The sequence below is a fragment of the Acidovorax sp. WCS2018Noco2-16 genome (assembly GCF_031843945.1).
GTDB lineage: Bacteria > Pseudomonadota > Gammaproteobacteria > Burkholderiales > Burkholderiaceae_C > Paracidovorax.
In genome coordinates this window covers 453,308-880,154 of sequence record NZ_JAVTJJ010000002.1, presented here as the reverse complement: position 1 = coordinate 880,154, position 426,847 = coordinate 453,308, and the positions used below count along the sequence as shown (strand labels likewise).

Below are 426,847 nucleotides of genomic sequence, written 5' to 3'. Positions count from 1 at the left end.
TGGCGTCGTGGCTAAGGTCATTGCTTAAATTCAAGCAATCAAGGAACCGCCATGTCCAAGCAAAAGATCCGCATCCGCCTGAAGGCTTTCGATTACAAGTTGATCGACCAGTCTGCCGCTGAAATCGTTGACACCGCCAAGCGCACCGGCGCTATCGTCAAGGGCCCCGTGCCCCTGCCGACGCGCATGAAGCGTTTCGACATCCTGCGTTCGCCGCACGTCAACAAGACGTCGCGCGACCAACTGGAAATCCGTACCCACCAGCGTCTGATGGACATCGTGGACCCGACCGACAAAACGGTCGACGCCCTGATGAAGCTCGACCTGCCGGCAGGCGTGGACGTCGAGATCAAGCTGCAGTGATGCGCTGATCGTGGCGCGGCGGTGACGCTGCGCCGCACTCCATAACGCGGACTTGCCTGCAAAGGCAGTCCGCGTTATACTTTGTGGCTTCGCCTTTTTTGCGCCTCTTTTATTGAGAGTTGCGGCGCGGCGAAGTTTTATCAACCTTCTTTCGCGCACACCGGCCAGGGCTTTCGAGTCGTCAGCTGCTCCGTGCAAACGCCTTGGCCAATTGAAGTCAGGGCGGTGAAAGTTTTGGAGAAAACCAATGAGTCTGAGCAACTCCCTAGGGTTGCTGGGTCGCAAGGTGGGCATGATGCGTCTGTTCACCGATGACGGGGACGCAGTGCCTGTCACGGTGGTGGATGTGTCCAACAACCGCGTAACCCAGATCAAAACCCAAGAGAACGATGGCTACGTGTCCCTGCAGGTCACGTTCGGTTCACGCAAGGCATCTCGCGTGACCAAGCCAGAAGCCGGTCACCTCGCCAAGGCGGGCGTGGAATCCGGTGAAATCATTCGCGAATTCCGCGTGAGTGCTGAAACCGCTGGCAAGTACGCCGCCGGTGCAGCAGTGCCCGTGGCTGACGTGTTTGCAGTGGGCCAGAAGGTCGACGTGCAAGGCACTTCGATCGGCAAGGGCTTCGCCGGCACGATCAAGCGTCACAACATGTCGTCGCAACGCGCCTCGCACGGTAACAGCCGTTCGCACAATGTTCCCGGCTCGATCGGTATGGCACAAGACCCAGGTCGCGTGTTTCCCGGCAAGCGCATGACGGGGCATCTGGGCGACGTGACGGTCACCACGCAAAATCTCGACGTGATTCGCATCGACGAAGCACGTCAACTGCTCTTGATCAAGGGCGCTGTTCCGGGCTCCAAGGGTGGGTTCGTGACGGTGCGTCCTGCAGTCAAGGCCCAAGCCGCTGAAGGAGCGAACTAATGCAGCTCGAACTCCTGAATGACCAAGGCCAGGCCGCATCGAAGTTCGATGCGCCGGAAACCGTGTTCGGTCGCGAATACAACGAAGACCTGGTTCACCAGATCGTTGTCGCGTACCAAGCCAACGGCCGTCAAGGCACCCGCGCCCAGAAGGATCGCGAGCAGGTTCGCCACTCGACGAAGAAGCCTTTCAAGCAAAAGGGCACCGGCCGCGCTCGCGCCGGTATGACCTCCTCGCCTCTGTGGCGTGGCGGCGGCCGCATCTTCCCTAACCTGCCTGAAGAAAACTTCACGCAGAAGATCAACAAGAAGATGTACCGCGCTGGCATGGTTGCCATCCTGTCGCAGCTGGCCCGCGAAGGCCGTCTGGCCGTGGTGGACTCGCTGACGCTCGATTCGCCCAAGACGAAGGTTCTCGCCGACAAGTTCAAGGCGATGAATCTGCAATCGGTGATGGTGATCGCTGAAGAAGTGGACGAAAACCTGTACCTGGCTTCGCGCAATCTGAAGAACGTGTTCATCGTTGAACCCCGTTACGCAGATCCCGTGTCGCTGGTGCACTACAAGAAAGTGCTCGTCACCAAGGGCGCTATCGACAAACTCAAGGAGATGTTCGCATGAGCACGATCCAGTTTGACGAAGGCCGTCTGATGCAGGTGCTGATCGCTCCCATCGTGTCCGAAAAGGCCACCATGGTTGCTGAGAAGTCCAACGCTGTGACGTTCAAGGTGCTGCAGAACGCTACCAAGCCCGAAATCAAGGCCGCTGTGGAATTGATGTTCAAGGTCGAGGTCAAGGGCGTTTCTGTGGTGAACACCAAAGGCAAGGCCAAGCGCTTTGGCAAGACGATGGGTCGCCGCGACAACGTTCGCAAGGCCTACGTGACGCTGAAGGAAGGCCAGGAGCTGAACCTGTCCGGGGAGGCCGCTTAAATGGCAGTCATCAAAATGAAACCGACCTCGCCTGGCCAACGTGCCGTGGTGAAGGTCTCGCGTGACCACCTGTACAAGGGTGAAGCGTACGCGCCGCTGCTGGAGCCACAATTCCAGAAGGCAGGCCGTAACAACAACGGTCACATCACCACCCGTCACAAGGGCGGTGGCCACAAGCACCACTACCGCGTGGTGGACTTCAAGCGCAACAAGGACGGCATTCCGGCCAAGGTTGAGCGCATTGAGTACGACCCGAACCGTACGGCCCACATCGCTCTGGTGTGCTATGCCGACGGCGAGCGCCGCTACATCATCGCTCCCCGCAACCTGGAAGTGGGCGCAACCCTGCTGTCCGGTTCGGAAGCCCCGATCCGCGCCGGCAACACGCTGCCCATTCGCAACATCCCTGTGGGTTCGACCATCCACTGCATCGAGCTCAAGCCCGGTGCTGGTGCGCAGATCGCCCGTTCGGCTGGTGCTTCGGCAACGCTGCTGGCCCGCGAAGGTGTCTACGCCCAGGTGCGTATGCGCTCGGGTGAAGTGCGCAAGATCCACATCGAATGCCGCGCCACCATTGGTGAAGTGGCTAACGAAGAACACAGCCTGCGCCAATTGGGCAAGGCCGGTGTGAAGCGTTGGATGGGTATTCGTCCTACGGTTCGCGGCGTTGCCATGAACCCGGTGGATCACCCGCACGGTGGTGGCGAAGGCCGCACCGGCGAAGGCCGCCACGCTGTCGATCCTTGGGGCAATCTGACCAAGGGTTATCGCACCCGCAACAACAAACGCACACAAGTGATGATTGTGTCGCGTCGTAAGAAGTAAGGGATAACAAATGACTCGCTCTCTCAAAAAGGGTCCGTTTGTTGACCACCACTTGCTGGCTAAGGTCGAAAAGGCCGTTGCCACCAAGGACAAGAAACCAGTCAAGACCTGGTCGCGTCGCTCCATGGTTCTGCCCGATTTCATCGGTCTGACCATTGCCGTGCACAACGGCAAGCAACACGTGCCGGTCTATGTCACCGACCAGATGGTGGGCCACAAGCTGGGCGAATTCGCCCTGACGCGCACCTTCAAGGGTCACCCCGCTGACAAAAAAGTCAAGAAATAAGGAACGACCATGTCTGAAACACGTGCAGTCCTCCGGGGCGTCCGTCTGTCGGTCGACAAGGGCCGTCTGGTCGCTGATCTGATCCGCGGCAAGAAGGTCGACCAAGCTCTGAACATCCTGACGTTTACGCAGAAAAAAGCTGCTGGCATTGTCAAGAAGGTTCTGGAGTCCGCCATCGCCAACGCCGAGCACAACGACGGCGCCGACATCGACGATCTGAAGGTCAAGACCATCTACGTCGAACAAGGCACCACGCTCAAGCGCTTCACCGCGCGTGCCAAGGGCCGCGGCAACCGCATCAGCAAGCCCACGTGCCATGTGTACGTGACGGTTGGCAACTAAAGGCTCGGAAGACTATGGGACAAAAAATCCATCCTACCGGCTTCCGCTTGGCGGTAAGCCGCAACTGGTCCAGCCGTTGGTACGCCAGCAACCGTGACTTCGCCGGCATGCTGGCTGAAGACATTAAGGTGCGCGAGTACCTGAAGGCCAAGCTCAAGAACGCTGCCGTCTCGCGCATCCTGATCGAACGTCCTGCCAAGAACGCACGCATCACCATTTACTCGGCACGTCCGGGCGTGGTGATCGGCAAAAAGGGCGAAGACATCGAAAATCTCAAGCGTGAACTGGCTACCCGTCTGGGCGTGCCTGTCGCAGTAAACATCGAAGAAGTGCGCAAGCCTGAAATCGATGCCAAGCTGATCGCCGACAGCATCACGCAACAGCTGGAAAAGCGGATCATGTTCCGCCGTGCCATGAAGCGTGCGATGCAGAACGCCATGCGTCTGGGTGCCCAAGGCATCAAGATCATGTCGTCCGGTCGTCTGAACGGTATCGAAATCGCTCGTTGCGAATGGTACCGCGAAGGCCGCGTGCCACTTCACACCCTGCGCGCCGACATCGACTACGGCACCTCTGAAGCCAAGACCACCTATGGTGTGATCGGCGTCAAGGTCTGGGTCTACAAGGGCGACACGCTGGGCCGCAACGATCTGCCTGCCGCAGAGACGCCGCGTCCCGAAGAAGAGCGTCGTCCCCGTGGTCCACGCCGTGATGGCCGCCCAGGTGGCGACCGTCCAGGTGCAGGCCGTGGTGGTCCACGTCGTCCAGCGGGTGCCAATGCGGCTCCTGCAGACGGCAGCGACAAGCCCGCCGGTGCCGGTGGCGCCGATAACACCGCCGTTAAGCGCGTTCGCAAGGTTGACGCGCCCGCTACAGCAGCGGACGGCAAAGGAGAATAAAAGATGCTGCAACCCGCTCGCCGCAAGTACCGCAAAGAGCAGAAGGGCCGTAACACCGGCGTTGCCACCCGTGGCAACTCGGTGGCCTTCGGTGACTTCGGCCTGAAATGCACGGACCGTGGCCGTTTGACGGCCCGCCAGATCGAGGCCGCACGTCGTGCGATCTCCCGTCACGTCAAGCGTGGCGGCCGTATCTGGATCCGCGTGTTCCCAGACAAGCCGATCTCTACCAAGCCCGCAGAAGTGCGTATGGGTAACGGTAAGGGCAACCCCGAGTATTACGTGGCTGAAATTCAGCCCGGCAAGGTGGTGTTCGAGATTGTTGGTGTGACCGAAGAACTGGCCCGTGAAGCGTTCCGCCTGGCTGCTGCCAAGCTGCCGCTGCGCACCACGTTCGTGGCTCGTCAAATTGGCGCTTGATCAGGAGAATTGAAATGACCAAAGCTGCTGAACTGCGCCAAAAAGACGTCGCTGGCATCGAAGCCGAAATCAAGTCCTTGCAAAAGGCCCATTTCGGTCTGCGTATGCAGAAGGCCACGCAACAACTGGCCAACACGAACACGCTGAGCATCACCCGTCGTGACATCGCTCGTGCCAAAACCATTCTTGCCCAAAAGCAAGCCGCCAAGTAAGAGGAGCCCACATGACGGAAGCTAAAAGATCCCTCAAGCGCACCTTGATTGGCAAGGTGGTCAGCGACAAGCGTATGAAGACTGTGACCGTGCTGGTCGAGCGCCGTGTGAAGCACGAGCTCTACGGCAAGATCGTGGGCAAGTCGAGCAAGTACCACGCCCATGACGAAAATGGCGAATACAAGCTGGGCGACACGATCGAAATCACCGAGAGCCGTCCGCTCTCCAAGACCAAGAACTGGGTTGCGACCCGTCTGGTCCAAAAGGCCGGCCTGCTCTGATCGACCTTCCAGGTCTTCAAGCGGCACAGCCTCAGAAAACGACCCACAATGTGGGTCGTTTTTTTATTTCCGGAACGGGTTTCGCGTGGGCTTGCATGTTGAGGCTTTGCTCGCCTGCCGTTCTTCAGTTCCACTCTACTTTCACTACTGCTACTCAAGGAGATTGCGATGATCAAAGTCGGTGATTCACTGCCCGCCAACACGCTGATGGAATATTCCGAAGTCGAAGGCAACGGTTGCAGCCTGGGCCCCAATCCGGTCGATGTGGCCAAGGCCTCGGCTGGAAAGACCATTGCGTTGTTCGCCGTGCCTGGCGCGTTCACCCCCACCTGCTCGGCCAAGCATGTGCCGGGCTACGTGGAGCAAGTGGAGGCATTTAAGGCCGCCGGTGTAGATGAGATCTGGTGCCTGAGTGTGAATGATGCCTTTGTGATGGGCGCCTGGGCGCGCGATCAGAAGACGGATGGAAAGGTGCGCATGCTGGCCGACGGGGACGCCGCTTTTGCCAAGGCGACGGGCCTGACCCTGGATCTGAACGGCAAGGGACTGGGCCTGCGCAGCAATCGCTATTCGATGCTGGTGAAGGACGGCAAGGTCGTAGCGCTCAACATCGAGGCACCAGGCAAGTTCGAGGTCAGCGACGCTGCCACGCTGCTGGCGCAGGCCAAGGGCTGAAGCCTGCCACCCCTTGGCAGCCAGGTCGAAGCAGCTCGCATCGGCCTGGTCGCGCAATGAGAGCGGGCGGTATGCCCGCTCACCACCAATCCGGGAAATTAACGACTGGCCTGATTAGGGCAGGCGGCCGAGTCTGGATTCTTTGATGCTACTAAGTTTGTAGCTGCTAACGCTTGATGGATAAGCGCTAGAGGCCAAAATGCTTGGAATCTCAATGGCGTCGACGTGATGCGGAGCGGGCGTGCAATTGAAGCCGACCCGTCAATCGATGTCCGCTTTGAGGTAGTGCGAGCCCTCCACCGGGCTGTGATAGTAGGGCGGAATTTCTTCGAACCCCAGATCGGCGTACAGCGCACGCGCCGACTCCATGCCGTCGAGCGTGTCCAGCAGCACGCAGGCGTAACCAGCCTGCCGGGCGGCATCCAGCATCGCCTCGGCCAATTGGCGGCCCAGGCCAAACCCCCGGAAGGCCTTGCGTACGTAGAGGCGCTTCATCTCGCTGGCATTCGGGTAGTCAGCGGCGTCCAGCGGCCGCAGGGCGCAGCATCCAGCGATGCTGCCCTCCACCTCCGCCAGCAGCAGATGACCGCGTGGCGGCGCGTAGTCGCCGGGCAGCGTGGCAAGTTCCGCCTCAAAGTCCTGGAAGGCCAGGTCGACGCCCAGGGACTCGCCATATTCACGAAAGATGGCGCGCACGGCGTTCATCTCGTCGGGATGAGTGGGATTGATCAGGGTGACAGCAGGCGTGTTGTCCACGGGCGTTGGCGTGCGTCAGCGCAGGAGTCAGGACTGACGAAGGAGAAAAAGGAGCAGTCAGTGTAGCGGCACGAATCGGCGCTGCTCGAGGCACTGCCGGCGGCGGAGATGCCCGGTAGTCGTGCTTCCACTGCAGGGGTAGCATGCTGCTTTGCTACCATTAAGGTAGCGTTTGACGCCCTGTCTATAAGCGCTGTAGGCCTAAAAGGCACTCAACCCAGTCGCCGTGTTGCGGCTCTCCCAGCGCCTCAAGTCTCAGCCAGCAACCGCTCGATCAGCTTGTGCAGTTCGGGAAAGTCTGGGGCGCCCACGTAGGTTTTGACGATCTCGCCACGCTTGTTGACGATGAAGGTCGATGGGGTCAGCTTCACGTCGCCCCAGGCCTGGGCCACGGCGCCGGTGTTGTCGATGGCGACCTTGAAGGGCAGCTTGCGTGTTTCGGCGAAGTTGACGACGTAGCTGGGCGGGTCGTAGCTCATGGCCACTGCCAGCGTGTCGTAACCTTGTTCGCGGTACTTCTGGTGCGTGGCGACGATCTCGGGCATTTCGGCCACGCAGGTCACGCAACTGGTCGCCCAGAAGTTCACCAGCGTGACCTTGCCCTGCAGGTCGGCGGTGGTCTGGCGCGTGCCGTCCAGCAGCACAAAGGTGGACTGCGGTGCGGCCGCAGTGCCTGCCGCCAGGAAGATCCATCCCGCCACGGCGGCGCACGCCGCCAGTGCGGATCCGGCCAGCCAATGTTTGATACGCATGTTCTTGGTTTTCATCCCGTGTTGCGGTGCGGCCCGATATCGTTGAAATCAACTTCGCAGGCGCCTGGGTGACACCCGCCGCATTGTGCAGCAGTGCTGGCAAGCGCACCAATGCGGTGGATTGCCTGTGCGGCAAGAAGTTCGATGGGACCTGCTGGCGTTGCTGCGCAGTTGACCTGCATCAGCCCCGGCATCAGGCGCTGCGTCAGGCGTTCACCATAATCATCCGCATGACATTACCTCGCATGGCCTGCCTCGCCGCGTTTTTCCTGATGACGCTGGTCGGCTGCAGCCCGGCCCTCAACTGGCGCAGCGTGCCGCTGGAAGATGTCGGCCTGACCGCGCTGCTGCCCTGCAAGCCGGATCACACGGTGCGGTCGGTGGACGTGGGCGGCCGCAAGGTAGATTTGGCCCTGTGGGGTTGCGACGCGGATGGTGCGACCTTTGCTGTGTCGCACATGCGCGCACCCGGTGCGGCCCAGGCCGACGCGGCCCTGGAGCAATGGCGCGCCGCTGTGCTGGCGCGGCTGCAGGTGGCGCCGCCGGGCGGTGCCACGCCGCTATCGCCGTTCCTGCCAGCCGGGTCGATGGCCTTGCCTTCCTCCGGACGTCTGGTGGCGCAAGGGCAGCGAGCAGACGGCACGTCGGTCAGCGCCGACGCTGTTTGGTTCGCCAAGCTGGACGGGAGTGATGTGCGGCTTTATCACGCGGTGGTCTATGCGCCCTCGGCACGCCCGCAAGCTGCCGACACGTTCTTCGCCGGGCTGGTGCTGCAGTGAAGTGGATGGCGCTGACGGCATGCCGCCCCGGTCGCCGAGCGACTGCGGGGGCGAGGGCCGGGCGCCATAATGCGGGCCACACCTGCCTGACATGAATACGACGCGCATCTTCCTCATCGCCCATGCCCCCCTGGCCCATGCCCTGCGCGAATGCGCGCTGCATGTGTTCGCCGACTGCGCCGACGACGTGGAGGCCCTTGACGTGCATCCCGCCGCGTCGCCGGAAGAGTCCCTGGCTTCGGCCCGCATCATGATGGACCGATATGGCGACCGGCCCACGCTGGTGCTGACTGACGTGTTCGGCGCCACGCCCTGCAACGTGGCCCAGCGGCTGGTGGACGGGCACACGTCGCGGCTGGTCTGCGGCGTCAACCTGCCCATGTTGTTGCGCGCCGTGAGCTATCGCACCGAGCCGCTGGATGCGCTGGTGGCGCGCGCCGTGGTCGGCGGCACCCAAGGCGTGATGCAGGTGGCTATCTCGGCGCCCCAGAATCAGATCCGACGGTCTCACAATGATCAAGAAAACTATCACCATCAGCAATAAGCTCGGCCTGCATGCCCGGGCCTCCGCCAAGCTCACCAAGCTGGCCGGCAGTTTTCCGTGCGATGTCTGGCTGTCGCGGGGCGACCGCCGCATCAATGCCAAGAGCATCATGGGCGTGATGATGCTGGCCGCCGGCCTGGGATCAACGGTCGAGCTGGAAACCGATGGCACGCGCGAACAGGAAGCCATGGACGCGCTGCTGGCCTTGATCGACGGCAAGTTCGGCGAAGGCGAATGATGCGGGCGGGCATTCCCGCTCTGCTCCGGCTGCAGCCTCACGGCCCCGCGGCTGATGGCGGCTTGCCGCAAGCGGTACGGAGGCCGCTGGCATGACCTTCTCCATTCACGGCCTGCCCGTCTCGCGGGGCATCGCCATCGGCCGGGCGGTGCTGGTCGCATCCAGCCGCGTGGACGTGGTGCACTACTTCATCGAGGCCGACCAGGTCGCCGCAGAGATCGTGCGGGTGCGCAACGGGCGCAATGCCGTGATCGAAGAGCTGCAGCGCCTGCAGGCCGAAATGCCGCACGACGCGCCGCCCGAGCTGGCCGCGCTGCTGGACGTGCACCTGATGCTGCTGCAGGACGAGGCATTGGTCAGCGGCGTCAAGCACTGGATCACCGACCGGCTCTACAACGCCGAATGGGCGCTGACCACGCAGCTGGAGATCATCGCGCGCCAGTTCGACGAGATGGAAGACGAGTACCTGCGCGAGCGCAAGGCCGACCTCGAGCAGGTGGTCGAGCGCATCCTGCGGCACATGAAAGGCGTGGCCAGCCCGGTGGCGCCGCCGCCGAGCAGCGCGCGCCGCAAGACGTCGCAAGACCTGCTGCTGGACGACACGGTGGACGTGCCGCTGGTGCTGGTGGCGCACGATTTGTCGCCCGCCGACATGCTGCAGTTCAAGCGCAGCGTGTTCGCCGGCTTCGTGACCGATGTGGGCGGCAAGACATCGCACACCGCCATCGTCGCGCGCAGCATGGACATTCCGGCCGTGGTGGGTGCGCGGGCCGCCAGCCAGCTGGTGCGGCAGGACGACTGGGTCATCATCGACGGCGACGCGGGCGTGGTCATCGTCGATCCTTCCGCCATCATCCTGGCGGAATACGGTTTCAGGCAGCGCCAGGGCTCGCTCGAGCGCGAACGGCTGTCGCGCCTGCGGCACACGCCGGCCGTCACGCTGGACGGCCAGACCATCGAGCTGCTGGCCAACATCGAGCAGCCGGCCGACGCGGCGGTCGCCGTGCGCGCGGGCGCCGCTGGCGTGGGCCTGTTCCGCAGCGAATTCATGTTCATGGGCAAGACGGGCCATCTGCCCGACGAAGAGGCGCAGTACCAGGCTTATCGCGAGGCGGTCGAGGGCATGCAGGGCCTGCCCGTCACACTGCGCACCATCGACGTGGGTGCCGACAAGCCGCTTGACAAGGGCCATAAAGACACGCACCTGAACCCCGCGCTCGGCCTGCGCGCCATCCGCTGGAGCCTGGCTGACCCCGCCATGTTCCGTACGCAATTGCGCGCAGTGCTGCGGGCAGCGGCGCACGGGCCGGTGAACCTGCTGTTTCCGATGCTGGCGCACGTGAGCGAGATCCGCCAGACCCTGGCGCAGGTCGAGCTGGCCCGCGCCGAACTGGACGCGCGCGGCGCCACCTACGGCCCGGTGCAACTGGGCGCCATGATCGAGGTGCCGGCCGCAGCGCTCATCGTGCGCAGCTTTCTGCAGTACTTCGATTTCCTGTCGATCGGCACGAACGATCTGATCCAGTACACGTTGGCCATCGACCGCGTGGACGAAGCCGTGGCGCACCTGTACGACCCGCTGCACCCGGCCGTTCTGCGCCTGGTGGCCGACGTGATTACCGCAGGCACGGCATTGGGCAAGAGCGTGTGCGTTTGCGGCGAAACCGCAGGCGACGTGACCATGACGCGCCTGCTGCTGGGCCTGGGCCTGCGCAGCTTCTCGATGCATCCGGCGCAGATCCTGGCCGTGAAGCAGGAGGTGCTGCGAGCCGACACGCGCAAGCTGGCTCTATGGGCTGAACAGGTGCTGGCGTCGGACGACCCGGCAGCGCTGTTGGCACAGGTGTGATGCTATTAAAATAATAGCTGCTAGCGCTTATGGGTAAAGCGCTACGGGCCAATTTGACTCATAAAACGCCTGAAATGCAAGGGCCATGAAAAAAGCGCCGCCGCATGGCTGCGGGGCGCTTTGATGTGCGTGGCGGGCGCTTGCCACCGCCCGGTGGCTGTGCGCTGCCGATTCAGACGCCAGCCGCGTGCGCCTGCTGGTCCGCGTGGTAGCTCGATCGCACCATCGCGCCGACGGCCGCGTGCGTGAAGCCCATCTTGTAGGCCTCTTCTTCGTACATCTTGAAGGTGTCGGGGTGCACGTAGCGGCGCACGGGCAGGTGGCTGTTGCTGGGCGCCAGGTACTGGCCGATGGTCAGCATGTTGATGTCGTGCTCACGCATGTCGCGCATCACCTGCAGGATCTCTTCGTCGGTCTCACCCAGGCCCACCATGATGCCGCTCTTGGTGGGCACGCTGGGGTGCAGCGCCTTGAACTTCTTGAGCAGGTTCAGGCTGAACTGGTAGTCCGAACCCGGGCGCGCTTCTTTGTACAAGCGAGGCGCGGTTTCCAGGTTGTGGTTCATCACGTCGGGCGGCGCGGCCTTCAGAATTTCGAGCGCACGATCGTCGCGGCCGCGGAAGTCGGGCACCAGAATTTCGATCTGCGTGGTGGGCGAGAGTGCGCGGATGTTTTCGATGCATTCGACGAAGTGCCCGCTGCCCCCGTCGCGCAGGTCGTCGCGGTCCACGCTGGTGATCACCACGTACTTGAGCTTCAACGCGGCGATGGTGCGCGCCAGGTTCAGCGGCTCGTCCTTGTCGAGCGGGTCGGGCCGGCCATGGCCCACATCGCAGAACGGGCAGCGGCGCGTGCACTTGTCCCCCATGATCATGAACGTGGCCGTGCCCTTGCCAAAGCATTCGCCGATGTTGGGGCAGGACGCCTCTTCGCACACCGTGTGCAGCTTGTGCTCGCGCAGGATGTCCTTGATCTCATAGAACCGGGTGGTGGGCGAGCCTGCCTTCACGCGGATCCAGTCGGGCTTTTTCAGTACCTCGCCGCGCTCGACCTTGATGGGAATGCGCGACAGCTTGGCAGCTGCCTTTTGCTTGGCCAGCGGGTTGTAGTCGACGGAGGATTGTGCTTCGCGCACGACTTCGGAAGTACTCATGGCAGGTCTTGGAGATCAGGGTGCGAGGCGTGAGGCCAACTGCCGCGCCAGTACGGCGGCGGCTTCGTCCCAGGTGGTTTGGACCCCGATTGTAGAAAGGTCCACCGTGGCAAGGCCTGCATATCCGCAAGGGTTGATGCGCGAATAGGGTTCAAGGTCCATATCCACGTTCAAAGCTACACCGTGGTAGGTGCAGTGCCGCGTCACCTTGATGCCCAATGCGGCGATCTTGCCCAGGCCGGTGAAGTCGGGCGCCGCTGCCGCCAGGCCGGTGGCGCTGGCTCGCTGCGGGCGCTGCGGCAGCAACGCGTGGCTGGCGGGGTCGTCCAGTCGCACATAGATGCCGGGCGCCCCGCCCACGCGGTGCCCCGTCACACCGAAATGGTCCAGCGTGCGGATGACGGCCTCTTCGATGCGATAGACGTATTCTTTGACGAAGTAACCGGCGCGGCGCAGGTCGATCAACGGGTAGGCCACCACCTGGCCCGGGCCGTGGTAGGTCACTTGCCCGCCCCGGTTGCTGGCCACCACGGGAATGTCAGCGGGGGCTAGCAGATGGTCGGGTTTGCCGGCCAAGCCTTGTGTGTAGAGCGGCGGGTGCTCGCAAATCCAGAGCGCATCGGGCGTGTCCTCGCCGCGGTCCTGCGTGAAGCGCTGCATGGCCTGCAGCGTTTCTGCGTAATCCACACGACCCAGATGAAGCGCGTGCATGGCACCGGCCGAATTCATTCGCAAGTGTTAGAGCACGACCTTGACCAGCGGGTGCGACGACAGTGCGCGATAGAGGTCGTCCAACTGCTCACGGCTGGTGGCGGTGACGGTGATGGTCACGCCCAGATAGTTGCCGGCACGGCTGTCGCGCAGCTCGATGGTGGAGGCATCGAACGTAGGGTCGAAGCGCCGGGCCATCTCTGTGACTGCGCCCACGAAGCCGTCCACCTTCTGTCCCATGACCTTGATGGGAAATTGCGATGGGTACTCGATGAGCGAGTCCTTGCGGGTGTCGCTGGCGGCTTCGCCATTCGGCGCGGTGGTGACGGAGGGGGCGGGGGAGGGGGGCAAAGTCATGGCGGGGCCTTGGGCTGCAGCTAACGGGCAAAGCGGCCGATCTGGTCTATGGGAGCAAAGAGAAATTGTGCGTTATAGCCTGCGGGGACTGTGGGCTTTGCGGGTCGTTACGCTGTCACGGTCTGTCGCCACCATGGGTCCGCTACCGGAGCTGACGCACCGTGGCGGTGCGCCGCATTCAACGTGGCCGCACTGCGACAGTGCACTGCTCCCACGTACGTATCAGGGGGCATTGCAGATTCGCATGGGTTTTTACTTATAATCAGGGGCTTTATAAAAGTTTCAGTCTGTAGCGCGGGCGCCATTCAATGACGAAAACAAACGCTCCCGAGACAGAAACTGAGGCTGAGAGCGTCGACTTCAAGCCCCTGACGGCCCAAGAGGCGCGGCAGTGGCGGCAAAACAATCCACCGGTTGCTGTGTGGCGGATCGTTGGGTTTCAGGCGTTGGTCGGTGTCGCCGTGGCCTTGTTGGCCTGGCTGGTGTCCGGCAAACCATATGTCGCATGGTCTGCTGCCTACGGCGCGTTGTCCGTCGTTATTCCTGCTGCTTTGTTTGCGCGGGGCATGGCGCGTCAGCGAGGGTCTGCTGGCGCGGCGCTGGTGGGGTTGTTTGGTTGGGAATTGGTCAAGATTGCAGTGACCGTCGCCATGCTGGCGGCGGCGTCCCGGCTGGTGCCGGACCTCAGTTGGCTGGCGCTGCTGGTCGGCATGGTGGTGACGATGAAAACGTACTGGATCGCGCTCATGGCGCGGCCCGGTGTTCGCAAACCGGTTGATATTTGAGAGAAGAGTTGTCCGATGGCCGCAGAAGCGCACGCCCCGACTGCCAGTGAATACATCGTTCACCACTTGCAGCATCTCCAGAACATCAAGCAGAAGTCCATCGTCGATTTCTCCGTGGTGAACTACGACTCCGTCATCGTCGGATTGGTTCTCGGCTTTTTGATGCTGTTCGTGTTGTGGCGCGCTGCCCGCAAGGCCACATCGGGCGTGCCGGGTCGTTTCCAGGCTGCGGTGGAGATGCTGGTCGAAATGGTGGACAACCAGGCCAAGGCCAATATTCACAACGCCGAAAGCCGCAAGTTCATCGCCCCCCTGGGGTTGACGGTGTTCGTCTGGATCTTCCTGATGAATGCCATGGACATGCTGCCCGTCGATCTGCTGCCCGCCGTCTGGGCCCAGGTCTACGGCGCTGCCGGCCACGATCCGCATCATGCTTATCTGCGCGTCGTGCCTACCGCTGACCTGTCCACCACGTTGGGCCTTTCGTTCGCCATCCTGATCCTGTGCCTGTACTACAGCGTGAAGATCAAGGGTTTGGGCGGCTGGGCGCACGAACTGGTCACCGCCCCATTCGGCACCAGCAAGAATCCTGTCTTCGCCCTGATTTTGGGTGTGATCAATCTGCTCATGCAGATCATTGAATACGTTGCCAAGACGGTGTCGCACGGTATGCGACTGTTCGGCAACATGTACGCTGGTGAGTTGGTGTTCATGCTGATTGCCCTGATGGGTGGTGCTGCTGCCATGTCGCTTTCCGGTGTGTTGCTCCCCGTGGGGCACATCATTGCGGGCTCTATCTGGGCGATCTTCCACATTCTGGTGATCACCTTGCAGGCCTTCATTTTCATGATGCTTGCGCTGATCTATCTCGGCCAGGCGCATGACGCTCACTGAGCCGTTTCTCTCTTTCCCTTTCCTCTTTCTTTTTTTCTTTTCATCCTAGGAGTCATCATGGAAAACATTCTCGGTCTCGTCGCTCTGGCTTGTGGTCTGATCGTGGGTCTCGGCGCTATCGGCGCTTCGATCGGTATCGCTCTGATGGGTGGTAAGTTCCTCGAAGCTTCGGCTCGCCAGCCTGAGCTGATCAACGAACTGCAAACCAAGATGTTCATCTTGGCCGGTCTGATCGACGCGGCCTTCCTGATCGGCGTGGCCATCGCGCTGCTGTTCGCTTTCGCCAACCCCTTCGTTCTGGCCTAAGCTCCGTTCAACGCCCAAATAGAAAGGTGTTGCCGTGAGTATCAACGCGACCCTGTTCGTTCAGGCCATCGTCTTCCTGATCCTTGTGTGGTTCACGATGAAGTTCGTGTGGCCTCCGATCGCGAAGGCGCTGGATGAACGAGCCCAGAAAATCGCCGATGGCCTCGCTGCCGCCGACCGTGCCAAATCCGAACTCACCGCTGTGAACCAGCGCGTGGAGAAGGAACTGGCCCAGACGCGCAATGAGTCGGCATCGCGGATTGCGGACGCCGACCGCCGCGCTCAGGCCATCATCGAAGAAGCCAAGGCCCGTGCAACGGAAGAGGGCAACAAGATCGTTGCCTCTGCCCGTGCAGACGCCGAGCAGCAATCGATTCAAGCCCGTGAGGCCCTGCGCGAGCAGGTAGCAGCCCTGGCCGTGAAAGGCGCCGAGCAGATTCTCCGCAAGGAAGTCAATGCCGGTGTTCACGCCGATCTGCTGAACCGCCTGAAGACCGAGCTGTAAGGAGCGCGCAACCATGGCAGAACTCGCCACCATTGCCCGCCCCTACGCGGAAGCGCTCTTCAAGGCCAGCACCTCGTCGGGGTCTGACCTGGTCAGCACTGTCGCCTGGGTGGAAGAAGTGGCGGCGATTGCCGCCAACCCGCAGTTGCGCCAACTGGCAGACAACCCCAAGGTGTCTGCCGAGCAGGTGTTCGACGTCATCACGGGTGTGGTGCGTGCCCCGCTGCCCGATGCAGCGCGCAATTTTCTGCGCGTCGTCATCGACAACGGCCGGGTGGATGCGCTGTCCGAGGTCGCGGCGCAGTTTCGTGCGCTCGTCAATCAGCGCAACGGCTCTTCCGATGCCGTGGTGTACAGCGCTTTTCCGCTGGACGCCGCCGCGCTGGCGGGCCTGGATGCAGCGCTGGAAAAGCGCTTCGGCCGCAAGCTGAATGTCTCGTCGGTCCAGCTGGACGAGTCCCTGATCGGGGGCATTCGCGTAGTGGTGGGTGACGAGGTGCTCGACACCTCTGTCAAAGCCCGTCTGGAACAAATGAAAGCGGCCCTCACTGCGTAAGCGGCTTGAGGTCTAGGCTAACCAAAGAAAGAAGGAAAGAGTCATGCAACTCAATCCCGCAGAAATTTCTGAACTGATCAAGAGCCGCATCGAAGGTCTTGCAGCCAGCAGCGACATCCGCAATCAAGGCACCGTCGTGTCCGTGTCGGACGGTATCGTGCGCGTGCATGGCCTGTCGGACGTGATGCAGGGCGAAATGCTCGAGTTCCCCGCCACGCAGGACGGTCAGCCTTCCTACGGTCTGGCGCTGAACCTGGAGCGCGACTCTGTCGGCGCCGTGATTCTGGGCGAGTACGAACACATCTCCGAAGGCGACACCGTCAAGTGCACGGGCCGCATTCTGGAAGTGCCCGTCGGCCCCGAGCTGATCGGCCGCGTGGTGAACGCCCTGGGCCAGCCTATCGACGGCAAGGGTCCCATCAACGCCAAGCTCACCGACGTGATCGAAAAGGTCGCTCCGGGCGTGATCGCCCGTAAGTCGGTGGACCAGCCGCTGCAGACCGGCCTGAAGTCCATCGACTCGATGGTGCCCGTGGGCCGTGGCCAGCGCGAGCTGATCATCGGTGACCGCCAGACCGGCAAGACCGCCGTGGCCATCGACGCCATCATTGCCCAGAAGGGCCAGGGCGTGACGTGTATCTATGTCGCCATCGGCCAGAAGGCTTCGTCGATCAAGAACGTCGTGCGCTCGCTGGAACAGGCCGGTGCGATGGACTACACGATCGTGGTGGCCGCATCGGCTTCCGAATCGGCTGCCATGCAGTACGTGTCGGCCTACTCCGGCTGCACGATGGGCGAGTACTTCCGCGACCGCGGCGAAGACGCGCTGATCGTGTATGACGATCTGTCCAAGCAAGCCGTGGCCTACCGTCAGGTCTCGCTGCTGCTGCGCCGCCCACCAGGCCGTGAAGCCTATCCTGGCGATGTGTTCTATCTCCACAGCCGCCTGCTGGAGCGCGCAGCCCGCGTGAATGCCGATTACGTCGAAGCCTTCACCAAGGGTGAAGTCAAGGGCAAGACTGGTTCGCTGACGGCGCTGCCGATCATCGAAACGCAAGCCGGCGACGTGTCCGCCTTCGTGCCTACCAACGTGATCTCGATCACCGACGGCCAGATCTTCCTGGAAACCAGCCTGTTCAACGCAGGTATCCGCCCCGCCATCAACGCCGGTATCTCGGTGTCCCGCGTCGGTGGTGCAGCCCAGACGAAGATCATCAAGAGCCTGTCCGGCGGTATCCGTACCGATCTGGCCCAGTACCGTGAACTGGCTGCGTTCGCGCAGTTCGCTTCCGACCTGGACGAAGCCACCCGCAAGCAGCTCGACCGCGGCGCTCGCGTGACCGAATTGCTCAAGCAAGCCCAGTACAGCCCACTGCCCATCTCGCTGATGGGTGCCACGCTGTTCGCGGTGAACAAGGGCTTCATGGACGACATCGAAGTGAAGAAGGTGCTCGACTTCGAACACGGTCTGCATCAGTTCCTCAAGACCAGCTACGCCCCGCTGTTGGCCAAGCTGGAACAGGCCAAGGCCATGGACAAGGATGCCGAGGCCGAACTGACCGCAGCCATCGCCGCGTTCAAGAAGTCGTTCGCCTAAACCGAACGAGGAACCCTCATGGCAGCAGGCAAGGAAATACGCGGCAAGATCAAATCGGTGGAAAACACCAAGAAGATCACCAAGGCCATGGAGATGGTGGCTGCATCCAAGATGCGCAAGGCGCAGGAACGGATGCGGGCCGCTCGTCCCTACAGCGAGAAGATCCGCAATATCGCCGCCAACCTCGGCCATGCCAACCCCGAGTACGTGCATCCTTTCATGAAGGAAAACACGGACGCCAAGGTGGCCGGCATGATCGTGGTGACGACCGACAAGGGCTTGTGCGGCGGCATGAACACCAACGTGTTGCGTGCCGTGACGACCCAGCTGCGTGAATTGCAGTCCGCTGGCGTGTCGACCGAAGCCGTGGCCATTGGCAACAAGGGTTTGGGCTTCCTGAACCGCGTTGGCGCCAAGGTGGTTTCGCACGTCACGGGTCTGGGCGATACGCCGCATCTCGACAAGCTGATCGGCCCCGTCAAGGTGCTGCTCGACGCTTATGCCGAAGGCAAGGTCAACGCGGTGTACCTCAGCTACACCAAGTTCATCAACACCATGAAGCAGGAGTCCGTGGTGGAGCGTCTGCTCCCCCTGTCCTCCGAGAAGATGCAGGCTGAAAAGACCGAGCACGGCTGGGACTACATCTACGAGCCTGACGCACAGAGCGTCATCGACGAGATGCTGGTTCGCTATGTCGAGTCGCTGATCTATCAGGCCGTGGCTGAAAACATGGCGTCCGAGCAGTCCGCGCGGATGGTGGCCATGAAGGCCGCCACCGACAACGCGGGCAGCGTCATCGGCGAGTTGAAGCTGGTCTACAACAAGACGCGCCAGGCAGCGATCACGAAGGAATTGTCCGAGATCGTATCGGGTGCCGCCGCTGTGTAAACAGCTCGACAGACAAACATATTTGGAGCGAAAAAATGGCTCAAGAGAATTCCCAATTGAACGCTGGCGTTCAGGGCAAGATTGTTCAATGTATTGGCGCCGTGGTGGACGTGGAGTTTCCGCGTAACCAGATGCCCAAGGTTTACGACGCCCTGAAGCTCGACGGCTCCACGCTGACGCTGGAAGTGCAGCAGCAGTTGGGTGACGGCGTGGTGCGGACGATTGCCCTCGGCTCGTCCGACGGCCTGCGCCGCGGCATCATGGTGTCCAACACCGGCAAGCCCATCAACGTGCCCGTCGGCAAGGCCACCTTGGGCCGCATCATGGACGTGCTGGGCGCGCCCATCGACGAACGTGGTCCTGTCAGCCAGGAACTCACGGCGTCCATCCACCGCAAGGCTCCTGCGTACGACGAACTGTCGCCATCGCAAGAGCTGCTGGAAACCGGCATCAAGGTGATCGACCTGGTGTGCCCGTTCGCCAAAGGCGGCAAGGTGGGCCTGTTCGGCGGCGCCGGCGTGGGCAAGACCGTGAACATGATGGAACTCATCAACAACATCGCCAAGGCCCACAGCGGTCTGTCGGTGTTCGCTGGTGTGGGCGAGCGTACCCGTGAAGGGAACGACTTCTATCACGAGATGGCCGATTCCGGCGTGGTGAACCTGGAGAAGCTCGAAGACTCCAAGGTCGCCATGGTGTACGGCCAGATGAACGAGCCCCCAGGCAACCGTCTGCGCGTGGCCCTGACCGGTCTGACCATTGCGGAATCCTTCCGTGACGAAGGCCGTGACGTGCTGTTCTTCGTGGACAACATCTACCGCTACACGCTGGCCGGCACCGAAGTGTCCGCCCTGCTGGGTCGTATGCCTTCCGCCGTGGGCTACCAGCCTACGCTGGCCGAAGAAATGGGCCGCCTGCAAGAGCGCATCACGTCCACCAAGGTTGGCTCGATCACTTCCATCCAGGCCGTTTACGTGCCAGCCGATGACTTGACCGACCCATCGCCTGCCACGACGTTCGCTCACTTGGATTCCACCGTGGTGCTGTCGCGTGACATCGCTTCGCTGGGCATCTACCCGGCTGTCGATCCGCTCGATTCCACCAGCCGCCAGCTGGACCCGCAAGTCGTGGGTGAAGAGCACTATGCAGTCGCTCGCGGTGTGCAAGGCACGCTGCAGCGCTACAAGGAACTCCGCGACATCATCGCCATTCTGGGCATGGACGAACTGGCTCCCGAAGACAAGCTGGCCGTGGCCCGCGCCCGGAAGATCCAGCGTTTCCTGTCGCAGCCGTTCCACGTGGCCGAAGTGTTCACGGGCTCCCCTGGCAAGTACGTGCCGCTGTCGGAAACCATCCGTGGTTTCAAGATGATCGTGGCCGGCGAGTGCGATCACCTGCCAGAACAAGCGTTCTACATGGTCGGCACCATCGACGAAGCCTTCGAAAAGGCCAAGAAGCTGTCGTAAGCGCACCGGGGTGGCCCGGTCCCGCAGCACAGTGCGCCATTGAAGGTTTCTGATCTTCAGCGCGCGTTGTGTGGTGACCGGCGCTTCTCCGATCTGCTTGCATCAACTTTTTGTGAACATTCAAGGAACGACCTATGGCCAACACCTTTCACGTCGATGTCGTCAGCGCCGAAGAGTCCATCTTCTCGGGCGAAGCACGCTTTGTGGCGCTGCCGGGCGAAGCGGGCGAGCTGGGTATCTTGCCCAAGCACACTCCGCTCATCACCCGCATCAAGCCCGGCTCGGTGCGCATCGAGCTGGCTGACGGCAACGAAGAATTCGTCTTCGTCGCCGGTGGCATTCTGGAAGTGCAGCCTGACCGCGTGACCGTGCTGTCCGATACCGCCATTCGCGGCAAGGATCTGGACGACGAGAAGGCCAACGCCGCCAAGGCGCTGGCTGAGGAAGCACTGAAGAACGCCAAGAGCGAGCTTGACCTGGCCAAGGCACAGTCTGAACTGGCGGTCATGGCTGCCCAGATCGCTGCACTGCGCAAGTTTCGCCAGAAGCGCTGAGCACCTCCTGGAAGAGCCTCGCAGGGCCTGCCACGCAGTGCTTTTGCAGGGTTCTCCACAAAGAAGCCGCCCCTGCCGGGCGGCTTCTTCATTGGCGACGTAGAACGGGCCGTGGTGTCAAAGAGCCAGGCTCGCAGTGCCTGTTGTACCGTACGGCGCTGCTAGACGCGACCGATGACCGGAGCGTCCGGCAACTCGTTGATTGGCGACGAAAGATCCGCCTGGCTTTCGTCTGAACCGTGGCCCTGCACCGCCGGAAAGTGCTGCACCAGCAGCGCCGACACTTCCGACAGCGCTTGCGTCAGCCCATCTTCATAGCGTTGCGCCCGAAAGGCCGTGCCCATGTGGCCCACCAGGGCCTGCCAGGCTTCGGGCGTGATGACTCGGGTGAGCGCCCGGTCGGCCACGATCTCGATGGCGTGGTCGGCGTGCAGCAGGTAGATCAGCACGCCGTTGTTGTGCTCTGTGTCCCACACGCGCAGCTTGCCGAACTGGGTGACCGCACGTTCGCGCGCATTGGCGCCGCGCAGCAGGTACGACCACGGCAGCCCGCCTTCGATGCAGATGCGGATCTGGCCGGTGTGGCGTTGCTCGCTGGCCGCCACACGGCGCGTGATGCGGTCCAAAAGATCGTCCGGCAAGGCCCGGCGCACCGCGCCTTCGGACCAGCGATGGCGCACCAGCCGGGCCAGCCGTTGCCACAACGAGAGGGCCGGCCGCCGTGCGACTGAAGTGGAGTGAGATCTCGTCATGGATGCCTACCAGTCGCCAGAGGCGCCGCCGCCTCCAAAGTCCCCGCCGCCGCCGGAACTGAACCCTCCGCCGCCGCCGTCGCCGCTGCTGCCACCGCCCCAGCCGCCGGAACTGGCCCCACCGGCCCAGCCGCCCAGTCCACCTGCCACACCGGCTGAACCTGCACCGCTTCCGCCGTGCCACACGGCACCGCCCCGCCCACTGAAGAGCCACGTGTAGAGCAGCGCCAGCACGCCGACGCCCCCCGCGATCAGCAGGCTGGAGGTGACCAGCAAGGCGATTCCGCCCGCGCCGCCGCCCAGCAGCACGCCGCCCAGCCGGTTGCCGAAGATGCGGCGCGCGATGGGGCCGGCCACCATCACGCCGAAGAAGAGAAACACCGCCAGATCGGTCCAGTCGAAGCCGCTGCCGCTGCTGGACCGGTTGCTTGGCTTGTTGCCGCTGGGCAGCGGCAAGGCCTCGCCTGCAATGCGCGCACCGATCTGGTCGATGGCCACCGCCAACCCGCCGACAAAGTCGTTTCGCTGAAAGCGCGGCTTCATCGCGCCGTCGATGATGCGGGCGGCCGCGATATCGGGCAGCGCGCCTTCCAGCGTCTTGGCGACCTCGATGCGCATCTTGCGGTCTTGCTGCGCGACCAGCACGATGACGCCGTCACCCACGTCACGCCGGCCGATCCTCCAGGCACTGGCCACGCGGTTGGCATACGCGGCGATGTCTTCGGGAACGGTGGTGGGCACCATCAACACGACCACCTGCGAGCCGTTGCGTAGCTCAAGGGCGGCCAGTTTGGTTTCCAGCGTCTGAAGGTCGGTGGGGCTGAGCGTGCCGGTCTGGTCGATCACGCGCGCTGTCAGCGCCGGCACGGGCAGCAAGGCCTGTGCGGTGGCGCTGGATGGGCTGAAAATGCCTGTTGCTATAAATAATATAGCTAACAGCGCTTGATGGATAAGCGCTAGAGGCATATTTGGCTTGAATCGGTGCCTGGGCCGACGCTCAAGGGCGCGAAGCCGGGGTGCGCGAGAAGTCCACCGTCGGCGGCGTGCTGATCTGCGCTTCGTTCTGCACCGTGAAGCTGGGCTTGGGCTCGTAGCTGAAGACCTTGGCCGTCAGGTTGGTCGGAAAGCTGCGGGCCAGCACGTTGTATTCCTGCACCGTCTGGATGTAGCGGTTGCGCGCCACGGTGATGCGGTTTTCGGTGCCTTCCAGCGTCACGCGCAGATCGCGAAAGCCTTGGTTGGCCTGCAGCGTGGGATAGCGCTCGGCCACCACCATCAGCCGCGACAACGCGCCGGAGAGCTCGCCCTGCGCCTGCTGGAACTTGTTGAAAGCCTCGGGGTTGTTCAGCGTCTCGGGCGTCACCTGGATCGACGTGGCCTTGGCGCGCGCTTCGATGACCTTGGTCAGCGTGTCCTGCTCGAAGGCGGCCTCGCCTTTGACGCTGGCGACGATGTTGGGGACCAGGTCGGCGCGGCGCTGGTACTGGTTCAGCACCTCGCTCCAGGCGGCCTTGGTCTGTTCGTCCAGACGCTGGAAGTCGTTGTAGCCGCAGCCCGAGAGGGCCAGCACGGCGGCAAGCAGGGCAAAAAGACGTTTCATGGTGATGCCGCCCCGGCGCCGCTAAGCCGGCGACACTGCCAAAAGCCGCCGAGGCAAGGTGCATTGTGCCTGTGCTGCGCCTGCTGCCCCGGAGAGCCCCCGAGCCGTGACAAGCTGAGCCCCGCCACGGACAATGGCGCGTTCCTCATCTGCAGACCGCATACCCCACCCATGACCCGACCTTCCTTGCGCGCCGCCACGCTCGGCGGCTCACCCGACGACGCCGAGGCCGCCTTCTACGACGCTTTGCAGGCCGGCGACATCGAACGGTTGATGGCTTGCTGGGCCGATGACGACGAGATCGTCTGCGTGCATCCGGGCGGACCTCGCATGCTCGGCGCCGGCGCCATCCGCTCAGCGTTTGCCGCGATGTTCGAGCACGGCACGCTGCGCGCGCGGCCCACGCAGGTGCACCGCGTGCATGCGCTGGCGAGTGCCGTGCACAGCGTGGTCGAACTGGTGGAGGTGATGCTGCCCGACGGCCCGCGCGAAGCAGTCGTGCAGGCTACCAACGTCTATCACAAGACAGCACAGGGCTGGCGCCTGGTGGCCCACCACGCCAGCCCCGGCACCGTGCGCCCGGTGTCCCCGCACCCGCCGAATCAGCCCGCTGCCACCCTGCATTGATTGATGACGTTTTCAGGCTCTAGCGCTTGATGGGTAAGCGCTTCACGCTATGAAATACAGAGCGCCTATATGGCTGCCGGGCGGCAATGCGCAAACCATTTGGCCGGCGCTGCTCGCCCGCCGCACGCGCGGGCCGCGCCCCGTGTACCGGCGCGAACGCTGGCCCACGCCCGATGGCGACTTCGTGGACGTCGATTTCTTGCGCAGCGACGAGACGGCTCTGCCAGCAGGCGCGCCGTCGCCGCTGCTGGTGCTGTTCCACGGGCTGGAAGGCTCGTCGCGCAGCCATTACGCCGAGGCTTTTGCCGACGTGGCGCATGAGCGCGGCTGGCGCTTTGCCGTGCCGCACTTTCGCGGTTGCAGCGGCGAAATCAACCACGGCCCGCGCGCCTACCACTCGGGCGATCACGAAGAAATCGGCTGGCTGCTGCAACGACTGGCCGCCGCTGCCACTGGGCCGGTCTGGGCCGTGGGCGTGTCGCTGGGCGGCAATGCGCTGCTGCGCTGGGCCGCCGAAGCGGGCGACACCGCTGCGCGCCAGTTGAGGGCGGTGGCGGCCGTCAGCTCGCCCATCGACTTGGCGGCGGGCGGCGCGGCCATCGGGCAGGGCTTCAACCGACAGGTGTACACGCGCCTCTTTCTACGCACCATGGTGCCCAAGGCGCTGGCCAAGCTGCAGCAGCACCCCGGCCTTTTCGACCGCCAGGCGCTGCTGGCGGCGCGCGACCTCTACGCCTTCGACAACGTGTTCACCGCCCCGCTGCACGGCTTTCGCGATACCGACGACTACTGGCGCCGCGCGTCGGCCAAGCCCCTGCTGCCCGCCATTCGCGTGCCGGCGCTGGTGCTTAACGCGCTGAACGACCCGTTCGTGCCGGCTGCCAGCCTGCCTGGCCCGCACGAGGTCGGCAGGCACGTCACCCTGTGGCAGCCGGCCAGCGGCGGGCATGTGGGCTTTCCGGCCGGGGTGTTTCCGGCACACGTGCGGTGCATGCCCGAGGCCGTGGCCGACTGGCTGGCCGAGCAGGGGACGCCAGCCTACGCTGCGCCGACTGGTGCAGATGCAGAATCGGCCCATGGATGACATCGTCAAACAGGCCATCGCCAAATGGCCCAACGTTCCCGACTGCTACGGCTGGCTGGGCCTGGATGCGCGCGGCCACTGGTACATGCGCGACGACGCCACGCAGGCGCAGGGCCCGTTCCCGCAGGCGCGCGGATCACGGTTGCAGCACGACAAGCTGATCGACTTCATCCAGCGCAATTACGAGGCCGACGCCCAAGGCCGCTGGTTCTTCCAGAACGGGCCGCAGCGCGTGTATGTGGAGCTGGAGTCGACGCCTTTCGTCTGGCGCCTGGACGCCGGCGGCACGCCGGTGGCGCAGACCGGCTTGCGCATGCCCGATGCGGGCGAGTGTCTGGTCGATGAAGCCGGCCATGTCTATCTGGCTAGCAGCATCGGTGTGGGGCTGGTGCATACGCTGGACGTGGAGCTGGTGGCCGACGGCATCGAGCAGGGCCGCTGGACGCCACAGAACGTGCAGTTTGCAGAACTGCCCCAGCGCTACGGGTTTGTGCGCAGCCCGGCGGGCCAGAACGCTCCGCTACCCAAATTGCAGGCGTAAAGAAGCCGGCTTGAAGCCGGCTTCTTTATTGAGCGCTGCGTCCACGCTACGGACGCGGCCGGAGCGTTCAACCGCCTGATGCTGCGGCGGCTGGAGCGGCGGCGCCTGCGCCCGAGGCTCCCTCCGCCGCCGGTGCGGCACCGGGCCGGTCGGGTTCCGTGAACTTGGCACCCGCCGCGTTGGCCAGGAAGGCCACGCCGCGTGCGATTTCGGTGTCGTCAAAATCGCCGCCACCCTGCGGCGCCATGGCGCCCTTGCCTTTGAGTGCGGACTGCACCAACACCTCAAAACCCTGTTGAATGCGCGGTCCCCATGCCGCCGCGTCGCCCAGCTTCGGCGCGCCAGCCGCACCGGTGGCGTGACAGGCGGCGCATTGGCCCTTGTAGACCTCTTCGCCCGGGCGCAATGGCCGGTTGGCATCGCGCACTTCCACCATGCCCACTTTTTGAATGCGCTCGGCAATCGCCTTTTCAGGGTTGGCCACGCCTTCGGCTGGCTTGTTGCCCGAAGTCACGAACATCACCAGCCCGATAATGGCGAGAATCGGAAGCACAAAAGAAAAAAGAACCGTCACCAGCAACTGCTTGGGGTTCTTGATCGGTCCGGTATGCGCTTCTTCGTGGGTGTCGCTCATGACGTCCTCTGTGGGGCTTGGGGGCTCGTTATCGTTGATTTTTTATTATAGGAGTGGCCCCGCGCGCCGGCCGTTGGGGAAAACGGCCCCCCTCGCCCCCTTGCGCTATGTCAAGAACGTGGTGCTTGTTGTGGCGCCTCGGTCCATCCGCCGCCCAGCACCCGGTACAACGCGACCTGGTTTTGCAGCTGCAGCAGGCGGGTCTGCACCAGGCTTTGCTCTGACACGAAGAGCGAACGTTGCGCGTCCAGCAGGTCCAGGTAGCTGGAGACGCCGTTGCGGTAGCGTAGGTCGGACAGCTCGAAGCGCTTGCTGTCAGCCTCGGCCTGCCTGCGTTGCGCGGTCAATTGGTCCTGCAGCGTGGCTTCGCCCGCCAGCGCATCGGCCACTTCGCGGAAGGCCGACTGGATGGAGCGTTCGTACTGCGCTACAGCAATCTCGCGGCCCGCACGGGCGGATTCCAGCGTGGCCTGGTTGCGGCCGGCGTCAAAGAGCGGCAGTGCCAGCTGCGGGGCAATCGAAAACGCCCAGCTGCCGCTTTTGAACAGGCCCGACAGCTCATCGCTGACCGTGCCCACGCTGGTGCTGAGCGAAATGCGCGGGAAGAAATTGGCCCGTGCCGCGCCGATGTTGGCGTTGGCGGCAATCAGCTGCTGCTCGGCCTGCCGAATGTCGGGCCGGCGCGCCAACAGATCGGACGGCAGGCCGGCCGGCAGAGGCAGCATGGCCGGAGCATTCGCGAGCCGGGCCGATGTCAGGCTGGAAAGCACATCGGCCGGAACGGGTTGCCCCAGCAGCAGCGCCAGCGTGTTCTCGTCTTGCAGGCGCTGGCGACGCTGCTGCGCGTAGGTGGCGCGCGCCGTTTCAGCCAGGCTGATGGCCTGGCTGTTGTCCAACTCGGAGCTCACGCCGTTTTCCAGGCGCAGCCGGGTCAGCTGCACCGACTCGTCGCGCGTGCTGAGCGTGCGGCGGGAGATGTCGAGCAATTCCTCATCGGCCTGCAGGTTCAGCCAGGCCGTTGCCACGGCCGACACCAGACTGATCTGCGCGGCCTTGCGCGCCTCTTCGGTGGCCAGGTACTGTGCCAGCGCCTGTTCCTTGAGTGCGCCAATGCGGCCGAAGAAGTCGATTTCCCAGGCCGAAATGCCCACGCCCACTTGGAACTGGTTGGCGTACTGGCCGTCCGCCGCGCTGGGTTGGCGCGATGCATTGACCAACCCGTTGACGCCCGGGAACTGGCCCGCGCGCTGGATCTGGAACTGTGCACGCGCCTGCTCGATGTTGAGCACCGACACCCGCAGATCGCGGTTGTTTGCCAGAGCAATGGCGATCAGGTTCTGCAGGCGCGAATCGGTGAAGTATTCCTTCCAGTCGATGTCGGCCGCAGCACGTGCGTTCGCGTTGGCAGCACCAGCTGCCGACTCTGCCGGCACTCCGTAAGTGGTCGGCACGGGCGCGGCAGGGCGCTCGTAGGTGGGAATGAAGCTGCAGCCGGCCAGCAGCGCGGCCAGGGCCAGTGAGGTCAGCACCGGCCGGGTGGATGCGATGAATTGCATGGATGGTTTCTCTTGGGGTGCGATGGCGTGACGCGTCATGGTGCGTCCTCTACATGGCGGTGTTGGTGCGCCTGCTTGGCCTCATGTTCTTGCTGGCGCTTGCTTCCCTTGAAGAAGGTCCGCACCAGCACGAAGAACACCGGCACGAAGATCACCGCCAGCACGGTGCCGGTGATCATGCCGCCGATCACCCCGGTGCCGATGGCGCGCTGGCTTGCCGAGCTGGCGCCCGACGAGATGAACAGCGGCACGACGCCCAGCGTAAAGGCCAGCGACGTCATGATGATGGGACGGAAGCGCAGGTGAGCGGCTTCCAGGGCCGCCTCCAGCACGCTCTTGCCGTCGGCCTGCAGGTCCTTGGCAAACTCCACGATCAGAATGGCGTTCTTGGCCGACAAGCCGATGATGGTCACCAGCCCGATCTGGAAGTACACGTCATTGGACATGCCCCGCAGCAGTGTGGCCAGCAGCACGCCCAGCACACCCAGTGGCACCACCAGCATCACCGAGACGGGAATCGACCAGCTCTCGTAGAGCGCGGCGAGGCAGAGGAACACCGCCAGCAGCGAGAACGTGTAGAGGATCATGGCCTGCGAGCCGGCCAGTTTTTCTTCACGCGACTGGCCAGTCCACTCGAAGCCGAAGCCCGCGGGCAGCTGCCCGGCAAGCCGCTCCATTTCGGTCATCGCATCGCCCGTGGTGAAGCCCGGTGCTGCATCGCCCGCAATCTTCATCGACGGATAGCCGTTGTAGCGCACCGTCTGCATCGCGCCCGTGATCCAGCGGGTGGTTGCGAAGGCGGAGAGCGGCACCGTCTGGCCCTGGCCGTTGACCACGGACAGGTCGAGCACCGATTCGGGCCGCATGCGCGCCTCTGCATCGGCCTGAACCACGACCCGCTGCAGGCGGCCCTGGTTGGGGAAGTCGTTGACATAGGTCGATCCCAGTGCCGTGGACAGCACCGCGCTGACGCTGTCGAAGCCCACGCCCAGTGCGTTCGCCTTGTCGCGGTCGACGACGATCTCCATCTGGGGCGCATCTTCCATGCCGTCAGGCCGCACGGCTGCCAGCACTTTGCTTTGTGAGGCCATGCCCAGCAACTGGTTGCGGGCGCCGACCAATGCGTCATGGCCCTGGCCTGCGCGATCCTGCAGTCGGAAGTTGAAGCCAGTGCCTGTGCCAAGTTCGGGAATCGGTGGCGGGCTGAGCGCGAAGATGAATGCATCGCGAATACCGGCCAGCGCGCCGGAGGCACGGCCGGCCAGGGCGGATGCCGACTCGTCGGCACCCGAGCGCTCGCTCCAGTCCTTCAAAATCACGAAGGCCAGGCCTGCGTTCTGCCCTTGCCCCGAGAACGAGAAGCCGGACACCGTGACGATGTTCTCCACCTCAGGCTGCTTGAGCATGAACTCTTCGACCTGTTGCAGCACTGCGCTGGTGCGCGACTGGGCCGCTCCCGGGGGCAACTGCACGTTGGTGATGAGGTAGCCCTGGTCTTCGTTGGGCAGGAACGACGTCGGCAGCCGCATGTACACCACGGCCACCGCGCCCACCAAAGCCAGATAGACGATGACCATGCGACCGCTGCGGCGCAGCATCTTGGCGAGCCATCCCTCGTAGCGGTGCGTGGTGCTCTTGAAGGAGCGGTTGAACCAGCCGAAGAAGCCTTTCTTGTCGGCGTGATGATCGGGGTCGATGGGCTTGAGCAGCGTGGCACACAGCGCGGGAGTGAGCGACAGCGCGAGGAACGCGGAGAACGCGATGGAAATCGCCATCGTTGCGGCAAACTGGCGATAGATGTTGCCCGTGGAGCCCGCGAAAAATGCGAGCGGCACGAACACCGAGATCAGCACCACCGTCACGCCGATCACAGCGCCCGAGATCTGGCCCATGGCCTTGCGCGTGGCCTGCAGCGGCGGCAGGCCTTCCTCGGCCATGATGCGTTCGACGTTCTCCACGACCACGATCGCGTCGTCCACCACGATCCCGATCACCAGCACCATCCCGAACATGGTGAGCACGTTGATGGAGAAGCCCAGGGCCAGCAGGGCGCCGAAGGTACCCAGTAGCGCCACCGGCACCACGATGGTCGGAATGATGGTGTAGCGGAAGTTCTGCAGGAACAGGAACATCACCAGGAACACCAGCACAATGGCTTCGATCAGAGTGTGCACCACCTTCTCGATGGAGACCGACACGAAGATCGACGTGTCGTAGGGCACCACATAGTTGACGCCCTCAGGGAAGAACTTCTTGAGTTCGGCCAGCTTGGTCCGCACGGCCTTTGCGGTTTCCAGCGCGTTGGCCGATGGCGTGGCCTGTACGCCCATGCCGACGGCCGGTTTGCCGTTCAGGCGGGCACTCGTGCTGTAGCTTTGCGCGCCCAGTTCGATGCGGGCGACGTCCCGCAGGCGCACGGATGAGCCGTCGGTGTTGGCGCGCAGCACGATGTCGCCAAACTGCTCGGTCGACGTCAGCTGGCCGCGCACCACGATGGTGGCCGCCACGGACTGACCGGTTTCGGCGGGCAGTTCACCCAGGTTGCCGGCCGATACCTGTACGTTTTGCGCACGGATGGCGGCATTGACCTGATCGAGCGGCAGGTTGAAGCCTCTGAGTTTGGCCGGATCCACCCAGATGCGCATGGCACGTTCCGTGCCGAACTGCGTGAGGGTACCCACGCCGGCGACCCGCTGCAGTTCCGGCACCACGTTACGCGCGGCGTAATCGTTCAGCGCTTCGATGCTGACATCGGGGTTCTCGGTGGTGAGCGTGGCGAACATCAGGAAGTTAGAGCGCGATTGCTCCACGCGCACACCTTGCTGAGTCACTGCGCTGGGCAGGCGCGGCGTGGCACGCGATAGGCGGTTCTGCACGTCCACCTGCGCCAGGTCGGCGTTGGTGCCGGGCTCGAAGCTCAGCGTGATGGAGCCGGTGCCGTTGGCCTGACTGGTGGTCTCGATATAGGCCAGCCCGCTGGCGCCATTCATCTCTCGCTCGATCACCGCCAGCACGCTGTCTTCCAGCGTCTGCGCATTGGCGCCAGGGTAGGCCACCGATACCTGGATGGTCGGTGGTGCCACCGCGGGATACTGCGCAATCGGCAGCTGGGCGATGGAGATACCCCCCAGCACCATGATGAAAATCGTGATGACCCATGCAAAGATGGGCCGCTCTATGAAGAACTTGGCCATGTGCCGCGCTCCTTGTTTTTATTGTTTGGCTGGTGCCGTTGCGGCAGGCGCAGAGGCGGGCGCCCCGGCGGGCTTGGCGCCGGCAGCTTGCCACGGCACTGGATTCACGACGATAGGGTCTCCGGGCTTGCCGCGAGGCAGCTTCTGGAAGCCGTCCACCATCACTTTTTCGCCCGCTTTGAGGCCTTCGGTGACGACCCAGTTGGTGCCCTGCGCAGGGCCGAGCTTCACGGTTCGGGGCGTCAGATGGTTATCTGGCCCGACCACCATGACGGTGTCGCCCTTGGCTGAGCGCGTCACGGCCTGTTGAGGCATCAGCACGCCGTTGTCTACTTGGGCCTGCTCGATGCGCACGCGCACGTAGAGGCCTGGCAGCAACGACCGATCAGTGTTGGGGATCTCGGCGCGCAGGGTCACCTGGCCGCTGGTGGGGTCTACCGTCAAGTCGGTGAACAGCAGGCGGCCGGTTTTTCCGTAGACGCTGCCGTCCTCCAGCACCACGCTGACATTGGCGGCGCCGGCGCCTGCCTGCTTGTACTTGCCGCTGGCCAAGGCCGCCCGGAGCCTCAAGGCTTCAGATGCAGACTGCGTAAAGTTCACATACAACGGGTCGATCTGCTGGATGACTGCCAGTTCGGTGGCAGTGCCCTGGCCCACCAGTGCACCTTCGGTCACCAGCGCGCGGCCAATGCGGCCCGAGATGGGCGCCGTCACGGACGCATAGCCCAGGTTGATCCGGGCGGTGGTAACACCGGCCTTGGCCGCTGCAAGGTTGGCTTCCGCCGTCTTCTGCGAAGCGACGGCGTTGTCGTATTCCTGCTTGCTGACTGCGTTCACAGCCACCAGAGGGCGATACCGCTCTGCCAGCGCCTTCGCCTGTGCCACAGTCGCTTCCGCCTGGGCTACGCTGGCCTGGGCACTTTCCAGGGTGGCTTGGTAGGGAGCGCTGTCGATTGTGAACAGGCGCTGGCCGGCCTTCACGTCGCTGCCTTCGGTGAAAAGACGCTTTTGCAGGATGCCGGCCGCGCGGGCGCGCACTTCGGCAACGCGCGAGGACTCGAGCCGACCTGGCAATTCGGTGACCAAGCCCACATCACCCGGGGCGACGGTGACGACTCCGACTTGTGCGGGAGGCGGCGGCTGCCCTTGTGCGGCAGCCGGATCTTCCTTCTTGCCGCAGGCGCTCAACAACACCAGGACGGCAGCCAAGGTCGCGGCGAGGGTATACGACGCCTTGCGATGGCGCGAGCGAGGGGCGGAATGTGTTTCGAGATCGTCGGTCAGGCACGGCATGGGAGTCCTCAGAAGAAAGGCAAGGGCTACAAGCGGAAAAGAAAAGGGCGTCCCGAATAGCCGGCCACCGGGAACGGCTAACGCACCCAGGGCGGATCGGGAGGACGGCGGATTGTACATACAAACATGAATGTATAATTGCGGCGCGGGCTTTCAGTGTGCCGCCAGGAGACAAATTCGCCCCATGGTCAGAAGAACCAAACAAGATGCAGATGCCACGCGTTCGCGCTTGCTGGACGCTGCCGAACAGGTGTTTTACGACAAAGGCATGTCACGCGCCTCATTGAATGACATTGCTTGCGCCGCTGGCGCGACTCGAGGCGCCATTTACTGGCACTTCAAAGACAAGGGAGACCTGTTCAACGCAATGATGGATCGCGTGACCTTGCCCCTCCAGCATGCGACGGACCACAGCGAGGCCTTTGCGCAACTGCCGCCGATGCAGCGCGTGCGGGATCGAATCGACTTTGTACACCGATCCATCGTCTCCGACGAGCGCATGCGCCGGGTATTCGAGATCGCGCTGTTTCGCATTGAATATGTAGACGACTTGGCAGTTGTACGGGATCTGCACATTGAGGCCTGCGGTGGCTTTCAGTCGCAGCTTGAACAGGATCTGAAGGCTGCCGCTGCGGATCAAGGCATCACCTTGCAGCACGGTTCCCTGCCCGCTGCCATCGGGCTGCGCTGCGTCTTCGACGGGCTGCTTCAGGCGTGGCTGCTCAATCATGCGAACTTTGATCTGGTTGCCATCAGCCGAATGGTTGTCGACACGTATCTGCGAGGCTTGGGTTTTCGAATCTAGGGCCGTGCGATAATTCGTCTCTGTTTCCGCGCTGACTCGCGCAACACTCCAGCGGCTGTAGCTCAGTGGATAGAGTATTGGCCTCCGAAGCCAAGGGTCGTGGGTTCGATCCCCGCCAGCCGCACCATTTCCCCCTTTTGTTACCCTTTGCCTGCCCGGTGTCTACGAAGCTCCGGCCGGCTTTGGTGCGTACGTGTGCGTATCCCCGTCGCTGCTGGCATGCGTCATCGTGTAGAGGCCCACATCCACACGGCTGGTTCTGAAGCCTGCCTCGCAATAGCACAGGTAATACACCCAGAGACGGCGGAAGGCTTCGTCGAAACCCAATGCCTCGATTCGGGGCCACGCGCGCAGGAAGCGGTGGCGCCATTCAGCCAGCGTGAGCGCATAGCTCTCGCCGAAGGTTTCGCTTTGCACCAGTTGCAGGCCAGCGCGTTCGGCCTGGGCCTGCACGATCTCACGGGTGGGCAGCATGCCGCCCGGGAAGATGAAGCGCTGGATGAAGTCCGGCTCGGCCCGGTAACGCGCGAAGTGATCTTGCGCGATGGTGATGGTCTGCACCACCGCCACCCCGCCAGTGCGCAGGCGCGCCTTGATCGTCTCGAAGTACTCAGGCCAGTAGGCTTCGCCCACGGCCTCCAGCATCTCGATGGAAACGATGCGGTCGTAGTGGCCGGTCTCATCACGATAGTCCTGCAGGCGAAGATCCACCCGCCGGCCTACGCCGGCCGAGCGCACCCGTGCGGCCGCATGGCGCAATTGTTCGGCGGACAGCGTCAGCGCAGTGACATAGCCCCGGGGCGCTGCAAGCGCCATGCGTTCGGCCAGAGCGCCCCAGCCGCAGCCGATCTCCAGAATGTGTGAGTCTTCCTGCAGCGCCAGCTGATCCAGGATGCGCTGCAGCTTAGCGGCTTGTGCTTCTTCCAGCGATTGCGCGCTGCTGGAATGAATGCCACTGGAATAGAGCATGCTGGCATCCAGCCATTCGGCATAGAAGTCGTTGCCCAGGTCGTAGTGAAAAGAGATGTTGTCCCGGCTGCCCTTGCGGGTGTTGCGGCGCAGGCCATGTGCCGCACGATGCAGCCAGCGCATCGGAGCGCTTGCATGCAGGGCGGAGCCCCAAGCCGCCTCATTGCGAATGCCCACTTCGAGCAGGGCGGTCAAGTCGGGGGTGGACCAGTCGCCATCACGGTACGAGCGCGCCAACCCGATGTCGCCGCTGGTCAGCAGGCGCCACACGGGCCGCCACCGATGCAGCGTCAGCAGCCCGCGCGGGCCGGGTTGGGCACCCTGGGCCTCCAGCGTGGCACCACTCGGCAACGTGATGGAGAGCGCGCCCACCTGCAAATGGCGCAGCATGCGCTCGAGCATGCCGCGCAAGGGCCAGGCCAGTCCATCGCTTAACGCGCGCAGCCAGCGGCCGCGCGTGCGCGACGTCTCCAGCTCGGAAGGGGGTGGCGAGGGAATGTGCATATCAATCAGAGGACGGCGGAGATGGGGGGATGCTCACGGCATGTGCCGGAGGCGGCGGCTTGCGGTGCAGGCGAATGCCTTTGCCCACCAGCTTGAGCGCCTCCCAGTGAATGGCTGCAATGACTTTCAGCGTGAGCAGCGGGTGAGAGAAGAAAGCGCGTACCAAGGTAGCGTCGGTTAGCGGCCGGCGAATGGATTGCAGGTCGGCGGTAAGCATCACGCCCTGCTCGGCGCGCGCGTCGATGTGTATCCGAAGATCGGGCGTAATCGGGCTGGGCGGCGACACCGAGAAGTCATAGTACATGTCCAGCCCCAAAAACGGTGACACGTGGAAATTCTTGGCGCAGGTCTGGCGAACCAGGCCGGCAGCTTGCCTGTCGTGCTCGGGTGGGCAGGGCAGCAGGTAGCTGTGCCGCTCTCCAAACGTGTTGTTCACTTCGTACAGGATGGCCTGAAGCCGGCCGTCCAGATCGTGGCAAAAATACACGCTCAGGGGATTGAACGCATATCCCAGGATGCGCGGCATGGTCAGCAGATGGATCGCTCCGCCGGGGCGCAGATTTGCCGCACGCAGTTGATCCTCAATATAGGTGCGCAACCCGCGTGCCGCGCCGTCCCCGTAGTCGCGCTCGTGCCAGCTGAAAAGATTGAATCGGTTCACGGAGAACCAGCGCAACCGGTCGTGCAAGGCGGGTAGCTCGTCCAGGTCGATCAGCAGCGAATACACGCCATACCGCAGCCGGTGACGCCGCGGGCGCAGGCGGCGGTGCATCACCCAGCCGGTGTACAAAGCCGACGAGCTGGCGACTGCCGTCATGCCGGCCGCGCCTCAGTCGGCCGCAGGTGAATGCGGCCGGATTCGTTGGCCACGCTCCAGGGCCGCCGTACCCCGCCCAGCGCTTCCGCCACGGCCAGTCCGGCCTGCAAGCCGTCTTCATGAAAGCCTGAGCCGAAATAGGCGCCGCAAAACCAGGTGCGCTGGCGCCCTTGCAGCGACCAAAGAGCGTGTTGAGCGCGCATGGCGTGTGCATCGAACAGCGGATGCTCGTAGATCTGCGTATGAATGTGGTGTTGCGCCGCAGGCTCCTGCAGCGGGTTCAATGTCAGAAACCAATCCTGGCTGGCCGGCAAAGGTTGCAACCGGTTCATCCAGTAACTCACACACAGGCCTTCGGCCTGCGTCCGGTCAGCCAGATAGTTCCAGCTGGACCAGACGGCCTTGCGGCGTGGCATGAGGGCAGGGTCTGTGTGCAATATCGCCCGGTTGCGGCTGTATTGAAAAGCGCCAAGCAGTTCTTTTTCTTCCTCGCTTGGTTGCGGCAGCAAGCGCAGCGCCTGGTCTGCGTGGGTCGCTATCACCACCTGGTCGTACCGGCGCGATTCCCGCGCGTCTGCCGTGCGAACGAAGACTCCGCCGGGCGTGCGGCGAATTTCCACCGCAGCGTTGTCCAGCCGCAGGCCCGAGCCCAGCGCCGCCGTGAGCCGCTGAACGTAGTTGCGGCTGCCGCCCCGCACAGTGCGCCAGGCCGGACGGTCCCCCAGATTCAGCAAGTGGTGGTTTTCGCAGAACCGCACAAAGGCCTCGACCGGATACTTGCCTACCTGCTGGGCTGGCGTAGACCAGATCGCTGCTGCCATGGGGTACAGATGGTCTTCGCGAAAGGCCCGGCCGTAGCCGTGACGGTCCAGAAATTCGTCCAGCGACATCAGCCCCAATTGGGGTGCCAGGCGGGGGGCTTGCCGGTAGAAGCGAACCAGATCGCGCAGCATGTGCCAAAAGCGCGGGCGCAGCCAATTTTTGCGTTGCGCGAAAAGCCCACTCAGGCCAGAGCCACTGTATTCCAGCGCTCCCCTGTCCAGGCTCACGCCGAATGACATGTCGGTTGCTACCGTGGCGATATCCAAATGCTGAAAGAGAGCCGTCAGATTCGGGTAGGCCAAGTCGTTGTAGACGATAAAACCCGTGTCCACCGGCACTCGCCCCTCGGCAGAGGGCACATCCACCGTGTGGCTGTGGCCGCCAGCGCGGTCATCGGCTTCGAACAGGGTGATCCGGTGTCGGCTGGACAGCAGCCACGCGGCAGACAGGCCGGCAATCCCACTGCCGATCACGGCCACATCCAGCGCGCCCTCCGCACGGCCAGCGCCCAAAGCGCCCATGGGGCCATCCAGCGGCTGTCCCGTTGCATTGTTTTTGTGCACTTCCAAATAAGACATGCGTGTTGTACGGCGTAGGGGACCGTTTGGATTCCTGCGCATGTCTTGGACATCAGTGCTGTGATCTAATGCCGCGAGCGTTGCGTAACAGCAGCATGACCACCGCCCACCTGTTGTCAGATTGGCCTGCCGCACCGGCAAGGCCACGGCCGCCCTACTTGTCGATAGTGACCACGCACCCTCCCAGCGGCTCGATGCCGAACAGCGACGAGCTGAGCGCCTGGATCCAGGCCGTGGCGGCCCGCCAGGACCGACAGGCGTTTGCCGCCGTTTTCAAGCACTTCGCTCCCCGGGTCAAGGCCTACCTGATGCGATTGGGCAGCCCCGAGGGGTTGGCGGAAGACCTGGCACAGGAAACCATGGTGAGCGTGTGGCGCAAGGCGGCGCTCTACGACGCCCGGCACGCTGGCGTTTCCACCTGGATCTTCACCATCGCCCGCAATCTGCGGGTGGACCAGCTGCGCCGCAAAAGCCACACCATCGTGGCGGAGGCAGGCGACTGCGAAACCGAGCCGCTGCAAGACACCGCGCCGCAACCGGACGAGCAGCTCAGCATCCAGGAGCGCGAGTTGCGCGTTCGCGAGGCCATGCGCCAGCTGTCGCAGGACCAGGCGCACATCCTTCGCCTGTCTTTCTTCGAAGAACATCCGCACGCCCGCATCGCTGAGGAGCTGGGCATTCCGCTGGGCACTGTGAAGTCGCGCGTGCGGCTTGCCGTCAACCATCTGCGCCGCCTGTTGGGCGCGCTCGAGCCATGATCCGCCATCACCCTGAAGACTCCTTGCTGCTGGCCTATGCCGCGGGCCAGTTGCCTGCGGGACCGGCCATCGTGATTGCCAGCCACATCGAGAACTGCGCGCACTGTTGCCAGCGCATGCACGAGTTCGAAGCGGTCGGCGGTGCGCTGCTCGAAACGACCGATCCGGTTCTGCTGGAACCTCAAGCCCTGGCCCGCGCCATGGCTGCCATCGATGCGGGTGATGCCGAGCCTCGCAAGAGGCGGCCGGCAACTGCGCTCGGTGCCGGTTGGCCTGCCTTGCCGCCTGGCGCCCGGTGGCCGCAGGCTTTGCGGGGCTGCACCATTGCGCCGTGGCGCTGGGTGGGCCCGGGCATGCACTGGAGCCGCGTGACCATGCCGCACGACCCCGATGGCAACCTGTTTTTGCTGCGCATGGGCCCCGGCAAGAAACTGCCCACGCACAGCCACAGCGACCTGGAAATGACCCAGGTGATGTACGGCGCTTTCCATGATGGCCGTGACCGTTACGAGGCCGGCGATTTCGACGGAGCCGATGACAGCGTGAGTCACAAGCCGGTTGTGTCGGGGGACGGCATCTGCATCTGCCTGGCATCCGTGCAGGGCAATGTGGTGCCGGCCGGTTTCATCGCCCGCACGATCGGCAAGCTCGTCGGCGTGTGAATGCCATACGCGCAGACCAGAGCGGCGGAGCCCTCCTGGTCTGCCACCCGTGTGATCAGTCCGAGCCGAAGCGAAGCGCCACGTAGCAGGCCGCACCTGCCGACATGGCGGTGACGAACGTGCCCCAGCACAGGTCGGCCACCGTCACTTGCCAGGGCCAGTCGCGCAGCGTGGCCTGGTTGGTCAGGTCGTAGGTGGCGTAGGCCAGCAGGCCCAGCAAGGCGCCCCAGCCCATCGCTGCGGCCCAGCTGCCGCTGTCCAGCCCGGGCCGCACGGCGAAAACGACGGCGCCGGCGACGTATAGCACGTAGAAGATGGCAGCTGGTGCCAGGCTGAAGCCGTCGCGCATCAGGTGGCCGATGGCCGGCCGGTACAGCCGGTCAGCCATGGCGGTGAGCCATAGCGCGTCGAGCGCGAGGAAGACGATGGCGAAAACGCCGTAAGCGATGGCGAACTGTCGGATCATGGTGGGGCTTCCTGCAATAAGAGTGAATGGAAAAGAACAAGGCTCATGGGTGAAGGGATGTGCCCTTCGCGCTCTCCACGCTTTCGGCGCGTCGCGGCGGGCCAGGCACGAAGGCATTGGTACGGGCGATGTAGTCGCGGTAGGCCGGGCGGCGCTCGGTGATGTCTTTTTCTTGCAGGGTCACGCCTGAGACACGCAGCAACAGCACCGTCATCAGCAGTGGCGACACCATCGTCCAGGCCCCGCCCCAGCCCGATCCGCCCAGCGCCACACACCACAGGCCCCACCACAGGCAGGCCTCGCCAAAGTAATTGGGGTGACGGGTGTAGCGCCACAGGCCCCGGTCCATGACTTGGCCGCGATTCGCCGGGTCGGCCTTGAAGCGCGCCATTTGCGCGTCGCCCACCGCTTCAAAAAAGATGCCGAAGGTTGCCAGGGCCAGGCCCGCCGCGTCCAGCCAGCCCAAAGGGTTGCTGCCTTGCACGCCCGACAGAAACGGTGCCGACACGATCCAGGCCAGCAGCATCTGCAACCCGAACACCAGATACAGACTGCGCCAGCCGAAGTGCGGCTGGTTGCGAGCCCGAATCTCCTGGTAGCGCCGGTCTTCACCATGGCCCCAGTTGCGCCAGGTGATGAAGGCGGAGAGCCGCACTCCCCACACCACGGCCAGCGCCACCATGGCCATGCCGCGCGCGTCGATGGCGGGCTGCACTGCCAGGTAGACACAAGCGGCGCCCGCAATGCAAGGCCCCCAGACGCGGTCGATCAGGCTCACGTCGTGGCGCCACAGGCTGATCGCCCAAGTGCCCACCGCCAGCAGGGCGATCCAGGCCAGGCCTGCGAGTGCTGTGGATAAATGCATGCCGGCCATGGTGCGCTCCTTGTCGGTCGTTGCAAATGTGTTCAGTCGCGCCGGCTGAACAGATAGTGGCTCACCCACCATTGCTGGCCGCCCCGGTAACCGAACAGTTCGGCCACCGACAGGAAGAACAGCCGCCAGCGCACCCACCACACGGCAGCATCAGCGCCGTAGGTGGCCTGGAACAGCGGCATCAGTTCGTTACGGTGCGCATCCATGCGCGCCAGCCAGGCCTCGGCCGTGCGCTGGTAATGCGTGCCGTCCCAGCGCCAGCGGTCTACCAGCCGCAGATCGTCCTGGCATTGCAGAGCCAGGTCGTCGCTGGGCATCATGCCGCCGGAGAAGAAGTGGCGGCTCATCCAGTCGCTGTCGTCCTTTTCAACGAACGGGTAGGGCGCCTCTCGGTGGGCGAACACGTGCATGAAGAACCGGCCGCGAGGCGCCAGCCAACGCGCGACGTGCGCAAAGGCGCGAGGCCAGTTGCGCAGATGCTCGAACATCTCGACCGAGACGATGCGGTCGAACCGTTCTTCGGTGTCGAACACATTGAAGTCGCAGGTGACGACGCGCAGGTTCGCCAAGCCGCGCGCCCGGGCTTGCGCCTCGATGTAGGCGCGTTGCGAATGCGAGTTCGACACGGCGGTGATGCGGCTGGCCGGAAAGCGCTGGGCCATCCACAGCGTGAGCGATCCCCAGCCGCAGCCCAGCTCCAGCACGGCTTGGCCGTCCTGCAGGCCGGCGTGCTCGCAGGTCAGTTCCAGCGCGCGTTCTTCTGACGATTCGAGCGTGGCCACATCCGAGGGCCAGTAGCCGCTGCTGTACTTGCGGTGCGGCCCCAGCACCTGGCCGAAGAATGCCTCGGGCAACTCGTAGTGCTGTTCGTTGGCTTTCTCGGGCAGGGGCGCCAGTTCGGCGTGACGCATGCCGCGCAGGAAAGACCGCGTGGCCTCGGCGCCAAACACCGCGTCGCCGCTGCGCATCTCCGCCAGCCGGCCCTGCAGCAGGTGCCGTATGCCCAGGCGGATGGCAAAGTCGGGCACGCGGCCCTGTTCAACCCAGCGGATGGCAGTGGCGGCGGCAGTTGGCATGCGGGTTCCCTCTGGTTGGACTGCGGGTGTGCGTCCTGCGCACGATCTCCGTGCCGGGTGTACGCGCGCCGGAGTGGTTTGGATTGCCCCTCCCGCCTGTCCGATGTGCGGCTGAGGCGGCGTCTGACACGCCGGTGCCTTTCGACTTTCCTTTAATGGATGCCATGCACCCACGGGAACACGCCATGTCCAAGACGTATCGCCAGCACCCCGACAAGCCCAAGCCCCGCGAGATCAAGCGCCGCAGGCAACGCGAGGCGATGGTGACGCGTCCCAGCGCTCACGCTTCCGTGCTGCTTCCCGACCCCGAGCCGCCCATCTGGAAACCCTTGGGCTAACCGGCAGTCGGCCGCCCAGCGCTTGCGCCCAGGCGCGGTAAGCACTCTCCGTCCACGAACACGCGCAACTCGCCGCTTTCGAACGCGGTCCATTCCTCGTTGGTCGTGAGCGGCGCAGTCACCACCATCGCTACCTTGTCGTTGGGCGTGGTGTGGGCTGAAAAGTCGATGTGCAGGTCTTCGTCGCACAGGTGCGCCTGCGAGAACGGGTGCCGCCGGGTGATGTAGTACAGCGACGTGGACGCATGCGCCCATAGCGCCTGGCCGTTGGACAGCAAAAAGTTGAACGTGCCATGCGGCGCAATGCGCGCGGCCAGTTCCTGCAGCGTGATGGTCAGCTCGGCGATGCTGGGCACGCCCGCATGCGACTTCGCTATCTCTTGCATGATCCAGCAGAAGGCGTGCTCGCTGTCCGTTGTGCCCACCGGCTGGAAGTGCGAATGCAGGCGGGGGCGAAATTCCTTCAGGTCGCCGTTGTGGGCGAACACCCAGTAGCGGCCCCACAGCTCGCGCACGAACGGGTGGCAGTTCTGCAGCACCACGCTGCCCTGCGTGGCCTTGCGGATGTGCGCGATCACGTTCTGGCTGCGGATGGGGTAGCGGCGAATGAGCTCGGCCACCGGCGAATCGACCGCGCGCTGGTGGTCCACGAAGTGGCGCAGGCCGCGGTCTTCGAAAAAGGCGATGCCCCAGCCGTCGGAATGGTCGGCCGTGTTGCCGGCGCGCTGCGCGAACCCCGTGAAACTGAAGGTCACGTCGGTCGGCGTATTGGCATTCATTCCGAGCAGCTGGCACATGGGGGCTGGGGCTTTCGTTGGGGGCTTGGCTATTCAGATGGGCGGTGCTGCGGGCGGGCGGCGCGGTGCGTCGCGCAGTTGCCAGGCAGCCACCAGCGCCACCAGGCACAGCACCGTCAGCAGCAAAAAGGTTTCGCCGAAGGCTTCGATGCGCGCTGCGCTGCTGGCCGCTGTCTGCAGCGAATCGCCATGCGCGGCAATGCGCCATTCCAGCACGATGCCGCACAGGCTCACCCCTGCGGCGCCGCCCAGCATGCGCACGAAGCTGATGGCGCTGGAGCCTTGCGCGATGAGCGGCTTGTCCAGCGGCCGCATCGCGCCCAGGTTGAGCGAGGGCAGGATAAAGCCCAGCCCGATGCGCCCGAGGATGGCAAACGCCACCAGCATCCACAGCCCGCTGTGCAGGTCGACCAGCATCATCAGTCCGAAAGACAGCGCCAGCAGCGCCAGCCCGGTGCTGACCAGCAGGTGCGTGGGCTGGGTGTCGGCCAGCCGGCCCACCAGCGGAATGGTGATGGCCAGCACGATGCCGGCCGGCAGCATGATGGTGCCCACGTGCGACGCGGACAGCTGCAGCCCCAGCTGCATGAACACCGGCAGCAGATAGGTGGAGCCGAACAGCGCCGTGCCGTAGATGAATGCCACGATGCTGCCCATGGCGAAAGGGCGGTACTGGAAGATGCGCAGGTCCATCAACGGCCGGCGGCCTTGCTGCTGCAGCCGGCGCTGCCACCAGATGAACGCGACGAGCGCACCCAGCGCCGCCAGCAGCAGGGCCGCTGACTGGAATACCGGGCCGTTGTGCAGCGCCACCAGGCCATTGAGCAGGCACAGCGTGCCCACGCCGCCCAGCAGCAGGCCGCGCCAGTCCAGGCTTTCGCCCGCGCGGTTGGCGGCCAGCCCGCCCGGGCCGCTGACCGGCACATATTTGTAGGCCAGCGCGATGGAGGCGATGCAGAACGGCACCACCATGAAGAAGATGGAGCGCCAGCCGAACCAGTCCACCAGCAGCCCGCCGATGCTGGGCCCGATGGCCGGCGCCAGCACCACGCCCATGCCAAAGATGCCGCTGGCGCGGCCCTGCTCGTGCGGCTGGAAGGCATACAGAATGATCACAGCCGGAATGGGTTGCACCACGCCGGCTGCCAGCCCTTCGAGCACGCGGGCCAGCAGCACCAGCCCGTAGTCGTTGGCGACACCGCCGCCGACGCCGCCCACCAGCAGCAGCACCATGGCGCCCACATAGGTGGCGCGGTAGCCGTAGCGCGACAGCAGCCAGGGCGTGGTCAGCATGGCCACGGTGGTCGCCACCATGAAGCCTGAGCTGACCCACTGCGCGCGTTCCTGCCCCAGCGCAAAGTGGTGGCTCATGTCCGGAATGGCCACGTTCACGATGGTGGACGACATGATGGACGCCATCGTGCCCACCATCACCGACAGCAGCACCAGCCAGCGATAGCGCTCGCCGTAGCGCTCACGCAGCAACGCCGCGGATGCGGAGCTGGGCGTTACCCCATCGGGGCTGCGGCTGCGCATGAAAGGGAAAGGGCGGGGCTTACGTGCGCTCAGACCAGAGTTTGCCGCCCGTAGCCCAGTTCTCGCGCTTCACGTCGGTGATCAGTATGTCCACCGACTCGGGCGAGCCGCCCAGCACCTCGACGGAGACACGGGTGATCTCTTCCACCAACTTTTTCTTCTGCTCGATGGTGCGGCCTTCCATCATTTCGACGTGATAGGTGGGCATGGTGTTCGTTCCTTTTTTCGACGAGAGTGAGAGATGTGGCGCGCGCCCGAAGGCTGCAAAAACCAGGCGGCCATCATATCGGCGAGGCCGGCGTGCTGATGTCAGCCGGCGCCTATCCCACGCCGCGCGCTGCCGGGGCGTCACCGGCCGCGCAGCCGGGGCACAGGCAGGCCTGGCCCTGCAGGTCCGCAGGCACGGCCGCCAGCGCGGCGGGTGCCACCAGGGTGCTCATGCACCAGCAGTCGGCGGCGGGCTGGCCGGCTTCGATCGCGCAGCGGTTGCTCTGGCCGCACAGCGGGCAGCGGGTGGGGTCCGGGGTCGGGGATGAGCGTGGGGCGCTGGGCATGGGCGAATCGTGGAGGTTTGGCGGCGGCAATACCGCCACTCCAGTGTAGGCCGTGCGAGACGCCAATTTTTAAGCCAAATTGGCCTCTAGCGCTTATCCATCAAGCGCTAGTAGCTATAAAAAATGTAGCGCATCAGGTGCGGCGCAGTTGCCCGCTGCACCTCACGCGCTGGCCGGGCAGTCCAGCGTCAGGCCATCAAACGGGGTGCGCCCGTCGCGGCATTGCCGATGTGGAACACCGCCACGGCTTGCACCAGCTGCGCGGCCTGCGCCTCCAGCGAGCCCGTCGCTGCGGCGGCCTCTTCCACCAGCGCGGCGTTCTGCTGCGTGACCTGGTCCATCTGCGATATGGCCTGGTTTACCTGTTCCAGCCCGGTGGTCTGCTCCTGGCTGGCGGCGCTGATCTCGCCCACGATGTCGGTCACGCGGCGCACGCCCGCCACCACGTCGCGGATCACCGAGCCGGCTTCGTCCACCAGCCGGTTGCCCGCGTCCACCTGCGTCACCGAATCGTCGATCAGCACCTTGATCTCCTTGGCCGCGTTGGCGCTGCGCTGTGCCAGCGTGCGCACTTCCGACGCAACCACGGCGAAGCCCCGGCCCTGTTCGCCCGCGCGGGCGGCTTCCACGGCGGCGTTCAGCGCCAGGATGTTGGTCTGAAAAGCGATGCCGTCGATCACGCCGATGATGTCCACGATCTTGCGCGAGGCCGCGTGGATGCCGCCCATGGTCGTCACCACATTGCCCACCACCTCGCCGCCGCGCACCGCCATGTCGGACGCAGAGCGCGCCAGCTGGTTGGCCTGGGCGGCGTTGTCGGCGTTCTGGCGCACGGTGGAGGTCATCTGCTCCATCGACGCGGCCGTCTGCTGCAGCGCGCTGGCCTGCTCTTCGGTGCGGCTCGACAGGTCCAGGTTGCCGCTGGCGATCTCGCTGGACGCCAGCGCGATGCCGTCCGCCCCATGGCGCACCTGGCCGACGGCGGTGCGCAACTGCGTGCCCATGGCGTCCAGTGCGCGCAGCAGCTGGCCCGTTTCGTCGCGCGCCGTGCTGTCGGCGCGGGCCGTCAGGTCGCCGCTGGCCACGGTTTCGGCCACCGCCACCGCGCGGTTCAGGGGGCGGGTGATGCTGCGGGTGATGAAGTAGGCCAGTGCAGCGGCGGCCAGCAAGGCCACCACGCCCAGCGCCAGCATCTGGGCGCGCCCGCGCTCGAATCCGGCGCGGATGCCCTGCGCCGTGGCGTTGATGCCGGCACGCTGCTGGTCGAGTAATGCCTGTAGGCTGTCCAGGTAGCGCACGCCGGCAGGACGGAAGTCACTGTTGAACAGGCGCTCGGCTTCGTCCGCCTGGCCTGCGGCCTTGGCCTGGCTGACCGCATCGCGCGCGGCGATGTATTGCTGCCGCGCTTGCGATAGCGTGGCGAACAGGGCTTTTTCTTCGGGTGTCTCCAGCAGGGCTTCGAGCTGTTTCTGCTGGTCCGTGGACATGCGCGAGGCCTCGGTGTTCTCGGGCGCGAAGAAGGTGGCCAGAGTCGGGTCGGCGCTTTTGACGACCGCCGTGGTGCGGCGCACGCTGGTGTGGATGGTGCGGTACCAGTCCGACACCAGCCGCTCCTTGGCCAGCGGGCGGGCCATCATCGCGTCGGTTTCGGCGGCCACGGTCTGCAGGCGCCAGATGCCGATCGCCAGGATGGCGGCCGTCAGCACGATGAGGGCGATGAAGGCTAGCGCAAGGCGGCGGCCGATGGAGATGTGGTCAAGTTGCATGGGGATGGGTGCTAGTGGTTAACCCTTATATCGACATGACCCGTGTCAAGTTGAGGCCCGATTTCTACTGGCATCCACCTCAGGTCGTGGTTTCACATGCAGCTTTTGGGCATAAAAAAAGCACCTGGCGCTTGCTGTGCAAGCGCCAGGTGCTCTCTTTTTGGTAGTTGCTGGTGGCGTTCTGCGATCAGGCCGTGCCCGCCTTCACCTTCAGCCGCCAGGCGTGCAGCAGCGGCTCGGTGTAGCCGCTGGGTTGTTCCTTGCCCTTGAAGACCAGGTCGCGGGCCGCGCGGTAGGCTGCCGATTCGGCAAAGCGGCCGGCCATCTTCTGGTAGAGCGGGTCGCCGGCGTTCTGCCCATCCACCACGGCGGCCATGCGCTCGAAGGTCTCGTTGACCTGGGCCTCGGTCACCACGCCGTGCAGCAGCCAGTTGGCCATGTGCTGGCTGCTGATGCGCAGCGTGGCGCGGTCTTCCATCAGGCCCACGTTGTGGATGTCGGGCACCTTGGAGCAGCCCACTCCCTGGTCGATCCAGCGCACCACGTAGCCCAGAATGCCCTGCGCGTTGTTGTCCAGCTCCTGCTGCTTCTCAGCGTCGCTCCACTGTGGATGGGTGGCGACGGGAATCGTCAGCAAGCCGGTCAGCAGGTTGTCGCGCTCCGCATCGGCGCTGGTCTTTTCCAGCTCCTTTTGCACCTCGGCCACGTTGACCTGGTGGTAGTGCAGCGCGTGCAGCGTGGCGCCCGTGGGGCTGGGCACCCAGGCGGTGTTGGCGCCGGCCTTGGGGTGGGCGATCTTCTGCTTGAGCATGTCGGCCATCAGGTCGGGCATGGCCCACATGCCCTTGCCGATCTGCGCGCGCCCGCGCAGCCCGCAGGTCAGGCCCACCAGCACGTTGTTCTTCTCGTACGACTGGATCCACTGGCTGGCCTTCATGTCGCCCTTGCGCACCATCGGGCCGGCCTGCATGGCGGTGTGCATCTCGTCGCCCGTGCGGTCCAGAAAGCCGGTGTTGATGAACGCCACGCGCGCCGATGCGGCGGCGATGCAGGCCTTCAGGTTCACGCTGGTGCGGCGCTCTTCGTCCATGATGCCCAGCTTGACGGTGTTCTCGGGCAGGCCCAGCAGGCGCTCCACGCGGGCGAAGAGCTCGCTGGCAAAGGCCACTTCGGCAGGGCCGTGCATCTTGGGCTTGACGATGTAGACGCTGCCCTTGCGGGAATTGCGGATGCCGTCTTTCCCCTTGCCTTGCAGGTCATGCAGTGCGACGGCAGTGGTCACCACGGCGTCCAGAATGCCTTCCGGGATTTCGCGCTCGGTGCCCTGCGCGTCGGCCCACAGCACGGCGGGGTTGGTCATCAGGTGGCCCACGTTGCGCAGGAACATGAGCGAGCGGCCATGCAGGCGCACCTCGCCACTGCCGCCGGGGGCCGTGTACACGCGGTCGGCATTGAGCCCGCGCGTGACGGTCTGGCCGCCCTTGGCGAACGATTCGGTCAGCGTGCCTTGCAGAATGCCCAGCCAGTTGGCGTAACCCGCCACCTTGTCTTCGGCATCGACGGCGGCCACGGAATCTTCCAGGTCGAGGATGGTGGAGAGGGCGGCTTCGAGCACCAGGTCGCTCACGCCGGCCGGGTCGGTCTTGCCGATGGGCGTGGAGCGGTCGATCTGGATGTCCAGATGCAGGCCGTTGTGGCGCAGTAGCACGGATGAAGGCGCCGCCGCATCGCCCTGGTAGCCCACGAACTGCGCCGCGTCCTGCAGGCCGGTGGTGTCGCCGTCCTGGCGTTCCACGACCAGTTGGCCGCCCTCCACGCGGTAGGCGGCTGCCTCCTTGTGCGAGCCGCTGGCCAGCGGTGCGGCCTGGTCCAGCACCTCGCGGGCGAAGGCGATCACCTTGGTGCCGCGCACCGGGTTGTAGCCCTTGCCCTTTTCGGCGCCGTCGTCTTCGGCAATGGCGTCGGTGCCGTACAGCGCGTCGTACAGGCTGCCCCAGCGCGCGTTGGCGGCATTCAGTGCGTAGCGCGCATTCAATATGGGCACCACCAGCTGCGGGCCGGCCTGGGTGGCCAGCTCGTCGTCCACGTTGGCCGTGGTGGCCTGCACGTCGGCCGGTTGGGGCACCAGGTAGCCGATCTTTTCCAGGAAGGCGCGGTAGGCCACCATGTTCTGGATGGGGCCGGGGTTGGCCTGATGCCAGGTGTCCAGCTCGGTCTGCAGGCGGTCGCGCTCGGCCAGCAGGGCGATGTTCTTGGGCGCCAGTTCACGCACCAGCTCGCCGAAGCCTTGCCAGAAGGCTGCGGCGTCCACGCCGGTGCCGGGCAGCACGCTCTCGTCGATGAAGCGGTGCAAAGAAGTGGCCACTTGGAGGCCGTGAGCGGTGGTGCGATCGGTCATGGAATGTCTCGGTGTGCGGTTGAACAAGTCAGGCAAAAAAGCCTGGGGCGCCCGGAGCCGGGGCCGTGAACCCACTGTATTGGAATTCTTTAAGCACATAAACGGCGCGGAAAGCGCAAAACCAGTGACTTTTGCGCACAAGTGGAAGGGGCCTTCAGGCGGTGCTTCAGGCCGCCCGGTGCGGGCAAGCGACATGGTCGGCCTGTGGATGCTATTGAATTAATAGCTGTTATCGCTTATGAATAAAGCGCTAGAGGCCAATTTCAGTCAAATTTCAACCTGTGTAATCCTGATGAAAACTGTGTCCAGTCGTGACATCAGTCCCCATAATCGCCGGCCATGGACAAGCTCAAGGCGTTCGAATCCTTTGTTTCCGTGGCCACGCGCGGCAGCCTCACGGCGGCCGCCCGGGCCGAGGGCGTGGCGCCCGCCATCATGGGCCGGCGGCTCGACGCGCTGGAGGAGCACCTGGGCGTCAAGCTGCTGGTGCGCACCACGCGCCGCATCAGCCTCACGCATGAAGGCAGCGCCTTCCTGGAAGACTGCCAGCGCCTGATGGCCGACGTGGCCAATGCCGAGGCGAGTGTTTCGGCCGGCGGCGTGAAGGCCACGGGCCACCTGCGCATCACCGCGCCGGCGGGGTTCGGCCGCCGCCACGTGGCATCGCTGGTGCCGCGCTTTCGCGACCTGCACCCGGAAGTCACCATCTCCCTGAATTTGAGCGACCGTGTGGTCGACCTGGCTGGCGAGGGCTTCGACTGCGCCGTGCGCGTGGGCGACCTGCCCGATTCGTCGCTGGTCAGCGTGCGCATTGCCGACAACCGGCGCCTGTGCGTCGCCACGCCCGCCTACCTGGCACGGCGCGGCGTGCCCGCGCATCCGTCGCAACTGGCGCAGCACGACTGCCTCACGCTGTCCAGCGACGCGTCGCAGACCCGTGGATGGGCTTTTCGCGTGCCGCGTGAAGAGGGCGGCGTGGCCGAGGTGATGCACTTCAAGCCCGGCGGCCCGCTCGACTGCTCCGACGGCCAGGTGCTGCACGACTGGTGCCTGGGCGGCTGGGGCATCGCCTGGCGCAGCACCTGGGAGGTCGAGGCCGAGATAGCGGCCGGCCACCTGGTGGCGGTGCTGGAGGATTTCGCCGCGCCGCCCAACGGCATCTACGTGGTCTTTCCGCACGCCAAGCACCTGCCGCTGCGCGTGCGGCTGTGGATCGACTACCTCAAGCACCAGTACGCGCAGCCCGATTTCTGGCGCCGCGCCCGCGCGTGAGCCAACCGGCGCAGCGCTGCCGATCCACCCCATCTTCCGCCTTCACAGGAATTGAGCGCCATGAGTCAGCACCTTTGCCACCGCATGTCCGTTGAAGCGTCTGCCGCCTGGCCTGCGCGCGCCGCATCGCTCGCCCTGGCCGCGTTGCTGGGCGCGTGTGCACAGCTGCCCGGCGGGCCGGCAGCACCTGCCGCTGCGCTGCCGGCCGCCCCGCTCGTTGCGGCCGCGCCGCCGGTCGCGCAAGTGCCCAAGCAGTCGCCGGACGGCGTGCCCGCAGGCATCGTCAGCGTGACCTATGCCGACCCGAAGCGCATGAGCGACGCCCGCCAGTCCCCGCGCGAAACCGACCGCGCCCGCCGTGCCTGGCTGGACGCCCTCAGCCTGCACCTGGCCGACCGCGCCGCGCCGCTGCTGGCGCCCGACCAGCGGCTGGACGTGTACCTCACCGATCTGCAGCGCGCCGGCGCCTTCGAGCCCGGCCGCGGCGCCGGCGCGGGCGACGTGCGCATCGTGCGCGATATCTACCCGCCGCGCATCGACCTGAACTTCACCCTGCGCACGGGCAGCGGCCGGGTGCTGCGCCAAGGCCAGCGCCAGTTGCGCGACGCGATGTTCATGTCGCGCAGCGCGCCGTCCGCCAGCGACCCGCTGCGCTTTGAAAAGGCGCTGGTCGACGACTGGCTGCACACTGAATTCGGCCGCCGCGCTGACTGAAACCTGCGTAAGTCACCGTAGGAGGACGCTGACGGCCGTGCAGGTGAGCGCCCCACGCCGTGCAGGGGCTCCGGCCGCCTAGAGTGACTCCTCGTGCCTGCGGCGCCTCGCGCGGCTGCGGGAAGGGTTCACTGAAGACCTATCAAAAGGGCAGTCATGGCAGGCATTGCGCGCATTACCGGCATCGGCGTCGGCATCATCGGAGCGCTGTTGGCGGCAGCGGGCATCTGGCTCGTTGCGCTGGGCGGCAGCTTCTATTACGTTATCGCAGGCATCGTGTTGGTGGGCTGCGGGGTGCTGCTGGCGCGCCGGCGGGCCGAGGCGCTGTGGCTATACGCCGTGCTGCTGGCCGCCTCGGTGGTCTGGGCGCTGTGGGAAGTGGGTCTGGACTGGTGGCCGCTGGCCGCGCGGCTGGACGTGCTGGCGGTCATCGGGCTCTGGCTGCTGACGCCCTGGGTGCGGCGCTCGTTATTGCCCGGTGGGACGCCGCCGCAACGTGTGGATGGCGGCGCGGACCGATCCGCTGCCACGCCCGCGACTGCGCTGGCCGTGGCCTTGGTGGCCACCGTGGCGGTTGCCGTGGGTTCGTGGTTCCGCCAGCCGCACGATATGGCGGGCGAGCTGCCGGCGGCTCCAGCAGCCGCGGCAGCCGCCCCGGCCGGCGCTGTCGATGTGCCCGATGGCGAATGGCACGCCTACGGCCGCACGGGTTATGGGCAGCGCTTTTCGCCGCTGGCGCAGATCACACCGGCCAACGCCACCCAATTGAAAATGGCCTGGGAATACCGCACGGGCGACTTGCGCGGCAAGGACGGCGACCCCGAAGAAACCACGTATGAAGTGACGCCGCTGAAGATCGACAACCGGTTGTTCCTCTGCACGCCGCACCAGTCGGTGATTGCGTTGGACGCGACCTCGGGCAAGGAGCTGTGGCGGTTCGACCCGAAGATCGAAAACAAGCTGGCCCTGCAGCATCTGACCTGCCGGGGGCTGTCATACCAGCCGCCGCGCGATACGGCGCCGCAGGCGTCTGCGCCGGCTGATGTGGCATCAAACCCGGCTGCGAATGGCCAGGTAGCCGCCGTCGCCGCGGGTGCCGAGCGCGCCGAGCCTGCGTCGCACGCCTCGCCCACCACCACGCAACCTGATGCACCGGCCACGCAGGCCGCCGACCAGCGCCAGCCACCCATCGCCGCCAAGAACGGTCCCACCGACGCGGCCTGCCGCGCCAAGCTTTTCATGCCCACGGCCGATGGCCGCGTGATCGCGCTCAATCCCGAAAGCGGCGCCGTCTGCACCAACTTCGGCGGCGGCACGGGGCAGATCGATCTCTGGCAGCGCATGCCCAACCTGCGGCCGGGCGCGTACTACTCCACCTCGCCGGTGGTGGTCACGCAGCGCCACATCATCGTGGGCGGCACCGTGCTGGACAACGCATCGGTCAAGGAGCAGTCGGGCGTTATCCGCGCGTTCGATATCGACACCGGCGCGCTGGTGTGGAACTGGGATTCGGGCAACCCCGAAGACACTGCCCCGCTGCCACCCGGCCGCACCTACACGCCCAATTCACCCAACAGCTGGTCGATCTCCAGCGTGGACGAAGCGCTGGGCCTGGTCTACGTGCCCATGGGCAACCAGCCGCCCGACCAGTGGGGCGGCAACCGTAGCCCGGCGGTGGAAAAGTATTCGTCTTCGGTGGTGGCGCTCGACGTGGCCACCGGCCGCGTGCGCTGGCACTTCCAGACGGTGCACCACGACCTGTGGGACTACGACGTGCCGGCCCAGCCCACGCTGATCGACCTTCAGATCGACGGCAAGACCGTGCCTGCGCTGGTGCAGCCCACCAAGCAGGGCGAGCTGTTTGTGTTGGACCGCCGCACTGGCACGCCCTTGCTGCCGGTGACTGAACACCCCGCACCGCAGGGCGCTGCAGCCGGCGACCGCACTGCGCCCACGCAACCCAAGTCGGCCCTGTCGTTCGACCCGCCCCCGCTGCGCGAGCGCGACATGTGGGGTGGCACGATGTTCGACCAACTGGCCTGCCGCATCGCCTTCCATCGCCTGCGCTATGAAGGCCGCTTCACGCCGCCGTCGGAGCAGGGCTCGATCGTCTATCCGGGCAACTTCGGCGTCTTTAACTGGGGCGGCATCGCGGTCGATCCGCAGCGCCAGGTGGCCTTCACCACCCCGACCTACCTGGCCTTCGTGTCCAAGCTGGTTCCGCGCAAGGACGACACCAGCCTGCTGGTGCAGGAAGGCGGCCCGCCCAAGGGCAGCCTGCCGGCGCTGAATGAGAACTTTGGGGCGCCGTTCGCCGCGTCCATGAAGCCTTTCATGTCGCCCGTGGGCCTTCCGTGCCAGGCGCCGCCCTGGGGCTATGTGGCGGGCGTCGACCTGCGCACCGGTGAAGTCGCGTGGAAGCACCGCAACGGCACCGTGCGCGACCTGTCTCCCGTGCCGCTGCCCTTCCGCATGGGCGTGCCCGGGATCGGCGGGCCGATGGTGACGGCCGGCGGCGTGGCGTTCTATTCCGGCGCGCTCGACGACTATGTGCGTGCCTACGACCTCACCAGCGGCAAGCAGCTGTGGGAAGACCGCCTGCCCGCAGGCGGCCAGGCCACGCCGATGAGCTACACCGGCGCCGACGGCCGGCAGTACGTGGTGGTGGTGGCCGGCGGCCACGGCTCCACGGGCACCAAGGCGGGCGATTCGGTACGGGCTTACGCCGTGCCGGGCCGCTGAGCAGGGCAAGTAAAAAAAGCCGGGCCAGCAATGCGGCTGCGGTCACAGCCGCCGCACGCAGGCATGGCCGCTTGGGGGTGGGGGAGGGATAGGATCAACGGCGATTCTTTTTCCTTTCCCAACCTGCCGCTTTTTCTTCACGACGAGTCCGCCATGACCACCGAAGCCCTGCTGGCCTATGCCCACCTGCTGGCCATCCTCACCATGGTCACTTTCCTGGCCAGCCAGGCGGCGCTGTGCCGCAGCGAATGGCTGAACGCAGCGGCGGTGGAGCGGCTGGCGCGCATCGACATGATCTATGGCATTGCGGCCGTGCTGGTGTTGGCTACCGGCCTGGCGCGCGCTGGGTGGGGCATGAAGGGCGGGGCGTGGTACTGGTCGCAGCCGCTGCTGCATGCCAAGGTGACGCTGTTCGTCGTCATCGGCCTGCTGTCCATCGTGCCTACGCTGCGCCTGCGCCGCTGGGTGAAGGCCGTGCGTGCGGGCGGCACGCTGCCTGCAGCGGCCGAGGTGCGGTCCACCCGCAGGCTGGTGATGATTGAAGCGCACCTGCTGGCGCTGATTCCGCTGCTGGCGGTGTTTCTGGCCCGGGGCGTGGGCACGCGCTAAGACCGCTCTGCCGATTCACAACAAAAGCAAACCCCGCGCGCCGGAGCAAAAGTAAACCCCGCGCGCCGGGGTGGGCGGGCGGGGTTTTGCGGGGCTTGAGGCGTCAGGCGGCGGGCTTGGTGCTCAGGCAGCTCTTCATGAAGGTCTTGCGCTCATCGCCCTTGAGCGCCTTGGTTTTCGCGTCGGCGTTGCAGGTGGTCATCTTGTCCTGCTGCTTGGCCTGCTTGTCGGCCGAGAGGCACTCTTTCATGAACGCCTTGCGCTCGTCGCCCTTGAGTGCCTTGGTCTTGGCGTCGGCATTGCAGGTGGCCATCTTGTTCTGCTGCGCGGTGGGCGCCTTGGCAGGGGCGGATGCGGCCGTTGCGGGCGCGTCCGCGGCATGGGCGGCGACGCCCAGTGTCAGGGCGAGGGTGGCGGCAGTCACCAGGGAAAGCAGATTCTTCATGTAATGCTCCTGCAGTTGAGGGGGTGAAAAGCCTCGCCCGTTGCCTTCGCAGCCTGGACGGGCGGGGCTCAGCCAGCATAACGCCGCCGTGCGCGGCGCGGATGACCTGTCCCCGTAGAATCCGCCCCCATGCTCTCCGTCAAACAGGAATTGCTCGCGGCTCTGGCCGACGAGCTGGAAAAATTGTCGCCCGGCGCTGCCGGGCGCGCTGCTTTTGAATCGCCCAAGGTGGCTGCACACGGCGATTTCGCCTGCACCGCCGCCATGCAGCTGGCCAAGGCCGCCAAGCAGAACCCCCGGCAACTGGCTGAGGCGCTCAAGGAATCCTTGATGGCCACGCCGGCCTTTAGCCGCTGGGTCGAGGCGCTGGAGATCGCCGGCCCGGGCTTCATCAACATTCGCCTCAAGCCCGCCGCCAAGCAGGAAGTGGTGCGCGAGGTGCTGGCTGCCGGCGAGGGCTTCGGTGTGCAACCCAGCAACGGCCAGCGCATGCTGGTCGAGTTCGTGTCCGCCAATCCCACCGGCCCGCTGCATGTGGGCCACGGCCGCCAGGCGGCGCTGGGCGATGCCATCTGCAACATCTTCGCTACGCAGGGCTGGAGCGTGCACCGCGAGTTCTATTACAACGACGCGGGCGTGCAGATCGACACCCTGACCAAGAGCACGCAATTGCGCGCGAAGGGCTTCAAGCCGGGCGACGACTGCTGGCCCGTCGACCCAGAGAACCCTGCAGCCAAGGCGTTCTACAACGGCGACTACATCCAGGACATCGCCAACGACTTTCTGGCGAAGAAAACGGTCAAGGCCGACGACCGGGAGTTCACCGCCAACGGCGATGTCGACGACTACGACAATGTGCGCCAGTTCGCCGTGGCCTACCTGCGCAACGAGCAGGACAAGGACCTGCAGGCGTTCAACCTGCATTTCGACGAGTACTACCTGGAATCGAGCCTCTACACCTCCGGCCGCGTCGAGGCCACGGTGGGCCGCCTGATCGCCAACGGCCATACCTACGAGCAGGACGGCGCGCTCTGGCTCAAGACCACCGACTACGGCGACGACAAAGACCGCGTGATGCGCAAGAAGGACGGCACGTTCACGTACTTCGTGCCTGACGTGGCCTATCACATCGCCAAGTGGGAACGCGGCTTCACCAAGGTCGTGAACATTCAGGGCACCGACCACCACGGCACCATCGCCCGCGTGCGCGCCGGCCTGCAGGCGGCCGACGCCGGCATTCCGCAGGGCTACCCCGACTACGTGCTGCACACCATGGTGCGCGTGGTCAAGGGCGGCGAAGAGGTCAAGATCAGCAAGCGCGCGGGCAGCTACGTCACGCTGCGCGATCTGATCGAGTGGACCAGCAAGGACGCAGTCCGCTTCTTCCTGCTGAGCCGCAAGCCCGACACCGAATACACCTTCGACGTCGACCTGGCCGTGGCGCAGAACAACGACAACCCGGTGTACTACGTGCAGTACGCCCACGCGCGCATCCAGTCGGTGCTGCGGGCCTGGCAAGAGGCCGAAGGGGCCGGCGGTGGCGACGTGGCATCGCTGCGCGGCGTCGACCTGTCGGCCCTGGAAGGCCCGCAGGCCCAGGCGCTGATGCTGCAGCTGGCCAAGTACCCCGAAATGCTCTCGGCCGCTGCCGAGGGCGAAGCGCCCCACGATGTGACCTTCTACCTGCGCGATCTGGCTGCCAGCTATCACAGCTACTACGACGCCGAGCGCATTCTGGTTCAGGATGAAGCCGTCAAGCGCGCCCGCCTGGCGCTGGTCGCGGCCACGGCGCAGGTATTGCACAATGGATTGAAGGTACTGGGCGTGAGCGCGCCCGCCAGAATGTGAATGAACGAATGGCTAGCCAAATGAAGAAACAGCAACGCGGGGGCACGGCCGTCGGTCTCATCGTCGGGATGATCATCGGGCTGGGTGCCGCGCTGGGCGTGGCCGTGTACGTCACCAAGGTGCCGGTGCCCTTCCTGAACAAGGGCAGCTCGCGCGGGTCTGACCAGGACGAAGCGCAGCGCAACAAGAACTGGGACCCGAATTCCCCGCTGTACGGCAAGAACCCTGCCCGTCCCGCAGCACCCGCAACCCCGGCCACGGCAGGCACCGACCCCGCCGCAGCCACGCCCGCCACCGGCACCGTGACGGCGCCGCCCGTGGGCGCAGCCCCCGTGGCACGCGGCGCGGCCAGCAAGCCCGCCAGCGGCGACCCGCTGGGCGACCTGGCCAAGGCCCGCTCGGCCGCCAGCCCCGCCGCGGTGGCTGCGCCGGCCGCTGGCGCTGCCGACCCCTTCGATTACTTTGTGCAGGCCGGAGCCTTCCGCACGCAGGGCGACGCTGACGCCCAGCGCGCCAAGATGGCCATGCTGGGCTGGGAGGCCCGCGTGAGCGAGCGCGAGCAGAACGGCCGCACCGTCTACCGCGTGCGCGTGGGTCCCTTTGCCAAGCGCGACGATGCCGAATCGCTGAAAGACAAGCTCGACGGCGCCGGTGTCGAATCCGCGCTGGTGCGCGTTCAGCGCTGACGGCCGTCGCCCCGACGAAACTTTGCGGCCTCTGGCTGCTCACAACCTTCTGACCGACCAAGGAGTGAATTTTTCATGAAACGCCGCGAGTTTTCCCTGTCCGCCGCCACGGCTTTGGCCGCCTCTGCCGCCGCCCTGCCCGTGGCCACGCCCGCGTTCGCGCAGGCCCGTCAGTTCAAGGAAGGCAAGGACTACGCCAAGCTCGCCAAGCCCGCCCCGGTCGATGCACCCGCCGGCAAAGTCGAGGTGATCGAATTCTTCTGGTACAGCTGCCCGCATTGCCACGCCTTCGAGCCCGCGCTGGAAGTGTGGATGAAGGCAGCGCCCAAAGACCTGCAGATCCGCCGCGTGCCCGTGGCCTTCAACGCCAGCTTCGTGCCGCAGCAAAAGCTGTACTTCGCGCTGGAAGGCATGGGCAAGCTGCCTGATCTGCACGCCAAGGTATTCCGCGCCGTCCACGTCGAGCGCCTGCCCCTCAACAAGGATGAGCTGATCTTCGAATGGATCGGCAAACAGGGCGTGGACGTGGCCAAGTTCAAGGAGTCGTACAACTCCTTCAGCGTCTCCAACCAGGTGCGCAAGTCGGCGCAACTGCAGGAAGCGTACGGCGTGGAAGGCGTGCCCTCGATGGGTGTGGCCGGCCGCTACTACACCGACGGCACGATGGCCGGCAACATGCAGAGCGTGTTGCAGGTGGTGGATTATTTGGTGGGCGTGGCCCGCAAGGGCTGATCGGCTCTGCCTCGGGTTTGGGCGGATACCCGCCCCAGGCCCATCGCTTCCAGCGCGCCCGAGGGCGCGCTTTTTCATGGGCGCATCATCGGTGCATGTTGAGCTATTGTTTTAATAGCTGTCAGCGCTTGACACATAAGCGCTAGGGGGCTATTTGACTGTTATTCTCGGCGTTGCGTCCCCCGCGCTGTTCTCCCCTGCGCCTTACCGCCTCGTCTGGGCGCGTGCATGATGCGGGTTGGCCTTCGCGCCTTTCTTGCCGTCTGCCAGCGCCGCTAAGGCCCGCTGGTGGCCGGTACAATGTCTGCAAGATTCGTGCCCTATGAGAAACAGACTCCTCCCGCTGCTCCTGCTCTCTGCGCTGGCTTGTGCCTCGTGGGGCGCCCGTGCCGAAAAGGCCGACCGTAACAAGCCCATGAACATCGAGGCCGACGCACTGCGCCACGATGAACTTCAGCAGACCAGCGTCTTCACCGGCCGTGTCGTGCTGACCAAGGGCACCATGGTGCTGCGCGGCGCGCGGCTCGACGTGCGCCAAGACCCCGACGGCTTTCAGCACGGCGTGGTGACGGCCGAGCCCGGCAAGCGCGCCTTCTTCCGCCAAAAGCGCGACACCCTGCCCGGTGCGCCCGACGAATTCGTCGAAGGCGAAGGCGAGATCATCGAATACGACGGCCGTGCCGAGACCGTGAAGCTCACCCGCCGCGCAGAGCTGCGCCGCTACCGCGAAGCCACGCCGACCGACGAGATGTCCGGCGCCGTGATCTTCTACAACAGCGTGAGCGACGTGCTCACCGTGGACGGCCAGCGCACGGCACCCAATGGCACGCCGTCCGGCACACCCGGCGGCCGCGTGCGCGCGGTGCTGGCTCCCAAGGAGCCCGCCGCTGGCGCCGCCCGGCCCGCCGCACCCGCTGCCACGCCGGCGCCCACCCTGCGGCCCAGCACCGACCTGAGCAACGGCGGCGCGAGCAAGTGAGCGAGTCCCTCTCCCCCACCGCCTCCGCCGCTGCTACTCCCGATGCGGCCCTCGTGCCCGGCGGCAGCCGCCTGGAGGCCATGCACCTGCAAAAGTCCTACGGCAGCCGCAAGGTCGTCAAGGACGTGTCGCTCACCGTGCAAAAGGGCGAAGTCGTCGGACTGCTGGGCCCCAACGGCGCCGGCAAGACCACGTCGTTCTACATGATCGTCGGGCTGGTGCGCAGCGACGGCGGCGACATCCGCATCGACGGCCAGTCGGTCGCCAACATGCCCATTCACCGCCGCTCGCGGCTGGGCCTGTCGTATCTGCCGCAGGAGGCGTCCATCTTCCGCAAGCTGAACGTGGAAGAGAACGTGCGCGCCGTGCTGGAGCTGCAAACCGGCGAAGACGGCAAGCCGCTGCCGCGCGCCGAAGTCGAAGAGCGCCTGACCGCGCTGCTGCAGGAACTGCGCGTGGAGCACCTGCGCGCATCGCCCGCGCTGGCGCTCTCCGGTGGCGAGCGCCGCCGGGTGGAAATCGCCCGCGCCCTGGCCACGCAGCCGCGCTTCATCCTGCTCGATGAACCCTTCGCCGGCATCGACCCCATCGCCGTCATCGAGATCCAGCGGATCATCGGCTTCCTCAAAGAGCGCGGCATCGGCGTGCTCATCACCGACCACAACGTGCGCGAGACGCTGGGCATCTGCGACCACGCCTTCATCATCAGCGACGGCAACGTGCTGGCGCAGGGCACGCCTTCCGACATCGTGGACAACGCCGAGGTGCGCCGCGTGTACCTGGGCGAGCACTTTCGGATGTGATGAAGCCCGGCCTTTCACTGCGCGTCTCGCAACACCTCGCGCTCACGCCCCAACTGCAGCAATCGATCCGGCTGCTGCAGCTGTCCACGCTGGAGCTGTCGCAGGAAGTCGAGCAGATGCTCGACGAGAACCCGTTTCTCGACCGCACGCTCGAAGACGCGCCGCGCGAGGAATTCGGCCTTCAGCAGGCCGACACCCCCGTGGCGGACGATGACCGCCAGTCCGACGATGCTCTCTATAACGTAGCACCCAGCGCAGCATCCACCAGCGCTGAAGGCCCAAACGACGCTGAAACGCCGGCCAGCACCGAGGCCACCGCCGCCGAAGCGCCCGACTGGGAAGGCGACGGCACCGTGGACTTTTCGCCTGACGACAGCGAGTGGGGCGGCGACGCGCCCGCCCGCAATCGGTCGGGCGACAGCGATGGCGATGCCGACGCGACCGAGCTGGCGCGCAGCAACCTGTCGCTCACCGACTTTCTGCACCGGCAGGCGCTTTCGCTGCGGCTGTCGGAGGTGGACACCGCCGCGCTGCGCTTTCTCATCGAATCGCTGAATGACGACGGCTACCTGGAAGACTCGCTCGAATCGCTGGCCGTGAGCCTGGCCGGCCCGGAAGACACCGAGCAGATCGAAGAACTGGTGCACCGTTTCACCGTGGCCATGCGCCTGTTGCAAAGCCTGGAGCCCACGGGCGTGGGCGCGCGGGGCCTGGCCGAATGCCTGACGCTGCAGCTGCGTGCGCTGGCCGCCGACAAAGAGGGCGATGCCGAGGTACTGCAGACCGCGCTGCGCATCTGCAAGCAGCCGCTGGAGATGCTGGCCAAGCGCGACGTGCGGCGGCTGACCCAGAGCTGCGGTGGCGGCAACGAGGAGCGCACCCGCCTGGCGATGGCGCTCATCGCGCGGCTCGAGCCCCGCCCCGGCCGGCGCTTTGCCGACGTGGAGCGCAACATCATCGTGCCCGACGTCATCGTCAAGAAGACCGGGCGCGGCTCGCAGCAGAACTTCAACGTGCAGCTCAACCCCGACGTGATGCCGCGCCTGCGCGTGCACGACGTCTATGCCGGCGCGCTGCGTGGCAACCGGGGCGGCGAAGGCCACCAGGCGCTGCAGCAGCGGCTGCAGGAAGCACGCTGGTTCATCAAGAACATCCAGCAGCGCTTCGACACCATCCTGCGCGTGTCGCGCGCCATCGTGGACCGGCAGCGCAACTTCTTCGTGCACGGAGAGCTCGCCATGCGCCCGCTGGTGCTGCGCGACATCGCCGACGAGTTGGGCCTGCACGAATCCACCATCAGCCGCGTGACGACGGCGAAATACATGTCCACGCCGCAAGGCACCTACGAGCTGAAGTATTTCTTCGGCTCTGGGCTGGGCACCGAGACGGGCGGCAACGCGTCCAGCACGGCGGTGCGCGCGCTCATCAAGCAGTTCGTGTCGGCCGAGAACCTGGCCAAGCCCCTGTCGGACAGCCAGATCGCCGCCATGCTGAAAGAGCAGGGCATCGAATGCGCGCGCCGTACGGTGGCCAAGTACCGCGAGGCGCTCAAGATCGCGCCGGCCAATCTGCGCAAGGCGCTTTGACGCGGCCGCTGCGGGTCGTCAGCCCAGCAGCTGCGGGTTCATGCGCCAGAGCGTGAAGTTCAGCGCCCCGGCGAACGTGATCCACGCCAGGTAAGGCACCAGCAGCGCGCCCGCCAGCGGCCGCAGCCGCCAGAACGCCACCAGCGTGGCGGCCACGGTGATCCACAGGGCGGCGATGTCCGCCAGCGCCCAGGCACCCAGGTGCCACTGAAAGAACAGCCAGCTCCACAGCGCGTTCAGCACCAGCTGCACGCAAAACAGCACCAGCGCCCGCTGCCGCAGCGCGCCGGCCGGCTGGCGCCAGACCAGCCATGCGGCCACGCCCATCATCGCGAAGAGCGCCGTCCACACCGGGCCGAACACCGAAGGCGGCGGCGCCCAGCCGGGCTGCGCCAACTGGCCGTAGAACTGCGGCGCCTGTACCGACGCGACGCTGCCGATAGCGGCGGTGAGAAACGCCAGTGCCAGCCAGCCGGCCAGGGCCAGCCAGGTGCGCGCAGGGGAGCGGTGCAGCGGCCCGCCAGGTGCCGCAGAGGTGTAGTGCGATGTCATCGCCCGATCATCGCCGACGCATGGCCACCCCCCGGAGGCCAGGCGCGGCCGCATTTGTCAGACGGCGCGCCGTGTCGGTCGTACACGGCTTGCCTGAATGAGGCGATGCTATTATTTTAATAGCTATTAACGCTTACGGAATAAGCGCTAGAGGCCAAAAAGACCTCAAACTTCAACAGGGCGCCAAGCTCAAAGGCCGGGCAATGCACGCTGCCCGCCAGGTGAGCCCAAGGCATGCGTCGTAGCACCCAGGCCCGCTGCGTGCCCCGCTGCTTCCAGCTTGAAGCCCGCCACCACGTCGGCCAGCTGCGCCGCCTGCTGCTGCAGCGATTGCGCGGCGGCGGTGGCTTCTTCGACCAGTGCCGCGTTCTGCTGCGTGGCCTGGTCCATCTGGCTCACCGCGCTGCCGATCTCGGCGATGCCGGTGCTCTGCTCCTGGCTGGCGTTGCTGATCTCGGCCACGATGGCCGTCACGCGGCGCACGCTGTCCACCACCTTGTCCATGGTGGCGCCGGCGTCCTGCACCAGCTTGCTGCCGGCGTCGACCTGCGCTACTGAATCGTCGATTAGCGTCTTGATCTCCTTGGCGGCGGTGGCACTGCGCTGGGCCAGCGTGCGCACTTCGGATGCGACCACGGCGAAGCCCCGGCCCTGTTCGCCCGCACGGGCGGCTTCGACGGCGGCGTTCAGCGCCAGGATGTTGGTCTGAAAGGCAATGCCGTCGATCACGCCGATGATGTCCACGATCTTGCGGGCCGATGCATCGATGCCGCCCATGGTCTTGACCACCTGGCCCACGACGGTGCCGCCGTGCGTCGCGATGTCCGATGCGCCCGTCGCCAGCTGGTTGGCCTGGCGCGCGTTCTCGGCGTTCTGCTGCACGGTGGCGGTGAGCTGCTCCATGGCGGCGGCGGTTTCTTCCAGCGAGCTGGCCTGCTGCTCGGTGCGGGCCGACAGGTCCTGGTTGCCGCTGGCGATTTCGGAGGTGGACAGGCGCACCGATTCGGACGACGCCCGGATGCGCACCAGCACGGCGGCGATCTTGTCGACGAAGCTGTTGAAGGCGTGGGCGATGTGCGTCAGCTCGTCGTTGCCATGCGTTTGCAGCCGGCGCGTCAGGTCGCCGTCGCCGGAGGCGATGTCCTGCAGCGCGTCGCGCACCAGGGCCAGGCGGCGCAAGGCGCGCGCGATGACGGCACTGAGCACCAGGATGGCCAGCGCCAGCGAGATGACCACCGTGGTCGCCGACACCTTCAGCAGCGTGTCGATGGACGCCAGCGCCTGGCCGCGGTGCACGGCAATCACCAACTGCCAGTCGGTGCCGGGCACGGGTTGCCCATACAGCAAGTAGTCGGTGCCGTTGATGTCGGTGCGCATGCCGGCGGCGGCCTTTTCCAGCTCACGCAGGGTGGCGGGCTGCAGATTGGGCGACAGGGCGGACACGGGCTTGAGCGTCAGCGACGTGTCGGGATGGGTGACGATCGCACCGGCCTGGTTGGCCAGGAAGGCGAAGCTGTCCGGCGTGGGCTTGATGGCACCCACGTTGCGCACCACAGTGGTCAGCAGCACGTCGGTGCCCACCACCGCGGTGGGGTTGCCTGCGGGCCCGACCGGTTCTGCAAACGTCACGCCCACCTCGGGCGGGGATGTGAACAGGTAGGGCGCGGTCACGATGGGCTTGCCCTCTTGAACGGCTTGCCTGTACCAAGGGCGCGACGTGACGTCGTAGCTCGCCGGCATCGGGTTCAGGAACAGGGTGCGCTTGTCCGGAAAGCCGACATAGGCATCCGAGAACCCGCCGCCGTCGCGCAGCGCCTGCAGCACGCCCCGTGGCTCCGGCTGGTCGATGGCCAGGATCAGCGTGTGGGTCAGCAGGCGCTTCGATTCCACCCAGTCCGCCAGCGTGCGTGCCTGGGATGCCACCAGCTGGCGGCTCTGGGCATCCACGGTGGACTGAACGTGGTGCTGCACCGTGATGAAGTTGGCTACAGCCAGGGCGAGCATGGCCGCGGTGAGAATGGCGACGCTGAGCGCGATGAGGCGGGCTCGGAGGCTGAGTTGCATGGGGATCCTGAGGGGTTCGGTGATGCGCTGTGGCATTCGGTCAACGGCAGCGCGGGTCGTCCGGCGATAGCCGTAGCCTCTTTATCGGATCGGCAACGCGTATCCTTGAGGCCACTTTTATGAATCAACTCCAACTCTTTCTGCCCTGCGCCGCCGGCGTCGAGGGTTATCTGGCCGACGAAGTCCACGGCATCACCGGCCTGACGGGCGACGATCTGCTCGTCGGCCGGGGCGGCGCGCTGGTGCGTGCCTCCTGGCGCGACGCCCTGCGCCTGAACCTGCACAGCCGCCTGGCCCAGCGCGTGCTGGTGCAGCTGGCACACCGGCCCTACCGCAACGAAAACGACCTGTACGGTCTGGCCAGCGAGGTGGCCTGGGAGATCTGGTTCACCACGCGCCAGAGCTTCAAGATCGACGTCACCGCCCAGCACAGCCCGCTGACCAGCCTGAACTTTGCTGCGCTGAAGGTGAAAGACGCGGTGGCCGACCGCTTTCGCGCCAAGGGCGGCGCCCGGCCGGACGTGAACACGCAGTGGCCCGACGTGCGCATCCACCTGCACCTGACCACGGACGAGGCCACGATCTACATCGACACCTCGGGCGAAGCGCTGTTCAAGCGTGGCTGGCGCGAGGACAAGGGCGACGCGCCGCTCAAGGAAACCCTGGCCGCCGCCATGATCGCCGCCAGCGGCTGGGACCCGCTGGGCGACGCGCCCGTGCCGCTCTACGACCCCTGCTGCGGCAGCGGCACCATCGCCATCGAGGCGGCGCAGATGGCCTGCAACATTCCGGCCGGCATGCTGCGGCGCTTTGCCTTCGAGAAACTGCTGCCGTTCCAGGCGCATGTGTGGTCTGCTATCAAAAATGAAGCAGAAGGCGCAATCAGGACAAGCGCTACACCCATATTTGGCAGTGATGTATCGCACCGCATGGTCGATTTTGCCCAGCGCAATGCCGAGCGCGCGGGCGTGGCACAGGCCGTGCAGCTGCGCGGTGGCGACGCGCTGCAGCGCATGCCGCCCACCGACCAGCCCGGCGTGATGCTGCTGAACCCGCCCTACGGCGAGCGCATTGCCGCTGCCGGCACGGCCGGGCGCAACGCGGCAGAGCGCATGGAGCACCTGGACCGCGCCGGCCGCGAAACCGCGCAAACCGAAGACGGCGGTGAATTTTTCAGCCAGCTGGCATCGCACTGGAAGAAGAACTACAGCGGCTGGACGGCCTGGATGCTGACGCCCGACCTGAAGCTGCCCAGCCAGATGCGCCTGAAGGAATCTCGCCGCGTGCCGATGTGGAACGGCCCCATCGAATGCCGCCTGTTCCGCTTCGACATGGTCAAGGGCACCGCGCGCGACCGTGCTCCGAAGGTAGCGCCACCCGCCAGCGCGGCCGATGCCGGTTGAACTGAGCCTGCCCGCCGTTGCGGGCGCCGACGAGCCCGTGCGCCCGGTGGTGGTGGACACCAACGTGGCGCTCGATCTGATGATCTTTTCCGACCCGCGCACCGCGCCGCTGCGCCAGCTGCTGGCCCAGGGGCGCCTCGCCTGGATCGCCACGCAGGTCATGCGCGACGAGCTGGAGCGCGTGCTGGCTTATGTGCACATCGTGGAGCGCATGAACCACTACCGGGTGGACGCCGCCCAGGTGCTGGCCGCCTTCGATGCGCAGGTGCGGCTGGTGGGCGTCGCGCCCAAGGTGGCCTATGTCTGCAAGGACGCGGACGACCAGAAGTTCATCGACCTGGCGGTGGAACACCGCGCCATCCTGCTCAGCAAGGACAAGGCCGTGCTCTGCATGCGCAAGCGCCTGCTGACGCTGGATGCGCATGTGGCGACGGCCCTGGTGCTGGAGGCTGCAGCCACCCCCGAGGCCGCAGAAGCTTAGCAAGCGACTGAGGACGCTGCTGCCGTTGCGGTAAACGCCTGCTGCAGCACGCCCCGCACCCGTGTCGCCACGGGGTGGCGGCTCTCGCGCCGCCAGGCCAGGTGCAGCTCGGCATGCAGGCCGTTCGGGTCCAGCAGCGGGCGATAGGCCACGTGCGCAAAGCCCAGCCGCCTGGACGACTGCGGCACCAGCGCCGCGCCCCAGCCCGCATCCACCAGCGACAGAATCGAATGCGTATGGCTCACCGTCAAAACCGTGTCGGGGGCCACGCCCTCGGCGCGCAGCCGGCCGGCGATCAGCTCGTAGATGTAGCGCGTCTCCGACGGGCAATATTCGATGAAGCGCTGGCCCTGCAGCGCAATCAGCGGCGCGGCATCTTCGCCGGCCAGCGGGTGGCTGCTGGGCACAGCCAACAAGAGCGGTTCCTGCAGCAGCAGCGACGAATCCGCAAAACTGCGCGGCGCGAAGGGGCGCACGATGCCTAAGTCGATGCGGTCGCCGGCCAGCGCGTCGAGCTGGTCGAAGGTCTGCATCTCCCGCAGCACCACATGCACGTCCGGCAGGTGGTCGCGAATGGTAGCCAGCACCTGCGGCAGCACGGCCAGGCCCGCAGCGGCGATGTAGCCCAGCGTGACGCTGCCGGCATCGGCTTGCATGGCGCGGCGTGCGGCCAGTGTGGCGGCCTGGCTGCGGCGCAGGATGTCTTCGGCCTCGCGCAAGAAGATGGTGCCAGCCGGCGTGAGCCGCACCGCACCGCCCGCGCGTTCCAGCAGCTGCACGCCCACTTCATGCTCCAGCAGCTGGATCTGCCGCGTCAGCGGCGGCTGGGTCATGTGCAGCAGGGCGGCGGCGCGGCCGAAGTGAAGCTCTGTGGCCACGGCCACGAAACAGCGCAGTTGGGAGAGTTGGAACACGGAAAAGAGGGCCCCATTCAATTCTTGGATGGCGCCATCGCCTGTTTGGATTGGACGGCGCCTGTCTCGATTTCTAGAGTAGCAGCTTCACTCCACTGTCCCTCATTTCCCACCATGGCATCATTTCCACAACCGGCGATGCGCGAAGCGCTCAACGGCATTTCCGGCATTCTCGTCACGCCCTTCGACGCGCAGGACCAACTGGTGGCCGCGCCGCTGCAGCCCGTGGTGGACCGCGCCGTGGCGGCCGGTGTGCACGTGCTGGTGGCCAACGGCAACACCAGCGAGTTCTATGGCCTGCAGGCCAGCGAGGCCGAGCGCGGCGTGCAGATCGCCGCGCAGGCCGTCGCTGGCCGCGTGCCGCTGGTGGCTGGCGTGGGCCGCAGCGTGCACGAGGCCTGTGCGCTGGCGCGCATCTCGCGCGCTGCCGGCGCCGACGCGCTGATGGTGCACCAGCCGCCAGACCCATTCGTGGCGCCGCGCGGCGTGGAAGAGTACGTGCGCCGCATTGCCGACGCGGCGGGCGACCTGCCGCTGGTGCTGTACTTGCGCAACGAAAACATCGGCCTGCCTGCCATTGAGGCGCTGTGCCGCATTCCGCAGGTGATGGGCATCAAGTGGGCGTCGCCCACGCCGCTGGTGCTGGCCGCTGCCATGCGCCGCGTGGCCGACCGCGACCTGGCCTGGGTGGGCGGGCTGGCCGAGGTATGGGCCGCGCCCTTTTATGCGGTGGGTGCCCGGGGCTTCACGTCAGGCCTGATCAACGTGCTGCCGGAGCGCTCGATGGCCATCTACAACGCGCTGGAGGCGGCCGACTACCCGCTGGCCGCACGCCTGGTGGACGAGATGCTGCCTTTCGAAGAGCTGCGCGCGCAGGAGAACAACGGCGCCAACGTCACCGTGGTCAAGACCGCGCTGCAGCTGATGGGCAACGACTGTGGCGCCACGCGGCCGCCATCGGCCTGGCCGCTGACCGATAAAGCGCAAAACGAACTGAGCGCCCTGCTGCAGGGCTGGAACCTGCTGCGCTGACCGGCTTCTTCCCTCACCCCTCACAACAACCATTTAGGAGACACAAGACCATGATTTCACGCCGTTCACTGCTCGCCCTGGCCGCCGCTGCCGCAGCCGCCGCGTCGCCTGCCCTGGCGCAGACCTATCCCGCCAAGCCCATCACGATCATCATCGGCTCCACGCCCGGCAGCGCCACCGATGGGCTGGCGCGCGCCATCGGGGCGGAGGTCACCAAGGCCACCGGCCAGGCCGTGGTGGTGGAAAGCCGTGCGGGCGCCTTCGGCGGTATCGCAGCGCAGTACGTTGCCAAGGCCAACCCCGACGGCTACACGCTGTTCATGACGACCAACACGACGCAGTCCGCCAACCCGCACCTGCTGCAGAAGATCGGCTACGACCCGATCAAGGACTTCGAGCCCGTCGCCCTGCTGGCCAAGGGCTACATGGCGCTGGTGGTGCATCCGCAGGTCAAGGCGCAGAACGTGGCCGAGTTGGTGGCGCTGGCCAAGGCATCGCCCGGCAAGCTGAACTACGGCTCGGGCAGTTCGTCGGCGCGCGTGGCGATGGAGCTGTTCCAGCAGTCGACCGGCACCCAGTTCAACTACGTGCCCTACAAGGCCAACCCGCCTGCGGTGCTGGATCTGGTGGGTGGGCAGATCGATCTGATGATCGTGGACCTGACCACCAGCCTGCCGCAGGTCAAGGCCGGCAAGCTGCGCGCTCTGGGCATGAGCAGCCCTGCGCGCTCGCCCCTGGTGCCAGAGGTACCCGCCATCAGCGAGGCCCTGCCGGGCTACCAGTTCGGGTATTGGAACGCGCTGTACGCCCCGGCCGGCACGCCGGCTGCGGTGGTGCAGCGGCTGAGCGATCTGATGCGCGCCGCCGTCGCGACGCCCACGGTGGCGCAGGTGATCGAGAAGACTGGGCAGGAAGCCGCTTTCATGCTGCCCAAGGAACTGGCTACCTTCCAGTCGTCCGAGCTGCAGCGCTGGGGCAAGATCATTCGCGACGCCGGCATCCAGCCCGAGTGAGCGCTGCCCCAGGGAGGCCTATTCGCTATCGAACTTGAATCCTTCGGCCGGGTGCAACGACCAGTTGCCGTCGCCCGTCAGCTGCAGCACATGCGTGTGGTGCGCCAGCACCGCCGGGCGGTGGGCGATGCTGATGAGCGACGCGCCGCTGCCGCGCAGGCGTGCGTAGAGCAGGGTTTCATTGGCGCTGTCCAGTGCACTGGTGGCTTCGTCCAGGATCACTACGCGCGGCTGGCGCACCAGCACGCGGGCGAACGCCAGGCGTTGCTGCTCGCCCATGGACAACTGCTTTTCCCAATCGCGCCGCGACTCCAGCCCGCCCACGCGCTCGGCCAGATCGGGCAGTTGCACGTCGCGCAGCAGTTGCAGCAATTCGGCGTCGGTCAGCGTGGTTTCGCGGGCTGGGTAGATCATCTGGCTGCGCAGCGTGCCCGGCTGCATGTAGGGGCGCTGGGGCAGGAAGAACACTTCTTCGAGCGGCGGGTGATGCACCACGCCTTCGCCGGTGCGCCACAGACCGGCAATGGCGCGCAGCAGCGAGCTCTTGCCGCAACCGCTGGCACCGGTGATCAGCAGGGCGTCGCCGGACTGCAGCTCGAGCGTGAGGTTGCGCACCAGCAGGCGGGCGAAGCCGGGGGTGTAGAGCGTCATGCCCTCGATGGCAAAGCGCTCACCAGCGCGGGCCTGGATCTCGCCGCTGTGCAAAGGCGCGGGCGGCGGTGACAGCGAGGCGATGGGCGCCGCGGCAGGAGGAACTGCTGCGGTGACTTCGCCATCTGCGTCATCGGGCATCTCGGTGCTGGCGTTCCCGGTGCTACCAGTGTTGCCAGTGGTGCCAGCGTGCTTGCGTGCCAACCTTTGTTCTCGGCGTTCCTGCCGGTGGGCACGGCGGGCGGCGGTCACGGCTTCAGGCTCTTGCGGCTCGCGGCGCTCCGGTGCGCCCATCAGCGCCTGCCGCAGCGTGTCCAACCGGCCAATGCCCGCGACGAAGCGGCTCAGGCTCTCGAAGTTGTCCACGATCAGCGAGACCGACGCCAGCACCGCCGCGAAGGCGCCTGCTGCCTGGATGGCGCGGCCGACTTCCATGTCGCCCGACAGCACCGCGTCCGCCAGGATGATGCTGGGAATCACCACGGTCAGCTGGCTGAAGGCGCGCTGGAACAGGTTGAGCGAGCGTTGCCGCTTGATGAGCCTTGCGTAGTTGTTGAACACTGCCTGAAAGCTGTGGTCGAGCTGGGCGCGCTCCTGCGCCTCGCCGCGGTAGAAAGCGATGGATTCAGCGTTTTCGCGCAGGCGCATCAGGCCAAAGCGGAAGTCGGCCTCGCGCCGCAACTGCCAGAAGTTGAGCCGGATCAGCGGCGCGCCGAACACATAGAGCGCCACTACCGTGCCGACGATCGCGTACACAGCCAGAAACGCCACCAGCACGTGGGAGATGGACCAGAGCACGGCGCTGAAGGCCACCAGCTGCATGCCTGCGCCGATGAAGATCAGCAGGAAGTGCGTGGAGCGCCCGGTGAAGCTGTTGATGTCTTCGCTGATGCGCTGGTCGGGGTTGTCGATGGTGCCCTGTGCGTTCAGGTCGTAGTAGCGGCGCCCGTTCAGGTAGCCGTCCAGAAATCGGTGGGTGAGCCAGCGCCGCCAATGGTTGGCGAAGGCGTCGCGCATGTAGTAGTAGAAAGCGTACACCGGCACCGCAAAGGCCAGCACGATCAGGCAGGTCTGCACCGCGTCCCAGAACCGGTCGCGGTCCTGCGCGGCGAGGGCCGAGGTCATCTCGCCGCTGCGGTCGATGAGCAGCACCGCCAGGTGCGTCTCCAGCAGCATCAACAGCACCAACAGGCCCATCAGCGACCAGGCCGCGAATTTCTTGTCGCCCTGCCAGTATGGCTTGGCGACATTCATGAACTGGCGCCAGGCCGCCATGGACATGGAAGGAGCATGCCGCGAGGAATCGGTGGGGCCGGCGGGGTTGTCGGCGGCCAGGGGCAGGGGTGCCGCGGCGGAGGCAGAGGGAGGCATGCGAAGCTATCGAAACAAAGCGGAAGCGCTGAGGGCGACGTTATTCGGCCGGACAGCGTGCCTCTGTCGGACGCCACCCACGCGGCGCTACGGAAACGCACGCGACCTGTGGATGCGTGTCGCGGGGCGCCCCGGAGGCTCGGCGGTGGGTTCCAATCGCGCCCATGATTTCTGGTAAGACCACTCTCATCGCCCACATCGACTATCCCACTGCGGCCTTCAAGGCGCCGCTGATCTACAACCCCTGGTTCGAACGGCAAGGCATCGACGCGGCGGTGATCCCGATGGGCGTCAGGCCCGAAGACTATGCCGTGTCGTTTCGGCAGATCTTTCGCTTCACCAATGTGCGGGGCGCGCTGATCACCATGCCGCACAAGGTGACCACGATGGCGCTGGTAGACGAGGCCACACCCATCGCGCGCATTGCTGGGGCCTGCAATGCGGTGCTGCTGCGCCCGGACGGCACCTTGCTGGGCGACCAGTTCGATGGCGCGGGCTTCGTGCGGGGGGCGCAGCGCAAGGGGTGCTCGTTCGCCGGCGCGCGGGTGGTGGTGGCCGGTTGCGGCGGCGTAGGCTCGGCGATCGCCGCGTCGGCTGCGGCAGCCGGGGCGGCCGAACTGATGCTTTTCGATGTGGACGGAGCCAGCGCGCAGCGGCTCGCCGAGCGGCTGCGCGAACACTACCCTCGGCTGTACGTGAAAACCGGATCGCGCGACCCTGCGGGTTTCGGGATCGTCGTGAACGCCACGCCACTGGGCATGCAGCCTAGCGATCCGCTGCCGTTCGATGTGGACCGCATTGACACGGACGCGCTGGTGGGCGAAGTGGTGATGGCCACCGAACAAACGCCCCTGTTGCAGGCCGCCCTCGCGCGCGGCTGCCGCGTGCAGCCCGGCACCGACATGCTGTTCGAGATGGCTCCCGCGTACCTGGAGTTCTTCGGGTTCGGCACCGCCACGCCCGAAGCGTTGCGTGCGGTCGCGCAGTTGGTATGACCGGCGCCGGGCAGGTAGCCGACCTTTCGCCGGCCTCGCCTGCCGCGGGTGAATAATCACGCCCGCACAACACAAAGACGTCGAACCACCAGCGACGCAGCAGGGCAAGGGGAACCCCATCCGTCAGCGCATGCGCTGGGGGTCGGCACGTGCGCTCCTTGGCCGCCGCGCCATCCTTCGGAGACCCACACATGTCCCAATCGCTGCCTCGCGGGGCTCGCCCCCGCCCGCAATCCCGAAAGGCCGCAGCCAGCGGCTGGATCGGCTCGGCGCTGGAGTACTACGACTTCTTCATCTACGCCACTGCCGCGGCGTTGATCTTTCCGCAGATCTTCTTCCCGAAGGGCGACCCGGCGATCGCGATCATCGCGTCGCTGGCGACCTACGGCGTGGGCTACGTGGCGCGGCCCATCGGTGCTTTCGTGCTGGGCCACATCGGCGACACGCACGGCCGCAAGCAGGTGCTGGTGTGGTGCATGTTCCTGATGGGTTTTTCGACCATCGCCGTCGGCCTGCTGCCCACCTATGACCAGATCGGCCTGTGGGCGCCCGCGCTGCTGGTGTTGATGCGCCTGATTCAGGGCTTTGCGGTGGCCGGCGAGATCTCGGGCGCCAGCTCGATGATCCTGGAGCACGCGCCTTTCGGACGCCGGGGCTTCTTTGCCAGCTTCACGCTGCAAGGCGTGCAGGCCGGGCAGATCATGGCTGCCGCCGTGTTCCTGCCGCTGGCGCACTACATGCCCACCGAGCAGTTCAACAGCTGGGGCTGGCGCATTCCGTTCCTGCTGAGCTTCATTGTGATCATCGCCGGCTGGATCATCCGCCGCGAAGTGGACGAAACGCCGGCCTTCACTGACAAGACGGAGCAGAAGCAGCGTGCGCGTTCGCCCGTCGTCGATGCGTTCAAGTACAACCTGCCCGACATGCTGCGCGTGGTGTGCATGGCGCTGATGAACGTCATCCCCGTCGTCGCCACCATCTTCGGCGCCGCCTATGCGGTGCAGCCGGCCTACGGCATCGGCTTTGCCAAGGACATCTACCTGTGGATCCCCGTGCTGGGCAACATCCTGGCCGTGCTGGTGATTCCCTTCGTGGGCAACCTGTCCGACAAGATCGGCCGCCGCCCGCCCATCATCATCGGCGCGCTGCTGTCTGGCCTGTTGGCCTTCGGCTACCTCTACGCCATCAGCATCAAGAACGTGCCGCTCGCCATCTGCATGTCGCTGCTGATGTGGGGCCTGGTCTACCAGGGCTACAACGCGGTGTTCCCGTCGTTCTACCCAGAGCTGTTCCCCACCCGCACCCGGGTGTCGGCCATGGCCATCTCGCAGAACATCGGCACGGCCATCACCGCCATGCTGCCCGCGCTGTTCACGGCCGTCGCGCCTCCCGGCTCCACCAACATCTGGTTCACGGTGGGCGCCATCGCGTTCGGTATCACCATCATCTCGGCGGTGGCGGCGTTCAGCGCTCGAGAGACCTTCCGTGTGCCAATGCGTGACCTGGGCGACGCCAATGCCGTGCCCGTGCCCCGGCAGGAATACGACCGCCTGCGTGCCGAAGCGGTTGCCCAGGCCGGCGCTGGCACGAAAAACCCGTAGGGCGCGGCACGGGTAAAGTGCGCGGGGCTGGCGCGGCCTCGAAAAGGTGACGCGCCTGGTTTTCTTTGACCCTCCCCAGCACTCTCTTTCCCAGCCATGTCCAACCTCATCGTGCACGGCGGCACGCCGCTTCGCGGGCGTATCAGCCCCTCCGCCAACAAGAACGCCGTGCTGCCGGTGCTGTGCGCCACGCTGCTGACCCGCGCACCGCTGCGCCTGCTGGGCGTGCCCGACATCACCGATGTGCGCAAGATCCTCGACATCTTCCGCACCCTGGGCAGCTACGTGCAATGGGACCATGCCAGCGGCACGCTGGAGCTGCACCACGAGGCCACTACCTTCGACGCCGCAGCGCATCGGCTGCCCGAGGAAATGCGCTCCTCGATCATGCTGGTGCCGCCGCTGCTGGCGCGCTTTGGCGTGGCGCGGCTGGAAGACAACGTGAAGGGCTGCACCCTGGGCGTGCGCGAGATCGACCCGCATGTGGAGGTGTTCCGCAGCTTTGGTGCCAGCGTGGAGCGGGCCGAGGGCTCGCTGCTGGTGCGTGGCCCCGGCGGCGCGCCCGGTGCGCTTGCGGCCACCGACCACTGGCTTGACTACGCGTCGGTCACCACCACCGAAAACTTCGTTTTGTGCGCAGCCGGTGCGCAGGGTGTTTCCACCCTCACCAATGCCGCGTGCGAGCCGCACGTGCAGGAGTTCTGCCGCTTCATGGCCCTGCTGGGCGTGCGCATCGACGGCATCGGCACTTCGCGCGTCACGGTGCATGGCGGCAGCACGCTGGGCGGTGGCGAGTTCCGCTTCGATGAAGACTTCCACGAGATCACCACCTTCCTGGCGCTGGGCGCCATCACCGGCGGCGAGGTGGTGGTGAAGAACAGCGCCCCGGAAAACTTTCCGCTCATCGACCGCACCTTCGCCAAGTTCGGCGTGCGCATCGTGCATGAGGACGGCTGGTCGCGTGCGCTGCCCGGCGGGCCGCTGAAGGTGCAGACGCCGTTTACCAGCAACGTGCTGACCAAAGTGGAGGCGGCGCCCTGGCCGTACTTTCCGGTCGACCTGCTGCCCATCTTCATCGCGCTGGGCGTGCGGGCCGATGGCAACGCCATGTTCTGGAACAAGGTGTACGACGGCGCACTGGGCTGGACGGGCGAGCTGTCGAAGTTCGGCGCGCACGTGTTCTCGTCCGACCCGCACCGCATCGTCACCTTCGGCGGCGGGCCGCTCACGCCGGCGGTGGTGGAGAGCCCCTACATCATCCGCGTGGCCATCGCGCTCTTCATGGTCGCGGCCAGCATTCCAGGCCGCTCGGAGATCCGGCACGCTGCGCCGATCCGCCGTGCCCACCCGCGCTTCGTCGAGAACCTGCGCAGCCTGGGCGTGCAGGTAGAGTGGACCAGCGAAGACTGAAGTTCAGTTCGTGACGGCGTCTCAGCTGCCGCGCGGCGGCGCCACCATCAGGTCGTAGGCCGCGCGCAGCCGCTGCGCATCGCGTCCCCAGCGGCGGTCTTGCGGCAGATGGCGCAACCAGCCCAGGCGGCGCACCGTCATCTCCAGTTCCGCGCGCCATTCGGCGCTGTGGCCGGGCTGCTGCAACCAGTCGGCCCACAGGGCGCGCGCTTCGTCCAGGGCGCCGCATTCGCTGAGATAGATGGCGGTGGAGTGCGCATAGCAGAGCGCATCGCGCACCTGGCACGTCGCCAGCGGCAACGCTGCGGCCGGGTCGTCCTCGAAGTCCACGTACGCCACCACGCCCTCGGAATCGCGCACCAGGTTGCGCGCAAAAGCCTGGCTCAGGCAGGTGCCTTGCGTATGCACGCGGGCGATGGCGTCCAGCCCCAGGCGCCACAGGGCCAGCACTGGCGCAGCGCCCTGCGGCACGGCGCGGTGGATCTCGTTGCCCAGCGAGGGCATGTCCTGCCCCGGCCGGCCCAGGTGGCGCATCAGAAAGCCTTCGCCGCGCGCTGCCAGTACCTCGGGCGCTCGCAGTCCGCGCGACTGAAAGTCGTGCAGGCGCCGCACTTCGGTGGCCACGGCCTCGCGGCCCCCACGGTTGGGCACCGGGCGCAGCGCCGGCAGCCGCAGCAGCCCGGCCAGCAGGCCCAGCAGGCGATAGCGCCAGGGGCCGATGCCGGGGCCGGCCCGCTTGATCCACACCTGTTCGCCATCGATCTGATAGCTGGCGATAGGCGGCTCCTGCAGCGGCAGCTGCTGGTCCAGAAAGGCGGCGTAATCAGGCGTGGCGGGTGGCGTCTGTGGCATGGCGGGGCGAAGGGAGGGGCGAGCGGCTTTCATGCGGGCCGGATAAACTGGCCGCCTTTTCCGGCAAGGTGAATGAACGCGCCCACGGCGTTTCGCCCTTTTTGCCCATAGCGGGCGGCCACGCCTGCCCGCGCATCATAAAAGCCATCTACCCACCCCCTACCCGCACACAAGCCATGTCCACTACCGCCGACACGCCCTCGCAAGAACCGTCCGCCGCCCTGGGTGCAGACCAGCTCGACGAACTCGACACCCTGCTGGACGACCTGCGCACGCGCGCCGAGGAGATTCCACAGTGGGAGTTCTGCGACGGCTTTCTGACCGCGCTGGCCTGCACCCGCCGCGAGGTGCCCACCGCCGAGTGGCTGGCCATGCTGCTGGGTGACGGCGCCGAGCTGGAAGAGGGCGAAGACGGCGCGCTGCCTGTACTGCCGGCTTTTGCCGACGCCGCGCAGCAGGCCCGCTTTCTGGAGCTGTGGACGCTGCGCTGGAACGAGGTGGTGGCGCAGCTCGACGCCGACGTGCAGTCGCTGGACGAAGACGACGCCTTCCAGCCCGAAGCCATGGACATGCGCGGCGCCATCGCCAGCCTGCCCGAAGAAGAGCGTGCCGATATGGAAGGCCAGGAGATCCCGTCCTTCGGCCAGGTGTGGGCGCTGGGCTTCATGTTCGCCGTCGAAAATTGGCCCGAGGAATGGGCCGCCCCGCGCGACCGCGAAGCCACCGACTGGCTGAACGAGGCGCTGGAAGCCGTCGTCGCCCTGACCGAGGACGACACCGGCAAGCCCGAGGTCTGCATGTATTCTGAAGACGGCCCACCCAGCACCAGCCAGGCCCGCGTGGAGGCCTTTGGCGAAGCCATCTGGGCGGTGTACGACCTGCGCCGGCTGTGGAAGAGCATCGGCCCGCGCGTGGAAGCCGTGCGCCGCGCGGATACGCCCGGCCGCAATGACCCGTGCAACTGCGGCAGCGGCAAGAAGTACAAGAAGTGCCACGGCGCGGGTTGATTGCGCCGCAGCCGCCAGGCACTTTCGCCCGTTCTTCTTGAACTCCTTTTCACGCGCGCTTCGGCGCGCGTTGCCGTTCCATGAACCCTGCTTTCCTGTCCCGCCTCCGCGCTGAATGGGCGCCCAGCATTCCGCGCGAGTTGCTCGCCGGTGCCGTCGCCACCTTCGCGCTGATTCCCGAAGTCATCGCGTTCTCCTTCGTCGCCGGCGTCGACCCATCCGTGGGTCTGTTCGCCTCGTTCGTCATCAGCATCGTCATCGCCTTCGCGGGCGGCCGGCCGGCCATGGTGTCGGCGGCTGCTGGCTCGGTGGCGCTCGTCGCCGCACCGCTGGTGGCGTCGCACGGCGTGGGCTATCTGCTGGCGGCGGGGCTGCTGGCGGGTGCCGTGCAGGTGGTTTTCGGGCTGCTGAAGCTGGGCGTGCTGATGCGCTTCGTGTCGAGTTCGGTGCGCACCGGCTTCGTGAATGCGCTGGCCATCCTGATCTTCTCGGCGCAGCTGCCGCACCTGCATGGCGCTGGGCCTGCTACCTGGGCCACGCTGGCACTGGGGCTGGCCATCATCTACGGCTTGCCGTGGCTGGGCCAGCGGCTGGGGGTGCGGGCGCTCACCGCCATTCCGTCGCCGCTGATCTGCGTGGTGGCGCTCACGCTGCTGGCCTCCTCGCTGGGCCTGCATCTGCCCACGGTGGCCGACCTGGGCCGGCTGCCCGAGAGCCTGCCGTTCTTCGGCCTGCCGGCCGTGCCCGCATCGCTGGAGACGCTGCGCATCATCTTGCTGCCCGCGCTGGCGATTGCCATGGTCGGCCTGCTGGAGTCGGTGCTCACGGCCGCCGTGGTGGACGAGATGACCGACACGCCCAGCGACAAGAACCGCGAATGCGCGGGCCTGGGGCTGGCGAACATCGCGGCCAGCTGCTTTGGCGGCATCGCGGGCTGCGGAATGATCGGCCAGGCGGTGAGCAACGTGAAGTACGGCGGGCGCGGGCGCCTCTCCACGCTGTTCGCCGGCGTGTTCCTGCTGGTTCTGATGGTGGTGCTCAAGGACTGGGTGTCGCGTGTGCCGGTGATTGCGCTGGTGGCCATCATGGTGATGGTGTCGGCGTCCACCTTCGACTGGAAGTCGCTGGGCCTGCTGGTGCGGCACCCCCGGCTGTCCAGCGTGGTGATGCTGGCGACGGTGGTGGTCACCATCGCCACGCACAACCTGGCGGCTGGGGTGGCCGTGGGGGTGTTGTTGAGCGGGGTGTTCTTCGCGGTCAAGGTGTCGCGGATGCTCGACGTTACGCTTCAGGACGGCGCGGGGCCGGGGGTGATGACCTGGCTTGTGACGGGGCAGGTGTTCTTTGCTTCGGCGGATGCGTTCGTGGAGGCGTTCGATGTGCTGTCTGCCCGGGGGCGGCCGGTGCGGATCGATGTGTCAGGGGCGCATTTTTGGGATGTGACGGCGGTGGGGGCGCTGGAGAAGGTGGTGCAGCGGTTTCGCAGTCATGGTTGTGGGGTGGAGGTTGTGGGGTTGCAGGGGGCTAGTGCGGTTTTGATTGATCGGGTGGGTGGGGTGGGGTGATGGGTTGGATTTAAGGGTTTTTGGGGCCTGGCGCTTGTCTGGTAAGCGGTGGTAGCTATCTTTTTTGATGGTTGATGGTTGATGGTTGCTGGTTGGTTGTTTTCCGGGGCCGGGTCTCGCCCCGGCGGGCGAGGTACTTGTTCTTTGCTTCGCCAAAGAAAAGTACCCAAAAGAAAGGCGACCCGACTGTCTGCGACCCCTTTCGCCTGCGGCGAGCGGGGCAACCTGTGCCGGGCAGGGCGCGGGGTGCGCCGCGGAACTCACTGCGCTGCTTTGCAGCTACGTTCAAACAGCCGCGGCGAGTCAGAATTGAAGCGGGTGTGTCCTTCGGCACACCCGCCACCCCACGCCCTGCCCGATACAGGCCCATCCACACGGGATTTGGGCAGCCCGATCCGGGCCATCGCTGCGCTCGGCCTGGGGCCTGGGGCGCGGCGCGCAGCGCTCGCGCAAGGGCCGAGCGCAGCGATGGCCCGTGTGGGCTGTTGGCTGTTCAACTCCCTTCTGTATGCGCCGAGGAGCGCAGCGGGCGGGGTGGCCTGTGTGCCGCAGGACACACAGGCTTCGTTATCTAGCTTGCCGCAGCTGTTTGAACGAAGCGCTGCAAGCGCGCAGTGAGTTCTGCGGCACACCCCGCCCGCGAGCACCGCAGGTTGCCCCGTAGCGCAGCGAAGGGGACGCAGACAGCAGGGTCGCCCTTTCTTTGCTTACTTTCTTTCGGCGAAGCGAAAGAAAGTGAGTGCGCCGCCGGGCGCATCACCCGGCCCCGGGAAGCAATCCCACAATAACTACCAAAAAGATAGCTACCAGCGCTTTCTGCATAAGCGCCAGAGGCCAAAAAGACCCCAATCTTCCTTTCGCTTTGATGAGGCAACAGAAAGCAAGCGTTCAGCCGGCCGCATCACCCCGCCCCAGGAAGCAACCAACTAGCAAGATACAAGAAAAATAGCCCTCTAACGCTTGATAGATAAGCGCAAGCAGCTATCAAAAAAGCAGCAAACCTAGCGAAAGAAGAACCCCAAAACAACCCCCGCAAACAAACTAAACCCCACCCAATGATTCGCCCGAAAGGCCGCAAAACACCCCTCCCGCGTCCTCCCTCGAATCAACCTCCAATGCCACCCCACCTGCACCAGCACGACACCCAGCGCCAGGTACCACGCCACCCCCAAAGACAGCGGCGCCAAAGCCACCCCCCACACCACCACCAGCAACCCATAAAAAGACATCACCGCCGGCACATCCCATCGCCCCAGCGTGATGGCCGACGTCTTCATACCGATCTTCAGATCGTCATCCCGGTCCACCATGGCGTATTCCGTGTCGTACGCCAGCACCCAGAACAAGTTGCCCAGCACCAGCCACAGCGCCAGCCAGGGCACGTCTCGCCCTAGGGCGGTAAAGGCCATCGGAATGCCCATGCTGAACGCCACGCCCAGCACCGCCTGCGGCATGGAGACGAACCGCTTCGCGAACGGGTAGGCCAGCGTCACGGCCAGGGCCGGTACCGACCAGGCGATGGTGGCGGCGTTGGTCGTCAGCACCAGCGCGAAGGCGGCCAGCGCCAGTACGGCGCCCACGGCCAGCGCCTCGCGCACCGACACCGCGCCGCTGGTGACGGGCCGCTGCGCGGTGCGTTTGACATGCCGGTCGAAGTCGCGGTCGGCCACGTCGTTCACGCAGCAGCCGGCGCTGCGCATGAGCACGGTGCCCAGCGTGAACACGGCCAGCAGGTGCCAGCCGGGAAAGCCCTCCGCCGCAATCCACAGCGCGGCCAGCGTGGGCCACAGCAGCAGCAGCCAGCCGGCGGGGCGGTGCCAGCGGATCAGGTCGAGGTACAGCGACAGGCGCGAGCGGGACGGGGGCAGAGCGGATGACTGCATGGATCGGAGCCGAAGAGAGGGGTAAAGAGAAAGAAAACGAAGCAAGCGAGCCAGGGGACAAACGACAACGCCCGCAAGTGCGGGCGTCGGTAGGTGCGCGGCGCGGCAGAGCGCCGCCGAGCTTACTCTTCGAGCAGCGAGCGCAGCATCCAGGCGGTCTGCTCGTGCACCGCCAGGCGCTGGGTCAGCAGGTCGGCCGTGGGCTCGTCGCTGGCCTTGTCGGCTACGGGGAAGAGCTCACGCGCGGTGCGGGCGACGGCTTCGTGGCCCTCGACCAAAATGCGCACCATCTCCAGCGCCGAAGGCGGCTCGGCAGGCACGTCGGGCAGCGAGGTCAGCTTGCCGAACTGGGCGTAGGAGCCCGGTGCTGGGTGGCCCAGCGAGCGGATGCGTTCGGCCACCGGGTCCACGGCGTTCCAGAGTTCGGTGTACTGCCCCATGAACATGGTGTGCAGCGTGTTGAACATGGGACCGGTCACGTTCCAGTGAAAGTTGTGCGTGGTCAGGTACAGCGTGTAGGTGTCGGCCAGCAGGCGCGACAGGCCCTGGGCGATGGCCGCGCGGTCCTTGTCGTTGATGCCGATGTTGATGCGCGGCGCGCCGGTCTTGCTGAGAGCGGGCTTGGTGGCGGGGGCTTTGGCCATGGTGGAATCTCCTGAGTGGAAAAGAAATGGGCAGATGCGCCTTGCACGCACGCGGCAGTCGGCAAGGCACGACGCCGATGACTTTAGCGCAAGGTGTGCCGCATGGCGGGTAGGCGGGGGCCGGCTTTTGCCGTGCCCGTCAACGCGTCTTACGACAGCCGCGTCACGCCCGGCAGCTCGCACGCATATACGGCGTTTCGCAACGCGGCAATGGCCTCGTAGCGCGTGAAGCTGCGGCGCCAGGCCAGCACCACGCGGCGCATGGGCGGGGCGCTGCCGTCGTCTTCCACGATGGGCAGGTAGCGGATGTGCGTGTCGTCGCTCTTGCGGCGGCGCGTGCCGGTCAGCAGGGCATCGCGCGGCACCGACAGGCGCGGCACCAGCGTCACGCCCATGCCGGCCGACACCATGTGCTTGATGGTCTCCAGCGACGAGCCCTCGAACGTGCGGCGAATGCCCTCGGCGTTGCTGGCGTATCGGGCGAACTCGGGGCAGACCTCCAGCACGTGGTCGCGAAAGCAATGGCCAGAGCCCAGCAGCAGCATGGTCTCGCTCTTGAGCTGCGAGGCAGACACGCTTTTCTGCGCGGCCAGCGCGTGGCTGCTGGGTACGGCGGCCAGAAAAGGCTCGTCATACAGCGGCGCCATGGCCAGCCCGGTGTCGGGAAAGGGCTCGGCCAGGATGGCGCAGTCGATCTCGCCGGTGCGCAGCATCTCCAGCAGCTTGACGGTGAAGTTTTCCTGCAGCATCAGCGGCATTTGCGGCGTGCGCGCGATGGCATGGCGCACCAGCTCGGGCAGCAGGTAGGGGCCGATGGTGTAGATCACGCCCAGGGTCAGCACGCCGGCCAGCGGGTCCTTGCCGCGCTTGGCGATTTCCTTGATGGCGGCAGCCTGTTCCAGCACGCTCTGCGCCTGGCGCACGATGTCTTCGCCCAGCGCCGTGACGGACACGTCGCCCGCGCTGCGCTCGAACAGCTTGACCTCCAGTTCGTCCTCCAGCTTCTTGACGGCGACCGACAGCGTGGGTTGCGAGACATAACAGGCATCTGCGGCGCGGCCGAAGTGTTTCTCACGGGCGACGGCGACGATGTACTTGAGTTCGGTGAGAGTCATGGGTGCTCTTGGGGCAGAGAAAGCGGCGCAATGGCGCCGCGTCATGCCGCGGTGTCTGCGCGCGACGGGCGCATGGTCAGCCAGCTGCACATGACAGGGGGCTGCCCATCTAAAACAAAGCAACAAGGTTAACCGCTTTCGTTGCCGACGCAATGAGTTGTCTGATGATTGCCAGCGTTCGTAGTGACTGCTTACGCCTTCAGAAAATCCGACTTGCCGCCCAGCCAGCGCTGCACGTGGCGCTCGGCCAGCGCGGGGTGGCGGTCCAGCATCAGGGGCGCCTGTTCGCGCGCCCAGTCCAGCAGCAGCGTGTCGGTAGCCAGGTCGGCAAAGCGCAGCAGCGCGTCGCCCGACTGGCGTGCGCCCAGAAATTCACCCGGCCCGCGAATGTCCAGGTCGCGCCGCGCGATCTCGAAGCCGTCGTTGGTCTCCGCCATGGCCTTGAGCCGGTCGCGTGCCGTCTCGCCCAGCCGGCCGCTGTCGTTGGTCGAATACAGCAGCACGCAGGCCGATGCCGCCGCGCCGCGGCCCACGCGCCCGCGCAGCTGGTGCAACTGGCTGAGGCCAAAGCGCTCGGCATGTTCGATGACCATCAGCGAGGCATTGGGCACGTCCACGCCCACTTCAATGACCGTGGTGCTGACCAGCACGCCCAGCTGTCCGCTCTTGAAAAGATCCATTACCGCCTTCTTCTCGGCGCCCGGCATGCGCGAATGCAGCAGGCCGACCTGGATGCCGGGCAAGGCCTCGCTCAGGTCGGCGTGCGTGGCGGTGGCGTTGGACAGGTCCAGCGCCTCGCTCTCTTCGATCAGCGGGCACACCCAGTACACCTGCCGGCCCGACGCCACCTGAGCGCCGATGCGCTCGATCACCTCGTCCTTGCGGCTGTCGGCAATCAGCTTGGTGACGATGGGCGTGCGCCCGGGCGGCAGCTCGTCGATGGTGGACACGTCCAGGTCGGCGTAGTAGCTCATGGCCAGCGTGCGCGGGATGGGCGTGGCGCTCATCATCAGCAGATGCGGCTCCATGCCGTGGTGCTCCAGCTTTTTCCGCAGTGCCAGCCGCTGCGCCACGCCGAAGCGGTGCTGCTCGTCGATCACGGCCAGCGCCAGGTTCTTGAATCGCACCTGTTCCTGAATGACGGCGTGCGTGCCCACCACCAGCGCGGCCTCGCCGCTTTCGGCCAGCGCCAGCATGGCGGCGCGGTCCTTCTTTTTCTGCCCGCCCGCCAGCCAGGCAATGCGGCGGCCGCTGGCGGCCAGCAGCGGCTCCAGCCAGCCGACGAGTTTGGCGAAGTGCTGCTCGGCCAGGATCTCGGTGGGCGCCATCAGCGCGCACTGCCAGCCGGCGTCCATGCACACGGCGGCGGCCAGGGCGGCCACCACGGTCTTGCCCGAGCCCACGTCGCCCTGCAGCAGCCGGTGCATGGGCACGGGCCGGGCGATGTCCTGGGCGATTTCTTCCCCGACGCGGCGCTGCGCGGCGGTCAAGCCGAACGGCAGCACCGCCAGCAATTGCTCATGCAGGGCGAGCGCCCCCGCGGCGGCGCGGGGCGGGCACAGCACTGGCGCCCGCAGCCGAGCCCGTTCGCGCTTGGACTGCAACTGCGACAGCTGCTGCGCCAGCAGCTCCTCGGCCTTGAGCCGCTGCCACGCGGGGTGGCTGTGGTCCTGCAGCGTCGCCAGGGCCACGTCAGGCGTAGGGTGGTGCAAAAATAATAGCGCCTTGCGCAGGCCCCATAAGCGTTGCAGGCCATTTTGATCATAAAAATGGTGAACGGGTGGCTCAGCGCCCTGCGGCAGCGTGTCCGACAGGTCCACCCGCAGCAGCGCGCCCGCCACCGCGCGGCGCAGGTAGGCCTGAGGCAACTGCGCCACCGTGGGGTAGACGGGGGTCAGCGCGGCAGGCAGTTCGCCGCCGGCGAGGCGAAAAGCCGGGTGCAGCATCTGCCGGCCCCAGAAGCCGCCCTTGATCTCGCCGCGCACCCGCAGGCGGGCGCCCACGGCCATGGTCTTCTGGTGCGAGGGATAGAAGCTGAAGAACCGCAGCTCGCAGGTGCCGGTCTCGTCTTCCACCGTCACCAGAAGCTGGCGGCGCGGGCGCAGCTGCACTTCGCTGGAGGTGACGGTGGCCTCGATCTGCACCGTTTCGCCGTCGCGGGCGTTGCGGATGGGCGTGATGCGGGTTTCGTCCTCGTAGCGCAGCGGCAGGTGCAGTGCCAGGTCGATGTCGCGCACCAGCCCGAGCTTGTGCAGCGCCTTCTGCGCCGGGCTGGGCTGGGCGCGGGCGGCGGGCGCGCCCAATGCAGGGGCAACAGGCCGCGCCGCGGTAGGCGAAGAGCTAGAGGCGCGTGGCATGGGTGCCAACAGGTGGAAAGTACGGATCCGGCATGAACGGAAAAGGCTACCATGCGCGCAACCCCATCCACCCTCTCTCTTTGCCGGACGCCCGAGGCTCCCGCCGCCATGCTCAAGCGAATCAGCGTCCAACATTTGTCACTGGGCATGTACCTGCACCAGTTCTGCGGCTCTTGGATGGACCACCCATTCTGGCGAACGGGCTTTGTGCTGACCGATCCGAAAGATCTTGCCCGCATCCACGAGACCGAGATCCTGGAAGTGTGGATCGACACCGACCGCGGGCTGGACGTGGCCACGGGCGTGGCCGGCACGAGCCGCGCCGAAGCCGATGCCCAGATCGATACCGATTTCGCCGATCTGTCCGACCTGTCGGAGCCAGCTCCTCCTGAAATGCGCGCACCGCCTGCCCGTCCACGTCGGCGCGAGCCCGCATCGATGGAAAGCGAGCTGCGCGCCGCAGCCGCCATCTGCACGCAGGCCCGCGACGCCATGTGCAGCATGTTCGCCGAAGCCCGCATGGGGCGCGCGGTGGACGCCATTGGTGTGCAGAGCCTGGTGGAGGAGATCTCCGACTCCGTCACCCGTCACCCCAGCGCCCTCATCAGCCTGGCGCGCCTGAAGACGGCCGACGACTACACCTACATGCACTCGGTGGCCGTGTGCGCCCTGATGGTGGCGCTGGCCAAGCAGATCAAGCTGGAAGAAGCGGCAATCCGCGAGGCGGGCCTGGCTGGCCTGCTGCATGACATCGGCAAGGCCGCAGTGCCGCTGGCCGTGTTGAACAAGCCCGGCAAACTGACCGACGAGGAATTCACCGTGGTGCGTGGCCACCCGTCCCATGGCTACGACATGCTGCGCGAAGCGGGCGGTGTCTCCGAGGTGGTGCTCGATGCCTGCCTGCACCACCACGAGAAGATGGACGGCACGGGCTACCCGCACCGCCAGCAGGGCGAGGGCATCAGCGTCATGGCCCGCATGGCCGCCATCTGCGACGTATACGACGCCGTCACCTCCGACCGGCCCTACAAGCGCGGCTGGGATCCGGCCGAGTCGCTGCGCCGCATGGCCGAATGGAGCGGCAACCATTTCGACAAGCGCCTGTTCCAGGCCTTCGTAAAAAGCATCGGCATCTATCCCGTGGGCTCGCTGGTGCGGTTGACGTCGGGGCGCATCGGCGTGGTGGTGGAGCAAGCGCCGCAGGCCCTGACCACCCCGATCGTCAAGGTGTTCTTTTCCACCAAGTCCGACCTGCGCATTCCGCCCGAGCGGGTGAATCTGGACGCGCCGGGCTGCGCTGAGAAAATCGTGGCGCGGGAAGATCCCGAGCGCTGGAATTTCGTCGATCTCAACCAGCTTTGGACGGGCTCGGTCGTCAACTGAGTCACGTAGCGCCGGCCTGCGCGCTATCCTCGCCCTTTGCCTTCTTCTTCTTCTTTCCCCACTCCTTGGCACGGGCCTGTCAGGCCCTCAAGCGACATGCAGACGCCTTCCTCTTTCTCTTCTTCTCCGAGCGCCCCGGCGCACATGTTCACCCTCAGCGACTTCGATTTCTCGCTGCCGCCCGAGCTCATCGCGCAGCACCCCGCGCCCGAGCGCAGCGCCTCGCGCCTGCTCGACGGGCGTGCGATGCAGCCGGCCGACCGCATCTTTCGCGAACTGCCCGGCCTGCTGCGTGCGGGCGACCTGCTGGTGTTCAACGACACCCGCGTCGTCAAGGCCCGGCTCTTCGGCGAGAAGGCCAGCGGCGGCAAGCTGGAACTGCTGATCGAGCGTGTGCTGTCCCCTGATGCCGGCGCGGGCAACGAAGTCGTGGCGCACATGAAGGTCAGCAAGAAGCCGCTGCCCGGCAGCACCGTGCTGATGGCCGGCGGCCGTCGCGCGGGCGGCTTCGACGCCACGCTGCTGTCGCGCTGGCCCGATGAAAACGGCCCGCTGTTTCGCTTCGCGCTGCACGGCCCCGCTGGCGAAACCCCGTGGGAATTGATGGAGCGCCACGGCCACCTGCCGTTGCCGCCCTACATCGAGCGCCAGCAAAACGCCGAACACGATCCCGACGAAGCCGAAGACAGCCACCGCTACCAGACCGTCTTCGCACGCGCGCCCGGCGCAGTTGCCGCGCCCACCGCCGCGCTGCATTTCGACGACGCCGTGCTGGCCGATCTAGCCGCACGCGGCGTCGAGCGCGCCAGCGTCACTCTGCATGTGGGCGCGGGGACCTTCCAGCCCGTGAAGACCGAGAACTTGGCCGAACACCGCATGCACAGCGAATGGTACGAAGTGCCGCTGGCCACGCTGGCCGCCCTGGAGCGCTGCCGACAGCGCGGCGGGCGCGTGGTGGCGGTGGGCACCACCACCGTGCGCACGCTCGAATCATGGGCGCGCTCGGGCCAGGCCACGGGCGACACCGACATCTTCATCACGCCGGGCTTCGGCTTTCGCGTGGTGGACGTGCTCATCACCAACTTTCACCTGCCCAAAAGCACGCTGATGATGCTGGTCAGCGCCTTTGCTGGCTACGCGCACGTCATGGGCCTCTACCGCCACGCCATCGCGCAGCGTTACCGGTTCTTCAGCTACGGCGATTCGATGCTGCTGGAGCGCCCGCGCCCCGCCACGCAAGCCGAACCGGCGTAGCCTCTCGTCCATGCCCGCGTCCGATCCCCTGCAACGGCGGCGTTCCGCTTTCGCTGGGATCGGCCTCACCGTCGGTGCCTGCGCCTGCTTTGCGGTGCTGGACACCGTCACCAAGGCTGTCAGCGCCGGGGTGCCGCTGCTGATGGCGCTGTGGGCGCGCTATCTCTTTCAGGCCCTGCTCACCACCGCTTTCGTGCTGCCGCGCGCCGGTCGCGGCGCATGGCGCACCGCACACCCGCGCTTTCAGCTGCTGCGCGCCGTGCTGTTTTCCGCCACCAGCGTGTTCGGCTTTCTCAGCCTGCAACACATGCCTTTGGCCGAGTTCACCTCCATCGTCGCGATGACTCCGCTGTGCGTCACGCTGGTGGCGGCGCTGTGGCTGCACCAGCCCGTGCGGCCGCTGCGCTGGCTGCTGGCGGCGGCGGGCCTGGCCGGCACGCTGGCCGTCATTCGCCCGGGTGGCAGCGCATTCGGCTGGGCCACACTGCTGCCGCTGGGCATGCTCGCCTTGAATACGGGCTACCAGGTGCTCAGCAGCACCATGGCCGGCAAGGAAAGCCCTGCCACCACGCAGCTCTACACCAGCTGGCTCGCCACCGGCATCACCGCGCTGGGCCTGCCCTTCACCTGGCAGGCGGTGGACAACCCGTGGCTGTGGGCGGGCATGTTCGTCATGGGCCTGGCCAGCGCGGCCGGCCACACCCTGCTGCTCAACGCTTACGCGCGCACCACGCCAGTCACCATCGCACCGTTTCTCTACACCCAGATCGGCTTTGCGATCCTGGCGGGCTGGCTGGTGTACCGGCACGTGCCCGATGCCTGGGCGCTGGCGGGCATCGCCGCCATCGTGGTCAGTGGCGCGGCCAGTGCCTGGCTGACTTTGCACGAGACGCGATAGGCGGCGTGCAGGCTCAGGCGCGGGCGCTGCCTTCGATGCGGGCGGTAGCACGCTCGATGAGCGCCAGCACCGCGGCTTCGGCGGCCTGCGGGTCGCGGGCGGCGATGGCGTCGTGCAGCCGCTGGTGCAGCGCCATGGCCTGTGCGTCCGGACCCCAGTCGTCGCTGGAGGCTTGAAAGCTCGTCTTCCACACCGCTGACAGGGCGTTGGCCAACTGCACGATGAATTGGTTGCCGCAGGCGCGCATCACTGCGCCGTGAAACCGCAGGTCGGCCTCGATGTAGGCGCTGCGCGTGCCGGCGCTGGCCATGGCGGCGCAGGCCTCGCCAATGGCCAGCAGCTCCTGCGGTGTGGCGCGCTGGGCGGCCAGACGCGCGGCCAGCGGCTCGATGGTTTGGCGCAGTTCCATCAAATCGGCGATGAGCTGCGGGGCGAAGGGTTGCTCGCCGTGCCAGGCCAGCACCGCCGGGTCGAACAGGTTCCACTGGGTGCGCGGCAGCACATGGGTGCCGGTGCGCGGCCGGATCGACACCAGCCCCTTGGCGGCCAGGCTTTTCATCGCCTCGCGAATGATCAGCCGGCTGGCGCCCAGGCTCTCGGCCAGCTGCGGCTCGGTCGGTAACTGCTCGCCCTCTGCATAGCCGCCCATGACGATGCGGCTGCCCAGCGCGTCCAGCACCTGGTGGTGGAAATTGCGCAGACGGGGAGCGGTGGCAGGGGCAGCAGGCATCGGAGCGCCGAGCATACCTGCAGCCTGTTGGCCCGGATTTTTTCCGTTGCCTCAATCATATGATGATTGTATTATTTTAATTGAGTAGCGATTCCATCCATTCAACGAGGAGACAACCCGTGAACCCATCCGTGCGATCTTTCGCAGCGCTCGTGCTCGCCCTGGCCGGCCTCGCCGGGCTGGCCGCCCCAGCCGCCGGCCAGGACTTCCCCACCAAACCGATCCGCATGATCGTGCCGGTGCCGCCCGGCGGCACAGGCGACATGGTCTCGCGCCTGCTGGCCAATGCCGCTGCCAAGGAACTGGGCCAGCCCATCGTGGTGGACAACCGCCCGGGCGCCACGGGCAACATCGGCACCGCCGCAGCCGTCAAGTCGCCGGCCGACGGCTACACCATCTTTCTGTGCAGCATCGGCAACTGCGCAGTCAACGCCAGCCTGTACACCAACCCAGGGTTCGACCTGTTCCGCGACGTGGCGCCGGTGGTGCTGCTGGGCTCGTCCATCAACGTGCTGACGGTGGGCCAGAACACCGGCATCGCCAGCGTGGACGGTCTGCTGGCCAAGGCGCGGGGCGGCCAGCTGAGCTACGCATCGTCGGGCGTGGGCGCCTCCAACCACCTGGCGGGCGAAATGCTGAAAAAGATGACCAGCGTGCCGCTGCTGCACGTGCCCTACAAGGGTTCGGGTCCGGCCATTACCGACCTGCTGGGCGGGCAGGTCGATGTGTTCTTCGACAACGAGCCGTCGATCCTGCCGTTCATCCAGTCTGGCCGGGTGAAGGCGCTGGCCGTGACCGGAAAAGGCCGCTCGGCGAACCTGCCGCAGGTGCCCACCCTGGAAGAGCTGGGCTACAAGGGCTTCGTGATCGAGCCTTGGTACGCCATCGGCGCGCCCGCCGGCACGCCGCCTGCCGCGGTGCAGCGGCTGAACGCCGCCTTCAACAAGGGACTGCAGGATCCGGCGGTGCGCAAGACGCTGGCAGATGCGGGCATCAACCCGGCGGGCGGCCTGGCCGCGGCGCTGGGCCAGCACATCCGTGCCGAGCACGACAAGTGGGCGGAGCTGATCCGCAGCCAGAAGATTTCGGCGGAGTGACCCCCATGCGCATCACCGCCATCGAAACCACGCGCCTTGCATCGCAGCCCAACCTGATCTGGGTGGAGGTCGAAACCGACGCCGGCATCATTGGCCTGGGCGAGACCTTCCGGGGCGCCGCCGCCGTCGAAACCTACCTGCACACCATGGCCGCGCCGCTGGTGCTGGGCCAGAACCCGCTGGACATCGAGCGGCTGCACAAGCTGCTGCTGCGCGGCTACCTGGGCTTCAACGGCAGCGGGGTGGAAACACGCGCCGCCTCGGCCATCGACATCGCCCTCTGGGACATCTTCGGCAAGCTCACCGGCCAGCCCGTCTACCAGCTGCTGGGCGGCGCCTGCCACGAGCGCATGCGGGCGTACAACACGTGCGCGGGCGTGGACTACAACAGCCGCAGCCTGCAGCGCCGGCTGATCGAGCCCGGCGCGCAGAAGGTGCGCGGCCGCTACGACGACCAGATCGCCTTCATCGAAAGCCCGGCCGAGCTGGCCGAGAGCCTGATCGAGGAAGGCTTCGGCGCGATGAAGATCTGGCCCTTCGACGGCGCGGCCGCTGCCACCGACGGCCAGTACGTGAGCGCGCTGCAGATGCGCCAGGGCCTGGAAGTGTTCGAGAAGATCCGCCTAGCCGTGGGCGACCGCATCGAGGTGATGTGCGAATTCCACTCCATGTGGAACCTGACCTCGGCGCTGTCCATCGCCCGCGAGCTGAAGCAGTACCGCCCCTTCTGGGCCGAAGACCCGATCAAGATGGACAGCTCCGGCGCGCTGGCCGACTACCGGCGCGGCGCCGGCATTCCCGTGTGCGGCAGCGAGACGCTGGCGGCGCAGGGCGCCTTTCGCGACCACCTGGCCGCGCAGGCGCTCGACATCGTGATGCTCGATCTGTCGTGGTGCGGCGGCATCACCGAGGGCCGCAAGATCGCCAGCCTGGCCGACGTCTACCAAAAGCCCATCGCGCCGCACGACTGCACCGGGCCCGTGGTGCTGTGGGCGTCGCTGCACCTGGCGCTGGCCTCGCCCAACGCGATCTTCCAGGAGGTGGTGCGCGCCTTTCTCGCCACCTTCTACCGCGACCTGGTGACCGAGCTGCCGGTGCTGCGCCAGGGATTCCTGGACCGGCCCACCGCTCCGGGCCTGGGCACCGAACTGGCGCCCGGCGTCAAGCGCGACCCGCAGGCCATCACGCGCCGCACCACGCTCACCTGACCTCATCTGATCTGACCTGAACCGCCGCGCCCAGCGCGCGCCGTGAGGCCGCCGCCACCGCCCAACGCGCCGTGGCCGGCGCAGCCGTGCGCGCGGCAATCCGACCAGCCAGCGGTTTGCCTGTTCGCTGGTCCCTGCATTCACCACCACACAAGGAGACATCGCCATGACCATCACCACCACCCGCATCACGTGGCCCCGCGCCGCGCGCCATGCCGCGCTCACCCTGCTGGGCGCCAGCGCCCTGGGGGCTGGCGCGCAGACCAGCGTCACGCTGTACGGCCGCGTGGACGGCGCCATCTACGCGCAGTCGCGCTCGCAGCCCGGGGCCAGCCAGGTCAGTCTGTCGTCGGACACCAGCCACTTCGGCTTTCGTGGCCGCGAGGATCTGGGCGGCGGGCGCAGCGCCATCTTCAAGCTGGAGAGCCAGTTCGACATGTCCAGCGGCGCATCGACTGCCACTTTCTTCAACCGCGAGGCTTATGTGGGGCTGGCCGACCAGCGGCTGGGCACGCTGCAACTGGGCTCGATGTGGGGGCCGTCGGTGTGGATCTCCGGCAAGGCCGACGCCTTCGGCCGCGCGCAGCTGGGCGCGGTGCAGACGCTGCTGCAGGGCGCGGGCAACCGGGGCAACACCTTCCAGTTCAACAACGCGGTGCAGTACATCAGCCCCAAGATCGGCGACGTGTTCGGCCGGGCCTACGTGCAGGCCGCCGAAGGGGCGCCCACCGGCCGCAACTACGCGCTGGCGCTGGACTACACGCGCGGCCCGGCCTTTGTGGGGCTGGCCTTCGACAGCGCGCAGATTGCGGGCAGCACCGTCGGCCTGCCGGCTGCCGCCGTGCGTGCCAAGACGCTGGGCGTGGGCGGCTCGTACGACTTTGGCGTGGCGCGCCTCTACGGCTACTACCAGCGCAACCGCGTGCCGGGGCTGGGCAACGCGAATTCCGCCAACCTGAGCGCGGCCGTGCCGGTGGGCTCGGGCGAATTGCGTGCGGCATTCGGCCACTGGGACCGGCCGGGCGATGCGGGCGTGCGGCGCCTGGCGCTGGGCTACGCGCATTTCCTGTCTAAGCGCACGCAGGTCTATGTGTCCTTCGCCAAGCTGCGCAACGAAGGCCGCTCGACGACGATGCTGTTTCCCATCAGCCAGGATTCGCCCGCCGCCTTGGCCGGCCAGGACGTGCGGGCCATCGGCGTGGGGGTGCGGCACCTGTTCTGAGCGCTGGTTATCTGGAATTCAAGCCAGATGGGCCTCTAGCGCTTGATGGATAAGCGCTTGAAGCTATAAAAACAGTAGCAAATATCAGAAAGCCACGGCGTGGCCGTCCTTGCGCGGGTCCGATCCGGCGATGTAGTGGCCGCCCTCGCGCAGCACCAGTTGCGCGCCGCCGAAGGCGAACACGCCGTTGCCGGCTTCCACCGTCACCTCGTGGCCCTTGGCGCGCAGGGCCTCCACCACGGCGGCGTCGAAGTGCGGCTCCACGGCCACCCCCTTGCCGCCCGTCACGCGCCAGCGGGGTGCGTCGGCGGCGGCTTGGGGGTTCTGGCCGTAGCGCAGCACGCGCAGGGCCATCTGCGTGTGGCCCTGGCTCTGCATCGGCCCGCCCATCACGCCAAAGGCCATTTGCGGCGTGCCGTCGGCGTGCATGGCGAACGCGGGAATGATGGTGTGCGACGGGCGCTTGCGGGGCGCCACCTGGTTGGCGTGGCCGGCCTCGGTGGTGAAGCCGTGGCCCCGGTTCTGCAGGCTGATGCCGGTTCCCGGCACCACCACCCCCGAGCCGAAGCCCATGTAGTTGGACTGGATGAACGAGATCATCATGCCGGACGCATCGGCCGCCGCCAGGTACACGGTGCCGCCTCGGCGCGGCGTGCCGTAGACCGGGTCGCTCGCGCGCTCGGTATCGATCAGCGCGGCGCGGCGGGCGGTGTAGTCGGCATGCAGCAAGTCGGCCGAGGCGACCTGCAGATGGTCGCCATCGGCGTTGTGCTGGTACAGGTCGGCCAGCGCGAGCTTCATGGCCTCGATGCTGGCGTGCACCGTCTCCACGCTGTCGAGCGGGTGCGCGCCGATGCCGTGCGCGTCCAGCATGCCCAGCGCCATCAGCGCGGCAATGCCCTGGCCGTTGGGTGGGATCTCGTGGATCACCGAATCACCGAAGCGCTGGCTGACCGTGCCGACCCAGTCGGCGCTGTGCGCGGCCAGGTCTTCGAGCGTCATCGCGCCGCCGTTGGCCTGAGAATGCGCGGCCATCGCCTGGGCCAGCTCGCCGCGATAGAACGCCTCGCCTTCGGTGGCGGCGATCAGCTCCAGCGTGCGGGCATGCGCTTCGCTCTTGAAAATTTCGCCCGCTTGGGGCGTGCGGCCGCCCGGCATGAAGCATTCGGCAAAGCCCGGCTGTCCGCCCAACTTCTGCGCGCCCAGCGCCCACAGGCGGGCGATGGTGGGCGAGACGGGAAAGCCGTTGCGCGCGTAGTCGATGGCCGGCTGCGCCAGCTGTGCGAAGGGCAGCTTGCCCAGGCGCTTGGACAGCGCCACCCAGGCCGACACGGCGCCGGGCACGGTGACCGCATTCCAGCCCATTTCAGGAATGCCGCCCAGCTTGTCGAAATACTCCGGCGTCCACGCGGCGGGCGAGCGGCCCGAGGCGTTGAGGCCGTGCAGCTCTTGCCCGTCCCACACGATGGCGAACCCATCGCTGCCCAGGCCGCAGCCGGTGGGCTCGACCACCGTCAGCACCATGGCGGCGGCAATGGCGGCGTCCACCGCATTGCCGCCGGCCTGCAGCATGCGTAGGCCCGCCTGCGCGGCCAGCGGCTGCGAGGTGGAGACGACATTGCGGCCCATCACCGCACTGCGGTGGGAGGCGTAGGGCAGGGTCCAGTCGAGGGGCTTTGCGTTGTCTTGCATGAGGTGAGTCTCCAATGTCTATGCGTCTATGTGTCTATGCGCGCGAGGGGAACGAGATTTCAACGACTGTCACGCCGTCAACCCTTCAGGAGGCCGCGGAGCAGGCCACGTCAGTGCACCCGCGGAACTGGCTTTGCCAGGCCGCTGGGTGCGTCCCCCTTCCCGTGCGAAGCACGAGAGAAGGGGGAAGGCGCCAAAGGCGACTCAGGGGGTTGTACATGCTCATTCCAGAGTGATTTTGTGCTGGCGGATGACGGAGGCCCAGCGGTCGCTGTCGGTTTGCACCAGGCTGCCGAACTGTGCCGGCGTGCTGGGCTTGGCGGGCTCCACGCCCAGCTTGGCCAGGCTCTCTGCCAACTCGGGCGCCTTGATGGCCTTGGCGAAGGCCGCGTGCACGCGCTCGACCAGGGCGGGTGGCGCGCCGGCCGGCAGGTACACGCCGAACCAGGTCACCGAAGAGAAGCCGGGCAGGCCCGACTCGGCCAGCGTGGGCAGATCGGGCGCCAGCGCGCTGCGCTGGGCGCTGGTCACGGCCAGGGCGCGCAGGCGGCCGCTCTTGACGTGCGGCATGCCGGTGGGCAGCGAGTCGAACAGCACCTGCACCTGGCCGCTCACCAGGTCGGGAATGGCCAGGGCCGTGCCCTTGTACGGCACATGCGTCATCTCGATGCCGGCCTGCGCGGCGAAGGCGGCGGTGTTCAGGTGCACGATGGTGCCGTTGCCGCTGGTGGCGTAGTTCAGCTGGCCGGGGTGCGCTTTGGCATAGGCGATGAGTTCTGCCACCGACTTCACCGGCAGGGAGTTGCTGACCAGCAGCACGCTGGGCGCGTCGGCCACATGCGCCACGGGCACGAAGTCGCGGCGCGCGTCGTAGGCCAGGCGCGGCATCAGGTGCGGCGAGATGGCGTGGGTGCTGCTGGTGGTCAGCAGCAAGGTGTAGCCGTCGGGCTTGGCCTTGGCGGCTTCGGCCGCGCCGATGGTGCCGCCCGCGCCGGGCTTGTTGTCCACCACGAACTGCTGGCCCAGCTCTTGCCCCACGCGCTGCGTGACCACGCGGGCCACCAGGTCGGTCGCGCCGCTGGCCGGGAAGGGCACGATCACGCGCACCGGGCTTTGCGGCCAGGTGGGTTGGGCTTGCGCGCCCAGCGCGGCGGCCATCAACAGGGCCAGGACAGGAAGAAAACGCATGGCAGAAGCTCCGCGAATAAAGGCAACGGCAACAAGGCGCTCCATGCAAGGGGCGCCGCGGCGGGGGCGACGAGCCCCGACAAGAGGGTCATCTTAGAAACGCCGGCGCCCGGCCGCCACCACCGATTGGGCAAACCGCTTTGCCGTGGCGGCAAAGCACCTGATACTTGGCAGCCTCGCGCGGCAAGGCTGCGCGGCAACTCAACCTTCCATCCCATGCGCCGCCACCTGCTGCAAGACACCGCCCTGCGCTACTTTCTGGAAGTGGCGCAGAGCGGCTCGCTCACCGAAGCGTCGGCGCGGCTGCACGTGGCGGCGTCAGCGCTCAGCCGCCAGATCGCGGGGCTGGAATCGCAGCTGGGCTCGCCCCTCTTCGAGCGCCACCCGCGCGGCATGGTGCTGACGGCAGCGGGCGAGATTCTGGCCGCGCACGCCCGGCGCACCGGGCTGGACGCCGACCGGGCGCTGGACGAGATCGGCGCGCTGCAGGGCCTGCGCGCCGGCCAGGTGCGGCTGGCCACGTCCGACGCCTTCGCCAACGAGCTGGTGCCGCGCCTGTGCGTGGAGTTCCAGCGCACGCATGCCGGCATCGCGTTCACGGTGCAGTCGCTGCCCACGCCGCAGGTGCCCGAGGCGGTGCGCGCGGGCACGGCCGACATCGGCGTGTGCTTCAGCCGCGCGCCGCAGAAAGACATCCATATGGAATACCGCCAGAGCGCCCCGGTCATCGCGCTGCTGCCGCCCGGCCACCCGCTGGCGGCCGCGCCGCGCGTGACGCTGGCGCGCATGGCGCAGCACCCGCTGGGCCTGCCGCCGCCTGAAACCGCCGTGCGGCAGATGGTGGACATCGCCTGCAGCCGGCAAGGCCTGCGCCTGGCGCCGGTGATCGAGTCGAACCACGCCAAGACGCTGCTGAACTTCGTCGCGCACGGCGGCGGGGTGTCGGTCTCCAGCGAGGTGGGCGCGCGCCACATGGTGGCCGAAGGCCTGGTGCTGGCCCGGCCGCTGGCCGATGTGGGCATGGACCTGCGCGACATCGAAGTGCAGACCCTGGCCGGGCGCAGCCTGCCGGTGGCGGCGCGGGCGTTTCTGGATTTGTTGAAGGAGCGTTTGGCGGGCGATTGAGCGAGGGCGCCAGGGCGGGCACGAATCCGTTCGGGCTGAGCTTGTCGAAGCCTTGGCCTGGGGTGCACAGCACTTCGACGGGCTCAGTGCGAACGGGTGGGGCCAGTCGCGGGGCGTAAATCCGTTCGGGCTGAGCTTGTCGAAGCCTCCCGGTATGTCTCCGGACTCCGCCCTCAGCCCTGCGACTCGTGCTGCTGCCGAAACGCCCGCGCCTGGCCGAAGTGCCCGTTGCCGATGAACGGCACCGGCGGGCGCAGCGCCGACAGCGGCGAGGGGTGGTTCGACGTGAGCACCAAGTGCCCCCGATCCGCAGGAATGAATGCGCGCTTGGACTGCGCATGCGATCCCCAGAGCATGAACACCACCGGCCGCTCGCCCTCGGCCACGTGGCGAATCACCTCGTCGGTCAGCTGTTCCCAGCCCTTGCCGGCGTGGCTGGCGGCCTGGCCTTCTTCAACGGTGAGACCGGTGTTGAGCAGCAGCACGCCGTTCCTGGCCCACTTCACCAGGCTGCCGCCGGGCTCGGGAAAGGCAGGGAAGGGCGTTCCCAAGTCACGCTGCATCTCCTTGAAGATGTTGCGCAGCGAGGGCGGCCACTGCACGCCAGGCGCGACGGAAAATGCCAGCCCTTCGGCCTGCCCGCGCCCGTGGTACGGGTCTTGGCCCAGGATGACGACGCGCACGGCCTCGGGCGGCGTGAGCTCCAGCGCGCGCAAGGGCTTGGGCGGAAAGATCACCGCGCCCGCCTCCAGCCGCGAGCGCAGGAAGGTGCGGAGCGCCTGGCCGCGCGGGCTGGCGAAGTAGGCGTCCACCAGCGGCTGCCAGCCCGGCGCGACGGGCCAGTCGGCAGGGTCGGCGCTTTGCAGCTGGGTGGCTGCGGTTGTGGTGCCGTCGGGTGAGGGGTTTGTGGTCAAAATGGCCTCCAGCGCTTGACTATCAAGCGCAAGCAGCTATTAAAATAGTAGCAATTAGCCGAACAATTGGGCCAGCGCCAGGCCGGGGTCTTCGGCCCGCATGAAGGCTTCGCCCACCAGGAACGCGTTCACGCCGGCATCGCGCAGCGTCTTCACGTCGGCCGGCGCCAGAATGCCCGATTCGGCCACCAGCAGCCGGTCGGCCGGCACGTGTTTCTGCAGGTCGAGCGTGGTTTGCAACGACACCTCGAAGGTGCGCAGGTTGCGGTTGTTGATGCCCACCAGCGGCGTCTTCAACTTCAGCGCACGGTCCAGCTCGGCGCCGTCGTGCACCTCCACCAGCACGGCCATGTCCAGGCTGCGGGCGATGGCTTCGAGGTCGGCCATCTGCGCGTCATCCAGGCAGGCGGCGATCAGCAGGATCGCGTCGGCGCCCATCGCCCGGCTTTCATAGATCTGGTACGCATCGACCATGAAGTCCTTGCGCAGCACGGGCAGCTGGCAGCTGGCGCGCGCCTGCTTCAGGTAGTCAGGCTGGCCCTGGAAGAACTGCCGGTCGGTCAGCACCGACAGGCAGGCCGCGCTGGTCTTGCCGTCGCCGTCGGCATAGCTCTGCGCGATGTCGGCGGGAATGAAGTCGGCGCGCAAAACGCCCTTGGAGGGGCTGGCCTTCTTCACCTCGGCGATCACGGCGGCGTGGCCCTTGGCGATCTTCGCGCGCAGCGCGCCCTCGAAGTCGCGCGTGAGCACGCGGCTCTCGGCATCGGCGCGCATGGCGGCCAGCGGCGTCTTCTTTTGCGCCGCCGCGATTTCCTCGCGCTTGACGGCGATGATTTTGTTCAGGATGTCACTCATGGAAATTTGCCTTGTCGCCCCAGGCGGGGCTGCCATTTAACGGTGTTGATACATAGCCTGCGCGCAAAGCCCGCGCGGCCCGGGCCAGCAGACACCGCAGAACTGGCTTTGCCAGGCTGCTGGTGTCGTCCCCCTGCCCGCAGGAGAAGGGGGAAGCGGCATAGCCGCTCAGGGGGATGTTCCTCATCCTGCCAGTGCGTGCGTGCGCGCGACCAGCTGTTCCAGCTTGGCCAGGGCCGCCCCGCTGGCGATGGCGCTGCGAGCCTGCTGCAGGCCTTCGGCAATGGAGCCGGCCACGCCGGCCGCATACAGCGCCGCGCCGGCATTGAGGCAGACGATGTCCTGCGCCGGACCGGGCTGGCCGCGCAGCACGCCGATCAGCATCTCGCGCGACTGCTCGGGCGTGTCGACCTTGAGCGTGCGGTTGCTGGCCATGGCCAGGCCGAAGTCTTCGGGGTGGATCTCGTATTCGGTGATCTGGCCGTTCTTCAATTCGCCCACCAGCGTGGCGGCGCCCAGGCTCACCTCATCCATGCCGTCGCGGCCGTAGACGACCAGCGCATGCTCGGCGCCCAGGCGCTGCAGTGCGCGCACCTGAATGCCCACCAGGTCGGGGTGGAACACGCCCATCAGGATGTTGGGTGCACCGGCCGGGTTGGTCAGCGGCCCCAGGATGTTGAAGACCGTGCGCACGCCCAGTTCCTTGCGCACCGGGGCCACGTTCTTCATGGCCGGGTGGTGGTTGGGCGCGAACATGAAGCCGATGCCCACGTCGGCAATGCACCGCGCGATGGCCTCAGGCGTGAGGTTGATGTGCACGCCCAGCGACTCCATCACGTCGGCGCTGCCGCTCTTGCTGGAAACACCGCGCCCGCCGTGCTTGGCCGTCTTGGCGCCGGCGGCGGCGGCCACGAACATGGCGCAGGTGGAGATGTTGAAGGTGTTGGCGCCGTCACCGCCCGTGCCCACGATGTCCACCAGGTGGCGCGCGTCCTGCACGTGCACCTTGGTGGAAAACTCGCGCATCACCTGCGCGGCGGCGGTGATCTCGCCGATGGTTTCCTTCTTCACGCGCAGGCCGGTCACGATGGCCGCCGTCATCACAGGCGAGAGCTCGCCGCGCATGATGAGGCGCATCAGGTGCAGCATCTCGTCGTGGAAGATTTCGCGGTGCTCGATGGTGCGCTGCAGCGCTTCCTGGGGGGTGATGGACATGGTGATGACCTTTGTCTGCGTTGATTCAGTGAGGCATTGCCGTGCGCGCATGGCAGGCTAGGGGCGCGGCCGAAGCCAGTGCAGGACAGGGGGATGGCGCGAAGCGGCTCAGTGGGTGCTTCATTGCGTGGGCGGGTCGGTGAGCGCCAGCTTGATGCCGAAGGCGATGAACAGGGCGCCGGCAGCGCGGTCCAGCCAATGCATGTGCTGCTGCAGCGCGCCCACGCGCCGCGCCACCCAGGCCGCGCCCAGCGCCCAGGCGGCGCACACGGGCAGGGCGTTCACGGTGAACAGCAGGCCCAGCAGCAGAAAGGCGAGTGTCTTGTGTTCGGCGCCGGGCGCGATGAACTGCGGCACGAAGGCCAGAAAGAACAGCGCCACCTTGGGGTTGAGCACGTTCGTCCAGAAGCCGCCTAGGAAGACCTGGCGCAGCGGGGTGGCCGCCGCAGTGGCGCTGCGTGCATCGCGTGCCACGGCGGCCAGCCCGGTGCCGGGTTGGGAGCGCAGCATGCGCACGCCCATCCACAGCAGGTAGGCCGCGCCCAGCCACTTGAGCACGGTGAAGGCGGTGGCCGATGCGGCCAGCAGCGCACCCACGCCCAGTGCTGCGGCCACCACGTGCACGCAGCAGCCGGCGGCAATGCCCAGCCCCGCCACGATGCCCGCGCGTGCGCCCGAGCGCAGCGCGTGCGTGACGATGTAGAACACGTCCGGCCCGGGCGTGAGGTTCAGCAGCCAGCCGGCGGCGATGAACAGCAGCAGCTGGTGGGCATCGAGGCCCAGCGCTGCCGTCATGCGCGCGGTTCCAGGAAGTTCTTCAGCATGGCGTGGCCGTGTTCGGTGAGGATGCTTTCCGGGTGGAACTGCACGCCTTCAATGTCCAGGCTTTTGTGGCGCACGCCCATGATCTCGCCGTCATCCGTCCAGGCCGTCACCGCCAGCACGTCGGGGCAGCTGGCGCGTTCTATGGACAGCGAGTGGTAGCGGTTCACGGTGAACTGCTCGGGCAGGCCGGCGAACACGCCTTGCTGCGTGGTGGTGATGACGCTGGTCTTGCCGTGCATCAGCTCTTGCGCGCGAACGATGGTGCCGCCGAAGGCCGCGCCGATGGCCTGGTGGCCCAGGCACACGCCCAGAATCGGCAGCTTGCCTGCGAAGTGCTGAATGGCGGCCACCGAGATGCCCGCTTCTGCCGGCGAACACGGCCCGGGCGAAATCACCAGCCGGTCGAGCTGGCCGGCGGCCAGGCGCCTTGCGATCTCGTCCACCGTGATCTCGTCGTTGCGGAACACTTCCACCTCCGCGCCGAGTTCGCCGAAGTACTGCACGATGTTGTAGGTGAAGCTGTCGTAGTTGTCGACCATCAGCAGCTTCGTCTTGGTTGTGGTCGTCGTCATGGCGCGGTTTCCTCGGTCTGTGCCTTGTGGCCGGCGGCGGCCAGGCGGTCGAATTCGCGGTGTTCGTAGGCGATGTACGCCTCCATCATGGCGCGGTAGATGGCCTCGATCACGTCGGGCTCGCCGCCTTCCTGCGCAGCGCGCTGGCGCACGCGGGCGACGATGGTTTCGATGCGGTCTTCATCACGCACCTGCGACTGCAGCGGCTTGTTCAGCGCGGCCTGCGTCATGTAGCCGCCGCGCTCGACCAGCAGCGGCACCAGGATGTCGTCGAGCGCATCCACCTGGGCGCGCACCTCGGCCATGTTGCGGCAGGGCCGGGTTCTGTCGATGGCCCGGGCGGGCTGGGTCGTGGTGGTCATTCCAGGCCTTCCTCGACGAGTTCGGCCGCGCGCAGCAGGGCGCGGGCCTTGTGCTCGGTTTCCTTCCATTCCAGCTCGGGCACCGAATCGGCCACCACGCCGGCTGCCGCCTGCACGTAGAGCGTGCCGTCCTTGATGATGCCGGTGCGAATGGCGATGGCTACGTCCATGTCGCCCGCATAGCTCAGGTAGCCGCAGGCGCCGCCGTAGAGGCCGCGCTTGGACGGCTCGAACTGGTCGATCAGTTCCATCGCATGCACCTTGGGCGCGCCGGTCAGCGTGCCGGCCGGGAAGGTGGCTTTCAGCACGTCCATGCTGGTCATGCCGTCGTTGAGGATGCCTTCCACGTTGCTCACGATGTGCATCACGTGGCTGTAGCGCTCCACGGCAAAGGCCTCGGTCACCTTCACGGTGCCGGTCTTGGCGATACGGCCGATGTCGTTGCGGGCCAGGTCGATCAGCATCACGTGCTCGGCGCGCTCCTTCGGGTCGTTGATGAGTTCGACCTCGGTGGCTTTGTCTTTTTCAGGCGTGGCGCCGCGCGGGCGCGTGCCGGCCAGCGGGCGGATGGTGATCTTCTGGCCCTCGGGCGTGCTCTCCTGGCGCACCAGAATCTCGGGGCTGGCGCCCACCACGTGGAAGTCGCCGAAGTGGTAGTAATACATGTACGGCGACGGGTTCAGCGAACGCAGAGCGCGGTACAGGCTCAGCGGGCTCTCGGTGTAGCGCTTGTGGATGCGCTGGCCCACCTGCACTTGCATGAAGTCGCCGGCGGCAATCAGTTCTTTGGCGCGATCCACCGCGGCCAGATAGTCTGCCTTGGCGAAGCTGCGCTGCGCGGGGTGGCTTTCGGTGGGTTTGACGACGGGGGCGCTGACCGAATACTTCAGCTGCTCCTTCAACTCGCGCAAACGCTTCTTGGCGCGGCCGTAGGCCTCTGGCTGTGCGGGGTCGGCATAGACGATGAGGTAGAGCTTGCCCGACAGGTTGTCGATGACGGCCAGCTCTTCGCATTGCAGCAGCAGGATGTCGGGGCAGCCCAGCGTGTCGGGCGGGCAGGTCTTTTCCAGCTTCTTTTCGATGTAGCGCACCGCGTCGTAGCCGAAGTAACCAGCCAAGCCGCCGCAAAAGCGTGGCAGGCCGGGGCGCAGCGCCACCTTGAAGCGCTGCTGGTAGGCGGCGATGAAGTCCAGCGGGTTGCCCGGCGCGGTTTCCACGACCTGGCCATCGGTCACCACCTCAGTCTTCGCCTGGTCGCCGAAGCCGGTGGTGCGCAGCAGCGTGCGCGCCGGCAGGCCGATGAAGCTGTAGCGCCCGAAGCGCTCGCCGCCGACGACCGATTCCAGCAAGAAGCTGTATTGGCTGCCGCCGTTGCCGTGGGCCAGCTTGAGGTAGAGGGAAAGAGGAGTTTCCAGGTCCGCAAAGGCTTCCGCCATCAGCGGAATGCGGTTGTAGCCTTCACCGGCGAGGCTTTTGAATTCAAGTTCTGTGATCACAGGAGAGTTCCCAGCTCGTGCGGCTCGTGCACGTGTCGTGCAACCAAGGCGGTGTGTGCACCGCGCCGCAGTTCATTCCAAAGGGTCGGCCGCCTAGTCGAAGGGGCCACGGGCGCACGCTGGGACGTGACCCAGGTGCTGTCAGGCGTTGTGAGACAGGAGTGGCTTACGCCAGGGCCAGGCTCCCCGGTCGCTGCAACCTGTAATGAAAACGCGGTGAATGAACATCTCGCAAAGTGTAGCAAAGCTATGCTGCACGGCCGCCGCCAGCGTACGCGCTCCGCGAGAAAACCCTGTTGCAGAGCGTTCAGCGTCCGCAGGACAATCACCAAAAAGAACGACCGTTCTTTTTCTGCAAGGAGCGTCTTCCCATGTTGTCTTTCTTCCGCCACGCGGTGTGCCTTATCGCGTGCCTGACCGGGCTTTGCGCCACAGCGCAGCCCGTAACCACCGTCTCCGGTGTCCGCTTCGAGCCTTCGGTGACGGTGCAGGGCGAGGCGCTGCGCCTGAACGGCGCAGGCATTCGCCACAAGGCGGTTTTCAAGGTGTATGCGGCCGGGCTCTATCTGCCGCAGCCTGCAGGTTCCGCCGCTGAAGTGGCCGCGCTGCGGGGCGCCAAGCGCCTGGCCATCACCATGCTGCGCGACATCGATTCGGCCGAATTGGGCAAGCTGTTTTCTCGCGGCATGGAAGACAACATGGACCGCGCCGCTTTCTCGCGCCTGGTGCCCGGCGTGCTGCGCATGGGGCAGATCTTTGCCGAGCACAAGAAGCTGATGGCGGGCGACACCTTTACGGTGGACTGGCTGCCCGGCACCGGTACGATCATCACCGTGAAGGGCCAGCCGCAGGGCGAGGCCTTCAAGGAGCCGGAATTCTTCGATGCACTGCTGGGCATCTGGCTGGGGCCGCGCCCGGCGGACTGGCAGCTCAAGGACGCATTGCTGGGCAAGCCGGTCGGCCCATGACTGAAACACGGATGCAGAGCAACCGGGCAGGGCGCATCAGCCGGGCAGCAATTCCATCAGCGCATCCACGAATCCGTCGGCATCCACGTCACGCGCGGGCTGGCCGTGGTTGTAGCCGTAGGTGACCAGCACCACCGGGCAGCCGGCGGCGCGCGCGGCCTGCGCGTCGTTGCTGGAGTCGCCGATCATCAAGGTGCGAGCAGGCGCTGTGCCCAGGGCTTCGCAGGTCTTGAGCAGCGGCAAGGGGTCGGGCTTCTTGCGCTCGAAAGCGTCCCCGCCAAACACCTGGTCGAAGTAGCCGTGAAGACCCTTGGCTTGTAGCAGCGGCACGGCGAAGTCCGTGGGCTTGTTGGTCAGGCATGCCAGGCGCAGGCCGGCGCCGCGCAGCGCCTGCAGGCCCTGTATCACGCCGGCATACACCGCCGAATGCTGGCCGTTGATCTGCAGGTAGTGGCGCTGGTAGCTGTCCCACGCAGCGGGGTACATTTCTTCAACTTTGATAGCACTAAACGCTTGACCATCAAGCGCTAGCACGTGTTTTAGCACTGAACGCAGCAGGTTCTCGGAGCCCTTGCCCACCATGCCTTCGATGTGCGCCGCATCGATGGGTGGTAATAGAAGATCGCTCAGCATGCGATGGAGCGCTTCGGCGAAGTCGCCCAGTGTGTCGACCATGGTGCCGTCCAGGTCGACGATGGCGGCATCGAAAGCGGTGGGGTTCAGCGGAAGGATGTTCTGGGTCACGAGATCGGCCTGGAAGGAATGGAGGCGAAATGGGATCGTAAGCCAGCGCGAATCCAAGTCCTGCTGGCAGTGGCGGGTCTCTGCGGCCGGCCTACGTGCTGCTGCGCACGACGATGTTGAAGCCGACGTTCACGATGCGGTGCTCGATGGGCCGGCCCTCGGCCCGCGCCATCATCAACTCGGCCGCCAGCTCGCCGATGCGGGTGCCGTCCAGCCGCACCGTCGTCAGTGCGGGCTGGGCATCTTGCGCAAAGCTCTGGTCGCCCATTCCGACGATGGCCAGCTGTGCTGGAACGGCGATGCCCTGATGCTGCGCCTCGATTGACGCGCCCAGCGCGAGGCTGTCCGAGCTGCAGAACACGCCAGAGATGCCCGGTGCGGTGCTGATCAGATTCGCCAGTCCCTGGCGCCCTGCGCCCAGGGTGCTGGGCGCCTTGGTGAAGAAACAATGTGCGGAGCTGGCGCCGAGTGCTTTCGACTTCGCGATGAATGCGTTAGCGCGGGCGCGCGCACGGGCGTCGTCCCCGGTGATGATGGCGACGTGTCGATGACCCTGGTCGTACAGGAACTGCGCCACGAACTCTCCCAGCGCGACGTGGGAGAAGCCGACCAGCATATCGACCGGGTCGTCGGTGAAGTCCCAGGTCTCCACCACGGGGATGTTCGAGGCCAGCAGGGCATTGCGGGCGCCGGGAGACGACACCACGCCCACCAGCACGATGCCGTCCGGCCGGCGCTGGATGACGGCCCTGATCCACGACTCTTCCTGCGCAGCGTCGTATCCGGCCTGGCCGATCATCAGCTGGTAGCCGTTGCGGTTGAGCGATGCAGCCAAGGATTCGACCAGCTCCTGGAACACGGGGCCGACCAGCGTAGGCAGCAGGGCCGCGACCATGCGCGCCCGTGCGTTGCGCAGCCCGCTGGCCATGGCGTTGGGAACATAGCCCAGCTGATCGACCGCAGCCCGCACGCGCGCCAGCGTGTCCGGGGTTACCTTCTGGGGCGCGTTCAGCGCTCTGGACACCGTCATGGCCGACACGCCTGCCAGTGCTGCGACGTCCTGAACGGTGGCGGGTTTTCTGGGTGAGTTCATGGGGGCGCAGGCACTGCGCTGCAGAGGTCGATCGCTGAGAACCTCCATCGAAGGCGAGGAGGCGTGGCGATTGTAGGGAACACTTTTCCATGCGCGCCGTTAGATCCCAAGCGCCTTGCTTCGATTCGGGTAAACACTCATGACTCACAGAATGTTCACGTTAACAATGCGACATCTGCCGATTGTTATCGTTAACTTTCATCCAGGTGGTTCCGGCTTGCTTGCCTGCCCCATCAAATCCAACGGAGACCTTCCATGAACGTGCTCAGTACTGCCAAGACCGCAATCTGCGCCGGCCTCGCGACCCTTTGCGTCGCCACGTCGGCCTGGGCCTGGCCCGACAAGCCGGTGACGGTCATCGTTCCGTTTCCCGCAGGCGGCTCCACCGACACCATCGCCCGCGCAGTGAGCAACCACCTGGGCGAGCAGTTCAAGCAATCCTTCGTGGTCGACAACAAGGCCGGCGCCACGGGCAGCATCGGCGCCACCCAGGTGGCTCGTGCGCCGGGTGACGGCTACACGCTGCTGGTGGCCTCGCTGGCGCCGTTCGTCGTGGCGCCGCATCTCATCAAGGGCCTGCCGTACGACCCGCTCAAGGACTTCACCTACCTGACCATTGCCGTGCAGACGCCCAACGTGCTTGTGGTCAATCCGGCGCTGGCGCCCAAGGTGAACAGCGTGCAGGACGCGATCGCCCTGCTCAAGGCCAAGCCGGGCACCGTCAGCTTTGCGACGTCGGGTGCGGGCTCGTCCGACCACCTGACCGCCGAGCTGTTCTGGCAGAAAACGGGAACCAAGGGCCTGCACATTCCCTACAAGGGCGGCGCGCCGGCGGTCACGGACCTGCTGGGCAGCCAGGTCGACATGTCGTTCCAGAACGTGAACACGGTCATCCAGCACATCCGCTCGGGCAAGCTCAAGGCCATCGCGGTGACCGGTGACAAGCGCTCGCCCGTACTGCCTGACGTGCCCACCATGGCCGAAGCCGGCGTGCAGGGGCTCGACGTCTATGCGTGGCAGGGCATTGCCACGCCCAAGAACCTGCCTGCGGACGTGAAAGCCAAGCTGCACGCTGGTATCGTGAAGGCGCTGAAAGACCCGGCCTTGACCAAGCAGTTCACCGACGCGGGGCTGGAGATCGTCGGCAACACCCCTGAGCAGTTCACGCAGTTCCAGGCCAAGGAATTCGCCCGCTGGAAGCAGGTGATCGACACCGGCGGCATCACGGCCAATTGAAGGATCGCCAGTCAACAAATCCCAGGCTCGACGCGTCCGTCGAGCCATTTCCCTCCTCGGAGCCTCGTTGCACCATGACGTCTTCTCACTCCACACACTCAACGTCCTCTACGCCCGTCGTGACCCAGTTGCGCGTCATCCCCGTGGCGGGCCATGACAGCATGCTGCTCAACCTGAGCGGCGCGCACGCCCCGTTCTTCACACGCAACCTGCTGGTGCTGACCGACAACTCCGGCCATGTTGGCGTGGGCGAAGTGCCTGGTGGCGAGAAGATTCGCCAGACGCTGGAAGACGCCCGTTCGTTGATCGTCGGTCAGCCCGTGGGCAACTACAACGCCGTGCTCAATGCCATGCGCAAGGAGTTCGAGAGCCGTGACACCGGCGGGCGCGGACTGCAGACCTTCGATCTGCGCACCGCCATCCACGCAGTCACCGCCGCCGAGTCGGCGCTGCTCGACCTGTTGGGCCAGCACCTGGGCGTGCCCGTCGCCGCGCTGCTGGGCGAGGGCGTTCAGCGCACCTCGGTGCAGATGCTGGGCTACCTGTTCTACGTCGGCGACCGCGAACTCACCGACCTGCCTTACCAGTCCGACGCCGGAGCCAGCAACGACTGGCAGCGCCTGCGCCATGAAAAGGCCATGACGCCCGAAGCCATCGTGCGACTGGCCGAAGCCGCGCACGAACGTTATGGATTCGAGGACTTCAAGCTCAAGGGTGGCGTGCTGCGCGGCGAAGAAGAAGTGGAAGCCGTGCGTGCGCTGCACGAGCGCTTTCCGCAGGCACGCGTCACACTCGACCCCAACGGCGGCTGGCTGCTGAAAGACGCCATTCGCCTGATGCGCGATCTGCATGGCGTGGTGGCTTACGCCGAAGACCCCTGCGGCGCGGAAGAGGGCTTTTCGGGCCGCGAAGTGATGGCGGAATTCCGCCGCGCCACCGGCCTGCCCACCGCCACCAACATGGTCGCCACCGACTGGCGCCAGATGGCGCATTCGCTGTCGCTGCAGTCGGTGGACATTCCCCTGGCCGACCCCCACTTCTGGACCATGGCGGGCTCGGTGCGTGTGGCGCAGCTCTGCCAGGCCTTCGGGCTGACCTGGGGATCGCATTCCAACAACCACTTCGACGTGTCCCTGGCCATGTTCACGCATGTGGGGGCCGCGGCACCGGGCCGGGTCACAGCCATCGACACGCACTGGATCTGGCAGGACGGCCAGTGCCTGACCAAGAACCCGCTACAGATCAAGGGCGGTTATGTCGAGCTTCCGCAGCGTGGCGGCTTGGGGCTTGAGCTGGACATGGAAGCCGTCGAACGCGCGCACCAGCTGTATCTGCAGCACGGCCTGGGTTCGCGTGACGACGCGCAGGGCATGCAGTACCTGATTCCCGGCTGGAAGTTCGACAACAAGCGGCCTTGCATGGTGCGCTGAGGTTGTCTCCAGTGGAGGCGCCTGTGCCAACTCTTTCGTTCAAGGCGGCTACTGAAAAGTTGGCGTGAAGAGCGTTGATTGGCCCGCTGCATCGCAAGGTTAAAGTCATGCAACTAAAATAGTTGCATGAAACGCGAAGGCCTACACACCAGTACGCGCAATAGCCAGCTTTCCGACGTGCTGCATGTGCTCTTGCACATGGCGCAGGCCGAGCGACCCATGACCTCCGAGGTGCTTGCGGCCGCGATGGGGACCAACCCGGTCGTACTCCGTCGCCTGATGGGCGGTCTGCGCAACGCGGGCTTCGTCACTTCCGAAAAAGGCCATGGCGGGGGCTGGGTCGTCGCAGTGCCGCTGGAGAGCGTCACCCTGCGCGACGTGCATGTAGCGCTGGGCGCGCCGGCCCTGGTGTCGCTGGGCTTTCGTGAAGACCGGCCCGAGTGCCTGGTGGCCCAGATCGTGAACGAGTCGCTGCAGGCCGCGATGCGCCAGGCAGAGGCTGATCTGCTGGCTCGCCTGGACGGCATCACGTTGGCGGAGCTGTCGCGTGGATTCAACAACCGCCTGCGTCGCCGCCAGCGCGCAGGCGCCCTCGCACTCCATCGCCTGGAAGACCATCACCATGATTGAAACGGATTTCGCTGTCATCGGCGGCAGCTACGCGGGCTTGTCGGCCGCGCTGCAATTGGCTCGCGCTCGAAGGCAGGTACTGGTCGTGGATGCCGGCCAGCGGCGCAATCGCTTCGTGGACGCAGTGGGTGGAACCTCGCACGGCTTCCTGTCGCGCGATGGCGAGGCGCCCGGTGCCATTGCCGCCGAGGCGCGGCGCCAGTTGATGCATTACCCCACGGTGCAATGGCTGGAAGGCACGGCCGAGAATGCGAGCCTGGCAGATGATGGACGCTTCGCGTTTCAGGTGCGTGATGAGACGCTCCGCGCCAGGCAGCTGGTGTTGGCCACAGGGGTGCGTGACGAGCTGCCGCCCGTGCCCGGACTGGCACAGCGTTGGGGGCGCAGCGTGTTCCATTGCCCCTACTGCCACGGCTACGAGCTGGATGCGGGGGCGATAGGCATCGTCGCCTGGTCCGCCACGGCGCAGCATCACGCCATCATGCTGCCCGACTGGGGGCAGCCCACGTTGTTTCTCCATGGCGCTTACCAGCCGACCCAGGAGGATCTGGCCACGTTGGCGCGCCGTGGCACCGCTGTGGAGGCCACGCCCATCGCGCGCATCGACGGCGTGGCGGACGTGTTACTGACCGACGGACGGGTGCTCAAGATGAACGGCCTCTTCACCCAGCCGCGCACCTCCATCGCCAGCCCGGTCGCTGTGCAGCTTGGCTGCGCGATCGCAGAAGGGCCCATGGGGCCTTTCATTCAAGTAGACGCTTTTCAGCAGACTTCCGTGCCCCGGGTATTCGCCTGCGGAGATGCGGCCCGAGGTGCGGGCAACATTGCCCTGGCAGTGGCCGATGGGGCCATGGCTGGCGTGGCGGCGCACCGGGCCAGCATGGCTTAAGGAGGCTTTATCAGCCTGCCTCACTGGTCTTGGCCCTGTTGTTCGCTTTGCCGACGTGCCGATGGGGTTGCCCATGGACTTGCCTGAGAAGTGCACGCTGATGCATCGCCATGGCCGGCATACGCTGTCTGATCCGTCCGACAGCGTGTGCGGGGCCTGGCACCTAGGCTGGTGGCAACTTATCACCACTCGACCCAAGGATTCGCCATGCGACTGCACCACCTCGTTCGTTGTCTTCCCGTCGTTCTGCTTGCCGCTGCAGGCGTTGCCCATTCCGCGCAGGGCGACGGCGCGCGCAGCAGCACCTACCAGCAGGATCGCGCGGCATGCGCCCAGATCAGCTCGCCTGAGAGCAAGGCGGCCTGCATTCATGAAGCCGGCGCAGCCCAGCAGGCTGCGCGCACCGGCCAGTTGACGAGCGTGCAGCCAGGCAACTACGAAAACAATGCTCTGCAGCGCTGTTCCACGTTCACCGACGCGGCGGACAAGGCGGCGTGCGTGGATCGGGTTCGTGGGGGCGCCACGGAAGGCTCGGTGAGTGGCGGCGGCGTGCTGCGCGAGACGGTGACGACTGTTCCGGCCTCGCCGCGCTAAAGGATCACACCTGGCGCGGGCTGCTCAAGGGCCTGCCGGGTGTGATGGCACTCACGTCAGCCCAGTGCAGTGCGCATTGCGTCAATAACGCTGCGATAGTCCGGCTTGCCGAAGATCGCGCTGCCCGCCACGAAAGTGTCCGCACCCGCGTCTGCCACTTGGCGAATATTCGTTTCCTTGATGCCGCCATCGACTTCCAGGCGAATGTCCTTGCCGCTCGCCTCGATGCGGCGCCGGACGGCTTCGGTTTTTCGCAGAGCCGAGTCGATGAAGCTCTGCCCGCCAAAACCGGGGTTCACGCTCATGATCAGAATCAGGTCGATGTCGTCGATCACCCAGTCCAGCACGTCCAGCGGCGCGGCCGGGTTGAACACCAGTCCGGCCTTCACGCCTTTCGAGCGGATGGCCTGAATGCTGCGGTGCACGTGGCCGGACGCGTCGGGGTGAAAGCTGATGTAGTCGGCGCCCGCGTCCGCGAAAGCGGCAGCCAGCGCATCGACCGGCTGCACCATCAGGTGCACGTCGATGGGCACTGCGGTGCCTTCCGCCGTCTTGGCATGGGGCTTGAGTGCCTGGCAGATCATCGGGCCGAACGTCAGGTTGGGCACATAGTGGTTGTCCATCACGTCGAAATGAATCCAGTCAGCGCCAGCGGCGATGACGTTTTTCACTTCGTCGCCCAGGCGGGCAAAGTCGGCGGACAGAATCGAGGGGGCGATACGGTAGGGGCGGCTCATGCCGAGATTGTCGCAGTTGCCAGACCCCTCCCTTTGACTGCCGCGCCGGTCCCCGTACTTACCCCTTACCATTGCCGCCATGCCGAAGTACCAGTTCCAGGCCGAGGTGCAGCCAGAGTATCTGCCCGAGCAATCCTCGCCCTCCGAAGGCGTGTACAGCTTCGCCTACACCATTACCGTCACCAACATTGGCGACGTTCCCGCGCAGCTCATATCGCGTCACTGGATCATCAGCGACGCCCGCGGCCACACCGAACAGGTCAAGGGCCTGGGCGTGGTGGGGCAGCAGCCGCTGCTCAAGCCTGGCGAAGCGTTCCAGTACACCAGCGGTTGCCGTCTGCGCACGGCCAGCGGCAGCATGCACGGCACCTATTTCTGCGTGGCCGAAGACGGGGAGTCGTTCAGCTGTGCCGTCGACCTCTTCGTACTCGAAGCGGTGGGCGATGGCAGCTCGGGTCAGCCGCTGACCCACCGGGTGTTGCATTGAGGCGTTCTGCCGTCGATCTGGGGCAATTGCTCGCAGATCTCGACCCGGCCGCGTCGCTGGCGCAGCGGCATTTATGGCTGATTGCCTTGCTCGACTGGGTGCGCGGCGACCGCCGCTCGGTCGAGGGCGCGGTGGGCCGCCTGCAATTGCTGGTGAAGGCTGTGGAGAACGACCCGCCGCTGCAGGCCCGCGTGCAGGCCTGGTGGTCGGCGCTGATCGAAACGGTGGACATCACGACGCTGCTGGCCGACTTCGGCTTTGCACCCCGCACCGCATTGATCAGCGAAATCGGTGAACGCCTGCGCTACAAATTGCTGCCGGCCAGCCCCGAGACCATCGACGCGTCCGAGCTGTTCATGCTGGCCCTGGCCAGTGACTTCGACGCGCGCTGGCTGGCTGCGCTTGACGAGCCACTGCTGACGCGCCTGCTCGCCGTGCTCTCGCCCTCTGACGAGCCGGGTGCCACCCGCTGGCAGCGCTCGCTGCTCGATGCGATCACCTATTGCGCGGGGCAGATTCTGTCCACCGGCTTCGCGCCGGAGTTGCGCCTGCGCATGACCGAGTCCGCACGCGATGCGCAGCCCTTTCATGCACTGATTCGCGACGTGGAAAGCCTGCGCGTCGAGGTGCTGCACCAGCTGCGTACCAGCGACCGGCTCGATGAGGCCGTGCTGCGGCTGCGCGACCGGCTGGACGCCTGCCGCGCGGCAGCCTTCACCGTGTATTCGCACTTCGACGACAACGGCATCTCGGTGGGGCTGGTGTTTCGGCTGCGGCAGTTGCGCGAGCGCATTCTTCGCGTGCGAGCGCTGCTCGACTGCGTGCTGTCACCCACGCCCGCCGTGACTGCCGCGCAGCTGATGGCGCGGCTGGTCAACGTGGGCCGGGAGCGCCGCAGCCTGCGAGCGCTGCTGCGATCCAACACGTCGCTGCTGGCCGCCAAGGTGGCTGAGCGCAGCGCCGAGACGGGCGGCCACTACATCACGCGCACCGGAGCCGAATACCGCGCCATGTTCGCCAAGGCGGCCGGCGGCGGCCTGGTCATGGCCTTCACCACGCTGATGAAGTTCGGCCTGGCCGCGCTGGCCCTGTCGGCCTTCTGGGGCGGTTTCTGGGCGGGCGTCAACTACGCGGCGAGCTTCGTGCTGATTCAGCTGCTGCATTTCACGGTGGCCACCAAGCAGCCGGCCATGACGGCGCCGGCCATGGCGGCCAAGCTGAAAGATCTGCACGACGATGCCGCCGTGGAATCCTTCGTGGACGAGGTGACGCACCTGGTGCGCTCGCAGGTGGCCGCCGTGCTGGGCAACGTGCTGGTGGTGTTTCCGGCCGTGGTCGGCATCACCTGGGCGATTGCGCACTTCAGCGGTGCACCGGCCATCAGCGCGCAGCAGGCCCGCCATGTGCTCGAATCGCTGCACCTACTGGGACCATCGCTGTTCTTCGCGGCCTTTACCGGCGTGCTGCTGTTCTCGTCCAGCATCATCGCCGGCTGGGCAGAGAACTGGTTCGTTCTGCACCGGCTTGACTCGGCCATCCAGTACAACCCACGCATCACCCGCCTACTGGGCAAGCCCCGCGCCGCACGCTGGGCGCAGTTCATGCGCGACAACCTCTCGGGCTTTGCGGCCAACATTTCGCTGGGCTTCATGCTGGGCCTGGTGCCCACCTTTGCCACCTTCTTCGGCCTGGGGCTGGATGCACGCCATGTCACGCTCTCTACGGGGCAGATGGGCGCCGCAGCCACGTCGCTGGGCATGGGCGTGCTGCATGATTCGGCCTTCTGGTGGGCGGCAGCCACACTGCCGCTGATCGGTGCGCTGAACGTGTCGGTCAGCTTCTACCTGGCCTTCCGGGTCGCGCTGCGTGCCGAGAACGCAACGGGCGGAGAAAAGTCCCGGATCTACCGCGCGCTGCGGGCGCGGTTGTGGCGCTCGCCGCTGAGTTTCTTCATGCCGGTGCGCGTGCGCGCCGTGCCCGCCGAACGGGATTGATGCATGCCCTGGCCGCCAAATACGCAACTCGGCATCGCAGTCCACGTCCTACAGTGAAACAAGCGCTTGGCGGGTAGATTCGGGCGACTGTCGAAATGGGCGAGTGCGCGCGCTGGGGAGCGCCTTTTTTCGAATCCCACAGCGGGTGCAGACAACCTGCGTGATTGCCAAGAGGATTGATTCAAAAATGAATGAGCTGATGAGCTTCTGGGCGCAGTGGTTGCGCCCCTCCGCGGGGCTGCCGACCGTGCAGTGGTCGCTGCTGCTGGCCGGCGCCGCCATGGCCGGCTATCTGGTGCAACGCCATACCGGCCTGCCTAAGGTGGTGGGCTATACGCTGGTGGGCACTGTGGCCGGCTTGCTGGGCTTCAGCGGCGCTGTTTGGCCGCTGCAAGGCATCGGACTCTTCCTGCTGGAGCTTGGCATTGCGCTGGTACTGTTCGAGGCCGGCGCGCGCATTCCGCTGCGCTGGTTCCGCCACAACCCCATGGTGCTGGTGCAAAGCGTGGCCGAATCGGCCTTCACCTACTTTGCCGTCTACTGGGTGCTGCTGTGGCTGGACGTGCCCGCGCGCGTTGCCGGGCCGCTGGCGCTGGTGGCGCTGGCCGCATCGCCCGCCATCCTGACGCGCGTGGTGCAGGACACGAACGCTGCCGGCCCCGTGACCGACCGCGCCATCGTGCTGGCCACTTTGTCCACGCTGTATGCGCTGACGCTGGGCAGCGCGCAGGCCGAGCTCATCAACCGACCTGCCGCCCGCCTGGCCGACACCATCTACCCCGTGATGGTGGTGCTGGGCGTGTCGATCATCGTGGGCGCGGTGCTGGCGCTAGCGCTGCGCATGGCGCTGCGGTTCATGAGCCCCGCCAGCGAGAACACGTCCATGCTGCTGCTCACCTTGATCGCGGCCACCACCACGGTGGCCGGCTTCATGGGCGGCTCGGCGCCGTTGGCGGCGCTGCTGGGCGGCATGCTGCTCAAGCAGTTGAACCCGCGCCCCTGGGCTTGGCCGCGCCAGATGGGCACGGCCTCTTCGCTGCTCACCATGCTGATGTTCGTGCTGGTGTCCACCGTGGCTGCGCAGGCCGACTGGAGCGGGCCGGTGGCCGGCGTGGTGCTCGCCTTGATTGTGGTGCGCCTGGTGGCCAAGGCCGTTGGCGTGGGCGTGGGCAACGTGGGCAGCGGTGCCAGCTGGCAGCAGGCCTTCTGGGTTAGCTGCGCGATGACACCCATGTCTTCCATCGCGCTGCTGATCGCGTCGCAGTTCGTGCTGGCATCGGCCTCCACCGGGCACCTCATCGCCCGCGTGGCGCTGCCCGCCATCTTGCTGATGGAGGTGCTGGGCGCGGTGATCGCCACCGTGGCCATCTACCGCGCGGGCGAAAGCTCCAAGCCGTGGGCGCCGCTGACGCGGGCCGCACGCACCGGCAGCACCGGTGCCCAGAACAACACCGCGACCAGCAGCGCCCCTACCGCCGGAGAAGCCCCCCGTGAGTCTTGAAGCCTTCCACACATCCGAGCCGCTGACGCTGGGCGTCGAGCTGGAACTGCAGCTCGTCAACACGCACGACTACGACTTGGCGCCCTATGCCGAGGACATGCTGCGCCTGATGGCCAAGCAACCGCTGCCCGGCAGCGTGGTGCCCGAGATGACCAACAGCATGATCGAGATCTCTACGGGCATCTGCCATTCGGGCAACGAGGTGCTGGGGCAGCTCACGCAGATCCGCGACGCGCTGGTCAAGAGCGCCGACAAGCTCAACATCGCCGTGGTGGGTGGCGGCACGCACCCGTTCCAGCAATGGCACGAACGCCGCATCTACGACAAGCCGCGCTTTCAGGAGCTGTCGCAGCTCTACGGCTACCTGTCCAAGCAGTTCACCATCTTCGGCCAGCACGTGCACATCGGCTGCCCCGGCGCTGACGAAGCGCTGCTGATGCTGCACCGCATGTCGCGCTACATCCCGCACTTCATCGCGCTGTCGGCGTCCAGCCCGTACGTGCAGGGGCAGGACACGGCTTTTGATTCCGCGCGTTTGAATTCGGTGTTTGCCTTTCCGCTGTCGGGCCGCGCGCCCATGGTGCTGACCTGGAAAGACTTCGAGACGTACTTCGGCAAGATGACCCGCACCGGCGTGGTCAAGAGCATGAAGGACTTCTACTGGGACATTCGCCCCAAGCCCGAGTTCGGCACCATCGAGATCCGCGTGTTCGATACCCCGCTCACCATCGAGCGGGCCGCTGCGCTGTCGGCCTTCGTGCAGTCGCTGGGCGCATGGTTCCTTGCCGAGCAACCCTTCACGCCCACCGAAGACGACTACCTCGTCTACACCTACAACCGCTTTCAGGCGTGCCGCTTCGGCATGGAGGCGGTATATGTCGACCCGGCCACCGGCGACCACATGCCGCTGCGCGACCACATCCTGCACACCTTCGACCACATCGCCCGCCACGCCGGCGCGCATGGTGCATCGGGCGCGCTGCACATGCTGCACAGCGAGGCCTCCGCCGGCCAGAACGACGCCCGCTGGCTGCGCGAGCGCCAGCGCGAAGAGCAGTTGCTGGCCGAGGTCAGCCGCCAGGCGGCGCAGCGGTTTCGCGGCACGCCGGGCTGACCGCGCGGCGCTCAGCGCCGCAGGTTCACCAGCACGACGCCCGCCAGCACCAGCACGCCGCCTGCGATGAACTGCGGCGCCAGCCGCTCACCCAGCAGCAGCACGCCGAACCCCACGCCGAAGAGTGGCGTGAGAAACGAGAACGCCGACAGGCGCGAGGCCAGATACCGCCGCAGTAGCCAGAACCACACCAGAAAGCTGGCGAACGTGACAACCACCGACTGAAACAGCAGGCTGCCCCAGGTGATGGCGGCCATGGGCTCGCGCGGCGCGGCACCCTGCAACCACAGGCCCAGCCCCAGGCCCACCACGGCCGCCGCCACCAGCTGGTACAGCAGGGTCTGCGACGCGGGCGCTTCCGACAGCGAGCTGCCGCGAATCACCAGCGTGGTGGCTGCCCAGAGCGCGGCCCCGCCCACGCCCAGCACATCACCCAGCAGCCCGTGCGCAGCAGCCGGCCCCGCGCCGGACCAGCCGGCAGAAAAAGCGATGGCGATGCCGGCAAAGGCTAGCAGCACGCCCACCCACTGCCAGCGCGACAGCCGCTCGCCGGCCACCCACCAGTGCAGGCCCAGCGCCGTGAAGATCGGCGCGGTGTAGAGGAACACCACCATGTGCGATGCGCTGGTGTACAGCAAGCCCACCGACACCAGCACGAACTCGCCGGCGAACAGCAAGCCGGCCAGCAGCCCGGGCCCAAGCCGCCCGTCGCGCAGCGAGAAGCCCTCGCGGCGCCAGCCCATCACCCCCAGCAGCAGCCCGGCGGCGATCAGCGAGCGCCAGCCCACTTGCAGCACTGGGTGCAAAGCGGGTGCTGCCGCCTTGATGGCCACTTGCTGCAGACCCCAGCAGGCGCACAGCAGCACCATCAGCGCTGCGGCGGATGCGTCGATCGATTTGCGCGCCATGGGTTTCCTTGGTTGAACGGTGGTGATCAGTCTAGGATGGCCGGCTCGCAGCTGATGCAGCGCACCGGACAACCCATGCCGCAATCCCGACAAGCCGCGCCCGCCCGTCGCCGGCGTGCTGCCGATCCCCGACCGATCCCCGCGCTGTTCGCAGACCAGGCGCCGCAGCCGCTGCATCTGCGGGCCGCCACCATCGCCGCGCACAGCGTGTATCCGTCGCTGCGCCACGGCTGGGGCGAACTCATCTACGCCTTCAGCGGCGTGATCGAGATCACCGTGGCCGACCGCCATTTCCTGGCGCCGCCGCGCCACGGCATCTGGATACCGCCGGGCGTGGAGCACGTGGGCGGCGCGCGGCATGAAAGCTCCTTCGGCGCCCTGTGCCTGGATGCGGCCCGCAGCGCGCGCATGCCGGGCGAGCCCTGCACCCTGGCCATCGCGCCATTGCCGCGCACCATGCTGGCCACGCTGCAGCAGCGCGGCATCGACGTGCCGGTGACCGCCGCCCACCAGCGGCTCTTCGACGTGTTGCTGGACGAGTTGGCGCTGAGCCTCCCGCAGGAAAGCTATTTGCCGCTGTCCGCAGACCTCGCCTTGCGCCAGGTGCTCGATGCGCTGCAGCAGAACCCGGCCTGCGACAAGCCGCTGGCGCAGTGGGCGCAGGACGTGCACACCACCGAGCGCACGCTGTCGCGGCGCTGCCAGCGCGACCTGGGCATGTCGTTCGGCGCCTGGTGCCAGCGGCTGCGCCTGCTGCGTGCGCTCGACGCGCTGCAGGGCACACGCAGCGTGCAGGCCATCGCGCTCGATCTGGGCTACGGCAGCACCTCTGCCTTCATTGCCATGTTCCGTCGGCACCTGGGCGACTCGCCGGAGGCCTTCCGGCGCCGCGCCCATTCGCCGCCGCCACCCGCCGGTTGACGCGGGGGCGCCGTACCATGCGCGCCTGTGGCCACGCGCCTTCCGCACCTCTCCAACCAAGACCAGCTCCATGGGTGAATTCGATCTGATCCGCCAGTTCTTTCAGCGTCCCGTGCGCCGCGCCGCGCTGGGCGTGGGCGACGACTGCGCTCTGCTGGCCCCTGCGCCCGGCATGCAGCTGGCCGTGTCCAGCGACATGCTGGTGGAAGGCCGCCATTTTTTTGCCGACGTTCATCCAGCCGCTCTGGGCCACAAGGCGCTGGCCGTGAACCTGAGCGACCTGGCCGCCTGCGGTGCGCGCCCGCTGGCCTTCACGCTGGCGCTGTCGCTGCCGCGCGTGGACGCCGACTGGCTGCAGGCCTTTGCCGGCGGGCTGCTGGCGCTGGCCGATGCGCACGACTGCGAATTGGTGGGCGGCGACACCACGGGCGGGCCGCTCAACATCTGCATCACCGTGTTTGGCGAAGTGCCGCCCGGCCAGGCGCTGCTGCGCAGCGGCGCACGCGCGAGCGACGACGTGTGGGTCAGCGGCACGCTGGGCGACGCGCGGCTGGCGCTTGAAGCCCTGCGCGGCCGCATCGCCCTGCCGGCCGATGCACTGGCCGCGGCACGCCAGCGGCTGGAGCGGCCCACCCCGCGCGTGGCGCTGGGCCAGGCGCTGCAGGGCGTGGCGACCAGCGCCATCGACGTGAGCGACGGGCTGCTGGGCGACCTGGGCCACATCCTGGCCGCCTCGAACGTGGGTGCTTGCCTGGATGCTTCTGTTGCTATTAAGTTAATAGCTACTAGCGCTTATGGATCAAGCGCTAGAGGCCAATTTGACCTTGAAATTCTGCGCCAATGCACCTTGGCCGGCGGCGACGACTACGAGCTGGCCTTCACTGCGCCGCCCGCACGCCAGGCCGCCGTGCTGGCCGCCGCGCACCAGGCGGGCACGCCCGTCACGCGCATCGGCCGCATCGAAGCCGGCGCCGGCCTGCGCCTGGTGGACGAAGCCGGCCGCGCCTTGCCGGTGCAGCACTACGCGTCGTTCGACCATTTCGCTTAGATCGCGGCTTTCAGCTGCAGGACGCCAGCGCCGGCCCAGCAGCCACTGGCCGCCGGCTGCTCCACAGCGCCAGCAGCAAGCCGATGGCCGTGAGCCCGGCCGCTGCCCAACTGATGGACAGCAGCCCCAGGCCGGCGGAAATCACCACGCCGCCCGCCCACGCGCCCAGCGCGTTGCCGAGGTTGAAGGCAGCGATGTTCAGGCTCGACGCCAGGTTGGCGCCGCTGTCGCCCGCCTGTTGCAGCACCCGCATCTGCATCGGCGCCACGGTGGCGAACGCCACGGTGCCCAGCACCACCACATACGCCATCGCCACCCCCGGTGCACCGAAGGCCCAGCGGCCTGCGGCCAGCACCAGCATCAGTGCGCCAATCGACAGCAGCAGGGCGCGCACCACGCCCCGGTCCGCCAACCGCCCGCCCAGCAGGTTGCCGGCCGCCAGGCCTGCGCCGAACAGCAGCAGCGTCAGCGCGACCAGGCCACCGGCCATGTGCGTGACCTGGGTCAGCAGCGGCTCCACATAGGTGTAGAGCGCGAACACGCCGGCAAAGCCGAACACGGTGACGCCCAGGCCCAACCAGACCGGGCCGCGCGCGAGCACCGCCAGCTCCTGGCGCAGCGGCACCAAGGGCGGGCGGCCGGTGTCTTTCGGCACGAACGCGGCCAGGATGGTGAAGGCCGCCACGCCGACCACCACCACGGCCCAGAAAGCCATGCGCCAGCCGTGGTGCTGGCCGATCCACGCGCCGGCCGGCACGCCCAGCAGCGTGGCCAGCGTCAGGCCCGAGAACATCAGCGCGATGGCCGAGGCCCGCTTGTCCGGCGCCACCAGCCCGGTCGCCACCACCGCGCCCACGCCGAAGAAGGTGCCATGCGTCAGCGAGGTCAGCACGCGCGCGGCCATCAGCCAGCCATAGCTGGGCGCCAGCGCGGCGGCGGCGTTGCCGGCGATGAAGATGAGCATCAGCGCCAGCAGCAGGCGCTTGCGCGGCCAGCGGCGCGTGAGCAGCGTGAGCACCGGCGCGCCCACGGCCACGCCGAAGGCATAGCCCGAAATGAGCGTGCCGGCGGCCGGAATGGAGATCTGCAGGTCGCCCGCGACCTGGGTGAGCAGCCCCATGATGATGAATTCGGTAGTGCCGATGCCAAAGGCGCCGGCGGCCAGGGCCAGAAGGGAAAGCGGCATGAGAGAAGTCCGGTGGGAGTACAAGCCCCAGACTGTCGCGCATCCCTTGCTGGGTGGGTAGCTGGAATAATGGAAACGCATCTGTGCCTGAGCGGCACAGCCCAAAAGCCCTTCCCATGACGCAAACGACCACTCCTTCCTTATCGTCCAGCGCCGACACCAACCGCTCCGGCGAGCTGGAGGTGCTGGTGATCGTGGCCGAGCGCGGCAGCCTGTCGGCAGCGGCGCGCCAGCTGGGCGTGTCGCCGTCGGCCGTCAGCAAGACGATGTCGAGGCTGGAGGCGCGGCTGGGCGTGCAGCTGCTGCAGCGCAGCACCCGGCGCGTGCAGCTGACGCCCGAAGGCACGCAACTGGTCGAACGCGGCAAGCAGGTGCTGGCCGATCTGGACGACGCCGAGGCGACCGTCGCCGTGCGCAGCGCGCCGCGCGGGCTGGTGCGCATCAGTGCCAGCACCTCGGTCGGCCAGCGGCTGCTGGTGCCGCTGGTGAACCGGCTGCTGGCCACGCACCCGGGCCTGCGGCTGGAGTTGAGCTTCACCGACCACGTGGTCGACCTGGTGGAAAACGGCGTGGACATCGCCATCCGCTGGGGCCGGCTGCCTTCTTCCGACATGGTGGCGCGCCTTCTGGGCCGCACCCGGCAGGTGATCGTCGGTGCGCCCGACTACCTGGCCGCTCACGGCACGCCCCAGCATCCGGGCGATCTGGCGGAGCATCGGCGGCTGGGCTGGAGCTACCGCCGAGCCGTGCCGCACTGGCCTTTCACCGTGGATGGCCAACGGGTGGAGGTGGAGATCGGCGAGACCGTGCGCGTGAACGACGGTGACGTGCTGCGGCGTCTGGCGATCGACGGCGCCGGCCTGGCGCGCCTGTCGCTCTATCACGTGTGGCACGACCTGCAGGCCGGCCGCCTGGTGCCGGTGCTGGAGGCATTCGACACCGGCGAGCTGGAGCCGATCCACGCCGTCTACCTGGGCAAGCCCGACCGCCTGCCGCCGCGTACCCGGGCGGTGCTCGACTTTCTGCAGGCGCATGTCGACCTGCGCCATGCCGAAAGCTGGGCCGGCCCGTCACCTTCCGGCAGCGAAGCCGCGCCTTCACAACCCACCCCATGACAGACGCCCCAACTTCCTCTGACAAGGCAACCCGCCCGCCCGCCATCGGCCTGGGCCGCGCGGCGCAAGACCTGTTCCGCGCGCTCTGGCAGCACGCGGCCGGCGTGCGCCCGCAACTGCTGGGCGCCGCCGGGCTGCTGTCCGGCGCGCAGCTGATGCGCCTGACCATGCCCTGGCTGGCGGCGCAGGCCATCAACGCGCTGCAGCAGGGCAGCCTTACCACGGCCGGCCGCTGGATCGTCTACCTGATCGGCATCTACCTGCTGTCGTGGCTGCTGCACGGCCCGGGCCGGGTGCTGGAGCGCAACGTGGGCGTGCGCGTGCGCGAACGGCTGGCCGACCAGCTCTACGCGCGCATCGCCGCCGCCCCGCTGGCCTGGCGCGATGGGCGGCATTCGGGCGAGCTGCAGCACCGCGTGATGCAGGCCAGCCGCGCGCTGTCGGACTTCGCCCAGAGCCAGTTCGGCTACCTGCAAAGCGCGTTCAACTTCGTCGGGCCGCTGGTCGCACTGGCGCTGCTGTCCGCCACCAGCGGCGCCATCGCGGTCACGGGGTATGTGGTCATCGCCCTCATCATCGTGCGCTTCGACCGCGCGCTGATGCAGCTGGCGCGCGCGGAAAACGACGCCGAGCGCCGCTATGCCGCCGCGCTGCTGGACTTCGTCGGCAACGCCGGCACGGTGATCGGGCTGCGGCTGCAGGCCGCCTCGCGCCGCGTGCTGGGCCGGCGCATGGAGGCCGTGATGGCGCCGCTGCGCCGCGCCGTCATGGTCAATGAAGGCAAGTGGTTCGCGGTCGATCTGCTGGGCATGGGGCTGACGTGGCTGCTGGTGGTCGTCTACGTGCTGAAGCACCGCCAGCCGGGGCAGGCGATTGCGCTGGGCACCGTGTTCATGATCTACCAGTACGCGCAGCAGGCCGCATCGGTCGTCGGCGCCATGGCGTCCAACTTCCAGAGCTTCGCACGCATGCACACCGACTACAGCAGCGCCGAGCCGATCTGGGCCGCACCTGCCGACCCTGCCACTGCCGTCCCTGCCGCCGTGCCCGCCGTGGTGGCTGACGCGCCCTGGCAAACGCTGCAATTGCGCGGCGCCACCTGGCGTTATGAGGGCGATGCGCGTGGCGGCCTGCACGGCGTGGACCTGCTGCTGCGGCGCGGCGCGCGCGTGGCGCTCATCGGCCCTAGCGGTGGCGGAAAGAGCACGCTACTGCGCACGCTGGCGGGCCTCTACGCGCCGCAGGAAGGCACGCTGCTGCGCGACGGCTTGGCGGTGCCGTGGGGCGAGCTGCGCACGCTGGCCACGCTGATCCCGCAGGAGGCCGATGTGTTCGAGGCCAGCGTGCAGGAGAACCTCACTTTCGGCGAACCGGCCGACGCCGCTGCGCTGAATCGGGCCGTGCACACCGGCGTGTTCGACGAGGTGCTGGAGCGCCTGCCCGCCGGGCTGCACAGTCCTTTGTCCGAGCGCGGCGCCAATCTGTCGGGCGGGCAGCGCCAGCGGTTGGCGCTGTCACGTGGTGCTCTGGCGGCGCAGGGCAGCTCGCTGCTGCTGCTCGACGAGCCCACCAGCGCGCTCGACCCGCAGGCCGAGGCCCGCGTGTTCGACCGCATGGATGCAGCGTTTCCCGCCGCGTGCATCGTCGCGTCGGTGCACCGGCCCAGCCTGCTCCCGCGCTTCGACACCGTGGTGGTGGTGGAAGCCGGCCGTGTGGTCGATGCGGGGCCGCGCGATGAGGTGCTGGCGCGGCGGGCGCACTGACGCAGGCACAGGCGTTGGGCGGGAGGGACGGAGGCGGTTTCGGATAGCATCGCGCCCCCATGCCGCAGCACCACATCGTCGTAGACCAACTCGTCAAGACCTACCGCGTGGCCGAGCGCGCGCCGGGCCTGTGGGGCGCCGTGCGCGGCGTATTCCACCGCCGCCATCGCACGGTGCAGGCATTGTCTGGTGTGTCATTCGCGCTCGAGCGCGGCGAGCTGCTGGGCTTCGTCGGCCCCAACGGCGCGGGCAAGTCCACCACCATCAAGATCCTCTCGGGCATTCTGCGGCCCGACGGCGGCACGGTGCGCGTGGATGGGCGCGACCCGTTCGCCGACCGCGAGCGGCATGTGGCCGGCATCGGCGTGGTCTTTGGCCAGCGCAGCCAGCTGTGGTGGGACTTGCCGGTGGACGACGGCTTTGCGCTGCTGCGCGATATCTACCGGGTCGATCCGGCGCGCTTCAAGGCCACGCGCGACGAGCTGGTCGATCTGCTGCGGCTCGAAGGCGTGCTGGCCCAGCCGGTGCGGCAGCTGTCGCTGGGCCAGCGCATGCGCGCAGAGATCGCGGCGGCGCTGCTGCACGAGCCGGCCATTCTGTTTCTGGACGAGCCCACCATCGGGCTGGATGCGCCGTCCAAGCTGGCGGTGCGCGACTTCGTGCTGCGTGCCAACCGCGAGCGCGGCACCACCGTGTTGCTGACCACGCACGACATGCACGACATCGAGGCGCTGGCCGGCCGCGTCATCGTGATCGGCCATGGCCGCGTGCTGGCCGACGCGCCCGTCGACGCGCTGCGCGCCCAGGTGCTGGCCGAGCGGCGGCTGGTGGTGGACTTTGCCGGCCCGGCGCCGGAGGGCATTGCACTGCCCGGCGTGGCCGTGCACGCGCGGGATGCGCAGCGCCTGGTGCTGGGGTTCGACCCGGTCATCACGCCCGCCCCGGTGCTGATCGCGCAGGTGGCTGCGGCCCATGCGGTGCAGGACATTCGCCTGGAGTCACTGCCCATCGAAGAGGTCATCACCCGCTTCTACGCCTTGCACGGGGCTAGCGAGTGACGGCGCGCCAGGCCACGTCCCGCTGGCGCCCTTACTACGCCGCCTTCACCTCACGCTTTCTGCAGATGCTGCAGTACCGCGCCGCTGCGTTGGCCGGCTTTGCCACGCAATGCTGGTGGGGCGGCATCAAGGTCATGGTGCTGGCCGCGTTCTATGCGGGCGGGCAGGGCGGCGTGGCCACTATGCCGCTGGGGCACGCCATCACCTACACCTGGATCGCGCAGGGCCTGCTGGCGCTGCTGCCCTGGTCGGGCGACCCCGAGGTGGCGCAAGCCGTGCGCACCGGCGCGGTGGCCTACGACCGGCTGCGGCCAGTGGATGCCTATGTGTTCTGGTACGCACGCACGGCGGGCTGGATCGCCGCGCGCGTGCTGCCGCGCGTGGGCCTGATGCTGGCCTTCGCGGCCGTGGCCTTGCCGCTGGCCGGCCAGGGCGACTGGGGCTGGCAGCCGCCGGCCGGGCCGTGGGCGGCGGCGTTCTTCGCAGCATCGATGGTGCTGGCGCTGCTGCTGTCCACCGCGCTGGTGATGCTGCTGAATGTGGCGGCTACAGCCGCGCTGGACGCGCGCGGCATCAATGCCTTTGCCATTCCGGCCGTGGTGGTGCTGTCGGGCAATCTGCTGCCGCTGGCGCTCATGCCCGACGCCTGGCAGGCCGCCTTGCTAGCCCAGCCACTGGCGGGGCTGCTCGACATTCCGGTGCGGCTGTACTTCGGCCGCCTCGCCGGCTGGCAGGCCGTGGGCGGGCTGGCGCTGCAGGCGTTCTGGGTGGCTGTGGTGGTGGCCGTGGGCCGCCTCACGCTGGTCCGCACGCTGGCGCGGCTCGATATTCAAGGCGGCTGACGATGGGCTCGTTGGCGCTTTTCTTTCGTTTTGCCGGTGCCTCGCTGTCGGGGCAGATGCGCTACCCCGGCTCTGCACTGCTGCTGACCGTGGGCCAGTTCCTCGCCACCGGTATCGAGGTGATCGCCGTCTGGGCGCTGTTTGATCGCTTCGGTGCGGTGCAGGGCTGGGGCATTGGCGAGGTCGCGCTGTTCTATGGCCTGGTGAATGCCATGTTCGCCATCGCCGACGGGTTGGGGCGGGGCTTCGACGTGCTGGGCACCGAGTTGCTGCGCACCGGCGCCTTCGACCGGCTGCTGCTGCGCCCGCGCCCGATGGCGCTGCAGTTGATGGGCCAGGACGTGCGACTGAGCCGTCTGGGCCGCTTGCTGCAGGCCGCGCTGGTGATCGCCTTCGCCACCGCGCAGGCCGGCATCGCGTGGACGCCGGCCACCATCGCCCTGGGCCTCTTCGCATTGGCTGGCGGCGTGGCGCTGTTCCTGGGCATTCTGGTGCTGCAGGGCACGCTCGCGTTCTGGACGGTGGAGAGCCTGGAGATCGCCAACGTCTTCACCTATGGCGGGGTGGAGGCGGGCCAGTACCCGCTGGCGATCTACGCGCGCTGGTTCCAGCGGCTGCTGACCTTCGCCGTGCCGCTGGCGGCCGTCAGCTATTACCCGGCGCTGGCCATTCTGGGGCGGGCCGACCCGCTGGGCGCGCCGGGCTGGGTCGGTTGGGTGTCGCCGCTGGCGGGCTTCGTGTTCCTGGCGCTGGCATTCGCCGCCTGGGGCGTGGGTCTGCGGCGGCACGCCTCCACGGGGAGCTAAGGCGCGGCCTCACATCCCAGGCGGCGAGGGCGTCAATGCGTCCTCACGGCGTGACACCCCCGCCGTCGTCTTGCAGTTCCTGGCTCAGGATGCGGCGTATCTCCAAAATCGCGCGCGGGTGCTCCTGCACGCTGTGGGCCGACGGCAGCACCAGCTCTGACAGGGCGCCGGGCAGGTGCGCGCTGGCGTAGGGCACGATGCCGTCGGACGACTGCGTGAGCGCCACGCCCGGGGTGTTGTTGCCGATGATCGAGTGGTAGCGCACCCCCGGGCGAACGGGCAGGTCTGCCGTCCATTGCACGTACTCATCGCGGTCGCTCAGGTTGTCGATGCTGTTCGGTATCTGCGCCAGCGGACGTGCGCCGGTCTCGGGCGACACCTCGCGAGCGCGCAGCCTGCCCATTACGCGGGTGATGTCAGCCAGCTGCCGCACCATGCTGACCGGCAGGCTGATCAGGTTGGCGGCCCACCGCGCCAGGCGCTGGTTGGCAAAGGGGGTGCCCCGGTGCGGCGCAGCGATGAAGATGGCGTCGCTGACCTGCGGCATGGCGTCAAAGCGCAGATAGCGATCCAGGGCCTGGCGTGCTCCCGCCTGCTGGGGCTGCGGGCCGACTTCTGCAGGCGCCTCTGGCCCCGGCTCGTCGTCGGGCAACTCGTAGCGGCTCTGCAAGGCGTTCCAGAGCCGGTCGCCGGAGGACGACACCAGCAGGCGCGAGAGCACGCCGCCCATGCTGTGCCCAACCAAGGTGATCCGCTGCGATGCGCGCGCCGTGCCCGCGGGGTCGAAGTGGGCCAGCGTGTCGTGCAGTGCGGCGCCGATCATGTGGCGGTTCACTGCCAGCGGCGCGTTGGTAGGGTAGTACACCTGCCAGATCTGGTAGTTGCGCCGCAGCGTCTCGTCCCCCAGCACTTCGTTGGCGACGTTGATCCATGCCTCGGGGCTGCTGGCCAGGCCGTGCAGCATGACGATGATGCGGCGGTCGGGGTCGTACGGCTGCAGCAGGTCTACACGAGGGCGGTCGATGCCGCCGGCGCGGCCCAGCACCGTGTTCAGCGCCTGCGTGGCGAAGCCCGAGCGCGCCAGCCACAGGCCGTAGCCGGCCGTGAAGTTGGCGGCCAGCGGAACGGCATGTGCGGCGATGGTCTCCGACGCCGTGCGATACGGGTCGCGCACCAGCACGCGGATGTCGCGCGTGGCCAGCACCTGCTGGCGGGTCGCACCCTCGAAGGCCATCAGCGCGGTTGCAGGCGGAAACTGCATGGTCTGGAACGGCGCGGCCGCTTCATCGGCCCGGCCCGGCGGTGTTGCCGCCTGTGCCTTGGGCGGCGCCATCACCAGCACCAGTTCGGCCCCGAAGCCGTCACGGCGATACACGTTGCGCAGGCCCGAAAAACGCAGCGACGCCGCGGGAATGATCTCGCGCACTGCGTCTGGATCGAAGCTGTCGCGTTGCAGCGCGCTGAAGTCCAGGTGCCAGTCGCCTACGGTGGCGGTCTGGCGGGCATCTTCTTCGCGCCGCCTGGGGTCGTCCAGCCCCGGCCGCGCCCTGAACATGGCCGTCAGCGCCTCTTGCACCGCGTAGTTGTAGTAGTCGCGCACTTGCGCCTGGCGGTCTTCAAACGCGCGTTCGCTGGGCGCGCGGTCGCTGAAGAACAGGTAGGCGTAGGCGTGGCGGGCGGCCTCCAGCCACAGGCCGATCTGCACGTCCAGCGGCGGTGCGTCGGTGGCCGCTGCGCGCGCGCCGGCCTGGGCCGCATCCAGCCACACCTCTGCCAGCGTGGCCAGCCGCTGCTCGTCGGTAATGCCGGGGGACTGGCGCAGGGTCTCGCGGCAAGCCGGTGCATCTCGCTCGCACAGCGTCTCGTCCAGGCCCACCACGCGCAGCACCTCGCGTGCAGCAGGGCTCAGCTCGCCGGTGGTGAGCACGTCGCTGCGGCGCTGGCGCAGGTAGTCGGCCGTGGAGATGGAATCCACCTGCACGCCGGCGCAGCCTGCCAGCAGGGCGGCCACCGCTGCGAGTGCGATGGTGCGCAACCACGCAGCCCACGTTGTCTGGCGCTCCGATGTCATGGCCGTGCCTCCTTTTTCGCCGCCTTCAGTTCGGGCAAGCCGACGCGGATGGCCTGCGAGAACGCCTGAGGTGTCGCCGTCGGCGCCTGCCTTGCGCGCTCGGTGATCCGGCTGGCCGCCTGCAAATCGGCCAGTGCCATGCCGGGCGCCAGCACGCCCAGGGCATGCAGGTAGCCCGGCAGATAGCCCGAGGCCAGCAGCCGCGCGTCCAGCGGCAGACCGGGCGCGATGCGGCGCGCCATGTCGAACACCACCGTCGTGCAGTTGCCGGTGAGCGTGTGATAGAAGCGCGGCGCGCGGCGCAACTGCTGGGCGGTGTCCACGTAGGCCAGGAACAGTGAACGCATGGCGGCCGGGCTCATCGCGACGCGGTACAGATACACGTCTTCACCGCGCGCCCGTGCGCGAACGCCCAGGATGTCTCGCTCCTCGGCCGCCACCAGCGTCGCCTCGAACTGCTTGACGAAGCCGCCCAGGGCGGAGAACTGCTCACCGCGTTCCTTGCGGATCTCCAGCGAGAAGGTCAGAAAGCGCCCGTCGGCAAAACCGAACGACACCAGCGTGTGGGCGATGGCCGGCCCCATCCAGTACGACAGGGCCATGTCGACGGAGCGCAGCGCATTCAGGTCGACCTCGCGCTGCACCCAGCGCGGCGTGTAGTCGGCTTCGCCGCGCCAGTCGAAGTCGCGCACGTTGTCCAGCGTCACGCGCGAGCCCTCTACGCGCGCGTCCAGCAGCTGGGACACATCGTCGGCCCATGCGCGCTGCTGCTGCGGCGCGATGGTGGCCCACCACGCCAGCAACGCCACCAGCGCGACTGCGTAGGTCGTGCAGGCGGCCGCTGCACCCTGGCGGCGCCAGGCGGTGCGCGCCACCCACAACGTGAGCAGGCCCCAAGCCACTATCGCCACCGTGCGCAGCCATGCAGGCACCGGAAGCTGGAACCACAGCGCCAGGCTGGTCCAGCCGCCGGCTGCCAGCAAGACCAGGGTGAAAACGACCAGGCCAGCCCACCGCAGTGCGCGGCGGGGCCTGGATTGCAGCGGGGACAGGGCCTGTGGTGTCATCGTGCGTGAGGTGCGGAGGCGGTGCAAAAGAGGAGCGGGCGCCATTGTGCTGCCACGTGTGCAGCCATGTGCGCTGCTAGCATGGGCGCCTGCGCGCCGGCCTCTTGCGCCCGGCGCCAATGGTGGCTCTGCTGTTGGCCTCAGCGCTCCCATCCCCGCATCGTGCCTTTGCCCGTTACCCATGCCCTTGTCGTCGTCCGCCCCCCACGTGCCGCCTCCTGCCGGGCTGCGCCGGTTTCTGCTGTCGCACCCTGCACACTTCATCGCGCTGGGTTTCGGCAGCGGCCTTTCGCGCGTGGCGCCGGGCACCGTCGGCACGGCGTGGGGCTGGCTGGCGTATCTGATGCTGCAGGCCTGGCTAACGCCGGCGGCCATCGGCATCGTCATTGCCGTGTCGCTGGTGGTGGGCTGGTGGGCATGCACGGTGTCCGCACGGCACATGGGCGTGGCCGACCCGGGCAGCATCGTGTGGGACGAGGTCGTCGCCATCTGGATCGTGCTGTGGCTGGCCATGCCAATGGGTTTCTGGGGGCAACTGGCGGCGTTCGCGCTGTTTCGCTACTTCGACGCGGCCAAGCCCGGCCCGGTGCGCTGGGCCGACAGCTGCTTCAAGGGCTTCGGCTGGCGCGGCGGCTTCGGCATTCTGTTCGACGACCTGGTGGCTGCGTTCTGCACGCTGCTGGTCATTGCGCTGTGGCGGTGGTTCTGGTGAGTCGCATCGATTTGCTATCAAAAGAGGAGCTGTCGGCGCTTGATGGACAAGCGCTGGAGGCCGATTTGACTCATATTTCCCATCTGCTGGCCGCGCGCGGGTGGATGCTGGCCACCGCCGAGAGCTGCACCGGTGGCCTGATCGCAGGCGCCTGCACCGACCTGGCGGGCTCCAGCGCCTGGTTCGAACGCGGCTTCGTTACCTATTCCAACGCCGCCAAGACAGAACTGCTGGGCGTGCCCGCCGACCTCATCGCCGCCCATGGCGCGGTGAGCGAGCCCGTCGCGCGCGCCATGGCGGATGGCGCCGTGGCGCATTCACACGCCCAGGTCAGCGTGGCCGTCACCGGCGTGGCAGGGCCCAGCGGTGGCAGTGCTGACAAGCCCGTCGGCACGGTGTGGTTCGGCTGGCGCGTGGGCGAGCGCACGCTGACAGAGATGCGCCGCTTTGACGGCGACCGAGCCGCCGTGCGCGCGCAGACGGTGGCGCATGCCTGCCGGCGGCTGGCAGAGTTGCTGGGTGAGGCGCAAGCCCCCTACATGAACTCAGTAGCGAGGCGCTGAACCATCGGGCGTGGATCAGTTCGCGCAGCTATCAGCTGTGCGGCCGCAATCAGTGTCGACGCTCCGGCGTTTAACGCGGCAGCCCCAGATCCGTCGAGGAGCAACTCTTACGGCCACCGGTCACCACCGCGAAGACCGGGTCCCTGGAGCCCAGGCAGGCACCAGCGAAGTCGATTCTGGCGTAGCCGTCGATGTACATCCGGCCTGTCACCATTCCAGTGCGACTGACTGTGAATCGTTCGAGTCGATAGGAGCCATTGGCCGAACCTGTAATGTTTCCGCTGCACGTAGCGGTTCCGTCAGACTCCAAACCTCCGCCCGCCAACCGATACGCACCCGTCAGCTGACACGTTGAATTGTTCAGCGTCGCGATCTGCATTCTGAACACCCCTTCATTCGCGGTGACAGTCAGCGTGGCGGGCAGTACGTCGCCCACAAAGGGATCGAATCCACCGTACACCGCGAAACGGTTGTTGAACCGAATCGGATATTCCTCGTAGTGATAGCGCGATATGCGCCTTGGAGCGTCACCGGGCAGCGTGACGGTGCCCGTTGTGGAGGAGTCGAAGGTCAGCTGGATCGGGCCGAGGCTTGCCGCTTGTTCGCCGTTGCTTGCCTCACCCCCTGTGCCGATCGAAGGGCCATTCCGGAACTCTTGCAGCGTGCCCGCGAATGCCGAGGAATCGGGCGCCCGCAGCCCACTGGCCTGCAGGAATACTGCCGAGCCATCGCTGCGGTAGCCCAAGTACGACACGATCATCGCCCGGCCGTTTTGCATGTCGATCTGCAGGCTGCGCCCCGGCTTGCCACTCAATTCATTGTCGAAAGCCCACATGCCGGGTTCGGGCTCGAACTCCTGGAAGTTGAGCAATTGTCCAGGCGCCAGTGAACCACAGATGCAGCCCGTCACCAACCCTGCGAAGGGAGGGGCAGGCCGCCCCCGCCGATCCAGGCCAGTGCGCTACGAGCCTTGTTCATCCGCCGAACTCGTCGCCCAACTCGCGTGCCCGGTCTTTTGCCGCATGCAGGGCGCGAGCGAACTTCTGGCCCAGCTCGTCCTGCTCCATCGACGTGATGGCGGCGTAGGTGGTGCCGCCCTTGGACGTGACGCGCTGGCGCAGCACGGCCGGGGTTTCCTCTGACCGGCGGGCCAGCTCGGCCGCTCCGGTGAAGGTGCCCACGGCCAGGCGATGCGCCTGATCGGCCGACAGGCCCATCTCCACGCCGGCCGTCGCCATGGCTTCCAGGAAGAAGAACACGTACGCGGGGCCGGAGCCGGACAGCGCGGTGACGGCATCCAGCTGCGTTTCGTTATCGACCCACAGCAGCTCGCCCGTGCTGGCCAGCGTACGCTCCACCAGCGCGCGGTCGGCCGCAGTGATGGCGGCGCGGGCGAACAGGGCGGTCATGCCGCGGCCGATGAGCGCGGGCGTGTTGGGCATGGTGCGCACGATGCGATCAGAGCCCAGCCACGCGGCGATGCTGTCCGAGCGGATGCCTGCGGCCACGCTCAGATGCACTGCCTGCGCGCTGGTGAACGGGCGCGCAGCAGCGGCAGCGTCCTTGAATGTCTGCGGCTTGACGGCCCACACCACCAGGTCTGCACGCTGCAGGGCGGGGCCGGCTTGCTCCAGGGCGGTGATGCCGTAGTGCTGCAGCAGCGCGGCACGCGCCTCGGCCCAGGGTTCCACCACATCGATGCGGTCGGCCGGCACGCCTTGCTGGATCAGCCCGCCGATGACGGCGCTGGCCATGTTGCCGCCGCCAATGAAGGCGATCTGGGGCTGAATGATTGCAGTGGCAGTGGTGTTCATGGCGAGTGCGTCGAAAGGTTCAAAGGTGGGCAGTTTAGGCAATGCCTGCCGTCTGCCATTGCAGCGCAACGCCGTGCGTGGCCGACAAAGATGGAATGGGCTGCAACGGGGCTTGGGCGCATTGGACAACCATTGCGCAAGGACCCTCGCCGCGCGAGGCCAGCCGCTCGCGCAGGGTATGGGCGGCGGTGCCGGGCACGGTGCCTTCGTCTTCCAGGCTTTGCAGCACCAGACGCGTGGCGCCCAACTGCAGCCGAGCGCTGCGGATGCCCTCGGCACTGGCAACCGGCGCCGTCTGCCCCTGCTCGCCCAGCAAGGCCTGGTAGCGCGCCAGCGTGGTATCGAGGTCGCGCACGGCTACCGTCACCTGCGCCACGCCCTGGGCACCGTTGGGGTGGATGCGGGCGTCGCCTTCGGGCACGCGCAAGGCTCTTGGCGTGATATCTCCACACAGGAACGGGACGTCCGGCGTGGCGTGGCGGGCGGTCTGCCAGCGCAGTTGCACGCCGTCGGGCCGCAGCCGGCCTCCGTCGAGCGTGCCGGTCAGCGTGACGAGCCCGCGGGCGCGTGCATCCGCCAGCGCTTGCACCGTGCTCTGCGGCAGCAGCGCGAAATCCACCAGACCTTCGCCGTGGCCCTGCAGCGTGCGCCACCAGCGCTCTTCAGGGGCCGGGGCCTGCCATGCGATGAGTTCCAGGTAGGCGCCGTCTGCAAAAACCACCAGCGCGTTGTGCGAGGTGCGTCCGGGGTGCTGTCCGCCGGCAAGCACCTGGAAGCCGAGCGCGCCGTAGTTTGCAACGGCAGCCTCCAGGTCGGTCACCGCAATGACGATGTGATCGAGTGCGAAAGGCATGTGGTGGCGGCCCTTCTAGTCTTCGAGCTTCAGCTTGGTTTTGCGCACGAACTGGCCCCAGCGCTCGTATTCCGTGCGCACATGGCGATCCAGGCTCGGCCCGTCGCTGGCGATGACTTCGAAGCCGGCCTGCGTGAGTTTGCCCTTAACGTCGGGGGTGTTCAGGGTGGCCTGGAAATCTTCGGTCAGCTGCGTCACGGTCTGGGCCGGCGTGGCGGCGGGCACGAACAAGCCGATCCACGAATAGGCTTCAAAGCCGGGAAAGCCCGACTCGGCCACGGTGGGCACGTCGGGCAGCTCGGGCAGGCGCTTGGCGCCCGTGACGGCCAGCGGCTTGATCTTGCCAGCCGCAATCTGGCCACGCAGTGCGGCGTAGCTCAGCAGGGTGAGGCTGGTCACGTCGCCCAGCACGGCCTGCACAGCAGGGCCGCCACCGCCGAAGGGCACGTGCAGCACGAAGGTGTTCGAACGTTGCTTGATGTCTTCCATCACCAGGTGGTTCATCGAGCCCAGGCCGGTGGACGCGTAGCTGTACTTGCCCGGCGCCTTGGCGGCCAGTTCGATTAAGCTGCGCAGGTCCTTGGCCGGCACCGAGGCCGACGCGCCGATCACCAGCGGAAACCGCAGCGCCAGCGACACGCCGGTGAAGTCCTTGAACGTGTCGTAGGGCAGGCGCGGCTTGGCGATGGGGTTGATGGCATGGGTGTCGAAGCTCACCAGCACGGTGTTGCCGTCCGGCGCCGACTTGGCCACGTACTGCGTGGCGATCTGGCTGGCCGCGCCCGGACGGTTTTCCACGATCACCGGGCGGCCGGCTTTCTCGGACAGGCGCGGCTGCAGAATGCGCGCGGCGATATCGGTACTGCCACCGGGCGGGAAGGTGATCACCAGCTTGAGGTTGGCGTCGTTGCTGGCTAGCGCGGGGCCGCCGAGCCCCAGTGCCGAGACAAGTGCGGCCGACAAAATCTGGCGGCGGGAGGCGATGCAGTTCATGAAAACTCCTCTTGAAGTGAATCAGCACCAGACGCCGCAGCGGGCGCCCTCGGGTCATTCCATCATCCCATCGTCGTTGCAGGCGTCAGCCCATCCATTGGCTCACGGGCACGGCGGTCTCCTGCAGCTCCTGCGAGATGACGTCGACCAGCGCCGGGCCATCGTGCAGCAGCGCCGCCTTGATCGCGCCTTCCAGATCGGCAGGGTCTTCCACCTGCCAGGCCTTCACGCCGAAGGCTTCGGCCACGCGCGCATGGTGGGTGCGGTTGAAGTCGACGGAGAAGTAGCGCTCGTCGTAGCCGGTCTTCTGGCTGGCCTTGATCCAGCCATAGACCGCGTTGGAAAAAACGATCATCTTCAGCGGCACCTTGCGGCGCACGATGGTTTCCAGCTCGCCGCACGTGAAGCCGAAGCTGCCGTCGCCCATGACGGCCACCACCACCGAGTCGGGCTGGCCGAACTGCGCGCCCACGCCGGCCGACATGGCAAAGCCCAAGGCGCCATGCGCGCGGTTGGTGATGAAGTGCCGGCCCGACTGCGGGGCGTTGAAGTAAGCGGTGAAGTACGGGCAGGGCGTGCCGGGGTCGGCCACGATGATGGCGCGCGGCGGCAGCAGGCGGTTGAGCACGTCCACCACGCGTTCGGGCTTGATGGGACGGTCCAGCGAAGCGGCCAGGGGTGCGAAGAAAGCCTGCTTGGCGGCGCGTGCCTGCGCAGCCAGCGCCCGGCCGTCGGCCACCTGCGCGAGGCGGCGGGCAACGCGTGCCTGCACTGCGGCATGCAGTGCCTGCATGCCCAGCAGGGCGTCGCCCACCAACGCCACGTCGGTGCGGTAGTTGGTGCCGATGGTCATCGCATCCACATCAAGGTGCAGGATGGTCACCGTGCGGGAAGGCATCTGCCAGTGCTCTGTGGTGGTCGAACCAGCTCGCGCGCCGATGAACAGCACCAGATCGGCCTGCGCCACTACGGCCCGGGTGGCGTCGACGCCGCCGTTGGTGCCCACCACGCCCGCGTTGAGCGGGTGCGTATCAGCCAGGCTGCCCTGGCCGCTCACGCTGGTGCAGACGGGCGCGTTGAGCATCGTGGCCAGCGCGTCCAGCGCCGCGCTGGCACCCGCGATCACCACGCCGCCACCGCAGATCAGCACAGGCGACTTGGCGGCCACCAGGCGGTCGGCGGCGTCGTCCACCGCCGCAGGGTCGGGCGCCGAGCGGTAGGCTGGGAATTGGCCGTGGCCTGGCTGTGCCCAGACCTCATTCGCATCGAGCGTGTGCTTTTGCACGTCGTAAGGCAGGCAGATATGCGCTGCGCCGGGGCGGCCGGTGGTCATCGCGCGGAAGGCGCTGCGCACGGCATGCGGAATCTGGTCCACCCGATCAATGGTGGTGTTCCATTTAGTCAGCGGCCGGTAGAGCGCTTGCTGATCGAGTTCGGTGAGCGGGAACTTGCCGCGCGCGCCCACCGATACGTCCGAGGTGATGCCCAGCACCGCCACGGAAGATTCGTTGGCCTCCACCAAGCCGGGCAGCAAATAGGTGGCACCGCCGCCGCTGGGGCCTTCGCACACGCCCACCTTGCCCGTCACGCGGGCGTAGGCGTCTGCCATGTAGCCGGCACTGCGTTCGTCGCGGGTGAGGATGTGGTCGATGCCGTGGTCCAGCCGCGCCATGGAGTCATAGAAGGGCAGGCTGGTGTCGCCACACAGGCCGAAGATGTGCTTCACGCCGTTGAGTTGCAGCATGCGCACCATCGCGTCGGCGCCAGTGAAAGGGGTCGTCATGTCGAAATGCCTCCGTCGCCTTGCGGCGTTTCACAAAGAATGCATTTAAGTATACCTAAATAAATACTCGGTCATGCGGTCACAATACGGGCCATGACAGCCCCCATTGCCACGGTCCGCCGCGAGAGAGGTTCTGGCGTTTACAACACGCTCAGGCACATGGCGATCGCCTATCAGTTCAAGCCCGGCGAACGCCTGAGCGAGATCGAGCTGGCCGAGCGCCTGGGTGTGAGCCGCACGCCAGTGCGAGAGGCCCTGGGGCGGCTCGTGACCGAAGGCTTTCTGCTGCCCGCCACGCGCGGCTACATGCGCCGGCCGCTGGACGTGCAGGAAACGCTGGACTTGTACGAAGCGCGCGTGGCCATCGAGCGCGAGTGCCTGCGGCTGGCCCTGGAACGCGGCACCGACGCGCAGTTGGATGAAGCCCGGGCTTATCTGCAAGAAAGCCTGGGCGTGGCCGCAGAAACGCCGGTGCAGCGGCTGGTGGAATTGGACGAGGGCTTTCACATGCGCATTGCGGACATGGCCGGCAATTCCGAGCTGCGGCGCATGTTGCTGAGCCTCAATGAACGCATCCGGTTCATTCGCTGGATCGACATGGAAAACGTCGGCCGCGATTCCACCCAGCATGAGCACCAGGACATTCTGGATGCGCTGTGCACGCGCGATGCGGCGCTCAGCGAGCGTCTGCTGTCTGCGCACATCGCCCTGCGACGCGACCAGATCGTCGATGCGATTGCGCGCGGGCTGGCGCGCATCTACCTGCCTGAAGAGCAGGCCTCGTCTGCCGCGCCCTGAGCGGCGAGGGCCAGAAAAAGCCTATTCGGCCGTGGCCTGCCGCACGGCGCGTTCCCAGCGGGCCATCAGCTCCTGCGCGCGTGCCTGGCCCAGCGTGGGCAGAAAGCGCCGCTCTGCGCGCCACAGCGACGAGAGGTCGCCGGTGCCGCCATACACGCCGCTCGAAAGCCCCGCCAGGTAGGCCGCGCCCAAAGCGGTGGTTTCCACCACGGCGGGACGCACCACGGGAATGCCCAGCAAATCGGCCTGGAACTGCATCAGCAGATCGTTCACGCAGGCGCCGCCGTCCACGCGCAATTCACTGACCGGCGCACCGCCGGCGGCCACCGCGTCGCGGCTCATGGCCTGAAGCAGCGCGGCGCTCTGGTAGGCGATGCTCTCCAGCGAGGCGCGCGCAATGTGCGCCAGCGTGGTGCCGCGCGTCAGGCCGGTGATGGTGCCGCGCGCCTCGGGCTTCCAATAGGGCGCGCCCAGGCCGGTAAAGGCCGGCACCATCATCACACCGCCCGAGTCGGGCACGCTTTCGGCCAGCGGCTGCACTTCGCTGCTCGAAGAGATGGCGCGCAGCCCGTCGCGCAGCCACTGCACCACGGCGCCGCCCACGAACACGCTGCCTTCCATGGCGAATTCGGGTTGATCGCTGGGCTGGGCGGCCGATGTGGTCAGCAGGCCGTTGGTGGAGGCCTGGAAGGTGGTGCCCGTGTGCATCAGCAAAAAGCAGCCGGTGCCGTAGGTGTTCTTGGCCATGCCGGCCGAAAAGCAGGCCTGGCCGAAGAGGGCGCTCTGCTGGTCGCCCGCCACGCCGCCCACGCGGATGGCGTGGCCGAGCAGGTCGGGCGCCACGTCGCAGAAGTGGCTGGCCGACGGCTGCACGGCGGGCATCAGTGCGCGGGGAATGCGCAGCAGCGCCAGCAGCTCGTCGTCCCACTGGTTGGTGTGCACGTTGAACAGCATGGTGCGCGACGCGTTGGTCACGTCGGTCACGTGCACCTGGCCGTGCGTGAGCTGCCAGATGAGCCAGCTGTCCACCGTGCCGAAGGCCAGGTCGCCACGCTCGGCCTGTTCGCGTGCGCCGGGCACGTTGTCGAGCAGCCACTGCAGCTTGGTGGCAGAGAAATAGGCATCCACGCGCAGGCCGGTCTTGGAATGGATGGTGTGTTCGTAGCCATCGTGGCGCAACTGCGCACAGGCGGGCTCGGCCCTGCGGTCCTGCCAGACGATGGCGTGGTGCACCGGCTGGCCGGTCTTGCGGTTCCACAGCACCGTGGTTTCGCGCTGGTTGGTAATGCCCACCGCGCGGACATCGCGCGCGTGAATCCGGGCGCTGGCCAGCGCCTCGCGCGCCGTGGCCAGTTGCGTGCGCCAGATCTGCAGCGGGTTGTGTTCCACCCAGCCGGGCTGGGGGTAGATCTGCGGCAATTCCTGCTGGGCCTGCGCCACGATGTGGCCGCGCTCGTCGAAGACGATGCTGCGGGAGCTGGAGGTGCCTTGGTCGAGTGCGAGCAGGTAGGTCATGGCGGGCAAGAATAAGGAAAACGGGCGCAAGGATCAGGCAGCCACTGTGCAGTGGACGCCGGCCTCACGCAGCAGGGCTGGGAAGGGCTCCGGCGGTGGCGCGTCGGTGAAGAGCCGCCCGATCTGCTCGAGTGTTGCAGCCTGCACCATGGCCGCGCGGCTGAACTTGCTGTGGTCGGCGGCCAGCCACACCTCGCGGGCCTGGGCGATGATGGTCTGGGCGACCTTCACCTCGCGGTAGTCAAAGTCGCGCAGCGTGCCGTCTGCTTCGATGCCGGAGATGCCGATGAGCGCGATGTCGACGCGGAACTGGCGAATGAAATCCACCGCCGCTTCGCCTACGATGCCCCGGTCGCGCGACCGCACCACGCCGCCGGCCACGATCACTTCAAAGTCCGGCTTGCCGCTGAGGATGGCGGCCACGTTCAGGTTGTTGGTGATCACGCGCAGGCCGCGGTGGTGCATCAGTGCGCGGGCAATGGCTTCGGTGGTGGTGCCGATGTTGAGGATGAGCGAGCAGTCGTTGGGCACCTCGCTTGCCACGGCCCGCGCAATGCGCGCCTTGCCGTCGGCGTGCAGCGTTTCGCGCTGCGTGTGCCCCAGGTTTTCCACGGTGGAAGTCGGCACGCGCACGCCGCCGTGGAACCGCCGCACCAGCCCCAGTTCGGCCAGCCGTTGCACGTCGCGCCGCACCGTCTGCAGCGTCACGCCCAGTGTCTCGGCCAGCTGTTCTACCGTGGCGGACTGGCGCGCGCGCACCTCTTCGAGCAGGCGCAACTGGCGGGGGTTGGTGTTCACGTAGAGATCCGGCAACGAAACGACAGTAAAGCGTGGAGCAAAGGAGGAGATGGCCTGACTTTAAATCGAACGAAAACGAACCGTTCAAGGGTATACCTTGATGAAAAACGATCACAAAGCAACAACCTCGATGCGAATCGAACCGTCTCTTGGAATAGGGATGGAGCCGATGGCGGATGACGGCTGCCGCCGGGCCATACGACCACCCGGGACAAAAACGCGAGCACAACGGAGCCTTGCAAACACCAGGGCCGCAGGAAGGCAGCCATCAAGCGCCCATGAAAAATCCCCCTTGCGGGGGATTTGCGTGAGGGCCGGCACAACCCGGCAGAGGCCTGTCAGAAGCGATGGCGAATCGACAGGGCCAGGCTGTTGACGTCCTTGCCGGGAGCCGCTGCCACGCCGCCCAGGAAGCCGTTGCCGCCCAGCAGGTCTTGTGACGTGTTCTTGTTGTTCAGGTGGGTGAAGACCGCATTCAGGTCAGTGCGCTTGGACAGAGCGTACGTGTAGGCCGCGCCATATGAAGAGCGGTCTGCGTTGAACGGGCGCTTGTCGTCCATGCTGTTGTAAGCCGCAGAAACGGTGTGCACGCCGCTGGTGATGCGGTAGCCGATCTGGAACAGGCGGGCGTCCTGGCGGAAGCCCTGAATGAAGGCGTTCTGCACCAGGCCGGCGACTGGCGCGGTGGCCGGGTTGGCCGACAGGCTGGCGCCGATGCTGGACAGGTCGGTCGGATTGTTGTCCTTGATGGTGGCGAACTGGCCGGACAGCGTGCCAGGGCCCACGTCCACCGTGGCGCCCACGATCGCGGTCGTCAGCGACTTCTGGCCCAATTCGTTGTTGCGCGTGTTGTAGCCGCCACCGAAGGAGTAACCGCCGCCCTTGTAGATGGCCATCACGCCCATCAGGCGGCGTGCGGTCGAGCGGCCGGCCACTTCGCCTGCGGCGTACATCGCGGTGGCGCTCAGCCCACCCAGTTGTAGCCCGTACTGCAGCGAATTGCTCACGCGGATGTCGAACGATGCCGGAATGGCGACAAGCTGGCCCAGCGACAGGCTGGATTCCGTCTTCATCACGTCGAAATTGGCGGTGGCCAGGTAGCCCGGCGTGTACTGGCGACCCACGGTGAACGCACCGAAGGGCGTGACCAGGCCGGTGAAGATCTGCCGGTCGAAGAAATTGTTGCTCAGGTTCACACCAACGGAGGAACCGATCTGTGCGGCGACGGCGGAAACGGCGGGCTGCAGTGCCGCTGGCAGTCCCAGCGACGTGGCCGTGCTCAGACGGTCTGGCAGCCGGCCGCCGGAGATGGGGCGGTTGCTGAGCGTGCCGGTATCGGCTTCGAGGCGCGATTCCAGCGTGAAGATGGCGCGGTATCCGCCGCCCAGATCTTCATTGCCCTTGAAGCCAAGGCGCGAGCCTTCCATGTTGCCGCTGGTCAGGCTGGTCACGGAGCCGCCGGGCGCGCCGGTGACACGGTTGATGCCGACATCGACCAGGCCGTACATCGTGACGCTGCTCGAGCCCATGGTGCTTTGAGCCATGGCCAGGGACGTAACACTGCCGAGCACGGCAACTGTCAAGGCATGCAACTTCTTCATAACGTCTTTCCCCCTGCTGAATTGAACGGATTGGAGCCTGAGGAACGTCAGGGCTCATCGGAGGCCGAGACTAGGCGGTATGTTTCCAGGGGTAAATGGTGGAAAGCCCGGCTTAGGCGTTTTAGAGACAGGGCGAATCTGCCTCAAGCGAACGGAAACGAAAATTGCAAGGGTAAACCTTGATTCGAAACGATCACAAAGCAACAAAAATGATCGCAATCGAACAACGAAGACTTCGGCTGTGCGCGCTTTGCGTGCCTTAAGTCAGGGTCGCAAAACAAAGGGGTCGCTGCATGCAGCTGGCACTGGAGAACATCAGCAAGCGGGTGGGTGCGCAAACCTGGCTGTACGACATGGGCCTGGCGCTGGAAAGCGGCGCGGTCACCGTGCTGCTGGGCGCGACGCAAGCGGGCAAGACCAGCCTGATGCGCATCATGGCGGGACTGGACGTGCCCAGCACCGGCCGGGTGAAGGTCGACGGCGTGGACGTGACGGGTGTGCCCGTGCGCGACCGCAACGTGGCCATGGTCTACCAGCAGTTCATCAACTACCCCTCGATGAAGGTGGCTGCCAACATTGCCTCGCCCCTGAAGCTGCGCGGCGAAAAGAACATCGACGCCCGGGTGCGCGAGATCGCCGCCCGCCTGCACATCGACATGTTCCTGGACCGTTACCCGGCCGAGCTGTCCGGAGGCCAGCAGCAGCGCGTGGCGCTGGCTCGGGCGCTGGCCAAGAGCGCACCGCTGATGCTGCTTGACGAGCCCCTGGTCAACCTGGACTACAAGCTGCGCGAGGAGCTGCGCGAAGAGTTGACGCAGCTGTTCGCCGCCGGCCAGTCCACCGTGGTCTATGCCACCACCGAGCCGGCCGAGGCGTTGCTGCTGGGTGGCTACACCGCCGTGCTGAACGAAGGGCGCTTGCTGCAATACGGCCCCACCGCACAGGTCTTTCACGAGCCCTGTTCCTTGGATGTGGCTCGCGCCTTCAGCGACCCGCCCATGAATTTGTTGCCGGCCAGTGCCGTAGCGGGCGGCGTGCAGCCTCAGGGTGGCCCGGTGTTGCCAGTGGCGTTGCCGCCGGGTTTGAGTGCGGCAGGCTTGACGGTCGGCATCCGTGCCAGTGCGCTGCGCGTGAAGGCGCGGCCGGGCGACCTGGCATTCGCCGGCACGGTCGAGCTGGCGGAAATCTCCGGCTCCGACACCTTCGTGCATGCCGCCACGCCGGTGGGCAGCCTGGTGGCGCAGCTCACGGGCGTGCACCACTTCGAGCTGGGCGCGCCGCTCACGCTGCACCTCGACGCGCAGCAGGTCTATGTCTTCGGCGCCGACGGCCTGCTGGCCCGCGCGCCCGAGCGCCGGGGAGGGCGCTGAAATGGCACGCATCAGCCTGGATCTGGCGCACTCGTACAAGCCGAACCCACAGCAGGACGGCGACTACGCGCTGCTGCCCCTGAAGATGGACTTTGAAGACGGCGGTGCCTACGCACTGCTCGGCCCGTCGGGCTGCGGCAAGACGACCATGCTCAACATCATGTCCGGCCTGCTGGTGCCTTCGCACGGCACGGTGCAGTTCGATGGCCGTGACGTCACGCGCACGTCGCCGCAGGAGCGCAACATCGCCCAGGTGTTCCAGTTCCCTGTGATCTACGACACCATGACGGTGGCCGAGAACCTGGCTTTTCCCTTGAGAAACCGCAAGGTGCCCTCAGCGCAGATCCAGCAGCGCGTGGGCGTCATCGCCGAGATGCTGGAAATGAGCCACCAGCTTGACCAGCGCGCGGCCGGCCTGTCGGCCGACCAGAAGCAGAAGATCTCGCTGGGTCGCGGCCTGGTGCGCTCGGACGTGGCGGCCGTGCTGTTCGACGAACCGCTCACGGTGATCGACCCGCACCTGAAATGGCAGCTGCGGCGCAAATTGAAGCAGATTCACCACGAGCTGAAACTCACGTTGATCTACGTCACGCACGACCAGGTGGAGGCGCTGACCTTTGCCGATCAGGTGGTGGTGATGACGCGCGGCCGCGCCGTGCAGGTGGGCTCGGCCGACGCGCTGTTCGAGCGCCCCGCGCACACCTTCGTGGGCCACTTCATCGGCTCGCCTGGCATGAACTTTCTGCCTGCGCAAGCGGGCGGCGGCCAGTTGCAGGTGGACGGTCATGCGCTCGGTGGCCTGTCGCGCTCGTTGCCCGACGGCGCACTGAAGATCGGCATTCGCCCGGAATACCTGGCGCTGGCCGAGCCTCATCAGCCGGGCGCGCTGCCCGCCACCGTGGCGCAGGTGCAGGACATCGGCACCTACCAGATGCTCACCGCCAAGGTGGGCGAGCACACGCTCAAGGCGCGCTTTGCGCCCGAAACCCGTTTGCCGTCGGCCGGTGATGCGGCCTGGCTGCAGGTGCTCAATGCGCACACCTGCTTCTACCAGAACGAACAATTGCTGGCCGCGGAGGTCGCCCCATGAGCGCCGCCCGGCCGCCCGAAGGCGCTCAGTACCGCAGTGCGCAGCACGGAGGTTTCCAATGAGCACGACGACCAAGCCCGTGAACCAGAAGGCCTGGTTCCTCATCCTGCCGGTGATCCTGTGCGTGGCGTTCTCGGCCATCCTGCCGCTGATGACGGTGGTGAACTACTCTGTGCAGGACATCATCTCGCCCGACCGCCGTGTGTTCGTCGGCACCGAATGGTTCGCGGCCGTGATGCGCGACGAAGAGCTGCACGCCGCGCTGCTGCGGCAGATCACCTTCTCGCTGGCGGTGCTGCTGGTGGAGATTCCGCTGGGCATCTGCCTGGCGCTGTCCATGCCCGCGCAGGGCTGGCGCTCGTCGGCCGTGCTGGTGGTGGTGGCGCTGTCGCTGCTGATTCCGTGGAACGTGGTGGGCACCATCTGGCAGATCTACGGCCGTGCGGACATCGGGCTGATGGGCCGCTTGCTGCAGCAACTGGGTATCGAATACAGCTACACCGGCAACGCCACGCATGCCTGGCTCACGGTGCTGCTGATGGACGTGTGGCACTGGACGCCGCTGGTCGCGCTGCTGGCCTTTGCCGGGCTGCGGTCGATTCCCGATGCGTACTACCAGGCCGCGCGCATTGACGGCGCCAGCAAGTTCGCGGTGTTCCGCTACATCCAGCTGCCCAAGATGCGCGGCGTGCTGATGATCGCCGTGCTGCTGCGCTTCATGGACAGCTTCATGATCTACACCGAACCCTTCGTGCTGACCGGCGGCGGGCCGGGCAACGCGACGACCTTCCTCAGCCAGTACCTGACGACCAAGGCCGTGGGCCAGTTCGACCTTGGGCCGGCCGCGGCGTTCTCGCTGATCTACTTCTTCATCATCCTGCTGCTGTGTTTCATCCTCTACAACTGGATGCAGCGCGTGGGCACCCAGCAGCCTGAGGTGGAGAAATAATGGTCAAAAGTGCCTCTAGCGCTTATGCATCAAGCGCAAGTAGCTATGAAAAGGATAGCAATCATGTTTGAGCGCCGTTTCCGCAAGCGAACGATCTTCCTGCTGGCCTATCTGGTCTTCGCGCTGCTGCCCATCTACTGGATGGTCAACATGAGCTTCAAGACCAACGCGGAGATCCTGTCCACCTTCACCTTCTGGCCGCAGCACTTCACCTGGGCCAACTACCGCACCATCTTCACTGACGAGTCCTGGTATTCGGGCTATATCAACAGCCTGATTTACGTCAGCATCAACATGGTGATCACGCTCACCGTGGCCCTGCCCGCGGCCTATGCGTTTTCGCGCTACAGCTTCCTGGGCGACAAGCATGTGTTCTTCTGGCTGCTGACCAACCGCATGACGCCGCCTGCCGTGTTCCTGCTGCCGTTCTTTCAGCTCTACACCACAGTGGGCTTGATGGACACGCACGTGGCTGTCGCCCTGGCGCATCTGCTGTTCAGCGTGCCGCTGGCGGTGTGGATTCTGGAAGGCTTCATGAGCGGCATTCCGCGCGAGATCGACGAGACGGCGTACATCGATGGCTACAGCTTTCCGCGCTTTTTCCTCACCATCTTCCTGCCGCTCATCAAGGCCGGCGTGGGCGTGGCGGCGTTCTTCTGCTTCATGTTCAGCTGGGTCGAGTTGCTGTTGGCCCGCACGCTCACCAGCGTGAACGCCAAGCCCATCGTGGCGACGATGACGCGCACCGTCAGTGCCTCGGGCATGGACTGGGCCACGCTGGCCGCTGCCGGCGTGCTGACCATCGTGCCCGGCGCGATCGTGATCTGGTTCGTGCGGCACTACATCGCCAAAGGCTTTGCCATGGGGCGCGTTTAGCGTGAAGAGAGAGAGAACCATGAACTACCACCATTCGCTGCAGAGTGCGCAGATCTTCCGAGGCCAGCGGCAGCCGTGGACCGGGCTTCGCCCGGCCACTGGCTGCGTCCCCCTGGGGGGAAGCGCCGCAGGCGCTCAGGGGGGTGGCCATGTTTGAGTGGATGGCCTGGACCACGCCGGTGGCCGTTTTCTTTGTTTGCATCGTGCTGATGCTGGCCGGCATGGCCGTGTGGGAGGTGAAGTCGCCCACGGTCATGCGCCGCGGCTTCCTGCCGCTGGCGACCACGCGCGGCGACCGGCTCTTCATCGGCCTGCTGTCGGCGGCCTACGTCAACCTGATCTTCGTGGGCATCAGCGGCAAGCTGGTCGAGTGGCTGGGCCTGGCGGCCGAGCCGTCGATCTGGATCAGCTTCGTGCTGTCCATGCTGCTGCTGGCGCTCATCATGCGCAAAGGTTGAGCGGGCAACTTATCGTTTCTTGCATTGCAGTTCTTGGCTGGCTCACCCTTCCCCGGGGCCGGTCGATCCATCCGTCCAACAGGGGAGACAAAGAGATGAGGAGACAGGCACTATGAAGACGCAGAACATGGCGCGGTTGACAGCGCTGGCTTTGGCGGTCGGGGTGATGGCGGGCCAGGCCGCCATGGCCGGCGAGGCCGAGGCCAAGAAGTGGGTCGACAGCGAGTTTCAGCCTTCCACGCTGAGCAAAGATCAGCAGATGGCCGAGATGAAGTGGTTCATCGACGCAGCCAAGAAGCTGCAGGCCAAGGGCGTGAAAGAGATCTCGGTGGTGTCCGAGACGCTGACCACGCACGAGTACGAGTCCAAGACGATGGCCAAAGCCTTCGAGGAAATCACAGGTATCAAGGTCAAGCACGACCTGATCCAGGAAGGCGACGTGGTCGAGAAGCTGCAGACCTCGATGCAGTCGGGCAAGTCGATTTACGACGGCTGGATCAGTGACTCCGACCTGATCGGTACGCACTACCGTTACGGCAAGATGATGAACCTGACCGACTACATGGCAGGCGACGGCAAGGAATGGACCAACCCCGGTCTGGACCTGAAGGATTTCATCGGCACCAAGTTCACCACGGCGCCCGACGGCAAGCTGTACCAACTGCCCGACCAGCAGTTCGCCAACCTGTACTGGTTCCGCGCCGACCTATTCGAGCGCAAGGATCTGAAAGACAAGTTCAAGGCCAAGTACGGCTACGACTTGGGCGTGCCGCTGAACTGGAGCGCTTACGAAGACATCGCCGAGTTCTTCAGCGTGGACGTGAAGAACATCGACGGCAAGCCGATCTATGGCCACATGGACTACGGCAAGAAGGATCCATCGCTGGGCTGGCGCTTCACTGACGCCTGGTTGTCGATGGCGGGCAGCGCCGACATCGGCACGCCCAACGGCTTGCCCATCGACGAATGGGGCATTCGCGTGGCCGATGACAAGTGCACGCCGGTAGGCGCTTCGGTGTCGCGCGGCGGTGCCACCAATTCGCCAGCAGCGGTGTACGCGCTCACCAAGTACATCGACTGGATGAAGAAGTACGCGCCTAAGGAAGCCATGGGCATGACCTTCGGCGAATCCGGCCCCGTGCCGGCGCAGGGCCAGATCGCTCAGCAGATCTTCTGGTACACGGCCTTCACGGCCGACATGGTCAAGCCGGGACTGCCTGTGGTGAACGCGGACGGCACGCCCAAGTGGCGCATGGCGCCCGGCCCGAACGGCCCGTATTGGAAGCAGGGCATGCAGAACGGCTACCAGGACGTGGGTTCGTGGTCGTTCTTCAAGGGCCACGACGCCAACAAGACGGCTGCGGCTTGGCTGTACGCCCAGTTCGTCACCGCCAAGACCACGTCGCTCAAGAAGACGCTGGTGGGCCTGACGCCGATCCGCGAGAGCGACATCCAGTCCAAGGCCATGACTGATGCGGCGCCTAAGCTGGGCGGGCTGGTCGAGTTCTACCGTAGCCCGGCGCGCGTGGCTTGGTCGCCGACCGGCACCAACGTGCCCGACTATCCGAAGCTCGCACAGCTGTGGTGGAAGAACGTGGCGCAGGCCGTCACGGGTGAAAAGACGCCGCAGGGCGCCATGGACACCCTGGCCGACGAGATGGACCAGGTCATGTCCCGACTGCAGCGCGCCGGCATGGCCAACTGCGCGCCCAAACTGAACGCCAAGGGCGATCCGGCCAAGTGGCTCAGCGACAAGCAAGCACCGTGGGCCAAGCTGGCCAACGAAAAGCCCAAGGGCCAAACCATTGCCTACGGCACGCTGCTGCAGGCTTGGAAAGATGGCAAGACGCGCTGAGCGCCTTCGCTGATGCGATGACCCAGGCAGGGCGGGTGTGCGTGCTGGCACCCTCGCCTTGCCAGCAGGTGGCAAGCCGCCGGTCTGAAATCGCAAAATCCTGGAGGTGCGTCAGGATTTGAGGGTTTACCCCTAAAGACGCCCGCCGAACAGATGACAATTCGACACATGACCACTGCTTCCGCTCCCCTGCCGACCCTCCGTGCTGACTTGCTGACCCGACTGGCCGAGCCAGTCGCCTATGACCTGGCGGTCATCGGCGGCGGTGCCACGGGGCTGGGGGTGGCACTGGATGCGGCGGCGCGCGGCTATCGCGTGGTGCTGGTGGAGTCACACGATTTTGCAAAAGGAACGTCGTCGCGCGCCACCAAACTGGTGCATGGCGGCGTTCGATATCTGGCACAGGGCAACATCGCCCTGGTGCGCGAGGCGCTGCACGAGCGAACCACGCTGTTGCACAACGCCCCGCATTTGGCGCAGCCGCTGGCTTTCGTCATGCCTTCCTACAAGCTGTGGGAGACGCCTTTCTATGGCGTCGGCCTGAAGATGTACGACGCCCTGGCAGGCAAGGCCGGCCTGGGTTCGACCGAGTTTCTGGGGCGCGCCGAGGCGCTGCGCTGCCTGCCCACGGCCTTGGCCCAAGGGCTCAAGGGCGGCGTCAAATATTGGGACGGCCAGTTCGACGACGCGCGCCTGGCACTGGCATTGGCGCGTACGGCGGCGATCAAGGGCGCCTTGCTGGTCAACTATTGCCCGGCACGTGAACTCATCCATGAGGCCGGCAAAGTAACCGGTCTGGTCTGTGAAGATGCAGAGAGCGGGCGCCGCTTCGAGATCAAGGCGCGCTGCGTGGTCAACGCGACGGGTGTCTGGGTGGACAGCCTGCGCCAGCAAGACGGCGAGGCCACCGGCCATCCGGTCCGCCCGATGGTGGCGCCCAGCCAGGGCGTGCACATCGTCGTGGACCGCGATTTCCTTCCTTCCGATCACGCCCTGATGGTGCCCAAGACCGCCGACGGTCGGGTGCTGTTTGCCGTGCCATGGCTGGGCAAGCTGATCCTCGGCACCACCGACAGCCCGCGCCAGGACCTGGTGCGCGAGCCGCTGGCAATGCGCGAAGAGGTGGCTTTCATATTGGGCGAGTCCGCGCGCTACCTAAGCCGTGCGCCGAAAGTCAGCGACGTGCGCAGCATCTGGGTAGGGCTGCGTCCTTTGGTGAAGCCGCAGGACGATGACGGCAACACCAAGGCCATCAGCCGGGAGCATACGGTGGCGGTGGGGCGCAGTGGCCTGGTCACCGTGACGGGTGGCAAGTGGACGACTTATCGCGCCATGGCTGAAGACGTGTTGCAGAAATGCGTCGCCGAGGGCTTGCTGCGCGCGGGCCCTGCGTCGAAGACCGGCGATATGCCGGTCGTTGGCGCGCCCACCGATGCGGTTCGCCATCGTCTCTGCGACGCGCAGGGGCTGCACTTCTACGGCACCGAAGCGGCCGCGGTAGCCGCGTTGCCGGGGAGCGATATCGAACTGGCGCCTGGGCTCACCGAAGCCATGGTGCGGTTTGCCGCCCGCCATGAATATGCACGCACGGTGGAAGATGTGCTGGCCCGGCGCTCACGGCTGCTGTTTCTTGACGCGCGTCTTGCTGCCACCCTGGCGCCCGCAGTCGCAGCGCTTTTGCGCGAAGAACTGGGCACAGATCCCCAGTTGGAGGCGTTTTTGACGCTGGCGCAACAGTACGCGAACGTCCCCGTCTAACAAACCGCTTGACGCAGCGCGCAGGGTTTGCCAGAATCGAGGGCTTCGCGTTTATCACGTGAAGTTTCTGCCCAGACGGAAGTGCTGCAAATGGTTTGCGGTATGGACGACGGGCCCAAGACTGACTGGCTGATTTCAGCCCTTGAGAAGTTCTCTGGGGCTGTCATTTCGCTGGTGCAAGTTGGGAATATTGAAAATGATCCAGACAGAAACTCGGTTAGACGTCGCCGATAACACCGGCGCGAAGTCCGTCCTGTGCATCAAGGTGCTGGGTGGCTCGAAGCGTCGCTACGCCAGCGTGGGCGACATCATCAAGGTGAGCGTGAAAGAAGCTGCTCCCCGCGGCCGCGTCAAAAAAGGCGAGGTCTATAGCGCGGTGGTGGTGCGCACGGCGAAGGGCATTCGCCGCGGCGACGGCTCGCTCGTCAAATTCGATGGCAACGCAGCTGTGTTGCTGAATGCAAAGCTGGAGCCCATCGGCACCCGCATCTTCGGGCCCGTGACGCGTGAACTGCGTACCGAGAAGTTCATGAAGATCGTGTCCCTGGCTCCTGAAGTTCTCTAAGGACTCGCGATGAACAAGATTCGCAAGGGCGATGAAGTGGTCGTGCTCACCGGGCGCGACAAGGGCAAGCGTGGCACTGTGTCGCTGCGCAAGGATGACTCCCACGTGGTCATCGATGGCATTAATGTGGTCAAGAAGCATGTCAAGCCAAACCCCATGAAGGGTTCCACTGGCGGCATCGTGGAGAAGTCCATGCCTATCCACCAGTCCAATGTGGCCATTTTCAATGCGGCGACCGGCAAGGGCGATCGCGTTGGCATCAAGGTGCAGGCGGATGGTTCGCGCGTTCGCGTGTTCAAGTCCAGCGGCGCTGAAATCAAGGCGGCGTAAGGAGTCAACATGGCACGACTGCAACAACAATATCGCGACAAGATCGCCCCTGAACTGGTCAAGCAGTTCGGTTACACGTCGACGATGGAAGTTCCTCGTCTGACGAAGATCACGCTGAACATGGGCGTGAGCGAAGCTGTCTCCGACAAGAAGGTCATGGATAACGCCGTGGCTGACTTGACCAAGATCGCCGGCCAGAAGCCCGTGGTCACCAAGGCCAAGAAGGCTATCGCTGGTTTCAAGATCCGCGAAGGCCAGGCTATCGGCTGCATGGTCACGCTGCGTGGCGTTCAGATGTATGAATTCCTGGATCGTTTCGTGACGGTGGCTCTGCCCCGCGTGCGTGACTTCCGTGGTATTTCTGGTCGCGCCTTTGATGGCCGTGGCAACTACAACATCGGCGTCAAAGAGCAGATCATTTTCCCTGAAATTGAGTACGACAAGGTAGATGCCTTGCGCGGTCTCAATATCAGCATCACCACGACGGCCAAGACCGACGAAGAAGCCAAGGCGCTTCTCGCTGGCTTCCGTTTTCCCTTCAAGAACTGAGGCGGCGTATGGCTAAAGTAGCTTTGATCCAGCGCGAACTGAAGCGCGAAAAACTGGCCGCCAAGTACGCTGCCAAGTACACGGAGCTGAAGGCTATCGCTGGCGATGCCAAGCGTAGCGACGAAGAGCGTGATGCAGCCCGTCTGGGTCTGCAGAAGCTTCCCCGTAACGCGAATCCCACGCGCCAACGCAACCGTTGCGAAATCACCGGCCGTCCACGTGGCACGTTCCGCCAGTTCGGTCTGGCTCGCGCGAAGATCCGTGAACTGGCTTTTGCCGGCGACATCCCTGGTGTCACCAAGGCCAGCTGGTAAGCAGGCAGGAGAGATACAACATGAGCATGAGTGATCCCATCGCTGACTTGCTGACCCGCATCCGTAACGCGCAGATGGTCTCCAAGGCCACCGTGTTGGTGCCTTCTTCCAAAGTGAAGATTGCCATCGCACAAGTGCTGAAGGACGAGGGTTATATCGACGGCTTTCAGGTTAAGACCGAAGCTGGCAAGTCCGAACTCGAAATCGCACTGAAGTATTACGCCGGTCGCCCGGTGATCGAGCGCATCGAGCGTGTGAGCCGTCCTGGCCTGCGCGTATACAAAGGTCGCGACTCCATCCCTCAGGTCATGAACGGCCTGGGCGTTGCCATCGTCACGACCCCGCAGGGCGTGATGACTGATCGCAAGGCGCGCGCTGTCGGTGTCGGCGGCGAAGTACTTTGCTACGTCGCTTAACCGTGGCATTGAGGAGAAACTGAAATGTCCCGCGTAGGAAAAATGCCGGTGACCATCCCCGCTGGCGTGGATGTGTCCATCAAGGGCGATCAAATTAGCGTGAAGGGGACCGGCGGCACGCTGTCGCTCACCCAGAACGCTTTGGTCAAAGTGTCCAACAACGATGGCAAGCTCGGCTTCGAGCCTGCCAATGAGTCTCGCGAAGCCAATGCCATGAGCGGCACCATACGCCAGTTGGTGAACAACATGGTGCTGGGCGTGAGCAAGGGCTTCGAGAAGAAGCTCAACCTGATCGGTGTGGGTTACAAGGCGGCTGCCTCTGGCGCCAAGTTGAACCTGAACGTGGGCTACTCGCACCCCGTGAACTTCGAAATGCCAGAAGGCATCACCGTTGCCACCCCGACCCCGACTGAAATCGTGATCAAGGGTGCCGACCGCCAACGCGTCGGCCAATTGGCTGCTGAGATTCGTGCTGTTCGTCCACCCGAGCCCTACAAGGGCAAGGGGATCCGTTATTCGGACGAAAAGATCACGATCAAAGAGACCAAGAAGAAATAAGGAGCTGCAACATGTTGACCAAGAAAGAGCAGCGTCTTCGTCGTGCCCGCCAGACCCGTATCCGCATTGCACAGCAAGGCGTGGCGCGTTTGACGGTGAACCGTACGAACCTCCATATCTACGCCAGTGTGATCTCCGGCGACGGCAGCAAGGTGCTGGCCAGTGCATCCACGGCCGAAGCCGACGTGCGCAAAGAGCTGGGTGGTTCGGGCAAGGGTGGCAATGCTGCCGCGGCCCAGGCCATCGGCAAGCGCATCGCTGAAAAGGCAAAGGCTGCCGGCATCGAGAAGGTTGCATTCGATCGTGCGGGTTTTGCCTATCACGGCCGCGTCAAGGCTTTGGCCGACGCAGCACGTGAAGCCGGCCTGCAGTTCTAAGCGGAGCGAAATACAAAATGGCTAAATTTCAACCCAAAGTGCAAAGCGAAGGCCAGGACGACGGTCTGCGCGAAAAAATGATCGCGGTGAACCGCGTCACCAAAGTCGTGAAGGGCGGCCGTATTCTCGGCTTCGCTGCACTGACGGTGGTTGGCGATGGTGATGGCCGTGTAGGCATGGGCAAGGGTAAGTCGAAAGAAGTGCCCGCTGCTGTGCAAAAGGCGATGGAAGAATGCCGTCGCAACTTGGTGAAGGTTGCCCTCAAGAGCGGCACCATTCACCACTCGGTGAAGGGTCACCACGGCGCAGCGTTTGTGGAACTTCATCCAGCCCCCAAGGGTACTGGCATCATTGCTGGTGGTCCCATGCGCGCTGTTTTCGAAGTTGTGGGCATCACCGACATCGTGGCTAAGAGCCATGGTTCCTCGAACCCATATAACATGGTTCGCGCCACCTTCGACGCACTTATTCACTCCACGACTCCTTCGAACGTGGCGGCCAAGCGCGGCAAGTCGGTCGAAGACATCTTCGCCTGAACGGAGCTGAGCAAATGACTACGCAACAAACCGTCAAGATTCAACTGGTGCGCAGCCCTATCGGCACCAAAGAGTCGCACCGTGCCACCGTACGCGGTCTGGGCCTGCGCAAGCTGAACAGCATCAGCGAACTGCAGGACAGCCCTGAAGTGCGCGGCATGATTAACAAGATCAGCTATCTGGTCAAGGTCCTCTGAGAGGTTGATGATGGAACTCAATAGCATCAAGCCCGCAGACGGAGCGAAACATGCCAAGCGCCGTGTCGGCCGCGGTATTGGCTCCGGCCTGGGCAAAACCGCAGGTCGCGGTCACAAAGGTCAGAAGTCGCGATCGGGTGGCTACCACAAGGTAGGCTTTGAAGGCGGTCAAATGCCTCTGCAACGCCGTCTGCCCAAGCGGGGTTTCAAGTCGCATCTGCTGAAATTCAATGCAGAAGTGACGTTGACCGCGCTGGACAACTTGGCACTCGCTGACATCGACTTGCTGGCACTCAAGAGTGCTGGTCTGGTGGGTCAACGCGCCAAGGTGGTGAAAGTGATCAACACGGGTTCGCTGAGCAAGGCTGTAAAGCTGTCAGGCATTGGCGCAACCGCCGCTGCCAAGACGGCCATCGAAGCCGCTGGCGGCAGCGTCGCCTGATTCGGATCTGAAGGAAGGCATCCGTGGCTACTAACGCAGCTCAAATTGCGAAAACCGGTAAGTTCGGCGATTTGCGTCGCCGGCTGGTTTTTCTGCTGCTCGCGTTGGTCGTGTATCGCATCGGGGCACACATCCCCGTGCCAGGCATCGATCCAGCGCAGCTGCAGCAGCTGTTCAGTGGCCAGCAAGGCGGCATCCTGAACCTGTTCAACATGTTCTCTGGCGGGGCGTTGTCTCGCTTCACGGTGTTTGCACTGGGGATCATGCCGTACATCTCGGCATCGATCATCATGCAGCTGATGACGTACGTCATACCGACATTCGAGCAGTTGAAGAAGGAAGGCGAAGCCGGTCGTCGGAAGATTACGCAGTACACGCGCTACGGCACGCTGGGTCTGGCGATCTTTCAATCGCTGGGCATTGCCGTCGCGCTGGAAAGCTCTGCTGGTTTGGTGTTGACGCCAGGATTCGGATTTCGTCTCACGGCCGTGGTCAGTCTGACAGCAGGAACGATGTTCCTGATGTGGCTGGGCGAGCAAATTACTGAGCGCGGGTTGGGCAACGGGATTTCGATCTTGATCTTCGCAGGTATTGCGGCAGGTCTGCCAAGCTCGATAGGTGGCTTGCTGGAGTTGGTGCGGACAGGTGCAATGAGCATTCTGGCTGCCATCTTCATCGTAATCGTGGTCGGCCTGGTAACGTACTTCGTGGTGTTCGTAGAGCGTGGGCAGCGCAAGATCCTTGTGAACTATGCGCGGCGACAGGTGGGTAACAAGGTGTATGGCGGTCAATCGTCGCACCTGCCACTGAAGCTGAACATGGCTGGCGTGATCCCACCGATCTTTGCGTCGTCGATCATTCTGTTGCCGGCAACGGTGGTGAACTGGTTCAGCGCAGGCGAGTCGATGCGTTGGTTGCGTGATATATCGAGCGCATTGACACCCGGGCAACCGGTGTACGTGATGTTCTACGCTGCAGCCATCGTATTCTTCTGCTTCTTCTATACGGCGCTGGTGTTCAACAGCCGCGAAACCGCCGACAACCTGAAGAAGAGCGGAGCGTTCATCCCCGGGATTCGTCCAGGTGAGCAAACCGCGCGCTATATCGACAAAATTCTGGTGCGTCTGACGCTGGCTGGCGCCGTGTACATCACGTTCGTTTGCCTGTTGCCAGAGTTCCTGATCCTGAAATACAACGTTCCGTTTTATTTCGGTGGCACGTCGCTTCTGATCATTGTGGTAGTAACCATGGACTTCATGGCCCAGGTTCAAAACTACATGATGTCGCAGCAGTATGAATCGCTTCTCAAAAAGGCGAACTTCAAAGCGACGCCCGGGACGTAAGTCTGGGGTGTTTCAGAGAACTACGCTATAGTCGCGGGTTCGCCTGAGCAGGTTACAGTTATTGATGCCTCCGATCATCGTGGGCGCAAATTTTGTGTTCCGCGCTGTGGCCGGGACGAATGGCAAGTTTTAGGAGAATGAAATGAGAGTTTCGGCTTCGGTCAAGAAAATCTGCCGCAACTGCAAGATCATCCGCCGCAAGGGTGTGGTGCGCGTGATCTGCACGGATCTGCGTCACAAGCAGCGCCAAGGTTGACTGGAAAGTATTAGAGGACGCACATGGCACGTATCGCTGGCATCAACATTCCGCCGCATCAGCATGCTGAAATCGGCTTGACCGCTATTTTTGGCATTGGTCGCACCCGTGCTCGCAAGATTTGCGAAGCATGCGACATCGCTTATTCCAAGAAGATCAAAGATCTGACGGATGGCGACCTGGAAAAAATTCGCGATCAGATCGCTCAGTTCACCATCGAAGGCGACTTGCGTCGCGAAACGACGATGAACATCAAGCGTCTGATGGACATCGGCTGCTATCGCGGGTTCCGCCACCGTCGTGGTCTGCCCATGCGCGGCCAGCGCACGCGTACCAATGCCCGCACCCGTAAGGGTCCGCGCAAGGGCGCAGCGGCACTCAAGAAGTAAAGAGATTGAGAGATCACTATGGCTAAGTCCCCTGCCAATAACGCGGCACAGCGTGTCCGCAAGAAGGTTCGCAAGAACGTGTCGGATGGCATCGCCCACGTGCATGCCTCCTTCAATAACACCATCATCACGATCACCGATCGCCAGGGCAATGCATTGTCTTGGGCTTCGTCCGGTGGCCAAGGCTTCAAGGGCTCGCGCAAGTCGACGCCCTTCGCAGCCCAGGTCGCTTCGGAAGTGGCCGGTCGCGCAGCGATTGAACAAGGCATCAAGAATCTTGACGTTGAGATCAAGGGCCCAGGCCCTGGTCGTGAATCGTCAGTGCGCGCCCTCGGTGCGTTGGGTATCCGCATCACGTCCATCTCTGACGTGACCCCGGTTCCCCACAATGGCTGCCGTCCTCAAAAGCGCCGCCGTATCTGATTTTTCTCTGAAGCCCACCGCCACCGCTTGCCTTGCGCAGCGGTGGCTCCCGCAATCCTTTTGCGGAAGATGACACAAGGAAGCTCAAGTGGCACGTTACCTCGGCCCCAAGGCCAAACTCTCCCGCCGTGAAGGCACCGATCTGTTCTTGAAGAGCGCACGTCGCTCCATCGCGGACAAGTCGAAGTTCGATTCCAAGCCAGGCCAGCACGGTCGCACCTCAGGTGCCCGTACGTCTGACTATGGTCTGCAATTGCGTGAAAAGCAGAAGGTCAAGCGCATGTACGGCGTGCTGGAAAAGCAATTCCGCCGTTACTTCGAAATGGCTGACCGCCGCAAGGGCAACACCGGCGCCAACTTGCTGTTCCTGCTGGAATCCCGCCTGGATAACGTCGTGTACCGCATGGGCTTCGGCTCCACGCGTGCTGAAGCTCGCCAACTGGTGTCGCACAAGGCGATCACCGTGAATGGCCAGTCGGTCAACATTGCGTCTTACCTGGTGAAGACCGGTGACATTGTGGCCGTGCGTGAAAAGTCCAAGAAGCAGAACCGCATCGTTGAGGCCCTGCAGTTGGCCCAACAAGTCGGTATGCCCGCCTGGGTCGAAGTCAATGCCGACAAAGCAGAAGGTACCTTCAAGAAGGTGCCTGATCGTGATGAATTCGGTGCTGACATCAACGAATCGCTGATCGTTGAGTTGTACTCGCGTTAATTCGCACTGATCCCCGTTTTCGAGAAATTCGTTCCTAAACCGCGAGGCATCGCGGTTTAGGCGCTTCACAGCCTTACCGGTGTAACGAGCTGGGGGTATTGAGAGGAAGTCTGCATGCAAACCAATTTGCTGAAGCCCAAGGCAATCAATGTCGAGCAGCTTGGCCATAATCGCGCCAAAGTTGCACTGGAACCGTTCGAGCGGGGCTACGGCCACACGTTGGGTAACGCTATCCGCCGTGTTTTGCTCTCGTCCATGGTGGGTTACGCAGCAACGGAAGTCACGATTGCAGGCGTTCTGCATGAGTACTCTTCGATCGACGGCGTTCAAGAAGACGTGGTCAACATTCTTCTGAACCTCAAGGGCGTGGTGTTCAAACTCCACAACCGCGACGAAGTAACTTTGAGCTTGCGCAAAGACGGCGAAGGCGTTGTCACCGCGCGTGATATCCAGACGCCTCACGATGTCGAGATCGTCAACCCAGACCATGTGATTGCTCATCTGTCTGCTGGTGGCAAGCTCGACATGCAGATCAAGGTGGAAAAAGGCCGTGGCTACGTGCCGGGCAACCTGCGCCGTTATGCTGACGAGTCGACCAAGTCGATTGGTCGCATCGTGCTGGATGCATCTTTCTCGCCAGTGAAGCGTGTCAGCTACACGGTAGAGAGCGCCCGCGTTGAACAGCGTACCGACCTGGACAAGCTGGTTGTCGAGATCGAGACCAATGGTGCCATCACTGCTGAAGATGCAGTGCGTGCTTCTGCCAAGATCTTGGTCGAGCAGCTGGCAGTGTTTGCGCAACTGGAAGGCGGCGAGTTGGCGGCGTTTGATGCGCCAGCCGGTCCTCGCGGCAATGCCACGTTCGACCCGATCCTGCTGCGTCCAGTGGACGAGCTGGAACTGACAGTGCGTTCTGCCAACTGCCTGAAGGCCGAGAACATTTACTACATCGGCGATCTGATCCAGCGTACCGAGAACGAGTTGCTCAAGACCCCCAACCTGGGTCGCAAGTCGCTCAACGAGATCAAGGAAGTTTTGGCTTCGCGCGGCTTGACGCTGGGCATGAAACTGGAAAACTGGCCTCCTGCGGGCTTGGACAAGCGTTAAGTTATAATTTTGGGCTCTCTTTATAGAGCCAGTGCACCGGGCAGTACCTGATACGGCTGCCCGTTTTAATTACAGATAAGGAAAAGCACCATGCGTCACGGACACGGCCTTCGCAAACTCAACCGCACTTCTTCGCACCGCCTGGCGATGCTGCAGAACATGATGAACTCGCTTATCGAGCATGAGGCCATCAAGACCACTGTGCCCAAGGCCAAGGAACTGCGCCGTGTGATCGAGCCCATGATCACCCTGGCCAAGGAAGACACCTTGGCTAATCGTCGCCTCGCTTTCAACCGCCTGCGTGATCGCGATAGCGTCACGAAGCTGTTCAACGATCTGGGTCCGCGCTTCAAGGCACGTCCAGGTGGCTACACCCGTATTCTGAAGATGGGTTTCCGCGTGGGCGATAACGCACCCATGGCTTTTGTCGAGCTGGTGGAGCGTGCTGCAGAACAGAATGCAGATTCCTCCGCAGAAGCTGCAAAGTAAGCTATAATTCACTCTTACCGCGCGATGGAGCAGTCTGGTAGCTCGTTGGGCTCATAACCCAAAGGTCGGAGGTTCAAATCCTTCTCGCGCAACCAATCTCGGCACGCAAATGCTGTAACAAAACGCCCACTCAATAGTGGGCGTTTTTGTTTTTGTCGAGTAAAGCGTTGTGTCGCCGCTTCGCCAAGCGTTTGGCATCTCTTTGGTTGCGGGTAACGTTGTAAACGCGAACCTGCGAACCTGCGAACCTGCGAACCTGCGAACCTGCGAGCAAGCGATGGCGGGGCAAGTCATAGGGCTTTGCTCTCCTGATGGCACACCGGCCGAGGTTTCCCATGCTGTACGCAGCCTTCCACTCCATCGTTTGATTCAGTGGCCTGCGCTTTTCGCTGAACTCCCTTTCATTTCTCTGTTCCATGGCGATTCTTTCCGGCTCTACCCTTGGCATCGATTTCGGCACCTCGAACTCAGCAGCCTCCTTGCTGACCAAGGGCAGCGCGGGTTCCCGTCTGATTCCGTTGGATGGCAACGGTGCGGCAATCATGCCCACGGCACTCTTTTTCAACACGGAAGATCACAAGACCCACTACGGCCGCGACGCGGTGCTCCAGTATCTGGAAGGGGTAGAAGGGCGGCTGATGCGCTCGCTCAAGAGTCTGCTGGGCAGCACGCTGTTGCAAGACAAGACGTCTGTGCACGATGCGCTTGTCAGCTACCAGGACATCATCTCGATCTTCATGCGCCACATCGCGGTGCAGGTGCGCGGCGCGCTGGATGGCGCCATGCCCGAACGCGTGGTCCTCGGCCGGCCAGTGCATTTCGTCGATGACGATCCGGCGCGCGATCGACTCGCCGAAAACGCATTGCGCCAGGCCGCAGCCGATGCGGGCTTCTCCAACATCTCCTTTCAGCTGGAGCCCATCGCCGCTGCCCTCGATTACGAGCAGCGTATGACGCACGACGCTCTCGTGCTGGTCGTGGACATTGGCGGTGGAACGTCGGATTTCACGGTGGTTCGCCTGGGGCCGAGCCGTGGAGGTCTGCCGGATCGCAGCCGCGATGTGCTGGCAACAACGGGTGTCCACATCGGTGGTACCGATTTCGACCGCCGGCTCAATCTGGAACAGGTGATGGGGCACATGGGTTTCCGCCACATCGGGCCGCAGGGTCGAGAAGTGCCGAGCCGGGTGTTCTTCGACCTTGCCACCTGGCACCTGATTCAGTGGCAGTACGCGCAGAAGTCGGTGCGCGAAGCTCAGCAGTTGCGCTCCGACTATGCCGATACCCGGTTGCACGACCGCCTGATGACGGTGTTGAACGAGCGATGGGGGCATCGGCTGGCGAATGCGGTCGAGCTGGCCAAGATCGACGCCTCGCGCTTCAATGCGCCTGCGCCCATCGAGCTGGACTGGCTGGAATCCACACTGACCGCCGAAGTGCGACCCGAAGATCTGGCGCTCCATCTGGACGCCGCCTTGCGACAGGTGGCTGCGTGCGCTGCGGCGTGCGTGGCGACGGCCGGGCTGCGTCAGCAGGACATCGGCGCGATCTACCTCACCGGTGGCTCGTCTGCCCTGCGCCCCTTGCGCGACGTGCTGACCGAAGCGTTTCCTGGCATTCCCCAGGTGGAAGGTGATCTGTTCGGCGGTGTAGCGTCTGGGCTGGCGTACAGCCAAAGCTGATGCCGGATATGATGCTATTAAAATAATAGCTACTGACGCTTGATTGGAGAGCGCTAGAGGCCAAAATGGCTCGAAGTAGTGCTCATTCGCCCTGATGTGTGGCGGTAGCGTCGTCTTCGTCTTCGTTGCTCTCGACCTCCCGGCGCAGTTGCAACGCCAGGTCGTACAGCGCATTGCGCGGCCGGCCGGTGATGTCTGCGGCCAGTTTGACTGCCGTTTTGAGTGGCAGCTCCGCCAATAGCAGTAGCAGCACCCGGCGGCCTTCGGCGTCATCGTCCTTTGCCGCCGCCGGCAGCGGGTGCAGCAACACGACAAATTCTCCACGTGCGCGCTGCGGATTGCCGTTCAGCCACTCGGTCAGCGCGCGGGCGGGGTGGGTGGTGATTTCTTCGAACTGCTTGGTGAGCTCACGGGCCAGCGTGACCGGCCGTTCGCCCAACACTGCCAATGCGCTGGCCAGTTCTTCGATGCGGTGCGGAGCCTCCAGCAGCACGACGCAGCGGGTCTCCACAGCCAGTTGCTGCACAGCCGTAGTGCGCTCGGCGCCACGGGGCGGCAAGAAGCCCGCAAACAAAAATCCTCCGGCACCCGGGCCGTGCGCCACGGCGCCTGCGGCGCTCAGCGCAGTAGTCACGCTGCTGGCGCCAGGCAGCGGCAGGCAACGCAAACCGGCGCTGGCCACCGCGTGGGCCAGGCGCGCGCCAGGGTCGCTCACGCCCGGCGTGCCGGCATCGCTGACGTAGGCCACGCGCTGGCCCTGGCGCAGGCGCTCCACTACGCCCTCGGCGGCTTCGGTTTCGTTGTGTTGGTGCACGGCCAGCAGTTGGGCGCCGCCCTTGTCGATGCCGTAGGCGCGCAGCAGTGACTGCGTGTGGCGCGTGTCTTCACAGGCGATGGTGTCGGCCATCTGCAGCACGTGCAAGGCCCGCAGTGTGATGTCGGCCAGATTGCCGATGGGCGTGGCGACCACATACAGCGTGCCCTGCGGATAATGCTGGCTAGCCGCCGCATCGCGCGCGGCACTCAGGGCTGAAGCGAAAGAGGCGCTCAATGGGATTCCTTGGAAAGAACTTCGGCTGGGGCAGAGATGACAAGGCCGTGACGGCGACTGCGCCAGCGACAGCAGCAAAGCGCACGACGCGCGAGCGCGGCAATGCGGCGGAAGATCGTGCGCTGGCGCATCTGCTGGCCGCACGGCTGACTTTGATGGAGCGCAATTATCGGACGCCTGGCCGGGGTGGCGGTGAAATCGACCTCGTCATGCGCGACCGCGACGGCACGCTGGTCTTCGTCGAGGTGCGCAGCCGGGCCAGCCGCGCCTTCGGGGGCGCGGGCGGCAGCATCGGCCAAGTGAAGCAGCAGCGCATCGTGCTGGCCGCGCGGCACTATCTTCTGCGTTGGCCGGCACCGCCAGCCTGTCGCTTCGACGCGGTGCTGGTGGAAGGCCCGAGCGCCGCCGAGATCGAGTGGCTGCGCGGTGCCTTCGATGCAGGATAGACCCCACCTAGGCCCGAACAACCCCGCCACGCCGGTACCCTTTGCTACAAAATCCATAACACCCTTGGGTATCATCCACGCCCCATGCTAGAGCAACGCATCCAACAGCACTTCATCGACAGCGCCGACCTGAAATACCAGGCGGCGCAAGCCCTCAGCCACCCCATCGGCTCCGCCATTCAAGCCATCCTGGCCTGCGTGACCAGCGGCGCCAAGGTGCTGGCCTGTGGCAGCGGCCCGTCTGCAGCAGATGCCCAACTCTTCGCCGCGCTGTGCGTAGGCGGATTCGAAAGGGAGCGCCCGGAACTGGCCGCCGTCGCGCTCATGCCCGGGAGCGCCTGGATGGGCGGCGGATCGGATGACCACGATGCGTCGGCGTTGGCGCGACAGGTGCGAGCGCTCGGCCAGGCTGGTGACGTGCTGGTCGCTTTGTCGGTCACTGGCAACGATGCACCGGTACTGCAGGCCGTGCAGGCAGCACACGAGCGCGACATGACGGTGGTGGCGCTGTGCGGCCGCACCGGTGGCGCGCTGGCCGCGCTGCTGCGTGAGACCGACGTGCAGATCGCCGTGCCGCACGACCGCGCTGCGCGGGTGCGCGAAGTCCATGCCCTGGTGCTGCACTGCCTGTGCGACGGGGTGGACGCCCAGTTACTTGGTGAACAGGAGATACCGCTATGAAGTTTCAGTTGTCCCGCACGATGTGCGTTCTGTGTGCCGCCGCGGCGCTGACGGCGGGCCTGTCGGCCTGCGCCCCGATCCTGATCGGTGGCGGTGCCGTGATGGGCGCCATGGTGGCTACCGATCGCCGCACCGCCGGCACGCAGGTGGAAGACGAGGGCATCGAGCTGCGCGCCACCAACCGCATCCGCGACACGCTGGGCGACCGGGTGCACGTCAACGTGACCAGCTTCAACCGGCAGGTGCTGCTGACCGGCGAGGCCACACGCGCTGAAGACAAGCAGCGGGTCGAACAGATCGCGCTGGGGGTCGAGAACGTGCGTTCCGTGGTCAACGAGGTAGGCGTGATGGCAGCGTCATCGCTGACGCAGCGCTCCAACGACACCTTCATCACGGGCAAGGTACGCGCCAGCCTGGTGGACGCCAAAGACCTGGTCGCCAACACCTTCAAGGTGGTGACCGAACGCGAGGTCGTCTACCTGCTGGGCCGCGTCAGCCAACGCGAGGCCACCCGCGCGACCGACATCGCCCGGGGCGTGAACGGCGTGCGCAAGGTGGTGCGGGTGTTCGAGATCGTGTCGGAAGAAGAGCTGGCGCGCGCGCCGGTCAAGGCGCAGCATCAGCCGGCCCCCGTGGTGCAAGACCCGGCCGCTGCCAGCTACCCACCGCCTGCCGCAGCCCCCATGGGCGTGCAGGCTGCGCCTCTGGCACCATTGCCGGCCACGCAGCCCGCACCGGCTTCCGGTGTCGTCACCCAACCCGTGCGCTGAGCACCCGCTGGATGGAAGCCAGGCGCAGCGTGCGCCTGACGCTCAGGCCTTTTTCTTCACACCCAGCCGGGTGATCAAACTGGACGTGTCCCAGCGCGCGCCGCCGGACTGCTGCACGTCGGCGTAGAACTGGTCCACCAGCGCCGTGACGGGCAGGCGGGCGCCATTGCGGTGCGCTTCGTCCAACACCAGGCCCAGATCCTTGCGCATCCAGTCGACTGCGAAGCCGAAGTCGAAGCGGCCTTCCACCATCGTCTTGCCGCGGTTGTCCATTTGCCAGCTCTGCGCGGCGCCCTTGCCGATCACGTCGAGCACCAGCGGCATGTCGAGCCCGGCATGCTGGCCGAAGGCCACGGCCTCCGACAGGCCTTGCACCAGGCCCGCGATGCAGATCTGATTGACCATCTTGGCCAACTGGCCCGAGCCGCTGTCGCCGATGCGGGTGAAGGCGCGAGAAAAGGCCAGCGCCGTGGGCCGCACCGCATCGAAGGCTGCCGCGTCACCGCCGCACATCACCGTCAGCTGGCCGTTCTGCGCCCCGGCCTGGCCACCTGATACGGGCGCGTCGATGAACTGCAGGCCCAGGGTGCGTGCTGCTCCGTACAGCTCGCGCGCCACTTCGGCGGACGCGGTGGTGTGGTCCACGAAGATGGCGCCCGGCTGCATGCCGGCGAAGGCGCCGTCGGCACCCAGCACCACCGAGCGCAGGTCGTCGTCATTGCCCACGCAGCAAAAGACGATGTCTGCGCCCTGTGCCGCATCACGCGGCGTTTGGGCATGTTTTACGGCTCCAGCGCTTGCAAATTCAGCGCTCCACGCTATTGATTTGGTAGCGGTGCGGTTGTACACCGTGACCTCATGGCCCGCCAGCGCCAGATGACCGGCCATGGGGTAGCCCATGACGCCCAGGCCCAGGAAGGCGACCTTCCGGGATGGTGCGGATTCGTAGCTGCGAGGATTCGTGCTTGGCATGGCGAAAGGTCTCCTGGAAAAAAAGCAGCCCGCGAATCGCGGGCTGGCAGGGTGGCGGCGGACGGCGAAGACGCGATGGTAAATCGGTCGGTTCGCGTTGAACGCCGAGGCGTGTGCTTAAACGATCGCGAAATGTTCGGTGCCCGATGCCAGGTCGCCCGATTTGGCCCGCTGGCTGCCCAGCTTGATCTGCAGGCGCAGATCGTTGAGCGAGTCAGCATTGCGCAGCGCGTCTTCGTAGGTGATGACGTTGGCCTCGAACAGGTCGAACAGCGATTGATCGAAGGTCTGCATGCCGAGGTTGCGGCTCTTCTTCATGATCTCCTTGATCTCGACGACCTCGCCCTTGAAGATCATGTCGGCGATCAGCGGCGTGTTCAGCATCACCTCGACGGCGGCAGCGCGGCCCTTGCCGTCCTGCTTGGGGATCAGGCGCTGCGAGATCATGCCGCGCAGGTTGAGCGACAGGTCCATCAGCAGCTGCGCGCGGCGTTCTTCGGGGAAGAAGTTGATGATGCGGTCGAGCGCCTGGTTGGCGCTGTTGGCGTGCAGGGTCGCCAGGCACAGATGGCCGGTTTCCGAGAACGCCACGGCGTGTTCCATCGTTTCGCGGTCCCGGATTTCGCCCATCAAGATCACGTCGGGCGCCTGGCGCAGCGTGTTCTTGAGTGCGGCCTCCCAGCTGTCGGTGTCCAGGCCCACTTCGCGCTGGGTCACCACGCAGTTCTTGTGCGGATGCACGAACTCGATCGGGTCTTCCACCGTGATGATGTGGCCGAACGAGTTTTCATTGCGCCAGTCGACCATGGCCGCCAGCGTGGTCGACTTGCCCGAGCCGGTGGCGCCCACCAGAATGCACAGGCCGCGCTTGGCCATCGCCACTTCTTTCAACACCTGCGGCACGCCCAGGCCGTCGATGGTGGGCAGCTGCAGCGGAATCGTCCGCATCACCATGCCCACGCGCCCTTGCTGAATGAAGGCGTTCACGCGGAAGCGGCCAATGCCAGAAGGCGAGATGGCGAAGTTGCATTCCTTGGTGCGTTCAAAGTCCGCCACCTGCTTGTCGCTCATCACCGAGCGCGCCAGCGTCAGCGTGTGCGCTGGCGTCAGCGGCTGCGGCGACACCTTGGTGACCTTGCCGTCCACCTTGATCGCGGGCGGAAATTCCGCCGTGATGAACAGGTCGCTGCCGCCCCGGCTGACCATCAGCTTGAGCAGATCGCTGATGAATTTACTGGCCTGATCGCGTTCCATCAGACGGCTCCCCGGGCGGCGGATTCAACGCGGGGGGCGCTCATTTCTGGCCCTCGCTCAGTCGCGCGCTCACCACGCGCAGGCGCTGCGACAGCTTGCGTGCCAGCAGGGCCACCAGGCTGGCGGCCAGTTGCGGGTCTTTGGACATCATCTCGTCCATGGCCTCGGCGCTCAGCACGGCGATCTCGCAGTCGGTCAGCGTGGTGCAGGCCGAAAAGCGGATGCCGCTGTCCAGCAGCGACATCTCGCCCAGGATGTCGCCCGGCCGTGTTTCAGCCAGGCGAAGGTGCTCGCCCCAGGGCTGCACGCGGTCCACGGCGATGGTGCCCGTGAGCAGCACGACCATGAAGTTGCCGTACTCGTCCTGGCGGATCACGTCGCGCGCCGCAGAGACGGCCGCGAACTGGAAGAAGCGCTCCATGCGGTCGACGGCGTCCTTGTCCAGGTGCGCCATGTACTTGTCTTTCGACCACAGCGCCTGCAGCAGCTTGCCGCCCCGGCTGGCGGGCAGGCGCTTGGCGCCGACCTCGACCGCGCGGGCCTCCCACGGCACCAGCATGGCGCTGTCCACGCCCTGTCCGGCGAAAGCCGTGGTGAAGAACACGGAATCGCCGTGCTCTTCCGCGCCCTTGCTGCGCGACTTGGACTTCAGAAGTCCGAGGATGCCTTTCATGGGATGCTCCGTGTGCGGCTGGCCGCTGTGTCTGTAAGGGGGCGCCCGGCTGGGGATCTCAGCCCGGGAAGTTGTCCGGAATCTTGGCTTTGCCGCGCGCTTCGGCCGGGCTGATGATGTTGCGGCGGACCAGGTCGGTGAGGTTCTGGTCCAGCGTCTGCATGCCCACGCTGTTGCTGGTCTGGATGGTGGAATACATCTGCGCCACCTTGGCCTCGCGGATCAGGTTGCGGATGGCACTGGTGCCCAGCATGATCTCGTGCGCCGCCACGCGGCCCGCGCCGTCCTTGGTCTTGCACAGCGTCTGCGAGATCACGGCCTGCAGCGATTCGGACAGCATGGCGCGCACCATTTCTTTTTCTTCGGCCGGAAACACGTCGATGATCCGGTCGATGGTCTTGGCGGCGCTGGACGTGTGCAGCGTGCCAAAGACCAGATGGCCCGTTTCCGCCGCCGTCATGGCCAGGCGGATGGTTTCCAGGTCGCGCATTTCACCGACCAGAATCGCGTCCGGGTCTTCGCGCAGGGCGGATTTGAGCGCGGCCGCGAACGACAGCGTCATCGGCCCGACTTCACGCTGGTTGATCAGGCACTTCTTTGATTCGTGCACGAATTCGATGGGGTCTTCCACCGTCAGAATGTGCGCGTATTCGCTTTCGTTCAGGTAGTTCACCATGGCCGCCAGCGTGGTGGACTTGCCCGAACCCGTGGGGCCCGTCACCAGCACCAGGCCGCGCGGCTTCAGGGCCAGGTCGGCGAAGATCTTGGGCGCGTTGAGCTGCTCGAGCGTGAGGATCTTGCTCGGGATGGTTCGGAACACCGCCGCGGCGCCGCGGTTCTGGTTGAACGCGTTGACGCGAAAGCGCGCCAGGCCTTCGATTTCGAACGAGAAGTCGATTTCGAGAAACTCTTCGTACACCTTGCGCTGGGCGTCGCTCATGATGTCGTAGACCATGGCGTGCACCGTCTTGTGGTCCAGCGCGTCCACGTTGATGCGGCGCACGTCGCCGTGCACGCGGATCATGGGCGGCAAACCGGCCGAGAGGTGCAGGTCGGATGCCTTGTTCTTCACGCTGAAGGCGAGCAGCTGGGTGATGTCCACGGGGTTCCCTCGGTCGTATGGGTGCGGTCTGCGGCGGGTTTGGTACGCTCGCCCAAACATTATGACGACGATTGGTAACAACCTCCAACAAGTGCGTACGCGCATTGACGCGGCTTGCGCGGCGGCCGGGCGCAGTGCTGCCGACGTGTCGCTGCTGGCCGTCTCCAAGACTTTCGGGCCTGAAGCGGTGCGCGATGCCGCGCTGGCCGGGCAGCGGTGCTTTGGCGAAAACTACGTGCAGGAAGCCGTCGAGAAGATGGCCTTGGTGGCCGCCATGCATCTGCCGCAGGCGCTGCAATGGCACTGCATCGGCCCGCTGCAAAGCAACAAGACGCGGCTGGTGGCGGCGCACTTCGACTGGGTGCACACGGTGGACCGGCTGAAGATTGCCGAGCGCCTGTCGGACCAGCGGCCCGCCGATCTTGCGCCCCTGCAGGTCTGCATTCAGGTGAACGTGGATGGCGGCCCCACCAAGGCCGGCGTGCCGCCCGAAGAGGCCGTGGCCCTGGCGCGCGCTGTGGCGCGGCTGCCACGCCTTGCGCTGCGGGGCGTGATGGCCATTCCCGATGCGGTGGAAGATTTCGCCGCGCAGTGCGCCGTGCATGAGCGCGCCCGCAGCGTGTGGGCCGATGTGCGCGCTGCCCTCGCCAGCGACGGAATGCAAGGCTGGGAGCGTGTGGATACGCTGTCGCTGGGCATGACGGCCGACCTGGAAGCCGCCGTGCGCGCGGGCAGCACGATGGTGCGCGTGGGCAGCGGCATCTTCGGCGGGCGCCACTACCCGGCGTCGACTTGAAGCCCTCGCAGTTCTTAAGCCAAAAAGGCCTCTAGCGCTTATCCATCAAGCGCTTCTAGCTATCAATAAGCTAGCAAATGCCTTGGGTCACGCTTTGAAGCGCTGCACGCAGTCCAGCGCATCGGCCACTTCCTGCGCCGTGACATCCAGATGCGTCACCCATCGCACACGCGCCTGGCCTGCATAAAGGCCGCTGGTCACGCGCACGCCGTGGCGCGCTAGCCAGTCGGTAAAGGCGGGGGCCACGTCGGCGTGCAGGTCGGTGAACAGGATGTTGGTGTTCGCCGATGCCACCGTCAGCCGGCCCGCCAGCACAGGGTGGCTGCGGCCGGCTTCGGCCAAGCCCTCGGCCAACGTGCGTGCCAGTGCATGGTCTTGCGCCAGCCGGCGCACGTGGTGTTCCAGCGCGTGCTGGCCGGCGGCAGCCAGCAGCCCAGCCTGGCGCATGCCGCCGCCCAAAATCTTGCGCGTGCGCCGCGCACGGGCGATGAAGTCCTTCGAGCCCAGCAGCAGCGAGCCCACCGGCGCGCCCAGCCCCTTGCTGAGGCACAGCGAGACCGAGTCGAAGTGCGACGTCAGCGTGCGTGCCTCGTCGTACACGTCGGTACCGTTGGCTTCGGCGTTGGCAGTGGCGGCGTTGAACAGGCGCGCGCCGTCCAGGTGCATGGCCAGCCCGCGCGATCGCGCCAGCTGCGCCACGTCGGCCACGTAAGGCGTGGGCAGCACGCGCCCGCCGGTGGTGTTTTCCAGCACCACCAGCCGGGTGCGCGCGAAGTGCGGGTCGTCTGGCTTGATGGCGGCGGCGATGTCGGCCAGCGCCAGCGTGCCGTCGGCTTGCGATTCCACCGGCTGCGGCTGGATGGAGCCCAGCACCGCCATGCCGCCGCCTTCCCAGCGGTAGGTGTGCCAGCTCTGGCCGACGATGGCCTCGTCGCCGCGCTGGCAGTGGCCCATCAGCGCGATCAGGTTGGTCTGCGTGCCGGTGGGCGCGAACAGGCTGGCCTCGAACCCCAGCAAGGTGGCCGCATGTTCCTGCAGCGCGTTCACGGAAGGGTCGTCGCCGAAAACGTCGTCGCCCAGCGGGGCGGCGAGCATGGCCGCGCGCATGGCGGGGGTGGGCTGGGTGACGGTGTCGCTGCGGAAATCAGGCATGGCGTGGTGCGGCAGGGCAATGAATCGAACAAGCCTCGCATCCTACGGTGGCGTCACCCGGGCGCCGTGCCGCGTGGCGGGATGGCACCGCGCCGAACGCCGCCTCAGCGGCCGCCTGAGCCACCGCCGAGCGCCTGGTACAGCGTCGCGTGGTTGGTCAGGCGGGAGAGGCGGTTGTCCGACAGCGCGATCTCGGCCGAGCGGCGCTTTTCCTGCGCGTCCAGCCAGGGCCGCAACGCTACGGCGCCGGCGCGGTAGCGCACTTCGTACAGCTGCTCGGCGCGGCGCGCGTCGGCCAGCGACTGTTCTAGCTGCACGCCCTGCTCGGTGAGCTGGCGGCGAGCCGACAGCGCGTTGTCCACGTCGACGAAGGCCTGGTAGAGCGTCTGGCGGAAGGCGACCACGGCTTGCTCGTAGTCGGCGCGGGCGATGTCGGTGCTCAGCTGCATCTCGGTGCGGTTGAGGAACGGCAGCACCAGCCCCGCACCCAGCGTGGCGAGCGGGTTGGCCAGCAGGTTGCCCAGCGAGCTGCTGGAGCCGCCCAGCGCGCCCGTCAGCGACAGGCGCGGGTAGTACGACAGCCGCGTGGCGTCCGCCGTGGCCAGCGATTCGCGCAGGCGCAGCTCGGCCGCACGCAAATCGGGCCGGCGACCCAGCAGCTCGGCTGGCAGGCCTGCGGCCACGTCGGGCAGGGCGGTATCGGGCAGCGCCTGCGGCGCGCTCCAGCCCGGTGCGGCCGGGCCGCTGGCCGAGCCGTCGAATAGCAGCACCAGCGCGTTGGACGTTTCCACATACTGCTGCTGCAGCTGCGCCATGGCGGCGCGCTGGCTGGCCAGGCTCTGGCGCGACTCGGCCACTTCCAGCGTGGAGACGGCGCCCGCGTCGTATTGCGCCTGGATGAGCGCCAGCGTGCGTTCGGCATAGCGAATGCTCTCTGCGGAAGACGCCAGCCGCTGGTTGAAATGGCCCAGCTGCCAATACAGCGTGGCGGTGGTGCCGACCAGCGCCTGCGCTGCCGCTTCGCGGTCTTGCGCGGTGGCAAGCGTCTCCCAGCGCGCAGCGTCGGTCGATGCGCCCAGGCGGTTCCACAGGTCGGCCTCATAGCTCACGCCCACCGATGCAGAGTTGGAGCGTGTGGTCGATCCGCCATCGAGCGGGCGGTTGGCGCCGCTGTTCACGCTGGCGCTGAAACTGGGGCGGTTCTCCGACAGGCGCGCCTGCAGTTGCGCACGCCGCACGCGAATGGCCGCCACGGCCAGGTCGTTGTTGCGGGCGAGCGCGGTTTCGACCAACTGGTCGAGCACCGGGTCGCCGAAGGCCTTCCACCATTGGCCAGTGATGGCCGTGGCGTCGCGCGCCGCGCTTTGTTGGGTGACTGCATCTGCGGCGGCATGCTGCCATTGCGCGGGCACCAGCGCGCTGGGCGCTTCGTAGGGGGTGCGCAGCGTCGAACAGCCGGCCAGGGCCAGTGCAAGCACCAGTGTGGCGGGGCGAAGAAAAAGAGAAGAAGGGCGATGCATTGTTTTCACTCGCGGGCTAACGCTTCCACAGGGTCAAGTCGGGCGGCGCTGCGCGCGGGCAGGAAGCCGAAGACCACGCCGATCAACGTGGCGCAGACGAAGGCGGCCACCATCGAGCCGTGCGAATACACCATCTGAAAGTCGCTGCTGGTGCGCGCGAAGATCTGCCCGAAGCCCAGCGCCGCGAGGATGCCCAGCACCCCGCCGATCAGGCACACCAGCACCGCTTCGATCAGAAACTGCTGCTGAATGTCGCTCTGACGCGCGCCCACGGCCATGCGTACGCCGATCTCGCGGGTGCGCTCGGTCACGCTCACCAGCATGATGTTCATCACGCCGATGCCGCCCACGATGAGCGAGATCACGGCGATGGAGCTGATCAAGAGCGTCATCGTCTGTGTGGTCGCCTCGATGGTCTGGCGGATGCTGTCGGTGTTGAGCACATAGAAGTCCTTGCGGCCGTGGCGCTGCTCCAACAGCTGGTTGATGCCTTGCTCGGCCGCGCTGGTGGGAGCGTCGTCCCGCACGCGCACGGTGATGCTGCGCAGATAGCTTTGGTTGACGATGCGGCTCATGGCCGTGGTGTAGGGCACGAACACGTTCAGCGCCTCGGTGTTGCCAAAAGCCGACTCGCTCTTGGCCGCCACGCCGATCACGCGCACCGGAATGCTGCCCAGCAAAATCACTTCGCCCACCGGCTCGGGCGTGTTCGGAAACAGCGTCTTGCGCGTGTTGTCGTCGATCACCGCCACCTGTTCGCGCCGCGCCACGTTGTCGGCACCGAACTCGCTGCCCTGCACCACCTTCACGCCCTTGACGCGAAAGTACTGCTCGCCCGCGCCCACCACGGTCATCGCCGCCTCGATGTTGCGGTAGCGGCCGGTGACCGAGTTCTGCAGCGTGGGCGTGACGCTGTCCACGTAGCTTTGCTGCGCCAGCGCCGCCGCATCGGCCGGCACCAGCGTGCGCACTCGGCCCGAACGCGGGTCGCCGAAGCCGGTGCCCGAGAACACCTCGATGGTGTTGGTGCCGATGGAGCTGATGTTCTTGAGCACCTGCTGGCGCGAGCCTTCGCCCAGCGCCACCACCGCCACCACCGAGGCGATGCCGATGATGATGCCCAGCATGGTCAGGAAGGTGCGCAGGCGGTGCGCATTCATCGCCAGCAGCGCCATCTGAAAGGCCTCGATGAAGCGGTCACGCAGGGCGCCGACGCCATTGCGCGCGGCAGGGCGCGGCGGCAGCGCAGGCGCTGCGCCGCGCGGCCCCAAGCCGGCCATGCGGGCCGTCGGGCGGTCGCCAATGATCTCGCCGTCGCGGATCTCGATGATGCGTTCGGCATGCTCGGCCACCGCCATGTCGTGCGTCACGATGATGATGGTATGGCCTTCGGCGTGCAGCTCCTGCAGGATCTTCATCACCTCTTCGCCGCTGGCCGTATCGAGCGCCCCCGTGGGCTCGTCGGCCAGGATCACGCTGCCACCGTTCATCAGCGCTCGGGCGATGGACACGCGTTGCTGCTGCCCGCCCGACAGCTGCCCCGGCCGGTGGCCCGTGCGGTCCGACAGGCCCAGCCGGCCCAGCAGGGCGGCCGCGCGGTCGTGGCGCGCACCGGCGGGCGTGCCGGCATACACAGCGGGCACTTCCACGTTGCCACGCGCGGTCAGGTCGCCCAGCAGGTGGTAGCGCTGGAAGATGAAGCCAAAGTATTCGCGCCGCAGCGCAGCCAGCTCGTCCGGCCCCAGCTGGCCGGTGGCGCGACCGGCGACGCGGTAGGTGCCGGCGGTGGGCTTGTCCAGGCAGCCCAGGATGTTCATCAGCGTGGACTTGCCCGAGCCAGACTGCCCGACGATGGCGACCATCTCACCCGCGTGAATGGCCAGGTTGACGTCCTTGAGCACGGCGATGGTGCCTTCGCCGGCGGGGAACTCGCGGCGAAGATCGCGCAGCTCCAGCAGCGGCGTGCCCGCTGGTGCCGAATGGGACGGCGCGGCAGGCGACGGGCCCGTGGCGGAAAAGGAAGGGTCCTGTTTCATGGCGATGTGATCAATTGGCGCGGTTGCAGCTGCATCACATGCGCATCGGCGGGCGGCGGTTGCCCTGTTGCGGCCCGGCGCCCGGCGCGGTGGCTTCGCCCAGCACCACCTTGTCGCCTTCGGCCAGGCCTTCGGTGATCTCGGCATTCACGTTGTTGTTGATGCCGACCTTCACCTTGCGCGGCTGCGGGTTGCCTTCGGCGTCCAGCACGCGCACGGTGGTGCCGTCACGTCCGCGCCGGCCCAGCGCCGACGATGGAATGACGATCACGTCCTTGGCCTGGGCGCGCACGATGGAGACCTGCGCGGTCATGGAAATGCGCAGCTTGTTTTCGGGGTTGGGCACGTCGAACAGGCCGTTGTAGTAGACGGCCGTGGTCGAGCTGGAGCTGGTGGTGCTGGTGGACGCAGTCGAGTCGGTCAGGATGGCATCGGTGGCCGGCTCGATGGTGCGCAGCTTGGCGTTGTAGCGCCGGTCGGGCTCGCCCAGGATGGTGAAGTACACCGGCAGATCGGGCTTGACCTTGACGACGTCGGCCTCGGAGATCTGCGTCTTCACCGTCACCGTGTCCAGCTGCGCTACCTTGATGATGGTGGGCGTCGTCTGGTTGGCGTTCACCGTTTGGCCCTGTTGCACCACCAGCGCTACCACCACGCCGTCGATGGGCGAGACGATCTTTGTGTAGCCCAGGTTCACCTTGGCCGTTTCCGCCGTGATGCCGGCCTGCTTGATCTGCGCCTGCAGCGCCGCGATGTTGGCGCGCGTGGTGTTGCGCGTGGCCTCGGCGGCTTCAAAGTCGGCGCGTGAGCCGGCCTCGGCGTCTAGCAATTGCCTTTGACGCTTGTAACTTAGCTCCGCTTCGTTCAGTGCCGCCTGTTGCGCCGTCAGCTGCGCGCGCACGTTCTCCAGCGCGGCCTCGGCATTGCGCACGTTGTTTTGCTGGGTGGTGGAATCGATCTCGGCCACCAAGTCGCCCTTCTTGACCGTCTGGCCCAGTTCCACGCGCAACACCTTCACCTGGCCCGACACCTGCGCGCCCACGCTGACCTGCTTGAAGGCCTGGATGGTGCCGGTGGCCAGCACCGCGTCTTCGATGTCGGCCTTGGCCGCCGTCGTCGTCACGAAGCGCGGTGCCGGCGGGGCCTGGAAGAAAAGGCGCCAGGCACCGAAGGCGAGGGCGGCCAGCGCGAGAAGGAGCAGCGCGATGCGCCAGGGCTTGGAGATCTTGCGGGCGATGGACATGAAATTCCTGGAAATGTCGGCTGGACGGCGGCGCATTGTCCACGCGGGGCGCGGGCTTGCCGTCGATGCCACCGAGTGTGCCAAGGCAGCATGGCGTGCCCGTGCCGCCCTCGTAAAGTTAGGTAAACCGCAGAGGTTGCGCGGGCCGCCGAAGCCCGACAAGTGCCGTGCTAAGCTGCCCCGCGCATTTTTTTGTCGTGACTTGGAGATCCCACATGCCTGGCCTGCTGCCCCACATCGACCCCGACGGTCTGCTCGAATTTTCGGTGGTCTACACAGACCGCGCGCTCAACCACATGTCCAAGCGCTTCACCGGCGTGGTGCAAGACATCCTGGCTACGCTCAAGCAGGTCTACGGCGCCCACACGGCGGTGCTGGTGCCAGGCAGCGGCACCTTCGGCATGGAAGCGGTGGCGCGCCAGTTCGCCAACCGCGAGAAGGTGCTGATCGTGCGCAATGGCTGGTTCAGCTATCGCTGGAGCCAGATCTTCGACGCGGGCGGCCTGGGCGGCGGCGCGGTGGTGTGTAAGGCGCGCCCGCAGGGCGACGGCCCGCAGGCGCCTTGGGCGCCGTGCCCTGCGAACGATGTGGCCGCTGCCATTCGCGCTGAGCGCCCCAAGGTCGTGTTCGCCCCGCATGTCGAAACCGCCAGCGGCATCATCCTGCCCGACGACTACCTGCGCACCGTGGCCGATGCGGCGCATGAGGTGGGTGCGCTCTTCGTGCTCGACTGCGTGGCGTCGGGCGCAATGTGGGTGGACATGCGCGCCACCGGCGTGGACGTGCTGATCAGCGCGCCGCAAAAAGGCTGGAGTGGCTCGCCCTGCTGCGCCATGGTGATGATGAGCGAGCGCGCTCGCGAAGCCATCGAAGGCACGCAAAGCTCCAGCTTCTCGTGCGACTTGAAGAAGTGGATGCAGATCGCCGAAGGCTACGAAAAAGGCCAGCACGCCTATCACACCACCATGCCCACCGACGCGCTGGTGCAACTGCGTGACGTGATGCTGGAAACGCGCGACTACGGCTTTGAAAAGGTGCGCCAGGAACAGATCGCGTTGGGTGCTCAGGTGCGCGAGCTGCTCGAATCGCAAGGCCTTCCCAGCGTGGCCGCCGACGGCTTCAAGGCGCCGGGCGTGGTGGTCAGCTACACCACCGACCCCGGCATTCAGAGCGGCGCCAAGTTCGCCGCCGTGGGCCTGCAGACCGCCGCCGGCGTGCCGTTGCAGTGCGACGAAGGCCCCGAATTTCGCACCTTCCGCATCGGCCTTTTTGGCCTGGAGAAGTGGCACAACGTGGACCGCACCGTGGGCCATTTGCGCACGGCGCTGAGCCAGGTCATCTCCCGCTGAGGCAGCGGGGCAAAGCCGCGCCGATTGGACGGGTCGCAGGGCAGGCGGCTATCCTGCGGCCATGCCACTGAACGCCCCAGCCACGCGACAAGACCATGAGGCGCTGCTTGCGCGCGCCAAATTCCAGGCCACCGGACTGCTGCTGATCGTAGTGGTGGTGTTCGCCGCCACCTACGCCTTCCCGCGTGGGTTGGCCGTGGACTGCGTGCGCGCCGTGGCTGAGGCCGCCATGGTGGGCGCGCTGGCCGACTGGTTCGCCGTATCAGCGCTCTTTAGGCGCATTCCGCTGCCCTGGGTCAGCCAGCACACCGACATCATCGCGCGCAACAAGGACCGCATCGGCGGCAACCTGGCCGAGTTCGTGCGCGAGGAATTCCTGGACGGCCCATCGCTGGTCAGCATGATCCGCCGGCACGACCCGGCCGACATGCTGGCGCAATGGCTCACCGCGCCCTCCAATGCCGGCCTGCTCGGCCGGCAGGTGGCGCGCCTGGCGGCCGCCGCGCTTGACACGGTGGAAGACACCAAGATCCAGGAGCTGCTGGGCCATGCCGCGCGCGCGCTCATTGGGCGCATCGACCTCAGCAAATCGATGGGTGCCGCTTTGGGCGCGCTGACCCACAACGGGCGCCACCAGGCCCTGCTGGACGATCTGCTGCAGCGCCTGGGCACCATCTTGCAGTCGGCCGACACGCGCACCTTCATCGCCGACACGCTGATGCAGTGGATCAAGCGCGAGCACCCCTTGAAGCAGAAGGTGCTGCCCACCGACTGGCTCAGCAGCAAGGGCGCGGGAGCCATCGCCCACGCCATCGAAAGCCTGCTGGAAGAAGTGGCGAAAGACCCGCAACACCAGTTGCGCGACACGCTGGACGGCGCCGTGCAGCGGCTGGTGGAGCGCCTGCAGACCGACCCCGACTGGGCGCGCCGCGGCGAAGAGATGCGCGCATACCTGCAGGGCGATCCGAAGCTAGGAGCCTATGTGGCCGACCTCTGGGCCCAACTGCGCGAATCGCTGCACCGCGACCTGCACGACGAGCATTCAGAGGTGTCGCGCCAAGTGGCGGCCATGGGCCAGTGGCTAGGCATGTCGCTGGCCGGCGATGCGGCGCTGCGCGTGCGGCTGAATGTGCGGCTCGAACTCTGGGCTGCGCAGTGGGCGCCCGACGTGGCCCAGTCGGTGGCCGAACACATCCGCAACACCGTGCAGCGCTGGGACGGCCGCGAGATGGCGCATCTGGCCGAGCTGCACATCGGCCGCGACCTGCAGCACATCCGCATCAACGGCACGGTGGTGGGCGGAATGATCGGGCTGGTGCTGTTCACGCTCTCGCATGCGCGGGAGCTGTATGCGGCGGCGCGGGGCGCCTTCGGCGGCTGATGCGCAGCCTCGCTCGGCTAGGCGCCCTGCAGCGCCTACAGCCGCTAACGCGCGAGCAGATCCGCAGCATGCCGGACAACACGCAGCGCTGCGGGATCTGCACAGGCAGGAGCGTGGGTGTGGGGTGCGTCGGGCGGGTGCTGAATGGTCGCGCAGCCGCTAAGACGCGAGCAGGGTCCGTGAATTGGGTGTACATGCTGTTGAGCTCTTCCACGCCCACGCCGTGTTCGCCCGATACGGTACCGCTCGTGGCCACGCTGGTTTTTAGGATGGTCGCGCCAAGCAGCTAGCAGGGACGCTGCCGTCGATCCAGTCTGCGCCTTGCTAGCGCGCCGCCTGATCCGCCGCTATGTCGGCCGTGTTTTCTTCCTGCAGATGCTGCGCAATCTGCGCCCAGGCCTGCTTAGCCTCGGCGTCTTGCGCCCACGCGTAGCAACTGGCGATGTGCATGGCCGTCACCGCATGGCGCGGGTCGAGCGCAAAGGCCACCTCGCACTGCAGCGCCGCCTGTCGCCACATGGCGATTGCATCCTCTGATCCTTCTTTCTGCAGCGCATGGGCTTCGGCCACCCACGCCTGGCCCAGCCGAAACGCCGCAGCGTGTTGCTCGGGGTCGGCGTCATACGCCCGCTGAAAAAGCATTCCTGCCTGCCGCCACAACGTCCGCGCGGCGGCAAAGTCCTGCGTAGCGACGGCCTGTGCTTGGGCGACGAGGGCGTTGCCGGATTGGAGTAGGGTGGCGGGGGATTCGGTAGGCATGGAGTCGGGGGAGAGGACGATTTAGGCTGCGGATTGTCGATGGTTTTGTCGACTACCGCCGGCTATGAATTGTCAGTTCCGACAGAAAGATGCGCTTACGCATCATGGGCGGGATCTGCTGAATTACTTAGGATGCTTTCCTCGTGAACCTCCGGAAACTTGGCAATCAGTTTCATCAGTTGTTCAACAAGCGAGTAAGCATCGTCGTTGAGCTTCGACAACTCGCTTGAGGTAAGAACGGCGTGATCGCGACGTTCTTTTTTTGTTGATAGAGCACCCCCGCGGAAGCTGGTACCGAAGAGTTCCTCGTCGTGACTTCGCACCCAGCAAAAATGAGCGATTTTGTTTCGCATGCTTCGTAGAGTGGTGACCTCTAAGTTGACTTGACTGATCTCAAGCAGCACTTGCTCGGATGCGAGGCGATGCCTGTAACGTACTCGGTGAATCTCGACAGCCTCAGTGATCGCTTCTTGAAGCCGCACTGCTGAAATGGAGTCTGTGTATGTTCGAGCAAGGAACTCAGGCGTGCCCAGCAAACGACTCAGCAAAACTCCGAGCAAAAATTCGACATTTGCCCACTCGACGACTGCCTTGCCTAATGCTGCGTACTGGGCTTCGGTAATTTCTGAGTACTGGGACGTATGGTTGAGCGGCATTTTTCTCCTAACGAAATGCACCCCGCAGAAAGCGCAGGAAAATTTTGAGCAATGCGAGATGCCTGGACACGTTTTGTCAAAGATCGCTCGCAGCTTGACTGGAAGCTAAGACATGCTTCTTCACCAACCGCACTGGGTCGTCGGTTCTAACCGGCTCTTCCCCTAGTTCTCGGCGAGATATCCCGGTTAAAACCGCGGCAAATCCGGATGCTTGATCTGCCCCCCACGCACCAGCATCTTCCCGTACTCCGCACACCGGTTCAGCGTCGGAATCACCTTCCCCGGGTTCAACAACCCCGCAGGGTCGAACGCATGTTTCAGCCCAAACATCTGCGCGTTTTCCTCCGCCGTGAACTGCACACACATGCTGTTGAGCTTTTCCACCCCCACGCCGTGTTCACCCGACACGGTGCCGCCCATGGCCACGCTGGTCTCCAGGATGTCGGCGCCGAAGAGCTCGCAGCGGTGCAGCTCGTCCGCGTCGTTGGCGTCGAACAGCACCAGCGGGTGCAGGTTGCCGTCGCCGGCATGAAAGACGTTGCAGCAGCGCAGGCCGTACTTCTTTTCCATCGCCTGAATGGCCAGCAGGATGTCCGCCAGGCGCTTGCGCGGAATGGTCGAGTCCAGGCACATGTAGTCGGGGCTGATGCGGCCTGACGCCGGAAACGCGTTCTTGCGGCCGCTCCAGAAGCGCAGGCGCTCGGCCTCGTCCTGGCTGACGGTGATGGCGGTGGCGCCGGCGTTGCGCAGCACTTCGCTCATGCGGCCGATTTCTTCTTCCACCTCTTCGGGCGTGCCGTCGCTCTCGCACAGCAAGATCGCCTCTGCCGTCAGGTCGTAGCCGGCCTTCACGAAGTCTTCCACGGCAGCGGTCATGGGCTTGTCCATCATCTCCAGCCCGGCCGGAATGATGCCCGCCGCAATCACCGCGGCCACCGCGTCGCCGGCTTTGCGCACGTCGTCAAAGCTGGCCATGATGCAGCGCGCCAGCTGCGGCTTGGGGATGAGCCGTACCGTCGCCTCGGTGGTCACGGCCAGCATGCCTTCGCTGCCGATCACGGCGGCCAGCAGGTCGTAGCCGGGCGCGTCCAGCGCCTCGCTGCCGAACTCGATGGGCTCGCCTTCCATGGTGAAGCCGCGCACGCGCAGCACGTTGTGCACCGTCAGGCCGTATTTCAGGCAGTGCACGCCGCCCGAGTTTTCAGCGATGTTGCCGCCGATGGTGCAGGCAATCTGGCTCGACGGGTCGGGCGCGTAATAGAGCTGAAAAGGCGCCGCCGCCTCGCTGATGGCGAGGTTGCGCACGCCGCATTGCACGCGGGCGGTGCGGGCCACCGGGTCGACGTCGAGAATGCGGTTGAAGCGCGCCAGCGACAGCGAAACGCCCATCGCATGCGGCATGGCCCCGCCCGACAGGCCCGTCCCCGCGCCCCGCGCCACCACGGGAACGGCCAGCGCGTGGCAGGTGCGCAGCACGGCCTGCACCTGCGCCTCAGTCTCTGGCAGGCAGACGACGAGCGGCCGCTGCCGGTAGGCCGTGATGCCGTCGCATTCATACGGCGTGGTGTCTTCGGCGTGCCAGAGCAGCGCGTGCGCGGGCACGTGCGCGCCGAGCGCCTGCACCACCTGCGCCTGGCGGGCGGTGCGCTCGGAGAGGGTGGGAGTTGGGGAGTCGGTGAGGGTGGCTGCGCTCATGACTGCCACTGTAGAGGAAGGCCGTGCGCCGGTGCGTGAGTTTTCTTGCAGCGACCTGTGAAATGGCCTGTGCCGCTAGTTTGCTATTAATAAGTGAGCTGCTTACGCTTGATGCATAAGCGCTAGAGGCCTATTTTGCTTAGGAATTTCGCGTTGACGCAGACACATGAACGGCCTTCACGGTAGCGGCTTGGTAGTCCCCGCAACGTGCGCCATCCGGGCAGCACGACCGGCAGGCAAAGCGGCGATTGATGCCATGGCAGGCACCGCCAGATAACGTTTCGCGTAGGGGTGGAGGGTCAAACGCGCGGTGCATGCTCGCCTTGCGGGTCTTGAGCTGGCCCAGCGGCGGGGGAGGGCGGTGACCCCGTGCAGCGCGTTCCAGGCGCTCTGAGGCCAATCGCTGATGAATCAGGAAAAAACGGTTGTGACGCGGAAAAGAGGCGCATCAATGGTGCTTGATGTCGGTCACACCCCCATCACCCTCACCACCCCCCGGCCCAGGTCATTCCAATCTACGGGTTATCACTGGGCATTTATCCCCGCTGCGATGGAATGAATCAGCCCGCCCCGCGCTCTTGTACACATGATCCTCACGTCGGAGTCCCGTTACAACCAGTGGGTGCGTGAGCACTACCGCTTTTTGCTGCGCAGCGCCTGGGCGCTGACGGGCTCGCGGGCGGTGGCCGAAGACGTGGTGCAGGACTGCTTCACCAGCGCCTGGAAGCACCGCAAGCAACTGCGCGACGCCTCCCTGGCGCGTGCCTGGCTGTTCAAGATCATGCGGCGCCACGCGCTGCGGCACATGGCGCCACAACCCCAGTCGCTGGACGATGACGGCTTTGCGCCCCCCGAGGAGGCCGCGCCGGGTGACGGCCAGCGCGGCCTGGACGACCAGCTCGATGTGGTCAAGGCGCTGGCGCGCATCGCGCCCATCCACCGCGAGGTGCTGGTGCTGTTTTACTTCGACGACATGCCCACCGCCCAAATGGCCGAGGCGCTGGACGTGGCGCCCGGCACCGTGCTGTCGCGCCTGGCCCGCGCCCGCGCGGCGCTCAAGGCCGCGCTGCAAGTAACCACCCCTGCAGCGGCCACGCCGTCTGCGTCCCGATTGCGAAGCGTCTGAAATGACGCGGCCCCCACGCTCATCGCCGCGCGCATCGCCATGCGTAGTGCCGCCCGCCATGGTGGAGCGTCAGCGTCTTCGGGCAGACGGAACCAAACCCCACTGACATGCACGATCAACGCCCCCCCGACAGCGACTTCGACTTGCGCGCCCGCGCCGAGCTGGCCCTGGCCTTCGACCCTGGCCAGCCCCCGCCCCAGCTGTTTCGCCACACGCCGCTGCTGGCGCGGCGCGGCTTCCAGCGCGGCCTGGCCGCGCTGCTGCTGGCGGCCACCGGCACCACGGCCGTGCTCGCCATGCGCCCGCCAGCCCTGGTGCGCGGCGCCATCGAACACGAATACTACGAACGCACGCTGCGCGGCAGCTTCATGGACACCGCCACCTTGCTGCGGCACCTGGGGATGGACAGTGCGCAAGCGGTGCCGGGCTACCCGCAACTGATGCGGCCCTGCGACATCGAGGGCCATCTGGCCTACCACCTGACCTCGTTTTTTGACAAAGGCGGCATGGTCACCGTGTTCGCCTTCGACGCGCCCGTGCTGCTGCAAGAAGACAGCGGGTGGTGGGGCAATGTGTACTGGAAGGTCATGGCCTCGCGCGATGGCAAGCCCCTGGTGCTGGTGGCGCAAAAGAAGCGGGCCTTGGCGGTGGCGCACAACGCCCTGGCCCCGTCCACCCCTGTCGCCCCGCTCACCCCGGCTGCCGCCCCCTAGCACCCGCCGCCCCTTTTTTTGTTCCCCTCACCGCAACACAAACGATCCAAGGAGACACCATGACCATTGCACAGACTTCCCTGCCCCGCCGCCGCCTGCTCGCCGGCAGTGCCGCCGCCCTTGCCGGCGCCGGCCTGGCCACCTGGAGCAGCGGCGCTCTGGCCCAGGCGGCTGCCGCCAAGCCCCTGCCCGCCTATGTGGGCTGGAAGAATGCGTCCGACCTCATCGTGCACAGCACCACCACGCTGGAGACCAAGCGCAGCGCCTTCGGCACCAGCGGCATCACCCCCAGCAACCAGCTCTACATCCGCAACAACCTGCCCGCGCCCGACGCCGCCATCGTGGCCGACCGCGACGCCTGGGAAGTGGCCGTGGCCGGCGTGAAAAACCCGCGCAAGCTGACGGTGCGCGAACTGAAGACCCTGGGCCTGGAGACCGTGACCATGGTGCTGCAATGCTCGGGCAATGGCCGCGGCTTCTTCCCCAGCAAACCCAGCGGCACGCCCTGGACGGTGGGCGCCGCCGGTTGCGTGGTCTGGAGCGGCGTGCCGGTGCGCGCTGTGGCAGACACCCTGGGCGGCGTGAGCGAAGGCATGCGCTACATGACCGGCACGGGGGGCGAGAAACTGCCCGACGGCATCGACCCCAAGAGCATCATGGTCGAGCGCTCGGTGCCGACTGCCGCCATGCAGGACGCGCTGCTGGCCTGGGAAATGAATGGCGAGCCGATCCCGCTGGCCCACGGCGGCCCGCTGCGCCTGATCGTCCCCGGCTACCAGGGCGTGAACAACATCAAGTACATCCAACAGCTGGCTTTCACGGCGCAGGAGAGCGACGCCAAGATCATGTCGCACGGCTACCGCATGTCGCCTCCCGGCGGCAAGGGCGACCCGAGCCAGCCCTCGGTGCAGGAGATGAGCATCAAGTCCTGGATCAATGCGCCCCTGCCCGAAAGCGGCACGCTGGCCGCTGGCGGCACGGTGCAGATCACCGGCGTGGCCTTTGGCGGCCTGCATGCCGTCAAGGGTGTGGAGGTCTCCATCGACGGCGGAAAGACCTGGCAGGCGGCCCGCTTCGTCGGGCCCGACATGGGCAAATACGCCTGGCGCCAGTTCGTGCTGCAGGCCAGGCTGCCCGCCGGCACGCACATCCTGGCCAGCCGCGCCACGGACATGGGCGGCAACGTCCAGCCCGAGACGCGCGGTGAAAACCAGAGCGGCTACAACAACACCAGCTGGGCCGACCACGCCGTCAAGGTGTCCGTCGCCTGACGCGGCCCCACCAAGCCCCCAGCCGCACAGCCTGGGGGTTTTCTTTTGCGCGCCTGGCGCTGCACCACCCCACAAGAACCGACCCCACCATGCCAACGACTTTCCACCGCCCCGTCCGCTCGACTCGCTCGGCTCGTCTCCTGCGCACCCTGGCTGCGCCCGTCCTGCTGCTGGCCACCACCAGCATGGCCGCGCACGCTGCCGGCGACGCCACCCAGATGGCGCTGGGCAAGAAGCTCTTCACCACCTCCGTGCCCGCCTGCGCCCTCTGCCACACGCTCAAGGACGCGGGTGCCGAAGGCGCCGTGGGCCCGGTGCTCGACGAGATGCAGCCCGATGCGGCGCGCGTGAGCAAGGTGCTGCGCGACGGTCTGGGCAGCATGCCGTCGTTCAAGGCCAGCCTGACGGACGCGCAGATCGCCGCCATCGCGCTGTATGTCTCCAAGGCCAGCCGCGGCCAGAAGTGACATACGGATTCGCGGTCGATCCATCAGAACCGTTCGGACTGAGCTTGTCGAAGCCTCGCGCGGCGCTTCGACAAGCTTGTCCAAGGACTCAGCGTGAACGGGTTGTGTTTTTGGATGCAGACGGGTATCACACCGGCCCAGGGCTGACCGGGCGATTGGTGCCTTCCAGCAGCCACAGCCGTTTGCTGGCCCGCGTCATGGCCACATAGAGCATGTTGCGTTCGCGATAGGCCTCGTGCCGGGCGGCGCTGCGCGGAAAGCGCCCGCGCTCGACCAGCGGCACGGCCACGTAGTCGTATTCATGGCCCTTGCAGCGCTCCACCGTCAGCAGCTGCAGGCTGGGCGATTCCTGCTGGCGGTGCTGGTCGATACTGGCCTGCACCATCGCCGTGAGCCGGCCCAGGAATTCATCTACCGACAGGCCCGCGCCGATGCGGGCCAGCGCCTGCAGGCTGTCCATGCAGTAGCGCAGCTCGTGCGCGCTGATGGGCGCCTGGGCGAAGAACTGGCGGATCAGCGGGTGGGCGCACAGCAGCCCGGCGTCGGCGCATGCCTCTGGCGGCAGCGCCAGCAGTTGCTCGCACACGGCGGAGGCCACCGGCGTTTGCGGGTCGAAGCTGGCGCGCACGAGGAAGTTGCGCAGCAGGTCTTGCCGGCCGATGAGCCCGGACGCTACGGCGCGGGTGTCGACTTCGACGGGCGAGTCCTGCGTCAGCGCCTGCATGTCGAACGCGCCGTTGGCCAGCACGTCCGGGTCGGGCTGGCTGGCGCGCCGCACGTAACGCAGCAGGCCTTCCAAAGCGCTGCTCAGAATGCCCTGCGTCAGCCGCGCGCTGCCGCTGCAGCTTGGCATGGCCCACATCATCGCCAGCACCAGGGCGATCTCGCGGCGCTGGTAGAAGCGCTTCATGCCTTTGCACGCGTAGTGCACGCCTTCGTGGGCGAAGGTCCATTCCAGCAGCACCGAGTCTTCGGGCGAGCGCAGCACCACGTTCAGGCTCGGTGGTTGCGCACCGCTGGGAGGCATGCGCCGCACCGTGTCGTGAATCGCCAGCAATTGCCGGGCGCAGTCTTCATCGCTGGTGTAGCTGCGCGGCTCGAACACTGCGGCCTTGGTGGGGTAGTGCGATGCGAATTGCACGCTGAACAGCGGGTTCAACGCGTGGCAGATGGCGTTGCCGAAGCGGTAGGTGGTGTTGAGCGTGACCACCTGCGTGCCTTCCGGCAGCTCTTGCCGGATGCGCGCCAGGTGGTTGCCGAAGACCGAGAGCGCGCCGGGCAGGATGTGCTGGTTGAAGTCGCCCGCGCCCACGAAGACGCCGTTGCTGCCTGCCACCAGATGGTGCAGCACCTGCACGGCGGCTTCGTCCAGATCCTGCAGCTCATCGAACAGCACGGCGTCAAAGCGGCCCTGCAGCGGCGCGAAGTTGTCGCCGTAATTCAGCGCCCACAGTTGCCGAGCCACCTCATAGGTGCAGTCGCCCGGCGCGTAGAACTGGGGCTCGTCATCGGCGCCCCGGCGCAGGCGTTCGTACTTGAGCAGCAACTGGTAGAGGCCGTAGTCCAGATCGTTTTCTTGGCAGTAGGCCAAGGCGCCCAGGCCAGAGTTTTCGATGTCGCGCATCAGCAGGCGCTGCTTGGCCAAGACTTCGAAGTCGGTGAAGGCCTGCACGTCCAGCTCGCGCGAGAGGAACTCGGCGACTTCCGGTTCGGCATCGTCCGGCAGGCCGCGTTGCAGCGCCGCCCAGGCCTGGCGGATCAGCAGGTTCTTCTGCAGCGACTCCGTCATGCGCGGCACGGCGTCGCCCTGCGTTTGGAGCACGGTGGCGCACAGCTGCTCCACCGTCATGATCTGCACCTGGCGCGGAATGCTGGGCACGAACTGCATGAGCCGATCGGCGATGGCGGCCAGGCCGGCGTCGGAATACGCCAGCATCAGGATGCGGCTGGTGCCCCGGTTCTGCAGCAAGTCGGCCGCCTTGATGGCCAGCGTGGTGGTCTTGCCCGTGCCGGCCAGGGCGCTGATCAAAATCGAGCGTGCCGTGGCGTTCAGCACCGCGTTCTGCTCCAGCGTGGGATACCGTTTTTTGAAGAGCGCGTCGTGCTGCAAGGCCATGGAGGGTTGCGTCATGAACGCATACAAAAGAGTTGTTTGCTATTAAATAAATAGCTGCTTGCGCTTATCAGGTAAGCGCTAGAGGCCGATTTGGTATTGATATTTTGCTGCGGGCCGTCAGGCCATGGCCCGCCGCAGCCAGTCGGCGAACGCAGCGCATTCCCAGCGGTCCATGGTGCCGGTGCGCCAGCACAGATAGTGCGCGTGCGGGCTGGGCGCCTGGGTGTCGAAGAGGCGCACCAGCGTGCCCTGTTCCAGCCAGGGCGCGCCCAGTTTCAGCCGCACCAGGGCCACGCCCATGCCGGCGGCAGCGGCGTCGCACATCAGGCCGATGTCGTTGAACTGCGAGCCTTCGGTGGGCGCGGGCCAGTCCAGGCCGGAGGCGGCGAACCAGGTTCGCCAGGGCTCCAGCGGGCTGCGCAGCAGGGTCACGCCTTCCAGGCTCTCGGGCCGCTCGAAGGGGCCGTGCTCGCGCACGAAGGCGGGCGAGGCCAGCGGCGTGACCACGTCGCGCGCGATCTCCACATGCTCCATGTCGGCGTAATGGCCGGGGCCAAAGCGCACTACCAAATCAGCGTCTTCCGCCACCACGTCCAGCAGCGGAATCGACACCTGCAGCGCCAGGTCGATTTCCGGGTAGACCTCGGTGAACTGCCGCAGCTTCGGAATGAGGATGACGCGCGCGAAGGTCGGCGTGACGGCGATCTTCAGGCGCCGCTTACCCGGCGCGGCATCGGAGCCCGGAAAGCGCTGCAGCGCGCTCAGGCCCTCGCGCACCTGGGCCAGATACGCGCTGCCTTCGGTGGTCAGCGAAAAGTCGGCCCGCCCGAAGAGCCGCGTGCCCAGGATCTGTTCCAGCTGCTTGACGCGGTGGCTCACGGCGCTGGGCGTCACGCACAGCTCCTCGGCCGTCTGCGTCACGCTGCGCAGCCGGGCCAGTGTCTCGAAGGTGATGAGGCACTGGATGGGCGGGATGCGTTGCGCCGCGCCCGCAGCGGGGCCGCGCGTGAAGGCTCCGTGGCTGCCGTGGGTTGCCATGCGGTTCTGTTTCAGGCCGGGGCTGCCGGGGTTATCGGAAGACGACCGTCTTGTGGCCGTTGAGCAGCACGCGATGCTCGGTGTGCCACTTCACGGCGCGGGCCAGCACCTGGCTTTCGGTGTCGCGGCCGCGGGCCGTCAGGTCTTCCACCGTGTCGGTGTGGTCGGCGCGGGCCACGTCCTGCTCGATGATCGGGCCTTCGTCCAGGTCGGCCGTCACGTAATGGGCGGTGGCGCCGATCAGCTTCACGCCGCGGTCATGCGCCTGGTAGTACGGCTTGGCGCCCTTGAAGCTGGGCAGAAAGCTGTGGTGGATGTTGATGGCCCGGCCCGACAGCTTGCGGCACAGGTCGTCGCTCAGCACCTGCATGTAGCGCGCCAGCACCACCAGCTCGGCGCCTTCTTGCTGAATGATCTCGTACTGCCTGGCCTCGGCCTGGGCCTTGTTGTCCTTCGTCACCGGAATGTGGTGGAAGGGTACGTTGTAGCTGGCGGCCAGCTGGTAGAAGTCGCGGTGGTTGCTGATGATGGCGCTGATGTGCACCGGCAGCAGGCCCGACTTCCAGCGGAACAGCAGGTCGTTCAGGCAGTGGCCTTCGCGGCTGACCATGATGACGGTCTTGACGGGCTCGCTGGCGGCGTGAAGCGTCCAGTTCATCTGGTGCGGCTCGGCGAAGGCGGTCACGCGCTCGCGCAGCGCGGCCTGGTCGAGCTGGTCGCAGGCGAATTGCAGCCGCATGAAGAACAGGCCCGTGGCGTGGTCGTTGTACTGCGCGGCCTCTTCGATATTGCCGCCATGCTCCAGCAGAAAGCCGGAAACGGCATGCACCAGCCCCAGTCGGTCGGGGCAGGACAGGGTAAGAATATAGGCTTGGGTCATAGCCGGCCGATTGTCGCAGCACAGTACGGCCCACTGCGGGCTGGCGGGTGGGCGTGCGGGCCGGGCGGCAGCGGCCAACATTACTGAAATATACCGTTCGCTATAAAAAATATAGCTGCTTGCGCTTGTAGATATGGCGCTACAGGCCATTTTGGCTTGAATACCCGACCGGGCAGCCCGGCGCCAGACCCTGCAGCCAGTGACAGCCGTTGTCTTGATGCAGGTCAAGCCGCGAAGCGCACCGGCTTCCTACACTGGGCCGCATGCGATCGCCCGCCACCCTGACCACCAAACTGCTGTGCATGGGCGCGGGCTTTCTGGCGGTGGCGCTGCTGTCCATCGGCCTGATGCTCTGGGCCACCTGGCGGCTGGAAGGCGGTGCTGCCGCCGTCAACGAAGCCGGGCGCCTGCGCATGCACATGATGCGCATGGTGCTGGCGCGCCAGCTGGAAGCGCCCGAACAGGTGCTGTCGCTGGCTGCGCGTTTCGATACCGGGCTGGAGCTACTGCATACCGGCGACCCGGCACGGCCGCTCTTCGTGCCTTGGAACGACGACACCCAGGCCCGCTTTGGCACCATTCAAGACGAGTGGAAGGCGCTGCGCCGCGCGTGGAGCACCGAGCCGCACACCGGCAACGCGCTGGCCCTGGAGCGGGCCGACGCCTTCGTGCGACAGGTCGATGGTTTCGTCGATGCGATCGAGGGGCAACTGGCACGCTGGACGGCCGCGCTGCACCTGTTTCAGCTGGTGCTCATGGCGCTGGCCATCAGCGCCGCCGTCACCTTCATGGTCGTCAGCTACCTGCTGGTGATCCATCCGCTCGGCCGCCTGCAGGCCGCCCTGGCGCGCGTGCAGCAGGGCGACCTGGCAACACGGCTGGCGGTGGAGGCCGACGACGAGTTCGGCCAGCTGAGCGCGGGCTTCAACCGCATGGCGCACGCGCTGCAGACATCGCACGACGAGCTGGAATGGAAGGTGCGCGAGAAGACCGCGAGCCTGGAAGAAAAGAGCACCCGCCTGGCCACGCTCTACGACGTGAGCGCGATGGCGTCGGAGGCCACCAGCCTGGAGGCCCTGGCGCAGGGCTTCGTGCAGCGCATCCGCCGCATCGCGCGGGCCGACGCCGCAGCGGTGCGCTGGTCCGACGAAGCCAACGAGCGCTATGTGCTGCTGGTGTCCGAACAGCTGCCCGAGGCCATGGCGCAAGACGAACACTGCGTGCACACGGGCACCTGCGCCTGCGGGCAGCCGCAAGCCACGTCCCAGTTCCGCGTGATTCCGATCACGGCCGAATCGACGCTGCCGCTTCCGCATTGCCGCGACGCGGGGTTCGAGAGCATGGTAGCCATTCCCGTGCGGCTGCAGCAACGCGTGCTGGGCGAGGTGAATCTCTTTTTCCGCCGCACCGAAGACATGCCCGAGGGCATGCGCGATGTGCTCGAAACGATGGCGCGGCACCTGGCCAGCGCCATGGAAAGCCTGCGCGCCAGCGCCCTGGCGCGGGAAGCTGCCGTGTCGCAGGAGCGCGCATTCATCGCGCGCGAGCTGCACGACTCCATCGCGCAGTCGCTGGCCTTTCTGAAAATTCAGACCCAGCTGCTGCGCGACGCCGTGGCGCGCGGCGACCAGCCGGCGCGCGACCGCAGCATGGGCGAGCTGGATGTGGGCGTGCGCGGCTGCTATGCCGACGTGCGCGAACTGCTGATGCACTTTCGCACGCGCACCAGCGAGGAAGACATCGAAGCCGCGCTGCGCTCCACGCTGTCCAAGTTCGGCCACCAGACCGGCATTCAGCATGCGCTGTCGATGAGCGGGCACGGCCTGCCGCTGGCGCCCGACGTGCAGATCCAGGTGCTGCACATGGTGCAGGAGGCGCTGTCCAACGTGCGCAAGCATTCGGGTGCCGACCGCGTGGAGCTGAGGGTGCAGCGGCATCCGGCGTGGCGCTTCGAGGTGATCGACAACGGCGTGGGGTTCGACATTGCCGGCGTGCCGCCAGATTCGCAACACGTGGGGCTGGGCATCATGGGCGAGCGGGCCGAACGCATCGGCGCACGCGTGCGGGTCGACTCGACGCCCGGACACGGCACGCAGGTGGTCATTGATCTTCCGGGCAGCGCCGCTGCCCATCTTGCTGATGCGCAGGTGCCTGCTGCGTCGGCGCCGAACCTGCTTCACCCCGTATGACCCTGCCTGACGACGCCCTTGCTTCCACATCCGACTGCGCCAGCGCTTCGGCCTCTGCGCTGTCCGTACTGGTGGTTGACGACCACACCCTGTTTCGGCGCGGGCTGATCGCGCTGCTGGGCCAATACAAAGGGCTGCGGGTGGCCGGCGAGGCGGGCGACGCTGCTGAGGCGATGCGCCTGGCGCCGGTGGTGCGGCCGCACGTGATCTTGCTGGACAACCACCTGCCCGGTGTGCGGGGCGTGGACGCCATTCGCGGCCTGCGCGAGGCCGCGCCTGACGCGCGCATATTGATGCTTACCGTGAGCGAGGACGGGAACGATCTGGCCCAGGCGCTGCGCAACGGCGCGCAGGGCTACCTGCTCAAGACCATCGAGGGTGATCTGCTGGCCGACGCCATCCATCGCGCGGCCCGGGGCGACACGGTGGTCAGCCCCGAGATGATCGGCCGGCTGGTGCAAGCCCTTCAGCAGCCCGATCCGGCAGCGCAGGCCGTCGCGGAGCCCGCTGCGCCGCAGGCCGAGCACACACCGCTGTCCCCACGCGAGCTGGAGGTGCTGGGCGAGATCGCCCATGGCGCCAGCAACAAGGAGATCGCCCGCACGCTGGACATCGCCGAGACGACGGTGAAGATCCACGTGCAGCACATCCTGCGCAAGCTGGGGCTGTCGTCGCGCGTGCAGGCCGCGGTGTACGCGGCCGACCGGGCGCGCTGACGGCCCGGGGGGCTAACTCACCGCTTTCTCAGACTTCGGTGACGAAGCGCTCGCGCGGGCGGCGTACCTTCGGCAGGTCGACCAGCCAGTCCTGCTCCGGCACGCGGTAACCCAGCGGCAGCACGGCCACGCTGCGCAGATGCAGGGCGCGCAGTCCCAGGATCTCGTCCAGCGCGTCCGGGTCGAACCCTTCCATGGGCGTGCTGTCCACCGATTCATAGGCCGCTGCCACCAACGCTGCCGCAAGGCCGATGTATGCCTGGCGCGCGGCATGCTGGAAGTTCACCTCTTCGCTGCGCTGCGGGTAGGTGCTCAGCAGTTGCTGGCGGTACTTTTCCCAGCCCTCGTTCTTGAAGCCGCGCACTTCGTTCGTGTAGTCGAACATGGCGTTGATGCGCTCGGCGGTGTAGTTGTCCCAGGCAGCGAACACCAGCAGGTGCGAGCCGTCCACGATCTGGCCCTGGTTCCAGGCGATGGGCTGGATGCGGGCGCGCACTTGCGGGTCGGTGACGACGAAGATCTCGAAGGGCTGCAGCCCGCTGGAGGTCGGCGCCAGGCGGGCCGCTTCGATGATGCGTTCGAGCTTGTCAGCCGGCACCTTGCGGTTCGGGTCCATCTTCTTGGTGGCGTAGCGCCATTGCAGGCGCTCGATCAGCGTCGTGGCGTCGGTGGCGGACTGTGGGTTTTCAAGGGTGTTGGACATGGTGGCTCCCGGTTGATCGCGCGTCACGCGTTATTGGTGAGCCTGGAATGTAGTGGCGCAACCTCTTCAAACCAATGGGAGTTTTTGAATCGCTGCGTTGCCTGAATCGAAACAGTGGGAGCGACTGAAGAGAGGTTCAACAGGAGGCATGGAACGGTTGCGCATAGTTCTTTTGAACGAGGGATGTGGCCGGGAGTAGTTCTTCTGCTGCAGGGCAGGTAGTCCTCAGGGGGATGTGCGTGAAGCCGTGGCACGGGGACGATGGACCCATGCCACAAGCTAGGAGCCACTTCATGGCAGATCGCGCCTTCCCCCTTCAGGACAGCTCCCGCCACACGCGGCAGGCTTGGTCCGTTCTCATCGTCAGCACGCTGGCCTTCACGGTGTGCTTCATGGTCTGGATGATGTTCGGCGTCATCGGCATTCCCATCCGCAAGATGCTGAACCTGACGTCCACGCAGTTCGGCCTGCTGACGGCAATGCCGGTGCTGACCGGCTCGCTGGTGCGCGTGCCGCTGGGCATCTGGACGGACCGCTTTGGCGGGCGCGTCGTGATGGCCGTGCTGATGGCGTTGACGGTTCCCGCCATTTGGATGATGGGTTACGCCACCGAATACTGGCACTTTCTGGTCGCCGGTCTGTTCGTGGGGCTGTCGGGCGGCGCTTTCTCGGTCGGCACGCCTTATGTGGCGCGCTGGTTTCCGCGGCACCGCCAGGGCATGGCCATGGGCGTCTATGGCGCAGGCAATTCCGGCGCCGCGGTGAACAAGTTCGTCGCCCCGGTGCTGTTGGTGGCCTTTGGCTGGACGATGGTGCCGCACGTGTACGCAGCCATCATGCTCGGCACGCTGGTGCTGTTCTGGCTGTTCAGCCACAGCGACCCTTCGCACCGCGTGTCCACCCGGACGTCGTTCGCAGCGCAGTTGCGCGCGTTGAAGGACCCGAAGGTGCTCAAGTACTGCCAGTACTACAGCATCGTCTTCGGTGGCTACGTAGCGCTGTCGCTCTGGATGGTGCAGTACTACGTGGGCGAATATGGCCTGGACATCCGCGTGGCTGCTCTGCTGGCCGCCTGCTTCTCGTTGCCGGGCGGTGTGCTGCGCGCCATCGGTGGCGTGATGAGCGACAAATATGGCGCACACAGCGTCACCTGGTGGGTGCTGTGGGTCAGCTGGGTGTGCCTCTTCCTGCTGTCGTACCCGCAGACCGATTTCACCGTGCTGACCGTGGACGGGCCGCGCACCTTCCACATCGGCCTGAACGTCTACACATTCACCGGCCTCATGTTCGTGCTGGGCATCGCCTGGGCTTTCGGCAAGGCCAGCGTCTTCAAGTACATCAGCGACGACTACCCGCAGAACATCGGCGCCATCAGCGGCATCGTGGGCCTGGCGGGCGGTTTGGGCGGCTTCGTGCTACCCATCCTGTTCGGCGTGTTGATGGACTGGACCGGCGTGCGCTCCAGCGCCTTCATGTTGATGTACGGCGTGGTGTGGGTGTCGCTTATCTGGATGTATTTCACCGAGGTGCGCCGCACCGACTTGCTGGCCGACGCGCCAGCCGGCTTCAACCGCCAAGCCGTCCGCTGACTGCTGACCAGGAGACACTTTCATGTCCCAACGCTCCACCCATTCCCGCAGCGGCCGCCAGGGGCGCCTGCTCACCCTCTGGACGCCGGAAGACAAGGCGTTCTGGGAACGCGAAGGCGACGCAGTCGCCAAGCTGAACCTGTGGATCTCGGTGCCCGCGCTGTTCCTGGCCTTTGCCATCTGGCAGGTCTGGAGCGTGGTGGCGGTGAGCCTGCCCGGCCTGGGCTTTCGCTATTCGACCAACCAGCTCTTCTGGCTGGCGGCCGCGCCGGCGCTCTCGGGCGCCACGCTGCGCATCTTCTATTCGTTCATGGTGCCTCTGGTGGGCGGGCGGCGCTGGACGGCGCTGTCCACCGCGTCGCTGCTGATTCCGGCCATCGGCATCGGCTATGCGGTGCAGGACAACACCACCGCCTACCCCACCATGCTGGGCCTGGCGCTGCTGTGCGGCCTGGGCGGCGGCAACTTCAGCTCCAGCATGGCCAACATCAGCTTCTTCTTTCCGAAGGAGCGCAAGGGTTCGGCACTGGGCGTGAACGCGGGCCTGGGCAATCTGGGCGTGTCGGTGGTGCAGTTCCTCAGCCCGCTGGTGGTGACGGCCGGCATCTTCGGCATCTTCGGGGGCGATGCGCAGACCATGGTGAAGAACGGCCAGGCCGTGCAGGTCTGGACGCAGAACGCCGCATTCATCTGGGTGCCGTGGATCGTGCTGGCCTCGCTGGCGGCGTGGTTTGGGATGAACGACATCGCCGATGCGAAGGCCTCGTTTGCGGCACAGGCCGCCATCTTCCGGCGCAAGCACAACTGGCTGATGTGCGTTCTGTATCTGGGCACCTTCGGCTCGTTCATCGGCTTCGCGGCCGGCTTTCCGCTGCTCATCAAGGCGTTGTTCCCTGAAGTGAACCCGCTGGCCTATGCCTGGCTCGGCCCCCTGGTCGGCGCGCTGATTCGCCCGGTGGGTGGCTGGCTGGCCGACAAGCTGGGCGGCGCGCGCGTCACGCTCTGGAACTTCGCCGTCATGGCCGCTGCCGTGGTGGGCGTGCTGTTCTTTCTGCCCAAGGGCTCGGGCGGCTACGTGCTGCCCTTCGGGCCGGCCGAAGGCAGTTTTGCCGGCTTCTTCCTGATGTTCCTGGTGCTGTTCCTCACCACCGGCATCGGCAACGGCTCGACCTTCCGGATGATTCCGGTGATCTTTTTGAACCTGAAGCTGCGCGAGGTGCCTGCTGGCGACGACGCCGCCCACGCGCAGGCCATCAAGGACGGCAACACCGAAGGCGCTGCTGCGCTGGGGTTTTCCGCCGCGCTGGCGGCCTACGGGGGCTTCTTCATTCCCAAGAGCTACGGCAGCTCCATCGCCGCGACCGGCGGCCCCGAGCTGGCCCTGTGGACTTTCGCGGCCTTCTATCTCGTCTGCATCGCCGTCACGTGGCGCTATTACGCGCGCCCCAACGCCGAAATGCCCTGCTGAACGCGTCGTCGCCCTTTGCCGCAGCACAGCCATCAGAACAACACCCAAGGAACCACGATGAGTCACTTTCTCGATCGCCTCACCTACTTCTCGCAGTCGCGTGAAACCTTCTCCAAAGGCCACGGCCAGGTTACCGGTGAAGACCGCACCTGGGAAGACGCCTACCGCAACCGCTGGGCGCACGACAAGGTCGTGCGCTCCACGCACGGCGTGAACTGCACGGGTTCGTGTTCGTGGAAGATCTACGTCAAGGGCGGCATCGTCACCTGGGAAACGCAGCAGACCGACTACCCGCGCACCCGCTGGGACATGCCCAACCACGAGCCGCGTGGCTGCGCACGCGGTGCCAGCTACAGCTGGTACCTCTACAGCGCCAACCGCGTGAAGTACCCCATGGTGCGTGCACGCCTGCTGAAGTCGTGGCGCGCGGCGCGGCAGACGCTGGGCCCGGTGCAGGCCTGGGCCTCCATCGTGGGCAATGACGCCACGCGGCATGACTACCAGAGCGTGCGCGGCCTCGGCGGCTTTGCCCGGTCCAGCTGGGACGAGGTCAACGAGATCGTCGCCGCCGCGAACGTGCACACCATCCAGCGCCACGGGCCGGACCGCATCATCGGCTTCTCGCCCATTCCCGCCATGTCGATGGTCAGCTACGCGGCCGGCTCGCGCTACCTAAGCCTCATCGGCGGCGTGTGCATGAGCTTCTACGACTGGTACTGCGACCTGCCGCCGGCCAGCCCGCAGGTGTGGGGCGAGCAGACCGACGTGCCCGAGTCGGCCGACTGGTACAACTCCAGCTACATCATTGCCTGGGGCTCCAACGTGCCGCAGACGCGCACGCCCGACGCCCACTTCTTCACCGAGGTGCGCTACAAAGGCGCGAAGACGGTCGCGGTCACGCCCGACTATTCCGAGGTCGCCAAGCTGGCCGACATCTGGATGAACCCCAAGCAGGGCACCGACGCTGCCGTGGCCATGGCCATGGGCCACGTGATCCTGAAAGAGTTCTACTTCCCTGACCAGGGCGCACGCAGCACGTACTTCGACGACTACGTGCGGCGCTATACCGACATGCCCATGCTGGTCACGCTGAAGGCGCACGAGCTGCCCGACGGCCAGACCGTGATGGTGCCGGACCGGTACGTGCGCGCTTCCGACTTCGACGGCGCCCTGGGTCAGGGCAACAACCCCGACTGGAAGACCGTGGCCTTCGACGCGGCCGGCCGCGTGGTGGTGCCGCAAGGCGCCATCGGCTTTCGTTGGGGTGCCGACGGCCGCGCCGACCAGGGGCAGTGGAACCTGGAAGCGAAGAACGCCGAGGACGGCAGCGAAGTGCGGCTGAAGCTGTCGCTGCTCGAAGGCGAAGACGGCGTCGAGCGCATTGATGCCGATGTGGAAACCGCCCGCGTGGGCTTTCCCTACTTCGGCGGCATCACCACTGAAAACTTCACCGCCAACGTGCAATCCGACGTGCTGGTGCGCACCGTGCCCGTGCAGCGCCTGCAGCTGTTGGGCGGCGATGTGCTGGTGGCCACGGTGTTCGATCTGCAGGTGGCCAACTACGGCGTGGCGCGTGGGCTGCCCGGTGAATTCGCCGCCAAGAGCTTCGACGACGACACGCCGTACACCCCAGCGTGGCAGGAAAAGATCACCGGCACGCCGCGAGCGCAGCTGATCACCGTGGCCAGCCAATTCGCCGAGAACGCCGACAAGACGCGCGGGCGTTCGATGGTGATCATCGGTGCGGCCATGAACCACTGGTACCACTGCGACATGAACTACCGCGGCGTCATCAACATGCTGATGATGTGCGGCTGCATCGGCCAGAGCGGCGGCGGCTGGGCGCATTACGTGGGCCAGGAAAAGCTCCGCCCGCAGACCGGCTGGACGGCGCTGGCCTTTGCGCTGGACTGGATTCGTCCACCGCGGCAGCAGAACTCCACCAGCTTCTTCTACGCGCACACCGATCAGTGGCGCTATGAAAAGCTGGGCGTGGAAGAGGTGCTCTCGCCCCTGGCCGACAAGGCGCAGTTCGGCGGCAGCATGATCGACTACAACGTGCGCGCCGAACGCATGGGCTGGCTGCCGTCGGCGCCGCAACTGCAGACCAATCCGCTGCAGGTGGTGCTCGACGCGCAGGCCGCAGGCATGGATCCCAAGGCCTATGCGGTCAAGGCCATTCAGGACGGCACGCTCACCATGAGCTGTACCGACCCCGACCACCCCGACAACTGGCCGCGCAACATGTTCGTGTGGCGCTCCAACATCCTGGGTTCGTCGGGCAAGGGTCACGAATACTTTCTCAAGCACCTGCTGGGCACCAGCAACGGTGTGCAGGGCAAAGACCTGGGTGCGGATGAAGCCAAGCCCAAGGAGGTCGTCTGGCACGACAAGGCGCCGGAGGGCAAGCTGGACCTGTTGGTCACGCTGGACTTCCGCATGAGCACCACGTGCCTGTATTCCGACATCGTGCTGCCCACCGCCACCTGGTATGAGAAGAACGACCTCAACACCAGCGACATGCACCCCTTCATCCACCCGCTGTCCACGGCGGTGGACCCGGCCTGGCAGGCGCGCAGCGACTGGGACATCTACAAGGGCTTCGCCAAGAAATTCAGCGAGATCTGCCCCGGCCACCTGGGGGTGGAGCGCGATCTGGTGCTCACCCCGCTGGCCCACGACACGCCGGCCGAACTGGCCCAACCCTTCGGCGTGGCCGACTGGGCACGTGGCGAGTGCGAGTTCATTCCCGGCAAGACCGGCCCGCAGATGATGGTGGTCGAGCGCGACTATCCGAACCTGTACAAGCGCTTCACGGCCTTGGGGCCACTGATGAACAAGGTGGGCAATGGGGGCAAGGGCATTGCCTGGAACACCGAGACCGAGGTCGAACAGCTCGGCCAGCTCAACGGTCTGGTGACGGCCCCCGGCGTAACCCAAGGCATGCCGCGCATCGAAACCGACATCGATGCCTGCGAAGTGATCCTGCAACTGGCCCCGGAGACCAACGGCCACGTTGCCGTCAAGGCCTGGGAGGCGTTGAGCGCACAGACCGGCCGCGAACACAAGCACCTGGCGCTGTACCGCGAGGACGAGAAGATCCGCTTTCGCGACGTGCAGGCCCAGCCGCGCAAGATCATCAGCTCGCCCACCTGGAGCGGCATCGAGAGCGAAACCGTCAGCTACAACGCCGGCTACACCAATGTGCACGAGCTGATCCCATGGCGCACCCTCACCGGCCGCCAGCAGTTCTACATGGACCACCCGTGGATGACCGCCTTCGGCGAAGGTTTCACCAGCTATCGCCCGCCGGTCGATCTGAAGACCACGGCGCAGATGCAGGACCGCACGCCCAACGGCAACCCCGAGATCGCGCTGAACTTCATCACGCCGCATCAGAAGTGGGGCATTCACTCCACGTACACCGACAACCTGCTGATGCTCACGCTCAGCCGCGGCGGCCCCTGCGTTTGGATGAGCGAGGACGACGCGAAATCGGTGGGCATCGAAGACAACGACTGGATCGAGCTGTTCAACGTGAACGGTGCCATTGCGGCCCGTGCCGTGGTGAGCCAGCGCGTCAAGCCGGGCATGGTGATGATGTACCACGCCCAGGAAAAGATCGTGAACACGCCCGGCTCCGAGATCACCGGCCTGCGCGGCGGCATCCACAACTCGGTGACCCGCATCGTGCTCAAGCCGACCCACATGATCGGAGGCTACGCGCAGTTCAGCTACGGCTTCAACTACTACGGAACCATCGGCACCAACCGCGACGAGTTCGTGGTGGTGCGAAAGATGAACCAGATCGACTGGCTGGACACGCCCGTGGCCGACCACCTCATCAAGCCCACGCTGGACCAAGGAGAAACCGCATGAAAATCCGCGCACAGATCGGCATGGTGCTCAACCTGGACAAGTGCATCGGCTGCCACACCTGCTCCGTCACCTGCAAGAACGTCTGGACCAGCCGCCCGGGCATGGAATACGCCTGGTTCAACAACGTCGAGACCAAGCCCGGCATCGGCTACCCCAAGGAATGGGAGAACCAGGACCGCTGGAACGGCGGCTGGGTGCGCCGCGCCGACGGCAGCATCCAGCCGCGCCAGGGCGCGAAGTGGAAGCTCTTGATGAAGATCTTCGCCAACCCGAACCTGCCGGAGATCGACGACTACTACGAGCCCTTCACGTTCGACTACGCCCATCTGCAGTCCGCCCCTGAAATGCGCACCTCGCCCACGGCGCGGCCGCGCAGCCTCATCACCGGCAAGCAGATGGACAAGATCGTCTGGGGCCCGAACTGGGAAGAAATCCTGGGCGGCGAGTTCAGCAAGCGCAGCAAGGACAAGAACTTCGACGACATCCAGAAGGACATGTACGCGCAGTTCGAGAACACGTTCATGATGTATTTGCCGCGCCTGTGCGAGCACTGCCTGAACCCGGCGTGCGTGGCGTCGTGCCCCTCGGGCTCGATCTACAAGCGCGAGGAAGACGGCATCGTGCTGATCGACCAGGACAAGTGCCGCGGCTGGCGCATGTGCGTGTCGGGCTGCCCCTACAAGAAGATTTACTACAACTGGAAGAGCGGCAAGGCCGAGAAGTGCATCTTCTGCTACCCGCGCATCGAGTCGGGCCAGCCCACGGTGTGCTCGGAAACCTGCGTGGGCCGCATCCGCTACCTGGGCGTGCTGCTGTACGACGCCGACCGCATCCAGGAAGCCGCCAGCGTGGAGCGCGACCGCGACCTGTACCAGGCGCAGCTCGACATCTTCCTGGACCCGCACGACCCGGCCGTGATCGAGCAGGCCCGCATCGACGGCATTCCCGACAACTGGATGGAAGCCGCCCGCAACAGCCCGGTCTACAAGATGGCGGTGGACTGGAAGGTGGCGCTGCCGCTGCACCCCGAATACCGCACGCTGCCCATGGTGTGGTACGTGCCGCCGCTCTCGCCCATCAGCTCGGCCGCCAACGCAGGTCACCTGGGCGTGAACGGGCAGATCCCGGACGTCAACCAGCTTCGCATTCCGGTCAAGTACCTGGCCAACCTGCTCACGGCCGGTGACACGGCGCCGGTGGTGCGCGCGCTCGAGCGCATGCTGGCCATGCGCGCCTACCAGCGCGGCAAGCACGTGGACGGCTTTGAAGACACGGCGGTGCTGAACCAGGTGGGAATCACCCAGGCCGACGTGGAGGACATGTACCGCGTGATGGCCATCGCCAATTACGAAGACCGCTTCGTCATCCCGACGACGCACCGCGAATACGCTGAGAACGCCTTCAACGTGCGCGGCGGCTGCGGCTTCAGCTTCGGCAACGGCTGCTCCGACGGGGTGAGCGACGTGAGCCTGTTCGGCGTCGACAAGAAACGCACCATCCCGATCAAGGCGGAGGTTTGACCATGCACGCAACCACCCATGCCGCTACCCACGCGGCCCCTTCGGCTGCGGCCGCTCCGCACAACATCCCGGCCACGCAGCGGGTGGCGGGGCGCCATCCCGGCGCCGTCACCCTGCGCGTGCTGGCGGCCCTGCTCGGCTACCCGGACGCCGATCTGCGCGCCCATCTCTACGAGATCGACGCGCTGCTGGCCGCCGATGGCGTGCTGTCTACCGCCCGCCGCGCGGAGATCGCGGCGTTCGTGCACCAACTGGGCCGGGGCGACACGCTGGAGGTCGAGACCGACTACGTCGAATTGTTCGACCGGGGCCGGGCCACGTCGCTGCACCTGTTCGAGCATGTTCACGGTGATTCGCGCGACCGGGGCCCCGCCATGATCGATCTGGGCGAAACCTACGCCCAGGCCGGGCTGCTGCTCAGCGAAGACGAGCTGCCCGACTACCTGCCGGCCGTGCTGGAGTTCGTCTCTACCCAGCCGCAGCGCGAGGCGCGGGGCTTTCTGGGCGAGATCGCGCACCTGCTCAACGGCATCTTCGGCGCCCTGCGCGAGCGCGGCAGCGGCTATGCCTGCGTGCTCGGCGCCCTGCTGGACCTGGCAGGCCACAAGGCCCAGCAAGTGCCGATCGCCACAGAGCCGCCCATCGACGAGAGCTGGGCCGAACCGATGGCCTTCGATGGCTGCTCCACCGCGGGCCAGGCCAGCCCCGGACAGCCCCAGCCCGTGCGCATCGTGCGCATGCCCAAGAACCCTTCGCAAGGAGCGACGTCATGACCACGTTGCACGGTTTTCTCTTCCAGGTGTACCCCTATGTGTGCTTTGCCGTCTTCGTAGTCGGCAGCCTGATCCGCTTCGACCAGAACCAGTACAGCTGGAAGAGCGATTCATCGCAGATGCTGCGTTCGGGCCTGCTGCGCTGGGGCAGCAACCTGTTTCATTTCGGCGTGCTGTTCCTGTTCTTCGGGCACATGGTGGGCCTGTTCACGCCGCACAGCGTCTACGGCATCTTCATGAGCGCGTCGACCAAGCAGCTGCTGGCGGTGTCCGCCGGCGGCGTGGCAGGGGCCGTCTGCTTCGTGGGGCTGTCGATGCTGCTGTACCGCCGCATCACGGACCCGCGCATTCGCTACACCAGCCACCCCACCGACATTGCCGTGCTGCTGGTGTTGTGGGTGCAGTTGTCGCTGGGACTGCTCACGCTGCCGCAGTCGCTGCAGCACACCGACGGCAGCGCCATGCTGCTGCTGGCCGACTGGGCGCAGCGCATCGTCACCCTGCGGCCGGTGGACGCCACCGCCCTGGCCGGGCTGCACTGGTCCTTCCAGGTGCACATCGTGCTGGGCGTGACGATCTTCCTGCTGTTCCCGTTCAGCCGGCTGGTGCACGTGTGGAGCGGCTTCGGCGCCGTGACCTATCTGTTCCGCCCCCACCAGGTGGTGCGTTCGCGGCGCTTGAACGTGCCAGCCGGCCAGAACCTGCCAGCCCAGCCCAGCGCCGTGCCTTCGCCTACGGTGAAGGGCGCCATCGACAACCCCCGCGCCCGGCGCTGAACGTTTTGCAGGAGCCCATGCCATGAATGCCATTACCCTGACGGCCGCTGCCGTTGCGGCCTCCGTGAACGGCGTGCCGCTGCTCGCCACGGGCGAGACGCTCGCTGCCGAAGAAGTGCGCCAGCGCGCCTGCACCGAGTTGCTGCGCCAGGCCGCGCAGCGCGACGGATTGCTGGTCCAGGACGACCCCGCGCCCGTGGTCGGCGCCGTCAGCGAAGCCGCCAGCGACGCTATCGAACGCTGGCTTGAGCAGCACCTGCAGGTGCCCGAGCCCACCGACGAGGCCTGCCGGCGCCACCACTCGGCCCATGCCGCGCGTTACCGCCAGGGCGAGCGCGTGCGCATGCGGCACGTGCTCTTCGCGGTCACGCCCGGGGTGGACGTGGTTGCGCTGCGCTCGCGCGCAGAGGCCTGCCTGCTGGACGTGCGCTGCTATGACGACACCAGCGGCCCTGGCGTCGACGCTTTTTCTGCCGCTGCGCGCAAGCTCTCCAACTGCCCCAGCGGCGAGCAGGGCGGCGATCTGGGCTGGACGCGTAACGACGAGTGCGCGCCCGAGATGGCGCGCGAGATCTTCGGCCATGCCGAGATCGGCGTGCTGCCGCGCCTGGTGCACAGCCGCTTCGGCCTGCACGTGGTCGAGGTGATGGAGCGCGACCCCGGCGCTGATCTGCCCTACGAATCGGTGCGCGGCGCCGTGCAGCATGCGCTGCGCCAGCAGTCGTGGATCACCGCGCTGCGCCAGTGCATCCAGGTGCTGGCCGCCGAAGCCGACGTGCAGGGCGTGGAACTCGACGAGGCGGCATCGCCGCTCGTTCAGTAACGGCGCCCAAGACAGCCATTGCCATCGCTGCAGGCATGCCCGCTGAACACTTTTCCGCCATGGGGCCTGTGGGCGAAGACGAGCTGCTACAGCGGCTGCAGCGCTTTCATTCCGACTATTTTCCGCTGCATCAGCAGCGCTTTCAGGATCTGGTCGCCGAAGGCCAGCACCCGAAGACGCTGTTCATCGGCTGCTCCGATTCGCGGCTGGTGCCTTACCTGCTGACGGGCGCCGGGCCGGGCGAGCTGTTCATGGTGCGCAACGTAGGCGCCTTCGTGCCGCCCTATGACGGATCGCACGGCCACCATGGCACGGCGGCGGCCATCGAATTCGCGGTGCTCAGCCTGCAGGTCAGCCGCATCATCGTGTGCGGCCACAGCCACTGCGGTGGCATCAAGGCCTTGTATGCCGACGTGCCCGCCGAGGCGCACAACCTGCAGCGCTGGCTGGAACTGGGCCGCGAAGCGGCGCTGCCCGTGCAGCCCAGCCCCGAGGCCCTGCGCCGCACCGAGCAGCGCGCCGTGGTGCTGCAACTGGAGCGCCTGATGGACTACCCCATGGTGCGCCGCCGCGTGCAGGCCGGCCAGGTCAGCCTGCACGGCTGGCATTACGTCATTGAAGATGGAGAAGTGCATGTATTTGACGTGCAACAGGGCGGCTTCGTCGCTGCCTCCAGTGCGCTGCACAGCGGTACCGGCCCCTACCACCCTTATGTGGAACACGATGGCCAGATCCTCGCCGACTGAATGGACATTCGCCCCCGCACCCGCCGGGTCGGGGTGTACAAATACGGCTCGCCGCCCGGGGTGGGTGGCCTCCAGCGGAGCAGCATCGACATGAAACGCGACCCTCATCCCGTCACGCCCGCAGCGGCGGACGTGCTTTCCACCCAACCCATCAGCCTGGACGTGCTGCGCGAGAAGTACCTCAAGGCTGACGAGCAGGACGCCGAGGCGCTGTTCGCCCGCGTGGCCCGCGCGCTGGCCTCGGTCGAGCCCGAAGACCAGCGCGCCCGCCACGAGGCCCTGTTCCTGGCCAACCTGCGTGCCGGCGCGATCGGCGCCGGCCGCATCATGAGCGCGGCGGGCACCGACATCCAGGCCACGCTCATCAACTGCTTCGTGCAGCCGGTGGGCGACTGCATCCAGGGTGTGGACGACGGCGGCTACCCCGGCATCTACGAAGCCCTGCGCGAAGCCGCCGAGACCATGCGGCGCGGCGGTGGCGTGGGCTACGACTTCTCGCGCATCCGCCCGCGCGGCGCCTATGTCAAAGGCACGGCGTCGCAGGCCTCGGGCCCTTGCAGCTACATCAACGTGTTCGACCAGTCCTGCTCCACGGTGGAGAGCGCCGGCGCGCGGCGCGGCGCGCAGATGGGCGTGCTGCGTATCGACCACCCGGACGTGCTGGACTTCATCACCGCCAAGCGCACGCCCGGCCGCTGGAACAACTTCAACGTATCGGTCGGCGTGCCTGGTGAATTCATGGCCGCCGTGGAAGCGGGCGGGCAGTGGCAGCTGATCCACCGTGCGGAGCCTGGCGCGGCGCTCAAGGCGCAGGGCGCGCACCGCCGCGCGGACGGCCAATGGGTCTACCAGACCCTGCCCGCGCGCGAGCTGTGGGACACGGTCATGCAGTCGGCCTACGACTTCGCCGAGCCAGGCATCCTGTTCCTCGATCACATCAACGAAGACAACAACCTGCGCTACTGCGAAGACATCGCTGCGACCAACCCGTGCGGCGAGCAGCCCTTGCCGCCCTATGGATGCTGCGACCTCGGCCCCATCATCCTCACCCGTTTCGTACGCGACCCGTTCGGCGTGCAGGGCGAGGCACCGACCTTCGACTTCAGCGCATTCGAGGCTGCTGTGGCAACCCAGGTACGCGCGCTGGACAACGTGCTTGACGTCACCTTCTGGCCCCTGCCGCAGCAGCGGGAAGAGTCGGCTGCCAAGCGGCGCATCGGCGTGGGCTTCACGGGCATGGGCAACACGCTGGCCATGCTGCGGCTGCGCTACGACCGGCCCGAGGGGCGCGAGATGGCCGTGCGCATCGCACGCAGCCTGCGCGACGCGGCCTATCGCGCATCGGTGGATCTGGCGCGCGAAAAAGGCGCCTTTCCCAAGTTCGACGCCAAGGGCTACCTGGCCGAAGGCACCTTCGCCAGCCGCCTGCCGGCCGAGATCCAGGCGCTGATTCGCCAGCACGGCATTCGCAACAGCCACCTGCTGTCCATCGCGCCGACCGGCACGGTGAGCCTGGCCTTTGCCGACAACGCCTCCAACGGCATCGAACCACCGTTCTCGTGGACGTACACGCGCCGCAAGCGCGAGTCCGACGGCAGCACCAGCGAATATTCGGTGCAAGACCACGCATGGCGCCTGTACCACGCGTTGCTGGGCAAGGCACCTGGCACCGACGTCCCGCTGCCCGAATATTTCGTCTCGGCCCTGGCCATGTCGGCCACCGAGCACATCGCCATGATGGAAGCGGTGCAGCCCTATGTGGACACCGCCATCTCCAAGACGGTGAACGTGCCGGCCGACACCCCTTATGACGAGTTCAAGAGCCTGTATGTGCAAGCCTGGCACGCCGGGCTGAAAGGGTTGGCGACCTACCGGCCCAACACCATCCTGGGATCGGTGCTGGAAGTCATCGCGCCCGCGGCAGCACCTGCCGAAGCGCCCGCATCCGCGCCTGCTTCTGTGCTCATAGACCCACTTCGCACGGTGATCGAAAGCCGTCCCAAAGGCGGCCTCTCCGCCGTGGCGGAAAAGCTCGAATACTGGACGCAGGAAGGCCACAAGACGCTCTATTTGATCGTCTCCTTCCTGCCCGTGCCCGACGGGCGCGGCGGCACGGTGGACCGCGCCATCGAGTTCTTCATGCCCGTGGGCCAGAGCGGCGAGTCGCAGCAGTGGATCACTTCCAGCATGCGGCTTCTGTCGCTGGCCGCACGCGGCGGCTTTCTGGAGCGGGCGTTGTCCGACATGCGCAAGGTCGCATGGGACCGCGGCCCCGTGCGGCTGGGCACTCACCGCAAGGACGACGGCACGCAGGTGCCGCTGTGGCACGAATCGGAGGTCGCCGCCATGGGCTACGCCATTCAGAACATCCTGAGCCTGCGAGCCGCATCGCCCATGCAGCAACAGGTGCTGCCGCTCGACGAGCCGCCGCTGGCCGCTGGCCTACCACCTGCCATGGCCGGCAAGAAGTGCACCGAATGCGGCGCGCATGCGGTCATCCGCAAAGACGGCTGCGACTACTGCACGCAGTGCGGCCACCTGGGAAGCTGCGGCTGAGTCCTCGCCTTCGTTCACCGATCCTTCCTGCATGCCTTCTTCGCACCCAACAGCCCGCATTCCTGAGGCGCCCGATCTGGCCGGCGCGTTGATGCAGGCGCGCCAGACGCTGCTGCCCAAGCGCCTGGGCACGCCTGGCCCCGACGCTGCGCAGCTGGCGTCCATCCTCGGCGCGGCGGCGCATGCGCCCGACCATGGCCGGCTGCAGCCATGGCGATTCGTGCTGGTGCCGCAAGACGCCCGCGCGGCGCTGGGCGAGGCGTTCGCGCAGGCCCTGGTCGAGCGCGACGCCGCAGCCCTGCCCGAGCAGATCGCCCAGGCGCGCGAAAAAGCCGGGCGCGCGCCCGTGCTGTTGCTGGCCGTGGTGGACTCCACCTGCGGCGATCCCGCCATCGATCTGGCCGAACGGCTCATCTCTGCCGGCTGCGCGGTGCAGAACATGCTGCTGATGGCGACGGCGCACGGCTTCGGCTCGGCGCTGACCAGCGGCAAGGCGATGCATTCGCGCGCCCTGCGGCAGCTGTTCGCGCTGGGCGATGCCGAGCAGGCGCTGTGCTTCATCAGCGTGGGCCGCCCGGCTGCGCCCAAGCCGCCGCCGCCACGCCCTGCACCGCAGACCTACCTGTCGACGCTGCAGCCCCAGGGCGGCACCGTGCCGGGCGTGGCGTACGGCGGCTGACGACGCGCTTGGAACGCTGACGATCCATTCTTTCCATCTCCTGACCCACGAGCTTTTCATGCATCTGCCCATTTCCCACTTCGACGATCTGCTAGCCGCCGCGCGCACCCAGCCTGAGCCGCAGCGCCTGCTGCTCGTCTTCGCCGGCGTCGAGCTGCCCGACGACGCCAGCCCTGCCGAGCGCGCCGGGTTTGCCGCAGGCGAGGGCGGCTCCCCCGTTCCGCTGATGTGCGTGGACAAGACGCCCGACGAGATCGGCTCCTTTGCCGCGCTGACCAAGGAGGCTGGCGAAGTCGGCCAGCCCGGGCAGGAATGGGTGCTGGTGTTCACCGCCGCGCTGTCGGGCAAGGCGGGCCGGGCGCCCACCACCGAAGACGCGGGCCCGGCCCTGGACCAGCTGACAGAAGCCGTTCGCATGGGCCTTTTCAGCCAGGCCATTGCCTTCGACCGGCGCGGCGAGCCTGTCCGGTTCGGAGACTGAGTTAAAAAAAAGGCGCAAGCCATGACATCACGTACCGCTGTGCCCGGGCTGCGTTCGCCCGGTGTGGGTTTTGAGCAGCCCTTCGAGATGCTCGAAGCCTGCCACGAACGCGTGCAACGGTCGTTAGACCTGCTGGCCCGGCTCTGCGCCCACGTGCGCTCCCAGGGGGCCGATGATTCCGCTCGTGAGGCCGCTCGCGACGTGCTGCGCTATTTCGACATCGCCGCGCCGCTGCATCATGAAGACGAAGAGCTGCACGTGTTCCCGCCCCTGTTGGCGCACGCGGCCGCCCATCGCGACGATGCGGCTGCGGTCAGCCTGGCGGCCCAGGTGGCGCAACTGCAGCGCGACCACACCACCATGGCCGCTGCCTGGGCGCAAGCCCGCGTGCCGCTCGCTGCCCTGGCAGCGGGCGAGATGGCCGGTTTTGAGCCGTCGCACGAGGCCGCGTTCGACCGCTACATCGCCCTCCACGCCGATCACATCTGCCACGAAGAGGGCGCCGTCTACCCCGCTGCACAGGCGGTGCTGGCACAAAGCACCGTGCAGTCCATGGGGCACGAGATGGCCCGCCGCCGTGGGGCTGTCTAATCGATTGCTATTTAAATAGTAGCTACTAACGCTTTATGGATAAGCGCTAGAGGTCTATTTGACTCATATTTTGTGCAGGGTATCCGCTGCCTGCCCTGCGGTGGGCGCGCGGCGATACTGGGCGGTTTCCGCTGTCCCGTTCCCATGCGTTCTCTGCGACTTGGCTCACTCTGGCCTTACTTCTTTCGCATTGCCTGGACGCTTGCCGCCGCCTTCGCCGCAGCGCAGGCCTGCATCGCGCTGCACACGCCGCTGCCCTGGATGATCGGCCCGCTACTGGCCACCGCGCTGCTGTCCATCGCCGGCGCGCCCACCGACAGCGACCGGCGCCTGCGCAATGCCGGGCAGTGGACCATCGGCACCGCGCTCGGGCTCTATTTCACGCCGCAGGTCGCGGCCCTGGTCGCCAGCCTGTGGTGGGCGATTGCGCTGGGCATCGTCTGGGCGCTGCTGCTGGGCTGGCTGTTCGGCGCTTGGCTGTACCGGCTGCACGCACCGCGCATGCACGGCGTGCCCGCCCCGATGATGCGGGCCACCAGCTACTTCGCCGGGGCCGTGGGCGCCGCGTCGGAGATGACGCTGCTGGCCGAGCGCGAACATGCCCGTACCGACCTGGTGGCCGCCAGCCACAGCCTGCGGCTCATCATCGTCACGCTGACGATTCCCTTCGCGCTGCAGTGGAGCGGCCTGCACGGCCTGGACCTGCTGCCGCCATCGGTGCGAGCGGTGGACGCCGCCGGCCTGGCGCTGCTGGTCGTGCTGACCGGTGCGGGCGCGCTGGCGATGGACCGGCTGCGCCGCGCCAACCCGTGGTTCATGGGCGCGCTGCTGGTGGCCATGGGGCTGTCCATTGCCGGCATCACGCTGTCGGCGGTACCGCAGGCGCTGTTGAATGCGGCGCAGCTGGTGATTGCCGTCAGCCTGGGCGTGCGGTTTCGAGCCGACTTTCTGCACACCGCGCCGCGCTGGCTGGCCTCGGTCGCTATCGGGTCTGTGGTCTTGATGCTGCTGTGCGGCGCCTTTGCCGCGCTGCTGGCCTGGTCGACAGGACAGCATTGGGTGACCATGGTGCTGAGCACTGCACCGGGCGGCATCGCAGAAATGTCGATCACCGCCAAGGTGCTGCAACTGGGCGTGCCGGTGGTGACGGCCTTTCAGGTGTGCCGCTTGATCGCGGTGTTGCTGCTGGTGGCGCCGATGTATCGGCTGATCTACGGACGAAACCACTCGCAGCCTGACTGATAGTGAGAGCGTGGGAGGCCCATGCTAGATTCTGCCGGCCATGTCCCAGCCCTTGCCTTCCAAGCTGCCCATCAATCTGCTCGATCTGCTGCAGCAGCGCACGGTGGAGGGCGAGCGTATTGAGTACAAAGAAGGCTGGAATCCAGACGCCATCCTTCGCACGCTGTGTGCATTCGCCAACGACTTTGAAAACCTGGGCGGCGGCTATGTGGTGATCGGGCAGGACTGTGATGTCGATGGCCTGCCCATCTTTCCTCCCAAAGGATTGGCATCCAATCAACTGGACAAGATCCAGCGGGAACTGCTTGCCGCGTGCCAGCTGATACAGCCGCCTTACTTTCCTTTGCTGAGCCTGGAGGTCGTGCAAGACCGGAGCCTGATAGTGCTTTGGGCGCCGGGCGGGCAAAACCGGCCCTACAAGGCGCCTGAAGCGGTAACCGCCAAGCACAAGGTGTGGCACGCCTACGTTCGCCGGTACAGCAGCACCGTGCAGGCCAAGGGCGAAATCGAGCAGGAATTGTTGAGCCTTACGGCCAAGGTGCCGTGGGACGACCGGTTCCACCAGTCGGCGCCTTTGACTTCGCTGTCCCGGCCTTTGATGCGCTCGTTCTTGCAGGAGGTGGACAGCGCGTTAGCCGACGAAGCGGGAGATCTGTCGATAGAAGCGCTCGGCAGTCAGATGAACATCGTCGGAGGCCCTGCAGAGTCTCCCTGGCCCAAGAACGTCGGGCTGTTGTTCTTCAGTGAAAAGCCCGCTGACTTCTTCCCTGGGGCTCAAGTGGATGTGGTGGCTTTCCCTGAAGGGCCAGGCGGCGATGCCATTATCGAGAAGCCGTTCAAGGGGCCGCTGGCACGCACGGTGCGCGAAGCACTCGACTACCTGCAGCGCAACTATCTGCACGAGACGATTACCAAGCACCCGCACTCGGCGCAGGCGACACGGTTCTGGAATTTCCCGTTCGCTGCCGTGGAAGAGGCCTTGGTGAATGCGGTGTATCACCGCAGTTATGAAATTCAGGAGCCTGTGGAAGTTCGCATCAGCCCGGACGAGCTGGTGATACTGAGCTTTCCCGGCCCGGATCGTTCTGTGCGGTTGCAAGATCTGCAGGCGGGCCGCGCCGTCAGCCGCCGCTACCGGAATCGGCGCATCGGTGAGTTTCTGAAGGAACTCAAGCTCACCGAAGGACGCGCCACGGGCATTCCGAAAATCCTCAAGGCCATGCGCGTTAATGGATCGCCGGCACCGACGTTCGAAACCGATGAGGAGCGCTCATCCTTCGTTGTGCGACTGCCGGTACATCCTTTGGTGACGCATAAAGCCTTCACCGCGGAAGTCACCGCGGAAGTCACCGCGGAAGTCACCACGGAAGTCGATCGACTATTGAAGGTTTTGAAGGGGGACATGTCCCGCGCTGCGCTGCAAGACGCATTGGGACTCAAGCACGCGGAGCACTTTCGCCGCGCTTACCTGACGCCGGCCATGGCACAAGGCTGGGTGGAGATGACGATGCCCGACAAGCCGAACAGCAGAAGCCAACGCTACCGAGTCACGGCTTCGGGGGCTCGATGGGTCCAACAAACCGGAACCGACAGCGAGTCCTGACGTTTCTTGGGCGTATCGCCAGTGTGTGCCGCCGGTCGGAAGAGTTCAGCCCTCCCGGCCTTCCGGTCAGTGAACGATGACCGGGTTTTGCGCCAAACCCGCATAGCCGTCGAGCGTGTCGTCCACTTCTTCCTGCGTGGGCGTCTCGCGCTGCCAGGCCAGGATCTGTTCCTGGAACATCTCGGCCCAGGAGCCGTCGAGGTAAACCTCTTTGCCAGAGCGCTTGTCCACGATCTCGAAACCATGGCGGGCGAGCTGGGGCACCAGCGGCGAGGCGGCGGAGGATGAGTCTGCCTCGGCCTGGGCGGCGTCCGGTTGCATGTGGACCACCACGAAAGATTCGGAGTCGTAGAGCATGTGCATGGCGTTCCCTCGTTCAGTGCTTTGCATTGCATTCACGGAAAAAGCCGTCGGCCCCGGCGGGACCGCTGCGATTTCAGTACCACTCAGATGGCAGCCTCCGGGTGGAGTTCAAGCCCCGCATTCGGGGTCACTGCTGGAACACAGTATTTCACGGAAAGCGCGGCGTTTTGGGCTCAAGGGGCTTGGGCGGCCGTGATTCGGCGCGGCGTCCGACGCGAGGGTGGCTGCAGGCGCACAGTTCGCTGCGCATAGACGTCAGGGCGCCTCGTTTTCGCGCAGGGCCAGGTCGGCAAAGTCCCCGTTCGACTGGGTGATGCGAATGCGTACCGGCAGGTAGCCCAGACCGGTGCCCAGCCACAGCTCGGCCTTCTGGTCGCGATCGCGGTCGCTGCGGGGCAGGCGCTGCAGCTTCAGTGCCGGGGTGGGGCCGATAGGCAGCTCCAGCGTCTCAGTGCCTTCCACGGTGAAGGCCCAGCGGTCGGCATTGCGCGCGCCCACCGTGGTCACGGTGATCTGCGTGCCGGGAGGGTAGCGGTCGGGGGCCGCGGCCAGCAGTGCACCCAGCTGGATGAACACGCTCAGGCGATCCTGCGCACCCGCGCCGATGGGCGCACTGGGCGTGTTGGCGCTGAACGTGGCGACGTGGCCTTCGTGATCGAAATGCGCCGCCTGCTCGCTGCGGGATCGGTCACCGAAGCGCACCGGCTGCAGGCCCTGGGGCGTGAGGCGTCCGGTGCTGGTCTGCGAGCGCGAACCCAGCAAGAACGCTTTGACCTCCTGGCGCGCCTCGTAGGTGGCACCGAGATTGCGCCACAGCAGTTCGGCATTGGCGTTGTAGTGAAAGCGCTTGGCTTCGCCGGTCACCTCGAATCGCAGGCGGGCCGATGCGGGCAGGCGCACTGGCGGCGCCTCGGCTTCGGCGGTGGGTCGTGCGGTGCCCGGTGCCTGAATGGTGATGCCGGCACCGGTGTCTTCGCTGGCCGGCTTGTCTGCCACGGTGGTCGATGCGGGTGTTGCTGGGCTGGAGGCCGTGGCTGCGGCTGTGGAAGCCGCCGCGACAGGTGCGGAGGCCGTGGGCGCAGGGGCTGGCGCTGCAGCAGAAGTCGCATCAGCGAGTGCGGCCGTGTTCGCGTCGTCCGGGAGTGCCAGCCCCTCCTCGCCTGAAGGGCTGGCGATCGATGTCGCCATGTCAGCGGCTGCCGGCTGCGGTGATTCCGTGGGCTCCACCGCAGGCGTCGGTGCGGGGGGCGGGGCCGGTGGACGCGGCGCCGGCCGTGGCCGTGGGGCGGGCGGGCGCTGCGCCTTGGTCGGTGCAGGCTGCTTTGCTTTGGCGGGCGCAGCCAGGACTGGTGCGGGAGGAGCAGGTGGCGGCGCAGGCGGCTCCACCGTGCGCGTCTGGAACGCCAGCCGCTGCGGCGCTGCGCCGGCTGCAGAGCCGCCCAGCGGCAGATGCCGCAGTGCCAGCAGGTGCAGCGCCAGCACGGCGCAGACCAGGGCCAGCAGCACGCGGCGCGGCATCAGCTAAGGGCTCCGGCTGCGCGCCTCAGCGCCTTGGGCTGGCGTCATCGGCACGCCCCAGGTCGCTCGACAAGCGCAGGGCGGCTTCGCGCAGCGGGGTTTCCACGGCGCCGTCCCAGGCCGGGTCGAACGTGGCGATGGAGCCCAGCGTGGTGATGCCCAGCGCCAGGTGCCCGTCGGCATCGAACACCGGCGCGCAGAAGGCGACGATGCCGGGCAGCAATGTGTCCACCACACGGGCGCAGCCACGCTCGCGCACCTCCTGCAGCAGCGCGTCGACAGCGGCGTCGTCGGTGGGCAGGTCGGTGCGGCCCAGGCGGGCGGCGTGTTGCAGTTCGTCCTGCACCAGACCAGCGGTGGCTTCGCGCGGCAGATAGGCCGCAAAGCAGCGGCCTGTGGCGGACGACAGCAGCGGCATCACATCGCCCAGCCGCAGGTTGGCGGTGACGGCCTGGGCGGACTCTTCCCAGTGCACGATGGTCGGCCCCCGGTTGCCCCACACGGCCAGCGCCAGCGTGTGGCCCACGGCTTCCATCAGGTCGGGAATGCGTTCGCGGGCCAGCTTCATCGCGTCCAGCCGCGCCAGCGACGCCAGGCCCAGCTTCAGCGCGGCCGGCCCCAGGTCGTAGCGGGCGGTGCGCGCGTCCTGCACCACCAGGCCCAGCCGTTGAAAGCTCACCAGATAGCGGTGCGCCTTGGCCGCGCTCATGCCGGCCGTGGCGGCCAGGTCTTTCAGCATGAGCGGGCCGCGCGCGCGGGTCAGCCCGTCCAGCAGCGCGAACCCTACTTCCACCGACTGGATGCCGGCCCGTTCCTTGTCCATCTGCACTAGAATTTGTGAGTTCTGTTTAGTTAAATCAATTAACCCATTCGTAATTCGTGGTCGGCAAAGCGGCTGACCACGGAGATCGGAGACAAGGAGCGCAAGGCATGAAACTCGCCACTTACAAGGATGGTTCCCGTGACGGCCAACTGGTGGTCGTCTCCCGCGATCTGGGTTCGGCCCATTATGCGACCGGCATCGCCAGCCGCCTGCAGCAGGTGCTGGACGACTGGAACTTCCTCGCGCCCCAGCTGCAGGACCTGTACGACCAGCTTAACGCCGGCCGCGCGCGCCACGCGTTTCCGTTTGACGCCGCCCAGTGCATGGCCCCGCTGCCGCGCGCCTACCAATGGGCCGACGGCTCTGCTTACATCAACCACGTCGAACTGGTGCGAAAAGCCCGCAACTCCGAGGTGCCCGAGAGCTTCTACACCGACCCGCTGATGTACCAGGGCGGCAGCGACGACTTCATCGGCCCGCGCGACGACGTGATCGTGCCCAGCGAGGCGATGGGCATCGACTTCGAGGCCGAGGTCGCCGTCATCACCGGCGACGTGAAGATGGGCGTCAGCCCCGAACAGGCGCTGGACGGCATTCGCCTGGTGATGATTGCCAACGACGTCTCCTTGCGCAACCTGATCCCGGCCGAGCTGGCCAAGGGCTTCGGCTTTCTGCAGGCCAAGCCCGCCACCGCCTTCAGCCCGGTCGCCGTCACGCTCGATGAGCTGGGCGCTGCCTGGCAGGGCGGCCGTCTGCACCTCACGCTCGAATCGACCTGGAACGGCCGCAAGGTCGGCCAGTGCGAAGCCGGCCCGGAGATGACCTTTCACTTCGGCCAGCTGATCGCCCACATCGCCAAGACGCGCAACGTGCGCGCAGGCTCCATCGTGGGCAGCGGCACCGTCAGCAACCAGGGCGTGCAGCAGGGCGACCGCATGGTCTGGCCCAAGGGCTACAGCTGCATTGCCGAACAGCGCTGCATCGAAACCATTCAAAGCGGAAAGCCCACCACCGAATTCATGAAGTTCGGCGACACCATCCGCATCGAGATGAAGAACGCCGCAGGGCAAAGCCTGTTCGGCGCCATCGACCAGGCCATCGCGGCGCCGGTCTGATGCGCCGCCTGCTGGGCAGACTGCTGCGGGGCTGCGCGCTGGTGCTGCCTCTGTGGGCCACCGCCGCTGTTGCAGCTGGCCCCAGCCAGGACGCCGCGTGCCCGCCCACCCCGCAACCCGTTAACGAACAGGCGCTCTCCGAGCTGGCCCGCACCGTGCAGGACCGCGGCCTGCTGTGGCGGCTTGAGCGCGACGGCCGCACCAGTTGGCTCTACGGCACGCTGCACGTGGCGCGGCGCGACTGGCTTTTGCCCGGCCCCACTGTGCGCAACGCGCTGCGCAGCGCCGACGTGCTGGCGCTGGAACTCAATGTGCTGGATACGGCGGTGATGGAGACGCTCACGCAGGCCATGCGCGCGCGGCCGGGCGCGCCGCCGCTGCCTACGGAAGTGGCGCGCCGGCTGGCGGCCCAGCGGCAGGTGGCCTGCGTGGACGACGCGGTGAAGGCGCTGCGCCCAGAGGCCCAATTGCTCACCCTGGCCACGCTGACAGCCCGGCGCGAAGGGTTCGACCCTGCCTACGGCATCGACCCCTGGCTTGCCGTGGCCGCGTCATCCATCGGCAAACCCATCATCGGCCTGGAGACGCCCGAGCAGCAGCTGCGCGAAATACTCTCCGACGACCCCGCGCAGGTGGCCGACATGGTGCGCAGCGGGCTCGAGCAGCTCGAGCGCGGCGATGCCGGCGCGCAAGCCGCCCAACTGGCCAACGCCTGGGCCGACGGCCGGCTGGAGCGGCTGGAAACCTACCCCGCCTGGTGCCGCTGCCTCGAGACGCCCGCTGATCGGGCGCTCTACGACCGCCTGCTGGACGGGCGCAACCCCGGCATGGCCCGCGCGATTGCGGCGCAGCACGCCAGCGGGCGCAGCGTGTTCGCCGCCGTAGGTGCGCTGCACATGACCGGCCCCCAGGGCCTGCCTGCGCTGCTGGCGGCGCAGGGGTTTCGCGTCGAGCGGGTAGTGTTCCCGCTGGCCCGGCCTCCCACCCTGGCGCCAGCAGATTCCAAGCCAAAAGTGCCGCTAGCGCAATAACAGCAAGCGCTTCATGCTATCGAAGAAGTAGCAGATCGCTGATGTCCAACCAGCATTCATACCTTCCCGACCCACCAGGAGACAAAACACCATGCAACGCAGACACCTGCTTCAGAACGCCCTGGCCCTTGCGGGCGCCAGCGCAGTGCCGTGGGCCAGCGCCCAGGCCGACTACCCCGCCCAGCCCATCCGCTGGGTGGTGCCGTACCCGGCCGGCGGCGGCACCGACGTGCTGGCGCGCACGGTGGCCGAGGCGCTGCGCGGCCCGCTGGGCCAGCAGATCGTGGTGGACAACCGGCCGGGCGCCTCCACCAACATCGGCGCGCAGCTGGTGGCAACGGCCAAGCCTGACGGTTACACGCTGATGTCGGCCGACAACGCACTGCTGGCCTTCAACGAACACCTGTTCAGCAAGCTGCCCTTCAACCCGCAAAAAGACTTCACCTACGTCGGGGGCCTGAGCCGCTTTCCGCTGGCGCTGGTGGTGCACCCGGCCTTCGAGGCCAAGACGCTGAAGGACTTCATCGCCTATGCCCGCGCCAGCCCGGGCAAGCTCAACTACGCATCGCCCGGCAACGGCTCGCCGCACCATCTGGCGATGGAAATGTTCAAGCACCGCACCAAGACTTTCCTCACCCACATTCCGTACCGCGGCGCCGCGCCTGCGCTGCAGGACGTGATGGGCGGGCAGGTGCCGTGCATGTTCCTGGACCTGGCCGCCGGCCTGCCGGTGATCCAGGCCGGCAAGGTGCGTGCGCTGGCCATCGGCGCCGGCCGCCGTGTGGCCGCGCTGCCCGACGTGCCCACGCTGGCCGAAGCCGGCGTGCCCGACACCGAGGTCTACGCCTTCCAGGGCGTGGTCGCGCCTGCCGGCCTGCCAGCGCCCATCACCCAGCGGCTGAATGCCGAGATCAACCAGGCGCTGGCCACCCCGGCCGTGGCCAAGCGGATGCAGGACTTCGGCATGGAAGCGCTGCCCGGCACGCCCGAGCAGTTCCTGGCCCTGTCGCGGGCCGAGTCCAAGCGCTGGGGCGAGATCATCCGCGCGGCCGGGGTGAAGCTGGACTGATCTGCTGGTCAGTGAAACCCGTTCGCCCTGAGCCCGTCGAAGGGCCTTCGTATAGGCGTGCCCCGGCTTCGACCCTTCGACAAGCTCAGGACAGGCAAGCTCAGCCCGAACGGACTTTTCTTCACTGCCTGGCATTGGCATGGAGCGTAATGCCGGTCAGTTCAACCCGTTCGCCCTGAGCTTGTCGAAGGGCTTTCGCAGTCACCTGCCCTGGCTTTGACCCTTCGACAAGCTCAGGACAGGCAAGCTCAGCCCAAACGGTCTTTTCTTCACTGACTGGCATTGGGCTATGGCTCCCTCAGGGCTCATAGTAAAAATGGCTGCAGCGCTTGATATACAAGCGTTTGCAGCTATTTTTTTGATAGTATCCGCGCGCGCTGAACCCCCTAGCTACCACCGCCGCCATGCAGAACTTCGACTTCCACAACCCCACGCGCATCCTCTTCGGCCAGGGCCGCGTGGCCGACATCGGTCAGCACATACCGGCCGGCGCGCGCGTGCTGATCCTGGTGGGTGGCGCCAGCGCCGAGCGCAGCGGCACGCTGGGCCGGGTGCGCGCGGCACTGCAAGCGCGCGGCCTGGCACACGACACCTTCAGCGGCATTGAGCCCGACCCGCGTCTGGACACCTGCCTGCAGGCCGTGGCGCTGGCCCGCTCCGGCGGCTTCGGCTTTCTGCTGGCCGTGGGCGGCGGCTCCGTCATCGACGCGGCCAAGTTCATCGCGGCGGCGGTGCCGTTCCAGGGCGACCCGCAAGAGATCCTGGCCGGGCGGCGCGCCGCCATTGAACAGGCGCTGCCCTTTGGCACCGTGCTCACGCTGCCGGCCACGGGCTCCGAGATGAACGACCGCGCGGTCATCCTGCACCCCACGCGCAGCGCGCGGCTGGCCTTCAGCAGCCCGCACACCTACCCGCGCTTTTCGGTGCTCGACCCCACCAAGACCTACACGCTGGCCCCGGCGCAGCTGGCCAATGGCGTGGTCGACGGCTTCGTGCACACCGTGGAGCAGTACCTGACCTACCCGGTGGGCGCGCCCGTGCAGGACCGCTTCGCCGAAGGCCTGCTGCGCACGCTGATCGAAGTCGGCCCGCGCATCGTCACCGCGCCCGAGCCGGTGTACGACGACCGCGCCTCGCTGATGTGGGCCGCCACCCTGGCGCTCAACGGCCTGATCGGCGTGGGCGTGCCGCAAGACTGGGCCACGCACCAGATCGGCCACGAACTGGCCGCGCTGCACCACATCGACCACGCCCGCACGCTGGCGCTGGTGCTGCCCGCCATGCTGCAAGAGCGCCGCGTGCCCAAACGCGCCAAGCTGCTGCAGTACGCCGAGCGCGTGTGGGATGTACGTGAGGGCGATGAAGATGAACGCATCGACGCTGCCATTGCCCGCACCCGCGCGTTCTTCGAAAGCCTGGGCGTGCCCACGCGCCTGGCCGCCTACCGCCTGGGCGGCGAAACGGTGGATGCCGTCATCGCGCGGCTGCATGCCAACGGCTTGGTGCGGCTGGGTGAACATGGCGATGTGACGCCAGAGGTGAGTCGCAGGGTGCTGGAAGCCGCCCTGTAGGCCGGCACCGCAAACGGGCTTGCAACGGGTGGGCGTGGGGGAGATTGCTGCTACGGTGCAACGCTGTTTTTCGTTCACCGATCACCCCTTTCACCCCCATTTCTAAGAAAGCGATTTCCTCATGGCCCGCATCCTGATGGTTCTGACCTCGCACGACCAACTCGGCGACACCGGCAAGAAAACCGGCTTCTGGCTGGAAGAGTTCGCCGCCCCGTACTACGTCTTCAAGGACGCCGGTGCAGACATCACCCTCGCATCCCCCCAGGGCGGCCAGCCGCCGCTGGACCCCAAGAGCGACGAGCCCGATGCCCAGACCGACGCCACGCGCCGCTTCAAGTCCGACGCCGACGCACAAAAGGCACTGGCCTCCACCGTCAAATTGGCCGGCGTGAGCGCTGAAGACTTCGACGCCGTCTTCTACCCCGGCGGTCACGGCCCGCTGTGGGACCTGGCCGAAGACGCGGCCTCCATCGCCCTCATCGAAAGGACCTTTGCCGCAGAGAAGCCCCTGGCCCTGGTCTGCCACGCGCCCGGCGTGCTGCGCCACACCAAGGCACCCGGCGGCGAGCCGCTGGTCAAGGGCCGCAAGGTGACCGGCTTCACCAACACCGAGGAAGAGGGCGTGCAGTTGACCAAGATCGTGCCCTTCCTGGTCGAAGACATGCTCCAGCAGAACGGCGGCCTGTACGCCAAGGGGGCCGACTGGGCGCCCTTCGTGCTGACCGACGGACAACTGGTGACGGGGCAGAACCCCGCGTCGTCGGAGCCCGCGGCGAAGGCGCTGCTGCAGCTGTTGAAGTGATGCCACCGGTTTTTGAATGAAATCGGCCTCCAGCGCTTGATGGGTAAGCGCTGGCAGCTATCAAATTAGCAAACCCGGCATGCGCGCCTGCCTACGGAAATACGTCGCCGCTGAAGGCATATGTGAGACCGTGTTGAGGCGCATCCCCGTTAGGACCCGGACTTTCGTGGACAGCTAAACCCCAGCAGCGTCGAAAGGCTCGGGGCCCCGAGCAAGCAGATGAGACAGCTTTCGAAGACCTGCCTGCAAATGTCCACGGTCCTCGATGCTGCCCAACGAGATCCGAATGGCATTCACGGACCCGCTGCCAGTGGCGAATGCCGCCGCCAGCATGACTGCAATGCCTTCGCTGAGGGTGGCATGCGCAAGCTGCGAGGCGCTCCAGTAGCCCGGTATTCGAGCCACACATGCAGGCCGTCTCCAGCGCCGCTGTACCGCCCCGCCAGAACGTCCCCGCCATCCGGTGGCGCAGGCGCGCTTCCTTGCGCACGCCAGGAGGTGGCGCCGCCTGGCTTCTTCGTATGCGCGCGTGATTGGGGTGAGGTCCACGCCCAGTTGTGTTGCCAACACGCGCTGAGGCGGAAGACGGGTCACCCGGGGTCAAGGATCCGTCTGCCACCGCCACCTGCAATGCATCCGCGATCTGCAGAAAACGCGGCCCGCCCTGCACGGCCAATCGGGGCAACCAGATGGGCGCGTCGCCATCTTGCATGGCGTTCAATGGAGGCGTTGGCTCTGAATGTATGGATATTGCTTCTAGGTACTATGTCCCAGAACAGCGGCGGCTTCGTCCTTGCTTCTCTCATCAGGGAGGTAGTGCCGCTCACCATGCACCGTGTCAAGTCACCAGTCCGGAAATTCTCAAGATGATCGATTGGATCCCCGTAGTCTTCATTGCGTTCAAGGTCCTCGTGTTCGGCACGTGCATGTTCTTCGCCATCAAGTGGCATTACGACCAGGATAAGAAGAGGGTGAGCAAGCGCGCGCTGCTCCTGAAGATCGGCAAGCTGGGTGCCGCCTTCATGCTGGCGCTTCTGGTGGTGCTGTTCTTCACGTTCACCCTTGCCAAGCATCTCGGCATGGACTTGAGCCTTCCATGATGGCAAAGGCTCGGCCCGGGTAGGTGTCCGCTCGAGCCCTAAGCCAACTTTCGTTGAGGCTAAGCAAAGGTCTGCTCTGCGCCGACGGCAGGTGGAGCGCTTCATAATCAAGAGCTGACCCCCGCTTGTTCGAGATGCCAACCTTTCACCATGGATAAATTGTTGCTGCAGCAGCAGGTGCTGGAACGGCTCGCCGAAGACCTGCTGCAGGCCGAACAGGCAGCGCAGGCGGCCCATGAAACGGCGACGCATGAAGAAAACGTCGCCGAAAACAAGTACGACACCTTGGGACTCGAGGCCGCCTACCTGGCCACCGGCCAAGCTCGCCGCGCCGAAGCCATCCGCCAGGCGATGACCCATTGGCGCCAGTTCCGCCCGCGTCTCTACGACGCCAGCAAAGGCATACAACTAGGCGCGCTGGTCTGCCTGGTCGATTCCGACGACAAGCAGCAACATCTTTTTCTCGGCCCGGACGGGGGCAGCATGAAGCTGGTCAGCGGAGCCCAGCTCGTTCATGTCATCAGCAGCGAAGCCCCTTTGGGCAAGGCCATGCTGGGTAAATGCGAAGGTGACGAGGTGTCGTTACAGATCGCTCCCATCGGACAGCAATTTGAGGTGCTGCGGGTTCATTAAGCCGCAAGCAGGGTGCGCCCACTTGATCAGAACTTATTCACCCCGCCCCCTTTTGGGCGCTGCGTGAATTCACTGTGTTCAGAGCCGTGAAGATCCGGAACTCGGGGCTGGAGATACTGCAAAGCCCCGATGCTGTTCCGTACTCATCGCAGCCAGACCCGTTGACGTCAATACGGCAATATCCCCGGCAGCAGCGGCCGGTCCAGCCGCTGGCGCCACCACTTCAGTGCCTCGCCCATGTGCTCGGGCCGCCAGGCCAGCCAGAAGGTTTCGTCGGGGCGGGGCTCATCCACTTGCAGCTCGACCAGCACGCCCGTTTCCAGCTCCACCCCCACACAGGCGCGCGGCACGAAGCCGTGGCCCAGGCCGGCGGACTGCGCGGCGATCTTTGCGCGCATGGTGGGCACGGTGATGCGGCGCTGGCCTGAGAGCAGGCCCACGGTGCGGTCGGTCAGCGACCGGGCGCCGTCGCCCACCACGATGGCGGTGTGCTCCAGCAGGTCGCTGCGCGCCAGCGGCCGGCGCAGCAGGGCCAGCGGGTGCGTAGCGGTGACGCAGAACGCGAATGCCAGGCTGCCCACGGCGACCGCCTTGTAGCCACCGCCGGCCGGGCCTTCGCCTGCGGCCACCACGATGTCGGCGCGGCCTTCGCGCAGGGCCTCCCAGGTGCCGGTCAGGGCCTCGCTGGTGATGCGCAGGCGCGTGCCGCAGTTCAGATCTTCGAACGCGCAGATGTCCTGATTGAAGGCCTCGGTGGGAATCAGCGAGTCGTGCATCAGCCGCACCTCCGATTCGAAGCCGGTGGCCACCTGCCGCATGCGCGATTCCAGCTGCCGCGCGGCGGCCAGCAGCCAGCGGCCTTCCTTGATCATTTCCTGCCCGGCGGGCGTGAGGGTCACGCGCGGGCCGTTGCGGGTGAAGAGCGCAAAGCCCAGCTGCTCTTCTAGCTTGCCCACCGCATACGAAATGGTGGAGGGCACCTTGTGCAGCCGCTCCGAAGCGCCCGCGAACGAGCCGTGGCGGGCGATGGCATCAACGAGTTCGATGGCGTCCAGGGTGAGTTTCAGCATGGTTAAGGGCCTTGATGAAGCCTTGATTTACATCATCGAAATTATCGATGATTGAGACCCAAACGTTTCAACCTGACGCGGGTCATGGCGCCAGATACTTCATTCATCGCAGCACTGAAAGCCCAGAGAAATCGAGGCAGCAGGCCCCCAAGCCGCAGTGTGAATTTCATCGAATGAAGAAAGGACTGACACCATGCTCGACATCCGCAAAGCCCAACACCGCGGCAACGCCAACCACGGCTGGCTGCAATCGCGCCACACGTTTTCGTTCGGCCAATACCGCGACGCGAAGCAGCAAGGCTTCTCCGACCTGCTGGTCATCAACGACGACCGCGTGACGCCGTCCAAGGGCTTCGGCACCCATGCCCACCGCGACATGGAAATCTTCTCGTACGTGCTGGAAGGCGCGCTGGAACACAAGGATTCGATGGGCACCGGCTCGGTGATCCGCCCCGGCGACGTGCAGATGATGAGCGCTGGCAGCGGCGTGCAGCACAGCGAGTTCAACCACTCGGCCGACGAGCCCGTGCACTTTCTGCAGATCTGGATCGTGCCGAACAAGATCGGTGCAGCGCCCCGATACCAGCAGGTGCACTTCACCGAAGCCGACAAGCGCGGCCGGCTGCGCCAGATCATCTCGCCGGAAGGCATCGATGGATCGCTGGCGGTGCACCAGGACGCCCGGGTCTATGCCGGCCTGTTCAACGGTGATGAGTCGGCTGACCTGACGGTGGGCGCTGACCGCAACGTCTATGTGCATGTGGCCCGCGGCAGCGTCGAATTGAACGGCGAGCGGCTGGCAGAAGGCGACGGTGCCCGCATCCGCAACGCTGGCGATCTGCACTTCGCCAACGGCGACGCCGCCGAGGTGCTGGTGTTCGACCTGCGCCCCAACGAGCTGCCCACGATGCCCCATTGAGGCGACGGCGGGGCCGAACCCCGCCCGGCCCCACCGCCTTTTCAACAGGTTTCACCCTGTCGGTTTTGCCTGTTTCTCTTTTTTCTTTCACTTTTCAGGAGCTTTCCATGACCAACGCCAACGCATCCACCGCCCGTCCCGTCGCCGTCGCCCAACCCGGTGCCAAGCTGCTGAATCCGCACGATCACACGTTGATCATGATCGACTTCCAGTCGCAGATGGCCTTTGCCACGCACTCCATCGACCCGGTCCAACTGCGTTCCAACGCTGCGCTGGTGGCATCGGCGGCGGCTGGCTTCGGCGCCTCGACCATTCTGACCACCGTGGCAGAAAAGAGCTTCAGCGGCCCGATGTTTGAAGAAGTGACCGCACCGTTCCCCGGCCTGACCTTGCTGGACCGCACGTCGATGAACACCTGGGAAGACGAAGCCGTCATCAAGCGCGTGAATGAGATCGGCAAGCCCCGCATCGTGCTGGCGGGCCTGTGGACCAGCGTGTGCATCGTCGGCCCGGCCCTCTCGGCCATCGACCAGGGCTTTGAGGTGTACGTGATTGCCGATGCGTGTGGCGACATCTCGAACGAAGCGCACAACCGCGCCATGGACCGCATGGTGCAGGCCGGCGCCCAGCCCATCACCGCTTTGCAGTACCTGCTGGAAATGCAGCGCGACTGGGCCCGTGGCGACACCTACGACATGACGACCGGCATCGCCAAGAAGTTCGGCGGCGGCTACGGCCTGGGCATCACCTACGCAAAAACGATGTTCAACGCCCACGAAGGTTAATGACAGGCGCACGGACTGCCGCGCAGCCCATGCCCGCTTTTTGCGCTCTGCCATCGCTGAAATCTTGAAGGCCCGAACACCATGACCCCACCCGCCGCCACTCCCGACCTCATCCTGCGCAATGGGCGCTTCACCACGCTGAACCGCGCCAACCCCACGGCCAGCGCCGTGGCCATCGCCGCAGGGCGTTTCACCAAAGTGGGTGACGACCGCGAAGTGATGGCGCTGGCGGGTGCGGGCACGCGGGTCATCGACCTGGGCGGTCGCAGCGTGCTGCCGGGGCTGATCGACAACCACCTGCACATCATTCGCGGCGGGCTGAACTTCAACATGGAGCTGCGCTGGGACGGCGTGAAGAGCCTGGCCGATGCCATGGCGATGCTCAAACGCCAGGTGGCGGTGACGCCCGCGCCGCAGTGGGTGCGCGTGGTGGGCGGGTTCACCGAGCACCAGTTCGTGGAAAAGCGCCTGCCCACGCTGGCCGAGCTGAACGCCGTGGCGCCCGATACGCCCGTGTTCATCCTGCATCTGTACGACCGCGCGCTGCTCAACGGCGCTGCCCTGCGCGCCGTGGGCTACACCAAGGACGCACCGTCGCCACCCGGCGGCGAGATCGTGCGCGACAGCGCCGGCAACCCCACGGGGCTGCTGCTGGCCAAGCCCAACGCGGCCATCCTCTACGCCACGCTGGCCAAGGGCCCGAAGCTGCCGCGCGACTACCAGGTCAATTCCACGCGCCACTTCATGCGCGAACTCAACCGCCTGGGCGTCACCGGCGCCATCGACGCGGGCGGCGGCATGCAGAACTATCCGCAGGACTACGACGTCATTCAGGAGCTGGCCGATGCCGACCAGCTCACCATTCGCCTGGCCTACAACCTGTTCACGCAAAAGCCCAAGGAAGAGAAGGACGACTTTCTGCGCTGGACGTCCACCTCGCAATACAAGCAGGGCACCGATTACTTCCGCCACAACGGCGCGGGCGAGATGCTGGTGTTCTCTGCCGCCGACTTCGAAGACTTTCGCCAGCCGCAGCCCGAGCTGGCGCCCGGCATGGAAGGCGAGCTGGAAGAGGTGGTGCGCATCCTGGTGCAGAACCGTTGGCCTTGGCGCATGCACGCCACTTACGACGAGACCATCGACCGCGCGCTGAACGTGTTCGAAAAGGTCAATGAAGACACGCCCCTGGCCGGCCTGAACTGGTTCTTCGACCACGCCGAGACCATTTCGGAAAAGTCCATCGACCGCATTGCCGCCCTCGGCGGCGGCGTGGCCGTGCAGCACCGCATGGCCTACCAGGGCGAATACTTCGTGGAGCGCTACGGCGCCGCTGCGGCCGAGGCCACGCCCCCCGTCAAGCGCATGTTGGAAAAGGGCGTCAACGTGTCCGCCGGCACCGACGCCACCCGCGTCGCCAGCTACAACCCCTGGGTGTCGCTGTCGTGGCTGATCACCGGCAAGACGGTGGGCGGCCTGCAGCTCACGCCGCAACGCAACTGCCTGACACGCGACCAGGCCCTGCGCATGTGGACGGAGAACGTCACCTGGTTCAGCAACGAACAAGGCAAGAAGGGCCGCATCGAAGTGGGCCAGCTGGCCGACCTGACCGTGCCCGACCGCGACTTCTTCACCTGCCCTGAATCGGACATCGCCGACGCCTCGTCCCTGCTGACGGTGGTGGGCGGCAAGGTGGTCTACGGCGTGGGTGACTTTGCCGACTACGACGAATCCGTCCCGCCGCTGGCCATGCCTGACTGGTCGCCCGTGCGCACCTTCGGCGGCTATGGCAACTGGGGCGAGCAGGGCGCGCCGTTGCAGGCTGTGATGCGCAACGCGGCAGCCCAGTGCGGCTGCGCCAGCAGCTGCAACATGCACGGCCACGCGCATGCCACGGCCTGGAGCAGCCAGCTGCCCGTGTCTGACCTCAAGGGCTTCTGGGGCGCATTGGGTTGCGCCTGCTGGGCGGTGTGACCGTGGACGCACTGCGCACCGCTGCCACCGCGCCCTGGGTGCACTCGCTGGCCCTGCTGTGCCTGTGTGCGGCATACCTGCAAGGCGGCTGGGACAAGGCCCGCGACTTCCGCGGCGCGGTGGCCGAGATGCGGCACTTCGGCCTGGCACCTGCCGCTCCCGTGGCCGCGGCCACCATTGCGCTGCAACTGGGCGCCTCGGCGCTCATCGTGTCGGGCTGGTACCGCTGGGCAGGCGCGCTGGCCCTGGCGGGCTTCACCGTGATCGCCGCTTTTCTCGCCGACCGTTTCTGGTCCGCCACACCGACCGAGCGCCAACGCTCGGCCAACGCATTCTTTGAACATTGGGGCCTGGTGGGCGGCATGTTGCTCGTCGCCTGGCACGACCTGGGAGGCCACCGTGCCGGATAGCAAAACCAACGCCGCTACCCAAACATCGGGCAGCTTCGCGCCGCTCGCCATTCCCGTCTTCGCCGTGCTGTGGGCCGCCACGGTGTTGGGCAACATCGGCAGCTTCATGCGCGACGTGGCCAGCGCCTGGATGGTGACGGAGCTGTCGTCCAGCCCCACAGCCGTCGCGCTGATCCAGACGGCGGCCACGCTGCCCATCTTCCTGCTGGCCATTCCCGCCGGCGTGCTGTCGGACATCCTGGACCGCCGGCGCTTCCTGATCGGCGTGCAGGTGCTGCTGGGCGCCGTCAGCGGAACGTTGCTGGTGCTGGCGCAAACCAACACCCTCACCGTGGAATACCTCGTGGCCCTGACGTTCGTCGGCGGCATCGGCGCTGCGCTGATGGGCCCGACCTGGCAGTCCATCGTGCCCGAGCTGGTGCCGCGCAGCGAGCTGAAAAGCGCCGTCGCGCTCAACTCGCTGGGCATCAACATCGCCCGTGCCATCGGCCCCGCCGCCGGCGGCCTGCTGCTGGCCAGCTTCGGGGCGTCGGCCGCCTACGGCCTTGATGTGATGAGCTACGTGTTCGTCATCGCCGCGCTGATCTGGTGGAAGCGCCCGAAGGCTGAAGCCTCGGGCCTGAACGAGCAGTTCTTCGGCGCCTTCCGGGCCGGTCTGCGCTATGCCCGCGCCAGCCGCGAGCTGCACGTGGTGCTGCTCCGCGCGGCGGTGTTCTTTCTCTTTGCCAGCGCTGTCTGGGCGCTGCTGCCGCTGGTGGCTCGCCGCATGCTGGGCGGCACGGCGGGCTTTTACGGCGTGATGCTCGGTGCCGTGGGCGCCGGCGCCATCCTGGGCGCGGTGCTGCTGCCGCGCCTGCGCAAGCGCTTCGATACCGACGGCCTGGTGCTGCTGGCCTCGCTGATCACTGCCTCCGTCATGGGCGTGCTGACCATGGCGCCGCCCCAGTGGGCTGCCGTCGCGCTGATGATGGTGCTGGGCCTGGGCTGGATCATCGCGCTGACCACGCTCAACGGCGTGGCCCAGGCCGTGCTGCCCAACTGGGTGCGCGGCCGGGGCCTGGCCATCTACCTGATGGTGTTCAACGGCGCCATGGCGGCGGGCAGCCTGGGCTGGGGCCTCATCGCGGGCCAGGCCGGCCTGCCCGCCACGCTGCTGATGGGCGCGGCGGGCCTGGTGGTGGTCGCGTTCATCTTTCATCGCGTGAAGCTGCCGGCGGGCGAGGCCGACCTGCAGCCGTCCAACCACTGGCCCGAGCCGCTGCTGGCCGAACCGGTGGCACACGACCGGGGCCCGGTCATGATCCAGATCGAATACCGCATCGAGCGGGAAGACGTGCCCGCCTTCCTGCAGGCCATGCAGGGCGTGGCCAAGGAGCGCCGCCGCGACGGCGCCTACGCCTGGGGCGTGGCCGAGCACACCGGCGAGCCCGGCCGGGTGATCGAATGGTTCCTGGTCGAGTCGTGGGCGGAGCATCTGCGCCAGCATGCCCGCGTGTCCAAGGCAGATGCCGACCTGCAGGCCGAGGCGCTGCGCTTCCACCGGGGCGATCAGCGGCCGGTGGTGCATCACTACCTGGCGCTGTGAACCTGTCAACACGTCGGCTGCGCCCGGACTGGTTTCCGGGTGCAGCCTCCGGTTTGAGGTCAAATCGGCCTCTAGCGCTTGACTAGCAAGCGCTGATAGCTATCAATAATATAGCGAATCGGCGCGAACGCCTCCGGGCAGTCACGCCACCTGCACGTCGATGCGCCGCGGCTGGGCGTGCTGGGCCTTGGGAATGCGCAGCTTCAGCACCCCTTGCGACAGCTCGGCCGAGACCCGTTCGGTATCCAACTCCTTGCTGAGCGTGAACACGCGGCGAAAGCGTCCCAGGCCCACTTCGGTGTGGGTCGATGCCAGCGCCTCGGGCACCTGCAGGGCCGACTCGGCCTCGATGGTCAAGGTGTCCGATTCCACTTGCAGGTTCAGCTGCTCGCGGCCCACGCCGGGCAGGTCGGCGTAGAGCGTGATGCCGCCGGCATCCTCGACCACGTCGACCGGGGGCGTGAGCGCCGCATCGCTGTAGCGCGCGCCGTCTGGCTGCCTGGCGGGCGTGCGGCGGTCCCCGCTGCGGGAGTCGGTCGTGGATGGGCTGGAAGTCTGTACGTCGTTGGGCATGGTGAGGTCCCTTTCTGATGGGTGGATTGATTCCTTTGCTGCGAAGGCAAGCGGGTCAGTGGATGGCGATGCGCCGGGGCTGCGCGGACGCGCGCCGCTGCACGGTGATGTGCAGCACGCCGTCGCGCAACTGGGCGTCCACGGCATCCGGGTCGGCGTCGTCGGGCAGCGTCAGCGCGCGGCGGAAGCGCCCGTCAAAGCGCTCGTTGATGTGCGCCGTGGCCTTGGCGTCGGCGTCGGCCAGCGGGCTCTTGCGCTCACCGGCAATGGTCAGCAGGCCGCGCTCGAGCTGTACTTCGAGCGTGGCCGGGTCCACGCCCGGGGCGAACACATAGATCTCGACGGTCTGGGGCGTGCCGCCGATGTTGATGGCGGGAAAGCCGTTGCGGGCCACGCCGCGAATGGTGGGCGACAGATCGAAGGCCTGCTGCATCTCGCGTTGCAGGCGATCCATCTCGGCGAACACGTCGCGCGGGAACAGAGATCGGTACATGGCGAAAACCTCCTTGAATCGATGGTTGACAACTGCGGAAGGCCGGAGTCGTCTGCGGCGCTTCCGGTGACTGAATTAGCAGCCGCCAGCACCTTTTCAAGAGGGTTCGATGCAAAAAAAAAGCGCCTTGCGCCAAGGCGGCACGGGCGCGGACTGGCGAGCGCATGGCGCTCGCTGGGCAGCAGCTGTCAGGCGTTGGCGTCGGCTCTGGCTTCGACCTGCACCACGCAGTCATAGAACGTGGGCGCGGCACCCAGGTCGGTCAGCGCCTGGCTGGTCAGCTCGTTCACGTTGGTGCCGTTCGCGCCGAATTTGCGCCACCAGATGCCCAGGCCGTTGACCACGCCAGGGCGCGCGCGCAGGCTGACGGTGGCATGGCATTCGTAGCTGCCCCGGTCGTTGAACACGCGCACCAGGCTGCCGTCGGCAATGCCGCGCGGGGCGGCGTCGTCGGGGTGGATCTCCAGTACTGGGCGGGTTTCGATATTGCGCAGGCTGGTCACGTTCACGAAGGTGGAATTGAGAAAGTTGCGCGCCGGCGGCGAGATCATCGCCAGCGGGTAGGCGGCCGAGCTGCCCGGCGTTTCGCGGTTGGGAAGGTGGTCGGGCAATGGGTCGAGCCCCTGCGCGGCCAGGCGCTCGCTGTAGAACTCGCAGCGGCCCGACGGGGTGGGAAAGCCGCCCTCCGCGTAGGGCGCATCGGGCACCGCCAGAGTGGCGAAGCCCTGGTCCAGTAGCTGCTGGAAGTCCACATGGCTGCCGTAGGCCTGCCGGCACAGGTCTTCGTCGGTGTCGGCAAAGCAGGCATCGGCAAAACCCATGCGCGCGGCCAGGTCGCGAAAGATCTGCGTGTTGGACAGTGCCTGGCCCATCGGTGCGACCGCCGGGCGGTTCAGCAGCACGTCGGTATGGCCGTAGGCCACGTGCACGTCCCAGTGTTCCAGCTGCGTGGTGGCGGGCAGCACGTAGTCGGCGTAGTCGGCGGTGTCGGTCTGGAAGTGCTCCAGCACCACGGTGAAGAGGTCGTCCCGCGCGAAGCCCTGCACCACCTTGCCCGAATCGGGCGCCACCGCCACGGGGTTGCTGTTGTAGACGATCAGCGCGTCGATGCGCGGGCCGAACTCGGCCGATGCGGGCCGCAGCAGGTCGTCGCCGATGGTGGACATGTTCACCGTGCGCGGTGCGCGGCCGCCGGGCACCAGATCGGGGCGCTGCAGCGCCGCGCGCTGCACCGGAAACTGGCCCGAGCTCGACATCAGCAGCCCGCCCGCCCGGTGGCGCCAGGCGCCCACCAGCGCCGGCAGGCAGGCGACCGCGCGGGTGGCGTTGCCGCCGCCGCGCACGCGCTGCATGCCGTAGTTCAGGCGAATGGCGGCGGGGCGCGTGGTGCCGTAGTCGCGCGCCAGCTGGCGGATCTGCTCCACGGGCAGGCCGCACACTTGCGCGGCGCGCTCGGGCGGCCATTGCAGGGCGCGCTCGCGCAGGCCCTCCCAGCCCACCGTGTGGCGCGCGATGTAGTCGTGGTCCAGCCAGTCGTGGGCAATCAGCTCGTGCATCAGTGCCAGCGCCAGCGCCGCGTCGGTGCCGGGCAGCAGCTGCAGGTGCTCATGGCACTTGTCGGCCGTCTCGGTCTTGCGCGGGTCGATGCACACCAGCCGCGCGCCGTCGCGCTTGGCCTGCTGGGCGTAGCGCCAGAAGTGCAGGTTGCTGCCGATGGAGTTGCTGCCCCAGATCAGGATCAGCTTCGATTCGGCGAACCACTCCACCTTCATGCCCACCTTGCCGCCCAGCGTCTGCGTCAGGCCCTCGCCGCCAGCGGCCGCGCAAATGGTGCGCCCCAGTTGCGAGGCGCCCAGGCGGTTGAAAAAGCGGCGGTCCATGCTTTCGCCCTGCACCAGGCCCATGGTGCCGGCGTAGCTGTAGGGCAGGATGGCCTCGGGCGCGCGGGCGGCGATGGCGCCCAGGCGCTGCGCGATGTCGTCCAGCGCCTCGTCCCAGCCCACGGGCTCGAACCGCCCGCCCGGGCCCTTGGGGCCGGTGCGCTTCAGGGGCGTCAGCAGGCGCTCTGCATGGTTGGTGCGCTCTGCATATTTGGACACCTTGGCGCACAGCACGCCCTCGGTGTGCGCATGGGCCGGGTTGCCCTGCACCCGCACGGCGACGCCGTTGTCGACGGTGGTGATCAGCGCGCAGGTATCGGGGCAGTCGTGCGGGCAGGCGCCGCGCACCTGGTGCAGAGCGGATGCAGGGGCCGATGCGGCGGGGGTGGCGGCGGGCGTCGCAGTCATGGTGTGAGGGAATCTGGGTTCTTGTTAACGTTCGTTACACTCGCCCGGCGAGAGGAGGGTGTCGCCAGTCGAGCCAACGGCCGACCATGGACACCATCCATTCAATCAATCGGGATCAGGGCATTTCACCATGAAGCAAAAACCGCTTTGGGGTCGCAGGCAGTTTTCCGTCGGCTTAGGCGCTGCGGCGCTGGCCGGTTTCACCTCCGTTCGGGCACAGGGCGACGCGCCCCTGGTGCTGGGCCAGTCGGCCGCGTTGTCGGGCCCTGCGGCACAACTGGGCACGCAGTTCCAGCTGGGCGCCAAGCTGTATTTCGACCAGTACAACGCCCAGTCCGGCCGCCGGCCGATTGAGCTGCGCACGCTGGACGACGGCTACGAGCCCGAGCGCTGCGCCGCCAACACCCGCAAGTTCATCGCCGACGACGTGTTTGCGCTGTTTGGCTACCTGGGCACGGCCACCAGCCTGGCCGCGCTGCCGCTGGCCACGCAAGCCAAGCTGCCGTTCTTCGCGCCGCTCACCGGCGCCGAATCGCTGCGCCAGCCTTTCAACCGGCTGGTGTTCCATGTGCGCGCGTCCTACAACGACGAAACCGCCTTGATCGCCCGCCAGCTGACCAATCTGCATCTGCGCAAGATCGCGGTGCTGCACCAGAACGATGCCTACGGCAAGGCCGGGCTGGACGGCATGACGCGCGCGCTGACCGAGCAGCAGCTCACGCCCGTCGCGCTGGCCACGGTGGAGCGCAATTCGGTCGACGTGGACGCTGCCGTGAAGACCTTGGTGGCCGCCAAGCCAGAGGCCATAGTCATGGTGTGCACCTATGCGGCGGCGGCGGCCTTCATTCGTGCTGCCCGCAAGGCCGGTTACGGCGGCACGTTCTACAACCTGTCGTTCGTCGGCACCCAGGCGCTGGCCGATGCGCTGGGCAAGGACGGCGCGGGCGTGGTGGTGTCGCAGGTCATGCCTTCGCCCTTCCAGACCACCAAGCAGATCACGCGCGAATTCCAGGAAGCCCTGAAGAAGGATGGCAAGGTGCAGGCCAACTACTCCAGCATGGAAGGCTACCTGGCCGCGCGCGTCTTCGGCGAGGGGCTGCGCCGCGCGGGGGACCGGCCCACGCGCGATGCGCTCATCAACGCGCTCGAAGGCATCGGCCCGCAGGGCGTGTCGGGCTTTGCGCTGGCCTATGGAGCCAACAGCCATGCGGGTTCGCGCTTCGTCGAGATGTCGATGCTGACCGGCGACGGCCGAGTGCGCGTCTGACCTGTGCCGCCGCTCCGCGGCGGGGTGATCACTGGCGTGATTCCTGCTGAGGGTTCCGGGTCCGAATAACCCCGCATGGCGCGCAGTGCGCCCCGGGCCTAGACTTCAAGTCTCAAGCCAAGGAACCCGTCACCCATGAAAGTCATCGACTCCATCGTTACTGAGGCCGCCTCCATTGCGGCGCTGCGGCGCGACATCCACGCCCATCCTGAACTTTGTTATGAAGAGGTGCGCACCGCCGATCTGGTAGCGGCCAAGCTCACCGAATGGGGCATTCCCATCCACCGCGGCATGGGCACCACCGGCGTCGTAGGCATCGTGCACGGGCGCGACGGCGGGGCCTCGGGCCACGGCATCGGCCTGCGCGCGGACATCGACGCGCTGCCGATCACCGAGTTCAACACCTTCGAACACGCCAGCAAGCATGCCGGCAAGATGCACGCCTGCGGCCACGATGGCCACACGGCCATGCTGCTGGCGGCGGCGCAGCACTTTGCCAAGCACCGCGACTTCGACGGCACTGTCTACCTGATCTTCCAGCCGGCGGAAGAGGGCGGCGGCGGCGCGCGCGAGATGATCAAGGACGGCCTGTTCGAGCAGTTCCCGATGCAGGCCGTGTTCGGCATGCACAACTGGCCCGGTATGAAGGCCGGCCAGTTCGCCGTGAGCCCCGGCCCGGTGATGGCGTCGAGCAACGAATTCAAGATCGTCATCCGCGGCAAGGGCAGCCATGCTGCCATGCCGCACATGGGCACCGACCCCGTGCCGGTGGCCTGCCTGATGGTGCAGGCGTTCCAGAACATCATCAGCCGCAACAAGAAGCCGGTCGATGCGGGCGTGATCTCGGTCACGATGATCCACACCGGCGAGGCCACCAACGTGGTGCCCGACAGTTGCGAGCTGCAGGGCACGGTGCGCACCTTCTCCATCGAGGTGCTGGACATGATCGAGCGCCGCATGAAGCAGGTGGCCGAGCACACCTGCGCCGCGCATGAAGCCACCTGCGAGTTCGAGTTCGTGCGCAACTACCCGCCCACGGTGAATTCGCCAGCCGAGGCCGAGTTTGCGCGCAAGGTGATGCAGGGCATCGTGGGCGAGGCCAACGTGGTGCCGCAAGAGCCCACCATGGGCGCCGAAGACTTTGCCTTCATGCTGCAGGCCAAGCCCGGCGCCTATTGCTTCATTGCCAACGGCGATGGCGACCACCGCGCCATGGGCCATGGTGGCGGGCCATGCACGCTGCACAACCCCAGCTACGACTTCAACGATGACCTGATTCCTCTGGGTGCCACCTATTGGGTGCAGCTGGCCCAGGGCTGGCTCGCGGCCCGCACGGCCTGATTCAAGTCGTAGGGCCGTCGCATCTGCGACAGCATCGGGGCGGTGGCGCATGGCGCCACCGCCCCTTTTTTGCGTCCGGAGTGTCATGGGTAAGGTGGCACTTTCCATCCTGTGGCACGCCCCGCCTCTAGGAGGGATGGCTTTTTGCAGCGGCACCACCAACAATGGTTCAGGCGGTATTTACGGCCAGCTGCACTACACGCGTGGCCATGGCAGCGGTGTAGGACGGATCCACAAGAGGTGTCCAGGAGAGGGAATTTATGAACCATGTTCTGCCCCGTGCGACGCTTGCGCGCCGCCTCAACACAATCAACCTGGCTCTCTTGCTGCTGCTGGCGGCGATGGCGGCATCCATCTGGCTCATGATGGGCCGGCTCATCTCTGATGCGGAGCTGGTGCGCTCCTACAACGTGCCGCAGCTGCAGCGCATCGCGGCCATGGAACTGAACGTCACCCGTGTATCGCTACAGGTTCGCCACGCCATTTTGTCGCGCACTCCGCAAGAGCTGGATGCCACGCTGGCCGACATCGGCGAGAAGCGGCAACTGCTGCAGCACACGCTGCAGGAATTCGGTGACGGCATGATCTCCGACGACGGCCGGCGGGCCTACGCACCGCTGCCCGTGCTGATGCAGGAGTTCTGGACGACCGGCGAGCGCAACATTCAGCTCATCCGCGAAGGCCGCAAGGAAGACGCCTTCGCCTATCTGGTGGACCAGACCATTCCCGCGCGCAACCGCCTGCTGGCCCCGCTGGGCGCCGAGAAAGACCGGCAGGGCGAGCGTCTTTCCGAGCGCATCAACGAGGTCAAGGAGCTGGCCGGCACCGACCGCGCGTTGACCCTGAGCGCCATGGTGGTGCTGGCCGCCTGCCTGGTGGGTCTGGGCCTGTACCTGCGCTCGGTGGTGCGGCAGCTGGGCGGCGATCCCGCGCAGCTGCGCCACGCGGCCGACGCGGTGGCGGGCGGCGACCTGGCCGCGCGCATTCCGCTGCGCCAGGGCGACACCGGCAGCATCATGGCGGCCATGTCCACCATGAGCGGGCAGCTGGCGCAAGTGGTGCGCACGGTGCGCAGCAGCGCGCACGGCGTGTCGGGAGCCAGCAGCGAGATCGACGCGGGCAACCACGATCTGTCGGCACGCACCGAACGCCAGGCCTCGGCGCTGCAGCAGACAGCAGCCTCGATGGAAGAGCTGGGCTCCACCGTGCGCCAGAACGCCGACAGCGCCCGCCGCGCCAACGAGTTGGCCCGTACCGCATCGACGGTGGCCGAAGAGGGCGGCGTGGTGGTGGCCGAGGTGGTGCAGACCATGCGCGGCATTCAGGACAGCAGCAACCGCATTGGCGAGATCATCGGCGTGATCGACGGCATTGCCTTCCAGACCAACATCCTCGCGCTGAACGCCGCGGTCGAAGCCGCGCGTGCGGGCGAGCAGGGCCGGGGCTTCGCCGTGGTGGCGTCGGAAGTGCGCAGCCTGGCCCAGCGCAGCGCCGATGCGGCCAAGGAGATCAAGCAGCTCATCCACGACAGCGTGCAGCGCGTGGAGCGCGGCAGCGAGCTGGTGGACAAGGCCGGTCGCACGATGGACGAGGTGGTGGCCTCCATCCGCCGCGCGACCGACCTGATGGGCGAGATCAGCGCCGCCAGCGCCGAGCAGAGCGCGGGCGTGGACCAGATCAGCGAGGCCATCGTGCATGTCGACCAGGCCACGCAGCAGAACGCCGCCCTGGTCGAGGAAATGGCCGCCGCCGCCAGCAGCCTGAGCGCCCAGGCGCGCGAATTGGTGCGCGCCACCGCCGTGTTCCGCCTGGGCGATGAAGAAGGTGTGGCGGCGCCGGCCGCGGCGCATGGCCTGCGCGCGGTGCAGGCATCGGCTGCTGCGGCGCCGGCTTCGCGTGGTGCGCCGCCTGCCGCTTCGTCATCGGCCCGCGGTTCCGCTGTGCGCGCCCCGGTGGCGACGGCAGCGGCCCGCAGTGCGCATGCGCCGGCTGCCGCGCACAAGCCGTCGCTGGCGCTGGTCTCCCGCCCCGCCGCGCAGCCCGCCGCACGCACCCAGCCAGAGGCCGACTGGGAGAGCTTTTGAAAAAAGCCCGCTCTTGCAACGACTTTTCTGAGCCCTGTGGTCGCCTGCGCAACGCCGGGCCGATCCAGGCGGTTTTAAGATCCTTGTTTTTCGACCCCCACTTTGCGGAGACCCGTTTTCTATGTCTGACCTGAATGCAGCGTTCGAAGCCTCCGTGGCCCAGTCCAAGAACCTGAGCGAACGCCCCGACAACCCCACGCTGTTGAAGATCTACGCGCTGTACAAGCAGGCCACGGTGGGCGACAACAGCGAGAAGAAACCCAGCTTTTCCGACGTGGTGGGCCGCGCCAAGTGGGACGCGTGGGAAAAGCTCAAGGGCACCGAGGGCGATGCCGCGCGCCAGCAGTACATCGATCTGATCGAGTCGTTGAGCTGAGCTGATGAGTTGATCAGACGCTGATTTCATCGGAGTCCGAGCCCCGCCGCCCACACAGGGCGCGCGGGTTTTTTCGTTCTGCGGCCTTGCCTTTCGGCGGCTTCAGGCCGTTTCAGGCCGCCCGTGCGGCCAGCAGCTTGTCGAATTGGCCTTCGATCTCGTCCTTGATGCGCTCCTTGAACGCTGCAAACAGAAAGCCGAGTTCCGCCTGCAACTCGAACCGGTCGCCCAGGACCTGCAGCGTGCCTTCGATGCCGGGGCGGCGAAAGTGCAGCGTGTCGGCCGCCGCCGTGGCGCTGTCTGCTGCTGGCGCTGCAGCTTCCGTGTAGGTGCATTCCATGTCGAACTTGGCTTGCGCCTTCTGCGCCCAGAGGCCGGCGATGCGGCGCGCTTCGGGCAGGCCCAGTGCGTGGGGGCGGTGGATGTGGATGTCAGGCAATCGAGGTCTCCGTGGTCGCGGTGGTGGTGCTTGTGGTGGTGGGGGCGTCGGCAGGCTGCAGGGCGCGCAAGGCGGCGTCGCGCTCGCCCTGAGGCTGGGCGGCCAGCACACGCACTGCGGCATAAAAGCGGGGCCAGTCGCGGCCCTCGCGTTCGAACAGCGCGGTGAAGGCAGGCACCAGGTCGTCGTAGGCCGCCTGCGCGCCAAAGCTGGCGTTATTGGCGGTCTGTACCCACTGGTCCAACCCGCTGAGTTGTTGTGCCGTGGCGCCGGCGGCCAGCCACCGGGTGCGCAACGCGGCGTATTCATCGCGAAACTGCTGCATCGCTATGTTTTTCATAGCTGCTTGCGCTTGACCATCAAGCGCTGCAGGCACTTTTGATGCATAAACCTCGGCCAGGCGGGCACGCGCGTCGCGGGTGAGTGCGCGGAATGCGCTGCGGCGCGCTTCGCTGGCCGAGAAGTCGGCACGGGCCTGGGGCGTGGCGCGCTCGCTCAGCCAGCGCTCCACGCCCAGGCGTTCGACGGCGGTGGCGAACGATTCGTTGAAGCGCGTGTCGCCCTGCACGTAGACCACCTGGTGGGCCAGTTCGTGGAACAAGAGGCGCACGAAGTCGCCTTCGGGCCAGGCGATGAAGGTGTTGAGCAGCGGGTCGCCGCCAGCCCAGTTCATGTAGCCCAGCGTGGAATAGGCGGGCACGCCGTAGACGCTGGTCTCCAGCCCGCCCGCTGCCAGGCGTGCGGCCTCGGCCCGTGCGTCGGCCTCGTCGAAGTAGCCCCGGTAGCCGATGCAGCCGGTGACTGGAAAGCACCACGTATGCAGCGTGAGCGAATACGGCCCCGCGGCCACCACGTTCCACACGGCGGCGCGCCGGCCCAGGTCGGCGTAGCGGCGGTAGCTGGCGTTGTCGGGCAGGCCCAGCTCGGTGACCGCGAAGCTGCGCGCTTGCTGGGCGAGCACCAGCCGGTCGCGCAGCGCAGCGCTGGTGGTGGGCCGGTCCACCCAGTCGCCAATGGGCTCGGCCGCGCCCATCATCTGCAAGTGGCCACGCACCGACTGCCAGTAGTACGCGAGCGACTGCCCCGTGCCCGCGCAGCCCGTCAGCAACAGCGCGCAGGCGAAAAAGAGCGCCGGGCGCAAGGCGGTGCGAAATGAGAGCGTGGTGGGGAAGGACAAGGGTGCGGGGCGCAGAATGGTCAGGGCCAAAGAGCAGGAAAAACGCAACCCCGAAGGATAGCGAAAGTGGCCGCCCGGCCTGCGTGCCGCGCGAGAATCACGCCATGCCCGCCAAGTCTTCGCTCCCCCAGTCCGCTGCCACCGCCGAGCCGCTGCCACCGCCCGTCGATGCCGCCACCGGCCTCTTCACCGCTGCCGACGGCTGCCCGCGCTGCGGCTGGTGCCGCGCCACGCCGCTGTACCGCCACTACCACGACCATGAATGGGGCTTTCCCGTATCGGACGACCGCCGGCTGTTCGAGAAGCTGTGCCTGGAAGGCTTTCAGGCGGGCCTGAGCTGGATCACCATCCTGAACAAGCGCGAAGCCTTTCGCGCTGGGTTTGCACATTTCGACGCCGAGCAGGTGGCGCGCTTCGGCCCCGCCGACGTGCAGCGGCTGCTGGCCGACGCCGGCATCGTGCGGCATCGCGGCAAGATCGAGTCGACGATCAACAATGCGCAGCGGGTGCTGGAGTTGCGCCGCGAATTCGGCACGCTGGCGCGCTACGTGTGGAGCTTCGAGCCCGCCGCCACTGCCGGCCGGCCGGCCCGCATGACGGTGGATGCCGTGCGCGCGATGACCACGTCCGCCGCGTCCATTGCGTTGTCCAAAGACCTCAAAAAGCGCGGCTGGAGCTTCGTCGGCCCGACCACCATGTACGCCTTCATGCAGGCCATGGGGCTGGTCAACGACCACTTCGAGGGTTGCCACACGCGGCAGGCGGCGCTGGATGCGCGGGCGGCCTTTGCGGTGCCGGTGGCGTAGCGAAGAAGCCTTGGCGGCGATTTGCGCTGCTGCTGCCTGCGGGCGGCTACACCACCGCGTCGGATCGGATCACGATGGTTGCGAAGCCCAGGTGCTGCATGGTTTCGCGCAGGATCAGCAGCGTGGCGGCGAATGCGGCATCGCCCGGCAGGTTGCCGTGCGTGGCCGGCTGGCCCAGCGACACGGCCACCAGGCGCTCGAAGGTGCGCTCCACGGCGTCCAGCGTCAGCTGCATTTCAGGTTGGGCCTGCAGGCCCGCGGCGATGGCGACCTGGCGAATGCCCGAGTCGGCCGTGAAAAGCGCGGATTGATCGGCCAGCAACGGGCGCACCGGCATCACCGCTTCTTCCACCAGCGCGATGGCGGCTTCCAGCTCGGCCCCTGTGGGCGGCTGGTGCGAAAAGCACACCGCAGCCGTGGCCCGCGCACCGATGGGCAGCGAGCGCAGCACCCGCGCCTGCGGGCCGCTGCCGCTGGCCAGCGTGGTGTGCGCGCCGCCGATGCGCAGCGTGGTCACGGGCGTGCCGGCCAGCGGCCCGGCCTGCAGGGCGGCATACAGCGCTCCGGCATCATCAGCGGACAAGGGGGCGGGGGCTGTGGAAGGCATGGGGCGGTCCAATGGGCGGCGGTGGATGGGCGCATTGTGACGTGCGGCATTAACCGCACGGGCCGGCATCCTGTCAGCATTTGTCGCAGGCTGCTGGGCGTGGCGGCGCATGGGGGCCAACATGCCGGTTGCGCCCACAAAAAAGCCCTCTGCAAAGAGGGCTTCGGGTGCTGCGCTGGCGTGCGCCGGGGGACGGGCGCCAGAGCAAGCTGGCTTAGCCGCCCTTGTTGGAGCGCTTGCCGGGGTTCTTCTTGCTGCGCGTTGCCACGCCGCGCTCCAGGCTCACGCGCTGGCCACGGCCATGCGTGGGCAGGCTTACGCCGGGCAGGGGTTGAGGACGCGGGGTGCGCTTGCGGTCGGCTTCGGTAACGATCTTGTTGCCCATGATGGCTGCTCCTGCAGAGAAAAATTGGAAAAATGAAAAACGCGCTATTAGGCCATAGCCGGCGCGAGAAGGAGTCACCGCATTGCGCAGACCCCAGCGCTGATCGCCAAAAATACTGGCATGGCAGTCGCGGCGCAGTCCGACTGGCGGGTGGCTCTGGAGTCTCTATATTCGAGGCTTCAGCCCCTCACGCCGTCGCCAGGACGTGCATTTCCACATGCTCTACAAGTTCAAATCCCGTGCCACCGCCGACGTGATCATGCTGGAGGTCAACGGCCGGCAGCTGCTGCAGATCATCGGCAAGTCGCCCGACCCGCATGGCATCGTCACCGTGGCGCAGATTCCCGCCGCCCTGCAGGCGCTGGAGGCCGCCGTGGCTGCCGATGAAAGCCGGGGCAAGCCTGCCGGTGCCGATGGAGCCGCCGATGACGAAGAAGCCGATGGCGCCGATCGCGCCAACACCGTGCAGCTGCGCCAGCGCGCCGCGCCGCTCATGGACATGCTGCGCCGCAGTGCCTCTGAGGACGCCGACGTCACCTGGTGACCTCAGCGCCCGGGTGGGGCGGGTTCAGTCCACCTTGGCGCCTGATGCCTTCACTACGGCAGCCCACTTGCGGTGTTCCGCCTCAATGTGTTGCGTGAATTGGGCGGGCGAGTTGCCGCCGGGCAGGGCGCCCTGCGCCAGCAGCCGTTCCTTCACGGCGGGCGATGCGAGGGCCTTGGCCGTTTCCTGCTGAATGCGCATCACGATGTCGGCCGGCGTGCCGGCGGGCGCCAGCAGCCCGAACCACGAGCTGGCTTCGAACCCCTTGAGCGAAGGGCCGCCCGCTTCTTCCACCGTGGGCACGTCCGGCAGCGCGGAAGAGCGCTCGGCGCTGGTCACCGCCAGCGCCACGAGCTTGCCGCCTTTGATCTGCGCCATCGAAGACGGCAGGTTGTCAAACATCACGTCCATGTTGCCGCCCATCATGTCCAGCAGCGCCGGGCCGGAGCCGCGATACGGCATATGCAGCATGTAGGTGCCGGTCATGCTCTTGAACAGCTCTCCAGCCAGGTGAATCGACGTGCCGTTGCCGCTGGACGCCATGTTCAGCTTGCCAGGGTTCGCCTTGGCATAGCGGATGAAGTCCTGCACGTTGGCGATGCCCAGCGCCTTGGCTTTTTCCGCATTCATCTCCATCACGTTGGGCACCGCCGCCACCAGGGTGATGGGCGTGAAGTCCTTGATGGGGTCGTACGGCAGCTTGGCATACAGCGCCCGGTTGATGCCGTGCGTGCCCACGGTGCCCATCAGCAACGTGTAGCCGTCGGCGGGCGACTTGGCGACCAGCTCTGCGCCGATGTTGCCGCCCGCACCGCCCCGGTTGTCCACGATGAACTGCTGGCCGAAGGCTTTGGAGAGTTCGGGTGCGACCGAACGCGCGAGGATGTCGGTGGTGCCACCGGGCGCAAAGGGCACGACGATGCGCACCGGCTTGGTAGGCCAGCTCTGCGCCAGTGCGGGGCCGCTGGCCAGCGCCAAAGCCATGGCTGCGGCCGATAGCGCCGACATCGTCCGCCGGCGTGAGTGCGGCTTGGCAGTCGGCAAGGTGTGGGTGGTCAGGTTGTCTTGATTCGGCATACAGCGGGTCCTTCGCAAGAAGCTTCGGGGAAGCGTCTTTTGTACCGGCTGCGCAGGGTTTGCCGCGCTGGTGAAAACCCGCCGCACGGGCTGGTTAGCCCATGGAAAAAGCCGCCGGGCACCTATGCGCCCGGCGGCTTTTTGAACTGAACCGATGCGAGGAACGTGGGGATCAGTCCGCGTACGTGCCCGCAGCCTTGATGACCGTGCCCCACTTCTCGATTTCGGCCTGCACGAACTTCTTGTGTTCTGCGGGCTCGGTGCGCTTGTCGGTCGTCACCACGGCGCCCAGGCCTTCCTGCTTCTTGATGAACTCGGCGTCCTTCAGGGCGGCCTTCACGGCTTCGTTCAGCTTGGCCAGCACCGGGGCGGGCGTGCCCTTGGGGGCATACAGGCCGTGCCAGATCGTCACTTCGAAGTTGGGCACACCCGCTTCGGCCAGCGTGGGCAGATCTTTCAGCGACGGCGTGGTCAGGCGCTTGGCAGTGGTGACCGCGAACGCCTTGACCTTCTTGCCCTCGATCTGCGAGGTGGTGTTGGTCGTCTGGTCGCACATCAGGTCGATCTGGCCGCCGATCAGGTCGGTCATGGCCGGGGCCGTGCCCTTGTAGGAAATGGTGGTCATTTCCGTCTTGATGGCGTTCTGGAACATCAGGCCGCACAGGTGCGACGCAGCGCCCAGGCCGGCATTGCCCAGGTTGACCTTGCCCTTGTTCTGGGCGATCCAGGCCGTCAGTTCCTTGTAGTTGTTGGCCGGAATCGAAGGCTTGGCGATGAGCGTCATCGGCACGTCGTTGAGGATGCCCAGGTATTCGAAGTCCGTCGCCACGTTGAACGACAGCTTGCGATACAGCGAAGGCATCGTGGACATGGCGATGTGGTTGAGCAGCAGCGTGTAGCCGTCCGGCGTGGCGCGCGCCACCTTGGCCGTGCCGATGGAGCTGCCGGCGCCCACCGAGTTGTCGATCACCACACTGGCGCCACCCAGCGGCTTGCGCAGGGCCTCGGCCAGGTCGCGGGCCACGCGGTCGGTCGGGCCACCGGCGGCGAACGGCACCACGATGGTGATGGGGCGGTCCTTGGCGGGGAAGTCCTGTGCGAAAGCGCTGAAAGCCAGCGTGGCGGCAGCGGCGGTGACGGCGAATTTGAACGATTTTTTCATGATGCTCCTGGAAAAGACGCGCCATGATAGCCACCACATTTGCGCCGACATATCAAGGTATTCACTAGCTTCAAATGATCAGGTTCTTAAATGTTTTCGCCTGGTAGCGCTCGTATTCATTGGGCTTTTTGCTATTGAAAGAGGAGCTAGGGCTTTTGTAGTGCTTTCGTATTAGGCATGGCCCAGGCCGTGTTCGGTGGCAGGCGCCACCCGCTGCCGGATTCACCGATAACTGCGGGCGTCCTCGATGACGCGGCCGTCGTTGGGCAGGGTGCCGGGCGCCAGCAACTGCACCTCGGCGCGCAGCTTGGTCACGTCGCGCACGGCCGCTTCCAGCTGCTGCGCCAGGCCGCCGGCGGTCTCCAGCGTTTCCACCTGCAGCACCATCTGGTCGTTGGCCATCTCGCCGCTGACCACCAGGCGCGCGCGCTGCACCTGCGGAAACCGCTTGGCAACACTCGCCACCTGGCCCGGGTGCACGAACATGCCGCGCACCTTGGTGGTCTGGTCGGCCCGGCCCATCCAGCCCTTGATGCGGGTTTGGGTGCGGCCCGTGGGGCAGGGGCCGGGCAGCACGGCCGACAAATCACCCGTGCCGAAGCGGATCAGCGGGTAGTCGGGGTTGAGCGTGGTCACCACCACTTCGCCCACCTCGCCTTCGGGCACCGGGTCGCCGGTGCCGGGGCGCACGATCTCCACGATCACGCCTTCGTCCAGCACCAGGCCTTCGCGGGCGCTGGTCTCGTAAGCGATCAGGCCCAGGTCGGCCGTGGCGTAGCACTGGTAGCCGGCCACGCCGCGCTCGGCAAACCAGTCGCGCAGCGAAGGCGGAAACGCCTCGCCCGAAACAAGCGCTTTGGTCACGCTGGGCAGGCGCACGCCCATCGATTCGGCCTTGTCCAGAATGAGCTTCAAAAAGCTCGGCGTGCCGATGTAGCCGGCCGGCTGCAGCTCGGCCATGGCCTGCACTTGCTGCTCGGTTTGCCCGGTGCCCCCGGCGAATACCGTGCAGCCCAGCGCCTGCGCGCCGGTTTCCATCATGGAGCCGGCGGGCACGAAGTGGTAGCTGAAGCTGTTGTGCACCAGCTCGCCTGCACGAAACCCCGCAGCATGGATGGCCCGCGCCATGCGCCAGTAGTCGCGCCGCGTACCCTCGGGCTCGTAGATCGGGCCGGGGCTGGCGAACACGCGCGGCATGCCGGCGCCGAAGGCCAGCGCGCTGAAGCCGCCAAAGACGTTGCCCTGGGCCGCGCGCTGCGCCTGCTGGCGCTCCAGCAACTCATGCTTGCGCGTGACGGGCAGCTGCGCCAGCGCCGCCCGGCTGGTGACCTGCGACGCATCAACGCCCGCCAGGATCTCTGCAAACGCGGCGGAGTGTTGTTGCGCCTGCGCGATCTGCCCAGGCAGTGCGGCCAGCAACGCGGCCTCGCGCTCTGGCGGACTGCGGGTTTCCAGGGCGTCATAGAACGTGCTCATGCCTGGGGCTCCTGTGCGGTTTTTGAATGAAATCGGCCTCTAGCGCTTATCCATCAAGCGCAAGCAGCTATGAAATGAGGAGCAATGCCTTTGAAGCATTCTTTTGATGCCGGTGGCTGTAAAGGCGCACGTGCGTAACGACTGGCGCAGCCCCAAGCCAGGGCCACCGTGGAACTGGCTCCGCCAGGCCACCGGTGGCGTCCCCCTTCCCGCATCGCGCAGCGAGGCGAGAGAAGGGGGAAGGCGCGAAGCGCCACAGGGGGTTGTCATCAAGCCAACCAGCGCTTGCGCCGCTTGTAGCTCTTCACATCCTTGAAGCTGCGGCGCTCCCCACCGCCCATGCCCAGGTAGAACTCCTTGACGTCCTCGTTGGTCGCCAGGTCGGCCGCCTTGCCGTCCATCACCACGCGGCCGTTTTCGAGGATGTAGCCGTAATCGGCATTGCGCAGCGCCATGGAGGTGTTCTGCTCGGCCAGCAGAAAGGTCACCCGCTCCTTGGCGTTCAGGTCCTTCACGATGGCGAAGACCTCGTCCACGATCTGCGGCGCCAGGCCCATGGAGGGCTCGTCCAGCAGCACCATCTTCGGGCTGGCCATCAGGGCGCGGCCGATGGCGCACATCTGCTGCTCGCCGCCCGACGTATAGGCGGCCTGGCTGGTGCGCCGCGTCTTCAGGCGCGGGAAGTAGGCGTAGACCTTCTCCAGGTTGGCCGCCACTTCGGCGCGGTCGCGGCGGGTGTAGGCGCCCGTGAGCAGGTTCTCTTCGATGGTCAGGTGGGCAAAGCAGTGGCGGCCTTCCATCACCTGCACCACGCCGCGGTCGACCAGCGCGGCAGGCGTCAGCTGCTCGATGCGTTCGCCGCGCAGCGTGATGCTGCCCTTGGTGACCTCGCCGCGCTCGCCCGCCAGCAGGTTGGACACGGCCCGCAGCGTCGTCGTCTTGCCCGCGCCGTTGCCGCCCAGCAGCGCGACGATGGAGCCCTCGGGCACCGTCAGCGACACGCCCTTGAGCACCAGGATCACGTGGTTGTAGATGACCTCGATGCCGTTGACGACGAGCAGCGGCGCCGCGGCTTCGTCCGCTGGCGCGCCGGGCGTCGTATCGGCTGAAAGGGAGCTGTTGGGCATGCGGGCTCTCCGGGAACTACCTCCGCCGTGCTGTCGCAGGACGACGGAGATTGCTATTGAAAACATAGCTGCTTGCGCTTATGCATCAAGCGCTAGCGGCCAAAAAGGCTTGAAACCTGGGCCGGCCTGCGTCCGGCGCCGAGCGCCAAGGCTCGGTGCCGGACGGGTCAGCCCCTCATCACGCCATCAGCTGCATGAACGAGGCTTGACGTTCTTGTCCTTGGCGTACTTGGCCGAGAACTCCTTGACCAGCGGGTCGATGTGCGTCTTGTCGGCCTGGTACCAGTCGGACTTGATGTCCCACTTGCCGCCGTCCCACTGCACGATGCGCGCCCAGTCGCTGCCCATGTGGTTGCTGCAGGACGTCTTCACCGGCCGCATGATTTCGCCGAAGCCCAGGGCCTTCAGCTTGTCGGCGGTCAGGTCCAGGTTCTCGAAGCCCCAGCGCACCTGCTCGGGCGTGAGCACCTTGCCCTTGCCGTACTTCTCCTGCGCGGCGCGAATGGCTTCAACCTGCAGCATCGAGATCATCATGCCGCGCGTATGCGCCAGCGTGGCGATGCCGGTGGCCGCGCCCGTGCCCTGGCCCTTGTCGTAGACAAACTTCTTCAGGTCGTCGTGCACCTTGTCCTTGGCTGCGCTGTTGTGCACGGTGACGGCGTTGTAGCCCTTGGCGCCCGCGCCGATGTCCTTCACGTCATGGTCGGAGCCAGCCCACCAGATCGCGTAGATCTTCTCGCGCGGGTATCCGCTGGCCTGCGCCTCGCGAATGCCGGCGGGCGTCATCACGCCGGCCGACCAGAACAGCACGTAATCAGGCTTTTGCTGGCGGATCTGCAGCCAGGTGGACTTCTGCTCCACGCCGGGCGGCGTGACGGGGAACAGGCTGACCTCGAAGCCGTCGGCCGCAGCCTTTTTCTGCAAGAGCGGAATGGGCTCCTTGCCGTACGGGCTGTCGTGGTAGACGAGCGCGATCTTCTTGCCCTTCAGGCTGCCCTTTTCCTTCTTGGCGATGTCCTGCAGCATCACGTCGGCGGCGGTCCAGTAGGTGCCCAGCAGCGGGAAGTTCCACTCGAACACCGTGCCGTCCACCGACTGCGACAGGCCGTAGCCCATGGTCTCGACGGGGATCTTGTCCGCGAAGGCCTTGTCGGTAACCGCGAAGGTGATGCCGGTGGATTGCGTGTCAAAGCCCGAGGCGCCGCTGCCCTTGCCCTTGAGGCGTTCGTAGCACTCCACGCCCTTGGCCGCGTCGTAGGCGGTCTCGCACTCCTCGAAGGCGATCTTCACGCCGTTCACGCCGCCGTCGCGGGCGTTGACCAGCTTCAGATAGTCCTGCTTGCCGTCGGCCCACGGAATGCCCAGCGGCGCGAACTGGCCGGTGCGGTAGACCATCAGCGGCACGAACTGCTCGGCCGCGGCTTGCGCCTGCGCCGCCATCGGCATGAAGGCCGAGATGGCGGCGGCGCCGGCAGCGGTGGCCAGCGCGATTCTTTGCTTGAGTTGCATGGCTTTGTCTCCTAAGGGTGATGGCACCTGGGGTGCGCTTGTGGTGAATGAAGGACGGAACACGGACGCTGGAAGCAGTGAATGCAATGACCGCTGGGATCAATGCGGGAAAGGCCACAGCCGCAGCTTCTGCCGGGCGGTGGACCACAGCCGCGCCAGGCCGTGGGGTTCGACGATGAGAAAGAAGACGATGAGCGCGCCGAAGATCATGTGTTCCACATGCGTGGCAGTAGCTGTGGAAATCGGCAAGCCCAGCCAGTGCGGCACGTAGTTCAGCAACAGCGGCAGCAGCACGATGAAGGCCGCCCCGAAGAACGCGCCGGAGATCGAGCCCAGACCGCCGATGATCACCATGAAGAGCAGCTGGAACGAGCGCTCGATGCCGAACGCCGCCGGCTCCCACGAGCCCAGGTGCACAAAACCCCACAGCCCGCCCGCCACGCCCACGATGAAGCTGCTGACCGCGAAGGCCGAGAGCTTGGCGTACACCGGGCGGATGCCGATCACGGCAGCGGCCACGTCCATGTCGCGCATGGCCATCCACTCACGCCCGATGGCGCCGCGCACCAGGTTCTTGGACAGCAGCGCGAACACCGCAACGAAAGCCAGGCACAACAGGTACTTCTGCACTGGCGTCTGAATGGCAAAGCCCAAAATGTCCAGCCCGCCCACGCTGACCGAGCCGGACGAAGAGCCGTTGGTGACCCACTTCACGCGGTTGGTGAACCAGTCGGTGAAGAACTGCGCCGCCAGCGTGGCCACCGCCAGGTACAGCCCCCGGATGCGCAGGCTGGGAATGCCGAACAGCACGCCGAACACGGTGGCGGCCAGTCCGCCGCCCAGCAGCGCCAGCAACAGCGGCATACCGTCGATGCGCGCCTGCAGGTTGTAGGCCGCATAGGCGCCCACCGCCATGAAGGCGCCGGTCCCCAGCGATATCTGCCCGCAGTAGCCCACCAAAATGTTCAGCCCGATGGCGGCCAGCGACAGGATGAGAAAAGGCACGGCGACGGCGCGAAAGAAATAGTCGCTGCCGACCATCGGCACCAGCACGAAGGCCACGGCCAACAGGGCGAGGATGGCCCACCGGTCCTGCGCGACCGGGAACAGGCCCATGTCGGCGCGGTAGTTGCTCTTGAACTGGCCGTTCTCGCGGTAGAACATATTCTTTTGCTCCTATGTCACCGCGTCAGACGCGATCAATGATTTTGTCGCCGAACAAGCCTTGCGGCCTGATCAAGAGAAAGCCCAGCGCCAGCACGTAGGCAAACCAGTTCTCGATGCCGCCGCCCAGGAACGGGCCCAGGTAGATCTCCGAGAGCTTCTCGCCTACGCCGATCACCAGGCCGCCGACGATGGCGCCGGGCACCGAGGTGAGCCCACCCAGGATCACCACCGGGAAGGCTTTCAGCGCCACCAGCGAGATGGAGAACTGCACGCCCAGCTTGCTGCCCCAGATGATGCCGGCCACCAGCGCGACGATGCCGCCCACCGACCACACGATCACCCAGATGCGCGACAGCGGAATGCCGATGGACTGGGCGGCCTGGTGGTCGTCCGCCACGGCACGCAGCGCGCGGCCGGTGCGGGTCTTCTGGAAAAAGAGCGACAGCAGTGCCACCAGCATCGCGGCGATCAGCGCTGCGTAGAGGTCTTCCTTGGACAGCAGCAGGCCGCCTTCGAAGACGTTTTCCAGCACGATCATCGGGTCCTTGGGCATGCCCACGTCGATCTTGTAGGTGGAGCTGCCGAAGATCAGCTGGCCCGCTCCGTCCAGGAAGTACGTGATGCCCAGCGTGGCCATCAAAAGCGTGATGCCTTCCTGGTTCACCAGCCGGCGCAGTGCCAGGCGTTCCACCAGCCAGGCCACGCCGATCATGCAGAGCACGGCCGCGCAGAACGCCATCAGGTTGGCCAGCAGCAGGCTGTTGAAGCCCAGCCAGAGCGGGAACCACTCGGCGAAACGCGCCATGGCCAGTGCCGCGAACAGCACCATCGCCCCCTGCGCGAAGTTGAAGACGCCCGAGGCCTTGAAGATCAGCACGAAGCCCAGCGCGACCAGCGCGTAGAGCATGCCGGCCATGAGGCCACCGAACACGGTTTCGAGAAAGAATCCCATGCTTGTTGCTCCTGGTATCAGTGGCTTGCGCCGAGGTAGGCGCGGATGACGTCTTCGTTTTCACGCACCGCCTGCGGCGTGCCGTCGCCGATCTTCTTGCCGTAGTCCAGCACCACCACGCGGTCGGAGATGTCCATCACCACGCCCATGTCGTGTTCGATCAGCACGATGGTGGTGCCGAACTCGTCGTTCACGTCGAGGATGAAGCGGCACATGTCCTGCTTTTCTTCCACGTTCATGCCGGCCATGGGTTCATCGAGCAGCAGCACCTGCGGCTCCATCGCCAGAGCGCGCCCCAAATCCACGCGCTTTTGCAGGCCGTAGGGCAACTGGCCCACGGGCGCCTTGCGCCAGGCCTGGATTTCAAGAAAGTCGATGATGCGTTCGACCACTTCGCGGTGGCGGATCTCTTCGGCCACGGCCGGGCCCACGCGCAGGGCCTGCATCAGCAGGTTGCTTTTGATCTTCAGGTTGCGCCCGGACATGATGTTGTCCAGCACGCTCATGCCCTTGAACAGCGCCAGGTTCTGGAACGTGCGCGCCACGCCCATCTCGGCCACCTGGCGCGAGTTCATGTGCGAGAAGGTCTTGCCGCGGAAGGTGATGGAGCCGTCCTGCGGCGTGTACACGCCGTTGATGCAGTTGAGCATGCTGCTCTTGCCGGCGCCGTTGGGGCCGATGATGGAGCGGATCTCGTGCTCGCGCACGTCGAACGAGATGTCGGTCAGCGCCTTCACCCCGCCAAAGCGCAGGCTGATGTTGCTGACGTCGAGAATGACGTCGCCGATCTTCTTGGTGGTCATCTGCGGGTTCTTTCCTGGCGTCAGGCGGCGGCCCGGCGGGCGGGGGCGAAGGTCTTGGCGTCCATCAGGGCCAGGTCGGCGCTCACGCGGCCGGTGCGTCCGTCTTCGAACTTCACCTGCGTATCGATGAACTGCGTGGTGCGCCCGGCATACAGCGCATCCACCAGCACGCCGTATTTGTCGGCGATGAAGCCACGGCGGACCTTGTTGGTGCGTGTGAGTTCGCCGTCGTCGGCGTCCAGCTCCTTGTGCAGCACCAGGAAGCGGCTCACCTGGCTGCCCGCCAGCAGCTCGTCGGTGGCCAGGTCGGCATTCACCTTCTCGATGCAGTCGCGGATCAGGCCGTACACCTCGGGCTTGGAGGCCAGGTCGGTGTAGCCGGCGTAGGGCAGGTTGCGGCGCTCGGCCCAATTGCCCACGGCGTCGAAGTCAATGTTGATCAGCGCGCACACCTTCTCGCGGCCGTTGCCCAGCGCCACCACTTCCTTGATGTGCGGGAAGAACTTGAGCTTGTTCTCCACGTACTTGGGCGCAAACATGGCGCCGTCGTTGGCGCCACCATTAAGCCGGCCCACGTCCTTGATGCGGTCGATGATCTTCAGGTGGCCTTGCGCATCCAGAAAGCCCGCGTCGCTGGTGCGGTACCAGCCGTCTTCGGTCAGCACCTCGGCCGTGGCGGTGGGGTTCTTGTAGTACTCGCGCAGCAGGCCGGCCGACTTCACCAGGATCTCGCCGTTGTCGGCCACCTTGATCTCCACGCCGCGAATGGGCACGCCCACCGTGTCGGCGCGGGCCTGGTTGTCGGGCTGCAGGCACACGAACACGGCGGTTTCGGTGGAGCCGTACAGCTGCTTCAGGTTGATGCCGATGGAGCGGTAGAAGGTGAACAGGTCCGGCCCGATGGCCTCGCCCGCGGTGTAGGCCACGCGCACGCGGCTCAGGCCCAGCGTGTTGCGCAGCGGGCCATAGACCAGCAGGTTGCCTGCGGCGTACAGCGCCCGGTCCAGCAAGCCCACGCTCTGGCCGTCCTGCAGCGCGGGGCCCACGCGGCGGGCCAGCGCCATGCAGGCATGGAACAGGTGGCGCTTGAGGGCGCCAGCGTCTTCCATGCGGATCATCACGCTGGTCAGCAGGCCTTCGAAGACGCGGGGCGGCGCGAAGTAATACGTGGGGCCGACTTCTTTCAAGTCGATGGTCACGGTGGCGGCCGACTCGGGGCAGTTCACCACGTAGCCGCAGGCCAGCCACTGCGCGTAGCTGAAGATGTTCTGGCCGATCCAGGCCGGCGGTAGATAGGCCAGCACTTCTTCACTGCTGGTCAGGCGGTCGAATTCGGCGCCGGCCGTGGCGCGGTCGAGCAGTGTGGCGTGCGTGTGCACCACGCCCTTGGGGTTGCCGGTGGTGCCCGATGTGAAGAACATCGCGGCCACGTCCTGCGCCTGGGTGGCGGCCACGCGCTGGGCGAACCAGCCGCTCTCGCGCGCCAGCAGGGCCTTGCCGGATTCGACCAGCGCATCCAGCGCCTGCAGCCCGGGCTCGTCGTAGTTGCGCAGGCCGCGCGGGTCGTCGAAGAAGATGTGCGTGATCGCCGGGCACTGCTCGCGGATCTCCAGCAGCTTGTCGACCTGCTCCTGGTCTTCGACGATGCAAAAGCGCACTTCGGCATTGTTCAGCGGAAAGACGCATTCAGCCCCCACCGCGTCCTGATACAGCGGCACCGGAATGGCGCCCAGCGACTGCGCCGCGAGCATGGTGGCGTAGAGGCGCGGGCGGTTCGCGCCGATCACGACCAGATGCTCGCCGTGCGCCAGGCCTGCGCCGTGCAAGCCCGCTGCCAGCGTGGCCACCAGCTGGGCCAGGTCCGCCCAGGTGTGCGTCTGCCAGATGCCGTATTCCTTCTCGCGCAGCGCGGCGGCCGAAGGGCGCTCGGCAGCGTGGCGCAGCAGCAGTTGGGGGAATGTGGTGCTCATACCTCTCCTGAAGGATGGTGTGGCGGGGCGGGCAGCTTGTGGGCTGCAGGGAACGCCCCTTCAATGCAATGCATGGTAGGAAGCACTTTGACGCCGATATGTCTTTGTGACGACAATTTGCGGGAAACTCCTGACGGGTCTAACCCTGCACTGCGTTGCAGCAAGTTCCCGGCATGCCGCAGGGGCTGCCAGGCGGCAGGGCGGTATCCTCGCGCCCCATGTACGCCCCGTTCTTCGGTCTCCAGCACGCCCCGTTCTCCATCGCGCCAGACCCGCGCTACCTGTTCATGAGTGACCGCCACCGCGAGGCGCTGGCCCATCTGCTGTACGGGCTGGATGCGGGCGGCGGCTTCGTGCTGCTGACGGGCGAGATCGGCACCGGCAAGACCACCGTGTGCCGCTGCTTTCTGGAGCAGATTCCGGCGCACTGCAACGTGGCCTACATCTTCAATCCCAAGCTCACGGTGGGCGAGCTGCTGCGCTCCATCTGCGACGAATTCGGCGTGGCCCACGTGCCGGCCGTGCCGGGAGCGGAGACCGTCAAGGACTGCCTGGACCCGCTGAATGCCTTTTTGCTGGCGCAGCACGCGGCCGGCCGCAACAACGTGCTGATCATCGACGAGGCGCAGAACCTGGCGCCCGACGTGCTCGAGCAGCTGCGCCTGCTGACCAACCTGGAAACCAGCGAGCGCAAGCTGCTGCAGATCATCCTCATCGGCCAGCCCGAACTGCGCGGCATGGTCGCCAGCCCTTCGCTGGAGCAACTGGCCCAGCGCGTGATCGCCCGCTTTCACCTGGATGCGCTGACCGCGCAGGAAACCACGCAGTACATCGAGCACCGGCTGCGCGTGGCCGGCCTGGCCGGCCCGCTGCCCTTCGACCGCCGGGCGCTGCAACGCGTGCACCGGCTCACACGCGGCGTGCCGCGCCGCATCAACCTGCTGTGCGACCGTGCGCTGCTGGGCGCCTATGCGGCCGGCACGCACCACGTTACCGACACCACCGTGCGGCGTGCCGCGCGCGAGGTGTTCGGCGCCGCGCCTGCTGCCGCCACTGGTGACAAGGCCCGCGCAGCCGGAGCGGGCTCGCAACGCTGGCGCGCCGGTGCCGTGGGCGCCTTGGCCGGCGCCGCTGCGGTGGCCGCCGGCGTGTGGGCATGGCAATCGACGCGCAGCGTGCCGCCGCCCTCGCAAGCCGTCGCGCAAAAGGCAGCGCCAGCCAGCGCTGCAGCGGCGCCCGCTTCTGCGCCCGCAGTCGATCCGCTGGCGCCGTTCCTCGCCGCGCAGCCGTCGGGCGACGGGCCGGCCTGGCAGGCGCTGGCCACGGCCTGGGGTGCAGCGGCACTTGCCGAAAATGCCGACGCCTGCGCCGCGCTGCTGTCGCAAGCCGACCTGCGCTGCTGGCGCACGCCGCGCGCCAGCCTGAGCCTGGTGCGCCAGCTCGACCGGCCGGTGCTGCTGACGCTCTACCCCGGCGCCGACGCCGCCCCGGTGGCCGCCGTGCTGCGCACCCTGCAGGGCGACATCGCCACGCTGGAAGGCGCCGGGGGCCGCACCGTGCGCCTGCCGGTCACCGCGCTGGCGCAGGTCTGGCGGGGCGAGCTGGCCACGCTCTGGCGCGTGCCGGCCGACGTGCCCGACAGCGACGACGTGGCCGCCAACGCGGCCGGGGCCGCCTGGCTCGACAAACATCTGCCGGCCGCTGAGGTCGATGCCGCACGAACCCCGGCCCGCACTGGCGCACTGGCCGAGCGGCGCGCGCGCATTCACCGATTCCAGCTGGCCCAGGGCCTCACGCCCGATGGCAAGGCCGGGCCGCTGACCCTCATGCAGCTGAACCGCGCCGCTGGCGTCAACGAACCGCGCCTGCGCACCGGAGCCTGAAATACCATGTCGTACATCCTTGATGCGCTGCGGCGCGCCGAAGCCGAACGCGGGCGGGGCGCCGTGCCCGGCCTGCACTCTCCGGGGCTGTCGCCCGCCGGCGCGCAGGTGGCGGGGGCGCCCGAGCGGACGCGCGCCGTCACTGCCGCCCTGGTCGCCGTGGCCGCGCTGTTGGCTGCGGCGCTGGCGGCTGGCGCGATGTGGTGGTGGCAGCAGCCACGGGGCGGGGTGGTGGTGGCCGTGCCCTCCACCGCGCCTGCTGCCGCTGCGCCCGCGGCTGCCGCCAGTGCACCCGAGGTGGCCCTGGCGCCGCAGCCTGCGCCGGCCGCGCCCGCGGCAGTGACTCCAGCGCGCCCGGCCGAGCAAAAGCCCGAGCGCCGGGCGCCAGCGCCGGCTCCCGCTCCCGCCAGGGCCACGCCTGCGCCCACTGCTTCGCCATCGCCCTCGCCGGTCCAGGCCTCCAAGCCTGCCCCGCCCAAGGCGGCCACACCGGCCGGCACCGTCTTCTCGCCCGGCGACCTGCCGGCGTCGGTGCGCGAACAGCTGCCCATGCTGCAGATCGCCGGCGTCACCTATTCGTCCAACCCGCTGTATCGCATGGCCATCGTCAACGGCCAGGTGCTGCACGAAGGCGATGCGGCAGCGCCCGGCCTGACGCTGGAGCGGGTGGAGCAGGGACGCACGGTCTGGGCCTTCCAGGGCTACCGCTACGCCGTGCCGTCGAAGTAGGCTGCGCCGGCCTGGGCCGCTAAGTTTTAGGTCAAATCGGCCTCTAGCGCTTGATGGATAAGCGCTGACAGCTATCTATTTGATAGCTATCGCTGCGCGCGCTTATCCTCATCGTCATGGCAGCTGTCGGTGGTCGTGGTATTCCCGCATCCGGCAGCGGCGCATCCTGCGCCATGCTCAGGCGCATGAACCAGGACGTTTCCCTGCACCAGCGCCGCAGGCTCCCCACTGATCAGGATCTGGCCGGCATTCCGTGGCTGGCCGCGCTGCAGCCGGCCGAGCGCGAGCGCGCGGTCACCTCGCTGAGGGTGGGCGATGCACTGGTGGGCGACTATGTCTGCCGGCTGGGCCGCCCGGTCACCTACTGGTTCGGCGTGGTCGAAGGCCTGCTGAAGATGAGCACCGACAACGAGCAGGGCCAGACCATGACCTTTGCCGGCATGCCGCCCGGCGGGTGGTTCGGCGAAGGCACGGTGGTCAAGCGTGAACCCTACCGCTACAACGTGCGCGCGCTGCGCAAGAGCGTGGTGGCGGGGCTGCCGCTCGACACTTTCCACTGGCTGCTGGACCACTCCATCGGCTTCAACCGCTTCGTGATGGGGCAGCTCAACGAACGGCTGGCCCAGTTCATCGGCGCGCGCGAGATCGACCGCATGCCCAACACCGAGCTGCGCGTGGCGCGCAGCCTGGCGGCGCTGTTCAACCCGGTGCTCTACCCGGGCGTGGGCGAGGTGCTGCGCATCACGCAGCAGGAACTGGCGTACCTTGTGGGCCTGTCGCGCCAGCGTGTGAACGAGGCGCTGGCGGCGCTGGAGGTGCAGGGCGCCATTCGCGTGGAATACGGCGGCCTGCGGGTGCTCGATCTGACGGCGCTGCGCAGCGGAGCCTTTGCTCCGCTTCCCCCGGCGGCGGTGGCTGCAGGGGCTGCGCCGGCTGTCACACCGCAACGCCGGGCACGCCGCAGCGCTGTGCAGACCCGCGGGCCGGTCAGCGCGTGAGGGCGCGCGGGCGTGCCGCGGGCTGCCCGGCGCGCTGCAGGGCAGGGCGGTGAGCGGGCGCCGCGACCGGTGCCTGCAAGGTCTGCTGTGCTTGCAGCGCCTGCGGGTTCCACTCGTCGCGCCCAGCGCCGCCGTCCGCGCTGTTGCCGCCATCGCCCGGCTGACGCGACAGGCGGAACTGGCCCACCACGCGCGTCAGGCGCGCGGCTTGTTCCTTCAGGCTGTCGGCGGCGGCCGAGCTTTCTTCGACCAGCGCGGCGTTCTGCTGCGTCATGCTGTCGAGCTCGCCCACCGAATGGCTCACCTGCCCGATGCGCTCGCTCTGCGACTGCGCGGAGGCGGTGATCTCGCCCATGATGTCCGAGACGCGGCGCACCGACTCGACCAATTCCTGAAGGGTGGAGCCGGCCTGGCCCACCAGCGTGCTGCCCTGGTCGACATGCGTGCCGCTGGCCAGAATCAGGGCCTTGATCTCGCGTGCCGCGTCGGCCGACCGGCCCGCCAGCGCGCGCACCTCGCTGGCCACCACGGCAAAGCCCCGGCCCTGCTCGCCGGCGCGGGCGGCTTCCACGGCGGCGTTCAGCGCCAGGATGTTGGTCTGGAAGGCGATGCCGTCGATCACGCTGATGATGTCGCCGATCTTGCGCGAGCTGGCACTGATGGTGTTCATGGTGCCCACGACCTTCGACACCACTTCGCCGCTGCGCGTGGCCACGTCCGATGCCGAGGCCGTCATGCGGTGCGCCTGGCGCGATGCATCGGCGCTTTGCGTCACCGTCTGGGTCACGTCGCCCAGGGCCGATGCGGCCTCCTGCAAATTGCGCGAAGTGTGTTCGGTGCGCTGGCTCAAGTCGAGATTGCCAGACGCCACTTCGGCGCTGGCCACCAAAATGGAATCGGCCGTGGTGCTGATGTCGCCCACCAGCGTGCGCAGGCGCTCCTGCATGGCGGCAATGGCCTCCAGCAGGCGGCCGGTTTCATCGTGAATGCGCACCTCGACCTGCGAGGTCAAATCGCCCCGGGCGATGCGTTCGGCCACCACCACGGCGCGGCCCAGCGGCTGGGTGATGCTGCGCGTGGCGCGCCAGGCGATCACGCCGCCCAGCGCCATGGCCAGCACCACCAGCAGCGCGCTGGTGGTGCGCGCACGGCTCTGGGTGGCCTCGGCGGTGTCCACTACGGCGGTGTTCAACTGCTCCTGCAAATCCACCATCTTGCCCAGCTGCGTGCGCCAGGCCGCTTCCAGCGGCGCCACGCGCGTCATCAGCCCCAGCGACGCGCCCACGGTGTCGCCGTCGGTGATGGCCTTGAGAGCCGATTCGATCTCCGGGCGGGCCTTGCCGGCCAGCGCCTGAATGTCGGTGGCCAGCTGTTGTTCGGCCGGGGTGGCGGCGGCGTTCGCGCCTTCGCCCAGCAGCTTTTGCAGGCTGGCTTCGTCGCGTGCGTAGCGCTCCAGCGCCTGGGCTGCTCCAGCAATCTGGTCGGCCGCATGTTTGGGGTCGATCTCTGTCAGCATGGCGGCGGAGCGGCTGCGCAGGCCGACGGCGCTGACGCTGTCAAGCAGGCTGTTGACCAGGCGCGTCTTGGCTGCGCTGGTCGATGCGATGTACTGCATCTGCCCCTGCATCGTCGCCAGAGACCATTGGCCCACCAACGCAATCGCCAGAACCAGCAGCAAAATGCAGCCGAAGCCCCACCCCAGGCGCGTGGAGATCGACAGGGAGTTCAGGCGGGTTCTAACGGACATGGCGCGGGTTTCCTTGGAGCGTGGCGACGGCATGAGGAGAGCAAGATGGATGCCTGCGACCGGTTGCGAATGTTACAAATGAATGGCGCATAGCCTAGCGAGTTGTTAAAGACCTTTGGATTTCGCAGACCACCTCAGTCGATTTAAAGTGTGTTTCTTTGGGCGCCGTTGCTTTGATGTGTGCTATTGTTTTTATAGCTTTATCAGTAACGGCGCTGCCGTGAAAGCGCGGTTGATGTCGAATCTACACTCTGTGATTGTTACAAATAAAGGTCTTGCCATGCGACCGCTCGGCCGCATAGGCCGGCTTTTGGCTGACTTTCTGATCCTCGGAATCTTTGCCTTGGCGAGCCTGTGTGCCGGCGCCGCCACGGTGCAGGTGACGGTACAGGACGGGGCGGGCAAGCCATTGCCGGGCGCTGTGGTGTTTCTCGACTCGCCCGAGGCCAAGCGCATGGTCCGGCCGCTGGCCGACGCCGAGATGGGCCAGCAGAACCTGCGCTTCACGCCCGAGGTGCTGGTGGTGCCGGTGGGCACGGCGGTGCGGTTCCCCAATCGCGACACGGTGCGGCACCACGTCTATTCGTTTTCTCCAACCAAGAAATTCGAGCTCAAGCTGTACGCCGGCGTGCCGGCCAACCCGGTGCTGTTCGACCAGGTGGGCGTGGCGGTGCTGGGCTGCAACATTCACGACCAGATGGTGGGCTGGGTGATGGTGGTGGACACGCCCTATTACGCACAGAGCGCCGCGCCCGCGGGCAGCGCGCAGATCGACAAGGTGCCGGCAGGCAGCTACCAGCTACGCGTGTGGCACGCCAGCCTGCCCATGGGGGCGGCGGCCCATGGCCAGGCACTAACGGTGGCCGATGCCGGCGGCGCGCCCGTCGTCGTGCGGCTGGCCGGAGCGAGGCCCTGATGCGGCTCGCCTTGCCGCGCAGCCTCATTGGCCGGCTGGTCGGCCTGTCGCTGCTGCTGCTGCTCAGCGTGCAGCTGGCAGGGTTCGCGGTGGTGCGCGCCACCATCGACCGCAATGCCCGCATGCAGATCGATGCCGCGCTGGACGGCGACGTGCGGGCCTGGCAGCGGGTGCTGGAACACAACGCCGAGCGACTGCAGCAGGGCGCGGCACTGCTGGCGGCCGATTACGGTTTTCGCTCGGCCGTGCTGTCGGGCGACGTGGACACCATGCAGTCGGTGCTGGAGAACCACGGCAAGCGCATCGGCGCCGCCGTGTCGGCACTGCTGGACACGCAGATGTCGCTGGTGTCAGCCAATGTGAGGGGCGGCGCGGGCGACTACGAGGTCGCCCTGGGCCAGGCGGTGCCGCTGCTGACGTCGGGCTCCCGGCAGGACAGCCGTATCTTGGTGGTGGGCGGCGTGCCGTACCAGTTCGTGATGGTGCCCATGCGCGCGCCCTTGCTCATCGGCTGGGTGTTGATGGGCTTTCCGATCAGCCAGGCCCAGGCCATCGAGCTGCAGCAGCTGCGCTCGGCCGACGTGGCCGTGCTGGTGACTGCCGCCGACGGCAGCAACACGGTGCCGGTCAGCAGCCTGCCCGGCGCAGTGGTGGACGAATTGCGCCGCACAGGTGCCGTGCAGGAACTGCAGACCGACAAAGGGGCCTTGCTGGGCCGCGCCGTGCCCATGGACAGCCTGGGCGGCCAGGTGCAGGCCGTGATCCTGCGCTCGGTGAACGAAGTCGTCGCACCCTATCGGCGACTGCAGGTGCTGCTGGGCGTCATCACGCTGGCCGGCGTGCTGCTGTTTGCCGCCGCCAACGGCTGGATGGCCCACCGCCTGACGGTGCCGCTGCGCTCGCTGATCGCGGCCACGCAGCGCATGTCGCACGGCAACTACGCGGTGCCTATGGGTTACACCGGGCGCAAGGACGAGATCGGCAACCTGGCGCGTGCGTTCGATCGCATGCGGCTGGACATCGCCGGGCAGCAGGCCGAAATCCACCGGCTGGCGCATACCGACCGCCTGACCGGCCTGCCCAACCGGGAGCACTTTCGCGCGCTGTTGATGCAAGCCCTCGAGTCCGGCGGACAGACCGGGCCGCTGGCCGTGCTGTCGCTCAACCTGGACCGGTTCAAGCACGTCAACGGCGTGCTGGGCTACGCCACGGGCGACCGGCTGCTGCAGGCCGTGGCCGAGCGCATCGGCAGCCAGGCCCGGTCGGTCGACGACGTCGTCGCGCGCCTGGGCGGCAATGCCTTCGCCATGCTGCTGCCCGGCGCCGGGCCGGACGAAGCGGCAGCCATTGCCCAGCGCATCTCGCGCGCGCTCGAAACCCCGCTGGCCTTCGGCGACCAGACGCTCGATGTGAGCGCCGGCATCGGCATGGCCTGCTGGCCCGGCCCAGCCGCCGACGCAGACACCCTGCTGAGCCACGCCGAGATCGCCATGTACGCGGCCAAGCAACGCCTGAGCGGCGCGCTGCACTACGACACCGCGATGGACTCGTCGAGCCCGCAAAGCCTGTCGATGCTGACCGAGCTGCGCCGCGCCGTGGACCATGGCGAGCTGCGGCTCTTTTTGCAGCCCAAGGTGGCGCTGAACGGCCCGCCCGGCTGCGCGGCCGAGGCGCTGGTGCGCTGGCAGCACCCCGACCGCGGGCTGGTGCCGCCGATGCTGTTCATTCCGTTTGCCGAGCAGACCGGCTTCGTGCGCCAGCTCACGCTCTGGGTATTCGGCGAAGTGGTGCGCCTGCTGGCCGACCCTGTCGTGCGCGCCACCGGGCTGCGGGTGTCGGTGAACCTGTCCACCCGCGACCTGCTGGACCCGGAGCTGCACCACAAGCTCAGCGCGCTGCTGACGCTGCACGGCGTGGCCGCCGAGGCGTTCTGCCTGGAGATCACCGAGAGCGCCATCATGGACGACCCGCAGCGCGCCGAAGCCATGCTGAACCGGCTCTCGGAGCTGGGTTTTCGGCTGTCCATCGACGACTTCGGCACCGGCTATTCGTCGCTGGGCTACCTGCGGCGCCTGCCGGTCGATGAGCTGAAGATCGACAAGTCGTTCGTGATGGGCATGGCGTCCGCCGACGGCGATGCGCAAATCGTGCGCTCGACCATCGACCTGGCTCACAACCTCGGCCTGTCGGTAGTGGCCGAAGGCGTGGAGACCGAAGAAGTGCTGCAGCGCCTCAAAGGCCTGGACTGCGACGACGCGCAGGGCTACTTCATCAGCCGGCCGCTGCCGGTGAGCGAGTTTCTGGCCTGGCTGGCGCGCACGCATGCCGCAATGCCGGCCTTGCAGCCGGTGGCCTGAGCGCCTGCGCGGCCCCTGGCGACGGCCTCAGTTGTCGCGCAGGCTCGCAGGGCGTGCAGGCGCGAGACAATAGCGGCATGTCTGACACGCCGCCCTCCCGTCCTCCTTCCGGCTCCGCCCCCCGTTCGAGCGCCGATCCGCTCCGCTCTGCAGACGGCGCGGCCAGCCCGCCTGCCCGCCCCACGCTGCGCCGCCCCGAAGGCGCGCCGCCCGCCGTGCCCCCCGCACGCCGGGCTGCCACGCCAGCGCCACGCCCACCGGCCGCTCCGCGCCCGCCTGCTGGCGCGCGTTCTGCTGCCGGCGGCGGCGGCGGCGGCGGCGGCGGTCGCCCGCCCGCCGGCGGGCGGGCGAACGTGTCGGGCGCGCCGTCTCCGTCTCAACCTGGCTGGCGCGCCGGGCCGTCGTCTCCATCTGCTTACTCACCGGCACGCGGCCCCGGCCCCCGCGCCGTGCCCGCTACGGCCGCGGCGCCGCGCGCTGCGCAGGCGGGCGACACCATGCGGCTGAACAAGCGCATGGCCGAGCTGGGCCTGTGTTCGCGGCGCGAGGCCGACGACTGGGTGGCCCTGGGCTGGGTGCGCGTGAACGGCGAGTTGGCCGTCATGGGCCTGCAGGTGACGGCGACCGACCGCATCGAGGTGGACCCGCAGGCGCGCGGCCAGCAGGAGCGGCAGGTCACCATCCTGATGCACAAGCCCATGGGCTATGTGAGCGGCCAGGCCGAGGACGGCCACACCCCGGCCGTGGCGCTGATCAACCCGCGCACGCACTGGCGCGAAGACCCGAGCGGGCTGCGCTTCACGCCACCGCACCTGCGCGGGCTGGCGCCCTGCGGCCGGCTGGACATCGACTCCGTCGGCCTCTTGGTGATGACGCAGGACGGCCGCGTGGCGCGCCAGCTGATCGGCGAGAACTCCGACGTGGACAAGGAATACCTGGTACGCGTGCAGTACGGCGATGTGGCCATCGACGTGCAGGGCGCGTTCCCGGCCGAGCAACTGGCGCGGTTGTGCCACGGCCTTTCGCTGGACGGCCAGCCGTTGCGGCCCGCCAAGGTGGACTGGCAGAACCCCGAGCAGTTGCGCTTCGTGCTGAACGAGGGCAAGAAGCGTCAGATCCGCCGCATGTGCGAGCAGGTTGGGCTGAAAGTGGTGGGCCTCAAGCGCATCCGCATCGGGCGCGTGGTGCTGGGCAACCTGCCCGTCGGGCAGTGGCGCTACCTGGGGCCGAACGAGCAGTTCTGATCAAAAAAGAGAGCTGGCAGCGCTTGCCCTGTAAGCATTTCACAGGGTTTTGTATGGGAAACGCCCACCTGTAGAGCGCTGTCAGCTATCCATTGCATAGCGAATGAACCCGGCGGCCACTGGAGGCGCCTCGTAGTCGAAACGCCATCGGCCCGTGCGGGCCGCAGGCGACCGAATGAGAATCGAAAAGCGTCAGTCGTCGGACAGCAGCCATTGGTAGATCGCCGCACCGATGAGCGCGCCGGCAATCGGCGCAGCCCAGAACAGCCAGAGTTGCGACAGGGCGACCTCGGGTCCGAACAACGCGGGGCCGGTGCTGCGGGCCGGGTTGACCGATGTGTTGGTGACCGGAATGGAGATCAGGTGGATGAGGGTGAGCGCAAGACCGATGGCCACTCCGCCAAAGCCCTCTGCCGCGCGCCGTGCGGTGGCGCCCAGAATCACCAGCAGGAAGACGGCGGTCAGCACGACCTCGGTGATCAGCGCGGCGCTCAGGCTGTAACTGCCGGGCGAGTGCGCGCCGTAGCCGTTGGTGGCAAAGCCGCCCAGGTCGGCGTCTGGCTTGCCGGTGGCGATCAGGTACAGCAGGCCGGCTGCAGCGATGGCGCCCAGCACCTGCGCGGCGATGTAGCCGGGCAGTTCTGCAGCCCGAAAGCGTCCGCCCAGCGCCAGCCCGATGGAGACGGCCGGGTTGAAATGTCCGCCAGAGATGGGCCCGAAGGCATAGGCGCCGGTCAGCACCGTCAGGCCAAAGGCCAGCGACACGCCCAGCAGGCCGATGCCCCATTGCGGGAACGCGGCCGCCAGCACGGCGCTGCCGCAGCCGCCGAAGGTCAGCCAGAAAGTGCCGATAAATTCGGCGGTCCATTTTTTGATGTTGCTTTGGCTGCCCATGGCGCCCCTCCTGTTGCTTGTGGGTATGAGTGGATGCAAAAAGCCCGCAACGACAACGTCGGCGGGCTCTGCGCCATCTTAGGAAGGGAAACGGAGAGTAGAGGCCGTGGAATGTGAACAATGCTGCCCTCGTCCGTGGCAGCGGCGGCCGGGTTGCCTGGCCGAGCCTCTCGAAGCTTCTTGATAATGGCGGCCCCGCCCCGACATGAGCGGGCATCGTTATTTTTTGTGAACCTGTTCCAGTCAGACATCCACCATGAGCAAGCAAACCCATTCCTTCCAGGCCGAAGTGGCGCAACTGCTGCACCTGGTCACGCATTCGCTGTACTCCAACCAGGAAATCTTCCTGCGCGAGCTGATCTCGAATGCGTCCGACGCGTGCGACAAGCTGCGCTTCGAGGCGCTCAATGACGGCACGCTGTACGAAGACGCGCCCAACCTCGAAGTGCGCGTGGCCTTCGACAAGTCCGCCAAGACGCTCACCATCACCGACAACGGCATCGGCATGAGCGAGCAAGAAGCCATCGACCACTTGGGCACCATCGCCAAGAGCGGCACCAAGGACTTCATGGGCAAGCTCTCGGGCGACCAGAAGGCCACCGCGTCCGAGCAGGGCCAGCTGATCGGCCAGTTCGGCGTGGGCTTCTATTCGGGCTTCATCGTGGCCGACAAGATCACGGTGGAATCGCGCCGCGCGGGCGCGCCGGCGAGCGAAGGCGTGCGCTGGATCAGCGGCGGCACGGGCGACTTCGAGGTGGAGACCATCACCCGCGCGCAACGCGGCACCAGTGTCATCCTGCACTTGCGCGACGACGCCGAAGAGTTCCTGAATGCCTGGAAGCTCAAGTCCGTCATCGCCAAGTATTCCGACCACATCAGCCTGCCCATCCTGATGGAAAAGGAAGAGTGGAAAGAGGGTGAAAACGACCAGCCCGGCGAGATGGCCAAGACCGGCGAGTGGGAAGCCGTCAACAAGGCCAGCGCGCTGTGGACGCGCCCCAAGAAGGACATCACGGGCGAGCAGTACCAGGAGTTCTACAAGGCCATCAGCCACGACCACGAGAACCCGCTCACCTGGAGCCACAACCGCGTGGAAGGCAACACTGAATACACGCAGCTGCTCTACATCCCGGCCAAGGCGCCGTTCGATCTGTGGAACCGCGACAAGAAGGCGGGCGTGAAGCTGTATGTGAAGCGCGTCTTCATCATGGACGACGCCGAGGCGCTGATGCCCACGTATTTGCGCTTCGTGAAGGGCGTGATCGACTCCAGCGATCTGCCGCTGAACGTGAGCCGAGAGCTGCTGCAGGAAAGCCGTGACGTGCGCGCCATCCGTGAGGGCTCGACCAAGCGCGTGCTGTCGATGCTGGAAGACCTGGCCAAGCACGACCAGCACACGGCAGGTGAGGGCGCTGATGGCGTGACCGACGTGGTGAGCGACGAAGACAGGGCCAAGGAAGGCAAGTACGCGCAGTTCTACGCCGAGTTCGGTGCGGTGCTCAAGGAAGGCCTGGGCGAAGACTTCGGCAACCGCGACCGCATCGCCAAGCTGCTGCGCTTCCCGTCCACCACCACGGACAGCCCCACCGTCTCGCTGGCCGACTACAAGGCCCGCATGAAGGAAGGCCAGGAGACCATCTACTACATCACCGCCGACACGCTGGCCGCTGCCCGCAACAGCCCGCAGCTGGAAGTGTTCAAGAAGAAGGACATCGAAGTGCTGCTGATGGCCGACCGCGTGGACGAGTGGGCGCTGAACTACCTGCAGGACTTCGACGGCACGCCATTGCAGTCTGTTGCCAAGGGCGCGGTCGATCTGGGCACGCTGCAGGACGAGGCCGAGAAGAAGGCTGCCGAAGAAGCAGCGGAGAGCTTCAAACCCCTGCTGGCGCAATTGAAGGAAGCCCTGAAGGACAAGGCCCAGGACGTGCGCATCACCACCCGACTGGTCGATTCACCGGCCTGCCTGGTGACCAGCGACGACGGCATGAGCACGCAGCTCGCGCGCCTGCTCAAGCAGGCCGGCCAGCAGGCGCCCGACACCAAACCCGTGCTGGAAGTGAACCCCGACCACGCGCTGGTCAAGAAGCTCGAAGGCAGCGTGCACTTTCACGACCTGGCGCACATCCTGTTCGACCAGGCGCTGCTGGCCGAAGGCGGCCTGCCGGAAGACCCGGCTGCCTACGTGAAGCGGGTCAACGCGCTGCTGGCCTGAGCGTGGGGGCGGTGGTGCTGCAGGCTGATGCTGCAGCGCCCGCCCCGGTCAGGCGAGGGTTCGCGCTGCAGCGACATCGTCTGCCGCCGCAGCTTGGGCGCTGCGCAGCAAGGCCCGGCCGCGCAGCGCGCAGGCCTCGATCTCTGCGGTGAGCCGCGCCAGTTTGTCCGGCGGCTCGCCCCGTTCCAGGTAGGTTTCCAGCGTCTGGGCCAGCTCGCCCAGGCGCTGCAGCCCGAAGCTGCCTGCGGCGCCGCTCAGCGCATGGGTTTGCCTGCGCATCAGCGCGGTGTGGTTCAACGCACAGGCCGATGCCAGTTGCCGCACCCGCTGCTCGGCCATCGATACACCCACCGCTGGCAGCCCGCGCTACCCTGGCGGCGGCTTCGTGTCGGCCACGCCCGGTGCGGGCGCCACCTGTCCGGCTCCGAACGGAAACGCCAACAGCGATTCCCGCACCCTCACCTGCACCATCGCCTCGCTGGCCCCAGGGGCGTCGGTGAACACTGCCGTCGTCAGTCGGCCCAAGGTGGCAGTTTCGGGCGCCTGCAGCAACACGGCTATCGCCCGCGCCAGCCAGATCAACGACAGTAACGGCACCAACGACGACCACCACGGAAATGCGCCTGGACAACAACACGGCCAGCGCGGAAGCCACGCTCACCCCTGCCGAACTGGACGTGACGCTGGGGATGAGCCACACCAACGACGGCCTGGTCGCTGGCGAGAGCACCCGCTACACCATCACGGTGAACAATGCAGGCCCCTCGTGCGCCACCAACGTGGTGATGAGCGACGCGTTTCCCACCAACCTGAACGGCACCGTGCCCTCGTCGGCCACCTTCAGCTGCCAGGGCGGTTTGGCGCCTGCCGACGACGCGGCGCGGGTAAAGCACAGGCCCCGCCACACGGGGCCGATAGATAATTGATACGGCACAGGCCACCCCTTCTGGGTTTCAGTCTCTCAAGGCGGCCTGACTTTTTGCCTATCCTTTCGCCCCCATCGCCATGCTGCGCTTCTTCGCCCTTTTCCTGTTCCTGCAACTGTCGCTCTTCGGTCTCAACATGCTGAACTGGGTGCAGCAGCACATCGTGCTGCCCTGGACGGCCCTGCTGGCGCGCATGTGCGCCACCCTGGTCATGTGGTTCGACAGCTCGGCCGCTGCATCGGGCAAGGTGCTGTGGAACCAGGTGACGGGCTTCGGGGTGTCCATCGAGCCTGGCTGCAACGGCATCGAGGCCTGCATCGTGCTGTTCGCCGCGATCATGGCGTTTCCGTCCACGTGGCGGCACAAGCTGATGGGGCTGGTCGCCGGGTTCGTGGCGGTGCAGGCGCTGAACGTGGTGCGGGTGATCAGCCTCTTCTATCTGGGCCAGTGGAATACCGCGGTGTTCGACTTCGCCCATGAATTCCTCTGGCAGGGCTTGATCATGCTCGACGTGCTGGTGGTCTGGCTGCTGTGGGTGCGCGCCGGCGCGCGCGCGGCCCGGCTGAATGCGCCGCCACCACCGCCCGACGAGCCCCCGCCGCCGCCCATGGCCCGCCGCACGCCGGTGCGCCCGCCGTCCGGTGGCGGTGTGGTCAGCTCGTCGCTGGATCTGTCGCCCCACGCCAAGCCGGCCGCATGATGCCCGAGGGGCGCTGTGCTTCAGCGGCTCTCAACCCGCTGATGCGACCCCCGCAACCAAAAAAGGAAATGAAATGCGACGCCCGTCGGTGCTGGTGACCTTTGCGCTGTCCGCCTTTGCAGGTGTGGTGGTGCTGACCTTGCTGTGGACCAAGATCTCCCCGTGGACGTCCTACCCCGTGGCGGTCATCTCACACATGGCGCTGGAGCGCGCCACGCCGATGTGGGTGCGCTCCGTGCGCACGGCGCCTGGCCTCATCGAGGTGGACACCACGGTGGAAGTGGCGGTCGACCAGGCCGGTGGCCGGCGCGCAGAGATCTCGCTGGACGCCGACCCGGGGCGATATGCCTACGGCTTGCCGATCTTCCTGGCCCTGCTGCTGGCGGCGCGGGTGGCCGGCAGGGCCGACGGGCGGCTGCGGCGCGCGGTGGTGGGCTACCTGCTGCTGCTGCCCGCGCAGGCAGTCAGCATGGTGATGTTTTTGCTGATGCAGATGGCGTTGGCTGCGCGCATGGACCCGGCCGTGCTGCGCGTGGGCGGCTGGGAACTGGAGGCCATCGTGTACGGCTACCAGTTCGGGGTGCTGGTGCTTCCCACGCTCACGCCGGTGCTGGTGTGGCTGTGGCTGGACAGGCAGTTCTTCAACACCGTGATCGTGCAGGGCTGGAAGCAGTCGCTGGCACGCTGAGACAACGCCTCGCCGCTCGGCGGGCTATGGGCAGAGGGGTTGGCTGCCCGTTTGCGCGTGCAGCCGGTAGCCCGTGCGGTACACCGCGGTCAACGCGAATCCGCCGCCGGCGTTCAGGTTCAGCTTGCTGCGCAGGCGCGAGGCCTACACCGCCAGCGCACGCGAACTGGCCTCGGCGGCGTCTTCCTTTCACACCAGCTCTTGCAAGTGCGCGTGCGACAGCACGCGGCCCATGTTCTGGAAGAGGCACAGCGCCACTTCGTATTCCTTGTTCTTCAGCGCCACCTGCACGCCATCCACCCACAGGCTGCGGCTTTGCGCGTCGAAGCGGTCGCGGCCGAAGTCCAGCGTGCCGGACATGGCGGCCGGGTAGGCCCGGCGCAGCAGGGCGTTGATGCGCGCAGCAGCTCGCCCATGCGGACCGGTTTGATCATGTATTCGTCCGTGCCCCAGTCCAGCCCATCCACCACGTACTGCCCGGTGTTGCGCCGCGTGAGAAAGACGATGGGCATGGTCGCCGGGGCGGCCTTGCGCATGGCGCGTACGGCGTCCGGGCCATCCATGCCGGGCAGATGCCAGTCCACCAGCACCAGGTCGAAGGTTTCGCGGTGCAGATCGCGCAGCAGCGGGCCGGCCTGGCCGTAGCCCTGGTGGGCGTGGCCGGCGCGCTCCAGGGTGGCCTGGATCAGCTCTCGCAGGATGATGTCGTCTACAAGAACCGCGATGCGCTTAGTTGGGGGAGAAACCGGCCGCGTGGAGGGACCTGAGAAGGGGCTTCAACGGCAGGGGCGCGTCATCGATTTCAGGGTGTGGCGTGCGTGCACACCGGCTGTGGCCTGGGCTTCAGCGGGCGCAAAGATAGAGCGCGCAGTCTTTCTTGCCCGTGAAATCATTGTTTGCACGTCGTGGCGCACTGGCCGCGCACACCACCCCGAGGCGGGCTCTCAAGCCGCCAACGGCTCCTCGCCCATCGCCTCGATCTGCTCGTGCAGCATGTTGACCTGGCCGCGCCAGTAGTCGCTGCTGCCGAACCACGGAAAGTTGATGGGAAAGATCGGGTCGGCCCAGCGGCGCGCCAGCCAGGCGCTGTAGTGGATGAGGCGAAGCGTGCGCAGCGGCTCGATCAGCGCCAGCTCGCGGCGGTCGAAGCTGCGGAACTGCTCGTAGCCGTCCAGCAGGGCCGACAGCTGCTGCGTGCGCTGGCGGCGGTCGCCCGACAGCATCATCCACAGGTCTTGTACGGCGGGGCCGGTGCGGGCGTCGTCCAGGTCCACGAAGTGCGGGCCGCCCCGGCCGTATTCGTCCAGCGGCGTCCACAGCACGTTGCCGGGGTGGCAGTCGCCATGCAGGCGGATGGCGGTGGTGGATTTCAAGCCAAAACTGCCTCCAGCGCTTGCTGGATAAGCGCTAGCAGCTATTAAATCAATAGCTTTCGTGCAGGCGTCGCGCCAGGCTGATTGCTGGTCCAGCGGAATGATCTCGTGGCCCAGCAGCCAGTCGAAGGGCTCTTGGGCCATCGTCTGCACGTCGATGGCCGAGCGGTGCACGAAGGGCCGGGCCGCGCCCACGGTGTGGATGCGCGCCAGGAACCGGCCGATCCATTCCAGCACCTCGAAGTCGTCCAGCTCGGGCGTGCGCCCGCCGCGCCAGGGGCTGACGGAAAACGAAAAGCCGGCGTGCGTGTGCAGCGTGCTGCCGTCGATGGCCAGCGGCGCGACCATGGGCACTTCGGCCTCATGGAGCTCGGCCGCGAAAGCGTGCTCTTCCAGGATCTGCGCCTCGCTCCACCGGCCTGGGCGGTAGAACTTGGCGACCACGCGCGCGCCGTCGTCCTCCAGCGTGGCCTGGTAGACCCGGTTCTCGTACGAGCCCAGGGCCATCAGCCGGCCGTCGCCATACAGGCCCACGCTCGCCAGCGCGTCGAGCACCAGGTCCGGGGTGAGCGCCGAGTAAGGGTGGGAGCCGCCGGGTGCGGTGTCGAGGGAGGGATCTGAGGGCATCTGCATGGCCTGCATTGTCGGCGCGTGCCGTGCGTGCAGCCGACTGCCCCGAATGCGACCCGGCCGCAACCACGGTCAAGGCGCTCATTCCCACCGGGCTGAGAATGAAAAAAGCCGCCAGCGCTTATGAATAAAGCGCTGGCGGCTATGGTTTCGATAGCCCGCGCAGCGCGCAGGCATCGATGGGGGCGGGCGACCGGAAGTTCTTAGGCCAGCGTGATCGTCACGTCGATGTTGCCGCGCGTGGCGTTGGAGTACGGGCACACCTGATGGGCGGCGTCCACCAGCTTCTGGGCTTGTTCCTTGTCCAGGCCGGGCAGGCTGACCTTCAGGCGGGCGGCAATACCGTAGGCGTCTGGAATGGTGCCCAGGTCCACTTCAGCGTCCACCGACACGTCTTGCGGCACGGCGATGCCGATCTTGCCGCCGACGGCCTTCAGCGCGCCGATGAAGCAGGCCGAGTAGCCGGCAGCGAACAGCTGCTCGGGGTTGGTGCCGGTGCCGCTGGTGCCGGGTGCGGACAGCGTCACGTCCAGGCGGCCATCGTCGGTGCGCGAGGCGCCGTCACGGCCGCCGGTGGTGTGGGCGCGGGCGGTGTAGAGAACTTTGTCGAGCGTGGTCATGGTGCGTTTCCTTCGATTGCGGGTTGAAAAATGGCCCGTTCAGGCCAGGGTGAAAGGGGTTGCTTCAAGCGGCCGGGCCGGGCGGGTGGCCCAGCCGGGCGCGCAGTGTGGTCAGTTGCTGCGTCAGCGCAGTGAGTTCGGGCAGCGTGCATTGCGTGCTTTCCAGCACGCACGGCGGAATGCGCTCGGCCTGCTGGCGCAACGCGCGGCCTTGCGGCGTGAGGGTGATGCGCACACGGCGCTCGTCCTGCATGTCGCGCAGCCGGCTGACGTGGCCCGACGCCTCCAGCCGCTTGAGCAGCGGGGTGAGCGTGCCGGAGTCGAGAAACAGGCGCTCGCCCAGTTCGGACACCGTCAGGCCGTCGCGCTCCCAGAGCGTGAGCATCACCAGATATTGCGGATAGGTCAGGCCGATGGCGTCCAGCAGCGGCTTGTAGAGCTTGGTCATCGCCAGCGAGGCCGAATACAGCGCAAAGCAGACCTGGTTGTCCAGCCGCAGCAGCTCAGCAGCGGCGATGCCGGCAGTGGTCTGTGGGGCGGTGGTGGCTGTCATGTGTTGAATTATTGCGAACAATTGAATTGTGTGCAATTGAATCGAGAAAGCCACTGCCGGGGTGGTGGCTTTTGCCGGCGGGTGCCAGGGGCTTGCAACTCCCATCGGTGGATGCACTTTGACGCTATTAAAGTAATAGCTGCAAGCGCTTATTTACCAAGCGCTGGAGGCACTTTTTGCTCAAAGTCCGAAGAGGGCGGCTTTCTGGCCCGCTGCGCAGGGGCGCCACCCCGGCCACTCAATACGCGTACACGCCGCGCCCTGTCTTGCGCCCCAGGCGGCCGGCGGCCACCATTTCCTTGAGCAGCGGGCAGGGCCGGTATTTGCTGTCGCCAAATTCGGTCAGGTACACGTTCATCACCGCGAGGCAGACGTCCAGGCCGATCATGTCGGCCAGTGCCAGCGGGCCGATGGGCTGGTTGCAGCCCAGCTTCATGCCGGCGTCGATGTCTTCCGGCGTCGCCAGGCCTTCGGCCAGCACGAAGAAGGCCTCGTTGATCATCGGCACCAGGATGCGGTTGACCACGAAGCCGGGCGCGTTCTTCACGGTGATGGGGCTCTTGCCCAGCGCTTCGGCCAGCGCCTTCACCGCGTCGTGCGTGGCGTCGCTGGTCTGCAGGCCGCGAATGATCTCCACCAGCGCCATCATCGGCACGGGGTTGAAGAAGTGCATGCCGATGAAGCGCTCGGGCCGCGACGTGACGGCGGCCAGCTGGGTGATGGAGATCGACGAGGTGTTGGACGCGACGATGACCTCCGGCGCCACGATGCCGTCGACCTGCTTCAAGATCTTCACCTTGAGATCGAAGTTCTCGGTGGCGGCCTCAATGACCAGTTGCGCAGCCTTCAGGTCGTCATAGCTGGTCGAGGTCTTGATGCGCGCCAGCGCTGCGTCCTTGTCGGCGGCGGTGATCTTTTCCTTCTTGATGAGCCGGTCCAGGCTGCCTGCCACGGTGGCCAGGCCCTTTTGCACGGCTGCGTCGGAAATGTCCACCATCACCACGTCAATGCCCGACACCGCGCACGCCTGCGCAATGCCGTTGCCCATGGTGCCCGCGCCGATGATGCCGACGGTCGTGATCGTCATGTGAGTCCCCTAGTTGAATGCCGGAAATGATGGCTGATGAAAGCGGTCGAAAGTCGCTTCGATGGTATCGGCAATCCCGCACCCAGCCGTCGCGCGTGCGGTTGGCGGGCGTGCACGCCGGTGGTACAAGCAGACCAGGGACCAGACACCAGGGAGGCAGCGACAACCATGTTCGACTACATCGTGATCGGTGGCGGCTCGGCCGGCTGCGTGCTGGCCGGCCGGCTCAGCGAAGACCCCTCCGTGCGCGTGTGCCTGCTGGAGGCCGGGCCGCCCGACACCAGCGCGCTCATCCACTGCCCCGCTGGCCTGGCGGGCCTGGGCCGCGTCAAGAACCTGAACTGGAACCAGCACACCACGCCCCAGCCCGGCCTGGGCGGGCGCCGGGGCCTGCAGCCGCGCGGCCGCGTGCTGGGCGGCTCCAGCTCCATCAACGCCATGATCTACGTGCGCGGCCAGCCTGCCGACTACGACCACTGGGCGCATGTGGCGGGCAACCCCGGCTGGGCCTGGGCCGACGTGTTGCCGTACTTTCTGCGCGCCGAGCACAACGAGCGCGGCGCCAGCGCGTGGCACGCCACCGGCGGGCCGCTGAACGTGGCCGACCTGCAGTCGCCCCACCGCATCGCCCGCGCGTTCGTCGATGCCGGCGTGCAGGCGGGCCACCCGCGCAACGACGACTTCAATGGCGCGTCGCAGGAAGGCGTGGGGCTGTACCAGGTCACCCACCGCGCGGGCGAGCGCTTCAGCGCTGCCAAGGCCTATCTCACGCCGCACCGCGCACGCCCCAACCTGCGTGTGGAAACCGGCGCGCACGCCACGCGCATCCTCTTCGAAGGCCGGCGCGCCGTGGGCGTGCAATACCGCCAGGGCGGCGCGCTGCACACCGTGCGCGCCGCGCGCGAGGTGCTGCTGTCCGCCGGCGCGTTGCTGTCGCCCCAACTGCTGATGCTCTCGGGCGTGGGCCCCGCCGCGCAATTGCAGCGCCACGGCCTGCCGGTGGTGCATGACCTGCCCGGCGTGGGCGAGCACCTGCACGACCACCCCGACGTGGTGCAGGTGATGGACGCGCCGGCGCTCACCGACCTGTTTGGCCTGTCTTTGCCCGGCGCGCACAACCTGCTGCGGGGCGTGCGCGAATGGCGTGCACGGCGCACCGGCCTGCTGACGACCAACTTTGCGGAGGCGGGCGGCTTCATTAAAAGCCGGCCGCAAGAAGCGGCGCCCGACCTGCAGCTGCACTTCGTCATCGCCAAGCTGCTGGACCATGGGCGCGAGATGAGCTGGGGCCACGGCTATTCGTGCCACGTCTGCCTGCTGCAGCCTCGAAGCCGAGGCCGGGTGACGCTGGCCAGCAGCGACCCGCATGCCTTGCCGCTGGTAGACCCGGCGTTCTTTGCCGACAAGGACGACCTGCAGCGCCTGGTGCTGGGCGTGCGCCGCATGCGCGAAATTCTGCTGCAGCCGGCGCTGGCCGCGCACGGCGCACGCGAGCTGGCCCGCAGCGCCGCCGCTCAGAGCGACGAAGACATCGCGCAGTTCATCGAGCTGCATGCCGACACCGTCTACCACCCCGTGGGCAGCTGCCGCATGGGCCCTGGCCCGCTCGACGTGGTCGACGCCCAGCTGCGCGTGCACGGCATGCAGGGGCTGCGCGTGGTGGATGCCTCCGTCATGCCGCGCATCGTGAGCGGCAACACCAACGCGCCCACCATCATGATTGCGGAGAAGGCGGTGGATCTGCTGCGCAGCGGCGGTTGAAGAGGCTGGATGGAAAGGGCGGTGGCACGCGCGTTGCTTGCCGTTGTGGGCACGCATTCGTCCCCCCTCCACAGGAGCTTTCACCCCCATGAACCGCAACGACGTCACTGAAAAAATCATCGGCACCAAGGTCGTCCAAGGCCTGCAATGACACGAGATCGCCGCCCAGGTCGGCCAGTCCAAGGAATGGACCACGGCGCTCTGCCTGGGGCAAATGACCGCATCGCCCGAGCAGGCACAGGTGCTGGGCAAAATCTTCAACCTGACCGAAGAAGAGCAGAAGTGGCTGCAGGTCGTACCGTATAAGGGCTCGCTGCCCACGCCCGTGCCGACCGACCCGCTGATCTACCGCTGGTACGAAATCGTGAGCGTATACGGCACCACTATCAAGGAGCTGATCCACGAGGAATTCGGCGACGGCATCATGAGCGCCATCGATTTCAGCATGGACATCACCCGCGAGGCCGACCCTAAGGGCGACCGTGTGAACGTGGTGCTGTCGGCCAAATTTCTGCCGTACAGGCAGTATTGAGGCGAGTCCGCAAATGCGGGTGGATGAGATGGGGGAGGGCGAGCCGGCCTCTTTTATGATTCGGGCACACCGGCTTCTGCCGTTCATCGTCCACCCTCAGCCCCGCTTTGCCCATGACCACCTTCGGCACCCCTCTCTCCCCCAACGCCACCAAAGTGATGCTGCTCGGCAGCGGTGAGCTGGGCAAGGAAGTCCTCATCGCCCTGCAGCGCCTGGGCGTGGAAACCACGGCGGTGGACCGCTACGAGAACGCGCCCGGCCAGCAGGTGGCGCACCACGCGCGCACCATCACCATGAGCGACCCGGCGCAGCTCAAAAGCCTGATCGAGGCCGAGCGCCCGCATTTGGTCGTGCCAGAGATCGAGGCCATCGCCACGCCCATGCTTGAAGAGCTGGAGGCCGCCGGCACCGTGCGCATCATTCCCACCGCACGCGCCGCGCGCCTGACCATGGACCGCGAAGGCATCCGCCGCTTGGCCGCCGAAACCCTGGGCCTGCCTACCAGCCCCTATCGCTTCTGCGATTCGGTGCAGGAACTGCAGGCCGCCATCGATGGCACCGACGGCCAGCCCGCCATCGGCTTTCCGTGCGTGGTCAAGCCGGTGATGAGCAGCTCCGGCAAGGGCCAGAGCAAGCTCGACGGCCCGGCCGACGTGCAAAAAGCCTGGGACTACGCCATGGCCGGTGGCCGCGTCAGTCACGGCCGCGTCATCGTCGAAGGCTTCATCGACTTCGAATACGAAATCACCCTGCTGACGGTGCGCGCCAAGGCGGCCGATGGCAGCATCCAGACCCACTTCTGCGAAGCCATCGGCCACGTGCAGGTGGCGGGCGACTATGTGGAAAGCTGGCAGCCTCAGCCCATGCCTTCGCTGGCATTGCAACGCGCCAAGGACATCGCCAAAGCCGTGACGGACGACCTGGGCCGCGGCCTGGACGGCCAGTCGTCGGGCCTGGGCCTGTTCGGTGTGGAACTGTTCGTGAAGGGCGACGAGGTCTGGTTCAGCGAAGTAAGCCCGCGCCCGCACGACACTGGCCTGGTCACGCTGGCCACGCAACACCAGAGCGAATTCGAGCTGCACGCCCGCGCCATCCTGGGCCTGCCCGTGGACACCAGCCTGCGCAACCCCGGCGCCAGCGCCGTGATCTACGGCGGCGTCGATGCGCAAGGCATCGTCTTCGACGGCGTGGCCGAGGCACTGGCCGTGCCCGGCACCGACCTGCGTTTGTTCGGCAAGCCCGAGAGCTTCACCAAGCGCCGCATGGGCGTGGCCGTGGCGCGTGCGGATGACGTGGACACCGCGCGCGCCAACGCCAAGCTGGCGGCGAGCAAGGTGAAGCCGCGCGTGGCCTGATTTGATCGAACCCGATGATGGGAGAACAAGTGAAGCTCAACGTTCGACCTGCCACGCAACAGGATGCTGACGCAGCCTGCGACGTCATCCGGCGGTCCATCACTGAATGCTGCGTCGACGACCATGGTGGTGACCGCTCAGTTCTGAACGCTTGGCTGCGCAACAAGACGCCGGCATTCATGCGCGGCGTTATCCTGACACCGGGTACTTTTTCGTTCGTTGCTTGTGTGGATGGGCAAACGATCGGTTTCGCTTCGGCCTTGGCGAGCGGTGAGGTGACGCTTTGCTATGTTGCTCCGCCCATGCGCTTTACTGGAGTCGGCAAGGCGTTGCTTGCGGCCATCGAAGCGCATGCACATCGAACGGGCATTGATGCATTGCATCTTGAAAGCACACGTACAGCTCGGCCGTTCTATCTCCGCAATGGGTTCGTCGCGGAAGGCTTGCCTGCCAGGGCTTTCGGAATGGAGGCGCAGCCGATGCGCAAAGCATGCAGGCCAACGAGGGCTTGACGTGAGTCCGTCCACCAGGGACTTGTTGTTCAATTTCTGAAGGAGGAATCCAGCCCATGCAACGCCTTCCATGTACCCGATGCGGTGACTCGATTCACCCCGACACGGCCGCCGCCAACAACGGGCTGTGCATGCCGTGCGTGCGGGGCAACACACGCTCCATCGAAGAGCGCGGCGAGTCGCAGCGGCAGGCTCGCGAGGCCGAGCGTGCCTACCGGGAATCTGCGGAGTCTCGGTATTGGAGCGCGCTGGTCGACCGGGTTTACAAAGGCGAAGGTTTTGACGCGCTGCCCCACGGCGACCGGCTTTATTACCTGCTGAATGTTTTGTCTGGCGAAGTGCACAACGGAGGCTTCGACCAGTTCTTCACCAACTCCAGCGGCAACCATTACCAGGAAACCGTCGATGCGCTTCGCGATGTCGGAGATTCGGTCGCGCTGGATCTTTTGCTGCAGGCCAAGAATGCAGCCTTTGGCGACGCAGACGTGCCCGCAGATCGGGCGGCGCGCTATGCGCTGATGCGAACCTGTTCGGAAGATCACCCCGGATATGACGCCGCATCCGAAGCGCTCGACGCCCTCGACCGGCGGTTCTGGAACCACGCGGAGCAGTTCGGTGCTCGACTCAACGAGGTGGTCGAGGCTCACCAGTTGTACAAGCTGGACTGAGCCGTCTGAGCCGGATGGGCTGGCGTGACAGCGTGCGTTGGCGCAGTCAGGGTGGCCCGCTTGTGCCGGTGTGGAGTGTTGGCGCTGCCCCATGGAGGTGCGTGCGAGTGCCATCAAGGCGCCCCGTCTTTTGCGCATGGACGAATGCGCCACTTTTCTGTGCAGGAATCCTGTGGCTTGTGGATTCATCCCACTGCCCAGAGGCGTTCGGGCGGAGTTGATCTGATGCGATGAAAGGCACGGTTTTTGCTCATTTTCCATGCTGAGGAATCTCGGCTGTTGTCTTTGTTCTCTCTGACTTCTTGTACTTACCGTTAAGGAATAAACGTGTCATACGATCCAAAAATGCAGAAGGGCAACCTGGACCTCGCGCCGGGCTCTTCATATGGCTTGATCGACAAGCAGACGGTCGAATTGAACGGGGTGGCTGTCACTCGCGTGACGTTCAATGTGGGAGCGAAATGGTCGAACGACCTCAAGCCAGTAGCCGGAACGCACAGCTGCGCCCTGCCGCATGTGGCACTGGTGATGCAAGGCACCCTGCGCGTCGTGATGGACGATGGCTCGGTGGAAGATTTCTCCAAAAACGACGTCATGCTTCTTCCACCCGGGCACGACGCCTGGTCTGTGGGCGACGAGGCCTGCGTGTTCGTAGAGTTCTCGCGCGGCAATGATTACTACGGCGAGCACACTCACTGACGCTATCCACTAGGCGCTGGCTCCGCCGGCATTCCGCTGGGCGGGCCTGTTGCTCGCTCCCGCACGGAAACCGGCTTCCTTGGCTGCCCAATGCCCCTCTGGCGAGGTGCATGACGCGGAGGGTTCGGCCAGCTCTTCATCTTCATCTTCATCTTCATCTTCATCGACTCCAGCGGCAACCGTTACCAGGAAACCGTCGATGCGTTCCGCGAGATCGGAGATGCGGTGGCGTTGGATCTTTTCCTGCATGCCAAGACGGCAGCCTTCGGAGACGCGGACGTGCCCGCAGACCGAATGGCGCGCTGTGTGCTGATGCGAATCTCCTCGGAAGATCACCCTCAGTCACCCTCAGCACGAGGCCGCATTCGAGGCCCCCAGGGCCTTCGGCCGTCGACTCTGGGCTCACGCAGGCCGTTCGGTGCTCGACTCAATGAGGTGGTCGCAGCTTATCGTTGGTACGAGATGGGCTGAGCGACTCGCGCCGGATGGGCGCGCGTGACGGCGTGCGTTGGCGCGGTGGGAATGGGCTGTTTGGACTTGCACACTCCATAACTGCTATACATTGATTTACGTAACCCACCCATCAAGAGGACTGCATGCCAATCCAATCCATTCTGAAATCCACCGTGGTGGCGCTGGCTGTCGTTGCCGGTGTCTCGGTCTTTGCACAGGGCACGCCCATCAATGCAGCCGCGTTCGACGCGCTGGTCGCGCAAGGCCCAGTGGCCGACGCTGCCACCATCGCATCGAGCACCTGGGCCAGCAAGATCAAGCAAGCCGGCACCGTGCGCCTGGGCGGTACGCAAACCTCCAATCTCTTTTCGTTGCTCAACGAGAAAGACGGCAAGATGCGTGGCTTTGACGCAGGGGTGGCGCAGCTTTTGACGCGCTACATCCTGGGTGATGGAGCCAAGGTCCAGTTCACGCAGGTGAACTCGTCCACGCGCGAGCAGGTGCTCATCAACGACCAGGTCGACCTGGTGCTCGCTACCTACTCGATCACCCCCGCGCGTGCCGAGAAAATCTCGTTCGCAGGGCCTTACTACACATCGCAGGCCGGGGTGTTGGTCAAGGCCAACAACAAGACGATCCAGTCGCACACCGATCTGGCCGGCAAGAAGACCGCCACGCAGGCCGGCTCCACGGGGCCGGCGATCCTGGCGCAATTCGCGCCCAAGGCGACCGTTCAAGACTTCCAGACCCACCAGGAAGCGCTCGACGCACTGCGCCAGGGCCGCGTAGACGCCTACGTGACCGACTACACGCTGCTGCTCAACGCCCTGAGCCTGGGCACCGGCGACGCCAAGCTGGCGGGCGCGCCCTTCGGTGCGCAAGACCCGTACGGCATTGGCCTGGCCAAGGGCTCGGACGGCGCGGCCTTCATCAATACCTTTCTGAAGAAGATCGAAGCCGACGGTACCTGGGCCAAGCTGTGGACCATTTCCATCGGTCAGCGCACCGGCAGCACAGCCGTGCCGACGCCGCCCGCCTTGCCTTAAGCGATGGGTGAAGTTTCCAGGCTCCTGGCCGACTACGGGCCTGCCTTCGGGCAGGCCCTTTTGCTGACCTGGAAGCTCACGGCCCTGTCGTTCGTGCCCGGCTTCTTGCTGGGCATGGCCGTGACGGTGCTTCGGCTCTTGCCGCTGCCGCCGCTGCGCTTCGGGCTGACCGTCTACGTCGAGACCTTCCGCAGTATTCCCAGCGTGGCGCTGCTGATCTTCATCGTGTTCGCGCTGCCCGATCTGAACGTCCTCATCGACTATGAGCCTGCCGTGATCCTCACGCTGACGCTGGTGTGTTCCGCCTTCACGGCGGACTACCTGCGCACGGGCATCAACACCGTCGCCAGTGGCCAGGCCGAGGCTGCACTCAGCCTGGGCATGCGGCCGATGCGCGTCATCACAGCGGTGGTCATGCCGCAGGCGCTGCGCGCGGTGGTGCAGCCGATGACCTCGCTGCTCATCGCGCTGATGCTGTCCACCTCGCTGGCGTCGCAGGTGCCGTTTCCGGGCAGGGAACTCACCACGCTCGTGTCCAAGATCGCCACCGATTCCGCAGCCGGTATGGCCGCTTTCGCGGTGGCCGCCGCGATGTATGTGGCGAGTGGTTTGCTGATCGCGTGGGCGGGCGCCGCACTGGAAAAGAAGGCGCGGATTCTGCGATGAGCCGTACTCTGGAAGACATTCTTTTCGGTGCGCCAAGCCCGCAGGCCCGGGCCGTGACACGTGCGGTGAGCGTGGCCGCAGCGGCCGTGCTGCTCTTGCTGGCTGCGGCGGTCGTGTTCCGCTTCCACACCGCTGGGCAACTCGACGCCAGGTTCTGGACATTCTTCGCCTGGCCCACGACCTGGGCCTTTCTGGCCAAAGGCCTGCTCGGCACGCTGGCATCTGCGGCCATGGCCGCCGTCATCGCGCTGATCCTTGGATTGGTGCTGATGTTGGGGCGTCAGTCGCGGCCGCAGTTCGTGCGCTGGCCGAGCATCGCGGTGATTGAGTTCCTGCGCGGCACGCCCACGCTGCTGCTCATCTACGTGTGTTTTCTGGTGTTGCCATCGGTGGGGATCAAGCTGAGCACCTACTGGATGCTGACCTTGCCCGTGGCCTTCAGCACCGCCGCCGTGGTGGCCGAGGTGTACCGCGCGGGCGTGCTCGCCGTTCCACGCGGCCAGACCGATGCAGCGCGCAGCCTGGGAATGACCCAAGCCCAGGTGTTTTTCGTCGTCGTCTTTCCCCAGGCCCTTCGCTACATCGTCCCAGCACTGGTCGCGCAACTGGTCATCGTGGTCAAGGACACCACCTTCGGTTATGTCGTCACCTATGGTGAGCTCATGCAAAACGCCAGGGTGCTGATCGCTAACTATCACTCGCTGGTGCCTGTGTACTTGGTTGTTGCAGCGCTGTACTGCCTGGTGAATTACGCGATATCCAGGGCGAGCAAGCGGCTTGGTCGGCCTGTGCATTGACCGCTGATGGGTTTAGGCTGGAGTGCTAATCTGCGAATAGATACGTTTGACCAGAAGCGGATGTTTGGTGGGCGGAGCGTAGATTCGGCGGGCCATTTAGAGAAGTGGCTCAGCGAAGCGGACAATGAACTGATGAACCGCGGCAGCGCTAACTCGTGCAGCATAGGTCTGGTACTCATCGTTCTTCTCCTTATCGCCTTTGTCGCAAACAGCTTTCAAGGAGATCGCGCGAATCGGCATTGAAGCGGCTTGTGCAGCTGCGTAAACCCCGTACGTTTCCATGTCTAGTCCAACCACACTTCGATTTTGGTCTTCACGAATCCTCTGCACAACTCGGGCATCTGCAAGCACCGATGCCCCCGTAGCTACAGGTCCTAGAACGAGCTTAGGGAGGCTTAAAGACAGCTTACGAGAATCTTGCGCAAAACTTGCCCAGAAGTCGGAATCCCGCTTGAACTGGAGTAATGCCGTTCGAGTTTCCAGATCGATATCGAGCTGATGGGGCGAAATCATGAATCCCTGCTCACCATCCTGATCAACGAATTTTCCGCTCTGCCAATCCCAAGATACATCCGCGGCGATGACATCTCCGATGTCCACCTTGTCGGAAGTTCCTGCACAAATGCCGACCATGACGACGAGTTTTGGACGAAGTCGCTCGGCAGCCTTGCTGGTTAGCAATGCAGCAGCGACCGGCCCCATACGTGCACAAAAAGCTGCAGCGACTTTGATTTTTTTCTGGCCCACAACAACGTCGCAGAATCTGACTAGCTGCTTTGAATCTAGCGGCTCAAGTGGACCAAAACTCCCAAACGCAGCTTCTGTCGCAGCGAATTCGGGATCTTCCAACGCGGCAATCACGAAGATGTCGGAGCGTTGCTCTTGGGGGTTCTGATCAGACTGACGAGCTATCCAACGTGCCACGCTCTCGATGTCAAGAAGAGCCTGAGCGGAGTCCTCGTGGTAACCGATCACGCCCCATGGCCTTCCAAGAAAAAAATCTTTTACCTCCTGCGACAATTCTGATGCGGAGCTAATCGGTAAAACAAACCTAGGAACCTTTATGTCGCCATGTTCAGCGTCAATCTGCTCAAGCAGATCCAGAGAATTCCGTTCGTTTGGTGCCCCGCCAGACTTAGCAGGCACCACCACGTCCAGAATGAGCAGGTCATACTCTCTCTCCTGCATTCTCTTGCTGGCATCTGCTGTAGAGACGCACACATCCGGGTCTTCAAACAGGTCAGCACGCGCTTGAAGGAAATCGAAGAGCTTCTGCTTCTTCCCTGGGTCGTCTTCGACTACAAGAATAGAGAGGCGGCGTTCATTTTTCATTTGATGGTTTTCTCCACATGTGCCCTGAGTTCGCGCTCCCAATTCGAGTAGGCCGAGTCGAAGTACACATAGCCGTGGTAATTTTCAGGATAGTCACGCGCGAGGTCAGCCGCGAGTTTTTCGAGCGGCATTGACCTAGATCCGTCAACTAATGCTTGGTATGAGCTGACTACGATTACGGGTGTAGCGAGCCCCTCGCGCATAAGGTAGTCGAATACCTCGATACCACCAAATGGACGAGGAGTTCCTCCCCGCTCGCGACTTTCAACGTCAAAGGTCGGAAGTGACATGTCGGCAACAATAAGTCGGAACGTCACAGTCTGAAGTGCCGCTATAGCACTCCTCACTGATTTTGCTGTCTCGATGGAGTAGCGCGGGAGCATCGCTTTCAGCGTCGCCACTACGCTTGCAAGTTTGGCATCGCTATCCTCGATGATGAGAATCGAGCCTGTCACGATACCTCCTCTAAGTCGTGACTGGCTGAAGGTGTTGCCTCCAACGGGATGTAGATCAGCTCGAACTCGAGACTGAAGCGCAGCATATCGTTGGAGTTTGAAGTGACGACAGCTGAGAAATGAGCGTCTGCATGCTGATGCACCAAACCAGCTAGACGAGTTAGCCCCGATCCACCCTTGTCCTTGCGTGCTCTTTCGTAGTTCTTTCTCGAGATGTCTAAATTGATCTGCTCGAACCTCTGCACCCGTTCCTTTGTCCAAGCCTCCCTGGCGATATCGCTGCGTATCTCGAATACCAGCTTTCGGTTCTCCACGAGTTCGATTGCAACATCAACAAAGTTTCCAGCTTTGATACCAGAGTGCTCAGCGATATTGTCCAACGCAATCTGGAGGGCATCGTGCACAAAGGGAAATCCGTGAGCATCTAATTGAACAGATCCGTCAACTTTTGAAGTAATCTTAGGCTCAAAACCGCTTCTCTTGCTCTTCACCAGAGCCAGTGCCACATCGAAGACAAGCGGTAGGGGGTAAGTCCTACCCTCTTGGTTGAGCCTCGGCACTCTGATCCAGCTTGCTATGAGTGACGCGTTGTACTGAAGTTGATCAGATGCTTGCTGAACTTTCGCCAGTGCCGTCGGGTCCGTGACTCCAATATTCTTTAAATCATGGCTTAACTTTGCGAATATTTCGCGTAAAGATCGCTTAATAAAATCGTCAACGGTCGGTCTGTCACGTTCCACGGTCGAAGACAATGCGAACCAAAAAATTTCAAAGCACTCTCTTGCAAACTGACTGACTGTCTCGCACTGAGAAGCCATGCTTCGTGCAACAGCAACTGCGAAAGGGTTAATTTTTAGCTCGAACGCTGGCTTTAATTTACCTGATGGCGCACAGCGAAAAACTTCGTCTCGCAATTGTGCAACGAGTGAATCGATCGCAAGCGAGAACCGCGCGAAGGCACTATTAATTGCTTTACGCACTCGGGGCTCAAGCTCAGCGCCAAGCTTAACTGCGAAATCAGGTGCATCGTAGTCTGCGCCGGTTCGCGGCCGCTGTCCGATGAGTGCAAACTGCTCGAGTGTCCCGCGTAGTTCCCCAGATATGGTCCCATGTCGTATACGGCGACCGATTACAGAATCTAGGCCGTTCACTGGATCGTCAACAAACTTCGCGCGTAGTGCCTCCATGATCTGAAGTAATAGGTCTTCTGCTTCGTTCTTTGGTATCTGGAAGATGGTTCCCGACTGCTGCCTGACGTTGCGCAGAAGCTCCTCCAGCGACGTAGCCTCTCCAACCCCTGCAGCGACAAGCTGCTTATAGCGTTCAAAGTCAGGTGCCAACTCTTTCGACGCCAGCCTCAGAAGGGGTTCTTCATCGACATACACCTTGCTGTCATCGAGTACATCTAGAGCGCTATCAACCTCGAGTTCCGAATCAATAATCTCCGCCTCGGATATCAATTGTGCGCTCGACTGCTCGGTGAGTTGTGCCGCAATTCGAAGTACAAGAGAGCGTGCCTTCAGAGCCTGGCGCGAACCGTCAATTCCCGGTAACAGTTCCAGAGTGGGCAGGTCACAGACATTGGACAAAAAGTATGAAACGAGATTCTGGTTCGGGTGGTTCGCTGCAAGCTCCGAGCAAAGATCAAGTAGCGATTTGGCACCACGGTGTCGCATCAGATCCTCGATAGCAAAACGTTTGAATGTCCGAATCTGCCGTTCATCATGTACGCCGAGGTACTGATGCAGGCTACAGCACAGTTCCACGGAGGGCCCAAAGGTGGCCACCCGCTTCCACCCACGCCCCCCGAACAAGTCGGCAAGGGGCAATCCAGCTGCCAGCCGAGAGTTTTCTAGGGGCGCATTTGCGCTGATTGCCACTGCAATTGATTCATCCCCCTCATCCAATGCGCTTCGCGCACCATCAATTGCGAGGCACTCAACCGCAAGTGGTGAAATGACCTCCATATCCCAGATCGGTCGGCCGTGAACGAGCAGTCGACTTGGCTCGACGCCAGGGGCTGTCGCTAGGCGCTGCAGATATGGCTGATTAATGCGTCCGGAAGCAAGAAGCTCAGTTATGTTTTGCCGAAGTTGTTCGTCCAGCGGCTGATGAAGCTGCGCTTTTTCCAAACGAACAGACTTAAGAATCTCTGACACCTTTGAAATCTGCGGGCGAAGTGTGAGATAAATTGCCTCTGGCAGCCAATTAAAGTTCAGCAGGTACTTGCGGAACTGCTCTTCATCTGCTTCGCTGCCATTGAAGGTTAGTAATGACGCTATTCCGCGAGCCACCACGCCTGCACCAAGCGGATTGTCGGCGAGTACATTCCTTGTCGCATCGCGCAACCCGGCCTCCAGCGGAGGCGGGACCCTCAAAGTGAAATTTCCATCGCACTCATCAAAAAGGCAGGTGACTAGCGGGTCGCGGAAGTCACGAAGAATGGCCTTGGCGCTAGCAATTACTTCGGGCAGTTGGCGCCTCTCGGTCGAGAGCACCGATGCAGCAACCTTGACCGCGGTATGCAATAGATCGATTCTTGTCGTTAATTGGTCGAATGAGAGTGCCGCAGCCATCTCATCCGCGCTCTCGGGTGGTGTCCCTGTGGCCCTGTAGAGGGCATACGCACGCAATAGCTTTTCAAGCTTGGAGTCGCTGAGGCGCTTGACTACAAGCGCACGGAACCGGGTACTTGATTGTGACGATTCACCCCGCAATCCAAAGTGATAAAAATAGAAGCGATTCAATCCAGCCGCACCCGCGGAGTATTGTTGAATCTTGGTTTTGACCGAGTCAGCAAGACCAAGGGAATGTTGAAGCGCAATCTCGGTTTCTATGGACCAATAAGAATGGCCAAATTCTGCTGCAATTTGGCGGACCTGTTCCGCGGCCTCCGCCCATTTGGCCGAGTTGATGGTCGACGCAACGGCTGAGGCTGCTTTCGCGTAACGATTCAGCGGAACACGCGCGCGAAGGAGTTCACCATGAGCGCTGTTCAGTGCTGAGGCCAGCGTGACGGAGGCGGGCTTGGTGGGAAGAACCCCGAGTAATGCAGGCGACGTACCAATCGCTTGAGCCTGTAGTTGGGCCTTAATGAACACGTCCGCCCAAGCTTCAAAGGCCCTAAGCGCACCAAGATGGAGTTTCCGCCGGGCATCATTCAGTGCCCGATTCAGCGCACCGACGGCTCGCTGCTCAGAAGCCCATCTTCGCTCAGCGTTCTGACCAACTGGTACTTTCTTAAATGCAGCCACAGCTCCACGGACACGATTCTTGAGAGCATCAGCCGGACCAGATGCTCCGTGCTGATTCGGACGATTGCCACGCTTCTTCTTACTAGCCATCCAAAACCTCCTTAGAGCCGACCTATTATCTATTTCATTGAAGAAGTAGCGACAACGTGCCGCGGGAGCGAAATTCTGCATTTTTTTGGTGAGTTGATAACCTCCGCTATTGCATTAATCCGCCTATGCAGCCTGATGATCAACTAGACGCCACTGAAGGCAAGTAACACACTGGCTGAGTTGAAACTGCTTTTACTCGTTGCTAAAGCCCGCTTACGGCGGATAGTGCATATTGAGGCACAAAATTCGAGTGCTCGCAATCGTTGCGAAGTGGCCTAAAAAGCCACACAGTGTTCGTCCGGTTTGGGGTTATTCCATTCCTCTAAACCGCTGCACCACACCACCACACCGATATCGCAGACTCAAAACCAAGTCTGGCTTCGACCCGCCATCTGACTCCCACCTACCCCCGCCCCCCCACTAGACCCCCGCACCACCAACGCTCCCTCCAGCACCACTTGCCTCACCGGCCGCGCCGGATCCTGCATCCGCTGCAACAACAACTCCGCCGCCGTCCGCCCGATGTCATACGTCGGCTGCGCAATCGTGGTCACGTCCAGCGCGGGCAGTGCCGTCCAGTCGTTGTTGTCGAAGCCTGCGATGCCGATGTCGTGCGGTGGGCGCAGGCCGGCGGTTTGCACGGCCTGCAGGGCGCCCAGTAGCAAGAGGCCGTTGGTGGCGAGAAGAGCGTCGGGGCGGTCGGGGTGGGTCAGCAGGCCAGTGGTGGCGCGCTCGCCGGCCTCGCGGGTGGGGTCGACCCAGACGGGCTGCGGTGCCAGGCCTTGGACGGCCAGCGCTTCGGCGTAGCCGGCGTAGCGTTGCTGGCCGGTAGTGCTGTGCGTGCCGGCCAGCAGGGCAATGCGGCGGTAGCCGTTGGCCAGCAGGTGCTCGGTGGCGCGGCGGGCTGATGCCTGGTTGTCCAGCACCACGCGGTCGGCGCGGGTGGTGTCCAGGGCGCGGTCCACCAGCACCAGGGGGAAGGGCCAGGCCTGCGGGCGCAACTGCTTCAAACCCGCCATGGTGGGCGACAAAATCACGCCGCTGGCCTGCTCGTCGGCCATCAAATCCAGGTACGACTGTTCCTTGGCCGGGTCTTCGTCGGTGTTGCACAGGATGAGCCGCAGGCCATGGCGATAAGCCACGTCTTCCACCGCACGGCCCACGTCGGTGAAGAAGGCGCTGCGGATGTCCGACACGATCAAGCCGACGAGTGATGCCCGCCGCTGGCGCAGCCTGCGCGCGGCCAGGTTGGGGCGGTAGGCCAGCTCGGCGATGGCGCGCTCCACCTGTTCGCGCAGCGGCGCGCGCACGGCGGCCGGCGTGCTCAGCACGCGGGATACGGTGGTGGTGGATACGCCCGCGCGCTGCGCTACGTCCTTGATGCTGGCCAAGCTAAAAGCTCCTTGCAGTCTGCTATGGCAAAGATGGTATCGATTCCAATCGTTGTTGCAAAGTGATCTGCGTGCGGTGTGCGAAAACGCTGCTTTCGGGTGGGATCGAGTCACCGACTTCCTCGGTGTTTTCCCTTATTTATAGGCGTTTTTAGACCAAGTCTGACTTGCGGTCTGAAGAAATCGCAGCGGATAATTGGGTCTGGAATCGATACCAAATTTGCAGGAGACATTGCATGTCCACCATTCCGGTCGAAGTGCGCTTGGGCGCCTCCCCGCACAACCGTGAAGACGCCGTGCGCGCGGCTGGCGCCTTGCTGGCCCAGGCCGGCCACATTCAGCCGGCCTATGTCGACAGCCTGCTGCAGCGTGAGAAGGTGGCCAACACCTTCCTCGGCGAAGGCCTCGCCATTCCACATGGCATGGTGGAAGACAAGCACCTGGTGCGCCGCACCGGCCTGGCCGTGCTGCAGGTTCCGGCAGGAGTGCGCTGGGGCGACGACGCCAAGCAGGCTCATCTGGTGGTGGTAATCGCAGCCGCCACCGACGAACACATTCAGGTTCTGCGCCGCCTGACCCGTGTGATGCGCGATGGCGCGCTGATGCGGCGGCTGGCCACCACTACCGATGCGCAAGAGATCGTGCGCGCGCTCACGGCCGACGACGCTGCCGGGGCCGGCGCTGCGGGCAGTGCCGCCAGCACGCCCGCACTGGAAGACTTTCCGCTCGGCCGCGAGCTGGCCTTGAACTACCCCAACGGTCTGCACGCCCGCCCCGCTGGCGAATGGGCGCGCGTGGCCGGGCGCTTCAATGCGCGGGTGCACGTGCGCTGCGGCGACACGGTGGCCGACGCAAAAAGCGTGGCCGCGCTGCTGGGCCTGGGGGCCGGACGCGGTGCGCAGCTGCGCTTGTCGGCCCAGGGCGCCGATGCGGCGGCGGCGCTGTCCACGCTGAACGCCACCATCCAGCGCCTGGGCGAAGAGGAAAGCCGCCAGGCCGAACTGTCGGCCGCGCGCCAGGCGCAGGCGCAAGGGATCGGCTCTGAGCTGGGCGACTGGCAGCCTACCGCGCGCCACACCTTTACCGGCATTGCCGCCAGCCCGGGCCTGGTGGTGGGCACGCTTGTGCACGCCGAAAGTTCTGCGCTGGAGGTGGAAGACCGCTTCACCTCGTTCGCGAAGGAGGCCGCCGCGCTGGACCAGGCTTTGGCCGCCGCGCTGGCGCAACTGCGGCAGCTGGCTGCCGATGCCCAAGCCGCCGGCCGCGCCGAGCAGGCCGCGATCTTCAACGCGCACCAGGGGCTGCTGCAGGACGCCGACCTGCTGCAGACCGTCAGCCGCGCCGTCGTGCAGCGCCACGGCGCCGCCTGGGCCTGGCGCCATGCCATGGCTGAGCGCGTGGCTGCGCAGCGTGCGCTGGCCGACGCCACGCTGGCCGCCCGCGCGGCCGACCTGCAGGACGTGGGCGAGCGCGTGCTGCGCCACCTGCTGGGCCGGGGCGACGAAGACAACGCCGTGGCCGCCTGGCCGCACGACGCCATCTTGCTGGCGGATGACCTCTCGCCTTCGGTCACAGCGCAAATCGACACCGACCGGGTGCGCGGCTTTTGCACGGCGCGCGGCGGCCCGACGGCGCATACCGCCATCCTGGCGCGCGCGCTGGGCCTGCCCGCCGTGGTGGCGGCTGGCCCGGGCGTGCTGCCGTCCAGCAGCGGCGATGCGGCAGCGCCTGCATTGGCCGGGGCCGTTGCCATCCTGGACGGCTATCGCGGCCGGCTCTACGTGGGCCCGAGCGAAACCGCGCTGATCGAGGCGCGCGAACGCATCGCTCGCCTGGCGCGCCGGCAAAACGAGGAAGCCCGCACGCGCCAGCAGCCCGTCACCACCACCGACGGCCACACGGTGGAGATTGCCGCCAACGCCAACCGCGCCGACCAGGCGGTGAAAGCGCTGGAGGCCGGTGCCGAAGGCGTGGGGCTGATGCGCACCGAGTTCCTCTTTTTGGAGCGCGACACCGTCCCCGACGAAGACGCCCAGTACGAGGCCTACCGCGCCATGGCCGAGGCCCTGCAGGGCAAGCCGCTGGTGGTGCGCACGCTGGATATCGGCGGTGACAAGCAGGTGCCGCACCTGGACCTGCCGGTGGAAGACAACCCCTTCCTGGGCGTGCGCGGCGCGCGGCTGGCGCTGCGGCGCGACGACCTGCTGGTGCCGCAGTTGCGTGCGCTCTACCGCGCTGCGCGGCACGGCCCGCTGCAGGTCATGTTCCCGATGATCAGCACGGTGGAAGAAGTGCTCACGCTGCGCAAACGCATGGAGGCCGTGCGGGCCGAGCTGGATGCGCCCGCCGTGCCGGTGGGCATCATGATCGAGGTGCCCTCGGCCGCGCTCATCGCCGACCGGCTGGCCGCGCATGTGGACTTCTTTTCCATCGGCACCAACGACCTCACGCAGTACACGCTGGCCGTGGACCGCCAGCACCCCGAACTGGCCGGCATGGCCGACAGCCTGCACCCTGCCGTGCTGCGCCTCATCGAGCGCACGGTGGCCGGCGCGCGCCAGCACGGCCGCTGGGTGGGCGTGTGCGGCGGCCTGGCCGGCGAGCCGCTGGGCGCCGCGCTGCTGGTGGGCCTGGGCGTGGACGAACTGAGCATGAGCACCGGCGACATCGGCACCGTCAAGGCGCTGCTGCGCCGCCACAGCCTGGTCGAGCTGCAGGCGCTGGCCCAGCGCGCGCTGCAGGTGGACACGGCCGACGAGGTGCGCGCCCTGGGCGCCGAGCTGCACCCGGCCGGCGCGCAGTGACCGGCCCACACGCTGCCGCCGCAGAAAAGGATCATGAGATGAATGCTATAAAAATAATAGCTACTTGCGCTTATCCATCAAGCGCTAGAGGCCAATTTGGCTTGAAATCAGGGTGGCAAGACGCTCGGGAGGCCCAGCATGGCTGACGCGCGCATCTTCACCATCACGCTGAACCCCGCCATCGACCACACCGTGCGCGTGGCGGCGCTGGTGCCTGGCGAGGTGCACCGTGCCGATGGCGACCAGCGCGAGGCCGGCGGCAAGGGCGTGGGCGTGGCGGCGGTGTTGGCCGCGCTGGGCGTGCCCGTCACGGCCACCGGCTGGGTGGGCGCGGACAACGACGCCGTGTTCACCACCGCCTTCGCCGCGCGCGGCATTCAAGACGCCATGCTGCGCCTGCCCGGCAGCACCCGCACCAACATCAAGATCGCCGACGCCGCGCGGGGCGACTCCACCGACATCAACCTGCCCGGCCTGGCACTGGCGCCTGATGCGCTGGCGCAGGCGCAAGCCGGCCTGCTGAAAACGCTTGCCGCCCATGTGCGCCCGGGCGACTGGGCCGAGCTGGCGGGCAGCCTGCCGCCCGGCGCCGACGCCGCCGTGTGGGAGCGCATCGCCCGCGCCCTGCACGCGCAGGGCGCGCACATCGCCATCGACACCGGCGGCGCCGTGCTGCTGCAACTGCTGCGCGCGCTGGCCGACCCGGCGCGCGGCGCCGTGGTGCCGGTGGCCTTCATCAAGCCCAACCGGGCCGAGCTGGAGGAACTGGCCGGCCGCGCGCTGCCCACGATGGCCGACGTGGCCGCTGCCGCGCGCGGGCTGTGCGGTGACTGGGGCGTGCAGCAACTGGCCGTGTCGCTGGGCGGCGATGGCGCTGTCATCGCCACGGCCGCAGGCTGCTGGCACGCCGCCGCACCGCGCGTGCCCGTGGCCACCACGGTGGGCGCGGGCGATGCGCTGGTCGCCGGCACGCTGGCTGCGCTGTCGCAAGGCCAGGCCATGCCCGGCGCCGCCACCTTCGGCATGGCCTGCGCGGCAGCGCGCATCCAGCGCATCGCGCCCGGCCTGCCACCGCGCGCGCAAGTCGACACGCTGGCTGCCGTCATCACGGCCCAGCCGATCTAACGCAATCAGGAGAGAGACCACCATGGCCCAACTCATCGCCATCGCCGCCAGCCAGGCCGGCCCGGCGCACAGCTTCATGGTCGCCGAGGCGCTGCGCGCGGCGGCCGAATCCGCCGGCCACCGGCTGGCGCTCAGCGTGCACAGCAGCCTGGGCACGCAGGGCGGCTTCAGCGACGCCGAACTGGCGGGCGCTGCCGTCGTCATCGTGGCCGCCGACATGGCGGTGGATCGGCAAGACCTGCTGGGCAGTGCGGCCGCGCCCGTGCACGAAGCCACCCCGCAGGCCGTGTTGGCCGATGCCGCCCGCGTGGTGCGCGAGGCGCTGGCGCGTGTGGAAGGCGCGGGCGCCGCGCCATCCACGGCCCCGGTAGCAACGCCGCAGGACGGCCCGCTGAGCATCGTCGCCATCACGTCGTGCCCCACTGGCGTGGCCCACACCTTCATGGCCGCCGAAGCGCTGGAGCAGGGCGCGCGCGCACTCGGCCACACCATCAAGGTCGAAACGCAGGGCTCGGTGGGCGCGCAGAACACGCTCACCGCTGCCGACATCGCCGCGGCCGATCTGGTGGTGATCGCCGCCGATACGCAGGTCAACCGCGACCGCTTCGCCGGCAAGCGCCTCTACGCCACCGGCACCAAGGCGGCCATCCACGACGCGGCGGCGGTGTTCGCGCAGGCGCGGGCGCAGGCCAAGCCCTGGGGCGCCGCAGCCGGCGGGCAGTCGGCCAGCTCAGGCGCTGCAGCGCCTGCCGATGCGCCCGGAAAGCGCGAATCCGCCGGCGCCTACAAGCATTTGATGACCGGCGTGTCGTTCATGCTGCCCTTCGTGGTGGCCGGCGGGCTGCTGATCGCGCTGGCCTTCGCGCTGGGCGGCATCTACGTGTATGACGACGCACACAAGGACACGCTGGGCTGGGTGCTGTTCCAGGTGGGCGCCAAGGCCGGCTTCACGCTGATGCTGCCGGCGCTGGGCGGCTACATCGCCTATTCCATCGCCGACCGGCCGGGCATCGCTCCCGGCATGATCGGCGGGCTGCTGGCCGGCACGGTGGGCGCGGGCTTTCTGGGTGCCATCGCGGCGGGCTTCATCGCCGGCTACGCGGTGCACTGGCTCAACCGGCTGATCCGCCTGCCGCGCGGGCTGGATGGCTTGAAGCCCGTGCTGCTGCTGCCGCTCTTGGGCGCGGCCATCGTCGGCGTGCTGATGATGATGGTGATCGGCGCGCCCATGGCCGCGCTGATGGGCGCCTTGACCGACTGGCTCAAGGGCCTGCAGACGGGCAGTGCGGTGTTGCTGGGCATCATCCTGGGCGCGATGATGGCTTTCGACATGGGCGGGCCGGTGAACAAGGCGGCCTACGTCTTTTCCACCACGCTCATCGCCAGCGGTGTGGCCAACCCCATGGCCGCCGCCATGGCGGCCGGCATGACGCCGCCGCTGGGCATCGCGCTGGCCTGCTGGCTATTCAAGAGCCGCTTCACGGCGGAAGAGCGCGAGGCCTCCAAAGCCTCGGCCGTGCTGGGCCTGGCCTTCATCACCGAAGGCGCCATCCCGTTCGTGGCGCGCGACCCGTTGCGTGTCATCCCGGCCTGCGTGCTGGGCTCCGCCGTGGCGGGCGGCCTGTCGATGGCCTGGAACATCGGCCTGCAGGCGCCGCATGGCGGCGTGTTCGTGCTGGCCATTCCCAACGCCGTGAACCATGTGCTGCTGTACGCCGCCGCCATCGCGGCGGGCACGGTGGTGACGGGCCTGGCGCTGGGAGTGCTGAAGAAGCGCCTGGCGGCTTGATCGTGGCAGAGGCCAGGCGTGTGCCTGGCCCGGTTGTCCTGCTCAGATCTGTTTACTGCGTCACGCAGCTGAAGCTTTCCGCCTTGTTCACATCGCCGGTACCGGCGTAGCGTGGCCAGCTGGGGTATTCGCACAGCGGCCGGGTGCGGCCGGCCACGCCGGCGGTGTCCGTCACCACCTGGGCGACGGGTGCGGTGCCGCTGCTCACCCACTGGTCCAGCGCCTTGAGCGAATCCCAGTTGGCGTTGAAGGCGGTGCTGGCGGCATGGCCGTAGCCGGGCACTTCGTAGTAGCGCGCGAAGCTGCGAACGCTCGTCGCGCCCATGGTCTGCTCCAGGCGCTGCCAGTACTGCGCGGTGGCGCGCGTGCTGACCAGCACGTCGGCCGTGCCGTGCGCCATCAGCAGCTTGCCGCCGCGCTTCTGGAAGGCGGACAGGTCGGTGCTGTTGATGTCCTGCAGCCTGGCCAGCTCGTTGATACGGCCCGTCCAGGCGCCGGGGTTCTGCGGGTCGAGCGACAGCGCATCGAAGTTCGCATCGCGCGTGACGAAGTAACGCACCCACTGGTCCCAGAACACGGCCCAGTACGGGGCGGTCAGCGGGGCGGGGCTGGCGGGTGCCGTGGTGTTCATGGCCAGCAGGTTGACCGTGGGCTGCAGGGGGCTGGTGCCTTGTTCGCCCAGTTCGGCCCCCCATACGTTGAAGCCGGGGTATTGCGTTTCGCCGCTGCCCAGCGGCGCGCTGAACTGGATGGCCGTGGCGTAGGTCTTGAGCGCCGAGACCATGGCGTCGGACAGGCACTGGTCGCCCTCGTTGCCGCCGCTGGCGCAGCGCAGGGGCTGGCCGTTGAACCGCGCGGTGGCCGGGTCGAACTGCGAGTTGCAGGCCGCCACGTTGCTGACGACGCCGTCCTGCACGCCATCGAGCGCATCGCACTGCGCCAGCGCCGCCTGGCGTAGCAGCTTGCGCTGGCCCAGGTTGGGGTAGGCATTCGGCTGGGCAAAGGCGCGGCTGATACGGCCGAACTGCAGGTTCAGACTGGCGGCGTTCCACGCCGGGTACCAGGCGACCACGCCGTCCCAGTCGGCCGGCCACTTCTGTGCCACGGCCAGCGCCTCGCGCCCTCCGGTCGATCCGCCCAGGAAGTAGCGCTTGCGGGGCTTTTCGCCATAGAAGCGGGTGACCAGCACGTTGGCTACGTCGCTGACCTTCTTGAGCGCGGCACCCGAGAAATTGGCCACGGCTTCGTCGTTGGTGCCGAAGCTGCCGTCCCGGCTGCCCGCAGCGCCTGCCTGGTGGCCCGAGTCGCTGGCGAATACCGCGAAGCCCTGGGCGAGCAGCGGGTACGAGCCCTGGCTGGCGGGCGCAGCCGGGTAGGTGTAGAGGCTGGGCATCACGCCGTTGTAGCCGCCGCCGCCTAGCATGACGACCTTGCCGTTCCACTCCCTGGGCAGCAGCAGCCCCATCTTGATGGCCGGGGCGGTGGTGTCCACCGGCAGTATCGAAATGTTGGCCCGCACCGACGCTGGCGGCTGCGCGCCGCTGGTGGCCGTGGGGGTCTCGATCGACGTCACCGTGGCGCCGCTGGTCGGCAGGCCGATCTGGCTGGCAGTGATCTGCTGCCCGGCCAAGTCCTTGCTGGCCTCGTCGAAGTTGTAGCTGTGCGAGCCGCCGCTGCCGCAGGCCGCGAGGGCGGCAGTTGCGCTGGCCGTGGCGAGCAGGCGCCACGAGGGAGTGGTGAAGGATGGCGTCACGTTGTCTCCTGGTTGGCATGCGACTCGACAAGTCGCCAGCCATTGTGGAAGTGACGCGGCGCCTGTCACTCGGCGTTTGCAGCTAGGTAGTAGTCCATACGTGAAAGAGCCAGCACGGTGGGGCTGGCTTTGGTGTAGCGGTGCAGCCGGCTGCACGCGCGGCGCGGCCGCATGGCCGCCTTCCAGGCGAGCGCTGAGCTTTAGTGCGTGGATTGAGCCGAACCGGCAGCGGGTGCTTCAGACACGGCCTGCTGCTCGGCGGCGCTGCGTTCACGCTCGTGCAACTGCCCTCGGCCCTGCTCCTTGGCCTGGTAGAGCGCCGCGTCGGCCGGGGCCATCAGCTCGGTGCGCAGGTGGGTGGGCGCTGGCAAGGTGTGCGGAGTGACGGTGGCCGCGCCGGCGCTGTAGCCGAGCGTGAAGCCCAGGGTGTCGCGGCTTTCCGCGGCGAGGCGGGCACGCAGCCGCCGGTCCAGCCGCTGGGCGGCCGGAACGCCCGGCTCGTGTATCAGCAGTGCAGCGAACTCCTCGCCACCCATGCGGCCGGCCAGGTCCCCGTCGGCCAGGGTTTCGGTCAGCAGCCGGGCGAAGAGTGACAGCGCCTGGTCGCCCGCATCGTGCCCATGCGCGTCGTTGATGCGCTTGAAATGGTCCAGGTCGAACATCAGCGCCGTCACCGACTGGTGGCTGGCTAGCGCCCGCTCGATCAGCGCCTGCGCCCGCAGATCGAACCCGCGCCGGTTGGGCACGCCGGTCAGTGCGTCGGTGGTCGCCAGCGCATGCAGTTGGTTTTCCGCCTCGGAGCGCCATGCCACCATCAGCGCGACGATGCCCAGCACTGCCGTAACGTTCGACGCAATGGCCGAGCCCAGGTTGACCGGGTGCGGCGTGCGAAAGCTGGGGTAAGCGTCGGTGAACGCGCCCAGCAGGCCGCGCGCCAGGGTGAAGAGCGCCATCGTGAACAGGCAGCTGCACAGCAGCAGGCGCCAGCGGCTTTGGGCGGGCCGCAGCGGCGCCAGGGTGGCCCTGGCCGTCAGCATGAGCAGAGCGGCCAGCAGAATGTTCGACCAGCCCACGCGAAAGGCGTAGTGGCCGAAGCCCAGCGTGTAGCCCAGCGGCGCGGCGATGGCCAGCACCGGTATCCACCGTGCCGCAGGCCGCGGGCCCAGCCAGTCGGTCAGGGCGACATACAGCGCCCACTGCGCGCCGGCCGTGGTGGCGATGAAGAGGGTGGAAAGCAGGTGGTCCCAGGGCGTGCCGCGCACCCCGGTGGACGCGATGACGGTGACCCACCCCAGCGCCTGCAGGGCCACGCTGGCCTGCACGCAGCGTGCCGCGCGGCTGACCCCCGCGCCCATGATGAGCGGCAACACGGCGGCCAGCATGCACAGGTTGATGGCCGTGATGGCCAGCAGCGTGACGAAATCCAGAGGCATCAGCAGCAGGTTCTGCGAGATTCCTTGGGTTACTGGAACGCCACTTCCGCAAAGCTGCGCAGCTTGCGGCTGTGCAGGCGGCTCACGCCGCCGTCCCGCAGGATATCGATGGCGCGCATGCCGATGCGCAAGTGCTGGTCCACACGCTCGCGGTAGAAATGGTTGGCCATGCCGGGCAGCTTGATCTCGCCGTGCAGGGGCTTGTCACTCACGCACAGCAAGGTGCCGTAGGGCACGCGGAAGCGGAAGCCGTTGGCCGCGATGGTGGCGCTTTCCATGTCCAGCGCCACGGCGCGGCTCTGGCTGAAGCGGCGCTGGGGCATGTTGTCGGGCAGCAGCTCCCAGTTGCGGTTGTCGGTGCTGGCCACGGTGCCGGTGCGCATGATGCGTTTCAGGTCGGCCTCGGGCACCTGGCTCACGTCGGCCACGGCCTGCTGCAGCGCCAGCTGAATCTCCGCCAGCGCTGGAATCGGCACCCACAGGGGCAATTCTTCGTCCAGCACATGGTCTTCGCGCACGTAGGCGTGGGCCAGCACGTAGTCGCCCAGCTGTTGGCTGTTGCGCAGCCCGGCGCAGTGGCCCAGCATCATCCAGGCATGGGGGCGCAGCACGGCGATGTGGTCGGTGATGGTCTTGGCGTTGGACGGGCCCACGCCGATGTTGACCATGGTGGTGCCGCTGCGGTCGGCGCGCACCAGGTGGTAGGCCGGCATCTGAGGCAGGCGCGGCGGCGCCACGCCCAGGTCGTCGCCAGCCTGGGCGGGCAGGCCGGTGCGGCGGGTGACGACGTTGCCCGGCTCGATGAAGGCGATGTATTCGCTCTCGGGATTGGCCATCTCGGCATGGCCCAGGCGCACGAATTCGTCGATATAGAACTGGTAATTGGTGAACAGTACGAAGTTCTGGAACCACTCCGGCGCCGTGCCCGTGTAGTGGCGCAGGCGGTGCAGCGAGTAGTCCACGCGCGGCGCGGTGAACAGCGACAGCGGCTGCGCGTCGCCCGGGCGCGGCTCCCAGGTGCCGTTGGCGATGCCGTCGTCCATGGCCGCCAGGTCGGGCAGGTCGAACACGTCGCGCATGAGCATGCGGCGCTCGGGCGTCAGCGAGCCCTCGATGTGGTCGTGTTCGGCGAACGAGAAGTGGATGGGGATGGGCTGGCTGCTGATGCCCACTTCCAGCTCTACGTTGTGGCTGGCGCGCAGCAGGCGGAACTGCTCTGCGTAGTAGCGCGCGAACAGGTCGGGCCGGGTCAGCGTGGTTTCGTAGCGGCCGGGGCCTTCCACGAAGCCGTAGGCCAGTTGCGTGGCGGCCCGCGCTACGGTGATCGTCTGCACCCGCACGAAGGGGTAGAACGCCCGCACGTGCGAGGACGGTGTCTCGCCCCCCACGAAGCGCTGCATGGCGTCACGCAAGTGGCCGATCTGCTGCTGATAGATCCGCTGGACCTGGGCGAGCGCCTCGGCGGGGTCGGTGTGGAGCGTGGGTTCGGTGAAGTCTGGAATCTGGGCCATGGCGCTATTGTCGTGCAGCGCCCGGCCGCCAGCAGGCAACCGGCGATGTGCCAGGTGCCGCAGCGGTCAGTCGGCCAGCGCTTCGATCCAGGCCCGTGTGCGCACTGAATCCATCGGCCGCGAAATGCCATAACCCTGCGCCAGGTCGCACCCCAGCTGGCGCAGCAGGGCCAGTTGTTCTGGCGTTTCCACCCCTTCGGCCACCGTTTTGAGCTGCAGGCTGCGCCCGAGCTGGACGATGGCGGTGACGATGGCCACGTCGTCGTCGCTGCCCGGCGTGTCCATGACGAAGGATCGGTCGATCTTGAGCTTGTTGATGGGGTAGCGCTTGAGGTACGCCAGCGACGAATAGCCCGTGCCGAAGTCGTCGATGGAGATGCCAACGCCCAGCGAGCGCAGTGCGCCCAGCGTTTCGCGGGCTTCGTCGGCGTCCTGCATCAGGACGGACTCGGTGATCTCGATTTCGAGAAAGCGCGGCTCCAGCCCGGTCTGCTGCAGCACGCTCGCGATTTCGCCGGCGACGTCGCGCTGGCGAAATTCCAGCGCCGACAGGTTCACCGCGACTGGCACGCGCGGCAGGCCCGCGTCGTGCCAGGCTTTGGTCTGCCGGCAGGCCTCTCGCATTACCCAGCGGCCGATGGGCGTGATCAGCCCGCGGGATTCGGCGATGCCGATGAATTCGGCCGGTCCGACGATGCCGCGTTCAGGGTGCCGCCAGCGCACCAGCGCCTCGAAGCCGACCAGGGTGCCATCGTCCAGGCGCACCTGGGGTTGGTAGTGCAACTCGAACGCACCCTGGAAGATCGCGTCGCGCAGCAGCCGTTCCTGCTGCAGGATTTCAGTGGCGCGCCCCTCCATGCCCGGGGCGTAGAACTGTCGGTTGCCCCGCCCGGTGTCCTTGGCGGCATGCATGGCGGCATCCGCCCGGCGCATCAGCTCGTCAGGGCTGTGGCCGTCTTCCGGAAAGACGCTGATGCCGATAGAGGGCGACAGCGACAGCGGCGTGCCCTCCACATGGAACACGGCGCGCATGTCCGCCAGCAGCTTGTCGGCCACGGTGGCGGCGTCGCCCCGGTTGTGGATGTCGGGCAGCACTACGGCGAACTGGTCGCCGCCCACGCGCGCCACCAGGTCGGACGCGCGCACCGCGCCCAGCAGGCGCCGCGCCATCTCGCACAGCAGCAGGTCGCCGGCCTGGTGGCCCAGCGAATCGTTCACGGTCTTGAAGTGGTCGAGGTCGAGAAACAGCACGGCCGTGCGCGCATGCCGGCGCTGCGTGGCGATGAGGGTCTGGCTCAGCTGGGCCATCAGGTGCCGGCGGTTGGGCAGTTGCGTCAGCGAATCGTGCTGCGACATGAATTCCAGCCGTTCCTGCGCCTGTTTGCGGGCCGTGATGTCGCGCAGCACGGCGATGCGGTAGTTGCCTCCGGCGTCGGGCATGGTCTTGCCGACGATCTCTACCGGAATGAGCCGCCCGTCCTTGTGCAGCACCGTGGCTTCGTAAGAGTGTTCGCGGGCAGCCAGCACGTATTCCTCGGCCTGCGCGCGGTATTCGTCGCTGACGAAGCTCAGCGTGGCGCGGCCCTGGACTTCCTGCAGCGTATAGCCCAGCAGCCGCGTGACGGCTTCGTTCACGTCTTCTACAAGGCCGTCGCGGTGAAAGACGATGGCCTCGTCGGTGGCGCGGAAGAATTTGCGCATGCGCTCTTCGCTCTGGCGCACCGCCTGCTCGGACATCCAATGGTGGGTGATGTCGTTGACCACCACGACTGTGCCCCGCCGCCCCTCGGGCGTGAAGTGCGGCGTGAGGGTCACTTCGATCATCCGGCTGTCGCCGTCCGACGGGCGGTGCCGGCGGGTGTACTGCACCCGCTCACCGGACGCCGCACGGCTCACGTGGAAGCGAACCTCCCGCCATGCATCGGCCCCCAGGATCTCATCCACCGTTTGGCCCAAGATCCCATCGACCGTGAATCCATAGGCCGCCGCGTACCCTTGATTGGCGAAAATGCACCGCATGGAGGGCAGGGTGTAATAAGCCAGCAGCACGGGCACGGAGTCGGCCACCATGCGCAGCATGGACTCGCTGGTCCAGCCTTGTAATGCAGCCACGTCGGTGGCATTGAGGTTGTCTGACATCTACCACCCATGATCGGTCAGCCGGACTTATAGCCGATAGAAAAGCGGCTGTGCAGGGTGCAAGCCCTCGGAAAGGCTGATTTGGGGCCGCCACCGGGATAATCGGGCCAATGACCACCTCTACCGCTGACTTCAGCACCCTGGCCCTGTCCCCGGCCACCCTGGCCAATCTGCAGCAACTGGGCTACACCCGCATGACGGCCATTCAGGCCGCTGCCCTGCCGCCCGCCCTGCTGGGGCGCGACCTGATCGCCCAGTCCAGCACCGGCAGCGGCAAGACCGCCGCCTTCGGCCTGGCCCTGCTGGACCGCCTCAACCCTCGCTTCTTTGGCATCCAGGCGCTGGTGCTGTGCCCCACGCGCGAGCTGGCCGACCAGGTCACCACCGAAATCCGCCGCTTGGCCCGTGCCCAGGACAACATGAAGGTCGTCACCCTGTGCGGCGGCGTGCCCCTGCGCGGCCAGATCGCCAGCCTGGAGCACGGCGCGCACGTGATCGTCGGCACGCCTGGGCGGGTGATGGACCATCTTGATCGCGGCACGCTTGATCTGCAGGCGCTCAAGACCCTGGTGCTGGACGAAGCCGACCGCATGCTCGACATGGGTTTCTTCGAAGACATCGCCAAAGTGGCGCGCCAGTGCCCGGCCGATCGGCAGACGCTGCTGTTTTCGGCCACCTACCCCGAAGGCATCGAGCGCATCGCACGGCAGTTCATGAAGACGCCCCAGCAGATCACGGTGCAGGCGCAGCACAGCGCCGGCAAGATCGTCCAGCGCTGGTACGAGGTGAAGGAAAGCGAGCGCCTGCATGCGGTGTCGCTGCTGCTGAACCACTTCCGTCCGGAATCTGCCATTGCCTTTTGCAACACCAAGCAGCAGTGCCGCGACCTGGTCGGCGTGCTGCAGGCGCAAGGCTTCAGCGCGCTGGCGCTGTACGGTGAGCTGGAGCAACGCGAGCGCGATCAGGTGCTGGTGCAATTTGCCAACCGCAGCTGCACCGTGCTGGTGGCCACCGACGTGGCCGCGCGCGGGTTGGACATCGCCCAGCTGCAGGCCGTCATCAACGTGGACGTGACGCCCGACGCGGAAATCCACGTGCACCGCATCGGCCGCACGGGCCGGGCCGACGCCGAAGGCCTGGCCCTGAGCCTGGCCAGCCTGCCGGAGATGGGCAGCGTCGGCAAGATCGAAGTACTGCAAGGCCGCGAGTCCGAATGGCACCCGCTGGCCGAACTGACGCCCACCGCGGGCGAGCCGCTGTTGCCACCCATGGCCACCATCCAGATCATCGGCGGCCGCAAGGAGAAGATTCGCGCAGGCGACGTGCTGGGCGCGCTGACCGGCGAGATGGGCTTCACGCGCGAGCAGGTCGGCAAGATCAACGTGAACGAGTTTTCCACCTATGTGGCGGTGGACCGCCGCATTGCCGATGAAGTGGCCCGCAAGCTGTCGGCTGGCCGCGTCAAGGGCAAGCTGGTGCGCGCGCGGCTGGTAGGCGACATCTGACCGGCTGAGCTGGCCAGGCGCGCGACGTTTTCATGGCACCCCGTACCCCTGCGCCGCCGGGCGCCCGTGTTGCGCAGCGCGCCGGCCCGGCCACGCTGGCGCCGCGCACGCTGCTGTGGGCGTCGGTGGGCGTGGCGCTGGTCACCATCGTCCTGAAGACCCTGGCCTGGCACCTGACGGGATCGGTGGGGCTGCTGTCCGACGCGCTCGAATCGTTCGTCAACCTGGCCGGTGCGGTGTTCGCGCTGGCCATGGTCACCGTCGCGTCACGCCCGGCCGACGAAGACCATCCGTACGGACACCACAAGGCCGAGTATTTTTCTTCCGGGTTCGAAGGCATCCTCATCGTGGGTGCCTCAGTGGCCATCTTTTGGGCTGCGGCACATCGCTTGTCTGCGCCGCAGCCGCTGGAGCAGGTCGGCTGGGGGCTGGCGCTGTCGGTCGCCAGCTCGGCCCTCAACGGGGTGCTGGCCTGGCTCATGTTCCGCTCGGCGCGCGAGCACCGCTCGGTCGCGCTGGAGGCCGACGCGCGCCACCTGGTCACCGACGTCTGGACGTCGGCCGGCGTGGTGGTGGGCATCGGCGCGGCCGGTGCGACGGGCTGGCTGTGGCTCGACCCGGTGGTGGCCATGGCCGTGGCCCTCAACATCTTGAAGGAAGGTGCGCACATGGTGTGGCGTGCCTCCCAGGGCCTGATGGATGCGGCCATCGAGCCCGACGCGCAGGGCGCCATCGACGCCACGCTGCGCGACTTCGCGCAAGGCGAGCCGCAACTGCGCTTCGACCACCTCGTCACCCGGCAGGCCGGCCAGCGGCGTTTTGCCGGCCTGCACATGCACGTGCCCGCCGACTGGAGCCTGGGCCGCGCGGCCCAGCTGCGCGGCGCCGTGGAGGCCGCGCTGATGCGCGCCGTGCCGGGCCTGCGCGTGACCATCGAGCTGCTGCCCGTGGGGGTGGAAGCCTATCTGGACGACATCAAGGACAACGAATGATCAGCGTGCTGCAACGCGTGCGCGAAGCCCGCGTGGACGTGGAAAGCGAGACCATCGGCCGCATCGGCCCGGGCCTCTTGGTACTGGTGTGTGCCGAGCGCGGCGATACCGAGGCCGAAGCCGACCGGCTGCTGGCCAAGCTGCTGAAGCTGCGCATCTTCAGCGACTCAGCCGGCAAGATGAACCGCAGCGTGCAAGACGTTGCCGGCGGCCTGCTGCTGGTGAGCCAGTTCACCCTGGCGGCCGACACCACCGGCGGCAACCGCCCCAGCTTCACCCAGGCCGCCGCGCCGGAAGACGGCCGCCGGCTGTACGACTATCTGGTCGCCCAGGCCCGCAAGGCGCATGCCGACGTGGCGACCGGGCGCTTCGCGGCGGACATGCAGGTGCATCTGGTGAACGACGGGCCGGTGACGATTCCGCTGCGGATCGCGCCAGCTGCCGCCGATGTTGTCGGAGCCGGCTGATCAAAAATCATAGCTATAAACGCTTGTTGGGTAAGCGCTAGAGGCATATTTTGTTAAGAATCAAGCCCGCGTAGCGGCTCAGTCGCCTAACCGATCAACGGCTCACTCGGCATAGGGATCGGCGAACCCCATCTCTTGCATGATGGCCGTTTCGTACGCCTCCATCTCATCTGCGTCTTCGGCGCTGGTTTCGTGGTCCCAGCCCTGGGCGTGCAGGGTGCCGTGCACCAGCAGGTGGGCGTAGTACTCCTGCAGCGGCTTGTTCTGCTCGGCTGCTTCGCGCGCGACCACCGGGGCGCACAGCACCAGGTCGGCCATGACCACCGGCTCCTGGGCGTAGTCGAAGGTGAGCACGTTGGTGGCGTAGTCCTTGTGCCGGTATTCGCGGTTCAGGGCCTGGCCCTCTTCGGCGCCCACGATGCGCACGGTGATCTCGGCGTCGGTGGCCAGGGCGTGGCGGATGAAGCGCACGGCGGCATGGCGGGGCAGGGCGGCGCGGTGTTCGGCCACGCCATCGAAGCGGGCGAACTGCAGCGAGAGAGTCAGTTGGTTCAGGGCCATTGCAGCGCTAGTTCAAGGTATTTTTGGCCTCTAGCGCTTGAGGATCAAGCGCTGTTAGCTATAAAAATAATAGCAAAGGTGTCAGCTGGCGGCGCTGCGGTTGCGCTGGGCGTCGTAAGCGTCCACGATGCGCGCGATGAGCGGGTGGCGCACCACGTCGGCCGTGGTGAAGCGCGTGATGGCGATGCCCTTGACGCGCTTGAGCACGCGCTCGGCGTCGATCAGGCCGCTCAAAGCGCCCTTGGGCAGGTCGATCTGGCTGACGTCGCCCGTCACCACGGCGCGCGAGCCGAAGCCGATGCGGGTCAGGAACATCTTCATCTGCTCGGGCGTGGTGTTCTGCGCTTCGTCCAGAATGATGAAGGCGTTGTTCAGCGATCGCCCGCGCATGAAGGCCAGCGGCGCGATCTCCAGCATGTTGCGCTCGAAGGCCTTCTGCACTTTCTCGTAGCCCATCAGGTCGTAGAGCGCGTCGTACAGCGGGCGCAGGTACGGGTCGACCTTCTGCGTCAGGTCGCCGGGCAGAAAGCCGAGCCGTTCGCCCGCTTCCACGGCGGGGCGAGTGAGCACGATGCGCTGCACGTTGCTGCGCTCGAGCGCATCGACCGCGCAGGCGACGGCCAGGTAGGTCTTGCCGGTGCCTGCCGGGCCGATGCCGAAGGTGATGTCGTGCGCGGCGATGTTGTCCAGGTAAGCGCCCTGCGTGGCAGTGCGCGCGCGCAGGTCGGTGCGGCGGGTGGTCAGCTGCGTGGTGGTGCCTTCGGGGGCGGGCACCAGGTCGCTGTCGCCGGCCAGCATCAGCTGGATGTGCTCTTCGGCAATGGGGCGCTCGGCCATTTCATACAGCGCCTGCAGCAGCTCCATGGCCTGCGTCGCGCGGGCCTTGGGGCCGTCCACCTTGAACTGCTCGTGCCGGTGGGCGATGCGCACTTGCAGCGCGGTCTCGATCAGGCGCAGGTGGGCGTCCGCCGGGCCGCACAGGTGCGTCAGCCGGTTGTTGTTGTGGGGGGTGAAGGTGTGGCGCAGGATCACGCGGATAATTCCGATCAAAAGGCGCCAGGCGCGCGTCAAAGGACACCCATGATAGGCAAATTGACCGGCACCCTGCTGGAGAAGAACCCCCCGGAGCTGCTGCTGGACTGCCACGGCGTGGGCTACGAGGTGCAGGTGCCGATGAGCACTTTCTACAACCTGCCTGCCACGGGCGAGCGCGTGGCGCTGCTGACGCACTTCGTCGTGCGCGAGGACGCACAGCTGCTGTACGGCTTTTCCACGCACGCAGAGCGGCAGGCGTTCCGCGAGATCATCAAGATCAGCGGCGTGGGCCCGCGCATGGCGCTGGCCATTCTGTCGGGCCTGGGCGTGAGCGAGCTGGCGCAGGCCATCACGCTGCAGGAAGCCGGCCGCCTGGTGAAGGTGCCCGGCATCGGCAAGAAGACGGCCGAGCGGCTGCTGCTGGAGCTCAAGGGCAAGCTGGGCGCCGACATGGGCGCGGCCATCCACCCGAAGAGCGATGCGCAGGCGGATATCCTGCAGGCCCTGCTGGCGCTGGGTTACAACGACAAGGAAGCCGCCGCCGCCCTGAAGGCCCTGCCGGCCGACGTGGGCGTGAGCGACGGCATCAAGCTGGCGCTGAAGGCGCTGGCCCGATGACCCGCGCCGGGCGCAGAAGCCCTGACGGCGTAATCATTCCGATCCACTCCGATCAATCCGTATTTCGAAGAACAAGGACCATCGCATGAACATCCACAAACCCTGGCTGCCAGCCACTGCGGCCCTGCTCATCCTCTCTGCCTGCGGTGGCGGGGGCGGGGGCGGCAGTGCCAGCAACGCCGACCCCGTGACGACCGAGCCTGTGACCCCACCGGTCACACAGCCGGTAGCTCCCGTGACGCCGGTGACTCCTCCGGTGTCGACGGGCTCCGACCGGATCGAGCCGTTCGACACGGCGGCCACGGTGACGGCCTCGTCCACCGCCGCCAAGGACGCTGCCGTCAAGACGCAGGCGCAGGGCGTCGCTCCAGCCTCTGCCGTGCGGCGCGTGGCACTGGGCGCACTGGCGCAGAGCGCGACGACCAAGGCGGCTTCCACCAAGGCTGTGGCACCGGGTGAGGCGCGCCAGATCGGCGTCGCCCGCGGCGTGGCAGACACATCCACCGTGGCGGCCACACAGGCCTTGCTGCAGTGGCGTGCCACCGACCGCGGCACGCAAGTGGCCGCGCTGGCGTTCGACTCCGCTGGCGCGTACGGCGTTCGCCTGGGCGTGCTGGTGCGCGGCCTGCCCGATGGCGCCGTGCTGCGCTTCTACGGCGCCGATGCCGCTGCGGCCGTGCAGGTGTCTGCGCAAGAGCTGGCGGCCATCGCTGCGCGCAACGCCCAGGGCGGCGCAAACGACACGACGGCGCGCACGTACTGGAGCCCCGACTTCGCCGGCCCGGCCACCACGCTGGAGGTGGAGATTCCTGCCGCAGCGGCCACTGCAGCAGTGCAACTGGCCGTGCCACGCCTGTCGCACTTCACCGTCGCGCCTGAAGCGGTGGAAGGCGCCTTCACCACCAAGGTGGGCGAGTCCGAATCCTGCAACATCGACGTGACCTGCCGGCCCGAGTTCAGCAGTGAAAGCCGTTCCGTGGCGCGGATGGTGTTCGTGCGCGACGACGGCAAGTCGTACCTGTGCACCGGCACGCTGCTGAACGACGCCCGCTCGTCCACCACGCCGTACTTCCTCAGCGCCAACCACTGCTTCTCCACCCAGGCAGTGGCCTCCACGCTGACGACCGACTGGTTCTACCGCTCCAGCGCGTGCAACACCAGCAACATCAACCCCGGCACCGTGCGGCTGACGGGCGGCGCCACGCTGCTGCACGCCACGGCCACCACCGACACGGCCTTCATGCGGCTGAACAACCCCGCGCCGGCCGGTGTGGTGTATGCCGGTTCGTATTTCGGCGGCGTGGCCGTGGCCACCGCGGTGACCGGTATTCACCACCCCAGCGGCGATCTGCAGAAGGTCAGCCAGGGCACGGTGCAGCGCTACAGCATCTGCACCACCAGCACCTGCCAGAGCAGCACGTCCGACAACGGCACCTTCCTGACCACCACCTGGCAGCAGGGCACCACCGAAGGCGGCAGCAGCGGATCGGCGCTGTTCGTGGGCATCGGCAGCCGCCGCTATGTGGTGGGCCAGTTGCTGGGCGGAACGGCCAGCTGCAGCGCGCCGGGCAACCCGGATCAATACGGCCGGTTCGACCAGCCTTACCGGTCCACGCTGCGGCAGTGGCTCAATCCGGGCACCTGATCAGTACAACGAGGCAGGGCAAGGCCCAGCCCACGGAGCGCATCGGGCGACCGTGGAGCGGGTAACGGCAGGCAGACGGGCGGATCAAAGCAGGGAGTGAGCATGGGGAACATCAAGAACTGGGTCCGCACCGGCGGTATCTCCGCGCTGGCGGCGCTGCTGCTCGCGGCCTGCGGAGGCGGTGGTGGCGAAGCCGGCGTTAGCGCCGCGGGCACGTCGGGATCGGCGTCGATCACCACCGCTGCCCAGGTGCTCAAGGTCGAGCCGCACGAGCAGCCCGCGACCGCCGTGCAGGACGTGGTGCGCTCCAAGTCGGCGGCCCAGTCGTCGTCCTCTGCCGAGCCAGTCAAGCCGGCGCGCGTCGCACTGGGCCCGCTGCTGCGAGAAAAGAACGCGCCGCAAGACACCTCGGGCGGTTTTGCACCGCTGCAGATCGCCGCAGCCCGCCCGGTCGGGGCCACGGCAACGGCCAGCGACCTGCAGCGCCAATTGCAGTGGCGTGCGGCGCCAGGCGGTGGCCTGATTGCGGCGGTCAGCGTGGATGCAGAAGGCGCGCACGGCCTGCGGCTAGGCGTGCTGGTCACGCAGTTGCCGGGCAGCGCCGTGCTGCGGGTGTACAGCCAGTTCCGCCCATCGGCCGTGCAGGAAATATCGGGCCAGGAAGTGCTGCAACTGATCGGCCGCAACCAGCAGGCCGGCGACACCACGGATGCGGCCCGCACCTGGTGGACGCCCGACACCGGCGGAGCAGAAGCCACGCTGGAGATCGAGCTGCCCCCCGGCACGCCCGCCAGCGCGCTGCAGGTCGCCATTCCGCAGGCATCGCACGTGTTCGTCGATTTGTCGCTGCCGCAAGAAGGTCAGCTCGACGGCAGCCTGGCCACCAAGGCGGTCAACACTTCCAGCAGCTGCGAGCTCGATGCCGTCTGCTACAGCGAATCGGCCGGCCTGCGCAACGCCGTGGCCCGCATGACTTACGTGCGCGATGGCGGCGGATACCTCTGCACCGGCACGCTGCTCAACGACAGCGGCTCCACCCGCACGCCGTATTTCATCACCGCCAATCACTGCATATCGACGCAGACCGTGGCGTCCACTTTGCAGACTGACTGGTTCTTTCGGGCGCCGTCGTGCAACAGCCGCACGCTGGCGAGCAACACCGTCAAACGAAACGGCGGCGCCACGCTGCTGTATGCCACAACCGCCACCGACACCTCGTTTTTGCGCCTGAACGACGCGCCGCCCGCCGGTGCCGTGTTCGCCGGCTGGGATGCGGGCGCGCGCACGCTCAACTCTTCCGCCATCGGTGTGCACCACCCTGACGGCGATCTGCTGAAGATCAGCTTCGGGCAGATCTTCGCGTCTGCGAACTGCGCAAGCACGGGCGGCACCGGGATTTCCTGCACGCAGGCCTCCGCCCTCAGTGGCAACTTTTACGCCGTGCGCTGGACGCAAGGCTTGACCGAGGGGGGCAGCAGCGGATCGGGCCTGTTCCAGGGCAACTATCTGGTGGGTACGCTGTACGGCGGCTCCAGCGGAGCCACCTGCAGCGCGTCCACGCAGTCGGTCTATGGCCGCTTCGACCAGCCTTTCCAGGCCAAGCTCAAAGAGTGGCTGTCACCCGCCGGCACGCCGACTGCGCCTGCAGCCGCCGACCGTGCACCCATCTACCGCTTCTTCAACAGCGGCACCGGCGCGCACTTCTTCACGTCCAGCGCCGACGAGCGCGACTTCGTCGTGCGCACCTACCCCGCGTTCCAGTACGAGGGAGTGGCGTTCTACGCTTACGGTAGCGCCATGGCAGGGCAGAGCACGGTGTTCCGATTCTTCAACCGCGACACGGGCGCGCACTTCTACACCATCAACCAGGGCGAGCGCGATTACGTGGTCGCCACCTACCCGTCGTTCCAGTACGAAGGCCCGATCTGGTACGCCCAGACGGCCGCCGGCAACGGCTCCACGCCCATCTACCGCTTCTTCAACAAGCGAACCGGCGCGCACTTCTACACCATCAACCAGGCCGAACGCGACTTCGTGATCGCCACCTATACCGACTTCGTCTACGAGAACGTGGCCTACCACGCGTGGACCGCAGCCCGCTGACGCGGCCTGTGCCGCCATCACCCGAGTTTCCATGAGCATCCAGACCGACGATTTCGCCCCCATACCGCCCCCGAAGCGCGTGGTGTCCGCCGCGCCCGCTTCTCCGCACGAAGAGGCGATGGAGCGCGCCCTGCGCCCCAAGCTGCTGCAGGAATATGTCGGCCAGGCCAAGGCGCGCGAGCAGCTCGAGATCTTCATCGGCGCGGCCAAGAAGCGCGGCGAGGCGCTGGACCACGTGCTGCTGTTCGGCCCGCCCGGCCTGGGCAAGACCACGCTCAGCCACATCATTGCGGCCGAACTCGGCGTGAACCTGCGCCAGACCAGCGGCCCGGTGCTGGAAAAACCCAAGGACCTGGCGGCACTGCTGACCAACCTGGAAAAGAACGACGTTCTCTTCATCGACGAGATCCATCGCCTCTCGCCCGTGGTGGAAGAAATCCTCTACCCCGCGCTGGAGGACTACCAGATCGACATCATGATCGGCGAGGGGCCGGCCGCGCGCAGCATCAAGCTCGACCTGCAGCCCTTCACCCTGGTGGGCGCCACCACGCGCGCGGGCATGCTCACCAACCCGCTGCGCGACCGCTTTGGCATCGTCGCGCGGCTGGAGTTCTACACGCCTGAAGAGCTCTCGCGCATCGTCATGCGCAGCGCCGGCCTGCTGAATGCGCCCACCGATCCGGTGGCCGGGTTCGAGATCGCCCGCCGCTCGCGTGGCACGCCGCGCATCGCCAACCGGCTGCTGCGCCGCGTGCGCGACTATGCCGACGTGAAGGGCGACGGGCGCATCACGCTGGACATCGCCCAGCGCGCGCTCACCATGCTCGACGTGGACCCGCAGGGTTTCGACGTGATGGACCGCAAGCTGCTCGAAGCCGTCATCCACCGCTTCGACGGCGGGCCGGTGGGGCTGGACAACATCGCAGCCAGCATCGGCGAAGAGGCCGGCACCATCGAGGACGTCATCGAGCCGTATCTCATCCAGCAGGGCTACCTGCAGCGCACGCCGCGCGGGCGTGTCGCCACGCTGGCGGCATTCCGCCACCTGGGCGTGGAGCCGCCGCGTGGAGGGGCGCCGGGCGGGCTGTTCGAAGGCATGGTGGCGTAGCGGCGCTTGCGCCCCTCTACCACGGGAATTCAAGGCGAAATATGCCTCTAGCGCTTTATGGATAAGCGCTGATAGCTATAAAAACAATAGCAAATCAAGTCAACGACGCGCAGTGCTTTTTGTGAAGCGCTGGCGCCCATGCTTTTCAGGTCAGCGCGCCTCTGGCGTCCACCCGGATGATGCGCTCCACCGTGCCGAGCGCCAGGCCGCCGCGCACGCCGATCAGGTGGTCATGCAGATTGACGGTGGGGTCGCAATGGCCGGGCACCAGCCACAGCATGCGGCCCAGCGCGGGCAGTCGGGCCTTGGGCGCATCGGCGAACAGCAGGCCGTGTTCGTCGCCGCCGTTGGCGTAGCGCAGGGCGCGGTCGGGCGGCAGGTGGGCCACCTGCGGCAGGCCCGAATCGATGGCGTGGCTTTTGTGGCCGGCGTCGCACACGGCGTGCGTGGCGCTGCTGCTGATGACCTGCGTCTTCACGAAGAGCGCGTGTTCAAAGGCGGGCTGCGCCGGCTCGCGCTCGTTACCGGCGTAGTCGGCATCCATGAACAGAAACGATCCCGCCTGCAGCTCGCCATAGACGCCGCTGGCGGCTTCATGCACCAGCGTGCCGGTGCCCGCGCCCGTCACCAGCGGCACGGCAATGCCTTCGGCGGTGATGAGCTCGCGCGTGTGCCTTGCGGCCTGCACCACGGCGGCGATGGCCTCGCGCCGTTCGTTGGCGCCGCGCAGGTGCTGCGCGCGGCCGTGGTACGCGTGCAGTCCGGCAAAGCGCAATGCGGGCTGCTGCTGCACCACCGCGTGCGCCAAGGCCACAGCCGGCGCGCCGGGGGGCACGCCGCAGCGGCCCTGGCCCACGTCGATTTCCACGAACACGTCAATGCCCGCGCCGGCGGCGGCGGGCGAGCGCATGGCTTCGGCCAGTCGCGCGATGCCTTCGGCGCTGTCCACGGCGACGGCCAGGCGACCGCCCTGGGCCGTGAGCTGCTGCGCCAGGCGGGCCACGCGCTGCAGCTTGGGCGCGGCGATGACCTGGTTGCTGATGTAGAGGTCGGTCACGCCGCCTTCTGCCAGTGCCTCGGCTTCAGCCACCTTCTGCACGCAAGCGCCGGTGGCGCCGGCCTGCTGCATCAGCAGCGCCAGCTCGGCGCTTTTGTGCATCTTGGCGTGCGGGCGCCAGCGCACCTGGTGCTTGCGCGCGAAGTCAGCCATGCGCTGGATGTTGCGCTCCATGGCGTCCAGGTCGACCACCAGCGCGGGGGTGTCGATCATGTCGACACGCTGGCCAACGGTGAGTTGCAGCCATTCAGGAGTGGGCTTCGTCGCGAGAGGCATTGTTGGCTTCGTCGAGGTGTTGGGTGTCGGCCCAGCCGATCAGGGTCAGGCCGTCGCCTGTCCAGAGCAGGCGGTTGATGGCCGCGTTGGTGGTCTTCCAGGTGCGCGGGGCCTGCAGTTCCTGGCCGGTGGCGGCGCGGTAGAGCACGTCCAGCACGCCGCCATGTGCCACCAGCACGACCAGATCGCCCGCGTGGCGCTCCAGCAGGCGGTGCGTGGTCTGCAGGATGCGGTCGCGAAAGACGATCAGCGACTCGCCGCCCTCGGGCTCGAACTGCGGGTCGCGCTGGCGCCAGCGGCGGGCCTCGTTAGGCATCTCGACCTCGATTTCGGCAAAGGTGCGGCCCTGCAGCTGGCCGAAGCTGCGCTCGCGCAGGCCCGGTTCGGTGACCAGCGGCGCGCCCGTGGTGCCGGCCACCGCCTGCGCCGTGGCATGGGCGCGTTGCAGGTCGCTGGTGTAGATGGCCGCGACGGGTTCATCCGCCAGGGCATCGCCCACGCGGCTGGCCTGCCACAGGCCGGTGTCGTTCAGCGGAATGTCCAGGTGGCCCTGGATGCGGGTGTCCACGTTCCAGGCGGTTTCACCGTGGCGGATGGCGATGATGCGGGTGGCTTGCATGCGGTGTCGTGGCGGGTGCGGGCAGGCGTTCAGGGCTTGACCACCACGCCCGGCACGGCGGGTGGTGCGGCCCCTGGCGTTGCGGTCGTGATGGTGGTGCTGGTGGCCGGCGCGCCAGCTGCAGCGGCACCCGGCGTGATCGTGGTGCGCACCTGGCGCGGGCCGGCCGGCGGCTGCGGAAAGCCCGTCAGTGCCGCATCGAACAGCAGGCCGAAGATGGCCGGGTCGTCGGTCCACACGTCTTCATAGACGGCGGAGGTTTCATAGACGATCTGCTGCGTGGTGGCGTCGCGCAGCACCAGGCTCACAAAGCGGCGGTGCAAGGTGGGCGGGCGGTCCAGCATCCAGCTGCTGCCCAGGCCCCAGCCGTAGCGCCCGCCGTAGCCAAAGCCCCAGCCGAAGCGGCCATAGAACGGGTCGGCGTAATACGGCGCCCAGGCGGGCGTGACGTAGCTGCCCTGCGCGCTGATCTGCAGCACCAGCCGGGCGTTGGCATCGTCGCGCTGCAGGCCCACGCGCGCCAGCGACTGCTGCGCCAGCGATTCGATGGCGTTGAACGACGCGGCGTGCGCGGTCTGCGACGGCAGGCGTTCCAGCCGGTAGGTGGCAGGCTGCGGCATGGCGGCCAGGGTGGAATAGCTGCGCACGTCGCTGTCCACCACGCGGGTGGACGCGCAGCCGGCCAGCACGGCAGCAGCCGCACACAGCAAAAGGGGTCGAAGCCAGCGCACGATCGTCATGGTGATCTCCTAGTCAGGATGAAATGAAGGACGGGGCTGGCTGGTGAGCTGGCTAATGGGCTTGACGGCCCGGTGGCGGCTGGCGGGCCGCTGGCGCCACCGGTCAGGACAGTTGCACCACCTGCAGGCTGGGCAGGCCCGTCGCGGCGGGAAAGTCCACCGGGTCGAATGCCTTGTCGCCGTCGTCGCTGGCCACACCCGTCGCTTTCAGACCCTGGAAGTCGTGCAGCGTTCCATCGAGCAGGTGCGAAGGCACGATGTTCTGCAACGCGTTGAACATGTTGTCGACACGGCCGGGAAAGCGCTTGTCCCAGTCGCGCAGCATTTCGCCCACCTGCTGGCGCTGCAGGTTTTCCTGGCTGCCGCACAGGTTGCACGGAATGATCGGAAAGTTCTGCTGCTGCGCCCAGCGGGTCGTGTCTTTTTCGGCCACAAAGGCCAGCGGGCGGATCACCACGTGCCGGCCGTCGTCGCTGACCAGCTTCGGAGGCATGGTCTTGAGCTTGCCGCCGAAGAACATGTTGAGCATCAGCGTCTGCAGGATGTCGTCGCGGTGGTGGCCCAGCGCGATCTTGGTGCAGCCCAGCTCGTCGGCCACGCGGTACAGAATGCCCCGGCGCAGCCGGCTGCACAGCCCGCAGGTGGTCTTGCCCTCGGGAATGACGCGCTTGACGATGCTGTAGGTGTCCTGGTTCTCGATGTGAAAGGGCACGCCGGTGGTGGCCAGGTACTCGGGCAGGATGTGTTCGGGGTAGCCGGGCTGCTTCTGGTCCAGGTTCACCGCCACCAGGTCGAAGTGGATGGGCGCGCGCTTTTGCAGCTTGATGAGGATGTCCAGCAGGGTGTAGCTGTCCTTGCCGCCGGACATGCACACCATCACCTTGTCGCCTTCCTCGATCATGTTGTATTGCACGATGGCGCGGCCGGTCTCGCGGCACAGGCGCTTTTCGAGCTTGTGGGCCTCGCGTTCGATCTTGGCAGTGGCCGAGACGGCAGCGGGCGCGGCGTCGGCGATCCAGTCGGTGGAGGTGGCTTGGTGCAGGGCGGTCATGGGCGGGGGCAGGCGAGGGGCGGCAGTCAGCGGCCGAAAAGGGCAGGCAGAAACACCTGAAATGGCCGCGAATTTTACGAGAACCTGCTTTTCCTGCGTGCGGGGTACACGTCAGGATGCGGCTGAGCCGTCACCACTCCCCGCATTCCATGCGGATCGCCACTTCGCAGTCCTCGAAGATCTCCAGCTTGGCGATCTTCACGCGCACGCCGATCACGCCGGGCAGCTGAATCAGGCGCCGCGTGAGCTTGCCGATCAGGCTCTCCAGCAGGTTCACGTGCTCGGCCGTGCACTCGTCGATGATGATCTGGCGCACTTTGCGGTAGTCCAGCACGTGGCCGATATCGTCATCGTGCGGCAGCAGCGGCTGGCGGCCCTGATTGAGTTCGGCATCGACCTGGATGGGCTGCGGCGCGGCCTTCTCATGGTCGAGGATGCCCAGGTTGGCGTCGAAGCGCAAACCGGTGAGCGTGAGGATCTGCAGGCCGCCGTCGTGTTGCATGGGCATTGCGGTAAACAAGGGAACGAAAAAGAAAAAGAAGCGGCGGCGCGGCGTGCCAGCTCACATGAGCGAGAAGTCGCGCTCGAAGCGCATCAGGTGCTGGCCGCCGTCCACCAGCAAGGTGGTGCCGGTGATCGAGCCGTTCTCCAGCGCGAACTTCACGGTGGCGGCCACGTCGGCGGCGGTGGACGAGCGGCCCAGCGGGCTCAGGGCATGCAGGCGGGCGAACTTCTCGTCCTCCAGCATGTGGCTGGTGAGCGTCAGGCCCGGTGCCACGCCCACCACCCGCACGCGCGGAGCGAGCGCCAGCGCCAGCATGGTGCCGGCCGCCTCCAGCGCGGCTTTCGACAGGGTGTAGCTCAGAAAGTCAGGGTTCTGGTTCCAGAGCTTCTGGTCCAGCAGGTTGACGACCGCGCCGCGCGCGTCGGCATCGCCGCCGTCGGCGCGCGCCTGCACATGGGCGTGCAGCGCCTGGGCCAGCAGCACGGGTGCGGCGGTGTTGCTGCGCAGGTGCTTTTCCAGCGCGGCAAAGCCGAAACTGGCCGCGTCGTCGTGCTCGAAAAGCGACGCGCTGTTGACCACGGCATCCACGCTGCCGAAGTGCGCGGCTACCCGCGACAGCAGTCCGCGCACCTGCGCTTCGTCCTCGAAATCAGCATAAAAATGAGCGCTAGCGCTTGATAGACGGGCGCAAGCAGCTACTGTATCGATAGCGTCCTGCTCTGACTGGCGGTAGTGCACCGCCACCTGCCAGCCGCCTGCAGCCAGCGCCAGCGCGATCTCGCGGCCCAGGCGCCGGGCAGCGCCGGTGACCAGCACGGTGCGAGGGCGGGGGGTGGGGGGCGCTGAGGGCATCGGGGACAATCGGCGGGTGACCAAGACAGAAACCAAGGCCCAAGCCATGGCGGAAACGCCCAGTGTAACGAGCGCTTCGGCGCCCTCAGACCCTTCATTCGGCGCCGCGCCACTCGCCGCGCTGATCGCCCGCGCCATTGCCGACGCCGGCGGCTGGATCGGCTTCGACCGGTTCATGGACATGGCGCTGTACACGCCCGGCCTGGGCTACTACGCCAACGAGTCGCCCAAGTTCGGCACGCTGCCGGAAACAGGCAGCGACTTCGTCACCGCGCCCGAACTCTCGCCCGTCTTCGGCCAGGCGCTGGCCGCGCAGGTGCGCGAGGCGCTGGACGCCACCGGGACCGACGAGGTGTGGGAATTCGGCGCCGGCTCCGGCGCGCTGGCCGCACAGCTGCTGGCCGCGCTGGGCGACCGCGTGCGGCGCTACACCATCGTGGATCTGTCGGGCAGCCTGCGCCGCCGCCAGCAGGCCGCACTGGCTGCGTGGGACGGCCGCGTCACCTGGGCCGACCGCCTGCCTGAGCGATTCGAAGGCATCGTCGTCGGCAACGAGGTGCTCGACGCCATGCCCGTGCAGCTGCTGGCGCGCCACGGCGGAGCCGGCACCGGCGTCTGGCACGAACGCGGCGTGGCCTTGGACTCGACCGGCAGTGGCGCAGGCTTTGCCTGGGCCGACCGCCCCACCGCGCTGCGCCCGCCCGTCGAGCCCGAAGGCCCACACGACTACCTGACCGAGATCCACGCGCAGGGCGAAGGCTTCATGCGCATGCTGGCCCAGCGCCTGGCGCGCGGCGCGGCCTTTCTCATCGACTACGGCTTTCCCGAGGCCGAGTACTACCACCCGCAGCGCCACATGGGCACGCTGGTCTGTCACCGGGCGCACCAGGTCGATTCCGACCCGCTGGCGGCGGTGGGCGACAAAGACATCACCGCGCACGTCAACTTCACCGCCATGGCGCTGGCCGCGCAGGACGCCGGCCTGCACGTGCTGGGCTACACCACGCAGGCGCACTTTCTCATCAATTGCGGTTTGCTATCGATATTGGAGCAGCTGCCGCAAGCAGGACGGGCGCAAGCGGCCAAATTGATGATGGAACATGAAATGGGCGAGCTCTTCAAGGTGCTGGCCGTGGGCGCCAGCCCGGCGCCCTGGTCGCCCATGGGCTTTGCGCAGGGCGATCGCACGCATCGGCTGTAGCCGGATCTTTTCGGCACAGCAGCGCGGCGCCTGAGGGGGTGGTGTTGCCGGCATGCGGTTGCAGCAAAGGCCGTCTGGCGACCGCCTGGATTCCAGAGCGGCGCCTGCAGCGGTGGTGACTCATCGTCACCCCTACACTCCCCTTTAAAGTGTAAGTAGCTCGTATTTTCATTTCTTCTTTTTGACGTCATGCCATAGCATTCTTGTCATAAAAGAAGGAGGGAATCCATGGGTCTTGAGAGCCAGGGTGGTGCAGCCGCGCGCGCAGAAGATGCAGAAGGTGAACCGCCGGCAGAGGGCCTTCGCGAAGCGCGGGGCAGCGCCGTCGTGCAACCGTCCCAAGGCTCGCTGGAAGCGCTGTGCGTGCTCGCGCGTTACCACCAAGTCGCCGCAGATCCCGCAACGCTGGCCCATCAATTGGGGCTGTCGCCCCATGAAACGGTTGAGGTGGCCGACGTGTTGCGGGCAGCCCAGCAGCTGGGGCTGAAAGCCAAGCGGTCGGTCACCCGTGCAGACCGGCTGGCGCTGGCGTCATTGCCGGCACTGGCCATCATGCGCAACCCGCACGGCGGCGAGCGCATGGTCATTCTTGCGCGCTGCGATGGGCAGCGGGTTTTGCTGCAAGACCCGTCCAATGCCAAAGACGGAATGCGGCCGACCATTGAGTCGTTCGACGAATTCACCCGGCAATGGACGGGTGAGCTCATCCTCATCACCAGCCGCGCCAGCTTGGGCGGCGAACTCGCCAAGTTCGACTTCTCCTGGTTCATTCCCAGCCTGGTCAAGCACCGCAAGCTGCTGGGCGAAGTGCTGCTGATCTCCTTCATGCTGCAGCTGTTCGCGCTCATCAGCCCGCTGTTCTTTCAGGTGGTGATGGACAAGGTGCTGGTGCACCAGGGCGTCACCACGCTGGACGTGCTGGTCATCGGCCTGGTCGTGGTGGTGATTTTCGAGAGCGTGCTCAACGGGCTGCGCGGCTACGTCTTCAGCCACACCACCAACCGCATCGACGTGGAGCTGGGCGCGCGCCTCTTTCGCCACCTGGTGCAGTTGCCGCTGGCGTACTTTCAGGCGCGCCGGGTGGGTGATTCGGTGGCTAGGGTGCGCGAGCTGGAGAACATCCGCAACTTCTTGACCGGCAACGCGCTGACGGTGGTGCTGGACGTGCTCTTTTCCGTCATCTTCATCGCCGTGATGCTGTTCTACAGCGTGCCGCTGACGCTGATCGTGCTCGTCAGCCTGCCGCTTTACTTCGGCCTGAGCCTGGCCGTGGTGCCGGTGCTGCGGCGGAGGTTGGACCAGAAGTTCGCACGCGGTGCAGAAAACCAGGCCATGCTGGTGGAAACGGTCACCGGCATCCAGACCGTCAAGGCCAGCGCGCTGGAGCCGTCTTTTGCCCGCCGCTGGGACACCCAGTTGGCCGCCTACGTCAGCGCCAGCTTCAAGACGCAGAACGTTGCCGCCTGGGCGCACGAAGGCGTCAACCTCATTGGCAAGCTGGTGAATGCCGCCACCCTCTGGTACGGCGCACATCTGGTCATGAACAACCAGCTCACCGTGGGCCAGTTTGTCGCCTTCAACATGTTCGCGCAGCGCGTGGCCCAGCCCATCATGCGCATGGCCCAGTTGTGGACCGATTTTCAGCAGACCGGCATATCGATGGCGCGGCTGGGCGACATCCTCAACACCCGCACCGAGGTGCCGCCTTCCAGCGCCGCGCAGCTGCCACCCATCCAGGGCCGTATCACGCTGGACGCCGTGCACTTTCGTTACCGGCCCGAGGCCGCGCCCGTGCTGGGCGGCGTCAGCCTGGATGTTCGGCCTGGCGAAGTCATCGGCATCGTCGGCCGTTCAGGCTCGGGCAAAAGCACCCTGACCAAACTGGTGCAACGGCTGTACGTGCCCGAGCAGGGCCGCATTCTGGTGGACGGCATCGACATCGGCCTGATCGACGCGGCCCAGTTGCGCCGGCAGGTGGGCGTGGTGCTGCAGGAGAACCTGCTGTTCAACCGCAGCGTGCGCGAGAACATCGCCATTGCCGACCCTGCTGCACCCATCGACGCCGTGGTGCACGCCGCGCGGCTGGCCGGCGCGCACGACTTCATCAGCGAGTTGCCCGAGGGCTACGACACCCTGGTGGGCGAGCAGGGCGGCAGCCTGTCGGGTGGGCAGCGCCAGCGCGTGGCCATCGCCCGTGCCCTGTTCACCAACCCGCGCATTCTGATTCTGGACGAGGCCACCAGCGCGCTCGACTACGAGTCCGAAGCCATCATCCAGCGCAACATGGCGCACATCTGCAAGGGGCGTACCGTGCTCATCATTGCCCACCGGCTGAGCGCCGTGCGCAACGCCCACCGCATCATCGTCATGGACAAGGGCCGCATCGTGGAAGCCGGCCCGCACGACGCGCTCATCCAGCGCCCGCAGGGCCTGTATGCGCACCTGTGGCGCATGCAGGACGGCAGTGGCGGCAGTAACGGCAAGCCCCCTGCGCCTGCCGCGCCCGCCGCCGAGGGAGCCAAGGCATGACAGCAGAGTCCATCTCCACGTCTGCCGTCGCTATGGCCGCTGCTGTACCCGCTGCGCAGTCCGATGCCAAAGCGGCAACGGTCAACCCTTCCGCACCCCGCCACCCCGCCATCGAACTGCTGGCCCGCTACCGCGCAGTGTTCCAGGCCGCCTGGCAGCACCGGGCCGAGCTGGCCGGCCCCGCCCGCCTGGCCGATGAAAACGCCTTTTTGCCCGCAGCGCTCAGCCTGCAGGAAACACCCGTGCACCCCGCCCCCCGGCGCATCGCCTTCGTGTTGATGGCGCTCTTCGTCATCGCCCTGCTGTGGTCCATCTTCGGCAAGATCGACATCGTGGCCGTTGCGCCCGGGCGTGTCATCGTCAGCGACCGTACCAAGCTCGTGCAGCCGCTGGAGAACAGCGTCATCCGCCGCATTCTGGTGAAAGAGGGCGACCACGTGCAGGCAGGCCAGCCCTTGGTGGAACTGGACCCCACCGCAGCCAGCGCAGACAAAGCCAGCTTTGCACAGGCCCGGCGCGCTGCCTATTCGGAATGGATACGCAGCCGCGCACTGCAGCAGATGCTATTGAATCCAGAGCGCTCTGCGCAGATAGGACAAGCGCTGGCGGCCTATTTGGCTGTGACAGACCTGCCGCCGGAATGGACGACCGAAGACACCGCAGACGCCCAGGCGCAACTGGCCGCCGAGTGGAGCGACATCACCGCCCGGCTAGCGCGGCTGGCGTCAGAGCACCAACGCCGCCTGGCCGAAATGGCCACCGTGCGCGCCATGATCGGCAAGCTTGACGCCACGGTGCCCATCGCCCGCCAGCGCGAGCAAGACTTCAAGGCGCTGGCAGACCAGGGCTTCATGTCCGGCCACGCCAATCAAGACCGCACCCGCGAGCGCATCGAGCTGGAGCGCGACCTGGCCACGCAGCACGCCCGCCTGAACGAAGCGCAAGCCGCCCTGCGCGAAGCCGAGCAAACCCGCCACGCCTACCTGGCCGAAACCCGCCGCGCCTTGAGCGACCGCCAGGCCCAGGCTGACCTTAAGCGCCAGCAAAACGGGCAGGAGTGGAACAAGGCCACCCAGCGCGAACAACTCGCCACCCTCAAGGCCCCGGTCGCCGGCACCGTGCAGCAACTGGCCACCCACACCGAAGGCGGCGTGGTCACCGAGGCGCAAGCCCTCATGGTCATCGTGCCCGACAGCGCCCACGTCAGCGCCGAGGTCACGCTGGAGAACAAGGACATCGGGTTTGTGGTGCCGGGGCAGGACGTGACGATCAAGCTGGAGACCTTCACCTTCACGCGCTACGGGACTGTGAAGGGCACGGTGGGCAAGGTGACACAGGACGCGGTGACTGATGAGAAGCGCGGGGCGATCTTCCCGGCGCTGATTACCTTGAGTCAAAGCTATATCTATGTGGATGGAAAGCAGATTCGTTTGGCGCCGGGGATGAATCTGACGGCGGAGATTAAAACTGGAAAGCGGAGAGTTATCGAATACCTGCTGAGCCCGATTCAGAAGGCTGGTAATGAGAGTTTGAGAGAGCGATGATGTTTTGTTTTGCTAAATAATCTAATCTACATGCTAGTTTATAGACCCCCGAAAATATCTTGGCCCATTGGATTTATTGTTGGTTCCTTGTTGTTTGTGGTGCTCAATTTGAAGTATATCTATGAAATGACGCCCGTAGGTGATTTGAGAGAATTTCGAGGGATTGTCGAGATAAAAAAAATTGGAAACAGGGATTTTCCGGTGGTTGTTAATAATCAAGGGATGGCTAAATGCGAGTTGGTAGTTTGTGCAAGCAAAAAATGGATGGCAGTGCGGGGGGTGAATGGCGTGGCGATAATAGACGATAAGGGTAATATATTTGGATTAACTGTCGGAAATCGAAAAATGATCGAGATTGATAGCATATCTCAGTCTAGGCATCGAACTTTTATTTTCAATATATTTGCTGTATCTTTTCTTTTCGCAAATATTTACTGGTTGTTTTCTATTTTAAGGAAAGATAATGAGCATTCGTAGTGTGATTTCCACCAGTGGCACCTCTGCAGACAGAGCAAGAGAAGCCGAAAGAGCTGTTGTAGCTATAAGCAACCTAAATTTGGCGCCTGTTGACGTCGTTGCCGCAGTCTCGGGCATAAAAAATGCCTCTAGTACTCCTGATGCGATCGCCGCAATAATTAATGCGTCAAAAGCTGCACTTGCATTGATAGAAGGTGTTGGAAGATCGGTTCCCGTCGTGGGCAACTTGCTCAACGTTTCCAGTTTGGCAGCCAATCTTGCAAAAGCTAATGAAGAATTCAATGGCGATGGAGTCACTAAGGGTACCGCGTTTGCTCTGTTGGGGGATGCGGCGGCTCTAGCGGCAGCACTAGCTACGATAAGTATATCTGGGCCAGCCGGTGTGGCTCTCGCTATTGGTTTATCTGTCTTATCTTCTGGGCTCACATTGTTTGGTGTGATCAATCCCACAACCATGAGGGATTTGCTAGTCGATCAAAGAATTTCAGAACTATCTGTAAACTATTATCCGGATGGAGTTTCGGATTTCGATTTTTGGAGAATACCGGGTGGAATTTCCGAAACTACCAACAGTAGTTATTCGGCTGCCCGCAGCTGGGTTGCCCCCCGCGACCCTCTAGTCCTAGACCTCGACGGCGACGGCATAGAAGCCATAGGCATCAACTCTTCCCGCCCCATCCTCTTCGACCACGACGGCGACGGCACTCGGAACGCCACGGGCTGGATCAGCGGAGACGACGGCATCGTGGTGCTGGACCGCAATGGCAACGGCCTCATCGATTCGGGCCGCGAACTCTTTGGCGACCAGACCCTGAAGCCGGACGTGGGTAGTGATGGCCGGCCGCAAACCTATGCCAACGGCTACGAAGCCCTGGCGGGGCAAGACAGCAATGGCGATGGCGTCATCAACGCCAACGACGCCGCGTATTCACAGCTGCGCATCTGGAGAGACGCCAACCAGGACGGCATTAGCCAAGCCAGCGAACTGCGCACCCTGTCAGATTCAGGCATTGCCAGCATCGGTGTGGTGGGCGCTGCAAGCAATTTGGACCTGGGCAACGGCAACACGCAGCCGTGGAGCGGCAATTTCACGCGCATCGACGGCAGCACCGGCGCCAGTGGCGTGGCCGAGGTGTCCGGCAGCCTGCTGCTGGCCAGCAACAACTTCTACCGCGAGTTTCCTGATGACCCGGTGGTGACCGCAGAGGCGGGCGCTTTGCCGCAAATGGGCGGCAGCGGCTTGGTGCGCGACCTGCGCGAGGCCATGAGTCTCGGTGGCGAGGCAGCGCAGGTTTTGCAAAGTTCCTTGGGGCAGTTTGCCAGCGCCAACACGCGTGATGCGCAGATGGCGCTGATCGACACGCTGTTGACGGATTGGGCGAGAACATCAGGAAAGCTGGTCAACAGTGTTGGCAGCTACAGCATGGTGGAAGGCGCCAACGGTCGGTGGGTGACTGCCGACTATGTTCCGTCTGCATTTGCAAGTGCTGAGTTGAGCATCACGCCCCTTGGGCTGACCGAATCTGTAGTTACAGACTGGGGAACCAGCACCACACGGCTGACTAGCGCAGGTGAGCAAGTGCTGCGCCGCTTGAACGTTCTAGAAGTATTCAATGGCACCAAGTTCATCGAATGGGATCGCTCAGGGGCCAATACCGGCGCGGGGCTTGGTGCCGGTGCAGGCGGTGGGGGCGGAAGTGGAGGTGCGTCATCCACCGTCACGAGGCTGACGGCTAACCTCTCCAGCGCCCAAATCGATCTGTTGAACCAGAGCTACGACCAGTTGGTTGAAAGTGTTTACGGTGCATTGGTGGTGCAAACCCGGCTCAAACCGTATCTGGACAGTGTGGTGCTGACGATTGACGAGAACGGCGTTCAGTTCGACACCAGCGGGCTGGCGGCTCTTATGGCTACGGCCAGAGCAGCGAATGAGCGCACAGCATTGATTGATTTGGTGGAACTCAATCGCTACCAAGGCGCAACGCTGGCGGCGGTCGGCTACGACGGCTTGGAAACTCTTGCGCAATGGGTCGAGGCAATGCCCGCCACATCGGCGCTTCGCGCCGACTTGGCGGCCTTGCATGTCTACACGGACTCAGCAACTGCTGGGTCGTCCAGTGGTGATATTTATCTGGGTGATGCCTCGAACAACAGTTTCAGCGGCGGTGCGGGCAATGACATCCTCAATGGTGGGGAGGGAGATGACCAGCTCCAAGGTAACGAAGGCAACGACCAACTCATTGGCGGTGAGGGGGCAGACACTCTGTATGGTGGCGCAGGCAACGACCAGATCGCAGGGGGTGAGGGCAACGACACCTTGGCTGGCGAGGCCGGCGAAGACACGTTGGAAGGCGGCGCTGGCAACGACTACTTCTCTGGTGGCGAGGGCAACGATACCTACCTGTTCGGGCGGGGTGATGGTCAGGACACCATCGGCTACGACCATGGGTCGGAGGCGGGCAAGCACAACGTGCTGCGCTTCAAGCCGGGGGTGAGTGCAGCAGATGTGAGCGTTCGGCGCTCGGGCGACACACTGATCCTGGCCATTGCGGGCACGCAAGACCAGGTGAGCGTGACCTACTTCTTCAACGAGAACAATCCGGGCAATGCGTACAACCCGATCCAGCAGGTGGTGTTCGAGGATGGCACGACCTGGGATGGTGAAGCGCTGGCGGCGCTGACCCGAATCGGCACCCAGGACAACGACAACCTCACGGGAACCGACGGTGACGACAGCCTGGAAGGCCTTGCAGGGAACGACTATTTGTATGGCCGATTGGGCAACGACACCCTCAATGGTGGGGAGGGAGATGACCAGCTCCAAGGTAACGAAGGCAACGACCAACTCATTGGCGGTGAGGGGGCAGACACTCTGTATGGTGGCGCAGGCAACGACCAGATCGCAGGGGGTGAGGGCAACGACACCTTGGCTGGCGAGGCCGGCGAAGACACGTTGGAAGGCGGCGCTGGCAACGACTACTTCTCTGGTGGCGAGGGCAACGATACCTACCTGTTCGGGCGGGGTGATGGTCAGGACACCATCGGCTACGACCATGGGTCGGAGGCGGGCAAGCACAACGTGCTGCGCTTCAAGCCGGGGGTGAGTGCAGCAGATGTGAGCGTTCGGCGCTCGGGCGACACACTGATCCTGGCCATTGCGGGCACGCAAGACCAGGTGAGCGTGACCTACTTCTTCAACGAGAACAATCCGGGCAATGCGTACAACCCGATCCAGCAGGTGGTGTTTGAAGATGGGACTGCCTGGGATGTCAACACGATTGCGACCATTAGCCGAATTGGCACCGAAGGCAACGTCAATCTAGAGGGTTCCAGCGCTGATGACACCCTGAGTGGCCTGACTGGCAATGACCATCTCTATGGACGTGCGGGCAGCGACCAACTGTCAGGCGGCCAGGGTGATGACCGGCTCTTCGGTGGAGCGGGCAATGACACGCTGAAAGGCGGCGAGGGCCGCGACGACCTGTACGGCGGTGACGGTGACGACACCTATCTGTTCGGGCGTGGCGACGGACAGGACACCATTTTTGATCACAGCGATGCAGCAGGCTCCGATGCGCTCTCGTTCGGCTCAGAAATATCGGCAGATCAATTGTGGTTCCGCCGCGTGGGTGCTTCACTGGAGGTCAGCATCATCGGTACCTCCGATGCCAGCACCATCACCAACTGGTATGACGGCGCGGAGTATCAGCTGGAGCAGTTCAGGACCTCCGACGGAAGAACGCTGGCCAGCACGCAGGTGGAGGCCCTGGTTTCCGCCATGGCGTCGTTTGCGCCACTGCCTGCGGGTCAGACGACTTTGACCCCCGAGTACCGGAACGAGCTGTCGAACGTGATTGCTACCAACTGGTCATAAGTCGTTTTGGCGCGTGGGTGAAACAGATCGATGATCGAAGGATTCACTCGCGCGCCGTCAACAACTTGCGCAAGCGTCCTCCTGATCACCTCATCGACCAGACACGCGGCCGGCCTACACTGCCTGCATGCTCCGCTGGTTTATCGTCGTCTTCCTGGCCCTCATGTTCATCAGCTGGCTCACGCCGCTGTTGCGACGCATCGGGTTCGGGCGCCTGCCAGGGGACCTTCGGTTCCGTCTGGGTGGGCGTGAGTGGGACGTGCCGCTGGCTTCCACCCTGCTGCTCAGCTTCATTGCAAGCCTGATCGCGAAGTGGGTGTGACGAGAGCCTGAAACCGGCGCGCCCCTGTCGCACTGCGCTGCAGTGCCTACGGCGAGAGACACGGGATTCAACAAGATGACGATGAAGGCATGCATTGACATCGGCGGCACCAAGGTGGCGGTGAGCCTGGCGGACGGCACGGGCGCTGCGCCGGTGGGGCGCAGGGCAGAGCCCACGGCCACCACGGGCGACCGCGGCGCGCTGGCGCGGCAGATTCTGCGGCTGGTGGACGAGGTGTGTGCGGAGCAGCGCATCGACCCGGCCAGCGTCACACAGGCCGGTGTTTCGTCATGCGGGCCATTTCTGTTCGTCGATGGCTTGGTGGAAGTGAGCAACCCCAACATCTGCGGCGGCATGGCTGGCCCCGCGCGGGGCCTGGGCAACGACTGGATTTCAGTGCCGCTGGAGGCTCCCTTGCGCGAGCGCTTCAAGCAGCTGCGAGTGGAAAACGACGCGGTGGCGGCGCTGGAGGCCGAGCGCATCTGGGGCGCACTGCAAGGGCTGGACCATTGCGCGTTCGTCACCTGGAGCACCGGCGTGGGTGCGGGCCTGTGCGTGGATGGCCGGGTGCTGCGCGGCAAGAACGGCAACGCCGGCCACGCGGGGCATACCTTCGCATCGGACGACCCGCTGGGCCTGCTGTGCGGCTGCGGCAACTTCGGCGACGTGGAAGCGCTGGTGGCCGGCAATGCAGTGCAGCGGCGGTTTGCCGAAGGCGGCTGGGCCGATGCCGGCACGCTGATGCGCGCGGCTGCCGGCGGCGACGCTGCCGCCATGGTGGTGGTCGATGAGCTCTGCCGCGTGCTGGGCCGCATGCTCTACAACCTGGTGGCGCTGATGGATTTGCAGCGCATCAGCCTGGGTGGAGCCGTCTTCTGGAACAACCGCGAATTGTTGCTGCCGCTTCTGCAGCAGGAAGTGTCTAGTCGCCTGCCCGCGCTGACTGATGGCGTGCGGTTGGTGCCTGCCGGGCTGGGCGACAAGGTGGGTGACTACGCCGCACTGGCGCTGGTGCACTAGGCACGCCCCGAAAGGAAAGAGCCGGGGGGTCGCGCATATGCCAGTCAGCTAAATCCGTTCGCCCTGAGCCTGTCGAAGGGCTTTCCCATAGGCCTGCCCTGTCTTCGACAGGCTCAGCCCGAACGGACTTTTCTTCACCGACCGGCACTGCGCGGCCGCATGGATCGCAGGCCTGAGGCCGGTGGGCAACAAGCGGGAGTCAGCCGCCCATGGTCGCCACCGCACTGCCACCCGTCGCTAGATGGCTGCGGTCGTCGGGCTCTCCGGATTCTTCCAGCGCGGCCAGATAGGTCTTGCGCCACCAGTGCACGTCGTGCCCCCGAATGCGCTCCATCAACAGCTGGTGACGGCGCTGGCGTTCCTTGAGCGGCATCTGCAGGGCGGTCTGGATGGTGTCGGCCATGCCCTGTGTGTCGTACGGGTTGACCAGCAGCGCTTCTTTCATCTGCTCTGCCGCACCGGCAAAGCGCGACAGCACCAAAACGCCGGGGTCTTCCGGATCTTGCGCGGCCACGTATTCCTTGGCGACCAGGTTCATGCCGTCGCGCAGTGGCGTTACCAGCCCGACGGCGGCCGCGCGGCACAGGCCAGGCACGCGCTTGCGGGCGACGGTGCGGTGGATGTAGCGCAGCGGCATCCAGTCCAGGTCGCCGAAGTCGCCGTTGATGGCGCCGCACAGGCCTTCGAGTTCGGTGCGTAGGTCGGCATACGCATTCACGGTGTCGCGCGAAGGCGAGGCGATCATGATCAGCGTGGCGCTGTGCTGGTTTTCGGGGTAGCGCGACAGCAGCTCGCGGAAGGCGCGCACGCGCTGCGGAATGCCCTTGGAATAGTCCAGCCGGTCGATGCCCAGCAACAGGCGGCGGCGCGAATACTCGTCGCGTATGGCGTGGAAGGTGTCCATCGACTCGGGCGCAGCCGCCAGCCGTGAAAATTCGTCCACATCGATGCCGATGGGAAACGACGCCACCTGCACCGTGGCCCCGAAGGCGCGCAGGCGTTGTGCGCCCACCGTCTTCGCCTCGGCTTCCTTGTCCAGATAGCGGGTGAAGTGCGCCACGTCGGCCTCGCTCTGCAAGCCCACCAAGTCGTACGCGAAGAACGATCGCATCAGCCATTCATGCTGCGGAATGGCGGCCATGATGAGCGGCGGCGGCACCGGAATGTGCAGAAAGAACCCGATCTTCTGGCGGCAGCCCAGCGCGCGCAATTCGGCCGCCAGCGGAATCAGGTGGTAGTCGTGCACCCAAATGATGTCATCGTCTTTCAGCAACGGCAGCAGCTTGCGCGCGAACATCTGGTTCACACGCCGGTAGCCGGCGATGTAGCTGGCGTTGAAGTCGGCCAGGTCTAGTCGGTAGTGGAAGACCGGCCACAGCACGCTGTTGCTGTAGCCGTAGTAATAGCTGTCGTGGTCTTCGCGGCACAAGTCCACGGTGGCCAGGGTGACGTTGCCGGCCTGGCGGGTGTGCAGCGTGCCTTCGCCGGGCAGTCCGTCTTCGGTGACGGTGCCGCTCCAGCCGAACCAGAGGCCGCCGGTCTGGTTGAGGGTTTCGCCCAACGCCACGGCCAGGCCGCCGGCGGCGGGCTTGCGGGGGTCGGCCAAGCGGTTGGAGATGACGACGAGTCGGCTCATATGACACTGTCCCAAGGAGCTGAAAGGCGCATGGCGGCATTGATGATGCCCACCATCGAATAGGTTTGCGGAAAGTTGCCCCACATCTCGCCGGTTTCGGAGTGCGTGTCTTCCGACAGCAGGCCCAGCGGGTTGCGGGCGGCCAGCATGGCCTCGAATATCTCGCGCGCCTGGCTGCGCCGGCCGATGCGGGCCAGTGCGTCGATGCGCCAGAAGGTGCAGATGTTGAAGGCGGTATCGGGCTTGCCGAAATCGTCGGCAGCCTCGTAACGGCGCATGTAGGGGCCGTCGCAGAGCGAGACTTCCATGGCGTCCACCGTGCTCACGAAGCGCGGGTCGCGCGGGTCGATCAGGCCGACCTCGGCCATCAGCAGTACGCTCGCGTCCAGTTCGTGGCCGCCGAAGCTCTCAGCAAACGCCTGGCGCTTGTCACTCCACGACCGGGCGAGAATTTCCTCGCGCATGCGGGTGGCGTGCGCCAACCAATAATCGGCCCGGTCGGATAACTGCAGGCGGGCTGCGATTTTGGCCAGCCGGTCGCACGCGGCCCAGCTCATCAGTGCGGAGGACGTGTGCACACGGGCGCGGGTGCGCAGTTCCCACATGCCGGCATCAGGCGTGCCGTACACGCGCACTGCCAGCTCGCCGATCTGCTCCATGCGGGTGAACTCGGCAGCGCCCGCGGGGTGCAGCAGGCGCTTGTCGTGAAAGGCCTGCGCCGCGCCCAGAATGATGTTGCCGTATACGTCGTGCTGAAAATGCTCTGCCGCCTGGTTGCCGACGCGCACCGGGCCCATACCGCGGTAGCCGTCAAGGTGGGGCACGAAGAATTCAGGCAGCTCGTGCTCCAGGCCAATGCCGTACAGCGGCTGGATGTGCCCCTCGCTCGCCTCGGCCACCACACTGCTCAGCCAGCGCAAGTAATCTTCCATGGTGGCGGTTTCCGACAGGCTGTTGAGCGCGCGCACCACAAAGAACGCGTCGCGCAGCCAGCAGTAGCGGTAGTCCCAGTTACGGCCGCTGTGGGCCGATTCAGGAATGCTCGTCGTCATGGCGGCCACGATGGCGCCGGTGTCTTCGTACAGCGATAGTTTCAGCGTGATGGCCGCGCGGATCACCGCCTCCTGCCATTCCAGCGGCAGTGTCAGGCGCTGCGTCCACTGCCGCCAGTAGGCGACGGTGTCCTGCTCGTAAGAGCGCGCGGTGTCGGCAATGCCGGCGGGCAGCGCCTCGTCGGCGCCCAGCAGAAAGTTGTATTCGCGGGACAGCACGAAGGGCTGGCCCGACAGCACGTGCGACAGCGGCGCATCGGTGTTCAGCCGCAAGGTCAGCGCCGCGCCCACAAAGCGCACGTGGTTGCTGCCCCGGGTGATCTCGGGCTGTTCGCTGCCCCAGCCGTAGCGCACGTTGGCCGTCACGCGGATACGCGGCGATCCCTTGACCGGGCGCACGCGGCGCACCAGCAGCATGGGCCGAAAGAACCGCGATCGGGCGTAGAAGCGCGGTGCAAAGTCGGTAATTTCGACGATGTTGCCGGCCTGGTCGGTCAGTTGCGTGCGCAGCACAGCCGTGTTGGGCTCGTACCACTGGCGGCTCTCGACCTGGTTTTCCAACTCGATGGCGAATCGGCTGCCCTGGTCGCCCGGCTGGATCAATGCGTTGAAGACGGGATCGCCGTCGAAGCGCGGCATGCACGACCATACGATCTGCCCATGCGCATCCACCAGCGCGCTGATGGAGCAATTGCCGATCATGCCCAGCTTCAGCGATCCCTCGATGGGCGGTGCGAAGCTGCCCGGGCGCGCCATGGGCTCGCCTGCCAGCCCGCGCACGGCGTCGGCCAGCGGCAGCGCTGGCTCGCCCAGCTTGCGCGCGTCCGCCGTCGATGAAGGCAGGGAAGGCGGGTTGGCTTCCGGGGGCGTGGTCGTCATGCGGGAAGTCCTTGCGGGGCGGCCATCTGAAAAATCCATTCGCGCAGCACGGTGGTGTCGTCGCAGCGGGCCAGCGCCTGGGTTTCGCCCGGCCCCACCTTGATGCCGATGCCGCCCAGGGCCTGCACCGCGATGAAGCCGTGTTCGTCGGTCACGTCGTCGCCTGCGAAGACGGGGATGCGGCCCTCAAACGGGGCCAGGCGCATGAAGTCGGCAATCGCATGGCCCTTGTTGGGGCCGGCGGGCTTGACCTCCAGCACGCACTTGCCTTGCATTACCTCCAGCCCGGGCGCCTGCGCCAGAGCGTGCTCGATCGCCGCGCGGCACGTGGCTTCCAGCTCGATCGCCTGGCGGTAATGCAGGGCCACGCCGGCGCTCTTGCGTTCCAGCACCAGGGCGGGATGGCGGTCGAGCAGCGGCTGCAGCACGCGCAGCACGGGCGACAGGTCGGGAGCGGACACGCCGCCCTGCATGCCGTTGCCCAGCCGGTATTGCGCGCCGTGTTCCGACGCTGTGGGCAGTTGCAAGGGGTTCAGGAAGTGATCGATGTCCGCCTGCGTGCGGCCGGTCGCAATGGCCAGTGCACCGTCTAGGTGCTCATGCAGGGTGCGCAATGCAGGCACCACGCCGGGGTGGACCTGCACCGCATCAGGGTGTGGAGCGATGTCGGCGAGCGTGCCGTCGAAGTCGAGAAAGAGCGCGTGGTGCGCCGTCAGCAACGGGGGCTTTTGCATTCGCACAGACCTTACCAGAAGCAGCCGCCAGCGCTGTAGGCCGGATGCTATTGCTGGCCGTGAAGTCGGTGGCTGACTCAGTTGCCAGCAGCGACATCCAGATGCGCCTGCAGTGCTTCGACGCGCGCGCGCCGGATCGCCTCGCCCACCTGCGGGCCGGTCAGGCCGTGCTGGGCCGCTTGTTCTGCGATGGGGCCGGTGGCCACGGCGCGCACGGCGGCCAGCGCGGCGGCCAGCCGGGCACGCTGCGGGTAAGGGTTGTCTTCAAAACCCAGCCGCCCGCGTGCGTCGCATTCGCAGGCCAGCAGCACGTCGTCGAATCGTTCGGGCTTGCGCAGCGCGTCGCAGCGCTCCAGCAGGCGCAGCAGGGCGGCGGCGCCCAGCTCGTTGCTGCGGTGGATGTTGCCGTGTTCGCGCGCCACCACGTCGGCCGTCTCTCGGCAGTCCACCGGCACGCGAAGGCGCTCGGCCACGCCTTTCAGCAGCCGTGCGCTGCGCGCTTCATGGCCGATGTGGCGCGGCAGCACGTCGGCAGGGGTGGTGCCCTTGCCCAGGTCATGCGTCAGGCAGGCGAAGCGCACGGCCAGCGGCGCCTGCAGCCGCGCCGACATGTCCAGCACCATCATCAAATGGATGCCGGTGTCCACCTCGGGGTGGTATTCGGCACGCTGCGGCACGCCCCAGAGACGGTTGACCTCAGGCAGCAGCACGGCCAGCGCGCCGCAGTCGCGCAGCACTTCGAACATGCGCGAGGGCCGCTCTTCCATCAGGCCGCGCGCCAGTTCCTGCCACACCCGTTCGGGCACCAGGTGGTCGGCTTCGCCGGCCTGCACCATCTCGCGCATCAGCTGCATGGTTTCGGGCGCGACGGTGAAGTCGGTGAAGCGCGCCGCGAAGCGCGCCACGCGAAGGATGCGCACGGGGTCTTCGCGGAAGGCGTCGGTCACGTGGCGCAGCACGCGCGCTGCGATGTCCTGTACGCCGCTGTAAGGGTCAAAAAGGCCTGTAGCGCTTGATCCATAAGCGCTGTCAGCTATCGAATTGATAGTGATGTCCCGGCGCGACAGGTCTTCTTCCAGCGTGACGTCGGGCGCGGCGTGCACGGCAAAGCCCCGGTAGCCGTGGCCGCTCTTTCGCTCGGTGCGCGCCAGGGCGTATTCCTCGCGCGTGTCGGGGTGGAGAAACACAGGAAAGTCGCGGCCTACGGGCAAGAACCCCTGCGCGGCCATCTCCTCAGGCGTGGCGCCCACCACCACCCAGTCCTTGTCGTTTACCGGGCGGCCCAGCAGCCTGTCGCGCACCGCGCCGCCTACCAAATAGATCTGCATGCGGGCAGTGTAGCCATGGGGCGCCAGTGCAGGGGTTGCCTATAGTCGGCCACTTCCGCGATGCGAACCTGCCTGCCTGCCATGACCCTTCCTCCCCTCACCATCGTCCAGATGAACCCCGACGGCAGTTTGCCCGTGCCCTCGGCTCCCGCCGTGGACGCCACCGCCGAAGCCGCGCAGATGCAACTGCGCATGGAAGAGCTGCAGTTGAAGCTGGACGCGCTGCAGGAGCTGCTGGACAAGCCGATCAGCGCGATCCTGGCCGAACAGGCCCAGGCGCAGCAGGCGTCCGCCGCCTGGGACGCCTTCGGTGCGATGTGGATGCTGTCGCAGCGCGCCATGCGCCGCGTGGCGATGGACCTGGCCGCCGCGCAGGGCCTGAGCGAGGAAGATGTGGTGCAGCGTGCGCTGGCCCATGCGCGCAACGTGCTCAATGTGGATGGCGAAGACCTGGGCGGCAGCATCGCCGAGGCGCAACTGGCGCACATCGCGCGCCATAGGCCGTTTTTGCGCAAGCAGTTTCGTTGACTGGCATGGCGGCCAGCCGAGTTCAGCTCAGTCGAACACCGGCCTGAAAAAGCTGCGCTCGTAGCTGACGATGCAGCCGGTTTCCTCCGCGTAGCGGAAGGCGGCCTGGCAGTCGGCATCTTCCATCGATTGGTGGCGATAGACCTCGTACGCCGCCAAGCTCTCGAAGGTGAACAGCGCCAGAGCGATGTTGTTGGCGCCTTCGCTGGGCATGAAGTAGCCGTGGTGCTGGCCGCCGAATTTCTCGACCAGCGGAATCCAGAGCCGGCCGTAATGTTCGAATTCACGCAGCCTGGACGTGTTCAGCACGTAGCGCAGGTAGACGGTGACGGCCATCATCCCCCCTGGGTGCCACGCATGCGGTACGGCTCTTCAAACTCGCGAAAGTCGTTCTCGGCCAGCGCGCCTTGCACCCAGGCCTGTACGCCAGGCAGCGCCATGACTTGGTCGACGTACGCCGTGATGTGCGGCGGCAGCGGCAGCGCGTAGGTGACGAGGCGTGCACACACGGGTGCGAAGAACGCATCGGCGATGCTGAAGCCGCCGAACAGCAGCGATCCGCCGTGGTTGTCCAGCAGTTCCGTCCACAGGCTGATGAGCCGGTCCACGTCGGCGCGCACGGCAGCGTTGTCGCGCCAGATCAGCGCGCCGGCTTCGGGCAGGCGCGCTTCGATGTTCATGGGGCAGGCGCTGCGCAGAGCGGTAAAGCCGCTGTGCACCTCGGCGCAAACGCTGCGGGCCACGGCGCGGGCGCGCACATCGGTAGGCCACAGGCCGCGGTGGGGGTACCGCTCCGCCAGATATTCGGCAATGGCCAGTGTGTCCCACACCGCCAAGTCGCCGTCGACCAGCACCGGCACCTTGCCCGTGGGCGAGACGGCATGGATGCGCTGTTTGAATTCCGACGTTTCGTCAAAACTGTCGAAGCGCACCAGCACCTCGTCGAACGCAATGCCGGCCTGCCGAAGCAGCACCCAGGGCCGCATCGACCAGGACGAGTAATTCTTGTTGCCGATGTACAGCTGGAGCATGGTGATTCCTCTCTTGAGCCGGCACTCTACGGGGCCGGCGACTTCCTGTGGTTGCCATTTGCCCGGCCCATTGATGCCTGCCGCACATCAGTGAGCGCACAGCGCTCTACATCGGCCAGACCACGCCGTTGTCGTTCAGGATCGCGTCCAGCGCGCGGTCGTGCGGCTCGGGCTCGAAGTCTTCCAGAAACCCGTGCGTGAACCCCAGGCCCACCGTCGTCGGGCTGGGCTGCAGCGTGGCCAGCGTGCGGTCGTAGAAGCCGCCGCCATAGCCCAGCCGATAGCCGCCCGCGCCGTAGCCCACGCAGGGCACGAACAGCAGGGTGGGCACAATGACTTCGGTGTCCTTGGGTTTCGGAATGCCGTAGGCGTCTTCTTCCATCTCGCAGCCGGGGTACCACGCGTGGAAAGTGAGGGTTTTGTGCTGCTTGTTCACCACCGGCAGGCCGATGCGGCGGCGCTGGGTCTGCTCGATCAGCTCGCCGTCTTCCTTCCATCGGTGCAGGGCGGGCAGGGGGTCGAACTCGCCCTTGATGGGCCAATACGCACCGATCACCGTGTCGGGCCGGTCCACCAGCCAGATGCGCATCACGCGCTGCAGCAGGTCGGCACGCCGCATGCGGTCGGGCAAATTCAGGCGTTCTTCAATCAGTGCGCGGCGCAGGGCTGCTTTGTCCATCACATAATTCCCCAATGCAATTGATCAAGATTCTGACACCGCTTATAGCAGCCGCCGTGTTGGCCGCTGCCGCATCGCCTGCCATGGCGCAAAACCGGGGCGATGAGGCCGTGCTGGAAATGCAAAAGGCCTTCCGCAAGGGCGACCGCCAGTCGCTGACGGGATTGCTGCCCTACACCAAGGGCCACCCGCTGGAACCCTGGGCCGCCTACTGGGAATTGAAGGCGCGCCTGACGGAAGCCCAGCCGGCCGAAGTGGGGTCGTTCCTGCAGCGCTACGCCGGCACCTACCAGGAAGACCGCCTGCGCAACGACTGGCTGCTGCTGCTGGGCCAGCGGCGCGACTGGGCGCAGTTTGCCGACCTGCACCCGGCCTACCGCATGTCCGATGACCGCGAAGTGCGCTGCTACGCCATCACCATCGACCACATCAAGGGCAACGCGCCGGCCAGCGCCGCCGACGAGGTGCTGCGCCTTTGGTACGCCCAGCGCGAGGCGGACGACGGCTGCACGCATGCCGCGTCCGAGATGTTCTCGGCCCGCAAGATCAAGGCCATCGACGTGTGGCGCAAGGCGCGCCTGGGTGCCGACGCCAACCGCTCGCGCGTGGTGCGCGACGCGGTGGAGATCGTCGCGCCCGAGGCCCTGCCGCAGCTGCGCGAGGTGCTCGACAGCCCCATGAAGTACCTGACCGGCCGGGCCAGCGCCGCCAGCAAGGTCAGCCACGAATTGATCGTGCTCTCGCTCATCAAGCTCGCGCGCAGCGACGTGCCGCAGGCCGCCCGCCTGCTGGACGCCAAATGGGGCGTGCAGCTGTCGCCCGAAGAGCGCAACTGGGTCTGGGGCGTCATCGGCCGGCAGGCTGCGGGTTCGCTCTCGGACGACGCCTTGGGCTACTACGGCAACGTCAGCCGTGACGCCGACCTGAACGACGACATGCTGGGCTGGAAGGTGCGCGCGGCCCTGCGCGCCGGGCAATGGAAGGTGGCCGGCCGCGCCATCGACGCCATGAGCCCCGAAGCGCGCAGCGACAGCACCTGGACGTACTGGAAGGCCCGCACCATGCTGGCCCAGCGCCCGGGCGACGACGACCGGGCCGAGATCAAGAAGCTGCTCGAACGCATCGCCGGCCCCAGCGGCTTTTATGAACAGCTGGCGCTCGAAGAGCTGGGCCAGCGCGTGACGGTGCCCGCCGCGCCGCTGCCGCTCACGCCCGAAGAGAAAGCCGCCGCCCGCGCCAACCCCAGCCTGACGCGGGGGCTCTACGCCATCGCTCTGGGCCTGCGCAGCGAAGGCGTGCGCGAATGGAACTACGCCACCAACCTGCACGCGCCCGGCGGCATGCCCGAGCGCGAGCTGCTGGCTGCCGCCGACCTGGCCTGCGCCCAGCAGGTGTGGGACCGCTGCATCAACACCAGCGAGCGCACCAAGACGTCGTTCGACGCCAACCAGCGCTTTCCCATGCCGTTTCGCGAATCCGTGGTGACGCGCGCGCAGGGCATCGGGCTCGACCCGGCCTATGTCTACGGGCTGATCCGGCAGGAAAGCCGCTTCATCATGGACGCGCGCTCGGGCGTCGGCGCATCGGGCCTGATGCAGGTGATGCCCGCCACCGCGCGCTGGACGGCGCGCAAGATCGGCATGACCGGCTTCACCCCCGACCAGATCAACGACCGCGACACCAACATCGCCATCGGCACGGCCTACCTGAAGCTGGCGCTGGACGATTTCGACGGATCGATGGCCCTGGCCGCCGCCGCCTACAACGCCGGCCCGGGCCGCCCGCGCAGCTGGCGCAACGGCCCGGTGATGGACGCCGCCATCTGGGCCGAGAACGTGCCGTTTGCCGAAACGCGCGACTACGTCAAGAAGGTGCTGTCGAACACCACGATGTACTCGGCCATGCTGACGGGCCAGCCGCAGTCGCTCAAGGCCCGGCTGGGCGTGGTGGGGCCGCGCGACATGGCCAGGCCGGAGCCGAACAAGGATCTGCCGTAAACCTTGTGATGCTATTAAAATAATAGCTACTAGCGCTTATATGTAGGGCGCTGGAGGCCTATTGGGCTTGAATTTTTCTCATACCTCGGCCCACATGCGCAACAGGTTGTGGTACTGGCCGGTAAGTGCCAAGGTCTCTTCGGTTTCGCCCAGTCGCGTGCGCAGGCGCTGGATGGTCTGGTCCAGCTCGAACAGCATGCCGCGCTGGGCGTCGTCGCGCACCATGCTCTGGGTCCAGAAGAAGGAGGCCACCCGCTCGCCGCGCGCGACGGGCTCCACGCGATGCAGGCTGCTGGACGGGTAGACGATCAGGTCGCCGGCCGGCAGCTTCACCTCGTGCATTCCATAGGTGTCCACCACCACCAGTTCGCCGCCGTCGTAGTCGTCGGGGTCGCACAAGAAGAGCGTGCTCGACACGTCGGTGCGCATCCAAGGCGCTGCACCGCCCAAGCGCCGCACCGACCCGTCGACATGTAGGCCGTAGGTCTCGCCCGCGGTGTAGCGGTTGAAGAGCGGCGGCATGGTGCGTGCGGGCAGCGCGGCACTGAAGAACAGCTCGCTGGCCGCCAGCGCCTGCTGGATGATGCGGCCCTGTTCCAACGCCACCGGCGCGTTGTCGGGCAACTGGCGGTTGTGCTTGACCCGCGCGCCCTGCGCCCCCACGGTGGCGCGGCCGTCCACCCAGTCGGCGGCGTCGATGGCCGCACGCATGGCACGCACCTGTTCGCGGGTGAGGACGTTGGGGATGTGCAGCATCATGGCTCGGGCTTCTCCATAAAAACGAAAAAAGCCCGGGCTGATGCGGCCCGGGCCTTGGGCGGTGCAGGGCGTCAGAACTTGACGTTGGCCGTCAGCAATGCCGAGCGCGCCGCACCCAGCATGTAGCGGTTGCCGGCATTGTTCACCCGCGCCAGGTAGAACTTGTCGGCCAGGTTGAACACGTTCAGCTGCAGCGACACGTTGCGGTTGACCTCGTAGCCCAGCATGGCGTCGAACACCGTGTAGCTCGGAATGTTGGGGAAGAACGAGGCGGCCGTGATGGCTGCGTTGCTGGTCGAGCGCATCTGCGTGTCCACATAGCGCGCGCCGCCGCCCACCGTCAGTCCCATCGGCAGCTTGTAGGTGGTCCATAGCGTGGCGGTCAGCTTGGGCGAATAGCGGATTGCCGCGCCGTTCTGCGCTGCGGTGCCTTCGAGGATTTTTGCGTCGGTGCGCGCCAGCCCGCCGATGACCTGCCAGACGGGCGTGATCTGGCCGGCGGCGGACAGCTCGATGCCCTGCACGCGCGTCTTGCCGAACTGAACGACCTCATTGGTCACCGGGTCGGGCGTGGTCTGCTCGTTGCGGTTTTCCGTGCGAAAGGCGGCAGCGGTCAGCGTCAGGCTGCGGTTGAGCACTTCCCACTTGGTGCCCAGCTCCAGGGTGCGCGCTTTCTGCGGGTTCACGTTCGGATTGTTGATGTTGGCGGCGGTGGTCGACAGCGCGAAGTCGCTGCCCGGCGGCTTGGCCGACGTGGCGTAGGCGGCATAGATGCTGCCGTTGTCTGCCGGCTTGAAGACCAGCCCCAGCTTGCCCGTCAGCAGGCTGTCGGAGCCGTCGGTGCGCGCCACGGCGGTCGTGGCGCCGGTGGCCGGCAGACTGAGGTAGTCGGTCTTGTAGTGCTCGTAGCGCAGGCCCGCGCTCAACTGCCACTGCGGGCTGAATTCGATGGTGTCGAACGCGTACAGCGCGGCGGTGGTCACTTTGCCCTCGGTGCGGGCGCCTGATTCCCTGACCGGCGCGAAGGCACGGCCCGGGTTGGGGTCGTACAGGTTCACGTAAGACTGGAACGAGGGCACGCCGTTGGTCACCACCCGCACGCCGTTGCTGGCGTCGATCAGGGCAGCGCGTGCACGCGTCACCTGCTCTTCGCGGGCCAGTTCCAGGCCGGCGGTCACGCTGTGCTTGAAGCCGCCGGCATTCAGGTCGGCGGTGATGTTGGTCTGGTTGGCCAGCACTGTGTTGCGCTGGTGCTTGCCTTGGGGCAGCACGCGCATCGACCAGCTCGCCGGATCGTTCAGGTTGGGTGTGATCAGCCCGTTGCTGAACGGCGCGGTCAGCACCAGGTCTTGCGTGGACCGGCCCCAGCGCGTCAGGTTGCGCAGCGTGACGCCGGGCGCCAGGTCGCGCTCGAACTTGGCAGTCAGCTGGTCTGCCTTCACATCGTCGTGGTCCGAGAGGTACCCGTAGTAACGGCTGGTATCTGCCCGGGGGCCATTACCGCCGCGGGCGGCCAGCTGCGGCAGGGTGTAGCCCGCCAGGCCCACGGTCGGCAGGCCGCCGTCGGGGCGGTTGCTCTGGTCCATGTGCAGGTATTGCAAGGTGGTGCGGGTGTCGGTGCCCAGGCCGAACGCCACCGACGGTGCAAAGCCCCAGCGCTGGTTGCGCACGAAGTCGCGGCCGGGCGTGCCGCTGTTTTGCGCCATCAGGTTCAGGCGCACGGCCGATGTTTCGCCCAGCGCTCGGTTGATGTCGGCCGCAATGCGCTTTTGGTCGTCAGTGCCCGCGCTCAGGCTGGCGCTGGAGACGTCGCCCAGCACCGGCTGCTTGCTGCTCAGGTTGATGTAGCCGGTGGGCGCGCCCCGGCCGATGTCAGCGCCTGCCGGGCCCTTGATGACCTCGACCTGTTCGATGTTGAACATGTCGCGGGCGATGGTGCCCACATCGCGCACGCCGTCCACGAAGATGCTGCCCTGCGTGTCGAAGCCGCGCAGGAACACGGCGTCGCCCGTGGCGGTGTTGCCGTTCTCGCCCAGCTGGAAGGTGATGCCGGGCGTATTGCGCAGCGCGTCGGTCAGCGTGGTGGCGGCCTGCTCTTGCAGCACCTCCTTGCGGATCACGGTCACGGTCTGCGGCGTGTCCAGCAGCGGCTGGGTGAATTTGGGCGACGACGGGGCGCTGGGTTGGTAGCCGGTGTCGCGGGCGGACTCGACCTTCACTTCCTTGAGGGTGGTGCCCGTGGCCACGGGCGTGGCCGTGTCGGACTGCTGGGCATGCGCCGGCAGGCCCAGCGCCACTAGCGCGGCGGCAGCGGCAAGGCTGGCGGTGGATGCAGGCTGCCGTGCGCCTGCCGTGTGTTTGCGGCTTTGGATGTACTTGGTGTTGTGTGCCATTGGAGACCCCCCGGTGAAGAGAACTTGCGTTCGCTGGCTGTCCGGGTGGCGCACGTCAAGTGCGTGCCGTATGAGGGCGTTTTCCGAAGGGCTGGCTGCTGTCGAGTTACAAAAAAGCGGGACTGAACCGTCTGTAACTCGATGCGGCAGATGGTAATAATTCTCAGTAACAAAGTCCAAGCAATGTTGCACACCGCCTGCCTCAGGCGTGGCAATGCCGCTACAGACCCCCACCGGTGCAGCGCCGCGACACCGTGCTGCAGAGCGGCCCGGAGACGTTGGCTGCTCAGGTGTTGTATGCGACGGCGCCTTCGACCCGGGCCGCGCCGGAGTCCACCAGCGCCTGCAGCAGCCTGTCGATCCAGCCGGTCAGATCGGCACCTTGCTGCGCGAAGTAGCGCGCGTGCAGCATGTCGAAGTAGGGCGTCGCCGCGGCCCAGCCCTGCACCTGCGCAACGGGCGCTTGCTGCCATTCCAGCAGCTTGTACTTCAGCAGCACCTTGGCGGCGTACAGCGCGTGGCGGGCTGGGTCTTGCGTGAATCCGTCCAGCCGTCGCCGGGCGGTGGCCAGGGCCTGGGCCACGTCGGTGAACACCGGGCCGTGGCCCGGAATGACGATGCGCGGCGCCAGCTTCTCGATGCAGTCCAGCGTCGCGGCGACATCGGCGAAGGCGTGCTCGCCTTCCAGTTCGGGGAAGACCACGCCGAAGCCGTTTTCCCACAGCGCGTCGGCAGAGATCAGCACCGCGTCCTCGGGCTCGAACAGCACGACGGAATGCGTGTCGTGCCCCGGCGCGGCGTGCACCTGCCAGTCGCGCCCGCCCAGGCGCACGGTGCTGCCGGGCTGCAGCACGCCGTTCATGTGAAAGCGCGGGCAGTCCTGGCCGGTGGGCGTGTAGCTCAGCGCGTCGGGGTTCCACTCGCGCACATGCGCCGCCTGGCCGGGCGGGATCAAGGTGCGCAGGCTGGGGAAAGCCGCCTGCAGCGCCGCGTTGCCGCCGCAGTGGTCGCTGTGCAGATGGGTGTTGACGAGGGTGGCAAGCGGCAGGCCTTCGCCCAGGCTGGCCTGCACCAGCGCGACGGTCTGCTCGGCATGGGTGCAGTAGCCGCTGTCCACCAGCGCCGCGTCTTCGGGGCCGCACAACACGATGTTGTTGGCCGACAGCCAGCCGCGCTCGAGCACCGTGATGCCGGCGGGCAGATGAACCGGCGGGGCGGATGAAGAGGGGCTGGGCATGGGCTTTGAGCGTATCCGGGGTGACGGCGCCCACGCAGGCTGGGAAACCCGCAGGCCGTGGGCATGCATGGCAAAAATTCGAGTCAAATTGGCCTCTAGCGCTTATTCATCAAGCGCTTATAGCTATCATTTTGATATCAATGGCTTTGTCTGAGCCCGTGGCCAGTGGCCCCGCACGGAGCGCCGACAATACGGCCCCATGAAAACCATTCGCCTGCGACCCGGCAAGGAGCGTTCGCTCCTGCGCCGCCACCCCTGGATCTTCGAGTCGGCCATTGCCAAAGGCGGCGGCGACAGCGGCGAGACGGTGCGCGTCGAATCGGCCGAGGGCCAGTTTCTTGCCTGGGCGGCATTCAGCCCGGAGTCCCGCATCCGCGCGCGGGTCTGGAGCTTTGATGAGCAGCAGCGCATAGATGATTCTTTTTTCATAGCTGCTTGCGCCCGATCCATAAGCGCTAGAGCCCGATTTGACATTGAAAGCGATGGCGTGCGGCTGGTGCACGGCGAATCCGACGGGCTGCCCGGGCTGATCGTGGATCGGTACGGCGATGGCAAAAAGGACGGCGACGAGGCCGTGTTGGTCGCGCAATTCACCAGCGCCGGCACCGAGCGCTGGAAGGACGTGATCGCCAACGCGCTGCTGCAGGCCAGCGGTGCCAGGCATCTCTACGAACGCTCCGACGCCAGCGTGCGCCAGCTGGAAGGGCTGGAGCCCGCCACCGGCTGGCTGCGCGGCGGCACGGCCGACGGCGGGGCGCCGGTGCCTGTGGAGCGGTCGCTGCGCGAACACGGCTGGCAGCTCACGCTCAACATTGCCGAAGGCCACAAGACCGGCTTCTATCTGGATCAGCGCGACAGCCGGCAACGATTTTTCAATGCGGTACGGCGGCTGGGCTCGCAACGCGTGCTGAACTGCTTTTGCTACACCGGCGGCTTCTCGGTGGCGGCACTGGCGGGCGGGGCGGGGCACGTCACCTCCATCGATTCATCGGGCCCGGCGCTGGAGCGGGCCCGCGCGCACGTCGCGCTCAACGGCTTCGACGCGTCGCGCGCCGACTTTATGGACGCTGACGTGAACGCCTCGCTGCGGCAATTTCTGAAAGACGGCCGCACCTTCGACGCCATCGTGCTCGACCCGCCGAAGTTCGCCCCCACCGCCGCTCACGCGGAGCGGGCCGCGCGCGCCTACAAGGACATCAACCGCCTGGCCCTGCAACTGCTGGAGCCCGGCGGCGTGCTGTTCACCTTCTCGTGCTCGGGCGGCATCAGCGCCGACCTGTTTCACAAGATCGTCGCCGGCGCAGGGGCGGACGCGGGGGTGGACGGCTACATCCTCGAACGTCTGGGCGGTGCGCCGGACCATCCCATGACGCTCGAATTTCCTGAAGGGGAATACCTCAAGGGCCTGGTGGTCATGCGCAAGGGTTGACAGGCCGCGCACGGCGGGTTGCGCCGTCCATCCCGCTGCAAGGGGTTGACAGCCTCGCTAAACTTTTCAAAGCACCTGTTGCACAGGCTCCCTCAATTTTCGAAAGCGCCTTCGACCATGTCTCTCATTCCCGTCACCATCCTCACCGGCTTCCTCGGCTCGGGCAAGACCACGCTGCTCAAGCGCCTGCTGACCGAGGCGCACGGCCAGAAGATCGCCGTCATCGAAAACGAGTTCGGCGAAGAGAACATCGACAACGACATCCTGGTGACCGACTCGACAGAGCAGATCGTGCAGATGAGCAACGGCTGCATCTGCTGCACCATCCGCGAAGACCTGCGCGAGACGCTGCAGTTGTTGGCCGCCAAGCGCCGCAAGAACCTGCTGGAATTCGATCGCATCGTCATCGAGACCACCGGCGTGGCCGACCCGGGCCCCGTGGCGCAGACCTTCTTCATGGATGAGGAAATTGCCGAGACCTACCTGATCGATTCGATCATTACGCTGGTGGATGCCAAGCACGCTGCGCAGCAGCTGAACGACCGGCAGGAGGCACGCCGCCAGGTAGGCTTTGCCGACCAGATCTTCCTGTCCAAGACCGACCTGGTCACGCCGCAGGACACCGACGCGCTGATCCACCGCCTGAAGCACATGAACCCGCGCGCGCCGATCAAGGCGGTGCATTTCGGCGAGGTGCCGATCTCGGAAGTGCTGGACCTGCGGGGCTTCAACCTGAATGCCAAGCTCGACATCGACCCGGAATTCCTCAAGGAAGAAGGGCATGACCACGCACACGACCATGCGCACGACCATGGCAATGCACATGATGGCCATGACCATCACGACCATGCCCCCGGCGAGCAGTGCGACCACCCCTCGCACGCGCACGGCCAGGGCCAGGGCCACCACCATCACCATGACGATGACGTGAAGAGCTTCGTCTTTCGTTCCGAGCGACCGTTCGATCCGGCCAAGTTGGAAGACTTCCTGGGCGCCATCGTCAACATATACGGCCCGCGCATGCTGCGCTACAAGGGCGTGCTGAACATGAAGGGCACCGAGCGCAAGGTGATCTTCCAGGGTGTGCATCAATTGATGGGCAGTGACCTGGGGCCGCAATGGGCCGAAGGCGAAAAGCGCCTGAGCAAGATGGTGTTCATCGGCATCGAGTTGCCACAGGACATCTTCCTACAGGGACTGGAGCAGTGTCTGGCCTGAGTATGGGAATGCGGTTGGTGGAGTTGCGCGGCGGTCTGCCGACGTAGGAGAACGCCGCATTTCTCGCTCGGTGCGGTGCAAGGGGTTTTCTCCGGGGCGCAGGTGGATACAATCGCGCCCCGGTAAAACCCCCCCAAGCGCGCACCGGGCTTGGCCCCAATGAGCGAGGAGACAGGGAAGTGAAAGGCCCATCCATCCGATTCGACACCGTGGCCGCGCGAGCCGCCCGGTGGGCTTTTTGGAATGCATCACCCTGCCGACTTCCCGTTCACTCCGATTGACCGTACCATCCCTGGAACCCACGGTGGCTTCCCCTCCGGATCGCCACAGCCAGCTCAACACATACCATGTCTACCACTCTGCAAGCCCAACCCTCCGTGGCGGCCGCCAAAAAAGATCCTAAGCTGGCTAACAACTGGAAGACCAAGGCGGTTGAAGAGCTGTCTGACGCTGAAGTCATGGCCATGCCCGATGGCGAGTACATGAACGAAAAGCAGATGGCGTTCTTCCGTCACAAGCTCGTTCAGCTCAAGCAAGAAATCCATGCCAGTGCCGGTGAAACCACCGAGCATCTGCGCGAAGACACCGTCGTGGTTCCCGATCCGGCCGACCGTGCCACCATCGAAGAAGAGCACGCCCTCGAGTTGCGCACCCGCGACCGCGAGCGCAAGCTGCTCAAGAAGATCGAGCAGTCCATCGCCCGCATCGATGCTGGCGACTACGGTTACTGCGACGAAACCGGCGAGCCCATCGGCGTCGGCCGCCTGCTGGCGCGCCCCACGGCCACGCTGTCGCTGGAAGCCCAACAGCGCCGCGAGCTCAAGCAAAAGATGTTCGGCGACTAAAAAAGCCGCACGACCGCCCGCCCTCCGATCCACCGCACTGAGCCTTTGCGTCGCCCTGCATGACCAAGGAAGAGTCGTCCCGCGGACTGCTGTCCAAGATGGCGCGCTTCGTGCGCAACCCGACCGTCAACTGGACGGAGCTGGACTCCATCGAAGCCGACCGCGAGAGCCAATACAGCAAGCAGGTGCTCAAGGAGATGATCGAGCGCAAGCGCCGCAACGACTTCGTGCGGCGCCGCGAGTTCGACCAGCTGCGCAAACTGCGCCAGCGCGAGGCCCTGCACGGCCAGCGAACGGAAGACCCGACCGCGCGGCCTTCGTTCTTTCAAAGCAGCATGGCATCGCCCGACGAACGGGCCGTCACGCTCAAGAAGATCGACGAGATCGAAGCGCAGATGTCCCAGCAGTGGTGGAAGGGCCGCGGCACCGGTGCACCGGCGGGTGAAGGCGCGATGGCCGGCCAGCCAGGCCAGCCAGGCCAGCCGGCGGGTGCGACGACGCCCGTGCAGGCAGGCGCCACGCAGGTCAATGCCTTCGCACCTACGGAGCCCGCCAGCCTGGTGGGTGATCTGGGCCAGGCGCCCGCTGTGCAGCCGCTCTTCTCGCCTGAAAGTATTCAGGACGCTGCGAGCTCTCGAGCCCCCTTGACGCCGCCTGCACTGCCGCCGGCCGCAGGCGTTGCCGCGCCAGCCCAGCCATCCTCATGGCCCGAGCCGCCCGTGTTCGTGCACGAGCCCGACCTGGAGGAGGCCGCCATCCGGTTCGCCAATGGCGACCACGCTGGCGCCGAGGCCGCGTTGCGCGACGTTCTGGCTCTGCATGCCACCGACACACCGGCGCAGCAGCTCGATTTCTGGATGACGCTGTTCGACCTGTACCGGGCGACCGGCGAGCATGAACGGTTCGACACGCTGGCGATCGACTTCGCTGCCTTGTTTGATCGGTCTGCGCCAATGTGGTTTTCGTTGCCCGCGCTGGTGGGTGCGGCTGCGGCCACCCCCGCGCAGGACGTGCCCGGAGCCGCGCAGCGCGAATTCAAATGGTCGGCACCGCCTACGCTCACGCTGCAGTCCGTGGCTGCGCTGCAGGCGTCCACCCTGCGCGCGCCTGCACCGTGGGCTTTGACCTGGTCGCGCCTGCAGTCCATCGATGCGGCAGTGGTCCCGGTGCTGGCCGATCTGTTCAGCCAGTGGGCCGAGCAGGACGTGCAGCTGGTGTTCCACGGCGTCGACACCTTGCTGGGTGTGCTGCAGCAACTCACGCCGTCGGGCGACCGCAATGCCGAGCCGCAAGGCTGGCGGCTGCACATGGCCGCGCTGCGCATGATGGGTCGGCCCGACGAATTCGAGCTGGTGGCGCTCGACTACTGCGTGACCTACGAGGTGTCTCCGCCATCCTGGGCCTCGCCTCGCTGCGGCTACAGCGGCGACGACCAGGCCGCAGACACCGACATGGCTGCGCTGGAATCGCCTCTGGACGACCCGCATTCAACTTCGGGCTTCGAGATTTCGCGTCCTTCGATGCTGGATGAGCCCGTTGCCGCCTTGTCGGGCCGCGTGGAAGGCGATGCCGGCCCGCTGCTGGCCCCGCTCGAGGCGATGGCCCAACCCGGCGCGCCGCTGGTGGTGGCCTGCGAGCGGCTGATCCGTGTCGACTTTGCGGCGGCCGGCTCGGTGCTGAACTGGACGGCCGAGCAGGAAGCGCAAGGCCGCTCCGTGCAGTTCGTGAATGTGCCCCGCCTGGTGGCGGTGTTCTTCAACGTGATCGGCATCAACGAACACGCCCGGGTCGTGCCCCGCACGAACTGACCGGCCGCCTCGCCACAGTCGGCGGAGCCGGTGGCACCGCCAACGCTTGCAAAAGCCGTTCTTGCCCCTACCTGCGGGCGCTATGGAACAGTTTCACGGCACCACCATCCTCAGCGTCCGCCGCCAGACGGCAGACGGCATTCAGGTCGCCATCGGCGGCGACGGCCAGGTCACCCTCGGCAACATCGTGGTCAAGGGCACGGCGCGCAAGGTGCGCAAGCTCTACCACGGCAAGGTGCTGGCAGGCTTTGCCGGCGCCACGGCCGATGCCTTCACGCTCTTCGAGCGCTTCGAGGCCAAGCTGGAAAAGCACCAGGGGCACCTGACACGCGCGGCCATCGAGCTCACCAAGGACTGGCGCACCGACCGCGTGCTGCGCCGCCTGGAGGCCATGCTGGCAGTGGCCGATGCCAGCGCCTCGCTCATCATCACCGGCAACGGCGACGTGCTGGAGCCCGAGCAGGGCATCGTTGCCATCGGATCGGGCGGCGCCTACGCGCATTCGGCGGCCAAGGCGCTGCTGGCCCACACCGACCTGTCTGCCCAGGACATCGTCAAGAAGTCGCTGGAGATCGCCGGCGAGCTGTGCATCTACACCAACATGAACCACACCATCGAAACGCTGTGATCGCCAATCGGCGTTGCTGCACCCATCGATTGCTATTAATTTAATAGCTTCTAGCGCTTGATGGATAAGCGCTAGAGGCCTATTTGACACTGAATTCACAGAAGGCAGGCACAGCATGTCCTCCATGACCCCCCAGGAAATCGTCTCCGAACTCGACCACCACATCGTGGGCCAGAACGGCGCCAAGCGCGCCGTGGCCATCGCGCTGCGCAACCGCTGGCGCCGCCAGCAGGTGGAAGGCAGCCTGCGCCACGAGATCACGCCCAAGAACATCCTCATGATCGGCCCCACCGGCGTGGGCAAGACCGAGATCGCCCGGCGCCTGGCCCGGCTGGCCGACGCGCCGTTCATCAAGGTCGAGGCCACCAAGTTCACCGAGGTGGGCTATGTGGGCAAGGACGTGGACTCCATCATTCGCGACCTGGTGGAGATGGCCGTCAAGCAGACGCGCGAGGCCGACATGAAAGGCCTGCGCGCCCGCGCCGAAGACGCGGCCGAAGACCGTATCCTCGACGTGCTGGTGCCGGCGGCACGCAGCGCCAGTGGCGATGCTTCGCCCACTGACAACACCGCGCGCCAGGTCTTTCGCAAGAAGCTCCGCCAGGGCGAGCTGAACGACAAGGAGATCGACATCGAGGTAGCCGACGCCCGCCCGCAGCTCGAGATCATGGGGCCGCAGGGCATGGAAGACATGGCCGAGCAGCTGCGCGGCATGTTCAGCCAGATGGGGCAGGAGCGCCGCAAGACGCGCAAGCTCCAAATCGGCGAGGCGCTCAAGCAGCTGACCGACGAAGAGGCCGCCAAACTGGTCAATGAAGAAGATGTGAAGACCCGGGCGCTGGCCAATGCCGAGCAGAACGGCATCGTGTTCATCGATGAGATCGACAAGGTCGCCACGCGCCAGGAATCCAGCGGCTCGGACGTGTCGCGCCAGGGCGTACAGCGCGACCTGCTGCCGCTGGTTGAGGGCACGACCGTGTCCACCAAATACGGCATGGTCAAGACCGACCACATGCTGTTCATCGCCTCGGGTGCCTTTCATCTCAGCAAGCCCAGCGACCTGATTCCTGAGCTGCAGGGGCGCTTTCCGATCCGGGTGGAGCTGGAATCGCTGTCGGTGCAAGACTTCGAAGCCATCCTGACGCAGACGCATGCGTCGCTGGTCAAGCAGTACCAGGCGCTGCTGGCAACCGAGGGTGTGACGCTGGCCTTCACCCCGGAAGGCATCACACGGCTAGCCCACATCGCCTTTGAGGTGAACGAGCGCACCGAGAACATCGGCGCGCGCCGGCTCTCTACCGTCATGGAGCGGCTGCTGGACGAAGTGAGCTTCGATGCGGCGCGCCTGTCGGGCCAGACGGTGAACGTCGATGCCGCCTACGTCGACGAGCGTCTGAAGACTCTGAGCCAGGATGAAGACCTGTCCCGATACATCCTGTGATGACTCGCGGCGTAGCGCTACGCCGCTTCAGGTTTCACATGCACACAGCCACCTAAGTGCTTGCTTGATAAGGATTTTCGGAGATTTCCAGTGGCAGGAATCTCCGCTAAGTCCTTGATTTCATTGCAAAATTTTGTTGCATCCCCTCTTGATCGCTGCACGTTTGCTGCTACAGTGGGAAAAAGTGCAATTAAGTGGTGAAAAGTGCCGAGTCAGCGTCGTTCGCGGCTGACACGGGCGCCACCAACCTGGGGTTCCATTCCGTGTTTCAAGGGGCGTCATCGCTGAGTCTGGATGCCAAGGGGAGGCTGTCTGTGCCGACCCGGCATCGTGACGTCCTTTCGGCCACCGCCGGTGGGCAGCTCACCATCACCAAGCATCCGCACGGCTGCCTGATGGTGTTCCCGCGCCCCGAATGGGAGAAGTTCCGCGAGCGCATCGCCGAGTTGCCCATGTCCGCCCAGTGGTGGAAGCGCATCTTCCTGGGCAACGCACAAGACGTGGAGATGGACGGCACTGGCCGCGTGCTGGTGTCGCCCGAGTTGCGCCAGGCGGCCGGCATCAGCCGTGACACCATGCTGCTGGGCATGGGCAATCACTTCGAGTTGTGGGACAAGGCCACGTACGAAGCCAAGGAAGCCGAAGCCATGCAGGCAGCCATGCCTGAAGTCTTTCAGGACTTTTCGTTCTAGGGCCGTCGGTGGACTCCACGTTGCAACACACCACCGTTCTGCTGAGCGAAGCGGTCGACGCCCTATTGGGTGCGGCCGGCGATACGCCGTCCGGCACTTTCATCGATGGCACCTTCGGGCGGGGCGGGCATTCGCGCCGCATCCTGCTGCGGCTGGGGCCGCAGGGGCGCCTGGTGGCGTTCGACAAGGACCCTGAAGCCATACAAGAGGCAGCGCGCATCACGGATGCGCGTTTTGCTATCCGTCACGAAGGTTTCCGAAACCTCAGCGAACTGCCCGAAGGCAGCGCGGCCGGTGTGCTGCTGGATCTGGGCGTCAGTTCGCCGCAGATCGACAGCCCCGAGCGAGGCTTCAGTTTCCGGTTCGACGGCCCGCTCGACATGCGCATGGACACCACGCGCGGCTTGAGCGTGGCCGAGTGGTTGGCCGACGCCGAGGTCGGCCAGATTGCGGAGGTGATACGTGATTACGGCGAAGAACGGTTTGCTGGCCCCATTGCAAAGGCGATTGTTGCGCGTCGGCAGGAACGCGGCCCCCTTGCAACCACCGCAGAACTGGCCGATCTCGTGGCTGGTGCGGTCAAGACCCGCGAAGCAGGCCAGAACCCTGCAACGCGCACATTTCAAGCTCTTCGGATTTTCATCAACGCCGAGCTTGAAGAACTGCAGCAGGCGCTAGAGGCCAGCCTGCGCTTGCTGGCGCCTGGCGGGCGGCTCGTGGTCATCAGCTTTCATTCGCTGGAAGACCGCATCGTCAAGCAATTCATCGTGCAGCACTCCAAGGAGGTCTACGACCGCCGAGCGCCTTTCGCTGCGCCCAAGGCCATGCGGCTGAATGCGCTCGACCGCATCAAGCCCAGCGCCGCCGAGGTCGCTGCCAACCCGCGTTCGCGCAGCGCGGTGATGCGCGTGGCCGAGCGCACGGACGTTCCGGCATGACGCGCCTCAACCTCATGCTGCTGCTGGCCGTCATGGCCAGCGCCATGTACCTCGTGCGCACGCAATACGAGTCGCGCCGGTTGTTCACCGAGCTCGATCGCGCGGTGGCCGAATCGCGCCGCCTGGAAACCGAACACCAGCGCCTGCAGGTGGAGAAGCGCGCCCAGGCCACGCCGCTGCGCGTGGAAAAACTTGCGCGCGATCGCCTGCAGATGCGCACCGCCACGCCTGCCATCACGCAGTACGTGACCGACAGCGGCGCCATCGTGCCGCCCGTGGTGGCGCCCGCGCCGCCCGCCAACCCGCAACCCGGAAGGCGGCCATGAGCAGCCGCAGCGTCAACTACACCTCCAGCCCGCTGCTGGCCGCGCGCACGCCGCTGTGGCGCAGCAAGTTCGTCGTCGCCCTGGTGGCGCTCGGCTTTCTGGCGTTGGTCGGCCGTGCGGCCTACGTGCAAGTGTTTGGCAATGCATTCTTTCAGCGGCAGGGCGAGGTGCGCTTTGCCCGCACGCTGGAGCTGCCGGCCAACCGCGGCCGCATTCTCGACCGCAACGGTTTGATCCTGGCCTCCAGCGTGCCGGCCGCCAGCATCTGGGCCATTCCGGAGGATGTGGATCAGGACAGCTCCGAAGTGCAGGCCAAGCTGCGTCAGCTGGCCAAGCTGCTGGAAATGCCCCTGCCCGCGCTCAAGTCCAAGCTGGCCGACGAGGACAAGACCTTCGTCTGGATCAAGCGCCAGCTCGACTGGGATGTGGGCCAGCAGATCGCGGCGCTCGACATCAAGGGCATCTATCAGCGCAAGGAATACAAGCGCCAGTATCCGGAGGGCGAATCCGCCGCTCACGTGGTGGGCTTCACCAACGTGGAAGACCAGGGCCAGGAAGGCATGGAGCTGGCCTTCAACAAGGAGTTGGGCGGCAAGCCCGGCTCGCGCCGCGTCATCAAAGACCGCATGGGTCGCGTCGTCGAGGGCGTGGGCGCCGAGGTGCCCCCGGTGGACGGCCAGGACATGCAGTTGTCCATCGACAGCAAGGTGCAATTCTTCGCCTACCAGAAGCTGCGCGATCAAATCGCTCTGCACAAGGCCAAGGCCGGCAGCGTGGTCGTGCTGGACGCGCACACGGGCGAATTGCTGGCGCTGGCCAACTACCCCAGCTATGTGCCCGACAAGCGGCAGAACCTCACGGGTGAGCAACTGCGCAACCGCGCGCTCACCGACGTGTTCGAGCCGGGCTCGACCATGAAGCCTTTCACCATCGGCCTGGCATTGAACAGCGGCCGAATGAAGCCGGAAACCATCGTCGACACCAACCCGGGCCGCATCACCATCACGGGCTCCACCATCTCGGACACAAGCAACCACGGTGTTTTGACCGTGGAAGGCGTGATCCAGAAGTCCAGCAACGTGGGCACCACGAAGATCGCCATGCAGATGCCGGCCAAGGAGATGTGGGAAACGTTCTCTGCGGCCGGCTTCGGGCAGAAGCCGCAGGTCAACTTCCCCGGCGTGGTCACCGGCCGGCTGCGGCCCTACAAGACCTGGCGCCCGGTGGAGCAGGCCACCATGTCGTACGGCTATGGGCTGTCGGCCAGCCTGTTCCAGATGGCGCGCTCGTACACGGTGTTCTCCAACGGCGGCAAGATCATTCCGGCCACCATGCTCAAGAGCCACGAGCCGGCCGTGGGCGTGCCCGTGTTTTCCGAGCGCACGGCCGACCAGGTTCGCAAGATGCTGCAGATGGCTGCGGGCCCCGGCGGCACCGGCCAGAAGGCGCAGACCGTGGGCTACTCAGTGGGCGGCAAATCGGGCACGGCCCGCAAGCAGGTGGGCAAGAGCTATGCGTCGGGCAAATACCGCTCCTGGTTCACCGGCATGGCGCCCATCGACAAGCCTCGCATCATCGTGGCCGTGATGATCGACGAGCCCAGCAACGGCGTGTTCTACGGCGGCGCCGTCGCCGGTCCGGTGTTCAGCGAAGTGGTGCAGCAGACCCTGCGCATGATGGGCGTGCAGCCCGACATGGCGATCAAGCCGCAGATCGTGGCCAATACGGTGGAGGAATCGCTATGACGACGACCTTGTCGCTCACCTCCGCGCAAGAGGCGGTGCAATGGCTGCAGCAGCGCGTGACCGGCACGCTGCACACCGACAGCCGCCGTGTGGCTCCCGGCGACGGCTTCATCGCGTGGCCAGGCGCTGCCACCGACGGCCGCGCCCATGTGGACGACGCGCTGGCCCGGGGGGCTGCGGCCTGCCTGGTGGAGCAGGAAGGCATCGACGCCTTCGGCTTCGTCATTCCACAGATTGCGGCACTGCGCGGTTTGAAGGCCGCCACGGGCGCCATCGCCGCCGAATGGTTCGGCCATCCCTCGCAGCATGTGGACGTGCTGGCCGTGACCGGCACCAACGGCAAGACCAGCACCGCGTGGTGGCTGGCCGATGCGCTGAACGTGTTGTCTGCCCAGCAACTGGCGGCGCCCGGGGGCTGCGCCATGGTGGGCACGCTGGGGCTGGGCGTGCCGCCCGCGCTCGAATCCACCGGCATGACCACGCCCGACCCGGTGCAGCTGCAGCGCGCCTTTCAGCGCTTTGCCGAGGCCGGCCATGTGGCCTGCGCCATCGAGGCCTCGTCCATCGGCCTGGCCGAGCACCGCCTGGCCGGCACCCGCGTGCGCATAGCGCTGTTCACCAATTTCACGCAGGACCACCTGGACTATCACCCCAGCATGGCCGCCTACTGGCAGGCCAAGAGCATGCTGTTCGACGCGCCCGGCCTGAAGGCAGCGGTGGTCAACATCGACGACGCGCGCGGTGCCGAGCTGTACGCCACGCTGGCTGATCGGCCGCTCGATTTGTGGAGCGTGTCCATCCACGAGCCCGCACGGCTGCAGGCGCGCGACATCGTGCATGGCGATTCCGGCCTGTCGTTCACCGTGGCCGAGGGCGCGCAGACGCACGTGCTGCAAACGCAGCTGATCGGCCTCTACAACGTTTCCAACCTGCTCGGCGTGCTGGCCGCGCTGCGCGCCGTGGGCGTGCCGCTGGAGCATGCGCTCTACGCCTGCGCCCAGCTCACGCCGGTGCCGGGCCGCATGGAGCAGATCAGCCTGCCCGGCCAGCCCCTGGTGGCGGTGGACTACGCCCATACGCCTGACGCGCTCGACCAGGCCCTGCAGGCGCTGGCCCCGGTAGCGGCAGCGCGCGGCGGGCGGCTGTGGTGTGTGTTCGGCTGCGGCGGCAACCGCGATGCGGCCAAGCGCCCGCTGATGGGCGCCGTGGCGCAGCAGCGTGCCGACCATGTGGTCGTCACCAGCGACAACCCGCGCGGCGAAGACCCGGCCGAGATCATTCGGCAGATCCTGCAAGGCGCCGTAACGGGCCTGACCGTGCAGGCCGAGCCCGACCGCGCCGCCGCCATTGCGCTGGTGCTGCAAGAAGCGGGTGCGGACGACGTGGTGCTCATCGCCGGCAAGGGCCATGAGGACTACCAGGAAACGGCGGGCGAACGCCGGCCCTTCTCCGACATGGAACACGCCCGCGCCGCCCTGGCCCGGCGCACAGGGGGCGCTTCGTGAGTCGCGCCCCCACGTCCGAGCCCATGCTGAGCCTGCAGCAAGCCTTCGCATTGCTGGCGGGCCGCGTGCCCGACGCCCGTTTGGTGGGTGATGGCGCCACGCCGCTGCTGCGCGTGCACACCGACACGCGCACGCTTGGCAACGGCGACCTGTTCGTGGCGCTCAAGGGTGAGCGCTTCGACGCCAACGCCTTTCTGGCCGATGCCCGCTCTGCGGGCGCTGCGGCTGCCGTGGCGCATGGCGGGCTGCAAGCAGCAGGCCTTGCCGGCATCGAAGTGCCCGACACGCTCAAGGCCCTGGGTGCCCTGTCCGCCGGCTGGCGCGCGCAGTGGGCGCTGCCGCTGATCGGCGTCACGGGCAGCAATGGCAAGACCACCGTCACCCAGATGGCCGCCGCCGTGCTGCGCGCCTGGCAAGGTGATGCCGCCTTCGCCACGCAAGGCAACTTCAACAACGACATCGGCGTGCCGCTGATGCTGCTGCGCCTGCGCGCGTCGCACCGCGCGGCCGTCATTGAACTGGGCATGAACCACCCCGGCGAGATCGCCTACCTCGCTGACATCGCCCGGCCGACGGTGGCACTGGTCAACAACGCCCAGCGCGAGCACCTGGAATTCATGCACACGGTGGAGGCCGTCGCGCGAGAAAACGGCTCGGTGCTGGCCGCCTTGCCGGCAGACGGCGTGGCCGTATTCCCGGCGGACGATGTGTACACATCGCTCTGGCAGTCGCTGGCCGGCGGCCGCCGCTGCATCACTTTCGGTGGTGAATCCGGCGACGTGCGCTGTACCGCTGCCGACTGGGCTCATGGCGCCTGGCGCGTGCGCATCGACACGCCGCAGGGCAGCTTGGACACCCGCTTGCACATCGCCGGTCGCCACAACGTGACGAACGCGCTGGCGGTGACCGCCTGCGCCATTGCAGCCGGCGTTCCGCTGGCCGCCATTGCCGACGGGCTGGCCGCTTTCGTGCCGGTCAACGGGCGTTCGCGCGCCTTCTCGCTGGACCAGGGCGGCCGCACCGTCACCGTGGTGGACGACACCTACAACGCCAACCCCGATTCCATGCAGGCCGCCATCGACGTGTTGGCCGAGCTGCCCGGCCCGCGCCTGCTGGTGCTGGGCGACATGGGCGAGGTGGGCGACGACGGCCCGCGCTTTCACGCGGAGGCGGGCGAGCACGCCCGGCTGCGCGGCATCGAGCAGGTCTTCGCGCTCGGCGCACAAAGCATGCACGCCGCACGGGCCCACGGGCCCGCGGCGCAGCATTTCGACGACATGGCATCGCTGCAGGCAGCGGTGCACAAGGCGTTGCCCACGGTGGGCAGCGTGCTGGTGAAGGGATCGCGGTTCATGAAGATGGAGCAAGTGGTGCAGGCGCTTGAAGCCGGCACGCAGCAGGCTGATGCCGCGGCGTCGTCCAAGGCGCGTGAGGTGTCCGCATGCTGATACTGCTGGCGCAATGGCTGCAGGAAACGGGCAACCCCGAGTTGAGCTCGTTCCGCGTGTTCCAGTACCTCACGTTCCGCGCCGTGATGGCGGCCGTGACGGCGTTGCTCATCGGGCTGATCGCCGGTCCCAAGGTGATCCGCATGTTGACGGCGCTGAAGATCGGCCAGCCCGTGCGGGGCTATGGCATGCAGTCGCACCTGGCCAAGAGCGGCACGCCGACCATGGGCGGCGTGCTCATCCTGGGCGCGATCACGCTGTCCACGCTGCTGTGGGCCGATTTGTCCAACCGCTTCGTCTGGATCGTGCTGGCGGTGATGCTGGGCTTTGGCGCCATCGGCTGGGCTGACGACTGGCGCAAGGTGGTCAACAAAGACCCCGAAGGCATGCGCTCGCGCGAAAAGTACCTTTGGCAGTCCGCCATCGGCCTGGTCGCGGCGCTGTACCTGGTGTTCAGCATTTCCGAGAATTCCAACGCCCGCGTGTTCGAGCTGTTCGTGTCGTGGGTGCAGTCCGGCTTCTCCCTCGACCTGCCCCCGAAGGCCGGCCTGCTGGTGCCGTTCTTCAAGGAAGTGAGCTACCCGCTGGGCGTGCTGGGCTTCGTCATCCTGACCTATCTGGTCATCGTCGGCTCCAGCAATGCGGTCAACCTGACCGACGGGCTGGACGGGCTGGCCATCATGCCGGTGGTGATGGTGGGCGCCACGCTGGGCCTGTTCGCCTACGTAGGCGGCAACGTCGTGTTCTCCAAATACCTGCTGTTTCCGCATATCGCGGGCGCGGGCGAGCTGCTGGTGTTCTGCTCGGCCATGGCCGGCGCGGGCCTGGCCTTTCTATGGTTCAACACCCATCCGGCCCAGGTCTTCATGGGCGACGTGGGCGCGCTGGCGCTGGGCGCGGCGCTGGGCACCGTCGCCGTGATCGTGCGGCAAGAGATCGTGCTGGCCATGATGGGCGGCATCTTCGTGGTCGAAGCGCTGTCGGTGATGATGCAGGTGACCTGGTTCAAGCTCACCAAGCGCCGCTACGGCACCGGCCGCCGCCTGCTCAAGATGGCGCCGCTGCACCACCATTTCGAGAAAAGCGGCTGGACGGAGACGCAGGTCGTCGTGCGCTTCTGGATCATCACCATGCTGCTGTGCCTGCTCAGCCTGTCCACGCTGAAACTGCGATGAACATCCCAGAGCCGCACCGCCCCGAGTCTGACGACGCTCTGCCCAGTGATGAAGACACTGGCGCAGAAGTCGGCGCGGGCACGCCCGTGACCGCTGCAACCACTGCCGACGAGTCCGTGGCCGTCGAGCCGGCCGCCGCCAGCAGTACCGCGCCGGCCGACGGCTACGTCGCGCCCGCCGTGTCGGCCGCGCAGTCGGCGGCCGAATTCGTGGCGCGCATCTTTGCCGACGTGGCTGCGCCCGAAGCCGGCGCTGCTGAGGACGCCCCTGCCGCCGATGCGCCAGACGCAGACGCCGAGAGCACGACCGAGGCCGCAGCCGAACAACCCGTGGGCCGCCCGGGCGACCTGCTGGCGACGTCGCTGCAGGGCCAGCAGGTGCTGATCCTGGGCCTGGGCGCCTCCGGCCTGGCGATGGCGCGCTGGTGCGTGCGCTGCGGTGCACAGGTCACCGTGGCCGACACGCGCGAGCAGCCGCCTCAACTGGCCGCGCTGCAGGCCGAACTGCCCCAGGTGCGCTTCGTCGCCGGTGCCTTCGATGCGTCGCTGGTGCAAGAGCTGGAACAAGGGCCAGGGCTGCACGCCGTCTACCGGTCGCCTGGATTGAGTCCCATAGCGATTGCTCCTGTTTTAATAGCTGCTAGCGCTTATGGAATAAGCGCTACAGGCGAATTGGGCTTGTATTCGCAGGCGTTGGCCGGCATGCGTGCGTCGCAAGGCTACGCGCCAGCGGTGCTGGCCGTTACCGGCACCAACGGCAAGACCACCGTCACCTCCCTCACCGGCCTGCTGGCCGACTGCGCCGACCGTACGGTGGCCGTGGCCGGCAACATCGGCCCCACGTTGCTGGACACCCTTGCGCAGCACATCGACGCAGGCACGTTGCCCGAGGTCTGGGTGTTGGAGCTGTCGAGCTTTCAGCTGGACGACGCCACCGGCTTCGAGCCCACCGCCTCCACCGTGCTGAACATCAGCCAGGACCATCTGGACTGGCATGGCGACCTGCCCGCGTACGCGCGCGCCAAGTCCCGCATCTTCGGCCAGACCGGCCTGATGGTGCTGAACCGCGAAGACCCACAGGTAATGTCCATGCTGACGGCTGCGCAGGCGCCGGTGGCCGCCGTGTCTGGCGCAGACGAAGCAGGCACCGTGAAGAAACCCGTCGCCCGTGCCAAGGCACCCAAGCCGGTGCCGCGCGCACACGTCACCTTTGGCGGCGACATGCCCCAGCGGCCTGGCGACTACGGCATCGAAGTGGTGGGCGGCATGGCCTGGCTGGTGCGCGCGCAAGAAGCCGACGAGACCGTGCGCCGCTCGCGCTCGGCCGCCGCCGAAGAGTTGTTCATCCAGCGCCTGATGCCGGCCGATGCGCTGCGCATTCGTGGCCGGCACAACGCCGTCAACGCTCTGGCCGCGCTGGCCCTGGCGCAGGCGGCGGGCTGTGCGCTCGGCCCCATGCTCTACGGCCTGCGCGAATACCGTGGCGAGCCGCACCGCGTGGAGCCCATCGGCATGGTGGGCGGCATCGAATACTTCGACGACAGCAAGGGCACCAACGTGGGCGCTACCGTGGCCGCGCTGGCGGGCCTGGGTGCCGACCGGCGTCTGGTCGTCATCCTGGGCGGCGAAGGCAAGGGACAGGACTTTTCCCCGCTGGCCGAGCCCGTGGCGCGCCATGCGCGCGCGGTGGTGCTGATCGGGCGCGACGGCCCGCTGATCGGCGCTGCGCTGCAAGGCGCCGGCGTGCCTTTGGACGCCGCCGCCAGCCTGCCCGAGGCCGTGCAGCGCGCCACGCAACTGGCGCAGCCCGGCGACGCCGTGCTGATGTCGCCGGCCTGCGCCAGCTTCGACATGTTCAACGACTACGAACACCGCGCCCGCGTGTTCTGCGAGGCCGTGCGCGACCTGGCGCACGACGCAGGGCACGAACTGGAAGGCATGGCATGAACAGCGCATCCGCCAACTCCGCGCGTTCGCCCGGCCTGCTGCAGCGCCTGCGCGGCTGGATGGGCGGCACGCCCTCGGCCGCGGCCGACGTGCTGCCCGTGCGCGTGGGCGGCACCGAATACCGCCAGACCACCACCACGCCCGCCAGCGTGCTCGGCTTTGACCAGGCGCTGGTGTGGGTGGTCATCGGCCTGCTGGCCTGGGGGCTGGTGATGGTGTATTCGGCCTCCATCGCCATGCCGGACAACCCCCGCTTCGGCAAGATCGCGCCCACCCACTTTCTGATGCGCCACACCATGGCGCTGGTGATCGGCTTCGTCGCCGCGCTGCTGGCCTTCCAGGTGTCCATGGCCACCTGGGAGCGCGTGGCGCCCTGGCTTTTCGTCGGCTCCATCGCGCTGCTGATCGCGGTGTTGATTCCGCATGTGGGCACGGTGGTCAACGGCGCGCGGCGCTGGCTGTCGCTGGGCATCATGAACTTCCAGCCGTCCGAGCTGGCCAAGTTTGCGGTCGTCATCTACGCGTCGGGCTACATGGTGCGCAAGATGGAAGTGAAGGAACGCTTCTTTCGCGCCGTGCTGCCCATGGGCGTGGCGGTGGCGGTGGTGGGTGCGCTGCTGCTGGCCGAGCCCGACATGGGCGCCTTCATGGTGATCGCCGTGATCGCCATGGGCATTCTGTTTCTGGGCGGCGTGAACGCGCGCATGTTCTTTTTGATCGCCGCCGTGCTGGTGGGCGCCTTCGCCGTCATGGTGATGGCCAGCCCCTGGCGCCGCGAGCGCATCTTTGCCTACCTCGACCCGTTCAGCGAAGAGCATGCGCTGGGCAAGGGCTACCAGCTGTCGCACTCGCTGATCGCCATCGGCCGCGGCGAGATCTTTGGCGTGGGCTTGGGCGGCAGCGTCGAAAAGCTGCACTGGCTGCCCGAGGCGCACACCGACTTTTTGCTCGCCGTGATCGGCGAGGAGTTCGGCCTGGTCGGCGTGGTGGTGCTGATCGTGCTGTTTCTCTGGCTGACCCGCCGCATCATGCACATCGGCCGCCAGGCCATCGCGCTGGACCGCGTCTTCAGCGGCCTGGTCGCGCAGGGCGTGGGCATGTGGATGGGCTTTCAGGCCTTCATCAACATGGGCGTGAACCTGGGCGCGCTGCCCACCAAGGGGCTGACGCTGCCGCTGATGAGCTTCGGCGGCTCGGCCATCTTGATGAACCTGGTGGCCATCGCTGTCGTGCTGCGGGTGGACTATGAAAACAAGCACCTCATGCGCGGAGGCCGCGCATGAGGTGCTTGTTTCAACAGAATAAACACGGCATTGCGCCAGCAATGTCAGGCGCGAAGCGCCTCATGAGGGGTGGAAGAGCATGACCACCCCCAAAACCGCGCTTGTCATGGCCGGCGGCACCGGCGGCCACATCTTCCCGGGCCTGGCCGTGGCCGAAGAACTGCGCACGCGCGGCTGGCGCGTGCACTGGCTGGGCACGCCCGGCAGCATGGAATCGCGCCTGGTGCCGCCGCGCGGCTTCGCATTCGAGCCCATCGACTTTTCCGGCGTGCGCGGCAAGGGCCTGGTCACGCTGGCACTGCTGCCGCTGCGCCTGCTGCGCGCGTTCTGGCAGTCGCTGGCGGTGCTGCGCCGCGTCAAGCCCGACGTGGTGATCGGCCTGGGCGGCTACGTCACCTTTCCGGGCGGAATGATGGCCGTGCTACTGGGCAAGCCGCTGGTGCTGCACGAGCAGAACTCGGTCGCCGGCTTGGTCAACAAGGTGCTGGCCGGCGTGGCCGACCGGGTGTTCACCGCCTTTCCCGGCGTGTTGAAAAAGGCCCAGTGGGTCGGCAATCCGCTGCGCGAGCCGTTCTTGCGCCAGGCCGACCCGGCCACGCGCTTTGCCGGCCGCAGCGGCCCGTTGAACGTGCTGGTGGTGGGCGGCAGCCTGGGCGCGAAGGCGCTCAACGACATCGTGCCCAAAGCCATCGGGCTGATTCCTGCGGCCCAGCGCCCGCACGTCACGCACCAGAGCGGCGCCGCGCAGATCGACGCGCTGCGCGCCAACTACGCCGCTGCCGGAGTGCAAGCCACGCTCACGCCGTTCATCGACGACACGGCCACCGCCTTCGCCGAGGCCGACCTCGTCATCTGCCGCGCCGGTGCCAGCACGGTGACCGAGATCGCCGCCGTGGGCGCCGCTGCCCTTTTCGTGCCCTTCCCGCATGCGGTGGACGACCACCAGACCACGAACGCGCAGTTCCTGGTCCATGCCGGCGGCGGCTGGCTGGTGCAACAAAGCGATCTGTCGGCCGAGGGTTTGGCCGAGATGCTACAAAATACAGAGCGGCCTGCGCTTGTGCAGCGGGCGCTGGAAGCCAAAAAGATGCAAAGAACAGAAGCCACCCAAGCTGTGGTGGCCGCGTGCGAGGAACTGACCGCATGAAGCACGCCATTCGCCATATCCACTTCGTCGGCCTCGGCGGCGCCGGCATGTGCGGCATTGCCGAAGTGCTGTTCAACCTCGGCTATGAAATTTCGGGCTCTGACCTGTCCGACAGCCCCACGCTGCGCCGCCTGGCCGACCTGGGCATCCGCACGCATGTGGGTCATGTGGCCGCGCATATCGACGGGGCCGATGCCGTGGTCACCTCTACGGCCGTGCAGGCAGACAACCCCGAGGTGCTGGCCGCGCGCGAGAAGAAGATTCCCGTCGTGCCCCGCGCGCTCATGCTGGCCGAGCTGATGCGCCTGAAGCGCGGCATCGCCATTGCCGGCGCGCACGGCAAGACCACCACCACCAGCCTGGTCACCAGCGTGCTGGCCGAAGCCGGGCTCGACCCGACCTTCGTGATCGGCGGGCGCCTGAACAGCGCCGGCGCCAATGCCAAGCTGGGGCAGGGCGACTACATCGTGGTGGAGGCGGACGAATCCGATGCCTCGTTCCTGAACCTGCTGCCCGTGATGTCGGTGGTGACCAACATCGACGCCGACCACATGGAAACGTACGGCCACGACTTCGGCCGGCTCAAGGGCGCGTTCGTCGAATTCCTGCACCGCATGCCGTTCTACGGCACGGCCATTCTGTGCACCGACAACGCGGCCATCCGCGAAATCATGCCGCAGGTGACCTGCCCCATCACCAGCTACGGCTTTGGTGAAGACGCGCAGGTGCGCGCGGTGGATGTGCGGGCCGTAGGCCCCCAGATGCACTTTCGCGTGCAGCGGCGCAATGGCGTGGTGCTACCCGACCTGGACGTGGTGCTGAACCTGGCGGGCGAACACAACGTGCTCAATGCGCTGGCGGCGGTGGCGGTGGCGGTCGAGCTCAGCATTCCCGACGATGCCTTGCTGCGTGCGCTGGAGGGCTTTCGCGGTGTGGGCCGGCGCTTCCAGAGCCACGGCGATCTGCCGGCGAAAGAGGGCGGCACTTTCACGCTGATTGAAGACTACGGCCATCACCCCGTGGAGATGACGGCCACGCTGGCCGCCGCACGCGGCGCCTTCCCCGGCCGCCGGCTGGTGCTGGCCTTTCAGCCGCACCGCTACAGCCGCACACGCGACTGCTTTGAAGATTTCGTCAAGGTCATCGGCAGCGCTGATGCGGCATTGCTGACCGAGGTGTATGCCGCTGGCGAGTCGCCCATCGTCGCCGCCGACGGCCGCGCACTGGTGCGCGCCGTGCGCGTGGCCGGCCAGGTCGAGCCGGTGTTTGTCGAGTCAGTGACGGACCTGCCCCAGCGCATTGCCGACACCGTGCAAGGCGGCGACGTGGTGCTGTGCATGGGTGCGGGCTCGATCGGGGCCGTGCCTGCCAAGGTGGCAGGCATGCTACAAAATAATGAGCTACATCCGCAGGAGGAGAGCGCGCTATGAGCGGATATGACCTGAATATCGATGTGCGCGCGCTGGGCAAGGTGGCCGTGCTGATGGGTGGCTCGTCCGCCGAGCGCGAGGTGTCTCTGATGTCCGGCGGCGGCGTGCTGCAGGCCTTGCGTGCGCGGGGCGTGGACGCGCACGCGTTCGACCCGTCGCAGACCCCGCTGGCCGAACTCAAGAGCCACGGCTACGCGCGTTGCTTCATCGCACTGCACGGCCGCCACGGCGAAGACGGCACGGTGCAGGGCGCGCTGGAACTGCTGGGCATTCCGTACACCGGCCCCGGCGTGATGGCGTCGAGCATCGCGATGGACAAGATCATGACCAAGCGCATCTGGCGCTTCGAGGGCCTGCCCACGCCGGACTGGCGGCTGGTGTCCAGCGCCGCCGAAACCGCGCAGGCGCTGCAGGCGCTGGGCGCGCCGATGATCGTCAAGCCTTCGCGCGAGGGCTCGACCATCGGCCTGACCAAGGTCACATCGCCCGGCCAGTGCGAACAGGCGTATCTGCTGGCCTCGCGGTACGACCCCGAAGTGCTGTGCGAGGAATTCATCGAAGGCGAAGAGACGACCTGCCCGATCCTCGGCCAGGGCGCACAGGCGCACGCGTTGCCAGTGATCCGCATCGTGGCGCCCGAAGGCAACTACGACTACCAGAACAAGTACTTCACCGACGTCACGCAGTACCACTGCCCGAGCGGCCTGCCCGAGGCTGAAGAGCGCGAAATCCAGCGCTTGGTGGTGGAGGCCTTTCGCACGCTGCAGTGCCGTGGCTGGGCACGCGCCGACATCATGATCCGCGCGAGCGACCGCAAGCCTTTCCTGCTGGAGATCAACACCTCGCCCGGCATGACCGGACACTCGCTGGTACCCATGTCCGCGCGGGCGTCGGGCATCAACTACGAAGCGCTTTGCCTGCGCATCCTGGCCAGCGCGTCGCTCGACAGCGCGCAGGGCCAGCCGACCGGCGACACCGCCGTCCCAGGAGCCGCATGAACCCCGCGCTGCCCGCACCGTTCGACGTCAAGCTCATGAACTGGACCGCCACGGCCCTGTTCGTGGGCTGCGCCGCGCTCGTGCTGGTGGCGGGTGGCTCCTGGCTGCTGCGGTTGCCGATGTTCTCCATTGGCCGCATCGTGGTGCAGGGCGAACTGGTACACAACAACCCTGTCACGTTGCGGGCCAACGTCGGCCCGCACCTGGTGGGCAACTTCTTCACCGTGGACCTGCAGGCCGTGCGCGAAGCGTTCGAGCAGGTGCCGTGGGTGCGCAGTGCGATGGTGCGGCGCGAATTCCCGAACAGCCTGCGGGTGGAGCTGCAGGAACACCAAGCCGCCGCCTTCTGGGGCGCTGAAGGCGGTACCACGCTGGTGGACAGCGGGGGCGATGTCTTCGAAGCCAACAACGACGACCTGGACGGCGACGACCTGCCGCGCCTGATCGGCCCCGAGGGTCGGTCGATGGAAGTGCTGCAGATGGTGCGCAGCCTCGTGCCGGTGTTCGAGCCGCTGGGCCATGACATCGACGTGCTGGAATTGACCGGGCGCGGCGGCTGGCGCGTGACGCTGGAGGGCGGAGCCGTGGTGGAACTGGGCGGTGGACCCAACACCGAGGTGCTGCAGCGCGCGCAGCGGTTCGTGCAAACCTTGCCGCAGGTGGCTGCGCAACAGGGGCGCCGCGTGGACGCACTGGAAACGGCCGATCTGCGGCACGACGGAGGCTATGCGCTGCGCCTGCGCGGCGTGAGCACCGTCACGGCCGAGATGGCGGCGCGGCCCGCACCCCGCCCCGCGGCGCGCGCGCGGCCCGCCACTCCGGCAAGAACAACAGGGCAGACCCGCTGAGGGCAGGACACAGATATGGCAAGAGAATACAAAGATGTGGTCGTCGGGCTGGACATTGGCACTGCCAAGGTGATGGCCGTGGTCGCCGAGGTGCTGCCCAATGGCGAGCTGAAGCTGGCAGGGCTGGGCGTGGCCCCCAGCAACGGTTTGAAGCGCGGCGTGGTCGTCAACATCGACGCCACGGTGCAGAGCATTCAGCAGGCGCTGAAAGAGGCTGAGCTGATGGCCGACTGCAAGATCCAGCGCGTCTACACCGGCATCACCGGCAGCCACATTCGCGGCCTCAATTCGAGCGGCATGGTGGCGGTGAAAGACAAGGAAGTCACGCAGGCTGACGTAGCGCGCGTGGTGGAGACGGCCAAGGCCATCAACATCTCCAGCGACCAGCGCCTGCTGCTGGTGGAGCCTCAGGAATTCGTGATCGACGGGCAGGACGTGCGCGAGCCCATCGGCATGAGCGGCATTCGCCTGGAAGCCAAGATCCACATCGTGACCGGTGCGCAGAGCGCGGCCGAGAACATCATCAAGTGCGTGCGCCGCTGCGGGCTCGAAGTCGAGCAGCTCATGCTGAACCCGCTGGCCTCCAGCCAGGCGGTGCTGACCGACGACGAGCGCGAACTGGGCGTGGCGGTGGTGGACATCGGCGCCGGCACGACCGACGTGGCGATCTTCACCGGCGGCGCGATCCGCCACACGGCCGTGATCCCGATCGCCGGTGACCTGATCACCAGCGACATCGCCATGGCCCTGCGCACGCCGACCAAGGACGCGGAAGACATCAAGGTCGAGAGCGGCTATGCCAAGCAGTTGCTGGCCGACCCCGAGGCGCAGGTGGAAGTGCCTGGCCTGGGCGACCGCAGCCCGCGCATGCTCAGCAAGCAGGCGTTGGCCGGCGTGATCGAGCCGCGCGTGGAAGAGATTTTCTCGCTGGTGCAGCAGGTCATTCGCGAGTCCGGCTACGAAGAAGTGTTGTCGTCGGGCATCGTGCTCACGGGCGGCAGTGCCGTCATGCCGGGCATGGTCGAGCTGGCCGAAGACATCTTTTTGAAACCCGTGCGCCGTGGCGTTCCGAAGTATTCCAGCGCCTTGTCTGACATGGTGGCCCAGGCCCGTGCTGCTACCGTCATGGGTTTGCTTGAAGAGGCTCGGCTGGCACGCCTGCGCGGCTTCAAGGTGGCCCAAAAAAGCGGCTCTGTGAAGACCGCCTTCGGCCGGTTCAAGGACTTCATCGTGGGGAATTTCTGACATGGCACACCGCCTGCTCTGGCTTGCCCGAGGGAGCCCCCATGCGCGGACGCGAGACCGATGGCGAAGCACCGGCCCGCCGCCTTCGTCGGCCTTGTTTTCGATTGCTATACCCCATTCAAACCCTATCGGAGTGGCCCCGGCCACCCACCCACTTACGTGAAAAGACCAGGAGCACCACATGTCCATCGAAATGATTGAAGTCGAAGAGTTCAACCAGGGCACCCAGATCAAGGTGATCGGCGTTGGCGGCGGCGGCGGCAATGCCGTGGAACACATGATCATGCGCAACGTGCAGGGCGTGGAGTTCGTCTGTGCGAACACCGACGCGCAGGCGCTCACGCGCAGCTCGGCGCACCGCACGATTCAACTGGGTCACAGCGGCCTGGGCGCCGGCAGCAAGCCTGAAAAAGCGCGCGAAGCTGCTGAAGGCGCGCAGGAAGACATCCGCCAGGCGATTGCCGGCGCGCACATGCTGTTCATCACGGCCGGCATGGGCGGCGGCACGGGCACGGGCGCTGCGCCGGTCATCGCCCGCGTGGCCAAGGAAATGGGCATTCTCACCGTGGGCGTGGTCACCAAGCCCTTCGACTGGGAGGGCGGCCGCCGCATGAAGAACGCCGACGACGGCCTGGCCGAGCTGGAAGCCAACGTCGACTCGCTGATCGTGGTGCTGAACGAAAAGCTGCTCGAAGTGCTGGGCGACGACATCAGCCAGGACGAAGCCTTTGCGCATGCCAACGACGTGCTGAAGAACGCCGTGGGCGGCATCGCCGAGATCATCAATGAATACGGCCACGTGAACGTCGACTTCGAAGACGTGCGCACCGTCATGGGCGAGCCCGGCAAGGCCATGATGGGCACGGCCACGGCCAGCGGCCCTGACCGCGCCCGCATCGCTGCCGAGCAGGCCGTGGCCTGCCCGCTGCTCGAAGGCATCGACCTGTCGGGCGCCAAGGGCGTGCTGGTGCTGGTGACGGCCGCCAAGGGCAGCCTGAAGCTGTCGGAATCGCGCCTGGCGATGAGCACCATCAACGCCTACGCATCGCCCGATGCGCACGTCATCTACGGCGCTGCCTACGACGACAGCCTGGGCGACGAGATCCGTGTGACCGTGGTGGCCACGGGCCTCTCGCGTGCCAACGCACGCCGCCAGCCCATCTCGGTGGTGCAGGGCGGCCTGCGCACGGGTACCGACAACGTCGCCTACCAGATGCCCATGGCGGGCTCGGCAGTCGGCATGGCCGGCGGCCTGATGGGCGGCGCCTCGCAGGCGGACTACGGCAACATGTCCGTGCCCAGCGTGTGGCGCACCAACCGCACGCAGGCCGCGGCCCGTGTGGACGCGCTCTCGTCCGGCGGCATGGACGACCTGGAAATCCCGGCCTTCCTGCGCAAGCAGGCTGACTGACCCATGGCGCCTGCGGGCGCCAGTCAAGCGCCAACCAAGCCGCCGTGTTCTTCCAGGAGCCGGCGGCTTTTTCCATGGAGTTGTTCTGACTTCCGGGCCGGTGGCAACCTATCACTTCCATAGCTGCGGATATGCACCAGAGCAGTGCTGCGCACCCTAAAATCGCCGGATGCTCCAGCAACGCACGATCAAAACCCTGACCCGCGCCGTGGGCGTGGGCCTGCACAGCGGCCAGCGGGTCGAGTTGACGTTGCGCCCGGCCCAGCCGGACACGGGCATCGTGTTCCGCCGTGTGGATCTACCCGAGCCGGTGGACATCCCCATCACCGCCGAAGCCGTGGTGGATACGCGCATGGCCTCCACCATCGGCGTGGGTGGCGCCAAGGTGCACACGGTGGAGCACCTCATGTCGGCCTGTGCGGGCCTGGGGCTGGACAATCTCTACATCGACATTACCGCCGAAGAGGTGCCCATCCTCGACGGTTCATCGGCCTCGTTCGTCTTTTTGCTGCAGAGCGCAGGGGTCGAGCTGCAGAACGCGCCCAAGCGTTTCATCCGCGTGACGCGCCCCATCGAGATTCGACAGGGTGAGGGTGCCGGCCTGAAATGGGCGCGGCTCGACCCGTACCACGGCTTCAAGCTGCGCTTCGAGATCGACTTCGCCCACCCGGCCGTCGATTCGACCGGGCAGAGCGTGGAGTTCGACTTGGGGGCCGGCAACTACACCCGGGACATCGCCCGCGCGCGCACCTTCGGCTTCACCAAGGACGTGGAGATGATGCGTGCCAGCGGCCTGGCGCTGGGCGGCGGGCTGGACAACGCCATCGTCATGGACGACTACAAGGTGCTGAACGTGGACGGCCTGCGCTACGACGACGAGTTCGTGAAGCACAAGATCCTCGATGCCATTGGCGATCTGTACATCGTGGGCAAACCGCTGCTGGCGGCGTACAGCGCTTTCCGTGCGGGCCACGCGTTGAACAACCTGCTGCTCCGCGAGCTGCTGGCGCAAAAAGACGCCTGGGAAATCACCACCTTTGAAAACGAGCGCCACGCGCCAGCCGGTTTCCTGCAGCTGGCGCGCGCCTGGTGAGCAGGTCTAGGCATCGGGCACACGCGGCATGCTGATCTTCCGCTGGATCGTCACCCTGCTCCTGCTCACCTCGGGCGTGTCGTTCCTGTTCTACGTGGGCACGGGGCAGCTGCGCTATCGCCGCTTCGGCCTTCTGGTGCTCAAGTGGACGGTGATCGCCGCGCTCTTTTTCTTCGCTGTGCTGATCCTCGAGCGCATCGTCTGACAGCACTGCGCTGGCTGGCGGGCAGGTCTGGCTTCCCGCACCGCACACGCCTATACTCGCCCCTGCTCCGGGGTGCACGTGTGCGTGCTGAGACGGCGAAATTGATCGCCGGAACCGCGAACTTGATCTGGTTAGTACCAGCGTAAGAAGAGCTGCAGTCGACAGGCCCGCGTCACCGCGTGCGCACGGCGCCATGCCCACATTTCAGGGCCATGGCGCCTTGCCGCATGCGGGCGGGCAGGGCGGCCCATGGCGGAGCACTTGGATTTATCCACACGTGAGGAAAAGTGCCCCTATGAATGCCCCCGACAAATTCACCCAGTTGCTGGCGCTGACGCGCGAGCCCTTCCCCGCCTCCACCAAACGCTACTTGAGCGGCACCCAGGCCGACTTGCGCGTGCCGGTTCGCGACATCGCCCTGACCAACGGCGAGCAGATCAGCGTCTACGACACTTCCGGCCCCTACACCGACCCGGATGCGGTGATCGACGTGCGCAAGGGCCTGGCCGGCCTGCGTGCCGGCTGGGTCGCGGCACGCGGCGACACCGAGCTGTACGACGGCCGCCAGCGTGTGGCCATGGACGATGGCAGCAAGAGCGAAGACGCCGCGCGCCTGGCGCAGCTGCGCGCCGAAGCTGCCGCGCTGCAACGCCCGCCGCTGCGCGCCAAAAGCGGTGCCAACGTGACCCAGATGCACTACGCCAGGAAAGGCATCGTCACGCCCGAGATGGAATATGTGGCCCTGCGCGAGAACGGCCGCCGCGAATGGATGGCGCCCTACCAGCAGGACGCCGCGCGTGAACAGCGCCTGGCCGGCAACTCGATGGGCGCGAGCATCCCGAAGATCATCACCCCCGAATTTGTGCGCGACGAAGTGGCCCGAGGCCGGGCCATCATTCCGGCCAACATCAATCACCCTGAAGTGGAGCCGATGGCGATCGGGCGCAACTTCAAGGTCAAGATCAACGCCAACATCGGCAACTCGGCCGTCACGTCCAGCATCGAGGAAGAGGTGGAGAAGCTGGTGTGGGCGATCCGCTGGGGCGCCGACAACGTGATGGATTTGTCGACCGGAAAAAACATCCACACCACGCGCGACTGGATCGTGCGCAACTCGCCCGTGCCCATCGGCACCGTGCCCATCTACCAGGCGCTGGAGAAGGTGGGCGGCGTGGCCGAGGATCTGACTTGGGCGATCTTTCGCGACACGCTGATCGAGCAGGCCGAGCAGGGCGTGGACTACTTCACCATCCACGCGGGCGTGCGGCTGGCGTACATCCACCTCACGGCGCAGCGGCGCACGGGCATCGTCTCGCGCGGCGGCTCCATCATGGCCAAGTGGTGCATGGCGCACCACCGCGAGAGCTTTCTGTACGAGCATTTCGAAGACATCTGCGACATCATGAAGCAGTACGACGTGTCGTTCAGCTTGGGCGACGGCCTGCGCCCGGGCTGCGCATCGGATGCCAACGACGAGGCCCAGTTTGCCGAACTGCACACGCTGGGCGAGCTGACCCAGGTGGCCTGGAAGCACGACGTGCAAACGATGATCGAAGGCCCCGGCCACGTGCCCATGCACATGATCCAGGCCAACATGACCGAGCAGCTCAAGACCTGCCACGAAGCGCCGTTCTACACGCTGGGTCCGCTGACCATCGACATCGCGCCCGGCTACGACCACATCGCGTCAGCCATTGGCGCGGCCATGATCGGCTGGATGGGCACTGCCATGCTCTGCTACGTCACGCCCAAGGAACACCTGGGCCTGCCCGACCGCGACGACGTGAAGCAGGGAATCATCGCGTACAAGATTGCAGCGCATGCGGCCGACGTGGCCAAGGGGCACCCGGGCGCCCGTGCGCGCGACGACGCGCTGAGCCAGGCGCGTTTCGACTTTCGCTGGCAGGACCAGTTCAACCTGGGCCTCGACCCCGAGACCGCGCAGAAGTACCACGACGAAACGCTGCCCAAGGACTCCGCCAAGGTCGCGCATTTCTGCTCGATGTGCGGGCCGAAGTTCTGCTCGATGAAGATCACGCAGGAAGTGCGCGAATTTGCGGCGAAGGGCATGCAGGAAAAGGCTGTGGAGTTCCGCGGCACGGGTGGCGAGTTGTACGTGCCCATTCAACCCGTGGCCTGAGAGCCTGCTCAGACCGCTGCGAGCAAGGGCTGTCGGGCGACTCGAAGCAAGGGCGCGGCAGCGTTGCCCACGGCCTCGGCGCGGCCTGGCAGCACAAAGCGGCTGACCAGTGCCGACAGTTCCTGCGCCTGGCCGCGCAGGCTGTCGGCCGCCGCGGCCGATTCCTCCACCAGCGCTGCGTTCTGCTGGGTCATTTCGTCCAGGCGCGACATGGCGCCGTGGATCGATGCGATGTCCTCGTTCTGGGCCTGGTGCGCGGCCTTGATCTCCACCATCGTGTGTGCTGCCTGCTGGATGGATGCCACCACCTGGCCCATCGTACGGCCCGCTTCGCCCGCCAGGCGCGAGCCGCCTTCCACCTGCTGCACCGATGTGGCGATCAGCGACTTGATCTCGCGCGCGGCCTCGGCCGACCGCGTGGCCAGCGTGCGCACCTCGCTCGCCACCACCGCGAAGCCCCGGCCCTGCTCGCCAGCGCGGGCTGCCTCCACGGCGGCGTTCAGCGCGAGGATGTTGGTCTGGAAGGCGATGGAATCGATCACGCCCGTGATGTCGGCAATGCGGTGCGCGCTGCGCGATATCTGCTCCATCGTGCCCACCACCTGGGTCACCACGCCACTGCCCGCCAGGGCCACTTCGGCGGCCTGCGCGGCCAGTGCCTCGGTGCGCTGGGTGGTGTCCTCCGACTCGCGCACCTTGCGGGTCACATGCTCGAGCGCGGCGGCGGTTTCCTGCAGGCTGGCGGCCGTGGCTTCGGTGCGTTGCGACAACTCTGCGTTGCCGTTGGCGATCTCGGTGGAGGCGGTGCGAATGTTCTGCACCGATTGGCTCACCTGGCCCACCAGCGCGCGCAACGCCGACTGCATGATCGAGAGCGATGTGAGCATGCGGCCGGTCTCGTCGCGCTGGTGTCCGGCAATGTCGTGGCGCAGATCGAACCCGGCCACTCGGTCGGCGGTGGCACCCGCCAGGGCGATGGGCCGCGTGATGCTGCGCACCAGCCACAGGGCCAGCACGGCGCCCAGCACCAGCGCCAGGCCGCCGAAGACCAGCAGCGACACCCGCGCCATGCGGCTCAGCTCGGCCACCTGGGCGGCTGCGCCGTCGATGTCCTGCCGCTGCGATTGCGTGAGTCCGTCCAGCGACTGCAGCAGCGCCTGCGATGCCGGCAGGAAGCGCTCGCCATACACCTTGCGGATGCGCTCGGTCAGGCCGGAATCGCGTGCGGCCACCAGTTCGGTGCGCGCCTGCAGAAACGCCGCGCCGGCAGCCCGCACCTGCTGCAGCTGCTGGGTGTCTTCGGGTGCCGTCAGGCGATTCGCCAAGGCGGTGATGCGCGTGTCGTATTCCCGCTGGGTCCGGGCGATGTCCGCGCCCAGAATCTCGCCCACTTCCGGCTCCGAGCTCAGCGCGACAGCCTTGTAGCGCTCGGCGTTCATCGCCTGCAGGCGGAATGCGTCGGCCACCAGCCGCTCGTTGGCCACGCTGTGCGCGACCATCTGGTCGGTGGAGGCATGAATGCGCTGCAGCGACCAGCCGCCGATGGCCGAACCCACCAGGCTCAGCGCCAGCACGGCCAACAAGACCCCGACCAGGCGGCGCCCCAGCGAGCCGCCGCCTTTGGACGCCCCGCTGCGTGGGCTGGTGTCGGCCGCATCAGCACCTTCGATGTGGGGTCGATGCAACGGGGTGGAGAAGTCTGTGTCAGCGCGAAAGGTGTGCAGGAAGGTCATGGCAGCAAAAAAGGGCAGTGAAGCCGCGTCGACGGCGGCGATGTCCTTCAATGTGCCGATGAATTGTGACAAGGTGTTTGCTTTGCCTGCTGTTTCCGGGCACCTATTTCGCCGCGATGCGCCATCAGGGGCAACCCGTGCAAACGAGTAAGGCTGGGTAGCATAAAGTTACAGCGCCGCACTGGTCACAAGGCTGTGCAAGTGCTATGGCGCGCTTATTGCGTATGTCAGCCATCTGATCTTTTTCGAGGAGCGCCATGAACGCGTTGGGTCGTCTGTCCATCCGTGCCCGCCTGTATTTCGGCACGGTGTTTTCGCTGAGTTTGTTGATCGTCATTGGCGCCATGGGTTACATCGCCTTGGCGCGCACCCAAGGCACGTTGCAGGTGCTTTTCTCGCAGCGGGTGCAAACTCTGACCGACATGGCCGATCTGCGCACCAGTCTGGGTACTCTGCGGCGGGCCGAAAAAGACATCATCATCAACTTCAACAATTCGGTGGAAGTGGCCTCGCTGCGCGAAGGCTGGGGCAAGACGCTGACCGGCCTGCGTAAGAGCCTGGCCGATGTGCGCCAAGTGCAATCCGGCGACGCCGAATTCGTGGCCTCCATCGACAAGTCGCTGGCGGAGATCAAGCTCTATGAAGACGGCATCTCGCCCGTCTTCGAGCAGATCGAGCGCGCGCAACTCGACGGTGCGGGCGGCGGCGCCTACGCCGACCGGCTCAAGGGCCACATGGAAGCCACCGACCAGCTCTTCGCCACCCTGGCCGCCACTGCGCGCCAGCGCATGGACGAAGCACGCCAGAGCGTGGAGCAGCGCACCGCCACCATGGCCGGGCTCATCGCCGGCGGGCTGCTGCTGGGCCTGGCGGTGCTGATACCGCTCACCTTCTTCAGCGTGCGCTCCATCACCCGTTCGCTGGCCCAGGCGCGCGACCTGGCCGAGCGCATCGCCGGCGGCGACCTGTCGCAGGAGGTGCGGCCGCTGCAGCAAGACGAAGTGGGCCAGTTGGTGACGGCCATGGGGCTGATGCAGCAATCTTTGCGTTCGCTGGTGGGGCAGTTGCAGGAGGCAGCGGGCAGCATCTCCACCGCCAGCACCGAGATCGCGAGCGGCAACCACGACCTGAGCCAGCGCACCGAACAGACCGCCGCCAACCTGCAGGAAGCCGCCTCGTCGATGGAGCTCTTGACCAGCACCGTGCAGAACAGCGCGCAATCGTCGCGCCAAGCCAGCGACTTCGCCGCATCGGCCGCCGAAGTGGCCGGGCGTGGCGGCGCGGTGGTGTCGCAGGTGGTCAGCACCATGGGTGAGATCGCGGCCAGCTCGCGCAAGATCGGTGACATCACTGGCGTGATCGACTCCATTGCGTTCCAGACCAACATCCTGGCGCTGAACGCCGCCGTGGAGGCCGCGCGTGCGGGCGAGCAGGGCCGCGGCTTTGCCGTGGTGGCCAGCGAGGTGCGCTCGCTCGCCCAGCGTTCGGCCGAGGCCGCCAAGGAAATCAAGACGCTGATCGCCGCGTCGGTCGAGCGGGTCGAAGGCGGCTCGCGCCTGGTAGGCCAGGCCGGCGCCACCATGACGGAGATCGTGGGCAGCGTGCGCCGGGTGCACGACATCATTGCCGAGATCACCGCCGCGTCGTCCGAGCAGAGCGACAACATCGGCCAGATCAGCCAGTCGGTCAGCCAGCTCGATCAGATGACGCAGCAGAACGCGGCGTTGGTGGAGGAATCCACCGCTGCCGCCGAATCGCTGCGCGATCAGGCCCGCAGCCTGACGCAGGCGGTGGCGCGGTTCGATCTGGGCGATGGCACAGGGGCGACGAGGCCTGCAGGGGGCGCTCAGGTGGCGGCCTTCGGGGCATTGCCGGAGTCGCTCTCCAACGCGTTGCGGCTGGCCTGAGCGAGATGGCGCAGGGCGGCCTGCGTTCGAGGCGCTGCCGCGCCGGGCAGGATGAGAATAGAGCGAGCCAAAGGCCCCCACAATGCAGCGTTGCGCCCTCCGGCGCTGCCAGCCGGCCTTTCGTTTCCCCTCAACCAGGAGAGCCCAGGATGTCCCCCCTCTTTTCCCGTCTCATGCGCGGCCTGGCCGCCAGCTGTGTCGCGCTCAGCTTCGGCGTGGCCGCCGTGGGCACTGCGCATGCGCAGCCGGGCCACGACAAGCATTCGCAACGCGACAAACATCCAAAGCACGACAAGCACGACAAGCGTGACAAACACGGCAAGCATGGCCGCGACGACCGCAGCGCCCGCCATGGCCATGCCGGCGGACCGCCGCCGCATGCGCCCGCGCATGGCGCGCGGCGCGGCGCCGGTCCGCAGCACGACTGGTACCGGGGCAGCCGCCTGCCCCGTGCCTACCGCACGCCGCACTACGTGGTCGCCGACTGGCGCGGCCACCATCTGGCGGCGCCACCGCGCGGCTACCACTGGGTGCAATACGGTGGCGACTATCTGCTGATTGCCGTCGCCACCGGCGTCATCGCGCAATTGGTGCTGAGCCAGTAACCTGGCGCCGCCCGATGGCGGCGGCCGGTGGTCAGTAGCTGCGCCCGCCCTTGTACATGGCGTGCTGGCGGCGCACCAGCGTGCCGGCTTCGCCCAGCCGGGCCATGGCCGCTCCCGCGTGGGCGTGGGTGATGGCCATTCCCAGGGCGTCGGCCGCGTCGGTGCCAGGCAGGCCGGGCAGGCGCAGCAGGCGCCGTACCATCTCCTGCACCTGCGATTTGGCCGCGCGGCCATGGCCGACCACGGCTTTCTTCATCTGCAGCGCGGTGTATTCGGCCACCGGCAAGTCGCCCGCCACCAGCGCAGTGATGCAGGCGCCGCGCGCCTGGCCCAGCAGCAGGGTGGACTGCGGGTTCACGTTCACGAAGATGATCTCCACCGACGCCATGTCGGGCGCGTAGCGCGCCGTCACCTCGGTGATGCCGTCGAACAGCACCTTCAGCCGCCCCGGCAGGTTGCCCAGCGCCAGCGTGGTCGTGCGGATGGTGCCGCTGGCCACGTAGCTCAGTGTGTGGCCGTCCACGTCGATCACCCCGAACCCGGTGGTCTGCAGGCCGGGGTCGATGCCCAGAATTCTCATTTGCTATTGAATTAATAGCTTCTAGCGCTTGATAGTAAAGCGCTAGAGGCCGATTTGACTATAAACCGAAATACCAGCGCACTGAGTGAAAGAACACCGGCGCGGCGAAGCACAGCGCGTCCACCCGGTCGAGCAGCCCGCCCGCTCCCGTGACCGACTGGCCCTGCATGCCCCAACTGGTGATGCCCCGGTCGCGCTTGATGGCCTTCATCACCAGGTGGCCCAGGCTGCCCGCCAGGCAGGCCAGCAGCGACATGCCCAGCGCCTGCCCCAGCTTGAACGGCGTGATGAACGACAGCAGCACGCCTGCCAGGCCGCCCACCGCCACGCCGGCCAGCCAGCTCAGCCATTGAAAGCTCAGGCTCACCTGGGGCGCCACGGGCTTGTGTGGAAAGCGCTGGCCCAGCAGGTGCTGCGCGATCACGCTGGCCTGCACCACCACCACGAGGAAGAAGACGAGAAACGCGCCCTTGCCCTGGTAGCCGGGGAAGTCCAGCAGCAGCAGCGCTGGCACGTGGCTCATGCCGTAGACGCAGACCATGATGCCCCACTGCAGCTTGGCGTTGCGCTCCAGAAAGCGCTGCGGGTCGTTGGCCAGCGCACTCACGGCCGGTAGCGCCAGGAAGACATAGACCGGGATGAACACGGTGAACAGGTCGAACTTGCGCAGGCCCACGATGACGAATTGCAGCGGCAGCACCACGAAGAAAGCCAGCACCAGGCTGCGGTGGTCGCCCCGCCGCGTGGGCGACAGCGTGATGAATTCGCGCAGCGCCACGAAGGCCACCAGCGCGAACAGCACCGTCGCCACCGTGTCACCCAGCGCCCAGCCCACCCAGAAGATGGTGGCCATGAACCACGAGGTTTTCAGCAGGCCCCAGAAGCGGCGCCATTCCTGCTGGCGTGCCTCGTAGCGGGCGAACTCGGCGGCGTCGGCGCCGTTGCCTTCACGCAGCGTCTGGGCAAAGGCATAGGCCGTCACCAGCGACAGCAGGCCGAACATCACGACGAAGAGCGCGCCGATCTGCTGGGTGGTGGAGAGGTTGCGAAGAAAGTCCATCACGTCTTCAGATTTCGCGCAGGGCGATGACGGCGCTGCGTGCGCGGTCCAGGAACGGCCGGCGGTCTTCGCCGGGTTGCAAGGCGATCGGCGCGCCGAAGGTCACCGAACACAGAATGGGCACCGGCACCACTTCGCCCTTGGGCATGACGCGCTGCACGTTGTTGATCCAGGCGGGTACCAGCACCACCTGCGGGAACATGCGCGCCAGCATGTACAGGCCCGACTTGAACGGCTGCGGCTCGTCGCCATGGCCGCGCGTGCCTTCCGGAAAGATCACGATGGAGTCGCCGCTTTCCAGCGCCTGCACCAGCGGTGCCAGCGGGTCATCGGGCAGCACCGCGGCGCGCAACGCCTCGGGCGCGGGCTCGGTGGGCTGCGCATCCGGCGCGGGGTCGGGGCCGCCGGCGGTGGCCAGGTCGGCTTCAGCCACTGCGGCAGAAAGGGCGCCGATGGCCGTGGCCGGAGCGGGCGCGGCGGTATCTGCATGCGCCTCGGCGGCTGCCGTCGCCGTGGCTGTGGTTGTGGTTGCGGCAGGCGCGGGCGTGGCCTGCCGCGTCACATAGACGGCGTTGAACACGGCGGTGGTGATCCATTGGCGAAACGGCGTCTTGGTCCAGTAATCGCGCGCGGCAATCGGGCGGGTGATGCTGCGCAGTTCCTGCGGCAGCGCCGCCCAGATCATCACCAGATCGGCATGGCTCTGGTGGTTGGCGAAGTAGATGCGCTGCTCAGCCTTGGGTGGGCAGCCGTACCAGCGCGCCTGTGCCCCGGTCAGAAAGCGCACCAGCGCCAGCAGAAAAAAGCTCATCAACTTGGACAGCAACATGCGCGGGATGATACGGGCAGGCTGGCGGCCGTTGGCTAACGGAGCAAGGCCATGAAGCTGCGCAGCCTCACCCGCTGTTTTCACCCCGTGCCAAGCAGTTGTCAGACGTCAGTTTTCCATAGAATGGAAACGGATGCTGTTCGTACACAGGCACCCCGCTTGCCGCCCTAAACTCCAGCGGCGCGCCCCTCGCCTAGAGCGGTGTGCCGCGTTTTTCTGCACGTTCCTTATCCCCGCATCTCTATCGCTTCTTCATCCCCCGAGGGCCCGTTGATCATTGCCATGCAGCGTCGATTGCTGGCCGGCAAGTTGCTGTCCGGCATGCTCTGGGGCGCTGGCGTGTCTGCAGCGCACGCCCAGCGGGGCCATGACAGCGCAGCGTTTCCAGCAAGGCCGATCCGGTTGGTCGTTCCCTTCGCGCCTGGCGGCTCTGCCGACCTGCTGGCGCGCCTGATCGGGCGGCATCTGTTCGCGCGGGCAGATGCCGGGGTGGGCAGGCGCAAAGACGCCCGGCCTGCAGTGCGGGTAGACAACGTGGCCGGCGCTGGCGGCAATATCGGGGCCGCACTGGTGGCCCGCTCACCTGCCGACGGCTACACGCTGGAGATCGGCGCCATGTCCACGCATGCCATGAACGGCCGCCTGTACCGCCGCCTGCCGTTCGATCCGGTGGCCGACTTCGACACCGTCGCCATGCTGGCCTGTGCGATCAACGTCATCGCCGTGACGGCTGATCTCCCGGTGCATACCTTTGCTCAATTGCTGGCCTACCTGCGTGCGCACCCTGGCCGCGTGAACTACGCGTCGGGTGGCATCGGCACGCACAACCACCTGACGCTGGCACTGCTGGCCAAGACGCAGGGGCTGGACATCGTGCACGTGCCCTACAGCGGGGGCGGCCCGGCCGTGGCGGCGTTGCTGCAGGGCGAATGCCAACTCTTTGCAGGCGGGGCATCGCTGCTGTTGCCACATGTGCGGTCAGGCCGGGTGCGCCTCATCGCTACGACTGCAGCCCGGCGCTCCGATCTGCTGCCCGAATTGCCCAGCACCGCCGAAACCCTGCCCGGCTATGAGGTGACCAATTGGTACGGTGTGTTTGCGCCGCGCGGGCTCGACCCGGCCGTGCGCCAGCGGCTCAATCGCGAGATCAACCGCGTGACCGCGCTGCCTGACGTGGCCCATCGTTTGCGCAGCCTGGGACTGGTGCCGGCACCGCTGTGTCCGGAGCAGGTGTACGCCATCCTGCAGGCCGACCAGCGCCTGTGGGGCGACACCATCGACGGGTTGGGTATCCATGCGGAATGAGCACCACGTGCTTGCGGCCGGGCGTGCCATGCCGAACGGCCTGATGTCGGCCCTGGGCATGGCTTTTGATGGCCACCTGATCGATATCAATTTTCACGACACCGGTTGCATCACGGGAAGTTGGCCTACACGGCCAACAGCGTTGCCGCGAAACCCTTATGGCGACATGTTTGCACTCAAACCATCACTGCATCCATTGAGATCCCGTCACATCTCGCTCCCCGCGCCCCCGATGGAGCACCGTCCTGAGGATGCACGCTCATGAGTACTGAAGTCCGCTCGGTTCAGCGCGCGCTCTTGATCCTGCGCGTCATGAACGAACGAGCCAATTGGAGCCTCCAGGAACTGCACCATCGCACTGGCCTCGCCAAGTCGACGCTGCACCGTCTGCTCAGCACGCTGGAGGCCGAGAAGTACGTGCGCACCGATCCCTACGCGTACGGCCAGTACCAACTGACGCCCACGGTGGGCAACCTCAGCAGCGGCGTGACCGAGCAGTCGCGGCTGGTGCAGGTGGGCGGCCCGCTGATGATCGCCGCCACGCGCGAGATCAAGTGGCCGCTGTCGCTGGGCGTGGTCGACCGCCATCAGATGCGCGTGGTTTTCTGCACCATGCCGTACAGCCCATATGCCATTCGGCCATCCAGCGTGGGTCGGCGCTATGAATTTGCAACGTCGGCATTGGGCCGCATCTACCTGGCTTTCTGCGAGCCGGCCGAGCGCCGCATCCTGATAGAGGCGGTCAACTACCGCGAAGACGACGGCCCCCGCTTCACCGACCTGGGGGCGCTGCGTCCGATGCTGCGCCAGACGCGCCGGCAGGGCTACGCGCTGCGCTACGCACGGGACAATTCCGAAAGCACGGCTTTCGCCGTGCCCGTGTTCAGCAATGGGCAACTGCGCGGCGCGCTGGTGTATTCGACGTTTGCCGGGCAGATGAGCGAGCGCATGCTCGAACACTTCCTGCCGCTGGTGCGTGCTACAGCAGACCGTATCGGCGCGGCGGCGAACGAGCCCGTCAACACCAGCAGGCCACCGTGCCCGTTGACGGCGCTGAGCATGTCGAGTGCGCCGCGGCAGTCGCGCGTGGGTGTGGCTTAGGCGGCAGCCGCTGGCCGGTCAGGGCAGTTCTGCGCTGGCCATGCGCCCGATGATCACCCGCGTGCGGCCGGCCAGGTAGGCCGACTGCGGCATTTTCTCGAACCGCTTGGGTTGCGGCAGCATCACCGCCAGCCGGGCCGCTTCGCTTGACGTGAGGCGTGCGGCGCTTTTCTTGAAATAGTGCTGTGCGGCGGCTTCGGCGCCGAACACGCCGTCGCCCCATTCCACACTGTTGAGATAGATCTCCAGAATGCGCTGCTTGGGTAAAAGGTGTTCCAGCGCCAGCGTGAGCACGAATTCCTGGCCTTTGCGCACCAGGGTGCGTTCACCCGACAGCAGCAGGTTCTTGGCCAGCTGCTGCGTGATGGTGGAGCCGCCCACGATCTTCGCCGGCCGGGCCGGGCGCGCGGGCGCCGCCTGCAGCCGCTGGGTGGCGCGCTCTTCGGCCTTGGCGTTCTTTTCCCACGCCTTCTCTATCGCTTCCCAGTCCACGCCGTCGTGGTTGACGAAGCCATCGTCTTCCGATGCGATCACCGCGCGCTTGAGGGTGTCGCTGATCTCTGCATACGGCAGCCACTGCTGGCGCCAGCGCAGGCCTTGCCGCTCGGACATCTGCGCCCAGGCTTCCGAGCGTTGAAACGATGTGGATTCCGGCGCGACGACCGCCATGGCCGCAATGCGGCCGATGAAGAAAAGCTGCAGGGCGAGGCCGGCCAGCAGCACCAGGCCGATCCAGCGAAACAGGGCTTTCATGGGTTGGGACGCCGCGAGCCGGGTCAGTGGCCCGCCGCGATGGCGGCGCGCAGCTCGGCCAGCACGCGGGCCGCATCGGGCCGCACGCCGCGCCACAGCAGGAAGGCTTCCGCCGCCTGCTCCACCAGCATCCCCAGGCCGTCGCGCGGCACTGCGCCATGGCTTTGCGCCCAGTCCAGAAACCCTTGGGCGGCTGGGCCGTACATCATGTCGTAGGCCAGGCTGCCGGGCCGCAGCACGTGGTCGGGCACGGGCGGGCCTTCGCCGGCCAGGCTGCTGGCCGTGGCGTTGATGATCACATCGAAATCGCCCTCCAGCGCTTGACCATCAAGCGCGAGTAGCTCTGTTTTTTGTAGCAACTCGGGGTTGCTGTGGCGTTGCACCAGCGCTTCGGCGCGCGCCTGGGTGCGGTTGGTGACCACGATGCGGCGCGGTTGCTGGCGCAACAGCGGGCCCAGCACGCCGGCGGCGGCTCCGCCCGCGCCCACCAGCAGCACCGTGGCACCGGCCAGCGGCACGCCGGCGTTGCGGGTGATGTCGGCCACCAGGCCCAGGCCGTCGGTGTTGTCGGCGGTGACGGTGCCGTTGGGCGCGAACACCAAGGTGTTGGCGGCGCCGGCCAGCTGCACACGCTCCGTGCGCACGGCGGCGCGCTCGGCGGCCTCGATCTTGAACGGCACGGTGACGTTGCAGCCGCGCCCGCCCGCGCTGCCAAAGTCGCGCAGCGCGTCGGCAAAGCCATTGACCGGCACCAGGCGGCGCTCGTAGGCCAGTCGCTCGCCCGTCAGTTCGGCAAAGCGCGCATGAATCCAGGGCGATGGGCTGTGGGCGATGGGGTTGCCCATGACGCAGTAGGCGTCGGGCGGCGTGAGAGGGTGTGTCATATCAGTTGTTGATGGCGTCGCGCATTCCACCGGCGCTACCTGGCCGTTCCGATGGCCGCGAAGCAGGCCACGCCAGCAGACGCCGTGGAGCTGGCTTTGCCAGGCCACGGGCGTCGTCCCCCTTCAAGGGGAAGGCGCCGCAGGCGACTCAGGGGGTGTTTCATCAACTTCAGCGCACGCTGGTTTCAAGGGTCTGGTCGCGCGTGAACTTGAAGCGCGAGACCACGGCAATCTGGTCGGCCTTGCTGCGCATGCCGGTGCTGAACGGGCCGAACGGGCCGGCGGCACGGGCGATGGCTTCGGCGCGGCGGTCGAGCACCGGGTTGCCCGAGCCCTGCACGATCTCGGTGGCCAGCACGCGGCCGTCGTGGTTCACGGTCAGGATCATGGTCAGCTCGCCGTAGAGCTTCTTGCCGCCCTGTTCGGGGAAGTTGTCGGTGCCCTTGTCTTCCACCTTGCGTCGCAGCGCGTCGTAATAGACGGCATACACCTCCTCGCGCGTGGCGGGGCTGATGTAGCGCTTTTTCGGGCGTTCGTTCTCTTCGTTGATGCGCTTTTCGATCTCGGCCAGCAGCTTGACAAGCTGGCGGCGCTTTTCTTCCTGCGCCTGCACGTCGGCGCTCTGGCTGGGCTTGCGCGGGTCGGGCGCGGGCAGAGTGGCCAGCTGTTGGCGCAACTGAGCCAGCAGCTGGCTTTGCTGCTCCTGCATGGCGTCCATCTTGCGCTGCGCTTCCTCGAAGTCGTCGCCTACGGCCGTCAATGCCGAATAAGGCATGGGGCTGGTGGCGCGGCCCTTGGCGGCGTCGCCACCGCCGGCCAGCGACGACTGCGCGATGGCCTGCGCCTTGTCGGGGCGTTCGTTCGACTTGGCGTTGACCAGAATCACTTCCAGCGGCGTGTCTTGAAACACGCGGTTGAAGGCTTCAGGGTCGACGAAGCGCACCGACAGCAGCGCGGCATGCACGGCGACCGACGCGCCCAGCGTCAGTTGCAGCGTGCTGAAACGGGCGAAGAAGAAGGGCTTTTTCACGGCGGCCGATGATGGTTTGGCGAACCGGTCAGTTCGCAGGTGCGGGCGCCTCGGCCTCGTTCACGTCCACCGCAATGGCGATGGGGCCGGCCACGGCTTCGTCGTCGCCTTCCTCATCGGCCGGGCCGTCGTCGCTGGCATCCAGCGGGTCGTCCAGGCGCGCCAGCAGCGTGCCGTTCACGTCCAGCGTGATCTCGTCGATGGCACCCAGCTTCACGCGCACCCGTGCGCCGCGCGGCAGGCCTTGGGCGCCCAGCACCGGCAGCACCAGCGGCAGCGCATCGGCCCGCACCAGAAAGCTGCCGCCCGGGCCTTCCTTGAAGACGGTGGCATCGATCTCGGAAATCTCGTTTTGCTGCAGGTACTGCAGCGTCCAGAAGCGCTCCATGCCGGCCTGGTAGCCGTTGTAGGCGCTGTAGGCGGTGTCGAAGCTGCTGATGATGGAGAACAGATCGGCGTCCTTGGGCTTGAACGGCGCGGCCAGCGCGGCGGTCTTGCCGTGGCGCACGCAGGCGATGATCTGCCACTGGTTGACCAGGTCCACATAGCGGCGCAGCGGCGAGGTGGCCCAGGCGTAGCTTTTGACGCCAATGCCGGCATGCGGCAGCGCCTTGGTGCCCATGCGCACCTTCATGCCCGGCGCCAGGCTGGCCTGGCTGCGGTAGATGCCCGGCACGCCGTGCTCGGCCAGCAGGCCGCCCCAGGTGCTGTTGGCCACGATGGCGGCCTCGGCCACGATCAGGTCCAGCGGCGCGCCGCGCTTGCGGGTGGTGATGGCGACGGTCTCGCTGCCCGTGGGCTCGGCGCGGTCGTTGCCGGTCAGGCGGAAGTTGTAGTCCGGTCGGTTGAAGGTCTCCGGCTTGCCGCGCACCACTTCGCGCTGCGCCTTCAGGCTTTGTGCCAGGCGATATAAAAATGATAGCTGCTCGCGCTTGTCCAATAAGCGCTCGGGCGTGTTTTCGACCTGAATCGACGGGTCGGCCAGCCATTCCTCGGTCACGATGTGGTCGAGCTGGTCGTGGCGCAGGTTGTCGGTCACGGGCACGCGCTCGAGCTTGGTTTCAGTGCCGGTGATCTCCAGCGTGGCTTCGTCGATGGTCACGTAAAGCGACACCGCCGGGTTGGCCCGGCCTTCGTCCAGCGTGTAGATCTGCACCACCTCGTCGGGCAGCATGGTGATCTTGTAGCCCGGCATGTAGACGGTCGACAGCCGGTTGCGGCCCAACTGGTCGATGGGCGTGCCCGGCGCAATGGCCAGGCCCGGCGCGGCGATGTGGATGCCCAGCGTGACGGTGCCGGTGCCCAGGCCCTGCACCGAGAGCGCATCGTCGATTTCGGTGGTCTGCGAATCGTCGATGGAATAGGCCTGCACAGGCGCCAGCGGCAGGTCGGCCGGTGGCTGCGGCGCGGTGACGGCCGGAAAGCTGGTGCCCTTGGGGAAGTTGTCGAACAGAAAGCGCTTCCAGTGGAACTGGTAGGGCGAGTCGATGGCGCCGGCCTGGGTCAGCAGGTCGAGCGGCGCCTTGTGCGTGGCGCGGCTGGCTTCCACCACGGCCTTGTATTCGGGCGCGTTCTTGTCAGGGCGGAACAAAATCTTGTAGAGCTGTTCGCGAATGGGCAGCGGGCATTCGCCCTGGCCCAGCGCTTCGGCCCAGTCGGCGATCTGCTGCTGGATCAGCTTTTTCTTTTCGATGCCGGCCAGCGCCTGCTGCAGGATCTCGGCCGGCGCCTTCTTGAAGCGGCCCTTGCCGGCGCGGCGAAAGTAGTGCGGCGCCTCGTACAGCGCGAACAGCGCGCCGGCCTGCTGGGCCAGCGTGGCGTTGGCAGAAAAGTAGTCGCGCGCCAGGTCGGCAAAGCCGAATTCGTCTTCCGGCGCGAACTCCCAGGCCAGCGGCAGCTCGATGGTCGCGGCCTCGGCCTGGGCCAGGCGCAACAGCTCGGCCGGCGCGGGCTTGTCGAACTTCAAAAGGATATGGGCGGCCTTGACCTTGACCCGTTTGCCCGAGTCGAGCTCGACTTGGGCCGAGCTTTCGGCCTCGGACAGGATGCGGCCGGCCAGAAATTTGCCGGCTTCTTCAAACAGTGCGTGCATGGCGCGGATTCTCCCATGGGGCGCCACCCCGGCCGACGAGCGGCCCCGCGGCAGTGGCATCTCTGGGCACTCGGTTCAAGCGGCCGGCCTATCATTTGGCCCCTTCCGCGTCTCTCGCCTCACCTCGCCCCGCTCCCCGCCCATGTCCCTGCCGAAATCGATCGCTGCGCCCCTGGCCGTGCTGGCCGTCGCGCTGCCCTTCCTTTTCGCGTGGACGCAGGCGCCGCTGTCCAACTTCTGGCCGCTGATGGCCACCGCCGGCTGTGCCTGGGTGCTGGCAGCTTTGGCCTGGCTGCGCTGCGGCTGGCCGGGCGCGCGGCCGGTGGGCGGCGGCGCCACGCCACGCGATTCGCTGAGCCGATGGCTGTCTGCAGGGCTGGTGCTGGCTGGCACCGTGTCGGCCGTCATCGGGCTGGTGCAGTTCTTTCAGGGCGACGTGGGCTGGTCGCCCTGGGTGTTTGCCTCCACACCCGGCCAGGCGCCGGGCAACCTGCGCCAGCGCAACCAGCAGGCCACGCTGATGATGATGGGGCTGTGGGCGCTGCTCTGGTGGCGCGCGCGGCGGCCGGCAAGTGGCGGCGCGCTGGCCGGCGTGTTGGCAGGGGTGCTGGCCGTGCTGGCAGGCGCGCTGATGGCCGTGTCGGCGGCGGCCACGGCCTCGCGAACCGGGGCGCTGGAATGGCTGGTGATCGGCGCGCTCGTGCTGATCTGGCGGCGCAGCCTGGGCGGGCGTGCGCTGGCCTGGGCGGGCACGTCGTTGCTGGCATATGCCGCTGCCTGCGCGGCGCTGCCCTTGCTGCTGCACTGGTGGACGGGGCTGGAAACCCACAGCCTGTTCGCGCGCGTCACCGGCGACATGCCGCTGTGCGCCAGCCGTCGATCACTGTGGTCGAACATGTTGCACCTCATCAGCCTGCGCCCGTGGACGGGCTGGGGCTGGGGCGACCTGGACTACGCGCATTACGCCACGCTCTTTCCTGGCGAACGCTTTTGCGCATTGCTGGACAACGCGCACAACCTGCCGTTGCACCTGGCAGTGGAACTGGGCCTGCCCGCCGCTGTGCTGCTGTGCGGGCTGGCGCTGGCCGCCACGCTGCACGCCCGGCCTTGGCTCGAGACACGGCCCGCACGCCAGCTGGCCTGGGGTGTATTGGCGCTGATCGGGCTGCACAGCCTGCTGGAGTTTCCGCTGTGGTACGGCCCCTTCCAGTTGGCTGCCGGGTTGTCCGTTTTGCTGCTCTGCCCTTGGCCGGCCGCGCGGTCGCTGGCCTATCACGCGCCGGCAGTGCGCATGGGCGGGGCTGCGCTGGGCGTGGCAGCTTTGGTGTGGGGTGCCTGGCTGGTGTCTGACTACGTGCGGGTGAGCCAGCTCTATCGCCCGGCCGCCGAGCGGCTGGCCATGTACCGCAACGACACGCCGGCGCTGGTGGCCAGGCAGATCACGTTCTTTCGCGCAACGGCGGAATTCGCTCTGGTGACGACCACGCCGGTGACTGCGCGCAACGCTACGCAGGTCTACCCCATGGCCCGGCACCTGCTGCACTATTCGCCCGAGCCGCGCGTGATCGAGCCGCTCATCGCCAGCGCGCGGCTGCTGGACCTGCCGGGCGAAGTGGCGTTCCACACCGAGCGCTACCGCATCGCCTACCCGCAGGATTTCGCGCGGTGGCAAAAGGTCAGCGCACCAGCGGCGGCCGACAGCACCTTCAAGTAGCTGAGCTGGCCAGCGGCAGCCACACGCTGGCTGCCAGCCCGGTGCCGCCTTCGGCCGCGTCCAGCGCAAAGCGCCCGCCCATGGCGGCGGCATGGCGGTGCACGATGGCCAGGCCCAGGCCGGCGCCCAGTCCCAGTTGCTGCCCGGGATCGCCCTGCGCCCAGCGCTGGCCCAGGCGCCCGGCCAGTGCGGCGTCCAGCCCGGGGCCGTTGTCGGTCACCCGCAGCACTGCCCAGGCGCCGTCTACCCGCAGATCCAGCGTGATGCGCGGGCTGGGGGCGCCGGCGCCGTAGCGCAGGGCGTTGTCCAGCAAATTGGTGGCGATGCCTTCGATCAGGCCCGCGTCGCCCCGCACCGGCAGGGCCTGGTCCAGCCCGTCGGCACCCAGGTCCACGCCCAGCGCGTCGGCGCGTGGCAGAAAGCGCAGCACCACGTCCCGCGCCAGCACATCCAGCGCCAGGGTCTGCAGGGGCAGCGGCAGGCCGCCTTCGGTGACGCGGGCCAGCGCCAGCAGCTGGTCGATGGTGCGGCTGGCCCGCTGCTCGGCCCGGGCGATGCCCTGCAGTTCGCTGCGCCACACGGCCGGGTCGTCCTGCGCCAGCGCGTGTGCGGCTTGGGCGCAAAATCAAGCTCACGCCGACGTGGCCCGAGTTCAAGCGCATCCTGCACACCGCGTTGCGCGGGAGCGTGGTGGGTTCGGTGCTGGGCATCCTGCCCGGCGGTGGTCCGGTGATCGCGCAGTTCGCCGCCTACGCGCTGGACAAGAAGGTCAGCAATACAAGCACGAGATCGGCACCGGCTGCATCGAGGGCGTGGCCGGTCAGGCCGCCGCTGACTAGGCCGCCGCACGCACCAGCTTCATTCGCTGATGAGCATCAGCATTCCCGAGAACGCGGTGATGGCGCTGATGGGGCCTGGTGGCCAGCATGTGGATCGGCAACGTCTTCCTGCTCGTGCTGAACGTGCCTCTGGTGCGCTACTGGCTGTCGGTGTTCAAGGTGCCGTACAACGTGCTGTTCCCGGCGATTCTGTTCTTCTGCTGCATCGGCACTTACAGCATCAACAACAACCTGGACGACGTGTTCAGCACCGCCGCCTTCGGTGGCCTGGGCTATCTGCTGATGCGGCTGGAGCTGGACGCTTCGCCGCTGATGCTGGGCTTCATCCTCGGGCCGATGCTGGAGGAGAACTTCCGCCGCGCCATGCTGCTCAGCCGTGGCAGCTTCAGCATCTTCGTGACGCGCCCGATCAGCGGCACGCTGCTGGCGCTGATCGCCGGGTTCATCGTGTGGCAGTTGATTGCGTTCTTCCGTGCACGGGGCCGCAAGAGCGGCGGCTTGCCTCCGGCAGCGGCGGCCGCAGAACAACTGCCGGCGCCCACCGGCACCCCGGGCTGAGCGAGACCCCGGAAAACGCGCTCTCAGGCCAGACCCAGAAAGCGGTCAATGTCTGGGAGGTAGGCAGCGAACGCGCCCAAGGCGTGGTCGCCGCCTTCCAGCAGGCGCAGATCGGCCTGTGCGTAGCGGGCTGCCATCTCGCGCCAGTCCAGCAATTCGTCGCCCTTGGCGATGATGGCCAGCTGCCGGGCAGCGGGGGCCTGGTCGCTGACGTCCAGCGCGCGCAACTCGCCGATGTATTCGGGCCGGAAGTAGAACGATTCGGCCGGGTCGTGCCAGGTCGTCTGCTCGCCGATATAGCGCTCCAGGTCGCGGGCGGGGTACACGGCGGGGTTGAGCAGCACGCTCGGGCAACCGCACTGCTGCGCCACCCAGCTTGCATAGAAGCCGCCCAGCGACGAGCCCACCACGGCCATGCTGGCGCGCGGCCAGTCGGCCACGCCAGTCGCCACCAGCGCCATGGCTTCGCGGGGCGAAGGCGGCAGTTGCGGGCACCAGAGGCGCATGTCGGGGTGGTGGCGCTGCACATGCTCTGCCATCTGCCGCGCCTTGGCGGACTGTGGCGACGAGCGAAAGCCGTGCAGGTAAAGCAGGTGCGTCGTGGGCTGCATGGCAAAAGGTAGGGCGACAGGACGATGAAAAGGACGTCGGGCATTGTGCCTTTCGTCCTCTGCGTTCTGGTGGGTCTTGCAGAGCGCCCGATAATCGCGCCCCATGTCCGCCGTCTTCGACAAACCTTCCCTGCTGCAGCGCGTGCTGCCTCTCTTTCGCGGATTCGACTGGATTCTTATCGGGCTGCTGGTGCTGCTGGCGTCCATTGGCCTGGTGGCGATGTATTCGTCGGGCTACGACCACGGCACGCGTTTTTATGACCATGGCCGCAACATGCTGCTGGCGGCGGGCATTCTGTTCGTGGTGTCGCAGATTCCGCCGCAGCGGCTGATGTCGCTGGCCTTGCCCCTGTACATCGCAGGCGTGGCGCTGCTGGTGGCGGTCGCCATGTTCGGCATCACCAAGAAGGGCGCGCAGCGCTGGGTGAACCTGGGCATCGTGATCCAGCCCAGCGAGATCCTCAAGATCGCCATGCCGCTGATGCTGGCGTGGTGGTTCCAGAAGCGCGAAGGCCAGTTGCGTGCGCTGGACTTCATGGTGGCCGGCGCGTTGCTGGTGATGCCGGTGGGCCTGATCATGAAGCAGCCCGACCTGGGCACCTCGCTGCTGGTGCTGGCGGCCGGGCTGTCGGTGATCTTCTTTGCGGGCCTGCCCTGGAAGCTGGTGGTGCCGCCGGTGGTGCTGGGCGGCATCGGCATTGCGCTCATCGTGTGGTTCGAGCCGCAGCTGTGCGCCGACGGCATGCGCTGGCCGGTGCTGCACGACTACCAGCAGCAGCGCATCTGCACCCTGCTGGACCCGACCCGCGACCCGCTGGGCAAAGGGTTTCACATCATCCAGGGGATGATCGCCATCGGCTCCGGGGGTTTTTGGGGCAAGGGCTTCATGGCCGGCACGCAGACGCACCTGGAGTTCATTCCTGAGCGCACCACCGACTTCATCTTCGCGGCGTTCTCCGAAGAGTTTGGCCTGGCCGGCAACCTGTTTCTGATCGTCTGCTTCTTGCTGCTGGTGTGGCGCGGCCTGGCCATTGCCATGGGCGCGACCACGCTGTTCGGCCGGCTGATGGCCGGGGCGGTGTCGATGATCTTCTTCACCTATGCCTTCGTGAACATGGGCATGGTCAGCGGCATCCTGCCCGTGGTGGGCGTTCCGCTGCCCTTCGTAAGCTACGGTGGCACAGCGATGGTGACGCTGGGGCTGGCGCTGGGCGTGCTCATGTCGGTAGCGCGGGCGCAGCGCCTGCCGCTGGCCGAGCGCGGCGGGTAGCAGCCGATACCGAGGTCAGCCGGCCCGCAGGCAAGCCTCTACGGCACGCCCGACCTGCAGCACCCGCGCATCGGCGCCGTGCAGGCCGGCGATGGACAGGCCCACCGGCAGTGCACCCGCTTCGCCGCACGGCAGGCTGAGCGCGCAGCCATCCAGAAAATTGATGACCGACGGGTTGCGCAGTACCAGCGCGTTGGTGGCAAAGAACCGTTCGTCGCTCTCAGCCACGTCTGCCAGACGCGGTGCGAGCAGGGGAACCGTGGGCATCAGCCACGCATCCACCCCGTGCAGACGGTCTTTCGCAGTGGCTTGCAGCCGGGCGCGGGCATCCAGCAGGTCGATGTAGTCGGCGGCTGAAATGGCTGCGCCGCGCTGGGTGCGCTGGGCGACTCGCGGGTCGTATTGGGCTGCCAGGGCAGGATCTTCCAGTCGGGTGCGGTGCACGTGCCAGGCCTCCGCGGTCACCAGGCCGCCGGCTGCGTTCAGGCGAGGCAGGTCCCGCAATTCGGCAAAACCGAAGCGCACGATCTGCGCGCCGGCAGCGGACAGCAGCGCCAGGGCGCGGTCGAAAGCTGCAGCCACGGCGGCATCCAGCCCGTCCAGCACCACGTCCTGCGTCACGGCCAGCCGCAGGCCGGCCAGCGGCGGTGTGGCGGTGTCCAGCGCCTGGCCGCTCAGCACCGCATCGACGATGGCGCAGCAGTCCACGCTGCGCGCCAGCGGTCCGGCCGAATCCAGGCTGCGAGAGAGCGGGTAGGCGCCCGCCAGCGGCAAGCGGTGGGCAGTCGGTTTGAAGCCGGTCAGCCCGCAGAACGCCGAAGGAATACGGATCGAGCCGCCCGTGTCGGTGCCCAGGGCCGCATCGGCCAGGCCCAGCGCTACGGTGACAGCTGCCCCCGAAGAGGAGCCGCCCGTGATGCGTGTGGTGTCGTGCGGATTCGCGGGGGTGCCGTGGTGCGGGTTCAGCCCCAGGCCGGAGAAGGCGAACTCGCTCATGTTCGTGCGGCCCAGCAGCACGGCACCGGCCGCGCGCAGGCGGGCGACGGTGGGGGCGTCGGCCGCAGCGGGCTGCGCATCCGATACCGGGCCGATCGAGCCGGCCTGCGTGGTCTGCCCCCGCACGTCGAACAGGTCCTTGATCGACACCGGCAGGCCGGCCAGCAGGGAAGGCACCCGGCCGGCGGCGCGGCTTTGGTCGCTGGCCCGCGCGGCCTGCAACGCGGCGTCGGCGTTTACCTGGCCCACGTAGGCGTGGCCGCCAGCGGTCTGGTGTGCGGCGATGCGTTCCAGCGCGGCGGCCACCAGCCGCTCGCTGGTGGTGTCGCCGCGCGCCAGGGCGCCGGCCTGCTCGCGCAGGGTGGGGTGGCGGGTGAGGTCGGAGTCGGCGGCGGAGGTGATGGGCATGGCCGTGAATATCACACAGACGCACCGCGCTTGTCGCCCCGCCAGCGCGAGGGATGGCCGTGCTGGCGGCCGGGCTGCTGGACGGCCGCTGCGCTTGTCGCAGCCAAGGCTTCTAGAATCCACGCATGATCTCCCGCGAACCCACCATCGAACGCCTGTCCATCGCCCGCCAGTTGCTGCTGGAGCCTTTCGGGCTGGACGAAACCCACCTGGCGCGCGCGCTCGCCGAGATCCGCGCGCACCGCGTGGACGATGCCGACCTGTACTTCCAGTACACGCGCAGCGAGGGCTGGAGCCTGGAAGAGGGCATCGTGAAGACGGGCTCCTTCAGCATCGACCAGGGCGTGGGCGTGCGTGCGGTGAGCGGCGAGAAGACGGCGTTTGCCTATTCCGACGACATCTCCGAAGCCTCGCTGCTGGACGCGGCGCGCACTGTGCGGTCTATTTCGGCTGTAGCGCAGACGGGACGGGTGAAGGTTGCTCCTCAAAAGATAGCAAAGAGCCGTTCGCTCTATGCCGGCATCGACCCGATCGCGTCGATGGACAGCACCGCCAAGGTGGCGCTTCTGGAAAAGGCCGAGCAGCAGGCCCGCGCCAAGGACCCGCGCGTGGCGCAGGTGATGGCCGGCCTGGCCAGTGAATACGACGTGGTGCTGGTGGCCCGCGCCGACGGCACCATGGCGGCCGACGTGCGCCCGATGGTGCGGCTGTCGATCACCGTCATTGCCGAGCAGAACGGCCGCCGCGAGGTGGGCTCGGCCGGCGGCGGCGGGCGCTTCGGCCTCGCGTATTTCGACGACGCGCAGATCACCCAGTACGTCAACGAGGCGGTCAACGCGGCGCTGGTGAACCTGGAATCGCGCCCCGCGCCGGCCGGTGAGATGACCGTGGTGCTGGGCCCGGGCTGGCCGGGCGTGCTGCTGCACGAAGCCATCGGCCACGGGCTGGAAGGCGACTTCAACCGCAAGGGCTCCAGTGCGTTCAGCGGCCGCATCGGCCAGCGCGTGGCGGCCAAGGGCGTCACGGTGCTGGACGACGGCACCATCACCGACCGCCGCGGCTCGCTCAACGTGGACGACGAAGGCCATGCCAGCCAGCGCAACGTGCTGATCGAGGACGGCATTCTCAAGGGCTACATCCAGGATTCGATGAACGCCCGCTTGATGGGCGTGAAGCCCACCGGCAACGGCCGCCGCGAAAGCTATGCCCACATTCCCATGCCGCGCATGACCAACACCTACATGCTGGGTGGCGACAAGGAGCCGGCCGAGATCGTGGCTAGCATCAAGCGCGGCCTCTATGCCACCAACTTTGGCGGTGGGCAGGTGGACATCACCAGCGGCAAGTTCGTGTTCTCCGCCAGCGAGGCCTTCTGGGTCGAGGACGGCAAGATCCTCTACCCTGTCAAGGGCGCCACCATCGTGGGCAGCGGTCCGGAATCGCTCAAGAAGGTGACTCTGATCGGCAACGACATGGCGCTGGACAGCGGCGTGGGCACCTGCGGCAAGGAAGGCCAGAGCGTGCCGGTGGGCGTGGGCCAGCCGACCTTGCGTATCGACGGGCTGACGGTCGGCGGCACGGCCTGAAGCATCTGCCGGCCGTCGTGCCGGCCACCATGCAAAAAGCCCGGCGGTGATGAACCGCCGGGCTTTTTGTTGTGTGCCTGGATGCGCCGCCGTCAATGCCTCAGCGGCATTGGGGCGGCTAACGCGTCAGGGCGTGACGACCACGCCCACCGGGCGCTGGCGGCGAAAGCCCAGCACGCCAGCGCCTGCAGCGATGACCGCGCCGATCAGCAGCACCACCAGCGTTGCCCAGGAGCCGCGTGCCACCTGCTTGGCGGCTTCTTCACCGGCTTCACGCGCCTTCTGCTCAGCTTGCTGCTTGGCTTCTTCGATCTTGGCGCGCGCCTGGTTGTAGGTCTGCTCGTAGTTGTTGGCGATCTGTTCGGCCTCAGCGCGGCTCTTGCCGGTGCGGGCCACGATGATGTTGATCAGCGCTTCCTTGTCGGCAGCGTTCAGCACGCGTTCGCCGCGCTGGATCACGCTGGCCAGCCAGCCCTTGGCGTCGACGTCGGCGGTTTGAGGCGTCTGGGCAGCGACTTCGGCGCGAGCCTGGCCTTCGTTGGCGGCGGCCTGCGTTTCGTTCTTGATGTTCTCAGGCTGCAGTTCCGGCTTGCCGGTCTGGCGCAGCAGCTTTTCGAGTTCAGCCTGCAGGTTGTTGACGTCGAGAGAAATGCCCGCCTGGTCAAGCTGGCGCTGCACGGCATTGCCCACAGCCGGAGCGGCTGCAGACACACCCGCACCCGCCACGGCACCGACCGTGGTCAGGCCTGCCTTGGCTGCGCTGCCGGCCACGTTCAGGGCGCTGCCCGTGGCGCTAACCAACAGGTACACCGTCACCAGCGTGATCAGCGCCCAGGCCAGCAGGCCATGCAGGCCGCCGGAGCGGCGCGCCAGGTAGCCCGCCACGAAGCCGCCGACGGCAATGGCCAGCAGCGTGGTCACGCCGGCCCAGATGCCGGCACCCACGCCAAAGCCGCTGAAGGGATTGCGGTCAACCAGCGGGTCGATGGCCGATGCCCCGATGGCGGTGCCAAGCACCGACAGCACCAGGTAGACGATGAGCGACAGCACAAGGCCCGCAAAAACGGCGCCCCAGGAAACAGTGGCAGCCCAGGGGCGGTCTTCGTAGGTTGCGGTGGCGGTATGGATGGACATGGGAGCCTTCTTTGAAAAGATGAAGGAGTAGATCGGAGGGACGACGGAAGCTTAAAAAGCGCGAGATTGATCGCGCGTCTGCTGACACACCCTGTAACCGTAGGACAAGAGCGAGCGTTCATTTCAACTGCTCAACCGATGGTCGACGGCCGGGCCTGCTGCGCCCTGTCATGGCTTCATGCATCTTCCAACGCACAATGCCGCTCATGCCATCCACGCTGTCCCGCGCTGCACTGACGACTGCTCAGTCCTTCGCCGATCTGAGCCGGTTGTTGCGCGAAGGTGCAGAGCGTGAAGCCGGGCGCCCCATGCGTGACCATCTGGCGTTGCTGTCGCAGCACATCGAAAGCGCTTTGCGTCTTCGCCGGCTGCACCGGGAGCCTGCCGATGTCCTGACCGCGGTGGATCGGCTGGCTCAGTTCGTTCATCAGCATCGGCGCTTCGTGACGGGGCTCGATTCGGCCTGGCACAGCCTGTACGAAATGGCCGCTTACCAGCGCGCTTTGCGAGAGCTGACCGACGTGACCGGCGCATGGCGCCTCTCGCTGGTGCAGCGCAGCCGGTCAGAGCCCGCCCGGTTCGACGCGTTCGAGCAACTGGCCTGGCGCACGCTGGGCGAGGCGCTGCTGCTGGTGGATCTGTATGAACAGGCGGATGGACCGAGCACGCTGGTAAGCCTTGCACCGCCGCGCCCCGCAGGCCTGCGCGAACGCGTCATGGGCTGGTGGCGCGTTCTGGCGGGGTGAATCGCCTGTCGCATCGCGGCAACGCCTTGCTTTCCGCCCCTCGAAAAGACGTGTTACATTGAATCTCATGCAAGTGCGTAGCGCGTTTTACTTTTGGTTTTGGTTCTCTGTCCCTGGCGGATGAGAGGTAAGCGCGCACCCTGACTGAGCACTACTCCCTGACAACCGCCGAAGCTGAAAAGCCCGGCGGTTTTTTGTTTTCCGCGCCTGTTTTCCCCACCTGTTCTTTCCATCATTTCAATCCACGAGGAAGCAACCATGACGGCTCCTGCCAACACCGCCAGCGATGCCTGGTACCGCAACGTCGAGAAAACCAGCCAGACCGACGACGAACGTATCAAGGACATCACCGTGTTGCCCCCTCCGGATCATCTGATCCGCTTCTTCCCGATTCGCGGGACAGCGGTCGAATCGCTCATCACCGGCACGCGCCAGACCATTCACCGCATCATGGCCCGCCAGGATGACCGGCTGCTGGTCGTCATCGGCCCCTGCTCCATTCATGACCCGGCCGCCGCGCTGGAATACGCCCGCAAGCTCAAGGCGTCACGAGAGCAGTACAAGGACACGCTGGAAATCGTCATGCGCGTGTACTTCGAAAAGCCCCGCACCACGGTCGGCTGGAAGGGTCTGATCAACGACCCCTACTTGGACGAGAGCTACCGCATCGACGAAGGCCTGCGCATTGCGCGCCAGTTGCTGATCGACATCAATCGCCTGGGCGTGCCGGCGGGCAGCGAATTCCTCGACGTGATCTCGCCCCAGTACATCGGCGACCTGATCAGCTGGGGCGCCATCGGTGCGCGCACCACCGAAAGCCAGGTGCACCGCGAGTTGGCATCGGGCCTGTCGGCGCCCATCGGCTTCAAGAACGGCACCGACGGCAACATTCGCATCGCCACCGATGCGATCCAGTCCGCCAGCCGTGGCCACCACTTCCTGTCGGTGCACAAGAACGGCCAGGTCGCGATCGTCAACACCAGCGGCAACCAGGACTGCCACGTCATCCTGCGCGGTGGCAAGGCGCCCAACTATGACGCCGAGAGCGTGAAGGCTGCCTGCGCCGACCTCGAAAAGGCCGGTCTGCCCGCCACGCTGATGGTCGACTGCAGCCACGCCAACAGCAGCAAGCAGCACGAAAAGCAGCGCGACGTGGCACGCGACATCGGCGCGCAGGTCGCGGGCGGCTCGCACAGCGTGTTCGGCTTGATGATCGAAAGCCACCTGACCGCCGGCGCGCAGAAGTTCACGCCGGGCAAGGACCTGGCGAGCGACCTGGAATACGGCAAGAGCATCACTGACGCCTGCCTGGGCTGGGACGATTCGCTGGCCACGCTGGCCGACCTGTCGGCCGCCGTGACGGCGCGCCGCGCTCGCTGAAAACCCGCAGCGGCGTGCCGGGGAGGGCGGTGTAAGCTGCCCTCATCCCGGCCCCAACCATTTCCAGGAAAGCGACTAATCTCATGCCCAGCGAAGTCTTGGTCACCGTGTCATCCCGCCAGCAGTTTCGCTGCGACCTGCAAGGCGCCGAACCCCTGCAACACGAGGCCGCGCGTCGCTGGCTAGACGACGAGTTCAACCGCCTGGAGTGCGAGCCGCTGCGCGCCAGCGGCAAGGTGCTGCTGGCCGACAAGGTGCTGACGGTGGCGCAGGCTGCCGGCCCGGCGCTGCTGGGGGACCAGGAGTGGCTCACCGCCTTCGCGCGCGCCACCAGCGCGGCGCTGGCCAAGCCCATCGTGCATGTGGACCTGCCGGCCATGGCAGTGACTTTTTAAGTCAAATAGGCCTCTAGCGCTTGATGGTAAAGCGCTGGTAGCTATTATTTTGATAGTGATTCAAGCAACTGTGCATGCACGCCGCCAAAGCTGCCGTTGCTCATGCACACCACATGATCTCCCGGGCGCGCTGCCTGGGTGATCTGCTCCACCAGCTCGGCCACGTTGGCAGCGGTGTGGGCGCTATTACCCAGTGGCGCCAGCGCGGCGGCCGCATCCCAGTCCAGGCCTGCGGTGTGGCAGAACGACAGGTCGGCTGCCTCCAGCGCCCAGGGCAGTTGCGCCTTCATGGTGCCCAGTTTCATCGTGTTGCTGCGCGGCTCGAAGGCGGCGAGGATGCGCGCCTCGGGGCCTACACGGCGGCGCAGGCCATCGAGCGTGGTGCGCAGGGCGGTGGGGTGATGGGCGAAGTCGTCGTACACGGCAATGCCGTTCACCGTGCCGCGCAGTTCCATGCGGCGCTTGACGTTGCGAAAGCGCCCCAGCGCAGCCGCCGCGTCGGCCGGTGACACGCCCACATGCTGCGCGGCGGCAATGGCGGCCAGTGCATTGAGCTGGTTGTGCATGCCGCCCAAGGCCCATTCCACGCGGGCCACAGGCTGGTCGCGGTGCAGCACATCAAAGGCATGGGGCTCGCCGCGGGCGGTGAAGTCGCTCACGGCGGTGCCGAAGCTGGCCACCTCGCTCCAGCAGCCGGCGTGCAGCACGCGTGTCAGGCTTTCTTCCAGCCCGTTCACCACTACGCGGCCGGATGGCGGCACGGTGCGCACCAGATGATGGAACTGCCGCTCGATGGCAGCCAGGTCATCGAAGATGTCGGCGTGGTCGAATTCGAGGTTGTTCAGCACGGCGGTGCGCGGGCGGTAATGCACAAACTTGCTGCGCTTGTCGAAGAAGGCGGTGTCATATTCGTCCGCCTCGATCACGAAGACCGGTGCGGCGCCGGAGGGGCCGGCGCCACTCACCGGCCGCCGTGCGGCGCCGAGCCGTGCCGACACGCCGAAGTCCAGCGGCACGCCCCCCACCAGAAACCCCGGCTGCAGCCCGGCGCATTCCAGCACCCACGCCAGCATCGACGTAGTAGTGGTCTTGCCGTGCGTGCCTGCCACAGCCAGCACGTGCCGACCTTGCAGCACGTGTTCAGACAGCCACTGCGGGCCGCTGGTGTAGGGCGCGCCGGCATCCAGAATGGCTTCCATCAGCGCAAATTTGGGCGAGCCGTCAGCCAGGCGCGCGCGGCTGACCACGTTGCCAATGACGTACATGTCCGGCTGCAGCGTCATCTGGTCGGCGCCGTAGCCTTCAATCAATTCGATGCCCAAAGCGCGCAGTTGGTCGCTCATCGGCGGGTACACGCCCGTGTCGCAGCCCGTCACCCGGTGGCCCGCTTCGCGCGCCAGCGCGGCCAGCCCGCCCATGAAGGTTCCGCAAATGCCCAGTATGTGAATATGCATGGGCGCCGATTCTACGGTTGGATATCAAACAGGCCGCTGGCGCTTGTGTATCAAGCGCATGTAGCTATAAAAATAATAGCAAACGGCAAATTGGGAGCCATAAAGCCCCCGATTCTTGCGCTGTCGTCTTGCCGCCGAGGGCAGCCTGCGCCAGGCTTGGCTCCACAATGCAGCCTTGCATCGGAGGCACCCCATGGAAAACGCACTCGCTACCGAGATCGCCAGCACCGCTGCCCGCCTGGTCGTGGAAGAGGGGCTGGAATGGGGCCCCGCCAAGCGCCGCGCCGTGCGGCAACTGGGCCTGCCCACCCGCACACCGTTGCCCGACAACGATCTGGTCGAAGACGCAGTGCGCGAGTACATCGGCCTGTTCTGCGCCGACACCCAGCCGACCGAGTTGCGCGCTCTGCGCGAACTGGCCTTGGTCTGGATGGAGCGCATGGCGCAGTTCCGCCCCTATCTCGCTGGCGCGGTGTGGCATGGCACGGCCACGCGTCTTTCTGATATTTACGTGCAGTTGTTCTGCGATGACTGCAAGTCGGCGGAGATCGCGCTCATCGATCACCACGTCGACTACGAACCCAGGACCGTCACCGGCTTTCGGGGCGAGCCGGTGGAAGCACTCAGCATGAGCAGCATGTCGCTGGCGCTGGGTGAAAACGTTGGCGTGCACTTGCTCATCTACGATCTGGACGACCTGCGCGGCGCACTCAAGCCGGACACCCGGGGCCGCACCCCACGGGGCGATGCCAAGGCCGTACGCCAGTTGCTGGCCGAATCTGCAAACGAAAACGAAGACAATCCCGCTGCATGAATTCACCCATCGCTTCTTCTTCTGCCGCCACGCCCTCCCTTAATTCGCGCCGCTGGCTGCTGGCCGGCATGGGTGGAGCCGCAGCACTGGCCGGGGCTGGCTTGGCCTGGTGGCGGTTTCAGCCACACGCGGTGGCGTCTGAAGCCGAGACCGCATTTTGGGCCTCCAGTTTCACTGGCCCCGGCGGCGAGGGAGTGGCGATGCAGGCCTTTCGCGGCCGGCCACTGGTGCTCAACTTCTGGGCAACCTGGTGTCCTCCGTGCGTGGAGGAGTTGCCGCTGCTGAACACTTTCTATCGCGAGCAGAAAGCCAGGGGCTGGCAGGTGGTGGGCCTGGCGATCGACCAACCCACGGCCGTGCGCCAGTTTCTGCAGCGGTTGCCGCTGGATTTTCCTGTGGCGTTGGGGGGGCTGGGCGGTACCGACCTAGCCAGATCGCTGGGCAACCTGACCGGAGGCCTGCCCTATACCGTTTTGTTCGGTACAGATGGCAACATCTTGCATCGTAAAATGGGGCAGGTTACGGCGGATGACCTGAAAGCGTGGTCTCAACTGGGTTAAGTTGCAGACATTTCTGGTGCGGGATGATGTCCATTGCGCTGGATTCGGCGAACTAGGCCGAAATTAAGGTAAATTCGCGCCTCTTCCGTTTTTTAGGCGCTGGAGCTCCCCATGGATTTGCGAAAACTCAAGACCCTGATCGACCTTGTGTCCGAGTCGAATGTGTCTGAACTGGAGATCACCGAAGCCGAGGGCAAAGTCCGCATTGTCAAGAGCGGTGGGGCGGTCATGCAGCAGTACGTGGCAGCACCTGTGCAGGCCGCTCCGGTGGCGGCCACAGCCGCGGGCACCGCTGCGGCAGCAGAAGCCCCCGCAGCGCCTGCGCAGACGGGCCATATCGTCAAGTCCCCGATGGTCGGCACCTTCTACCGCGCTGCCAGCCCGGGCGCCAAGTCGTTCGTCGAGGTGGGCAGCCAGGTCAAGGAAGGCGAAACGATCTGCATCATCGAAGCGATGAAGATCCTCAACGAAATCGAAGCAGACAAGTCTGGCACCGTGACGCGCATCCTGGGCGAAAACGGCCAAGCGGTGGAATACGGTCAGCCGCTTTTCGTCATCGAGTAAGCCTTGCATGTTTAAAAAGATTCTGGTGGCTAACCGTGGGGCTCGCGCCTTGGCGCGGACGGACGAAGTCCGGCACATTGCCCTGGCACGCGCAGCGTGCGGGCGATCGAGCCGCGGGGGGAACGATGTTTAAAAAGATTCTGGTGGCTAACCGCGGCGAGATCGCCCTGCGGATTCAGCGCGCGTGCCGTGAACTGGGCGTGAAGGCCGTCATGGTGTATTCCGAGGCCGATCGCGACGCCAAGTACGTCAAGCTGGCCGAAGAGGCGGTGTGTATCGGCCCGGCGCCTTCGCCGCTGTCGTACCTCAACATGCCGGCCATCATTTCGGCGGCCGAGGTGACCGACGCGGAAGCGATTCACCCCGGCTATGGGTTCCTGTCCGAAAACGCCGATTTCGCCGAACGGGTGGAAAAAAGCGGGTTCCAGTTCATCGGGCCCACGCCCGAATCGATCCGGATCATGGGTGACAAGGTGTCTGCCAAGCAGGCCATGATCCGTGCCGGCGTGCCCTGCGTTCCGGGCTCCGAAGGCGAGTTGCCCGACGATCCCGTGCAGATCCGCCGCATCGCCAAGGCCGTGGGCTACCCGGTGATCATCAAGGCTGCAGGCGGCGGCGGTGGCCGCGGCATGCGCGTGGTGCACACCGAAGCGGCCCTGGTCAATGCGGTGCAGATGACGAAGGCAGAAGCCGGTGCCGCTTTCGGCAATCCGGCCGTGTACATGGAGAAGTTTCTTCAGAACCCGCGCCACATCGAGATCCAGATTCTGGCCGACAAGCACCGCAATGCGGTGTACCTGGGTGAGCGCGACTGCTCCATGCAGCGGCGCCACCAGAAGGTGATCGAAGAGGCCCCTGCGCCTGGCATCCCCCGCAAGCTGATCGAGCGCATCGGCGAGCGTTGCGTGGCGGCGTGCAAGAAGATCGGCTATCGCGGGGCGGGCACGTTCGAGTTCCTGTACGAGAACGGCGAGTTCTACTTCATCGAGATGAACACGCGCGTTCAGGTGGAGCACCCGGTGACCGAATGGATCACGGGCGTGGACATCGTGAAGACGCAGATCATGGTGGCCGCTGGCGAAAAGCTGCCGTTCACCCAGCGCCAGATCGAGATTCGCGGCCATGCCATCGAATGCCGCGTGAACGCTGAAGACGCCTACAAGTTCACGCCGTCGCCAGGCCGCATCACGACGTGGCATGCACCGGGTGGCCCTGGCGTGCGTGTCGATTCCCACGCGTATACCAACTACTACGTGCCGCCGAATTACGACTCCATGATCGGCAAGATCATCGTGCATGGCGACACCCGCGAAGAAGCGCTGGCGCGTATGCGCACGGCACTGCTGGAAACCGTGATCGAAGGCATCAACACCAACATTCCGCTGCACCGCGAGCTGATGGTGGACGCCAAGTTCATGGCAGGTGGTACCAACATCCACTATCTGGAAGAGTGGCTGGCGCACCATAAGCGCTGAGCGATACGCGCTCAAGACAGACGATGATCTGCATGCTGGCCTCCGGCGACGGACGCCAGCATTTTTGTTGGGCTTTGCCATGAGGAGTGCCGAGATGTTTGAACTGAGCCTGTTGTGCCCTGAAGACCGGGTCGAAACCGTAAGCGATGCGTTCGATGCGCTGGAGGCGCTCAGCGTGTCCGTGGAAGATGCGGACGCGCAGACCGATGCAGAGCAGGCGCTGTTTGGCGAGCCCGGCATGCCACCGCCCAAGGATGGCTGGCAGCGCAGCCGCGTCGTGGCGTTGTTCCCGAACCAGGCCGCTGCAGACGAGGCCCGGCAACTGCTGGAAGCGCAGGATTTCTTCGAAGACTGCGCGGTGCTGGGCGTTGCGCCGGTGCCCGATCAGGACTGGGTGCGGCTGACGCAGTCGCAGTTCACGCCGGTCGAGATCACGCCGGATTTCTGGATCGTTCCCACGTGGCACGAATTGCCTGGGGCGGCTGTGCGCAGCATTCGGCTGGACCCTGGGCTGGCTTTCGGCACCGGCACGCATCCCACCACACGCATGTGCCTGCGCTGGATTGCAAAGCAGGGCTCGGCAAAAGCCGGCAGCACGTTGGGGCGCGTGCTCGACTACGGCTGTGGCTCTGGCATTCTGGCCATCGGCGCGGCGAAGTTCGGTGCATCCGACATCGATGCGGTGGATATCGATCCGGCGGCGGTGGAGTCGACCTTGCAGAACGCAGATGCCAACGGTGTGCAGTTGGCAGCAGGTCTGCCGGATCGCGCGCAAGGCGCTTACCAAACCGTGCTGGCCAATATTCTGGCGACGCCTCTCAAGGTGCTGGCTCCCCTGCTGAGCGGCCATGTCGCCCAGGGCGGGCACCTGGTGCTGGCCGGCATTCTGGAACGCCAGGCGGTTGAACTGCAGCAGGCTTACGCGCCGTATCTTTCGCTGGACGTGGCGGATCAGGAAGATGGCTGGATTTTGATGACGGCTCGTCGTTGAGCCCTGCGTTGCGCAGGGTGGCCATGGTGGCGGTGCACCGGGATTGCGCACCTACAATCCACAGCCGATGAGCCAGATCACACGCTGCCCTGCCTGCGCAACGACCTTCAAGGTCGTCGCCGATCAATTGCGCATCTCTGATGGATGGGTGCGCTGCGGGCAGTGCAAGGAAGTGTTCCACGCCGCGTCGAACCTGCAGGTGGCTCCGTCAGAGCCGCTCTTGCCGGATCTGCCTTTCGACCAATGGGGAACAGCGGAAGACGCGGGCGGGCAGGAGTCGGTGTCCCTGTCGACGCCGCGGGCCGCTGCAGCGCAGGTCTGGGGCAGCGCCAGGTCAGCCGTGGCAGGCTCGCCACCTGTTCCACCCGGCGACATGCCGCTGGTGGCGCCGCTTTCATCGCTCGCCGAAGCAACGCCTGCTGCTCAATCGCCTGTAGTGCCGCTTTCCGTTCCCGCTTTTTTGTCCGCTAACCGGCAGGCTGGCGGCGACCATGTTCCGCCCTGGGACTTGGAGCCCGCCACACGGTTTGGCTGGCGTATTCGCGAGCCAGCTGTTGTTGCGCCTGCGCTGCCCCTGTTGCCCGCTCATTCCGATGTTGCTGCCGCCGCGGGTGAGGCGGCCGGAGCACCTGAACAGTCCCTCGACACCGCTGGCTCGGATTCGGGAGGCTACGAATTGCCTTTTGCCGAGCTGCGTGACTCGGGTTGGCCGGAGGACCTGGAAGACGACGGCGGCAGCCGCCCTGTGGCTGACAGCAGCGTCGAGGACGGGCCTGTCGCGCAGGTGGTGGAAAGTGTTGAGGCGCCCTGGGCCGCTGACCCGCTGGACGCTATGGTCGGGCTGGAAGCGCAGGCCATTGCCGATGCAGGTCCGGTCATGCCCATAGGGCCGGCGCCATTCACTGGTACGGGCCTGTTGCGCAAGGCAGACGCTGGAATTTCGACCGAAGAGACTTCAAGCCCTGTGGCTGTGGTCCCGCCCAAACGATCGACCGAGCTGTCTGGCCGGGCGGTGGCCCTCGCAAAAGACAGGCCTGTCGAGGACGAGTCTGCTGCAGAACAGGAGCCAGGCTTCATTCGTGTGGCGCGGCGCCAGGCATTCTGGCGACGCCCTGCGGTGCGTGTGGCACTCGCTGCAGGGGCGCTGTTGCTGTTGGCGTTCCTCGCTCTTCAGGTGGCGCTGCGCGACCGCGACCGTATCGCCTCGCTTCATCCATTTACCCGACCGGCACTTCAGGCGGTTTGTAGCGCCCTGGGTTGCAGTCTGGCGCCGCCGCGCAGCATTTCAGACGTGGTCATCGACAGCTCGTCCTTCACCAAGGGCCGTGTCGACAGCACGTTTCAGCTGCAACTGGCCCTGAAAAACCGGGGCGCCATGATGGTGGCCATGCCGGCAGTAGAACTGACGCTGACCGATGCACAAGACCAGGCGGTCGTACGTCGCGTGATTCGCGCTGAAGAGCTGGGTGCCCCCTCTACCTTGACGGCTCTAGGCGAATGGGCGGGCGGCGTGTCCCTAGCGGTCAACGCCGACGCGGGCCGTATCACTGGCTATCGTGTGCTGGCCTTCTACCCCTGATTTTTTTGACTGGACTCACTTTTCTATGGCTGCCTTGATTTGCGGTTCTCTGGCGTTCGACACCATCATGACTTTCGAGGGGCGCTTTGCCGAGCAGATACTGCCCGAACAGTTGCACATCCTGAACGTGTCTTTCCTCGTGCCGTCGTTGCGTCGGGATTTCGGCGGCTGTGCCGGAAATATTGCATATAGCCTGAAGCTGCTGGGGGGCGACCCGCGCCCCATGGCCACGCTGGGCACGGACGGCGCCGACTATCTACAGCGGCTGGAGAGCCTGGGTATCGACGCGCGGCATGTGAGTCAGGTGGAAGACACCTACACGGCGCAGGCGCTGATCATGACCGACCGGGACAACAACCAGATCACGGCTTTTCACCCTGGCGCGATGATGCAGGCGCACAGCATCCGCATCGATGCGGATGCCGAGGTGAAGCTGGCCATCATTGCGCCGGATGGACGAGACGCGATGCTGCAGCACGCCGAGCAGTTGGTGCAGGCCGGCATTCCTTTCGTGTTCGATCCTGGCCAGGGCCTGCCGATGTTCAATGGTGAAGAGCTTCGCCGTTTTATCGATCAAGCCAGCTGGGTCACTGTCAACGATTACGAAGGCAAGATGCTGTGTGAGCGCACGGGTTGGAGTCTGGCGGATATTTCGCACCAGGTACGAGGCCTGGTGGTGACACTGGGCGCACAAGGGTGTGAGGTATGGGAGCAGGGCGCGCAGACTCTGGTGACTGCGGTCGATCCGGTGGCAGTTGTCGATCCCACTGGTTGCGGTGACGCGTGGCGGGGTGCATTGCTGTTCGGCCTCGAGCGTGGCTGGCCACTGGGCCAATGCGCGGCGTTGGGTAATCGCCTGGGTGCTTTGAAGATCGCGCAGCTTGGGCCGCAAAACTACGCCCTGGATTTTGCCGCTGCGGATTTGCAGGCCGCGTAAGTCAGCGCTTGCACGACACGCCCTCGGAATGCGCGGGGCAAAAAAAACCCGGTGCAAGCACCGGGTGTTCAAAGACGGTGGCGTCTTCCTGGTTACGGCTTGCCGCCGGTAGGGAAGGGCCATGCGGCTTGCGGGTTTAGCGTGGTCTGTGCTGCCGGAGCAGCTGCCGCAGGGGCAGGCGCCTTGGCGGCCTTCTTGGGCGCTGCTGCCTTCTTGGCTGCAGGTGCAGAAGTAGCCTTCTTCACGGGTGCCGAAGCCTTTTTGGCAGGAGCAGCCTTCTTTGCCGGTGCGGCTGCCTTCTTCGCAGGTGCGGCAGCTTTCTTGACTGGAGCAGCTGCCTTCTTTGCAGGCGCAGCCTTCTTCGCAGGAGCGGCAGCCTTCTTGGCTGGAGCAGCTGCCTTCTTCGCAGGCGCAGCCTTCTTCGCGGGAGCGGCAGCCTTCTTGGCTGGAGCAGCTGCCTTCTTTGCCGGTGTAGCCTTCTTCGCGGGAGCGGCAGCCTTCTTGGCTGGAGCAGCTGCCTTCTTTGCAGGCGCAGCCTTCTTCGCAGGAGCCGCAGCCTTCTTGGCCGGTGCCGCCTTCTTCGCGGGCACAGCAGCTTTCTTCGCTGGAGCAGCCTTCTTGGCCGTTGTTGCCACAGCAGTCTTCTTCTCTGCCGTTACCTTTTTGGCAGTAGAAGTCGTCTTAGCGGGGCTAGCCTTCTTAGCGGCCGGTTTTTTCGCAGTTGCCATCATTTTCTCCTTGGGTCAATTGACAAAGAGCACGCCATGCCTGCATTGGGCACGAAGTGATCCATGGCCATGGGGACACGTCCCATGGTCATGAACGCGGAAACGCCCCGCGTCAGTGGTTCTCTCAAGGAACACTGTCGCAGGGCGTGGAAGAAGTTGCATGGCCTGGAATACCGGAATGCTAGTCCCAGGACAAAGCGCCGCCAGACTGATACTCGATGACGCGTGTTTCGAAGAAGTTACGTTCCTTCTTCAAATCGATCATCTCGCTCATCCAGGGAAATGGGTTTTCTTCGTTGGGGAAGAGCGTTTCCAGGCCGATCTGCGTGGCGCGACGATTGGCGATGTAGCGCAGGTAACCCTTGAACATCGACGCGTTCATGCCGAGTACGCCGCGAGGCATGGTGTCTTCGGCATACTGGTATTCCAGTTCAACAGCCTGCATGAAAAGGCCCTTGATCTCGTCCTTGAACTCGGCGGTCCAGAGCTGGGGATTTTCCAGCTTCAACTGGTTGATCAAATCGATGCCAAAGTTGCAGTGCATCGATTCGTCGCGAAGGATGTATTGGTACTGCTCGGCCGCACCCGTCATCTTGTTCTGACGACCCAGTGCGAGGATCTGCGTGAACCCGACATAGAAGAACAAGCCTTCCATCAGACACGCAAAAACGATCAGTGACTTCAGCAGCGTCTGATCGGTTTCGTGGGTACCGGTCTTGAAGTTCGGGTCGCTGATCGCTTCGATAAACGGGATCAGGAACTCGTCCTTGTTGCGGATGGAGGCGACCTCGTTGTAGGCGTTGAAGATTTCGCTCTCATCGAGACCGAGCGACTCGACGATGTATTGGTAAGCGTGCGTGTGGATCGCCTCTTCGAAGGCCTGGCGTAGCAGGAACTGGCGGCACTCTGGCGCCGTGATGTGGCGGTAGGTGCCCAGCACGATGTTGTTGGCGGCCAGCGAGTCGGCGGTCACGAAGAAGCCGAGATTGCGCTTGATGATGCGACGCTCATCTTCGGTCAGACCGTTCGGGTCTTTCCACAGCGCGATGTCGCGCGTCATGTTGACCTCTTGTGGCATCCAATGATTGGCGCAGGTGGCGAGATACTTTTCCCAGGCCCACTTGTACTTGAACGGCACCAGTTGGTTGACGTCGGTCTGGCCGTTGATGATGCGCTTGTCGGCGGCGTTCACGCGACGTGCGACCGGTGCCGCAATGGCCTCGGCAGGTTGCTTGGCCTCGACGGACAACTGTGTTGCTGCAGGGCTTTGGGAAGCTGCCGGAGAAGGCTCTGCAGGGCGGTAGCCAGATAGGCCGCCGTCCAGTTGTTTTTGCGATGAGGGCTTGACTTCTTCGTCCCAGGTCAGCATAGGTTTTCCAGTGCTCTGATTATGGAAGCAGCGCTGCAAAATGAAAAGCGCTGCGCGTTGTGCTGCCGTGATTTGTTGCTCTACAGCACATGCCAAACAGTGCGGATTTCTCGGCGCTGCTTGGCATGGTGATCGTCACTGGCAGGCTTCGCAGGTAGGGTCGTCGATGGCGCAGAACTTCACGTCGGTCGCGGGCAGCGATGCGGCTTGCGCCTGAGCGGTGGCCGCGGCTGCTTCCATCGCGCTGGGCGCTCCAGCGAGCGTCGCGGAGGCATGGCTCGCACCTTCTTCGCTCCCCGATGCCACGGAGTTCAGCTGGCGGTTGTTCACCGTGCTCATCTCGACATGGGTCGCGCTCTGCGTGCGCAGGTAATAGGTGGTCTTCAGTCCGCGGATCCATGCCAGCTTGTACGTGTCGTCGAGCTTCTTGCCCGATGCGCCAGCCATGTAGATGTTCAGGCTCTGGGCTTGGTCGATCCATTTCTGGCGGCGCGAGGCGGCTTCCACCAGCCACGAAGGGGCCACTTCGAAAGCGGTGGAATACAGCGCCTTGATGTCCGCAGGCACACGGTCGATGGGGTGCAGCGATCCCTTGAAATGTTTGAGGTCCATGATCATCACGTCGTCCCACAAGCTCAGGCGCTTGAGGTCGCGGACCAAGCCGCCGTTGATGACCGTGAATTCACCGGACAGGTTGGACTTGACCGAGAGGTTGCCGAACGAAGGCTCTATGGAGGCGTCCACGCCAATGATGTTGGAGATAGTGGCCGTGGGGGCAATGGCAACGCAATTGGAGTTGCGCATGCCGTCCTGTGCAATCTTCTTGCGCAGTGCATCCCAGTCCAGCGTGGACGAGCGGTCCACTTCCACGTAGCCGCCGCGTGCCTTGGCGAGCATGTCCAGCGTATCGAAGGGCAGAATGCCCTGGTCCCACAGCGAGCCTTTGTAGCTTGTGTACTGGCCGCGTTCCTTGGCAAGTTCGGTCGATGCCCAGTAAGCGTAGTAGCAGATGGCTTCCATCGACTTGTCGGCAAATTCCACCGCCGCCTGCGATGCATAAGGAATGCGCAGTTCGTACAGGCTGTCCTGGAACGCCATGACACCCAGGCCTACCGGGCGGTGGCGCATGTTGGAGGCGCGGGCCTTCTCGACGGCGTAGTAGTTGATGTCGATGACGTTGTCGAGCATGCGCATGGCCGTAGTGATGGTGCGCTTGAGCTTGTCGTGGTCCAACACGAGTGTGCCAGCCTCTTCAGGCGCGCCAACCGGTGCTTTCTTCAGATGCTGCAGCAGGTTCACGGAACCCAGATTGCACACCGCAGTTTCGGTATCGCTGGTGTTCAGCGTGATCTCGGTACACAGGTTGGACGAATGCACCACGCCCGCGTGTTGCTGTGGCGAGCGCACGTTGCAGGCGTCTTTGAACGTGATCCAGGGGTGGCCGGTCTCGAACAGCATGGTCAGGATCTTGCGCCACATATCGGTGGCCTGCACCGTCTTGGCGGGTTTGATCTCGCCGCGGGCGGCCTTCTCTTCGTAAGCGACATAGGCCTTTTCAAAGTCAGCGCCAAACAGGTCGTGCAGATCGGGCACGTTGGAAGGCGAGAACAGCGTCCAGGTCCCCTTTTCCATCACGCGGCGCATGAACAGATCGGGAATCCAGTTGGCAGTGTTCATGTCGTGCGTGCGGCGGCGGTCGTCGCCGGTGTTCTTGCGCAGTTCCAGGAACTCTTCAATGTCCAGATGCCAGGTTTCGAGATACGTGCAGACGGCGCCCTTGCGCTTACCACCCTGGTTCACGGCCACGGCCGTGTCGTTCACCACCTTGAGGAATGGCACCACGCCTTGCGATTCGCCGTTGGTGCCCTTGATATGCGAGCCCAGAGCGCGAACGCGGGTCCAGTCGTTGCCCAGGCCGCCAGCGAACTTGGACAGCAGCGCGTTTTCCTTGATGGACTCGTAGATGCCGTCGAGATCGTCCGGCACGGTCGTCAGGTAGCAGGATGACAGCTGCGAACGAAGCGTGCCGCTGTTGAACAGCGTAGGCGTGCTCGACATGAAATCGAAGGAGGACAGCACCTCGTAGAACTCGATGGCGCGTGCTTCCCGATCAGATTCATTGAGCGAAAGGCCCATGGCAACACGCATGAAAAACGCCTGCGGCAATTCGATGCGGGTTTTGCGAACATGCAGGAAGTAGCGGTCGTACAGGGTCTGCAGGCCCAGGTAATCGAACTGAAGGTCACGTTGCGCATTGAGCGCCTTGCTGATTCTGCCGAGGTCGAACTCCAGCAGGCGCGGGTCGAGCAATTCGTTGTCGACGCCCTTCTGGATGAATTCGGGGAAATAAGCTTCATAGGCCTCGCTCATTTCAGCAGCGGCCACGTCGCGCCCCAGCACTTCTCGCACGATGGTGTGCAGTAGCAGGCGGGCCGTGGCATAGGTGTAATCGGGGTCTTTTTCGATCAGAGTGCGTGCGGCCAGAATGGAAGCCTTGTAGACCTCATCCATCGGCACACCGTCATACAGATTGCGCATCGTTTCTGCCACGATGGGGGCCGCATTGATGTCATCGCCCAGATTGGCGCAGGCGGATTCGATCAGCTGGTGCAGGCGCAGGATATCCAGATCCACGCGCTGACCGTTGTCGATCACGTGCAGCGTGGACAGGGCCGGTGCCAGCTTCTCTTGTTGCTGCACACGTTCCTGGGAGCGCCGCTCGCGGTAGAGAACATAAGCGCGGGCGACTTCGTGATGGCCGCCCCGCATCAAACCGAGCTCGACCTGATCCTGCACATCTTCAATGTGGAAGGTGCCGCCATGAGGGCGCGAGCGAATCAAACCACGCACCACGGCTTGCGTCAGCGCATCCACTACTTCTCGCACACTGGCCGAAGCGGCGCCCTGCGTGCCGTGCACTGCCAGAAACGCTTTCATCAAGGCGACGGCAATCTTCTGTGGCTCGAAAGGCACGACCGCGCCGTTGCGGCGGATGATCTGGTAGTGAGACAGGGTGTTCGACGTGGGCATGCCGCTGGACTCGTCGATTTCCGACGGTGATTGCGTGCGGTTGACGTCAAGGGATGGGGTGTTCAGCGCAGCTTGCATCGGTTCCTCTGTGGCTGTCGGGGAAGGGGCTATGCGGGCTTGGATTGCCGCATTGCACAAAAAATGTCTTGGGCAGCGAGTGCCGTTCAACACTATATCTGGGGTGTGGGGGTAGCGCAAGACACTACCTATGGTGTGTCTTGCGAGGTGTGAGGTTTTGGCGTTGCCGTCAAAAACTGACTGCTTTCACGGAGGGCGCAGGCCTTTTCGTACCGCGTGGGGCGCTATTCTGGCAGCACTTCGGGCGTCTGAAAGGATTTGGCCAAGTTAGTTGGTAGAGGTCGGCATCCCTGTGTGACCGTGCCGCGATTTTCAAAGTTCGACGGGCTGTTGGCTCACCGCGACATCGCTAAAGCTGCCCGAGACAGAGGGTTAACCTGGCGGGAATCGATCTGCCGGCCACGCAAGTTGGCGACGGAGTTGCGACCAGTCGAACCCCGGGCCCGGATCTTGTTTGCGTCCGGGCGCGACATGCTCGTGGCCTGCAATGTGCGCAATGGGAAACCGGTTCGCAAGATCGGCACACAACTGGGTCAGCATGTCGTACTGCTGCGGCTCAAACGCAAGTCCCTCCAGCCCTTCCAGTTCAACGCCGATAGAGTCATCGTTGCAATTGGTGCGGCCACGGTATGACGAAGGCCCCGCGTGCCACGCTCGCTGCAGACAATCCACGAATTGCCACAGCGTTCCGTCGCGCCGGATCAGGAAGTGCGCGGAAACTTCAAGGCCTCGAATGGTCTGAAAGTAGGGGTGGGCGTTCCAGTCCAATGTGTTGGTGAACAGTTGGGGAATAGCATGGCCCCCGAACTGACCAGGCGGCAGGCTGATGGAATGCAACACGATCAGATCGATTACCGCACCTTCAGGCCGCTCGCCGAAATTCGGCGATGCCTGGCGGCAGGCCGGGAGATACCAGCCTCCATTCCACGGCACATTGGCCGAAATGACTTCACTGACCATCGTCTGGACTTTCGCTGGAGTGGGGGGTGGCGATGTTCAGTCGATCGATTCGATAGCGTATTTGCCGTAGGCTGATTCCGAGTTTCGCGGCCGTGGCAGTGCGATTGAACCCTGTCTCCCGCAGCGCACGGACGAGAATCTCTCGCTCCTGCAGATCTAGCCAGGCTTGAAGATCGGAGGGCAAGTTTGCGGGCGTGCCGATTGCAGGTCGAGTCAAGGCGGCCGATGTAACTTCACCGGATGTCACGCTGGTCAATGCTGGGGGCACGTCAGCAGAGGGCGCTGGATTCTCCACGAACAGGTCGTCCCCATCGCTCAGAGCGACGGCGCGATGGAGCAAGTTTTCAAGCTCCCGGACATTGCCGCTCAGCGGGTACTGTGCGATCCGATGCAGTGCGTCGTCTGTCAGCCGGGGTATGGAGGTGCCCGACTCCTGGCCGATGCGACTGAGCAGCGCCGTGCAGAGCGCCGGCAGATCCTCACGTCGTTCCCTTAACGGCGGAATCAGCAATTCGATCACGTTCAGCCGGTAGTAGAGGTCCTGCCTAAATCGGCCAGCCTGAACATCCGCGGCCAGGTCACGGTGGGTGGCACTGACTATGCGCACATCGACAGTTTCTTCCTGTGTCGATCCGAGCGGCCTCACAGAACGCTCTTGAATGGCGCGCAATAACTTGGATTGCATCGCCAGAGGCAGGTCGCCGATCTCGTCGAGAAACAAAGTGCCGCCACGAGCAGCCTGGAAATAGCCGTCACGGTCCTGCGATGCCCCGGTATAGGACCCCTTGCGGGCGCCGAAGAATTCAGCCTCGAGCAGATTTTCTGGAATGGCTCCGCAATTCACCGCGACCAGCGAACCTTCGCTGCGTTGGCTGCTCGCATGCAGCGCACGCGCGACCAGTTCCTTGCCCGTGCCGGACTCACCACGGATCAGCACAGGCGCCATGCTGCGAGCCACCTTGGCAATGCGCTGTTTGACGCTCTGCATTGCAGCGGATTCACCGACCAGCCGCTCCAGCGCGGCCGCAGGCAGTACTGCTTCGGAGGTGCTGGCGGCATTGCGTGATGCGCTGGCGCCACGGCCAAATCTTGTAGTGGCAGCAAGTCCGGGATCCTGCACAGCAGAAGCAACCACCGATCGAAACTGTCTTAGATCCACCGGCTTGGTCAGGTAATCAAACGCACCACAGCGCAGAGCCTCAACGGCATTTTCAGCAGAGCCGTAGGCTGTCATGACTACGCAGCGTTCCCGGCGGTTCTGACTGCGCAAGTCCTGCAGCAATTCCATGCCGAAGCCATCCGGAAGCCGCATGTCGGTGATAACTGCATCGAACCGCTTGGCCTGTAGTTGAGCGCGCGCCTCCGCAACGCTGGAGGCTGTCTCAACCCTGTAACCTTCGCGCAGCAGCGTCAGTTCATACAGCGTTCGCAAATCAGGTTCGTCATCGATGACGAGAATGGAGGCAGCAGCGTTCATGGCTCGGCAGTGGCGTCAGACCATGATTGTGTCAAACAGAGCGCCGGTTCCTGCGGTGGGTCGCATGGTATGGCGGAAATTCACCAAGAATGCGTTGCCACTCACCGTGCCGCGATCGGGTAAATCCCTGGATGCACGCTGGTAGCTGATGGAGGCGCCATGCCGTTGACACAGTTCGCGGCAGATGTACAGACCTAGACCGCTGGAGCGGCTCTCCGAGGAAAAGAATGGCTCGAAAAGGTGGCGCTCCACCGATTTTTCCATCGGTGCGCCGTCGCTCCACACCTGAAGACTCATATGGCCGGACGCGGTGACGCGGGTTTCCACATAGAGAGAGTCGGGGTGCTGGCCCATGTATCGCAGAGCGTTGTCCAGCAGGTTGACCAGCACTCGCCTGAGGTGATCCGCGTCGAATTCGACTTGTACGCCTCCTGCTTTCAACGACATCAGAGCCTTGCGCCGGGTAGGTGCCTGCGCCTGCCAGTCGTGCCAAATCTGCGCCACGGCATCGTCCAGAGCCAGCATGGCTGCAGGCGCGTGGCTGATCTGGTGCTGTACACGCGCAATGTCCAATACTTCTTCTGCGATGCGTGCCAGCCGGTCAGCGTTCTGTTGCACCATGTGCGTCAGCCGCCGATGGGCGGGGTCAGCAAGGTCTTCCTCGAGCAGTGCGTTGGCCTGCATGATCGCTGCCAGCGGGTTGCGTATTTCGTGCGCGACCGCCGCTGACATCCGTCCCATGGCGGCAAGTTTTTCAGTGCGAAGGCGCGCCTCCATTTCCCGCAAATCGTGAAGGAACATCACGCAAAGCGGCTCCTCCGTCGCTAGACCCCCAGCATCGTGCTGGCTAGGGGTGAGCCAGGTTCGGACGCGAAGACCGACTGGGCGTTGGCCCGTCTGCAGAATGTCCACATCAGCCGACTGTGGTTGCTCACGCCGGAATGTGCGTTGCACCATCGTCACCAAAGGTGCCCAATCGGCAGTGTTGGCCAATGCAAAAGGCACAGCTATTAGTGCATCGTGGCTGAGTAACTGCAATGCGGCCGGATTGGCCATTCGCACGATGTCATCGTGGTCAAGCACGACGACGCCATCGGCCAAGTTCTGGATGATGCGTGCGCTGACCGCTTCCTGAGCCCGAGCGGCCATCTGGCTCACTTGGGCCGCATGTTGAACGCTGGTCAGTCGTGTCGCCAACTGGTGAACCAGATACGCAACGATGAAGTAGCCGGTGCCGGTGAGCGCTGCTTGCAAGTAGCGCTGAGTCAGGTCGACGCCCGCCTTGTCGCCTATCCACCAGACCCACGCTAGGGAGAGCAAAGTTGCCCCTGCCGTCGTTCCGAGTGCCAGTGTCAGCGTTCCCAGAACGCTGGCCATGAGGATCGGCAGGCCAAAGAGCGGCGCGAAATTCATGGCACCGACGTGAAGAGCCTGCAAGGCAGTGACCATAGCCAGGTCCACGCCAATGGACGGCAGCCAGTGTGGGCCTGCGTGTGGCTGTGGTGGAGCGCGTCGCGCCCACACGCGCAGAGTGGCTGTGGCGACGACGTAAGCGGCGCACAGCGCCAGCAGCATGGGCTCGTGGGTCTGGTTCAGTACGACGCTGAGCCCTTGCAGGAACAGCAGGGCCAGTGCCACCATGACGCGGCCTGTCAGAAAACCATGCCACAGCCGGAGGAACGGCCCGTCTGCGGGGCGTGGACGTAGAGACGTCAGCACGGGACGACCGATGCCTTTTTCAACCGGGGCCCTGGTGCAGATGACTGCGGCTGCAGTAGGTTCGTTCCTCTTGCAGTAGCGCTTCGGACTGCGGAACGTGCATGCCGCAGTGGGCGCACGCCACCATTTTGTCAACGGGAAGCGCGACGGGCGGACGTGGCTTGACGGTTTCATGGGGTTTGCGGCGCTGATTGCGCCATATAGCCCAGGCAACCACCAACAGCACGGCCAGCAGCACATACTTCATAGAGCGCGTCCCAAAACGACTTCCAGTACGAACCGGGATCCCACGTAAGCCAACAGCAGCAGCGCCGCTCCAGCATACAGAACGCGCACCGCGCCGCGTCCGCGCCAGCCGAACCGTGAGCGTCCGATCAGCAAGATGGCGAAAGTGATCCATGAGAGCAGCGAGAAAACAGCCTTGTGGTCCCACCGCCATGCGCGGCCGTACAGCATTTCGCCGAATAGTCCGCCCGCAATCAATGTGGCTGACAGCACCACGAACCCCGCCATCACGAAGCGGAAAGTCAGGCGCTCCAGTGCCAGCAGGGGAATGCCGCTGTGCGATTCCGACGCAAGACGGATATGGCGTTCCGCACGAGTCATCAACCACGCGTGGATCACCGCAGCGGCGAACAAGCCATAGGATGCAATGCCCAATGCCAGGTGAAGGGGCAGCCATGGCGAAGCTGTGACATGCAGTGGCTGGCCAGGAAACACCATTGCCAAAATGACTGTGGCAGCGCCGAGGGATGCCAAGGTCCAGCGGGCCTGCATCTGTGGAAAAAGCTGCCGCTCGACCACATAGGCAGTCAGTACCAGCCATGCTGTCATGGACAGCGCAGGAGCAAAGCCGAAGTGCGGCGTCTGGCCCAGAAGACCCCAAACCAGTACTGCGCCGTGCAGTACCCATGCCAGCAAAAGCGCCAGTCGCCCTCTCTCGGCACTCAAGCGCGCGGCTGCCGCCGCAGGCATCGCGTAAGCCGCCGCAGCGGCCAAGGCCAGCAGCCAGCCGGGAACAGACGCGCTGGGTAAAATCATGGGATCACAGTTTAGCCTTTCGCCCGCCTTCGGCAGGCAAGGCAGCCGGCAGCGACTGACTGGCCGGCACATCAGAAAATATCGCTATGGCCTCCGCTCTTACCGAAAAACTCACGCGACTTGTCAAAGAGATGCGGGGCCAGGCCCGCATTACTGAATCCAACGTCCAAGACATGCTGCGTGAAGTTCGCATGGCATTGCTGGAGGCCGACGTGGCCCTGCCGGTGGTGCGTGACTTCATCGCTCGAGTCAAGGACAAGGCGTTGGGTCAGGAGGTGCTGGGTTCGCTCAAGCCGGGACAAACGCTGGTTTCCATCGTCAACCGCGAATTGGCGGCCACGATGGGAGAGGGCATTGCCGACATCAACTTGGCGGCTCAGCCACCTGCCGTCATCTTGATGGCAGGCTTGCAAGGTGCAGGCAAGACCACCACGACCGCGAAGCTGGCCAAGCACCTGATTGAGAAGCGTAAAAAGAAGGTGCTCACCGTGTCTGGCGACGTGTATCGCCCGGCCGCCATCGAGCAGTTGAAGACGGTAACCAAACAGGCCGGCGCTGAGTGGTTCCCCAGCACCGCTGAGCAGAAGCCGCTCGACATCGCCCATGCGGCGCTGGATTACGCGCGCAAGCATTTCTTCGACGTGCTGCTGGTAGATACCGCCGGCCGTCTGGCGATTGATGAAGTGCTGATGCGAGAGATACAGGATCTGCATGCTGCGTTGAAGCCTGTCGAGACCCTGTTCGTCGTTGATGCCATGCAGGGGCAGGATGCCATCAATACGGCCAAGGCGTTCAAGGCGGCCTTGCCACTGACGGGCATCGTGCTTACCAAGCTCGATGGGGATTCACGCGGTGGCGCGGCGCTGTCCGTGCGGCAGGTAACGGGCGCGCCCATCAAGTTCGCCGGCGTTTCCGAAAAGATCGATGGCCTCGAGGTTTTCGATGCCGAGCGCCATGCAGGCCGCATCCTGGGCATGGGCGACATCGTCGCCCTGGTAGAGCAGGTTAGTGCCGGTGTCGATATGGAAGCCGCGCAGAAGCTGGCAGCCAAGGTCAAAAGCGGCGACGGCTTCGATCTGAATGACTTTCTGTCGCAGTTGCAGCAGATGAAGCAGATGGGGGGGCTGTCGAGCTTGATGGACAAGCTGCCGGCTCAGCTGACAGCCAAGGCGGGTCAGGTCGATATGGACAAGGCAGAGAGAGACATTCGCCGCAAGGAGGGCATCATTCAGAGCATGACTCCGCTGGAGCGCCGCAAGCCCGAGCTCATCAAGGCAACACGCAAGAAGCGAATTGCGGGCGGTGCTGGCGTGCAGGTGCAAGAGGTCAACCGGCTGCTCAACGAATTTGAGCAGATGCAGGGAATGATGAAGAAGATGAAGGGCGGTGGCCTGATGAAGATGATGAAAAAGATGGGGGCCATGAAGGGCGGTCTTCCCGGTATGGGTGGCGGCGGCATGCCCCGGTTTTGAAGTACTGCTCTTGGCTGTGCAAACATTCAGTTTGACCGCCACGTCAGTAAAGCCATCCCAAACAACAACGCCCCGCATTGCGGGGCGTTGTTGTTTGGGCGGCAGCCGCCCCGACAGTGCTTTGGCGCAGATGCATGTGGAAAGAAAAAATGCCCGTCAGGCTTGCGCCTGCGGGCATCTTGAGTGGTGCACTAATTAAGGTGACTGATGTCGTAATCAAGCGACCTTGAGAACGGGCCGTGCCAGACGCGTGGCGTGCAACCATGCACGGCGCAGCACTGGAGGAGACCACGACTCTTCTGGAATCAGCAAAAGGCGCTGGGCTCGAGCCGCTTCGCCCACGGCGATGTGGCTAGTGATCACGGTCAGCGGAATGGAAAGAGCCAGCGGCAAGCCCACGGGCAGCAGCCAGATCAGCGCACTACCGTCAACGAAAGCCACACCCACTGCCAACGCGGCGACCACAAGACTCATGGGAGCCAATTTGCGTGCAGCCTCAGTCCAAGGCACGGCAGCAGCTTCCCGGGGAGGTGACTTCCAGTCGAGCTTGATGCCAGTGAGGGCGACCACGACGAAGAGCGAATGGGCCAGCATGCGGATAGGAGCTTGCAGAATGGCCAAAACGCTTTCCAGGCCTGCACTCTTGAGCAAACTCAGCGTACCGCCGTATTGTTGCTGTTCGCGGCGCATCAGAATGGCAGTCACGCCCAGGATACGAGGCAGGAACAGCATGCACAGCGTCCAAGCCCAGAGGCCCACCAGTTCGCTAGGCAGAATGTTCCAGTCAGCCACTAGGCGCGCGCCCGACAGCCAGAGGGCGGTGCCCAACGTGATGAAAGCCAGCCACAGTGGAGCGGAGAGGTAAGCCATCGCGCCCGTCACGAACATCGTGCGGTGCACGGTGTGAATGCCAGGTTCTGCCATCAGACGCGCGTTCTGCAGGTTGCCTTGGCACCAGCGACGGTCACGTTGCAATTCGGCCAGCAGATCAGGCGGCTGCTGCTCATAGCTACCCACCAGATCAGCGACCAGCCACACATGGAACCCAGCACGGCGCATTAGCGCTGCTTCCACAAAGTCGTGCGACATGATGCCGCCGGCCAGCCCGCCAGTGCCCTTGATGGGCGCCAGTGCGCAATGCTGCATGAATGGCTCCACGCGGATGATGGCGTTGTGGCCCCAGTAGTGGGACTCACCCAACTGCCAGTACTGCATGCCCAGGGTGAACAAGCGGCCGCCAACTCGGGATGCAAACTGCTGAGCACGAGCATGCAGCGTCACATGGCCGATGGCCTGCGTTGCGGTCTGAATAATGCCGGCCTTGGGATTGGCTTCCATCAGCTTGGCCATCGACACGATGCAGTCGCCGCTCATGACGCTGTCGGCGTCCAGCACCACCATGTAGCGGTAGTCCTTGCCCCAGCGACGGCAGAAATCGGCGACGTTGCCCGCCTTGCGGTGCGTGCGGCGAGCCCGCAGGCGGTAGTACACCTCGACCTGAGGCTGCTTGGGGTTGCTGGCCAGCGCCGAGCGAAGCTCTTCCCAGGCAGCGCGCTCAGCGGCAGCGATGGCAGGGTCGTAGCTGTCCGACAGCACAAACACGTCGAAAGTCTTGCCCTGGCCAGTTGCCGCCACAGATTCGCAAGTAGCACGCAGGCCGGCGAATACGGTGGCGACATCTTCATTGCAGATGGGCATGATGATCGCTGTTCGTGCGTCAGAGGCCAGCGTGTGGCTGTCGACGCTGCGCGCGGACAGCGAGTGGCGGTCGCCTTTGAGCATGACCCAGAAGCCCATCAGACCGGTCAGAAAGCCGGTAACAACCCAGGCCGACAGCAAAGCGAAAAGTGCGAGTTGGCCATATTCCAACCAGGCGCTTTCGTAGTTGGGCTGTACGCCCGCAAACAGCGTCGTTGCCAGCGCGCTGCTTATCATGGCCAGCACCAAGAATACGGTGCGGCGCTGGCGGGCAGCTGACTGCCACGTCTGCTGTGGCTCTTCGGCACTGGCGGCTTGAGTGCGGCCTGTCAGGCGCATCAATGCTGCGGTGCTCACGCTGTTCCAGAAACCACGCCATGGGCGTGCGGGCATGGAGCCCCGGTGCACAGGAGGAGCGGTCAACGAATTAGGGTGCCGATCTTCGCGCAGCGTGCTGCGGCTTGAGGCGACAGGAGCTGCGTAGCTTGAACCGAGACGAGCGACAGTCGCGGGTTCGAGAGGAGCGACGTCAGACATTCCAGTGTTGGAAGACGTATGTAGATCCATGGTTTGCTCACTGCGTTGGTGGTCGATGTCAGGCGTGCAAGCGCTGCCACCCACCGCATGCGAGAGGCTTGGGGAAGATTGCGAAGAGGGAGTAGGCGCTTGTTTCATGCGAGACATAGGGCAAACCCCGTGCCAGCACGAAAAAATCCTTATGAATCAACCACTTGGAGCTATTTTTCGCTGTAAGCGAGTGTTCAAGTCCCAAGAACTCGATCAAAGCCCGGTTTTTTGTCGCAAATGAGCGACCTTAACGGCGAACAAAGCCATGATTTCTATATAAATCAACAACTTATTCTTGTCGCTCTTCGGCGACATCGTCTGCGGGGCTTCCGTCGTTCTTGAACTGGCCCGGAGTCAGTGCATGCTTTTGCAGCAGGCGATAGAACTCCGTCCGGTTGCGTTGGGCGAGCCTTGCGGCATCCGCCACATTGCCATCCGTCATCTTTAAAAGGTCCACCAAATACTCCCTCTCGAAGCGCTGGCGTGCTTCGCCCAGGCTCAAAACCTGTACGGCCGGCGTGCGCAGCGCGCGCTGCACCAGACCGAGTGGAATCAGTGGCGTGGTAGACAGCGCACAGACCTGTTCCACCACGTTGTAGAGCTGGCGCACATTTCCGGGCCATGACGCCCCGGTCAGCGCTTTGAGCGCTTCAGGAGAGAAGCCGGAAAGTCGTTTGGCGTACTTGCGCGCCAGCAGGTCCAGGAAATGGTTGGCTAGAAGGGGGATGTCCTCTCGCCGGTCACCCAGGGTGGGCAGCGAAAGTGTCACGACGTTCAGGCGGTAGTAGAGATCCTCGCGGAATTGGCTGGCCGCCATGGCCACTTCCAGGTCGCGGTGCGTGGCGGAGATGATGCGTACGTTCACCGGAAGGGACTGGCTGGAGCCCACAGGTCGCACGGCGCGCTCTTGCAGCACACGCAATAACTTCACTTGCAGCGCGGGCGGCATATCGCCGATTTCATCCAGCAGCAGCGTGCCGCCATCGGCCGCTTGAAAAAGGCCCTTGTGGTTGCTGACGGCATCTGTGAATGCCCCCTTCATGTGGCCGAAGAGTTCCGATTCAAGCAAGGCTTCGGGAATGGCCCCGCAATTGACAGCCACGAATGGGCGGCCAGCACGTGGGCTGGCGCGGTGGATGGCGCGCGCCAGCATTTCCTTGCCCGTACCGCTGTCACCAAGCAGCAGCACGCTGGCGTCCGACTGGGCCACCATATGCGCTTCCGCTAATACCTCTGCCATGCGATTGGAGCGACTGACAATCTCGGCGCGCCAAGTTTCGTTCGAATGGCTGTGAGTCGTGGCAGGTGCACTCAGCGCCAAGGCTTGATGGATCTTCTCGATCAGTGCCTTGCCGTCGTAGGGCTTGGTGAGATAGGTGAAGACGCCTCTTGCCGTGGCCTCCACCGCATCCGGAATAGTGCCGTGCGCGGTGAGCAAAATCACCGGTAGCGACGGATGACGTGCGCGCACTTCATCGAACAAAGCCAGCCCATCGCGCCCGGGCAGTTGCACATCGCTCAGCACCAGTTGCGGCCGGTCCATCTCGAGTTGTGCCAATGCCGCTTCGGCTGATGTGACCGCATTAACCTCATACCCAGCGGCCTGCAAGCGCAAGGACAGCAGTCGCAGCATGTCGGCGTCATCGTCCACCACAAGAATACGAGGCTTGCCGGAAGACGGGGTGGATTTGGTCACAGGCATTGGCGGTGTCTCGATTCAGGGCGTGGCGGATCTGCTGGCCGGTGCTGCCGGGCCGCCCGGTCGAGCGTTCAGGCTGCGCTCAATGGCACGCATGGCTTCCAGGCGTTCGTTGAGCTGGTCGTTTCGGCGTTGCGCGTCGCGCAATTGCTGGGCTTGGCGATCTGCGGCGTCTTCCAGTCGGCGCATGTGCAGAAACCGGGTTTCCAGCAAGCGTGCGAAAGATTGCAGGCTGGCAGCCAGTCCTTTTTGCGACAGTACCCGTTGAGCCAGGCCCAGCGCGCGGGCCGTGTCCACTGGCTGGCGCGTTTGGCCCAGCACCAAGGCGAGTTCCAATTGCCGCTGCGCTGATTCATCCTGCAAAGTACTCAGTCGGGCGATCTCCGAAGAAAGCTCGGAGCCGCTCAATGTCACCGCTCGATCGGCATAGGCCAGCAGCTGCGTTACCGGGCCGGTGCGGCGCGGCTCCGGCTGGGAAGGGGCCGTCGCTGCGCTTGTAACCTCGTCGGCCATAGGCTCCGATGCAGTGGAGGCCGGTGGCAAGGCTACTGCAGGCGTGACAACGGGCGTCGGAGCCGCGGTAGCGGTGTCAGCCGCTGGCGCGGGAGTCGTGCAGCCAGCCAACACCACCAATAGAGCCGTCGTGATGGGCGCCAACAATGTGAGGCGACTCGAGCGCGATCCTGAAGCAGCAACACGTGCCGTGTGAAGACGGCTCGAGGAGCAAGGGTTAGGTTGCATGGGGCAATTCAATGCGGAAGGGAGTGCGGGCACCGTCTTCGATCAGTTCCACCCGCCCGCCGTGGGCGGTGATGTATTCCTGGACGATAGACAAGCCAATGCCTGTGCCGCGGGCTGCGTCCTGGGGTTGGCGAATGCCGCGATAAAAAGGCTCGAAAATCCGTGACCGGTCATTCTCGTCCACCCCTGGGCCTTGATCCACGAAGTCCACCCGAATGCGCCCCGGCAGATGTGACAAAACAATGCGAATGGCGCCGCCCTGAGGTGAAAAGCGGATCGCGTTGGACAGCAGGTTGCCCACCGCCGAAGCAATCTTTTCCGCATCCAACGGAAGCATTACCGGCTTGCCTTCTACGGTGACATCCAGCTTGCGAGACTGCCAATGCAAGCGTTGCGCCTCTACTTGGGCTTCCAGCAAAGCCACCAGATCGGTGTTGCTGCGACGCAATTGGCGTGCCTCGAAAGCGGCCGCATTGAAACGCAGCAAGGCTTCGATTTCACCCTGCAACACCAGCGTGTTCTGGTGCAGGATGGCAACCACTTCACTTTGCCCAGGGCTCAATTCGCCCGTGATGCCATCCTGTAGCAAAGCCACCCCCTCTCGCAGCGATGCCAGAGGTGTTTTCAGCTCATGCGACACATGTCGCAGGAACCGTGCCTTGTCGGCATCCAGCTCCAGCAACCTTACGCGCAACCACTCTAGTTGTTGGCCGACGCGTCGGATGTCCACCGGCCCGGCAATGTCGACGGTCTCGGCCAGTTCGTTGTCGCCCAGAAGCCGTATGGCGTTTTCCAGCCGCTTGAATGGCCTTGCCAGCCAGACTCCGAGGAGCAGGGCCAGCACCAAGGCCAGCATGATCACGCCCACGACCTGATGCGTCACCTCGCGCCGGCTGGATTCGATCTTGTCCTGCAGTTCATTGCTGCGGCGCGCATTAATGTCCTGCACTTCTTGTGAGATGAGGGCGTTCAGGGAGTCGATCTCCAGAAACATGGCCGCCACCACGCGCTCGTTCTCCAGCGACTGGCCGGCAGGTGCATCCAGCAGCAAAGCCACTTCTGCCAGGTGAGCCTGCCAGCGGCGGGATTGCTCCAGCGGCAAGCCATTGAGCTCCAGCCGTTGCAGGATTTCTCGGGCTTCGCGAGCGCCTTCTTCGAAGCGGCGCCTCAATTGAGCATCTGCCAGCACCAGCGATTGCCTGGCTGCGCGTTCGAGCGTCTGGCTGCGGGCGTTGAGATTCTGAGCCGCTGCGCTCAACTGGATCGCTTCTGCTGCGCCCTGACGGCTCTGACCCATCAGTTGCTCTAGCGTGAAGATCGCGCGCAGCGAACTGGCTCCGAGCAGCCCACCGATCAGAAGGAAGGCCAGCAGCAGCAGTTGCTGGAAAGACAGGCCGCTCAGCGAGGCAACCTTGGGGTGGCGCACGGAAATGCTCATCAGCGTGTGGTTGCGCAGTAGCCGCGTCAGGCAGGCAGAGCGACTTCTGCGGTCACGACATCACCGCGCAATGTGTAAGCCTTGGCTTCGGTGATGGTGACGTCCACCATCTGTCCCACGAGTCGCGGCTGCCCGGCAAAATTCACGACCCGATTGCATTCGGTGCGACCCATGAGTTCAGAGGCATCGCGCTTGGACGCGCCTTCCACCAGGATGCGCTGCACGGTGCCCACACGGCTTTCACTGATCGACTTGATGTTGCTGTTGATGACAGCCTGCAACTCTTGTAGGCGCCGCAGTTTGACCTCATGCGAGGTATCGTCTTGAAGGCCCGCAGCGGGCGTGCCGGGGCGGGGGCTGAAGATGAAGCTGAAGCTGTTGTCGAAATGCACGTCGTCGATCAGTTTCATCATCTTGCGGAAGTCTTCCTCGGTTTCGCCGGGGAAGCCGACGATGAAGTCGCTGCTCATCGCCAGATCGGGGCGGATCGCACGCAGCTTTCGCACCGTACTCTTGTATTCCATCGCGGTGTAGCCCCGCTTCATTGCCATCAGGATGCGGTCTGAGCCGTGCTGAACGGGCAAGTGCAAATGGCTCACCAGCTTGGGAATGCGCGCATAGGCATCGATCAAACGCGGCGTGAATTCGTTGGGATGGCTGGTGGTATACCTAACGCGCTCAATTCCGGGAATCTCAGCCACGTATTCGAGCAGCAGCGCAAAGTCGGCGATCTCGGAGGTTCCGCCCATCTTGCCCAGGTAGGCGTTCACGTTCTGGCCCAGCAGTGTGACTTCCTTCACGCCCTGATCAGCCAGGCCAGCCACTTCGACGAGTACGTCATCGAACGGGCGGCTGACTTCTTCGCCGCGTGTGTACGGAACAACGCAATAGCTGCAGTATTTGCTGCAGCCTTCCATGATGGACACGAAGGCGCTTGCCCCTTCCACGCGTGCGGGAGGCAGGTGGTCGAACTTTTCTATTTCAGGAAAGCTGATGTCGACCTGAGGCCGTTGCAGACGATCCCGCTCCATCAGCAATTCGGGCAGGCGGTGCAGGGTCTGTGGGCCGAACACCACGTCCACGTAAGGCGCGCGCTTGATGATCTCTTGGCCTTCCTGGCTGGCTACGCAGCCACCCACGCCGATCTTCACGCCACGGCGCTTGAGGTGTTTGATACGGCCCAGATCGCTGAACACTTTTTCCTGTGCCTTTTCGCGCACGGAGCACGTATTGAAAAGGATCAGGTCGGCTTCTTCCATATTGGTGGTGGACTCATAGCCCTGTGCGGCATGGAGTACATCGGCCATCTTGTCCGAGTCGTACTCGTTCATCTGGCAGCCGAAGGTTTTGATGAAGACTTTTTTGGGCATGAGGTTGTCCGGGGGAATGCCTTGCGCCAGAGCCGCGCAAAGGCTGAAGGAGAGCGCCAGCGATGGCGTGAAATAGGGCTTGGCCTGTGGGGGGGCAGGCGGCGTGTTTAACGCCGGGCTGGCGCGTTGTCCGATTCCACGCGGAAGTTGCGCTCGACCGTATCGTTGCCCTTGCGGGGCTGCTTGGCTTCACCTTCGGTCAGGATCCACGCGCTCAGGAGCATGCCGGTGCTCGCCTCCAGGATGTAGTTCACCCGGAACCGCTGACCGAGCACCGTGTGCAGAAACACCAGGCTGTTTTGCGGGCTGAAGAGTCGCATGCCGGGCGCCATGCGGATGGTCTGGCCGTTGAGTTGCGCCTCGACGGTGCTGTTGACCACCAGCGTGCCACGCAGCGCCGCATCCGGAAAGTTGCGCACAATGCCCAGCGACGGCGGCACCTGCTGTGCATGGGCTGGCAGCGAGGCGGCGGCGAGGGTGCAAAGCGCCAGGCTGGCGCTTGCGAAGAAAGCCCGGGCTGCGGGGTGATAGGGCAGACAGCGATTCATGGTGTACATCCAGGGGCTGAAGGCGTGATTTTAGAAAGGGACAGGCCTGCCGTCTTGTGCAACGCCGGAGATATGCGTCGCAACCACTTGAAAAAACATGGCAACCAAAGAAAAAACCCACAGTGCAGGCACTGTGGGTTTCTTGTTTGGTGGTGGTAGGTGGACTTGAACCACCGACATCAGCATTATGAATGCTGCGCTCTAACCAACTGAGCTATACCACCGAAGCCGCAAATTATAGGGCAGATTTTACCGGTGCGTAAAGTTGGCAGGGCGCTTGTTGATGAAGGCGTCCATGCCTTCCTTCTGATCCTGAGTGGCGAACAACGCGTGGAACAGCCGGCGCTCGAACATCACGCCATCGTTCAGAGAGCCCTCGAAAGCGCGGTTGACAGACTCCTTGGCCGCCATCACGGCGATCTGGGAAAAACCCGCGATGATGATCGCCGCACCCAGCGCTTCTTCTTGCAGCTTGTCGTACGGAACGACTCGGCTGACGAGCCCTGCGCGTTCGGCTTCAGTGGCGTCCATCATCCGGCCCGTGAGCGCCATGTCCATGGCTTTGGACTTGCCCACCGCCCGAGGCAGGCGTTGCGTGCCGCCCGCTCCGGGGATCACGCCCAGCTTGATCTCTGGCTGTCCGAACCTGGCGTTGTCCGCCGCGATGATGAAGTCGCACATCATGGCCAGCTCGCAGCCTCCGCCCAGTGCGAAACCGCTGACTGCAGCGATGACCGGCTTGCGCACCGAACGGATCCGCTCCCAGTTGCGCGTGATGTAGTCACCCTTGTAGGCATCGGCAAAGCTGTACTTGGCCATGGCGCCGATGTCTGCACCGGCCGCAAAAGCCTTTTCACTACCGGTGATGATGATGCAGCCGATGCCTTCATCGGCATCGAAGGCCTGCAGCGCCTCGCCCAGTTCATTCATCAGCTGGTCGTTGAGCGCATTGAGTTGCTTGGGTCGGTTCAGCGTGATGATGCCGACCTTGTCCGCCTCGGTGCGGACCTCGATGACTTCGTAGGCCAAGGGTGTCTCCGTCTGTCGTTGTGATGGTGCGGCAGACTATACCCAAGGCGTTTGCATCTTCAACCCCCGGAAAGCCAGCGCCCCGCGACGGCTGCGTCGGCCACGCTCAGCCGAACCGTATCAGCCGCACGGCCTGCCGGGGCCTGCAGTTGCAATGGCAGGCGTAACAGGCGACGGTCGCGCGCCACCAAGGCGGTGATCTCAGTGGCAGCGCCTGCGTACAGCGGCAGGTCATCCAGCTTCAACAGCCGCCAGGATTGCCCCGGTGTTTCCACCGCCAGCCACTCGTCGCCGGCAATGAAGCCCGCCTGCTCCGCCAAACCCCCGCGAAGTACGACCTTGACCTGCAAGCCCTGTGCCTCGCTCACGCGCAAACCGAGGCGCTGCGCCCATTGCGGCGTTTCTACGTGCAGGGTGACGCCGTGGGCTTGCAGCAGCTCTGCCAAGGGCAGATCGCTCATGCCATGAACCCACTGGGCGATTTCCTTGGACCAGTCGCGGCCCGACAGTGATTTCAGCGTGTGCAGCAGATCGGCCTCGGTCATCGGTCCACCCGCGCAACGCTGCCACAGGCCGCGCATCACGTCGTCCAGAGAGGTTCTGCCTTCGCGTCGCAGCGCCAGATCCAGGCTCAATGCGACCAGCGAGCCCTTGGTGTAGTAGCTCACCGTGGCATTGGCCGTGTTTTCATCCTGGCGGTAGTACTTCACCCAGGCATCGAAGCTGGATTGGGCCACCGACTGCACATGGCGGCCCGGAGTCTGCAGCACCTGGTTGATGGTTTTGGTCAGCAGGCGCAGGTAGGCTGCGTTGTCCAGCAAGCCGCAGCGGCGCAGCAGCAGATCGTCGTAGTAGCTGGTGAAGCCCTCGAAGAACCAGAGCAGTTGCGTGTAGTTTTCCTGGGCGTAGTCATAGCGAGCCAGTTCCGAGGGGCGCAGCCGCTTGACGTTCCAGGTGTGGAAATACTCGTGGCTCACCAGCCCCAGCAGGGTGGTGTAGCCCTCCGGTGTGCGGGCTTCTCCCGCGCGCGGCAGGTCGCGCCGGCTGCATATCAGGGCGGTCGAGTTGCGATGCTCCAGCCCGCCGTAGCCGTCGTCCACCACGTTCAGGAAGAAAATGTAGCTGGCATGCGGTGGCCTGCCGGCGCCATGCCAAAAGCGAATCTGGTGCTCGCAGATGCGCCGCATGTCGGCCACCAGCCGGTCACCATCGAACGAAGGCGCAGCACCAGCAACCACCAGCCGGTGTGGCACGCCCCCCGCCGTGAATCGTGCGCTCCAGAAGGCACCCATCTCGACAGGGCAGTCCACGAGTTCGTCGTAGTTGGCCGCCACGTAGGTGCCAAAACCCGCCCGTGTCACCTTGGTGGATGCCAGACCGGTCGTCACAGACCATCCGCTTACTGCTGGCGTGCGAACGATCTCCAGTGCATGCAGTGCATCTTCCTGCCCATGCACGCGCAAGCACAGGCTGGTGCCATTGAAAAAGCCACGCGATGCGTCCAACCAGGCAGTGCGCACCGACGTGTCGTAGGCCGCCACTTCGTAAGTCACCAACAGCGGCTGGCCCTTTTTGCACTGCGCTTGCCAGCGGTGCTTGTCGATCTGTTTCAGTGCGATGGGCCGCCCGCCCTGAGTCGCCTGCAGTGACTGCAGGTTCTTCGAGAATTCGCGCACCAGATAGCTGCCCGGAATCCAGACGGGCAGCGACAGTTCCTGCTTCGCTGCGGGCGCAGCCACAGTCAGCGTGACTGCGAACAGGTGGGCATGCAGGTCGGCAGGTTCGACCCGGTAATGCACAGGCGTGGAAGAAGACGGGGTGCGTTGAGCTGACAATGGTGGCTCCGTCGGGTCGCGCGATGGCGATGAATGAAAAAAAACGGCCGCCAGGGGTGGCGGCCGGTGGGGCAAGGATGGCGGCCTTTTCTTTACTTGGCAGAGGCCAGCTCGGCGAACCGCTTTTCAATATCCTCTGCGCCGATGGCACCCGGCACGCGGGTGCCGTCGGCAAACAGCACCGTGGGCGTGCCGGTGATCTTGTGCTTCTTGCCGAAGGCCAGGTTGCGTTGCAGCGCACCCGTATCGCAACTGGCTGCTTCTGGCGTTTTGTCGCGCACCATTAGGTCGTGCCAAGCCGCCACGCGATCCTTCGCACACCAGATGTTTCGCGACTTTTCGGCCGAATCGGGGCTCAGGATAGGATAGAGGAACAGGTACACCGTCACGTTGTCGACGTTCTGCAGGTCTTTCTCGAACCGTTTGCAGTAGCCGCAGTTCGGGTCTTCGAAGACGGCCAGCTTGCGTTTGCCGTTACCACGCACGATGGTGAAAGCATCCTTAACGGGCAACGCTGAAAAATCCATCGCTGTCAGCTTGTTGATGCGATCTTCGGTGAGGTTGCGGCGCGCCTTGGTGTCGATCAGCTCCCCCTGGATCAGGTAGTTGCCCTTGGCGTCGGTGTAGAACACGTCGGTTCCCACACGCACTTCGTACAAGCCCTTCATTGGGGTCGCCACCACCTCATCCACCTTGCCGAGCTGGGGAATGCGTTGTTCCAGCGACTTGCGGATCTCCGCGTCCTGGGCGCTGGCGCCGAAGCTGCAGGTCAGGGCAGCGAATGCCAGCAGCGCGGGCAGAAATTTGGTGGCTTGCAATGTCGTGTCCTTCATTCGGTTCGTGTCCCTCGCATCGTTGTCTTTGTCATCATCATCTTCGCGGTCAGCGTGTGCCCATGGCTCGGCGAGCCACCCAGTCCTTCAGCGGGCCGCTGAACTCAAAGCCCTGCATGCCCCAGTTGCGCAGGACTTGCACCGCGCCTTCACTGCGGGCAAACAGCTGCTGCAGCCCGTCCATCGCCAAGCCCATGGGTAGCAGGGCCGCCTTGCGTTCACGCTCGTATTGCCGCAACAGCCGCAAGTCGGCAACGCCACGCCAATAGTCCCTCTCGTGCAACAGGCGAGCCAGCGCCTCGGCATCTGCCAGGCCCAGATTCAATCCTTGGCCCGCCAGAGGGTGAACGATGTGTGCGGCGTCGCCCGCCAGCACCCAGGTGCGCTGCGCGCCCTTGGCAGGCTGCACCGGTAGAGCCCCGCACCAGCGCCGGGCCCGGGCCTGCTGCAAAGGCCAACTGGCACGGCCGCCAATGGGCTGCAGCGCACCCAGGGTATTCTGGCTGGCGTCCTGCAGCCGATGTGCGAAGGCATCCTCGTCCAGCGCCATCCGCTCGGCAACTTGGTCCTGCGAGACTGACCACACCACGGCCACAGAGTTCCCCTGGGCGCCGTCCAGCGGTAAAAAAGCCAGAATGCCGTCCGGCAGAAACCACTGGCGCGCGACCTGACCGTGCGGCGACTCGCAGCGCAGGCGAGTGGCAATCGCGTGCTGCGCATAGGGCGTCACGTCGAATTCCACGCCCAACTCGTCGCGGGTGCGGCTGGCGCGTCCTTCACAGATGACGGTCAGGGCTGCGGGTACGGCGGCGGGTACCAGCTCCACCTGCGGCTGAAAGCGAACGGCTTCCGCCAGCCGCGCTTCGAGTGCAGGCACGTCCACGATCCACGCCAATGCTTCTGCGTCCTGCGGGCCGGCATCGAAAGTCACCCGGCCGCTCTGGTCGCCATACACCTCCATCTGCCGCACGGCAGTGGCGTGGGCTGCATCGGGCCAGCTGCGCACCGATTCCAGCAAGGCGCGGGACGCCGCATTCAGCGCATAGGCGCGCACGTCGTCGGGAACGGGGTCCGCAGGGGCTGCCGGGGTGGTCACCAGAGCCACCCGCAGGCGCTCGCGGGCCAGCAGCAGCGCGAGGGTGCGGCCGACCACGCCGGCTCCGCGAATACAGACATCGAAAGTTTGCGCCATGGCGCGGATTGTAGGAGGCCCTGTCTGCGTTGGCGGATGTGGCGTGAGGCGGTCTCCGGGCGGGCAGAATGCCGCCTTCGCGCCGCGTGCCGGCTTCTTCATTTTTCGCTGTCAGGACTCTCGCGTGACTTTCCGCCCAGGCCATGATCTCTCAGGCACCATCGCCCGCCTGTTCGTCCATCCGATCAAGTCGTGTGCCGCTGTCGAGGTGCGCGAGGCCGTGCTGACAAAGGCGGGTCTCGATCTGGACCGTGCCTTCATGGTGGTGGATGCCCACGGAATCTTCCTCACCCAGCGCGAGCACGCCCGCATGGCGCTGGTGCGGCCACAGATCAAGACGGAAGAACTGGTGTTGCGCGCACCCGGCATGCTGGCGCTGCACCTTTCGCTGCTGCACGTGGAAAGCGCGGCCACCGTGTCGGTCTGGGGCGAGACCATGCCCGCGTGGGACATGGGCGATCTGGCGGCGCAGTGGTTCAGCGACTTTCTGGGGCAAAGCTGCCGGCTGGTGCGGTTCGATCCGGCGCACCGCCGCCTGTCCAGCCCGCAGTGGACGGGTGGCATGGAGGTGCCCAACCAGTTTTCAGACGGGTTTCCGCTGCTGGTGACCAGTCAGGCATCCATCGACGGCCTGAACGAACGCCTGCAAGCCGTGGCGCAAGGGCCGGTGGGCGTGGAGCGGTTCCGGCCCAATATCGTCGTCGACGGCTTCGAGGCGCATGACGAAGACCGCATCGACACGCTCTACATAGGTGCGGGTGATGGCGCGACGGGCGGCGCAGAAGACGGCGCAGAGGGCGACGAGGTGCATCTGCAGCTCGTCAAGCCCTGTGCGCGCTGCCCCATTCCCGACATCGACCCCGCCACGGCCGAGGCCACGCCGGCCGTTGGCGACATGCTGCGCCGTTACCGACACGACCGGCGGCTGGATGGCGCCATCACCTTCGGCATGAATGCCATCGTGCGGCAGGGCGCCGGGCTGCTGCTGCGGGTGGGCCAGCCCATCGCGGCCGACCTGCGTTTCGACTGAATGGGGCGGATGGCACCGTGCCGCTAGGCACTTGCCAACCCTGTTCAAGCGCCCTCCGGGCCAGCCCCGTAAAATCGCCGGTTTGTCTCTCCGAACCCTGAAAGCCCTGCCATGAGCCTGAAATGCGGCATCGTGGGCCTGCCCAACGTGGGCAAGTCCACTCTCTTCAACGCCCTCACCAAGGCCGGCATCGCCGCCGAGAACTACCCCTTCTGCACCATCGAGCCCAATACGGGCGTGGTGGAAGTGCCTGACCCGCGCCTGCAGCAGCTCGCCGGCATCATCACGCCCGAGCGTATCGTGCCGGCCATCGTCGAGTTCGTCGACATCGCCGGCCTGGTGGCTGGCGCGTCCAAGGGCGAAGGCCTGGGCAACCAGTTCCTGGCCCACATCCGGGAAACCGACGCCATCGTGAACGTGGTGCGCTGCTTCGAGGACGACAACGTTATCCACGTGGCCGGCCGCGTTGATCCGATCTCCGATATCGAGGTCATCCAGACCGAGCTGTGCCTGGCCGACATGGCCACGGTCGAAAAGGCGCTGAACCGCTACAGCAAGGCCGCCAAGTCGGGCAACGACAAGGAGGCCGCGAAGATCGTCGCGCTGCTCACGCCCATCCAGGCCGCGCTCGACCAGGGCAAGCCCGCACGCACCGTCGCAGTGAGCAAGGAAGACGCGCCGCTGCTCAAGCAGTTCTGCCTGATCACCTCCAAGCCCGCGATGTTCGTGGGCAACGTGAGCGAAGACGGCTTCGAGAACAACCCGCTGCTCGACCGCCTGAAGGAATACGCTGCGGCCCAGAAGGCGCCCGTCGTGGCCATCTGCGCCAAGATGGAGTCCGAGATGAGCGAGATGAGCGATGAAGACCGCGACATGTTCCTGTCCGAAATGGGCCAGAGCGAGCCGGGCCTGAACCGCCTGATCCGCGCGGGCTTCAGCCTGCTGGGCCTGCAGACCTACTTCACCGCGGGCGTGAAGGAAGTCCGCGCCTGGACGGTGCCCGTGGGCGCTACCGCACCGCAGGCTGCGGGCGTGATCCACGGCGACTTCGAGCGTGGGTTCATCCGCGCGCAGACCATTGCTTTCGACGACTTCATCGCCCTCAAGGGCGAGCAGGGCGCCAAGGACGCGGGCAAGATGCGCGCTGAAGGCAAGGAATACGTCGTCAAGGATGGCGACGTGCTGAACTTCCTGTTCAACGTCTGAGCCCTCGGGTTTGCAGGGCCTCCTGAGCCCTCGCAACGCCTTTCGACAAGCCGCGCACTGCGCGGCTTTTTCACGCCTGCCAACGATTGCGTGGTGCCCTGCAGATTGCGCGGGTCTGCGCTAGCATCGACCGCCGTTGCTGAACGGCCTGCCAGCGTCCTGCAGCACGCACCACCAGGGCTGCCACGTTTTTGCGCCGCCCGCCCCAGTCGTCTCCCGCCCTCCAAAGCCTCCTCGCCCATGCAACTTGGCATCATTTACGCCACCCTCGCTTACGTTGCGTGGGGTGTGTTCCCCGTGTACTTCCATCAGGTGGCCTCGGTGCCGGCGCTGGAGGTGGTGCTGCATCGCACGCTCTGGTCGATGGTGTTCGTGACCGCGGTGCTGTTGGTGCGTCGGCAACTGGCCTGGGTGGCTGCCTTGCGGCGCCAACCGCGCGTGGTGGCTGCGTTTTTGCTGTCGGCTCTGCTGCTATCGGCCAACTGGCTCATCTATGTGTGGGCGGTGCACAACCATCACGTGGTGGATGCCAGCCTGGGTTACTTCATGCTGCCGTTGGTGAACGTGGCGTTGGGTTGTGTCTTTCTGGGCGAGCGGCCCCGGCGTGGCCAGTGGCTGGCCTTGGCCGTGGCGGCGTCGGGCGTGGTGTGGCTCACCGTCCAGACCGGCCGCCTGCCTTGGATCGCGCTGGTGCTGGCCGTCACCTTCGGTTTTTACGGCCTGCTGCGCAAGACGGCGGTGCTGGGTGCGATCGAAGGGCTGGCGCTGGAAACCGCGTTGCTCTCGCCGCTGGCCGTTGGCCTGCTCGCCTGGTGGACGCTGACCGGCCAGGCCGAGTGGGTGCACGCCGACGCCACCACGCTGGGCTGGCTGGTGGCGGCCGGGCCGATCACCGCCATTCCGTTGCTGCTGTTCGCGGCCGGCGCGCGGCGCATTCCGCTGGCGACGATGGGTGTGCTGCAGTACATCTCGCCCAGCCTGCAGTTCGCGCTGGGTGTCTGGTTGTTTGGCGAAACGGTGGAGCCGGCACGGCTGGCGGGGTTCGTGCTGATCTGGTCGGCACTGGCGCTGTACACGCTGGAAGGTGGCCTGCAGCGTCGCCGCATTCTGCTGGCCCGGCCTTGAGGAATTTCAAGCCAAAAAGCTCTAAAGCGCTTGTTGGATAAGCGCTGGTAGCTATAAATATCATAGCAAATGACTGCGGCCCGCTCAGTGCGGCACCGCACCGGGCCAGAAGTACAGCAGGCCGCCCGTCATCACCAGATAGCGAAAGAACTTGCCCACCGCCATGTAGGCCAGGCAGGGCCAGAAGGGCAGCTTCAGCCAGCCGGCCACGGCACATAGTGGGTCGCCCACCAGAGGCAGCCAGCTCAGCAGGCAGGCCTTGGGGCCGAAGCGTTCCAGCCATTTCAGCGCCCGGGGTTCCTTGTGAACGCCGCGCGCCTTGTCCACCGCCTTGTGTGCCCCCAGGCCCATCCACCAGCTGACGCCGCCGCCCAGCGTGTTGCCGGCGGTGGCCACCAGCACGGCAGGCCAGAAGAGTTCGGGGTTGATCTTGATGAGGCCAAAGACGGCGGGCTCTGAGCCAAGAGGCAGCAATGTCGCCGAAATGAAGGACACCACGAAAACGGTGCTCAGGCCGAACTGGGGCAAGGCCAGCACGTCCATGAGTTGGTTCATCCAGATTTCCATAAGTGCCGCGAGTGTAGGCAGGCCACTTCAG

At 66.0% G+C, this 426,847-nt stretch carries 395 protein-coding genes, 3 tRNA genes, 4 pseudogenes and 1 riboswitch; of the genes and pseudogenes, 234 read left to right on the top strand and 168 right to left on the bottom strand.

Going from position 1 to position 426,847, the window contains the following annotated elements:
* The first annotated feature begins 51 nt into the window (after positions 1-51).
* The 12 genes from rpsJ to RQI28_RS09440 all read left to right on the top strand — a co-directional run bounded on the left by rpsJ (position 52) and on the right by RQI28_RS09440 (position 6,156).
* Positions 52-363 (top strand): 30S ribosomal protein S10, encoded by a 312-nt coding sequence (rpsJ, locus tag RQI28_RS09495; RefSeq protein WP_005796953.1) that lies wholly within the window; start codon positions 52-54, stop codon positions 361-363.
* A gap of 247 nt (positions 364-610) precedes the next feature.
* The gene (gene rplC, locus RQI28_RS09490; RefSeq protein ID WP_311224071.1) at positions 611-1,285 is read left to right on the top strand and encodes a 50S ribosomal protein L3; all 675 of its coding nucleotides are present in this window, start codon (positions 611-613) and stop codon (positions 1,283-1,285) included.
* A complete protein-coding gene (gene rplD / locus RQI28_RS09485) occupies positions 1,285-1,905 on the top strand; it encodes a 50S ribosomal protein L4 (protein WP_311224070.1) in 621 nt (206 codons plus the stop codon). The genes rplC and rplD overlap by 1 nt, the downstream gene beginning before the upstream one ends.
* Positions 1,902-2,216, top strand: coding sequence for a 50S ribosomal protein L23 (rplW, locus tag RQI28_RS09480; protein WP_311224069.1), 315 nt, complete (start codon positions 1,902-1,904; stop codon positions 2,214-2,216). Before rplD ends, rplW begins: the two co-directional genes overlap by 4 nt.
* On the top strand, positions 2,217-3,041 hold the full coding sequence (rplB, locus tag RQI28_RS09475; protein ID WP_311224068.1) for a 50S ribosomal protein L2: 825 nt from the start codon (positions 2,217-2,219) through the stop codon (positions 3,039-3,041).
* A gap of 10 nt (positions 3,042-3,051) precedes the next feature.
* Positions 3,052-3,327 (top strand): 30S ribosomal protein S19, encoded by a 276-nt coding sequence (gene rpsS / locus RQI28_RS09470; RefSeq protein WP_027997031.1) that lies wholly within the window; start codon positions 3,052-3,054, stop codon positions 3,325-3,327.
* A gap of 9 nt (positions 3,328-3,336) precedes the next feature.
* Positions 3,337-3,669 carry a 50S ribosomal protein L22 gene (rplV, locus tag RQI28_RS09465; RefSeq protein WP_309826628.1) on the top strand — a complete coding sequence of 111 codons (333 nt, stop codon included), beginning with the start codon at positions 3,337-3,339 and terminating at the stop codon, positions 3,667-3,669.
* 14 nt (positions 3,670-3,683) lie between these two features.
* Complete coding sequence (rpsC, locus tag RQI28_RS09460) at positions 3,684-4,568, top strand: 30S ribosomal protein S3 (protein WP_311224067.1); 885 nt, start codon at positions 3,684-3,686, stop codon at positions 4,566-4,568.
* 3 nt (positions 4,569-4,571) lie between these two features.
* The gene (rplP, locus tag RQI28_RS09455; protein ID WP_311224066.1) at positions 4,572-4,988 is read left to right on the top strand and encodes a 50S ribosomal protein L16; all 417 of its coding nucleotides are present in this window, start codon (positions 4,572-4,574) and stop codon (positions 4,986-4,988) included.
* 14 nt (positions 4,989-5,002) lie between these two features.
* On the top strand, positions 5,003-5,200 hold the full coding sequence (gene rpmC, locus RQI28_RS09450) for a 50S ribosomal protein L29 (RefSeq protein WP_311224065.1): 198 nt from the start codon (positions 5,003-5,005) through the stop codon (positions 5,198-5,200).
* Between the two features lie 11 nt (positions 5,201-5,211).
* Positions 5,212-5,481 (top strand): 30S ribosomal protein S17, encoded by a 270-nt coding sequence (rpsQ, locus tag RQI28_RS09445; protein WP_311224064.1) that lies wholly within the window; start codon positions 5,212-5,214, stop codon positions 5,479-5,481.
* A 168-nt stretch (positions 5,482-5,649) separates the two neighbouring features.
* Positions 5,650-6,156: a peroxiredoxin gene (locus RQI28_RS09440; protein WP_311224063.1), complete on the top strand. Its 507-nt coding sequence runs from the start codon at positions 5,650-5,652 to the stop codon at positions 6,154-6,156.
* Positions 6,157-6,417: 261 nt separating this feature from the next.
* Here RQI28_RS09440 and RQI28_RS09435 read toward each other — a convergent pair whose 3' ends face one another.
* Positions 6,418-6,861, bottom strand: coding sequence for a GNAT family N-acetyltransferase (locus tag RQI28_RS09435; RefSeq protein WP_311224075.1), 444 nt, complete (start codon positions 6,859-6,861; stop codon positions 6,418-6,420).
* A gap of 299 nt (positions 6,862-7,160) precedes the next feature.
* The gene (locus tag RQI28_RS09430; protein WP_311224062.1) at positions 7,161-7,664 is read right to left on the bottom strand and encodes a TlpA disulfide reductase family protein; all 504 of its coding nucleotides are present in this window, start codon (positions 7,662-7,664) and stop codon (positions 7,161-7,163) included.
* A gap of 230 nt (positions 7,665-7,894) precedes the next feature.
* On the opposite strand from RQI28_RS09430, the gene RQI28_RS09425 reads away from it, so the two are divergent.
* The 4 genes from RQI28_RS09425 to ptsP (RQI28_RS09410) all read left to right on the top strand — a co-directional run bounded on the left by RQI28_RS09425 (position 7,895) and on the right by ptsP (RQI28_RS09410) (position 11,074).
* Complete coding sequence (locus RQI28_RS09425; protein WP_311224061.1) at positions 7,895-8,443, top strand: hypothetical protein; 549 nt, start codon at positions 7,895-7,897, stop codon at positions 8,441-8,443.
* Between the two features lie 91 nt (positions 8,444-8,534).
* Positions 8,535-8,987: a PTS fructose transporter subunit IIA gene (locus RQI28_RS09420; RefSeq protein WP_311224060.1), complete on the top strand. Its 453-nt coding sequence runs from the start codon at positions 8,535-8,537 to the stop codon at positions 8,985-8,987.
* On the top strand, positions 8,956-9,225 hold the full coding sequence (locus RQI28_RS09415) for an HPr family phosphocarrier protein (RefSeq protein ID WP_311224059.1): 270 nt from the start codon (positions 8,956-8,958) through the stop codon (positions 9,223-9,225). The genes RQI28_RS09420 and RQI28_RS09415 overlap by 32 nt, the downstream gene beginning before the upstream one ends.
* A gap of 91 nt (positions 9,226-9,316) precedes the next feature.
* Positions 9,317-11,074 carry a phosphoenolpyruvate--protein phosphotransferase gene (ptsP, locus tag RQI28_RS09410; RefSeq protein WP_311224058.1) on the top strand — a complete coding sequence of 586 codons (1,758 nt, stop codon included), beginning with the start codon at positions 9,317-9,319 and terminating at the stop codon, positions 11,072-11,074.
* Positions 11,075-11,246: 172 nt separating this feature from the next.
* Here the strand turns inward: ptsP (RQI28_RS09410) and lipA are convergent, their stop codons facing one another.
* Genes lipA through RQI28_RS09395 form a run of 3 tightly spaced genes read right to left on the bottom strand, consistent with a single transcriptional unit; the run spans position 11,247 to position 13,295 of the window.
* Positions 11,247-12,227, bottom strand: a complete 981-nt coding sequence (lipA, locus tag RQI28_RS09405; protein WP_311224057.1) for a lipoyl synthase — start codon at positions 12,225-12,227, stop codon at positions 11,247-11,249.
* A gap of 15 nt (positions 12,228-12,242) precedes the next feature.
* Positions 12,243-12,938, bottom strand: coding sequence for a lipoyl(octanoyl) transferase LipB (gene lipB / locus RQI28_RS09400; RefSeq protein WP_311224056.1), 696 nt, complete (start codon positions 12,936-12,938; stop codon positions 12,243-12,245).
* 27 nt (positions 12,939-12,965) lie between these two features.
* Complete coding sequence (locus tag RQI28_RS09395) at positions 12,966-13,295, bottom strand: DUF493 family protein (RefSeq protein ID WP_311224055.1); 330 nt, start codon at positions 13,293-13,295, stop codon at positions 12,966-12,968.
* Between the two features lie 308 nt (positions 13,296-13,603).
* Here RQI28_RS09395 and RQI28_RS09390 point away from each other — a divergent pair, with 308 nt between their 5' ends.
* The 9 genes from RQI28_RS09390 (at position 13,604) to RQI28_RS09350 (ending at position 20,846) form a co-directional block, all read left to right on the top strand.
* Positions 13,604-14,080: an ATP synthase subunit I gene (locus tag RQI28_RS09390; RefSeq protein WP_311224054.1), complete on the top strand. Its 477-nt coding sequence runs from the start codon at positions 13,604-13,606 to the stop codon at positions 14,078-14,080.
* 15 nt (positions 14,081-14,095) lie between these two features.
* On the top strand, positions 14,096-14,974 hold the full coding sequence (gene atpB, locus RQI28_RS09385; RefSeq protein ID WP_311224053.1) for a F0F1 ATP synthase subunit A: 879 nt from the start codon (positions 14,096-14,098) through the stop codon (positions 14,972-14,974).
* A gap of 57 nt (positions 14,975-15,031) precedes the next feature.
* The gene (gene atpE, locus RQI28_RS09380) at positions 15,032-15,280 is read left to right on the top strand and encodes a F0F1 ATP synthase subunit C (protein ID WP_091458130.1); all 249 of its coding nucleotides are present in this window, start codon (positions 15,032-15,034) and stop codon (positions 15,278-15,280) included.
* Positions 15,281-15,314: 34 nt separating this feature from the next.
* Complete coding sequence (locus tag RQI28_RS09375; protein ID WP_311224052.1) at positions 15,315-15,785, top strand: F0F1 ATP synthase subunit B; 471 nt, start codon at positions 15,315-15,317, stop codon at positions 15,783-15,785.
* Between the two features lie 13 nt (positions 15,786-15,798).
* The gene (locus RQI28_RS09370) at positions 15,799-16,341 is read left to right on the top strand and encodes a F0F1 ATP synthase subunit delta (RefSeq protein ID WP_311224051.1); all 543 of its coding nucleotides are present in this window, start codon (positions 15,799-15,801) and stop codon (positions 16,339-16,341) included.
* A gap of 43 nt (positions 16,342-16,384) precedes the next feature.
* Positions 16,385-17,938: a F0F1 ATP synthase subunit alpha gene (gene atpA, locus RQI28_RS09365; RefSeq protein WP_311224050.1), complete on the top strand. Its 1,554-nt coding sequence runs from the start codon at positions 16,385-16,387 to the stop codon at positions 17,936-17,938.
* 18 nt (positions 17,939-17,956) lie between these two features.
* The gene (atpG, locus tag RQI28_RS09360; RefSeq protein WP_311224049.1) at positions 17,957-18,826 is read left to right on the top strand and encodes a F0F1 ATP synthase subunit gamma; all 870 of its coding nucleotides are present in this window, start codon (positions 17,957-17,959) and stop codon (positions 18,824-18,826) included.
* Positions 18,827-18,861: 35 nt separating this feature from the next.
* Positions 18,862-20,292, top strand: coding sequence for a F0F1 ATP synthase subunit beta (gene atpD, locus RQI28_RS09355; RefSeq protein ID WP_311224048.1), 1,431 nt, complete (start codon positions 18,862-18,864; stop codon positions 20,290-20,292).
* Between the two features lie 134 nt (positions 20,293-20,426).
* A complete protein-coding gene (locus RQI28_RS09350) occupies positions 20,427-20,846 on the top strand; it encodes a F0F1 ATP synthase subunit epsilon (RefSeq protein WP_311224047.1) in 420 nt (139 codons plus the stop codon).
* Positions 20,847-21,007: 161 nt separating this feature from the next.
* Here RQI28_RS09350 and RQI28_RS09345 read toward each other — a convergent pair whose 3' ends face one another.
* Genes RQI28_RS09345 through RQI28_RS09335 form a run of 3 tightly spaced genes read right to left on the bottom strand, consistent with a single transcriptional unit; the run spans position 21,008 to position 23,198 of the window.
* Positions 21,008-21,598 carry a TPM domain-containing protein gene (locus tag RQI28_RS09345; RefSeq protein WP_311224046.1) on the bottom strand — a complete coding sequence of 197 codons (591 nt, stop codon included), beginning with the start codon at positions 21,596-21,598 and terminating at the stop codon, positions 21,008-21,010.
* A 6-nt stretch (positions 21,599-21,604) separates the two neighbouring features.
* On the bottom strand, positions 21,605-22,564 hold the full coding sequence (locus RQI28_RS09340) for a TPM domain-containing protein (RefSeq protein ID WP_311224045.1): 960 nt from the start codon (positions 22,562-22,564) through the stop codon (positions 21,605-21,607).
* A 31-nt stretch (positions 22,565-22,595) separates the two neighbouring features.
* Positions 22,596-23,198, bottom strand: coding sequence for a LemA family protein (locus RQI28_RS09335; protein ID WP_311224044.1), 603 nt, complete (start codon positions 23,196-23,198; stop codon positions 22,596-22,598).
* Between the two features lie 171 nt (positions 23,199-23,369).
* Between RQI28_RS09335 and RQI28_RS09330 the strand changes: the two genes are divergently transcribed.
* From RQI28_RS09330 to RQI28_RS09320, 3 genes are read left to right on the top strand one after another with little or no spacing between them, the layout of a single operon-like run.
* Positions 23,370-23,825: a nuclear transport factor 2 family protein gene (locus RQI28_RS09330; protein WP_311224043.1), complete on the top strand. Its 456-nt coding sequence runs from the start codon at positions 23,370-23,372 to the stop codon at positions 23,823-23,825.
* Positions 23,826-23,874: 49 nt separating this feature from the next.
* Complete coding sequence (locus tag RQI28_RS09325) at positions 23,875-24,909, top strand: alpha/beta fold hydrolase (RefSeq protein ID WP_311224042.1); 1,035 nt, start codon at positions 23,875-23,877, stop codon at positions 24,907-24,909.
* Positions 24,902-25,450, top strand: a complete 549-nt coding sequence (locus RQI28_RS09320) for a DUF2946 family protein (RefSeq protein WP_311224041.1) — start codon at positions 24,902-24,904, stop codon at positions 25,448-25,450. Before RQI28_RS09325 ends, RQI28_RS09320 begins: the two co-directional genes overlap by 8 nt.
* Before the next feature lie 67 nt (positions 25,451-25,517).
* Here the strand turns inward: RQI28_RS09320 and RQI28_RS09315 are convergent, their stop codons facing one another.
* The 4 genes from RQI28_RS09315 to RQI28_RS09300 form a co-directional block, all read right to left on the bottom strand.
* Entirely contained in the window at positions 25,518-26,084 is a 567-nt protein-coding gene (locus RQI28_RS09315) for a c-type cytochrome (protein ID WP_311224040.1), read from the bottom strand.
* A gap of 110 nt (positions 26,085-26,194) precedes the next feature.
* A complete protein-coding gene (locus tag RQI28_RS09310) occupies positions 26,195-27,640 on the bottom strand; it encodes an efflux transporter outer membrane subunit (RefSeq protein WP_311224039.1) in 1,446 nt (481 codons plus the stop codon).
* Positions 27,641-27,675: 35 nt separating this feature from the next.
* Entirely contained in the window at positions 27,676-30,834 is a 3,159-nt protein-coding gene (locus tag RQI28_RS09305; protein ID WP_311224038.1) for an efflux RND transporter permease subunit, read from the bottom strand.
* An 18-nt stretch (positions 30,835-30,852) separates the two neighbouring features.
* Complete coding sequence (locus tag RQI28_RS09300; protein ID WP_311224037.1) at positions 30,853-32,127, bottom strand: efflux RND transporter periplasmic adaptor subunit; 1,275 nt, start codon at positions 32,125-32,127, stop codon at positions 30,853-30,855.
* 184 nt (positions 32,128-32,311) lie between these two features.
* Between RQI28_RS09300 and RQI28_RS09295 the strand changes: the two genes are divergently transcribed.
* Together RQI28_RS09295 and RQI28_RS09290 are read left to right on the top strand one after the other, a co-directional pair.
* Entirely contained in the window at positions 32,312-32,932 is a 621-nt protein-coding gene (locus RQI28_RS09295; protein ID WP_311224036.1) for a TetR family transcriptional regulator, read from the top strand.
* A gap of 51 nt (positions 32,933-32,983) precedes the next feature.
* A tRNA-Arg gene (locus tag RQI28_RS09290) sits at positions 32,984-33,059 on the top strand.
* Positions 33,060-33,094: 35 nt separating this feature from the next.
* On the opposite strand, the gene RQI28_RS09285 is transcribed toward RQI28_RS09290, so the two are convergent.
* The 3 genes from RQI28_RS09285 to RQI28_RS09275 are packed head-to-tail and all read right to left on the bottom strand — an operon-like array spanning position 33,095 to position 36,622.
* Positions 33,095-34,405 carry a cyclopropane-fatty-acyl-phospholipid synthase family protein gene (locus RQI28_RS09285; protein WP_311224035.1) on the bottom strand — a complete coding sequence of 437 codons (1,311 nt, stop codon included), beginning with the start codon at positions 34,403-34,405 and terminating at the stop codon, positions 33,095-33,097.
* Between the two features lies 1 nt (position 34,406).
* Entirely contained in the window at positions 34,407-35,222 is an 816-nt protein-coding gene (locus tag RQI28_RS09280) for a DUF1365 family protein (protein ID WP_311224034.1), read from the bottom strand.
* Complete coding sequence (locus tag RQI28_RS09275) at positions 35,219-36,622, bottom strand: NAD(P)/FAD-dependent oxidoreductase (RefSeq protein WP_404976964.1); 1,404 nt, start codon at positions 36,620-36,622, stop codon at positions 35,219-35,221. Before RQI28_RS09275 ends, RQI28_RS09280 begins: the two co-directional genes overlap by 4 nt.
* Before the next feature lie 194 nt (positions 36,623-36,816).
* Here RQI28_RS09275 and RQI28_RS09270 point away from each other — a divergent pair, with 194 nt between their 5' ends.
* Positions 36,817-37,380, top strand: a complete 564-nt coding sequence (locus RQI28_RS09270; protein WP_311230746.1) for a sigma-70 family RNA polymerase sigma factor — start codon at positions 36,817-36,819, stop codon at positions 37,378-37,380.
* On the top strand, positions 37,377-38,042 hold the full coding sequence (locus RQI28_RS09265) for a ChrR family anti-sigma-E factor (protein WP_311224032.1): 666 nt from the start codon (positions 37,377-37,379) through the stop codon (positions 38,040-38,042). Before RQI28_RS09270 ends, RQI28_RS09265 begins: the two co-directional genes overlap by 4 nt.
* Before the next feature lie 55 nt (positions 38,043-38,097).
* Here RQI28_RS09265 and RQI28_RS09260 read toward each other — a convergent pair whose 3' ends face one another.
* The 3 genes from RQI28_RS09260 to RQI28_RS09250 are packed head-to-tail and all read right to left on the bottom strand — an operon-like array spanning position 38,098 to position 40,458.
* Positions 38,098-38,508, bottom strand: a complete 411-nt coding sequence (locus RQI28_RS09260) for a DUF2177 family protein (RefSeq protein WP_311224031.1) — start codon at positions 38,506-38,508, stop codon at positions 38,098-38,100.
* Between the two features lie 43 nt (positions 38,509-38,551).
* Positions 38,552-39,382 (bottom strand): DUF1295 domain-containing protein, encoded by an 831-nt coding sequence (locus RQI28_RS09255; RefSeq protein ID WP_311224030.1) that lies wholly within the window; start codon positions 39,380-39,382, stop codon positions 38,552-38,554.
* A gap of 32 nt (positions 39,383-39,414) precedes the next feature.
* Positions 39,415-40,458, bottom strand: a complete 1,044-nt coding sequence (locus RQI28_RS09250) for a cyclopropane-fatty-acyl-phospholipid synthase family protein (RefSeq protein ID WP_311224029.1) — start codon at positions 40,456-40,458, stop codon at positions 39,415-39,417.
* 185 nt (positions 40,459-40,643) lie between these two features.
* On the opposite strand from RQI28_RS09250, the gene RQI28_RS09245 reads away from it, so the two are divergent.
* Positions 40,644-40,796 (top strand): hypothetical protein, encoded by a 153-nt coding sequence (locus RQI28_RS09245; protein WP_311224028.1) that lies wholly within the window; start codon positions 40,644-40,646, stop codon positions 40,794-40,796.
* Here the strand turns inward: RQI28_RS09245 and RQI28_RS09240 are convergent.
* The 6 genes from RQI28_RS09240 to RQI28_RS09215 all read right to left on the bottom strand — a co-directional run bounded on the left by RQI28_RS09240 (position 40,793) and on the right by RQI28_RS09215 (position 47,847).
* Entirely contained in the window at positions 40,793-41,593 is an 801-nt protein-coding gene (locus RQI28_RS09240; protein WP_311224027.1) for a class II glutamine amidotransferase, read from the bottom strand. The two genes, RQI28_RS09245 and RQI28_RS09240, sit on opposite strands and share 4 nt — an antisense overlap.
* 33 nt (positions 41,594-41,626) lie before the next feature.
* Entirely contained in the window at positions 41,627-43,129 is a 1,503-nt protein-coding gene (locus RQI28_RS09235; RefSeq protein WP_311224026.1) for a DHA2 family efflux MFS transporter permease subunit, read from the bottom strand.
* 19 nt (positions 43,130-43,148) lie between these two features.
* The gene (locus RQI28_RS09230; RefSeq protein ID WP_311224025.1) at positions 43,149-43,337 is read right to left on the bottom strand and encodes a 4-oxalocrotonate tautomerase; all 189 of its coding nucleotides are present in this window, start codon (positions 43,335-43,337) and stop codon (positions 43,149-43,151) included.
* Between the two features lie 112 nt (positions 43,338-43,449).
* Entirely contained in the window at positions 43,450-43,683 is a 234-nt protein-coding gene (locus tag RQI28_RS09225; RefSeq protein WP_311224024.1) for a cysteine-rich CWC family protein, read from the bottom strand.
* 188 nt (positions 43,684-43,871) lie between these two features.
* Entirely contained in the window at positions 43,872-45,449 is a 1,578-nt protein-coding gene (locus RQI28_RS09220; RefSeq protein ID WP_311224023.1) for a methyl-accepting chemotaxis protein, read from the bottom strand.
* Positions 45,450-45,636: 187 nt separating this feature from the next.
* On the bottom strand, positions 45,637-47,847 hold the full coding sequence (locus tag RQI28_RS09215) for a malate synthase G (RefSeq protein ID WP_311224022.1): 2,211 nt from the start codon (positions 47,845-47,847) through the stop codon (positions 45,637-45,639).
* 339 nt (positions 47,848-48,186) lie between these two features.
* Between RQI28_RS09215 and RQI28_RS09210 the strand changes: the two genes are divergently transcribed.
* The 4 genes from RQI28_RS09210 (at position 48,187) to RQI28_RS09195 (ending at position 53,184) form a co-directional block, all read left to right on the top strand.
* On the top strand, positions 48,187-49,119 hold the full coding sequence (locus RQI28_RS09210) for a LysR family transcriptional regulator (protein ID WP_311224021.1): 933 nt from the start codon (positions 48,187-48,189) through the stop codon (positions 49,117-49,119).
* A 60-nt stretch (positions 49,120-49,179) separates the two neighbouring features.
* Positions 49,180-49,833 carry a DUF3016 domain-containing protein gene (locus RQI28_RS09205; RefSeq protein ID WP_311224020.1) on the top strand — a complete coding sequence of 218 codons (654 nt, stop codon included), beginning with the start codon at positions 49,180-49,182 and terminating at the stop codon, positions 49,831-49,833.
* Positions 49,834-49,989: 156 nt separating this feature from the next.
* Positions 49,990-52,575: a glucose/quinate/shikimate family membrane-bound PQQ-dependent dehydrogenase gene (locus RQI28_RS09200; protein ID WP_311224019.1), complete on the top strand. Its 2,586-nt coding sequence runs from the start codon at positions 49,990-49,992 to the stop codon at positions 52,573-52,575.
* Positions 52,576-52,728: 153 nt separating this feature from the next.
* Positions 52,729-53,184 carry a DUF2214 family protein gene (locus tag RQI28_RS09195; protein WP_311224018.1) on the top strand — a complete coding sequence of 152 codons (456 nt, stop codon included), beginning with the start codon at positions 52,729-52,731 and terminating at the stop codon, positions 53,182-53,184.
* A 103-nt stretch (positions 53,185-53,287) separates the two neighbouring features.
* On the opposite strand, the gene RQI28_RS09190 is transcribed toward RQI28_RS09195, so the two are convergent.
* Positions 53,288-53,629, bottom strand: coding sequence for a PsiF family protein (locus tag RQI28_RS09190; protein WP_311224017.1), 342 nt, complete (start codon positions 53,627-53,629; stop codon positions 53,288-53,290).
* Between the two features lie 129 nt (positions 53,630-53,758).
* Here RQI28_RS09190 and argS point away from each other — a divergent pair, with 129 nt between their 5' ends.
* The 6 genes from argS to RQI28_RS09160 all read left to right on the top strand — a co-directional run bounded on the left by argS (position 53,759) and on the right by RQI28_RS09160 (position 60,263).
* Positions 53,759-55,477, top strand: coding sequence for an arginine--tRNA ligase (argS, locus tag RQI28_RS09185; RefSeq protein ID WP_311224016.1), 1,719 nt, complete (start codon positions 53,759-53,761; stop codon positions 55,475-55,477).
* 20 nt (positions 55,478-55,497) lie between these two features.
* The gene (locus RQI28_RS09180; RefSeq protein WP_311224015.1) at positions 55,498-56,163 is read left to right on the top strand and encodes an SPOR domain-containing protein; all 666 of its coding nucleotides are present in this window, start codon (positions 55,498-55,500) and stop codon (positions 56,161-56,163) included.
* 75 nt (positions 56,164-56,238) lie between these two features.
* Positions 56,239-56,895 carry a thiol:disulfide interchange protein DsbA/DsbL gene (locus RQI28_RS09175; RefSeq protein WP_311224014.1) on the top strand — a complete coding sequence of 219 codons (657 nt, stop codon included), beginning with the start codon at positions 56,239-56,241 and terminating at the stop codon, positions 56,893-56,895.
* A 322-nt stretch (positions 56,896-57,217) separates the two neighbouring features.
* The gene (lptA, locus tag RQI28_RS09170; RefSeq protein ID WP_311224013.1) at positions 57,218-57,874 is read left to right on the top strand and encodes a lipopolysaccharide transport periplasmic protein LptA; all 657 of its coding nucleotides are present in this window, start codon (positions 57,218-57,220) and stop codon (positions 57,872-57,874) included.
* An 80-nt stretch (positions 57,875-57,954) separates the two neighbouring features.
* A complete protein-coding gene (gene lptB, locus RQI28_RS09165) occupies positions 57,955-58,677 on the top strand; it encodes an LPS export ABC transporter ATP-binding protein (RefSeq protein ID WP_311224073.1) in 723 nt (240 codons plus the stop codon).
* Complete coding sequence (locus RQI28_RS09160; RefSeq protein WP_311224012.1) at positions 58,677-60,263, top strand: RNA polymerase factor sigma-54; 1,587 nt, start codon at positions 58,677-58,679, stop codon at positions 60,261-60,263. Before lptB ends, RQI28_RS09160 begins: the two co-directional genes overlap by 1 nt.
* Positions 60,264-60,281: 18 nt before the next feature.
* Here the strand turns inward: RQI28_RS09160 and RQI28_RS09155 are convergent, their stop codons facing one another.
* Together RQI28_RS09155 and RQI28_RS09150 are read right to left on the bottom strand one after the other, a co-directional pair.
* Entirely contained in the window at positions 60,282-60,815 is a 534-nt protein-coding gene (locus RQI28_RS09155) for a TspO/MBR family protein (protein WP_311224011.1), read from the bottom strand.
* A gap of 189 nt (positions 60,816-61,004) precedes the next feature.
* On the bottom strand, positions 61,005-62,879 hold the full coding sequence (locus RQI28_RS09150) for a methyl-accepting chemotaxis protein (protein WP_311224010.1): 1,875 nt from the start codon (positions 62,877-62,879) through the stop codon (positions 61,005-61,007).
* A gap of 119 nt (positions 62,880-62,998) precedes the next feature.
* Between RQI28_RS09150 and RQI28_RS09145 the strand changes: the two genes are divergently transcribed.
* Together RQI28_RS09145 and RQI28_RS09140 are read left to right on the top strand one after the other, a co-directional pair.
* Positions 62,999-64,282, top strand: a complete 1,284-nt coding sequence (locus RQI28_RS09145) for a THUMP domain-containing protein (protein ID WP_311224009.1) — start codon at positions 62,999-63,001, stop codon at positions 64,280-64,282.
* The gene (locus RQI28_RS09140; protein ID WP_311224008.1) at positions 64,272-64,763 is read left to right on the top strand and encodes a putative toxin-antitoxin system toxin component, PIN family; all 492 of its coding nucleotides are present in this window, start codon (positions 64,272-64,274) and stop codon (positions 64,761-64,763) included. Before RQI28_RS09145 ends, RQI28_RS09140 begins: the two co-directional genes overlap by 11 nt.
* Here the strand turns inward: RQI28_RS09140 and RQI28_RS09135 are convergent.
* Positions 64,760-65,677, bottom strand: a complete 918-nt coding sequence (locus RQI28_RS09135; RefSeq protein WP_311224007.1) for a LysR substrate-binding domain-containing protein — start codon at positions 65,675-65,677, stop codon at positions 64,760-64,762. The two genes, RQI28_RS09140 and RQI28_RS09135, sit on opposite strands and share 4 nt — an antisense overlap.
* 114 nt (positions 65,678-65,791) lie before the next feature.
* Here RQI28_RS09135 and RQI28_RS09130 point away from each other — a divergent pair, with 114 nt between their 5' ends.
* Both RQI28_RS09130 and RQI28_RS09125 read left to right on the top strand, forming a co-directional pair.
* Positions 65,792-66,709, top strand: coding sequence for a dihydrodipicolinate synthase family protein (locus RQI28_RS09130; protein WP_311224006.1), 918 nt, complete (start codon positions 65,792-65,794; stop codon positions 66,707-66,709).
* 50 nt (positions 66,710-66,759) lie between these two features.
* Positions 66,760-67,722 (top strand): tripartite tricarboxylate transporter substrate binding protein, encoded by a 963-nt coding sequence (locus tag RQI28_RS09125; RefSeq protein WP_311224005.1) that lies wholly within the window; start codon positions 66,760-66,762, stop codon positions 67,720-67,722.
* An 18-nt stretch (positions 67,723-67,740) separates the two neighbouring features.
* Here RQI28_RS09125 and RQI28_RS09120 read toward each other — a convergent pair whose 3' ends face one another.
* On the bottom strand, positions 67,741-69,627 hold the full coding sequence (locus RQI28_RS09120; RefSeq protein ID WP_311224072.1) for an ABC transporter ATP-binding protein/permease: 1,887 nt from the start codon (positions 69,625-69,627) through the stop codon (positions 67,741-67,743).
* Between the two features lie 281 nt (positions 69,628-69,908).
* Here RQI28_RS09120 and RQI28_RS09115 point away from each other — a divergent pair, with 281 nt between their 5' ends.
* The 3 genes from RQI28_RS09115 to RQI28_RS09105 all read left to right on the top strand — a co-directional run bounded on the left by RQI28_RS09115 (position 69,909) and on the right by RQI28_RS09105 (position 73,750).
* Positions 69,909-70,739: a shikimate dehydrogenase gene (locus RQI28_RS09115; RefSeq protein ID WP_311224004.1), complete on the top strand. Its 831-nt coding sequence runs from the start codon at positions 69,909-69,911 to the stop codon at positions 70,737-70,739.
* A gap of 191 nt (positions 70,740-70,930) precedes the next feature.
* Complete coding sequence (locus RQI28_RS09110; protein WP_311224003.1) at positions 70,931-72,340, top strand: MFS transporter; 1,410 nt, start codon at positions 70,931-70,933, stop codon at positions 72,338-72,340.
* Between the two features lie 96 nt (positions 72,341-72,436).
* Entirely contained in the window at positions 72,437-73,750 is a 1,314-nt protein-coding gene (locus RQI28_RS09105; protein WP_311224002.1) for a UDP-N-acetylglucosamine 1-carboxyvinyltransferase, read from the top strand.
* A gap of 21 nt (positions 73,751-73,771) precedes the next feature.
* Here RQI28_RS09105 and RQI28_RS09100 read toward each other — a convergent pair whose 3' ends face one another.
* Positions 73,772-74,602, bottom strand: a complete 831-nt coding sequence (locus RQI28_RS09100) for a hypothetical protein (RefSeq protein ID WP_311224001.1) — start codon at positions 74,600-74,602, stop codon at positions 73,772-73,774.
* 176 nt (positions 74,603-74,778) lie between these two features.
* Between RQI28_RS09100 and RQI28_RS09095 the strand changes: the two genes are divergently transcribed.
* Both RQI28_RS09095 and RQI28_RS09090 read left to right on the top strand, forming a co-directional pair.
* Positions 74,779-75,609, top strand: coding sequence for a UPF0149 family protein (locus tag RQI28_RS09095; RefSeq protein WP_311224000.1), 831 nt, complete (start codon positions 74,779-74,781; stop codon positions 75,607-75,609).
* Positions 75,610-75,689: 80 nt separating this feature from the next.
* Positions 75,690-77,174 (top strand): SulP family inorganic anion transporter, encoded by a 1,485-nt coding sequence (locus tag RQI28_RS09090; protein ID WP_311223999.1) that lies wholly within the window; start codon positions 75,690-75,692, stop codon positions 77,172-77,174.
* Positions 77,175-78,175: 1,001 nt separating this feature from the next.
* Here RQI28_RS09090 and ubiA read toward each other — a convergent pair.
* The 4 genes from ubiA to recG form a co-directional block, all read right to left on the bottom strand.
* Complete coding sequence (gene ubiA / locus RQI28_RS09085; RefSeq protein WP_311222892.1) at positions 78,176-79,057, bottom strand: 4-hydroxybenzoate octaprenyltransferase; 882 nt, start codon at positions 79,055-79,057, stop codon at positions 78,176-78,178.
* Between the two features lie 122 nt (positions 79,058-79,179).
* Positions 79,180-79,701: a Dps family protein gene (locus RQI28_RS09080; protein WP_311222893.1), complete on the bottom strand. Its 522-nt coding sequence runs from the start codon at positions 79,699-79,701 to the stop codon at positions 79,180-79,182.
* Positions 79,702-79,850: 149 nt separating this feature from the next.
* Positions 79,851-80,816, bottom strand: coding sequence for a LysR substrate-binding domain-containing protein (locus RQI28_RS09075; protein ID WP_311222894.1), 966 nt, complete (start codon positions 80,814-80,816; stop codon positions 79,851-79,853).
* 191 nt (positions 80,817-81,007) lie between these two features.
* Positions 81,008-83,173, bottom strand: coding sequence for an ATP-dependent DNA helicase RecG (gene recG / locus RQI28_RS09070; RefSeq protein WP_311222895.1), 2,166 nt, complete (start codon positions 83,171-83,173; stop codon positions 81,008-81,010).
* Positions 83,174-83,281: 108 nt separating this feature from the next.
* Between recG and RQI28_RS09065 the strand changes: the two genes are divergently transcribed.
* The 3 genes from RQI28_RS09065 to RQI28_RS09055 all read left to right on the top strand — a co-directional run bounded on the left by RQI28_RS09065 (position 83,282) and on the right by RQI28_RS09055 (position 86,708).
* Positions 83,282-84,556 carry an HD-GYP domain-containing protein gene (locus RQI28_RS09065; protein WP_311222896.1) on the top strand — a complete coding sequence of 425 codons (1,275 nt, stop codon included), beginning with the start codon at positions 83,282-83,284 and terminating at the stop codon, positions 84,554-84,556.
* Positions 84,557-84,652: 96 nt separating this feature from the next.
* A complete protein-coding gene (queA, locus tag RQI28_RS09060) occupies positions 84,653-85,810 on the top strand; it encodes a tRNA preQ1(34) S-adenosylmethionine ribosyltransferase-isomerase QueA (protein ID WP_311222897.1) in 1,158 nt (385 codons plus the stop codon).
* Positions 85,811-85,820: 10 nt separating this feature from the next.
* Entirely contained in the window at positions 85,821-86,708 is an 888-nt protein-coding gene (locus RQI28_RS09055; protein ID WP_311222898.1) for a DMT family transporter, read from the top strand.
* A gap of 13 nt (positions 86,709-86,721) precedes the next feature.
* Here the strand turns inward: RQI28_RS09055 and RQI28_RS09050 are convergent, their stop codons facing one another.
* The gene (locus RQI28_RS09050) at positions 86,722-87,438 is read right to left on the bottom strand and encodes a FadR/GntR family transcriptional regulator (RefSeq protein ID WP_311222899.1); all 717 of its coding nucleotides are present in this window, start codon (positions 87,436-87,438) and stop codon (positions 86,722-86,724) included.
* A 119-nt stretch (positions 87,439-87,557) separates the two neighbouring features.
* On the opposite strand from RQI28_RS09050, the gene RQI28_RS09045 reads away from it, so the two are divergent.
* The 3 genes from RQI28_RS09045 (at position 87,558) to RQI28_RS09035 (ending at position 90,965) form a co-directional block, all read left to right on the top strand.
* A complete protein-coding gene (locus RQI28_RS09045; protein WP_311222900.1) occupies positions 87,558-88,535 on the top strand; it encodes a tripartite tricarboxylate transporter substrate binding protein in 978 nt (325 codons plus the stop codon).
* Between the two features lie 5 nt (positions 88,536-88,540).
* Positions 88,541-89,743: a mandelate racemase/muconate lactonizing enzyme family protein gene (locus RQI28_RS09040; protein ID WP_311222901.1), complete on the top strand. Its 1,203-nt coding sequence runs from the start codon at positions 88,541-88,543 to the stop codon at positions 89,741-89,743.
* 166 nt (positions 89,744-89,909) lie between these two features.
* Positions 89,910-90,965: a porin gene (locus RQI28_RS09035; protein WP_311222902.1), complete on the top strand. Its 1,056-nt coding sequence runs from the start codon at positions 89,910-89,912 to the stop codon at positions 90,963-90,965.
* 84 nt (positions 90,966-91,049) lie between these two features.
* On the opposite strand, the gene RQI28_RS09030 is transcribed toward RQI28_RS09035, so the two are convergent.
* The gene (locus RQI28_RS09030; protein ID WP_311222903.1) at positions 91,050-92,657 is read right to left on the bottom strand and encodes a gamma-glutamyltransferase family protein; all 1,608 of its coding nucleotides are present in this window, start codon (positions 92,655-92,657) and stop codon (positions 91,050-91,052) included.
* Positions 92,658-92,879: 222 nt separating this feature from the next.
* On the bottom strand, positions 92,880-93,815 hold the full coding sequence (locus tag RQI28_RS09025; protein WP_311223116.1) for a tripartite tricarboxylate transporter substrate binding protein: 936 nt from the start codon (positions 93,813-93,815) through the stop codon (positions 92,880-92,882).
* A gap of 246 nt (positions 93,816-94,061) precedes the next feature.
* On the opposite strand from RQI28_RS09025, the gene RQI28_RS09020 reads away from it, so the two are divergent.
* Positions 94,062-94,970, top strand: a complete 909-nt coding sequence (locus RQI28_RS09020; RefSeq protein WP_311222904.1) for a LysR family transcriptional regulator — start codon at positions 94,062-94,064, stop codon at positions 94,968-94,970.
* Positions 94,971-95,143: 173 nt separating this feature from the next.
* Here the strand turns inward: RQI28_RS09020 and RQI28_RS09015 are convergent, their stop codons facing one another.
* From RQI28_RS09015 to trpE, 7 genes are all read right to left on the bottom strand, one after another.
* On the bottom strand, positions 95,144-95,884 hold the full coding sequence (locus tag RQI28_RS09015) for a uracil-DNA glycosylase (protein ID WP_311222905.1): 741 nt from the start codon (positions 95,882-95,884) through the stop codon (positions 95,144-95,146).
* 54 nt (positions 95,885-95,938) lie between these two features.
* Complete coding sequence (trpC, locus tag RQI28_RS09010; RefSeq protein ID WP_311222906.1) at positions 95,939-96,739, bottom strand: indole-3-glycerol phosphate synthase TrpC; 801 nt, start codon at positions 96,737-96,739, stop codon at positions 95,939-95,941.
* Between the two features lie 183 nt (positions 96,740-96,922).
* Positions 96,923-97,954, bottom strand: coding sequence for an anthranilate phosphoribosyltransferase (trpD, locus tag RQI28_RS09005; RefSeq protein WP_311222907.1), 1,032 nt, complete (start codon positions 97,952-97,954; stop codon positions 96,923-96,925).
* 120 nt (positions 97,955-98,074) lie between these two features.
* Positions 98,075-98,749: a LysE family translocator gene (locus RQI28_RS09000; RefSeq protein ID WP_311222908.1), complete on the bottom strand. Its 675-nt coding sequence runs from the start codon at positions 98,747-98,749 to the stop codon at positions 98,075-98,077.
* The gene (locus RQI28_RS08995) at positions 98,746-99,351 is read right to left on the bottom strand and encodes an aminodeoxychorismate/anthranilate synthase component II (RefSeq protein ID WP_311222909.1); all 606 of its coding nucleotides are present in this window, start codon (positions 99,349-99,351) and stop codon (positions 98,746-98,748) included. The genes RQI28_RS09000 and RQI28_RS08995 overlap by 4 nt, the downstream gene beginning before the upstream one ends.
* Positions 99,348-99,713: a chorismate mutase gene (locus RQI28_RS08990; RefSeq protein WP_311222910.1), complete on the bottom strand. Its 366-nt coding sequence runs from the start codon at positions 99,711-99,713 to the stop codon at positions 99,348-99,350. The genes RQI28_RS08995 and RQI28_RS08990 overlap by 4 nt, the downstream gene beginning before the upstream one ends.
* Positions 99,710-101,209 (bottom strand): anthranilate synthase component I, encoded by a 1,500-nt coding sequence (gene trpE / locus RQI28_RS08985; RefSeq protein ID WP_311222911.1) that lies wholly within the window; start codon positions 101,207-101,209, stop codon positions 99,710-99,712. Before trpE ends, RQI28_RS08990 begins: the two co-directional genes overlap by 4 nt.
* Positions 101,210-101,580: 371 nt before the next feature.
* Between trpE and RQI28_RS08980 the strand changes: the two genes are divergently transcribed.
* Positions 101,581-102,177, top strand: a complete 597-nt coding sequence (locus RQI28_RS08980; RefSeq protein ID WP_311222912.1) for a chalcone isomerase family protein — start codon at positions 101,581-101,583, stop codon at positions 102,175-102,177.
* A gap of 36 nt (positions 102,178-102,213) precedes the next feature.
* Here the strand turns inward: RQI28_RS08980 and gph are convergent, their stop codons facing one another.
* Entirely contained in the window at positions 102,214-102,921 is a 708-nt protein-coding gene (gph, locus tag RQI28_RS08975; protein ID WP_311222913.1) for a phosphoglycolate phosphatase, read from the bottom strand.
* Between the two features lie 91 nt (positions 102,922-103,012).
* Positions 103,013-104,014 carry a LacI family DNA-binding transcriptional regulator gene (locus RQI28_RS08970; RefSeq protein ID WP_311222914.1) on the bottom strand — a complete coding sequence of 334 codons (1,002 nt, stop codon included), beginning with the start codon at positions 104,012-104,014 and terminating at the stop codon, positions 103,013-103,015.
* A 255-nt stretch (positions 104,015-104,269) separates the two neighbouring features.
* On the opposite strand from RQI28_RS08970, the gene RQI28_RS08965 reads away from it, so the two are divergent.
* The 5 genes from RQI28_RS08965 (at position 104,270) to RQI28_RS08945 (ending at position 108,793) form a co-directional block, all read left to right on the top strand.
* The gene (locus RQI28_RS08965; RefSeq protein ID WP_311222915.1) at positions 104,270-105,250 is read left to right on the top strand and encodes a tripartite tricarboxylate transporter substrate binding protein; all 981 of its coding nucleotides are present in this window, start codon (positions 104,270-104,272) and stop codon (positions 105,248-105,250) included.
* 74 nt (positions 105,251-105,324) lie between these two features.
* Complete coding sequence (gudD, locus tag RQI28_RS08960) at positions 105,325-106,680, top strand: glucarate dehydratase (protein WP_311222916.1); 1,356 nt, start codon at positions 105,325-105,327, stop codon at positions 106,678-106,680.
* A 126-nt stretch (positions 106,681-106,806) separates the two neighbouring features.
* On the top strand, positions 106,807-107,310 hold the full coding sequence (locus RQI28_RS08955; RefSeq protein ID WP_311222917.1) for an Rrf2 family transcriptional regulator: 504 nt from the start codon (positions 106,807-106,809) through the stop codon (positions 107,308-107,310).
* Positions 107,303-108,199 (top strand): NAD(P)/FAD-dependent oxidoreductase, encoded by an 897-nt coding sequence (locus RQI28_RS08950; RefSeq protein ID WP_311222918.1) that lies wholly within the window; start codon positions 107,303-107,305, stop codon positions 108,197-108,199. Before RQI28_RS08955 ends, RQI28_RS08950 begins: the two co-directional genes overlap by 8 nt.
* Positions 108,200-108,406: 207 nt before the next feature.
* The gene (locus RQI28_RS08945) at positions 108,407-108,793 is read left to right on the top strand and encodes a hypothetical protein (protein ID WP_311222919.1); all 387 of its coding nucleotides are present in this window, start codon (positions 108,407-108,409) and stop codon (positions 108,791-108,793) included.
* Positions 108,794-108,849: 56 nt separating this feature from the next.
* Here RQI28_RS08945 and rpe read toward each other — a convergent pair whose 3' ends face one another.
* Positions 108,850-109,530 carry a ribulose-phosphate 3-epimerase gene (gene rpe, locus RQI28_RS08940; RefSeq protein ID WP_311222920.1) on the bottom strand — a complete coding sequence of 227 codons (681 nt, stop codon included), beginning with the start codon at positions 109,528-109,530 and terminating at the stop codon, positions 108,850-108,852.
* A 79-nt stretch (positions 109,531-109,609) separates the two neighbouring features.
* Here rpe and apaG point away from each other — a divergent pair, with 79 nt between their 5' ends.
* The 4 genes from apaG to RQI28_RS08920 all read left to right on the top strand — a co-directional run bounded on the left by apaG (position 109,610) and on the right by RQI28_RS08920 (position 114,626).
* Positions 109,610-110,017, top strand: coding sequence for a Co2+/Mg2+ efflux protein ApaG (apaG, locus tag RQI28_RS08935; protein ID WP_311222921.1), 408 nt, complete (start codon positions 109,610-109,612; stop codon positions 110,015-110,017).
* Positions 110,014-112,011 carry a site-specific recombinase gene (locus RQI28_RS08930; RefSeq protein WP_311222922.1) on the top strand — a complete coding sequence of 666 codons (1,998 nt, stop codon included), beginning with the start codon at positions 110,014-110,016 and terminating at the stop codon, positions 112,009-112,011. Before apaG ends, RQI28_RS08930 begins: the two co-directional genes overlap by 4 nt.
* A gap of 187 nt (positions 112,012-112,198) precedes the next feature.
* A complete protein-coding gene (locus tag RQI28_RS08925) occupies positions 112,199-113,512 on the top strand; it encodes a cation:proton antiporter (protein WP_311222923.1) in 1,314 nt (437 codons plus the stop codon).
* Positions 113,502-114,626 carry a YbdK family carboxylate-amine ligase gene (locus RQI28_RS08920; protein ID WP_311222924.1) on the top strand — a complete coding sequence of 375 codons (1,125 nt, stop codon included), beginning with the start codon at positions 113,502-113,504 and terminating at the stop codon, positions 114,624-114,626. The genes RQI28_RS08925 and RQI28_RS08920 overlap by 11 nt, the downstream gene beginning before the upstream one ends.
* Positions 114,627-114,637: 11 nt before the next feature.
* Here RQI28_RS08920 and RQI28_RS08915 read toward each other — a convergent pair whose 3' ends face one another.
* Positions 114,638-115,534: a DMT family transporter gene (locus RQI28_RS08915; RefSeq protein WP_311222925.1), complete on the bottom strand. Its 897-nt coding sequence runs from the start codon at positions 115,532-115,534 to the stop codon at positions 114,638-114,640.
* A 75-nt stretch (positions 115,535-115,609) separates the two neighbouring features.
* Between RQI28_RS08915 and RQI28_RS08910 the strand changes: the two genes are divergently transcribed.
* Both RQI28_RS08910 and thiL read left to right on the top strand, forming a co-directional pair.
* The gene (locus RQI28_RS08910) at positions 115,610-116,455 is read left to right on the top strand and encodes a helix-turn-helix transcriptional regulator (protein ID WP_311222926.1); all 846 of its coding nucleotides are present in this window, start codon (positions 115,610-115,612) and stop codon (positions 116,453-116,455) included.
* Positions 116,456-116,525: 70 nt separating this feature from the next.
* The gene (gene thiL, locus RQI28_RS08905) at positions 116,526-117,503 is read left to right on the top strand and encodes a thiamine-phosphate kinase (protein ID WP_311222927.1); all 978 of its coding nucleotides are present in this window, start codon (positions 116,526-116,528) and stop codon (positions 117,501-117,503) included.
* Positions 117,504-117,513: 10 nt separating this feature from the next.
* Here thiL and RQI28_RS08900 read toward each other — a convergent pair whose 3' ends face one another.
* On the bottom strand, positions 117,514-118,689 hold the full coding sequence (locus RQI28_RS08900) for an MFS transporter (protein ID WP_311222928.1): 1,176 nt from the start codon (positions 118,687-118,689) through the stop codon (positions 117,514-117,516).
* A 116-nt stretch (positions 118,690-118,805) separates the two neighbouring features.
* On the opposite strand from RQI28_RS08900, the gene RQI28_RS08895 reads away from it, so the two are divergent.
* From RQI28_RS08895 to RQI28_RS08875, 5 genes are all read left to right on the top strand, one after another.
* Positions 118,806-119,804: a LysR family transcriptional regulator gene (locus tag RQI28_RS08895; RefSeq protein ID WP_311222929.1), complete on the top strand. Its 999-nt coding sequence runs from the start codon at positions 118,806-118,808 to the stop codon at positions 119,802-119,804.
* On the top strand, positions 119,801-121,567 hold the full coding sequence (locus RQI28_RS08890; protein ID WP_311222930.1) for an ABC transporter ATP-binding protein: 1,767 nt from the start codon (positions 119,801-119,803) through the stop codon (positions 121,565-121,567). The genes RQI28_RS08895 and RQI28_RS08890 overlap by 4 nt, the downstream gene beginning before the upstream one ends.
* A gap of 59 nt (positions 121,568-121,626) precedes the next feature.
* A complete protein-coding gene (locus tag RQI28_RS08885) occupies positions 121,627-122,625 on the top strand; it encodes an ABC transporter ATP-binding protein (protein ID WP_311222931.1) in 999 nt (332 codons plus the stop codon).
* Positions 122,626-122,690: 65 nt separating this feature from the next.
* Entirely contained in the window at positions 122,691-123,467 is a 777-nt protein-coding gene (locus tag RQI28_RS08880; RefSeq protein ID WP_311223117.1) for an ABC transporter permease, read from the top strand.
* A 2-nt stretch (positions 123,468-123,469) separates the two neighbouring features.
* Positions 123,470-124,273 (top strand): ABC-2 family transporter protein, encoded by an 804-nt coding sequence (locus RQI28_RS08875; protein ID WP_311222932.1) that lies wholly within the window; start codon positions 123,470-123,472, stop codon positions 124,271-124,273.
* Between the two features lie 43 nt (positions 124,274-124,316).
* Here RQI28_RS08875 and RQI28_RS08870 read toward each other — a convergent pair whose 3' ends face one another.
* The gene (locus tag RQI28_RS08870; protein ID WP_311222933.1) at positions 124,317-126,344 is read right to left on the bottom strand and encodes an alpha/beta fold hydrolase; all 2,028 of its coding nucleotides are present in this window, start codon (positions 126,342-126,344) and stop codon (positions 124,317-124,319) included.
* Positions 126,341-127,411, bottom strand: coding sequence for a DUF4105 domain-containing protein (locus RQI28_RS08865; protein WP_311222934.1), 1,071 nt, complete (start codon positions 127,409-127,411; stop codon positions 126,341-126,343). The genes RQI28_RS08870 and RQI28_RS08865 overlap by 4 nt, the downstream gene beginning before the upstream one ends.
* Positions 127,412-127,592: 181 nt before the next feature.
* On the opposite strand from RQI28_RS08865, the gene RQI28_RS08860 reads away from it, so the two are divergent.
* Both RQI28_RS08860 and RQI28_RS08855 read left to right on the top strand, forming a co-directional pair.
* Positions 127,593-128,123, top strand: a complete 531-nt coding sequence (locus RQI28_RS08860) for a phosphatidylglycerophosphatase A (RefSeq protein WP_311222935.1) — start codon at positions 127,593-127,595, stop codon at positions 128,121-128,123.
* A 29-nt stretch (positions 128,124-128,152) separates the two neighbouring features.
* The gene (locus tag RQI28_RS08855; protein ID WP_404976919.1) at positions 128,153-128,686 is read left to right on the top strand and encodes a CinA family protein; all 534 of its coding nucleotides are present in this window, start codon (positions 128,153-128,155) and stop codon (positions 128,684-128,686) included.
* Between the two features lie 70 nt (positions 128,687-128,756).
* Here RQI28_RS08855 and RQI28_RS08850 read toward each other — a convergent pair whose 3' ends face one another.
* The 5 genes from RQI28_RS08850 to RQI28_RS08830 all read right to left on the bottom strand — a co-directional run bounded on the left by RQI28_RS08850 (position 128,757) and on the right by RQI28_RS08830 (position 134,129).
* Positions 128,757-129,557 (bottom strand): hypothetical protein, encoded by an 801-nt coding sequence (locus RQI28_RS08850; RefSeq protein ID WP_311222936.1) that lies wholly within the window; start codon positions 129,555-129,557, stop codon positions 128,757-128,759.
* Between the two features lie 103 nt (positions 129,558-129,660).
* Positions 129,661-130,500 carry a pyrroline-5-carboxylate reductase gene (gene proC / locus RQI28_RS08845; RefSeq protein ID WP_311222937.1) on the bottom strand — a complete coding sequence of 280 codons (840 nt, stop codon included), beginning with the start codon at positions 130,498-130,500 and terminating at the stop codon, positions 129,661-129,663.
* 34 nt (positions 130,501-130,534) lie between these two features.
* The gene (locus RQI28_RS08840; RefSeq protein WP_311222938.1) at positions 130,535-131,353 is read right to left on the bottom strand and encodes a VOC family protein; all 819 of its coding nucleotides are present in this window, start codon (positions 131,351-131,353) and stop codon (positions 130,535-130,537) included.
* A 15-nt stretch (positions 131,354-131,368) separates the two neighbouring features.
* On the bottom strand, positions 131,369-132,346 hold the full coding sequence (locus tag RQI28_RS08835; protein ID WP_311222939.1) for a tripartite tricarboxylate transporter substrate binding protein: 978 nt from the start codon (positions 132,344-132,346) through the stop codon (positions 131,369-131,371).
* A gap of 85 nt (positions 132,347-132,431) precedes the next feature.
* Positions 132,432-134,129, bottom strand: coding sequence for a thiamine pyrophosphate-binding protein (locus tag RQI28_RS08830; RefSeq protein ID WP_311222940.1), 1,698 nt, complete (start codon positions 134,127-134,129; stop codon positions 132,432-132,434).
* 93 nt (positions 134,130-134,222) lie between these two features.
* Here RQI28_RS08830 and RQI28_RS08825 point away from each other — a divergent pair, with 93 nt between their 5' ends.
* Positions 134,223-134,927 (top strand): GntR family transcriptional regulator, encoded by a 705-nt coding sequence (locus RQI28_RS08825; protein ID WP_311222941.1) that lies wholly within the window; start codon positions 134,223-134,225, stop codon positions 134,925-134,927.
* A 21-nt stretch (positions 134,928-134,948) separates the two neighbouring features.
* Here the strand turns inward: RQI28_RS08825 and glpK are convergent, their stop codons facing one another.
* The 3 genes from glpK to RQI28_RS08810 form a co-directional block, all read right to left on the bottom strand.
* Positions 134,949-136,442 (bottom strand): glycerol kinase GlpK, encoded by a 1,494-nt coding sequence (gene glpK, locus RQI28_RS08820; protein WP_311222942.1) that lies wholly within the window; start codon positions 136,440-136,442, stop codon positions 134,949-134,951.
* A 33-nt stretch (positions 136,443-136,475) separates the two neighbouring features.
* Entirely contained in the window at positions 136,476-137,240 is a 765-nt protein-coding gene (locus tag RQI28_RS08815) for a DeoR/GlpR family DNA-binding transcription regulator (RefSeq protein ID WP_311222943.1), read from the bottom strand.
* A gap of 338 nt (positions 137,241-137,578) precedes the next feature.
* Complete coding sequence (locus RQI28_RS08810; RefSeq protein ID WP_311222944.1) at positions 137,579-138,841, bottom strand: porin; 1,263 nt, start codon at positions 138,839-138,841, stop codon at positions 137,579-137,581.
* A 293-nt stretch (positions 138,842-139,134) separates the two neighbouring features.
* Here RQI28_RS08810 and RQI28_RS08805 point away from each other — a divergent pair, with 293 nt between their 5' ends.
* From RQI28_RS08805 to RQI28_RS08685, 25 genes are all read left to right on the top strand, one after another.
* The gene (locus tag RQI28_RS08805) at positions 139,135-140,211 is read left to right on the top strand and encodes an ABC transporter ATP-binding protein (RefSeq protein ID WP_311222945.1); all 1,077 of its coding nucleotides are present in this window, start codon (positions 139,135-139,137) and stop codon (positions 140,209-140,211) included.
* A gap of 1 nt (position 140,212) precedes the next feature.
* Positions 140,213-141,301, top strand: coding sequence for an ABC transporter ATP-binding protein (locus RQI28_RS08800; RefSeq protein ID WP_311222946.1), 1,089 nt, complete (start codon positions 140,213-140,215; stop codon positions 141,299-141,301).
* Between the two features lie 58 nt (positions 141,302-141,359).
* The gene (locus RQI28_RS08795) at positions 141,360-142,250 is read left to right on the top strand and encodes a sugar ABC transporter permease (protein ID WP_311222947.1); all 891 of its coding nucleotides are present in this window, start codon (positions 141,360-141,362) and stop codon (positions 142,248-142,250) included.
* A gap of 63 nt (positions 142,251-142,313) precedes the next feature.
* Positions 142,314-143,126 carry a carbohydrate ABC transporter permease gene (locus tag RQI28_RS08790; RefSeq protein ID WP_311222948.1) on the top strand — a complete coding sequence of 271 codons (813 nt, stop codon included), beginning with the start codon at positions 142,314-142,316 and terminating at the stop codon, positions 143,124-143,126.
* 149 nt (positions 143,127-143,275) lie between these two features.
* Positions 143,276-143,584: a DUF2160 domain-containing protein gene (locus tag RQI28_RS08785; protein ID WP_311222949.1), complete on the top strand. Its 309-nt coding sequence runs from the start codon at positions 143,276-143,278 to the stop codon at positions 143,582-143,584.
* 112 nt (positions 143,585-143,696) lie between these two features.
* Entirely contained in the window at positions 143,697-145,439 is a 1,743-nt protein-coding gene (locus RQI28_RS08780; RefSeq protein WP_311222950.1) for an ABC transporter substrate-binding protein, read from the top strand.
* Positions 145,440-145,607: 168 nt separating this feature from the next.
* A complete protein-coding gene (locus tag RQI28_RS08775) occupies positions 145,608-147,197 on the top strand; it encodes a glycerol-3-phosphate dehydrogenase/oxidase (protein ID WP_311222951.1) in 1,590 nt (529 codons plus the stop codon).
* 196 nt (positions 147,198-147,393) lie between these two features.
* The gene (gene rplN / locus RQI28_RS08770; protein ID WP_056670966.1) at positions 147,394-147,762 is read left to right on the top strand and encodes a 50S ribosomal protein L14; all 369 of its coding nucleotides are present in this window, start codon (positions 147,394-147,396) and stop codon (positions 147,760-147,762) included.
* Positions 147,763-147,771: 9 nt separating this feature from the next.
* Positions 147,772-148,092: a 50S ribosomal protein L24 gene (gene rplX / locus RQI28_RS08765; RefSeq protein ID WP_311222952.1), complete on the top strand. Its 321-nt coding sequence runs from the start codon at positions 147,772-147,774 to the stop codon at positions 148,090-148,092.
* Between the two features lie 9 nt (positions 148,093-148,101).
* Entirely contained in the window at positions 148,102-148,641 is a 540-nt protein-coding gene (gene rplE / locus RQI28_RS08760; protein ID WP_056670959.1) for a 50S ribosomal protein L5, read from the top strand.
* 8 nt (positions 148,642-148,649) lie between these two features.
* Positions 148,650-148,955: a 30S ribosomal protein S14 gene (rpsN, locus tag RQI28_RS08755; protein ID WP_056670956.1), complete on the top strand. Its 306-nt coding sequence runs from the start codon at positions 148,650-148,652 to the stop codon at positions 148,953-148,955.
* Positions 148,956-148,975: 20 nt separating this feature from the next.
* A complete protein-coding gene (rpsH, locus tag RQI28_RS08750) occupies positions 148,976-149,371 on the top strand; it encodes a 30S ribosomal protein S8 (protein WP_311222953.1) in 396 nt (131 codons plus the stop codon).
* Positions 149,372-149,395: 24 nt separating this feature from the next.
* Positions 149,396-149,929 (top strand): 50S ribosomal protein L6, encoded by a 534-nt coding sequence (gene rplF / locus RQI28_RS08745; protein ID WP_311222954.1) that lies wholly within the window; start codon positions 149,396-149,398, stop codon positions 149,927-149,929.
* Between the two features lie 11 nt (positions 149,930-149,940).
* The gene (rplR, locus tag RQI28_RS08740) at positions 149,941-150,306 is read left to right on the top strand and encodes a 50S ribosomal protein L18 (protein ID WP_311222955.1); all 366 of its coding nucleotides are present in this window, start codon (positions 149,941-149,943) and stop codon (positions 150,304-150,306) included.
* Between the two features lie 17 nt (positions 150,307-150,323).
* On the top strand, positions 150,324-150,842 hold the full coding sequence (rpsE, locus tag RQI28_RS08735) for a 30S ribosomal protein S5 (protein ID WP_311222956.1): 519 nt from the start codon (positions 150,324-150,326) through the stop codon (positions 150,840-150,842).
* A gap of 14 nt (positions 150,843-150,856) precedes the next feature.
* Positions 150,857-151,039, top strand: coding sequence for a 50S ribosomal protein L30 (rpmD, locus tag RQI28_RS08730; RefSeq protein ID WP_056670941.1), 183 nt, complete (start codon positions 150,857-150,859; stop codon positions 151,037-151,039).
* Between the two features lie 10 nt (positions 151,040-151,049).
* Positions 151,050-151,481, top strand: a complete 432-nt coding sequence (gene rplO / locus RQI28_RS08725; RefSeq protein WP_311223119.1) for a 50S ribosomal protein L15 — start codon at positions 151,050-151,052, stop codon at positions 151,479-151,481.
* Positions 151,482-151,504: 23 nt separating this feature from the next.
* Positions 151,505-152,824: a preprotein translocase subunit SecY gene (gene secY / locus RQI28_RS08720; protein ID WP_311222957.1), complete on the top strand. Its 1,320-nt coding sequence runs from the start codon at positions 151,505-151,507 to the stop codon at positions 152,822-152,824.
* A gap of 142 nt (positions 152,825-152,966) precedes the next feature.
* Positions 152,967-153,080 (top strand): 50S ribosomal protein L36, encoded by a 114-nt coding sequence (gene rpmJ / locus RQI28_RS08715; protein ID WP_005793651.1) that lies wholly within the window; start codon positions 152,967-152,969, stop codon positions 153,078-153,080.
* A 23-nt stretch (positions 153,081-153,103) separates the two neighbouring features.
* Positions 153,104-153,469: a 30S ribosomal protein S13 gene (rpsM, locus tag RQI28_RS08710; RefSeq protein WP_056670935.1), complete on the top strand. Its 366-nt coding sequence runs from the start codon at positions 153,104-153,106 to the stop codon at positions 153,467-153,469.
* An 18-nt stretch (positions 153,470-153,487) separates the two neighbouring features.
* On the top strand, positions 153,488-153,892 hold the full coding sequence (gene rpsK / locus RQI28_RS08705) for a 30S ribosomal protein S11 (protein WP_011793799.1): 405 nt from the start codon (positions 153,488-153,490) through the stop codon (positions 153,890-153,892).
* Between the two features lie 88 nt (positions 153,893-153,980).
* Positions 153,981-154,604 carry a 30S ribosomal protein S4 gene (gene rpsD, locus RQI28_RS08700; RefSeq protein ID WP_311222958.1) on the top strand — a complete coding sequence of 208 codons (624 nt, stop codon included), beginning with the start codon at positions 153,981-153,983 and terminating at the stop codon, positions 154,602-154,604.
* 114 nt (positions 154,605-154,718) lie between these two features.
* Positions 154,719-155,711: a DNA-directed RNA polymerase subunit alpha gene (locus RQI28_RS08695; RefSeq protein ID WP_311222959.1), complete on the top strand. Its 993-nt coding sequence runs from the start codon at positions 154,719-154,721 to the stop codon at positions 155,709-155,711.
* 90 nt (positions 155,712-155,801) lie between these two features.
* A complete protein-coding gene (rplQ, locus tag RQI28_RS08690; protein WP_311222960.1) occupies positions 155,802-156,200 on the top strand; it encodes a 50S ribosomal protein L17 in 399 nt (132 codons plus the stop codon).
* Between the two features lie 18 nt (positions 156,201-156,218).
* A tRNA-Met gene (locus tag RQI28_RS08685) sits at positions 156,219-156,295 on the top strand.
* Positions 156,296-156,330: 35 nt separating this feature from the next.
* Here the strand turns inward: RQI28_RS08685 and RQI28_RS08680 are convergent.
* Positions 156,331-156,618 carry a hypothetical protein gene (locus RQI28_RS08680; RefSeq protein ID WP_311230888.1) on the bottom strand — a complete coding sequence of 96 codons (288 nt, stop codon included), beginning with the start codon at positions 156,616-156,618 and terminating at the stop codon, positions 156,331-156,333.
* Between RQI28_RS08680 and RQI28_RS08675 the strand changes: the two genes are divergently transcribed.
* Entirely contained in the window at positions 156,617-157,882 is a 1,266-nt protein-coding gene (locus RQI28_RS08675; RefSeq protein ID WP_311222961.1) for an Hsp70 family protein, read from the top strand. The two genes, RQI28_RS08680 and RQI28_RS08675, sit on opposite strands and share 2 nt — an antisense overlap.
* Positions 157,883-157,964: 82 nt before the next feature.
* Here the strand turns inward: RQI28_RS08675 and rsmI are convergent, their stop codons facing one another.
* On the bottom strand, positions 157,965-158,933 hold the full coding sequence (gene rsmI / locus RQI28_RS08670) for a 16S rRNA (cytidine(1402)-2'-O)-methyltransferase (RefSeq protein WP_311222962.1): 969 nt from the start codon (positions 158,931-158,933) through the stop codon (positions 157,965-157,967).
* On the opposite strand from rsmI, the gene RQI28_RS08665 reads away from it, so the two are divergent.
* The 3 genes from RQI28_RS08665 to RQI28_RS08655 all read left to right on the top strand — a co-directional run bounded on the left by RQI28_RS08665 (position 158,933) and on the right by RQI28_RS08655 (position 160,830).
* The gene (locus RQI28_RS08665) at positions 158,933-159,379 is read left to right on the top strand and encodes a YraN family protein (RefSeq protein ID WP_311222963.1); all 447 of its coding nucleotides are present in this window, start codon (positions 158,933-158,935) and stop codon (positions 159,377-159,379) included. The genes rsmI and RQI28_RS08665 overlap by 1 nt on opposite strands.
* A gap of 84 nt (positions 159,380-159,463) precedes the next feature.
* Complete coding sequence (locus tag RQI28_RS08660) at positions 159,464-160,060, top strand: SIS domain-containing protein (protein WP_311222964.1); 597 nt, start codon at positions 159,464-159,466, stop codon at positions 160,058-160,060.
* Positions 160,057-160,830, top strand: a complete 774-nt coding sequence (locus tag RQI28_RS08655; protein ID WP_311222965.1) for a BON domain-containing protein — start codon at positions 160,057-160,059, stop codon at positions 160,828-160,830. The genes RQI28_RS08660 and RQI28_RS08655 overlap by 4 nt, the downstream gene beginning before the upstream one ends.
* 42 nt (positions 160,831-160,872) lie before the next feature.
* Here the strand turns inward: RQI28_RS08655 and RQI28_RS08650 are convergent, their stop codons facing one another.
* The 4 genes from RQI28_RS08650 to RQI28_RS08635 form a co-directional block, all read right to left on the bottom strand.
* Positions 160,873-161,802 carry an NAD(P)-dependent oxidoreductase gene (locus RQI28_RS08650; protein WP_311222966.1) on the bottom strand — a complete coding sequence of 310 codons (930 nt, stop codon included), beginning with the start codon at positions 161,800-161,802 and terminating at the stop codon, positions 160,873-160,875.
* Positions 161,803-161,919: 117 nt separating this feature from the next.
* Positions 161,920-163,056, bottom strand: a complete 1,137-nt coding sequence (locus tag RQI28_RS08645) for a PilT/PilU family type 4a pilus ATPase (protein WP_311222967.1) — start codon at positions 163,054-163,056, stop codon at positions 161,920-161,922.
* 40 nt (positions 163,057-163,096) lie between these two features.
* Positions 163,097-163,729, bottom strand: coding sequence for a cyclic nucleotide-binding domain-containing protein (locus tag RQI28_RS08640; RefSeq protein ID WP_311222968.1), 633 nt, complete (start codon positions 163,727-163,729; stop codon positions 163,097-163,099).
* Positions 163,730-163,787: 58 nt separating this feature from the next.
* Positions 163,788-164,831 (bottom strand): type IV pilus twitching motility protein PilT, encoded by a 1,044-nt coding sequence (locus RQI28_RS08635; protein WP_311222969.1) that lies wholly within the window; start codon positions 164,829-164,831, stop codon positions 163,788-163,790.
* A 61-nt stretch (positions 164,832-164,892) separates the two neighbouring features.
* On the opposite strand from RQI28_RS08635, the gene RQI28_RS08630 reads away from it, so the two are divergent.
* The gene (locus tag RQI28_RS08630) at positions 164,893-165,627 is read left to right on the top strand and encodes a YggS family pyridoxal phosphate-dependent enzyme (protein WP_311222970.1); all 735 of its coding nucleotides are present in this window, start codon (positions 164,893-164,895) and stop codon (positions 165,625-165,627) included.
* Between the two features lie 87 nt (positions 165,628-165,714).
* Here the strand turns inward: RQI28_RS08630 and ltaE are convergent, their stop codons facing one another.
* The 4 genes from ltaE to RQI28_RS08610 form a co-directional block, all read right to left on the bottom strand.
* Entirely contained in the window at positions 165,715-166,779 is a 1,065-nt protein-coding gene (gene ltaE, locus RQI28_RS08625) for a low-specificity L-threonine aldolase (protein WP_311222971.1), read from the bottom strand.
* 104 nt (positions 166,780-166,883) lie between these two features.
* Positions 166,884-168,299, bottom strand: a complete 1,416-nt coding sequence (locus RQI28_RS08620) for an efflux transporter outer membrane subunit (protein ID WP_311222972.1) — start codon at positions 168,297-168,299, stop codon at positions 166,884-166,886.
* A gap of 5 nt (positions 168,300-168,304) precedes the next feature.
* Positions 168,305-170,335, bottom strand: coding sequence for a MacB family efflux pump subunit (locus RQI28_RS08615; protein ID WP_311222973.1), 2,031 nt, complete (start codon positions 170,333-170,335; stop codon positions 168,305-168,307).
* A 34-nt stretch (positions 170,336-170,369) separates the two neighbouring features.
* Positions 170,370-171,578, bottom strand: coding sequence for an efflux RND transporter periplasmic adaptor subunit (locus RQI28_RS08610; protein WP_311222974.1), 1,209 nt, complete (start codon positions 171,576-171,578; stop codon positions 170,370-170,372).
* Between the two features lie 215 nt (positions 171,579-171,793).
* Here RQI28_RS08610 and RQI28_RS08605 point away from each other — a divergent pair, with 215 nt between their 5' ends.
* Both RQI28_RS08605 and RQI28_RS08600 read left to right on the top strand, forming a co-directional pair.
* Complete coding sequence (locus RQI28_RS08605) at positions 171,794-172,927, top strand: aminotransferase class V-fold PLP-dependent enzyme (protein WP_311222975.1); 1,134 nt, start codon at positions 171,794-171,796, stop codon at positions 172,925-172,927.
* Positions 172,928-172,988: 61 nt separating this feature from the next.
* On the top strand, positions 172,989-174,308 hold the full coding sequence (locus tag RQI28_RS08600; protein WP_311222976.1) for a DUF445 domain-containing protein: 1,320 nt from the start codon (positions 172,989-172,991) through the stop codon (positions 174,306-174,308).
* Between the two features lie 324 nt (positions 174,309-174,632).
* On the opposite strand, the gene RQI28_RS08595 is transcribed toward RQI28_RS08600, so the two are convergent.
* From RQI28_RS08595 to RQI28_RS08585, 3 genes are all read right to left on the bottom strand, one after another.
* Entirely contained in the window at positions 174,633-175,067 is a 435-nt protein-coding gene (locus tag RQI28_RS08595) for a hypothetical protein (RefSeq protein WP_311222977.1), read from the bottom strand.
* A gap of 95 nt (positions 175,068-175,162) precedes the next feature.
* Complete coding sequence (locus RQI28_RS08590) at positions 175,163-175,723, bottom strand: hypothetical protein (protein WP_311222978.1); 561 nt, start codon at positions 175,721-175,723, stop codon at positions 175,163-175,165.
* A gap of 186 nt (positions 175,724-175,909) precedes the next feature.
* Positions 175,910-177,418 carry an FAD-linked oxidase C-terminal domain-containing protein gene (locus tag RQI28_RS08585; RefSeq protein ID WP_311222979.1) on the bottom strand — a complete coding sequence of 503 codons (1,509 nt, stop codon included), beginning with the start codon at positions 177,416-177,418 and terminating at the stop codon, positions 175,910-175,912.
* Positions 177,419-178,004: 586 nt separating this feature from the next.
* On the opposite strand from RQI28_RS08585, the gene RQI28_RS08580 reads away from it, so the two are divergent.
* The 4 genes from RQI28_RS08580 to RQI28_RS08565 all read left to right on the top strand — a co-directional run bounded on the left by RQI28_RS08580 (position 178,005) and on the right by RQI28_RS08565 (position 180,995).
* Positions 178,005-178,544, top strand: a complete 540-nt coding sequence (locus RQI28_RS08580) for a sigma-70 family RNA polymerase sigma factor (RefSeq protein WP_311222980.1) — start codon at positions 178,005-178,007, stop codon at positions 178,542-178,544.
* Positions 178,545-178,651: 107 nt separating this feature from the next.
* A complete protein-coding gene (locus RQI28_RS08575; RefSeq protein WP_311222981.1) occupies positions 178,652-179,257 on the top strand; it encodes a hypothetical protein in 606 nt (201 codons plus the stop codon).
* Positions 179,258-179,316: 59 nt separating this feature from the next.
* Positions 179,317-180,528 (top strand): sulfite oxidase, encoded by a 1,212-nt coding sequence (locus RQI28_RS08570; RefSeq protein ID WP_311222982.1) that lies wholly within the window; start codon positions 179,317-179,319, stop codon positions 180,526-180,528.
* Between the two features lie 185 nt (positions 180,529-180,713).
* Positions 180,714-180,995 carry a cytochrome c gene (locus RQI28_RS08565; protein WP_311223120.1) on the top strand — a complete coding sequence of 94 codons (282 nt, stop codon included), beginning with the start codon at positions 180,714-180,716 and terminating at the stop codon, positions 180,993-180,995.
* 127 nt (positions 180,996-181,122) lie between these two features.
* Here the strand turns inward: RQI28_RS08565 and RQI28_RS08560 are convergent, their stop codons facing one another.
* The 3 genes from RQI28_RS08560 to purU all read right to left on the bottom strand — a co-directional run bounded on the left by RQI28_RS08560 (position 181,123) and on the right by purU (position 185,029).
* Entirely contained in the window at positions 181,123-183,126 is a 2,004-nt protein-coding gene (locus RQI28_RS08560; RefSeq protein ID WP_311222983.1) for an ATP-dependent helicase, read from the bottom strand.
* A gap of 102 nt (positions 183,127-183,228) precedes the next feature.
* Entirely contained in the window at positions 183,229-184,149 is a 921-nt protein-coding gene (locus tag RQI28_RS08555) for a LysR substrate-binding domain-containing protein (protein WP_311222984.1), read from the bottom strand.
* A gap of 31 nt (positions 184,150-184,180) precedes the next feature.
* Positions 184,181-185,029: a formyltetrahydrofolate deformylase gene (gene purU, locus RQI28_RS08550; RefSeq protein ID WP_311222985.1), complete on the bottom strand. Its 849-nt coding sequence runs from the start codon at positions 185,027-185,029 to the stop codon at positions 184,181-184,183.
* 263 nt (positions 185,030-185,292) lie between these two features.
* Here purU and RQI28_RS08545 point away from each other — a divergent pair, with 263 nt between their 5' ends.
* Positions 185,293-187,218 carry a type IV pili methyl-accepting chemotaxis transducer N-terminal domain-containing protein gene (locus RQI28_RS08545; protein ID WP_311222986.1) on the top strand — a complete coding sequence of 642 codons (1,926 nt, stop codon included), beginning with the start codon at positions 185,293-185,295 and terminating at the stop codon, positions 187,216-187,218.
* Positions 187,215-187,934: a response regulator gene (locus RQI28_RS08540; RefSeq protein WP_311222987.1), complete on the top strand. Its 720-nt coding sequence runs from the start codon at positions 187,215-187,217 to the stop codon at positions 187,932-187,934. Before RQI28_RS08545 ends, RQI28_RS08540 begins: the two co-directional genes overlap by 4 nt.
* A gap of 28 nt (positions 187,935-187,962) precedes the next feature.
* Here the strand turns inward: RQI28_RS08540 and RQI28_RS08535 are convergent, their stop codons facing one another.
* Positions 187,963-188,637, bottom strand: coding sequence for an NAD(P)H-dependent oxidoreductase (locus RQI28_RS08535; RefSeq protein WP_311222988.1), 675 nt, complete (start codon positions 188,635-188,637; stop codon positions 187,963-187,965).
* Between the two features lie 293 nt (positions 188,638-188,930).
* Between RQI28_RS08535 and RQI28_RS08530 the strand changes: the two genes are divergently transcribed.
* From RQI28_RS08530 to RQI28_RS08465, 14 genes are all read left to right on the top strand, one after another.
* Positions 188,931-190,226 (top strand): nitrate/nitrite transporter, encoded by a 1,296-nt coding sequence (locus tag RQI28_RS08530; RefSeq protein ID WP_311222989.1) that lies wholly within the window; start codon positions 188,931-188,933, stop codon positions 190,224-190,226.
* A gap of 22 nt (positions 190,227-190,248) precedes the next feature.
* Entirely contained in the window at positions 190,249-191,694 is a 1,446-nt protein-coding gene (locus RQI28_RS08525; RefSeq protein ID WP_311222990.1) for an MFS transporter, read from the top strand.
* Positions 191,695-191,751: 57 nt separating this feature from the next.
* Positions 191,752-195,573, top strand: a complete 3,822-nt coding sequence (locus tag RQI28_RS08520; RefSeq protein ID WP_311222991.1) for a nitrate reductase subunit alpha — start codon at positions 191,752-191,754, stop codon at positions 195,571-195,573.
* Positions 195,570-197,093, top strand: coding sequence for a nitrate reductase subunit beta (narH, locus tag RQI28_RS08515; RefSeq protein ID WP_311222992.1), 1,524 nt, complete (start codon positions 195,570-195,572; stop codon positions 197,091-197,093). Before RQI28_RS08520 ends, narH begins: the two co-directional genes overlap by 4 nt.
* Before the next feature lie 2 nt (positions 197,094-197,095).
* Positions 197,096-197,866, top strand: coding sequence for a nitrate reductase molybdenum cofactor assembly chaperone (gene narJ / locus RQI28_RS08510; protein WP_311222993.1), 771 nt, complete (start codon positions 197,096-197,098; stop codon positions 197,864-197,866).
* Positions 197,863-198,642, top strand: coding sequence for a respiratory nitrate reductase subunit gamma (gene narI / locus RQI28_RS08505; RefSeq protein ID WP_311222994.1), 780 nt, complete (start codon positions 197,863-197,865; stop codon positions 198,640-198,642). The genes narJ and narI overlap by 4 nt, the downstream gene beginning before the upstream one ends.
* A gap of 22 nt (positions 198,643-198,664) precedes the next feature.
* Positions 198,665-199,465, top strand: a complete 801-nt coding sequence (locus tag RQI28_RS08500) for a peptidylprolyl isomerase (RefSeq protein ID WP_311222995.1) — start codon at positions 198,665-198,667, stop codon at positions 199,463-199,465.
* Between the two features lie 35 nt (positions 199,466-199,500).
* A complete protein-coding gene (locus RQI28_RS08495; RefSeq protein WP_311222996.1) occupies positions 199,501-200,211 on the top strand; it encodes a carbonic anhydrase in 711 nt (236 codons plus the stop codon).
* Positions 200,212-200,301: 90 nt separating this feature from the next.
* Positions 200,302-202,767: an adenosylcobalamin-dependent ribonucleoside-diphosphate reductase gene (locus RQI28_RS08490; RefSeq protein WP_311222997.1), complete on the top strand. Its 2,466-nt coding sequence runs from the start codon at positions 200,302-200,304 to the stop codon at positions 202,765-202,767.
* A gap of 31 nt (positions 202,768-202,798) precedes the next feature.
* Complete coding sequence (locus RQI28_RS08485; protein ID WP_311222998.1) at positions 202,799-203,446, top strand: nitroreductase; 648 nt, start codon at positions 202,799-202,801, stop codon at positions 203,444-203,446.
* A gap of 58 nt (positions 203,447-203,504) precedes the next feature.
* A complete protein-coding gene (locus RQI28_RS08480; RefSeq protein WP_311222999.1) occupies positions 203,505-203,927 on the top strand; it encodes a ribonucleotide reductase subunit alpha in 423 nt (140 codons plus the stop codon).
* A gap of 21 nt (positions 203,928-203,948) precedes the next feature.
* Positions 203,949-204,518 carry a hemerythrin domain-containing protein gene (locus RQI28_RS08475; protein WP_311223000.1) on the top strand — a complete coding sequence of 190 codons (570 nt, stop codon included), beginning with the start codon at positions 203,949-203,951 and terminating at the stop codon, positions 204,516-204,518.
* Between the two features lie 144 nt (positions 204,519-204,662).
* Positions 204,663-205,760, top strand: coding sequence for an AbrB family transcriptional regulator (locus tag RQI28_RS08470; protein ID WP_311223001.1), 1,098 nt, complete (start codon positions 204,663-204,665; stop codon positions 205,758-205,760).
* Between the two features lie 40 nt (positions 205,761-205,800).
* Complete coding sequence (locus RQI28_RS08465; RefSeq protein WP_311223002.1) at positions 205,801-207,363, top strand: Fic family protein; 1,563 nt, start codon at positions 205,801-205,803, stop codon at positions 207,361-207,363.
* Positions 207,364-207,429: 66 nt separating this feature from the next.
* Here RQI28_RS08465 and RQI28_RS08460 read toward each other — a convergent pair whose 3' ends face one another.
* The 3 genes from RQI28_RS08460 to RQI28_RS08450 all read right to left on the bottom strand — a co-directional run bounded on the left by RQI28_RS08460 (position 207,430) and on the right by RQI28_RS08450 (position 210,067).
* The gene (locus RQI28_RS08460) at positions 207,430-207,726 is read right to left on the bottom strand and encodes a DUF3567 domain-containing protein (RefSeq protein WP_311223003.1); all 297 of its coding nucleotides are present in this window, start codon (positions 207,724-207,726) and stop codon (positions 207,430-207,432) included.
* Between the two features lie 255 nt (positions 207,727-207,981).
* Entirely contained in the window at positions 207,982-209,244 is a 1,263-nt protein-coding gene (locus RQI28_RS08455; RefSeq protein ID WP_311223004.1) for a DUF3108 domain-containing protein, read from the bottom strand.
* A 25-nt stretch (positions 209,245-209,269) separates the two neighbouring features.
* Complete coding sequence (locus RQI28_RS08450) at positions 209,270-210,067, bottom strand: IclR family transcriptional regulator (RefSeq protein ID WP_311223005.1); 798 nt, start codon at positions 210,065-210,067, stop codon at positions 209,270-209,272.
* Positions 210,068-210,174: 107 nt separating this feature from the next.
* Between RQI28_RS08450 and RQI28_RS08445 the strand changes: the two genes are divergently transcribed.
* The 5 genes from RQI28_RS08445 to RQI28_RS08425 all read left to right on the top strand — a co-directional run bounded on the left by RQI28_RS08445 (position 210,175) and on the right by RQI28_RS08425 (position 215,655).
* Positions 210,175-211,182 carry a fumarylacetoacetate hydrolase family protein gene (locus RQI28_RS08445; protein ID WP_311223006.1) on the top strand — a complete coding sequence of 336 codons (1,008 nt, stop codon included), beginning with the start codon at positions 210,175-210,177 and terminating at the stop codon, positions 211,180-211,182.
* Positions 211,182-212,213 carry a TraB/GumN family protein gene (locus tag RQI28_RS08440; RefSeq protein ID WP_311223007.1) on the top strand — a complete coding sequence of 344 codons (1,032 nt, stop codon included), beginning with the start codon at positions 211,182-211,184 and terminating at the stop codon, positions 212,211-212,213. Before RQI28_RS08445 ends, RQI28_RS08440 begins: the two co-directional genes overlap by 1 nt.
* A gap of 91 nt (positions 212,214-212,304) precedes the next feature.
* The gene (locus RQI28_RS08435; RefSeq protein WP_311223008.1) at positions 212,305-213,282 is read left to right on the top strand and encodes a tripartite tricarboxylate transporter substrate binding protein; all 978 of its coding nucleotides are present in this window, start codon (positions 212,305-212,307) and stop codon (positions 213,280-213,282) included.
* Positions 213,283-213,686: 404 nt separating this feature from the next.
* On the top strand, positions 213,687-214,853 hold the full coding sequence (locus RQI28_RS08430; protein WP_311223009.1) for an iron-containing alcohol dehydrogenase: 1,167 nt from the start codon (positions 213,687-213,689) through the stop codon (positions 214,851-214,853).
* Between the two features lie 121 nt (positions 214,854-214,974).
* Positions 214,975-215,655, top strand: a complete 681-nt coding sequence (locus tag RQI28_RS08425) for a type 1 glutamine amidotransferase domain-containing protein (protein ID WP_311223010.1) — start codon at positions 214,975-214,977, stop codon at positions 215,653-215,655.
* 174 nt (positions 215,656-215,829) lie between these two features.
* Here RQI28_RS08425 and RQI28_RS08420 read toward each other — a convergent pair.
* A pseudogene (locus RQI28_RS08420) lies at positions 215,830-216,148 on the bottom strand (PLP-dependent aminotransferase family protein); the annotation flags it as partial.
* Positions 216,149-216,521: 373 nt separating this feature from the next.
* On the opposite strand from RQI28_RS08420, the gene RQI28_RS08415 reads away from it, so the two are divergent.
* Both RQI28_RS08415 and RQI28_RS08410 read left to right on the top strand, forming a co-directional pair.
* Complete coding sequence (locus tag RQI28_RS08415; protein ID WP_311223011.1) at positions 216,522-216,755, top strand: hypothetical protein; 234 nt, start codon at positions 216,522-216,524, stop codon at positions 216,753-216,755.
* A 150-nt stretch (positions 216,756-216,905) separates the two neighbouring features.
* The gene (locus RQI28_RS08410) at positions 216,906-217,388 is read left to right on the top strand and encodes a GreA/GreB family elongation factor (RefSeq protein WP_311223012.1); all 483 of its coding nucleotides are present in this window, start codon (positions 216,906-216,908) and stop codon (positions 217,386-217,388) included.
* A gap of 167 nt (positions 217,389-217,555) precedes the next feature.
* Here RQI28_RS08410 and RQI28_RS08405 read toward each other — a convergent pair whose 3' ends face one another.
* On the bottom strand, positions 217,556-218,458 hold the full coding sequence (locus RQI28_RS08405) for a LysR family transcriptional regulator (RefSeq protein WP_311223013.1): 903 nt from the start codon (positions 218,456-218,458) through the stop codon (positions 217,556-217,558).
* A gap of 193 nt (positions 218,459-218,651) precedes the next feature.
* On the opposite strand from RQI28_RS08405, the gene RQI28_RS08400 reads away from it, so the two are divergent.
* From RQI28_RS08400 to RQI28_RS08380, 5 genes are all read left to right on the top strand, one after another.
* Positions 218,652-219,377: a pirin family protein gene (locus RQI28_RS08400; RefSeq protein ID WP_311223014.1), complete on the top strand. Its 726-nt coding sequence runs from the start codon at positions 218,652-218,654 to the stop codon at positions 219,375-219,377.
* Positions 219,378-219,484: 107 nt separating this feature from the next.
* Positions 219,485-220,162: an isochorismatase family protein gene (locus RQI28_RS08395; protein ID WP_311223015.1), complete on the top strand. Its 678-nt coding sequence runs from the start codon at positions 219,485-219,487 to the stop codon at positions 220,160-220,162.
* 81 nt (positions 220,163-220,243) lie between these two features.
* Positions 220,244-222,133, top strand: coding sequence for an amidohydrolase (locus tag RQI28_RS08390; protein ID WP_311223016.1), 1,890 nt, complete (start codon positions 220,244-220,246; stop codon positions 222,131-222,133).
* A 2-nt stretch (positions 222,134-222,135) separates the two neighbouring features.
* Positions 222,136-222,543: a DoxX family protein gene (locus RQI28_RS08385; protein WP_311223121.1), complete on the top strand. Its 408-nt coding sequence runs from the start codon at positions 222,136-222,138 to the stop codon at positions 222,541-222,543.
* Positions 222,533-224,128 carry an MFS transporter gene (locus tag RQI28_RS08380; protein ID WP_311223017.1) on the top strand — a complete coding sequence of 532 codons (1,596 nt, stop codon included), beginning with the start codon at positions 222,533-222,535 and terminating at the stop codon, positions 224,126-224,128. The genes RQI28_RS08385 and RQI28_RS08380 overlap by 11 nt, the downstream gene beginning before the upstream one ends.
* A 141-nt stretch (positions 224,129-224,269) precedes the next feature.
* On the opposite strand, the gene RQI28_RS08375 is transcribed toward RQI28_RS08380, so the two are convergent.
* From RQI28_RS08375 to RQI28_RS08365, 3 genes are all read right to left on the bottom strand, one after another.
* Positions 224,270-224,701 carry an Hsp20/alpha crystallin family protein gene (locus tag RQI28_RS08375; RefSeq protein WP_311223018.1) on the bottom strand — a complete coding sequence of 144 codons (432 nt, stop codon included), beginning with the start codon at positions 224,699-224,701 and terminating at the stop codon, positions 224,270-224,272.
* A 55-nt stretch (positions 224,702-224,756) separates the two neighbouring features.
* On the bottom strand, positions 224,757-225,194 hold the full coding sequence (locus tag RQI28_RS08370; protein WP_311223019.1) for an Hsp20/alpha crystallin family protein: 438 nt from the start codon (positions 225,192-225,194) through the stop codon (positions 224,757-224,759).
* A gap of 188 nt (positions 225,195-225,382) precedes the next feature.
* Positions 225,383-227,482, bottom strand: coding sequence for a molybdopterin oxidoreductase family protein (locus tag RQI28_RS08365; protein ID WP_311223020.1), 2,100 nt, complete (start codon positions 227,480-227,482; stop codon positions 225,383-225,385).
* A 130-nt stretch (positions 227,483-227,612) separates the two neighbouring features.
* Between RQI28_RS08365 and RQI28_RS08360 the strand changes: the two genes are divergently transcribed.
* The 4 genes from RQI28_RS08360 (at position 227,613) to RQI28_RS08345 (ending at position 232,550) form a co-directional block, all read left to right on the top strand.
* Positions 227,613-228,749 (top strand): ABC transporter substrate-binding protein, encoded by a 1,137-nt coding sequence (locus RQI28_RS08360; protein WP_311223021.1) that lies wholly within the window; start codon positions 227,613-227,615, stop codon positions 228,747-228,749.
* Positions 228,750-228,884: 135 nt separating this feature from the next.
* A complete protein-coding gene (locus RQI28_RS08355) occupies positions 228,885-230,090 on the top strand; it encodes a M20 aminoacylase family protein (RefSeq protein WP_311223022.1) in 1,206 nt (401 codons plus the stop codon).
* Between the two features lie 260 nt (positions 230,091-230,350).
* Entirely contained in the window at positions 230,351-232,174 is a 1,824-nt protein-coding gene (locus tag RQI28_RS08350; RefSeq protein ID WP_311223023.1) for a methyl-accepting chemotaxis protein, read from the top strand.
* 121 nt (positions 232,175-232,295) lie between these two features.
* On the top strand, positions 232,296-232,550 hold the full coding sequence (locus tag RQI28_RS08345; protein WP_311223024.1) for an acyl-CoA-binding protein: 255 nt from the start codon (positions 232,296-232,298) through the stop codon (positions 232,548-232,550).
* Between the two features lie 112 nt (positions 232,551-232,662).
* On the opposite strand, the gene RQI28_RS08340 is transcribed toward RQI28_RS08345, so the two are convergent.
* Positions 232,663-232,989: a polyhydroxyalkanoic acid system family protein gene (locus tag RQI28_RS08340; RefSeq protein ID WP_311223025.1), complete on the bottom strand. Its 327-nt coding sequence runs from the start codon at positions 232,987-232,989 to the stop codon at positions 232,663-232,665.
* The gene (locus RQI28_RS08335; RefSeq protein ID WP_404976874.1) at positions 232,982-234,130 is read right to left on the bottom strand and encodes an aminopeptidase; all 1,149 of its coding nucleotides are present in this window, start codon (positions 234,128-234,130) and stop codon (positions 232,982-232,984) included. The genes RQI28_RS08340 and RQI28_RS08335 overlap by 8 nt, the downstream gene beginning before the upstream one ends.
* A gap of 140 nt (positions 234,131-234,270) precedes the next feature.
* Between RQI28_RS08335 and RQI28_RS08330 the strand changes: the two genes are divergently transcribed.
* Positions 234,271-234,972, top strand: a complete 702-nt coding sequence (locus RQI28_RS08330) for a DNA-3-methyladenine glycosylase I (RefSeq protein ID WP_311223026.1) — start codon at positions 234,271-234,273, stop codon at positions 234,970-234,972.
* A 46-nt stretch (positions 234,973-235,018) separates the two neighbouring features.
* On the opposite strand, the gene RQI28_RS08325 is transcribed toward RQI28_RS08330, so the two are convergent.
* Complete coding sequence (locus RQI28_RS08325) at positions 235,019-235,579, bottom strand: hypothetical protein (RefSeq protein ID WP_311223027.1); 561 nt, start codon at positions 235,577-235,579, stop codon at positions 235,019-235,021.
* A gap of 214 nt (positions 235,580-235,793) precedes the next feature.
* Positions 235,794-235,964, bottom strand: coding sequence for a hypothetical protein (locus RQI28_RS08320; RefSeq protein WP_311223028.1), 171 nt, complete (start codon positions 235,962-235,964; stop codon positions 235,794-235,796).
* A 217-nt stretch (positions 235,965-236,181) separates the two neighbouring features.
* Between RQI28_RS08320 and RQI28_RS08315 the strand changes: the two genes are divergently transcribed.
* The gene (locus RQI28_RS08315) at positions 236,182-236,508 is read left to right on the top strand and encodes a DUF1840 domain-containing protein (protein ID WP_311223029.1); all 327 of its coding nucleotides are present in this window, start codon (positions 236,182-236,184) and stop codon (positions 236,506-236,508) included.
* Positions 236,509-236,532: 24 nt separating this feature from the next.
* On the opposite strand, the gene RQI28_RS08310 is transcribed toward RQI28_RS08315, so the two are convergent.
* The 9 genes from RQI28_RS08310 to RQI28_RS08270 form a co-directional block, all read right to left on the bottom strand.
* Positions 236,533-237,516 carry a Bug family tripartite tricarboxylate transporter substrate binding protein gene (locus RQI28_RS08310; RefSeq protein WP_404976875.1) on the bottom strand — a complete coding sequence of 328 codons (984 nt, stop codon included), beginning with the start codon at positions 237,514-237,516 and terminating at the stop codon, positions 236,533-236,535.
* A 241-nt stretch (positions 237,517-237,757) separates the two neighbouring features.
* On the bottom strand, positions 237,758-238,747 hold the full coding sequence (locus RQI28_RS08305; protein ID WP_311223030.1) for a tripartite tricarboxylate transporter substrate-binding protein: 990 nt from the start codon (positions 238,745-238,747) through the stop codon (positions 237,758-237,760).
* 222 nt (positions 238,748-238,969) lie between these two features.
* Positions 238,970-240,223 carry an AMP-binding protein gene (locus tag RQI28_RS08300; RefSeq protein WP_311223031.1) on the bottom strand — a complete coding sequence of 418 codons (1,254 nt, stop codon included), beginning with the start codon at positions 240,221-240,223 and terminating at the stop codon, positions 238,970-238,972.
* A gap of 269 nt (positions 240,224-240,492) precedes the next feature.
* Positions 240,493-241,350 (bottom strand): ABC transporter ATP-binding protein, encoded by an 858-nt coding sequence (locus RQI28_RS08295; protein WP_311223032.1) that lies wholly within the window; start codon positions 241,348-241,350, stop codon positions 240,493-240,495.
* A gap of 186 nt (positions 241,351-241,536) precedes the next feature.
* Positions 241,537-242,859: an ABC transporter substrate-binding protein gene (locus RQI28_RS08290; RefSeq protein ID WP_311223033.1), complete on the bottom strand. Its 1,323-nt coding sequence runs from the start codon at positions 242,857-242,859 to the stop codon at positions 241,537-241,539.
* Positions 242,860-242,958: 99 nt separating this feature from the next.
* Positions 242,959-244,023: a branched-chain amino acid ABC transporter permease gene (locus RQI28_RS08285; protein WP_311223034.1), complete on the bottom strand. Its 1,065-nt coding sequence runs from the start codon at positions 244,021-244,023 to the stop codon at positions 242,959-242,961.
* Between the two features lie 25 nt (positions 244,024-244,048).
* Positions 244,049-244,978, bottom strand: a complete 930-nt coding sequence (locus RQI28_RS08280; RefSeq protein WP_311223035.1) for a branched-chain amino acid ABC transporter permease — start codon at positions 244,976-244,978, stop codon at positions 244,049-244,051.
* A gap of 17 nt (positions 244,979-244,995) precedes the next feature.
* Positions 244,996-245,781 carry an ABC transporter ATP-binding protein gene (locus tag RQI28_RS08275; RefSeq protein WP_311223036.1) on the bottom strand — a complete coding sequence of 262 codons (786 nt, stop codon included), beginning with the start codon at positions 245,779-245,781 and terminating at the stop codon, positions 244,996-244,998.
* A gap of 20 nt (positions 245,782-245,801) precedes the next feature.
* Positions 245,802-247,751, bottom strand: coding sequence for an AMP-binding protein (locus RQI28_RS08270; protein WP_311223037.1), 1,950 nt, complete (start codon positions 247,749-247,751; stop codon positions 245,802-245,804).
* Between the two features lie 218 nt (positions 247,752-247,969).
* Here RQI28_RS08270 and RQI28_RS08265 point away from each other — a divergent pair, with 218 nt between their 5' ends.
* The 3 genes from RQI28_RS08265 to RQI28_RS08255 all read left to right on the top strand — a co-directional run bounded on the left by RQI28_RS08265 (position 247,970) and on the right by RQI28_RS08255 (position 251,361).
* Positions 247,970-249,634, top strand: a complete 1,665-nt coding sequence (locus RQI28_RS08265; RefSeq protein ID WP_311223038.1) for an AAA family ATPase — start codon at positions 247,970-247,972, stop codon at positions 249,632-249,634.
* 6 nt (positions 249,635-249,640) lie between these two features.
* On the top strand, positions 249,641-250,363 hold the full coding sequence (locus RQI28_RS08260; RefSeq protein WP_311223039.1) for a general secretion pathway protein GspB: 723 nt from the start codon (positions 249,641-249,643) through the stop codon (positions 250,361-250,363).
* Positions 250,364-250,548: 185 nt separating this feature from the next.
* Complete coding sequence (locus tag RQI28_RS08255; protein WP_311223040.1) at positions 250,549-251,361, top strand: Crp/Fnr family transcriptional regulator; 813 nt, start codon at positions 250,549-250,551, stop codon at positions 251,359-251,361.
* On the opposite strand, the gene RQI28_RS08250 is transcribed toward RQI28_RS08255, so the two are convergent.
* Positions 251,351-253,108 (bottom strand): methyl-accepting chemotaxis protein, encoded by a 1,758-nt coding sequence (locus tag RQI28_RS08250; protein WP_311223041.1) that lies wholly within the window; start codon positions 253,106-253,108, stop codon positions 251,351-251,353. The two genes, RQI28_RS08255 and RQI28_RS08250, sit on opposite strands and share 11 nt — an antisense overlap.
* A 280-nt stretch (positions 253,109-253,388) precedes the next feature.
* On the opposite strand from RQI28_RS08250, the gene RQI28_RS08245 reads away from it, so the two are divergent.
* The 3 genes from RQI28_RS08245 to RQI28_RS08235 all read left to right on the top strand — a co-directional run bounded on the left by RQI28_RS08245 (position 253,389) and on the right by RQI28_RS08235 (position 257,625).
* Positions 253,389-254,024, top strand: coding sequence for a methylamine utilization protein (locus tag RQI28_RS08245; protein WP_311223042.1), 636 nt, complete (start codon positions 253,389-253,391; stop codon positions 254,022-254,024).
* A complete protein-coding gene (locus RQI28_RS08240) occupies positions 254,024-256,381 on the top strand; it encodes an EAL domain-containing protein (protein ID WP_311223043.1) in 2,358 nt (785 codons plus the stop codon). The genes RQI28_RS08245 and RQI28_RS08240 overlap by 1 nt, the downstream gene beginning before the upstream one ends.
* Before the next feature lie 77 nt (positions 256,382-256,458).
* Positions 256,459-257,625, top strand: coding sequence for a pseudouridine synthase (locus tag RQI28_RS08235; protein WP_311223044.1), 1,167 nt, complete (start codon positions 256,459-256,461; stop codon positions 257,623-257,625).
* Positions 257,626-257,817: 192 nt separating this feature from the next.
* On the opposite strand, the gene aqpZ is transcribed toward RQI28_RS08235, so the two are convergent.
* Positions 257,818-258,519: an aquaporin Z gene (gene aqpZ, locus RQI28_RS08230; RefSeq protein ID WP_311223045.1), complete on the bottom strand. Its 702-nt coding sequence runs from the start codon at positions 258,517-258,519 to the stop codon at positions 257,818-257,820.
* 256 nt (positions 258,520-258,775) lie between these two features.
* Here aqpZ and htpG point away from each other — a divergent pair, with 256 nt between their 5' ends.
* Positions 258,776-260,734, top strand: coding sequence for a molecular chaperone HtpG (gene htpG, locus RQI28_RS08225; protein ID WP_311223046.1), 1,959 nt, complete (start codon positions 258,776-258,778; stop codon positions 260,732-260,734).
* Between the two features lie 48 nt (positions 260,735-260,782).
* Here htpG and RQI28_RS08220 read toward each other — a convergent pair whose 3' ends face one another.
* Complete coding sequence (locus RQI28_RS08220; RefSeq protein WP_311230417.1) at positions 260,783-261,073, bottom strand: Hpt domain-containing protein; 291 nt, start codon at positions 261,071-261,073, stop codon at positions 260,783-260,785.
* 27 nt (positions 261,074-261,100) lie between these two features.
* Positions 261,101-261,334: a hypothetical protein gene (locus RQI28_RS08215; RefSeq protein ID WP_311223048.1), complete on the bottom strand. Its 234-nt coding sequence runs from the start codon at positions 261,332-261,334 to the stop codon at positions 261,101-261,103.
* Between the two features lie 17 nt (positions 261,335-261,351).
* Between RQI28_RS08215 and RQI28_RS08210 the strand changes: the two genes are divergently transcribed.
* The 3 genes from RQI28_RS08210 (at position 261,352) to RQI28_RS08200 (ending at position 263,048) form a co-directional block, all read left to right on the top strand.
* Positions 261,352-261,660 carry a hypothetical protein gene (locus tag RQI28_RS08210; RefSeq protein ID WP_311223049.1) on the top strand — a complete coding sequence of 103 codons (309 nt, stop codon included), beginning with the start codon at positions 261,352-261,354 and terminating at the stop codon, positions 261,658-261,660.
* A gap of 79 nt (positions 261,661-261,739) precedes the next feature.
* Positions 261,740-262,360, top strand: a complete 621-nt coding sequence (gene xrtH / locus RQI28_RS08205) for an exosortase H (RefSeq protein WP_311223050.1) — start codon at positions 261,740-261,742, stop codon at positions 262,358-262,360.
* A 73-nt stretch (positions 262,361-262,433) separates the two neighbouring features.
* Positions 262,434-263,048, top strand: a complete 615-nt coding sequence (locus RQI28_RS08200) for an exosortase H-associated membrane protein (protein WP_311223051.1) — start codon at positions 262,434-262,436, stop codon at positions 263,046-263,048.
* Positions 263,049-263,237: 189 nt separating this feature from the next.
* On the opposite strand, the gene RQI28_RS08195 is transcribed toward RQI28_RS08200, so the two are convergent.
* From RQI28_RS08195 to RQI28_RS08170, 6 genes and pseudogenes are all read right to left on the bottom strand, one after another.
* Positions 263,238-263,408: a hypothetical protein gene (locus tag RQI28_RS08195; protein ID WP_311223052.1), complete on the bottom strand. Its 171-nt coding sequence runs from the start codon at positions 263,406-263,408 to the stop codon at positions 263,238-263,240.
* Between the two features lie 95 nt (positions 263,409-263,503).
* Positions 263,504-263,722 (bottom strand): annotated as a pseudogene (locus tag RQI28_RS08190) (response regulator); the annotation flags it as partial.
* Positions 263,723-263,992: 270 nt separating this feature from the next.
* On the bottom strand, positions 263,993-265,048 hold the full coding sequence (locus RQI28_RS08185; RefSeq protein WP_311223053.1) for a serine/threonine protein kinase: 1,056 nt from the start codon (positions 265,046-265,048) through the stop codon (positions 263,993-263,995).
* 206 nt (positions 265,049-265,254) lie between these two features.
* Entirely contained in the window at positions 265,255-265,671 is a 417-nt protein-coding gene (locus RQI28_RS08180) for an organic hydroperoxide resistance protein (RefSeq protein ID WP_311223054.1), read from the bottom strand.
* A 64-nt stretch (positions 265,672-265,735) separates the two neighbouring features.
* Positions 265,736-266,224, bottom strand: coding sequence for a MarR family transcriptional regulator (locus tag RQI28_RS08175; RefSeq protein ID WP_311223055.1), 489 nt, complete (start codon positions 266,222-266,224; stop codon positions 265,736-265,738).
* 238 nt (positions 266,225-266,462) lie between these two features.
* Positions 266,463-267,311, bottom strand: a complete 849-nt coding sequence (locus tag RQI28_RS08170; protein WP_311223056.1) for a 3-hydroxybutyryl-CoA dehydrogenase — start codon at positions 267,309-267,311, stop codon at positions 266,463-266,465.
* Positions 267,312-267,479: 168 nt separating this feature from the next.
* On the opposite strand from RQI28_RS08170, the gene RQI28_RS08165 reads away from it, so the two are divergent.
* The 6 genes and pseudogenes from RQI28_RS08165 (at position 267,480) to RQI28_RS08140 (ending at position 272,838) form a co-directional block, all read left to right on the top strand.
* Positions 267,480-269,072: a choline dehydrogenase gene (locus tag RQI28_RS08165; protein ID WP_311223057.1), complete on the top strand. Its 1,593-nt coding sequence runs from the start codon at positions 267,480-267,482 to the stop codon at positions 269,070-269,072.
* Between the two features lie 88 nt (positions 269,073-269,160).
* Positions 269,161-269,604: pseudogene (gene cynS, locus RQI28_RS08160) on the top strand (cyanase).
* 113 nt (positions 269,605-269,717) lie between these two features.
* The gene (purT, locus tag RQI28_RS08155; protein WP_311223058.1) at positions 269,718-270,959 is read left to right on the top strand and encodes a formate-dependent phosphoribosylglycinamide formyltransferase; all 1,242 of its coding nucleotides are present in this window, start codon (positions 269,718-269,720) and stop codon (positions 270,957-270,959) included.
* Between the two features lie 14 nt (positions 270,960-270,973).
* Positions 270,974-271,471 carry a GNAT family N-acetyltransferase gene (locus RQI28_RS08150; RefSeq protein ID WP_311223059.1) on the top strand — a complete coding sequence of 166 codons (498 nt, stop codon included), beginning with the start codon at positions 270,974-270,976 and terminating at the stop codon, positions 271,469-271,471.
* A 56-nt stretch (positions 271,472-271,527) separates the two neighbouring features.
* Positions 271,528-272,139, top strand: coding sequence for a DMP19 family protein (locus RQI28_RS08145; protein ID WP_311223060.1), 612 nt, complete (start codon positions 271,528-271,530; stop codon positions 272,137-272,139).
* Between the two features lie 327 nt (positions 272,140-272,466).
* A complete protein-coding gene (locus tag RQI28_RS08140; RefSeq protein WP_311223061.1) occupies positions 272,467-272,838 on the top strand; it encodes a cupin domain-containing protein in 372 nt (123 codons plus the stop codon).
* Between the two features lie 9 nt (positions 272,839-272,847).
* On the opposite strand, the gene RQI28_RS08135 is transcribed toward RQI28_RS08140, so the two are convergent.
* Positions 272,848-273,087 carry a hypothetical protein gene (locus RQI28_RS08135; protein ID WP_311223062.1) on the bottom strand — a complete coding sequence of 80 codons (240 nt, stop codon included), beginning with the start codon at positions 273,085-273,087 and terminating at the stop codon, positions 272,848-272,850.
* 347 nt (positions 273,088-273,434) lie between these two features.
* On the opposite strand from RQI28_RS08135, the gene RQI28_RS08130 reads away from it, so the two are divergent.
* From RQI28_RS08130 to RQI28_RS08120, 3 genes are read left to right on the top strand one after another with little or no spacing between them, the layout of a single operon-like run.
* Positions 273,435-274,337, top strand: coding sequence for a glutamate ABC transporter substrate-binding protein (locus tag RQI28_RS08130; RefSeq protein WP_311223063.1), 903 nt, complete (start codon positions 273,435-273,437; stop codon positions 274,335-274,337).
* A gap of 3 nt (positions 274,338-274,340) precedes the next feature.
* Positions 274,341-275,003 (top strand): ABC transporter permease subunit, encoded by a 663-nt coding sequence (locus RQI28_RS08125; protein WP_311223064.1) that lies wholly within the window; start codon positions 274,341-274,343, stop codon positions 275,001-275,003.
* A complete protein-coding gene (locus RQI28_RS08120; RefSeq protein ID WP_311223065.1) occupies positions 275,000-275,800 on the top strand; it encodes an amino acid ABC transporter permease in 801 nt (266 codons plus the stop codon). The genes RQI28_RS08125 and RQI28_RS08120 overlap by 4 nt, the downstream gene beginning before the upstream one ends.
* Positions 275,801-275,896: 96 nt before the next feature.
* Here the strand turns inward: RQI28_RS08120 and RQI28_RS08115 are convergent, their stop codons facing one another.
* From RQI28_RS08115 to RQI28_RS08100, 4 genes are all read right to left on the bottom strand, one after another.
* Positions 275,897-277,132 carry a hypothetical protein gene (locus tag RQI28_RS08115; RefSeq protein ID WP_311223066.1) on the bottom strand — a complete coding sequence of 412 codons (1,236 nt, stop codon included), beginning with the start codon at positions 277,130-277,132 and terminating at the stop codon, positions 275,897-275,899.
* Positions 277,129-277,587, bottom strand: coding sequence for a response regulator (locus tag RQI28_RS08110; RefSeq protein ID WP_311223067.1), 459 nt, complete (start codon positions 277,585-277,587; stop codon positions 277,129-277,131). Before RQI28_RS08110 ends, RQI28_RS08115 begins: the two co-directional genes overlap by 4 nt.
* Positions 277,584-280,931: a hypothetical protein gene (locus RQI28_RS08105; protein ID WP_311223068.1), complete on the bottom strand. Its 3,348-nt coding sequence runs from the start codon at positions 280,929-280,931 to the stop codon at positions 277,584-277,586. Before RQI28_RS08105 ends, RQI28_RS08110 begins: the two co-directional genes overlap by 4 nt.
* Positions 280,932-281,293: 362 nt before the next feature.
* Positions 281,294-282,322, bottom strand: coding sequence for a LacI family DNA-binding transcriptional regulator (locus tag RQI28_RS08100; RefSeq protein ID WP_311223069.1), 1,029 nt, complete (start codon positions 282,320-282,322; stop codon positions 281,294-281,296).
* Positions 282,323-282,558: 236 nt separating this feature from the next.
* On the opposite strand from RQI28_RS08100, the gene ptsP (RQI28_RS08095) reads away from it, so the two are divergent.
* From ptsP (RQI28_RS08095) to RQI28_RS08085, 3 genes are all read left to right on the top strand, one after another.
* Positions 282,559-285,126: a phosphoenolpyruvate--protein phosphotransferase gene (gene ptsP / locus RQI28_RS08095; RefSeq protein ID WP_311223070.1), complete on the top strand. Its 2,568-nt coding sequence runs from the start codon at positions 282,559-282,561 to the stop codon at positions 285,124-285,126.
* A gap of 138 nt (positions 285,127-285,264) precedes the next feature.
* Positions 285,265-286,251, top strand: a complete 987-nt coding sequence (locus tag RQI28_RS08090; protein ID WP_311223071.1) for a 1-phosphofructokinase family hexose kinase — start codon at positions 285,265-285,267, stop codon at positions 286,249-286,251.
* Positions 286,252-286,273: 22 nt separating this feature from the next.
* On the top strand, positions 286,274-288,040 hold the full coding sequence (locus RQI28_RS08085; RefSeq protein WP_311223072.1) for a fructose-specific PTS transporter subunit EIIC: 1,767 nt from the start codon (positions 286,274-286,276) through the stop codon (positions 288,038-288,040).
* Between the two features lie 52 nt (positions 288,041-288,092).
* Here RQI28_RS08085 and RQI28_RS08080 read toward each other — a convergent pair whose 3' ends face one another.
* From RQI28_RS08080 to RQI28_RS08065, 4 genes are all read right to left on the bottom strand, one after another.
* Positions 288,093-289,793: a tannase/feruloyl esterase family alpha/beta hydrolase gene (locus RQI28_RS08080; protein ID WP_311223073.1), complete on the bottom strand. Its 1,701-nt coding sequence runs from the start codon at positions 289,791-289,793 to the stop codon at positions 288,093-288,095.
* A 200-nt stretch (positions 289,794-289,993) separates the two neighbouring features.
* Positions 289,994-291,226, bottom strand: coding sequence for a GGDEF domain-containing protein (locus RQI28_RS08075; RefSeq protein WP_311223074.1), 1,233 nt, complete (start codon positions 291,224-291,226; stop codon positions 289,994-289,996).
* Positions 291,227-291,255: 29 nt separating this feature from the next.
* Positions 291,256-292,737 (bottom strand): AMP nucleosidase, encoded by a 1,482-nt coding sequence (locus RQI28_RS08070; RefSeq protein ID WP_311223075.1) that lies wholly within the window; start codon positions 292,735-292,737, stop codon positions 291,256-291,258.
* Positions 292,738-292,803: 66 nt separating this feature from the next.
* On the bottom strand, positions 292,804-294,876 hold the full coding sequence (locus RQI28_RS08065; protein ID WP_311223076.1) for an EAL domain-containing protein: 2,073 nt from the start codon (positions 294,874-294,876) through the stop codon (positions 292,804-292,806).
* A gap of 110 nt (positions 294,877-294,986) precedes the next feature.
* On the opposite strand from RQI28_RS08065, the gene dbpA reads away from it, so the two are divergent.
* The 3 genes from dbpA to dtd are packed head-to-tail and all read left to right on the top strand — an operon-like array spanning position 294,987 to position 297,840.
* Positions 294,987-296,381 (top strand): ATP-dependent RNA helicase DbpA, encoded by a 1,395-nt coding sequence (dbpA, locus tag RQI28_RS08060; RefSeq protein WP_311223077.1) that lies wholly within the window; start codon positions 294,987-294,989, stop codon positions 296,379-296,381.
* A 32-nt stretch (positions 296,382-296,413) separates the two neighbouring features.
* Positions 296,414-297,373: a cation diffusion facilitator family transporter gene (locus tag RQI28_RS08055; RefSeq protein ID WP_311223078.1), complete on the top strand. Its 960-nt coding sequence runs from the start codon at positions 296,414-296,416 to the stop codon at positions 297,371-297,373.
* Positions 297,370-297,840 (top strand): D-aminoacyl-tRNA deacylase, encoded by a 471-nt coding sequence (gene dtd, locus RQI28_RS08050; protein WP_311223079.1) that lies wholly within the window; start codon positions 297,370-297,372, stop codon positions 297,838-297,840. The genes RQI28_RS08055 and dtd overlap by 4 nt, the downstream gene beginning before the upstream one ends.
* A 102-nt stretch (positions 297,841-297,942) precedes the next feature.
* On the opposite strand, the gene ybeY is transcribed toward dtd, so the two are convergent.
* A complete protein-coding gene (ybeY, locus tag RQI28_RS08045) occupies positions 297,943-298,401 on the bottom strand; it encodes an rRNA maturation RNase YbeY (protein WP_311223080.1) in 459 nt (152 codons plus the stop codon).
* An 81-nt stretch (positions 298,402-298,482) separates the two neighbouring features.
* Positions 298,483-299,433 (bottom strand): PhoH family protein, encoded by a 951-nt coding sequence (locus RQI28_RS08040; RefSeq protein ID WP_311223081.1) that lies wholly within the window; start codon positions 299,431-299,433, stop codon positions 298,483-298,485.
* A 48-nt stretch (positions 299,434-299,481) separates the two neighbouring features.
* On the opposite strand from RQI28_RS08040, the gene ruvA reads away from it, so the two are divergent.
* From ruvA to ruvB, 4 genes are all read left to right on the top strand, one after another.
* Positions 299,482-300,054, top strand: coding sequence for a Holliday junction branch migration protein RuvA (ruvA, locus tag RQI28_RS08035; protein WP_311223082.1), 573 nt, complete (start codon positions 299,482-299,484; stop codon positions 300,052-300,054).
* 85 nt (positions 300,055-300,139) lie between these two features.
* On the top strand, positions 300,140-301,699 hold the full coding sequence (locus RQI28_RS08030; RefSeq protein WP_311223083.1) for an endoproteinase ArgC: 1,560 nt from the start codon (positions 300,140-300,142) through the stop codon (positions 301,697-301,699).
* A 102-nt stretch (positions 301,700-301,801) separates the two neighbouring features.
* A complete protein-coding gene (locus tag RQI28_RS08025; RefSeq protein ID WP_311223084.1) occupies positions 301,802-303,802 on the top strand; it encodes a serine protease in 2,001 nt (666 codons plus the stop codon).
* A 31-nt stretch (positions 303,803-303,833) separates the two neighbouring features.
* On the top strand, positions 303,834-304,910 hold the full coding sequence (gene ruvB, locus RQI28_RS08020) for a Holliday junction branch migration DNA helicase RuvB (protein WP_311223085.1): 1,077 nt from the start codon (positions 303,834-303,836) through the stop codon (positions 304,908-304,910).
* 145 nt (positions 304,911-305,055) lie between these two features.
* On the opposite strand, the gene RQI28_RS08015 is transcribed toward ruvB, so the two are convergent.
* The 6 genes from RQI28_RS08015 to RQI28_RS07990 form a co-directional block, all read right to left on the bottom strand.
* Entirely contained in the window at positions 305,056-306,243 is a 1,188-nt protein-coding gene (locus RQI28_RS08015) for a DSD1 family PLP-dependent enzyme (protein ID WP_311223086.1), read from the bottom strand.
* A complete protein-coding gene (locus RQI28_RS08010) occupies positions 306,215-306,862 on the bottom strand; it encodes a histidine phosphatase family protein (RefSeq protein ID WP_311223087.1) in 648 nt (215 codons plus the stop codon). Before RQI28_RS08010 ends, RQI28_RS08015 begins: the two co-directional genes overlap by 29 nt.
* A gap of 29 nt (positions 306,863-306,891) precedes the next feature.
* Positions 306,892-307,602, bottom strand: a complete 711-nt coding sequence (locus tag RQI28_RS08005; RefSeq protein ID WP_311223088.1) for a DUF4136 domain-containing protein — start codon at positions 307,600-307,602, stop codon at positions 306,892-306,894.
* A gap of 103 nt (positions 307,603-307,705) precedes the next feature.
* The gene (ttcA, locus tag RQI28_RS08000; RefSeq protein ID WP_311223089.1) at positions 307,706-308,653 is read right to left on the bottom strand and encodes a tRNA 2-thiocytidine(32) synthetase TtcA; all 948 of its coding nucleotides are present in this window, start codon (positions 308,651-308,653) and stop codon (positions 307,706-307,708) included.
* 130 nt (positions 308,654-308,783) lie between these two features.
* Entirely contained in the window at positions 308,784-309,155 is a 372-nt protein-coding gene (locus RQI28_RS07995; protein ID WP_311223090.1) for a dihydroneopterin aldolase, read from the bottom strand.
* 60 nt (positions 309,156-309,215) lie between these two features.
* Positions 309,216-310,010 (bottom strand): SDR family oxidoreductase, encoded by a 795-nt coding sequence (locus RQI28_RS07990; RefSeq protein WP_311223091.1) that lies wholly within the window; start codon positions 310,008-310,010, stop codon positions 309,216-309,218.
* Between the two features lie 175 nt (positions 310,011-310,185).
* Between RQI28_RS07990 and RQI28_RS07985 the strand changes: the two genes are divergently transcribed.
* The 4 genes from RQI28_RS07985 (at position 310,186) to RQI28_RS07970 (ending at position 315,761) form a co-directional block, all read left to right on the top strand.
* Positions 310,186-311,211 (top strand): SAM-dependent methyltransferase, encoded by a 1,026-nt coding sequence (locus RQI28_RS07985; protein WP_311223124.1) that lies wholly within the window; start codon positions 310,186-310,188, stop codon positions 311,209-311,211.
* A 228-nt stretch (positions 311,212-311,439) separates the two neighbouring features.
* Positions 311,440-313,740 (top strand): type I secretion system permease/ATPase, encoded by a 2,301-nt coding sequence (locus tag RQI28_RS07980; RefSeq protein WP_311223092.1) that lies wholly within the window; start codon positions 311,440-311,442, stop codon positions 313,738-313,740.
* Between the two features lie 32 nt (positions 313,741-313,772).
* The gene (locus tag RQI28_RS07975) at positions 313,773-315,284 is read left to right on the top strand and encodes an HlyD family type I secretion periplasmic adaptor subunit (protein WP_404976876.1); all 1,512 of its coding nucleotides are present in this window, start codon (positions 313,773-313,775) and stop codon (positions 315,282-315,284) included.
* A gap of 126 nt (positions 315,285-315,410) precedes the next feature.
* Positions 315,411-315,761, top strand: a complete 351-nt coding sequence (locus RQI28_RS07970; RefSeq protein ID WP_311223094.1) for a hypothetical protein — start codon at positions 315,411-315,413, stop codon at positions 315,759-315,761.
* Here RQI28_RS07970 and RQI28_RS07965 read toward each other — a convergent pair.
* Positions 315,735-316,217 carry a hypothetical protein gene (locus RQI28_RS07965; RefSeq protein ID WP_311223095.1) on the bottom strand — a complete coding sequence of 161 codons (483 nt, stop codon included), beginning with the start codon at positions 316,215-316,217 and terminating at the stop codon, positions 315,735-315,737. The genes RQI28_RS07970 and RQI28_RS07965 overlap by 27 nt on opposite strands.
* Between RQI28_RS07965 and RQI28_RS07960 the strand changes: the two genes are divergently transcribed.
* The 3 genes from RQI28_RS07960 to RQI28_RS07950 all read left to right on the top strand — a co-directional run bounded on the left by RQI28_RS07960 (position 316,216) and on the right by RQI28_RS07950 (position 320,977).
* A complete protein-coding gene (locus RQI28_RS07960) occupies positions 316,216-319,635 on the top strand; it encodes a calcium-binding protein (protein ID WP_311223096.1) in 3,420 nt (1,139 codons plus the stop codon). The genes RQI28_RS07965 and RQI28_RS07960 overlap by 2 nt on opposite strands.
* A gap of 127 nt (positions 319,636-319,762) precedes the next feature.
* Positions 319,763-319,957: a DUF2905 domain-containing protein gene (locus tag RQI28_RS07955; RefSeq protein ID WP_311223097.1), complete on the top strand. Its 195-nt coding sequence runs from the start codon at positions 319,763-319,765 to the stop codon at positions 319,955-319,957.
* Positions 319,958-320,038: 81 nt separating this feature from the next.
* Positions 320,039-320,977 (top strand): ROK family protein, encoded by a 939-nt coding sequence (locus RQI28_RS07950; protein ID WP_311223098.1) that lies wholly within the window; start codon positions 320,039-320,041, stop codon positions 320,975-320,977.
* Positions 320,978-321,176: 199 nt separating this feature from the next.
* Here RQI28_RS07950 and otsA read toward each other — a convergent pair whose 3' ends face one another.
* The 4 genes from otsA to RQI28_RS07930 form a co-directional block, all read right to left on the bottom strand.
* A complete protein-coding gene (otsA, locus tag RQI28_RS07945) occupies positions 321,177-322,613 on the bottom strand; it encodes an alpha,alpha-trehalose-phosphate synthase (UDP-forming) (RefSeq protein ID WP_311223099.1) in 1,437 nt (478 codons plus the stop codon).
* Positions 322,610-324,421, bottom strand: coding sequence for a glycoside hydrolase family 15 protein (locus RQI28_RS07940; protein WP_311223125.1), 1,812 nt, complete (start codon positions 324,419-324,421; stop codon positions 322,610-322,612). The genes otsA and RQI28_RS07940 overlap by 4 nt, the downstream gene beginning before the upstream one ends.
* Positions 324,422-324,540: 119 nt before the next feature.
* Positions 324,541-325,278 (bottom strand): trehalose-phosphatase, encoded by a 738-nt coding sequence (gene otsB, locus RQI28_RS07935; protein ID WP_311223100.1) that lies wholly within the window; start codon positions 325,276-325,278, stop codon positions 324,541-324,543.
* A gap of 77 nt (positions 325,279-325,355) precedes the next feature.
* Positions 325,356-326,606, bottom strand: coding sequence for a multifunctional CCA addition/repair protein (locus tag RQI28_RS07930; protein ID WP_311223101.1), 1,251 nt, complete (start codon positions 326,604-326,606; stop codon positions 325,356-325,358).
* An 81-nt stretch (positions 326,607-326,687) separates the two neighbouring features.
* Here RQI28_RS07930 and RQI28_RS07925 point away from each other — a divergent pair, with 81 nt between their 5' ends.
* Positions 326,688-327,134 (top strand): hypothetical protein, encoded by a 447-nt coding sequence (locus tag RQI28_RS07925; RefSeq protein ID WP_311223102.1) that lies wholly within the window; start codon positions 326,688-326,690, stop codon positions 327,132-327,134.
* Positions 327,135-327,161: 27 nt separating this feature from the next.
* Here RQI28_RS07925 and RQI28_RS07920 read toward each other — a convergent pair whose 3' ends face one another.
* The 3 genes from RQI28_RS07920 to RQI28_RS07910 all read right to left on the bottom strand — a co-directional run bounded on the left by RQI28_RS07920 (position 327,162) and on the right by RQI28_RS07910 (position 328,844).
* A complete protein-coding gene (locus RQI28_RS07920) occupies positions 327,162-327,470 on the bottom strand; it encodes an NIPSNAP family protein (RefSeq protein ID WP_311223103.1) in 309 nt (102 codons plus the stop codon).
* Positions 327,470-328,165: a glutathione S-transferase family protein gene (locus tag RQI28_RS07915; RefSeq protein ID WP_311223104.1), complete on the bottom strand. Its 696-nt coding sequence runs from the start codon at positions 328,163-328,165 to the stop codon at positions 327,470-327,472. Before RQI28_RS07915 ends, RQI28_RS07920 begins: the two co-directional genes overlap by 1 nt.
* A gap of 106 nt (positions 328,166-328,271) precedes the next feature.
* Positions 328,272-328,844 carry a 5-formyltetrahydrofolate cyclo-ligase gene (locus tag RQI28_RS07910; protein WP_311223105.1) on the bottom strand — a complete coding sequence of 191 codons (573 nt, stop codon included), beginning with the start codon at positions 328,842-328,844 and terminating at the stop codon, positions 328,272-328,274.
* Positions 328,845-328,858: 14 nt separating this feature from the next.
* Between RQI28_RS07910 and RQI28_RS07905 the strand changes: the two genes are divergently transcribed.
* Complete coding sequence (locus RQI28_RS07905; RefSeq protein ID WP_311223106.1) at positions 328,859-330,841, top strand: transglycosylase SLT domain-containing protein; 1,983 nt, start codon at positions 328,859-328,861, stop codon at positions 330,839-330,841.
* Positions 330,842-330,919: 78 nt separating this feature from the next.
* Here the strand turns inward: RQI28_RS07905 and RQI28_RS07900 are convergent, their stop codons facing one another.
* From RQI28_RS07900 to RQI28_RS07890, 3 genes are all read right to left on the bottom strand, one after another.
* A complete protein-coding gene (locus tag RQI28_RS07900) occupies positions 330,920-331,600 on the bottom strand; it encodes a Fe2+-dependent dioxygenase (RefSeq protein ID WP_311223107.1) in 681 nt (226 codons plus the stop codon).
* Positions 331,601-331,671: 71 nt separating this feature from the next.
* On the bottom strand, positions 331,672-333,993 hold the full coding sequence (locus tag RQI28_RS07895; protein WP_311223108.1) for a catecholate siderophore receptor Fiu: 2,322 nt from the start codon (positions 333,991-333,993) through the stop codon (positions 331,672-331,674).
* A 286-nt stretch (positions 333,994-334,279) separates the two neighbouring features.
* Positions 334,280-335,230: an MBL fold metallo-hydrolase gene (locus tag RQI28_RS07890; protein ID WP_311223109.1), complete on the bottom strand. Its 951-nt coding sequence runs from the start codon at positions 335,228-335,230 to the stop codon at positions 334,280-334,282.
* A 199-nt stretch (positions 335,231-335,429) separates the two neighbouring features.
* On the opposite strand from RQI28_RS07890, the gene RQI28_RS07885 reads away from it, so the two are divergent.
* From RQI28_RS07885 to thiC, 24 genes are all read left to right on the top strand, one after another.
* Positions 335,430-336,659: a class I SAM-dependent methyltransferase gene (locus RQI28_RS07885; protein ID WP_311223110.1), complete on the top strand. Its 1,230-nt coding sequence runs from the start codon at positions 335,430-335,432 to the stop codon at positions 336,657-336,659.
* Between the two features lie 117 nt (positions 336,660-336,776).
* Complete coding sequence (locus tag RQI28_RS07880; RefSeq protein WP_311223111.1) at positions 336,777-337,877, top strand: GTP-binding protein; 1,101 nt, start codon at positions 336,777-336,779, stop codon at positions 337,875-337,877.
* Positions 337,878-338,224: 347 nt separating this feature from the next.
* Positions 338,225-338,722, top strand: coding sequence for an RNA polymerase-binding protein DksA (dksA, locus tag RQI28_RS07875; RefSeq protein ID WP_311223112.1), 498 nt, complete (start codon positions 338,225-338,227; stop codon positions 338,720-338,722).
* A 59-nt stretch (positions 338,723-338,781) separates the two neighbouring features.
* Positions 338,782-340,530, top strand: coding sequence for an STAS domain-containing protein (locus RQI28_RS07870; protein ID WP_311223113.1), 1,749 nt, complete (start codon positions 338,782-338,784; stop codon positions 340,528-340,530).
* A gap of 82 nt (positions 340,531-340,612) precedes the next feature.
* On the top strand, positions 340,613-341,158 hold the full coding sequence (gene hslV / locus RQI28_RS07865) for an ATP-dependent protease subunit HslV (RefSeq protein WP_311223114.1): 546 nt from the start codon (positions 340,613-340,615) through the stop codon (positions 341,156-341,158).
* Positions 341,159-341,273: 115 nt separating this feature from the next.
* Entirely contained in the window at positions 341,274-342,599 is a 1,326-nt protein-coding gene (hslU, locus tag RQI28_RS07860; protein WP_311230415.1) for an ATP-dependent protease ATPase subunit HslU, read from the top strand.
* Positions 342,600-342,862: 263 nt separating this feature from the next.
* Positions 342,863-343,291: a division/cell wall cluster transcriptional repressor MraZ gene (mraZ, locus tag RQI28_RS07855; protein ID WP_311222074.1), complete on the top strand. Its 429-nt coding sequence runs from the start codon at positions 342,863-342,865 to the stop codon at positions 343,289-343,291.
* Between the two features lie 8 nt (positions 343,292-343,299).
* Positions 343,300-344,229 (top strand): 16S rRNA (cytosine(1402)-N(4))-methyltransferase RsmH, encoded by a 930-nt coding sequence (gene rsmH, locus RQI28_RS07850; RefSeq protein WP_311222046.1) that lies wholly within the window; start codon positions 343,300-343,302, stop codon positions 344,227-344,229.
* Positions 344,226-344,555 (top strand): cell division protein FtsL, encoded by a 330-nt coding sequence (gene ftsL / locus RQI28_RS07845; protein WP_311222045.1) that lies wholly within the window; start codon positions 344,226-344,228, stop codon positions 344,553-344,555. Before rsmH ends, ftsL begins: the two co-directional genes overlap by 4 nt.
* Entirely contained in the window at positions 344,552-346,300 is a 1,749-nt protein-coding gene (locus tag RQI28_RS07840) for a penicillin-binding protein 2 (RefSeq protein WP_311222044.1), read from the top strand. The genes ftsL and RQI28_RS07840 overlap by 4 nt, the downstream gene beginning before the upstream one ends.
* The gene (locus tag RQI28_RS07835; RefSeq protein WP_311222043.1) at positions 346,297-347,805 is read left to right on the top strand and encodes a UDP-N-acetylmuramoyl-L-alanyl-D-glutamate--2,6-diaminopimelate ligase; all 1,509 of its coding nucleotides are present in this window, start codon (positions 346,297-346,299) and stop codon (positions 347,803-347,805) included. Before RQI28_RS07840 ends, RQI28_RS07835 begins: the two co-directional genes overlap by 4 nt.
* 23 nt (positions 347,806-347,828) lie before the next feature.
* Complete coding sequence (murF, locus tag RQI28_RS07830) at positions 347,829-349,253, top strand: UDP-N-acetylmuramoyl-tripeptide--D-alanyl-D-alanine ligase (protein ID WP_311222073.1); 1,425 nt, start codon at positions 347,829-347,831, stop codon at positions 349,251-349,253.
* Entirely contained in the window at positions 349,247-350,428 is a 1,182-nt protein-coding gene (mraY, locus tag RQI28_RS07825) for a phospho-N-acetylmuramoyl-pentapeptide-transferase (protein WP_311222042.1), read from the top strand. Before murF ends, mraY begins: the two co-directional genes overlap by 7 nt.
* Positions 350,425-352,374, top strand: coding sequence for a UDP-N-acetylmuramoyl-L-alanine--D-glutamate ligase (gene murD / locus RQI28_RS07820; RefSeq protein WP_311222041.1), 1,950 nt, complete (start codon positions 350,425-350,427; stop codon positions 352,372-352,374). The genes mraY and murD overlap by 4 nt, the downstream gene beginning before the upstream one ends.
* Entirely contained in the window at positions 352,371-353,657 is a 1,287-nt protein-coding gene (ftsW, locus tag RQI28_RS07815; protein WP_311222040.1) for a putative lipid II flippase FtsW, read from the top strand. The genes murD and ftsW overlap by 4 nt, the downstream gene beginning before the upstream one ends.
* A 79-nt stretch (positions 353,658-353,736) precedes the next feature.
* The gene (murG, locus tag RQI28_RS07810) at positions 353,737-354,804 is read left to right on the top strand and encodes an undecaprenyldiphospho-muramoylpentapeptide beta-N-acetylglucosaminyltransferase (RefSeq protein ID WP_311222039.1); all 1,068 of its coding nucleotides are present in this window, start codon (positions 353,737-353,739) and stop codon (positions 354,802-354,804) included.
* Positions 354,801-356,234 carry a UDP-N-acetylmuramate--L-alanine ligase gene (murC, locus tag RQI28_RS07805; RefSeq protein ID WP_311222038.1) on the top strand — a complete coding sequence of 478 codons (1,434 nt, stop codon included), beginning with the start codon at positions 354,801-354,803 and terminating at the stop codon, positions 356,232-356,234. The genes murG and murC overlap by 4 nt, the downstream gene beginning before the upstream one ends.
* Positions 356,231-357,232: a D-alanine--D-alanine ligase gene (locus tag RQI28_RS07800; protein WP_311222037.1), complete on the top strand. Its 1,002-nt coding sequence runs from the start codon at positions 356,231-356,233 to the stop codon at positions 357,230-357,232. The genes murC and RQI28_RS07800 overlap by 4 nt, the downstream gene beginning before the upstream one ends.
* A complete protein-coding gene (locus tag RQI28_RS07795; protein WP_311222036.1) occupies positions 357,229-358,080 on the top strand; it encodes a cell division protein FtsQ/DivIB in 852 nt (283 codons plus the stop codon). The genes RQI28_RS07800 and RQI28_RS07795 overlap by 4 nt, the downstream gene beginning before the upstream one ends.
* 15 nt (positions 358,081-358,095) lie before the next feature.
* Positions 358,096-359,325, top strand: coding sequence for a cell division protein FtsA (gene ftsA / locus RQI28_RS07790; RefSeq protein WP_311222035.1), 1,230 nt, complete (start codon positions 358,096-358,098; stop codon positions 359,323-359,325).
* Positions 359,326-359,506: 181 nt separating this feature from the next.
* Positions 359,507-360,736 (top strand): cell division protein FtsZ, encoded by a 1,230-nt coding sequence (gene ftsZ / locus RQI28_RS07785; RefSeq protein ID WP_311222034.1) that lies wholly within the window; start codon positions 359,507-359,509, stop codon positions 360,734-360,736.
* A gap of 169 nt (positions 360,737-360,905) precedes the next feature.
* Positions 360,906-361,829: a UDP-3-O-acyl-N-acetylglucosamine deacetylase gene (lpxC, locus tag RQI28_RS07780; RefSeq protein WP_311222033.1), complete on the top strand. Its 924-nt coding sequence runs from the start codon at positions 360,906-360,908 to the stop codon at positions 361,827-361,829.
* 28 nt (positions 361,830-361,857) lie between these two features.
* On the top strand, positions 361,858-362,034 hold the full coding sequence (locus RQI28_RS07775; RefSeq protein WP_311222032.1) for a hypothetical protein: 177 nt from the start codon (positions 361,858-361,860) through the stop codon (positions 362,032-362,034).
* Between the two features lie 58 nt (positions 362,035-362,092).
* A riboswitch (TPP riboswitch) is annotated at positions 362,093-362,200 on the top strand.
* Positions 362,201-362,329: 129 nt separating this feature from the next.
* Complete coding sequence (thiC, locus tag RQI28_RS07770) at positions 362,330-364,174, top strand: phosphomethylpyrimidine synthase ThiC (RefSeq protein ID WP_311222031.1); 1,845 nt, start codon at positions 362,330-362,332, stop codon at positions 364,172-364,174.
* Positions 364,175-364,182: 8 nt separating this feature from the next.
* On the opposite strand, the gene RQI28_RS07765 is transcribed toward thiC, so the two are convergent.
* Positions 364,183-365,979, bottom strand: coding sequence for a methyl-accepting chemotaxis protein (locus tag RQI28_RS07765; protein ID WP_311222030.1), 1,797 nt, complete (start codon positions 365,977-365,979; stop codon positions 364,183-364,185).
* 185 nt (positions 365,980-366,164) lie between these two features.
* Here RQI28_RS07765 and RQI28_RS07760 point away from each other — a divergent pair, with 185 nt between their 5' ends.
* Positions 366,165-367,814, top strand: coding sequence for a methyl-accepting chemotaxis protein (locus RQI28_RS07760; RefSeq protein ID WP_311222029.1), 1,650 nt, complete (start codon positions 366,165-366,167; stop codon positions 367,812-367,814).
* 149 nt (positions 367,815-367,963) lie between these two features.
* The gene (locus tag RQI28_RS07755; protein ID WP_311222028.1) at positions 367,964-368,419 is read left to right on the top strand and encodes an RcnB family protein; all 456 of its coding nucleotides are present in this window, start codon (positions 367,964-367,966) and stop codon (positions 368,417-368,419) included.
* A 31-nt stretch (positions 368,420-368,450) separates the two neighbouring features.
* Here the strand turns inward: RQI28_RS07755 and ruvC are convergent, their stop codons facing one another.
* Genes ruvC through RQI28_RS07740 form a run of 3 tightly spaced genes read right to left on the bottom strand, consistent with a single transcriptional unit; the run spans position 368,451 to position 370,885 of the window.
* On the bottom strand, positions 368,451-368,999 hold the full coding sequence (gene ruvC, locus RQI28_RS07750; protein WP_311222027.1) for a crossover junction endodeoxyribonuclease RuvC: 549 nt from the start codon (positions 368,997-368,999) through the stop codon (positions 368,451-368,453).
* Between the two features lie 58 nt (positions 369,000-369,057).
* Positions 369,058-370,062 carry a phosphatidate cytidylyltransferase gene (locus tag RQI28_RS07745; protein ID WP_311222026.1) on the bottom strand — a complete coding sequence of 335 codons (1,005 nt, stop codon included), beginning with the start codon at positions 370,060-370,062 and terminating at the stop codon, positions 369,058-369,060.
* A gap of 4 nt (positions 370,063-370,066) precedes the next feature.
* Positions 370,067-370,885 carry a lysophospholipid acyltransferase family protein gene (locus RQI28_RS07740; protein ID WP_311222072.1) on the bottom strand — a complete coding sequence of 273 codons (819 nt, stop codon included), beginning with the start codon at positions 370,883-370,885 and terminating at the stop codon, positions 370,067-370,069.
* A 285-nt stretch (positions 370,886-371,170) separates the two neighbouring features.
* On the opposite strand from RQI28_RS07740, the gene RQI28_RS07735 reads away from it, so the two are divergent.
* Both RQI28_RS07735 and RQI28_RS07730 read left to right on the top strand, forming a co-directional pair.
* Positions 371,171-372,193, top strand: a complete 1,023-nt coding sequence (locus tag RQI28_RS07735; protein ID WP_311222025.1) for a tripartite tricarboxylate transporter substrate-binding protein — start codon at positions 371,171-371,173, stop codon at positions 372,191-372,193.
* Positions 372,194-372,454: 261 nt separating this feature from the next.
* A complete protein-coding gene (locus tag RQI28_RS07730; protein WP_311222024.1) occupies positions 372,455-373,294 on the top strand; it encodes an IclR family transcriptional regulator C-terminal domain-containing protein in 840 nt (279 codons plus the stop codon).
* Between the two features lie 18 nt (positions 373,295-373,312).
* Here RQI28_RS07730 and mtgA read toward each other — a convergent pair whose 3' ends face one another.
* The 4 genes from mtgA to RQI28_RS07710 all read right to left on the bottom strand — a co-directional run bounded on the left by mtgA (position 373,313) and on the right by RQI28_RS07710 (position 378,053).
* A complete protein-coding gene (mtgA, locus tag RQI28_RS07725) occupies positions 373,313-374,047 on the bottom strand; it encodes a monofunctional biosynthetic peptidoglycan transglycosylase (protein WP_311222023.1) in 735 nt (244 codons plus the stop codon).
* Between the two features lie 23 nt (positions 374,048-374,070).
* Positions 374,071-374,931, bottom strand: coding sequence for a shikimate dehydrogenase (gene aroE, locus RQI28_RS07720; RefSeq protein ID WP_311222022.1), 861 nt, complete (start codon positions 374,929-374,931; stop codon positions 374,071-374,073).
* Positions 374,932-375,100: 169 nt separating this feature from the next.
* The gene (locus RQI28_RS07715; RefSeq protein WP_311222021.1) at positions 375,101-375,961 is read right to left on the bottom strand and encodes a TonB family protein; all 861 of its coding nucleotides are present in this window, start codon (positions 375,959-375,961) and stop codon (positions 375,101-375,103) included.
* 28 nt (positions 375,962-375,989) lie between these two features.
* Positions 375,990-378,053, bottom strand: coding sequence for an RNB domain-containing ribonuclease (locus RQI28_RS07710; RefSeq protein ID WP_311222020.1), 2,064 nt, complete (start codon positions 378,051-378,053; stop codon positions 375,990-375,992).
* Positions 378,054-378,195: 142 nt separating this feature from the next.
* Between RQI28_RS07710 and RQI28_RS07705 the strand changes: the two genes are divergently transcribed.
* The gene (locus RQI28_RS07705; protein ID WP_311222019.1) at positions 378,196-379,767 is read left to right on the top strand and encodes a Wzy polymerase domain-containing protein; all 1,572 of its coding nucleotides are present in this window, start codon (positions 378,196-378,198) and stop codon (positions 379,765-379,767) included.
* Here RQI28_RS07705 and RQI28_RS07700 read toward each other — a convergent pair.
* A complete protein-coding gene (locus RQI28_RS07700) occupies positions 379,760-380,347 on the bottom strand; it encodes a HAMP domain-containing sensor histidine kinase (RefSeq protein WP_311222018.1) in 588 nt (195 codons plus the stop codon). The two genes, RQI28_RS07705 and RQI28_RS07700, sit on opposite strands and share 8 nt — an antisense overlap.
* A gap of 41 nt (positions 380,348-380,388) precedes the next feature.
* Between RQI28_RS07700 and RQI28_RS07695 the strand changes: the two are divergent.
* Positions 380,389-381,164: pseudogene (locus RQI28_RS07695) on the top strand (tripartite tricarboxylate transporter permease); the annotation flags it as partial.
* Positions 381,165-381,187: 23 nt separating this feature from the next.
* Here RQI28_RS07695 and RQI28_RS07690 read toward each other — a convergent pair.
* A complete protein-coding gene (locus RQI28_RS07690) occupies positions 381,188-381,775 on the bottom strand; it encodes a YqiA/YcfP family alpha/beta fold hydrolase (RefSeq protein WP_311222017.1) in 588 nt (195 codons plus the stop codon).
* A 103-nt stretch (positions 381,776-381,878) separates the two neighbouring features.
* Here RQI28_RS07690 and rodA point away from each other — a divergent pair, with 103 nt between their 5' ends.
* Positions 381,879-383,045: a rod shape-determining protein RodA gene (gene rodA / locus RQI28_RS07685; protein ID WP_311222016.1), complete on the top strand. Its 1,167-nt coding sequence runs from the start codon at positions 381,879-381,881 to the stop codon at positions 383,043-383,045.
* A gap of 15 nt (positions 383,046-383,060) precedes the next feature.
* On the opposite strand, the gene RQI28_RS07680 is transcribed toward rodA, so the two are convergent.
* The gene (locus RQI28_RS07680) at positions 383,061-384,449 is read right to left on the bottom strand and encodes an amidase (protein ID WP_311222015.1); all 1,389 of its coding nucleotides are present in this window, start codon (positions 384,447-384,449) and stop codon (positions 383,061-383,063) included.
* A 125-nt stretch (positions 384,450-384,574) separates the two neighbouring features.
* On the opposite strand from RQI28_RS07680, the gene tldD reads away from it, so the two are divergent.
* Positions 384,575-386,035: a metalloprotease TldD gene (gene tldD / locus RQI28_RS07675; protein WP_311222014.1), complete on the top strand. Its 1,461-nt coding sequence runs from the start codon at positions 384,575-384,577 to the stop codon at positions 386,033-386,035.
* Positions 386,036-386,161: 126 nt separating this feature from the next.
* Here tldD and RQI28_RS07670 read toward each other — a convergent pair whose 3' ends face one another.
* Positions 386,162-387,169 carry a hypothetical protein gene (locus RQI28_RS07670; protein ID WP_311222013.1) on the bottom strand — a complete coding sequence of 336 codons (1,008 nt, stop codon included), beginning with the start codon at positions 387,167-387,169 and terminating at the stop codon, positions 386,162-386,164.
* 206 nt (positions 387,170-387,375) lie between these two features.
* Between RQI28_RS07670 and RQI28_RS07665 the strand changes: the two genes are divergently transcribed.
* Positions 387,376-387,915, top strand: a complete 540-nt coding sequence (locus RQI28_RS07665) for a hypothetical protein (protein WP_311222012.1) — start codon at positions 387,376-387,378, stop codon at positions 387,913-387,915.
* Positions 387,916-387,980: 65 nt separating this feature from the next.
* On the opposite strand, the gene RQI28_RS07660 is transcribed toward RQI28_RS07665, so the two are convergent.
* Positions 387,981-388,175 carry a hypothetical protein gene (locus RQI28_RS07660; RefSeq protein ID WP_311222011.1) on the bottom strand — a complete coding sequence of 65 codons (195 nt, stop codon included), beginning with the start codon at positions 388,173-388,175 and terminating at the stop codon, positions 387,981-387,983.
* On the opposite strand from RQI28_RS07660, the gene RQI28_RS07655 reads away from it, so the two are divergent.
* The gene (locus tag RQI28_RS07655) at positions 388,174-389,295 is read left to right on the top strand and encodes a 3-deoxy-7-phosphoheptulonate synthase (protein WP_311222010.1); all 1,122 of its coding nucleotides are present in this window, start codon (positions 388,174-388,176) and stop codon (positions 389,293-389,295) included. The two genes, RQI28_RS07660 and RQI28_RS07655, sit on opposite strands and share 2 nt — an antisense overlap.
* Before the next feature lie 83 nt (positions 389,296-389,378).
* A complete protein-coding gene (locus tag RQI28_RS07650) occupies positions 389,379-389,690 on the top strand; it encodes a hypothetical protein (RefSeq protein ID WP_311222009.1) in 312 nt (103 codons plus the stop codon).
* Positions 389,691-389,734: 44 nt separating this feature from the next.
* Here the strand turns inward: RQI28_RS07650 and mpl are convergent, their stop codons facing one another.
* Positions 389,735-391,144 (bottom strand): UDP-N-acetylmuramate:L-alanyl-gamma-D-glutamyl-meso-diaminopimelate ligase, encoded by a 1,410-nt coding sequence (gene mpl, locus RQI28_RS07645; protein ID WP_311222008.1) that lies wholly within the window; start codon positions 391,142-391,144, stop codon positions 389,735-389,737.
* Between the two features lie 193 nt (positions 391,145-391,337).
* Here mpl and RQI28_RS07640 point away from each other — a divergent pair, with 193 nt between their 5' ends.
* The 8 genes from RQI28_RS07640 to RQI28_RS19720 all read left to right on the top strand — a co-directional run bounded on the left by RQI28_RS07640 (position 391,338) and on the right by RQI28_RS19720 (position 398,886).
* On the top strand, positions 391,338-391,958 hold the full coding sequence (locus RQI28_RS07640) for a hypothetical protein (protein ID WP_311222007.1): 621 nt from the start codon (positions 391,338-391,340) through the stop codon (positions 391,956-391,958).
* Positions 391,955-392,518, top strand: a complete 564-nt coding sequence (locus RQI28_RS07635) for a TlpA disulfide reductase family protein (protein ID WP_311222006.1) — start codon at positions 391,955-391,957, stop codon at positions 392,516-392,518. The genes RQI28_RS07640 and RQI28_RS07635 overlap by 4 nt, the downstream gene beginning before the upstream one ends.
* A gap of 111 nt (positions 392,519-392,629) precedes the next feature.
* A complete protein-coding gene (gene accB, locus RQI28_RS07630) occupies positions 392,630-393,082 on the top strand; it encodes an acetyl-CoA carboxylase biotin carboxyl carrier protein (RefSeq protein WP_311222005.1) in 453 nt (150 codons plus the stop codon).
* 125 nt (positions 393,083-393,207) lie between these two features.
* Positions 393,208-394,557, top strand: coding sequence for an acetyl-CoA carboxylase biotin carboxylase subunit (accC, locus tag RQI28_RS07625; protein WP_311222004.1), 1,350 nt, complete (start codon positions 393,208-393,210; stop codon positions 394,555-394,557).
* A 94-nt stretch (positions 394,558-394,651) separates the two neighbouring features.
* The gene (gene prmA, locus RQI28_RS07620) at positions 394,652-395,548 is read left to right on the top strand and encodes a 50S ribosomal protein L11 methyltransferase (protein ID WP_311222003.1); all 897 of its coding nucleotides are present in this window, start codon (positions 394,652-394,654) and stop codon (positions 395,546-395,548) included.
* A gap of 67 nt (positions 395,549-395,615) precedes the next feature.
* A complete protein-coding gene (locus tag RQI28_RS07615; protein ID WP_311222002.1) occupies positions 395,616-397,127 on the top strand; it encodes a DUF3426 domain-containing protein in 1,512 nt (503 codons plus the stop codon).
* 25 nt (positions 397,128-397,152) lie between these two features.
* Positions 397,153-398,064 carry a carbohydrate kinase family protein gene (locus RQI28_RS07610; protein ID WP_311222001.1) on the top strand — a complete coding sequence of 304 codons (912 nt, stop codon included), beginning with the start codon at positions 397,153-397,155 and terminating at the stop codon, positions 398,062-398,064.
* 195 nt (positions 398,065-398,259) lie between these two features.
* Positions 398,260-398,886 (top strand): hypothetical protein, encoded by a 627-nt coding sequence (locus RQI28_RS19720; protein ID WP_404976963.1) that lies wholly within the window; start codon positions 398,260-398,262, stop codon positions 398,884-398,886.
* Positions 398,887-398,973: 87 nt separating this feature from the next.
* On the opposite strand, the gene RQI28_RS07600 is transcribed toward RQI28_RS19720, so the two are convergent.
* The 7 genes from RQI28_RS07600 to RQI28_RS07570 form a co-directional block, all read right to left on the bottom strand.
* A complete protein-coding gene (locus RQI28_RS07600) occupies positions 398,974-400,161 on the bottom strand; it encodes a ribonucleotide-diphosphate reductase subunit beta (RefSeq protein WP_311221999.1) in 1,188 nt (395 codons plus the stop codon).
* Positions 400,162-400,296: 135 nt separating this feature from the next.
* Entirely contained in the window at positions 400,297-403,269 is a 2,973-nt protein-coding gene (locus tag RQI28_RS07595) for a ribonucleoside-diphosphate reductase subunit alpha (RefSeq protein WP_311221998.1), read from the bottom strand.
* 372 nt (positions 403,270-403,641) lie between these two features.
* Positions 403,642-404,229: a 1,6-anhydro-N-acetylmuramyl-L-alanine amidase AmpD gene (gene ampD / locus RQI28_RS07590; protein ID WP_311221997.1), complete on the bottom strand. Its 588-nt coding sequence runs from the start codon at positions 404,227-404,229 to the stop codon at positions 403,642-403,644.
* On the bottom strand, positions 404,219-405,706 hold the full coding sequence (locus tag RQI28_RS07585; protein ID WP_311221996.1) for a sigma-54 dependent transcriptional regulator: 1,488 nt from the start codon (positions 405,704-405,706) through the stop codon (positions 404,219-404,221). Before RQI28_RS07585 ends, ampD begins: the two co-directional genes overlap by 11 nt.
* A 15-nt stretch (positions 405,707-405,721) precedes the next feature.
* Positions 405,722-407,347 (bottom strand): ATP-binding protein, encoded by a 1,626-nt coding sequence (locus RQI28_RS07580; protein ID WP_311221995.1) that lies wholly within the window; start codon positions 407,345-407,347, stop codon positions 405,722-405,724.
* Between the two features lie 97 nt (positions 407,348-407,444).
* Positions 407,445-407,672, bottom strand: coding sequence for a PP0621 family protein (locus RQI28_RS07575; protein ID WP_311221994.1), 228 nt, complete (start codon positions 407,670-407,672; stop codon positions 407,445-407,447).
* The gene (locus tag RQI28_RS07570; protein WP_311221993.1) at positions 407,669-408,466 is read right to left on the bottom strand and encodes a cytochrome c biogenesis protein CcsA; all 798 of its coding nucleotides are present in this window, start codon (positions 408,464-408,466) and stop codon (positions 407,669-407,671) included. The genes RQI28_RS07575 and RQI28_RS07570 overlap by 4 nt, the downstream gene beginning before the upstream one ends.
* Before the next feature lie 86 nt (positions 408,467-408,552).
* Between RQI28_RS07570 and ffh the strand changes: the two genes are divergently transcribed.
* A complete protein-coding gene (ffh, locus tag RQI28_RS07565; protein WP_311221992.1) occupies positions 408,553-409,938 on the top strand; it encodes a signal recognition particle protein in 1,386 nt (461 codons plus the stop codon).
* Positions 409,939-410,154: 216 nt separating this feature from the next.
* Here the strand turns inward: ffh and mdoH are convergent, their stop codons facing one another.
* The 11 genes from mdoH to RQI28_RS07510 all read right to left on the bottom strand — a co-directional run bounded on the left by mdoH (position 410,155) and on the right by RQI28_RS07510 (position 422,888).
* The gene (mdoH, locus tag RQI28_RS07560) at positions 410,155-412,203 is read right to left on the bottom strand and encodes a glucans biosynthesis glucosyltransferase MdoH (protein WP_404976865.1); all 2,049 of its coding nucleotides are present in this window, start codon (positions 412,201-412,203) and stop codon (positions 410,155-410,157) included.
* Between the two features lie 289 nt (positions 412,204-412,492).
* The gene (locus RQI28_RS07555) at positions 412,493-413,905 is read right to left on the bottom strand and encodes a sigma 54-interacting transcriptional regulator (RefSeq protein WP_311221990.1); all 1,413 of its coding nucleotides are present in this window, start codon (positions 413,903-413,905) and stop codon (positions 412,493-412,495) included.
* A 15-nt stretch (positions 413,906-413,920) separates the two neighbouring features.
* Positions 413,921-414,415, bottom strand: coding sequence for a hypothetical protein (locus RQI28_RS07550; protein WP_311221989.1), 495 nt, complete (start codon positions 414,413-414,415; stop codon positions 413,921-413,923).
* A gap of 217 nt (positions 414,416-414,632) precedes the next feature.
* Positions 414,633-416,081 (bottom strand): ATP-binding protein, encoded by a 1,449-nt coding sequence (locus RQI28_RS07545; RefSeq protein WP_311221988.1) that lies wholly within the window; start codon positions 416,079-416,081, stop codon positions 414,633-414,635.
* A gap of 26 nt (positions 416,082-416,107) precedes the next feature.
* Positions 416,108-417,451 (bottom strand): tRNA (N6-isopentenyl adenosine(37)-C2)-methylthiotransferase MiaB, encoded by a 1,344-nt coding sequence (miaB, locus tag RQI28_RS07540; RefSeq protein ID WP_311221987.1) that lies wholly within the window; start codon positions 417,449-417,451, stop codon positions 416,108-416,110.
* Positions 417,452-417,558: 107 nt separating this feature from the next.
* On the bottom strand, positions 417,559-417,999 hold the full coding sequence (locus RQI28_RS07535) for a hypothetical protein (protein ID WP_311221986.1): 441 nt from the start codon (positions 417,997-417,999) through the stop codon (positions 417,559-417,561).
* Between the two features lie 147 nt (positions 418,000-418,146).
* Positions 418,147-418,223 (bottom strand) — tRNA-Met (locus RQI28_RS07530).
* Positions 418,224-418,248: 25 nt separating this feature from the next.
* Entirely contained in the window at positions 418,249-419,028 is a 780-nt protein-coding gene (locus RQI28_RS07525; RefSeq protein ID WP_311221985.1) for an enoyl-CoA hydratase, read from the bottom strand.
* Positions 419,029-419,087: 59 nt separating this feature from the next.
* Positions 419,088-420,863: a peptidase M61 gene (locus RQI28_RS07520; protein ID WP_311221984.1), complete on the bottom strand. Its 1,776-nt coding sequence runs from the start codon at positions 420,861-420,863 to the stop codon at positions 419,088-419,090.
* A gap of 92 nt (positions 420,864-420,955) precedes the next feature.
* Complete coding sequence (locus RQI28_RS07515) at positions 420,956-421,681, bottom strand: DsbC family protein (protein WP_404976962.1); 726 nt, start codon at positions 421,679-421,681, stop codon at positions 420,956-420,958.
* A gap of 64 nt (positions 421,682-421,745) precedes the next feature.
* Complete coding sequence (locus RQI28_RS07510; protein ID WP_311221982.1) at positions 421,746-422,888, bottom strand: FAD-dependent monooxygenase; 1,143 nt, start codon at positions 422,886-422,888, stop codon at positions 421,746-421,748.
* Between the two features lie 124 nt (positions 422,889-423,012).
* On the opposite strand from RQI28_RS07510, the gene RQI28_RS07505 reads away from it, so the two are divergent.
* The 3 genes from RQI28_RS07505 to rarD all read left to right on the top strand — a co-directional run bounded on the left by RQI28_RS07505 (position 423,013) and on the right by rarD (position 426,249).
* The gene (locus tag RQI28_RS07505; protein ID WP_311221981.1) at positions 423,013-423,918 is read left to right on the top strand and encodes an MOSC N-terminal beta barrel domain-containing protein; all 906 of its coding nucleotides are present in this window, start codon (positions 423,013-423,015) and stop codon (positions 423,916-423,918) included.
* A 111-nt stretch (positions 423,919-424,029) separates the two neighbouring features.
* Positions 424,030-425,124 carry a redox-regulated ATPase YchF gene (ychF, locus tag RQI28_RS07500; protein ID WP_311221980.1) on the top strand — a complete coding sequence of 365 codons (1,095 nt, stop codon included), beginning with the start codon at positions 424,030-424,032 and terminating at the stop codon, positions 425,122-425,124.
* A 240-nt stretch (positions 425,125-425,364) separates the two neighbouring features.
* Positions 425,365-426,249, top strand: coding sequence for an EamA family transporter RarD (rarD, locus tag RQI28_RS07495; protein WP_311221979.1), 885 nt, complete (start codon positions 425,365-425,367; stop codon positions 426,247-426,249).
* A gap of 84 nt (positions 426,250-426,333) precedes the next feature.
* Here the strand turns inward: rarD and RQI28_RS07490 are convergent, their stop codons facing one another.
* Positions 426,334-426,804, bottom strand: a complete 471-nt coding sequence (locus RQI28_RS07490) for a YqaA family protein (RefSeq protein ID WP_311221978.1) — start codon at positions 426,802-426,804, stop codon at positions 426,334-426,336.
* Between the last annotated feature and the right edge of the window lie 43 nt (positions 426,805-426,847).

Excerpts from the sequence above, each read along its gene's own strand:
- RQI28_RS08260 (WP_311223039.1), top strand. The coding sequence starts at position 249,641 with ATGTCGTACATCCTTGATGCGCTGCGGCGCGCCGAAGCCGAACGCGGG.
- rpsM (WP_056670935.1), top strand. The coding sequence starts at position 153,104 with ATGGCACGTATCGCTGGCATCAACATTCCGCCGCATCAGCATGCTGAA.
- RQI28_RS09190 (WP_311224017.1), bottom strand. The coding sequence starts at position 53,629 with ATGAAGAATCTGCTTTCCCTGGTGACTGCCGCCACCCTCGCCCTGACA.
- rplN (WP_056670966.1), top strand. The coding sequence starts at position 147,394 with ATGATCCAGACAGAAACTCGGTTAGACGTCGCCGATAACACCGGCGCG.
- RQI28_RS07550 (WP_311221989.1), bottom strand. The coding sequence starts at position 414,415 with ATGGCCGACGAGGTTACAAGCGCAGCGACGGCCCCTTCCCAGCCGGAG.
- narJ (WP_311222993.1), top strand. The coding sequence starts at position 197,096 with ATGCACGCAACCACCCATGCCGCTACCCACGCGGCCCCTTCGGCTGCG.
- RQI28_RS07940 (WP_311223125.1), bottom strand. The coding sequence starts at position 324,421 with ATGGCGCGCCCGGGCAGCTTCGCACCGCCCATCGAGGGATCGCTGAAG.
- RQI28_RS08805 (WP_311222945.1), top strand. The coding sequence starts at position 139,135 with ATGCAGCTGGCACTGGAGAACATCAGCAAGCGGGTGGGTGCGCAAACC.
- RQI28_RS09280 (WP_311224034.1), bottom strand. The coding sequence starts at position 35,222 with ATGACGGCAGTCGCCAGCTCGTCGGCTTTGTACACCGGCTGGGTGATG.
- RQI28_RS08445 (WP_311223006.1), top strand. The coding sequence starts at position 210,175 with ATGAAACTCGCCACTTACAAGGATGGTTCCCGTGACGGCCAACTGGTG.
- rpsS (WP_027997031.1), top strand. The coding sequence starts at position 3,052 with ATGACTCGCTCTCTCAAAAAGGGTCCGTTTGTTGACCACCACTTGCTG.
- trpC (WP_311222906.1), bottom strand. The coding sequence starts at position 96,739 with ATGAGTGACATCCTGAACAAAATCATCGCCGTCAAGCGCGAGGAAATC.
- ftsL (WP_311222045.1), top strand. The coding sequence starts at position 344,226 with ATGACGCGCCTCAACCTCATGCTGCTGCTGGCCGTCATGGCCAGCGCC.
- ruvB (WP_311223085.1), top strand. The coding sequence starts at position 303,834 with ATGAGCATCCAGACCGACGATTTCGCCCCCATACCGCCCCCGAAGCGC.
- rplV (WP_309826628.1), top strand. The coding sequence starts at position 3,337 with ATGTCTGAAACACGTGCAGTCCTCCGGGGCGTCCGTCTGTCGGTCGAC.
- RQI28_RS07965 (WP_311223095.1), bottom strand. The coding sequence starts at position 316,217 with ATGGTTGTGGGATTGATCACACCAAACAATGTGAGCCCAGAAGATAAG.
- murD (WP_311222041.1), top strand. The coding sequence starts at position 350,425 with ATGAACATCCCAGAGCCGCACCGCCCCGAGTCTGACGACGCTCTGCCC.
- RQI28_RS08185 (WP_311223053.1), bottom strand. The coding sequence starts at position 265,048 with ATGCCCTCAGATCCCTCCCTCGACACCGCACCCGGCGGCTCCCACCCT.
- RQI28_RS09325 (WP_311224042.1), top strand. The coding sequence starts at position 23,875 with ATGAAATACAGAGCGCCTATATGGCTGCCGGGCGGCAATGCGCAAACC.
- RQI28_RS08495 (WP_311222996.1), top strand. The coding sequence starts at position 199,501 with ATGCCCGCTGAACACTTTTCCGCCATGGGGCCTGTGGGCGAAGACGAG.
- RQI28_RS08530 (WP_311222989.1), top strand. The coding sequence starts at position 188,931 with ATGGCAGATCGCGCCTTCCCCCTTCAGGACAGCTCCCGCCACACGCGG.
- rpsE (WP_311222956.1), top strand. The coding sequence starts at position 150,324 with ATGGCTAAATTTCAACCCAAAGTGCAAAGCGAAGGCCAGGACGACGGT.
- RQI28_RS09230 (WP_311224025.1), bottom strand. The coding sequence starts at position 43,337 with ATGCCCACCTATCACGTCGAAATGATGGAAGGCCGCACCATCGAGCAG.
- RQI28_RS07610 (WP_311222001.1), top strand. The coding sequence starts at position 397,153 with ATGGCTGCCTTGATTTGCGGTTCTCTGGCGTTCGACACCATCATGACT.
- murF (WP_311222073.1), top strand. The coding sequence starts at position 347,829 with ATGCTGAGCCTGCAGCAAGCCTTCGCATTGCTGGCGGGCCGCGTGCCC.
- aqpZ (WP_311223045.1), bottom strand. The coding sequence starts at position 258,519 with ATGGGCAGCCAAAGCAACATCAAAAAATGGACCGCCGAATTTATCGGC.
- rplE (WP_056670959.1), top strand. The coding sequence starts at position 148,102 with ATGGCACGACTGCAACAACAATATCGCGACAAGATCGCCCCTGAACTG.
- RQI28_RS07635 (WP_311222006.1), top strand. The coding sequence starts at position 391,955 with ATGAATTCACCCATCGCTTCTTCTTCTGCCGCCACGCCCTCCCTTAAT.
- RQI28_RS08810 (WP_311222944.1), bottom strand. The coding sequence starts at position 138,841 with ATGAAGAAGTTGCATGCCTTGACAGTTGCCGTGCTCGGCAGTGTTACG.
- RQI28_RS07670 (WP_311222013.1), bottom strand. The coding sequence starts at position 387,169 with ATGTCCATCCATACCGCCACCGCAACCTACGAAGACCGCCCCTGGGCT.
- RQI28_RS07995 (WP_311223090.1), bottom strand. The coding sequence starts at position 309,155 with ATGCAACACGACGGCGGCCTGCAGATCCTCACGCTCACCGGTTTGCGC.
- RQI28_RS07655 (WP_311222010.1), top strand. The coding sequence starts at position 388,174 with ATGACGGCTCCTGCCAACACCGCCAGCGATGCCTGGTACCGCAACGTC.
- queA (WP_311222897.1), top strand. The coding sequence starts at position 84,653 with ATGCAGACGCCTTCCTCTTTCTCTTCTTCTCCGAGCGCCCCGGCGCAC.
- RQI28_RS08840 (WP_311222938.1), bottom strand. The coding sequence starts at position 131,353 with ATGCCTTTCGCACTCGATCACATCGTCATTGCGGTGACCGACCTGGAG.
- RQI28_RS08785 (WP_311222949.1), top strand. The coding sequence starts at position 143,276 with ATGTTTGAGTGGATGGCCTGGACCACGCCGGTGGCCGTTTTCTTTGTT.
- RQI28_RS07570 (WP_311221993.1), bottom strand. The coding sequence starts at position 408,466 with ATGATTTTACCCAGCGCGTCTGTTCCCGGCTGGCTGCTGGCCTTGGCC.
- RQI28_RS08325 (WP_311223027.1), bottom strand. The coding sequence starts at position 235,579 with ATGCCTTCCACAGCCCCCGCCCCCTTGTCCGCTGATGATGCCGGAGCG.
- htpG (WP_311223046.1), top strand. The coding sequence starts at position 258,776 with ATGAGCAAGCAAACCCATTCCTTCCAGGCCGAAGTGGCGCAACTGCTG.
- RQI28_RS08660 (WP_311222964.1), top strand. The coding sequence starts at position 159,464 with ATGCTAGAGCAACGCATCCAACAGCACTTCATCGACAGCGCCGACCTG.
- RQI28_RS09215 (WP_311224022.1), bottom strand. The coding sequence starts at position 47,847 with ATGACCGATCGCACCACCGCTCACGGCCTCCAAGTGGCCACTTCTTTG.
- RQI28_RS09025 (WP_311223116.1), bottom strand. The coding sequence starts at position 93,815 with ATGGCCGCCGCGCTGGGCGCGCAAGCCCAACCCACCTGGCCGCAAAGC.
- RQI28_RS08255 (WP_311223040.1), top strand. The coding sequence starts at position 250,549 with ATGAACCAGGACGTTTCCCTGCACCAGCGCCGCAGGCTCCCCACTGAT.
- RQI28_RS08895 (WP_311222929.1), top strand. The coding sequence starts at position 118,806 with ATGACGCAAACGACCACTCCTTCCTTATCGTCCAGCGCCGACACCAAC.
- RQI28_RS07665 (WP_311222012.1), top strand. The coding sequence starts at position 387,376 with ATGCCATCCACGCTGTCCCGCGCTGCACTGACGACTGCTCAGTCCTTC.
- RQI28_RS08695 (WP_311222959.1), top strand. The coding sequence starts at position 154,719 with ATGCAAACCAATTTGCTGAAGCCCAAGGCAATCAATGTCGAGCAGCTT.
- rarD (WP_311221979.1), top strand. The coding sequence starts at position 425,365 with ATGCAACTTGGCATCATTTACGCCACCCTCGCTTACGTTGCGTGGGGT.
- RQI28_RS08055 (WP_311223078.1), top strand. The coding sequence starts at position 296,414 with ATGGCACCCCGTACCCCTGCGCCGCCGGGCGCCCGTGTTGCGCAGCGC.
- RQI28_RS07575 (WP_311221994.1), bottom strand. The coding sequence starts at position 407,672 with ATGAAGTATGTGCTGCTGGCCGTGCTGTTGGTGGTTGCCTGGGCTATA.
- RQI28_RS07580 (WP_311221995.1), bottom strand. The coding sequence starts at position 407,347 with ATGGTGGCACTGGCCCTGCTGTTCCTGCAAGGGCTCAGCGTCGTACTG.
- RQI28_RS09180 (WP_311224015.1), top strand. The coding sequence starts at position 55,498 with ATGAAGAAACAGCAACGCGGGGGCACGGCCGTCGGTCTCATCGTCGGG.
- RQI28_RS07760 (WP_311222029.1), top strand. The coding sequence starts at position 366,165 with ATGAACGCGTTGGGTCGTCTGTCCATCCGTGCCCGCCTGTATTTCGGC.
- RQI28_RS08460 (WP_311223003.1), bottom strand. The coding sequence starts at position 207,726 with ATGCACATGCTCTACGACTCCGAATCTTTCGTGGTGGTCCACATGCAA.
- tldD (WP_311222014.1), top strand. The coding sequence starts at position 384,575 with ATGATCTCCCGCGAACCCACCATCGAACGCCTGTCCATCGCCCGCCAG.
- atpG (WP_311224049.1), top strand. The coding sequence starts at position 17,957 with ATGGCAGCAGGCAAGGAAATACGCGGCAAGATCAAATCGGTGGAAAAC.
- RQI28_RS08200 (WP_311223051.1), top strand. The coding sequence starts at position 262,434 with ATGCGACGCCCGTCGGTGCTGGTGACCTTTGCGCTGTCCGCCTTTGCA.
- RQI28_RS08125 (WP_311223064.1), top strand. The coding sequence starts at position 274,341 with ATGGGTGAAGTTTCCAGGCTCCTGGCCGACTACGGGCCTGCCTTCGGG.
- glpK (WP_311222942.1), bottom strand. The coding sequence starts at position 136,442 with ATGACCTACCTGCTCGCACTCGACCAAGGCACCTCCAGCTCCCGCAGC.
- rpsH (WP_311222953.1), top strand. The coding sequence starts at position 148,976 with ATGAGCATGAGTGATCCCATCGCTGACTTGCTGACCCGCATCCGTAAC.
- RQI28_RS07730 (WP_311222024.1), top strand. The coding sequence starts at position 372,455 with ATGAGTACTGAAGTCCGCTCGGTTCAGCGCGCGCTCTTGATCCTGCGC.
- RQI28_RS08675 (WP_311222961.1), top strand. The coding sequence starts at position 156,617 with ATGGCGATTCTTTCCGGCTCTACCCTTGGCATCGATTTCGGCACCTCG.
- RQI28_RS08950 (WP_311222918.1), top strand. The coding sequence starts at position 107,303 with ATGATTGAAACGGATTTCGCTGTCATCGGCGGCAGCTACGCGGGCTTG.
- RQI28_RS08170 (WP_311223056.1), bottom strand. The coding sequence starts at position 267,311 with ATGACGATCACGACCGTCGGCATCATCGGCGCGGGCACCATGGGCAAC.
- RQI28_RS08980 (WP_311222912.1), top strand. The coding sequence starts at position 101,581 with ATGTTGTCTTTCTTCCGCCACGCGGTGTGCCTTATCGCGTGCCTGACC.
- RQI28_RS08210 (WP_311223049.1), top strand. The coding sequence starts at position 261,352 with ATGCGCCTGGACAACAACACGGCCAGCGCGGAAGCCACGCTCACCCCT.
- RQI28_RS07835 (WP_311222043.1), top strand. The coding sequence starts at position 346,297 with ATGACGACGACCTTGTCGCTCACCTCCGCGCAAGAGGCGGTGCAATGG.
- RQI28_RS08250 (WP_311223041.1), bottom strand. The coding sequence starts at position 253,108 with ATGTCCGTTAGAACCCGCCTGAACTCCCTGTCGATCTCCACGCGCCTG.
- ltaE (WP_311222971.1), bottom strand. The coding sequence starts at position 166,779 with ATGCCTGATTTCCGCAGCGACACCGTCACCCAGCCCACCCCCGCCATG.
- RQI28_RS09195 (WP_311224018.1), top strand. The coding sequence starts at position 52,729 with ATGACCACCGAAGCCCTGCTGGCCTATGCCCACCTGCTGGCCATCCTC.
- RQI28_RS08395 (WP_311223015.1), top strand. The coding sequence starts at position 219,485 with ATGACCAACGCCAACGCATCCACCGCCCGTCCCGTCGCCGTCGCCCAA.
- RQI28_RS08375 (WP_311223018.1), bottom strand. The coding sequence starts at position 224,701 with ATGCCCAACGACGTACAGACTTCCAGCCCATCCACGACCGACTCCCGC.
- RQI28_RS07800 (WP_311222037.1), top strand. The coding sequence starts at position 356,231 with ATGAGCGGATATGACCTGAATATCGATGTGCGCGCGCTGGGCAAGGTG.
- rpe (WP_311222920.1), bottom strand. The coding sequence starts at position 109,530 with ATGAGCCGCCCCTACCGTATCGCCCCCTCGATTCTGTCCGCCGACTTT.
- rplC (WP_311224071.1), top strand. The coding sequence starts at position 611 with ATGAGTCTGAGCAACTCCCTAGGGTTGCTGGGTCGCAAGGTGGGCATG.
- RQI28_RS08470 (WP_311223001.1), top strand. The coding sequence starts at position 204,663 with ATGCGTTCTCTGCGACTTGGCTCACTCTGGCCTTACTTCTTTCGCATT.
- RQI28_RS08775 (WP_311222951.1), top strand. The coding sequence starts at position 145,608 with ATGACCACTGCTTCCGCTCCCCTGCCGACCCTCCGTGCTGACTTGCTG.
- RQI28_RS08425 (WP_311223010.1), top strand. The coding sequence starts at position 214,975 with ATGGCCCGCATCCTGATGGTTCTGACCTCGCACGACCAACTCGGCGAC.
- RQI28_RS08485 (WP_311222998.1), top strand. The coding sequence starts at position 202,799 with ATGCCTTCTTCGCACCCAACAGCCCGCATTCCTGAGGCGCCCGATCTG.
- RQI28_RS09340 (WP_311224045.1), bottom strand. The coding sequence starts at position 22,564 with ATGCCTCTAGCGCTTATCCATCAAGCGCTGTTAGCTATATTATTTATA.
- RQI28_RS08010 (WP_311223087.1), bottom strand. The coding sequence starts at position 306,862 with ATGCAAGCCACCCGCATCATCGCCATCCGCCACGGTGAAACCGCCTGG.
- xrtH (WP_311223050.1), top strand. The coding sequence starts at position 261,740 with ATGCTGCGCTTCTTCGCCCTTTTCCTGTTCCTGCAACTGTCGCTCTTC.
- RQI28_RS08600 (WP_311222976.1), top strand. The coding sequence starts at position 172,989 with ATGCCACTGAACGCCCCAGCCACGCGACAAGACCATGAGGCGCTGCTT.
- RQI28_RS07735 (WP_311222025.1), top strand. The coding sequence starts at position 371,171 with ATGCAGCGTCGATTGCTGGCCGGCAAGTTGCTGTCCGGCATGCTCTGG.
- RQI28_RS09145 (WP_311224009.1), top strand. The coding sequence starts at position 62,999 with ATGAATCAACTCCAACTCTTTCTGCCCTGCGCCGCCGGCGTCGAGGGT.
- RQI28_RS08245 (WP_311223042.1), top strand. The coding sequence starts at position 253,389 with ATGCGACCGCTCGGCCGCATAGGCCGGCTTTTGGCTGACTTTCTGATC.
- rpsN (WP_056670956.1), top strand. The coding sequence starts at position 148,650 with ATGGCTAAAGTAGCTTTGATCCAGCGCGAACTGAAGCGCGAAAAACTG.
- lipB (WP_311224056.1), bottom strand. The coding sequence starts at position 12,938 with ATGCACGCGCTTCATCTGGGTCGTGTGGATTACGCAGAAACGCTGCAG.
- murG (WP_311222039.1), top strand. The coding sequence starts at position 353,737 with ATGACCACCCCCAAAACCGCGCTTGTCATGGCCGGCGGCACCGGCGGC.
- RQI28_RS07545 (WP_311221988.1), bottom strand. The coding sequence starts at position 416,081 with ATGAGCATTTCCGTGCGCCACCCCAAGGTTGCCTCGCTGAGCGGCCTG.
- RQI28_RS09095 (WP_311224000.1), top strand. The coding sequence starts at position 74,779 with ATGTCCACTACCGCCGACACGCCCTCGCAAGAACCGTCCGCCGCCCTG.
- RQI28_RS09420 (WP_311224060.1), top strand. The coding sequence starts at position 8,535 with ATGAATACGACGCGCATCTTCCTCATCGCCCATGCCCCCCTGGCCCAT.
- ftsW (WP_311222040.1), top strand. The coding sequence starts at position 352,371 with ATGAACAGCGCATCCGCCAACTCCGCGCGTTCGCCCGGCCTGCTGCAG.
- RQI28_RS08665 (WP_311222963.1), top strand. The coding sequence starts at position 158,933 with ATGGGATTCCTTGGAAAGAACTTCGGCTGGGGCAGAGATGACAAGGCC.
- RQI28_RS08280 (WP_311223035.1), bottom strand. The coding sequence starts at position 244,978 with ATGGGATTCTTTCTCGAAACCGTGTTCGGTGGCCTCATGGCCGGCATG.
- RQI28_RS08165 (WP_311223057.1), top strand. The coding sequence starts at position 267,480 with ATGTTCGACTACATCGTGATCGGTGGCGGCTCGGCCGGCTGCGTGCTG.
- RQI28_RS07900 (WP_311223107.1), bottom strand. The coding sequence starts at position 331,600 with ATGATGCTGCACATCCCCAACGTCCTCACCCGCGAACAGGTGCGTGCC.
- RQI28_RS08295 (WP_311223032.1), bottom strand. The coding sequence starts at position 241,350 with ATGCCCAACAGCTCCCTTTCAGCCGATACGACGCCCGGCGCGCCAGCG.
- RQI28_RS08610 (WP_311222974.1), bottom strand. The coding sequence starts at position 171,578 with ATGTCCATCGCCCGCAAGATCTCCAAGCCCTGGCGCATCGCGCTGCTC.
- RQI28_RS08570 (WP_311222982.1), top strand. The coding sequence starts at position 179,317 with ATGACCATTGCACAGACTTCCCTGCCCCGCCGCCGCCTGCTCGCCGGC.
- rpmD (WP_056670941.1), top strand. The coding sequence starts at position 150,857 with ATGACTACGCAACAAACCGTCAAGATTCAACTGGTGCGCAGCCCTATC.
- RQI28_RS08645 (WP_311222967.1), bottom strand. The coding sequence starts at position 163,056 with ATGGAACGCGATCAGGCCAGTAAATTCATCAGCGATCTGCTCAAGCTG.
- RQI28_RS07910 (WP_311223105.1), bottom strand. The coding sequence starts at position 328,844 with ATGGACAAAGCAGCCCTGCGCCGCGCACTGATTGAAGAACGCCTGAAT.
- mraY (WP_311222042.1), top strand. The coding sequence starts at position 349,247 with ATGCTGATACTGCTGGCGCAATGGCTGCAGGAAACGGGCAACCCCGAG.
- ftsA (WP_311222035.1), top strand. The coding sequence starts at position 358,096 with ATGGCAAGAGAATACAAAGATGTGGTCGTCGGGCTGGACATTGGCACT.
- RQI28_RS08430 (WP_311223009.1), top strand. The coding sequence starts at position 213,687 with ATGCAGAACTTCGACTTCCACAACCCCACGCGCATCCTCTTCGGCCAG.
- ftsZ (WP_311222034.1), top strand. The coding sequence starts at position 359,507 with ATGTCCATCGAAATGATTGAAGTCGAAGAGTTCAACCAGGGCACCCAG.
- thiL (WP_311222927.1), top strand. The coding sequence starts at position 116,526 with ATGGGTGAATTCGATCTGATCCGCCAGTTCTTTCAGCGTCCCGTGCGC.
- RQI28_RS09315 (WP_311224040.1), bottom strand. The coding sequence starts at position 26,084 with ATGAGCGACACCCACGAAGAAGCGCATACCGGACCGATCAAGAACCCC.
- RQI28_RS08005 (WP_311223088.1), bottom strand. The coding sequence starts at position 307,602 with ATGACGATCGTGCGCTGGCTTCGACCCCTTTTGCTGTGTGCGGCTGCT.
- RQI28_RS08575 (WP_311222981.1), top strand. The coding sequence starts at position 178,652 with ATGCACGATCAACGCCCCCCCGACAGCGACTTCGACTTGCGCGCCCGC.
- RQI28_RS09160 (WP_311224012.1), top strand. The coding sequence starts at position 58,677 with ATGAAGCCCGGCCTTTCACTGCGCGTCTCGCAACACCTCGCGCTCACG.
- RQI28_RS07920 (WP_311223103.1), bottom strand. The coding sequence starts at position 327,470 with ATGGCCGTCACCGTCTACCTGCGCTACGTGCTGAACACGTCCAGGCTG.
- dtd (WP_311223079.1), top strand. The coding sequence starts at position 297,370 with ATGATCAGCGTGCTGCAACGCGTGCGCGAAGCCCGCGTGGACGTGGAA.
- rpsK (WP_011793799.1), top strand. The coding sequence starts at position 153,488 with ATGGCTAAGTCCCCTGCCAATAACGCGGCACAGCGTGTCCGCAAGAAG.
- RQI28_RS09415 (WP_311224059.1), top strand. The coding sequence starts at position 8,956 with ATGATCAAGAAAACTATCACCATCAGCAATAAGCTCGGCCTGCATGCC.
- rplX (WP_311222952.1), top strand. The coding sequence starts at position 147,772 with ATGAACAAGATTCGCAAGGGCGATGAAGTGGTCGTGCTCACCGGGCGC.
- mtgA (WP_311222023.1), bottom strand. The coding sequence starts at position 374,047 with ATGAAAGCCCTGTTTCGCTGGATCGGCCTGGTGCTGCTGGCCGGCCTC.
- RQI28_RS09090 (WP_311223999.1), top strand. The coding sequence starts at position 75,690 with ATGAACCCTGCTTTCCTGTCCCGCCTCCGCGCTGAATGGGCGCCCAGC.
- RQI28_RS07755 (WP_311222028.1), top strand. The coding sequence starts at position 367,964 with ATGTCCCCCCTCTTTTCCCGTCTCATGCGCGGCCTGGCCGCCAGCTGT.
- RQI28_RS09295 (WP_311224036.1), top strand. The coding sequence starts at position 32,312 with ATGGTCAGAAGAACCAAACAAGATGCAGATGCCACGCGTTCGCGCTTG.
- RQI28_RS08345 (WP_311223024.1), top strand. The coding sequence starts at position 232,296 with ATGTCTGACCTGAATGCAGCGTTCGAAGCCTCCGTGGCCCAGTCCAAG.
- RQI28_RS08400 (WP_311223014.1), top strand. The coding sequence starts at position 218,652 with ATGCTCGACATCCGCAAAGCCCAACACCGCGGCAACGCCAACCACGGC.
- narI (WP_311222994.1), top strand. The coding sequence starts at position 197,863 with ATGACCACGTTGCACGGTTTTCTCTTCCAGGTGTACCCCTATGTGTGC.
- aroE (WP_311222022.1), bottom strand. The coding sequence starts at position 374,931 with ATGACACACCCTCTCACGCCGCCCGACGCCTACTGCGTCATGGGCAAC.
- RQI28_RS07895 (WP_311223108.1), bottom strand. The coding sequence starts at position 333,993 with ATGGCACACAACACCAAGTACATCCAAAGCCGCAAACACACGGCAGGC.
- ruvA (WP_311223082.1), top strand. The coding sequence starts at position 299,482 with ATGATAGGCAAATTGACCGGCACCCTGCTGGAGAAGAACCCCCCGGAG.
- RQI28_RS08870 (WP_311222933.1), bottom strand. The coding sequence starts at position 126,344 with ATGACATCGGAGCGCCAGACAACGTGGGCTGCGTGGTTGCGCACCATC.
- lptB (WP_311224073.1), top strand. The coding sequence starts at position 57,955 with ATGCACCTGCAAAAGTCCTACGGCAGCCGCAAGGTCGTCAAGGACGTG.
- RQI28_RS09260 (WP_311224031.1), bottom strand. The coding sequence starts at position 38,508 with ATGATCCGACAGTTCGCCATCGCTTACGGCGTTTTCGCCATCGTCTTC.
- RQI28_RS08410 (WP_311223012.1), top strand. The coding sequence starts at position 216,906 with ATGGATAAATTGTTGCTGCAGCAGCAGGTGCTGGAACGGCTCGCCGAA.
- RQI28_RS08630 (WP_311222970.1), top strand. The coding sequence starts at position 164,893 with ATGACGACGATTGGTAACAACCTCCAACAAGTGCGTACGCGCATTGAC.
- RQI28_RS09040 (WP_311222901.1), top strand. The coding sequence starts at position 88,541 with ATGCGCATCACCGCCATCGAAACCACGCGCCTTGCATCGCAGCCCAAC.
- RQI28_RS09335 (WP_311224044.1), bottom strand. The coding sequence starts at position 23,198 with ATGAAACGTCTTTTTGCCCTGCTTGCCGCCGTGCTGGCCCTCTCGGGC.
- RQI28_RS09345 (WP_311224046.1), bottom strand. The coding sequence starts at position 21,598 with ATGACGAGATCTCACTCCACTTCAGTCGCACGGCGGCCGGCCCTCTCG.
- RQI28_RS08955 (WP_311222917.1), top strand. The coding sequence starts at position 106,807 with ATGAAACGCGAAGGCCTACACACCAGTACGCGCAATAGCCAGCTTTCC.
- recG (WP_311222895.1), bottom strand. The coding sequence starts at position 83,173 with ATGCCACGCGCCTCTAGCTCTTCGCCTACCGCGGCGCGGCCTGTTGCC.
- RQI28_RS08320 (WP_311223028.1), bottom strand. The coding sequence starts at position 235,964 with ATGGGCAACAAGATCGTTACCGAAGCCGACCGCAAGCGCACCCCGCGT.
- RQI28_RS08800 (WP_311222946.1), top strand. The coding sequence starts at position 140,213 with ATGGCACGCATCAGCCTGGATCTGGCGCACTCGTACAAGCCGAACCCA.
- atpA (WP_311224050.1), top strand. The coding sequence starts at position 16,385 with ATGCAACTCAATCCCGCAGAAATTTCTGAACTGATCAAGAGCCGCATC.
- RQI28_RS09270 (WP_311230746.1), top strand. The coding sequence starts at position 36,817 with ATGCCGAACAGCGACGAGCTGAGCGCCTGGATCCAGGCCGTGGCGGCC.
- RQI28_RS07600 (WP_311221999.1), bottom strand. The coding sequence starts at position 400,161 with ATGCTGACCTGGGACGAAGAAGTCAAGCCCTCATCGCAAAAACAACTG.
- thiC (WP_311222031.1), top strand. The coding sequence starts at position 362,330 with ATGAATGCCCCCGACAAATTCACCCAGTTGCTGGCGCTGACGCGCGAG.
- RQI28_RS08145 (WP_311223060.1), top strand. The coding sequence starts at position 271,528 with ATGCAACGCCTTCCATGTACCCGATGCGGTGACTCGATTCACCCCGAC.
- RQI28_RS09265 (WP_311224032.1), top strand. The coding sequence starts at position 37,377 with ATGATCCGCCATCACCCTGAAGACTCCTTGCTGCTGGCCTATGCCGCG.
- RQI28_RS07555 (WP_311221990.1), bottom strand. The coding sequence starts at position 413,905 with ATGCCTGTGACCAAATCCACCCCGTCTTCCGGCAAGCCTCGTATTCTT.
- RQI28_RS08995 (WP_311222909.1), bottom strand. The coding sequence starts at position 99,351 with ATGACGACGACCACAACCAAGACGAAGCTGCTGATGGTCGACAACTAC.
- purU (WP_311222985.1), bottom strand. The coding sequence starts at position 185,029 with ATGACCCAAGCCTATATTCTTACCCTGTCCTGCCCCGACCGACTGGGG.
- RQI28_RS07640 (WP_311222007.1), top strand. The coding sequence starts at position 391,338 with ATGGAAAACGCACTCGCTACCGAGATCGCCAGCACCGCTGCCCGCCTG.
- RQI28_RS07955 (WP_311223097.1), top strand. The coding sequence starts at position 319,763 with ATGCTCCGCTGGTTTATCGTCGTCTTCCTGGCCCTCATGTTCATCAGC.
- atpB (WP_311224053.1), top strand. The coding sequence starts at position 14,096 with ATGGCCGCAGAAGCGCACGCCCCGACTGCCAGTGAATACATCGTTCAC.
- RQI28_RS07840 (WP_311222044.1), top strand. The coding sequence starts at position 344,552 with ATGAGCAGCCGCAGCGTCAACTACACCTCCAGCCCGCTGCTGGCCGCG.
- RQI28_RS09110 (WP_311224003.1), top strand. The coding sequence starts at position 70,931 with ATGTCCCAATCGCTGCCTCGCGGGGCTCGCCCCCGCCCGCAATCCCGA.
- narH (WP_311222992.1), top strand. The coding sequence starts at position 195,570 with ATGAAAATCCGCGCACAGATCGGCATGGTGCTCAACCTGGACAAGTGC.
- RQI28_RS09305 (WP_311224038.1), bottom strand. The coding sequence starts at position 30,834 with ATGGCCAAGTTCTTCATAGAGCGGCCCATCTTTGCATGGGTCATCACG.
- RQI28_RS09055 (WP_311222898.1), top strand. The coding sequence starts at position 85,821 with ATGCCCGCGTCCGATCCCCTGCAACGGCGGCGTTCCGCTTTCGCTGGG.
- lipA (WP_311224057.1), bottom strand. The coding sequence starts at position 12,227 with ATGAGTACTTCCGAAGTCGTGCGCGAAGCACAATCCTCCGTCGACTAC.
- otsA (WP_311223099.1), bottom strand. The coding sequence starts at position 322,613 with ATGAGCCGACTCGTCGTCATCTCCAACCGCTTGGCCGACCCCCGCAAG.
- ruvC (WP_311222027.1), bottom strand. The coding sequence starts at position 368,999 with ATGAGAATTCTGGGCATCGACCCCGGCCTGCAGACCACCGGGTTCGGG.
- RQI28_RS09440 (WP_311224063.1), top strand. The coding sequence starts at position 5,650 with ATGATCAAAGTCGGTGATTCACTGCCCGCCAACACGCTGATGGAATAT.
- dksA (WP_311223112.1), top strand. The coding sequence starts at position 338,225 with ATGTCTACCACTCTGCAAGCCCAACCCTCCGTGGCGGCCGCCAAAAAA.
- RQI28_RS07710 (WP_311222020.1), bottom strand. The coding sequence starts at position 378,053 with ATGCACGCACTGTTTGAAGAAGCCGGCAAATTTCTGGCCGGCCGCATC.
- RQI28_RS08875 (WP_311222932.1), top strand. The coding sequence starts at position 123,470 with ATGGGCTCGTTGGCGCTTTTCTTTCGTTTTGCCGGTGCCTCGCTGTCG.
- RQI28_RS09210 (WP_311224021.1), top strand. The coding sequence starts at position 48,187 with ATGGACAAGCTCAAGGCGTTCGAATCCTTTGTTTCCGTGGCCACGCGC.
- RQI28_RS07660 (WP_311222011.1), bottom strand. The coding sequence starts at position 388,175 with ATGGTTGCTTCCTCGTGGATTGAAATGATGGAAAGAACAGGTGGGGAA.
- RQI28_RS07795 (WP_311222036.1), top strand. The coding sequence starts at position 357,229 with ATGAACCCCGCGCTGCCCGCACCGTTCGACGTCAAGCTCATGAACTGG.
- RQI28_RS09000 (WP_311222908.1), bottom strand. The coding sequence starts at position 98,749 with ATGACGGCAGCGCTGGGCCTCGATGCCCACCAGCTGCTGCTGTTCATC.
- RQI28_RS09220 (WP_311224023.1), bottom strand. The coding sequence starts at position 45,449 with ATGCAACTTGACCACATCTCCATCGGCCGCCGCCTTGCGCTAGCCTTC.
- rplP (WP_311224066.1), top strand. The coding sequence starts at position 4,572 with ATGCTGCAACCCGCTCGCCGCAAGTACCGCAAAGAGCAGAAGGGCCGT.
- RQI28_RS08480 (WP_311222999.1), top strand. The coding sequence starts at position 203,505 with ATGCATCTGCCCATTTCCCACTTCGACGATCTGCTAGCCGCCGCGCGC.
- RQI28_RS08910 (WP_311222926.1), top strand. The coding sequence starts at position 115,610 with ATGCCGCAATCCCGACAAGCCGCGCCCGCCCGTCGCCGGCGTGCTGCC.
- RQI28_RS07970 (WP_311223094.1), top strand. The coding sequence starts at position 315,411 with ATGACGCCCGTAGGTGATTTGAGAGAATTTCGAGGGATTGTCGAGATA.
- RQI28_RS07925 (WP_311223102.1), top strand. The coding sequence starts at position 326,688 with ATGACCCTTCCTCCCCTCACCATCGTCCAGATGAACCCCGACGGCAGT.
- RQI28_RS07775 (WP_311222032.1), top strand. The coding sequence starts at position 361,858 with ATGCTGATCTTCCGCTGGATCGTCACCCTGCTCCTGCTCACCTCGGGC.
- RQI28_RS09430 (WP_311224062.1), bottom strand. The coding sequence starts at position 7,664 with ATGCGTATCAAACATTGGCTGGCCGGATCCGCACTGGCGGCGTGCGCC.
- RQI28_RS09350 (WP_311224047.1), top strand. The coding sequence starts at position 20,427 with ATGGCCAACACCTTTCACGTCGATGTCGTCAGCGCCGAAGAGTCCATC.
- lpxC (WP_311222033.1), top strand. The coding sequence starts at position 360,906 with ATGCTCCAGCAACGCACGATCAAAACCCTGACCCGCGCCGTGGGCGTG.
- RQI28_RS09225 (WP_311224024.1), bottom strand. The coding sequence starts at position 43,683 with ATGCCCAGCGCCCCACGCTCATCCCCGACCCCGGACCCCACCCGCTGC.
- RQI28_RS08135 (WP_311223062.1), bottom strand. The coding sequence starts at position 273,087 with ATGCAGGAAAAGATCCAACGCCACCGCATCTCCGATCTCGCGGAACGC.
- RQI28_RS08150 (WP_311223059.1), top strand. The coding sequence starts at position 270,974 with ATGATGGGAGAACAAGTGAAGCTCAACGTTCGACCTGCCACGCAACAG.
- argS (WP_311224016.1), top strand. The coding sequence starts at position 53,759 with ATGCTCTCCGTCAAACAGGAATTGCTCGCGGCTCTGGCCGACGAGCTG.
- RQI28_RS09390 (WP_311224054.1), top strand. The coding sequence starts at position 13,604 with ATGACGAAAACAAACGCTCCCGAGACAGAAACTGAGGCTGAGAGCGTC.
- RQI28_RS08405 (WP_311223013.1), bottom strand. The coding sequence starts at position 218,458 with ATGCTGAAACTCACCCTGGACGCCATCGAACTCGTTGATGCCATCGCC.
- ampD (WP_311221997.1), bottom strand. The coding sequence starts at position 404,229 with ATGGTCAGTGAAGTCATTTCGGCCAATGTGCCGTGGAATGGAGGCTGG.
- rplO (WP_311223119.1), top strand. The coding sequence starts at position 151,050 with ATGGAACTCAATAGCATCAAGCCCGCAGACGGAGCGAAACATGCCAAG.
- accC (WP_311222004.1), top strand. The coding sequence starts at position 393,208 with ATGTTTAAAAAGATTCTGGTGGCTAACCGCGGCGAGATCGCCCTGCGG.
- RQI28_RS08825 (WP_311222941.1), top strand. The coding sequence starts at position 134,223 with ATGACAGCCCCCATTGCCACGGTCCGCCGCGAGAGAGGTTCTGGCGTT.
- RQI28_RS07950 (WP_311223098.1), top strand. The coding sequence starts at position 320,039 with ATGAAGGCATGCATTGACATCGGCGGCACCAAGGTGGCGGTGAGCCTG.
- rplF (WP_311222954.1), top strand. The coding sequence starts at position 149,396 with ATGTCCCGCGTAGGAAAAATGCCGGTGACCATCCCCGCTGGCGTGGAT.
- RQI28_RS07615 (WP_311222002.1), top strand. The coding sequence starts at position 395,616 with ATGAGCCAGATCACACGCTGCCCTGCCTGCGCAACGACCTTCAAGGTC.
- ubiA (WP_311222892.1), bottom strand. The coding sequence starts at position 79,057 with ATGCAGTCATCCGCTCTGCCCCCGTCCCGCTCGCGCCTGTCGCTGTAC.
- RQI28_RS07650 (WP_311222009.1), top strand. The coding sequence starts at position 389,379 with ATGCCCAGCGAAGTCTTGGTCACCGTGTCATCCCGCCAGCAGTTTCGC.
- RQI28_RS08415 (WP_311223011.1), top strand. The coding sequence starts at position 216,522 with ATGATCGATTGGATCCCCGTAGTCTTCATTGCGTTCAAGGTCCTCGTG.
- RQI28_RS08330 (WP_311223026.1), top strand. The coding sequence starts at position 234,271 with ATGCCCGCCAAGTCTTCGCTCCCCCAGTCCGCTGCCACCGCCGAGCCG.
- RQI28_RS07535 (WP_311221986.1), bottom strand. The coding sequence starts at position 417,999 with ATGAATCGCTGTCTGCCCTATCACCCCGCAGCCCGGGCTTTCTTCGCA.
- RQI28_RS08640 (WP_311222968.1), bottom strand. The coding sequence starts at position 163,729 with ATGAAAGGCATCCTCGGACTTCTGAAGTCCAAGTCGCGCAGCAAGGGC.
- RQI28_RS07990 (WP_311223091.1), bottom strand. The coding sequence starts at position 310,010 with ATGCCCTCAGCGCCCCCCACCCCCCGCCCTCGCACCGTGCTGGTCACC.
- RQI28_RS09310 (WP_311224039.1), bottom strand. The coding sequence starts at position 27,640 with ATGCAATTCATCGCATCCACCCGGCCGGTGCTGACCTCACTGGCCCTG.
- RQI28_RS07985 (WP_311223124.1), top strand. The coding sequence starts at position 310,186 with ATGGACATGGCGCTGTACACGCCCGGCCTGGGCTACTACGCCAACGAG.
- RQI28_RS08440 (WP_311223007.1), top strand. The coding sequence starts at position 211,182 with ATGCGCCGCCTGCTGGGCAGACTGCTGCGGGGCTGCGCGCTGGTGCTG.
- RQI28_RS08535 (WP_311222988.1), bottom strand. The coding sequence starts at position 188,637 with ATGTCCAACACCCTTGAAAACCCACAGTCCGCCACCGACGCCACGACG.
- RQI28_RS08525 (WP_311222990.1), top strand. The coding sequence starts at position 190,249 with ATGTCCCAACGCTCCACCCATTCCCGCAGCGGCCGCCAGGGGCGCCTG.
- RQI28_RS07585 (WP_311221996.1), bottom strand. The coding sequence starts at position 405,706 with ATGAACGCTGCTGCCTCCATTCTCGTCATCGATGACGAACCTGATTTG.
- atpE (WP_091458130.1), top strand. The coding sequence starts at position 15,032 with ATGGAAAACATTCTCGGTCTCGTCGCTCTGGCTTGTGGTCTGATCGTG.
- rpmJ (WP_005793651.1), top strand. The coding sequence starts at position 152,967 with ATGAGAGTTTCGGCTTCGGTCAAGAAAATCTGCCGCAACTGCAAGATC.
- rpsC (WP_311224067.1), top strand. The coding sequence starts at position 3,684 with ATGGGACAAAAAATCCATCCTACCGGCTTCCGCTTGGCGGTAAGCCGC.
- RQI28_RS09080 (WP_311222893.1), bottom strand. The coding sequence starts at position 79,701 with ATGGCCAAAGCCCCCGCCACCAAGCCCGCTCTCAGCAAGACCGGCGCG.
- RQI28_RS08885 (WP_311222931.1), top strand. The coding sequence starts at position 121,627 with ATGCCGCAGCACCACATCGTCGTAGACCAACTCGTCAAGACCTACCGC.
- mdoH (WP_404976865.1), bottom strand. The coding sequence starts at position 412,203 with ATGGATCTACATACGTCTTCCAACACTGGAATGTCTGACGTCGCTCCT.
- RQI28_RS08945 (WP_311222919.1), top strand. The coding sequence starts at position 108,407 with ATGCGACTGCACCACCTCGTTCGTTGTCTTCCCGTCGTTCTGCTTGCC.
- RQI28_RS09435 (WP_311224075.1), bottom strand. The coding sequence starts at position 6,861 with ATGAACGCCGTGCGCGCCATCTTTCGTGAATATGGCGAGTCCCTGGGC.
- RQI28_RS08355 (WP_311223022.1), top strand. The coding sequence starts at position 228,885 with ATGAAAGTCATCGACTCCATCGTTACTGAGGCCGCCTCCATTGCGGCG.
- hslV (WP_311223114.1), top strand. The coding sequence starts at position 340,613 with ATGGAACAGTTTCACGGCACCACCATCCTCAGCGTCCGCCGCCAGACG.
- RQI28_RS07510 (WP_311221982.1), bottom strand. The coding sequence starts at position 422,888 with ATGGCGCAAACTTTCGATGTCTGTATTCGCGGAGCCGGCGTGGTCGGC.
- purT (WP_311223058.1), top strand. The coding sequence starts at position 269,718 with ATGACCACCTTCGGCACCCCTCTCTCCCCCAACGCCACCAAAGTGATG.
- RQI28_RS08900 (WP_311222928.1), bottom strand. The coding sequence starts at position 118,689 with ATGCCGCTTTCCCTTCTGGCCCTGGCCGCCGGCGCCTTTGGCATCGGC.
- RQI28_RS07690 (WP_311222017.1), bottom strand. The coding sequence starts at position 381,775 with ATGCAGCCCACGACGCACCTGCTTTACCTGCACGGCTTTCGCTCGTCG.
- RQI28_RS07915 (WP_311223104.1), bottom strand. The coding sequence starts at position 328,165 with ATGCTCCAGCTGTACATCGGCAACAAGAATTACTCGTCCTGGTCGATG.
- RQI28_RS08650 (WP_311222966.1), bottom strand. The coding sequence starts at position 161,802 with ATGCCAAGCACGAATCCTCGCAGCTACGAATCCGCACCATCCCGGAAG.
- proC (WP_311222937.1), bottom strand. The coding sequence starts at position 130,500 with ATGAACACCACTGCCACTGCAATCATTCAGCCCCAGATCGCCTTCATT.
- ptsP (WP_311223070.1), top strand. The coding sequence starts at position 282,559 with ATGTCCACCATTCCGGTCGAAGTGCGCTTGGGCGCCTCCCCGCACAAC.
- trpD (WP_311222907.1), bottom strand. The coding sequence starts at position 97,954 with ATGTCCATCACCCCCCAGGAAGCGCTGCAGCGCACCATCGAGCACCGC.
- RQI28_RS08310 (WP_404976875.1), bottom strand. The coding sequence starts at position 237,516 with ATGTCGGCGCTATCGGCCGCAGCCATGGCTTTGGCGCTGGCCAGCGGC.
- RQI28_RS08090 (WP_311223071.1), top strand. The coding sequence starts at position 285,265 with ATGGCTGACGCGCGCATCTTCACCATCACGCTGAACCCCGCCATCGAC.
- RQI28_RS08890 (WP_311222930.1), top strand. The coding sequence starts at position 119,801 with ATGACAGACGCCCCAACTTCCTCTGACAAGGCAACCCGCCCGCCCGCC.
- RQI28_RS08780 (WP_311222950.1), top strand. The coding sequence starts at position 143,697 with ATGAAGACGCAGAACATGGCGCGGTTGACAGCGCTGGCTTTGGCGGTC.
- RQI28_RS08465 (WP_311223002.1), top strand. The coding sequence starts at position 205,801 with ATGTCCCAGCCCTTGCCTTCCAAGCTGCCCATCAATCTGCTCGATCTG.
- hslU (WP_311230415.1), top strand. The coding sequence starts at position 341,274 with ATGTCCTCCATGACCCCCCAGGAAATCGTCTCCGAACTCGACCACCAC.
- RQI28_RS08915 (WP_311222925.1), bottom strand. The coding sequence starts at position 115,534 with ATGGCGCGCAAATCGATCGACGCATCCGCCGCAGCGCTGATGGTGCTG.
- RQI28_RS09065 (WP_311222896.1), top strand. The coding sequence starts at position 83,282 with ATGCTCAAGCGAATCAGCGTCCAACATTTGTCACTGGGCATGTACCTG.
- RQI28_RS08595 (WP_311222977.1), bottom strand. The coding sequence starts at position 175,067 with ATGCCTACCGAATCCCCCGCCACCCTACTCCAATCCGGCAACGCCCTC.
- RQI28_RS08590 (WP_311222978.1), bottom strand. The coding sequence starts at position 175,723 with ATGCCGCTCAACCATACGTCCCAGTACTCAGAAATTACCGAAGCCCAG.
- RQI28_RS07980 (WP_311223092.1), top strand. The coding sequence starts at position 311,440 with ATGGGTCTTGAGAGCCAGGGTGGTGCAGCCGCGCGCGCAGAAGATGCA.
- ybeY (WP_311223080.1), bottom strand. The coding sequence starts at position 298,401 with ATGGCCCTGAACCAACTGACTCTCTCGCTGCAGTTCGCCCGCTTCGAT.
- RQI28_RS08195 (WP_311223052.1), bottom strand. The coding sequence starts at position 263,408 with ATGTCCGGCACGCTGGACTTCGGCCGCGACCGCTTCGACGCGCAAAGC.
- RQI28_RS09150 (WP_311224010.1), bottom strand. The coding sequence starts at position 62,879 with ATGCAACTCAGCCTCCGAGCCCGCCTCATCGCGCTCAGCGTCGCCATT.
- RQI28_RS08275 (WP_311223036.1), bottom strand. The coding sequence starts at position 245,781 with ATGACCACCAAGAAGATCGGCGACGTCATTCTCGACGTCAGCAACATC.
- RQI28_RS09235 (WP_311224026.1), bottom strand. The coding sequence starts at position 43,129 with ATGCGCAGCCGCAGCCCCGATGGGGTAACGCCCAGCTCCGCATCCGCG.
- RQI28_RS08830 (WP_311222940.1), bottom strand. The coding sequence starts at position 134,129 with ATGACGACCCCTTTCACTGGCGCCGACGCGATGGTGCGCATGCTGCAA.
- RQI28_RS08235 (WP_311223044.1), top strand. The coding sequence starts at position 256,459 with ATGTCTGACACGCCGCCCTCCCGTCCTCCTTCCGGCTCCGCCCCCCGT.
- RQI28_RS08965 (WP_311222915.1), top strand. The coding sequence starts at position 104,270 with ATGAACGTGCTCAGTACTGCCAAGACCGCAATCTGCGCCGGCCTCGCG.
- RQI28_RS08455 (WP_311223004.1), bottom strand. The coding sequence starts at position 209,244 with ATGCCGCGCCGCGTGCTGCTGGCCCTGGTCTGCGCCGTGCTGGCGCTG.
- RQI28_RS08115 (WP_311223066.1), bottom strand. The coding sequence starts at position 277,132 with ATGAAAAATGAACGCCGCCTCTCTATTCTTGTAGTCGAAGACGACCCA.
- RQI28_RS09155 (WP_311224011.1), bottom strand. The coding sequence starts at position 60,815 with ATGACATCGCACTACACCTCTGCGGCACCTGGCGGGCCGCTGCACCGC.
- RQI28_RS08565 (WP_311223120.1), top strand. The coding sequence starts at position 180,714 with ATGGCCGCGCACGCTGCCGGCGACGCCACCCAGATGGCGCTGGGCAAG.
- rplQ (WP_311222960.1), top strand. The coding sequence starts at position 155,802 with ATGCGTCACGGACACGGCCTTCGCAAACTCAACCGCACTTCTTCGCAC.
- rodA (WP_311222016.1), top strand. The coding sequence starts at position 381,879 with ATGTCCGCCGTCTTCGACAAACCTTCCCTGCTGCAGCGCGTGCTGCCT.
- RQI28_RS09100 (WP_311224001.1), bottom strand. The coding sequence starts at position 74,602 with ATGCCACAGACGCCACCCGCCACGCCTGATTACGCCGCCTTTCTGGAC.
- atpD (WP_311224048.1), top strand. The coding sequence starts at position 18,862 with ATGGCTCAAGAGAATTCCCAATTGAACGCTGGCGTTCAGGGCAAGATT.
- rplB (WP_311224068.1), top strand. The coding sequence starts at position 2,217 with ATGGCAGTCATCAAAATGAAACCGACCTCGCCTGGCCAACGTGCCGTG.
- mpl (WP_311222008.1), bottom strand. The coding sequence starts at position 391,144 with ATGCATATTCACATACTGGGCATTTGCGGAACCTTCATGGGCGGGCTG.
- RQI28_RS08680 (WP_311230888.1), bottom strand. The coding sequence starts at position 156,618 with ATGGAACAGAGAAATGAAAGGGAGTTCAGCGAAAAGCGCAGGCCACTG.
- ptsP (WP_311224058.1), top strand. The coding sequence starts at position 9,317 with ATGACCTTCTCCATTCACGGCCTGCCCGTCTCGCGGGGCATCGCCATC.
- RQI28_RS08585 (WP_311222979.1), bottom strand. The coding sequence starts at position 177,418 with ATGAGCGCAGCCACCCTCACCGACTCCCCAACTCCCACCCTCTCCGAG.
- RQI28_RS09250 (WP_311224029.1), bottom strand. The coding sequence starts at position 40,458 with ATGCCAACTGCCGCCGCCACTGCCATCCGCTGGGTTGAACAGGGCCGC.
- RQI28_RS09020 (WP_311222904.1), top strand. The coding sequence starts at position 94,062 with ATGCGCCGCCACCTGCTGCAAGACACCGCCCTGCGCTACTTTCTGGAA.
- RQI28_RS08560 (WP_311222983.1), bottom strand. The coding sequence starts at position 183,126 with ATGACGCAACCCTCCATGGCCTTGCAGCACGACGCGCTCTTCAAAAAA.
- RQI28_RS08435 (WP_311223008.1), top strand. The coding sequence starts at position 212,305 with ATGCAACGCAGACACCTGCTTCAGAACGCCCTGGCCCTTGCGGGCGCC.
- RQI28_RS08615 (WP_311222973.1), bottom strand. The coding sequence starts at position 170,335 with ATGAAACAGGACCCTTCCTTTTCCGCCACGGGCCCGTCGCCTGCCGCG.
- RQI28_RS09275 (WP_404976964.1), bottom strand. The coding sequence starts at position 36,622 with ATGTCTTATTTGGAAGTGCACAAAAACAATGCAACGGGACAGCCGCTG.
- RQI28_RS08180 (WP_311223054.1), bottom strand. The coding sequence starts at position 265,671 with ATGACCACGCTCGACAAAGTTCTCTACACCGCCCGCGCCCACACCACC.
- RQI28_RS07870 (WP_311223113.1), top strand. The coding sequence starts at position 338,782 with ATGACCAAGGAAGAGTCGTCCCGCGGACTGCTGTCCAAGATGGCGCGC.
- RQI28_RS08105 (WP_311223068.1), bottom strand. The coding sequence starts at position 280,931 with ATGGCTAGTAAGAAGAAGCGTGGCAATCGTCCGAATCAGCACGGAGCA.
- RQI28_RS09075 (WP_311222894.1), bottom strand. The coding sequence starts at position 80,816 with ATGACTCTCACCGAACTCAAGTACATCGTCGCCGTCGCCCGTGAGAAA.
- RQI28_RS09240 (WP_311224027.1), bottom strand. The coding sequence starts at position 41,593 with ATGTGCCAGCTGCTCGGAATGAATGCCAATACGCCGACCGACGTGACC.
- rpsQ (WP_311224064.1), top strand. The coding sequence starts at position 5,212 with ATGACGGAAGCTAAAAGATCCCTCAAGCGCACCTTGATTGGCAAGGTG.
- RQI28_RS09130 (WP_311224006.1), top strand. The coding sequence starts at position 65,792 with ATGGCATCATTTCCACAACCGGCGATGCGCGAAGCGCTCAACGGCATT.
- RQI28_RS08305 (WP_311223030.1), bottom strand. The coding sequence starts at position 238,747 with ATGAAAAAATCGTTCAAATTCGCCGTCACCGCCGCTGCCGCCACGCTG.
- RQI28_RS09200 (WP_311224019.1), top strand. The coding sequence starts at position 49,990 with ATGGCAGGCATTGCGCGCATTACCGGCATCGGCGTCGGCATCATCGGA.
- RQI28_RS08350 (WP_311223023.1), top strand. The coding sequence starts at position 230,351 with ATGAACCATGTTCTGCCCCGTGCGACGCTTGCGCGCCGCCTCAACACA.
- RQI28_RS09050 (WP_311222899.1), bottom strand. The coding sequence starts at position 87,438 with ATGCCTGCTGCCCCTGCCACCGCTCCCCGTCTGCGCAATTTCCACCAC.
- RQI28_RS08285 (WP_311223034.1), bottom strand. The coding sequence starts at position 244,023 with ATGTTCTACCGCGAGAACGGCCAGTTCAAGAGCAACTACCGCGCCGAC.
- RQI28_RS09030 (WP_311222903.1), bottom strand. The coding sequence starts at position 92,657 with ATGCAAGACAACGCAAAGCCCCTCGACTGGACCCTGCCCTACGCCTCC.
- gudD (WP_311222916.1), top strand. The coding sequence starts at position 105,325 with ATGACGTCTTCTCACTCCACACACTCAACGTCCTCTACGCCCGTCGTG.
- RQI28_RS08450 (WP_311223005.1), bottom strand. The coding sequence starts at position 210,067 with ATGGACAAGGAACGGGCCGGCATCCAGTCGGTGGAAGTAGGGTTCGCG.
- otsB (WP_311223100.1), bottom strand. The coding sequence starts at position 325,278 with ATGCAAAAGCCCCCGTTGCTGACGGCGCACCACGCGCTCTTTCTCGAC.
- RQI28_RS08860 (WP_311222935.1), top strand. The coding sequence starts at position 127,593 with ATGCCCTTGTCGTCGTCCGCCCCCCACGTGCCGCCTCCTGCCGGGCTG.
- accB (WP_311222005.1), top strand. The coding sequence starts at position 392,630 with ATGGATTTGCGAAAACTCAAGACCCTGATCGACCTTGTGTCCGAGTCG.
- rplR (WP_311222955.1), top strand. The coding sequence starts at position 149,941 with ATGTTGACCAAGAAAGAGCAGCGTCTTCGTCGTGCCCGCCAGACCCGT.
- RQI28_RS08120 (WP_311223065.1), top strand. The coding sequence starts at position 275,000 with ATGAGCCGTACTCTGGAAGACATTCTTTTCGGTGCGCCAAGCCCGCAG.
- RQI28_RS07490 (WP_311221978.1), bottom strand. The coding sequence starts at position 426,804 with ATGAACCAACTCATGGACGTGCTGGCCTTGCCCCAGTTCGGCCTGAGC.
- RQI28_RS09320 (WP_311224041.1), top strand. The coding sequence starts at position 24,902 with ATGGATGACATCGTCAAACAGGCCATCGCCAAATGGCCCAACGTTCCC.
- dbpA (WP_311223077.1), top strand. The coding sequence starts at position 294,987 with ATGACCACCTCTACCGCTGACTTCAGCACCCTGGCCCTGTCCCCGGCC.
- RQI28_RS08865 (WP_311222934.1), bottom strand. The coding sequence starts at position 127,411 with ATGACACCACAGGCCCTGTCCCCGCTGCAATCCAGGCCCCGCCGCGCA.
- RQI28_RS09140 (WP_311224008.1), top strand. The coding sequence starts at position 64,272 with ATGCCGGTTGAACTGAGCCTGCCCGCCGTTGCGGGCGCCGACGAGCCC.
- murC (WP_311222038.1), top strand. The coding sequence starts at position 354,801 with ATGAAGCACGCCATTCGCCATATCCACTTCGTCGGCCTCGGCGGCGCC.
- RQI28_RS09205 (WP_311224020.1), top strand. The coding sequence starts at position 49,180 with ATGAGTCAGCACCTTTGCCACCGCATGTCCGTTGAAGCGTCTGCCGCC.
- RQI28_RS08175 (WP_311223055.1), bottom strand. The coding sequence starts at position 266,224 with ATGACAGCCACCACCGCCCCACAGACCACTGCCGGCATCGCCGCTGCT.
- RQI28_RS08555 (WP_311222984.1), bottom strand. The coding sequence starts at position 184,149 with ATGGCAACCCACGGCAGCCACGGAGCCTTCACGCGCGGCCCCGCTGCG.
- RQI28_RS09300 (WP_311224037.1), bottom strand. The coding sequence starts at position 32,127 with ATGCCGTGCCTGACCGACGATCTCGAAACACATTCCGCCCCTCGCTCG.
- rpsJ (WP_005796953.1), top strand. The coding sequence starts at position 52 with ATGTCCAAGCAAAAGATCCGCATCCGCCTGAAGGCTTTCGATTACAAG.
- RQI28_RS08360 (WP_311223021.1), top strand. The coding sequence starts at position 227,613 with ATGAAGCAAAAACCGCTTTGGGGTCGCAGGCAGTTTTCCGTCGGCTTA.
- RQI28_RS08130 (WP_311223063.1), top strand. The coding sequence starts at position 273,435 with ATGCCAATCCAATCCATTCTGAAATCCACCGTGGTGGCGCTGGCTGTC.
- apaG (WP_311222921.1), top strand. The coding sequence starts at position 109,610 with ATGCCGAAGTACCAGTTCCAGGCCGAGGTGCAGCCAGAGTATCTGCCC.
- RQI28_RS08085 (WP_311223072.1), top strand. The coding sequence starts at position 286,274 with ATGGCCCAACTCATCGCCATCGCCGCCAGCCAGGCCGGCCCGGCGCAC.
- RQI28_RS08925 (WP_311222923.1), top strand. The coding sequence starts at position 112,199 with ATGAATGAGCTGATGAGCTTCTGGGCGCAGTGGTTGCGCCCCTCCGCG.
- RQI28_RS07930 (WP_311223101.1), bottom strand. The coding sequence starts at position 326,606 with ATGCAGATCTATTTGGTAGGCGGCGCGGTGCGCGACAGGCTGCTGGGC.
- RQI28_RS08795 (WP_311222947.1), top strand. The coding sequence starts at position 141,360 with ATGAGCACGACGACCAAGCCCGTGAACCAGAAGGCCTGGTTCCTCATC.
- RQI28_RS08265 (WP_311223038.1), top strand. The coding sequence starts at position 247,970 with ATGTACGCCCCGTTCTTCGGTCTCCAGCACGCCCCGTTCTCCATCGCG.
- RQI28_RS09395 (WP_311224055.1), bottom strand. The coding sequence starts at position 13,295 with ATGACTTTGCCCCCCTCCCCCGCCCCCTCCGTCACCACCGCGCCGAAT.
- RQI28_RS08520 (WP_311222991.1), top strand. The coding sequence starts at position 191,752 with ATGAGTCACTTTCTCGATCGCCTCACCTACTTCTCGCAGTCGCGTGAA.
- RQI28_RS08065 (WP_311223076.1), bottom strand. The coding sequence starts at position 294,876 with ATGTCAGACAACCTCAATGCCACCGACGTGGCTGCATTACAAGGCTGG.
- RQI28_RS08620 (WP_311222972.1), bottom strand. The coding sequence starts at position 168,299 with ATGCATCGCCCTTCTTCTCTTTTTCTTCGCCCCGCCACACTGGTGCTT.
- lptA (WP_311224013.1), top strand. The coding sequence starts at position 57,218 with ATGAGAAACAGACTCCTCCCGCTGCTCCTGCTCTCTGCGCTGGCTTGT.
- RQI28_RS08545 (WP_311222986.1), top strand. The coding sequence starts at position 185,293 with ATGCGATCGCCCGCCACCCTGACCACCAAACTGCTGTGCATGGGCGCG.
- RQI28_RS08025 (WP_311223084.1), top strand. The coding sequence starts at position 301,802 with ATGGGGAACATCAAGAACTGGGTCCGCACCGGCGGTATCTCCGCGCTG.
- RQI28_RS09125 (WP_311224005.1), top strand. The coding sequence starts at position 66,760 with ATGATTTCACGCCGTTCACTGCTCGCCCTGGCCGCCGCTGCCGCAGCC.
- RQI28_RS09105 (WP_311224002.1), top strand. The coding sequence starts at position 72,437 with ATGTCCAACCTCATCGTGCACGGCGGCACGCCGCTTCGCGGGCGTATC.
- RQI28_RS07595 (WP_311221998.1), bottom strand. The coding sequence starts at position 403,269 with ATGCAAGCTGCGCTGAACACCCCATCCCTTGACGTCAACCGCACGCAA.
- ffh (WP_311221992.1), top strand. The coding sequence starts at position 408,553 with ATGGCCTCCGCTCTTACCGAAAAACTCACGCGACTTGTCAAAGAGATG.
- RQI28_RS08390 (WP_311223016.1), top strand. The coding sequence starts at position 220,244 with ATGACCCCACCCGCCGCCACTCCCGACCTCATCCTGCGCAATGGGCGC.
- RQI28_RS09245 (WP_311224028.1), top strand. The coding sequence starts at position 40,644 with ATGTCCAAGACGTATCGCCAGCACCCCGACAAGCCCAAGCCCCGCGAG.
- RQI28_RS07960 (WP_311223096.1), top strand. The coding sequence starts at position 316,216 with ATGAGGGATTTGCTAGTCGATCAAAGAATTTCAGAACTATCTGTAAAC.
- RQI28_RS08605 (WP_311222975.1), top strand. The coding sequence starts at position 171,794 with ATGCCTGGCCTGCTGCCCCACATCGACCCCGACGGTCTGCTCGAATTT.
- RQI28_RS08370 (WP_311223019.1), bottom strand. The coding sequence starts at position 225,194 with ATGTACCGATCTCTGTTCCCGCGCGACGTGTTCGCCGAGATGGATCGC.
- rplW (WP_311224069.1), top strand. The coding sequence starts at position 1,902 with ATGAGCACGATCCAGTTTGACGAAGGCCGTCTGATGCAGGTGCTGATC.
- RQI28_RS07705 (WP_311222019.1), top strand. The coding sequence starts at position 378,196 with ATGTCCCTGCCGAAATCGATCGCTGCGCCCCTGGCCGTGCTGGCCGTC.
- RQI28_RS07975 (WP_404976876.1), top strand. The coding sequence starts at position 313,773 with ATGGCCGCTGCTGTACCCGCTGCGCAGTCCGATGCCAAAGCGGCAACG.
- RQI28_RS08490 (WP_311222997.1), top strand. The coding sequence starts at position 200,302 with ATGAAACGCGACCCTCATCCCGTCACGCCCGCAGCGGCGGACGTGCTT.
- RQI28_RS09330 (WP_311224043.1), top strand. The coding sequence starts at position 23,370 with ATGACCCGACCTTCCTTGCGCGCCGCCACGCTCGGCGGCTCACCCGAC.
- rplD (WP_311224070.1), top strand. The coding sequence starts at position 1,285 with ATGCAGCTCGAACTCCTGAATGACCAAGGCCAGGCCGCATCGAAGTTC.
- RQI28_RS08655 (WP_311222965.1), top strand. The coding sequence starts at position 160,057 with ATGAAGTTTCAGTTGTCCCGCACGATGTGCGTTCTGTGTGCCGCCGCG.
- RQI28_RS08300 (WP_311223031.1), bottom strand. The coding sequence starts at position 240,223 with ATGAGCACGTTCTATGACGCCCTGGAAACCCGCAGTCCGCCAGAGCGC.
- miaB (WP_311221987.1), bottom strand. The coding sequence starts at position 417,451 with ATGCCCAAAAAAGTCTTCATCAAAACCTTCGGCTGCCAGATGAACGAG.
- RQI28_RS09120 (WP_311224072.1), bottom strand. The coding sequence starts at position 69,627 with ATGAATGTCGCCAAGCCATACTGGCAGGGCGACAAGAAATTCGCGGCC.
- RQI28_RS08500 (WP_311222995.1), top strand. The coding sequence starts at position 198,665 with ATGAATGCCATTACCCTGACGGCCGCTGCCGTTGCGGCCTCCGTGAAC.
- RQI28_RS08790 (WP_311222948.1), top strand. The coding sequence starts at position 142,314 with ATGTTTGAGCGCCGTTTCCGCAAGCGAACGATCTTCCTGCTGGCCTAT.
- rpmC (WP_311224065.1), top strand. The coding sequence starts at position 5,003 with ATGACCAAAGCTGCTGAACTGCGCCAAAAAGACGTCGCTGGCATCGAA.
- RQI28_RS07680 (WP_311222015.1), bottom strand. The coding sequence starts at position 384,449 with ATGCCCATCACCTCCGCCGCCGACTCCGACCTCACCCGCCACCCCACC.
- RQI28_RS08990 (WP_311222910.1), bottom strand. The coding sequence starts at position 99,713 with ATGACCACCACGACCCAGCCCGCCCGGGCCATCGACAGAACCCGGCCC.
- RQI28_RS09115 (WP_311224004.1), top strand. The coding sequence starts at position 69,909 with ATGATTTCTGGTAAGACCACTCTCATCGCCCACATCGACTATCCCACT.
- RQI28_RS09175 (WP_311224014.1), top strand. The coding sequence starts at position 56,239 with ATGAAACGCCGCGAGTTTTCCCTGTCCGCCGCCACGGCTTTGGCCGCC.
- RQI28_RS08070 (WP_311223075.1), bottom strand. The coding sequence starts at position 292,737 with ATGGCCCAGATTCCAGACTTCACCGAACCCACGCTCCACACCGACCCC.
- RQI28_RS09035 (WP_311222902.1), top strand. The coding sequence starts at position 89,910 with ATGACCATCACCACCACCCGCATCACGTGGCCCCGCGCCGCGCGCCAT.
- RQI28_RS09425 (WP_311224061.1), top strand. The coding sequence starts at position 7,895 with ATGACATTACCTCGCATGGCCTGCCTCGCCGCGTTTTTCCTGATGACG.
- ttcA (WP_311223089.1), bottom strand. The coding sequence starts at position 308,653 with ATGACCGCCCTGCACCAAGCCACCTCCACCGACTGGATCGCCGACGCC.
- RQI28_RS07905 (WP_311223106.1), top strand. The coding sequence starts at position 328,859 with ATGCAATTGATCAAGATTCTGACACCGCTTATAGCAGCCGCCGTGTTG.
- RQI28_RS09255 (WP_311224030.1), bottom strand. The coding sequence starts at position 39,382 with ATGGCCGGCATGCATTTATCCACAGCACTCGCAGGCCTGGCCTGGATC.
- RQI28_RS08240 (WP_311223043.1), top strand. The coding sequence starts at position 254,024 with ATGCGGCTCGCCTTGCCGCGCAGCCTCATTGGCCGGCTGGTCGGCCTG.
- RQI28_RS07885 (WP_311223110.1), top strand. The coding sequence starts at position 335,430 with ATGAAAACCATTCGCCTGCGACCCGGCAAGGAGCGTTCGCTCCTGCGC.
- RQI28_RS09370 (WP_311224051.1), top strand. The coding sequence starts at position 15,799 with ATGGCAGAACTCGCCACCATTGCCCGCCCCTACGCGGAAGCGCTCTTC.
- RQI28_RS09285 (WP_311224035.1), bottom strand. The coding sequence starts at position 34,405 with ATGCACATTCCCTCGCCACCCCCTTCCGAGCTGGAGACGTCGCGCACG.
- RQI28_RS08220 (WP_311230417.1), bottom strand. The coding sequence starts at position 261,073 with ATGGCCGAGCAGCGGGTGCGGCAACTGGCATCGGCCTGTGCGTTGAAC.
- RQI28_RS08540 (WP_311222987.1), top strand. The coding sequence starts at position 187,215 with ATGACCCTGCCTGACGACGCCCTTGCTTCCACATCCGACTGCGCCAGC.
- RQI28_RS08880 (WP_311223117.1), top strand. The coding sequence starts at position 122,691 with ATGCTGCAGTACCGCGCCGCTGCGTTGGCCGGCTTTGCCACGCAATGC.
- prmA (WP_311222003.1), top strand. The coding sequence starts at position 394,652 with ATGTTTGAACTGAGCCTGTTGTGCCCTGAAGACCGGGTCGAAACCGTA.
- RQI28_RS08015 (WP_311223086.1), bottom strand. The coding sequence starts at position 306,243 with ATGCCTCTCGCGACGAAGCCCACTCCTGAATGGCTGCAACTCACCGTT.
- RQI28_RS08075 (WP_311223074.1), bottom strand. The coding sequence starts at position 291,226 with ATGCCTCTGGATTTCGTCACGCTGCTGGCCATCACGGCCATCAACCTG.
- ychF (WP_311221980.1), top strand. The coding sequence starts at position 424,030 with ATGAGCCTGAAATGCGGCATCGTGGGCCTGCCCAACGTGGGCAAGTCC.
- RQI28_RS08475 (WP_311223000.1), top strand. The coding sequence starts at position 203,949 with ATGACATCACGTACCGCTGTGCCCGGGCTGCGTTCGCCCGGTGTGGGT.
- RQI28_RS08835 (WP_311222939.1), bottom strand. The coding sequence starts at position 132,346 with ATGAACTGCATCGCCTCCCGCCGCCAGATTTTGTCGGCCGCACTTGTC.
- RQI28_RS08365 (WP_311223020.1), bottom strand. The coding sequence starts at position 227,482 with ATGACTGCGACGCCCGCCGCCACCCCCGCCGCATCGGCCCCTGCATCC.
- RQI28_RS07880 (WP_311223111.1), top strand. The coding sequence starts at position 336,777 with ATGTCTCTCATTCCCGTCACCATCCTCACCGGCTTCCTCGGCTCGGGC.
- RQI28_RS08315 (WP_311223029.1), top strand. The coding sequence starts at position 236,182 with ATGCTCTACAAGTTCAAATCCCGTGCCACCGCCGACGTGATCATGCTG.
- RQI28_RS08970 (WP_311222914.1), bottom strand. The coding sequence starts at position 104,014 with ATGAACTCACCCAGAAAACCCGCCACCGTTCAGGACGTCGCAGCACTG.
- RQI28_RS08580 (WP_311222980.1), top strand. The coding sequence starts at position 178,005 with ATGATCCTCACGTCGGAGTCCCGTTACAACCAGTGGGTGCGTGAGCAC.
- RQI28_RS08030 (WP_311223083.1), top strand. The coding sequence starts at position 300,140 with ATGAACATCCACAAACCCTGGCTGCCAGCCACTGCGGCCCTGCTCATC.
- RQI28_RS08290 (WP_311223033.1), bottom strand. The coding sequence starts at position 242,859 with ATGCAACTCAAGCAAAGAATCGCGCTGGCCACCGCTGCCGGCGCCGCC.
- RQI28_RS08270 (WP_311223037.1), bottom strand. The coding sequence starts at position 247,751 with ATGAGCACCACATTCCCCCAACTGCTGCTGCGCCACGCTGCCGAGCGC.
- RQI28_RS07890 (WP_311223109.1), bottom strand. The coding sequence starts at position 335,230 with ATGCCCAGCCCCTCTTCATCCGCCCCGCCGGTTCATCTGCCCGCCGGC.